The following is a 333,149-nucleotide window of genomic DNA, read 5'->3' on the forward strand; positions in this document are numbered from 1 at the left end:
TCTTCAACGACATCGGCGTCGTCGACTTCAACGACGGCGTACCCCCACCGCCGCCACCACCGCCGCCACCGCCCGACGGCCCCGCGCCCCCGGTCGGCGAACCCGGTCCACCCGGACCAGGACTCTGAGGCGCATCATTCGGCTTCGGCGCCGCGAACACCGCCGCGGCACGCGCGGTCTCTTCGACACCTTTGTTATAGAAAGTCGTCATCTGCTGCTGCGCGTGCTTCAGGAGCTCCTTGCGCGCCGACTCGACCTGACTGTCGTCTGCCCCCGCTTCGTTGAGCTTGGAGTTGATCTCCTGCTCCGAGGGGATGGCGTTCTTGACACCATTGACCGTGTCGGCAGCGTACTGCGTCACCGTCGACATGGACGACACCTTGTCGACGAGCTTCTGCAACTCGTCGGCATACGACTTCATTGCCTTGTTGGCGGCATCCTTACCCTCGCCGACCCAGTCCTGACTATTGGTGAAGGTATTCACGAACGACGAATGCGAACCCTGCAGACCCGACAGAAATCGGTAGATGGTGCTCCAATTGCGGGCCGCGGCACCCGCCACACCCTCGTTCATATTATGAAGAGGCCGGGTGATGTCGTAGATATTGGTGAACGAACCCCAATTCTCCGTATGAACCTTCCCCGGCAGGTCATTGGCGGGATCGGAGTTTCCGCCGACATCTTTCGGTCCGGAACGACTCGCTTCACTCAGATTTTCGAAAGGATCATCGTAGCCACAACCCACCGAGCTGACTCCCCGTCCTCATCGAGCATCGGGTACTTACCCGCCCCTGCTCGCGCCTGCACTTGTCGCTAGACTACCCGCTCGTCGGCGAAACTTGACTGCGGGGAGGTCGGTCGAATGACGGACAAAGCACCATATCGCGAGGTCGGACGGGCCAATGTGGTCGAGGTATTGGTCTTTTGCGAAGCCCTCGGTCTGGATACCGTGCCGTACCCGTTCGACGCCACGACCACCGAGGCGGACGCGGAGGCGGCCGAGCGCACCCGGCTGCTGACCCGGCAACGGCTGCAGGCCGATCCACCACGGCATCTCACTCGCTGGATACAGGCCTCGATGCGCCCCGATCTGAGCCTTCAACTATTCGGCGTCTTCCCGCAGGATCCCTCGTCGGTCGACCGCCCGGTGCGCATCAATGCCGTTCGCCAGGGCGACGATGGTTTCGTGGCGGTCCAGCAGGAGTCGAAGCCGGGAGAACAGTCGGGCGACATCGTCGTCTATCAGACCGATGCGACGATGCTCGCCGAGGTGCTCACGAAATTCATTCCGAAAGCCCCGGCGGGTTCCCTCGGAACGGTCGTTGTGCAAGAACCGACGAACATCGAGTACCGGCAGTCGGGCAGCGTGCTCGACCACGATGACAGCCGTGGCGAGTCCGTCGCTCGCTACAACGCCACGCCGACGACATTCTCGGCATTCGTCCAGGTCAACCCGTTTCGCCTCAAGGACTGGGGTTACGTCGACCGACAGTTCCATGTGCACTGGGCGGTCAAGAAGGACGACGGGCAGTACATCATCGACCGCCAGGACGGCGGCCGCATCGCCCGGCCAGCCGATCGTGCGTCACTCGTCAAAGCAATCAACCGCGAAGTGGCGCGCGCGGTACAGATAGTGCGCGAGAAGCGATCCCGCGTCGTCGACGACGAATACGACACCACGTAGCCGCGGCCGACCGGTACGTCTCAGATCCGGAGAGCCACGTCCGGTCCCGCATCGGGTGACTCACCGGCCGCCGACTGGGCCCGATCAGTGGTGGTCATCGCATGTCGCGGCCCCGGGTTCGCGGTTGCCGATGCAGCCGACGGAGCGGATTGCGTGTCGGTTGCCGCGAACAACTGCTGCTGCGCGTCATCGATCGCTCGACCGAGCAGATCCTGATCGGCGGGCCCCAGCATGGCTGCCGCATGCAATTCGCGCATCGCCAGAACGAAAGCGGCTGCCGACTGATCGGTACCGGTGTTCTGCACGTACCCGGCGAGCAGAACCGACAGCGGTCCCCACGCGTTGGCACCCTGCAGTGACTCGACCAATGCGAAAAAGGCAGCCGACGCGCCCTGTGGCACAAAGCCCGTCGCCGCGAGACCCTCGTAGATCGTGGCCTGCAAGACCATTGCCGCCGCAGGTTCGAGAAGCGCCTCGGGAAGGGAATCGGCCGCAGCCAGGTAGGCGGCTTGCGCCGCCTGCGTGTCGCCGGAATTGAACAGTGCTCCTGCGTGTGCGACCTGGAGTGTGGGGACGACACCGTAGATCCGCTCGTCGTCGCCGCTCTCGGTCACGTGGACCGCCAGGTCGATACTGGTCTTCGTCCAGTGCAGGGTGTCGGCCGCGCCGTCCGCTACCCGTGCGAGGTAGCTGGCGGCCAGGCATTTGCCGAATGCGTCGTCGGCCGCTTCCCACGCGCGCCGGTACCGACTGGTGGCCTCGTCCCGGTTGCCGGCGGCTTCAGCGGCCAAACCCTGTTCACACAACTCGGCTACGGACTCCGATGCCATGCTTCCCCCTGGTCATCTCTCATCGTGCGGGTCTTCAGGTACTCGCGTTCCCGGTCAGTATGCCCGGCCGGCAGGCTCCGGTGGTTGCCGGTGTCATTCATACGGCGTCACCAGCCGCCGGTAATGCCCGACTCGCGGAATCCGTCATCCGGTCGGACTAGTTCGCAGGGCTGCCATCATTGGTAGCCTGCGGTTCCGTACGTGACACCCGGCCATCGCCACCGACCGGGCGAGATTTTCGGCTTGACGGGGGAGAGGGACATGGCGCCAACATTCAGTTCCGACATCGAGGCGTTCCGGGCATTCGGAGAGCGCTTCCGCGGACTCGGCGCCGACGCGTCGGCGGCCGAGGCCAAACTCGCCAGCAGCCTTCAGGGTGAGGGCAATTGCTGGGGCGGCGACGACGTCGGCTCCGGATTCGAGGACCGCTACAGCTCGGGTGCCCGGACAACCTTCGACAACGCGACAAGCCACGCCAAACACCTGAACGAGTTGGGCGACCTCGTCGACCAGATCGCCAAGGGTTTCTCGGATACCGAGGACAACAACACCTCGTCACTCACCGGGAAGTAACGCCAATGGGCATGGAGCTGCCCGGCGCACTCACCGGGACCCTCGCTCTGATCGGTATGGAATGGCCGGAGGGTGACGAAACCGCACTCGGCCGCATGAGCGATCACTGGACCGATTTCGGGGATGACTTCACCTCCTTGTCGGAGAGCCTGTCGCAGGCCGCCAGTCAGATCCTCGGCACCATCGAGGGCGAGACGCAGGTCGCACTGAACAATCATCTGAACCAGTTCTTCCAGGGCGACACGTCGCTCGATCAACTCGTCAAAGATGCCCAGCACCTTGCGGACGCGTGCTCGACGACCTCCGACGAGGTCTTGGCACTCAAGATCGTGTACATCGTCGAACTCGTTGCTCTCGCAGCGTTTATCGCCGCCGCCATCGCATCGGCGTGGATCAACTGGGGTGCGCCGGCCGAAATCGTCGCCGCCGAGATGGCCACGCAGATGACGTTGCGGATGGCCGTCCAGCGGGCGGTCCAGCAGGTGATCCGCAAACTCGCCGAGAAGACCCTCAAAGAGATCGGCGAGGCCGCCCTGAAACGATTGGGCGCCAACACTTTCAAAGACGTTGCCATCCAGCTGGGCAAGAACGCCGCGATCGGTGGCGGCATGGGTAGCGGCCTCGAGTTCACCAAACAGCTCGCCGTACATGTGGCGACCGGAAAAGACTTCGACTGGAACAAGGTCGCGTCGTCGGGGCTGACCGGCGCGGCCGTCGGAGCACTCACCACCCCGGCGTCGATGTTGCTCAAAACGGGATTCAGTCGATCCTTCGGTGCGGCATTCGACGGCAACAAGCCGTTGCTCACCGCCGGAGGCACCACCCTGAAGTCGACCTTCAGCAGCATCCGCTCACAAGTCGGCCAACGCGCGATGTCGGCGGAAACCTCGGCCGCCTTGAAAGCGAATGCAGTGACAACGGGCCTGCTGGCAGGACCCAAAGCCCTGATGAAACCCCAGATCGCCCCGCACAGCGGTGACGCCGTGGACTCGGCCCGGGAGTTTTGGGAGAGTGCCCCGTCGCGGGAGGTCGAAGCCCCCGCAAGCAGCCCGGGGAATCCGTCGGTGGCCCCGACCACGACCCCGTCGGCCACGCCCAGCACCCAGCCGACTGCTCCGCCACCGGTCACCGCGGCGCAGCCGACCCCGGTTCCGACACCATCGCCGATACCGACTCCGTCCCCGGTACCGACGCCAGTGCCGACGCCACCCGGTAGTTCGCAGCCCTCCGGGGGCAACTGATGAGCTCCGCCACCCGTGCCGCTCACGCGGAACCCGACGTCATCCACGGCCGGCCCTGCTGGTTCGATCTGGCAACGAACGATCTCGACGCGACGGTGTCGTTCTACAACGCGACCTTCGGTTGGGCGTTCTCCGACGAGCAAGGATTCGTCGTCGCCTGGCTGAACGAAGAACCAGTTGCCCAAATCTCCCCGATCCCAGCCGAATTCGACGGCGTGCCAAGCTTCTGGCACCTGCATTTCGGATGCCCGTCGATCGCCGGACTACTCGATCGCTCCGGCATAACGGGCGGTGAGATCCTCGAAGGTCCCCTCACCATCGGCAGTCTCGGGCGCGCCGTATCCGTCGCCGATCCTTCGCGGGCGTCGTTCTCGCTGTGGGAACCGGGAGAGGTGACCGGCTTCGGGGATGACCGGCCCGGTGGGCCGGTGTGGTTCGAGCTCCACACCCCGAAACCCGCCGACGTCATCGACTTCTACAGTCCCCTGCTCGATCTCCGGCCGAACGTCACCGGAACCGGGGACGACATGTACCTGATCTTCACCGACACCGATGGGCAGCCCGTGGCCGGTGTCGTCCCGAGCGACGGTCCCAGTCACTGGCTCACCTATATCGGCGTCGAAGACCTCGATGCGACGCTGGCAACCGTGGCCGGCGCAGGCGGAAACGTGACTCTCCCGGCGACGACCTCGGCCGCCATCGGACGCCACGCTCACGTCACCGATCCGACCGGCGCAACGCTCGGTCTCATCGAGTTGGCACCGCAGAACAACGATGCGGAATCGGAGAACGCCGGATTCCCGACGACATTGTCCCTGTGACCCCACGCCGAGTGGCTAAGGAGCACCATGACTGAGGGCCGGCCAGTGCTGCCCGACACCACCAGCGGACGTCGCGAAGGCGCCCTGCTCGCCGAAGCGCAACTGACCTATCGCGGTCTGGTTCTCCTCGTCGTGCTGGCGATAGCCCTGGTGCTCGTCAGCGCCGTCGTGGTGCCGATCTATCTCGTCCCGGTCGTTGCACTCGCCGTCTGCATTCTGTTCGCGCTCATGTGGTTTCTCCGTCCCAGCCGTTGGATCGCACGCCTCGTTCACCTGCCGGTCGACCGGATCCGATGGGTGGGTTGCCACCTCTCTGTCACACCGAGCGGTCTGATCGTCGCTACCCGGCGGCGCACCGACTACCTTCCGTGGTCCGGCATCACCGGAGTTGCGATCCACCCGATCGAACCTCTGCAAGCGGAGCTGCTCGGCGTGCCGGCGATCGACCGGCCCATGATCGTGGGCCACGGCGCGAGCAAGGCAGCCTGGTTTCCGCTCAGGATCGTCGGCAACTTCGGCAAGGCCGTCGATGCACCTGCGGCGCAACTCGCGATGGATCCGGGCGTCTTCGACGACCTCACGGACGAATCCGCCATCGGTCGCGCGATCTGGCAGTTTCGGCCCGATGTCGCCGAAGCGTTACAGCTGCCGGTTCCCCGAAGCGGGCCGCCCCGCAAGGGCCCGAAAGAGCCGGTCGTCTACCCCCGAGGCACCTTCGACTGGCACTCGTCCAATGCCACCGGCGACGCGCAACAATCAACCGTCGAGCTACCCGCGTTCGGAGAAATCTCGATCAGCCGATCATCTGACGGCGGACAAGTGACGGTGCATGGAGCCGCCGTACCCACGGTCGAGATCACCGGTACACCCGGCAACCGCTCAGCCATACGTGTGAACGGTCAGCCCGGCGGAACGGTCTGGGAGCACCGCAGTCCCTGGCAGAGACACCATTACCTTGCCGTCGACGACGGCCACGGGCAGCTGACATCAGTTCGCCCGGAATTCCTCGTGTCCGGCAACACAGTTCGACTCGGTCGCGGCATCCGGCCCACGGAGTTGCCGATGATGGTGCGCGCCAAGACAACCGGTGACCTGACAGTCCGCACCATGCAGTTCGAATACGACACGGTGTCTGCCGATGAGGTCGCGAAAGCCATTGCGGTCAGCTCATTCTTCGGGACCAGGTCGCTCCAGCTGGCCAACCTCCCGAAGGTGCCGTTTCACGGCCTACTTCGGCTGGTCGGCGCCATCCTCAACTCCTGATCACACCTCGTGAATACGCGACTGTGAATACGCGCCTTCCGTCATGGTGCGGTAACTCGGACTCAAAGCCCCTCGAGCATGAGCGCAGCGGCGTACACCACGAGTTTCGGCAAGTCATACACCGAATACGACCGGGTTCCGAATGCGGTGGCCAGGGCCAACCCGACCGCGAGTTCGGTGGGACTCGCCTCAGCGGACGGTGTTGCGCTCACCATCAGTACGCCGTCGCCACGCCGCCTGATCCGCACCCCCGTTTCCGACCTCGTCGGGCCGCGTCTCAGGTCGACGGTACGGCCCGCGATGACGTGGACATACACCATGGACAGCAACCGGCCGCCGACCAGCGCAGAAACCTCCTGATCACGAGCGCAGAATGGTCCGCGTCGAATCCGCAGGATGCCCGCAGCATGCCCATCCACAATGAGTTCAACCTGCCGGATGGACCGAACCCCCAGTGGACCAAACCTTTTCGGCGGCCCATGACGACGAACCCAGATAGTAGGCGCACGGTGGCTGGTGACCCCGACGAAGCCCTGGTGCCGATCCACCTCGACAGTCGCCGTATCGCCGTTTGGCAAAGGAACCTGTTGGCCACGACCCGACTCGTCGAATGCACCAATCGCGGTGTCCCGCTTTCCGACGCTTGCCTCGTGCGGCAACGGCCAGTCCAGTTCGTCCGCCAGGTCGGGACGGAACTGCCGGATACTCGCTTCCATCTCGGACCCACGCCACGTATTCGAGAACAACGCCGGAAAAATACACACCGTCGCGGACTCGGCCCCGATACCCTCCGCAAAATTCGCCACCGAACGAATCCGCTTCCGCCCGCGCATCACGGTTCCATTCCCGATGATTGCCGGCGTCGACATCGGTTCCACACCAAGCAGTTTCGCAAGCCGTCCCGGAATTGGAGCATCTGCAACCCCGCGCACCGCACCCCACGCCAGGAACTCGCTCCGGGTCGGCGACTCCGCTATGAGGCCTTCCCTCGTCACCGCGACATGCCAGCCCATCAGGTGCGTCCGGTCCGCGGACTTACCCGACAGACTGTGAATCGCCCGCGCTATCGACGGCCAGACGAGAAAATACCCGAGAACCGCGCCTAGTGCACCGATCGCGCCCAGACCGCACACGAGCGCCAGAATCAGCGAATTGGATCCGGCTCCGATCAGTACCGCGGCAGCGATGAGCACGGGAGCGATCACAAGGCACGCCACCACGACGTAGAGGGGGGTACGACTCCGATACCCCCACCCCAACCAGGGGTCTCGCACCACAGCTTCCTCGGTCTGTACCGCGCGGTCAGTCACAGCGACAGACTTCTCGGAAACCCTGCGTTGTCATCGCCGGGCACGGCTTCCGCATACTCAGAACACCGCTGGTCCGCAGACCACGGCTCCAGGACGCCGAAGAGCGCGCCCGTGGGGTCCCGCAGCAGCGCAATACGCCCGACCGGCAGCTCGACTGCTCCGGATTCCATGACACCTCCCGATTCAACCGCGTCCAGCAGGGTCTTCTCGAGATCTTCGACCTGAAAATAGACTCGCCAGTATGGCTCGACGTCCGCAGTCACCACCCCGGCAAGCAACTGTCCGTCGTGACGCCCGAGGACCCGATACGCTCCGCCCGGGCCTTCGATAACGCCTGGCTGGCATTGAAAAATCGCCGAGTAAAACTGGGCGATGGTTGCCGACTCCGGCGTCACGAGTTCAAACCACACCGGCGTTCCGTGCCCGGTGGGCGCGAACCCGAGCGATGCCTGCGGATGCCAGAGGCTGAAAGTCGCACCCAGCGGATCTCGAAAGCTCGCCACTGATGCCAGACCATCACCATATTCCTTTGGCCCCCAGAGCAGTTCACCATCGAGAGGCGAACGACGCGCCAAGTCGGCGAAGTCGTCAATCCGAAAGTACGGATGCCAATACGACGGCAGACCCGAGAGCGACTCTGCCGGTTCGGCTATCCCGCAGACAGCTTGGCCATCAATCGTGCCAACTGTGTCATCGTCGCCTGCGAACTCCCAGCCCAATACGGTCGTGTAGAAAGCTCGGGCGGACGAGGAGCCCTGTGAGACATGGTCTATCCAGCAAGGTGTACCAATCAGGCTGTCGGGCAACGGAACCGCCGTCCCATCTCCTGCATCATCGTCCATGTGCGGGCACCGACTCCCAGGGGGCAGCTGACTGCGGAGCCGTCGGCGCATGGCTCGTACTAGGAGCCGAGTATGTCGGCTCCGACGATTCCGAGGCCGTCGATTCGTAGGATGGGTAAGCGGTGGGCGCACCATCCGGCCGAATAAATGGTATGGCTTCCGCAGTCGTTCCGTCGTTGTCCATCTCGGTCCATTGCCGCACACCTTCGACAGTCGGCTCGGGAACGCTCGATTCGGACGGAGTTTCGAATATTTTTCCGGTTATTGCGGTACCGATTGCCGGGACGTTGGTGATGGCGCTCGTGGTTGCGGTTGCTCCAACGCCTTTCCAACCGGCTATCGACGTGACACCGAGCTGCATTTTGTTGTCGACGAAGTTCGCCCCGAACTTCCTACCGAGCGCAGTCTTCATAGGCATCGACGCAGGGGACAGTGCGAGACTCTTCAGAGCCCCCTGCCCACCTACGCTCGCAACCTTTCCCCAATCCATGTCCTTGCCATTGACGACATTGTCGTAGATCTGCTTGCCCAGTTCCGTACCGCTACCGACGCCGCCACCAATGAGGGCCGACACCCCGAGCTGACCCATGAGGTCCTTCCCAGAGTTGGCTCCGACCTGCCGCAGAGCGGCCCTACCAAGAGCTTCGGCGATCTCACGGAAGGCACGCTCGCTGACCTTACGGGCAATGGTCTGAATCGTCTTCCGGACCGCCACCTGGATCGCGGCACGAGTGACCATTTGCGCAGCAGCCATTTCTGCCGGCGCCCCCCAGTTGATCCACGCGGATGCTGCAAGCACGGCAAGCGTTGCCGCCAATGCCACCAACTCAACGATGAAGAGGATCTTCAGCGTGAGTATTTCGTTCGATGTCGTACTGCAGCATTCGGCCAGGTACTCGGCGTCCTTGATCAGCTCCTGCAGCGACTTATCACCGTTGAAGAACTGCTTGATGTGCGACTCGAGCGCATCATGGGTATCACCCTCGATTGTTCCGAGGATGCTCGCTCCCAACTGCGACAGGTCGTTGGCGAGATCGTTCACGTCGGACGCAAACCCCGACCACTGGACATTGAGCCTATCCAGCGCAGTCTCGTCGCCTTTCGGCCATTCCATGCCAATAAGTGACAGAGGTGTGGTCAGCGCCCCCGGCAGCTCGATACCCACTGCCTACCCCTTGAACTGACGTGCGGTGAAACCGTCCGTCGCAGCGTAAGTATCCGCAATGGTGGTCAGTTGGTCACCGAGGTGTTCGAGATGGTCGGCATGGAAGTTGGCATTCGATATCGCCGTGCCGCCTTTGGCGCCGTAGGGTTCCACAAAGGTGGCACCAATTTCATCGTTACCCCAGCACTCGCCCTCTCGCTCCAGGCCTGTGGCCAGCAATGTCCGGATCGCCCGCATCTGACCCGCGAGCTGCGTGAACTCTGCGGCCTTGGACCGGAACTCATGAACATCGACTACAAGCTTGCTGCCCATCAGAAGTCCTCCCGACTCACTTCATGCCACGCTCTTGCGAAGGCGACCGTCGGCCGCTGACATGACCAGTATCCATCGGGCACGGTAGCAATATTCGCACCTGACCCTACGCAGTCAGCCAGCCGTTCGGACGTTCGAATGACGACGCCGCATCGCCTGATCATCGATGTGCACGATGACCAGTTGCCCTCCGAGAACCGCGACCGCCTCGGCGCCTCTGATTCCTCGACGCTCTCGAAAACACTCTTGTCGCCGGTACTTTCGCGTGACAGTCAGCTCTGCGAGCCCGCGTCGAGGGTCGCACCTTCGGCGCCGGCCTCGACGGAGTCACGTTCGACGAGAGCATTGTGCTGCGACAGCGCCGGGCCGGTCGGCAGCAGGCCGACGATGTTCCAGGGTGCGACCTGCGGGTCCTCGCCGAGGCCGAGGGCCTGTCCCGCCTTGGCGTCGGCGACACCGAAGCGGACACCGGCGTCGTTGACGAAGATCAGCGATTCACGGCGCGGTGAATCCGGGTCGCTCCCCGTTGTGAGGACATAGGCGCCGGTGCTCGGTGGCACGAACGCCGAGTCGAGGCCCGGGCCGGCACCGTCGCTGGTCGCCAGTTTCACCGGTTCCTTGCCGTCGTCGAGCGGAAGACCACGGCCGGCGAAGATCCGCAGTCTCGCCGCGTCGTTCTCTCCGCCCTTGTCCCACACCAGACATCCGACCGGAGCAGTCTTCTGGTCGATGATCTTCGGCGCGGTCGCAGGGAAGTCGCTGACTGGCAGGTCCTTCACCTGCTTGGCATCGGTGATCGCGGCCGGAGCGACGGTCTTCACTTCGCCACCCGAGGCATCGTCGGAGTAGCGGATCACGTCGGCCGCGGTCTGTCCGATCTGCTGGATGCCGTCCCGCAGCACCACGTACAGGGTGGGCGCCGCGTTCGCCACTCCGGCCACCTGGACCACAGATCCGACAGGACCGAGTCCGGTCGTCGACTGTTTGCCCCGATTCTCGATATCTGGGGTGGCGAGCTCGTCGGCATCCGGGAAGGCGTTCAGCATACCGGCGCTGATGGGACGGACCGAGGCGTCCCGCAACCCGAATGCCCGCTCGACAGCCGGGTCCGCGGTGTCCACACGGAACCGCTTGCCGCCGGCCAGTAGATACTTCGTGTCATTCAATTGAACGAATAATCCGTCGCCGTCACCGAGTGCGCGGGAGGCTTCCGGATTCTGGGGCGCCGCAGCGAGAACCGTCGTGGTGACGCCACCGGTGAGCGAACCGGACCCCTCCGGAACGGCAACCGTGTCACACACGGACCAATAGGAGTGTCCGGAGTCGGCGGGTCCGGGAAGGCTCTGCGGGGCTCCCGGGATGCCGACCAACGGACCTCGCTTGTAATCCGCGAGCTTCTTTTCTGATATCGACTTCGGCTTGTCCGGGCTGCCGATGATCAGGCGAGCCGAAGCCACATTCAGCACAGGGTGCAAAGTGTCATCTACCAGCACATACAGACCGCCGGATTCTTTGGAGACGACGATCTTGCTATCGCCCATCGAGCCAGCGGGCTTGATGAGGCCGTAGATGGCACAGGCGCCGACGATAAGGACCGTCAGCGTGATGCCCACCAGCACCGAACGGATATGCGAACGCATCGGATCGTGCAGCATCCGCACGTCGCGTCGCATAAGCGCGTGTTCGAGGCGACGCAACAGAAAGCGGTAACCGTTGACCTGCTGTCGCGTTGTCAATTGAGCGGGCATGAACCCTCCCCTGGAGCCCCGTAGATTCGAGGTGCACGGTACCGTACAGATGCTGAAGCAACGAATAATGGTGTGCCCGGGGGAGGTCTGCGCGGAGTGTTTGGACAAACACAGTTCGAGGTCCGGTCTCCCGATACGTTCTGGGCCCAGAGGTGGCTGCCCACACCCGTTCTCTTGATCGCCGAGGCCGTTGTGCTCGTGGTGACACTGATCGCCGCGGTTTTCGGCCTCGACTGGTGGATCGGCGTCATCATCGGCGTCGTACTCGCGGTGCCGACGTTCCTTCGTCCACGCGGAACGTCCGTCGCACGGAAACTCGGTGATCGCCTCGGATTCATGCGCCGTCGCGTACGCAAACCCGGTTTGTGGTTCGAGGCTCCCTTCGACGTCCCGCTCGGCGAGGGCGGAAGCTGCGGGATGCGGTGGGACGGTGATCGCGTCATCACGATGGTGCGCATTGAGGCCAACCCGCGCGCGCTCACCCGCTTCGCACCGGGCCGCATCATCACCGATGACGTCGTACCGCTCGATCTGATCGCGGAGTGCCTGCACCAGTTCGATATCGAGCTGGAATCGGCCGACATCATCAGCCACGGCTCCCGAGCCTTCGGTAACGGAAATATCGCCAACATCTACGGACAGATCCTCGGTCCCCTGCCGGCCACCGCTTTCCGTTCGGTCATCGTGGTGCTGCGGCTCAATCCGCTCGACAACCCTGACGCCATCGAACGTCGCGGCGGCGGCTCGACCGGGGTTCTGAAGACCGCCGTCGTGGCGACACGGCGCGTGGCCAACCGCCTGTCCGGAAAGGGCCACGCCTCAACGATTCTCACCGCACCGGAAATCAACGCGGTGTTCTCCTCGCTGATCGAGGGCACCAACCCCGATGCCCTGGAAGAGAATTGGGATCACGTCGAGATCGATCAACTGCACGCGCAGTCCTATCGTCTCGACGAGGAAGCGCTCTCGGAGCCCGGACTGGGTGCAGCCTGGACCGTCCCGAGCCTCAGTACCGTTCTGTCGCTTCATCTTCGCCCCGCGGACAAGAACGATTTCCACCTCAGTGCGATCGCCCGCTTCCACACCCTCGACGAACAGCCGGTGCCCGTACCCACAGGATTCCACCTGTGCGACGGCCGTCAGCGCGAGGCGTTCGTCGCCGGCCTTCCGCTTGCTGATCCCTTCACCGATCGCGAGTACCTCGAGTACCTGACCACCACGGATGCCCTTGCCGCACTGGCACTTCCGGCAGCCGGATGTGGCCAGCTGATCGGAGCCGACACCGACGGTCGCGCCGTCGCGCTGGCACTCGTCGGTTCAAATGTCCGCACTGTGGAGATCGCGGGCACACTCAATCTCTGCCAGCAGGTGGTGCTGCGCGCCATCGCGCTCGGCGCCCGCGTCATGGTGTCAACGGATCGTCCCGCGCACTGGATGCCGATGGCACATGCGGTCGGCAACCCGCGGGTCCTCGCGGTCGCCGGCGCTGCCGCCGGCTCGCAGATCGCCGGTCAGCGACAAGGCTTTTCGGTGCTGGTTTTCGACGGCACGCCCCCGGATATGCAGGTCTCGGACGTCACCGTGATCAACGTGACCGCCGCAGGACTCGTGCCCAATCCCGCTGCAGACGTGACCCTTCTCCAGAATGCGGACGCCGGGCCCTGGGTCACGGTGCGTAGCGGCGGCGAGACCGATCAGGTCATCATGGTCGCCACCGACGACGAGATGCGCTACATCGGCGAGTCTCTCAACGCTCCCGACCGCGTCTACAACCGGCACCGTAGGCCGGGTCGCCGACCGGCGCTACGGCGCTGACGCGATACTCGCGGCCGCCGACGAACTCAACCGTTCGTTGTCCTCCGGTCTATCACCGGTCACTCGACACCGCAGGTTCTGCTTTCATCTCACTTCGCCACATATAACTGTGCCCCGTACCAGCGAAGCCAGTACGGGGCACAGAGGATTCGTGCCGAATCAGAACGATGCAGCGCTCGTCTGATCTTGCTGCGCCATACGCACGCCGCCCTCGCGGACAGAGTTGGCGATCTTGTTCAGGATCTCCTGAGTATCGTTCATCTCGTTGCGCCAGGACGCCATCTTCTCCTCGTAGGCGGCCTGAGCACCACCGGAGAAGGTGCTGCTCAACGACTTGACCGCGCTGTCGAGGCTCTCAGTCTGCGCTTGCAGGTTATTGCCGTTCTGCTGCAGCGCGCTGGCGAGGGCTTCGATCTCGCCGAAGTTGTACTTCATGACTCCGTCATTATTACCCATGTGTTTGTCCTTTCAGAAAAGAGGTTACGAATCAGAGGTTGAGGCCACCGGCATGCATGCCGGAGAAGGTCGAAGCGATCTCACTGTTGGTGTCGTCGGAGCCCTTGAAGACCGAGTTCTTCAGTGTTGCACCGAGATCGTCCAGCTTCTGGTTCAGGCGCTGAGCCTCACCGCCCCATTCCTCCGAGGTGTTCTGAAATGCCGTGAAAGCTGAACCACTCCACGAAGCACGCGCCGTGTCGACCTCGTGGGTAATGGTCTTCAGAGTCGCACGCAGCGAATCCAGGATCTCGTCGACGGTGTCTGTGTGCTTAAACCCGGCATCGAGATCGAGCTCGAATTTGTTGTTGCCGCTCATGTGATTTCCTCCAATTGTGTGGACCCGTCAGTCGCTTGCCACGACCGCAGTCCTGCATTCCAATCGGCCACCACACCGGTGCACCGACCAACTCCCCCGCCTACGGTCATGACATCCACCGTCCATTCGGCAAGGTTTCCATCAAACGACCGATGGCCTGCTTGATGCGATGTCCCGAACCGGCCGACAGGGTTGTCCACATCTGACCGTCCGGAGACACACTGGGACTGCCCACCACGCGACCGCGAGCGGTCTCGTAGATCGCGACAGCACCAGAAGATTGTTGGCTACGGCCCTCCACGGACTCGTAGGCGACGATTTCGATGTAACCCCGGCATTCCGCGAAAGCTATGCCGAGCTTCATCGAATCGTTCTGATTGACGCCGAGTGCGTACAGCGTCTCCGCATACTGCGCCGAAGTCTCGGCGGCATCGAGCCGAGCAGCGAGGTCGGCGGTAGGTCCACTCACCGAGCCCACGTCTGCCGCGTCACCGGGTCCGAGACACGTGACAATACGACCGGCGGCCGCGTCGGCGCCATCCACTGACACCGATTCGATGGTGACCGATTCGCCACGCCGCAACACCTGGACATGGTCACGCCCGCTTCGCGCCAAGAGGATTCGTCGAACGTCACCGTCCCCGTACATCCTCGCCTGTAGCTGAGCGTCGGGACTGCTCACGATTCTGAGCGCCAGATGCAATCCGTCGACCACACCGTCGGCGTCCATGGCACCGATCTCACGGAGCTCGGCCTCGGCACGCGAGGTACCCGCACTGTAGTCATCGACTGTCTCGTATCTCAGGGACATATCCAGCACCGACGGCCAAATCTGGATATCAAGCAGTTCACCGACGCGCCAGAGAGCATCCGCCGACATCGTGTAGCGCACGTCAAGTGCGGTGCCCCACATCAGGATTCACCACCATCGTCGGGTGCACCGAGCACCGGGGGTGGCACCGTGCCTCCGAGATTCAGCTGTCCCTCGGACAATTGCGGGGCCGAGGTTTCATACCGTCCCGCAACGTCGGACCAGGAGACCGGCGCATCATGCTGACCTGCCTGGACCCACCCCTCGGGCAGGTTGACGTCGGACGCCGAGGCGCCAGATGCAGCCGGCTCAATATCGTAGGTGCGGCCATAGTGTTCTTCGTCCCGACCTCCCGCGGCCTGCGCGGCAGCGGGACTCATCGGTCCCATCGGCATTCCCGAATGCGCAGCCGGAGCCACCGTCCCAGGCCCACCGTTGGACGCGATCGGAACCGCCGCCGGCGCATCCGGCAGCGCGGCGACCCGGTAATCCGACTTCTTGCGTTCGATGTCGCGGATGCCACCACCGCCGAGCCCGCCGATCATCGGCGCCGCGGCCAGACTCGCCTTAATCCCCGAACCGCTTGCAGCCTTGGCCTTTTCGGCAGCCTCGCGAGCCGCTGCTTCCTCAGCCGCAAGCGCCGCTTCCGAGACGATCTTCGGCGGTGACGGATGCTTCCAGGGGTGCGCCACAGGCGTGGTGGCCTTCTCGTAGCTCTCCATCACGCGAGACGCACGCTGCTTCTGATCCTGTTGAGCGTGCTCGGCACTCGCCGCCGCCGCATGGAGCGGGCCGCCCATCGACGCCTTTGACGCACTCTCCAGGGCTTGCTTGATCGCCTTGGCCGCCTCCAGCTCAACGGGATTCGGCATGGCGGTCAGGGCGACTGTGGTGGCCACTGCCTGCGCCTCCGCCTTGGCCGCGGTATGCACCGCCTCAGCGGCAGCGTCGGCGAACCACGGTGCGAGCTGGGTGAGCTTGTTGAACGCATGATTATAGGAGTTGGCTTCCCAATGCAGACCGAGGTTGGCGATCACCTTGGAGTACTCGACTCCGATGTCGGCGAGTTCGGCACCGATACGCGCCCAAGCCGCACCGCTTTCCGCCAGTCGCGCGGGACCCACGCCGTGATGCAGGTCGTGCGCAAGCCGCTCAGCGGGCCGCGCCTCCCAGATCACTCCGGTGAATCCTACGATCATGTCCTCATCCCAAACGTTGTGTGTGACAACCAGCTATCGCTGTCGAGCCCACGACTCGACAGGGTCCGTCGGCGTCAGCCTCAGGACAGGAAGGTCTGCATCGTGTCGTCCTCGGCGCGGCCGAAGCTCTTCGCCTGCAACCGCAAAACCGCAGCAACCTTCCGCAGTTCCTGCACTGCCGCCTCGCCATCGGTTCCGAAGTCCTCGGCCGCGAGATTGAAATTGTTGGCAGCGCGCTCGGAGACCTCGTCGATACCGGAGGCCGGTACCTTCAGGCCGGGAGTCTGAGTCGACAACGCCGTCTCCAGACGTACTGCCAGGGCGTCGAGCTTCGCTGCGGCCGAAGCCAATTCGCTGGGATCGACGGAAAGCTGATTTTCACTCATCGTGCTACCTCCAATGATGTCAGTGCTTAGATCTGTGGGTAATCGGATGTTCGAATGACTGTTCAGAGCCGCAGATCGACATCGGGGGATTCGATATCGGCCTCCGCCTCGTCGCCACCGATCACGGACGGAGCCGTCGTCGGCATGTCGCCGACCACCGCGGATCCGTGTTGTGCGGTGACCAGATAATCCGGCGAACCGTGTCCGTCGTCAGTGCCCGCACCGCGGCCTGCGCCTGCGGCTCCAGCGGCGCCCGCACCCATCGGCATCATGCCGCCAGTGGTCGAGCTGGTAGTGGTGACGGAACCGCCACGGCCTCCTGCCTGCGCGGCAGCCGACTCGGCAGCCGCACCGCTGAGATTCGGCGCCCCTGGCCTCGACTGCAACGGCGTGGCCGGCGCACCCACTCCTCCACCGCCACCGAGCTTGCCAAGGCCCGCGCCGCCGCCACCCTTACCGCCTCCGGCGCCCTTCTTCAGGCCTGCGGGCAAGGTCGAAGCGGCCTTTTTATCAGGGAGCTTCTTGTCGAGGCCCTTCGCCTTGTTCGCAGACGCCAGCTGTTTGGTCATCGAGCCCATCATCGAGCTACCGGTAGACGCAAGACTGCTCACCGGCGAGCCGACCGCCTCCAGCAGAGTCGACGCGATCCCGAAGGGAGACGTACCCGTAGGCGCGCCGGTGATCGTGTTCTGCACGCCGGTGGCCAGCTGCTTGGCCGTCGACGGGGTGAGCGTGGCCTTCGTGCCCGTGACGACCGCGATCCCGTTGCTCAGCGCCACTGCGGCTGCCGTGAGTAACGCAGCCGCAGCCGCAGGCGCAGCGGGCGTCGCCATCAACGGCAGTGCAGCGGTGGCAGTGGCCATGAACCCCTCGATGACCGCGGCCATCGAGGCGTTCCCGGTGCCGACGATGCTGGCCCCCTCGGCCGCGCCTTCCACGATCGCGTGCGACTTCGTCTGCGTCATCACGGTTTCACCCGCCGTGGTCGCGGACTTTGCCGCGTTCGCCGACGCCGCTGTTCCCGACCACACCGAGTCCGCTGCCTTCAACGCCCCGCTCGACATACCCATGGCGGATTGCAGAATGGTCTGGAGTCCCGTGAACAACTGGGTCGGATCGAACCCACTGGCGGCGAGGTCGCCGGAACCGAACGATTGCTGGAGATCGGTCAGCGGCTTGAACAGATTCTCGAGACTGATCTCCGGGAACGGAGGCAACCCCGGCATAGCCGGCAGCGGAGGTGGGGCCACCGGCATCGGCGGCAGTCCCATCTTGCTCAGCACATCACTGACTGGGGTGTTGAGAATCGGCCCGAGCGGGCTGTTCTCCAACATGTCGATGAGTGACTGGTCTATCGGAGCCGGCACCAACGAATTCGTGCTGGGAAACGGCTCCATCGCGGAATGCGTCATGAGTTATTGGTCGCCCACGTCTCAGAGCTTCAGGATTGAACCCACGGCACCGGCCGCGGATGCGTCGGTTGCCGTGTAGGCCGCCGCAGAAGTCTGTGCGGTCACGGACTGGCCCGCGTGAACAGCAGCGATCTGACCGGTCTCGAAGAGATTTGTGGTCATCGCGACGATGGTCGCGACGAGATGCTCGGTGCCGAGCAATCCGAACGTCGGCGTGAGTGCGGCTGCAATCGCTCCGACATTGATGGCGCCCGCGCTGGCAATCTCGGCAGCGACAGCCGCTTCAGCTGCTCCATACGCCGCAATGCCGGCGGCGTCGGCCGTAAGATTCTCCATGATGCCCCCTCAACCTCGTGGTTTCGCCAATCTCGATGACACGGTATCGCACGATTCAGGCCGCTCGCCCGCTCTGTCGTCCACGTGACCGACACGCATGCGACCCACAACACGCCACACTGTCGTACAGACTATTGCCTTTTCTTAATTCTGTTCAATTGACGCCGTCGGCGTCAGCGCTCCGCGGCGCATCGGCATCGCCCGGTGCGACAAGATCGGCAAACTCCTGATTGAACTCTTCCAAGACCGTGGCGCGCTGAGCGAAAGCCTTCTGGCACGCAACATTGGCGGTGGCCACCACCAATTGCTCCAATTGCTTACCGTTGAGTCGGCCGACACGATCGGACAGCTGCAGGTCCACCAGAGAACCGTTACCGTCGACCACCGCACGTACCTCGCCGTCCGGTGACGTCTCGCTCGCCCGGATCCTGGCCAATCGCTCATTCACCCCGGACAGACTCTCCAACTGCCGCCGAGCACGGGCTTCGAGCTCGTCCATCGCCCAGCTCATACGTTCCTCATCCAGCTCGACTGCTCGTATCCGTCTTCCCACTCGGTGACGATCTCCTCGCGAGCAACGTCCTCCGGCTTGGGAAAGCCGAACAGGTCGATGACCTCGGGCGCGACTCCCTGTTCGACCATCTCGGCGCGTCGCTCCAGGCCAGCACGCTGCGCCGCCTGATGACAGAGGCGGACAATATCCTTGGCGAGCACCTTTGGGTCGCGTCGAAGCTGACCGTCGTCGATCTTGAGCGCCGTGGGCAGGCCCTGTTCGGTGGTCACCACCTTCAGAGCGCCGTCCTTGCTGGCTGCGGTTGCCACGCTGTACCCCCTTGTTGAGGCCGACGCTACCGGTGATCGTCGGCGACCGCCCGATGCTTGCATACCGCACCGACGAATCCCAACGAACAGGCGCATATGTCATCCATTCGGATACATAGGCGCTCGTCGTGACTCATTCATACAGGTGGACGAGTGACATCATTCACCGGCTGGATTCTCTTCCCTGCGCTGGCCGGTTGTATCGTCGGAGAGCGAGAACCTGGACATCTGCGAGGACCATTCGTGAGCTATGACAAGAACCGGATGCCGGCCACGCCACCGTGGCTGGCGGGTGGTGGCGTGCCGTCACCCCCTCCGCCGTCCGGCTCTCGAAAGTCCGGCTCGAAGAAGTCCAAGAAGTCGGCCTCGCCGCCTGCCGAGCCCGACCAGAGCCGCCGGGAGAACCCGCAGCACCACAGCCAACCTCCTGTTCACGCGGAACAACCGCGGCCCGCGCACCTACCCGACCAGAGTCGGCAACCCGGCCCTCCACCATCGTCCGCGCAGCGGACTGCACCTCCCCCACCCCCTCATCAGCGTCGGCCGCCGCCTCCGCAGACTCCCGGACCGCCCGCACCCCGGCCTGATGCGCGATCGAGCGGACCAGGCGCCGCCCCGGCCCCGCACCACGAAGTTCGCGCCACCGGCGACCTCGATTCGACCGAACGATCGGACGGCGTCCCACCGCCTGTCACCGGCGATGCCGTACCTCCTGCCGACATAGCCGTACCTCCTGCCGACATAACGGAGAAGATCGGTACACCCGTCGACGACGGTGCACCGCTGCCGGACACCTCCGGGATTGACATTCCTGCTCAGGATTCGGGAACCCGAGCCGAATACGTTGCGGCGCAGTCCACGGCGGCCCCGTCCGCCTCCCCTGCCGACGAGCCCTTGCCACCGACTGACGACTTCGAGGACGTACCGACGCCACCCGGTCTTCCGCCACTCCCACCTCCACCCGGACTGCCGGACGGGAACCCGGGCGAGGCGCCGTCCGCGGCTCCCGAGACACATATTCCGCAGAACGCAGCGCCACCCCCTCTGCCCCCGCTGTCGTCCTTCCCCTCCGGTCGACACGATGACGCCACTGCATCATCGGACGCCGACCATGCACCGCCACAACAGTTCACCCAACCCGCGTGGGGTGCAGACCCGGCACCGCCCTATCAGCCCGGCGCTCATCGGGCTCCGGATCCCACGCCACCCCCCACCGCCGACGACCTGCAGTATCTGCCACCGGAATCACCTGTGAGAGACGCTGCGCCGATGGACCGGCACGTCTCCGGTCCAGCACAGCAGGCCCCGCGGCCCCCGGCCCGCACCGGGCCCCCGCGTCAGTTCGGCCCCCAGGGATTCGGCGGGAGCCATTCCCCACAGACCAGGGGTAACGCACCGGACCTGGACTCGGCTGCTCTCATCAGAAAGGCCCGTCGCGCACCACGTTCCGGTTGGCGTCGCACAGTGCACCGGATCACCGGCGGCGCGATCAATCCCGGCGACTCGCAGCAGACCGTGTACTTCGACGAACTCGTTCGCCAACTCAACGCTCCGGTTCGAGGTGACTTCCGAATCGCCGTGCTCTCGTTGAAGGGCGGCGTCGGCAAGACCACCACCACAGTCGGACTCGGCTCCACATTCGCCGCACATCGCGGCGACCGTGTCATTGCCGTGGACGCGAATCCCGACCTGGGAACCCTCGCGCAACGAGTCCGACTGCAATCTCCTTCGACGGTGCGCGACCTACTCGAAGACGACTCGATCTACCGGTATTCCGACGTCCGGCGCCACACATCCCAGGCGACGAGCCGCCTGGAAGTTCTTGCATCCGAACGTGATCCGGCCACAGCCGAAACATTCAACGAGAACGACTACCGCAACGTCATGAAAGTGTTGCAGCGCTACTACAACATCATCCTTACCGACTGCGGCACCGGCCTTTCGCATTCGGTGATGAACGGCGTGCTCGACCTCGCCCAGGCGCTGATTCTGGTCTCCACCCCGGCAATCGACGGCGCCCGCAGTGCCAGCTCGACCCTCGACTGGCTCGAACTTCACGGTTACGGCCACTTGGTGCAACGCGCAGTGGTGGTTCTCTCGGGCCCTCGCAAGGACCACACCAAGATCGACATCGGCGTCCTGGCTCAGCATTTTCTCGCCAGAACCCGTGCGGTGCAGGTGATCCCCTACGATCCGCACCTGGCCGAAGGCTCCGAGGTCGACCTGAATCTGCTCGACAAAGCCACTCGCCACGCATTTGTCGAGCTGGCCGCGACAGTGGCCGAGGATTTCGCCATGACCACTCATCCGATCAACCAGCAGCACCGATAGAAGGCCGAAGAATGCCCGATCTGATGCAAGCCCGCCGAGTCTTCGATGCCGGAGTCCTCGCATCGGGTATCCCACTGGATGGCCAAGAGGCCCAACGGGATCAGCGGTACGCCGCGCTCGCGTTCAAGCGTGCCACCGAGTACGACCCGACGATGGCGGACGCGTGGCTCGGCCGACTGTCGGCGGGCGATGTGTCCACCGACGTGCTGTTCAATATCTACAAGTACCGCAATTCGCTGTTCGTCGAGCAGCGGCGCCTGGGGCTGCCACCGCGGACCATCGCCGGTCGAGCCCCGACGGGATTCCAGATCGACTACCCCGTATCCACACCATTCGAAGCCGCCGCCCTCTACGCCTGCGCCATGGTCCAGGAAGGTGACTACAGCGGAGCGGAAGAGGCGCTCGATTCCGTCAACACCCCCGACCGACCACCGATTGTGGACTTCGCCCGTGGCTTTCTGCATCACACCACACAGCGCTGGCCGGATACACTTGCCGCGCTGGCGAATTCGAACGCGTGGACCGACGAGTACATGGCGGCGGCAGGTCACCTGATGGTGGGTACCGCCTGCGCACAGCTGGGTCTGTTCGGCGAGGCAATCAAACGGCTCGAGGCCGCCGAGGCCGGCCCCCTGGGTAGCGTTCATGCACCGGCGATGTTTTCGCGCGGCCTGACACTACGGGAAATGGGCAAGGAACCCGAGGCCCGCGCGGTTTTCGAGACGCTGTACTCGCAGAAGCCGGACTACCCGGACGTGACGGAAGCAATGAACAGCCCGACGTTCCGGATCGTGGTCACCACCGCGGAGATCATCAACTCCCGCACCGACAAGTGGGATCCGAAATCTGTTCCCCAAGAGGAGGAGTCGGCGCCTTCTGAAGCGAAGCCCGACCTGCTCGCCGAAGCTCAGAAGGAACTCAACGAGCAGATCGGCCTGCTGTCGGTCAAGGACCAGGTGTCGAAACTGGAGTCGGCGGCAGCGCTGGCGAAGGTTCGTGCCGAGCGGGGGCTCGCGAGCGCGGCTCGCAGCCAGCACCTCGCATTTACCGGCCCGCCCGGCACAGGTAAGACGACCATCGCCCGGATCGTCGCGAAAATCTATTGTGCCCTAGGCATTCTCAAGACCGACAAGGTCGTCGAGGCGAGCCGTCGGGACTTCGTCGGCCAGCATTTGGGCTCGACCGCGATCAAGACCGGCGAGCTCATCGATCAGGCTCTCGACGGCGTGTTGTTCATCGACGAGGCCTACACCTTGATCCAGCAGGGGCTCAGTGGCGGTGACGCCTTCGGCCGCGAGGCGGTCGACACGCTACTCGCGCGCATGGAGAACGATCGTGACAGGCTGGTGGTCATCATCGCGGGCTACGACGGCGAGATCGACCGCTTCCTTGCCGCCAACGACGGCCTGGCCTCACGCTTCGCGAAACGCATCCGCTTCGACTCCTACCATCCCGAAGAACTCGCCGGAATCGGCAAACTCATTGCGAGCAAGCGGGATTCACTCATCTCCGATGAGGCCTACGAGGTCCTGCTGCAGCGCATGGTCCCGTTGTTCGAGAACCTGCAGCCCGACCAGTCCGGCGAGATGCGTCGCAGCATCGACCTCGCAGGCAACGGCCGCTTCATCCGTAACGTCATCGAAGCATCCGAAGAGGAACGCGAGCACCGCTTGAGCACCGGCGACATCAGCATTGCCGAACTCGACGAAGATGCTCTGATGCGCATCGAGGCAAGCGACGTCAACGCCGCCCTCGACAGCGTGTTGGGTATGCTGCAACGCTGAGTTGCGACATGGTCACGCTCGGTGATCGCGGCTAGCGGAGTGGTACGGCGACGGCCTCGATTCCACCGATCTTGTTGTCGGCCAGCAGTTTTTTGGCCGCTGACGCGGCTTCGGGTTCGGCAAAGACCCACCTGATCGGGCTACCGTTGGCTGCCTTGCTCGCATCGGTGGCCTGCTGCACGAGCTGCTGTGCACCCGGCCATGCCGGGTCGAATACCCCGCCACGGCCGACGTGCTGGGCATAGCCGGGTGCTGATGCCATGACGAGCGTGCCATCGGTCTCACGGGTGTCGAAAGGGAATCCACCAACCATGAACGCCACCCCCGGAGGGGTGCCGGTCACCTGCTGATTGAACTTCCGCGCGGTGGGATCGAGTCGAAACACACTGGGCGTCCACTGGCCGGGCTGGTCAGCCGTGGCGACCGCCTTGCCCTTCTCGGCCGAGCGAACGATGACCTCGACGTCCTTCTCGGCCTGCGCGGAGATCTGGAACTGACTCTGCGCACTGAACCGAGCCTGTTTTGCACCGGCACTTGCGACGCTGAAAGCACATTCCGATCGCCCACTGCCGTTCATGGGCATTTCGATGGTCCGCGTACATGTTCCGACCGGAGCCCCTTCCAACGTGGCATTCGTCGTCTGCGAAACCCGCACCGTGCCCCGATCGGCTCCCGGCATCGAGTTGGTGAAGTTGTAGGTGACCATGCAGACAGCGGTGCCGCAGTTGGCGGCGCCGGTGGGCTTGGGGATCTCGATCGCGGGAGCGGGCACCTTGGAGAGCGCATTGCCCAGGCCCTGAACTGTCGAATAGAACTGCTGCACACCCTCTCTCGTCATCAAAGTCACGAGAAGTTTGGTGGTAGTGGGTTTCTCAGATGATGTGCTTCGCACCGGACCGGCGATGCCGTAGATACCGCCGTCGGCGTCGACCCGAACCTGGTTGTCTCCGGCCACGATCGTTCGGCGCCCGTCCTCGACGGGCCCCGTCTCCAGCCCTGACGGGTCCGCTGTCGACTCGCCACGCCGGTCCGGACTCGAGTCGGCATCGGAAGCGGGCCTGGTCTGCGACGCGTCGGGAAGTCGCTGTTCAGTATTGAGGGCGTTCAAGGCGAATGCAGAGGGGCGCAACACTTTTCCGAGGTCTATGCCGAGCAGGTCCGCGGGGGCCAGCGCCCATTGTCCGGCTGCCGCCCCCGACGCCTTCTGCACGGTGTCGCCGTCCTGAGCACTGTTGCCGTTCACCGAATCCCAGAAAGCGCCACTCGCCTTCACGAACGTCGTATCGCCGATAGTCAGCACCTCGGCCGGCTCACGTCCGTCGACCGACACCAGACCCCGGACGTCGCCCGCCGCGGTGACCGCCAGATCCTGCACCCGAAGGTTACCGATCTCGCCGGTGTACTTCGCGCCCGGCGCATTGGCGAGTTCCATGGTGGCCTTGTTCAGGATGTTCTGGGCACGAGTCGCGGCGGTGGGCACAGACTCGCCATCGGTCGTCAGCGGCACGGCACCGGTCACCGCAATCACCGAGACGACGATCAGCGCGGCCACTGCCACCAGCACAGCGATCAGGGCTTTCCGCATTCGGAGGACTCCCATCCATTCAGTTGCATGACTGCACCGCGAACACCTGGATTGATAACCTACATTCGCTGACGCGAGGCGCAATGCCACCAGAGTAAGGGTGCCGGATGAGGGGGACCGCGTGACCGAACTGAATATCGATACCGATTCCGTCTCTTCGTTCGCCCGTAATGCCGAGGCTCTGGGCGCATCGGTGGTGGCGCAGGCCACCAAGGGACACTTCGACACCGCCGCGATGACGGCGGTCTTCGGAATCATCGGCGCCGACTTCATGTCCGTCGCCGCTCGCGTCACCGACAACCACAACACGCAGGTCGGTGACCTGGGCAAGCGGTACTCCGCGATGGGGCAGGCGGTCGGCAGCGCCGCCAAGGGGTACACCGACACCGAGGGTGCGAATGCGGCGTCCTTCACCGGCGGTAAGGGCGGCACCGACTCCGGTCTCGCCAACGGTATCGACCCGACCAGTCAGAACCTGTCGAAGGACGACGTGGCGAAAGTCATCATCGCCCGGGGCAAGAAGATGGGTATGAGCGATGACGAGATCAAATCGGCATTGTCCACGGCCCTGGTCGAGTCGAATATGCAGAACATCAACTTCGGCGACCGTGACAGCGTCGGGGTCTTCCAGCAGCGCGGGTTCGACGAGTGGACCAAGGGCGGCAGCCGGAACCGCATGAGCGTCGACGACGCGGCCACCTCGTACTACGAACACCTCAAGGGCACGGAGGGCACACCCGGGGATCGCGCCCAGCAGGTGCAGCGGTCGGCCTTCCCGGACAAGTACAACGAGCGGATGGGCGAGGCGACCGAGTACTACAACCGCCTGGCGTCGAGTGCCGCCTCGCCGTCGTCGACTCCGACGCCCACGACCGTGAACACCAACTACGACGTGCCTCTGACGCTGAACACCGCCAAGACCATCCCGACCAAGGCCTGACATCATGCTTGCACTGCTCATCGCCCCCCTCCAGGCTCTGCTGCACGCGTTCGGCACCGGCGCCATGCCGACCAACGGCCCCTCGGCACAGATGCGCCAGACCAGCAAGGTCCTCGACGACGTCCGCGAGGATTCCGTCGCCGCCACCACGAAACTCGACAAGAGCTGGCAGAGCCCGGCGGCCGGTACCGCGGTCCAGACCATGGACGGGATGCATACCGATACCGCGCATGCCTCCGACCGCGGCAACAACATCGCGGCGGTCACCGACACGGCTTCGGAGATCGTCGCCGCCGGATACAAGGATCTGGCGCAACTCCTCGACCACTTCGTCGAGGTGACGAACGCGGCCGGACCGGCGCTGCTCACCCCGGCCGGTTTTCCGGTCCTCATCAAAGCCGCCGAGGAACACCTGCAGAAGGCCTCCGAGGTCGTCAAGCAGGTGCGCAAGGATCTCGACGGTGAGACGGCGAAGCTACGCAAGCTCGAGGGCGACCTCGCCGGCGACAAGGCGAAATCCGGCGCGCGCGACAAGGAGATCGCCAAGCTGAAGAACGGGGCATCGGCTTCGGCCGGGCAGAATGCCACGGGCGGCGCCACCGGCAAGATCACCGAGAAGGCCCTGGCGGGTGGCGCGGTCCAATTGACGTTGCCGAACGGCAAAACGGTGACCGCGCCGAATGCCAAGGCGGCCTCCGCGCTCAAGGCGGCCATCGCTCAGCGAGGCGTCATGTATGACTGGGGCGGAACGACTCCGGGCAAAGGCTTCGATTGCTCCGGTCTCACTCAGTACGCGTACAAGGAAGCGGGCATGTCGATCCCGCGTACGGCCGACCAGCAGGCCGTGGGGCAGAAGATCGATCCCAGCCAGGCAATGGCGGGCGATCTCGTGGTCTGGAGCGGACATGTGGCAATGGTCGCCGGGGACGGAACCATGATCGAGGCCTCCACCTTCGGTCAGCCGGTCGACTTCTCGCCGATGCGCACCTCCAACGGCGGCCAGGAGTTCTACGGCGTCTACCGGCCGACCGAGGGCGGTACCGCGAGCGCGGCCTGATCGGCCTTGTCCGACGATTCCCTGTCATTCAGATGAATGATTTTTGGACGGATTTCTCGGCCGCTTTCCACTCACTCAGACTGCGGTGGCGACCGTCCATGCGGAGTGGATAGCGCCCTCGATGTAGTCGACACTGTCTGCGTCACCGACGACCCGCACATCCTCGAAGCCCGAGTCACGCAGGTCGTCGGCGAGGGGTGCGGCGGCATAGGTGCCCGCGGCCATGATGACGACGTCGGCCGCAGCCGACTGCTCCTCGGCGCCGTCGCCGACGGTGAAGTACACCCGGTCGTCGGTGATCCGCGTCGCTGTTGCCTTGCGGTGCACCGTGACGCCGGAATCCCTGGCGTCCTTGACCGCCGTCCACCGGCGCGGCATCGCCATCGGCAGCCCGAGCGTCGAGCCCTCCTCGAGGAGGGTCACCGTCCGGCCACGGTGTGCGAGGAACTCGGCGAGTTCGAGGCCGACGAGCGATCCGCCGACGACCACCACGCGCTGCCCGAGCGGCAGGAACTTCTTGGTGATCTCCCGAACAGCGGTGGGCGACTTGGTGATTCCGGACAGCGCACCGAGCCGGCCCATCGTCCGAAGCACGATATTCGCCTCACCGGGACCGGCGGTGCCGGACATGACGTCGCGGAGGCTGTCGCCGGTGTAGACATGCGGCAGGTCGCCGCCCGGGATCTCCGGCCGCGGCCGCTTCGCACCCGTCGCGACGAGCACGACGTCGGGCCGCAGCGCGCGCAGATTCTCCGGCGTCGCCGCGGTACGCAACCGGACGTCGATGCCGAGCCGATCCACCTCGTGCCGCAGCCAGCGCAGCAGTCGTTCGTTGTCCGGTGTGGTGAGCGTCGAGAACCACAGCGTGCCGCCGAGCCGGTCACCTGACTCCAGCACCGTGACGAAATGTCCACGCTCGGTGAGGATTCGAGCCGATTCCAGCCCGGCGGGACCGGCACCGACGATCACCACGTTCTTCGGGGTGGCGGTACGGACGAACGGCAGGAGCGTCTCGTTGCCCAGAGCGGGGTTGACGGCGCACAGCGGGGTGTCGTCGTAGAAATTCTCCTGTACGCAGACGTAGCAGTTGATGCAGGGGCGCACCTCGTCTCGCTTGCCCGCACGGATCTTGCCCACCAGTTGCGGGTCGGCGAGCAACTGTCTGCCCATGGCGACGAAGTCGATCCGCCCGTCGGCGAGCGCTTCCTCGGCCAGCTCGGGCAGCATCCGCCCGACGGCGATCACGGGGATCGACACGTGCTTCTTGATCTCGGCGGCATTGTCGAGGTACGCGCCGACGGTATTCGGCAACGGTCCGTCGGTGAAGTTGGAGAACGGGTTTCGGCCCCAGCCCGTCACATCGATGGCATCGGCCCCGGCGCGCTCGAACAGTTGGACCGCCTCGATCGTCTCGGCGAGCGTGAGCATGCCCTCCTGGCCCTTGGCGGGCCCGTACTCCTCGCCGGCCACCCGCACCAGCACCGCCATGCGGTCGCCGACCGCGGCCTTGACCGAGGCGATGACCTCACAGGCCAGCCGGGCGCGGTTCGCCAGCGGGCCACCGTAGTCGTCGGTGCGCAGGTTGTCGGCGCGATTCAGGAAGGCGCCGAGGATATAGCCGTGCGCACAATGGATTTCGATGGCGTCGACGCCGGCGTCGCGGCAACGGATGGCCGCCTGTGTCCACGTGTCGACGAGCCAGCGGAGATCCTCCGGGGTGGCGGCGCGGTACGACGGACGTTTGCCACCGGTGACCGCCGCCAGGCGCATCAACTCGTCACCGGTGTTGTCGGCGAGCGCCGCCATGTCGAGGTCGTAGGCCGGCTCGGACGGCACCAGGAGCGGACGATCGTTCTGGGTGTCGACGCGGGCGATCTTGCCGTGATGGGTGGTCTGGATGCACAACTTGGCGCCGTGTGCGTGCACCGCGTCGGCCAATGCCCGGAGTCCGGGGATGAACCGGTCGTCGGACAGACCCGGCTCCTTGGTGCTGGTGGCGCCGACCGGAAACGCGATGGCCGCGGCGCCCGTGATGATCATCCCGGTGCCCCCGGCCGCCCGCGCCGCATAGTGCTCGATCTCGCTCTGCTCGATCTCGCCGTCGACGCAGACATTCATGTCCATCGCCGACAGGAGTACCCGATTGGGGATGGTGATCGGCCCGATCCTGCCCTCGGACAACAGATGTCCGAACGACGAGGGTCGTCGGCCGAGTCGGGTCAGCGTGTTGGCCATGTGGTGATGTCTCTTCCCGTACCGGCTGAATGGCCCCGCCGGTGCGGCGTCTGACACAGCGACGTCATCCGGCGGGGGCACCGTCGAGTATGTGCGGCCGTCGGCGTGCGCCGGGTACCACTCCCGCCCAGCGAGACCTTCGGTGCCCTCAGCGCAGGGTGACCTGCCGGCTGCGGAGTCCGTCGCGCGACCGGCGTTCGGCGGTGGTGAGATCCGCGTCGACGGCGAGTGCCTCGGTCAGCCACTCGTCGAACTGGTCGAGACCCGGGTACCACTCCTCGTGATGCATGTCGTTGTCCAGGTCGAAGACCGGCACCAGCAGGCCGTGTGTGCGGAACGAACCGGCGAACCGGGAGCCCTCGCCCAGCGTGAGGTGGCCTGCGGCGTGGAGTCGCGCGAGCGCGTTCATCACGTCGTCCTCCGGCTCCGGACGCACCCACCGCAGATGTGCGCGATCACCCGCGTCCACCCACCACGGTGCACCGGTGCCGGACTTCGTCGTCAGACGCGCCGTCGGCATGATCGAGTCGTTGGCGCGCTGGAGCATCTCGGCGATCTCCGCGGGCACCTGCCCGTTCGGGAACCACCACGAGAAGTCGTCATGGACGATGATGTCGAGTTCGGAGTCCGGCTTGATGAGATCGGTGAGCGGCGAATCCGTCCCTGCGGGTTCATAATCGGCGCCCACCGGCGCATGCGCCGCCCAATCGATGGCGTCCGCGAATGCGGCCGCCTGGTCGGCGGGTTCCGGATCCACCTGCAGCGCAACGAGTCCTTCACGGCCGGCGCGTCCCTCGCGGACCAGTGCGGGCACCGCACCGGGCAGGATGGTCGCCACCCGCACATGGTTCCGGACACCTTCGGGCAGTTCGACTTTCGCCGGATTGTCGGACGGGATCACCGACGTCGGTTCGGGTTCCGGCGCACCGGGCTCCACCAGGTCCAGGGTTGCGGTGGCCGATGCCACGAAGGATCGCAGCGCCACCAGGTCGCATTCGGCCGCCAGGCCGGCGAACGGCCGGGGCGGCGGGGCCATCGCGGCCAGCTGGCGTTCCTTGCGCGCCGCCACTCGTTCGGCACGATCACTGCCCGGACGTGGCCCACTGCCGCGCTTGCTCTTCTTTGCCATGGGTACAGCTTCTCATGTGGTGTCGGACGATCGGTCTCGATATGCGGCGGACGTCCCCTCCGCCGATCGAGTAGCGTCCGAGCGCAGCGAGGTCGCGTATCGAGATCACCGCAGGCGTCAGTCGACGGTGACCAGCCAATCACGCACCTTGGCCGGACGATTGGTGGCGATCCAGCGCACCCCGAGATCGGCGCACAGTTGCACGTCGACCTGCTCGTCGACGGTCCAGCAGTACGTCACCCGGCCGGCCGCGGCGGCCCGATCCACGAGATCCGGATTGAGACGCAGGGTTTCCACCGACGGCCCGATCCCGGTCGCGCCCACCGCCGTCGCGGCGCTGCCACCTAGCAGCCTGGCGGCATCACCGAGCAGGATCGTCGGCAACATCGGCGCGTGCCGACGGATACGCCACACACCGGCCGAGGAGAACGAGATCACCACGGCGCGGCTGTGATCGGCCGACGGCGGGCTGCCCACCCCGAAATCATGGAGGACACTCAGGAGCTTCTGCTCCACCAGACTTCCGTACCGGACGGGATGTTTGGTCTCGACGAACAGGCGTACCGGGCGACGCCAGTCCAGCATCAACGTCAGCAATTCCGGCAGCGTGAGCACGGAAGCGGATCGACCGGCGGAATGCCAACTGCCGAAGTCCAGTTCGCGCAACTGCGCCAAGGTCATCTCGCTGACCGCGCCGGTGCCGTCGGACGTGCGGTCGACGGTCCGGTCATGAATGCAGACCAACTCGTGATCACTGGTCAGCCGCACATCGCATTCGAGGCCGTCGGCCCCCTGCTCGAGCGCGAGTTCGTATGCGGCCAGGGTGTGTTCGGGCAGATCCGCCGACGCACCACGATGTGCGACAACCGCAGGCTTACCGGATCGGGACACCTGTTCGGCCGGATTCGCCGCGGTCATCCGACCGGCACCCAGCGAGTCGTCGGTACCGAGATCTCCTCTGCGCCGGAGAAGGTCGTGCGGAGGCGGCCCGCAAGCCACCACGCGAAGGCAGCCGAGATCACCGACGACACGATCACCAGCACCAGGGCGTTGACCGATGTCTGGATCGAACCGCTCATCATCCCGGTGAAGCGGGTGACGATGGTCAGCAGCGCCACGCCGTTGATGACGGCCCAGGCCACCCAGATTCGCGTCAGTCGCCGCCGTGTCCGCTCGGCGTCGAGATCGTCACGCAGGTGCGCGGCCTCGACGATCATCCACGGTGCACCGACCAGATTCAGCAACGGAACCGCGACCAGTGCGATGACGATCCATCGTCGGCGCGGATCGAGGCGATCATGTCTGCGATACGCGTCGGCACGCAGGCCGAGGACCCAACGCACCATCGCGACCGTGGCGAAAACGTACGCCCCCAGAGCAGTCAGCCCACCGAACGTGACCAGCCACCAGGTGATCGTGTCCAACCAGCCGGCCACCGGGGTGTTCCGATTGACGACCAGCACGAGGTAGCGCAGTACGTGCACGACCGCGGATGCGGCGAGCGCGCCTGTCAGCAGTCGCAGTGCAAAGCCCAGATTGTCGGCGGACTCGTCGAGTGTCGTCCGATGATCGACCACGCCTGCGGTCGGCCGGTCGAAGAGACCCCACGTCGGCAGATAGGTATAGCGAGGTATCGCGCGGGGCCCCACCGGTGCGGCGGGGCGCCGTGGCGGTATCGATTCCGGGGGTCGCCGTGCCACCCAGCGCACGTGCCGGTTGCGATAGATCCGGCCACCGCGCGGACCACTGACCGGCGCGGCGGATTGCGGGTGCCGCTGCGGAAGGGGCTGATGGTGAGCCGGGGCCGCCTGCGGGGCCACCCGGCCGGGCACCTTCGACGGCATGCCCGAATCGACGATCCGCAGGGGGCCGCCGCAGCGTGGACACGCCTCCCGGCCCGGACGGTGTGGCGCCTGAATCCGGCACCGCGGGCAGAGATCGATCATCGCGGTCCCGCACCGGTCTCGACGGGCTTCCCGCTGGTCTGCCACGCCAGCATGCCGCCCTGCACGCAGTCGCCGCCGATGCCGATCTGTTCCAGGTACTGCAGCACACGCATCGATCGGCCGCTCGAATGACAGATGACGAGCAGATCGCGATTCAGGTCGATGTCGTCGAGGCGTGCGGGGATCTCGCCCAGGGGGATGTGCAGTGCACCGCGGACATGTCCGGTGGCCCATTCGTCGTCCTCGCGGACGTCCAGCAGGACGACATCCGCCACGTCCGTGAAGTCGTCCGGAAGTTCCGTCACCGGCACCTGCCGTATGTCGCCCGTACTCACGGTTCCATGGTGGCACAGGCCCATCGCCGACGATGGCGGGCTGTGTACAACTCACGGCCGAGTGGACCCGCCCGCCGGGTCTGTGTATTCATACGAAAGGTCACTATGCAGGTCTGCATATGAGTATCCACATGCCGGTTTGCAATTGCTCGCGAAATGGACCTCACAGCACCATCAAGCTGTGGATGAGACTGTGGAATTGTGGATAACTCCGAGCCGTTCATCCGTTCGGCTGTGGCGCCGATCACACGCCATGTGACGCCAATCACGGGTTCAGTGCATCGATACGGCAGACTATTCATCAGAGTGCATACCATCCGCACACACTCACAAAATTGTTCCGCGGTGGATCGACCTGTGGATAACGTGTGTAAAACCTCATTCACGTAAGCGATGTCACGTCACCAGGGGCCCGTGACGTGTCACCGAAGCCGGGTGACCGGCGCGCGATCGACAACCTCGACCGCGGCCTCGACGGCATCGCCCACGACCCGCCCGACGCTCAGCTGACCGCCGGTCAGCCGCGCAAGCAACGGGCGCGGCGCACCCACCGCGACGATCTCGGCATCCGGATAGCGTTCGGCGACCACCGACCGCATGACGCCGATGCCGTCCACCAACCCCAGTTCCAGTGCGCGTTTGCCCACCCATACGTCTCCGCTGAACAGCTCGGCGTCGTCGCCGGACAGCTTCGTGCCCCGCCGCTGCCGCACCCAGGAGATGAACTCGGCCAGGAGTTGCCCTTGCAGTCGTTCCATCCACTCGACATCTCCCGGTCGTTCGGGAGAGAAGGTGTCCAGGCGGGCCTTGTTCTCGCCCGTCGTATAGAGCCGGCGTTCCACCCCGACCCGGTTGATCACCTCCGACAGCCCGAAGCCCGACGACACCACACCGATCGACCCGACCATCGAGGTGTGCGCGGCGAAGATCTCGTCGGCTGCGCACGCGATCCAGTAGCCTCCGGACGCCGCGACGTCCTCACAGAACGCCAGCACGGGGATGTCCTTCTCCGCGGCCAGCTGACGGATGCGCTCGGCGATGTACTCCGACTGCGCGGGCGAGCCCCCGGGGCAGTTGACGATGAGCACCACCGCGACGAGGTGCTCGGTGCCGAAGGCCCGCTTCAGAACGGGCTCGACCGACTCGGTGCTCAGCCCCGGACGACCGGCCATACCGGTACCGACGTGGCCGTCGAGACGAACCACCGCAACGCGATCCGCTCGAGATCGCCGCCACCGCCGGGCCACCCGCTGCCACGGCCGAGTACTCATGCCGGCCAGTCTATCCGTGTGAATGATTTTCCAGTCCGGCGCCGGATCCGGGAGGTCGTCGCCGAGGTCCACACCTAGAATCGGCCGCGTGGACATCCGCTGGTTGACGGCTTTCCTCGACTTCCCCGCCGAACAGTTCGGTGCGGAAGTCACCTTCTGGCGCGCGATCGCGGGCAGCACCGTCTCGCCGCCCCGCGGAATCCATCGCGAGTTCGCCTCGCTGGAACCCTTCAACGGCGATCCGCATCTCGCGGTGCAACGCGTGGAGGACGGCCCCGGCGGAGTCCATCTGGACGTGCACGTACCCGACGTCCCGGCTGCCGCGCAGGAGGCGATCGCGGTGGGCGCCGCCACGATCGGCGAGACCGACGACTACGCGGTGATGGCGTCGCCGACCGGCTTCGTCTTCTGTCTGGTGCCGTGGCACGGCGAGTCGGCACGTTCCCGGCCCATTCGCTGGCCCGGGGACACCAAGAGCATCATCGACCAGATCTGCATCGACGTCCCGTCGGCCCGGTTCGACACCGAGGTCGACTTCTGGACCTCGGTGACCGGCCGTGCCCCCGTCGGCCTCAGCGATCCCGGTCTGGTCCGGATCGGCCGGGAACCGCGCTACGCCCTCGGAATCAACCTGCAGCGCACCGACGATCCACCCGACTCGCCCACACGCGCGCATCTCGACCTCGCGGCCACCTCGGTGGAGCACGAGGTCGCCCGGCACGAGGACTGGGGCGCGACGGTCCGTGAACGGTATCCGCGCTGGACCGTCATGGCCGACCCGGTCGGACGCCTCTACTGCATCACCGATCGCAACCCACGCACCGGCGACTGATACGCGCGCTCAGCCGTCGCAAAAACGTTGGAGCAGAGCAACTTCCGTCGACAGCTCCCGGGATTGCCGATCGGTGAGAGCACGATGCACGTCCACGCTCACCTGCCCGTCGACGATCCGCCACGACCCCGCGAGGCGTCCGTCGGCGATCACGAAGCCCGGGAATCGGCCGTTCGGCGTGGCGAGCCTCCGATAGTCGGCCTCATCGGTGATCCGGCGCCGATCGGCCTGCGCGACCAGAACGTTGTCGAAAGGCGCGAGGAGACGGACCGGGGCGGGCACATCGGCGTCCACGATGTCGAGGCCCTCGAGGTCGACGAGCGCCTCCCCGTCGGGCCCGCTGAGTTCGGCGAGTTCCCAATCCGCCACCATTTCGTCGACGAGGGGCCGCAAACCCGTGAGACCGCACCAGGTTTGGATGCCGTCCACCGTGGCCGGACCGAATCCGCGCAGATACAGACGGATGAGGTCTCGCCGGGCCTCGTCACCGGACACCGCGGGACTTCCGGAGCCCGCCCACTCATCGAACAGCGCGTAGGTGGGCACGCCGGTGCCCCGCCACAATCCGCGCGGCGGCACCTGCACCAGGGGGAGACCGTACCGCGCGACCGCCGTCAGATCGGAGGGCTTGTTGTCCGGAAACCGTTGTGCGAGTTGTTTTCCGAGATCGGCACCGGAGAGCGTCCGGCCCGCCAGCAATTCGGTGGCCGCCCCGATCACCGCCTGCGCCTGGGCACCGACGATCCGCGTGGCATGCGTGTCGACGCCGGAATCGTGAAGGTCCTGCATCACGGGCCGCACCCAGCGCGCGTCCTCGCCGTCCATCGTGAACACCGTGCCGCGCAGCAGCGACATCCGCACCACCTCGCGGTCGGTGAGCAGGTCGTCGAGCGCACCTGGATCGAAATCGATGATGCGGGACCATAATCCGAAGAACTGCGCCTTCGGATCCTGCGATTGCAGGCCGACGCACCGGTCGAGCACCTCGATGGCGTCTTCGTCGATCCGCTCCAGGAGATGCTGTCGCCGCAGGAGCGTGCGGTTCCACTGGCCGAGAGTGATCTGCTCGGTCATGTGCTGCCGGCGGCCCGGTCAGCCGACGGGATAGTGCAGTCCGGTCGCCGCGTGGCAGCGGTATCCGGCCGGATTCTTCGCGAGGTACTGCTGGTGGTAGTCCTCGGCGTAGTAGAAGTGACCGTCGCCCGCATCGGCGAGCGGCTTGATCTCCGTGGCGATCGGACCGAGCCCCGCATCGGCGAGGACCTTGCCGAATCGTTCCGCCGTTGCCCGGGCGATCTCGGTGTCCTTCTCGGAGAAGGTGTAGATGGCCGAACGGTACTGCGTACCGATGTCGTTGCCCTGCTGCATCTCCTGCGTCGGGTCGTGGGTCTCCCAGAAGATCTTGAGAATGCCCTCGAGGTCGATGACCGCCGGATCGAATACCACCAGCACGGCCTCGGTGTGGCCGGTGCGCGCGGTGCAGACCTCCTCGTACGACGGATTCGTCGTGAAGCCACCCGCATAACCGACCGCGGTGGTGTACACACCCGGCGTCTGCCAGTAGATCTCCTCGACACCCCAGAAGCAGCCACCGGCCAGGATCACCGCGTCGAGGTGATCGCCGAAGTCGCCGATGTCGCCGCGATCGGCGTCCACCGACCCCCGCATCGGGTGGTGCAACACGATGTTCTCGGGCGCCAACGGCACCTGCGCATCGCGGCCGGGGAGCGCCTCCTGCTCGTCGATCATGCGTCGTTTACCCGAGGAACCTGCGGAAATCAGCTGGTCAAGCCAAGACATACGACAATCCTACGCGCCTCGAACCACCCCGGCTTGAGTGCGCAGATCGCATCTGCATATGATGTGCACCACAAGGAATCTGTGATGAGGGTCACGTTTCCAACCAGGGTTGCGTCGGGCACCCCGGAGCCGCGGAAGCGGCATGTGGTGACGAGGGGGTTGTCATGGCGACGTATACGAATTCGCATACCGCCGCTCATCTGCGGACCGACCTGGGTAAGCGAAGCGTGCCGCAGGCCATCTACGACGTGCGCTCGTCGTGCGTCGGCACCACCCTCAGCATCGTCGCGATCGCCGCGCTGTTCGTGGTGCTCGCCGTCCTCTGATCTCGGCGAAACCTGTCTTCGCGCAGGTCATCCCACACTTTCTTTAAGTGGACTTGAAGTTTCTTCTCGCCTGTTTGTTGCATTCCACATGAGCCTGCGGAAGGCTGGACAGTGCAGCGTGACCGACGTCGACACGTCGCAGTCTCACGCTTGTCGATAAACGAACAGCATCAACGAGCAGTACCTCAGAGAGGATTACCGTGGCTGAATACATCTTGCCGGATCTCCCCTACGACTATGGCGCTCTCGAGCCGCACATCTCGGGCAAGATCATGGAGCTCCATCACGATAAGCACCACGCCACCTACGTCAAGGGCGCCAACACGGCTCTGGAGAAGCTGGCCGAGGCACGTGAGGACGGCACCATCGCGGACAAGGTCTTCGGCCTCTCCGCGACGCTCGCCTTCCACCTGGGTGGCCACACCAACCACTCGATCTTCTGGAACAACCTGTCGCCCAACGGCGGCGGTGAGCCCACCGGCGATCTCGCCGAGAAGATCAACGAGCAGTACGGCAGCTTCGACAACTTCCAGAAGCACTTCACGGCTGCCGCGACCACGCTGCAGGGCAGCGGCTGGGCAGTGCTCGCCTATGACACCATCGGCGGAAATCTGCTGACCTTCCAGCTGACCGATCAGAGCGGCAACATCCCGGCCGCGATCATCCCGGTCGTCATGCTCGACATGTGGGAGCACGCCTTCTACCTCGACTACCAGAACGTGAAGCCGGACTACGTCAAGGCCTGGTGGAACGTCGTCAACTGGGAGGACGCAGGCCAGCGTTACGCCCGCGCCACCAGCCAGGGCAAGGACCTCATCGTCCCCGAGGGCTATGCGGCGAAGTAATTCTCACAGCTGAGTCCGTTCACGACTCGGCATCGTCGACGGCGGTCACCCATCCCGGGTGGCCGCCGTCGGGCGTTTGTGGGATCTCGATACGTCGTCTCGCTGCGCTCGGTGTCTACTCGATCAGCGCGAGCACGTTTTTCGCTCGTCGAGTAGCGACGAACGAGCGCAGCGAGTCCGACGCGTATCGAGACGCCGTGCGGCCGAACGTTCTACAGCAGGATCGTCACGACGATCGCGGCTATGGCGGCGAGGATCACGACGGTCAGTACGACGGCGTCGGCGCGGCCGGGCCGCGACGGATACGCGGTGAGCCTGCCGGTACCACCGCGTGCGGTCACCGCCTCCGACATCTCGGCGCTGCGGCGCAATGCGCTCGACATCGCCGCGGTGATCATGTCCACGAGTCCCATCTCCGCGGACGGATGCCCGGACTTCGCGGGAGCCTTGGGGCGCAGGCGATGTGCGGCGCGAAGCAGACGCATCTCGTCGATCAGCAGCGGCAGACCGCGCAGGCACAGGGCGATCGCGACGGCCCATTCGTCCACCGGCAGGCGCAATCTGCGGAGCGGCTTCATCAGGGTCGCGATGGCCGGGGCGATCTCGGCGAGCGGTGTGGTCCAGATGATCAGGATGGAGCTCGACACCACCACCAGACCGAGTGTCACCGTTCGCAGATAGATGATGAGCGCGGCGACGCTGAAGAACAGGTTGAAGACCGCGCCGATCAGGATGAGCGTCCAGAACCACCACGGTGGACGAGGTATGGCGCCCAACGGGATTCCCGCGACCAGGGCGGTCACGACAACGAATGCGGCGACCGTGCCGAGGGCGGGCCACGACGGCAGCACCCAGGTCAGGAGGCCCAGTATCATCACCACGACGAGCTTGGTGCCCGCCCACAGCCGGTGCACCGGCGAGTCACCGGGGACCTCGCGCAACGGGATCGTCGACATACTCATTCGGCCACCACACCTTCCACCGACAGCGTGGTCTCGACGAGAGTGCCGTCGGTGAGTACCACCCGGCGGTCCACGACGGACTCGAGGTCGGTCAGATCATGCGAGATGATCACGATGGTCAATCCATCGGCGCGCAGTCGCGCGAGCAGTGCGATGATCTCCACGCGCGCATAGGGATCCACGCCGGCCAGTGGCTCGTCGAGGACGAGCACCGAGGGCCGTCGGGCGATCAGACCGGCGAGCACCACGCGGCGCATCTGTCCTCCGCTGAGCGAATCCACCTGCCGCGCAGCGATATCGCGGGGCAGGCCGACCAGCTCGAGAACACGGGCCACCTCTCCGGTACCGGTCTGCAGGCCGCCCGCCGCCATGATCTCGTCACCGACGGTCTGCTTCTGCAACTGCAGGCGCGGATGCTGGAAGGCCAGCGCCACCTCGCCGACCTGATCGTGCACATCGGTGCCCTGGAGGGTCGCGGTCCCGGATGTCGGGCGGATCAGCCCGGCCATGATCCACGCGAGAGTGGTCTTGCCCGAACCGTTTCCGCCGACGATCAGCAGTCCGTCACCACGATTGACCGTCAGCGAGACGTCGTGCAGTGCGGTCACCTCCCACGGCGAGCCGTCGAGATAGGTGTGCTTGATGCCGGACAGCGCGAGCAGCGGCGCGCGGCGCGGGTACGGGTGCGCAACCGGCGCCGCGACGATGCCGGCCGGGAGGTCGGCGGATCGGGTCACCCATTCCGGCGGCGTCGCGGCCACGCGACCACCCTCCAGATGAATCACACGATCCGCGGCGGCCGCCTCGGCTCCGCGGTGGGTGATGAGTACGACCGTCATCCCGAAACGCCCCGGCAACGACGCGAGGAGTTCGAGGAGTTCGGCACGGCCTGCCGGATCGACCATCGACGTGACCTCGTCGGCGATCAGCAACGCCGGTTCGCGCGCCAGGGCCGCGGCGATCGCCAGCCGTTGCTGCTGGCCGCCGGACAGATCCGAGGTCTCACGGTCGCCGAACCCGGCCAGGCCGACCTCGGCGAGCACCCGGTCCACGTCGACCGTCGTGTCCGCGGGCAGACCCCACACCACGTCGTCGGCGACCCGGGAGCCGAGCATCTGCGTCTCGGGGCGCTGCAGAACCATCGCGGTACCGCCGTGCCGTCCGAGCCCGGCTGTGCCGGGCCGGCTGACGACGCCGGACGTCGGTGCACGACCGGCCAACAGCTTGCCGAGCGTCGATTTGCCGGAACCGTTCGCACCGACGACCGCGACGAACTCGCCCGCGACCAGTTCCAGATCGATGCCGTCGAGGATCGGCGGAGCGTCGGCGCGGTAACCGAAGACAACATCGGTGAGGCGCAGCGGCAGCGGCCCCACCACCTCGTCCGGGGACCGCCCGTCGGTTCCGTGGCCGTCGAGGGTGTCCTCGCTCGGCACCGCGGCGAGCCGGTCGATGACCGAGCCGAGCACCCACCAGGCGACCAGGATCGACACCAGCGTGCCCAGGCCGCCGGAGATCCACATCCACACCCACCACCAGGTCACGATGTTGTGGCCGAAGCCCTCGATCGCGTCGGCGACAGGGCTGGGGTCGGACACCCGCCGAACCGCTTTGGCGACGCCACCGACGGTGTTCTCCAGGGTCTTGAGCGCGAGGGTGCGCAACGGGACCAGGATCAGCATCACGAGGACCGAGAGTCCACCGAGAAACGGTGCGGCCACCAGGGCCGTCACGAACAGGGATCCGAATCCCCGGCCGCGTCGCTTGCATTCGCCGACGATCCCCGCGATGAACGCGGACCCGAGCACGGAGATCGCGGCCCCGGTGCCGGCCATCGCGAAACTGACGGCGGTGGCGGCAACCGTCGCCGCGATGAGCGCGCGCGGCCTGGTGCGCGCCGCGACCAGTGCCAACGGCACCGGCGCCAGCAACCGGACGGCAGTGGCCATCGGGATCACCGCGGCCACCACCACCAGCGCGACCGTGAGGCCGCCGAAGATGGCGATGGTCGCCATCTCCCGCGGGTTAAGGGGTTCGGATCGTCTCACCCGATCCATTGTGCCTGGTCGTCACCCTTGGTCCGACGGCGTCGAGCGCCGGACGCCCTCACGACCTGATAGATCGTCCGCGCATCGTGGCCGGGCTCACGTCGACGGCGGGCAGGTCCGATCCCGTGGGGGCAGATTCCCCGACCTGAGGTACTCCTCGACCACCGAGTTCACGCAGGAGGACCCGGCGTTGGGGTAAACACCGTGCCGGAAGGCCTCGGCGAGCATCACCATCCTCGCGTTCGGCATCGCTGCCCGCATCGCACGCTGTCCATCGATCGGTGCCACCGGATCGCCCGCGGCGCCGACGAGCAGTGCGGGTGTGCGGAGAGAGATGTGCGTCGCGGGCTCGGTCGGCTGCGTCGGCCAGAACGCACACGGTGTGATGTGGCGCGCCAGCCGTCCGAACATCGGTTCCGTGTCGTCGTGTGCGGCCATGTCGCCGAGGTACCACTCCGGCTCGCGGTGGGCGGGACGATCCGCGCACTGATTGGCCACCGTCGCGCTCAGCCACAGGTCCGGCATCGGCTGATTCAGTGAGTACAGGTCGAGCTTCGCATCGAGCATCGGGGAGCCGGGGCCGCGCTCACCTCCCGCAGCCGATGCCAGCCGGCGGACGAGGCCGCTGAAGAGGGTGTAGGACTCATCGGTGTCGTCGACGGTGAGGAGTAGACCGGGCAGCATATCCGCGGGAATCCGGTGGTCACCGACCACCAGCGGCCGGTCCTCGGCCCGCGTCCGGATGCGATCGATCACGCCCAGTACCCGCTCCGGCGTCGTCCCGAGATGGTGCTCGTCATCCCTCCGCGCAGCCCAATCTGCCCAATGACGCAGTGCCGCAGCAGTTGCCGGCGCGGTGTGCCGTGTCACGTCGGGACCGTAAACGTTCGGGTCGAGTGCACTGTCGAGGACCATACGGTCGATCGTGCCGTCGAACATCTGCGCATAGACCGCGCCGAGGTAGGTGCCGTAGGACCAGCCGAGGTAGGAGATGCGCGGGACGCCCAGGTGTCGTCGCAGCCGGTCGATGTCCCGGGCGATGTTGCGCGTGGAGGCGTGGCGCAGATCGTCACTGCGGGAAGCACATTGACGCGCGAGCGCACGGGCCGCGACCACCGAGTCGTCGAATGCACGCATCGTGACGGGCGCCCGTTGCGCCACCCGCGCGAGGTAGGTGTCCGTACTCCAGCCACAATCACGCGGCGAACTCGCACCGAAGAACCGTGGGTCGATGGCGACGAGGTCGTAGCGTTCGGCGAGGAACGGAGGCAACGGCCCCAGACCTTCGGTGCCGGTAACGGCGACGACCACTCCGTCCCGCGACGGTCCCGGCCCGCCGGTCTCGACGAACAGTGTGCCGAGGCGTCGAGAGGGATCGTCGGCGGGCCGGAAGGCCGCCGCGATGTCGATGGAACCGCTTGCCGGAGAGGAATAGTCGAGAGGGACCTGGTAGGTGCCACATTTCGCGCCTGCCTTGATCAGGGCCTGGTCGGCCGGACCTCGCGCCGGATCACAGTCCCGCCAGGCAATGGGCCCGAGGTCGGTGGCCGGGCGCTCGGTGCCGCGCGTAGGCCCCGCATCCGGAGAACATCCCGAACCGGCGACGAGGATGACCGCACCGATCATCGTCAGGATCAGATCGGCGGTACGCGTGCGAGCGGTGCTCGTGCTTCGATGGAACATCTACTCCCCCAACAGTTCTGCGGCCGCATCGAGAACCATCTCCAGGCCGACGGCGAACTCGTCACCGAAGTCGTAACCGGGTTGGACGACTCGCTCCATCGCGAATTCTACGAGGTGCGGATAGTCTGCGGACCGCACCGCGTCCAGGAGTTTGTCCATGTCCGGCGAATCGGGCGCGAGGCTCGGCAGGTTCACCTCCTGCAACGCGAATCCGTACACGTAGCTGTCCAGCAGGGCGTAGACGTGCCCCGCGGCCGGTACCGAGAATCCGGCCTGCCGGAGACAGCCGAGGACGCTGTCGTGGTGACGCAATGTCGCCGGACCGGGCGCGGTTCGCGATTCCAGCAGGCCGATCGCCCATCGGTGGCGTCGAAGCACGTCGCGCAACGACTCGGCGCGCTGCCGCAGCCACGTCCGCCAATCGAGGTCGTCGGACGGTTGCGCGATCTCGCCGAACACCATGTCGACCATGCCGTCGAGAAGTTCGGGCTTGCCGCGCACGTGGTTGTACAGCGACATCGCCTCGACGCCGAGCGCGGCACCGAGAGACCGCATCGTCAGTGCGTCGAGCCCCTTCTCGTCCGCCAGCCGAACAGCGCCCTCGAGGACGATCGTGCGGTTCAGAGCCAATTCCACTCCCGTGACTTACAGTGTAAGTATGACGTCGACGACCTTAGCGGAAGGGTGTTCCGATGCAAAGACCGACAGGTGAGCCGGGCACGATGCGTGCCGCGGTTCGTGACCGGTACGGCGACGAGTCCCGGATCGAGGTGCGCACCGTCCCCCGGCCCGACTGCGGCCCACGTGACGTGATCGTCCGCGTCACCCGCGCCTCGACCGGGCCGGACGTCTGGCACATCCTGACGGGCTTGCCCTGGGCCGGACGCCTCGCCTTCGGTATACCGAGACCGCGATCCAACCGCCTCGGTACCGACGTCGCCGGGGTCGTCGAACAGACCGGTGCCGCGGTCGCCGGATTCGCTGTGGGACAACGCGTGGCCGGACACTGCGCCGGCGCGTTCGCCGAGTACGTGCGCGCCTCGCCCGCGAACATCAGCCTCATCCCGGCCGCGGTGACCGACGCACAGGCGGCTGCCCTACCCACCTCCGGCGCAACCGCGCTGGCCGCCCTCGACAAGGTCGATATCACCACGGGCACAACGGTTCTGGTGATAGGTGCGGCAGGTGGAATCGGCCATCTGCTCGTGCAGCTCGCGACGTTGCGCGGTGCGTCGGTCACCGGGGTGTGTCGCCCGGAGGCCGCCGCGACGGTCATCGCCCTGGGAGCGACCGACACCCTCTCGTATACGACTGCGGCACTGGGGGATTCCGGACGCGCCTGGGATGTGATCCTCGATACCGCCGGACGCCGACCGGTCCGTGAGCTGAGGCAGTCGCTGCGTCCGGGTGGCCAGATCGTCGTGATCGGCGGCGAGGGCGGTGGGCGACTGCTCGGCGGTTTCGGCCGCGAGCAGCTGTCCGTACCTGCCGCGGCACTCGCCGGACAGCGAGTCCATGGCGTCTTCGGCTCGGCGTCCGCCGCCGACACCGGACGGTTGCTGGACCTGACCGCGTCCGGGCGGATCCGTCCCCTGATCCATGCCGAGGTGCCGCTCGAGCAGACCGCCGACGCAATTCGGCTGCAACGCCGGGGACATCTCCGCGGAAAGGTCGTCCTGACATTCGATGACCGGGTCCGACTCGAGTAACGACGAAGCAAAACCTTGGGTCGGACGGCCGTGTCGAGTTGAAGACCCGTGTCGACGGGAGGATTCTTTCTCACACGATCGGCCACCGGCCGGTCGACTCCTGGAGCTCACCGGGCCGTGGCGCGGTGACCCACAGAGGGGAGATCGTGATGACCACCTCGATACCGATCGGCCTGACGCCGGTACAGCAGGACGGGCAACTGAACGGGATCCTGATCTCGGGCCGCTGGCCGCAGACAACCCTCGAATGGACGCAGACGCTGGTGGCGTCGGTGCGCATCGCCTGCCGCCCCGGCTTTCTGCCGACCACCACGATCTTCGGGGTCGTCGAGGAACGGCCCGACGACGACCCCGACGCGATCGGGATGATGGTCGCGGTCGGGAACGTCTTCGACGACACCTTCGTCGAGGCAGGCCGCTTCCTGACCAATCCGCCGGCTCTGGTGATGCTGCATCCGCCGTCGCAGACGCGTCCGTCACTGCCGGAGTGTTCACAGGTCGCCTCGGGCTGCGTCTTGCTTCCCGGACTCCCGGAACTCGGCCTGGAGCATCGCGCCGGATGGGCCGAGGCGGAGGCCGACGGCACCGTGGTGACCCTGCGCAATCAGGTCGGGCTCGATCCCCACACCGACCCCGACACCGCGGTCCTCGCGATGCTGCTGGCCGCCTGACCTGCGCCAACCGATTTAGGGCACCCAAACTTTACTTTTTGTGGCCCCTACCTGCGGAAATGCGGGTGAGCGAGGTGTTGCAGACTCGGGTGTGGGCACCCTAACCTGGCGTTCATGATCGCTGCCCTGCTCCTGAGTTTCGGCGTGATTTTCGTCGCCGAACTCGGTGACAAATCGCAGCTGATGGCCATGACCTATGCATTGCGCTACCGCTGGTGGGTGGTGCTGACCGCCATCACCGTCGCCACCACCGCCGTCCATGCGGTGTCGGTCTTCTTCGGCCACTTCCTCGGACTGTCCATCCCCACCGACGTCATGTCGATACTCGCGGGTCTGGCGATGCTGGTCTTCGGACTGTGGACGCTGCGCGGTGACAGCCTCGACGACGGTGAGGCCACCAAGGCCGAGCGGGTCGGCGCATCGGTGTTCTTCGCCGTCATGTCGTCGTTCTTCCTCGCCGAACTCGGCGACAAGACCATGCTCGCGACCATCACGCTGTCCACCAACAACGACTGGCTCGGTGTCTGGATCGGCTCGACGATCGGCATGGTCGCCGCCGACGCGCTCGCGATCGCGGTCGGCGCGCTGCTCGGCAGGCACCTGCCGGAGCAGATGATCGCCCGGGGCGCGGCCGTATTGTTCTTCGCCTTCGCCGCTTGGCTTCTGTACGAGGGTCTCTCCGGCGCCTCGCTGATCGTCGTGATGTCTACCCTGTCCGCAGTGGTCGTCCTGATCGGTGTGGGTGCGTTCTACATCCGGCGGGTCCGTCGCGCCGAGGCGTCCCGGATCGTCACCGACGACGAGAGCCGAACGGTCGCTCGGTGATCGCCGGGGTTGTCGCGGGGACCATCGCCGCCTCCCTCTAGGGTGATCGTTGTCAGTCCCGTGATCCGGCCCGCGCCGACGACCTCGTGAGATTCCGAGCAGGGCAGTCCGGATCCGCACCCTTCGAAAGGATTCCCGATGGATGTCTCCGGTTCCTCCGTCCTGGTCACCGGCGCGGCCTCCGGCCTCGGCGCCGCCACCGCCCGTCGCTTCGCCGCAGCAGGAGCGCAGGTCTTCGGTGTCGACCTGCAGCCCTCGATCGACAAGGCCGAGCGCGCCGACGGCGTGACACTCGTCCCCGGCGATGTCACCAGCGAGAGCGATATCGAGAGCGTCATCGCGACGATCACCGAATCCGGCCTGCCCCTGCGCGCCGCCGTCAACTGTGCCGGCGTCGGCTGGGCCGCCCGCATCCTCGGCAAGGACGGGCCGCACTCGCTCGACCTGTTCCAGAAGATCATCAACATCAACCTGGTCGGCACGTTCAACGTGATGCGCCTGGCCGCCAACCGCATGCAGAACGAGCCGGTCGTCGACGAGGACGGTCAGCGCGGCGTCATCATCAACACCGCCTCGGTCGCGGCCTTCGAAGGTCAGATCGGTCAGATCGCCTACTCGGCTTCGAAGGGCGGCGTCCACGCGATGACCATCTCGGCCGCCCGCGACCTCGCCCGCGCGGGTGTCCGCGTCTGCACCATCGCGCCCGGCACCATCGAGACGCCCATGCTGGCCGGCATCACCGAGGAATTCCAGAAGACCCTCGCGGCGGCGATCCCGTTCCCGCAGCGTCTCGGCAAGCCGGACGAGTACGCACAGCTCGCGGAGTTCATCGTCGAGCACGATTACCTGAACGGCGAGACGATCCGCATGGATGGCGCCATCCGGATGGCGCCGCGCTGACGTCGATGGCGTAACCGTCACCGCTGCGGTCCCGACAGTGCCCGGGAGGGCGCCCGGAGACCGGAGCGGTGACGGTTACGCCGGGCTCACGCCGGCAACAACCGGGACACCCGGACGAGCGCCTCCGCGTCGGCGTCCAGGTCGTCCCCGTTGCTGGGCAGTACGTCCCACACCGCGCCGCTCGGCCTGCCCACGGCCCGGTACTCGTCGACCGCCATCTCCAGCATCTCCGCGCGCGCCACGTCGTCGACGACCTCGAAGTCCGGCGACAGATACGGGCTGAGCTGCGTGAGCGCGTCGCGGATCTCCACCACGCGTCGCCGCAGTCGCATCGGGCCCGACTGCACCCCCTGCGTCGGCAGCACCACCTCCGGAATCGCACCCGTGACCAGCGTCCACAGCGGTAGCAGGTCGTCGGCGTGACGGGCGGCGCGGCGCCGCGAGGTGATCATCTGCCACCGCCCGTGCAGCATCGGGTAACTGATGCCCACCAGGAACGCCACCACCCCGATCACCGAGATGATGCGACTGGCCCGCATCAGCCACGCCCACTGCAGGACACCGCTGCCCGCCCCGACGACGAACACGATCTGCATCAGCGAACTGAGTGCGAGCAGCGCCAGCCCGCCGAGCAACAGGCCGAGCGAGGTGCGCAGGTATCCCTCCGCCAGTTCGAAGAACCGCCGGATGCTGCGCACGCAGGCGATGAAGCCGTAGGCGAGGTAGGCGCTGGCGATCAGTACGAACAGTGCGAAGGCGACGTTCTTGACCGTCCAGTCGGAGATGTTCTCGGTCCGCAGATCGGTGGGGATCACGAGCATCGTGACCTGCAGGCCGATGAGCGCGACGACCAGCGGGACGGCTTCGATACCGGCACGTCGCTCCCGGCTCGTGGACCGGTCCGGGAAGAAGAACACGATGATGAGGGCGGCGACCCCGATGGCGAGCAGGGCGTAGAAGGCGACTCGCTGGGCGCCGGTGAAGAACACGCTGTCGATCGCCGCGGACACGTCGTCGTTGGACACCACGAAGGCCAGCGTGAGAGCGGCGATGGCGGCCGTCATGGCCAGCGGCTGCAGACCGCCGCCCTGCCGCCGGATCTGCTCGAGGCGCCAGCACAGCGCCGCCGCGAAGACGACGGCGGCGATGACGTTGACGACACCGACGACGATCACCTACAGCCACCCCCGGTGACCGCCCAGCAACCGTTGCAGACCACGCACCTCGGAGTTGTCCGAGGTCTTGCCGACGGTCTCCCTGGCCTCCTCGGCCCAGGTGAGGATCAGGGAGGCGAGCATCTCGGCCTCCCACTCCCGGTCGTCGGAGTAGCAGGTGCGCCGTAGCGCGGCGTCGGAGTCGTCGTCCGACGGTCCCACCGCCAGCGCGGCCGCCGATGCGGCGACCGACCCGAGCATCTGGTGCCCCGCGATGAGATGACCGAATTCGTGGATCACGATCTGATCTTGATGCGCCGGCGAGGTATTTGCTTGGTAGAAGAAATAATCGGCATCCTCCGCGGCGAGCCAGATCCCGTTGGGGACACCGGCGGGCAGCGGGTGCGCGAGAAGTTTGATGGGGCGGCCCCGGCGTTCGCCGTACCGCGTGCACAATTGTTCGACGTCGAGGGGGAGATCGAGGTCCAGACCCTTCAGCGCGTCACGGCACAGGGCACGCAGCGCACGTTCGGTCCGCATGGGTGAATCGATTCGCAGAGGTGACCGGCGGCCGGTCAGTCGGTCGACTCTTGTCCGCCGACGACCCGCAGCCGGGAGTCGGCGGCGGCATCGGTGCTGATGCCCGCGGCGATGACGTCCGGCGGATCCTTCGGCAGGCCCTGCTGTTCGCGAAGGACCTTGATGAGTTCGTTGACGACGGTCACCGAATCGCTGGACAGTCCCGCCAGGCGGAAGGCGGCCAGCTGCACGTTGGTGTCGGCCTGCAGACGCATCAGATCGATCTCGTCGCGGGTGCGCTGCGCCGCGCGATCCTCGAGGAAGTAGTGCACATCGACACCGAAGGCCGCGGCAATCCCCTCGACGGTGCGGAACGACGGCGACTTCGCCTTGCCGGAGCGCAGCTGACTCAGGTACGACTCACCGAGGCGGAATCCCCGCTCCGTCGATCGGGCCGCGATGGCCTTGGCGCTGTAGGCGCGACCATTGGGGCCGGGAACCGTACGGAACAGTTCTTCGAGACGCCGCGCGAACAGGCCAGGATCGACCGCGGGCTCCGTTCGGAGGCGATCCTCGCTTCCGACGTCGCTCGTCGGCTTCTCCGTACTACGTGAATTCATGATTCTCCCCGGCGCAAACCCGAAACTTGAACGTGCAAACATTAAATGCCTGCTGCAACCTCAATGCAACGACCAGTTCCGGTCGACGGCTGCAGTCGGCCCCTCCCTTACCCGAGTCACCTGTGACGATGGTGTTCGGGATCCCCTTTGTGGCGTTGTTCACACGCGATCGTGAATTACGTGTTCACAAGCAAATCAAATCTTACCGGAGACCCCCCGTGCAGCCACAACTCCGTAAACAAAATTTTCGTGCCGCGGACGAGACACCGCTAGGATTCACATGTTCAGCACAGGGGGCCCACCGATGAAGCACCGCGCACCTCGCCCGACGACCAACCGGCGTCGCGGCACCGTCGCCGCGGTCCTCGCCGCCCTCATCGCGCTCGCGATTCTCATTATCGGTGCAGGTGCAGCCATTTCCGAGCCCGGATCGGGCACCGCCGGATCCGGTGGCACCAACTCCGGCGGCAGCGACTCCGGCGGCACACGTGGGGGCTTCGGCGGACCGGGCGATAACGACAACGTCGGCGGCGGTTACAGCGGGCCCGACACCGATTTCGGCGAGCAGGGACGTCGGAGTGGCCGCGAATACGGCGGCTCCCGCCCCGGAAACGGACCGGGCTCGGGCCACGGATCGGGTCACGGCGGCGGCTGGGGCCACGGTGGGTCGGGCCACGGCGGCGGACTGGGCGGCGGCCACGATCACGGCGACGGCGATGACGACGGCGACGGCGACGGCCCCGGTGGCACGACCGATCCCACCGGACCCACAACAGATCCGGGTCCGACGACCGACGACCCCGGTCCGACCGCCCCCGGTGGCACCCCGAAGCCGCCGTCCTTCGGTGGTGGCCATACCGTCCCGTCCCCCAAGCCGGCACCCGCGACCCCCGGCACCGGGTTCACCCCCGGCAGCAGCAGCAAGGACCAGCAGGCCGACGACGATCCGCCCGCAGCGCAGCCCGCTGCGCCACGAGCACCCGCCCCGGTGCCCAGTCGCCCCACCGCCGACCAGAACGCCGCGCCCGGCGCAGTGGCACCGGGCGGCGGCTCGGGAGGGGGAGGAGCAGGCTCCGGTAGTGCATCGGGTGGAAGTGCTGCGGCACCGGCGCCACCCCCGGCCCCGAAGAACGATCCGGCCCCGGCGAATCCGAATGTCCCGGTCGCTGCACCGCTCCCGCTGCCGGGTCCGACAGTCAGCGGAGAACCGGCGCTGACGTCTGTCCGCAAGATCATCATCGGCCTGGCGCCGGGAGGTCTGCTGTTGCTCGGTGCGCTCGCACTGCTCGGCAGCGGCTCCTTCCTCGAAGCCCTGCGCAGCACCCGTGCCTGATCCGCCGACGATCAGTCGCGACGGAAGGCGAGGACCTCATCGACGTGTGGCAGCGCTTCCCGTGCCCCGCTGGTGATCCATTCCCGCAACACCTTGGTGGCACGGACGTCGTCCTCGTTGTACTCGAGGAGCCGCTGTCGCTGGGTCGGGTCCAGTGCGGTGTCGCCGAGACCGACGGCCTCGCGGTACCAATCCATGGACGCCTCTCCGCTGGCATCGGGATCGCGCCACGAGAAGCCCGCCACCGGCGCGACCCGCTTGAGACCTTTGCCGTTGGGGCAGATGAAGTTCCGTCCGACGGCCTCGTAGATGTCCACCCATTCGTCCGAGGCTATGAAGGCCTCCACCTCGGCGAGCGTCGGGATGCCGGGCGCTCCCTCGAACCGCTGGGCCGAACCGAGGAGCCACCGGTTCTCCGCCTGCTGTGAATAGCAGTACGCCGCAAAGGTTTTCCCGGCCTCGCGGGCGGCGTCACGTTCGGCCGTCAGCCACGCCCAGAACTCGGCGAAGGACCGTGCCTCGTCGCGGGTGGGCAACGGCTCCCAGGTGACGAACGGCCGGTACCGCACCGGCCGTAGTGGATCTGTGGTGTCGGTGAGCAGGGTGCCCCAGAGGTAGGCGCCGGACTCCCCGTAGCTCTCCATGTCGACGTCGACCTCGATGTCGGCGCGAGCGACCGTCGGTTCGTGCAGTCTGCGGATGAGCTGCGTGCCGGTGAGCCAGGCTATCGCCTGCACCACCGCGTCGTCGAAGTTCACGTTGCCGGGCCAGTCCTCCGGCGGGTCGCCCCGGTAGTGGGCGAGTTGGTCGATGGTGTGGATGCCGATGCCGGCGAGCAGCTCGCTCTGCTTCCCGCCGACAACCAGACTCACGTCGCGCCGTTCCTCGAGTTCGGGGCCGCAGCGGGTCCACCACGGGCAACTGCGGCATTCACCGATGCGGCGGGGTTCGGTGGCGACCTCCTGACTGGCGATCGCGGCACGGCGGGCGAAGGTCTCGGTGTAGTCGGCCAGGACCGGGGCCATGTCGTAGACGACGATGCAGTCGGCGTCGAGTCCGATCACGCCTGCCTGCAGGGCGTCGGGGTCGTCGGTGTGGGCCAGCCCGAGGTCGATCAGCATGGCGGTCAACTGCGCGAGTCGCAGCAGGTCGCGGCGCTGGTTGCGGCCGTTACGGGTCGGGTCCGGGGTGGGCGCCCAGGTCCAGACCGGGCTGGTGATCGTCGACGGCGGAGGCTGAGTGGCGGCCGGCGGTGATGCCGATTCGGCCCCGGTACCGTTGCGGCCCTTTCCGTTGCGCCGGTTCCGATTCGACTTGCCTGCCGGGTAGCTGACGCGGTGATTGACGACGATGACCGGCAGGTAGCCCTCGCCCTGCCGCACCAGCAGTTCGGCATGTCCGCGGCGACCGGCGGCGCGGTCGGTGGGCAGCGTGGCATTCCAGATCCAGTCGGCCTTGGCCTCGCACGCCTCCTGCGTGGCCCGGCGCCGCGCCTCGTGGTGGTCGCCCTCGACGATCACGAAGGTCCCCGGCGGTTGATCGCTGTGCAGGCCACGGAGCATGTCGCGGACACCTGTGCGGTGGTCGGCGGCCGCCTCCTTGCGTCGCTGCGCCTCCGGGGTGTCGGGCCGGTCCCGGACGAGCTCGGGGTGCGCGAAATCGAGGGCAAGCCGGTGTTCGCATCCCGCGAGATCGCGGGGATGCAGCACCACTGTCGCCACTCGTCCGCCCTTTCGTCGACGCGCGCGGCGAGGCGTCTGCCGGAACCGCTGCCATCGACCCTATGTAATGCTTGTACCAGCGCACCGCACGATCGCTCGGCGTTTCTTCCGAGTCGACGTCGACCGGTCCTGCTCGGCAGGTCCGATGGTGACCGTAGGTAGGCCGCATCAGATCGCACCAGGAGGTAGTCCGCAGATGGGATTGTTCTCGTCCGACGGCAAGACCCGCGCGCAGCGTCGGGCCGAGGCCAAGGCACTGAAGGCAAAAGCCAAGCTGGAGGCCAAGCTCCAGGCGAAATCCCACCGGAAGTCCCAGCGATCCCGGCGTCGCGCCGAGGACAAGTACCGGAAGAAGGAACTGAAGCAGCAGGGCAAGGCCGCGAAGGTGGCCGCCAAGGCCCAGGAGAAGGCCTCGAAGGCCGAGACGAAGGCGGTTCTGGCGAAGGCGAAGGTCGACGCGGACGCGAATAAGCTGAGCCCGGCCAGTGTGCGCCGCTATATGACGGTCGCCCGTCTCGTCGCGCCGATCGTGGTGCCCATCGCGTACCGCGCGGCGGTGGCCGCGCGTGGTCAGGTCACCGAACTCCAGGCGCGTCGCGCCGGTGTCTCGGCCGACGTCCTGCGCCAGTTCTCCGGGCCGGGCGCGTCGCTGTCGGCCCGCATCAGCGGGGCACGCAGCGCTCTGGACAAGGTCGCGGCGAAAGACTCGAGTGCCGAGGCCACCGCGTTCGTGTCGGCCATGGCGACCCGTCTCGACAATCTCGCGATCGCGGTCGATGCCGCCGAGACCATGCCGCCCGGGCAGCGCCGCAACGCTCACCAGTCGATCGACAAGGAACTGACGGCCATCGACGCGGACGTCCTCGCCCGCCTGGGCGTGCAGTCCTGACCCACCGCCGCGTCGCCGTGCCGGCGACGGGACGATGGTCCGCTATTTTCACCCGGTCGACTCGGTAGCATCGCAGTCAGGTGGCGGGATACCGGGGAATCCACCGTGTACGACATTTCGCCGACGCAACGCATGAGGGAGCTTGAGCCGATGACTCATCCGGACGACGACACACCGGGCGCCGGGAGCGAAGCGAGCGGGCCCAATCAGTCGGGCGCCGGGAGCGAAGCGAGCGGGCCCACATCGTCACCGGGCGCCGGGAGCGAAGCGAGCGGGCCCAATTCTGCGGGCGCCGGGAGCGAAGCGAGCGGGACCGACTCGCCGAATATCGTTCCGGCGGGTGCGGAGCGTGCGTCGGATCCGGATCAGCTGTCACTCGATGCGCTCGGCGCCGACGAGCGCACTGCCGAGGCGACCGGGGCGGAGCCCGCCAAGAAGGCAGCAGCAAAGAAGGCACCGCCGAAGAAGGCACCCGCGAAGAAGGCTGCTCCGGCAAAGAAGGCAGCGGCGAAAAAGGCTGCGCCCGCCAAGAAGGCGCCGGCGAAAAAGGCACCGCCGAAGACTGCTCCTCCGCAGGCGAGCGGGCCCGGTTCTGCAGGCGCCGGGAGCGAAGCGAGCGGGACTGCGGCGCCGAAGCATGCGGCACCGCCGACGAAGTCACCGGCTCCCGCGGCTCCGCCCGCAGCACCGAAGCACGCGGCGCCTCCGGCCGAGCCGACCGCCCCTGCGGCGTCGACTCCGGCTGCACCGAAGACCCCGGCGGCACCGAAGGCCCCGGCGGCACCGAAGACCCCCGCATCCGAGAAGCCCGGCGCCCCGAAGGCTCCGGAGCCGACGGCGAGCGCACAGCCCGCGGCCTCGAAGGTCGTCGATGTGGTGGCCGAATCCGATGCTCGGCGAGCCACTTTCGCGCAACTGCGGTCCGGCGCGCCCACCGAATTGCCGACCAACGATCGTCGCATCCCGATCGCGGCCGCAGCACTCGCGGCCGCGCTGTTCATCCTGATCACCGTGCTGCGGCGGCGCGCCCGCGACTGACGGGCGCCCCGTCAGCGGGTGCGGGCGCGAGTGATGATCGCGTCGGCGACCTCGGCGGGCCGCTTTTCCGGCAGCCAGTGATCGGCTCCGCGGATCACGCGGAACTCGTACGGTGCCTGCACCCACCGAGACGTGAGTCGGGCGCCCGCCCGGCCCAGCGCCATGTCCCGATCGCTCCAGAGGTACGTCGTCGGAACCGTCACCGGCCGTGGACGATCCGGCCGGGCGGTGAACGGGATGCCGCGGTACCAGTTCAGACCTCCGCTCAGCGCACCCGAGTCGACGATCTCCTCGTAGGTCGCGCCCGGATGTGCTTCGCGCACACCGAGTTTGGTCAGCGCCCGCGGTGATCGAAGAAGCTTGCCGATCAGCAGTTCCGGGATCTTCGGCAGGTTGAACAACGCCATGTACCAGGACTTGACGAGCTGACCGCGCGGCATGGCCTGGATGAAGGCACCCGTGTGCGGCACGGACAGCGCGGTCAGCGTCCGTATCCGATCCGGGTGGGCACCGGCCACGGCCCAGGCGACGGCGGCACCCCAGTCGTGTCCGACGAGGTGCACCGGGCCGGCATCGACGGCATCGATCAGTGCGAGGACATCGCCGACGAGTTCGCCGATCGCGTAATCCCGCCTGCGCGCCGGCCGGGCGCGCGGCGAGTATCCACGCTGATCCGGGGCGATGGTCCGGAAGCCCTCGGCGTGCAGGAGGCGTGCGACCTCGTTCCACGACGATGCGCGCTGCGGAAATCCATGCAGCAGCACGACAACCGGCCCGTCGATCGGCCCCTCGTCGATGACATCAAAAAAGTATGGGCCATTGACGAATTCGGTCAGCCGGCCGGTCACGGTCAGCGCCCCGGCAGGTGGCGCAACGCCTTGACGGCCATCGGGGTCAACGCCCGATAGATGTTCTTCGGGATGAGGGGCGCCTTGTCGATGCCGATGAAGCGCTGTTCGGCGACGGTCTGCGGCTCGGTGTACTTGATCAGCCCCTCCTCGCCGTGGCGCCGCCCCATACCCGAGACGCCCATGCCGCCCATCGGAGCGGCCGTCGACGCCCAGGCGGCGCCGTAGCCCTCGTTGATGTTGACCGTGCCCGCGCGCAGGCGATCGGCGACGGCGTTGGCCTCGTCGCTGCTGCCCGCGAAAACGCTGGCGTTCAAGCCGTATTCGGTGTCGTTGGCCAGCTTCACGGCCTCGTCGGTGGAGTCGACCGGGTAGATCGCCACGACCGGACCGAAGGTCTCGTTCCGGTAGCAGTCCATCTCCTCGGTGACGCCGCTCAGGACGGTCGGCTCGAAGAAGTACGGGCCGAGGTCCGCCCGGCGACGACCACCGGCGACCACCGTGGCGCCCTTGGCGACCGCGTCCTTCACGTGTGCCTCGGTGCCGTCGATCTGCGCCGCCGATGCCAGCGAGCCCATGTCGGCGGTGAAGTCGTAGGCTGCGTTCAGCGTCATGCCGGACACGAATTCACCGAACCGCCGGGTGAATTCGTCGGCGATCGCCTTGTCGACGTAGAGCCGCTCGATGGAGATGCAGAGCTGCCCGGAATTCGAATAGCAGGCGCGCGCAGCACCTTCCACGGCCCGGTCGATATCGGCCGATGCGGTGACGATCATCGGGTTCTTGCCACCCAGTTCGGCGGAGAAGCCGATGAGGCGACGACCGGCCTGCTCGGCGAGGTCGGCGCCGGTCTGCGACGATCCGGTGAACATCACATAGTCGGTGCTGGCCATGATGGCCTGTCCCACAACGCTTCCCGGTCCGGGAACGACGGCGAACAGCTCCGGCGGAAGTCCCGCCTCGTAGAGCAGTTCGGCGACGGCGAGCGCACAGTACGGAGTCTGGCTGTCGGGCTTGATCACGACCGCGTTGCCCGCGAGGAGCGCGGGAACCGCATCGGAGACGGCCAGGGTGATCGGGTAGTTCCACGGGCTGATCACGCCGACCACACCCTTGGGCTGATACCGCACGCGCACGCTCGTGGCGCCCGGCAGCATGCCCTTGACCCGCTTCTCCGACAACATCTTCGGCCCGTTCTGGGCATAGAAGCGGGCCGTGAGCGCGACGTCGAGAACCTCCTCCTGGGCGTAGATCCGGGCCTTGCCGGTCTCCGCCTGGGCGATGTCCATCAGGTCGTCGAGGTGCTCGTAGACGAGTTCGGAGAACCGGTTGATGACCTTCGCACGCTCGGCCGGGGTGCGCAGTGCCCAGCCCTCCTGCGCCACCCGGGCACGGGCGACCGCGGCGTCGAGGTCCTCGGCGGTGCCCACCGGGATGGTCGCCATCTCGATGCCGCTGAACGCTTCGAGCACCGGACGGGTGGGCCGCTTCTCGGCGTCGTCGATGGCCACGAGTGCGGCCAGCCGACGGAAGTAGTCGGGTGTGGGCTTCGGCATGATGGTTCCCCCTCTGGAGTACTGCTCGGTGTGTGGTCTCAGGACTCGGTGGACCCGGCCGCGCCGGAGTCGTCGGTGGCGGGCCCGGCAGCGGCGCCGGCCTCCGCCTGCTCGGTGTTGTCGGCGGCGACGAGCACGATGCCGTCGTCATCGGAGTAGACGATGTCGCCGGATTCGAAGGTCTCCCCGCCGATGGTCACCGGCACATCGCGGTCGCCGACCCCCGATTTGCTGGACTTCCGCGGATTGGTGCCGAGTGCCTTGACCCCGATCTCCATCTCGCCGATCGCCTTCGCGTCGCGGATCGCGCCGTTGACGATGATGCCGACCCAGCCGTTGGAACGCGCCAACTCGGCGATGATGTCGCCGACGAGCGCGGTGTGCACCGACTCGGCACCGTCGACGACCAGCACGCCGCCGGGATTGGATTCACCGAGAATCGACTTGAGCAGTGCGTTGTCCTGGAAACACTTCACCGTGGTCACCCGGCCGACGAATTCGCGGGCGCCACCGAACTGGGTGAACTGGGTGTCGCAGCTGCGGACGCCATCGCCGATCTCGTCCACCAGATCCGCGGTCGGGGTAAAGGTCAGGTCAGTCATGGCCCCATTCTAGGTGTCACCCCGACTACCTGTGACGGGGCGGTACAGACAAACCTCCGCGGACCGGTCAGTTCTCCTGTGGCTTGGCCAGCGGGAAGGCCAGTGATTCCCGGATCGACTGACCGGTAATGAGCATGACGACCCGGTCCACGCCGACGCCGAGGCCGCCGGTCGGCGGCATCGCGTATTCGAGGGCGGTGAGGAAGTCCTCGTCGAGTTCCATCGCCTCGGCGTCGCCTCCCGCGGCTAGGACCGACTGCGCCGTGAGCCGCTTGCGTTGCTCCACCGGATCGGTCAGCTCGGTGTAGGCCGTCCCCAGCTCGACTCCCCAGGCCACCAGATCCCAGCGCTCGGCGACCCCGGGTACGTCGCGGTGCGCCCGGGTCAGCGGCGACGTCGACGTCGGGAAGTCGATGTAGAAGGTCGGGAAGGTGGTGCGGTCCTCGCCGAGATGTTCGTAGAGTTCGAGGATGATCTGACCGGCGTCCCAATCGGTCCGGTAGGCGATGCCGAGACGATCGCAGATGGCGCGCAGTTCATCGACGCCGGTATCCGGGGTGATGTCGGCACCGGCACCCTCCGACACCACCTCGTGGACGGTACGGATGGGCCACGGCCCGGAGATGTCGACGGTTTCGGTCGTACCGTCGTCCGTGGTGCGCACGATCACCGGTTCGCCGTACGCGGCAATCGCCGCGTTCTGGATCATCTCCCGCGTCAGGTCGAGCATCTGGCGGTAATCACCGTGTGCCGCATAGGCTTCGAGGCTGGTGAACTCCGGATTGTGGCTGAAGTCGACGCCCTCGTTGCGGAAGTTCCGTCCGATCTCGAAAACCTTCTCGACGCCGCCGACGCACAGTCGTTTGAGGTACAGCTCGGGCGCGATGCGCAGGTACAGATCCAGATCGTAGGCGTTGATATGCGTGCGGAAGGGTGTCGCGTTGGCGCCGCCGTGCACCTGCTGCAGCATCGGCGTCTCCACCTCCAGATATCCACGTGCGGTGAGGAAGTCACGCATGGACCGCACCACCGCACTGCGGATGGCCAGCAGTTCGCGCGTCCGCGGGTTGATCGCGAGATCCAGATACCGTTGCCGCACCCGCGCTTCCGGGTCGGCCAGGCCGCTCCACTTGTCCGGGAGCGGGTGCAGGCATTTGCCGAGCATCCGCCAGGACGTGGCGAGGACCGACAGTTCCCCGCGCCTGCTGGTGCCGATCTCGCCGGTCACCTCGATCAGGTCTCCCAGGTCCACCGTGGATGCGAAATCCGGTGCGCCGGAATCCATGACCGCAGCGTCGACGAGTATCTGGATCTCCCCGGACCAGTCGTGTATCAGCGCGAAGACCACCTTCCCGAAGTCCCGCTCGCGGGTGATGCGACCCGCGATCCGCACCGGGGTGCCGAGAGGAGCTGCGATCGCCTGTGCGATGGTGTGCGTCGGCGGATCGGCCGGCGGGTACGGATCGATACCGTCGGCGACGAGCTTGTCGAGTTTCGCCAACCGGACCCGCACCTGTTCGGGCCGGTGCACCTCCGACTTCTCCGCCTCACTCTCCGAGCCGAGTAACGCGATGAGTTCGTCGGCGTCGACGCCCGGCGGAATGGCTCCCTCGCCCCCGACGTAGTGCCGCTCACGTCCGAAGCGAGGGAGCCGTACGAAGCCTTCCGCGATGACCGCGGCCAGTCCGACCCGCGGAAGCACCCGCGAATCCTCGAAGGTCAGGAATCGGGGCTCCCAGTCCGGCTGATACTTCGCGTTCGACTTGTAGAGCGATTCCATCTGGAAGAACCGCGAGCCGAACATCAGCGCCGAATACGTCAGCCGCATGACGGGGCCAGCGCCCATCTCGCCTCCGCGTTCGAAGAACGCGCGAAAAGTGGCGAAGTTCAACGAGATCCGCGTGACTCCGTAGCGGGGTCCGGTGGTGGCGAGTTCGGTGACCATGGCCTCGACCAGACCGTTCACCGCGTCGCGGTCGCGGCGCATCACATCGAGCGAGACACCGTTGCGGCCCCACGGCACGAAGGACAGCATGCCGACGACCCGCTCGTCGTCGGTGCCCGCCGCGGACACCGCCTCCACCAGGAGACAGTTGCCGTCCTGCACATCGCCGAGACGGCCGAGCGCCATCGCGAAACCGCGTTCCTCGTCGGTGTCACGCCAGTCGTCGGCACGCTTCACCATGGCCGTCAGCTCGTCGGCGTCCAACTCGCCGTGCCTGCGGATGCGGATGGTGATCCCGGCCCGCCGCGTGCGGGTGACCGCCTGCCGCACGCTCTTCATCGCCGGACCGCTGAGGGTGTACTTCCGGCACTCGATGATCGCTTCGTCGCCGATGTTCAGGCTGTCGAGTCCGGCTTTCACATAGGCATGTGCACCGCGGCTGCTCGAGCCCATCGACGACGGATGCCAACCGTATCGGTCGCACAGCGTGAGGAATTCCGCGACGGCGTCATCCCAGGAGGCCGGGTCGCCGACCGGGTCGCCGCCCGCCACGGCGACACCCACTTCCACGCGGTAGGTGATGGCCGCGCGACCGTCCGGCGAGAACACCACCGCCTTGTCACGGCGGGTGGAGAAGTAGGCCAGCGAATCGTCGTCGTTGTACCGGGAGATGAGCGCACGGACGAGCTTCTCGTCGTCGGAGGTGATGAGCGAACGCAGCCGGACGGAGCGGAAGAGCACGATGGTGGCGGCGATCAGGGCCAGCGCGCCGAACAGGCCGAGCATCCCGTTGACCACGTGGTACGCGTGTCTGCCGCCGAAGGCCGGCTGGGCGTCGATCGTGGTGAACGCGACCACCCGATTGAAGGCGTAGGGCAATCGGTCGGCGCGGGTCAGCGTGTGCGGGAACAGCCAGACGAGACCCCAGCCCAGCAGGGTGCCGATGGTCATGCCCACGACCAGAACACCGAGCGCGGCCGGCACCGCGCCACGCCGGACCCGTGTGTAGAACTGCCGGTGGGTCGCCAGCAGGAAGATCAGGGCCGCGACGTCGATGGTGATACCGATGGCCAGATTGATGCGGTCGCTCTCGGTGACCGCGAGCGTATCCGCGAAGGCCGGCACCTGATAGATCGCGCTGCCGATGATGAAGAGGATCAGATAACCGACGACGATCCACCAGGCGATGCGCTTGCGCGCCCCCAGTGCGACGGACAGCAGCGCGAGGACGAATGCCCACGCAAAGCTGGTGTCCGGCAACGTCATCACGAAGGTGTCGACGTAGTCGCGTGGGACATGGATCAGTCGCCGGAAGGCGGGGAAGACACTGGACAGCAGCGCGATGCCGGCGAGCACACCGACCACGCCGCCCACGATGCGCGGAGCGTTCCGTCCGAACCCGCCGGGTTCGCGCATGTGATCGACGAGTTTCCGCGAACGCACTTCGGCGGCGTTCTCCTGCAACGTCATGGGGACACGGTAATCCGGTTCACCGGTGGGGCGCGTTGGAAAGTGGCGTTCCGACAGGTGGGTCACCATCGGGCAGAATCATGCGTGTGGACGAGATTCCGATACGCGACGATTCCATCCGGCTCGGTCAGTTCCTGAAGCTGGCGAACCTGATCGACACCGGCGCCGAGGCGAAGCTGGTGATCGCCGACGGTGTGGTTCTGGTGAACGGCGACGTCGAAACCCGACGCGGACGACAACTGGTGCCGGGTGATGTGGTGGAGATCGAGAACGGCCCCGCGGTGCGCGTCACCGCCGGGTGATGGCCCGGCGGCGACGCCGCGGTCAGGACGAGAGGCGCTCGAGTTCGGCCGGCGTGGCGAGGCGTTCGGCCTCCGCCGGGAACATACGCGAGGTGCGCATCCGTCCGAGACGACGTCCGGTGATCGAGCCGAGAACCGACCGGCGCAGGCCGGTCCGGGGACCCAATACCGAGGTTGCCGACTTCATTCGGATCACTTCCCTGTTCGCTCGTGACTTGTCGTCGACCCGAGCTGCGCTCGGGCGCCGAGGACAGCATATGTTTGCTGTCACGGACTTGGCGTTCACATCACTGTAGCCGTTTTCGTACGGTTATCACAATGTGATCTGCACCCGGCGTGCCGGTTGCTTCCGGGGGCACTCACCTGGGCTTATCGACGGTCGAGCGGCAGGCGTTACGCGCCTTGCCGAACACCCTCCGCGATGCGGTCGCCGATGGTCTGATCGACGTTCCGCCAGTACTCGAACGCACGCTCCAGAACCGGCTCCGTGACACCGTCGGACAGGTGGCCGACGACGTTGCTGACGAGCCGGTCGCGGGCCGCGTCATCCATCACCTCGCGCACGAGCGTGCCCGCCTGGCCCCAGTCGTCGTCCTCGGGATGGTCGACGTACGCAGACCGTACGATCTCCCCGTCGGCCGCCCACTGCGGCTCCGGCTGCCCGGGATAATCCGCCGCCGGACCGCCCTTGGAGTTCGGGGCGTACACCGGATCGGACACCGGGTGAATTCGCATCGCGCCGTCCTTGGAGTAGCTGCGGACCTCGTTGCGCGGCATGTTGACCGGAATCTGCTTGTAGTTGGCTCCGATGCGGGCCCGGTGTGCGTCGGAGTACGAGAACACCCGGCCGAGCAGCATGCGGTCGGGACTGAATCCGATGCCCGGGACCACATTGCTCGGCTCGAAGGCCGCCTGTTCGATCTGCGAGTGGTGATCGGTCGGGTTCGTGTGCAGCGTCATCTTGCCGACCTCGTGCAGCGGGTAATCGCTGTGCGGCCACACCTTGGTCAGGTCGAACGGGTTGAACCGGTAGGTCTTGGCATCGTCGAAGGGCATCAGCTGCACCTTCAGCGTCCAGCTCGGATGATTGCCCTTGGCGATGTTGTCGAAGAGGTCGCGCGTGTGGAAGTCACCGTCGGAGCCCGCGAGCTTGTCGGCCTCCTCCTGGGTGAGGAAATCGACGCCCTGATCGGTGATGAAGTGATACTTGACCCAGTGCTTGACGCCGTCGGCATTGACCCACAGGTAGGTGTGCGAGCTGTAGCCGTTCATGTGCCGCCAGCTGCTCGGGATGCCGCGGTCACCCATCAGCCAGGTGACCTGGTGGGCCGACTCCGGCGATAGGGTCCAGAAATCCCACTGCATGTCATGATCGCGTAAGTTGTTGTCCGCCCGGCGTTTCTGCGACCGAATGAAGTGCTGGAACTTCATCGGATCCTTGATGAAGAACACCGGGGTGTTGTTGCCGACCATGTCGTAGACGCCCTCGGTGGTGTAGAACTTCAGCGCGAAACCGCGTGGGTCACGCCACGTATCGGGGCTGCCCCGCTCACCGGCGACGGTGGAGAATCGCGCCATCATGTCGGTCTTCACACCCGGCTGGAAGAGCGCGGCGGCCGTGTAGTCGGACACGTCACCGGTGACCTCGAAGGTGCCGAATGCGCCGCTGCCCTTGGCATGTGGCTGACGTTCGGCGATGCGCTCCCGGTTGAACTGCGCCATCTGCTCGAGCAGGTAGTGATCGTGCATGACGATCGGGCCGCCTGCCCCGACGGTCAGCGAATGCTCATCGCTGCCTGCGGGCGCCCCCGAATCGGTGGTCGTGTAATTCTCGGTGTTCGTCTTCTGTTTCGGGTCGTTCTGGGTCGACATATCAACTCCTCGATCTACCGCGTGCGGCGCGACGAATCTCGTCGGGCCCGCATTTCGCCGGTGAATTGAGCGCACCACGTAGCTGCACTCCTGTACCCGTGCTACCACATATTTCGGCGGTCCGCTCGGACCTTCACGTGGCCAGGGCTCGGAATGCGTTCTCGCGGTTGGTATTTGACGGTTGTTCACCGGCGATGACAGTGCGTCGCACGCGGGCTGTGCGTGCGGCACACCGGAGCACCGTGCAGATCACGGGGCTGCTACCGATGGTACGCGGAATCTCGAGGCGACACAGAAGACCTGACCAACGGGCGGAAGCGCGAGCGCCTACCCGGCAGGAGGGGCGAACTCAGCCGACGAGGCCCGCCAGGTGATTTCGGGCCCACTCGACCGCGGTCACGCCCGGCTTCACCTCGAAGGAGGCGTAGTCGTTGTGCGCGCCTGACTGGATGAACCGATTGAACATGACGATCTGCTGCCGCGCCCGCGTATCGCCGAGTTCCTCGACGATCTTTCCCGGGCCGCCCTGCAGGAGGAGTTCGCCGAGGATCGCGGCCGCCTCGGCCTGATACTGACCGATCTGGCTCGGCGTGGGATCACTGGTCTCGGCCAGGTACCCGATGATGCGCGTGAGGTAGTAGTCGCGGGGCACGTTGCAGTACAGGTCGGTCGGCGCGCAGATGGTGAACGATCGCGGCCGCAGCCAGCCCATGCCGTTGAGGCGCGGACCGCCGTTACCCTGCCCGGTGAGGCGCGGACCCACCAGGTTGTCGCGGGCCGATCGTCGCGGATCGGAGATCAGCACGACGCCGGCGACCTGCTGCGGCCGGATTGCCGCACGGCCGGTGCCGATCTCCGACGCGACGTCACCTGCCGCGTCTGCGCCCTGGCTGTATCCGGCGAGCGCGATCTTCGTCCGCGGGCACCGGCGCAGCATCTCCTGTGCGAGTCCGGTGGTGTTCGCGACCGCCTGCGCCTTCGACTTCCCGTAGATCGACTGCTCCCACGGGAACGCCGTCGCGTTGTAACCGACGAATCGGACCTGCGCGCGTGGGCCGAGCCCGGAGGTCATCGCCCGCATGATGCCGGGATTGTGGCCATTGGCCCATGTGCCCGGAACCGCCAGGACATAGAGCGCCGGGCAACCCTCCGGGGCTGCCGCCGCCTTGGGTGCGAATCCGGTTGCACCGGTGAGCATTCCGACTCCCAGGAGGACCGCCGCCACCGTCGCGCGAACACGCGGGCGGTGTGCCCGACCAGTCAACCGCAGAACACCACGCATCCCCGACTCCTCCCGGCTGTCGTCGCCTGAGTTTAGGTCGGTTCGGCCGGTACCGCACCTGGAACAGGTGCCCACAGGACCGCCATCGCGAGGTGCCGCACGTACTCCGGGAGCACCGGCTCGCGAAGCCAATCGACCCGCGACGTCCCGCTGACCACCGCCAGCGCTAGGTCGACGAGTGTCTCCGCCTGGTCGTCGCGGAGTTCGGGCCTGCACTGCTGCAGGAGGTGCCGCCATTCATCGACGTACTCGAGAAAGGTACGGCGCACGCTCGCGTACTCGTCGTCGGCGAGCAAGCCGGCGTTCGACAGGCTCACGGTGGCCACGTCCCAGTGCCGAAAGACGAACTGGGCGTGACGCGTGACCGCCTGCTCGAGGGCGATGGCGGGATCCGAGGTGTCCCGTAGGACCGATACCAGACCGAGCCACAGTGCCTCGAAGGCGCGGGTGATACCGCAGTACAAGATATCCCGCTTGCCGGTGAAGTGGTTGTACACACTGGGGCCCGCGATCCCGACGGTGTCGCCGATGTCATCGAGACTCACATTGGCGTACCCCCGGGTCGCGAAGAGTTCGATCGCCGATTGCAGGAGAGCCTCCCGCCGCGAGTTCGGGGTCAGGCCGCCCGCGTCCTCGGGGCACGCCGCGACCTCCGCCGGATCAGGTTCCGGCACCGACGGTGCCGACCGTCCGGCCAGCACCACCGCATCCGCGACGGCCGCCAGCAGCGCTGCGCGTTCCTCGTTCGGCACGCCGAGCCTGCGATGCGCGGGCCAGTCCATCACCGTGATCACCGACCATGCCACCACACGGGGCGGGATACCGCGCGAGCCGTCCTGGCCGTCCGCCGCGACGGACTCGGTCAGCTCGCGCACGATGCCGTCGATACGGTGATAGAGCTGGTCGTACGCCTCGAACTGCAGGTGCCCGCTGTCCCGCGACCACATCAGTTCGAAACTGCCGCGTTCACTCGCCTCCGGCGCCACCCGGGTGTTCACCTCGGCCCAGTCACCCGCATCGGCGATCGCGGTCTCGTATCGGCTCAGCGCATCGTCGAAGACCGCCACCAGCAGGTCGTGCTTGCTTCGGTAATGCCGGTACAGCGCGCTCGGGACGATGCCGACCCCGGCCGCGATGTCACTCATCCCCACATCGTGATATCCGTTGCGCCGGAACATCTCCGCCGCGGTCGTCAGGATTCGTTGCTTCCGATCCTTGGGTCGTCGACGTATCTCCTGCGGAGCCGCGGCGTCCGCGGCATCCTTCAGGCCGATCTCGCTCATCTCGCATCCCCAGTGCTCATGTCGTGTCACACCCGGGGCCGCCCTCGACGGTTCCCGGCCGGTCGGGCCTCCCCACGCCCGTTGTAACACCTTAGTCATTGAGCGCGCACGGGCCCCTGAGGCGGGTCGGCCTGCCCTGGCGGTCAGCCGCGCGCCGCTCCGGCGGACGCACGGGCACGGTGCCTGCGCACCGCCGCCCGGTTCGCGCAGCGCACCGAGCAGAATCGTTGCCGTCCGTTACGCGTGATGTCGACGACCACGCGATCGCACGATCCGTCGTCGACGCCCGCCTCGCACCGCGCCAGCCGGGTCATGCCACGGGTCGTGAGATGCAGTGCAGTGCCGACGGTGATGACGGCGAGCAGGACCTCGGGCAGCGACTGCCCGTCGTCGCGGTAGTGGAGATGCCAGCCCTCCCCGTCGTGATCGGTCAGGCGCGGATAGCTGTTCGCCTCCTTCATCAGGGCGTTCAGCAGAGCGGCACGCGCAGCCTGATCGGTCTCGTCGACGACGGTCAGCCACCGATCGATGACGTCCCTGGTCCGGGGGTGATCGTCGGCGTGCACGGGGAAGTCCATCGTCATGCCGAACTCCCTGGTACGGGCGACGATCCCGGCGCGGTCCACGGGCCAGTCGCCGGCGAGGGAGGCCGCCATCAGCACCGCGTATTCACCGTAAGGGTTGAGATGCATAAGGCCATTACAGCACGCTTGAGGGCATGACACGTTCACCGCACACGACGACCGGCCCCGAACACTGCGACCACCGCACCCCGGCGCAGTGCTGCGAACACGCCTGGGCCGTGGAATCACGTCACACGGTGATGAATGGTGTTGTGCTGTACCAGAAATGCGTTCGCTGCGGGACGCGGCGTATCGACCGGTGGACACCCGGCGAGATCGTCCCGCGGCCGAGCAGCCGTGAGGTCGGCGGCGTCGGCTGAACCGCGACCGGACGACCGCGCGCCCCGAAGGACATCCCTTCGGGGCGCGCGGAATCCGCCTCAGCAGATCAGACGACCGTCAGATCAGATGACGCGGAAGGTCTTGCCGCTGCAGGAGCCCTTCTGGTCGGCTCCGAGCGAGCCGAAGGCCGGGCCCGCGAGATTCGTGATCTTCGCGGTCACCTGGATGCGGCCGGGACCGGTCTGCACACCCTTCGCGACAGTGAGGCCACCCTCGGGGGTGACGTCGACACTGTCCTCGGCCTTACCGGATTTACCGGTGCTCAGGTTCTTCCACTCGAAGACCACCTTCTGCTGGTGGCTCAGCGGCAGTGCCGGGACGCTGCGCGCGCTGAAGTCGGCCTTACCCCGCACCGGCGCCTCACGGTAGGGCGACCCGGCGAGGATGCGGTAGGACTGCCCGGCCGAGACCTCGGTCTTCGCGGGAACGCCGGTGTACGGGTCGGCCACGGACGCCGAGCAGATGGTGGTCTGCTGCGAGTACTTCGGGGGCTTGGGTGCGGCGTCAGCGGTTCCGGCCGCAGCTCCGACCAGCCCGGCCGCGGCTCCGGCGGCGGCGACCAGCCCTGCGGCGCGCACCAGGCGACTCTTTCCTGCGACTCGATTGATCTCTGTCATCGGACACTCCTCGTTCGTGCGATCAGCAAACCTGTCGTGATCACGCAACCGTCAAGCGGCGCGCAACCGTCGGTCAGCGTAGCGAACGATGGCCGCCTCCGCCGGATGAGCTCGACCGAATGTGCACATCAAATCGTTGCGGACGCAATGAGATTCGCGTAAACGAGCCCGGCACCTGATCGGTGCCGGGCTCGTCCGAAATGCGATGAATCAGCGCTGCGCGACCTGCGTCGGAACGATCGGCGTCGGCAGATCCGAGGCTCCGGTGAGGTACGCATCGGCGGCCGCGGCAGCCGACCGTCCCTCCGCGATGGCCCACACGATCAGCGACTGTCCGCGGCCGGCGTCACCGGCGACGAAGACGCCCGGCTGCCCGGCGGCCGCGAACTGGTCGTCGCGGACGATGTTGCCACGCTGGTCGTATTCGACGCCCAGCTTGTCGAGCAGATCAGCGCGCTCGGGGCCGACGAAGCCCATCGCCAGCAGAACGAGGTCGCATTCGAGCTCGAACTCGCTGCCCTCGACCTTCTCGAAGCGACCGTCACGCATGACGACCTCGTGGGCCTTCAGTGCGGTGACCTTGCCGTCGGTGCCGACGAAGGACTCGGTGTTCACCGAGAAGACGCGCTCGCCGCCCTCCTCATGCGCCGAGGAGACCCGGTACATGAGCGGATAGGTCGGCCACGGCGTGGACTCGGCCCGCTCGGTCGGCGGCTTCGGCATGATCTCGAACTGGTGCACGATCTCCGCACCCTGGCGCAGCGACGTGCCGAGGCAGTCGGCACCGGTGTCGCCACCGCCGATGATGACGACCTTCTTGCCCTTGGCGGAGATCTGACCCTCGACCTCGTCACCGAGCTGCACCCGGTTCGCCTGCGGCAGGAACTCCATCGCCTGATGGATGCCGTCGAGCTCACGGCCCGGGATCGGCAGATCGCGACCGATGGTCGAACCGTTCGCCAGGATCACCGCGTCGAAGTCCTCACGCAGCTGCTCGACGGTCAGGTCGACACCGACATTGACGCCGGTCTTGAAGACGGTGCCCTCGGCCTCCATCTGCGCCAGCCGGCGATCGATGTGCCGCTTCTCCATCTTGAACTCGGGGATGCCGTAGCGGAGCAGGCCGCCGATGCGATCGGCGCGCTCGAAGACCGTCACCGCATGTCCGGCCCGCGTGAGCTGTTGCGCCGCAGCCAGACCCGCGGGTCCGGAACCGACGACCGCGACCTTCTTGTCGGTCGTGACCGACGGCGGCACCGGGGTGACCCAGCCGTTCTCGAAGGCGTTGTCGATGAGTTCGACCTCGACCTGCTTGATCGTCACGGCGGGCTGGTTGATGCCCAGCACGCAGGACGACTCGCAGGGCGCGGGGCACAGCCGCCCGGTGAATTCCGGGAAGTTGTTCGTCGCGTGCAGACGCTCGATACCGTCGCGCCACCGGTCGCTGTAGACCAGGGTGTTCCATTCCGGGATCAGGTTGCCCAGCGGGCAACCGTTGTGACAGAACGGAATACCGCAGTCCATGCAGCGGCTGGCCTGCGTCTTCAGCTCGCCGTGGTCGAAGTCGGTGTAGACCTCTTTCCAGTCGAGCAGGCGCAACTCGACCGGCCTGCGGTCGGGTAGTTCACGCTCGGTGTGCTTGAGAAAACCTCTGGGATCAGCCACGTGCGGCCTCCATGATCGCGTCGTTCACATCTCGTCCATCGCGTTCGGCCGCGGCGATGGCCGCCAGCACCCGCTTGTAGTCACGGGGCATCACCTTCTTGAAGTGCCCCTGAGTCGTCGCCCAGTCATCGAGAATCGCGGCGGCAACCGGTGAATCCGTCTCCGCACGATGCTCATTGATGATGCTCACCAGGAACTCGATGTCATCGGCGTCGAGTTCCTCGATGTCCACCAGTTCGGTGTTCAGGTTGTCGGCGAACGTGCCCGCCGGGTCGTACACGTACGCGATGCCGCCGGACATGCCGGCCGCGAAGTTGCGTCCGGTACCGCCCAGCACCACCACACGACCACCGGTCATGTATTCGCAGCCATGATCGCCCACACCCTCGACGACCGCGGTCACACCCGAGTTACGGACGCAGAACCGTTCGCCGACGACGCCGCGCAGGAAGATGCTGCCCGCGGTGGCGCCGAAGCCGATGACGTTGCCCGCGATGATGTTGTCCTCGGCGACGAAGTCCTCCGGCGCGTTACGTGCCGGACGGATCACGATGCGTCCACCCGAGAGTCCCTTGCCGACGAAGTCGTTGGCATCACCCTCCAGCCGCAGCGTGATGCCCTTGGGCACGAACGCTCCGAAGCTGTTGCCCGCCGAACCATTGAAGTCGATCATGATCGTTCCGTCCGGAAGGCCCTGCGCCCCATAGGCCTTGGTGACCTCGTGACCCAGCATCGTGCCGACCGTGCGGTTGACGTTGGTGATCTTCGAACTGAAGGACACGCGGGTGCCCTTGTCGATGGCCTCCCGGCTCTGTGCGATGAGCTGCTGATCGAGCGCCTTCTCGAGTCCGTGTTCCTGGGTGCCCGAGCAGTACAGGTCCTGGTTCATGAACGGCGAATCCGGCGTTGCCAGAACGGCACTCAGGTCGAGCTTGCCCGCCTTCGACGACTTCCAGTGCTCGAGCGCCTTGGTGGTGTCGAGTGCCTCGACATGCCCCACGGCCTCCTGCAGGGTGCGGAAGCCGAGACGTGCCAGCAGTTCCCGCACCTCCTCGGCGATGTAGAGGAAGAAGTTCTCGACGAACTCCGGCTTGCCCGTGAAACGCTCGCGCAGCAACGGGTTCTGCGTCGCGACGCCCACCGGGCAGGTGTCGAGATGGCAGACGCGCATCATCACGCAGCCCGCAACGACCAGCGGCGCGGTCGCGAAACCGAACTCCTCGCCGCCGAGCAGCGCCGCGACCACCACGTCGCGGCCGGTCTTCAGCTGACCGTCGACCTGCACGACGATGCGGTCGCGAAGACCGTTGAGCAGCAGCGTCTGCTGGGTCTCGGCCAGGCCGATCTCCCACGGTGCGCCCGCGTGCTTCATCGAGGTGAGCGGGGTGGCGCCGGTACCGCCGTCGTGACCGGAGATCAGCACCACGTCGGCATGCGCCTTCGAGACGCCCGCGGCGACGGTGCCGACACCGACCTCGGAGACCAGCTTCACGTGGATGCGGGCCGACGGGTTGGCGTTCTTCAGGTCGTGGATCAGCTGCGCGAGATCCTCGATCGAATAGATGTCGTGATGCGGCGGCGGCGAGATCAGGCCGACACCCGGCGTCGAACCGCGCACCTCGGCGACCCACGGGTACACCTTGTGCGGCGGGAGCTGGCCGCCCTCACCGGGTTTCGCACCCTGCGCCATCTTGATCTGGATGTCGGTGCAGTTCGACAGGTAGTGCGAGGTGACACCGAAGCGTCCGGACGCGACCTGCTTGATGGCACTACGCCGCCAGTCACCGTTCTCGTCGTGATGGAAACGACGCGGATCCTCGCCGCCCTCACCGGAGTTCGAGCGACCGCCGAGACGGTTCATCGCGATCGCGAGGGTCTCGTGCGCCTCCGCCGAGATCGAGCCGAAGCTCATCGCACCGGTGGAGAAACGCTTGACGATCTCGCTCGCCGGCTCGACCTTGTCGATCGGGATCGGATCGCGATCTCCGAAGTTGAAGTCGAAAAGACCACGCAGCGAGGCCATCCGCTTCGACTGGTCGTCGACGAGCTTCGTGTACTCCTTGAAAACCTTGTACTGACCGGTCCGCGTGGCGTGCTGGAGCTTGAACACCGTGTCCGGGTTGAACAGGTGGTACTCGCCCTCACGGCGCCACTGGTATTCGCCGCCCACCTCGAGCTCACGGTGGGCGCGCTCGGTCTGGCGGTCGCTGAAGGCGAGCGCATGGCGGGTCGCGACATCGGCGGCGATCTCGTCGAGACCGATACCGCCGAGCTGGCTGTTGAGGCCGGTGAAGAACTCGTCGACGGTACCCTGCGAGAGCCCGATGACCTGGAAGAGCTGTGCGCCGGTGTACGAGGCGATGGTCGAGATTCCCATCTTGCTCATCACCTTCAGCACACCCTTGCTGGCGGCCTTGATGTAGTTCTTACGGGCGGTCGCGAAGTCGATGTCGCCCAGCACACCGCGTTCGACCATGTCCTCGATCGACTCGAAGGCCATGTACGGGTTCACCGCGCCCGCGCCGAAGCCGACCAGGGCCGCCACGTGGTGGACCTCGCGGCAGTCACCGGATTCGACGACCAGTCCGACGCGGGTGCGCTTGCGCTCGCGCACCAGGTGGTGGTGCACGGCGGCGGTCAGCAGCAGCGACGGGATCGGGGCGTTGGTCTCGTCCGACTCACGATCGGAGAGCACCACGATGGAGACACCGTCGTCGATCGCCGCGGAGACCTGCTCCCGAATGCGGTCGAGCGCCTTGCGCAGCCCTTCCCCGCCTTCGGCAACCGGGTACAGACCGTGGATCTGCAGGCTCCGCAGATCCGGGTAGCGGCCGTCCTCGTCGATGCGCACGAGCTTGGCGAGGGTGTCGTTGTCGATCACCGGCTCGGGGATCTCGATCTTGCGGCACGACTTCGGCGTCGGGTGCAGCAGGTCGCCCTGCGATCCGATGGTGTCGGAGAGTCCGGTCACCACCTCTTCGCGGATGGCGTCCAGCGGCGGGTTGGTCACCTGCGCGAACATCTGCTGGAAGTAGTCGAACAGCATCCGCGGACGTGCGGACAGCACGGCGATCGGGGTGTCGGTGCCCATCGAGCCGATGGCCTCCGCACCGGTCAGCGCCATCGGCTTCACCAGGAGGTCGAGTTCCTCGGTCGTGTAGCCGAAGACCTGCTGCCGCAGGGCAACCCGATGATGCGACATGTGCTCGTGCGGCAGCGCCTTGACGTCGTCGATGTGCACGAGGTTCTCGCCGAGCCAGTCGGCGTACGGATGTTCGGCGGCCAGCTCGTCCTTGATCTCCTCGTCGTCGACGATGCGGCCCGCCTCGGTGTCGACGAGGAACATGCGGCCCGGCTGCAGGCGCAGTTTCTGGACCACGTCGGCGTGATCGATGTCGAGGACACCGACCTCCGACGCCATGACGACGAGTCCGTCCTTGGTGACCCAGATCCGGCTGGGGCGCAGACCATTACGGTCCAGCACGGCGCCCACGACGGTGCCGTCGGTGAAGCAGACCGACGCCGGTCCGTCCCACGGCTCCATCATCGCGGCGTGGAACTCGTAGAAGGCCCGGTGTTCCGGCTTCATCGACTCATGCCGCTCCCAGGCCTCCGGGATCATCATGAGCACGGCGTGCGGCAGGCTGCGACCACCGAGATGCAGCAGTTCGAGGACCTCGTCGAACCGTGCGGTGTCGGAGGCACCCGGCGTGCACACGGGGAAGATCTTCTCCGCGGCATCCGGACCGAACGCGCTGGTGTCGATCAGCGCCTCACGGGCGCGCATCCAGTTCTCGTTGCCGGTGACGGTGTTGATCTCACCGTTGTGGGCGACCCGGCGGAACGGGTGCGCGAGCGGCCACGACGGGAAGGTGTTGGTGGAGAAGCGCGAATGGACAAGGCCCAGAGCGCTTTCCATACGGTCGTCCTGCAGGTCCAGGTAGAACTCGCGGAGCTGCGGCGTGGTGAGCATGCCCTTGAAGACGAAGGTCCGGCCGGACAGGCTCGGGAAGTAGACGGTCTCGCGGCCCGGGCCGTCGGCGCCTGCACCCTTGGTGCCGAGCTCCGACTGCACGCGCTTACGGACGACGAAGGCCTTGCGCTCGAGCTCCATGCCGGACGCACCGCCGATGAAGACCTGGCGGAAGGTCGGCATCGCGTCACGCGCCAGCGCGCCCAGCGAGCTGTCGTCGATCGGCACGTCGCGCCAGCCGAGCAGGGTCAGACCTTCGGACTCGATGATCTTCTCGACGCCGGCGCAGGCCAGCCGGGCGTCCTCGGAGCCCTGCGGCAGGAATGCGATACCGGTGGCGTACTCGCCCTCGGCGGGCAGCTCGAAGTCGACGGATTCACGCAGGAACCGATCCGGGACCTGGATCATGATGCCCGCACCGTCACCGGTGTTCGGTTCCGCGCCCGCGGCGCCACGATGTTCCAGGTTCACCAGCGCGGTGATCGCCTTGTCGACGATGTCGCGGCTACGCCGTCCGTGCATGTCGACAACGAATGCAACGCCACACGAGTCGTGCTCGTTGGCGGGGTCATAGAGCCCAACAGGGCCCGGAGCATGCTTCATTGTTCGCCTCACTTGGTGCGCGACGCTGCGCACGGAATTTCATCCGATAGGTCCAAACGGCATCGCTGTCACCGGCGATTCGGGGGAGTCATGCGGTCCGGGGCTGAATCCGACCGATGTCCCGCAATCGCGTGGCGATGCCCGTGTCAGCGTCATTGCTGACGGCGCACCCGGGCCGATCGACGTGCCCGGTACCACCCTGCTCGCAGAAGCATTGTCGTCCATTTTCTCACGGCAGGCACCCACCGCGGAAATTCGGGCATCGAACACCGTCGTCCGTGCAGGTACACCGTATTTTACGCGAACGAAACATGCACGCGAAAACAGTGGACACGCGCGACCTGTTCCGCCGAGTGCCCCGTCCCGAAACGGGCGATCGACTAGCGTCGACACCGTGTCAACGTCGACCACGGGACCACATCCGGCCTGGTATCCGACCGGACGCGGCTCGCTGCGTTCCCGAGCCGTCAACGGCTCACTCGGCCAGGTCGTCCATCCGCTGATGACCGCGGCGAATCTGGGACGGCCACAGGCATCCGCGCGCCTGATCAGCGCCATGCGGCCGGGCGTCAACCGATCGCTGGTGGCCCTGTCTCCCCTCCCCGCGGGCACCCGCGCACGGAACGTCAGCGCATGGTGCGACGGAGAGCGCGTCCGCGGTGAGTGGGTGGCCGCGCATTCCGGTTCCACCGTGCCCGACCCGGCGACCACCTCGACGGTCATCTACTACCTGCACGGCAGCGGCTATGTGATCTGCTCGCCCCGCACGCACCGTGGGCTCGTCGCGCGCCTGTCCCGGCGGACCGGATGGTCGGCTTTCAGTCTCGACTATCGCCTCGGACCTGAGTTCCCCTTCCCGACGGCGGGCAACGACGCGATCCGCGGGTACCACTGGCTGCTGAACTCGGGATTCCGGCCGGAGCAGATCGTGGTGGCCGGCGACTCGGCGGGCGGACACCTCGCCCTCGACCTGCTCGCGGACAACCACCGTCGTGGCATCGGACAACCCCGCGGTGTCGTGATGTTCTCACCCCTGTACGACCCGAGCTTCGAGACCGCGGTCGCCAGCCAGCGACGCGGTGTGCGTGATCCGCTGATCGATGCCGTTGCCGCACAACGGATTCTGCGTCTCTACACGCGGGACGCCGAACCCGATCACCCCCGGATGAAGGTCGCGCTGACATCGGAGATGACATTGCCGCCGACTCTCATTCAGGTGGGCGGCCTCGAGGTGATGGGCGACGACGCACGCGCCATCCATCGTGAGATGTCCGCGGCCGGCGCCCATGTTCGCCTGCAGGAGTGGCCCGACCAGGGGCATGTCTTCCAGATGTTCCCACTGTTCTCGTCCACTGATTCCCGGCGCGCATTACGGGAAGCCGCTAGCTTCATGTCATCACTCACATAACTTGGGTTTCTCGATCCAGGAAAGCAGGTAATGCCCCATGTCCGATCTCGATGACCTCATGGCCCGACTGCCCGTCGACGACATCGCCAAGCAGCTCGGCGTCGACCACGCGACCGCACAGTCGGCCATCGGGCTCACCGTGCCCGCGCTGCTCGGCGGGCTGCAGGAGCAGACCAAGAATCCCGATGCCGCGAACAGTCTGATCACCGCGCTCGGCCAGCACGACAACGATGTCGCCAAGGGCGACATCAAGCTGTCCGACGTCGATACCGCCGACGGCAGCAAGATCGTGACCAAGATGTTCGGCGGCCAGACCGACCAGCTGGTGAACAACCTTGCCGGACAGAACAATGCGGCTGCCGTGGACTCGGGGCTCATCCAGAAGCTGCTGCCGATCCTGGCCCCGATCGTGCTGAGCTACGTGACCTCGAAGATCCTGGGTCAGAACGCGGGCACGGGCACCGGGAACGCGGCGCCGGCGAACACCAACGCCGGTGGCATCGATCTGGGCAGCATCCTCGGCAGCGTGCTGGGTGGCGGCAATGCCGGCGGCGGAAACGCGGCCGGCGGTCTGGGCAGCATCCTCGGTGGCGGCAAGTAGTCGGCGAACCTCCCTGTCCCTGTCACCTCACTGTCCCTGTCGATCTCACGATCGGCAGGGACAGTCCGCTTCCTCCACCACGGTCGTGACGACGCGGCAGGTCTCCTTGGCGCGATACATCGCCCGGTCCGCCGCAGTGACCGCCTCACCCAGCCAGGCCACCTGCTCATGCACGATTCCATTGAGCGACACGACTTCCCGGCACACCGTGTAGCCGACGCTGACACTCACCGCTTCCACACCGGCGGGCCGGGACGCACCGGTGGCGAGTCCGGCGACGAAGGTAGCCGCCCCATCGGGTTCCACGCCGGACACCACCACGAACTCGTCGCCGCCCAGACGCGAGACGATCGCGTCGTCCCCCGCGGCGTCGACGAGGCCTGTACCCACCGCGCGCAGTAGTTCATCACCGCTTCGATGGCCGCGAGAGTCGTTGACCGCCTTGAATTCGTCGATGTCCACCATGCACACCACGAGATCGGACTCGCTGCGCCGGACGTGCCGGAGCACATCGGCGAAATGACTGCGCAGGCCACGCTGATTGAGCAGACCGGTGAGACCGTCCTGACCCGCCGCCTCCGCGGCGAAAGACGTCTCCGTCCACAACCGCTCGGTGGCGATCGGCACCCCGATGATGGCCACCAGCAAGAACACCGCCGTCGACAGTCCGCTCGCCGCATCGATGTACAGCGGGTCCCGCGCGCCGACGACCAGCAGTCGCACCGTGAAGAAGCAGATCCAGAAGGTCGCGTACACCGAATGCCAGAGGAGCGGCACGATCCCGTGGCTGACGGACAAGAACGCGCCGACCGCGAGCATGGCCACGCAGGCGGCGAGTTGGGCGCTACCACTCGACAGGGTGAGCGTGGCGACGATGATGGTGATGTCGGCAATGACGAAGCACGCCAACGACACCCGCATGGTGATCGCGGTGCGCCACCGGAGAACGGCGACGGCGAACGCCACGGCCCCCACCGAGACCAGGTTCAGCACGATCGTGCCCGCCGTGGTGTGCGGTCCCAGTTCGTAGAACTGCATCTGGAAGTTCCCGAATCCCCACAACACCATGACCAGGGCGGCCATGGTCATGGCGAATGGCCGTAATCCGTAGCTGTCGAGCACTTTTCGCTTACGCGCGGAGACCTCGTTCTCGCGTCGCCAACTGCTGCGGAGCGACCCGATCAGGTCCCGCGGGCGCGTCGCACGTTTCGACGAGCCGCGGACCGATGTCCGTCGCGCCATGGCCACCGACCGGATCCGGTTGCCGCCGGCCCGCTTCGCTTCGTACATCACCGTGTCGGCGCTGCACAGACCGTCGTCGAGGATCCGTTTGATGGCGCTTCGGCCCGCGACGGCCGAGGTTGCCGGACCGATGACGCATTCGCCGACACTCGCGGAGATCGCGCCATATCCCGGTACCCGTACCGTGCCGATCGTGGCCCGCACCGATTCGGCAAGGCCGCCACACTCGTTCGCGGTGACGCGCTCGACGAGCGCGAACTCCTCGCCACCGGTCCGCGCGATGACGGCGCGCGGCCGGGCTCGTGTCAGATGATCCCCTACCGCGATGAGAACGTCGTTGCCACCCGTGTGTCCGAGGGTGTCGTTGACCGCTTTGAAACCGTCGAGGTCAGCGGTGACGACCACCACCTCGGACGGCGGACCGTCGGCGAAGAGCGGCATCGAATTCCGCAGCAGGCCACGGTAATTGAACAGGCGGGTGAGCGGGTCCCGTTCGGCCTCCCACGAGGCGCGGACGATGCCGGTCCACACGACGACATGCGTCAACGGCACCAGCACCAGGGCGAGAACCAACATGCAGGCGATGGCGACGCCCCCCGGTATCGCGACCTCACCCGCGCGCACCGTCTCGACGACACACACCGCGGCCACGATCGTCGCGGCGGACATCTGCGCCACCAGCACCCGGCCACCGTGCAGCATCACGATGTACCACGCGAGCAGCGACATCGTGATGCACGCCATCGCCGACGCCAACCAGGCCGAGTAGGACAGCGCGGCCAGCGTCAGCATCGCCTGCGCTGTTCCGACGAACACCAGTGACTGGCGGTAACTCGGCCAGTTCCCGTGCCAACCCCACCACAGCGCGGCGATCGCCGCGATCACGGATATCACGATCATCGACGCGTGCACCCAGGGCTGCTGCGGGCCCCGGTCGGAGAACTGCATGACGATATTGGTGGCAAAGAGGATCGCGGCCGCGATTCCCACGATTCGCTGCGGTGCGCGACCGAGGCGTCCGAACCTGAGATTGCCCAGACGCCAGTCATAGTCCGCGCGCGCCGACGATCCGTCCACGGATCCGAACTCCACTGCCCCGACTCCTCTTGCTGCGCCCCCGAAACACACCAGGCGCCTCCACCCAACCACACCGGGCGCCGAACGTATACGATCCCGGCGGTCGAGCGTCTACACGATCAGTGGCAGCACACCGACCGCGGCGATCGTCCAGGCCACATGGCCGGCGATCGGGGGAATGATCGAACCACTGGCCGCCCGGGCGACGGCGGTCATGGCACCCAGCACGAACGCCGCCAGCGTCAGTCCGAGATTGCCGGTCACGGCAGTGACCGCGGTGTAGACCACCGTGGTCAGCACCACCGCGAACACGGTCCCGCGCCGTCGTTCGGCCACGACATACAGACCGCCGCGGAAGAACAACTCCTCCGCCACGCCCGTGACGCCGGCCAGCAGGATCAGCGACGGCACCACATGATTTCCGGTGCGGGCGATGAGGCTGCGCACCTGATCGTCGAGCACCGGGATATGTGCCGCCACGTAGCCGCCGACGAGAAACGACACGCCCACCACCGCTGCGGTGGCCGCCGCAATCCACCAGGTCCGCCGCACCGGCGGGTCGCCGATCCACCCGCGTCCGGCCACCCAGATGCCGCCGACCGTCCATGCTGCCGCGATTCCCAGCGACGCCCCGTAGAACGCCGTGGACCCGTGCTCGGCCCGCACCGACCACGCCAGGAATGCCCCGCCGACGAGCATCGTGAGGCAGCACGCCGCGACAGCGGTGCGGAAAGACGGTGAGGTGGGGCGCGCGTCAGTCATCGCGCACCGGCCGGTGTCTCGGGGAGGTCCGTGCCCGGGCCATCCGCACCGCGGACAGCCCCAGGGCCAGCGGCACCGCCGCCATCAGCACGGGGACACTGGTTTTGCGCGAACGCAGACCGACACCTCCGGTGGCATGTCCGGTGACGGTAGGTCGTCCACCGACCATTTCGACGTCGCCACCCGCCCACGGGGCGTCGTAGGACTGGAGCACATGGGGATCGGCAGAGCTGTCCGGCGACTCCAGACTCGTGGCCATGGCGTCGGCGATGGCCACCGATCCCAGACGCGTCGGCCGATCCGCACGGCACACCATGTCATGTCCGAGGCTCTCGATCAGCGCCTGCACGAGCGACGGCGACAGATCGACGAAATGGCAGGCCAGCGTGGCCACGAGCCGATGCGGAATGAAAGGAAGCGGAATGAAGACACGCTTCAATCCGGCCACGCGGCAATACATTTCGATCAGTTCCGCATATCTCATGACGTCCGGGCCGCCCACGTCGAGCGACGCGGGCAGCGCCACCCCCGGGGCACTCGCATCCACGAGGATGCCGAGTATGTCGGCGATCGAGATCGGCTGGACGTCCCGGTTGAGCCATCCGGGCAGGGGCGAGAACGGCACCCGTTCCGACAACTGCCGCAGCATCTCGAAGGAGGCGCTGCCCGCGCCCAGAACGATCGCCGCACGCACGGTCGACGAGGCCACCGACGACGAGGCGAACAGTTTCTCGATGTCCAGCCGGGAGTACAGGTGATCGGACAGATCAGCGTCCGGAAGGTCGGGCACCAGACCGGAGAGATAGACGATGCGACCGACCCCGTGCTCCTCGGCGGCCGCGATGACGTTCTTCGCCGCCTGGTGATCCTTCTCGATGAAGTCGTCGCCGTCCATCGAGTGGATCAGGTAGTAGATCACGTCGATCGACTCGACGGCGGACTCGATGCTCGCCGGATCCATCACATCGACATCGGCGACAGTCACATCGTCGCCCCAGGGGAAACGGGCGAGTTTGTCGCGGTCACGCACCCCGACCGTGACCTCGTGGCCGGATTCGAGCAACGCCGGCACCAGCCGTGACCCCACATAGCCGGTGGCGCCGAGCACCAGGACCCGGCCCGGGCGAGAAGGGACATCTGAATCGAGCACGTGCAACTCCTGTGTGCGGAAGGTCCGCCCCAGCACGGCGTCACACCGCAGTTGTCCCCGACTCGGCAGTTCGGCATCACGCCGACTACCGCCAGCGTACGGACGAAACCACCACCCGGCGACCGCGCCCTCCGGAGTTCAGGCTCCCGCGGTCGCTCCGGTCAGCGGCGGATGCTCGTCGAGTGCCGCGTTCTCGTCGTCGCTGAAAGCTCGCGAACGGGAGAGGAAACGGACACCCTCCGGCGCCTCGAGACTGAAGCCCGCACCCCGACCGTTCACGACGTCGAGGATCAGCTGGGTGTGTTTCCACAGTTCGAACTGGTCGCCGTTGATCCAGACCCGAACGGCCGGAAGCGGTTCCGGGAGTTCGATCTCGCCGACGAGTACATCGCGTTGTCCCACACGGTATTCGCCGACGGGATAACACATGGGGGCGGAGCCGTCACAGCATCCACCGGACTGGTGGATCATGAGTCCGCCGTGCAGCTCCGACAATTTCGTCAGGAGCTGCACGGCGGCGTCTGTGGCGACCACCCGATCAGGAACGTTGTTGTCCGACACGGGTATCACCTCTGCTCTCTCTGTGGAAGAACCGGATCCGGGACTTCGTCCGGATCAGAAGAAGCCCTTCGCATTCTGAGCGTAACCAACGAGGAGGTTCTTGGTCTGCTGGTAGTGCTCGAGCATCATCAGGTGATTCTCGCGGCCGATGCCGGACTGCTTGTAGCCGCCGAAGGCCGCATGCGCCGGGTAGTCGTGGTAGGTGTTCGTCCACACACGGCCGGCCTGGATCTCGCGGCCCGCGCGATAGGCGGTCGCACCGTCACGGCTCCACACGCCGGCACCGAGACCGTAGAGGGTGTCGTTGGCGATGTTGATCGCGTCCGAGTACTCGTCGAAGCTGGTCACCGCGAGCACCGGTCCGAAGATCTCCTCCTGGAAGATCCGCATGGTGTTCTTGCCCTCGAAGACGGTCGGCTTGATGTAGTAGCCGCCGGACAGGTCGCCGCCCAGGTCGGCGGGCTCGCCACCGATGAGGACCTTGGCGCCCTCCTCCTTGCCGATGGCCAGGTAGGAGCTGATCTTCTCGAACTGATCGTTCGACGCCTGGGCGCCCATCATGGTGTCGGTGTCGAGCGGGTTGCCCTGCTTGATCTGGCCGACGCGGTCGATGGCCTTGTCCAGGAAGTCGCTGTAGATGTTCTGCTGGATCAGGGCACGGCTCGGGCAGGTGCAGACCTCGCCCTGGTTGAGCGCGAACATCGTGAAACCCTCGAGTGCGCGATCCAGGAAGCCGTCGTCGGAGACCATGACGTCGTTGAAGAAGATGTTCGGGCTCTTGCCGCCCAGCTCCAGCGTGACGGGGATCAGGTTCTCCGACGCGTACTGCATGATCAGGCGACCGGTGGTGGTCTCACCGGTGAAGGCGATCTTGCGGATGCGGTTGCTCGACGCGAGCGGCTTGCCCGCCTCCACACCGAAGCCGTTGACGATGTTGAGCACGCCCTCGGGCAGCAGGTCACCGATGAGGCTGACCAGGTACATGATCGACGCCGGGGTCTGCTCGGCAGGCTTCAGGACGACCGCGTTGCCCGCGGCCAGCGCCGGTGCCAGCTTCCAGACGGCCATCAGGATCGGGAAGTTCCACGGAATGATCTGGCCGACGACGCCGAGCGGCTCGTGGAAGTGGTAGGCGACGGTGTCCTCGTCGATCTCTGAGATCGAGCCCTCCTGGGCGCGCAGGGCGCCGGCGAAGTAGCGGAAGTGATCGATCGCGAGCGGGATGTCGGCGGCCAGGGTCTCGCGGACGGCCTTGCCGTTGTCCCAGGTCTCGGCGACGGCGATCTTGTCGAGGTTCTCCTCCATGCGATCGGCGATGCGCAGCAGCGCCAGCGAACGCTCGGCCACCGAGGTCTTGCCCCACGCGGGTGCGGCCTTGTGCGCGGCGTCGAGGGCGAGGTCGATGTCCTCGGCGGTCGAGCGCGCCACCTCACAGAAGGTCTTGCCGTCGACCGGCGACGGGTTCTCGAAGTACTGCCCCTTGACCGGCGGGGTCCACTTGCCGCCGATGTAGTTGTCGTAGCGGGACTCGAAATTCATCACCGAGCCGTCGGTACCCGGCTTTGCGAAGACGGTCATCTGTGCTCCTCCTGCGTCTGCGGAATGGTCGGGGTGTCACTCGCGCCACCTCGTGGCCTTCGATGTGATCTGTTCCACAACCTACGATCGGCCGGGTTGCACGTGCGTTGCAGCCGCTGCAACGCACTGAAACCGCACGTCAACGCGTGCGCGTTTGGTTCCACGCAGCGGACCGCGCGTGGCCGCTATGTCCACATCTCGGTGATCCGGTCGATCGCGCCCAGGATCGCCTCGGTGTCGGCTTCTGGCGTTCCGTCAGGTCGAACCTCGACATCGTTACCGAGGAGGTCGATCACATGCTCAGCGAAGGAACGCGGCGGCTTGTCGACGTCACGGAGAATTCTGCGGTCCTCGTCGGTGCCGTGCCGAGTGACGGCCCGTTCAATGAGTGCCCGGTCACCAGCGGCGAACGGATCAAGAAAGCGCATCAATGCCTCCAGCCGTCCCGGTTGCGCGGCCAACATGTCACTACTTGCCCACGGCTGTTCAGCACGACCGTCGCGTTCTTACCGTCGTATCGAAAAACCGTGCCGTACTTTCCATTCTGACGCGTCACCTTCAAGGGGTGTCGAACCGCATCGTTGAGCGCTCCGTCATTGACCCCGTGCCCATTGCGATTGAGTCGGTTCTGCTGCCCGTGCTCGGTGAGTCCGGTGATCTTTTTCGGTGCCCCCGGCGGCGGCAACGCGGGTCGTTCGGGACCACGCGGCAACGCGCGACACTTAGCCCGTAGTGCTGCGTTCTCACGCCGGAGGGAGGCGGCTTCTGCGTTGTATGCGTGATACTGCGCGCTCTGCTGAGGCAGGCGGAACCGATGTGGCTTGGCGTTATGGGCTGCAATCCGCGCGTTCAGATCGCGTAACTGAGCCGCGCATGAAGTGGCCGGTGCCGCGTCGGCCCGAACGACTTGTACCAGCGCGGAGGACATCATCACGGCGAGCAGCACAATCAGTCCGACGATCAATTGCCGGAGAACGCGTCGAACCAGGATCATTACTTACTCCGATATCGAGGAGTGAATGCTCAATCTGCGCACCGAAGGCTACCGACATCGCCTGCCTATCACCATCGTTCGGTCAGGCGACGGCCACAGGTACGCCCCTCTCTCCGATGACTTCATCGACAACCGCAGGAAACCTTCGGCAGACTAAGGGCATGACTTTCACCGCTCGTGGTTTCCCCGTCCGCATCGGCATCCAGTTACAGCCGCAGCACGCGCCCGAGTACTCGATGATTCGCGACGCCGTGCGCCGCGCCGAGGACACCGGTGTCGACATCGCGTTCAACTGGGATCACTTCTATCCGCTCTACGGCAATCCCGACGGCGAGCATTACGAGTGCTGGACGATGCTCGGTGCGTGGGCCGAACAGACGAGCCGGGTCGAGATCGGACCGCTCGTCAGCTGCAACTCGTACCGGAATCCGGATCTGCTCGCCGATATGGCGCGCACCGTCGACGCCATCAGCAACGGGCGACTGATCTTCGGCATCGGATCCGGATGGTTCGAGAAGGACTACGACGAGTACGGCTACGAATTCGGGACCAAGGGCAGCCGCCTCGACGACCTCGCCGAGTCGCTGCCCCGGATCATGAAGCGCCTCGAGGTGCTCAACCCGCCGCCCACGCGCCACATCCCCGTGCTGATCGGTGGCGGCGGAGAGAAGAAGACGCTGCGGCTGGTCGCCGAGTACGCCGACATCTGGCATTACTTCGTCGACGTGGAGAGCTACCGGCGCAAAGCCGCCATTCTCGACGAGCACTGCGCGGCGGTCGGCCGCGATCCGGCGCTGATCGAACACTCCGCCGGATTGTCGATGACCAAGCCCGATCAGGTCGGCGAAGCACTCGCCGCCGCGGACGCCCTCGTCGCCGAGGGCATCTCGCTCATCACGGTCGGCTCCTCGGGACCGGACTATGATCTGACCGTCCTCGAAGCCCTGTGCCGCTGGCGGGACTCGCACAACGCGTGATCGCGGGTGTCGCCGGGGATGCGGCCGGAGGAACGCCGGAACCAGACCGTCGACGACCGATAGATTGGGTGGCATGTCCCTGAGTGCTCGGCTACCGCATCCACGGAAACCCGCTGCCATGCTGGCGGCGCTGGCGTTGTCGCTGCTCGCCCTGATCGTGCCGTTCGGCGCGGGTGGGGCATCGGCCGAGCCTGCGACACGGCTGCCGAGTCAGGTCATGGATTCCGCCGGCGTATTGACTGCCGGCCAACGAGATCGCCTGCAGGCCCAGATCGATCAGCTGTACTCCGAGCACGAGGTGCAGCTGTGGGTCACCTTTGTGCGCAACTTCAACGGTCTCGGTGCCGAACGGTGGGCGCAGCAGACCATCCAGGCCAGCGATCTCGGTGATCGCGACGTCCTGCTGGCCGTGGCGACCGATGACCGCGCGTATTACTTCGATGCGCCGAGTTCCTTCGACGAACTCAGCCGGTCCGAGGTCGAGGACATCGGCCGCAGCGACATCGTTCCGCAGTTGAAGTCGGGAAGTTGGGCCGGTGCCGCGGAGGCCGCGATCTCGGGATTGAGCGGCGCAATGCAGCCGTCGCACACGCTGGCCTACACCGCTGCGGGCGTCGGTGGTGCGGCAATCGTGGGCGGTGCCGGGGCACTGCTCTACACGCGCAGTCGCCGGCGTCGCCGGGTCGAATCGGGTGTCGAAGCCATGCGGGAGGAGGCCTTCACCGGTGATCAGCTCGCGGCCGCACCCCTGGAGGTTCTCGACCCGTGGTCACGCGAGGTGCTGACCGACACGGACAACGCGATCCGCACCAGTGAGGAAGAACTGCAACTGGCGATCGGCGAGTTCGGTGAGGCCGAGACGGCGCCGTTCACGGATGCGCTCAGCGCTGCGAAGCAGGCGCTCGCGGAGTCCTTCGCGGTGCGGCAGCGGCTCGACGACGACATCCCGGAGACGCCGGACGAACAGCGCCGCATGCTGCTGCAGATCATCACCACCTGCACCGACGCCGATCAGGCCCTCGACGCCCAGGTCGAGAACTTCGACGCGATGCGGAACCTGTTGATCAATGCCGACTCGCGACTGGCCGCACTCACACAGTCACTGGTGGCCCTGCGGGCACGGCTCGAGGGTTCGCAGGAGCGTCTCGACGCCCTGACCGCCAAGCACGGCGCTGAGACCATCGAATCCATCGCCCACAACGTGACACTCGCGACCGAACAGGTCGACTTCGCTGAACGCAGCGCCGACCAGGGGCGCGAGGCCGCCGCCGCGCCCGCGGGGGAACAGGGCCCCGCGGTCGCATCCATCCGATCGGCCGAGGGCGCCATCGCGCAGGCGACGAAGTTGCTCGATGCGATCGACAACGCCGACCGCGACATCGCTGCCGCGCACACCCGGACGCCCGCGCTGATCGAGGAGATCGACGGGGAACTGGCCGAGGCCGCGCAGCTGAGCGACGACGGCGGTCCGGAGTTGGCAACCGCGGTCGCCGCCGCCACCGAGGCCGTCGCTGCCGCTCGCGCCGGCACCGACGATCCGCTGGGCACCTATACCTCACTCATGGATGCGGACGCGGCGCTGGACGATGCGCTCGCCTCGGCGAAGTCGGCCTCGGCCGAACGGACCCGACGCGCGGAACTGCTCACCGCGGCCCTCACGTCGGCGCAGGCAAAGGTCACGGCCGCAGCCGATTTCATCGCCACCCGACGCGGTGCGGTGCAATCCGTCGCACGCACACGGCTGTCCGAGGCGCAGCGCCTGCTCGGCGAGGCGAACGCGGCATCCACGGGCGATCCCACCGGCGCGGCCGAAACCGCGCGCCGGGCAGGCACTCTCGCCGACGAGGCGTTGATGGCCGCCCAGGGGGATGTCGCCCAGTGGCAGTCGTCGCAGCAACCCCGCCGGCCGTCGACCGGGGGTGCCGTTCTCACCGGCATTCTGGTCGACAGTTTCCTCCGCGGCGGTATGCGGGGTGGAGGGTTCGGAGGCGGCTTCGGCGGTGGATTCGGGGGAGGCGGGTACTCCAGTGGCGGCCGCAGCCCCGGATCCTTCGGCGGTTCCAGCAGTTCCGGACGCATCGGCGTCGGCGGACGATTCTGACCGGGCATCGGCCATGCCGGATCCGGGGACCGATGTGGAGCGTGCCGCACTCGAAGCGATCGTCGACCGGAACCGCGCCGCGCTGATCGACAGCGTCGTCAGGCTCGACGATGCTCAGTCCCGCAGTCGGCTGGTGCCGTCCGCGACGACCCCCATCGGTCTGCTCAAACACGTTGCCGCAGTTGAGCGATTCTGGTTTCAGCACATCCTCGCCGGTCGGCCGTTCGCCGAATGCGACGGCCCCGCGAAGGCCGGACGTGCGAGCTTCACCGTCCGCTCCTCGGAGACGCTGGACGACGTCGTCGCCGAATTGCGTGCCGCATATGAGGTATCCCGCACCATCACAGCCGATTTCGGATTGTCGGACACCGTGCTCAATCATCACGGTGCGGAGGTGTCGCTCTATTCGATTCTGCTGCACATGATCGAGGAACTCGCTCGCCATGCCGGTCACGCCGACATCCTCGTCGAGCAGATTCTGGCCGACGAGCACACGTAGGTGCGCGCGATGGGCACCACCTCGGCGAGTTGACAATCGAACGGGTGTTCGATACTGTGGTGTTATTCGCAGGTCATGGCATCGGGGGGTGGACCATATGACCGCATCGGTTGAACTATCACCAGGGTTGGTGGCCAAGTATGAGCAGCTGGAGATGCTGCTCGACGAGATCATCGTCGAATCCTCCCAGTCATGTTCGGAAGCCGAGCTTGTGGGCCTCGCTGAGACGCATGAACGGTTGTATCGGCGCATGGCCTTCGCTGGGCATCGGCGGGTGATGGATGTGTCCGATCGTGCCGCCCACAGGTCGGCAGGCTGTCGTTCGGTGCAGGACTTCATGTTTACGCGGCTTCGCATCACCGATTTCCGCCGTCGCATGGATGCGATGGGGGCGTTGATGCCCACCTATACGCTGCAGGGCGAGGTGAAAGAACCCGAATGCCCGGACACCGCAGCCGCTTTGGCCGAAGGCGCGATCAACCCCGATCATGTCGGTGCGGTGCTGGACGTGATGAAGAAACTGCCGGCGGCGGTATCGGTCGAGGACCGCGAGACTGCCGAGTCGGCGCTTGCCGAATACGCACGAGAGTTGACGCCCAAAAGCATCCGACAAGTCGGAGCACGCATTCTCGCGCACCTCGATCCGGACGGTTCGCTGTCCGACGAGCGGGATCGCAAACGACGCCGCCGATTGTCGGTGCTCGATCCCGATGTGCAGCAGATGTCAAAGATCGTCGGCTATCTGGATCCCGAGACCCGAGCGATGCTCGACGTAGTGATGGCCGCCTGGGCGGCACCCGGGATGAACAACCCTGACGACGATCAGTCGCCGGTCGGGCATGTCGACGAGGCAGATCCGGAACGGGTGAAGGAAGCGGCACAACGGGATTCGCGTGGTGCAGCCGAACGCCAGCACGACGCGTTCAAAGCCTTACTGCGGTGCGCTCTCGATGGTGGTGTGCTCGGCAAGTCCCATCGTGGGCTACCGCCGCATCTGATCATCAAGATCACCGAGAGCGAGCTCCGTGAACGCGCTGGACTCGGACACACCACCACCGGCGCCGATCTGCCCATCGGTGATGTGATCAAGCTGGCGGCCGAATCGCAGATGTACCTGGCGGTGTTCGCCGACCACACCAATGAACCCTTGTATCTCGGTCGAGCCAAACGGTTGGCGAATCAGGCCCAGAGGTTCATGGGTTTCGTGCAGTACGGCGGGTGTTCAGTTCCGGGTTGTCCGCGACCGTTCTCCCACACCGAGATGCATCACGCCGAACAGGATTGGACCGACGGCGGTCGTACCGACGTCAACGCGATGGCTCCGGCATGCCCGCCACACAACCGGCTCGTCGGACCGAAGACCGGACAGTTGTCGACCATCAAGATCCGCACCGGCCCCGACCGCGGACGCTACGGATGGACCCGCAACACAACCGACGGAGTTCCGCCCGACAAGTCGCGGACCAACCACATCCACCTCGTCGACGAACTCCTGAGAAGCCGGCAACAACCACCACCGACCTCCGCATCCCGAACCGAGATCGCATTCCGAGAAGTTCTGACCTCCCGTCGAAGAAGCCGCACCGACGTCATCTTTCGCACCACGGAGCAGGCAGATGCGTGAGTACAGTCAGATCCGAGTCGGGAGGTGGCAGCATGCCCACAGTCGGACGCTGGCGATCGGCCGAGGCGCGCGCACGGTACGTAGCCGCCTACCGCGCGGTACTGGCCGAGCTACGCCAACCACCCGCCGAGGTCGATGTGGACATCCCGCATGGGACGGTGCATGTCCTGCACTGGCCCGGCCCGTCGGAGTTGAAGCCCGTCCTGCTGATGCCGGGACGCAGCTCAGGCGCACCGATGTGGGCGGAGAACCTTCCCGACTGGATCGGGCAACGCCCCATCTACGCGCTCGACCCACTCGGCGACGCCGGAATGTCCACGCAACGAACGCCACTCACCGCGCCGACGGACCAGGCCACCTGGATTGCCGACCTGATGGCCGCCCTCGGCATCGACGAGGCCCACATCGTCGGTCACAGTTTCGGCGGTGCCACTGCCGCACTTCTCGCCGTCGAGAAGCCGACTCTCGTCACGTCCCTCACACTCGTCGAGCCAGTTGCGGTCATCCGGCGAATCCCTCTCTCCGGCATGTTCTGGGCGACGCTGACTCTGCTGCCCCTACCCCAGTCGGTCAAAGACCTGGCGCTCGCCAGGATCGGCGGGACCGGCATCGACGAGGTCCTGTCGCGCTCGCCGATATCCGAGATGATCGATGCCGCGTCGAGCGGCTACAGCGCCTCCCTGCCCACCCCGCGACGGCTCACCGACGACCAGTGGCGGCGGCTACCCATGCCGGTCCGAGTCGACCTCGCCGGCCGCTCCCCACTGGCCGGAGGCCAGGCGTCCGCCGATCGCCTCCGCGCCCTACTGCCCGCGGCGACCATCACCGTCTGGCCGGACGCCACCCACTCACTTCCGATGCAGGAGAAGGAGACATTCGGTCCGGCACTCGTCCGGTTCTGGAACAGCTCCGACTGAATGCCTCAGCGGACATCTCGGGTGAACATGCCATGGAAGCCCGGCATGAAGTGGTGTGGCAGCGTCGCAACAGCAACCGGCCCCGCATCGAGTCGTCGCGCATCGAGGACGACCAAAGCGGTGCGGTGTCGGGCGTGATCGTAATTGAGCGCCAGCAACCAGCCGTCATCCTCGCAGGCCGATCCGGTGCGCGGCACGAAGACGGGCTCGCCCGGAAAGTCGCGCGCATCGAAGTGGTGCGCCTCGACGGCACCGGAGTCGTTGTCCAGCTTGATAATTGCTGCACTCTCACCCCGACCGTGCACGAGATAGGAGTAGCGGTAGTCCTGCGTCGTCCGGCGCCAGTCATGCATCGGGAACTCACAGAGCAGCTCGCACCGATCTTCGGCGGACACTGTTCCGTCGGCACGTATCCGTACCCGGCAGCTGACCCCGCCCGGCGACGCCGTCTGCCCGCGGAAATCGGTGAGCATGTCGGACAGCGCATCCCAATCGTCGTATCGCACAACATCGATGACAACATCCTCACCGTCATCGAACGCATTGTTCACATGCACCTTGGTGATCGCCTCCGTCTCAATCACCCGGGCCCGACCCCCATCCCTCGGGACCAACAGGATCCGGGTGCCCAACTCCCTGTCGTACACCGTCGCCGAGTTGGCGTCGATGAGGCCTAGCCCCATCGAGACCGGATGCCCGATGTACAACGGATCCAACAGGAACACGAGATAGCGTTGCGTCAAACCGAAGTCATGATTGATGTACAGGTGTGGCACGTCCACCGACGTGATCATCGACATCTCTCCCCCCGGATCACGCCGATAGCAACGCAAAGCGGCAAACGCTCCCGGCCTTGGCCTCCGCGAAACACTGAGACCGAAGTTGAACATCTCACCCGTGCGCGGATCGATCTTCGGGTGCGGTGAGAACGTACTCCACGGCTTCAGTACGCCGCCAAAGTTCTGGCGTCCCAGCGTTTCCAGCGTCGTCGGCTCGATACGCCAAGGCCGTCCGTCATCGCTGAGAGCCAGTAGTTCGTCGGCGTGATACATCGCAGTGGTGTTCGCGCGGTCCGCAGGTCTGCGACCGGCATTCGCCAAGGGGCCTCCGGCACGTTCGGATCCCAGCCCACGCACCGTGCCACCCTGTCCACGCTCCTCCGCCAGGTACTTCGGTGTCCGGACATATCTGTTCCGGTAGATCAGCTCGCCGTTGCGAAAGGTGAACTTGCTCAGCATGCCATCGCCGTCGAACAGGTGTCCGGCACGGAATCCGCCTGCCTCCCACCGCACCGGACCGTTCCGGTACAGCGTGCCGGCCAGATCATCCGGTATCCGGCCTGCGATGTCCTCGATGACCACGTCCTCGTACTCACCTACCGCGGGCTCGAGAATCGCTTGTTCAACACTCGTCATGTCAACTCCCCCGAGAATCTGACTACATTCGTTTCCCGATAGTAGAGCGGTGTGTGCGGATGCACAAGACCCGATCCGAACTCGCCTACAACGAGAGTTCGAGCGCACCCGTATCGGTGACGACCACACTTCGCGCGACTGTGCCGCGCGATCCAGCCTCTGTCGAAAAGGCCTGCGGCCAGCGCCGCTCCCTGCGGGCCGGCAAGGTGGTGTGCCTGCTCGGTCCAGTCAACGCAGTACCGCAAGCGGGAATCGCGCCGCAACAAACGATCGGGTAGTCCCCAATCCGACAGTGCAGCAGCACCTTCGGCCGTCACGCGGTAGTCGTCTGACCACCGCTGTCCGGCGACGACAATCTCCCGGCGGCAACCGCCGGAAGGGTGAGCGTGGTCGAGACATCAGCGCGTCACCCGCTGTTCACTTCCCGATTGGCAACGCTTTCCGGGGCACCCCTAATGTCATCCTCCTGCACAGCCCATCAGCCCGGGAGGATTCGGCATGCGTATACCGCTGCAACTGTTCACGTCCGCAGGCGACGATGTCGGTCGTTCCGCGCGAGCCCGTGTGACGTGTCGCTACAAGTGCGGCGAAGCATGCTGGCACGAGCCGGGTAACACCAGCTCCAACGAGTACTTCCGTGATGTGGTGCGCGCTCAGGTGAGCCGTCGTGCGGTTCTGCGTTCGTCGGCCGGTGCCGCGGTGGCGCTCGGTGCGACGTCGGTTCTCGCCGCATGCGGTGACAGCGGCTCGACCGGCGGGGCCTCGTCCTCCTCGCGGCCCGCCCCCGGTCCCGAGGCCGGCCCGGGCATGAAGTTCGCCAGCGTAGCGCCGAATACCGAAGACGCCGTGGTTATTCCGCCCGGTTACCGCCAGCAGGTCGTGATCCGCTGGGGTGATCCGGTTCTGCCCGGCGCCCCGGCCTTCGACTTCGCCAACCAGACGCCGGAGGCCCAGGCCGGGCAATTCGGGTTCAACAACGACTTCGCCGGCTTGATCCCGGTGGAGGGTGTACCGAACCGCTTCTACCTCGTGTGCAACCAGGAGTACACCACCGAGGAATTCATGTTCACCGGTTACAAGCCGAAGGAGCCGACCGAACAGCAGGCCCGGATCGCGATGGCCGCGCACGGCATCACGGTCGTCGAGGTGGCCGGCGAAAGTGGGTCGGGTGCACTCAAGCCCGTTGTCGGGCCGCGTAATCGGCGTATCACCGCGAGCACTCCGCACACGCTGGTCGGTCCGGCCGCCGGCAGCCCGCTGGTGAAGACCTCCTATGACCCGGAGGGCACCACGCCGCTGGGCACCATCGCGAACTGCTCGGGCGGCCTCACGCCGTGGGGCACCATGCTCTCCGGCGAGGAGAACTTCAACAACTACTTCAGCAACGCGGGCAAGGTCACCGACGCGAAAGCGAAAGAGGGCCTTGAGCGTTACAGCTTCGCCGACGACGAGGACGAACACCAGTGGGGTCGCTACGAGAAGCGATTCGATCTGGCACAGGAACCCAACGAGGCCAACCGCTTCGGCTGGGTCGTCGAGGTCGATCCGCACGACCCGAAGTCGAAGCCCATCAAGCACAGCGCTCTCGGACGGCTCAAGCATGAGTCCGCGACCATTCACGTGACGCCGGACGGCACGGTCGTCGCCTACACGGGTGACGACGAACGCTTCGAGTACATCTACAAATTCGTGTCCACGCGGAAGATGAAGTCCGGACTCTCGGCGACCGCTCGGGCACACAACATGGGCATCCTGAACGAGGGCACGCTGTACGTCGCCTCGTTCAACGGCAATGAACCCGATGCGATCGACGGCTCCGGAAAGCTCCCGCCCTCAGGCACTTTCGCCGGCAAGGGCACCTGGCATCGACTGCTGACCGTCGACGGCAACGGCAAGGCCCAGTCGCATGTCGAGGGCATGTCGCCGGACGAGGTCGCGGTCTACACCCGGTTGGCCGCCGACAAGGCCGGCGCCACCAAGATGGACCGCCCCGAGGACATCGAGCCGCATCCGAAGACCGGCAAGGTGTACTGCGCACTGACGAACAACAGCAAGCGCGGCACGGAGGGCAAGGCCGCCGCAGACGAGGCGAACCCGCGCAACGAGAACAAGAACGGCCAGATCATCGAGATCACCGACGATCACGCCGGCACCGACCTCACCTGGGAGCTACTGCTGGTCTGCGGTGACCCGGCCGAGGCCGACACCTACTACGGCGGCTTCGACAAGACCAAGGTCAGTCCGATCTCCTGCCCGGACAACGTCGCCTTCGACCCGCACGGCAACCTGTGGATCTCCACCGACGGCAACGCCCTCGACAGCAACGACGGACTGTTCGCGGTGGCGCTCGACGGCGACCGGCGCGGCGAGACGAAGCAGTTCCTGACGGTACCCAAGGGCGCGGAGACGTGCGGCCCCATCATCGGGGAGAACCGCGTGATCGTGTGCGTGCAGCATCCGGGTGAGGAGGACGATCACTCCGCCGACAACCCTGCGTCGCACTGGCCCGACGGCGGTACGTCACAGCCACGTCCCTCGGTCGTCGCGGTCTGGCGCGAGGACGGCAAGCCGATCGGCGTGTGATCGTCGGGCGGGTCAGCCCGCCCTACGGCCCGCGACGAAGTAGGCGATCGGCCCGAAGAAGTTCACGAAGCTGAGTGCGACCCAGAGCTTCTTCGGGCCGTTGATCTGCGCGGCGGGCCGCTGCTTGATGTCCCGTAACGCAGCAGCCTGCAACCCCAGTTGGACGGTGGCGCCCGCGATGATGGCGGCGCGGGACCGGGTGGGGAGTTCGGCGAAATGCTTCTTCGGCATGACAGCAAGAGTAGCGGGAGTCACACTCCCATCGGTTGATACTTCGAAGTCCTAAGTATTAGCCTTTCGAACATGCCCACAGATGAGTTGTTCGAACTCGCGGCCGCCCTGCGGCCCGACTTGACCCGCCTGTACCTGGCATTACGTCGACACGCTCCGACCAAGGAGTACACAGCCGCCCAGGCGTCGGCACTATCGGTGCTCGTCGACCACGGCCCGATGCGGATGGGTGAGCTCGCCGACCGCGAGTCCATCCGCATGCCCACCGCGACGGCGCTGGTCGACGGTCTCGCCCGCAACGGCCTCGTCGAACGACGGCCGGATCCCGCGGACCGCCGCGCCGTGGTGGTTGCGATGACCGCCCACGGCCGTGACGTCCTCGACCGAGTGCGTGGCGAACGGGACCACATCCTGACCAACGCGCTGGAACAGCTCTCGGCCGCGGAACAGGCCGCACTCGCGGCGGCCGCTCCCGCCCTACGGGCGCTGCGCAGGCAGATCGACGAACGCCCACCGCGTCTGACCATCACCCCGAACCGGACAGAAGACCTCGCATGACCGCACTCGACGACCAGTCCACCACCACCTCGACCGCGGCCCCGGCCGACGAGCACACCGACGGCGGACTGATGCAGAATTTCCGTCAGCAGCCCCGCACCGTCTGGGTGACCGCATTCGCCGCCGTCATCGCCTTCATGGGGATCGGTCTCGTCGACCCGATCCTGAACAGCATCGCCGCCGCGCTCAACGCGCCGCCGGAGAAGCTCACCCTGCTGTTCGGCGTGTACGTCGGTGTGCAGTGTGTGGCGATGCTCCTGACCGGTTGGGCCGCATACCGTTTCGGGCCGAAGCGGACGTTGACGGTGGGCCTCGGCCTCATCGTCATCGCGGCGGGGATCTCGGCGTTCGCCGACAACATCGACCAGCTGATCGCACTGCGCGTCATCTGGGGTCTGGGCAATGCACTCTTCATCGCGACGGCCCTCGCATTCATCGTCTCGGCCGCCACTGGCAGCCGACACGGCGCCATCATCCTGTACGAGGCCGCGCTCGGCGTGGGTCTCGCAGTCGGTCCGTTGCTCGGTGCCGTCCTCGGCGAATGGACCTGGCGCGCACCCTTCGGCGGTACCGCACTACTGATGCTCATCGGCGCGATCCTGTGTGCGGCAATGCTTCCCGCAGACGGTCCGGCGACCGCACGCGTGCCGGTCCGCATTCTCGATCCGATCAAGGCGCTCGCCGACCGGACACTGCTCATCACCTCCATCGGCTCGGCGTTCTACACCGGCGCACTGTTCACCGTCATCGCATGGGCGCCCATCGCCATGGGATTGCGCCCGATCTACGCGGGATTGGTGTTCTTCGGCTGGGGTCTGCTGACCGCGCTCGCCGGGGTCTTCGTCGCACCGAGGCTCGCCGGCCGGATCGGGCAGAAGGGCGGTGTCGTCACCGCCATCACGTTGTACGCGGTGGTGATGGCCATCGCCGCCGTCGGAGTCGTGGTCGGCAACGTCGGTCTGATCGGTTTCGCCGTCATCGCATCCGGTGTCCCGTCGGGCATTCTGAACACGTTGTTCACCGGTGTCGCCATGGCATCCGGCGACGGCTCCACGCCGCGGTCGGTGTCCAGCGCGGGGTACAGCTTCCTCCGGTGGATGGGTGCGGCGATCTCGGCCGTCCTCGTCGCCCATCTCGCCGACTGGTTCGGATCGGTGGCGGCTCCGTTCTGGTTCGCCGTCGCGTACTGCGTGGTGGCGGTGATCGTGGTGTCCTTCGTCCGGAATCCGGCCGCCGACACCGATGAGGTTCCCGACGATGCCGCACTCATCGGCGCCGAGGAGTACTGAGCCGGGAACCCGTCCGGATCAGTCGAGCCAGTCGAGAACCGCTGCGGCAGTCCAGCTTTGCTGCATACTGCCCAGCGGTTCCCCGGTGAACGGCTCATAGTATTCGGCGAAGGCGCCGTCGGTGGCCTGACGGAGTCCCTCCTCCCGCAGCCGGGCAGCGCGTTCCGTCCAGCCCCGACGGGCGAAGGCCCAACTGAACAACCAGGTCATCACCGGCCAGACCGGTCCACGCCAGTATTCGAGCGGTTTGAAATCGGCGGAGATCGGCGAGGTCGACGGCGGTACCGCGTACCGGAGATCGGGGTGCCCACAGAAACGCGGGCCGTCGAAGAGACGCAGGAGTGCCCTCTCACGATCGCGCGGCAGTCCACCGCAGAGCAGCGGAGCGAAGACCGCGATCGTCTCGGTGTCGATCCAGGTATTCCCCCGGATATCGAAATCCCTTGCCGCCCCGTTGCGTTCGTTGGTGGCGGCGAGAACGCCCGCCCGGAACCGTTCGGCCCATGCCCGTAGATCACGAATGTCGGAGCGCGGTTTCGAGTAATCCTCGCCGATGGTGGCGAGCACGTCGCAGGCCGTCGAGAAGATCGCACTGACGAAGACGTCCTCGACCGCGAAACTCATCACCTCGGGCAGGCGATCGTCGTCGTAGTGGACGCGCTTCATCTGCTCGAGCAGCCACAGATAGCGGTCGTATTCCAGATCGGTGGGCCGCATCGACATATCCGGGACGTGCGCCAGGTCGGCACGCTGGTAGGCCGGAAGATCCTCACCCGGAACCACATTCGCGTACGGCCGGTCCCACCGCGGCGAGTTGTCCATACCGGATTCCCATCCGTGGAACAGCGTGATCCGGCCGCGCCCCTGCGGGTCGCGGGCATGGGCCAGCCAGCGGTGCCACCGGACGAGGTCGCCCCAGCGCCGGTCGATGAACTCGTTGGCGACCGCGCGGGTGGTGCGTCCGTGCCGTCGCGAGTGATCCAGAATCCGTTGCACGGCAATGGCATGGACCGGCGGTTGGGTGATACCGGAGGTATCCGTCCCGTCCGGCGCGTCGGCCGCCAGCTTCGAGCACTCCCATCGCGCCGGCCCGGGGAAGTACCCGTCGCGATCGTTCGAGAAGACGATGTGCGGAATCATGCCGTTTGCCCACTGCGCGGAGAGCAGAGTGTCCATCTCCATCACCGCGCGCTCCACCGACAGCGGCGCCAGTCCCACCGTCACGAAGGCCGCATCCCAGCTCCACATGTGCGGGTACAGCTTCGGCGCGGCGCTGGTCATCGAACCCAGATCGTTGCCGCGCAGCAGGTACGCCGCACGTGCGGATAATTGCGTCGGGGTGAATCCATAGCGCGCCACGCGTCGATTCTGCCTCGCCCACCCGGAAACCGCGCAACCACTAGGCTGCACACGTGCCCACCGCTTTGATCACCGGAGCCAGCCGCGGCGTCGGCGCGGCCATCGCCCGGCAGCTCGCACCCACCCATGACCTGCTGCTCGGCGGACGGCCGTCGGCCGAGCTCGACGCCCTGGCCACCGAACTCGACGGGGCGAGCACCTTCGCCGTCGAACTCACCGACTACGACGAGGTGGCCGCGGCCACGGAGGCCATCAGCGAACTCGACGTGCTGGTGCACAGCGCCGGTGTGGCCAGCAGTCTGGAGCCGATCGCCGACACCCCCGTCGAGGAGTGGCAGCACGTCCTGGAGATCAACCTGATCGCCGCGGCCGAACTGACGAGACTCGTGCTCCCGGCGCTCCGGCAGGCCTCGGGACATGTGGTCTTCATCAACTCCGGGGCCGGCAAGCGCGTAAATCCGGGCTGGACCCCTTACGCGGCAAGCAAGTTCGGCCTGCGTGCCCTCGCGGATGGTTTGCGAGGCGAAGAACCGTCGTTGCGCGTGACGTCGATCTTCCCGGGACGTATCGACACCGACATGCAGCAGGACATCGTCGCCATCGAGGGCGACGATTACGATCCGCGACGATTCCTGTCACCCGACACGGTGGCGCGCGCTGTCGCCCAGGCCATCGCCACACCGGCGGATGCGCACCCCGAGGAGATCGTGCTGCGCCCCACCGGTCGTCGCTAGGTCCCGGACGGCCTAGATCTGCTTGAGGTCGCTCTGCTGCCAGACGGCGCGCATCGAGGTGATCTTGCCGGACTCGTCGAAGACCATGATGTCGATCGGGGTGATCTCGAAGGCCAGACCGGAGGTCTTGGTCACCAGGGTGAACTCGAACACCGCGGTGTCACCCGCGACCTTCTTCCACCGCAGGCTCGCGGAGCGTTCGTCCATGTTCGTGATGATCGAGTAGAACTCGACGAGCTGCTCACGGGTGTTGCGGACGTCCGCTCCGATGGGGTCCTCGACGGTGGCACCGTCGGCGTACAGATCGGCGATCTGCTCCGCGGTGCCGGACGTGAGGTACTCGACGTAGGCCTCCACGGCCGCGGCGATCTTGTCGGCGAGAGAGTCCTGGGTTGCGGTGTCCTGGTCGGCAGTCATCGTGGCCCTTTCAAAGTTAGAACAAGTTCTAGTTCGAGTGTCTCACGCACCGTAGCACCGACGATCGGCCCGCAACAGGTTCTCCGCCCCCGCGGATACACCGATACCGGCTGGTCATCCGCCCGATCGACAAGGTGCCCCGGCACGCCCGGAGTTTGATAGCTTCGCGACAGCACCGACAGCCGCATTTCCGGTCACGTCGGACCGACAGGCAGGACGCACCGACGATGAGCGAGACACCGGCACCGGACGACCGGCCGGGTCCGGCCCTGCCCGGCACCGGATCGTGGACCGCGCCGGGCAGCGAGGGCAGCGCGTATGAGGCACCGCCGTCCGGCCCACCGGCCGGGTGGTCGCCGATGGCTCCGCCGGACGCCCCTGCCCCGGAGCCCGGAACCGGAGGGCTTTCCTGGGGCAGCGGCATCGACAACCCTCCGCCGCTTCCGCAGACCAACCCGCTCGTCGCACATCAGCCCGGCATCGTGCCGCTCCGCCCACTCGGCGTCGGCGACATCGTCCAGGCGACGTTCGCAGCGCTCCGACGTGCGGCGGGGACCTACTACCTCCTTGCGGTCATCGTCTGGCTGGGCGCCCTCGTGGTCGCCTCCGTCGTCGTCTACGGCGTCGTCCTCCCGCTCTCCGCAGGCGAGTTCGCGCTCGACGGCGAGACGGTGCGTGCGTCGGGCACCGTGGTCCTCATCGCCGCGTCGATAGCCGCGCCGCCACTCACCGGACTTGTCTCGTATGTCGTCAATCAGCAGGCCGTGGACCGGGCACCGTCACTCGAAGAGTTCCGTCGACGAGTTCGGCCCACGCTCGGGCGCCTGCTCGGACTGTCCGTGCTGATGATCCTGGCCCCGGGGCTGTTGGTCGGTGCGCCAATGGCCGCGCTCACCTACGGCGGCGACAACCCCGCCGTTCTCGGCATGGCCGTCGGAGTGCTTGCCATCGGTATCGTCGCCGCGATCTGGCTGTCGATCCGCCTGTCCTGCTGCCTGCCCGCGCTGGTCGTCGAACACCTGGGTATCGCGGCAGCGATCCGACGATCCTTCGATCTGACACGTGGAATGTTCTGGCGCACACTCGGTGTCGTCGCCCTGATCTCACTCGCGACCAGCATGATCACCGTGGTCGTCGGCGGCGTGACCGACATCGTCGTGTCCGTCCTGTACGTCGCGGGCTCCAGCGGCATCTCCACCGTTGCCGCGACGGTGTCGTTTCTCGCGGCTCTGATCGCGAATGTCGCTGTGGCACCTATTCTTCCGATCGCGTTGTCGGTGGTACACATCGATGCCCGGATCCGTCGCGAGGCCTACGATCTCGATCTGGCCACGGGCGCCGCCGAGGTGCGGTCCGGTCACTGGTTCGACGGATGGCCGACCGGAGGCCGCCGGTGATCCACACACCCGTCATCCACACTTCCGTGCTCGCAGTGTCCCCGGACAACGAGGAGGCGCGTGACTGGCTCGAACGCGAACTGTCGAAGTCCCGGTACGGCGATCAGGGGCCCGGCTTCTTCGAGCGTGCGCAGCAACGGATCTCGGACTGGTTCGACTCCGTGTTCGGCAGCCTCACCGGCGACTCCAGTCCGCTGCCCGGGATCGTCGCGGTGCTGGTGGCGCTCGCACTGGTCGCGCTGATCATCTACCTGCTGCGGTTCGTGCGCCGAACCCCGAGATCTCGCTCCGCCACCGACGACCGGGCAGTGCTCGGCAGCCATGTGTACAGCGCCGACGAATTCCGCACCTCCGCACGCGAGCGTCTCGCGGCCGGAGATCCCGATGGTGCGATCCGGGATGCCATGCGCGCCATCGCCCGTCGCGGTCTGGAGGAGAAACTCCTGCCCAACGCCGCAGCGATGACCGCCCGCGAGGTCGCAGGCGGACTGGCCGCGTTCCATCCCGATCATTCCGCGCGGTTACACGCCACCGCGCTGACCTTCGACGCAGTGGTCTACGGCGAACGGCACATCACCGTCGAGCAGGCACAGGATGCGATCGATCTCGATGTTGCCCTGGCTGATTCGCGACCGCGCCGCCCGGACCGGAATGTGCACGAATCCGGCGACTCGACCGTCGGAGCGGCATCGTGAGCGCGCCTGCCGTCTCATCGCCGCCCGCCACCGCTCCCCCCGCTGCCCGCGCGCCCCGACGTCGACGCATCTGGCCATGGGTGATCGTCGGCGCCTTCGTGCTGATCGTGATCGTCGGTGCACTCGCCGTCTTCGTCGGCGCGGGAGTGGAGAAGTCGGGCAACGATATCCGGCTCGATCCGCAGAATTCCGGCGCCGACGGTACGGCGGCGCTGGCCTCGGTTCTCGACGACAAGGGCGTCGATGTCACGGTGGCGCGCGGCCGTTCGAAACTGCTCGACGCCGACCGGCCCGACTCGTCGACGACCGTCGTGGTGACATCGGCCGACGTTCTCAATCACACTGCCGCAGATCGTTTCTGGGATCGCGTTCCCGAAGCCGGACGGGTCGTGGTCGTCGATGCCTCATCCTCCACACTGAGCGCCCTCGGGCTGCCGATCGACACGACGATCGGCCTCACGCCGATCCAGTCGGCGCGCGCCGACTGTTCGATCGCCGGGATCGCTCCGTCCGACGTCGTCCTGCGTGGCACGCTGCCCTATCAGCCCGACACCGGCGCCGCAGCCACCGCATGCTTCACCTCCGGCGATGCCTCCGAAATCGTCGTACTCCCGGCCACCGTCGACCGGCCCGAGGTCGTGGTGATGACGGGTGCGATGGTGACGAACGGCGAGATCACCCGTTTCGACAACGCCGGCGTCGCGCTGCGGCTCCTCGGTGCCCACGAGCGCGTGCTCTGGTACGTGCCGAAGTACTCCGACGGGGCCGCATCGAAACCGGACACCGGGGTGCCGGATGTCCCGCGCGCCATCGGACCGTTGGTACTGCTGGCCGGATTCGGCCTGCTGACCCTGATGGTATGGCGCGGACGGCGATTCGGTCCGCTTGTCACCGAGCCACTCCCGGCCGTGGTCAAGGCCATCGAGACCACCGAAGCCCGCGGACGCCTTTATCACCGGGCGGGCGCCCACGCCCGCGCCGCCGGGCAGCTCCGCGTGCACACCATCGGCCGCATCGCCGGACACCTCGGCCTGCCCTTCGATGCGGCCCGCGCGGGCGCCGATCTGCGCGACGACGATTCACACTCGCCCGTGCCGGTGCCCGCCCTCGGCGCCATCATCGACGCGGCCGCACGTGCCTCCGGACGCGATCCCCGGGAGGTCGCAGGCCTGCTGGACGGCCCGCTGCCGCACAACCCGGACGACCTCCTGCGATTCACCCATGACCTGACCACCCTCGAGAAGGAAGTCCGACGCACACCATGACCGTCGAATCCCCATCCGGCAACCCGTATTCCGAGCGGCCCCAGCAGGGGCCGCCGCCACATCGGGCTCCCGATCAGCGACATCTCGATGCTCGGACAGCACTTACTCAGGTACGCGATGAGGTCGCGAAAGCCGTTGTCGGACAGGATGCGGCAGTCGCCGGCATTCTGATCGCACTCCTCTGCCGTGGACACATCCTGCTCGAAGGCGTGCCCGGCGTCGCCAAGACCCTGCTGGTGCGGTCGGTGGCCACCGCCCTCGACGTCGACACCAAGCGCGTCCAGTTCACCCCGGATCTGATGCCCGGCGACGTGACCGGCTCCCTCGTCTACGACGGGGCGACCTCCGAGTTCACTTTCCGTGAGGGGCCGGTCTTCACCAACCTGATGCTCGCCGACGAGATCAACCGAACGCCACCGAAGACCCAGGCGTCGCTGTTGGAGGCGATGGAGGAACGTCAGGTCTCGGTGGATGGTGAATCGCGCCCCCTGCCGCAACCGTTCCTGGTGGCCGCCACCCAGAACCCCGTCGAATACGAGGGCACCTACCCGCTGCCCGAGGCACAACTCGACCGTTTCCTGCTCAAGGTGAATCTGCCACTGCCGCCGCGCGACGACGAGATCGCCGTGGTGATGCGGCATGCGGCCGGATTCGATCCGCGCGACCTCGCGGCGGCCGGTCTGCGACCCGTCGCGTCGGCGTCCGACATCCTCGCGGGTGCCGAGGCCGTCCGTCGTGTCGTGGTGTCCCCGCAGATCGCCACCTATATCGTGGACATCGCGCGCGCCACCCGCATGTCGCCATCGCTGTCCCTCGGAGTCAGCCCCCGCGGCGCCACCGCACTGCTCGGTACCAGCCGGGCGTGGGCGTGGCTGAACGGCCGGGACTTCGTGACTCCGGATGATGTCAAGGCCCTGGCGCAATCGACGCTGGCACACCGGGTGTCGCTCCGGCCCGAGGCCGAGCTGGAAGGCGTTTCGGTGGCGGCGGTGCTCGATGCCGCCATCGGATCGGTGCCCGTGCCGCGCTGATGTTCCTGACCGGTCGTTTCTTCCTGCTGGTGCTGCTCGGCGCAGTGCCGGTCCTGGTTGTGCCGCGCTACTGGGTGGCGCTGCTCTGGATCCTGGTGTGTCTGCTGGTGCTCGTGGCCGACATCATGGCCGCCGGCTCCACCAAGGCGATCCGCTTGTGGCGCAACCCGATTCCGGCGATCCTGCTCGGAGAATCGGCGAAAGCCGAACTGATCGTGCAGAACACCGGCACGCGGCGATTCCGGGGGACCGTCCGGGATGCCTGGCAACCGTCGGCGGGCGCCACGGACAACCGCCACGATGTGGACATCGCCCCGCAGGATCGCGCGACGGTCACCTCCACCCTGCGTCCACGTCGCCGCGGGGACCGCTTGGCGGTGCGGGTTACCATCCGCAGGCTCGGCCCACTGGGCATGGCCGGACGTCAGCGCTCGGAGTTCGTCCCAGGTCACGTGCGCGCACTGCCGCCCTTCGAATCCCGCAAGCATCTGCCGTCCCGACTGGCGCGACTGCGTCAGCTCGACGGCAGATCGGCGGTACGGATCCGAGGCCAGGGCACCGAATTCGATTCCCTGCGTGACTATGTCGAGGGCGACGATGTGCGCAGCATCGACTGGCGCGCCACCGCACGCCGGCGTTCGACCGTGGTGCGTACCTGGCAGCCGGAGAAGGATCGGCACATCGTCATCGTGCTGGACACCTCACGTACCTCCGCGGGTCGCGTCGGGGACGCACCGCGACTGGATGCGGCGATGGATGCCGCGCTGCTGCTGGCGGCGCTCGCCGCGCACGCCGGCGATCGTGTCGACCTGATCGTCGGCGACCGGCGTGTGCAACGGCGGGTCGTCGGTTCACCGCGCACCACCCTGCTCAACGACTTCGTCAACGCCATGGCGACCGTGGAACCCGCTCTGCTCGAAGCGGATTGGCCGATGCTCGGAGCGGAGGTGTCCCGGCTCACGCGGCAGCGCGCACTGGTCGTGCTGCTCACCCCACTCGAGCCCGCGGCCATCGAGGAATCGCTGCTGCCACCTCTCGCGGTGCTCGCTCAGCGGTATCGCGTCGTCATCGGGTCGGTGGCGGATCCCGCGTTGCGCGACATGCTCACGGAGCGCGATGACACGCGCGACGTCTTCGGTGCGGCGGCCGCTGCCCGGACCATCGCGCTGCGCACGAAGACCGCGGAAGCCGTTGGGCGACTCGGGGTCGACGTCGTCGATGCCGATCCCGCAGATCTGCCCGTGGCACTCGCCGACCACTATCTACTGCTGAAGTCGCGCGGGCTTCTCTGACCGCACACCGATCGTCGCCGTCGTATCAGACCGCGACCGGCGCCACGGATCCGCGCTCGAACTCGTCGAGATCACCCGTCACTCCATCATTGTGGGCCCACCGTCCCAGGGTGAACACATAGGTGAAGAAGCCGAGCCACGCGGTCACACCGATACCTATCCGTGCCCATGTCGGTAGTCCCGACGGCGTCACGAACGCCTCGATGAGACCACAGATGAGCAGCAGGACAACAAGTCCCATCGCCACTCCGATCGCCGCACGCCCCTCCTCGGCGAGCGACTGCAACCGCGTTCGTGCGCCGGGGGCGACCCAGGACCAGAACAGTCGCAGACCCACTCCGGCCGCGACGAACAGACAGGTCAATTCCAGCAGGCCATGCGGCGTGATGAGACCGAAGAACAGATCGCCCCGGCCATGCCGGATCATCACCGACGCGGTGATCGACAGGTTGAGGATGTTGTTGTAGAGGATGAACACCACCGGCAGGCAGAAGACGCCGAACACGATGCAGAGCGCGGCGAGCCAGAAATTGTTGGTCCACACCCGTGCCGCGAACGAGGTCGCCGCGTTCTCGCTGTAGTAGTTCTCGAAGTCGTTGGTGACGAGTTCCTCGACCGCACCGTCGGACATCATCGCGCTCTCGATGCGCGGATGGGCGAGCACCCACCAGGTGATCGCCACCGCCGCGACCGAACTGGCCCCCATCACCGAGAGCCACCACCAGCGCATGCGATACAACGCGGCCGGGAAGCTTCGGGCGAAGAAGCGCCCGATGTCGGACCACGCACCCGCCCGCGAACCGACGGCCTTCGACCGTGCCCGCGCCAGCAGCGCCGACAGATAGGCGACGAGTTCGGCGTCCGGCGCACTCGACCGGATCACCGACAGATGCGTGGCCACCCGCTGATAACTGTCGAGGATCTCGTCGGACTCCGCGCCGTCGAGTGATCGGCGCCTGCTGAGCTCGTCCAGACGCCGCCACGTCTCACGGTGCGCGTTGGTATAGGCGTCCAGATCCACCTCGTCAGCGTAGCGAGCGGAACGGGTCGTCGGGGTCGTGTCATTCGCGTGCTGTCATTCGGGCGGATGGATCTCCTGCCGCACGCTCACCATTTCCGCTCGTGCTCACGGTGTGGTCGCGCGGGCGAACGGATTGGGTGAGCGAAAATACGTGCGCCGACTAGGCTTGACCACCATGTATCGCCCCATTCCGACGACCGCGCCCAGCGGTGTCAGCGGCACGGTCGGGGTGGGCCGCGACGACCTGATCTCCGGGGAGGCCGTCGCTCTCGATCTGCCCCCGGCCGACGTCGGCCTCCGTATCGCTTCCGGGATCATCGATCTGATCGTCGGGTACATCGTGCTGATGGGCCTCCAGTGGGCATCGTTCGAGCTGATCGGCTTCGAGGACATCGCCCTGCTGATCGCCGCGGTGACGCTGTCGACCATCATCGCGCTGGTCCTGGTGCCGACGATCCTGGAAACGCTCACTCGCGGAAAGACTTTCGGCCACGTTGCCCTGGGCTTGCGGACCGTGCGCGACGACGCCGGCCCGATCACCTTCCGGCACGCGCTCACCCGCGCACTGGTGGGGTTCGTCGAGCTCTACAGTTGCGCCGGTCTGCCCGCGCTGCTGGCGTCCGTGACGACCCGCCGGACCAAACGTTTCGGCGATCTGCTCGCGGGCACCTACGTGATCCGGGACCGCCGGAAGCTGCCGGAGCAGACACCCCTCGTGATGCCGAAGGCGCTCGCGTGGTGGGCGGAGAACGCCGACGTCGCGCCCCTGCCCGACCGCCTCGCGATCCATATCCGTCAGTTCCTGATGCGCCGCGACACCATGCGTGAGCCGTCGCGATCGCAGATCGCCCAGCAGCTCTTGCGCAGCACCGCACCCTATGTCGCGCCGGCGCCGCCACCCGGGCTTGCCGACGAGGACGTCCTCACCGCGATCATCGCCGAACGCAGTGCCCGCGACGCCCGCCGTATCGAGCGCGAGAACTCGTTACGCGAGCGGCTGTTGCGCTGAGGAGCCCTACTTCAGGTCTGCGCTCGACTTGCCGAGCACGCGGCGCGCGATGATGAGCTGCTGGATCTGCTGGGTGCCCTCGAAGATGTCCAGGATCTTCGAGTCGCGGGCCCACTTCTCCAGCAGTGACGTCTCGGAAAAGCCTGCGGTGGCGGCGATCTCGACGGCCTTATTGGTGACCTCGGTGACCATCCGACCGGCCTTCGCCTTCGACATCGACGCCTCGGCCGAGTTGGGCTGGCTGTTGTCGGCCATCCAGGCGGCACGCAGTGCGTGCAACCACGATGCCTCCCACTCGGATTCGAGCCGGATGAACTCGGCCACCGACGCGTGCTGCGACGCCGCCGGGACGTCGTAGTCGATCTCGTGCCCGGCCTCCTCGAGGATCCGGCGCAGTTCCTCGAGCGCCGCACGCCCGAGCCCGACCGACATCGCAGCGACCATCGGACGCGTGTTATCGAAGGTCTGCATGACACCCGCGAACGCCTTCTTGGTGTCCACCTCGGGTGAGCCCAACAGGTGATCGGCCGGCACGCGGGCGTTCTCGAAGCGCACGACGGCGGTGTCGGACGCCTTGATACCGAGCTTGTGCTCGAGACGTGCGACCGTCACGCCCTCGGCGTCCATCGGCACGACGAAACTCTTGATCGCGGCACGGCCGGCGCTCTTGTCGACGGTCGCCCAGACCACCACGTGGTCGGCGCGCGAACCCGCCGTCACAAAGATCTTCTCGCCGTTGATCAGATAGTCGTCGCCGTCGCGGGTGGCGGTCGTCGACACCGCCGCCGAGTCGGAGCCGAAGCTCGGCTCGGTGATGGCCATCGCCGCCCAGACATCGGCGAACTTCTCCAGCTGCTCGGGATTGGCGACCGCGGCGATCGCCGCATTGCCGAGTCCCTGGCCGGGCACCGACAGCAGCAGGCCGACATCGCCCCAGCTCATCTCGCGCGCCGAGATCAGACCGCGCATATTCGCGCCGTTGACGACGTCGCCCGCGGAGGCGGCCTTCTTCTCCTTGGCCGCGCCGTCCTCGCCGCTCTCCTGCTTCCGCGACTGTTTGGCAAGCTTCGCGAGTTCGTCCAGCTCGACCGGGTACTCGTGCTCGGCCTGGTCGTATTTGCGCGAGATGGGCCGGAACATGTGCTCGGCGGCCATATGCGTGCGCTCGACCGTCGAATCGAACTTCTTCGGGAGCTCCAGGTTGATTGCCATGCCGCGATCTTACTGTTCGGTAAGTTCTTTTCCAACCCCCGTTTCGGGCCTACCCTCGGATGAGTGACATACGACGACGACCTGGCCTACCGCATCCGCGGATTGCTCTCCGGTGAGAGCGGCCTGGACGAACGTTCGATGTTCGGTGGCCTCGCATTCCTCATCAACGGCAACATGGCCCTCGCCGCCAGTCGCGAAGGCGGCATCATGGTCCGCATCCAGCCGTCGGAGGCCGAGAATCTCCTGAAGTTCGACCACACCGAGATGATGACCATGGGTGGTCGCGAGATGCGCGGATGGATACGCATCGACCACGCAGGCATCCGCACCGAACGTCAGCTGCAACGCTGGGTCGCCCTCGGCGCCGACTTCGCCCGCAAGCTGCCCCCGAAGTGATGGCCGGCGAATGCGATCGGAGATCTCGATACGTTCTCGGCTAGCGCCTCGAACTACTCGATCAGCGTTCCTGGTCCCGCTGAACCGGTAGCTGCGAGAGATCACCATCGTTGATCGAGTCACGCGCGAACGCCACGCACTTCACCCGCTGATCGAGTAGCGCGCGAGCGCAGCGAGCCCGCGTATCGAGATCACGGCCACCGACTTCGCCTGTCAGGGAACGACGTTCACCATCTTGCCGGGTACGACGATGACCTTGCGCGGTTCACCGTCGAGCAGCGCGACGATCTTCTCGTCGGCCAGGGCGGCGGCACGCACCGTGTCCTCGTCGGCGGCGGCGGGGACCGTGATGCGGCTGCGCACCTTGCCCTTCACCTGGATCGGGATCTCGATGCTGTCCTCGACGAGCCACTGCGGGTCGGCCTCCGGGAACGGTCCGCGCGCCAGGAGGGTGTCGTTGCCCAGCCGATGCCACAGCTCTTCGGCGATGTGCGGGGCGAGCGGTGCGAGCATCACCACCAGCGGTTCCACCACCGAGCGAGGCGCACCGTCGGAGTACTCCTTGGTGAGATGGTTGGTCAGCTCCGTCAGCTTGGCGACCGCGGTGTTGTTGCGCAGCAACGAGAAGTCCTCGCGCACACCGTCGATGGTCTTGTTCAGCAGCTTCAGGGTGGCATCGGCCGGAGTCACGTCGGCGACCTTCACCGCACCGGACTCCTCGTCGACGACGAGTCGCCACACCCGCTGCAGGAAACGCTGCGCACCCACCACGTCCTTGGTCGCCCACGGACGCGACTGATCGAGCGGGCCCATGAACATCTCGTACACGCGCAGGGTGTCGGCGCCGTAGTCACGGCAGATGTCGTCCGGCGCAACGGAATTCTTCAGGGACTTGCCCATCTTGCCGTATTCCTGGGTGACCTCGGCGCCCTCGTACCAGAACTTCCCGTCGCGCTCGGTCACCTCGTCGGCAGGCACGTAGATGCCGCGCGCATCGGTGTACGCGTAGGCCTGAATCATGCCCTGGTTGTACAGCTTCCGATACGGCTCGGCACTGGTGACGTAGCCGAGGTCGAACAGCACCTTGTGCCAGAACCGCGAATACAGCAGGTGCAGCACGGCATGTTCGATGCCGCCGATGTACAGGTCCAGACCACCCGGATCGTCGGCGCCGTGCAGCGCCGGACGCGGACCCATCCAGTAGGCCTCGTTCTCCTTGGCGCAGAACTCTTCGTCATTGGTCGGGTCGATGTAGCGCAGCTGATACCAGGAGCTGCCCGCCCACTGCGGCATCACATTGGTGTCGCGGGTGTAGGTCTGCGGGCCGTCGCCCAGATCCAGTTCGACGGTCACCCAGTCGGTGGCCTTGGCCAGGGGCGGCGACGGCTCACTGTCGGCGTCGTCGGGATCGAAGGCCACCGGCGCGTAATCCTCGACCCCCGGAAGCTCCACCGGCAGCATCGATTCCGGCAGTGGGTGGGCGACACCGTCGGCGTCGTAGACGATCGGGAAGGGCTCGCCCCAGTACCGCTGACGCGCGAAGAGCCAGTCGCGGAGCTTGTACTGGATGGTGCCGGTTCCGCTGCCGTCATGCTCCAGGCGCTCGACGATCGCGGCCTTGGCGTCGTCGACGCGCAGACCGTTCAGGAAGTCGGAGTTCACCAGCGGACCGTCACCGATGAACGGTTCGGTTGCCACGCCCTGTTCGGAGCCGATGACCTCGCGGATCGGCAGACCGAAGACCGTCGCGAACTCGTAGTCACGGGTGTCGTGGGCGGGCACCGCCATGATGGCGCCCGTGCCGTATCCCATCAGCACGTAGTCGGCGACGAAGACCGGAATCCGTTCGGAATTCACCGGATTCGTGGCATACGTACCGGTGAAGACGCCGGTCTTCTCCTTGTTCTCCTGACGCTCGAGATCCGACTTCGCGGCAATCGCGGAACGATACGCGGCGACCGCCTCGCCCGGAGCCGTGGCGCCGCCTGTCCAGCGTTCATCCACACCGTCGGGCCATACATCGGCGGTCAGCTCGTCGACCAGCGGGTGCTCCGGCGACAACACCATGTACGACGCCCCGAACAGGGTGTCGGGACGTGTGGTGAACACGTCGATGGCCGCATCGGTGCCGGGCACCGGGAACGACACCTGCGCGCCACGCGAACGCCCGATCCAGTTGCGCTGCATGGTCTTGACCTTGTCCGGCCAGTCCAGGCGGTCCAGGTCGTCGAGCAGACGGTCGGAGTAGGCGGTGATGCGCATCATCCACTGCCGCAGGTGCTTCCGGAACACCGGGAAGTTGCCGCGATCGCTGCGACCGTCGGCGGTGACCTCCTCGTTGGCCAGCACGGTGCCCAGACCGGGACACCAGTTGACCAGCGAATCACTCTGGTACACCAGGCGATAACCGTCGATCACCTGCGTACGCTCGGCTGCCGTCAACGACTCCCAGGTGCGCCCGGCGAAGGTCTCGTGACCGTCCAGAGTGCGTGTGCCCGAGGCGAACTCGTCGACCAGCTCATCGATCCGGCGGGCCTTGCCCTGCTCCTCGTCGTACCAGGCGTTGTAGATCTGCAGGAAGATCCATTGCGTCCAGCGATAGAAGTCGACGTCGGTGGTGGCGACCCGTCGTCGTTCATCGTGTCCGAGCCCCAGACGCCGGATCTGCTCCAGATACCGCTCGATGTTGGCCTCGGTGGTGGTGCGCGGATGGGTGCCGGTTTGCACGGCGTACTGCTCGGCGGGCAGGCCGAAGGAGTCGAAGCCCATCGTGTGCAGGACGTTCTTTCCGGTCATCCGCTGATAACGCGCGAAGACGTCGCTGGAGATGAAGCCGAGCGGATGGCCGACGTGGAGACCGGCACCCGACGGGTACGGGAACATGTCCTGGATGAACAGCTTGTCGTCGGCGTCGGGCCCGGAGCCGTCGAACGCGCTGAGGTCGCCGGCGAGCGGCCCCACCGGATTGGGCGCCTCGTAGGCGTGCTGCTCCGCCCAGGTCTGCTGCCACCGCTGTTCGATCTCACCGGCCAGCTCGGCGGTGTACCGGTGACCGGGAGTGGTCACCTGGGTCGTCGGTGCGCCTGAATCGGATGAAGTCACTCAACCAGCGTAAATCGTCGCTTTTCCGGAGCGTCGGCGGGACCGCCACGTCAACCCGCCCCGGCGACGCCGATTCGTCTGCCCAGGCCGCCGGTCGTAAGCTGAGGTCGTGAGTGTTCTGCCTGTCGTCATCGCCGTCATCCTGTTCGCGATCGCCGCGGTCTGGGTGGTGGTCGGTGCGATGGGTATCGCGGGCCGTCTGCCGCGCAACCGCTGGCTGGGTGTTCGCACCGACGAGACCATGCGATCCGACACCGCCTTCACCGTCGCGAACAGCGTCGCCGCTCCGGGGATGCTGACCGGCGCCGGGATCCTGGTGCTCGCGGGTGTCGTGTCGATCGGGGTCGGCGATTACTGGTCGATCGTGTTCGCCGTCGTCGGGCTCGTCGCGGCGTTGTTCGTGATCGGCCTGGTCAGCGCCTACGGCGTCCGTGCCGCCGCCGCCGTGCCCGCGGAGGACTCGGGCTGCGGTTGCTGCTCCGGAGAGGACACCGCGCAGGCGCCGCGAGGCTGCACCGCGGAGGAGCGCCCCTCCGTCGTGGAGGCGAAGGCCGCCGCCGACTGCGGCGTCTCCAGCTGCGGTGCCTGTTCCCTGCGCGGGGCGTGCACCAACGAATCCGCCTCTTCCTGATCCGTGTCACACCTGCTCGACGTTCTTCGGGGTGCGCTGGCGCGGGCCCGGATCGACGGGTTCATCCTCGCGATCCTCGCCGCCGTGGTCGTCGCCGCGATCCTGCCGGCCCGGGGGATCTACGCCGACATCCTCGACTGGGTGGTCGTCGCGGCCATCGCGCTGCTCTTTTTCCTGTACGGCACCCGCCTGCATCCGCGCGAAGCCCTCGACGGCCTCAAGCACTGGCGCCTGCATCTGCTGATCCTGGCGTTCACCTTCGTCGCATTCCCGATCATCGGCCTGCTCCTCAAACCGGTCGTCGAACCGATCATCGGCCACGACCTCTACCTCGGGCTGCTCTTTCTGTGCCTCGTCCCGTCGACCGTGCAGTCGTCCATCGCGTTCACGTCGATCGCCCGCGGCAACGTCCCGGGGGCCATCGTCAGCGCCTCGACATCGAACCTGCTCGGCGTGTTCATCACGCCGCTCCTGGTGGTGTTCCTGATGAGGGGCGAGTCGAGCGGTGTGCACATCGACCTGGGCTCCGTGCTGGAGATCATCGCGCAGATCCTGGTGCCGTTCCTCCTGGGACAACTGGCCCGGCCGTGGGTGGGCGGCTTCTTCGCCCGGCACGCCGCACCCACCCGGTTCGCCGACCGCGGCTCCATCGTGCTGGTCGTCTACGCGGCCTTCGGCGAGGGAGTGCGCCAGGGCGTCTGGTCGCAGGTGGACGTGTGGCAGATCGTCGCGGTGACGGTCATCTCACTGGTGCTGGTGATCGTGATGCTCGTCGTCACCCGCTGGGTGCCGCAACGGCTGCACTTCAGCCGCGCCGACGTCATCGCGGTCCAGTTCTGCGGAACCAAGAAGAGCCTGGCCACCGGCCTCCCGATGGCCACCGTGCTCTTCGCCGGGTCGTCGGCCGTCGGTCTGATCGTGTTGCCGCTCATGATCTTTCATCAGATACAGCTGATCATCTGCTCCTGGCTCGCCGCCCGCTACGCGCGGGAGCTCCCGGACGGTAGCCCTGCGAGCACCTGAGCCCGCTGCCGACACCGCGCCGCTCACCCGTTCCGGTCATGCTCACCTGATCTGGTGAGCACACGCGAAACGGGTGAGCACAAGCCGGGAACGGTGTGTCGTCAGGCCACCGGCGTCGAGATCGGCAGGTTGACGAAGCTCGGCCGATTCGGATCGAGCTGAATGTGCTCCGGCTTCAGCTGCGACTCATTCAGCAGGGGCCGCAACGGAAGTCCGCGAGGAAGATTCATCGCGAACACGTCCACCCGCAGCCGGTGACCGGGCCGGATGAGTGCGTCGGTCGGCAACAACCCGATGTCGATCGAGACCGGACGTCCCGGCCGCACCCGCTGCCGCGTGTCCAGGGTCAGCGTGTAGAATGGGTCGATGACATCACCGTTCGGGGCAAAAGACGACTGCGCCCGATCGATATGCCGCAGCGACGCCATCACCTGACCCGAGCTGATGACCTTCGACGTACCGTCCGGCGCAACATCATTCAGTGTCGCCGTCCAGTAACCGTCGGTGGCATCCATCACCGCATTGATGCGTACATTGGCGTAACCCGAGACATTTCGCGTGGTGCGCACCGGTGCACTCGTGAAGGTGAGAGCCGCACGTTCCGAGATTCGCGCGTCCTTCGCGCAGAACGGGAACAGGGCGAGGCCACCCGCCGTCTGCTGCGCGGCGTCCCGGGAGCACAGCGTCGCCAGTCCCGGGGCGATCGTCAGGCGCCCACGAGAATTCGGCTTGCCGATGGTGAGACTCCCGTCGCGAACCGCGTGCGGCGCCGTACCACTGCGCCGGTCACTCAGGTACAGGCGTTGGCGTTCCATACCCGCACGCGGGAACCGGTCCGTGGTGATCCAGCCGTCGCCCACCTGCTTCAGCGTGACCGGTCCGTAGCTGTCGATACCGTTGTCGACGCCCTTGAGCCAGCGGTCGAACCACGCGCGCTGAAGCACGTCGAGTCGCGGCGGCGTACCGTTCCGGCCGGTCTGCCCGCCACCGATGGTCAGGTGATAGCCGTCGCCCATGACGAGCTGTTTCTTGCCGGGCGGCAACGGAATCCGGTTGTACGCCCGCACCTGGGAATTGGTGAACAGGTCGAACCAGCCGCCGTAGATCATCGTCGGAACCTTGATTCGCTCACCGTGATCGAGCCACGCGGTCCGCATGGGAGACGAGGTCTTCATCATGTCGCGCAGACTCTGCGGCGCCGACCGGACATCCGGTGTCAGCAGTGCGGCGAACAACTGGGGGAAGAAGGTGAAGGGATCGGAGATGCGATCCGCCAGCCACGTCCAGTCGAAGGTGCCGTTGAGCATCGATGCCACATTCGGCAGCAGCTTCGCCGAATTCACACCTTGGAGCCACGCCGGCAGGAATCCGACACCCAGCGCGCCGCCGGGCGCGATGATGTCCCGGATCAGGTCACCGCCCGGTTCGACCGGGAAGATGGCCTTCAGCGCGGCCGGATTCCGGTTGGCGGCATAGATCTGATTGATCGCCGAGTACGACACCCCGGACATGCCGACGTTGCCGTCCGACCAGCGTTGGCGCGCAGCCCAATTGATGACCTCGACGGTGTCGTCCTGCTCACGCTTCTGGAAGACGTTCCACCTGCCCTGCGAGAATCCGGTGCCGCGGACGTCCACGACGACCTGGGTGTAACCACTGCGCACCAACGCCTCGTCCACCATGAAGGTCCGGGCACCGTTGTCGCGCAACGTCTGTGCGATATCGGTGATGCCATCGATCGGCGTACCGCTCAGGTTGATCGCCGACGCCAATCGATGGACGAACGGCGCGAGCACCGGATGCTGCAGCGCGGCCGACGAGACCGCGGTGGTCAATTTGGTGTACGGCGTCATGTTGACAACCACCGGATGCTTCGCCGCCGACGCCCGGCCTCGGCGGTCCGCGGGCCGATAAACGTTGGCGCGCAAGATGGTTCCGTCGCTCATGCGGATCGGTACATCCCAGGTGATCGCCATGCCGGCATACGGCTGGCGGCCATCGGCGTTCGCGGCCCACTGCGTAGCCTGCGCCCCGCCGGACGGTCCGTGCAGCGGCGCGGCGGTGACCACACCGCCGAGCACCACGGAAAGGACGATGGACAGCAGCCCCGATATCAGGCCAGAGGTAATTCTCACACGCATTGTGCAACCCCTCGTTGGGTAGCGACCGAGCCCCGCGCATCGGTACGCGGCAGTACCATAACAGCGGGTGAGTCAGATCACAAAGATCCGAAAGTTGTTAGCGCACCGTACGATTCGACGGCGCGAGAAGGCCCTGATCAGTTGCGGTCGATGTCGATCGGATGGGTCGCGAGCAATGGCAAAGGCCACGGTTGACGTCGTAAAACCGATGCCCACAGATCGACCGTGGGTGGAGCGAGCAGGTCACGCGGCAGCGCGGAGGCGAGCATCCAGCTGCCCTGCTGGAGTTCGCCGTCGAGCTGACCGATGCCCCAGCCCGAGTAGCCGGCGAAGATCCGGACGCCCTCCAGCACCTCGGCCAACTCCTCGGGGTCGCCGTCGAGATCGACGAGCACGACCCGGCCATCCACCGGCCGCAGCGATCGGTAGTCGCTGATGTCGGCGCCCAACTTCGCCACACCGAGGCACAGCGCCGCATCCTGCTTCACCGGACCGCCGACGAACAGTGCGCGGGGCGACGCCGCCAGATCGGTCCAGCGCGGCAGAAGATTGTGCACCGCCGTCTGGCTCATGCGGTTGATGACCACGCCGAGGGTGCCGGCCTCGTTGTGCTCCATGACGTAGATGACGGTGCGCGCGAATGTCGACTCGACCAGATCGGTGGACGCGATCAGCAGCGTGCCCGGACGAATGTGACGAAGCGAATCGATGTCGTGAGCCGCGTTCGGGCGCGCGGGAATTCCCTCACCGCCCGAGAGCCCGTCCGAATACGGATCGGAGGTCGGATCGTCTGACTCGTCGCCTCCAGCCACCCCACCATCATCGCATGCTTCACGCGGCGAGGCCGGTAGTCTTGTCCAGTGATGTCCGGGACCGCTCGACATGCACCCGACGTCCGCGGATTCCTCCGCTCGCTCGGGCACTCCCCCGGACTCGGACGCCTCCTCGCGGTGCGGCTGACCAGCCAGATCACCGACGGCATGTTCCAGGCCGCGCTCTTCACGGCGATCCTGTTCAATCCGGATCGGCACGCCGAACCGCTCGCCGTCGCGGGCGGTATGGCCGTGCTCCTGCTTCCCTACTCGGTGATCGGTCCCTTCGCGGGCGCCCTCCTCGATCACTGGGACCGGCGCAACGTCCTGATGTTCGCGAACATCGCGCGGGCACTGCTGATCGTCGCGGTCGCGGTCAGTATCGCCGTCGGTGCCTCCGAGACGGTCATCCTGATCGGCGCGCTCGCCGTGACCGGTGCGAGCCGGTTCGTCGCCTCCGGTCTGTCCGCGGGACTTCCGCATGTGGTGCATCGCGATGTGCTCGTCGGGACCAATGCGCTCTTCACCACCCTCGGCGCAGGCATGCTGGCCGTCGGCGCCGGGCTCACCGCGCTGCTGCGGCTGATCTTCGGCGACGACGACGGCGGCAGCGCGCTCACCGCGCTGGGCGGCGTCGTGATGGCGCTGATCGCCGCAGCCATCGCGCACGGTTTCGGCCGCCTCCAACTCGGACCCGACACCCCCGACGATCCGGGTCGCTCCGCACTGCATGCCGTATCCGTCGGCCTGATCCACGGGGTGCGCGCGGTGGCGGGTTCGCCACCGGTCGCCGCGGCGCTGTCGGCTATCGGCACGCACCGTCTGGTCTTCGGCATGAACACCCTCATGGTGCTGGTGCTCGGTATCCGCGCGGACACCACCATGGGCCTCGGGCTGGTCGCCCTGATCGGCGCGGCCACCGCCGTCGGTGCGTTCCTCGCCGCGGTCATCACGCCCATCTCGGTGGCACGGATCGGACGGCGCGCCACCCTGTATGCCGCCCTGCTCGTCGGTGCCCTCGCGGAACTGTCGCTGCTCAGCTTTCACCTCGTGGTGTTCTGCGTGGCCGCGGTCGTCCTCGGTCTGATCGGTCAGGCCGCGAAGCTCTGCGGCGACGTCGCCATGCAGGTCGACATCGACGATGATGTTCGCGGACAGGTCTTTTCGGTACAGGATGCCGTCTTCAACGTCGCGTACGTCGTGGCGATCACCGTGGCCGCGCTCATCGTGCCCGCCGACGGCCGGTCACTGGCGCTGCCCATCGTCGGCACCGCGCTGTATCTCATCGGCGCCGTCGTCGTGCACGTCCTGTACCGCCCGGGACCGCCGCCCCGACATGTCCGCGTCACTGAGGTGGACGACCGAACCGGGGCGAATCCGACGGATGGCTGACGTCGGCCCGGCCGTCGCCGTCGGTGTCCACGAGAACGCGGTCGAACCGGCCGTCGCCGTTCTCGTCGATGTACATCCGGCCTCGCCCCGCCCCGTCTCCCCCGTTCTCGCCCAGCGCGATGTCGGCCCGGCCGTCCCGATCCAGATCGATCCTCCCGGCCGATGCCGGCGGCGGTGCGGGGAGAGGCCGTGCGCGGGGCGGATCATGATCACGCGGTCCCGGTTCCGCGACCGGCAGTCCCCACACACCGCGACCGTCGTCCCGGAAGAAGTGATCGGGGCGTCCGTCGTCGTCGAGGTCGAGAGCCGCGACGTCGGCGGTGCCGTCGGCATCGGTATCCCACATCGCGTCGTCCCGACGCCCGTCGCCGTCGAAGTCCAGCCATACGGCGTCGTTGTGCCCGTCCTCGTCGAGATCGGCATCGGCCGGTGACTCCCACGAGGTGAGCTGACCGTCGCCGATGCCGAAGCCGTATCCGACCCCCGATTCCATACGACTTTGACGCACACCGGCCGCCGCCGGTTCCGAGTCCCGGCAGGTGCGACCCGCGACCCCGGAGGACCGTCGATCACGGTATTTTCGAGGCATGTTTGTGAGCGAACTCGGTGACCAGTGGCGGCGCGCCCGTCTTCGACCCGAGGTCGTCCACCTCGACTCGGCCGCCGCGGGCCGGTCGTCGAATGCGGTCATCGGCACCATCTCCGCCCATCTGTGGCGCGAATCCGAGCGCGGATCCTATGTCGCAGAAGCGGATCGGGCCGAGGAGATCGCCCGCGACACCCGGGATCTGGCCACGCTGATCGGCCACACTCCCGACGAACTCTCCTATCGGGAGAGCGCACGGGCCGCCCTTCGCGCACTGCTCACCTACTGGAATCTCCCCATCGCCTCGACGGTCTGGGTGGCGAAGAACGAGTACGGCCCCAACCTGATCGAATTCGAACGTCGCGGTTACGCGGTCCGGCCACTGCCCGACGCGGACAACCACGGTCACGTCGACACCGATGCGCTGGAGAACATGCTCCAGTTCGAGCAGCCCGCCTTCCTGCACATCTGCCACATCGGTTCGGCGTCGGGCGTGGTGCAGCCGGTCTCCCGGATCGTCGAGATCGCCCATGCCGCCGGGGTTCCCGTGGTGGTCGACATGGCTCAGTCGGCCGGTCACGTACCGACCGTCACCGGCGCCGACGTCGTCTACGGCACGAGCCGCAAATGGCTGACCGGACCGCGCGGCGTCGGATTCGTGGCCGTGCGCAAGGACTCCCTCCGCCCCGTGGAGATCGACAACTCGACGGCTTTCACCGCGGGCCTCCTCGGCCTCGGCATGGCCGTCTCCGAACTTCTGGCGATCGGTCAGCAGCGCGTCTTCCGCGAGCTCGCGACGATCGGCCGGGTCACGCGCGAGCGGCTGGACGGCATCGGCAGCTGGGAGGTCCTCGAACCCCTCGACGAACCGTCGGCCACCACGACCCTCGCGCCGCCGCCCGGATGGCAGCCCGCCGACGTCCACAACGCCCGCGAACGTCTGCTGAGCCTCGGGATTCTGACGACGGCCGCGGATTCCTGGCGTGCCCCGCTGGCCACCGACAGTGACCGCGCGGTGTTGCGTGTGAGCCCACATCTCGACGTCGAGCGCGAAGACCTCGACCGCCTGGCCGACGCGCTGCGCACGATGGGTTACTGAACAGATGGGTTACTGAACAGCCGCCCTGATCAGGCGCGTTCGGCCCACCACTCGCGGAGCGCGGCCTCGGCCTCCTCGCGCGACATCGGACCGCGATCGAGTCGCAACTCCTTCAGGTAGCGCCACGCCTGCCCGACCACCGGTCCGGGCGGAAGGTCCAGCAGTTCCATGATCGCGTTGCCGTCGAGGTCCGGCCGGACGCGCTGCAGGTCTTCGGCGGCGGCCAGCTCCGCGATGCGGCGCTCCAGATCGTCGTAGTTCTCCTGCAGTTTCCGGGCGCGCCGCCGATTGCGCGTCGTGCAGTCGGCGCGAACCAGCTTGTGCAGCCGGTCGAGCAGCGGCCCGGCATCGGTGACGTACCGCCGCACGGCGGAATCGGTCCACGCGCCGTCGCCGTAGCCGTGGAACCGCAGGTGCAGGAACACCAGCTGCGACACATCGTCGACGACGGCCTTCGGGTACTTCAGCGCCCGCATACGTTTACGCACCATCTTCGCGCCGACGACCTCGTGGTGGTGGAAGCTCACCCCGCCACCCGGCTCGTGACGGCGCGTCGCAGGCTTGCCGATGTCATGGAGCAGCGCTGCCCAGCGCAGCACGAGATCCGGGTCACCGTCCTCGAGATCGATCGCCTGCCGCAGCACCGTCAGGGAATGCTGGTAGACGTCCTTGTGCTGATGGTGTTCGTCGATGGTCAGCTGCATCCCGGGCACCTCGGGCAGCACGCGTTCGGCCAGTCCGGTACTCACGAGCAGGTCGATGGCATCGAGCGGGTATTGACCGAGAATCATCTTGTCGAGCTCGACGCGAACGCGTTCGGCGGTGATGCGCTCGATCTCCGCGGACATGTCCGTGATCGCCTCGGACACCCTCGGTGCCACCCGGAATCCGAGCTGCGACACGAAACGGATCGCGCGCAGCATGCGCAACGGGTCGTCGGCGAAGGATTCCTGTGGCGTCGCCGGGGTATCGATGACACCGGCGAGGGCCGCGGTCATCCCGTCGAGCGGGTCGCAGAACTCGGCGGGTCCCTCCGGACCGATCCGGACGGCCATCGCGTTGATGGTGAAGTCGCGGCGAATCAGGTCGCCCTCGAGCGAGTCGCCGAAGACCACCTCGGGATTCCGGCTGACGCGATCGTAGGAATCGGCGCGAAACGTGGTGATCTCCACAGAGTGATCGCCCTTACGCGCACTGATGGTCCCGAAGTCGATCCCGGTGTCCCATTGGGCGTCGGCCCAGCCGGTGAGCAGCTCGATGATCTTCTCGGGGCGCGCGTCGGTCGTGAAGTCGAGATCCTGGTCGTCGAGCCTGCCCAGAACCGCATCCCGCACCGAGCCGCCGACCAGGTACAACTCGTGTCCGGCCGCCGCGAATCGCTCACCGAGCGGGACCAGTATCCCGGACAGCCCTCGCAGCGTCACCGCCGCGGAGGCGAGAAGACGGGTACGGCGTTCGGGGTCGGTCACGGCATGAGAGCCTACCGTCGCCGTACATCCCCATGCGCCTGCGCGGTGCGCGGGACCCGGTTCCGGGGCCGATCACCCGGCGACACCGACGGCCACCAACGGCCCATCCAGGCAAACGGCAGGTGGCCAGCGGCTAGCATCGAGCATGTGTCCGCCAATCCGTCCACTGACCCCACAGACGTCTCCCCCGACGTCAATGCAGGTGGACGCACCCCCGCGGACCTGGCCAATTCGGCATCAGCATCTGCGGATTCGACGTCGTCGGCGACCAACGGTCATCAGGGCGCCCGGCGCCGCGTGAGTCCCGCTGATCTGGCGGCGGCCGCGCCCTCGGCCATCACCCCGGCCACCACGACTACACCGGCGCGAGCCGACGGCGACGACACGGACGCCGGCAACCGTCGTCGCGGGCGCCGGCGCCGTGGCCGTCGTCATCAGCAACCCGAGTCGTCGGTCGACAAACGTTCGCGCAAACGGATCGGGACGCTGCACAATCCGCCGCCCACGACCGTGCCCGGAGACGATCGGCCCGAAACGGACCGGCGGCCCGCACCGAAACCCGGCCCCACGCCGGGCCGCACTGTCGCGGACGCGCCCCGCGCCGATACTCCCCGGACCGATGCCCCGTCACCGTCACCCCGCACGGATCCGCCGGCCACCGAACATCCCCGTCCCTCGGATGCGGAACCGCACCGGCCCCCGCGCCCGAAGCCGGGACCGCCCAAGCCGCCCCGGCCCCACCTCGCGGGCGAACAGCCCGGCTCCGAACGCGCCGATCGTGCCGAGTCCCCGTCCTCGGATGCCCCGAATCGCGGCAAGCACGGCTCACGGAAGAAGGAGTCCCGGCCGGTGCGCGGTCCGGTCTCGGCCGCTCCGAAGCCGTCGGATCTGGTCACCGTCACCGCGAAGCTCACGAAGACCGGCCTCGCGCACGTCGCCGCCACCGATGCGCACGCGCCCACCGCCCGCGGCAAGAACCGGCGACGAAAGTCCGGTGCGCGCCCGGCCGACGGGCGAACCAATCCGGAGCGGCTGCACACCGTGCGCGAGACCTCGGCGGGCGGCCTCGTGATCTCCGACCTCGACCTGCCCGTCGACGAACTGTCGGCGGCGCTCATCGGGCGCGTGGATCGTCGCGGCCGGACGATGTGGTCACTGCCCAAGGGCCACATCGAGACCGGTGAGACCGCCGAGCAGACCGCCATCCGGGAGGTCGCCGAGGAGACCGGCATCCAGGGCACCGTCGTCGCACCGCTCGGCAAGATCGACTACTGGTTCGTCAGCGAGGGCCGCCGGATCCACAAGACCGTCCATCACTACCTGCTCCGCAGCGTCGGCGGCGAACTGTCGGACGAGGACTACGAGGTGAGCGAGGTGGCGTGGGTGCCGCTGCGCGATCTCCCGCGCAAGCTCACGTACTCTGACGAGCGGCGACTGGCCCGGATGGCCCGCGGCGTGATCGCCGATCTCGCTGCCGACCCGCACCGGTTGGCCCAGTCCGAGGCCGAGAGCATTCGCACCGAACCGAACGCCTATGAAAGAGCCGCAGCCGCACGCAATCAACGCCGTAACGAGCCACCGCCGGTGCGCTCCCGGCGGCGTCGGCGGCGCCCACGGCGTCCCGCGGCCGACGATGCCTGATCGGTCGCAGCTCCTCGTCCACTCCCGCCCCAGACGTCCCGGATCCGCACGGTTCCTGTCGGTCTGTGCGGTGCTGGCCGTCGCTCTGTTGGTGATGCTCGGAGCCGCACCCGCGGCCGTCGGAACGGGAGTGGCGTCCGCCGCACCCGGTGAGATCGAGGAATCCGATCCGGCCACACCGACCATCACCACCACACAGTTCCTGAAACTGACCGTCGACTCGGTCTCCCCCTCCCTGGTGACGGGCAGCGGCGGCTCCACCGTCACGGTCACCGGGCAGATCACGAACACCGGCGACCGCATGCTGCGCGACCTGACGGTCCGTCTCGAGCGGGGCGACCCGGTCGCGAACGCCGCGGGTCTTCGCACCGGGCTGGCTGAGACGCCCGCACCGGTCAGCGCGTTCACCCCCTTCCGCGACATCGCGTCGACGCTCGCACCGGGCGCGTCGACCGGTTTCACGGTCAGCGCGCCTCTGTCGGGACCCGAAAGCCTCGACATCCAGCGCACCGGCGTGTTTCCGCTCCAGATCAACGTCAACGGCCTGCCGGATTACGGCGACCGGGCGAAGCTCGCCGAATCCCGCACCTTGCTGCCGGTGCTGTCCCTGCCCCCCGATCGTCAGCGGGCCCGCGGCTACGCAGGAGCCGGCGACGACCCGGCGCGTGCCGGTCTCGGTCCGGACGGCTCCGTGTCGGCGGCCGCCGGCGACCCGTCGAAGCTGACCCTGCTGTGGCCGCTGGCCGCCAAGCCGCAGCTGACGCCCGGCGTGCTCGGCGGCCGGACCGAACCCGTCCGTCTCGTCGGCGACGACCTGGCGCGCTCCCTCGCCTCCGGCGGACGACTCAACAATCTGCTGGCCGCGGCGCGCGCCGTCACCGGGTTGGCACCCGCCGAGGGCGACGGTGCGAACGCGCCCGCGATCGGCTCGGCGACGAGCGGAAACGGCGCCGCCGAGAGCACGGGCGGTACCCCCGCTCCCGGTACCGGTGCGGCATCGGCCGATCCGGGCGACGAACAGGACGGGACGTCCGGGGCCGCACCGCGCGAACCGTCGAATCTCGAACGCAGCATGTGTCTCGCCGTCGATCCGGATCTCTTGGTCACGGTGCGCGCCATGTCGCTCGGCTACGAGGTGTCCCGCGATCCGATGGATCCGACGTCGCCGACGGAGCCCGGGGGCGGACAGGACGCGGCCAATGCCTGGCTCGACGACCTGCGGGAAGTCGGGGGCCGCATGTGTGTTGTCGCGCTGCCGTTCGCCCAGGCCGACCTGACATCCCTTGCGCGCATTGACAATTCCGGTCTCACCAAAGCGGCCCTGTCGAGCCCGGCGGACGTCGTGGACGCGATCCTCGGTGTCCGCAGCGTGCGTGGCCTCACCATCCCGGCGCTGGGTGCGATCGATGCGACGGGTGCACGGGCCGTCGCCGCGGCGGGCATCGACAAGGCCATCACCGGCACCGACGCCATGCGCGCGGCACGCACCTCGGCGACCGGCCGCTACCGTGTCGGCGACCTTCGGCTGCAGACGGTGGAGGCGCCGATCACGGCGGCGCTCGCGGGCATGGGCGACAACCCGTCGACGCCGCCCCTCACGCCCGACGACCAGTTCGTGACGCTCGGCGACGAGTCGGCCGGTGCGCGCAGGCAGGCCGGTCTCGCCGCGGCCGCGTATCCGTCCATCGCCGCCCCGGATCCGCGTCGGCCCGGCGACGAGGCCCCCCGCGCACCGCTGCCCGCGTCGGGACGCAGTTCCTTCCTGATGCCGCCGACATACTGGTCGGCCTCCCCCGACGATGCCAACGCTCTGCTCACGACGGCGACGGTGCTCCTCGAATCCGGGGTGGCCACCCCCGCGCCGTTGCCCGAGGTCGTCGGTGATCTCGACCGGAGCACCGACGAGGCCCGATTCGCCGAGCCACCCGGCGGCGAGCCGGCGCGGGCCGCCATGTCGGTGGATGCGGCGACCGCGGCCCGGATTCGGGACGAGGCGGAGCAGACCTTCCGGATTCAGGCGTCGCTGATGGGTGCCGTCGACGTGACCGTGAGTCCGGAGCGGTATCTCGCCCCACTGCGCGAAGACCTGCTGCGTGCCATCCGCACCCCGAATCGGGCGGGTGCGTCGGTGCGGGCACGACTCGTCACCGATCGCACCGACCGGGTGGCCGCGGTCGCGTCGACGACCGCGCGCATCCAGGACTCGGTCACCATTCTCGATCCCGGCGGCCGGTACACCCTGGCGTCCGAACGCAGTCCGCTGCTGCTGGTCGTACGCAACGATCTGGCGCTCCCGATCCGGGTCCGGATGAATGTGTCGGCACCCGAGGGTCTGGATGTCGGTGACGTCGGCGTGATCGAGATCCCGGCGAGCGGTACCCGGCAGATCCAGTTGCCGACGCGCGCAAAGAGTTCCGAGGCGGTCACCGTCACCATCTCCCTGGCGACGTCGAGCGGTGTGGCGGTGGGTTCGCCGATCACACTGTCGGTGCACGCCAATGCCTATGGCAAGGCACTCTTCTGGATCACCGTCGTGGCCGGCACCGCGCTGGTGCTGCTGACCGCTCGCCGGCTCTGGCATCGCTTCCGCGGCGAGCCGGACCCCGCGGACGAGGATCGTCCCGACCCCGATGAGCGGGATCGCCTCCTCGCTGCGAGCACGTATCAGCATCGTCGCCGTACTCTGCAAGGTGACGGTCTGCGTGCAGACGGTCAGCAGACAAGGGATCCCGATGCTGCGATCGGTATGTCGGAGGAACCGCCGGCCGGGAGCCCCGAGGGTACGGACGATCGAGACGGGATATGACCGAGCAGCCTCCACACGAGCCGCGTCGCGCAGCACCGCGCCGGATTCCCCCCGGCGAACAGCCGCGGGACCCGCGGTCCGGTGGCTCCGGCACGGGCGAACCACCACGCTCCGGTTCGCCGAATCGCACGGTCTTCGGCCCCGGTCACCGACCACCACCCCCGCAACGGCCCGGCCCGGGAACCGGCGGCCCTCGCCGTTTCGCGCCCCGGCCCGGCGATCCGCCCGTCCCCGCGCCGCACAGTCGAGCGCCCCGTCCTCCCCAAGGACAACCCGGCCGTCCCGGGTCGTCGCGGGGCCCCGACGCGGGCGGTCCCCCGGCGCGCCCCGATACCGCACCGCAGGCGGGCCCGTCGACGACGCTCGTCGACGACACCTACGGCACCGCCTCGGACGCCGACGACCTCGCCCCGAACGGGCGCCCCGAACGTGACTCCGACTCGAGCATCCTGCGCACCAGCGGATCCATCGCGCTCGCGACACTGACCAGCCGCATCACCGGGTTCGTCCGGACCGTGCTGGTGCTGGCCATGCTCGGCCCCGCCATCGCGTCGGCCTTCCAGGCCGCGTACGTGCTGCCCAACATGATCGCCGAGGTCGTCCTCGGTGCGGTGCTGACCGCGATCGTCATCCCGGTGCTGGTCCGCGCCGAGGCCGAGGATCCCGACGGTGGCCGCGGCTTCATCAACCGCATCTTCACGCTCACGGTGTCGCTCCTGGGCACCGCGACGATCATCGCGCTGATCGCCGCGCCCGTGCTCACCTATCTCAACGTCGGCGACGGCGACGTCAACCGGCCGCTCACCACGGCGCTCGCCTATCTGCTGCTGCCGGAGATCCTGTTCTACGGTCTCTCCGCCCTGTTCATCGCGATCCTGAACATGAAGGGCCTGTTCAAGCCGGGTGCCTGGGCGCCGGTGCTGAACAACATCGTGCAGATCACGACGCTCGTCCTGTACGCGCTGATGCCCGGTGAGATCACCCTCAATCCGGTCCGGATGACCGATCCGCAGCTCCTGGTGCTCGGTATCGGCACGACGCTCGGCGTGATCCTGCAGGCCGGGATCCTGCTGCCTTATCTGCGGCGTGCGGGTGTGCGGCTCCAACTGCAGTGGGGTCTGGACGCACGGCTGCGGAAGTTCGGCAACATGGCCCTGGCGATCGTCGTCTATGTGGCGATCCTGCAGGTCGGTCTCGTCATCACCTACCGGATCGCGTCACACGCGACCGCCTCCGGCATCAGCGTGTACGCCACGCACTGGCAGCTGCTGCAGCTGCCGTACGGCGTGCTGGGCGTGACGATCCTGACCGCGATCATGCCCCGCCTGTCCCGCAACGCGGCCGCCGACGACGACAAGGCGGTCGTCGACGACCTGTCCATGGCCACGCGCCTCACCACGGTGGCGCTCGTGCCGGTGGTCGCGTTCATGACGTTCTTCGGGCCGGCGGTCGGCGTCGCCGTCTTCAACTTCGGCAAGTTCGACGCCGAGGTCGCGTCGCAGCTGGGCTCCGTGCTCGCCTGGGGTGCGTTCACGCTGATCCCCTATTCGATGACGCTCGTCCAGCTCCGCGTCTTCTACGCCCGTCAGGATGCCTGGACGCCGACCGTGATGGTCCTCGGCATCACCGTCGTCAAGGTCATCTCCTCCTATCTCGGACCGGTCCTGTTCGACGATCCGGATCTGGTGATCCGCTGGCTCGCGCTGTCGAACGGGCTCGGCTATCTCGTCGGCGCGATCGTCGGCCACTACCTGCTGCGCAAACGCCTGGGCAACGCGCGGCTCACCGACGTCTCCCGCACGGTTCTGGTGACCCTCGGGATCTCGGTCGCCGTCGCCTTCGTCGTCTGGGCCGCCGCGGAAGTCTCCGGGCTGCATCGCCTGGCCACCGATCACGGCAAGATCGGCTCACTTCTCTATCTCGCGATCGTCGCCGTGGTGGTGCTCGGCGTGATCTATGCGGGACTCTCGGCCGCCAAGGTGCCCGACGTGGTCGCCATCGAAATGGCCATCCGCAGACTGCTGGGACGCTTCATCCCGGCGCTCGCACCGCCCCCGAGCGCCACCGAGGACGCGGCACCCGCACTCACTGTTCAGTTCCCGCGTACCAGTGACGACGCCCTCCCGTATTCTGGTCAGGTAGAGGTACTCCGGCGATTCGACCGGGGCACCGCGACCTGGCAGTCGTATTCGGTTCATTCAGGGGGAGCAGCCGGTACCCGTATCGGCGACGGTGCTCGGGTGACGGTGCCGAGGCAGTCGGCTCCACCCAGCACCATGCGTTACCGCAGGAGAGGAGTTCGGCGCGTGAGTGAGAACGAGATCGGTACCACGCGGGACACCGAGATCATCGGTAGCGACGAGTACACCGAGAACGACGTCCTCACCGACCGGAATCGTCCGGGCGGTCCGGGAGATCAGCCGACGATCGACACCACCGCCCCGAATCCGGGCGCGGGCAGCGACACCGGATCGTCGCCGAAGACCGACGCCGGACGCACCGAGGCGTCGTCCGAGGGCGAGACTCCGGCCACGCCCGACCGCGAACCAACCGGTGACGAAGCTAATCCGGACACACCGGAAACCGCTGCGCCCGAGGACACTTCGGCGTCGGCGGCACCGGCTCCGCACCCGCGCGGTCCGCGACTCGTGCCCGGCGCCGCCGTCGCCGGTGGGCGCTACCGGCTGCTCGACCATCACGGTGGCACCCGCGGCCTGCAGTTCTGGCGCGCACAGGACATCAATCTCGACCGCGAGGTCGGCCTGACCTTCGTCGACGCCCAGCAGCTCGCGCCGCCACCGCAGCGCGGAGACGCGGCGAAGTCCACCGACGCCGGACCGCAGGCCGTGCTGTCCCGCACGCTGCGGCTCGGACAGGTCAATTCCTCGGGCATCGCCCGTGTTCTCGACGTCGTGCGCGGTTCGTCGGGCGGCATCGTGGTCAGCGAATGGGTCCCCGGATCGTCGCTGACCGAGGTGGCGCGCAGTGGGCCGTCCCCGATCGGCGCCGCCCGCGCGGTCCGTGCGCTCGCGGCGGCCGCCGAGGTGGCCCATCGCTCCGGCGGCGCCCTGTCCATCGATCACCCCGACCGGATCCGCATCAGCACCGACGGCAACGCGGTACTCGCCTTCCCGGGCACCCTGGCCGGCGACGACAAGTCCTCCGATGTCCGTGGCCTCGGCGCCGTGCTCTACGCCCTGCTACTGGCCCGCTGGCCCCTCGACGGTGAGACCGGCACCGAACTGGTGACGACGGCCGACACCACCGAGCCCGTCGGCGGACTGCCGATCGCCGAGCCGGGACGTGACGGCGCACCCGTCGAACCCCGTGAGGCACGGCCGGATACGCCGTTCGAGATCTCCGCGGTCGCCGCCCGTGCACTCGACGGCAGTCGCGGCATCCGCACGGCAGGCACCGTCCAGCATGTACTGGACCAGGCGACCGTCATCGATCTGCCGACCGACATGCTGCCCGCCATCGACGGCGACGTGTCCCCGGTGAGCGGGACCCGCTCCGGTTCCGGATCGTCGTCGGGACGATCGCAGGGCGAACGCTCCTCCGACGACGAGACGCCGCGCCGTCGCAACATGGCGCTGATCGTCGGTGCGGGTCTGCTCGCGCTGTTCCTGGTGGTGGCCATCATCGTGTGGGCGACCAATGCCTTCGGGTCCGACGACGGGTCGTCGGATATCGATTCGATCCTGCCGAGTACGCCGACCGCGACGAATCCGGCGACACCTCCCCCGACAGCCGCTCCGCCGGCTGCGGGCCCGATCGTCCCGCGAGGTGTCACGCTGGTCGATTTCTCACGGCAGGCACCGGAGAGCTCGCCGAACCTGCCCAATGTGCTGAGCGGCACACCTCCCCCCTGGCAGACCGACAACTACCGTGGCTCACCACAATTCGGCGGTCTCAAGCAGGGACTCGGCCTGATGCTGGATCTGGGTCAGGAGGCCGCCGTCAAGACCGTGACGATCAGGACCCCGACACCGGGCATCGGTGTCTCGGTGCGGACCGCACCGCAGCCGCAGGCCCCGCTGGATCAGACGGCGGAGGTCGTCGCGGGCACGGTGTCGCAGCCGTCCACGACGATGACCGTGGCGGCACCCCGTCCCACCCGATTCCTGCTCGTGTGGCTGAACAGTCTGCCGCGGGCGGCCAACGGCGGCTATCAGGCGAAGATCGACCAGATCACGCTGTCGAGCTGACCTCGGTGGCCGGCGCGGATGCGTCGGCGGACACGGGAATCTCCGAGCCTGCGGGCTGCCATCCCGGAGGGCCGAAGACGTAACCCAGTCGGGCGCGAATCCCCTTGGCCTGTCGCACATCTCGCGCAATGGCAACATATTCGTGGGTTTGCAGTGTCCAGATGTTGTAACTGTCGATCGGTTTCGTGAGCCCGTATGTCGGGCGGTGGGTCTCCGGCGCGAAGCTGCCGAACAGTCGATCCCAGATGATGAGGATGCCGCCGTAATTCCGGTCCAGGTACTCCGTGTCACTGCCGTGGTGCACGCGATGGTGTGACGGTGTGTTGAACACGAATTCGATTGGCACCCAGAGTTTGTCGACATGCTCGGTGTGAACCCAGAACTGGTACACCAGATTCAGGGAGTAGGCGGCGAAGACCGCGGCCGGCGGCACGCCGAGCAGGGGGAGAGGCAGCCACATCACCAGGCCGGCACTGTTGTTCCACTTCTGGCGGAGCGCGGTGGTGAAGTTGAAGTATTCACTGGAGTGATGCGCCTGATGCGTCGCCCAGATCAGGCGGACCCGATGGGCGATGCGATGTTCCCAATAGAAGAGGAAGTCGATGCCGATGATCGCGATGAGCCACGTGTACCAGGCACCGACTGGAAGCTGCCAGGGCGCAACGTAGGCAAAGACGGCGCCGTACACCAAGAGCCCCAACAGTTTCCACACCGCGCTCGTGGCAATCGACACCAGGCCCATCGACAGACTGGTCCGCGAGTCCCTGCTGTTATAGGAACCGAGGGGGGACTGGGGCCGGTCGTCCGCGCGCTGCGACGGACGCTGACCTTCGGTGCGCTCGAGCTTCCAGGCGGCGACCCATTCGAGCACGACCATGGTCACGAAGAACGGGATGGCGAGCACCGTCGGTCCACGCATCGCCTCAGGGAGGAAATCGAGCATCTCCGGCCTCCGGTTTCCTGATCTGACTCTCCGTCGTGTCAGATACTTTGTGACACGATAGCGTGTCAGATGAACCGACGTCCAGATACCGGCAGCGGAGGGGAAGGATTCGGATGACGGCAGGCGGACGCCGCTACGGCGGCGCCGATCCGGAGGAACGCAGGCGCAGGCGACGGGACGAACTCATCGACGCGGGCCTGGACCTGTGGGGGAGTGAAGGTTTCGCCGCCGCGTCGATCAAACGGATCTGTGACCACGCCGGACTGACGCAGCGATACTTCTACGAATCCTTCACCGACCGGACCGCGCTGCTCATCGCGGTGTACGAGGATTGCGTGCGGGTGGCGCGGGCCGCGACCGTGGACGCGGTCGCCGCATACCTGCCCGCATCGGCCGACGATGGGGAACCCGGGATCGGCGCCGACGACATCCCCGCCGCGACCCGAGCAGCGCTCGGTGCATTTCTGCAGGTCCTGACCACGGACGCCCGGCGGGCGCGCATCATCCTGGTCGAGGTCGTCGGCATCCACCCCGATCTCGAACGCACTCGCATGGCCGCGATCCACGACTGGGCCGACCTCATCCTGACCCTGACGCTCGGACAGCAGGTCCCGGATCGTCCACGACGACTCGCCGCCATCGGGCTCGTCGGTGCCGTGACACAGCTCCTCGTCGACTGGTACACCAGCACCGCGACCGGGGTCTTCGCCTCCGACGACGCGGCGCCCGGTCCGGATCTGTTCGAACTCGACGCCATCCTGGACGTCTGCGTCGAGATGTTCACCGCCACCCACCAGCGGCTCCTCCGCTGATCACCGTGGCAATGCCGAGACACCATGCGGGCGCCGGTGCGCGTTTGTCCACAGTCCCGTTCCGATTAGTCCTTTTGTGGACAACGCCCAGGTCGTTCCGGCACCGTCCCACCTGGTCCGTTAGCCTCATCGCATGCGCAGGGGGACGGCCGCGGTCGGCGGGGGAACAGCACGGTGAATCCCGATTTATCCGGTTCGTCGCCGGTCGATCCCCGCTCGGACTCGGCGCTGCTGACGGCTCACGTCGCCGGCGACCCCGGCGCGTTCTCCGCACTCATCCGCCGACACGAGGCGTATCTGTGGGCGGTGGCGTTACGCACCACCCGCGACCCCGACGACGCGGCCGATGCCCTGCAGGATGCGCTGCTCAACGCGCACCGGAAGGCGGGCGATTTCCGTGGCGACGCCCAGGTCCGCTCCTGGCTGCACCGCATCCTGGTGAACGCATGCCTCGACCGCATCCGGCGCATCAAACTCCGGCAGACGCTGCCACTGCCGGAACAGGACACACTGAATCTGTGGGACGGTGTCGATCAGGCCGGTCACCTGGACCTGCGGCTCGACATCGGCCGGGCGATCGCCGCCCTGCCCGACGACCAGCGCGCGGCGGTGGTGGCGGTGGACATCGAAGGACTGTCGGTCGCGGAGGCCGCCGAACGCCTCGGGGTGGCCGTCGGCACCATCAAGAGCCGCTGTGCGCGGGGGCGCGCCAAACTCGCGGTCCTGCTCGGACATCTGAAGGCTTCATCCGAATGACATATGAAACCCGATGGAACCGCACCGCTCATCGCTGCGTCCTAGGCATATCGACAGGGATCTCCGTTGTCGGCCAGAGAACTTCGGGCCGCCCGGGGCAGTCCCCGTCGACCAGCATCAAGGCGGCCGCGTCCCAGTCGAGCGGAGTGGCCGTCCAGGGGGTGGCCCCGCTCGACAGAGAGCACGCAGGGATGAAGTGGGAGAGAGTAAAGCGATGACCCCGCCGCGCATCGGAGGCGACGACGCCACCGGGCGATACCCGCAGCCGCCGTTCCCGGTCGATCTGCTCGCCGATCTGCACGCGGGTGTCCTTGATGCCGATGTCGCCGACCACGTGTGGGCCCACATCGACGAGGATCCGTCGGCACGAGCGGTCCTCGCCGCCCTCGACCGCACGCTCGACGATCTCCACACCGCCCCACTCGAGGCGCACCCGGTGCCCGACCCCGTCCATGCGCGCACCGAGGACACGCTGGCCCGGATTCGTGCCGAGGTGTCGGAGGCCAACGGCGGCTCCGTCGTCGGACTCGCCGGTGCGGGACGCGGAACGCCCGATGCGCGGCGGCACTCCAGGGCGCGACGCTGGTCGGCGATCGGACTCGCCGGTGCGGCGTCGGTGGCCGCCATCGTCGGGATCACCGTCGGCGTCACCCGCGACCGACCCGTGCAGGACGTCCAGGCCGAACGTCCCACCACCACGCTCGACGGCTCGAACCGCGCAACGGCGCTGTCCTACCTGGGCAAAGGCGGTCATGCGCCCTTCGGTTCCGACGCGGCTCTGCGTGCCTGCACCGCGGCGAACGGCGTCGATGCGACGACGCCGGTCCTCGGATCCGGCCCGGTCACGATCGACGGCCGCAACGGCATCGTCATTCTCCTGGGCACCGGTGTCGCCGGCCGATTCGAGGCACTCGTCGTCGGCACCGACTGTGCCGCGGGCCGCCCGTCGACCATCAGCCGCTCCACGATCGGCGGCTGACTTCTCCACGCCTCCTTCTCCGCGCGCCGAGATCTTCCTCTCGATCACGCCCGGCGGCCGCACCAGGGAACATCTGCCCCTACCCTGATGTTGAGAGAGCCGAGACAACCGGCCGGGGCCTGACCGCATCGCCCCGCGCCGTCGAGCACGGAGGACGGATGACCCAGGACGACAGCCAGCAGATCCACGATCTGATCATCATCGGATCCGGTCCGGCCGGCTACACCGCCGCCATTTACGCCGCGCGTGCGGAGCTCGCGCCGATCGTATTCGAGGGCACCCAATTCGGCGGCGCCCTGATGACCACGACCGAGGTCGAGAACTTCCCCGGATTCCAGAACGGCATCCAGGGCCCGGCCCTGATGGATGAGATGCGCGAGCAGGCTCTGCGCTTCGGCGCCGACCTTCGCATGGAGGACGTCGACGCCGTCCGCCTCGAGGGCGAGGTCAAGGAGGTCGAGGTCGGCGGTGAGGTGTACCGGGCCCGGGCGGTAATCCTGGCGATGGGTGCCGCGGCCCGCTATCTGGGCATCGAGGGCGAGCAGACGCTGCTCGGGCGCGGCGTCTCCGCCTGCGCGACCTGCGACGGCTTCTTCTTCAAGGATCAGGACATCGCCGTCATCGGCGGCGGCGACTCCGCGATGGAGGAGGCCACCTTCCTCACCAAGTTCGCCCGCAGTGTCACCCTGATCCACCGTCGCGCCGAGTTCCGCGCCTCGAAGATCATGCTGGAGCGCGCCCGGAACAACGACAAGATCCGTTTCCTCACCGACGCCGCCGTCACGGGAGTCCTGGGCGACAACTCGGTCACCGGCCTGCAGATCACCAACACGAAGACCGGCGAGGTCAGCACCCTCGAGGCAACCGGCATGTTCGTCGCGATCGGTCACGATCCGCGCAGCGCACTCGTCCGCGGTCAGGTCGACCTCGACGACGAGGGATACGTGCAGGTCAAGGGTCGGACCACCTACACATCGGTACCGGGCGTGTTCGCGGCGGGCGACCTCGTCGACCACACCTACCGGCAGGCCGTCACCGCGGCGGGCAGTGGCTGCTCCGCGGCGATCGATGCCGAGCGCTGGCTCGCCGAGCACGCCGATGTGGCCATCCCGGCCCTCGAGGGCGACCTGGTCGTCATCGGCGAACAGCCGACCGCCTGACAATCGTTCGTCATCACCGTTCACGAGGAGGAATCATGGGTGCCAACACTGTCGCCGTCACCGACGCGACCTTCGCCGACGAAGTACTGGGTTCTCAGAAGCCCGTGCTGGTCGACTTCTGGGCCACCTGGTGTGGACCCTGCAAGATGGTCGCGCCCGTACTCGAGGAGATCGCTCGCGATCACGGCGACAAGCTGACCATCGCGAAGGTCGACGTCGACCAGAATCCGACGGTCGCCCGCGACTTCAAGATCATGTCCATCCCGACAATGATCCTGTTCGAGAACGGCAAGCCCAGCAAGACGATTGTCGGCGCAAAGGGTAAGGCCGCTCTGCTCCGCGAACTCGACGGCATCGTCGGATCCCCCGCCTGACCTGCAGCGGTCGTGGGCTCGCCGGTCGAGCCCACGACCGGGCACCCGGTTCGCGCCACAACGTCATTACCTCCATTTGGTTGTCCCGGGCCCGACCTGAGAGAATGCTCGATGGACTGCGCCGGGTCGCGGGGTCGGTATCGTCCGAGGGGAATCCGAATCGAATGACCAGTGTCGGATGATCAGTCCGAACGCAGCAGGTCATTCCACCGCCGGCACGAGGAGTTAGTAGATGCCATTGTTCCGATTGGGGGATCGTGGCTCGGCTGTCGCCGAGATCCGGAACATCCTCATCGGGCGCGGACTGCTGACGGGCACCCCCATCGAGGGAGGCGGAGGCCGTCACGGCTGGACCCCACCCGAAGCAGTCTTCGACCAGGCATGTGATCGCGCGGTCCGCGCGTTCCAGCAGGAGCGCGGACTGATCGTCGACGGCATCGTCGGCTCGGCCACCTATCGCGCCCTCCGTGAGGCGTCCTACCAACTCGGCGCTCGCGTCCTGCTGTACCGGTTGTCCGCTCCGATGGTGGGCGACGACGTCGCCACACTGCAGAGTCGGCTCCAGAATCTCGGCTACTACACCGGACTGGTCGACGGCACCTTCTCGGAGACCACACACAACGCGGTGTGCCTCTATCAGAGCGAGTACGGATTGTCGGCGGACGGCATCTGCGGCCCGGCCACGCTGCGATCCCTCGAACGACTCGGTACCCGCGTCACGGGCGGCTCGCCACACGCCATCCGCGAAGAAGAGCACGTCCGCCAGTCCGGACCCCGCCTGGCGGGAAAGCGCATCCTCATCGACCCGGGATCCGGTGGGATGCACGAACTTTCGTTCGGGCCTCGCGCCGACATCGAATCCGCCGCACTGTGGGATCTGGGATCGCGTCTCGAGGGCCGGATGGCCGCCGCGGGTATGGAGACCTTTCTGTCACATGACGGTCACGGACGTCCCTCCGACGAAGACCGTGCACGCGTCGCGAATGTCGCCGGCGTCGATCTGATGATCGCGCTGCGCTGCGGTCACTATCCGAACGAGCGTGCCCATGGCGTCGCGACGTTCTACTTCGGCAACTCGCACGGCTCGTTCTCCACGATCGGCCGGAACCTGGCCGGTTTCATCCAGCGCGAGATCGTCGCGCGCACTCCCCTCGACGATTGCCGCACCCATGAGCGGACCTGGGATGTCTTGCGGCTCACCAGGATGCCCGTGGCGCTCATCGATGTCGGCTATGTGACGAACCCCGGTGACCTGCATGTCCTGAACGACCCGGGTATGCGTGACGTCATTGCCGAGGCCATCCTGGTCGCGGTCAAGCGCCTATATCTGCTGGGGGAGAACGATCGCCCGACCGGCACCTATACGTTCGCGGATCTTCTTGCCGCGGAACGTCTTTCCAGCTGACGGAGCTGAATTCGTAACGGGCACATCGTCATCCGTACGGCGCCGCCCGACCTCTCAGTACTCCTGTCGCGCACGCCCCATCGGCAGTCCGACCGGCTGCTCACGCGCGGCGAGTTCCATCGCCGCCATCACGACCAGTTGATCGAGAGCGTGTTCCACCTCGTGCTTCCACCCGAGTCCCTCGTCGAGTTCCAGCCTGAAGCGGGGGAAGCGGGGATGTGAGGCGATCACGTCGAATCCCGAATTCTTGAGAAACGATGCATCCATCATGCAGGTCGGACACAGACCGCCCTGCGGGCCATTCCGCGTGACGCGGGTGATCTCGATGATCGCCTCGTCCGACCAGAACCCGATCTCCGTCGACATCGATTCCAGCGCACCGAGTTCCGCGGGTGCCTCGGGACGTGCCGCCGGCGCGGCATCACCGGCCGACGAATCCGCCGATCGAACGATGCCGAAGGCCTCCACCGCACGAACACCGCGACGCACGAGATCCGTGATGACACTGTCGAGCAAGATCGGTGCGGCCTCTTCGAATCCCGGACGCGTGCTGATGGTGCTGAGCAGGACGGCGTCGGCACTCACCGGCGAGGTGGGGAACAGCTGCGAGCGGGGGACCCGTCCGGGCGGCGCGTAAAAGGCCGTCCCGACGAACGTTCCGGTGTTTCCGTTGACCGCGACCTGGCCGCAGGTGCCCCATTCGAGAAGCACGCCGGAAACCCAGGCTTCTTTGTCGAACTCGCTCTCGAACAGATCGCGATCCTCGTAGACATCCCGCGCCGACCCGGCACCGACCATGCCGGGATCGACCTCCCAGAAGACACATCGTCGACTGTGGAGGGGTAGTGCGTCGAACGAGTCCAGTTCCAACCGGGTCACCGCGAGATTCATCGGCGCGACCCTCGTCCTGGTTCCGCGATAAGGCGAAAGTTGTTGTGTAACAACTTCTTTCGGGTCAACACCGCGCTCCTCGCCGTATCTTCGTCACAGTGACGTTATTTCCCCGTACACCTGGGTGTAGAAATCACGTCGTCAGGACTTCGTTTTCGGGTCCAACTCCGAGACGATCCTTTCGAGGTCGTCCACCGAGCCGAACTCGACCACGATCTTCCCTTTCCGCTTACCCAGACTCACAGTAACCCGCGTGTCGAGACGATCCGACAACCGTTCGGCCACGTCCTGGAGGCCCGGCATCACCATCGGCTTCCGCTTGGCAGGGGAGGGGTTCGACGACCGATCGCCATCTCCGCGATTCGCCAGGGTCACCGCTTCCTCGGTGGCTCGCACCGACATGCCCTCCGCGATGATGCGCGCCGCGAGGGCTTCCTGGGCGTCACTTCCCGTCTCCAACGACAGCAATGCGCGCGCATGTCCGGCCGAGAGAACGCCGGCGGCCACGCGCCGCTGCACCGGGATCGGCAACTTCAGCAACCGGATCATATTGGTGATGAGCGGTCGCGACCGTCCCAGCCGGTTCGCCAGCTGTTCATGGGTGACACCGAACTCGTCGAGCAACTGCTGATAGGCGGCCGCCTCTTCGAGTGGATTCAGCTGCGCCCGATGGATGTTCTCCAGCAGGGCATCGCGCAACATATCGGCGTCGGGGGTCTCGCGCACGATCGCCGGGATCGCCTCGAGTTCGGCCTCCTGGCTCGCGCGCCATCGCCGTTCACCCATCACCAGCTGATACAGCACGCCGTCCGCGGTGGGCTCGGAGAGTCGACGCACCACGATCGGCTGCATCAATCCGAACTCGCGAATCGAATGAACCAGTTCGGCGAGCGCCTCCTCATCGAAGACGGTTCGCGGCTGATGGGGGTTCGGCTGGATCTGCTGCGGGGGAATCTCGCGGTAGACCGCGCCCATTTCCTCTGCCGTCGGCGTCGGAGCTTGCTGATCGCTCGCGGATGCCGCCGCGGGTGAATCCGCTGACGATGAGTCGACCGGGGTACTCGGTCCCTTGCCGATCACGACATCGGCGGCGGCGTTGCCGAGACGCGGCCCGCTGGGCGTATCGGCGTCCGGTGGTCCGGTGGGAATCAGTGCGGCCAGTCCGCGTCCGAGACCTCCCCGGCGCTGAGCAGAATCTCGCTGACTCACTGCTGTCCTCTCCCTAAGGGCTGTTTCACGTGAAACGACGCTGATGTCCGACGACTGTCTCGATGACGGGCCGGACTCATGTCGCTGCCCGCAAAGCCAATTCCCGAGCCGCATCGAGATAGCTCATCGCCCCGCGCGACCCCGGGTCATACTCGATGATCGTCATCCCGAAACCCGGAGCCTCCGAGACCTTGACGCTGCGCGGGATGATGGTCGTCAGGACCTTCTCGCCGAAATGATTGCGGACCTCGTCCGCCACCTGATCGGCGAGCTTCGTGCGGCCGTCGTACATCGTGAGAATCACCGTCGACACATGTAGCGACGGGTTAAGATGTGCCTGCACCAACTCGATGTTGCGAAGCAACTGACCCACACCTTCCAGCGCGTAGTACTCACACTGAATGGGGATCAGGACTTCCTTCGCCGCAACCATCGCATTGACCGTCAGCAGTCCGAGCGACGGCGGGCAATCGATGAAGACATAGTCGATGCCGAGACGAGTCAGTGTCTCCTCCGACAACGCATTGCGGAGTCTGTTCTCCCGAGCCACGAGTGACACCAACTCGATCTCGGCGCCCGCGAGATCGAGGGTCGCCGGCACACAGAAGAGCCGATCGTTGTTCGGACTGGTCTGAATCGCTTCCTCCAGCGTGACCTCTCCGAGAAGCAATTCGTAGACCGACGCGATATCCGGCGCGCGATGGTCGATGCCCAGAGCCGTACTCGCGTTGCCCTGCGGATCAAGATCGATCACAAGAACGCGCAGTCCGTGCAACGCGAGACCGGCAGCCATGTTGACGGTCGTCGTGGTCTTACCGACGCCGCCCTTCTGATTGGCCACCGTGAAGATCCGCGACGACGGCGGGCGGGGGAGGGCTCCCGATCCTCCGGGAGTCAGGACCTGACTCGCGCGTGCTGCCGCAGCCGCTATCGGAGTGTCCGCGAACCCCGCCTGATTGCCTTGAGTGATTCCGCTTGTTTCACGTGAAACACCCGGGTTCTGATCGGCCACGCTTGGACTCCTTCGCCCGACTAGATAATCGTCATCGGCGGCTCGCGCACCCTTCGGGGTGGCATATTCGTTGAGCGGAGTACTGCCGCCCGACGACCCGCCGGCACGTCGTCCATTCTGCGCTCTTCGGGGACTCCACACCAATCCGGTCACCTCTTCCGCTTCGTGCGCGTCGGACGGCCGGCCGGACGTCCCGATATTGCCTTCTTCGTACCGATCACAACCGTGGTCGGCACCTCCGTCACGGTCTCACCGACGGTGCGGGTTCGAAGGTCGACCAACCCGGATCGCTCGGCCGCGCGAGCGTCCCGGGCGATTTCTTCGTCCGCCGACGATCCTTTGATGGCCACCAAACGACCCCCGGTTCGGATGAGGGGTGACGACCACTTGGCCAATCGCTCCAGCGGTGCCACCGCACGCGAGGTCACCACGTCCGCGCCGCCGACCTCATCAATGACCGACTTCTCTTCCGCTCGACCGCGGACGACCGTCACCTCGAGACCGAGTTCGTCCACGGCACGTCGTAGGAACTCACTCCGTCGGAGCAGGGGCTCGACAAGAGTGACGCGAAGATCCGGACGCGCGATGGCCAACGGGATTCCGGGCAGACCGGCGCCACTTCCGATATCGACGACCGTCTCTCCGTGCTCGATCGCCTCGCCCAGAACCGCGCAATTCACGAGATGGCGATCCCAGAGCCGCGGCACTTCCCGGGGACCGATCAGGCCCAACACCACACCGTCGTCAGCAAGTAGTGCCGCGTACCTCTTGGCAACCTCCAGTCGCTCACCGAACACCTCGTCTGCGCCGACAGGGGGCGTCGATAGGGGAGGGGAGTGGTCGCCCCTCTCGGCATCGGCGGACTCGGCCGGTTTCACGTGAAACATCCTTCCCTGGACGACGTCGTGGGTGTGATGAAGTCGCAGACCCGGTCGTGCGGCCTTGTCGTGTTTCACGTGAAACACGGCCCGCCCCGACATCTCCGCGGTCATCGCGGCGCCGTACGGATCGAACTACATCCATGTTATTTGGGGTGCTGATATGAAAGAAGTCCCGGCCGAGGCCGGGACTTCTCTCGTCTGTGTGAAAGTCTATCGTCTGCCCCACGGGCAGCCTGCCGATCAGCTTTCGCGAAGGACAACCACTCGACGCCTGGGCTCAGCGCCCTCGCTCTCGCTCATCACACCGTCGACGACGGCGACGGCGTCGTGCACGATCTTCCGCTCGAACGGCGTCATCGGATCCAGCTCCTCGCGAACACCGGACTCCTTCACGCGCTCGGCGACCTCGGTCCCGAGGCGGGCCAGACGGTCGCGACGATCAGCGCGCCAGCGAGCGATGTCGAGCATCAGCCGGCTTCGATCACCGGTCGCCTGCTGTACGGCGAGCCGCGTCAACTCCTGAAGCGCATCCAGCACCTCGCCCTTGCGGCCCACAAGCTTCGTCAGATCGTCGCCGCCGTCGATGCTCACCACGGCGCGGTCACCATCGACATCGAGATCGATGTCGCCATCAAAATCCAGAACGTCGAGAAGCTGCTCGAGGTAGTCGCCGGCAATCTCGCCTTCTTCGACGAGCTGATCCTCGTCGTCATCCGACTCGTCACCGTCCGACTCATCACCGTCCGACTCATCATCGTCCGAGTCATCCGCGTCATCGCCGCGCGTGTCATCACCAGCGTCCGACGCATCGTCCCCGGCGTCGGCCGTCTGCGCATCGGTCATATTCTCGACCGACTCGGACTCGACAACTGCCGCCTGGGCGCCGTCCTCGGCTCCGGTCAGGGTCACCTGATCCTCGGTCGATTCGGTGATCGCCTGACCATCCTGCGTCGTGGTCTCTGCTGTCATCTCACTTCACCTAACTCTGCTACTGGACAAGTCTGTGAGGTTCGTCGGCGGCTCAGCGCCCGCCCGGACGACCCTTCTTGTTCTTGCGGGAACCCGCATTCGCCTTCCGCTTCTTGTTGGCGACGTGCGCCGTGCCCGACTTCGCCTGACCGACCGCCTGCTTACCTCCGGTTGCCGGCTTGCCGCCGACGACCGGTTTGGCGGTGGTCTCCACGGTCCCGTCGACAACATCAGCGGTGGAGTCCGCCTCGGAGCCCGGCTCATCGTCGGCAACTGAATCCGCGGCGCCCACCGACGTCGCCGACGTTGCGGGCTTACGTCCCTGCAACCGCTGCCGCAGCCGGGAGAGGGGAGTGGCCGGGGCATCGACGATCGCGGTGGCCGGGGCATCGGGACCCAGGTCCTCGACGGTCTCGTCGGAGTCCACCGCTGCACCGGCCGGCTTCGAGCCCTTTGCAGGACGTGCACCGGGCTTCGGCGCATTCGCCTTCTGCTTGTCGAGCTTCGCCTTCTTGGCTTCTTCCTCTTCACGCTCGATACGTCCGAACACGATGTGCTGCTGGCCGTACGTCCAGATGTTGTTACTCATCCAGTACAGGAGGATGGCGACCGGGAAGAAGGGACCGGTGACGAGAATGCCGAGCGGGAACACGTACTGCGCCAGCATGTTCATCATGCGGGTCTGCGGGTTCTCCAGCGCCGCGGCCGGCTGACGCTTCACCGACGCACGCGAGTTCATGTAGGTCGCGAACGACGCGATGATCATCATCGGCACGACGACCATGGCGATCTGGGGACGGGTGAAGTCGATCGGGGAGCCCGACTCGACGAAGGCCTTGAACTCGGTCGTCGGCTCGGTGATGTAGGCGGACAGCGGCACCCCGAACAGGCGGGCATCGAGGAAGTTCTGTACCTGCTCGGGACTGAAGAAGTAGTTGCCCGTCGCGCGCGTCTGCTCGGCCGACATCTTGAGCTGACCCATTCCGGTGCCCATCCGGTTGAACGACCGGAGCACATGGAAGAGGCCGATGAAGACCGGGATCTGCAGCAGCATCGGGAGGCAGCCGAGGAGCGGGTTGAACCCGTGCTCCTTCTGGAGCTTCTGCATCTCCTCGGTCATCTTGACGCGATCCTTGGCGTACTTCTTACGGATCGCCTGCAGCTGAGGATTGATCTCCTGCATCTTCTTCGTGGTGCGGATCTGCTTCACGAAGGGCTTGTAGAGGATCGCGCGAAGGGTGAAGACCAGGAACACCACCGACAGCGCCCAGGCCACACCGTTGCCGCCCGGAGTATCCGGCGTGATGTGGTCGAACAGCCAATGCCAGACCCACATGATCCCGGAGACCGGATAGTAGATGAAGTTGAGCACGGGTCAGTTACCCCTAACCTCGGTTGGTGTGAACAGCTCCCGGAACCCTCGCTCGGGCACCGGGTCATAGCCAGGTTTGTGCCACGGCCCGCATTTCAGCAGCCGGACAACGGACAGCCATCCTCCGTAGAGGAAGCCGTGACGGGTGAGTGCCTCCACCGCGTAGGCCGAACAGGTCGGCTCGAACCGGCATGTCGGCAGACGCATCGGAGAAACCCACGTCCGATACAGCTCGATGAGGAAGACGACGATGCGTCGTGGCAGAAGGTAGAGCGCCGACCCGGGCGACCGATCCGTCATGCCTGCACCTGCCGCTGGTTTGTGCGCATGAACGCTTCCCGAACGCGTCGGTGCGCGAATGCCTCGGAGATCTGTGCGGGCAGCGTCGTCGACGTCGCGGCCGACGGGCGGGCCCGAACGACCACCATCGTGTCGGCTGACGGGAGCTCACCGGCGGCCGACAGGAAAGCGGCGCGGAGCCGTCGGGCCACCCGATGACGAGTCACCGCATTGCCGACGGATTTACTGACGATCAACCCGAGCCGGGGGCCGCCGGTCGTCACGAGGTCCGAGTCGCGCAGCCGAGCGGGAGCGCCAGGTGCCCGCGATTCGGGCGAGGAAGCCAACGAAACCGGCAGCGGGTACACGTGCACCACGAGGTCACGTGTGGACACCCGCACACCTGATTTCAGTGTGCGATTGAAGTCGGATCCACGGGAGATCCGATGCGCGGCAGCCACCATCGAAACAAGCGACCGGCGACGATCGTGTCGTCGCCGGTGTGGTCGCTGTCGGTCAGGCGGTGAGCTTTGCGCGGCCCTTGCTGCGGCGACCGTTGACGATGGCACGGCCGGCACGGGTGCGCATACGCAACCGGAAGCCATGCACGCGCGCGCGACGACGGTTATTGGGCTGGAAAGTCCGCTTGCCCTTGGCCATGGAAGTACTCCTTGTGCTCCCGCGGTGGCGTGCGAATCACGCGCGCACCCCGCATCTTTCTGGTGGTCGGCTTATCCGGGCACGGTGCCGAACTGCTGTCGGTGGGGCGGCATCAAGATGAACTTCACCTTCACACCACACGCAAATCCGTAACCTGGATGACCAGTCGAGACTACTGAGAAGGGCCATGCAAATCAAACGAGACGATGTCCACTACCGCCGGGTGTGAGTCGGAACACCGGCATTGCGCTGGAACGTCCCCGCGAACACGGTTGCCGGGTTGCGGTCGATCCCCGCGCGAGGTTGTGGTTCGTTCGCACCACTCACATTGTCGCTCGGACAACTCTCTGTTAACTTCAGCGCAGATTGACTTCAGCGCAGAGTCAGCGACGGAACGGTCAGTGGACCCGATAGGGCGTCCCGGGCGTTCGACGCACCCCTCAATTGTTCACAGTTGTGGACAACCTTGTGGACAACTCGGGGCGAGGTGCCTGATGGTGACATCCTGGTGACCGACGCTGGTCGTTTTCCGACACCAGGAGGGTAAGCCACACGATGACGTCCGACCGTGATTCTTTCAGTCGCGATTCTTTCAGCGAGGTCTGGCAGCGGGTCGTCGCCGAGCTCAACAACGACGCCGCGGCCACCGATCGTGAGCCGCTCACCCGCCAGCAGAAAGCCTGGCTCTCTCTCGTACAGCCCCTCACGCTGGCCGAGGGGTTCGCCCTGCTGACCGTGCCCACCCCGCTCGTCCAGGAACAGATCGAACGCAATCTGCGTGACACGATCCGCTCGGTCCTCTCCCGTCACCTCGGGCAGCCCGTGGACCTCGGCGTCCGCATCTCCACGCCGGTCGCGGAGGAAGTCACGGCCGCACCCGCGGCCGCCGACGCGGACAGCGCACCGACACCGTCGGTTCCCGACACGACCCCCGACGTGGAACACGCCGTTGCTCCGCCGAACGGGCAGTCACCCTCCGAATTCGACGGACGCGGCACCGGCTCGGGCGATTGGTCGACCTACTTCGCCGAGCGCCCGACCGCGGGACCGTCGGCGTCGAGCGCCAATCTGAGTCCGAAGTACACCTTCGACACCTTTGTCATCGGCGCCTCCAATCGGTTCGCGCACGCATCGGCGGTGGCCGTCGCCGAGGCGCCCGCACGTGCCTACAACCCACTCTTCATCTGGGGCGAATCCGGACTCGGCAAAACACATCTGCTCCACGCCGCCGGCCACTACGCGCAGCGACTGTTTCCCGGCATGCGGGTCAAGTACGTGTCCACCGAGGAGTTCACCAACGACTTCATCAACTCGCTCCGTGACGACCGCCGGGTGGCGTTCAAACGCCGCTACCGCGATGTCGACGTGCTCCTCGTCGACGACATCCAGTTCCTGATCGGCAAGGAAGGTATCCAGGAGGAGTTCTTCCATACCTTCAACACCTTGCACAACGCGTCCAAGCAGATCGTCATCTCCTCCGATCGTCCGCCCAAACAGCTTGCGACACTGGAAGATCGGCTACGAACGCGATTCGAGTGGGGCCTCATCACCGACGTCCAGCCACCCGATCTGGAAACCCGCATCGCGATTCTGCGCAAGAAGGCACAGATGGATGACATCGCCGTGCCCGACGACGTACTCGAGCTCATCGCCTCGAAGATCGAACGCAACATCCGTGAACTCGAGGGTGCGCTGATCCGTGTCACCGCCTTCGCGTCGCTGAACAACGCCGACCTCGACAAGTCACTCGCCGAGGTCGTGCTCCAGGCGCTGCTGCCCAACGAGGGCACCCTCGAGGTGTCCGCCGCCAGCATCCTGGCGATCACCGCCGAATACTTCGACATCTCCGTGGAGGAGCTGCGTGGCCCCGGCAAGACCCGGTCGATCGCACAGGCCCGGCAGATCTCGATGTATCTCTGCCGGGAGCTGACCGATCTCTCCCTGCCGAAAATCGGTGAGACCTTCGACCGCGACCACACGACCGTCATGTACGCCGAGCGCAAGATCCGCAAGGAGATGGCCGAGCGGCGCAAGGTCTATGACCACGTCCAGGAACTCACCGCCCGCATCCGCCAGCGCGCCGTCTGAGGCTTTCGGCACGCAACTCTCAACTCGAACGACAGACTTTGTCACGCCCGGATCCGTCGGATCCGGGCGTTGTCATTAGCCCGAACGGTTCATCACCAGGTGTGGATAAACCTTGGGATAACAGAGGACAGCTTGTGCAGCGAAGGTGGACACCGGTGGAACCATCAGCGAACTACACACAACCTGTCACTACCGCGCACCCGGATTCCACCGGTGACGCACATCGGGTCGCACCGCGTGACCTGCGCAGACGACCATCCATCCACAAGTCCACAGGCCCTATTACTGTCATGAATTTCTCTTTGAAGAATTCTCTCCTAAAAGAAGTCCTGTGCACACCGTGGGATCCGGCGGCACCGGATCCGGCCGGGACGAACGCGGACTTGTCACCCAAGGGCCCCTCTCCCGGCAACGTCGTTCTACAGTGGAGTCCCCATGGGCAATCACCATCGCGAATCACACGTCGCCAGCTGTCGACGTCGGTGTTCCGTGGCGATGTGGCGCTGAGATAGTTCGAGCAGGCAGACAGAAGGGCAATCACCCAGCATGAAGTTCCGTGTCGCGCGTGACGAGTTCGCAGATTCCGTCGCCTGGGTCGCCCGCAGTTTGCCCGCTCGTCCGCCGGTCCCCGTGCTGGGTTGTGTCGTTCTGACCGCGGGCGAGGCCGGTCTCGAGGTCTCGGGATTCGACTACGAGGTGTCGGCGCAGGAGAGCCTGGGCGCCGAGGTCGCGGAGCCGGGCAAGGTCCTGGTCTCCGGCCGCCTGCTGGCCGACATCACCAAGGCGCTGCCCAACAAGCCCGTCGATGTCACTCTCGACGGCGCTCGAGTGGCGATCACCTGCGGTAGTGCCAAGTTCTCGCTCCCGACGATGCCGGTCGAGGATTATCCGGAGCTGCCGACGCCGCCCGCCGTCACCGGCACCATTCCCGCGCAGCTGTTCGCCGAGGCCATCTCCCAGGTCGCCGTCGCGGCAGGGCGTGATGACACACTGCCGATGCTGACGGGTGTGCGCGTCGAGATCGAGGGCAACCGTGTCGTTCTGGCGGCGACCGACCGCTTCCGTCTCGCCGTTCGCGAGCTCGAATGGGATCCGACCGCCACCGACACCACCGGCGCGGTCCTCGTGCCGGCGAAGACCCTGTCGGAAAGTGCGAAGACCGCGGGCAGCGAGGGCACCGGCCAGATCTCGCTCGCCTTCGGCAGCGGATCGGCGATCGGCGCCGACGGGATCCTCGGCATTCTGGGCGAGACCAAACGCACGACCACCCGACTGCTCGACGCGGAGTTCCCGAAGTTCCGCCAGCTGTTGCCGGCCACGCACACCGCCGTCGCGACCATCGACTCCGCTCCGCTGATCGAGGCGATCAAGCGTGTCGCCCTGGTCGCCGAGCGCGGCGCGCAGGTGCGGATGGAGTTCAGCGAGGGCAGCGTACTGCTGACCGCGGGCGGCGACGAGGCGGGCAAGGCCGAGGAGGAACTGCCCGTGCAGTTCTACGGCGAGCCCCTGACCATCGCGTTCAATCCGGGCTACCTGCAGGACGGATTGTCGGCGATCGGTGCTGCCACAGTCGATTTCGGATTCACGACCCCGAGCCGGCCCGCCGTGCTCCGGCCGGCGAGCGGCTCGGAACCGACCGCCGATGAGTCGGGTGCCTTCGTGGCCCCGGACAGTGCCTTCAGCTATCTGTTGATGCCGGTTCGGCTACCCGGCTGACCCGGTCCACCATCGAACGGGAGGTATGACAGTGCAACCCGGAACCGAGAACACCGCTTCTTCGTCGAACAGAGACGGCTCGTCGTCCGGCCAGGTCCGACTCGGACTTGTCGGCCTGGGCAAGATGGGTGCCAACATGCGGACGCGTCTGCAGCGTCATGGCATCGACGTAGTCGGGTACGACCCCCGCCCCGAGGTGTCGGACGTTCCGTCACTCGAAGCGCTGGTCGACGCGCTCCCCGCGCCGCGACTGGTCTGGGTGATGGTGCCGTCCGGGGATCCGACGCGGTCCACGATCAACGCTCTGGCCGATCTGCTCGGTGAGGGCGACATCGTCGTCGACGGTGGCAATTCCAAGTACACCGACGATCAGGCCCACGCGGATCTGTTGGCACGCAAGGGAATCGGCTATGTGGACTGCGGTGTGTCCGGCGGTGTGTGGGGTCTGGACAACGGCTACGGCCTGATGGTCGGCGGCAGTGATGCCGACGTCGCGAAGCTGATGCCGATCTTCGATGCGTTGCGGCCGCCGGGCGAGCGGGCCGACGGTTTCGTGCACGCCGGTCCGGTGGGGGCCGGTCATTACGCGAAGATGGTGCACAACGGCGTCGAATACGGGCTGATGCATGCCTACGGCGAAGGATATGAACTGCTGAGCGCCGAACCGCTCATCACCGATGTCGAGGGCACGTTGCGCGCCTGGACCACCGGCACAGTGGTGCGGTCGTGGCTGCTCGAATTGCTGGTGCGCGCGCTCGAGGATGATCCGGGTCTCGCCGAGATCTCCGATTACACAACAGATTCCGGTGAAGGACGCTGGACCGTCGAGGAGGCGATCAAGCATTCGGTGCCGGCGAATGTCATCTCGGCCGCGCTGTTCGCCCGGTTCGCGTCCCGTCAGGCCGAGGGATCGCCCGCTCTGAAGGCGGTGTCGGCGCTGCGTAATCAGTTCGGTGGACACGCCGTCGTCGACAAGGCAGGCAAGTCGGTGGGCGAGACCGCCGGCGGGAATGGGCCGACTGCGACCGGGAAATCCGCCGACTGACGTGTTCGTCCGCGAGCTCCATCTGCATGATTTCCGGTCCTGGCGCGATGTCGATCTGGCCCTGCGACCGGAACCGACAATCTTCGTGGGCCGCAACGGATTCGGGAAGACCAACCTCCTCGAGGCGGTCTTCTATCTGGCGACGTTGCGCTCTCATCGGGTGAGTTCGGACGCGCCTCTGGTGCACGCGGGGGAGTCGTCGGCGACGGTCACCGGCACCATCGAGAACCTGGGGCGCGAGCTCACGGTCCAGCTGCAGATCAAGGCGGAGGGTGCCAACAAGGCCACCATCAACTCCAGTCCCGCACGCCGCGCGCGGGATGTGCTCGGAATTCTGCGGGCGGTGTTGTTCGCCCCGGAGGATCTACATCTGGTGCGGGGGGATCCGTCGGATCGCCGCCGGTTCATCGACGAGCTGGTCGCGCAGCGCGGACCTCGCTGGGCCGCAGCACGTTCCGACTACGACCGGGTCCTCCGGCAACGGTCGGCGCTGCTGAAGACCGCGGGCGCGGCCCTGCGTCGGGGCGGCCCGGATGCGGAGTCCGTGATCAGCACCCTCGATGTCTGGGATGAACAGCTGGCCGATCTCGGAGGTCAGGTGACCGCGGCGCGCATCGAGGTGCTCACCGAGCTGCTGCCCCATTTCGTCGAGGCGTATGCGTCGATCGCACCGCATTCCCGTCCGGCGTCGCTGGGTTACCGTGCCGTCGCGGGGCCCGAGGTGAGTCCGCCGGGAGAGGTCCCCGACGCTGCGGACATCACACGGATCCTGTTGTCCCGCTTGGCGGAGGTGCGGTCGAAGGAGATCGACCGGGGTATCAGTCTGATCGGCCCGCATCGTGACGACATCGACGTCATCCTCGGCGACGACGTGGCGAAGGGTTTCGCGAGCCATGGTGAATCCTGGTCTCTCGCACTGGCTTTGCGACTCGCGTCGGTGGAGTTGATCCGTGCGGAGGGGATCGAGCCGGTGATCATGCTCGATGATGTGTTCGCCGAACTCGATGCCAATCGTCGGACCCAACTCGCGACATTCACCGAATCGGCCGAACAACTCCTCATCACCGCGGCCGTACCCGAGGATCTGCCGCCGGAGATCGGCGGTCGCCGGATCCGCGTCGACGTGCGCGAGGAGACCGGGGACGACACCGCGGACAGCCGGCCCGGGCGATACTCGACGATCATGGAACCCGTGTCCGAGGAGGTTGCCGATGAGTGACGAGGGAGCCGCGGCCGGCACGCCCGAGGGTGTCGGCGCCGATGGGCTGACCGGATACGAGCGCGCCCGCAAGGCACTCGAAGAGGCGCGTGCGGCGGCACGCGCGGCCGGAAAGTCGGTCGGGCAGGGCCGTTCGTCACCGCCGCCGACCCGGCGCCGCGGTACCGGGGCGCGACGTCGATGGTCCGGATCCGGTCCGGACGGACGGGATCCACAGCCGCTGGGCAGTCTGGTGAACCGGATCGCCAAGGACCGTGGCTGGGACGAGGAGATCGGGCAGGGCACGGTCTTCGGCCTGTGGGAACAGATCGTCGGCGCCGACATCTCATCTCACGCGACACCAACGGCCCTGACCGACAAGGTGTTACACATCCAGGCCGAGTCGACGGCGTGGGCCACCCAGCTCCGCTATATGCAGTCGACGATCATCGCCAAGATCGCGGGGGCGGTCGGCGACGGAGTGGTGCATCAATTGCGCATCACCGGACCGAAGGCACCGTCGTGGCGCAAGGGACCGCGGCACATCGCCGGCCGCGGACCCCGGGACACCTACGGCTGAGGCCGTCGATCACGTCTGAAACGCTCGATTTGACTTCCGACCACGTCCGGACCGCCGGTATGTGGAAAAAGTCGATCAGTGCGCGCGTCAGACGCCCCGGATGCGGCACTCTGTGCGGCTGAGGCAGTAGTATGTAGGCAGTTGTCCCGACCGGGATGGATATCGACGGCCACCCGGCCGCATCGCATAGACCAGATTTCCGCGCGCACAGCAGCGGAACGGACACGCTTGTGTCCGAGGCTATCGCAGGTGAGGTACCCAGCCGGGCCGGCATCACCGAGACAGAAGGAGCGGACGCACCTCGTGGCCGACACCAACGACACCAACGCGTCAGACCCCAAGAAGCCGCGCAAGAACGCCAAGAAATCCGGCGAGTACAGCGCGGAATCGATCAGCATCCTCGAAGGTCTCGAGGCGGTCCGCAAGCGACCGGGTATGTATATCGGTTCCACCGGCGAACGTGGCCTCCATCATCTGATCTGGGAGGTCGTCGACAACTCCGTCGACGAGGCGATGGCTGGCTATGCCACGCGCGTCGATGTCACGCTGCTCGAGGACGGGGGAGTCGAGGTCGTCGACGACGGCCGCGGCATGCCGGTCGGTATGCACGCCACCGGCGTTCCCGCGGTCGAGGTCATCATGACCCAGCTGCACGCCGGCGGTAAGTTCGACTCCGATTCCTACGCGGTGTCCGGTGGCCTGCACGGCGTCGGCATCTCGGTGGTGAACGCGCTGTCCACCAAGGTCGAGCTGGAGATCAAGAACTCCGGTCACCGCTGGACGCAGACCTACACCAATGCCGAACCGGGGAAGCTCGAAGAACACGAGGCCATCCGCAAGACCGGTACCACCGTGCGTTTCTGGCCGGACCCGGCCATCTTTTCCGAGACCACCCGCTTCAACGCGGAGACCGTGGCCCGGCGTCTGCAGGAGATGGCGTTCCTGAACAAGGGCCTGACCATCACCCTCACCGACAATCGGAAGCCGGAAGAAGAGGTCGTCGCCGAGGCGGAGATGGACGGCGAGACCGAGGACACCGCCGAGACCATCAAGTCGGACGCGGAGAAGAAGGAGCAGGTCGCCAAGGTGCGTACCCGCACCTATCACTACCCGGATGGTCTGATCGACTACATCAAGCACCTGAACCGGACCAAGAATTCCATCCACCAGTCGGTGGTCGGCTTCTCCGCCAAGGGAACCGGGCACGAGATGGAACTGGCGATGCAGTGGAATGCCGGCTACTCGGAGTCGGTGCACACCTTCGCGAACACCATCAACACCCACGAGGGCGGCACCCATGAGGAGGGTTTCCGTGCGGCGCTGACCTCCACGGTCAACAAGTACGCGCTGGACAAGAAGCTTCTCAAGGAGAAAGACGGCAAGCTGTCCGGCGACGACATCCGCGAGGGTCTCGCCGCGGTCATCTCGGTGAAGGTCGCCGATCCGCAGTTCGAGGGTCAGACGAAGACCAAACTCGGCAACACCGAGATCAAGAGCTTCGTGCAGAAGACGGCCAACGAGCACCTGGCGCACTGGTTCGAGTCGAATCCCGCCGAGGCGAAGATCATCGTCAAGAAGGCCGTCGACTCCGCACAGGCGCGCATCGCCGCCCGCAAGGCGCGGGAGTTGGTGCGCCGCAAGACCGCAACCGATATCGGCGGTCTGCCCGGCAAGCTCGCCGACTGCCGCAGCAACGACCCCAGCAAGTGCGAGGTCTACATCGTGGAGGGCGACTCCGCGGGTGGCTCGGCCAAGTCCGGCCGTGACTCGATGTATCAGGCGATCCTGCCGTTGCGCGGCAAGATCATCAACGTCGAGAAAGCCCGCATCGACCGTGTGCTGAAGAACGCCGAGGTCCAGTCGATCATCACGGCGTTCGGGACCGGTATCCACGACGAGTTCGACATCGCCAAACTGCGGTATCACAAGATCGTGCTGATGGCCGACGCCGACGTGGACGGCCAACACATCTCGACGCTGCTGCTGACCCTGCTGTTCCGCTTCATGCGTCCGCTGATCGAGCACGGCCACGTGTATCTCGCGCAGCCGCCGCTGTACAAGCTCAAGTGGCAGAAGCGTGAGCCCGAGTTCGCCTACACCGACCGCGAGCGTGACGGTCTGCTCGAGGCCGGTCGTGAGAAGGGCTGGAAGATCAACTCGGACGACGGCATCCAGCGCTACAAGGGCCTCGGCGAGATGAACGCGAAGGAACTGTGGGAGACCACCATGGATCCCGAGGTGCGGGTGCTGCGTCAGGTCACCCTCGACGACGCTGCTGCCGCCGACGAACTGTTCTCGATTCTGATGGGTGAGGATGTGGCCGCACGCCGCAGCTTCATCGCGCGCAACGCCAAGGACGTTCGCTTCCTCGACGTCTAGCCGTGCGTCGCTGATCCGAATCATCAACTGCCACAACCAGAAGGTCATCCATGACGGACACCACCCTGCCACCCGCCGACGGAACCGGCGATCGCGTCGAACCGGTCGACCTCGGCCAGGAGATGCAGAAGAGCTATATCGACTACGCCATGAGCGTGATCGTCGGTCGTGCTCTGCCCGAGGTGCGTGACGGACTCAAGCCCGTGCATCGCCGCCTGCTGTACGCGTCCTTCGATGCCGGCTTCCGCCCCGACCGCAGCTACGTGAAATCCGCGAAACCCGTTGCGGAGACGATGGGTAACTATCATCCGCACGGTGACTCGGCGATCTACGACGCACTCGTGCGTCTGGCTCAGCCGTGGTCGATGCGGTATCCGCTCATCGACGGACAGGGCAACTTCGGTTCGCGCGGCAACGACGGCGCCGCCGCCATGCGTTATACCGAGGCCCGGCTCACGCCGCTGGCCATGGAGATGCTGCGGGACATCGACGAGGAGACAGTCGATTTCATCCCCAACTACGACGGCAAGACCGAAGAGCCGACGGTGCTGCCGGCGCGTATCCCGAATCTCCTGATGAACGGATCCGGCGGTATCGCCGTCGGTATGGCGACCAACATTCCGCCGCACAACCTGAATGAGGTTGCGAACGCGGTCTTCTGGGTGCTCGCGAATCCGGAGGAGGAGTGGACCGCACCGCCCGCGGCCGACGGCGAAGAGCCGGTCACCTACGACCACGTCGCTCTCGAGGCCTGTATGGAGGCCATCAAGGGACCCGATTTCCCCACGGCCGCACTGATTGTGGGCAGCCAGGGCATCAAGGATGCCTACATGACCGGTCGCGGCAGCATCCGGATGCGCAGCGTCGTGGAGATCGAGGAGAACTCCAAGGGCGGCACCCAGCTGGTCGTCACCGAGCTGCCGTACCAGGTCAACCCGGACAACCTGATCCAGTCGATCGCCGAACAGGTCAACGAGGGAAAAATCAAGGGCATCAGTCGGATCGAGGATCAGTCCTCGGATCGTGTCGGTATGCGCATCGTCGTCACGCTGCGTCGCGACGCGGTCGCGAAGGTCGTGCTGAATAACCTGTACAAGCACTCGCAGCTGCAGACCAGCTTCGGCGCCAACATGCTGTCCATCGTCGACGGTGTGCCGCGCACCCTGCGTCTCGATCAGATGATCCGCCTGTACGTGGCCCATCAGATCGAGGTCATCGTGCGCCGCACCCGTTACCGGTTGCGCAAGGCCGAGGAGCGCGCCCACATCCTGCGCGGTCTGGTGAAAGCCCTGGACGCGCTGGACGAGGTCATCGCGCTCATTCGTGCGTCGGCGAACACCGACGCCGCGCGTACCGGCCTGATCGATCTGCTCGACATCGACGAGATCCAGGCCGACGCGATCCTGGCGATGCAGTTGCGCCGGCTGTCGGCTCTGGAACGGCAGAAGATCATCGACGATCTTGCCGAGATCGAGCGGGAGATCGCCGACCTCAAGGACATCCTGGACAGCCCGGAACGTCAGCGCAACATCGTGCGGGACGAGCTGCAGGTGGTCGTCGACAAATACGGCGACGAGCGGCGCACCCAGATCATCGCGGCCGATGGTGACGTCGCCGACGAGGACCTGATCGCCCGCGAGGACGTCGTCGTCACGATCACCGAGACCGGCTACGCCAAGCGCACCAAGACCGATCTGTATCGCAGCCAGCGACGCGGCGGCAAGGGTGTGCAGGGCGCCGGGCTCAAGCAGGACGACATCGTCAAGCACTTCTTCGTGTGCTCGACGCATGACTGGATCCTGTTCTTCACCACCAAGGGCCGGGTCTACCGCGCCAAGGCGTACGAGCTGCCCGAGGCCAACCGCACCGCGCGTGGTCAGCACGTCGCGAACCTGCTGGCCTTCCAGCCGGAGGAGCGCATCGCGCAGGTCATCCAGCTGAAGACCTACGAGGACGCGCCGTACCTGGTGCTCGCCACACGCAACGGCCTGGTGAAGAAGTCCAAGCTCGTGGACTTCGACTCCAACCGCTCGGGCGGCATCGCCGCCATCAACCTGCGTGGCGAGGACGAGCTCGTCGGTGCGCAGCTGTGCAGCGCCGACGACGACCTGCTGCTCGTGTCGCAGAAGGGTCAGTCGATCCGGTTCCACGCCGACGACGAAACCCTGCGTCCGATGGGCCGTCAGACCTCCGGTGTGCAGGGCATGCGGTTCAACGACGACGATCAGCTGTTGTCGCTCAATGTGGTCGTCGACGGCACGTATCTGCTGGTCGCGACCTCGGGTGGTTACGCCAAGCGGACGGCGATGGACGACTATCCGGTCCAGGGCCGAGGCGGTAAGGGCGTGCTCACGATTCAGTACGACCGCAAGCGCGGCGCTCTGATCGGTGCCCTGATCGTCGACGATGACTCCGAGCTGTACGCCATCACCTCGGGTGGCGGTGTCATCCGGACCGGTGCCAAGCAGGTACGCAAGGCGGGCCGGCAGACCAAGGGTGTGCGTCTGATGAACATCGACGAGGGCACCACCGTCATCGCCATCGCACGCAATGCGGACGAAACCGACGAGACCGCTCCGGATGGGGACACCCCGGCGAAGTAGGTTGTTCAGGCACCGAGTGCGACGCCCGGTAACCGTTAGGGTGGGGCATACCAGTAGGCGAATGAGGGATTGCCAGTGAGCTCACCGAACACACCGGACCACAACCCGACGAACGGTCAGAACCAGTCGAACGGGGAGCCGGGACCGCAGGGCCCCGGCACGCCGGGGCCCAGCAAGGGCGGCGGCATGGTGCCGCCGTGGCAGCGGGGTACCGGCGGTGGTCAGGTCGGTGACGGTCCCAACGGCACCCCACGTCAGGGTCCGCCGCCGCACGGCATCGTGAGCGCCGACGAACCGGCATCGGGCAACGGCCCGGCACCGATCACCAAGCTCGACGATCCGCGGAACGGTCCCCAGGGTCCGGCACAGCAGGATGTGCCGCCCGGGCCGCCGGCGGGACCCAGTGATCAGCAGGACGAGAACTTCGTCGAATCGCCGACCCGGACCATCGAACGCGATGACCTGCCGGGGGAGAAGCTGCCGAATCTCGACGCCATCCACCACGTCGGAGCGCCACAGGCCGCCGCGCCTGCCGCGGTCCGTGTCGCACCGACCGAGATCGGCGCGACCCGCGCCTTGCGGGCGGCCGTCCAGGTCCGGCGGATCGATCCGTGGGCGACGTTCAAGATTTCCGCGGTGCTGGCCGTGGTGGGCTTCTTCATCTGGATGATCGCGGTGGCGCTGCTGTATCTGATCCTTGACGGCATGGGTGTCTGGGATCAGATCAACAGCTCCTTCGCCACCATCGCGACCCCGGACGGGTCATCGAGCGAATCGACGATCGGCGCGGGCACGATCTTCGGCTGGTCGATGCTGCTCGGCGCGATCAACGCGATCCTGCTCACCGCGATCGCCACCATCGGTGCCTACATCTACAACATCTGCGCCGATCTCATCGGCGGCGCTGAGATCACCATCGCCGACCTGGATTGATGCGCTAGCGCTAATCGAGGACGAATTTCGACCTTGGGTTGTCAATGAGATGATCGGCAAGTAACTCCTCGGCGACTCCAGAAATCGTCTCCAGCTAGGCAGACCGAGCAGTCACTGTGCCTAGTCCGCTGAAACCGATGGTGGAGAATGCTCTGGGCCGCATGCTGCGCCTTTATCAGGCCGCAGGGGGCGACTTGGCCATGAAAGGCCGTCCATCATTACCCCGTCAGAACCGATAACCCGAGTGCGTTGGGTTTGCTCGGTAAGAATTTCGTAGCGGGACACCGCCGTGGTACGCGTCGTCGGTGAGACATGAGACATGAGACATGAGACATGAGACATCGGCGCTCAGACACTGTGAAGAAAAGCCCGTGGTCAAGCGACCTGTGTTCGTTGCAGGGGCAATAGGCGGTATGCTCACGGAGCTTGACCAGAGGTGACAAGTAGTAGAGGTTGGGAGGGAAAGATGCAGAAGAAGTTCGGCCGCGCTGTTATTGCGGTGGCCGTGGTACTGATGTCAGCTGCGGGTCTCACTGTTGGTGGCATTGGTGCCGCTGAGGCAAAGCCTCGTCCGGCACAGTTGTGGTGGGCAGTGAATGCGGGCGATACTATCTGGGCTATCGGTACCAATCACAACTGTCGTGGTCCGATCCGTGTTCTGGTGAAAACCGATCCTGCGCGGCCGGGCATGACGTACATAACGTATACGCCAGGTCGATTTGTCGGCGACGGACCCGGATGGCGACGAAATCCCGTTTGCCGTCTTGATCTCGTGCCGACCGTGGGCTGGGGCCAGACTTTCGCGCCAAAGCGCGCTTTCAAGTTCCTTGCAGGCCCTAAAGTGGGCAGGTCGGTAACGAAGGCTTATCGATCGGGATCAGGTTTTCAGGCACTGAACGTCACGACGCTGGGCGCAGGGTCACCTGTTGGTGGCTATTATCTTGTTCCCTGACAAGCGGAAGAAAGCGGCACTTTACGTATTCTCTTGTACTGGTCCAGTTAAGTGGTGGTGCCAGTCCAGATTGTCGCGGGATCCTTGTCGTCCATGAAAAGCACCAGCCGCGTTTGTGAACGATGGGTCAAGCTCCCACCACGTGCTCCCGAACAGAGCCGGGTGGGAGCTTGACTGTATGGGCGGCCGAGCCGGGACCGAAGGGGGAGCAAAAGACCGCTTCCGAACAGGCGTTTTGGCTGGACGCGCGCTCGTCGGGTAGTGTCACACCTCGGTTCACGGGCCTATAGCTCAGGCGGTTAGAGCGCTTCGCTGATAACGAAGAGGTCGGAGGTTCAAGTCCTCCTAGGCCCACTGCGAGTGGTGTCCGCACCGTGTTCGCACCCGCCGACCAGTGCGGTCGGTACGGGGCCTTAGCTCAGTTGGTAGAGCGCTGCCTTTGCAAGGCAGATGTCAGGAGTTCGAATCTCCTAGGCTCCACAAGTAAGTAAGCAAGTTTTGGTCCTGCTCTCTGAGGTCCTTCAGAATCTGCGTCGATCATCTGCTCATGAACTGATCTAATCGACCGGCTCCACTTGATTAGGGTCGACTAGGGTCCTGGATTCATGTGTCGCGGTGCAGGGGAGCCGCATGAATCGTTGCCCCCTCCTATGCGATCTGCCCGGCTTGGGTTAGTCTTTCGAAGCGCTCCACAACTGCTCAGGCTGCGCACGATTAGCTCTGCATGGCTGGAGCAGCAGTCGCATTTTCGGGTGGACCTTACTGCGGGAAGGCCGTGGCTATGACCGGGATCAAGAAGCTCGTCTCAGGCTTTGTAGTTGCAGCGCTGGCTGCGGCTGGGGCTGTGGTCGGGGGAGGTGCCGCAACCGCTAAGCCCGGCCCAGCTCAAATGATTTGGGCCGGCGCAGGTGGAGACACGATGTGGGCTGTCGGCGGTAACAGTGGGTGCCGTGGGCCTATCCGTGTGAACTTGAAGACCGACCCCCGCAAACGTGGTGTGGTCTACGCAACCTACACGCCCGGCCGCTTCGTCGGTGACGGCCCGAAGTGGAAACGAAGTCCTGTCTGCAGTATCGATGTCATGGCGACCCTCAATTATGTTGACTACTACACACTGCAACGTAAGCACATCAAGCGTGTGACTGCAGGACCGCGCGGTGGCAAGTCCGTTACTCATGTGCTGCGTCCGGGATCGGGTCTTCAGTGGTTGTACTTCGAACCCCGCGGATTTTCGTATCCGAACGGTGCTTACATCCTCGTCCCATAGTTCTCACGGCCGGCGCGATGGTTCACGGGAGGCATTTCGGCCCCAGAGATCATCGGGCGCCGGTCCGATAGGAGACGTGCGACCCGTGTCATTCGAGTGAACGACGCGTTGTAGTGACATGAGTCGCTGCGATGTGCAGTGCGCTGGGCCGATACGGTAATCTGCCCGTGCACGTCGGGGGATAGGCATGGTGTATCTGGTCCGGGGTGTTGACGTGGGTTTCGTCGTACCGATGACCTGGTGATACACCGCCCAGACTGGTGACACACGCCAGTTTGTTCGACGCGCGCGTACAAGCGTGTCTGCAGGACACTGAATGCCCGTGGGGGAGGTGTGAGAGTGACGTCCGGTCAGACTGGCGGCATATGGTGGTTCGCTGATGTCGAGGCTTGGCCCGCGACTGACACCCGCCCTGCGCGTGAGCTTGCCCTCGCGCTGTCCGGTGCTCGCGCTGCCAACGGATCTGTGGCCTCGCCGGACCGTCAGGAATCGGCCGTATACCCCGAGCCCTTCGCGCCCGAGTCGGATTCACAGTGGGAGCCTGTTCCAACTCCTCCGGAGCCCTCGTTCGCGCCACAGTCACCGGCATTTGTCCCTGCCCCAGAGCCGACCACCTTCATTCCCGAGCGGCCATCGAGTGTCGGCGCATCCTCCGACCTCGAGTCCTTTCTCGATGCCGAAGCAAAACGCACACGCGTGGCACATGGCAACGGTGAGTCGGATCCCGTGCACAAGAAGCCCAGCTGGTGGAAGGGCCACCGTGGCTTGCTTATCGGAAGTGCCGCTGTTCTGATCCTCGTCCTGGGCCTCGCAGGGTTCGGTGTGGTGCGCATGGCCGGAGACGAGAGTGAAGTCGCCGGGCCGGAAAGCGCCACGACCACCCTCACCGATGCGACGTCGAGTGCGGAAGGCGACTGCCCGGCGACAAGCAGCAACGGCACGACGACCGGTAACGACGCGGGAGACCAGATGTCCGGTCCCGCCGTCATCAAGGCCTTCAACTACGCGTACTACGAGCTTCGGTCCGCCGCGAAGGCGCGCGCCGTGACAGCCCCCAACGCGGTCGCACCCGAGAAGGCGATGCAAGGGTTCATCGACCAGCGCGCAGCGGGCACACGCCACTGCCTGACGATCACCGATGCGGGGAACAACTCGTACAACGTGGTCCTCACCGAACTACCGGCCGGTGCTGCGACACCGATCGTGTATCGGCAGCTGATCCAAACCGTTCAGACCGACGGAAAATATTGGATCGCGTCCATTAAGTCGGTGAAGTGACCATGCATCGCACCGACCGCCACACCTTTTGTGCTTCACACTTTGTCAGTGAAAGGGAAACAACACCGATGAGTCAGCCACCGATCAAACGCAGAGCCCGTCATGCGCTGAAGACAGGTGACCGTCGGTCGCCGGTGCTCACCACCGTCACCTCGGCAGTCCTCGCGGCGTCGATCGCCGCCGGCCTCGGCGCCGGTGCCGCATCCGCGGTCGAGCAGGGTGGCACCAACCCCGGCGATTCCGCACCCGAGCAGGGTGGCACCACGCCCGAGCAGAGCGCACCGGAGCAGGGCGGCACCACACCGACCCCGCAGCCTGCCCCCGCACCTCCCGCAGTGACCAGCCCGGGCCCGGGGTCGATTCCGGGACCGCCGCAGGAGGCTCCGTACGTGGAGTACACCCCGCAGGCTGCACCCCAGCAATACGAGGATGCCTACAACCCGGTACCGAATGCGCCGTTGCAGGCACCTAAGCGTGTTGCGCCGGTGCGTCCGATCGCTCCGCCACCCAACAAGATTCGCGTCGGCAACTTCATCACCCCGATTCCCAAGGGGATGAATATGCGTGATGTGAACTCGATCAACGCATGGTCGGCTTACGGCGAAGCGAAGATCGCTCAGAACCTGATCGCCGTGGGCGTGCCGAAGGACAAGGCGTCACGTCAAGCCGCTTCGACGATTATCGGCGTGATGGCTGGTGGAACTGCCGGCGCTGCGGCGTTGGTGCTCCCTGGAGCACTCGTCGGGGCTGCGTTTGGCACGCCTGTGGGAGCAGGAGTCGGCGCAGTGATTGGCTTGTGTACGCCGATCGTTGCCGGGTGTGTAAACGGCCCGCTAGCCACGACCGGGGCGCTAATAGGTGCTGGCGTTGGCTTGGCGGGAGGTGCCGCTGCAGGTGCTGCGGCAGGTGCGGCCACTGGTGCTGTGATCGGTGGCACGATCGGCGGCGCGTTGGCTTACGCCCTGGGGGCCGGCGACCCAGGCGCGAATCCGAAGGAACCGTGGAAGCAGGACCGTCCGAACGCTCCGAAGCCGAAGCCGCTGCCAAATCCCGGTGCGAATCAGTTCGAGCTCCACCTGCCGTCGGAGAAAGCGTCGAAGTCCGGACTTCCGGCCGTTGATTATGTCGTGAATCTTCGTGGTGACGTGAAGGGCAAGGTTGGTAATCAGGAGTTTGGTTGGTCGGTCGAGCAGGCCATGGCGCCGTACAAGGTCCTCGGGCCGGGCGCGGAGAAGACTGCTCGCCAGCTCACGAAGCAAGGGACCAAGCAGCTGCAGTCGGTTCTGCCGGGAGTCGAGGTTCTGTGGCCGCAGGAGACTCCTGCCGCTCGTTAATTGCGAACGGTAGGTCCTTCAGCCAAGGCGACAGATAGGGTCGGCCGGATACGCATGGCACGGATCAATACACTGAGCGTGCCAGGCAATTGACACTGAACGCTGCGACCCACAAGGACGGTTTGCTCAGAGATGTCGGTCCATGACGACGGGGGTGGCATGAGCCCGGAAGGGCTCACGCCACCCGATTGGAACGAACGCACCACTGTGGTGTGCGGTACTTCGGGCGGCGTTGGTACGTCGGTGATTTCGGCCTTGCTGGCTGAGTATCGGGCGGCATCTACGATGCGTGACGCGTCGTGGTGGGTCGATGCGTCTGGCAACGACTGCGATATCGAGTTGCGTTTGCAGGGCCGTGGGGACCCTGCACTCCTGCGTACTGCGTCGGGAACCGGTCTGTTCCTCGCATCCGAAGAGGGCACCGTCACCGACGCAATTATGGACACCTGGCAGGTGGGCGCAGTCCCGGTGGTCGATGCCGGTGCACGCGCACTCACGACGCTGCCGGATCTGACGGAAAGCCCGATCGCCCAACACATCACACCGGTCCTCGTTCTCGCACCGCGTCCGGACCTATTGAACAGGGCGAAGCCGTTCCTCACGCAGTGGCAACGCGCCGGCGCCCTACAGCGGACGGTGGTGGTGATCTGTTGCCAGATTCCGACACTCAATCACGAAGCGTTGACCGACATGGTGATCGATTCGGTCGGTGGTGACGTTGCTTCGGTGATCGGATTTGATTACGAGCCTGTCCTCGGTTCCGGTGCCCGGTTGGACAGCGAAGCCCGGCAGGGCTTCGGGCAGCACACATGGGAAACCATCCAAGAGCTTGCAGCTGCGACGTCCAATAGCAAGTAGCGAGGGCGAAAGAAGGACCGGTCACGGTTTCGCAGACGTGTTATCCATAGAGTCAGGCCACGGCGATAGTTCGTTGGAACTGGATGACTGGCGAACTAGAACATCGATTCTGGCACCTGACTCGACGACCATCTGAGTGCCAATAGCTGGTACAGCCGAAGCGTTGGCCTCCGCATCCATTTGCAACGCGGTGGTAGGAGGCGGCGGCATAGGCAATTCGGTAAATGAACTGAGGGTCAGTTTGGAATTCCTACATGAATTATTGCTGCTCGATTCTAAGTACGTGAGAAAGAACAGTCCCGCAGGAGAATACCAACGTGTCCCCTGCGGGACTATTTCAGAGTATCCGCTAACTGACCTTAGGCTAAGGGACTATTGTGTAGTAGCCGGTCGAGATCGACACGGGTGTTCGGACGGGTGTGTTGACTGCGTACGCATTGACACTCACCAGTACAAGTCCAGATCCGGTGCGGACATCTTTCACAACACGCTCTCCCCGCTTGCGCCCGAAGCCAACCGCAACTGGGTGTTCTACCTGGAAACCAACCGGTCCCGTGACGGAAACCATTACGAGGAAGCGGCAGACCGGATTGCGCTTCCAAGTCGAGCCATTCCCGGTGAACCCGTTGGAGGTAAACGTGAGCCGCACAGCTCCACGTTTCTTGGGCGGAGATGTAACTGCCGTGTGGAAACTGCCTCGGCAATTCGAATGATTACCGACGACGCCTAGCGTCTCGCCAAATGTCGTGACATGTGGCAGTTGTGGAGCCGCCGTAGAAGAGCCAGTTCCGGCGACTAGTCCGAGTGTCGTCACAACACAAGCCAAGCCCGAAATTATAGTACGTCGGTAGGCGCGCATTCTAGCTTCCAGTCATTTCGTCGTTGATGTGCGTCAGGGAGGCCGTGGACGAGTACTGGTCATCCCCTTATGTGATCGTAGCTGGCGGCGTCAGAGAGGGTGTCGTTGGACCAAAGCCGACACGCGCGTCCAAGGCCAGGCAGCGGACGAGTTGCGCTGTCAAGGTGCCACCAAGACCTCTGCCAACTGGTGGTGGCCAGAAAAAGGCTCTCGGGGCACCGGTGTGGGTCGCGGACGGATATGACTGATGGCAGGGTCAGTTGGCCATAGCCAGCAGTCCAGAAATGCAAACTGGAAACGCCGGGATCGCGGACTGATCACAACTCGCGATCAAAACTTCTCGGTACCCGGCTCCGACAGCTCATAGGCTCACAAGACCGGGCACAACGAGTTGCAGTCGGCTATGCCGGGAGTGCAGGGTCTCGGGCCGCAGGAAAGACCGAGTCCGTCATAAAGACGATTCCCTGACGGTGTATTCGCAGGTGGTGAGTGCACCGCCGCTGCGCGCGTCAGACGGGCAGGCGATACTCGACCCGATTCAAGCCGTCAACGACCTGGATCGAGAGCAGCTAACGAGTTGCACGCGCAGGTTCCGTGGCTTGCTTGAGGTAGGGAGCGAATTTCCCTACGGGACAATGATGTAATTGCCGTTTCCGACGCCTGCTCCGTTGACTCCGAAGGATAGAAGGTGCAAGCCCGGGCCCGTAGGGATAGTAACGCGGACGGGTGCTCCTCCCCGAGGACCGGCTGTGACGATCCGGCCCCAGCCGTAGCGGAAAAAGTCCACGACGGAGTAGATCCGAATTTTGCAGACGGGGTTCTTCCGCCATGCCGGGCTGTTGCCGACAAAGGAACGGGGCCGCAGCGTCACAAAGGCGCGGCCTGGTTTCGCGCGGTCGACCTCGATGGCCGCGTGGATTGTCCCGCGGCAACCGCTGTTGCTCCCTGCGGCAACGATATCCTCGGAATACAAGGCTAAACGGGGCGCAGGTGAGGGCTTCGCATTCGCGACTCCGGAACCCACGATCGCTAACAAGGCGAAAATCGTCACCAGTGTTGTAACGACTGTCCGACGTACCATTGGCCGACCTTTCAGATGCTTCACCAAGTGGAGATGAGTCGCACTAGCCTTAACGAGGGTCAGTTGCCCTGCCCGGCGATCCAGAAGTACAACAGGAGTCCCAGGATCAGGACGATGATGTAGAACCATCCGATCCAGATGGCCACGCGTGCAAAGGGTTCGCCGTATTCGCGGGTGCGGGTGATCTCGTTGCGCGCTCGGTAGCCGAGGAAGAGGCCGATGGGTGCGGTGATGCCGAGGAATGAGAGCACCATCGCCCAGATCGCGAGCCGGTTGGTGCCCTTGGGGGCAGTCCGCCCGCGGGGTGCCCGCCTGTCCGGGGAGTCCGAGCGCGGACGAGGTGGCACCGGGTCCTCCGTAACAAGGTCGTCGTCGAAATCTCCGGCACGCGCGTCGTTCGACGCCGCGGCCGCCGCAGCTGAATAGGCCAGTGGGCGTTCGGAATCCGAATCGATGCGGCTGGTGGCCTGGGGGTTGGACGACGGCCGGATGGCGTCGCCGTCCTGATCGTCGCCCAGGTACGGCGGCGGCCGGACACCGGGCGGTGTGGGAGCCGGGGACAGCGAGGTAGGAACCTCGTCATCGGAGTCGGCGGGACGATTCCGGGCCGGGGGGACCGGTGGCTGACCCGGAGGACGGGGCCCTCCCGGCCGGGGCGGGCCGCCTGCCGGGGGCATCGGCGCAGCAGGTCCGCCGGGCGGGCGCGGGCCGGGGCCTGTACGTGGACCGGTCGGCGGAGGAGCAGGCGGGCGGCGGTGTTCGCGCGGAGGGGGTTGCAGGCCCGTCGGCGACACCGGGGCCGGACGTGGGGGAGTACCGCGACGGAGCGGCGGAGTGCGGCCGGCGCCGGGCCCCCACTGCAACACCCCTTCGGGCAGTGGCGGCTGCTGACGCCGGCGACGAACGGGAGCATTCGGGCCCTGCGGGCCTGTGCCATCCGGCCGCGACGACGACGGCGGAGCCGACGGAGGCAGGGGATTGGGCATGGTGCTCGGCGCATTGTCGCCGAGCGGCGAGAAACCCGACGGCGACGAGCCACTGTCCGGGGAACTCACGGGCGCAGTGGGACGACGTTCCCAGGGAGCGGAGATCATCGGGCCCGACGCATCGGTCGAGTCGGCACCACCATCACCCGGGCTGCCGGCAGCGGAACCGGGAGCAGCGGGACGGGGATCGTCGTCGGAGGTCACTGGTCTAAATTACCGTTTCGAATTGTCGTTGCGCGAGGATGAACACCCCGCATCGCGGTCACGACGCCGCAGCAACCGGCTTCGGATAGTCCTCGACGCGCGGCACGGTCGCGGCGACCGGCGGAGCCTCACGGCGCGAACGCCGGATCAGGGCGCCCGCGGCACCGGCGGTGACCAGCGCGATCACGGTCGCCGCCACGGATGCCCACACATACTTCTTCGCCATGGACCCAAGCGTGCCAGTCCGACACCGCTGCTGTCACCTCGAGTCATTCAGGTGTCGCCCTACAGGGGGTGGGGACAAATGCCTATCAATGGTTGAATCGAGATGTGACTACACCGAAGCAGACCGCGACGCTCCACACCAACCGCGGCGACATCGTCGTCGACCTCTTCCCGAATCACGCGCCGAAGACCGTGGCGAACTTCACCGGTCTCGCCGACGGTTCCAAGGAGTACAGCCAGCCGAACGCCTCCGGCGGAAACAGCGGCCCGTTCTACGACGGCTCCGTCTTCCACCGCGTCATCGACGGCTTCATGATCCAGGGCGGCGACCCGACCGGCACCGGCCGCGGCGGCCCCGGCTACCAGTTCGAGGACGAATTCCACCCGGAACTCCAGTTCGACCGCCCGTACCTGCTGGCCATGGCGAACGCCGGCCCGGGCACCAACGGTTCGCAGTTCTTCATCACCGTCGGCCCGACCCCGCACCTGAATCGCCGCCACACCATCTTCGGTGAGGTCACCGATCCGGAGTCGCAGAAGGTCGTCGACGCGATCGCGACCACCTCCACCGATCGGGCCGACCGCCCGCTCGACGAGGTCGTCATTCAGAAGGTCGAAGTCAACTGACCGAATCACCTTTCGATTCCACGCACGCCGCCGGCGCCGGGAGCGGAGCGAGCGGGCCGCATCAATCCGGTTCTCCGGCGGCGTGCGTGCGACATCCGGATCGACCCACCGGCCTGGCCTGCAGCCGCTGTGGGCGTCCGGCATGCCCGGAATGTCTACGTCCGGCAGCGGTCGGCCAGCACTGCGTCGACTGTCTGCGCAATGACGGGATGCAACGCTCGGTCGTCCACACGACCAACGAACGCGGTGTACGCCCGATGGTCCGGCAGACCCGCACCGCAACACGCCCCTACGTCACCTACGGGCTCATCGCCATCAACGTGGCGATCTTCGTGGTGTGCCTCATCCAGGCCGGCAACTTCGACGCCGGACTGGCCGGACTGTTCCGGCAGGGGGACCTGGTCGTCGGATTCGTCGGCGACGGCGACTACTGGCGCCTGCTGACATCCGGGTTCCTGCACTTCACCGTCGCGCATCTGGCGCTGAACATGATCTCGCTGTTCATCCTGGGCCGCGATCTGGAGATCGCACTCGGGTGGGGACGTTTCCTGCTCGTCTATCTGACCTCGCTCTTCGGCGGCAGCGCGGCCGTCATGTGGTTCGAGGCGCCCAACGTGAGCAGCGCCGGCGCCTCCGGTGCGATCTACGGCCTGATGGGCGCGATGCTCATCGTCGTGCTTCGCGCGAAGATCCCGCCGACCGGTGTCATCACGATCATCGTGATCAACCTGGTGTTCTCGTTCTCCGTGCCGAACATCTCGTTGCTCGCCCACGTCGGCGGCCTGGTCTTCGGTGCGGCCTCGACCGCCGCGATCCTGTACCTGCCGGAACTTCTGGTTCCCGCGGAATCCCGGACCGGACAGTCGGTGAGCCGTGTCGGATGGGTCGCCGCGAGCATCCTGCTGGTCATTGCCATCGGCCTCGGCGTCGCCGCCGGAGTCATGTACGACGGGCCGCTCATCCTTCGCTGAGCCGGTCTCGATACGGCGACTCGCTGCGCTCGTGGCCTACTCGACCAGCGAGGGGTGTGGCGTGCTCGACGAGCGAGGGCTGTTGCTGCTGGTCGAGTAGCGGCGTGCGAGCGTAGCGAGCCCGGCGCATATCGAGACCACCCACCCCGATCAGCCAGTCGGCGAATCGCGCGCATCCTCGACGTCGAAGCCGTGGAGACGCAGTTCTTCGGCGACGTCGCGGACGTCGGTGCCCAGATCCCAGCGCCCGAAGACCACGAGCCGGACGTCGTCGCGCAGCTCGTCGGCGGATTCGGCGGGGGCGTCCTCCTGCAAGAGGTCGAACTCCAGATGCCCGCTGCGTCGTCCGACGCGCCGGAAGTCGAGCACGCGGATGCGATCGATCCGCTCGGGCGGATAGACCTGCGCCCCGGTGATCGTGCGGATCTGCAACGCGGTCCGGCCGTCGACGTCGACGACGGCCAGACGCGGGCGGATCATCAATGCCGCTGCGGCGAACGCCAACAGCAGGACACCGGCCACACCGAGCATCAGCGCGCCGACCGGGTCGCCGACGATCACGGCCGCGACCAGCAGAATCAGACCGCCGCCCGCCATCGCGAGCCCGGCGGCGCGCGGCGTCGACCACGCCGCTGTGGAGCGTTCGGCTGAGTTATCCACAGGCTTTACTCACAGTGGGGACTACTTACACACATGTTATTTCCACAGTGTGGATAACTGACACGCATGTGTTTTCCCTGGTCAGATGCAGGATTGATCAGCGCCACCGCATCGTCATGAGGAGCCCGACGACCATCAGCGCGAACCCGATCAGGAAGTTCCACGGGCCCAGCTCGTACATCCAGTGCAGGGCCTTGCCGTCGGCGCCGAGCCCGTTCGGGGTGGCGACGAGATAGAAGACCACCAGCCAGGCCAGGCCGATCAACATCAGCCCGAGCATGACGGCGACATACACCGAGCTCGACGGCCCGGTCTTGACCTTCACCGGCGTACGGCTTGCCGGGTTGATCGTGTAGTCGGTCTTCTTCCGGACTTTTGACTTCGGCATGACTTCCTCTGTTGTACTCACAGCTCGGCACACTCGGCCTGAGCTGCTCGGGCAGGTCTCGAATTACCGCGCATCCCGGGTGGGGACCGCTGCGGGTTGCCCTCTACGGTATCGCACGCGCCGGGTAGCCTGGCGGGGTGAATGAGCCGTCTGCGCACGTGGAAGCCGGATCCGTGTCCGGTCGCATCCTCGTCATCGACAATTACGACAGCTTCGTCTACAACCTCGTCCAGTATCTGGGTCAGTTGGGTGTGGAGGCTGTGGTGTGGCGCAACGACGCTCCCGAGCTCGCCGACCTGGAGAGTGCAGCCGCCGGCTTCGACGGTGTCCTGCTGAGCCCGGGGCCCGGCACACCGCAACGCGCGGGAGCCACGATGCCGATGGTCGACGTCGCGCGACGATCAGGGATTCCCCTCCTCGGTGTCTGCCTCGGCCATCAGGCCATCGGCGCGGTCTTCGGTGGCACGGTGGATCGCGCACCGGAGTTGCTGCACGGCAAGACTTCTCAGGTCCATCACGACGGCACGGGTGTTCTCGCCGGTCTGCCGGATCCATTCACCGCGACCCGCTACCACTCGCTGACGGTGCTGCCCGAGACCATCCCCGACGAACTCGTGGTGACCGGCCGGACGGAATCAGGGATCGTGATGGCGATGATGCATCGCGAACTCCCGATTCATGGCGTGCAGTTCCACCCCGAGAGCGTCCTGACCCAGGGTGGGCACCGGATGCTCGCCAACTGGTTGTCGGTGTGCGGGATCGACATCCCGGAGAGTCGCGTCGCCGAACTCGAGGCCGAGGTCGCCGCCGCTCTCGGCTGAGTGGGATCTCGATACGCCCTCGGCTGGCGCCTCGGGCTACTCGATCAACGGAACACGACCTGGCGGCTCGGGCTACTCGATCAACGGAACACGACCTGGCGGCTCGGGTTACTCGATCAGCGAAACACGATCTGGTGCCTCGGGCTACTCGATCAGCACCATTCGCTGATCGAGTAGCGACGAGCGAGCGCAGCGAGCCCGTCGCGTATCGAGATCATCGCAGTCGCTAGCCCGGCAGCAGGCTGCCGTTGCCGACGACGATCGACACCGAACCGTCCTTGCGGACCTTCGATCCCGCGCCCGGCGTCTGGCCGATGATGCGTCCGTTGTCGGGGCTGCCGAGCGGCACGTTCCGGGTGGACCGGGTGAGTGTGGAATCCGACCATCCTGCCTCGGTCAGCGTCCCACGCGCCTGCGCCGGGGTCTGGCCGCGGAGGTCGGGCATCACGAACATGTTGCCGCGCGAGACCGTGATCTGCACGGTGCTGCCCTGTTCGACGTTCTCTCCCGAGTTCGGCGAGCTGCTGATGACCGTCCCCTCGGGCAGGTCCGAATCGCCTGATATGGCAACCACTTTCAGGCCGATCTGCTCGAGCACGGTCCGTGCTGCCGACGACTGCTGACCGGTGACGTCCGGCACCGCGACGGTCTTCGGGCCGTCGCCGATGTGCAGCACGATCGGTCCGTTCACCGGCGCATTGGTGCCATTCACCGGAGTGCTGCTGACGACCTTGCCCTTGAGTTCGTTGGACGAGTCGATCCGATCGGTCTTCACATTCGTGAAGCCCAGGACACGGAGTTCCTCCCGAGCGTCATCGGGCGTCTTGCCTTTGAGGTCGGGTAGCTGATGCCGCTGCGGCCCGGTGGAGACGTACAGCGTGACCTCGGATTTCTCGTCGGCCAGGACGGCCTCCGAGGGCGTGGTGCGGGTCGCGGACCCGACCGGCACGTCGAGGCTGGGCTCATCGAGTTGCTTGACCCGGAAGCCTGCCCGTTCCAGCAGGTCTCGTGCGGCGGTCGACGACTTGCCCGCGACGGTCGGTACCGGGACCTGGCGGGCTGGGTCAGAACCCCAGGGTGCCCAGAGCAGCAGTCCCGCCACCAGCACGACGGCTGCGGCGAGCGCACCGACGATCAGTCCGACGCGTCGACGACGCCGAGGCGTATCGCCGTCGTCGTCCCCGCTGCGACCGCCGACGGCGCGGCGCGGTCCGGTGTCGAGCACCGACCGTCGTGGCCCGGTATCGATGAACTCGGTGCGGTCCTCGTCCGACAGGAGCATGGGTGCGGACGGCTTGCCGCCGGCCAGCACCTTGATCAGGTCGGCCCGAAGATCGGCGGCCGACTGATACCGGTTGGCCGGGTTCTTGCTCATTGCCTTGAGTACGACGGAGTCCAGTTCCGGCGGAATGTCCTTCCGGATGGCCGACGGCCACGGCGGGTCCTCGTGCACATGCTGATGGGCGACGGCGACCGGCGAGTCACCGGTGAACGGCGGCTCCCCGGTCAGCAATTCGAACAGCACGCAGCCCATCGAGTAGATGTCGCTGCGCGGATCGACCTTGATGCCGCGGGCCTGCTCCGGCGACAGATACTGCGCGGTACCCATGACCGCCGACGTCTGCGTCATCGTCGACGTCGCATCGCTCATCGCCCGCGCGATGCCGAAGTCCATCACCTTGATGGCGCCGGTCTTGTCGATCATCACGTTCGCCGGCTTCATGTCGCGGTGGACGATGCCGTTGCGGTGCGAGAAGTCCATCGCGGCCGCCACGTCGGCCATCCATGTCATGGCCTGCCGCGGCGAGACGGGACCGTTGGCGCGCAACACATCCCGCAGCGTTTCGCCGTCGACGTACTCCATCACGATGAACGGCAGCGGGCCGTCCGACGTTTCGGCCTCACCGGTGTCGAAGACCTGGACGATCGTCGGATGGTTCAGTTTCGCGGCGTTCTGCGCCTCGCGGCGGAAACGCAGATAGAAGGTGGGGTCACGCGCCAGATCGGCGCGCAGGACCTTCACCGCGACGTCGCGGTGCAGCAGCAGATCGCGCGCGTAGTGAACCTCGGACATGCCGCCGAAACCCAGGGTCTCGCCCAGTTCGTAGCGGTCGGAGAGGTGATGAGGCGTCGACATCATTCGGGACTCACCATCTCTCGCGTCGTCGCGCGCCCGGCACACGTGCTGTCGCTGAATCGCGCAACGCGGTGTGCCGACGCTGCCTGTGCGGTCGTCGCCCCGACGACCTCCATTATCGGCCTACTCATGGAAATCGGGCATCCCCTGGTGCGGACGTACTCATTGAGGGAATCCGGGAATGGTGAATCCGGGGAACTGAGGTGTCGCCCCTTCATCGGTGGTCTCGGGTGCTTCCGTGGTCGGTGGCGCCTCGGTGGTCGTCGGCTCCTCGGTCGGCTCCTCGGTGGTGGTCCGGGTCGGACGCTGGGTCGTCGTCCGCTCCTGTGTCGTCTCCCGGGTCGTTTCCGCGGTCGTCGGTGTCTCCGTGGTCGTCTCGGTGACGGTCGCGGTGGTCGGCGACGTCGGCGGGACCGGATCCGACGACGAGTTCTGGTTCACCAGCCAGTACCCGATCAGCGCCAGTGCGGCGATGAGCAGCACGGCCGCGACCCCGGCCAGAGCCTTCTGGCCACCGGTCCAGCTGTTGTCGTCGACCGGCGGCACCGGACGGCTCGGCGGGCGACTGACCGCCCGGGCCGTCGAGGGGCGTGAGGCTGCTGCGGCGGTACCGCTCCCGGTCATCACCGAGGTCGCGGGCCGGGCCGCGGCGGCACCGGCTGCTGCCGCGGCGGCCGCACCACCGGCGGTGCCCGGTCGGGGTGGTCGATGGCCGGCGCGGACGGCGGCGACCGCGTCGGCGAACTCTCCGCCGTTCGCGTATCGCTGGCGCGGCTCCTTGGCCAGCGTGATGTCGATCAGTTCCCGGACGGGCGACGGGAGAGTGGTCGGCAGCGGCGGCGGCTCCTCGCGGATGTGCTTCATTGCGACGGTGATGGCGCCGTCGCCGAGGAAGGGCCTACGTCCGACCAGCGCCTCGTAGCCGACGACGCCCAGCGAGTACACGTCGGAGGCCGATGTCGCGTCGCCACCGGTCGCCTGTTCGGGCGAAATGTACTGGGCGGTGCCCATCACCATGCCGGTCTGGGTGACCGGCGCCGCGTCGACGGCCTTGGCGATACCGAAGTCGGTGATCTTCACCTGGCCGGTCGGGGTGATGAGGATGTTGCCCGGTTTCACGTCCCGGTGCACCAAACCCTGATCATGGGCCGCCTGGAGAGCACGACCCGTCTGCTCGAGCATGTCGAGTGCGTTGTTCAGGGGCAGCCGGCCCATCCGGGCGATCACCGAGTTCAGTGGTTCGCCGTTGACCAGTTCCATCACCAGGTAGGCGAGCGGATCGCCGCCGCCCCGGTCCGGTGTCTCGCCGTAGTCGAAGACGTTCGCGATGCCGGGATCGTTCAGCATCGCCGTGGTCTGTGCCTCGGCGCGGAACCGGGCGGTGAACTCCGGGTCGTTGGAGTACTCGGCCTTCAGGACCTTCACCGCCACACGGCGATTGAGCCGGGTGTCCAGTGCCTCCCACACCTGACCCATACCGCCGGTCGCGATGAGTCGCATCAGCCGATACCGGTCGGCGATGATCGTGCCGTTCTGCAAGGTCATCCGCCTGCACCTCCCAACAGTGCGTTGATCACCGCGCGTCCGATCGGGGCGGCCACCTGCCCACCGGTCGAGGCGGGTCCCGGATCGCCGTTCTCCACGACGACCGCGAGGGCGATCTGTGCGTTCGAGGACGGCCCGAACGCGATGTACCAGGAATAGGGGGTCTGCGACGCGACATCACCGGAGACCGCGTGTTCGGCCGTGCCGGTCTTCGACGCGATCTGCACCGGGCCGCCCGCACCGGCGGTGCTGCGCTCGGATTCCTCCATGAGTTCGGTGAGCTGTCGTGCCTGATCGGAGGAGATCGGTTCGTTCATCGTCGTCGGCTGCGTGGTCTGCAGCGTCCGTAGGTCGGCGGCCTGCAATTTGTCCACCAGGTACGGCTGCATTCGGACACCGCCGTTGGCGACCGTCGCGGCGACCATCGCCATCTGCATCGGCGTGACCCGGACGTCGCGCTGACCGATCGACGACTGGCCGAGGGCCGCGAGATCCGGGATCGGTCCGACGGTCGGCTTGGAGACCGGAAGCGGTGTGTCCGGCTGCTTTTCGTCGAGGCCGAAACGCTGCGCGGTCTCGCGGAAGGTGGAGATGGGATCCTTCATCTTCCGCGTCGTGAGGTCGACGAAGGCGGTGTTGCAGGAGTATTTGAACGCCTGGAGCAACGAGACGCTGCCACCGGAGCCGCCCGGGCACGTCTGGTTGTCGTAGTTGGTCAGCGACGTCGCGGTGTCCGGGAGGACGATCGACGGCGCCGCGGTGAGTCGCTCACCGACGCCGATGCCATCGCGCAACGCGGCCGCGGTGGTGAGCACCTTGTATGTCGACCCGGGCGGATAGAGCTGATTGAGTGCGCGGTTGAGCATGGGCGCGTCGAGGTCGTTCGGTTGATTCCACGCGGCCCAATTACGTTCGCGCACATCCTGATCGTGGCTCGCCAGCTTGTTGGGGTCGTAGCTCGGCGTGGAGGCGAGCGCCAGGATCTTGCCGGTGTTCGGCTGGATGGCCACCAGCGCTCCGCGGCAGCCGCCCTGGCACCCGTTGCGGAGTGCGTCGAAGCCGACGCGCTGCAGTCGCGGGTTGATGGTGGTGACCACGTTGCCGCCGCGCGGGTCGCGCCCGGAGAACATGTCGATGAATCGCTGCCCGAACAAGCGGTCGTCGTTGCCGTTCAGGATCGAGTTCTCGTACAGCTCCAGGCCCGCGCTGCCGTACTGGAATGAGTAGTAGCCGGTCACCGGGGCGAAGGCCTCGGCGCCGTTCGGCGGGTAGGTGCGCAGGAATTTCAGCCGGCTGTCGGTGGGCGTCGACACCGCGACGACAGATCCGCCGCCCGCGGTGATCGCACCGCGCTGACGGGCGTACTCGTCGAGCAGCACGCGGTTGTTGCGCGGATCCGAGCGCAGTTTGTCGGCCTTGAAGACCTGGACGTAGGTGGCGTTGGCGAGGAGCGCGACGGTCATCAGCATGACCACCAGTGCCACGCGCTGGATGGGTTTGTTCACCGGCCCACCACCTGCGTGGGCATCGAATCGATGCTCTTCGGCGGCGGGCGTCTGCGCGTCGGATCAGGTTCGCGCGCCGCGTTCGAGATCCGGATGAGCAGGGCCAGCAGAATGTAGTTGGCGAGCAGCGATGATCCGCCGTACGACAGGAACGGGGTGGTCAGACCGGTCAGCGGGATCAGTTTCGTGACACCGCCGACGACCACGAACACCTGGATGGCGATGGTGAACGACAGCCCCGTCGCCAGTAGTTTGCCGAAGCTGTCGCGCACGGTGATCGCGGTGCGCAGGCCACGGATCACCAGGACCAGATACAGCACCAGGATCGCGCCGAGCCCGACGAGGCCCAGTTCTTCGCCGATGGTGGCGATGATGAAGTCGGTGTTGGCGAACGGCACGATGTTGGGTCGTCCCGAGCCCAGACCGGTGCCGAACAACCCGCCGGTGGCTAGCCCGAAAAGGCTTTGTCCCACTTGATAACCGTCACCGTCGAAGTCGGCGAACGGGTCCTGCCAGACGGACACGCGGATCTGCAGATGCGAGAACAGCTGATACGCGATGATCGCGCCGACGACGAACAGTGTGAGGCCGATGATGACCCAGCCGATGCGTTCGGTGGCGACGTACAGCATCGTCAGGATCGTCGTGAAGATCAGCAGCGGTCCACCGAGATCGTTGGCGGCGGCGAAGATCGCGATGGTGATGATCCACGCGACGAGCAGCGGTCCCAGGTCGCGGGCGCGCGGCAGGTCCATGCCGAGGAAATGTTTGCCCGCCGTGGTGAACAGGTCGCGCTTGCTGACCAGCAGGGCTGCGGTGAAGATGATGATGAGGATCTTCGAGAACTCGCCCGGCTGGATATTGAAGATCGGTGTGCGGATCCAGTTCTTCGAGCCGTTGATCTCCGACATCGACGACGGCAGGATCGTCGGCAGCGCCAGGAAGATCAGGCCACCCAGGCCCAGTGTGTACGCGTACCGCGACAGGGTGCGGTGGTCGCGCACGAAGATCAGGATCGCGGAGAACGCGATGATGCCCAGCACGGCCCACAGCAGCTGCTGATCGGCGTTGTTGGTGGGTTCGGAACCGCTGATGGTCTCGCCGGTGCGTTCGGTGCCGAGATCGAGCCGGTGGATGAGCACCAGCCCCAGCCCGTTGAGAACCGCGACAAGCGGCAGCATCAGTGGATCGGCATGTGGCGCATAGCGTCTGACCACCATGTGGGCGACGCCGAACAACGCGATGTAGGCCGCGACGTACTTCGCGAGGTCGACGGTGATGCTCTGATCCTGTGCGGTCTGCACGATCAGTAGGGCGACCGTCACCAGTCCGATGGCGAAGCCGAGGAGAACCAGTTCGGTGGTGCGGCCCGTCTGCTCTGGTGGCTGACGGGGCGGTGCGTGGTCGGTGGATTGGGTCATCTAGTGGCCCCGACAGATCTTGTTGCCGTCGCTGTCATATTGCGCGGGTGCGGCCGCCGACGTCTCGGTCGGCGTGGACGTCTCGTTCGGACCGGGTGCCGGAGTGGGCGGCTGCCCGGTGTTCGGTGCAGGCGTGCCCGGAGGTGGAGTCGGAGCGGGAGCCGGCGCCGGATCGGGGCACAGCGGCAAGAAGTTCAGCTGCCGTACCCGGCTCTGCGCATCCGACAGCGGCATGTTCTTGATCGAATTGCCGGTGACCGCATTGCGGTCGAGTTCGGCGAGATCCGCGATCTGCAGCGGGATGCAGGTGTCGGCGGCGTCCGGGTCGACGAAGGACACCTCCGGCTTGGCCTGATCGAGGCCGGTCACGCACGCCAGCTGCGAGCGGGAACTCATGTCGATGAACAGCACCTTGTCGGGTGCGCCCTGATAGATCACGACGGATCCGTCGGTGGCGCCGACGAAATAGTTCTTGTGAACGATCGCCCGCGTCACGAAGAAACCGCCGGCGAGCAGTGCGATCACCAGGAGTGCCGCCGCGGCGAGCCACGCGGGACGCCACGGGCTGCGCGGCGTGGGCTCGTCGTCCATGATGGTCGGCCGTTGCGGCTCGGAGGCCGGCGGGCGCAGAGCTGCGGCACGTCCGGCGGCCGTCGCCGGATTCGGCGTGTACGACTGATCGTCGCCACCCGCGGCGCCGCCGACGATCGGTCGCGATTCCCCGTACTCGGTGTCGACGACGTCGGCGACGACGACCGTCACGTTGTCCGGGCCGCCGCCGCGGAGCGCGAGTTCGATGAGCCGGTCGGCGCACTCCTTGTGATCCGGGATGGAACCCATGGTGTCGGCGAGGGTCTCTTCGCTGACGACGTCGGACAGACCGTCGCTGCACAGCATGTACCGGTCGCCGGCCCGGGCCTCGCGGACGATGAGCGTGGGCTCGACCTCCTGACCCGTGAGCGCGCGCATGATGAGCGACCGCTGCGGGTGTGTGTGTGCCTGCTCGGCGGTGATGCGGCCCTCGTCGACGAGCGTTTGCACGAAGGTGTCGTCGCGGGTGATCTGGGTGAGCTGTCCGTCGCGGTACAGATAGCCGCGGGAGTCGCCGATGTGGCAGAGCCCGATGCGGGTGCCGGCGAAGAGGATCGCGGTGAGCGTGGTGCCCATGCCGTCGAGTTCCGGTGATTCCTCCACCTGTGCGGCGATGGCGGCGTTGCCCGCGTGCGTCGCCCGGTCCAGTTTGGCGAGGAGATCGCCGCCCGGCTCGTCGTCGTCGAGATTGCGCAGCGCCTGGATCACCAGCTGGCTGGCGACCTCACCGGCCGCGTGCCCGCCCATGCCGTCGGCGAGGGCGAGTAGGCGTGCACCGGCATAGACCGAGTCCTCGTTGTTGGTTCGGACCAGCCCACGGTCGCTTCGCGCGATGTAGCGCAGTACCAGGGTCACGGGCGCAACTCGATCACGGTCTTGCCGATGCGGATCGGCGTGCTGAGCGGGACCTTCACCGCCGTCGTCACCTTGGACCGGTCGAGGTAGGTGCCGTTGGTCGAACCGAGGTCTTCGACGTACCAGTCGTCGCCCCGACGGGACAACCGCGCGTGTCTTTCGGAGGCGTAGTCGTCGGTGAGCACGAGTGTGGAGTCGTCGGCACGCCCGATGAGGACCGGTTGCTGGCCGAGGCTGATGCGGGTGTTCGCGAGCGCGCCGTGCGTGACCACGAGGTGGCGTGCCGACCCGCGTGCCCCTCGACCACCACCGGACTGCCGTTTGTCGCTGCGCGTGTAGCGCGAGAGCCGGCTGCCGCCCGCGGTGGAGATGTCGGCCCGCAGGGTACGGATCACCGCCCAGACGAACAGCCAGAGCAGCAGCAGAAACCCGAACCGGGTCAGTTGCAGCACCAAGCCCTGCATTGAGTTCTCACCTCCAGCGCCATCATCTCGCGGTCCGCACGATTTCCCCCGGGCGCCGCTTCGTGGAATCGGGACCCGACTGCATCTTATGGGGAGAGTTCAGGTTCGCCCGCATTCAGATGTGACAGTTCCGTATCAACGTCGGACGCCCGGGCCGTCGAAGCGACCCGGACGCGCGGCAGGGGATATCTGGTGGAGTTACTGGAACCGAACGGTGATGTCGGAGTGGCCGACGCGGATGCGGTCGCCGTCGGCGAGCTCCCAGCTGCTCACCTGCAGATCGTTGACGGTGGTGCCGTTCGTCGAGTTCAGGTCGGTCAGCATCGCGGTGTTGCCGTCCCAGCGGATCTCGACGTGGCGACGCGAGACACCGGTGTCCGGGAGACGGAATTGTGCGTCCTGTCCGCGACCGATGACATTCGAGCCCTCACGAAGCTGGAAGGTCCGGTTGCTGCCGTCCTCGAGGAGCAGCGTGATGGCCGCCGGCGCGTAGCCGCCCTGCTGGCCGTACCCGCCGCCGGCCTGTCCGTAGCCCTGGTCATAGCCGCCGGGCTGCTGACCATAACCCTGGTCGTAGCCGCCCTGCTGGGGATAACCCTGGTCGTAACCGCCGGGCTGCTGACCGTAGCCCTGCTGGCCGCCGTAGCCCTGGTCGTAACCTTGCTGTCCGTAGCCCTGGTCGTAGCCGCCCTGCTGCTGGCCACCGTAGCCCTGGTCGTAACCCTGCTGGCCGTAACCGCCCTGCTGCTGGCCGCCGTAGCCCTGGTCGTAACCCTGCTGGCCGTAGCCACCCTGGTCGTAACCCTGCTGTCCGTAGCCGCCGCCTTGCTGCTGGCCGCCGTACTGCTGGTCGTAGCCCTGCTGGCCATAACCTTGCTGGCCCTGGTCGTAGCCCTGCTGGCCGTAACCCTGGTCGTAGCCGCCCTGCTGTCCACCCTGGGCGTATGCGGGGTCTCCGCCACGCTGGTCGTATCCGGGGTTGTTGGTCATCTGTGAGGCTCCTACTTCTCGGTCTGCCCGTACTGGGTGCTGCTCTTCCGATGGACCGGGACGCGGAGCATCGAGTACCCGCGGCACGGCATCCGGGTTCACTGCGCCGCGTGTGCGGAACATACCCGTATGTAACGACGGTGACTGCTCGAACTCTACGACCACTCGACCGTAGGTTTGCCAGCCATTGTCCTGGATGAAGTTCTCGAGGTGCTTGGAGAACGTCCGTCGGTTCAGTTCGTATTCGGCCGCGACGTGCCCGAAGTCGGTGGGACTGAACAGAAGGGTGTAGCTGTTCGGGGCGAGCACCGTCCCGTCGCCGAGGTCTTCGAGCTGCTCCTCGGCCTCACGCTGCAAGCCGTTCTCGATCTCTTGCGGTGCGACCTCGCCCCCGAACATCCGCGCGAAGCCGTCGTCGACGGCACCCTCGAGCTTGCGCTCCAGGCGTTGCATGATGCCCATCGTTCGACCTCCCTCGCCGCTCGAATACGGATGCTCATGGCGTGTCGCCGTGCTTGCGACCCTGATAGATGATAGCGATTGTGCCCGGCTCCCCGCGGGTCAAGTCAACTACAGCACCGTACGCACCACCTGTATCAGCAATTCACTCACGTCAAGACTACCCGCCGATCCGCGCCTCACCACGGACTTTGCCCTCCCAGTCGCCCGCAAACGTGTGCTGAAGAAGATTCGGATCACAGTGGCGAAGTTCGTGTCCGATCGGCATGTTCCCGGTTCACGCGGTCGTCGAGGCCCAACTGTTTTGCACCCTGGCCCGCGCACTTGCTATCGTCTTCCAGTCTCACGCAGACAGCCACGGGCGAGTGGCGGAATGGCAGACGCGCTGGCTTCAGGTGCCAGTGTCCTTCGGGACGTGGGGGTTCAAGTCCCCCTTCGCCCACCAGAACGAGAGCCCCGACCGCGACGGTCGGGGCTCTTCTCGTTGGTGCCGACATCGGGCGGGTCGTCGCGAGTCCACAGGTATCGCGGGTCAGCGTCACCGCGGGCACTATGCAATCCGAGTCGCGCAGCGGTGATGCCTGTGAACCGGTCAGAGCTGATCGTCGCCAGGGAATCGGATGCATGGCGAAATGGAACTCAGGATGAACTCGACGGAGTCGGCGGAACGTTTGACGATGACCCCGGCCTGAAAGCCGTCACTGTTCGCTACGTGGTGATCTTCTGGATCCACCGGCCGCAGATCCGGGGGGGGGGCATTCGCGCGGTTTACATGTTCGGGCGACGAGGCAAATTCTTCGTAGTATTCCCTCAAGCCGAGCGGGATAGGAGCGGACTATGGCGCCGAGATTTGGTCTCACTCCCGACGAGATCACCAGTACGGCAACCAATTGGCAAACACAGGCCGATGTTGTCGGCGGCGTCAGCTTCAGCGCCCTGGGCAGCGTCCGCACTTACGGGGCGCCAAGGCCGACGTTGCGCGCGAACGCGCGACCGGGTGTTCAGTCCTGTCGTCGGTGACGAGGCCGGGCTCCGGAGATGGGGAGTCGCTCGACCTCGCTGTGCGGCGAAGAGCCAAGCGCGAGAAGCGGAATGAGATCCGATGCGGGTAGATCGACGGAACGGGTGGCGATCACCGGCATGTCGTGTTCGACCTCGGCCGCACGGGGAGGGGAGATGCTGGCAGGTGCTTCGTCGTCGGCCTCGTGATAGAGCACGAAGAAGAACGGGTGCTTGAAGTCGCCGAAGACGGCGGCGCCCATCATGATGCTGTCGGAGATGCGGCGGAGGTGGTCGCGGCAGTCGGCATAACGATGATCGATGCTGGCGCTCAATTGTCCGCGGTACCAACGCATATGGATCTCGGCGGCGGGCACGTGCGAGCCGAGGACGGGGCGTCCGGGGCCGAGGAAGGTCCGACCGATGCGGGCGAGCAGGAGGGGGGTCTTGCCGACCATTCCGAAGGGCAGAGCGTGGGGGCGCAGTGGGAACACGCGGCCGCCACGGGTGCAGAAGAGGAAAGGCTGCACCTCGTGGCTGGAGATCACCTGTTTGCCGTACCAGCCGAGGGCGGGCATGAGCTCTTCGGCGGGGTGGCCGGTGCGCAGGATGTCGGCACGCCATCGGCCGATATGCAGATCCTTCATCGTGACCGGCGGAAGGGAGTCGAAGATGGCCATCGCCTGTTCCGGCGTGCACATCACCGACAATCGGTTCGACCGGTAGGACCCCAACCGGAACACGCCCAACCACCTCATCCGCATGCCGACAGCAGAGCCGCCCCGCCTATCACCCGACAGGAACTACTGCTGTGTGCAACTAACGCTACTCGCCTCCACCGGAGTCGACGCGGTCGTTCGTCGAGAAAACGTAGGGACGGGATCAGAGGCCGGTCGCCACGAGTGAAACCCCTGGTGAACAACGGGAAATGACCGGCTCGACAACCCCCGGCGACCTGCCGAGCCGGCCAACCGCACGGTCGATACCGTCCCGCAACGGTCTCAATGAGACTATCAGAGTCTCGGTGCGGATTTCGGTTGTACGCTGTGCCCGTGACGTCGTTGAGTCCGACCTCGTATCTGGTGCTCGGCCTGGTGGCCCGCGCCGGTTCGGCGACGCCCTATGAGCTCAAACAAATGTCCGCGCGGGGGATCGGGGCGTTCTGGACGCTGCCCAAGGCGCAGCTGTACCGGGAGTCCGAACGTCTCACCGAATTGGGCCTGATGAGTGAGAAGCGCGAGAGCATCGGACGCCGCCGCAGGGTCTTCACGGTGACCGACGACGGACACCGCGAACTGGCCAGCTGGTTGTCAGCGCCGACGATCGAGACTCCCGAGATCCGCGATGTCGGCATTCTCAAACTGTTCTTCAACGAGCTCGCCGGCCCGAATGTTCGTGGGCGCCTTGCTGATGCGCAGAGGCGGTTTCATCAGGAACGGCTCGATGCACGGATGGAGGACGTCGACGGCCCGGAGGCCGACGAGGAGACCCGGATCGCGATCGCCTTCGAAAAGGCGGCCATCGGCTTCTGGTCCGAGGTCGGGGAGATTCGCGGTCGTCGGTCCTGAGCTCACGCCGGGCGCTGGTGGTTTCGACAAGCTCAACCGACGATGACAGGTGTTCGCGCGGTGCGGAGGCAACCGCGCACCGAAGCACTTGAACATGAAGGCACCTTCAAGTACGGTCAGCGCCAGACTCCCTACCTGGGCAGATGAGCGGAGGACCAGATGGAACTCGACGGTGCGGTCGCCATCGTGACAGGTGCAGGCGCGGGCATCGGAGCGGCCGTGTCGCAGGCCTTCACAGCCGCCGGTGCGCGGGTCGTCCTGACGGATATCGACGCGGACACCCTGCTGGCCACGGCCGAGGCCATCGACGCCGTACATCCCGGTTCCGTCGCCGCGCTCGCGGGCGACGCATCGGACGCCGGGCATATCGATGCCGTGGTGCGTCTCGCCGAAGACCGGTTCGGGCCGGTCGATCTGTACTTCGCGAATGCGGGGATCGTCGGCGGCCCGGGCCTCGACGCCTCGGACGAGGTGTGGGATCGAACGCTGAATATCAATGTGCTGGCGCATGTTCGGGCTGCACGTCGCCTGGTGCCCGGCTGGACCGAGCGAGGCTCCGGGTACTTCCTGTCGACCGCGTCGGCGGCCGGCCTCCTCACTCAGCTCGGCTCGGCAACGTATTCGGTCAGCAAACACGCGGCCGTCGGATTCGCCGAATGGCTGTCGGCAACATACGGGGACAACGGAATTCGGGTGAGCTGCCTGTGCCCGATGGGCGTCGACACGAAGCTGTTGCGGCCCGACGATCAGCCGGCCGACGGTGCCGAGGCGCTGATGCAGCGCGCGGTCGAGACGGCCGGTCGTGTCCTCACGCCCGCCGAGGTGGCCGACGTCGTCGTCGAGGCGGTCGTTGACGAGCGCTTCCTCATCCTTCCGCATGCCGAAGTGCTGGAGATGTACCGGCACAAAGGCGCCGATTACGACCGCTGGCTGCGGGGAATGCGGCGCTACCAGCAGATGCTCGAAACCGGCGACGCCTGAACACATCAGCCGCACAACAGACTTCACGCACGAAGACGCCCACGAAGGGACCGAAGATGGATCTGCTCAACCCGACCGAACGTGCCGAGGATTACCGGAATCGGTTGCTGGCCTTCATGGACGAGTACATCTACCCCAACGAGAAGGTGTACGAGGAGCAGATGCGGGCCTCCGACAACCCGCACGCCACTCCGCAGATCCTGAAAGATCTCAAGGCGAAGGCCAGGGATGCCGGTCTGTGGAATCTCTTTCACCCGCATGCGGAGTGGGGGCCGGGACTGACCAATCTCGAGTACGCGCCGCTCGCCGAGATCATGGGCCGGGTCAGCTGGGCGTCGGAGGTGTTCAACTGCAATGCCCCGGACACCGGCAACATGGAGGTGTTCACGCTCTTCGGCACCGACGAGCACAAGGAGCGCTACCTGCAGCCGTTGCTCGACGGTGAGATCGCGTCGGCATTCGCGATGACCGAGCCCGCCGTGGCCAGTTCGGATGCCACGAATGTGGAAATGTCGATGGTGCGCGACGGCGACGAATACGTGCTGAACGGCCGGAAGTGGTTCGCGTCCAATGTGGTCCGGCCCGACTGCAAGGTCATGATCGTGATGGGCAAGACCGATCCGGACGCTCCGATCCACCGCCAGCAGTCGATGCTGGTGGTACCCACCGACGCACCCGGCGTGACCATCGTGCGCAATCTCCCGGTGTTCGGGTACGTCGACCGGGAAAGCCATGGCGAGGTGTTGTTCGAGAACGTCCGCGTCCCGCTGTCCGACGTCCTCAAGGGTGAGGGCGAGGGATTCGCCATCAGCCAGGCCCGCCTCGGACCGGGCCGTATCCACCACTGCATGCGGATCATCGGCACCGCCGAACGCGCACTGGAACTCATGTGCGCCAGGGCATCCCAGCGCGTCACCTTCGGCCGCCCGATCGCCGAGCGGGCCAACATCCAGGACTGGATCGCCGAGGCCCGCATCGAGATCGAGATGGTGCGGCTGCTGACCCTCAAGGCCGCGTACATGATGGACACGGTAGGCAACAAGGCCGCGGCGACCGAGATCGCGGCCATCAAGGTCGCGGCACCGAACATCGCGCTGAAGATCATCGACCGCGCCATCCAGGTCCATGGCGGCGCCGGCGTGACCGACGATTTCCCTCTGGCCATGGCCTACGCGCATGTACGGACCCTTCGTCTCGCCGACGGCCCGGACGAGGTGCACAAGCGTGCCATCGCGCGCCGCGAACTGCGTCCGTATCGCGATGCCGCGGCATCGGAAGCCGCTGCGGGAGTGTCGGATCAGGCGCTCATCTCGCGCTCGTGAGCCGATGAGCGGTCGTCATCCTGTCGACGAGGTCCCGCCGCTGTCCGTGATCGCGGGCCGCGGACCGGAGTCGGCGGACAAACCGAAACCGGTCACCCCCAGGGGCGAGCGCACGCGGGCCGGTCTGATCGCGGCGGCCCGGGTTGTTTTCGAGCGGGACGGATTCGCCGAGTCCCGGCTCACCGACATCACCGTCGAGGCGAACTGCTCTACGGGGACCTTCTACACGTATTTCGACAGCAAGGAGGCGGCACTCGACGCGGTGCTGGCCGAGGCGCAGGAAGACATGCTGCATCCCGGACTGCCGCGTGTGGAACCGACCTCCGACGACGATCCGACCGCGGTTCTCGAAGCGGCGAATCGCGCCTATTTCGAGGCGTACCGGCGTAACGCGAAACTGATGCTGGTGCTCGAGCAGGTCGCCGGGATCAGCCCGCAGTTCCGGGAGATGCGTCGTCGGCGCAGTCGCATATTCGCCGAACGCAACGCGCGCCATATCCGGGAGTTACAGGCACGCGGACTGGCCGATGCCGATCTGGATGCGCTCTCGGCGGCCAGTGCACTCTCCGGGATGGTCTCGCGGATGGCGTATCACGCGTTTGCCCTCGGTGATTCCGTGGATGATCCGGAACTCGACGGTGACAGTGACGAAGTGTCGATGGATCGGCTCGTGTTCACCGCGACCCGGTTGTGGGTCAACGCGATCGGTGTGCGTCCGGGGACCGTCACTGCGTCTCCGAGCACGCCCGAATAGACTGCACCGGAGAACGTCATCGGGGCCGCGCGGCGTGGGGAGTCGGGGCACGATCGGTAGTACACCGGAAGGGGCCGGTGCTGACGAAGGGGGCTGCGTGGAGAATCAGTCCGAGCGGGTTGCGCTGGATCCTCACGGATACGGACCGGTGTCGGTGCGACGTCCCGACATCGCCGCCGCACTGTGGTGGGAGGATGAGCCGAGCGCCGAAATCGACCGTCTCCTCGGGTATCTCGACGAAGACGAGTTGTTGCTCACCGCGCGATCGGCGTGGTTCAAAGGCCTGTGGGGACTCATGGCGGTCACCACGCGGAGGGTGCTGATCACCTCCGCCGCCAAGGAGGGGCATGCCTACGAGATGCCCATCGACGCGATCCTGGGCATGTGGGATGCCGGCGAGGACGACGGATTCCGGTTGGCCCGACTGTACGACTACGAGGCATTCACCAAGATTCACTTCATCGGTGAGACAAGCCTGACCATCGTGCATGACCGCATCTACTCGTGTGTGCGGCGCCTGATGGAAGACACCGCCGGCGGCACCCTGGAGAAGGCGCATGACCAGGGCATCCTTGACGAGTATGAGCGCTTCCACAAGTTGAAGGACGCCTTCGAGAGCGGCGCACTCGACGACGAGTCGTACCGGTTCGCGGTGCTACGGATCTTCTCAGGCGGCGTGCAGCGGAACGCGCCGCCAGGGACTGTCTGATCGTTCGAGCAACGCGACGACGACATTGCTGGCGGTCTGCGCGGCATCGGCGGCTTCGGCGATATCGGTGAGTGCCTTCCAGTACCCTCGTCCGATGACCACCCCGTGTCCGAACTGCCGCCAGTTCGCGTAGTAGCCGCGGGCGGAGTCGAGCGCTGCGTACAGCATCGGCCAGCATTCCTCAGGTGTGAAATAGCCTGCGCGCAAAGACATCCGGACCACGAACGGCAACCGGCCGAGATCCCATGCCCGGATGTGTGAGGGAAACCAGTAAGCCGTCAACTCGCGGCGCAGAGGATGCGCGGTGCGGAGGTTGTAGAGCGCGTCGTAGTCGGCGATCCAGGCTGCGGCCGATTCATTGCGGGCGGCGGCACGAGCCGCGAGGAAATCACGGTGCGATTCGGGATCGTGACCGCCGGTCTTGGAGACGGCCTTGGCGACGAGTGGGGCCACCACCTCGAAGGTCGCGCTGTGCATCCCGTCGAGCAGGCGGCCGACAGTCATGCGTGCCTTGACCGGATCCTCGATGCCCCACCATTCGGCGAGGTCGCGGCGGGCGGTGGCCTCATCAACCGGCACATCCAAGGTGTCACAAGGCCATTCGTTCAGAGCCCACATGTGCGCACCGAGACTGAGCGCCGCCAGTTCCCGATGGGGCAACGTGCTCTGGGCACGCCAGATGAACGGCTTGCCGAGAAACGACTTCGACCCGTAGGGAAACTGAGACATCTGCGGGACCGACACGGCCTGAGTGTAGATACTTTGCCACCGGAGCAACACCGTGCCATTCGGTCCCGACCGTGTTCTCCCCTGTGTGTGCAGCTCACCGGCATCGGATACGCTCAGTCGGCTGTTGCTGACGTGATGAGGGGGAACCATGGGTCCGACGACACGACGACTGATCGCCGGAATGATGACCGGTGCCGCGACCATTGCCGTTCTGGCGGGCTGCGGGGACGACGGTACTTCGGATTCGGCGGATGCCTCCGCGCCGTCGGCGACGGAGAACACCGATGCCGCGTCGAACACGTCCGCTTCGGACACCGGTGATGCGGCAGCCGGCAGCAAGGCTGCCACGCAGATCTCCGGCCTCGTCCTGACGGCGGCGGACCTGCCGGCGGGTTACCAGGCGATGCCGGTGCCGAGGGAACAGATGCAGCAGGCCGCCGACAGCATGCTTCAGACGGCGAACGGCGTCGACCTCAAGCCCGCGAAATGCGCTCCGCCCACCGCTGTTCCGAAGAACGTCGACGTATCGGATATGGGCATGCTGATGGCGATGTCCGGCGCCAAGACACTGGCGGAGGTGGTGACCGTCGGCGACCAGGACCTCAATAAGATGCGGAAGAACATGACCGGCGACTGCGCCACCGTTCGGGGTGTCGTGGATACGCAGGGCCAGAAGGTCTCCACCACCATCACCTACGACGTCATCGAGGTGCCGAAGGGCAAGGCGGACTCCGTCTTTGCCGTACGTCAGCGTTCCGTCGCCGAGGTGGGCGGCCAGAAGATCAAGACCAGCGCTCTCAACGGATGGGCGGTCGTGTCGGGTCACACCATCGCGGTGACCAGCGGTGGCGCCATGGCCGGCCCCGACGATGCCGCCTTCCGAGCGGTGCTGGCGAAGGGCATCGACAAGGTCGCCGCGCACAGCTGACCTGCGGGTCGGTCGCACGTTGACGCGGGCTGCACGGTCACGGATCCGCCCCCGGGTCGCCGCCGATCCCTATCTCACCGGGGTACCGGGCGTGTACATCTGTTCGCAGGCCACTCCACCCGGCGCCGGCGTGCACGGTCTGTGCGAATACAACGCCGCGAAGACCGCTCTGCGACGGACGTCGCGGTGACGCACCGCGCGTAGGCGCTTCGATCGCCTGCATCGATAATCCGTTGCCTCACAGCTCGTATCGTGCGACGGTATGCGCTGCCCGGACGAAAGGAGGGCCACCACCGATCCCCCGACACACACAGGTACCAGAACAATGACCACACTTGACGAATTGCTGTCCGACGAGAGCTATCCGGTTCGCCGCACCATCGACGTACTGTCTCGCGTGCTCGGCGCGGCCGCCGACGATCAGCGCAGGACCATCGACGACATGCTCACCGATCACCTCGGTGCGTCGCGATACGAGCGCACCAGGCATCACATGCCCCTGCGGGTCTCCACCGTGGTGGCGGCCGGCCTGGTGCTCACCGATCTCATCGCCGAGTTCGCGCCGGTGATCGCACCGGACGCCGATGACGATCCACCGCGCTGGACCGATCAGCGGATCGGCGCCACCGAATACACATTCCCGACCTATGTCACGCTGCTCCTCGGCGCCGACTGCGGGTTCGCGCCCGTACCGATCGCCATCCACGCCGCAATCGCGGTCGGCTACCAGCACTCGTACCTCACGGTGGTGGCGCCACCGGATGCACGTGAGGAGGCTCGCACCGTCGTGTCGGACCTCCGCAGGCGGATCTTCGACCGGAACCCGTTGCGCGGAAGGATTCTTCGTGCTTCGGACGAGGGCGGACTCATGCTGTCGGTGGTCGACGACCTGCGCGCCGACCGCGCACAGGTGATGGTGCCGTCGCGGGTATGGGAGGAGATCGACCTGGCCATCGGCGCGGTGACCAGTCGGCACACCCTGCTCGCGGCCGCGGGACTGCCGACCAGCCGGGGCGTGATGCTGGCCGGTCCGCCGGGCGTCGGCAAGACCGCTGTCGTCCGCGCGGTCGCCACCGAGATGGCGGGCGCGTTCACGGTGGTCATCGCCGATGCGTCGGCGGCGTCGTACGGGATCACCGCGCTCTACGATCAGGCGGCCGATCTCGGTCCGATGGTCGTGGTGCTCGACGACATCGATCTGTACATCCGGCGGCGCGGCGACGGAAACGATGCACAACTGGGCGCGCTGCTGGCGGCTCTCGACGGTGCGGCGAAACTGGATCGGGTCTTGACCATTGCCACCACCAACGATCCACGGGCGCTCGACGCGGCCGCCACCCGCGCCGCACGCTTCGACTCGGTCATCGAGTTGGGGCCGCCGTCGGATGTTGCGGCAGCGGCGATCTTGCGGAAGTTGCTGGAGCCGTTGCCCTGTGCCGGCATCGATGTGGATCGGGTGGTCGCGGCGCTGCCCGCGGACCGCAGTGGCGCCGACATCAGTGAGGTGGTCCGGCGTTCGATCCTCATCGACGGGGCCGAGATCACCACCGCGACACTGTTGTCGGTGATCGGTGCGCACGACTACGAGGCGGCGCTGCCGGTGGGCGCCTACCTGTAGTGCTGAAAACGTCCTCCACACGGTGGTCCAAGGGCAATATGCCCTCGGACCACCGTGTGGAGGACGTTTTCAGCAGGATCAGAAATAGCCGTTCGCCGGCAGCGGCGTGCCGTTGACGAGGTGATCGCCGATGGCGACCGCCTTGTAGGCCGTCGGATTGTGCAGGGTGATGGTCCGGATGTTCCGCCAGTGACGATCCAGATTGCGCTGCCGGGTCGCCGCGGATGCCCCACCCACCTCGAAGAGCGCTGCGGCGGAACGCAACCCGACCTCATCGATATGGGTCTTCACCCGTGCCGCCGACAGCGACGCGGTGGCGAAAGCCTCCGGATCGACGACTCCGGACCGTGCACCGGCGTAGGCCGTCTCGATATCGGCGGCCGCCGCGAGTACGGCCGACCGGGCCACGTGGGCGGCAGCGTCGAGGCGGCCCACCGTCTCGAGCAGCACCGGATCCTCATTCGGCCGGTCGGCCGGCGCATGCTCGAAGGTGCGGGTCCGGCCGAGCAGTACATCTTTCGCGTCATCGGCCACCGACAGTAGAATCCCCGTGATCAGGGCCTGCAGGTACAACTGGAGCAGCGGACCGTCATTGGGGACAGGACCGGCTGCCGCAACGGCTTGCGGGGACACGTCGGTGACGGTCAGGATGTCCTCGTCCGATACCGCGACATCCCGGAAAGTCGTAGTGCCCGTGCCGGTCCGATGCTGTCCGATGCCGTCCCAGTCGTCCACGACCGTGATTCCCTCACGGTCGATCGGCAGCACGATCCGCGCAACCTGTTCACGGTCGCCGTGTACGGATGCCAGGACCAGCACCCAGTCGGAGAACGCGGTGCCGGTGCTGTAGAACTTGTCGCCGCTCAGCAACCACCCGCCGTCCACCGGACGGAGTTCGGTGGCGAGTTGCCGGATCGCGCCGGCCGCGCCGGTCCGTTCGCTGGTGGCGTTGCCGAAGATGTCTCCGGCGGCGACACGGGCCGCCCACTTCTCCCGTACCGGCCCGTCGGGCAGCCGCCGGATCTGTTCGACGAACCACCAGTGCGCGCGCAGGATATGCGCCACCACGGGATCGGCCCGCGCCAGATCGATGACGAAATCCAGCAGTTCGACCGCTCCGAAGCCCTGTCCGCCTTCGGAGCGCTCCAATGTCAGTGCGGTGAGGCCGGATTCGGCGAGAAGTCGGATCTGCTCGTGCGGGTCGATCGCCCGGCGTTCGCGTTCTCCGGCACCCGCCGCGATCCGGGCGAGCACGTCGCTGCGGTCAACCGCTCCCTTCAGCGTCGTGGTCATGCGTTCACCTCCGCGAACGCGCCGCGATAGCGTGCGGCGGGATGGGTGTCGGGAAGCCGGTCGCTCCCGCTGAGCTTGCGTCGCGCCGTCCCCGGCTCGTAATCGCGACGGGCCAGCCCGCGGTCGCGCAGCACCGGCAGCACGTGTTCCGCGAACTCGACGTAGGTGCCCGGGATTGTCGCGTTGATGACGTTGACACCATCGATGCCCGCAGCACGCCATTCGTCGAGACGGTCCGCGATCTGCTCCGGTGTACCCACCACACGTCCACTGCGCGAACGGAGTTCGGCCAGATCACGGACGGTGGGTTCGCGATCCGGGACAGCCTCCCGCAGCCAGAGCAGGAAGCTCTGGGTACCCTCGGTCTTGATGTCGCCGATGGGCGTGTCGAGATCGTAGAACCCGAGATCGAAGCCCAGGCCGCCGGCCGAGTGCGCGATGATCGTCGCGGGATCGATAAGCTCGTCGAGTTCGGCCGCCTTCCGATGCGCCTCCTCCTCGGTGGAGCCGACCACAAAGGACAAGCCCTGGAAGAACTTCAGGTCGCGCGGATCGCGACCGGCCTCGGACACCAGCCGCCGGGTGTCGTCGATGAGTCGGCCCGCGTCCGCAGGACTCGGCGAGATGATGAACTGCGCCTCGGCATTTCGTGCGGCGAACCGGCGACCGGTCTGCGACGATCCGGCCTGGAACAGCACCGGCGTCCGCTGGGGTGACGGCGCGACCAGGTGTGGTCCCTCCACGCGGTAGCGCTCACCTTCGTGAAAGATCTTGTGCACCTTGTCGAAGTCGGCGTGGATACCCGATTCCTTGTCCTGGACCAGCGCTCCCTCGTCCCAGGATCCCTCCCACAGTTTGTAGACCACATCGACGTACTCGTCGGCCCAGGCGTATCGGTCGTCGTGCCGGGTGATGCCGTCGTAACCGAAGTTGCGCCAGGCATTGCCGGACAGACTGGTCACGATGTTCCACGCGATCCGTCCGCCCGACGCATGGTCGAGTGTGGAGATCTTTCGTGCGAAATCGAACGGATGCTCCTGCAGGATCGAGCTGGTGATCGCGATACCGAGATGTTCGGTGTGCGAGGCCAGCGCTGACGCCAGCACCAGCGGATCATTGCTGGGGATCTGAAGGCCGGTGTCCACGAACTTCTTCCAGTCGCCCTGATAGTCGTCGTAGAGACCGACGACGTCGGCGAAGAAGATGTAGTCGAAGGTCGCGGCCTCCAGGGTCTTCGCGAGGTCGATCCAGTGCTGCAGCGAGTTGAAGTCGTGCTGCTGTGCTTCGGGCGCGCGCCAGGCGCCGTGCAGGATATGCGACGTCGTGTTCATCACGAATGCCGCATAGCTCAGAGGTTGTGGGGACATCGGGCTTCCTAGCGGTTGACAGGGACCGGGACCACGGCGACGCTACGCCGGACGGCGGGGTCGCAGTCACCTTGTAATCACCGTGATGTCAAGCGGTGACCCAGCCGGTGCCGCTCGCTACCGTTGCGCCAGTTGCTCTTCCGTGTAGGGGGATCTCGATACGCTACCTCGCTGCGCTCGGTGGCTACTCGATCAGCGGAAGGGTCGCTGTGCTCGGTGGCTACTCGATCTGCTGAGGAACGTTCCTTTCGCTGGTCGAGTAGCGGCGCGCGAGCGCAGCGAGCCCGGCGCGTATCGAGGCCATGCACGAATACCCAAGGAGTGAAACGTGATCCGTTCTGCCCGTACCCCACGGCATGCTGCCGCCCTGCTGGGCCTCGTGCTGTGCGTGGTGCTCGCCGCGTGCGGTCGGCCGGAGACCGGTGACGGCCGGTCGACCGGTGTGGCCGCTGCCGAGGGCACGCCGGTCAGCGGTGGTGTCATCGAGTACGGACATGAGCAGGAGCCGCCGTGCATCCACGGCGGCTGGGTGCAGAACGCCTATCTGGCACGCCAGTACCTCGACAATCTGGTGTCCCTCGACGATGGCGGCCGACCGGTGCCGTGGCTGGCCACGAGGTGGGATCTGTCGCCGGATCGCAAGAGCTACACCTTCCATCTGAAGCCCGGTGTGAAGTTCAGTGACGGAACGGATCTCGATGCTGCGGCCGTGCAGGCGACCTTCCGCTCGTACCTGGACCCGGAGAACCCGAATGGGACCGTCGTCTCCTACATCGGTCAGTACTTCGACCGGGATGAGGTCGTCGACCCGCTCACGTATCGGCTCTACCTGAAGAATCCGTATACGCCTTTGCTGACGGTACTCAGTCAGGGCTACTTCGGAATTCAGTCACCGACAGCGCTGCGTCGCGGTGCCGAGGCGAACTGCAGCAAGCCCGTGGGCTCGGGTCCGTTCATCATCGATCGGTGGGATCGCAACCGGTCCATCACATTCGTGCGTAATCCGCACTACAACTCTTCTCCCGCCAATGCGCGACACCAGGGGCCCGCCTACGTGGACAAGGTGATCTGGAAGTTCCTCAAGGACCCGGTGTTGCGGTACGGCTCGCTGCGCAGCGGATCGTCGGATGTGATCTACAACGTGCCCGCGATCAACTGGGCCGACGCCACCTGGCGCTTCCAGACCGACCAGTACATCACTCCGGGCCGGCCCAATGCCATCACGCTGAATGTGGATCACGCGCCGTTCGACGACGTGCGCGTGCGTCAGGCCTTCGCCTACGCCGCGGATCGCCGGAAAGCGGTGGAGACCGCGTATCTCGGTGTGGTGCCCTATAACCCGAATGGCGCACTGAGCCGGAGCACTCCCGATCACGACCCCGAATCCGGTACCTACGCGTACGACCCGGGACGTTCGGCGGAATTGCTGGACGCCGCGGGGTGGACCGGTCGCGACGCCGACGGCGTGCGTACGAAGGACGGTCGGCGTCTCACGGCGCGCGTGGTGTACGCGGCCGACGCCATCATCGGACCGGAGGGCGCAGGCATTCTGCAGAGCATCGCCCATCAGGCGGACGCCGTCGGCTTCGACATCGAGCTGGTGCCTGCCACCCAGGCCGCCTACTTCGGCGGCAGCTATTCGAAGCCGGAGACCTATGAGGCGTACGTCGGCTACTGGACGAGTCCGACTCCCGGTCTGCTGTACATCAATTGGCGTCAACGGCTGACCGACACACCGAATCCGTACAACACCGCCTTCTATAACGACCCGCACCTCCAGCAGGTGATCGAGCAGGCCAACTCGTCGGCGGATCCCGCGGAGCAGCGCAGGCTGTACACCTCGGCGCAGCGCATCATCGGCGACCAGGCACTGGCCATCGGCCTGTACACCCAGACCACCTCGATCGCCGTCACGCCGCAGCTGCGCGACGTGTGGGTCGAGAAATCCCAGGGCGAACCGGTGTTCGCGGATGCGAGGTTCGTGCGATGACGCTCGTCAGCGACCGGGATGCCGGTACGTCCGACATCCCGTCCACCCCGACGACGGTGACCAAGCGCGGTCTGCACGGCCTCCGGTGGCTCGGCAAAGTCGCCTCCGGTGTGTTCGTGTTGTGGGCCGCGGCATCGATCACCTTCCTGCTGCAGGTGCTGGCGCCGGGTGATCGTGCGACGTTGCTGCTGAATCTGCAATCCGGTGTCAGCAGGGAGCGGACGCCGGACGAACTGGCGCCGATCAATGCTCAGTACGGTTTCACCGACTCGATCTGGGCGCAGTACCTCCACTACCTGGGTGGCTTGGTGCGAGGGGATCTCGGTACCTCGTTCCAGCTACAGCAGCCCGTGACCGAGGTGATCGCCGGACAGATCGGCCCGACACTGGTCCTGACGCTCTCCGCGCTCGTGGTGGCGTGGCTGCTGGTGCTCGTCACCACCACACTGACCGCCGGACGGCGGGGCCCCTGGGGGGCCATCGGTTCACTGGTGGAGACCGTGAGTGCCGGGTTGCCCCAGTACTGGGTGGGTTCGATCCTGCTCGTGGTCTTCGCCATCGGGCTCGGCTGGTTCCCGGTGGAGAGCGGTACGGGAGTGTACGGGCTCATCCTGCCGGTGCTGACATTGGCCATTCCGCTCGCCGGATTTCTCGGGCAGGTGGCTCGCGACGAGTTCGCGCGCGCACTCGACCAGCCGTTCGTCCTCACTGCCCGCAGCCGCGGACTGAGCGACTTCTCGGTCCGCGCGCGACATGTGTTGCGGCACTCGGTCTTACCGGCCGTGACCGTGTCCGGCTGGGCGATGGGTGCACTGTTGTCCGGTGCCGTGATCGCGGAGACGGTCTTCGCGCGGGCAGGGATCGGACAGACGCTGGTGACGGCCGCCAGTTCCCGTGACGTTCCCCTCGTCAGCGGCATCGTCGTATTCGTCGCCTTCGTCTACATCGTCGCGAATCTGCTCGTCGACTTCCTGTACACCGTGATCGACCCGAGGATCGAGATTCCATGACCACCACCGAGATCCGGCCGCCGGACGAGACCACGTCGTCGGCGGCGACATCACCGGGGACGACCTCTGCCGCGCGCGTGCTGTCGTGGCTACGTCGGTTACCGGGAGCATTCCCGCCCGGACTGGGTGCCGCGATCGCCGTCGTCACGTTCCTGATCCTCGCGTTGGCCGTACCGCGCGTCCTCGCACCGTACGATCCGTACGCCATCGACCTGAACAACACGCTGGCGCCGCCGAGTTGGGCCCATCCGTTCGGAACCGATCTGACCGGACGGGATCTGTTGAGCCGCGTGATCGTCGGCACCCGGGAGTCGCTCGCGATCGGCATCGGTGCGGTCGGTGTGGCCGCTACGATAGCCATTCTGCTCGGAATCGGAGCGGGTTTGTCCCGGGGGATTGCGCAGGCCCTGGCGAACCGGTGGATCGACGTCATGTTCGCATTCCCCACGGTCCTGCTCGGCTTGTTGCTGACCTCGGTCTTCGGACCCGGACGAACCACCCTGATCGTCGCGATCGGGGTCGGTATCGCACCGGGGTATGCGCGGATCGTCCGCGGCCAGGTGCTGGCGGTGCGCAACGCGCCCTACATCGAGGCGGCGACCGCGCTCGGGCATTCACGGTCACGAATCCTGGTGCAGCACATCGCACCCAATGCGCTGCGGCCATTGATCGTCACCGTCACCCTGGGTATCGGACAAGCCATCATCTGGGCGTCCGGCCTCGCGTATCTCGGCCTCGGCGTGCCGCCTCCCGCAGCCGAGTGGGGCGCACTGCTCGACGCCGGGCGTACCTACATCACCGTCGCGTGGTGGCTGGAGATCTTCCCCGGCCTGGTCATCGTGGTGGTGGCCCTCGCCTTCACGACGATCGGCCGTCACCTGTCCCGCCGCCTCGAAGGAAGCGAAAGATGAACGCCGTCAACAACAGTGGTGTCAACCCACTCGTCCACGTCCGGAACCTGCGTATCGGCTTCGGTGGACATGATGTCGTCGACGGGGTGTCCTTCGACGTTCTCCCCGGGGAATGCCTGGCCATCGTCGGGGAGTCGGGCTCCGGGAAATCGGTGACCGCCCGGACACTCATCGGGCTCACCGGCGACGGCGCCGAGATATCCGCTGATGCAGTGACCTTCGACGGACGAACCCTGCTGGGCCGCACCGAACGTCAGTGGCGTGCGGTGCGGGGCCGGGAGATCGGATTCGTTCTGCAGGATGCCCTGGTCTCGCTCGACCAATTGCGCACGGTGGGCAGCGAGGTCGGCGAGGCGCTGGGCGATGCCGCAGGCCGATCACGTGTTCGGCGCGAACGGGTTGTCGAACTGCTCGACCTCGTCGGCGTGCCGGAGCCGCGGGTCCGTGCCGCGCAGCGCCCGCACGAGCTGTCCGGTGGTCTCCGGCAACGTGCGCTGATCGCGTCGGCGCTCGCGCAGGATCCCCGGCTGGTGATCGCCGACGAGCCGACCACCGCACTCGACGCAACGGTGCAGGCCCAGATCCTCGACGTCCTCGACGAGGTGAAACAGCGCGGCAATGCGGTGGTTCTGATCTCGCACGATCTCGCGGTCGTCGCGCGACTGGCGGACCGGGTCGCCGTCATGCGGCACGGCAGCATCGTCGAATCCGGTCCCACCGCAGCGGTACTCGCCGATCCGAGACACGAGTACACCCGTCAGCTCCTGGCGTCCGTACCGTCGCGGACGTCCAAGGGCACGCTGCTTACCACCGGTGAGGCCCTCGATGTGACACCGCCGCACACCGAGGATTTCGCTCTGCGGGTCCGGGAGGTGCGGAAGTCCTTCGCCGGCCGATCCGGTGCGGCACGCGGGACCACCCGCAGCGCGGTGAAAGGGGTGAGCTTCGATCTTCGTCCCGGGCGCACGGTGGGGATCGTCGGCGAATCCGGATCCGGCAAAACCACCACGGCGCGAATGATTCTGGGGCTCACCGCACCCGACTCCGGCACTGTCGAGCTGAACGGCCGACCGTGGAGCACCCTCACCGATGCGCAACGCCGCGCTGCGCGCACGCAGATCTCGGTGATCTACCAGGACCCGTTGAGCTCCTTCGACCCGCGGTGGACCGTCGAGCGAATCCTTCGGGACAGTCTGCACGGCAGCGGGCTACGCGGGGACGAACTGCAGGAGAGGATCTCCGAGTTGCTCACCCAGGTCGGATTGTCAGATGCGCACCGCGGCCGGTACCCGCTGCGGATGTCCGGCGGGCAGCGCCAGCGCGTCGCGATCGCCCGGGCGCTGGCTCCGCGTCCCGGCGTCATCGTCTGCGATGAGCCGGTATCGGCGCTCGACGTGTCCATCCAGGCCCGCATTCTCGATCTGCTGACCCGGCTGCAGGCCGAAACCGGTGTGGCACTGGTGTTCATCTCGCACGATCTGGGCGTCATCCACCACATGAGTGACGACATCGTGGTGATGCGTGACGGTGAGGTGGTGGAGCAGGGGCCTGCCGACGAGGTCTTCGGCAACCCGTCGCACCCCTACACGGTCGAGCTGCTCGCCGCGGTGCCGACGATCGAGGCCGCACAGTTGGTTGCCTGAGGCGAGGACGTGGGCGAGCCTGCGGAAAACATCGCCCTCAGAGGGTCTCGAGGGCATATTGCCCTCGGAGGGTGCTGAGGGCGACGTTGTCAGTCACGCCCCGGAGTGCGAGGATGACCGGGCTCGATGGGGTGAGATGCGGGGGCAGCTCGGCGTGGACGGTCCGGCGATGCCCGGTGAGATCGACGACGGTGATGTCGGCCATCCGGGCTCCGGCGAGTTCGTTTCCGGGAAAGGCGATGTCGGCGATAGCCGTGGGGAGGGGCAGTCGTGCGTCGACATGGACGGTGGCGCGGACGTCCAGGACCGTCGAGGACGAGATACGGGTGACCAGCGTGGGAAACCAGAGGCCGTCGGGGCACAGCGACTGACAGACCGGTACGGCGTCGTGGTCGAGGTAGAAGGCAACCTTGCGGCGGTGGGCCTCCTCGAGGACGGAGAGGTCACCGATGACGACATCGGAGCCTGCGCTGCGTAGGGGCAATGCCCAGCGGAAGGGGTCGAAGGAACGGTTCACGGTGATCGCTTTCAATGAGGGCAGGATGTCGAACAGGGTCACGCTGTTCGGTCTACTCCACGTGCACCGCGTTCACCACGCATCGGTCCGCTAAGACTTCGTCAATTGTGCTGCGCCCCAGCTCAGCTAGCCCTGATGGAGAAGAAGCGGAACGAGTTGTTCGGCGGCCGTCCAGGCGCCGTGATGCCCGGGCATCGAATTCTCGATGGCGGGATCGGTCAGTGAACGGGTGAGGATTGTGGTGTTCCGTGCCACGGCGACGACGTCACCGATCCGTTGACGCACCTCGTCGGTGACGGCCGGTCCGAACCACTGCTCGTCGAGCACCTGTGTCCGGCCGACCACGTGGGCATGCGGTCCGACGACCTCCTGCCACGTTCCGAGTACGTCGGCGGCCATTCCGGGATCGGTGTACAGGTGGCGGACCCGCATCTCACCGGCCACCATGTCGACGCCGTCGAGAAGCCCCGGGGTGGTGTCGATGTCGATGCGTTCACCGGCCTGCACCATGCCGTGGTCGCCGGTCACCGCCAGCACCGTGTCGGCCGGGAGTTCGTCGGCCAGTTCGGCGACCAGACGGTCGGCCTTGCCCAGTGCGACAACCCATTCCGGAGAGCCCGGCCCATGCAGGTGGCCCGCCATGTCGAGTTCAGACCAGTACGCGTACACGAGCCGAGCGTTTCGGGTCGGGGATTCGAAAGCCGCCGCGACCTGTTGCCGGATCTCCTCCGGGGTCTGCGCGCCCCGAAACGTGCCGGGTGCCCGGAATGCTGCTCGGGTCAGTCCGGAGCCCTCGAACATGCCGGGCATCACGTAGGTGACCTCCACGTCGCGGGCGGCCATGTCGGTCAGAATCCCGCCGAGCGGCTGAACCTCCTCGGGTGCAAGAGAATCCAGAGCCGACGGCCCGTCGGACCGGTCGAAGGTCCAGCGCAGAGCGTTGAGCATGCGTCCTCGGGGAGCCGGGCGAAACGCATATCCGATGATGCCGTGGCTACCGCACGGGGCGCCCATCATCAGGCTGGTGGTGCTCGTCGCGGTGGTCGCGGGAAATCCGGCCCGCAGCACCGACGACCGCAGTGCGGTCAAAGTAGGTGCATGTGAGGCGAATTCGTCGAGCAGTACCGACCCGAGGCCGTCGATGAGGAGGACGACGGCATCGCGCGTGGGCGGTATCGGTACCGCTCCGGTCGACTGGCCATGGAGGGCCGCGTCGATGCTCGGCAGCACATCGGCCAACGACGCGTATCCCGACCATGCGGTGGGCGGCACTTCGTCAAGGTCCATGACGCCACCGTAGAGGCTCGGGCGAGGAGTGCGGGCCCGTTCAGGCTGCGAGGAGCGGCAGGAGCACGATGATCAGAATCAGCACGAACATCAGGGCGGCGAACCCGATCATCGCGCCGGCGCCGTTCCATTTCTGCGGGCCGACACCGAGCGATCCCTTGCTGAAGGTCCACAGCGGTGACCGGTATTCGACCTCGACCATCTGCTGCGGCGCGACGTCGATGACGGCGTCGGCGGGACCGATCTTCGGCGGAAGGAAGTACGGGGTATGCACGTGAACGTGGTGCTGTCCGGGAGCGAGCGGGATCTCTCGACGCCCCCACCCCTCGGCGGGCAGCTGCTGATTGTCGACGACGACGACCGGCTTGATGAGCAGGAAGATCCACGCGAGGGGGAAGAATTTGGTGGTCAGCGCGATGCCCTGCATGCCACCGGGGATCTGACCGTAGCCGCCGGGCGCTGCCGGGTTCCCCGGAAAAGCCTGCGTCGGCTGCTGATAACCGCCCGCGACGGGCTGACCGTAGCCCGGCTGAGGTTGCCCCTGCTGCGGATAACCCTGGTGCGAACCCTGCTGCTGTGGGTATCCGGGGCCCGGCCGGCCTGGCGCGCCGTACGGCTGGCCCTGTCCTGGGAAGTTGGGCTGCTGCGGTGCGTTCATGGGTGGCGGTCCGATCGTTCGGGGCTCAGTACGCGACGAATGTAGCCCGAAAGTGTGCATCCGGCGCCGTGCGGAGGCGTTTCGGGAGAGGATTCACAGCCAGAGTCGTCCGGTCGAATGACACGCTCAGCGAGGGGAGTCGGCGACCCCGTTGTCCGGCTCGCCGTCGATGTCGGTGCGCAGCCTCCCGGTGATCTCGTCGATCTTGGCGCCGGTGGTCGGTGCGAAGCGCGACTCGTCGAAGCGGGGATGCCCGTCGACCGTCAGGTGATAGCGAGCCAGCTGTCGCCGCACCGGGTCTTTCATCTCCGACAGGATCAGCGTGATGTTCTGGGACCGCAGATAGTCGTCGAGTTCGACCAGTTCGTCGACGGCGGTGGCGTCGATGTCGGTGATCGGCTCGGCGGCGAGAATGACGGTGTGCAGCGTTCGGCCGTTCGACCAGGCCTCTCGGACACGGGCGCGGACGAAGTCGTCGAACATGCCGCCGTTCGCGAAGAACAGGGGCGCATCGAAACGAAGGATGAGCACACCGTCGATGCGTTCGGCCTCCGGGTAGCTGGTCACGTCGTGGTACCCGCGCAGACCGGGGATCCGGCCGAGTTCGGTGCGGTAGGGGCGCCATGCCTGATTGACGAAAGCGACCAGGGACAGCGCGATGGCGACCAGGATGCCCTCCAGCACACCGACGGTCGCGACGCCGACGAACGCGGCCACGGCCAGCGCACCTTCCACCCAGTGTGCGCGGAACAGCTCGACCACTCCCCGGATGTCGATGAGTGCGGCGGCCGCGGTGAGGACGACCGCGGCCAGGGCCGAGGTGGGCAGATAGTCGGTGATCCCGGGGGCCACCAGGATGAACACGATGATGAGTGCCGCACCCACCAGAGACGCGAGTTGTGTTCGCGCCCCGGCTTGTTCGGCAACGGCGGTGCGGGATGACGACGCCGAGATCGGGAAGCCGCTCAGGAGACCGCTCGCGATGTTCGCCGTGCCCACACCCGCCATCTCCTGGCTTCCGTTGACGGTGTGTCCGCCGCGGGCGGCAAAGGTCCGCGACAGCACGCTGGTGTCGGCGAAGGCGATGAGCGCGATGCCGACCGCCGGTCCGGCGAGGCTCAGGGCGTCATCCATCGTGATGGAACCGAGTGCGGGGCCGGGCAATCCGCGTGGCATGGCACCGACGACCGGGAGATCGTCCTGCCACCCGAAGATCCACACGGCGACGATCGAGCCGATCACGGCGACGAGGACACCGGGAACGGTCTTGCGCCACCAGCGGAGTGCCACGATCACGGCGAGGCAGATGAGCCCGATACCGGCGGCGCCCCAGTCGATTCGCCCGTTCGCGATGTCCTCGGCGATGCCGGTGATCCGGCCCCACATGGTGTCTGCCTCGACCGAGAACCCGAGCAGCTTGGGTAACTGGCTCAGGATCACCACGAGGGCGATGCCGTTGAGGTAGCCGATGCGGATGGGTTTGGAGAGCAGGTCGGTGACGAAGCCGAGCCGGAGCAGGCCGGCGACGACCATGACGATGCCGACCTCGATCGCGAGCAGGCCGGCGAGCGCGACTCGTTCGGAGTCGACCGCCGCGAGGGGGATGATCGAGGCGGCGATGATGGGCGCCAACGACGAGTCGGGACCCAATACGAGGATGCGTGACGGCCCGACGATCGCGTACACGATGAGCGGGATGATCGTGGCGTACAGACCGGTCACCGGCGGGAGCCCGGCGACCTGTGCGTATCCCATTCCCGCCGGGATCAGCAGCGCGGTGAGCACGATGCCCGCGGTCAGATCGCCGCGCAGGTACGAGCGCTGGTACGTACGGGCGACCTCGACTCCGGGAAGCAATCGCATCAACTCGGGCATCCGCAGATTATCTCCCGTCACCTCTACATACGTGATGAGACACGGATATCGGCGTTCGCGACTAGTCGACCCGGAGTGTCACGGTGATCGGCACTTCGTCGTCCCAGGGCTGCGAGGCACGAGATCGGCGACCCTGACGTAACCGCGCTCGAACTCGCGGACGGCAGGATCGATGAGGCGATACTGCTGAGTCTGCCGGTGGATCGGCTGGGCGTCGAGCAGCACGATCCGGACCTCGCCCGGCTCGAACCGGCACCGCTTGTGCAGCGATGCCATGAGCGCGGTTCGCCGGATCACCATCATCTCGAGCCGCTTTCGGGGTGATCGTCGACCAGGAGAAGAGCCTGCCGAAGCAGGACGGCAAACTCGTTGAAGTACTGGAACATACCGCTGTGCAATGCCATCTCGGACTCGTTTCCGAAGCGCCGTACCTGTGCTGCGGTGGTGCGCCAGCCATCGGCCTGTTCGCTACAGACACGGAGGTAGTCGCGGATCCGGTCGGCCTTGTTATTGGTCAGATGTGCGATCCGCTGTGGGGTCAGAGGACTCTCTGCATGGAGGTCGAGCAGTGTCTGCAGGCCGATCGGCACGGCGTTGTGAGCGCACGAGTGTGCCCCTGGCGGGCCGGGATTCAGCTCCACGATCAATGACCATGCCGTGGTGTTCAGGAAGTTTCGCCACCGGGCGAACGCCACGGACAGATTGCGTGGATGAAAGACCGCACAGTCGACGACCCGCTGGACGTACACGTGGTCGTCGCCGACCATCACCGACATGTCCGGCCAGTGCCGCGAGTGCGCAACCATGGCCGCACCCAACACCGCGGGCTCGATGAGCCGATGGGTCAGGGTGGTCGCGAAGACCAGAAAGGGACCCGGATCAGTCGCGAAGACGTGCGACGGTGCATCGTCGGTGTGCGGTAGGACCACGGAGCCGTTGTCGATCGTCAGTTCCCGTCGGGTCTCGGCGGACAGGACGGTGCGCGCGAGCTCGAGCAGGTGATCCGAACAGCACGGCACCACACTTCTCTCGGAGCGGGTGATGTGGTCGCCGTCGATGTTCGGTGGCGGGAGAACAAGATCGGGTTCGCGGACGGACACGTCACGCGGATCGGTGATGTCCCAGATGTCCTGGAGGGTACGGACGATCAGGCCGACGAGTGCCACGGGCTGTGTCCGGCCGACCTCGTGGATGTGAACCTGTTTGCGGGGCAAGTGATTCCAGCCGAGTTGGAGCAGACGGCTGCGCATGCGGCGCGTCGGTTCGGGCCGTCGTGCGGGCAGATCCGCGTCGGCGATCGTGCATCGGAGTCGGAGTGAGGTTGTGTAGGTCAACTCGAGCAACGGGTGTTCGCGGTCGTGTGGCCGGACGATGATGCCGAGCGACGAACCCGTGCCGAATGTGCTGAGGCGCTTGGTGAGGTCGTCGATGAACGGCCGCCAGAGGTTGGCCGCGTCGGTGGTGGACATGAGAACTCCGGGGGTGCAGCAGGGATGGGACTGCCTCGCACGCTAGGTACGGACGGCGACAATCCCGGCGCTGCCGGACGGAGTTGTCCACAGGTTGCTAGTGCGGTGCCACGAATGTTTGGAAACTGACTTTCGTGCGGAGGTCGAACCCGAGGTGCTCGTACAATCTGATCGCTCCGGTATTCGTGGCGGCCGCGTGCAGGAACGGCGTCTCGTCGCGTTCTCGAATATCATGTGCGACAGCGTTGATGAGCCGGCCGGCGAGTCCCTGGCCCCGGTGCGCGGGATCGGTGCAGACGGCGCTGATCTCGGTCCATCCGGGAGCATGGAGACGTTGACCGGCCATGGCGACGAGGTCACCGTCGCGCCGGATGCCGAGATATGTACCCATCTCGATCGTGCGTTTGCGGAACGGACCCGGGTCGGTGCGCCGCACCAGATCGAGCATCTCGGGGACGTCCGCGGCCGTGAGTTCGACGGCTTCGTCGTCGGGGGTGGCCGCCACGCGCTCATCCACCATCTGGACGCCGGGCATCTGGAACCTCGTGTCCCAGCCGGCCGGAGGAGTGACATCGACGACCGGCACGAACACCGACGCGCCGGGACCGATCAACGCCGCGAGGTCCGCCCAGTCCGCCGCCGACGGATCGGCGGGAAGTGCCGCCATCGGACAGACGTCGGTCAGGTAGCGCACAGCGTTCCCGTGTCGTTCGGCCAACGATGCGTGCGGGCCCGTCAGCGCCGCGAATGCCGGATTGTCGAGAGGATGTGTAGTGCCGCTGACCACCACATCGACGCTACCCGACCGTCGCAGGGGTGCGATGCGCGCGAGCGCTTATCCGAGCCGGATGTCCACGGGGACCGCATTGCCGATCGTGTGACCGACCGGCGAACTCGCGCGCACCTTCTCATGAAGAGCCTCGAGTTGATCGCGGGGTGCATCGGAGTCGATGCTGACGGTGGCGGTGATGGAGTCGAAGCCGGCATGGCCGTCGGCGAGACCGAGAAACACCGACAAATCGATGTCGCCCTTGAGGTCCACGCGCAAATCCCTCACCTCGATGCCGGCGACCGTCGCATTCGCGGCGTATCCGACAGCAAGGCAGTTGCCGAGCGCACTCAACAGCTGTTCGACCGGATTCGCCGCCGAATCACCTCCACCCAGGGCTGCCGGTTCGTCGGACTGGGTCGGCGCGAAGTTACGCACCCTCGCTTCGGACGCGAACGCACCTTTCCATTGCACGTGCGCGGCCCAGGTGGTGTGCGCCTTGTCCGGGTTGTCCTGAATGGTCGCCACCAGGGCGCCGATCGACTCGATGTCGACGTCGTTGAGGCGGGTTGCGGTGTCGGTCATCGTGCTCCCTGAGTTGTGTGGACTTCGGTGCTCCCTCCGCCACTATCCGACCGGTTGGCGCGCTTTGGCTCTGTTCAGGGTCAGGCTGAGCTGAAGGGTTGCGGGACGGCCGTCGTCCTTTCGGTGTAGGTCCGGTAGACGAAAACCATTGCGCTTCAGCCCGGCCGGACGCACTGAGCGGGGACGACGGGTAATCGAAGACAGTTCTCAGGAAGAGTTCACCCACAGTGCAGATCGATAGGGCAGTCTCGTAGGTGATCGAGCGACAGACGCTCTTGAGTCCACGGGTGAGGCGAGCAAGCCGCTGTGCAGACCGCGACCCATCGCGGATCGTCGATGAGTCGGGGTGTGGCAACGGAAGCTCCCGGGCCCCTGCCATGTGACCCCGTCGTAGACCACCGCGTCGCGGCGGGGTCGCAGTGTGTTCATCGGCCGGATCATCGGAGGCCGGAGGCGTGGCGGTCAGAAGCCATATCTGCGACTATTCGGACTGTGAAGCACTCAGAGTCCGTTATTCCGTCAATGCCCGAAATCGCGGGCGATCTCGTCGTCCATGAAGATGACTCGGGTCTTGTGCTGGCCGGTGACGCGGACGCGGTCAATGCCTACATCGACTACATCCGGTCGGTGGTGGGGGACTCCGCGGGTGTAGTGGCAATGACTTCGTCGAAGGCGGCGAACCTTACGGCTACAGCGGCCGGCATAGCCAGTTCGATTGCGCAGCGGGGCGAGTATGTCCGACTCTCACCGCACAGTGTGGACCTGCTGAAGAAGCATCGAGTAATCCCGGGGATACCTGGTTTCAACCGTATGACTGTTGTGCAAGCCAATGGAAGGTTTGCCGGCCAATTGCAGTGGCAGCGGGTTCCCGTCGGCCCGTCACAGGCGATGGCAGTACAAATGCTTGCCGTCCAAATGGCCCTGAAGACCGCGATCGCGTCGGTGGAAGAGGCGGTGGAACGTGTCGAGGGCAAGGTGGATGAGGTACTGGCACTTGCCAAGGCGGACAGGGCGGGAGATGTTCTCGGGCAGCATATGGCGGTCAAGCGTTTGAGTGATTATCTCGATCGGCACGACTCGCTCACGTCGACCGACTGGGATGCCGTCGCCTCATTAGGTCCTGCCTTGGAGGTAACCGTCCAGAAGCTGCGCGCGCATGTCAGAGAGTGTCTGGACGGCTTCGACTCCACCAAGCCGATACAGGACCGGGCGAAATACCTCGACTCAATCGTCAGTACTGATCGAATCGGCGAGAGTATGCAGCTCCTTCTGGTTGCCGAGGACGCGTACTACCAGTGGCAACGACTCAGGGTCTCGCGCGTTGCGGACACGGAGGCCGATCACCTCGAGAATGTAGTGCAGTCAGCCCGAGAGGCGCTGCGGAGCCATGCTGATGAAGACGGCCAAATCCTTGTCGACGCGAGAATCACGCTCGACGCCTTCGCGACGATCCGGCCGTTGGAGATCGCCAGATTTGGTGCGACAAGCCAATTGAAACGGAACATGGTGTCGCTACGCGAAGACCTTGACCGCTACGCGTCCGCGCGGCGCAGTCAGGTAATTGGGTGGTCAGATGTTGAGGCGCCGGGGATCAGAGACGCTATTACGGAGCTGGGGGACCGCGCCAAGTTGGCGGCTACCGGTGTGAGAGCGGTCGGTACAAAAGCTGTTGATCACGGCTTTGATGGCGTTGGACGAGCGGGAAAGTGGATGCAGACCGCCGCCGAGCGGAGGGCTTATCGGCACAAGAAAGATGAGGCCGCAGAATGATCCTCGTCTCATCCGTGTGCGCACGCACGCGCTAGCAGTGCAACGCGCTCGGTGCGCCTCACGCATTTGACCGACCACGTACGCTTGACCGTCCGCCGAGTAGACGGCCAGCGCGCCATCGTGCGTCAACCTATTGCCCGTTCGTGGGTCCCCGCATCGTGGCACCGATGTCGCGCGTCGCGCGATACCAGCGAGAAACGTACTTGTCGGACAACGGTTCCGGATGCTTGCCGATGTGTTCGACGAACCATGAACTCAAGCCGCCCCAGTGAGAGTGGTCGCCTGCGGGGACCAACTGCCAGCCGAGTTCACCGAGCGTCCATTGAGACTTCGCGGAGTTGTGCAGCATCGACGTCGTCACCCAGTTGGTCTCTTCGTCGGCGCCTCCACGGGTCACCGGTACGACGTGATCGATCGACGGGAACAGTTCCCAGAACGCGAAGTGTCCGTGGGACAGTTTCCCGTTGCGGTGGAACGGGAAGTCCTCCGGTAGGTGGAGGGACAGCGTGCGCAGCACCGCGGGGTGTACGAGCCGATCTCCCGAGTAGCGATCGAGAAATCCGTCCCGATAGAACACTGCCAGACACTGGCGCTCGGTGTATCGCCGTGAGTATCGCGTTTGCGGGGTGAACGGGTAACCGGAGCGGAGGATCTCTCGGGCACGTTCGGTCCCGTCAGGGTCGAGCGCGGAACACACCGGGAATTCACTGGACTGTCCGGATGATCGGGACTACCTTCCGACTTGGCGGGTCCGACGACCCGACATACGTTGACCCGACACACGATGCATGCGAGAGGAGGAAGCGCAGATGGGCGAATTCACCGTCACAAGTGGCGAATTGACCTGCCGGAAACCGAAGCCCGGCACCATCCACCCCTGCGCTCTCCGAGGCTGATGTCCGACGGTCGGCGCGCTCGCACTGTTCGCCACCGTATTGAGGAACCGGCCATGACCATTTTCGTCACCAACGCGGGACTCCAGATTCTCGCGCGCGTCACGTGGCGTCGCGCGGCGATCCTGCTGACCACGGAGGTCGCTCGCAACGTCGAGGGCACACCGGTGGTCCGAGTTGTCCACTCGCCGAGCGTCGTTCAGCCGATCCACAAGGTCGTCGCCATCCGGCGTGACGCCTACCGGCCGTTCGCCGGGAAGTCGATGGATTCCTACGCGTCGTCGGCGACCATCCTGCGGCGCGATCAGTGGAACTGCGCGTACTGCGACGGTCCGGCGGACACCGTCGACCACATCGTGCCGCGGTCGGTGGGCGGGCCGAGCACATTCGGGAACCAGGTGGCGGCCTGCAAGTCCTGCAACGGATTCAAGGCCGACCGCACCCCACGCCAGGCCGGCATGGCGCTGCGGCACGCCCCGTTCGTCTACGACCCGTGGGCCGCGGATCAGAAAGAGGTCTGGGAAATGTTCGCGCTGGGTCACGCCACGGGGTGAGTGGTCAGTCGTCTCCGGGCGTCCAGCTGCGATCGAATTCCGCGGGCTGTTTGGCCAGGACGGCCTCGTGCAGGTCGCGAATCGTCTGTGCGAGTTCGCGTGCGTCGATACCGGTGCGGGACGCGGTGACGCCGAGTTCGTTCTTGAGCAGTCGCGTGCAGACGTCGCGTTTGGCGATGCCCTCGTCCGTGATCGAGAGGTGCCGGATATTGCCGGACCCGGCAGGCGACTCGTCCCGGACATACTCGGCGTCAATGAGTTTGCGGACCAGGGTGCTCGTCGACGGTTCGCTGATCCGCAGTGCGCGCGCGAGCTCACGGCCGGTGAACCCCGGATTCTCGGAAATGATGATCAAGGCGATGTACCGGTTGTAACTCAGACGCTCCCGACGGAGAAGTCGCTCGGCGGCAAGGTCCAGGGTGTGCACCAGATTGTGCAGTTCGTACGCCAGATCGAGATCCACACCGCGCATCTTAGCCCCGCTAACTTAGCGAAGGCAGCCCGTGCGCGAAACCGGTGCTGTCAGAATCGGGTTCACGATCCGTATCCGCCGGAGGAGAGCGCGTGTCACCCTTTGATCCGATGGTCCATGAGCACATCGACGCCATCAAGCAATTGAAGTATCGCTATTGGCGCGCTTGTGATGCCAAGGACCCGAAGACGTTTCGGGACTGCTTCATCCGTACCGGCGCGTACATCGATTACGGCAGGCTCGGTGCCTTCGAGGATGCGGACCCGATGACCGAGATCTTCCGCAGGGTGGCGCTGCACCGCGTGGACGGCCGGTACGCGATCTTCGATATGCACCACGGCACGCATCCGGTCATCACCCTGACCGGAGACGACACCGCGATCGGCGCGTGGTCGCTGCAGTTCCGGCAGATCAACATGATCGACCGGACGGAGACGCTGACCACGGGGGAGTACGCCGACGAGTACGTCATCGAGGACGGCGAGTGGAAGATGTCGCGTTGCGTGTTCACCGAACGCTGGGCGTTGCGTCAACCGCTGCCCGACGGGGCGACTCTCAGCCCGGGCACGTTCGCGACCTGAGTCCGTATCCGGTCAGCGTACGAAGGCCGGCTCACGTCGTGGCGCGGGGGCGTCCCACTCGTCGATCACGGTGTCGTCCGGCTCGGATATGCGGCGGCCGGTGTGCGGGCTGCCGACGACCAGTGCGGCACCCATGACCGCGGCCACCAAGGCCGAGACGGCGATGGGCGCGGGCGACGGGAAGCAGGAGGCGACCAGGACGGGGGTCGCGATCACCACGACGACCGCGGCCAGCCAGTCGGGTGCCGAGCCCCAGCGTCGTGCGGTGCCTCGATGCGGGTCGGGGAGCAGGGCGCCGAGTCCGGCGACGAGCAACGTCGAGATGATGACATCGCTCGGGCGATGCCAGGCGGCGGCGATCACGCCGAACTCGATGGTCGCGGCCCAGGTGCCGCCCGCCGCGATCGCCAACGGCCGCAGGATCGGGGGCACGGCCCGGACGAGAACCACGACGAACGCGGTGACGGCGGCACCGTGCCCACTGGGCGCCGAGTTGCCGGTGGCCTCGATCCATTCATGGAAGAGCGGTCGTTCCAGGATGTCGTCGCGGAGATACTGCGCCCCCAGGACGACCAGCGGGATGAACGCGAACAGCGCGGCCGTGCAGGCGAGACGTCGGCCCATCGACGCATGTGACGACCCGAGGCGAACCTGCGCGGCCAGCAGGACGACGATGCCGAGAAGTACCCAGAGCAGCGGATTGGAGACGACCGAGGCGCTGAGCACGGACGGGATCACGCCGATGATCGGGGCGTGGCGGCTGGCGTCGAAGAGCTTCTGGTCGACGAGCTGTCCCGGGGAGGTGCGTACGGCGACGAAGAACACGGCTGTGGCCAGCCCACATCCCACCAGCGCGACCAGAATCGCGCGGAGGGTGGACGCTCGTCGCGTCACGGATGTCGATGTAACCACTTGCTCCAGGGTAGAGAGTCGACGGCAGGGGGACCCGGCGAGTCCGCTGGTGTGTCTGTCACCGCGCTCGGATCGTTACTTTCCGTCGGTCACGTGGATGACGCGGCACGCCGCTACGGTGGATTCGGGTCGGGCACCCGCGTAAGGGAGGGAGCACGGTGACGTCGCAACCAACCGCCGATCCGGCAGCCGACTACACACCCGACCCGCGACGCTGGAAAGCGCTCGGGGTCTGTCTGATCGTCGGCTTCATGACGCTGCTGGACGTCTCGATCGTGAACGTCGCCCTGCCGTCCATCGAGAAGGGATTGGGCGCGAACGAGGCCGACCTGTCATGGGTCGTCTCCGGCTACGCCCTCGCCTTCGGACTGTTCCTGGTGCCGGCCGGACGCATCGGTGATGCCCGCGGCCGCAAACGCATCTTCCTGGTCGGGCTCGTCCTGTTCGTACTCGCCTCGGCCGCGTGCGGGCTCGCTCCCGAACCGAAGACCCTGGTGATCGCGCGCCTGGTCCAGGGGCTGGCGGGCGGACTGCTCAATCCGCAGGTGTCCGGGCTCATCCAGATGCTGTTCCGCGGTGCGGAGCGCGGCAAGGCCTTCGGGCTCTTCGCGGCGACCATCGGCATCTCGACGGCCGTCGGGCCGTTGCTCGGAGGCGTGCTGATCCAGATCTTCGGCGCCACCGACGGTTGGCGCTGGGTCTTCTTCGTGAATCTGCCGATCGGAGTACTCGCCTTCGTCGCCGCGGTCCGGTTGATTCCCGAGCGACCCGCGTCCGGTAGGCAGGCGATGCGCGGCGCGTTCGATCCGGTGGGCGTGGTACTCCTCGGCGCGGCGGTGCTCGCCGTGATGCTGCCACTGGTGCAGCAGGAGCAGTGGCGCGGCAACGGCAAGTGGCTGCTGATGCCGGTCGCGGCGGTCCTTCTCGTGGCGTTCGTGCTCTGGGAGCGCCGGCGAATGCGCACCGCCCGCAGCCCGCTCGTCGACCTGTCCCTGTTCGCGTTGCGTTCGTACAGTCTCGGCTGTCTGGTCGGCCTCTCGTACTTCGCGGGATTCACCACGATCTTCTTCATCTTCACCCTGTATGTGCAACAGGGACTGGGGTATTCGGCGTTGCTCGCCGGTGTGGCGATGACACCGTTCGCGCTCGGTTCGGCGGTGTCGGCCGGAGTGGGCGGCAACATCGTCACCCGCTGGGGACGATCGCTGATCGTCTGGGGACTGGTGCTGGTCCTGATCGGATTGTTCGGCACCGTCCTGGCCGTCGAGTTGTTCCCGGGGCGCGAAGTCGGTTGGGCCGCTGCGCTTCCGCTGCTGGTCGCCGGTATCGGTTCGGGTCTGGTGATCTCACCGAATGTGACGCTCACACTGGCCGATGTGCCGGTCACGAAGGGCGGCATCGCGGGCGGTGTCCTGCAGACCGGTCAGCGCATCGGCTCGGCAGCCGGCATCGCTCTCGTCGGTGCGGTCTTCTTCGGACGGGTGGCCGGCAGTCACGGCGACTGGGCCTACGCCTTCCGCGTCGGATTGTTGACCGCCATCGGGCTGGTGATGGTGGCATTCGTCGTCGCCCTCGCCGACGTCATCGCCAATCGGGTCTCCGCCCGCTGACTCCGGACGCACGCCCGCTGCACGCGGGCTACCGGACGGCCCGCGGGTAGTTGTTTCGGTCCGAGTAGTGCTGCTCGGCGAATTCGCGTGGTGCTCTGCGCGTTACCTGTGCGAGTGCACATACCACTCTGAATGGCGTGCGGGACCACCACCAACACCCATTGCCCGCACATCCCTGGGAGGAAAGAAAATGTTCAACTCATCGAAACGCGCCCGGGCCGCGGCCATCACCGCGGCCGGCCTGGGAGCGGTGGCCGCAGCCATCGTCTCCACTGCCCCTGCGAATGCCGCCGTCACCAGCATCACCGCTCACCCCGGTGCCGGTGGACGGTTCGGCACCACCTGTTCCTACGACGTGACTGCGTCGGCGACGACCAATCAGCTCGTCGTCTTCACCGACAACGGTGTCGTGATCGGCGGCGGTGGCATCGCACCGTCCGGCGGCATCGCCAGCATCAAGTGGACGCCCACCACCCCGGGCAACCACATCCTGCGGGCCCGTCAGGGCCTCACCGTACGCACCACCAATGTGACGGTCGGGCAAGGACTGAATCTGGGCAGTCTGTGCCTCGCCTAGCGTGACGGTGCGTGCAGTGAGTGGGCGGAATCGAGCTCCCCGGCCGATTCCGTCCACTCACCCGTGCCGGTCATGGCTCGCCCACACGCCCGAAGACCATCGACTCCTCGACGTCGTCGAGATGATGATTGATGGCGTCGCGAAAATAGTTGTGGCGCACCACCCATGCCCCCTTGGTCCCGGATTTGGGCAATGCCTCCGGTGCGCGCTGGACGTATCCGGCCTTCAGATCCCACAGCGGCTGGGCCTGCATCGGCTCCTCACCCAGGTGGGGGTAGGCGTGGGTGTAACCCCGTCCGCGCATGAACGACAGCAGTCGCGCCACCGCACGCGCGGTCATGTCGGCCCGCAATGTCCAGGAGGCGTTCGTGTAGCCGACGGACCATGCCAGATTGGGGACATCCTCGAGGAGGTGGCTCTTGAAGACGAATCGGTCGTGGGGCTTCACCTCGTCGCCGTCGAGCCGAATCCGTATGCCGCCAAAGGCCTTCAGCTGCAGCCCCGTCGCGGTGACGATGACGTCGGCGTCGAGATGTCTACCGGACGTCAAACGAACACCGGTCTCGTCGAATCGGTCGATGTGGTCGGTGACCATCTCCACGGAGCCCTCGCCGATGGCGTTGAACAAGTCGCCGTCGGGCACCATGCACAGCCGTTGATCCCATGGGTCGTAGGTCGGGTTGAAGTGCACGTCCACCGGATAATCCTTGGGCAGAGCGTTTTTCATGTTCGCGCGCAGGATCCTGCGGCCCATCTTCGGGAAGCGGTGCAGGCCGTGCACGATGGCCGCGGTCTGAGTGGCATACCGCGCACGAATGACATGGTGTGCCGCGCCGGGCGGCAACATCTTCCGGATCAGCCCCGAGAACTTCTGACCCTGCGGCATCGACGCGATGTACGACGGCGAGCGCTGCAGCATGGTGACGTGACCCGCGGTACGCGCCAGTGCCGGGATCATGCTGACGGCGGTCGCGCCACTGCCGATCACCACGATCCGCTTGCCCGCGTAGTCGAGATCCTCCGGCCAGTGCTGCGGGTGGACGATCTCACCGGCGAAGTCCTCGCGGCCCGCGAAGCGCGGCGTGTAGGGATCGTCGTAGTCGTAGTAACCGGTGGCGAAGTACAGGAATCGGCAGCGATACGTGCCCGGGCCGTCCTCGGTGTCCACCGCGAGCGTCCACGTGTCGGTCGCCGAATCCCAGTCGGCGGTCCGTACGTGCTGCCCGAACCGGATGTGGTCGGTGATGCCGTGTTCGGCCGCCGCGTTCTCCGCGTACTCGCGGATGTGCGGCCCATCGGCCAGAGCCTCCGGCCTGCGCCACGGTTCGAACGGGAAGCTGAGGGTGAAGATGTCGCTGTCCGAGCGGATGCCCGGATAGCGGAACAGATCCCAGGTCCCGCCGATCCGGTCCCGCCTCTCCAGGATCAGGAACCGCAATCCCGGATTCTCTTCACGCAACCGATACGCAGCGTCGATACCGGAGAGCCCGGCGCCGATGATGATGACGTCGTCGACGTCGTCCGCATTCGTCATGCCTCTGCACACTACGACGGTCCGGGCGTTGCCGTGGGCGGATCTCGATACGCCGCCTCGCTGCGCTCGGTGGCTACTCGATCGGCGGGCCGGGGACGGTGGTCGAGTAGCGGCGAGCGAGCGTAGCGAGCCCGCCGCATATCGAGACCACACCGCACAACGACGATCAGCTCCAGTCCTGTCCCTCGGTGAGTGCTGCCATCGTGGTCCGGCCGTCGATGGCTTCGCGGATGATGTCGGCGTGGCCCGAGTGGTGGGCCACTTCGCGCAGCAGATGCAGCACCATCTTGCGCGCAGGCCACCACTGGCGTTCGGGTGCCCACGGCGCGGTCGCCTGCGGGATCAGTTCGGACAGATCGTCCATGTCCGCGACCACCCGCTCGAGGCTGGCGGTCGCCTCGTCGTAGGCCTGCCGCCACGCATCGAGGGTCTCGTCGGCGCGTAGTTCGTAGGCGTCACCCAGTTCGGCGAGGTCCACCTCGGCGCTCTCGTCCCGTTCGGTGAGTTCGTTCGCGATACCCGCGGTCACCTTGGTGACGTGCTTGAGAAGTCCGCCCAGGGTCAGTTCGCTGACCGTGGTGCGCTGCCGTGCCTGGTCGTCGGTGAGGTCGCGCATCGTCATCAGGAACATCGCGCGCTGATCCGCGAGCAGCGTGAGCAGATCGTCCTTCTCTCCGCTGACATCGACGAACAGTGTGGTCTGGGTATACGTGCCGGCCATGATGAATCCCCTTGTGGTGATGACCGGGGTCCCGCGCCCCGGTTCACCGATCACGCTATGGGGGAATGCGGACAGATTCGGTCCGCGATGGTTGTGGTCTCGAGTGGCGGGTGGCCTACTGCTGCTTCCGGAGGAGGAACCGCTGGATCTTGCCGGACGGGGTCTTCGGCAGGGCGTCGACGAAATGCACCGTCCGCGGGTACGCGTGCGCGGCGAAGCCCGTCTTGACCAGCTGTTGCAGTTCGCGTTCGAGTTCGTCGGTACCGGGCACGTCGTCGGCGAGCACCACGAAGGCCTCGAGGACTTCGCCGCGCAGGTCGTCGGGGCGCCCGACGACCGCGACGTCGACGACCGACGGATGCGTGATGAGCACGCTTTCCACGTCGAACGGTCCGATGCGGTACCCGGCCATGATGATGACGTCGTAGTCGCGGGCGCTGAAGAAGAAGCGGCCGTCCTCGTCCATGCGGCCGGTGTCACCGGTGAGGTACCAGCGCCCGTCCTCGGAGTAGCGTCCGGCGGTCTTCTCCGGTGCGTCGAGATATCCGTCGAACCACATCATCGGGCTGGCGGGTACGTCGATGGCGATCTGTCCGTCGACGATCCCGGCGGCGAATCCGGGCATCGGCTTGCCCATCGAACCGGGCACCAGCGGCTCGGCGATGTCGGGATGCCAGTGGTTGTTGATGAACATGCCGTGCTCGGTCTGCCCGTAGTGATCGCGGACCTCGCAGGACAGAACCGAACGCGCCCAATCGATCACGTCCGGGGTGAGCGGCTCGCCTGCCGACGACGCGCGGCGCAGTGTGATGCCCCCGAAGGCGGCATCCTTGCTGAGCGTGCGATACACGGTGGGTGCGGCCGCGAAGTTGGTGACGCCCAGTTCCCGCATGATGCGTGCGGTGAGCTCGGCGGAGAATCCCGCATGTAGCAACAGGTTTCGTCGACCCGTGGCCAGTGGACCGAGGATTCCGTAGTACAGGCCGTACGCCCAGCCGGGGTCGGCGGCGTTCCAGAACACGTCGTCGGCCGTGACGTCCAGGCCGTAGTGCATGTAGCAGCTGAAGGAGGCCAGCGCCCGTACCGGAACGGGCACGCCCTTCGGGGAACCGGTTGTGCCGCTGGTGAACAACAGGATCAGCGGCCCGTCGCCGCCCACCGCCACGGATTCGGCGATCGGTTCGTTGTTCGCGACGAGTTCGTCGAACTGCGGGCCGGCCACCACGGTGGTGAGACCGTCGATGTCGTTGAGCTTCTCGGCCTGGCCGGGTTCGGTGATGACCACGCGGGCCTTGCCGCCGGTCAGCCGCATCTCGATGGCCGGCGGGGCGAAGGCGGTGAAGAGCGGGATGTAGACCGCGCCCAGGCGTGCGATCGCCAGCAGCGCGACGACCAGTTCGGCACGTTTGCCCATCAGCACGCCGACGGTGTCGCCCCGGCGCACGCCCATGCCGGCGAGCGCGGTCGCGAACCGCTTGGAGGCGTCCGCGAGTTCCCCGTAGGTGAGGTCGACGACGCGCAGGTCGTCGCCGTCGGTGTCGATGGTCGTGAAGGCGACCGCTGCCGGATCGTGCCGGTCGACGAGCAACTCCGCGGCATTCGCGTCCGGCGCTCCGAAGGTCTCGAGCCACTCGCCGACGGACTCCGTGACGGTCCGGTCGGTATCGGTGCTGTGCGACATGAGGTATCTCCTGACCACTGCTGGGTAAGCTGAGTCACAGTGTCCCCGCCGGATGGGCCGGGGAACACCCCCGAAAGAGGGGTCGGGTGTTGGAGGAGTCATGAACGAGACGGTGGCCACGGAGGAGAGCGGCCTGGTCACCGACGCGCTCCGGCGGGTACGGCGTGCGAGCGGGGTCTCGCTGGCCTTCGCCGGCACGGTGCTGCCCCGCGGAGGGCGGGCCGCACCGTCGCTGGTCCTCGAACATTTCGTCGGCGCGACCCGTGGTGCGCTGTCCGGATTGTCGGTGGCCGTGGGGCACGGTCTGGGCGGCAAGGTGATGAGTGTGAACCGGCCGGTCGTCGTCGACGACTACCTGCGCACCCCGGACATCACCCACCGCTACAACACGATCATCGCCACCGAGGGCCTGCGGGCCATGGTTGCCGCACCCGTCGTGGTGGATCGCGCCCCGATCGCCGTTCTGTACGGGGCCCTGCACACCGACGATCCGATCGGCGAACGCACCTTCGACGTGCTGTCGGAGGAGGCCCGCGCGTTGGAACAGGAGATCGTCGCGGCACGGGCGGCCCGGGCGCGCGCGGACGGGCGGGACCCGATCGTCGGCGCACTGCACGATCGCCTCACCGAGGCCTACGGGCGGCTCCGCGTGCTGGAGCAGTCGGTGTCCGACACGGAGTTGATCCACGAGATCGACCGCATCTCCGACATCCTGCTCGACGGCACGCCGCATCCGGATGCGGCGGAGCGTGCGATCTGTCTGACTCGCCGCGAGGGCGACGTATTGGCCCTTGCCGCAATCGGATACAGCAACGCGCGCATCGCCGACGCACTCGGTATCGGTGTGCAGACGGCCAAGGGCTACATGCGGGACGCGATGGGCAAGCTGGGTGCCGCCACCCGGCTGGAGGCCGTGGTGGCGGCACGCCGTGCGGGGCTGCTACCTGGCTAGCGGACTCCGGGCGGGAAGGTCCCGAACTGGAACACGGTGTCCCACAGGCCCAGGAAGATCACCGATGTCGGGCCGCCGGTGGGATTGGCCGTGGAGTCGTTGTTCCGCAGCCACCGATAGCTGACCGTCACCGAGAACGGGGACGATCCGGTCACCGACGTGAACGCGGTGGGTTTGTTGGTGGTGCGCAGGAACTTTCCGGGACGGAACAGCAGGACGGCCGACGGCGAGGAGCCGGTGCCGCCGCTGGTGTCGAACTGCGCCCACATCAACGACGGACAGTTGGGCGTGCGGGCCTTGGTGCGATCACGTAGCACCCAGTGCAGATCTCGCCGACCGAGCGGCGGCCCGACGACGCGGAGGCCGCGCTTCACCTCGGGCGACGACGGGTCGAGACACCAGCCATTGCCCGCGGTACCTGCGACCTGTTTCGGAGTTGCCTGATGCGGGGCCGCCGTGACGGCGGGGGCGATCAGACCGGATGTCAGCATGGTGATGGCGGCGGCACCCGCCAGAAAGAGCCGTGAACGACGGTGGGACATGGGTTTTCCTCTCGCCAGAAGCGCGGTGATCCCGGAGATGGGGTCGCCGTCGATACCCCGTTCGTGAGCGACGCTACAAGCAGCACGACCCCTGTGCAGGCGGAGATACCGATTCGAGATGTGCGGCGCGGGCGTCGATCTACCGGCACCAACGCGCAAATCGCCTAGGGTGGGCCCCATCTGCGTTATCCGGCGGAGATCAGCCGATCGACAAAGGGAGAGTGACATGGGCAAGAAGAAGCGTTTGATCGACCGTCTCGAGAACGAGGTCGAGCGGCTGCGGGTGGAGGTCGCCCGCGTCGACCGTCAGGCCAAGAAACGAGTCAAGAAGGCGGAGCAGGACGCGGCGGCGCTCCGGACCGAACTGCGGAAGTTCATCGCACAGGTCGTCCCGGGCATTCCCACGGACGACGCACCGCAGAAGTCGATCGGCGGGAACTCGCCGAAGACGGCCATCGCCGCGCCGAAGGCGAAGAAGGCGATCACGGCCGGGGCCGCGTCTGCCGACAAGCAGGCGGCGGCGAAGCCGGCCGCGAGCGCCCCGAAGAAGGCTGCCGAGAAGAAGGCTGCCGAGAAGAAGCCGGCTGCGAAGAAGGCCGCGCCGAAGAAGAGCACCGCCACGAAGACCGCGGCGAAGAAATCCGCGGGCACGACGCCGACGGTCGCGCAGCTTCGCTCGACCGCGAAGAGCAAGGGCGTGAAGGGCTATTCGTCGATGACCAAGGCCCAACTGCTGGCCGCGCTCGACAAGTAGGACCAGAACACTGGCCTCCTCCTGGACACCTGTCTAGGCTGGGGTCGTCGGAGTCACCGGATGCACGACCGGTGGCCATCACAGGCACGCGCGCGTGCGGAAGGAAGTCAGCGGCATGTCGCAGACCGTCAAGGGAGTCATTTCGCGGAGCAAGGGCGCGCCGACCGAGGTGGTCGATGTGGTGATCCCGGATCCCGGACCGCGTGACGTGGTCGTCGATATCAAGGCCTGCGGCGTCTGCCACACCGACCTCGCCTACCGCGAGGGTGGCATCAACGACGAGTACCCGTTCCTCCTCGGGCACGAGGCGGCGGGCGTCGTCGAGGCCGTCGGCTCCGACGTGACCCACGTCGAGCCGGGCGATTTCGTGGTACTCAACTGGCGCGCGGTGTGCGGTCAGTGCCGTGCCTGTAAGCGTGGCCGTCCCTGGTACTGCTTCGACACCTTCAACGCGAGCGTTCCGATGACGCTCACCGACGGCACGGAACTCACCCCGGCGCTCGGCATCGGGGCCTTCGCGGAGAAGACCCTGATCCACGAATTGCAGTGCACCAAGGTCAATCCGGAGACCGATCCGGCGGTCGCCGGGCTTCTCGGCTGTGGTGTGATGGCGGGTCTCGGCGCCGCGATGAACACCGGCAACGTCGGCCGCGGCGACTCGGTGGCCGTCATCGGCTGCGGCGGTGTCGGTGACGCCGCCATCGCCGGGGCGCGGCTGGCCGGCGCGACGACGATCATCGCCATCGACCGGGATCCGAACAAGCTCGACTGGGCGACCGATCTGGGCGCCACCCACACCATCAACGGCGCCGAGGTCGACGATGTGGTGGCCGCGGTCCAGGAACTCACCGACGGCAACGGCGTCGACGTCGTGGTCGATGCGGTGGGTCGCCCGGAGACCTACAAGCAGGCGTTCTACGCACGCGACCTCGCCGGCACCGTGGTGCTCGTCGGTGTGCCCACGCCGGACATGACGCTGGAGATGCCACTGGTCGACTTCTTCTCGCGCGGTGGCGCACTCAAGTCGTCCTGGTACGGGGACTGCCTGCCGGAGCGTGACTTCCCGATGCTGATCGACCTGTACGAACAGGGCAGGCTGCCGCTCGACAAGTTCGTCACCGAGCGGATCGGGCTGAACGACATCGAGGCCGCGTTCTCGGCCATGGAGGCGGGCAAGGTCCTGCGTTCGGTGGTGGAGATCTGATGGCGCCCTCGGCATCGTTGAGCATCGAGAACGTGGTCACGTCGGGGACGTTCTCCCTCGACGGCGGAACCTGGGACGTCGACAACAACATCTGGATCGTCGGAGACGACAGCGAAGTCGTCATCATCGACGCCGCCCATGCGGCACAACCGATTCTGGACGCGGTCGGCGACCGGACGGTGAAGGCGATCCTGCTCACCCACGGCCACAACGACCACATCACGGTGGCGCCGGAACTCTCCGCCGCCACCGGTGCGCCCATCCTGCTGCATCCGGGCGACGACATGCTCTGGAACGACACCCACCCGGGCGTAGCGCACGGGGATCTCGAAGACGGACAGCGCATCCCGATCGCCGGTACCGAGCTGACGATCATCAACACCCCCGGCCATTCGCCCGGGTCGTCGGTGATCCATGCACCGGAGGCCGGAGCGTTGTTTTCCGGTGACACGCTCTTCCAGGGCGGCCCGGGCGCGACCGGACGATCCTTCTCCAGCTTCCCGACGATCATCGAGTCCATCCGGGACAAGATCTTCACACTCGATCCGGAAACCCGGGTGTACACCGGACACGGCGACAGCACGTCGATCGCCGAGGAGGCCCCGCATCTCGAGGAATGGATCAAGCGCGGCAGCTGAGCGGGTGAGTACCGTGGCAGCATGAGGCTCTCGCGGATCGTCGAGGCGTCGAATGCGGTGGCCGCCACCCGTTCCCGCAAGCAGAAAACCGCCGAACTGGCCGCGGTGCTCGGTGATGCGGACCCCGGTGAGATCGAGTCGGTCGTCGCGTGGCTGACGGGGGAGACCCGGCAGGGCAAACTCGGCGTCGGATGGCGTTCCCTGATGGCCCTGGAGGCGCAGGCCGGAACCGATGCCGTCCTCACGGTCGCCGCGGTCGAGGAGATCCTGCGCCGGCTGGCCGGTGCCGCGGGACCCGGTTCGGCGACGACCCGTCGCGAATTGCTCGCCGATCTCTTCGGTGCGGCAACCGAATCCGAACACCGGTTCCTCCGCGGGCTCGTGACCGGCGAACTGCGTCAGGGGGCGCTCGCCGGTGTGATGGCCGATGCCATCGCGCTGGCTTCCGACCATTCCGCCGACGAGGTACGCCGCGCGCATATGCTCACCGGTTCGCTGCCCGAGACCGCGCTGCTCGCCCTGCACGGTGGCCCCGATGCGCTGCGCGACGTGCACGTCGAGGTCGGGCGAGGGGTGTTCCCGATGCTGGCCTCGCCGGGGTCGTCACTGGCGGAGGCCGTGGAGACGCTCGGGCCGGGACTGGTGGTCGACTTCAAGCTCGACGGGGCCCGAATCCAGGTGCACCGGCAGGGTTCCGACGTCCGAGTCTTCACGCGGACACTCCGCGACATCACCGGCGCGGTGCCGGACATCGTTGCTGTTGCGCGTGAATTGCCATGCACCAGCGTGATCCTCGACGGCGAAACGCTCACCCTTGATGCCGACGGCAGGCCGCGGCCGTTCCAGGACACCATGAGCCGCTTCGGATCCACCACAGGCTCCGAGGACGCCGTGCTGCGCCCGTTCTTCTTCGACTGCCTGCACCTCGACGGCGTCGACCTGATCGATCGACCGCTGGTCGACCGGCTCGACGCGCTGGCCTCGGTCGCACCGGATCTTCGTATCCCATCGGTACGCGATCCGGATTCCGATGTCGCGCAACGGCATCTCGACGACGCGCTCGCCGCCGGACATGAGGGCGTCATGGTGAAATCGCTCGACGGGCTCTACGCCGCGGGCCGCCGGGGTAAAGGCTGGCAGAAGGTCAAACCCGTGCACACCCTGGACCTGGTGGTGATCGGCGTCGAGTGGGGCTCGGGACGACGCAGTGGCATGCTCTCCAACATCCATCTCGCCGCCCGCGACCCGGACGGCGGACCACCGATCATGGTGGGCAAGACCTTCAAGGGGCTCACCGACGAACTGCTGCGCTGGCAGACCGCCGAATTGCCGGAGTACGAAACGCATCGGGACGACTACACGGTCCACCTGCGACCCGCGGTCGTCGTGGAGATCGCCCTCGACGGGGTGCAGCGGAGCAGTCGCTACCCGGGCGGCGTGGCGCTGCGTTTCGCACGCGTCGTGCGCTACCGGCCGGACAAGACGCCTGCCGAGGCCGACACCATCGAGTCCGTCCGGGAGCTGTTGCCCGCGGGAGGCGGGTGAGGTTCTGCGCACATTGCGGTCATGACCGCGACGACTCACCCGATCGACGGCGAGGCGGCATGGGGATGAAATACGACGTCCGCTCCTGATATTCGGGGTACCCGGGTCGCTTGCTCATCGACTTCTCGAGTAGCCGTGCGCCGGTGGCGAATACGAGAAAATAGGTCATGATCGCGGGAGACGCCACGGTGAGCACACCGGGCCACGCGCTGGCCGCGATCAACCAGATACCCCACCAGACCGACGAGTCGCCGAAGTAGTTCGGATGCCGGGTCCACGCCCAGAGGCCACGGTCCATGATGGCGCCCTTGTTGCCCGGATCCGCCTTGAAGCGCTTCAGCTGTGCGTCGCCGATGGCCTCGAAGGTGAGACCGATCATCCACAGGGCCACACCGGCGACGAGCACGACGAGCCATGCGCCACTGGTGGCTCCGACCACCGCCGAGACCTGAATGGGCAGCGAGACGAACCACTGCGAGGCGCCCTGCGTTGCGAAGACCTTCCGGATCACGGTGCCGGCACCGACCCGATTCCCGGGGCCCACCGACCGTTGAAGCATCTCCGTATAGCGCGGATCCTCGCCCTTGCCCTTCGTCTTGCTGTGCACATGCCAGGTCAGTCGCAGTCCCCAGATGGCCACGAGTACCGCGAGCAGCCAGCGGCGCGCCGGATCACCCGGACCCAGGATCAGGGCGATGACGCCGACGCCGACGAAGCCGAGTCCCCAGGTCACATCGACGACGTTGTAGCGGCCGATGCGGTGACCGATGGTGAATCCGGCTGCCTGCAGCAGGGTCAGCCAGACCAGGCTCGCGCCGGTGATGACACCGAAAGCGGCCCATCCGTGAACGTCGATCATCGTGTCTCTCCTTCGGTTTCACGGGTGAACAGCAGTTGGTGCACATTCAGGTAATCGGCCCGGAATCCGGACTCCGAGTAGGCGAGATAGAAATCCCACATGCGCATGAAGGTCTCGTCGAACCCGAGGGCGCGCACCCGATCGTGCTGACCATGGAACCGTTCACGCCACAGTCGCAGGGTCTCCGCGTAGTGCGCTCCCATGGCGTGGTTGTCGCGCAGTCGCAGCCCGGTGTGGTCGCGGGTGACCGTGTCGAGCGCCGGCAGTGACGTGAGCTGCCCTCCCGGGAAGATGTACTTGTGCACCCAGGTGTAGGTGTTCCGGGACGCCCACATGCGGTCGTGCGGCATGGTGATCGCCTGAATCGCCACGCGGCCGCCGGGCGCGAGAACCCGATCGATGGTGGCGAAATACGTCGGCCAATACCGAAGGCCGACCGCCTCGATCATCTCGACGGAGACCACGGCGTCGTACTCGCCGTCGACATGGCGGTAGTCGAGCAGATCGATCCGCACCCGGTCACCCAGTCCGGCCTCGTCGACTCGCCGCCGGGCCAGGTCCCGCTGCTCGGAGGACAGGGTGACCGAGTGGACGGTCGCGCCTCGTTGCGCGGCGCGCAAACACAGTTCGCCCCAGCCTGTTCCGATCTCCAGGACGCGGCTGCCCTCCCGCACGGCTGCCAGGTCGAGCAGACGGTCGATCTTGCGGCGCTGCGCATCGGCCAGCACGGACCACCGCGGCCCCTCCGCGAGTTCCGCATCGGTGAAGAGCCCGCTGGAGTAGGTCATCGTCGAGTCGAGGAAGGTCGCGAAGAGATCATTGGACAGGTCGTAATGACGGGCGATGTTCGAGCGGGTGTTCGCGGCCGAGTTGTCCTCGTCCGCCGGATGTTTCGGCAGTGCGAGTGCGCGCAGTGTCTGTAGTGGGCGCGGAACGAGTTCGGCGGCCCGGTCGGCGAACGGCGTGAGCACCCCTACCAGGTCGTCGGTGGTCCAGTCGCCGGCCATGTAGGCCTCGCCGAATCCGATGAGCCCGCCGCTGCCGACCCGGCGATGGAAGGACTCCGGTCGCCGGATGATCATGCGCGGCTGAACGCCGGTGCGGCGCAGTCCCTTCAGTGTTCCGTCGGGATACTCGACGCGTACGTCGACCTTGCGGGCCGCGTACCGGAAGAGACGATCGGCGACGGCCGAGCGCACGCGTGGAAAGCTGCGACGCCGGATGGCCGCGACGTCCGGCCACCGTGACGCATCGGTGACGGAGGGATTGGGATCGGGTTGGGGATTCGGATCGGGGTGGGTGTGTTCGGGAGTGATGCTCATCGCGTCGGTCTCCTGCCGGGGACGGTGGTGTGATGGAGATGTTCCGGTCGGGGTGCGATGGGCAGCCGCCGCAGCCACAGGCGGATGCCGTGCAGGCGGATACGCGCCGAAACGACCAGTGGGGCGAGCGGAGTGCGAAGCTGGGCCATCGCCACGGCACCCGGGGTCGCAGGCGTGGCCCGTCCGGAGAGGGTCGCCACGAACGGTGCCTCGCCGGGACGGTCGAGGGTGATGCCCACGCGCACCCGTCCGCTCGCCGACGGCTCGGGCAACGCGAGCCGGTACCGGCCGCTCACATCGTTGAAGGGGGAGACGTAGAACTCCTTGTCCACCTCCGCCCGGCCGAGGTCATCGGTGCGGACGAGATACGTGTGGCGCTGGCCGTAGGTGTTGTGCACCTCGGCGATCACCAGGTCGAGTGCACCATCGGCACGATGACACCAGAACACGGAGATGGGGTTGAAGACGTAACCGGCCACACGGGCCGCCATCAGCGCGACCACCCGGCCGTCGGGCGGCGTGACACCCGCGTCGCTCAGATGTGCGTCGAGACGTTCGCGGAGCGTCGCGCCCGCGGAGGTGGCCTCCGGGAAGTGATCGTCGGCCTCGAAGCGGGCGAACGGCCGGAGCGGGGCGGGAAGCCGGGGCAGGTCGTCGATGTCGACGAGCCAGGAGTAGCCCCGGTAGGTGAAGGCGTGCTGCTTCGGCGTCACCCGGGTGTGTGCGATACGGGTACGCACCAGTGATGGTGTGGGGCACGATGATCCGGTGTTGCCGCCGCGTCGGCCGACGGTGTCGCGGGACACGGTCGTCATGCCGGCACCGGTGCATCGGCGCTCCAGGAGGCGCCGAGCCGGGCTGCGGCACGCGCACCGGAGGCCGCGCCGTCCTCGTGGAAGCCCCAGCCGTGATAGGCACCCGCGAAGACGACGGCGTCGGAGTCGATGTCCGGCAGCAGTGCCTGTGCCGCCACGGATGTCGTTGTGTAGACGGGATGTTCGTACGTCATCTCGTCGATGACGAGTGCCGGGTCCACCAGATCGGTGCGGCCGACCGTGACCAGCATCCGTGGCGTGTCGGTCCGCAGCCGCATCAGTCGGGTGAGGTCGTAGGTGACCGCGACGCCGGACCCGTCGATGGTGTTCGCATCGACCGGCGTGCTGCGCGGCGTGGCATCCGTGCGTATCTGATAGTTCCACGATGCCCAGGCGTGGTGAACCGTCGGCAACAGGGTGGTGTCGGAGTGCAGCACAGCAGGTTTCGACGCGTAGGGGATGGCCGAGAGCACCCGGCGCCGGGCATCGGTCGGCGACGCGAGCATCGACAGTGCCTGATGCGGATGTGTCGCGATGACGACGGCGTCGAAGTCCTCGGTACCGGCGTCGGTGGTGAGCCTGACCCTCCCGTCTCCCGGCGCGGTGCCGGGCATCTCGTCGATGCTCCGGACCGGCTGTCCGGTGCGGACCTCTCCGCCGCGGGCGCGGATACCGTCGGCGACCTTGGTGACGTAGCGGATCGAGCCGCCGGACACCGTTCGCCAGGTCGGCGAGCCGAAGACCGAGAGCATGCCGTGGTGATCGAGGAAGGTGAACAGGTAGCGGGCCGGATATTCGGCGGCGGTTTCCGCATCGCAGGACCATACGGCCGCGACGAGCGGCAGCAGGAAATTCTCGACGAAGTACGGCGAGAACCTCTCGCGCGCGACGAAGTCGGCCAGCGGTTCGTCGGAGTCGGGTGTGTCCAGCAATCGCCGTGCCGCCCGGTGAAACCGGGTCACCTCGGCCAGCATGCGCAGATAACGCCCGCGCGTGAGATTCCGCGCCGTGGGAAACAGACCGCGCAGACCGAGCGCGCCCGCGTACTCCAGGCCGCTGCGCTCGGAGCGCACCGACATCGACATATCCGATTCCTGGGTCGCCACGCCCAATTGCTCGAAGAGACGCAGCAGGGTCGGATACGTCCGGTCGTTGTGCACGATGAATCCGGTGTCCACCCACATCGAGTCACCCGACGGCAGCGGGACCTCGTGGGTGTGCGCGTGACCGCCGAGGCGGGTGTCCGCCTCGATGAGGGTCACGGTGGAGTGCTCGGAGAGAATATGGGCCGCCGTCAACCCGGCGACACCGCTGCCGATCACGGCGACGGTGCCGGGTGGACGCCGGTCGGGCACTGCAGAACGTTCCATGCCCCCTATTCGTAGCAGGAACCACGGCGGATGGGTCGGGTCCGCAGGTCCGGCACCGACGACTTCCCGGTCGCCGGTCCGGTACAGGTCAGACGCGCTGCACCGGGGCGTATCCGCTTGGCATGTACTGGTCACTCGGCACGATCTCGGCGCCGAGCGGCAGCAGGGAGACGGGCACCATCTTGAAACTGGCGATGCCGAGCGGGATACCGATGATGGTGAGACACAACGCTATTCCGGTGGTGATGTGACCGATCGCCAGCCAGATCCCGGCGACGATCAGCCAGATGATGTTCCCGACCGCCGACATCGCGCCCGCAGTGGGCTTGCGCACCACAGTGCGGCCGAAGGGCCACAGCGCGTAGTTGGCCATCCGGAACGAGGCGATGCCGAACGGGATGGTGATGATGAGGATGCAGCAGATGATGCCGGCCACGGCGTAGCCGACCGCCATCCAGAATCCGCACAGCACCAGCCAGATCACGTTGAGAACGGTCTTCATACCCCGATTGTCCGGATTCGGAGCGGTGCGCGCAGCCTCTTGTGCGAAGGTCTCGATAGGCGGCGGGCTCGCTTCGCTCGCGCACCGCTACTCGACCAGCGATGGGCGCTTTCGGTGGTGAACGCTTGGTTGGCCGCTGCTGATCGGGTAGTCCCCGAGCCGCCGGGCGAGGGGGCGTATCGAGATCACATTCACAGCATCGGACGCGGAGGGCGCGCACTAGACTCGCGGTCATGCCGACGTACGGGGGCCGCGGTGCCGGGGGACGGGTCGCCGTGTGGGCGGTGGTCACGACGCTGGTTCTGGTCGTGCGCATCATCGCGACCATCGCGACGGCCCTGCTGGTGATCGGCTGGATCGTGGTGGCCGTCCGGTCGTCACTCACTAACGGCTTCCTCTGGCCTGCGATCATCAGTTCGGTGGTGCTGCTGGTGAGCACCTACGTGTACGGCTTTCTCCGGCCGCGCCATCCGCGCCGCAACGGCTGGATTCCGTAGCGGCGCGGGACGGGTCAGCCGGCGGCGCGTCCGAGGAGTGCGAGGACCCGGGCCTGGCGGTCGGCGTCCGCGGACACCTCGAGTGGTCCGTCGCAGATGCCGTCGGCATAGAGGGCGGGTCCGAAGCCCTCGATACCCGTTTCCAGCGCAGTCAGTTCGTCGTCGGTGAAACGGAGATCCTGCCCGGCCGCGGTGGCGATGTCCCACCGGTGCGCGATCATGTCGAATCCGTAGAAGCGGAGCAGTGTCTCGCCGACGGTGGACGGGCCGAAGTGCCCGTCGAAGCCGCGGGTCGCGACCGCCGGATCGGCCAACTGCCGCGCGACCGACTCACGATGGGCGCGCCATGCCGCGCCCGGGTCGTCGAGCGCGGGGCGATCGCCGAGGTCGACGTCGTGGCCGCCGAAGAACTCGCGTTGGGTGTCGATCATGTGCGCCACCACATCCCGGGCGGTCCAGCCGTCGCACGGGGACGCCGACTCCCAGCCGTCGGTGGTGATGGCGTCGGCGACCGCGGCGAAGCCGTCGGCCAGTGTCTGATAGTCGGTGGTGATCCGGGCTGCGGAACTGTCGGTCGATGTGCTCATGATGGACACCGTAGGCACGCACATAGGGATGGCGATTGATGAAATCCGACAGTTCCGGGGACCCGGTGGGGCGGTTGACCGATGTCGAACGGGCGCACCTCGTCGAACCCGGCGACCGCTCGTTCACCATCGGCCGCTGGGGGCCCTCGCCGGATCTGGCCGACCTGGTCCGGAGATTCTGGGTGCCGGTCTGGTCCGTTCCCGAGGGAGGCGCAGCGCCGCAACGGGTTCTGCAATATCCGGTGTGTCTGTCGGTGATCAGTCACGACTACGCGCGTTTCTACGGGGTCAACACGGGGCTGTCGGAAACAACTCTGTCGGGAACCGGCTGGGCCGTCGGCGTGATGTTCGCGCCCGCCGCCGGTGCACTGATCACGGGCGGACCGGTGGCGGAATGGACCGATCGTTTCGATGATCTGTCGGCAGTGGCCGGGGATGCGTCCGCAGCACTGGTGCGCGACGTTCGTGCGGTCATGTCCGAAGGCCCGGGAGATGAAACGGTGCAGCGCCGGGCGACCGACCTCGTCGAGACCTGGATACGGTCCGCGGGTCCGGTCGACGACGAGGGACTGCTGGTGAACGCCATCGTCGAATTCGTCGAGAACGATTCGGCGGTCACCGCCGTGAGTCAGATCTGCGACCGCTTCCATCTCACCGAGCGGACCCTTCAGCGACTGACGCACCGGCGCCTCGGACTGACACCCAAGTGGCTCATCCAGCGCAGGCGGCTGCACGAGGCGGCCGAGCGTCTGCGCGGGTCATCGACCACGCTCGCGGTGATCGCCGCCGAACTCGGATACGCCGACGAAGCCCATCTGGTCCGCGACTTCCGGACCGTCACCGGCGTGACGCCGGGCCGATTCGCGGCCCGCTTCCACCCCTAGAACTGCGAAATCGGTATCGGGCCACGTGACGATGCCCGAAATGCGCCGCTCGGCGCATTGTGTTGCCGACGTCACACTGTCCACGGCACAATGGGCAGGGGCAGGTAGACGGAGGGCGAATGAGCGATCTTTCCGCGGCGTCCTCAAGGATCCGGCGAGCATACGAGGATCTGCTGTCGGGGATCACGCCGCAGGTCGATGCGGTGCGGTCGGTGGTCTTGGACTCATGGACGCGATCAGTCCACAAGGGAGTCGACCCTGAGGCGTCCACTCGCGACGACATCGAGATGAGTGGCGACGACTTCGCCGAATACCGTGCCGCGCACCCGATCACCGCGGTCCGGCCGCTGGTGCAGTCCCTGATGCTCGACGACATCGCCGACTCGGGTGTAGTTGTCGCGCTGACCGATCAGGCCGGCAGGCTGCTGTGGGTCGAAGGTGCGAGCGACGCCCGTGACCGCGCCGCCCGGATCAACTTCGTCGAGGGATCACTCTGGAGCGAGGACGTGGTCGGCACCAACGCACCGGGACTGGCACTCGCCGTCGACAAGGGCGTGCAGGTCGTCGGCCCGGAGCACTACGTGGATGCCGTGCAGGAATGGAGTTGCGCGGCGGCGCCGGTGCACGATCCGAGGACGGGTCACGTCATCGGTGTCATCGACGTCACGGGCGGACGGGAGGTCGCGGCGCCTTTCGCCCTGGCCGCCGTCCGGTCGGTCGTCGCCGCGGTGGAACGTGAATTACAGTCGCGCGCACTCGATCTGGGTGATCCGTCCACCTTCGGCGCGGCGGCGTCGGATGCGCGTCTGACGGTGCTCGAGGGGAACGTGTACCGATGGCGGCGCGCGGGTGATCCCGCGGGTGCCCGCACGCTGTCGCGCCGGCACGCCGAGATCCTGCTGTTGCTGCAGGCGTATCCGGAGGGATTCAACACCGATCAGCTGGCCCTGTCGCTGACCGAGGACGGCGTCGACCCGGTGACGGTGCGTGCCGAGATCTCACGTCTGCGAAGGGATCTGGGTACCGATGTCGTCGAGTCCCGGCCCTACCGGCTGACCGTGTCGCTGCGGTCGGACGTCTCCGAACTCCGGCAGCGAGTCGCCGACGGAACGGAACTGGGGGCGGCGATCGACGCCTTCGGGCGTGGCGGCCTGCTCGCCGAGTCCACCGCGCCGGGCGTGATGGAACTGTTCGAGGAGATCCGGGAAGATCTGCGGTCCCGGGTCATCGCCGAGGGCGACGTGACCAATCTCCGCAAGTGGACGGCGTCGGCCCATGGACGCGACGACCTCGTGGCGTGGCGCAGGCTGGAACACCGGCTGCCGCCCGGACATCCCGACCGGGCAGTCGTAGGCGGCCGTATTCGCCTGCTGGACAAGCGTTACGGGGTCTGATCCGCGCGTTGCGCGTGGAGGACGACGTCATGTGTGTGGTGGCCGCCCCCGGCCGCGACGCCGCGTTCCCGGGTGTCGAGGCGAATCGACCAGGCCGCCGGATCGAGCAGGCCTGCGATGTCCCCGGGCTGAACGTAGTCGTCCGGATCGAACCCGTGCGCCCGAACGCCCTCGGGCGCATGCGCGACGACGAGCAGGTGACCGCCGGGGGCGACAGCACCGATCAGCCGGTCCGCGACGGCGCGATCCGCGCGGGTGATCGGGAAGTAGCACGCCGACACCAGATCGTAGGTTCCACCGGGCGGTCCGTCGATCGTGAGATCGACCTGAAACCAGTCGATGTCGGGTCGATGGGCGATGGACGCGGCGCGGTCGAGGGCCACCTGTGAGATGTCGACCGCCATCACCTGCCATCCCCGGTCGGCGAGCCATCGTGCATCGGCCCCCTCTCCGGACCCGACGTCGAGCGCGGATCCCGCGGGCAACTCACCGGCCTCGGCGACCAGCGCCGGGTTCACGTCTGCCGTCCACAATCGGTCCGCGCTGCTGTACCGCTCGTCCCACTCCGCTGCCGCATCCATACCCCCGACCCTACGCAGCACGCAACGTGTCGGACCGTCATGCGAACATATGTTCTATGCGAATCGAGGGCGACGCGAACACGTCCCGGATTCTGCATGCCGATCTGGACTCCTTCTACGCGTCGGTCGAGCAGCGGGATAATCCGGCGCTGCGGGGCAAGCCGGTGATCGTCGGTGGGGGCGTCGTTCTCGCCGCAAGCTATGAGGCCAAGGCCTTCGGCGTGCGAACGCCCATGCCGGGTCGCGAAGCCCTCGCGCTGTGCCCGCGCGCGATCGTGGTGCGTCCGCGTTTCGACGCGTACATGGACGCCAGCCGCGCCGTCTTCGAGATCTTCCGAGACACGACGCCGGTCGTCGAGGGGATCTCCGTGGACGAGGCCTTCCTCGATGTGGGCGGCCTGCGCCGCGTGAGTGGCCCGCCGCGGGAGGTCGCGATCGGGCTCCGCCGCCGCGTCGCCGACGAGGTGGGCCTGCCGATCAGTGTCGGCATCGCACGCAGCAAGTTCCTGGCCAAGGTCGCGAGTGCGGTCAGCAAACCCGACGGATTACTCGAGGTGCTGCCCGGGCGCGAACTGGAGTTCCTGCACCCGCTGCCGGTGCGCAGGCTCTGGGGAGTCGGCGCCGTGACCGAGGCGCGGCTCGCGGAGGCCGGCATCCGGACGGTCGGGGAACTCGCGGACTTCGGTGAGCACGGCCTCTCGTCGTTGCTCGGCTTCGGTACGGGACGGCACCTGCACGCATTGTCGATGGCACGCGATCCACGCCGGGTCGAGACGGGCAGGCGCCGACGATCCATCGGTTCACAACGCGCGCTCGGTCGCAGACCGAAATCGCCCGCCGACCTCGAGGCGACCGTCATCGCCATCGTCGAGCGCCTCGGCGAACGTCTGCGCACCGCGGAACGGCTGTGCCGCACCGTCGTTCTGCGGCTGCGCTTCGACGACTTCGCCCGGGCCACCCGGTCGCGGTCGCTGCTCGAACCGACCGACCGGACCGACGTGATCCTCGCGATCGCGCGCGGCCTCCTCGACGACGCCATGCCGGTGATCCGCGACCGGGGATGCACACTGATCGGGTTATCGCTCACGAACCTCGACGATCACCAGAGCATCCAGCTCGCGCTGCCCTTCGACTCCGATCGTGGCGCCGAACTCGATATCGCGATGGACACGCTCCGCACCCGATTCGGGCGCGACGCGGTGACCAGGGCGGTTCTCGTCGGACGGCATCACGGAGACGACGCCCCGATGCTGCCCGACTGAGCCCGGCGCCATAGCCCACGAAAGGAGACCCGGTCGCTGCTGTGTGACAGGTAACACTTAATCTGTCAGACCATGACGATGAATGTGGACGCCGGCAATCCCGACCTGGTCACGGTGGGTGTCCCGACCCACTGGTACAACCTCGCGGCCGAGCTCGAGAGCCCGATCCCGCCGCATCTCCATCCGGGCACCAAGGAGCCCGTCGGCCCCGACGACCTCGCCGCACTCTTCCCGGCCGGGCTCATCGCGCAGGAGGTGAGCACCGAGGTCGACATCGAGATCCCCGAGCCGGTGCGGGAGATCTACCGGATGTGGCGACCGTCGCCGCTGATCCGGGCGCGGCGTTTCGAGGAGGCCCTGAACACCAAGGCGCACATCTACGTCAAGTACGAGGGTGTGAGCCCGGTCGGCAGCCACAAAACCAATTCGGCTGTCGCGCAGGCGTACTACAACAGTGTTGACGGGGTGCGGAAGCTCACCACCGAGACCGGTGCCGGCCAGTGGGGCAGCGCACTGGCCTTCGCCGGTGCGCAGTTCGGCATCGACATCGAGGTCTGGCAGGTGCGTGCCTCCTACGAGTCGAAGCCGTATCGCGGCCACCTGATCCGCACCTACGGCGGCACGCTGCATCCGTCACCGTCGGATCTCACCGAATCCGGTCGCGCCATGCTCGCCAAGGATCCGAACACCACCGGCAGCCTGGGCATGGCGGTCAGCGAAGCGGTCGAGGTGGCCGCCGGTGATCCCGACACCCGTTACGCGCTGGGTTCGGTGCTCAACCACGTGGTGCTGCACCAGAGCGTCATCGGCGTGGAGGCCGTCGATCAGCTGTACGCGGTCGAGCCCGACGGTGCCGACGTCGTCTTCGGTTGTGCCGGTGGCGGTTCCAATCTCGCCGGCCTGTCCTTCCCGTTCCTGCGGGAGAAGATCCACGGGCGCAGCAACCCGCGGATCGTCGCGGCCGAGCCGTCGGCCTGCCCGTCGATCACCCAGGGCGAGTACCGCTACGACCACGGCGACGTCGCGGGCCTGACACCGCTACTCAAGATGCACACGCTCGGCATGGATTTCGTGCCCGACCCCATCCACGCCGGCGGCCTCCGCTACCACGGCATGGCGCCCGCGCTCAGCCACACCGTCGAACTGGGCCTCGTGCAGGGCGTCGCGATCAGCCAGCATGACGCGTTCTCGGCGGGTGTGCAGTTCGCGCGTACGCAGGGCATCGTGCCCGCGCCGGAGTCCACCCACGCCATCGCGGCCTGCGCCGCGCATGTCGCCGACAGCGACAAGGAGGAGGTCGTGGTGATCGGGTTGTCCGGACACGGCCAGCTCGATCTGCCGGCGTACGCCGAATTCCTCGACGGGAAGTTCTGAGCGCGGCCCTCAGGGATCCGGTGTGAACTCGCGCCGGATCGCCTGGGTGTGCTCGCCGAGCCGCGGCCCGGGAGTGCGGATGCTGCCGGGCGTGCGGGTCAGGCGTGGAACGACGCTCGGCATCGGTACGGGCGCAGGATAATCCGGGGCGGACAGACGGGTGATCATCTGCCGCGCGGCGTACTGCGGATCCGCGTCGATGTCGACGGGGGTGTAGATGCGGCCGCGCGGGATCTCGTGCCGGTCGAGAATCTGCTCGAGATCGTCGCCGTCGAGTCCGGCCGCCCACTCGGCGATGATCGCGTCGAGTTCCTCCGCATTCCGGCCGCGCGCTTGATGTTTCGCGAACCGTGGATCGTCGGCCAGGTCATCGCGGTCCATCGCGGTGCAGAGCCGACGGTAGAGGTTGTCGGCGTTGGCGGCGATGAGTACCTCCACGCCGTCACGGGCCGTGTAGACGTTGGACGGCGCCACCCCGGGCAGGGTGCTGCCGGACCGTCCGCGCGCGACGCCGCCGAGTTCCCAATCCGCCATCAGTGATTCGGTCAGGGCGAACACACTCTCGTACAGTGCGACGTCGACCTCCTGGCCTTCGCCGGTTCGGTCTCGATCACGCAGTGCCGCAAGGATACCGATCACCGCGAACATGCCGGCCAACGCGTCCCCCAGGCTGACGCCCGCGCGGACCGGTGGCAGTTCCGGAAAGCCCATCAGCGCACGCAACCCGCCCATCGCCTCGGCGACACTGCCGAATCCGCGATCGCCTGCGCGCGGTCCGTCCTGACCGAATCCCGAGACGTGCGCGACGATCAGGCGGGGGTTCTCGGCGGCGAGCGATGCGCGATCGAGACCCCACCCGGCAAGCCGTCCGGGCGCGAAATTTTCCAGGACGACATCGGCGCCGAGACAGATCTGTCGCGCGAGGCGCTGATCGTCGGTCCGTTTCAGGTCGAGGACCACCGATTCCTTGTTCCGTGCGATCCCGGGCCACCACAGACTGCGTCCCTCATGCTGGATTCCCCAGCGGCGCATCGGATCACCGTCGGGTGGCTCGATCTTGATGATCCGCGCACCGTAGTCGCCGAGCAGTTGCCCGGCGAAGGGGCCGGCGATGAATCCGCCGAGTTCGACGACCGTGATACCGGCCAGCGGTCCGGTGGAGGTGGTTGCGGCCGAGGTCATTCCGGGCTCCTGGACTGCCCGGTGGAGGGTGAGCTAGTCCGCGGTCTCCGGGCGATAGACGGTGCGGTACCAGATGGCGCTGAGGATGTCGATGGCGGTGTCGTCATCGGGCGGCGGAACATTCAGATCGCCGCCGACGGCAAGCCATGTCCAGCAATTGGATTCGAGGGTGGATACGAGTGCGGAGGCCAGATTGTCCAGGGGGAGGTCCACCCGGAATCCGTTGCGCTCGGCCTTTTGCAGCCCGACCAGGACCTCGCGGATACCGCCCGACCGGCCGGTCAGCCAGCGTCGGCGGAACGACTCGTCGAGCATCGACATCTGGAAGACGCCGATCATCTCGGGCAGGTACTTCTTGTAGGTCGTGTAGTAGGCGGTCACCGCCGCACGCACGCCCTTCTCGGGATCGTGGTGGCGTTCGCCCAGCGACATCGCGACGATCTCGGCCTCGAACTGGTCGAGCAGCGCTTCGAGGAGTTGCTCCTTGTTGTCGTAATAGTTGTAGAACGACCCCGTGGAGCGCCCGGCCGACTCGGCGATGTCCGAGATCTTGGTGTTGAGGTAGCCCTTCTCGGCGAAGCACTGGCGTGCCGCGTCGAGAAATGCTGCTTCGGTCTGGCGGCCCTTGATGGTGGGTGGCACCTGCTTGCGCTCCTGTCGTCGTGCTCGGCCACCCCACAGGAGATTCACGCACACGGTTCGCGGGGCTGAACGAGTTCTTTGAATTATGCATCGTTCTCCTGCCCCGACCCTTGTGATTTTCTGAAACTGAATCTAACATCAGAAAACCGGATGGGAAACCCCCTGCACATGCCGGGACGAAGGAGACACCTCGATGGCGATGATGACCCGGGACGACTACCTCGCCTCACTCGACGACGGCAGGCGGATCTTCGCTGAGGGTGAGGAAGTGAAAGACCTCGGCAGTCATCCGCAATTCGCCACGGCCGTAAGGCTTGTCGGCGACGGTTACGAGGACAATCACCAGCCCGGCGACGATGCCAGCGGTTCGTACTTCCAGATCCCCGAGACCACCGACGATCTCAAGCAGCTGCTCGAGAAGCTGCTGGACTGGGACATGGTCACGGTGACAACCAGCCAGGGTCTCCTGGCGCTGCTGACCGCGGCCGCGCGCATGCGCGCCGACCATCCGGAGCTGGCGCAGCGGATCGAGGCCTACTTCGACCACTGTCGGCGAAATGACCTGCGCTGCGTGCAGGCCATCACCGATGCCAAGGGCGATCGGAAGGTGGCGCCCGGCGCGCAGGCGGATCCCGATGTATACACGCGGATCGTCGAGCGGCGACCGGACGGCATCGTGATCCGTGGCGCGAAGCTGCACATCTCGTCGGCGGCGATCTGCCACGAACTCGTCGTGATGCCGACGAAGAACATGAAGCCGGGCGAGGAGGATTACGCCGTCGCGTGTGCCGTCCCCGTCAACGCGCCGGGTGTGCGGATCGTCAACACCAGTTACGCACCGCGAGAACGGGAAAGCGACTTCCCGGTCAGCAGTAAGCACAACATGCCCGAGGGTTTCATCATCTTCGACGATGTCTTCGTGCCCCACGAACGGGTCTTCCTCGCGGGCGAGACGGGCCACTCCGCGACCTTCGCACATGCCCTCGGTCTGTGGGAGCGCCTGGGCGGTACCGCGCATATGTCCGAATTCGGCGACCAGCTGGTCGGTTTGGCGCAACTGATCGCCGAAGCCAATGGCACCGACCGGATCTCACACATCCGCGAGAAGATCGCGGAGATGGTCATCTACGCGACGATGACACGCAGCGGGCTCGAGGCCGCCATCGCCAACGCCGAGAAGAGTCCGGAGGGGTGGTTGTTCCCCAGCGAGCTGTATACGAATGCGGCAAAGCATTACGCGGCAGCCGAATACAGCCACATGGTCCGCAATCTGCACGATATCGGCGGTGGCTCGATCGTCACCGCGCCGTCGGTGCAGGACCTCGAGAACGACGAGGTCGGGCCGTTCATCAAGAAGTACATGGCCACCAAGGACGGGATCGACGGGGACTACCGGACGCGCCTCTTCCACGCGATACGTGACTTCACCGCGGATGCCTACGGCGGTTGGCAATTGGTCACGATGCTGCAATCCGGTGGTGGCCTGTACGCGCAGCGTCTGGTGGCGCGCAAGCATTACGACATGGATCGGGCCAAGCGGCTCGCGCTCGAACTCGCCGGTCTGGAATGACCACGGTCGGCTCCGTGGCACCTCGCACCAGGGACGAGGTACCCAGGGACATCTCCGCTTTCGGCATCCATGTCCGCACGTGCCTGGAGCCACTGCGATCCCGCTTCGTCGAGGCCGTCGAGTCCGACGCCGCCGCCGACGACCGGATCGCCGCCGTCGAGGAACTGCGCGCCGGGCACGAGGCGCAGGTGACGCGAATGCGGCAGTTGCAGGCCGCCTTGTTCGATGCGGGGATCGCCTGGCCCAGTGGTCCATCCGAGTTCGGTGGTCTCGAATTGACGCAGGCCCACGACACGGTGCTCGACGAAACGCTCGACGAACTCGGTTTCCCGTCTCGGGAGGCACTGTTCGTCGGCCTCAATATCGTGGCTCCTGCCCTCCATCATCATGCGCCTCAGGCATTGCGGGAGAAAGTGATTCCCGCGCTCTACCGTGGCGAACTGATCGGATGTCAGCTCTTCTCGGAGCCGGGTGCGGGCTCGGATCTCGCGGGTGTCACCACCCGGGCGGTCCGCGACGGTGACGACTGGATCCTGACCGGACAGAAGGTGTGGACGTCGATGGGGCATCTCGCCGATGTCGGCGAGGCGCTGGTGCGGACCGATCCGGACGTCCCGAAGCACGCCGGCCTGACCATGTTCCTGGTCGACATGCATGCGCCCGGGGTGACGGTGCGTCCCATCCGGCAGATGACCGGCGGCGCTGCCTTCAACGAGGTCTTCCTCGACGGCGTCCGCGTTCCGGACTCCCACCGGATCGGCGATGTCGGAGCCGGCTGGCGGGTCGCCTCCACCAGCCTCGGCAGCGAACGCAGCACCATGAGCGGTGCGGCGGGTCCGTTGACGCCCTATGTGATGGAACGCCTCGTGGCGCTGGTGCGGCGGCTCGATGCCGACTCGGATCCGCTGCATCGACCGCAGATCGCGCGAACGGTCGCCGCCGTCACCGCGATGCGTGCGGCGGCCGGTATGAGTGACGGATCGTGGTCGCACGACCTGTCCACGGTGTCCGGTTCGGTCCTCAAGATGCTGATGGTCCGTGCCGCGGACGAGATCGCCCACCTGGCCGAACAGGTGCTCGGCGAACAGGCCTTCATCGACTTCGGCGCTCCCGACACCTTCGCGTGGTCGGAGTTCGTGCTCGGTGTGCCCGCGCTGCACATCGCGGGCGGGACCGACGAGATCCAGCGCAACGTCATTGCCCAACGCGGCCTCGGCCTGCCGCGCCGATAACCCATCGACCACCCACCTCCGAGGAGCGGACATCATGGAATCGTTCATCATGCACCGGAAGGGGCGTACGCCCCGCCAGGGCCATCGGGATCTCGACGGCCTCAAGGACGACGAGCTCGGTCGGTACGGATTCACCGGGCGCACCGGAAACCTCTACCGTCGCAACGATCCCACGGCCTACCGTGCAGTCGGCGACCTCGCCGGAGTCGACCGGATGACCACGGAGCTCCAGCCGACCGACGCGACCGACCCCGCGGGCGAACCGCTGCTGATGTTCTACAACGACGATTGCCGTATCTCGTTGAGCCGCCGTGCGCAGGTCGCGCCGTTCTACACACGCAACGTCGACGGCGACGAGCTGATGTTCGTGCACGAGGGAAGCGGCTACTTCGAGACCGAATTCGGTCGTCTTCCCTACCGGACGGGCGATTACGTCTACATGCCGAAGGGCACCACCCACCGTCAGATCCCGGATGCCGGGGAGTCGGGCCAGGATGCCACCACATTGTTGATCATCGAGGCCACCGAAGAATTCCGCGTACCCGAGGCCGGCGTGCTCGGCCGCTTCTTCCCCTTCGACCCGACGCTCGTGACGGTGCCGGAGGCCGAGGTCTTCGACGACGACGGGCGCGAGGAGTACGAGGTTCGGTTCCGGCAGCGCGAGGGCGCGACGTCGTTGTTCTACGCGTTCAATCCCCTCGACGTGGAGGGCTGGAAGGGCGATCTCTTCCCGTTCACCTTCAATATCGAGGACTACGACGTCATCACCTCCGACACGGTGCACCTCCCGCCGACGGTTCATCTGTTCATGCAGGCAACCGGCGTGTACGTGATGAACTTCCTGCCGCGGCCCGTCGAGGGACGGCCCGGCGCCGAACGGGTTCCCTGGTATCACCGCAACACCGACTACGACGAGATCGCGTTCTTCCACGGCGGCACCATGTTCGGCGTCGACATGCCGGCCGGGCTGATCTCCCACGCGCCGCAGGGCATTCACCACGGCATTCCGGAACGCGTGCGCGAACGTGCCCGGCGCCGGGAGAAGGAGGACACGCGTATCGGCTGGCAGGTCATCTCCATCGACACCCGCAAGCGGCTCACCGCCACCCCGGCGATGCTCGGCACCGAAGGAGAACAGGCGTGAGAGACAAGCGATTCGAGTACGACCGCATTCCTTATCTGGTCGTCTTCGATGACACGTCCGCCTACAAGGACACCTACGGCGGTGTGACGGAAAGTGTTGTGCTGGAGAGCTATCACCTGAAACCCAAAGGTGTGGACTCGGATACCGTCATCATCTTCATGCACCCGATCGGCGGCGGTGCGTACCTCCCGATGTCCAATGCGCTTCCGCGGGCGGGCCATCACGTCATCTACTGCAACAGCCGCTACCGCGGTGTGGACAGCGCCCTGATCATGGAGAAGGTCGTCCAGGATCTGGGTGCGTGCGTGAAGCACGCGCGCGAGACACTGGGTTACCGCAACGTGATCCTGGCGGGGTGGAGTGGCGGAGGGGCGCTCTCGCTCTATTACCAGCAGCAGGCCCAGCATCCGACGGTCACGGCGACCCCCGCGGGCGAGCAGCCGGACCTGACCCAGCTCGACCTGCCCGCCGCCGACGGACTGATGCTGCTCGCCGCGCATGTCAGCAGGCACGGCACACTCACCGAATGGATGGATCCGTCCATCCTCGACGAAAACGATCCGAGCAAACGCGATCCGGAACTCGACATCTACAACCCGGACAATCCGAACCAGGCCCCGTACACGCCGGAATTCCTGGAGCGATACCGCGCGGCGCAGATCGATCGCAATCGCCGCATCACCGCCTGGGTGAAGGAACAGCTCGCCGCGCTTCGCGACAGCGGTGAACCGCTGATGGAGCGGGCGTTCAACGTCCATGGCACGATGGCGGATCCGCGCTGGCTCGATCTCACACTGGATCCGAACGACCGCGAACTCGGCTGCTATCTCGGCGATCCGCGCATCGTGAACATGGGGCCCGTCGGCCTCGCCCGATTCTCCACTCTGCGAAGCTGGTTGTCGCAGTGGAGTTTCGACGATGCCAACGGCGACGGACCGCGCTGCGCAGCGGATCTCGAAGTACCCACGTTGGTGATCGGCAATTCCGCCGACAACGCCTGCACCCCGAGCCACACCCAGCGGCTCTTCGACGCGGTCGGGCATCCCGACAAGACGATGCGCACCATCGACGGAGCAACGCACTATTACTCGGGCCGCGAACAGATCCCGTACTTGAAGCAGGCCGTCGGCACCATCACCGAGTGGCTCGGTGAGCGATCGTGGACCGCAGTATGACCGTCGAGGTGCCGGGTCTCACGGTCGACGAGGTCCGGACCGGGTTGCGTGACTTCTTCCGCGCGCATCCGGGCATCGACGAGGTCCGCGACAACCGTGACGCCGACAACCAGACGTGCGGAGAAGGTTTCGACGAGAGCGTCTGGCGGCACCTCGTCGGAGAGCTCGGGATCGTCGCCGTCGCGGCCCCGACGGCGTGGGACGGATTGGAGCTGGGGTTGCCCTACGTGTGCGCCGCGATCGAGGAATGCGGTGCGGCCCTGTATCCGGGCCCAGCCCGGGCATCGGCCGCAGTCGCCTGCGCGCTGTCGGCGGTCGACCCCGACTCGGTTCCCGCGCCGCTACGGGAGACCGTCGGCGGGTTCCTCTCCGGTGATGTGATCGCCGGGATATCCGGCGATACCGGTGATGTCTCCGCGGATTTCGCCGACGGCCACGTACACGGGGTCCTGTCCGCGGTCACCCACGGCACGGTGGCCGGCCTCGTGGTGGCGGGAGTGCGCACACCGGAGGGTCCGGCCGTCGCGCTCATCGGGATTCCCGTCGACGCGCGTCGGCATCCACGTCCGACCGTAGACCTCGCGACTCCGGTCGCCGACATCGACGTCGCCGACGCCGCGGCGGTGCTGATCGCCGGGACCTCCATTGATTCCCGTGCGCGCCAACGCGATCGTGACATGCTCCTGCTGGCGGCCGAGCAGGTCGGTGGCGCGCAGGGATGCCTGAGCGAGATGGTCGCCTACGCCGCCATGCGTGAGCAGTTCGGTGCGGTGATCGGCACCTACCAGGCGATCCAGCATCGCTGTGCGGATACCGCCATCGCCGTCGCGGGCGCCCGTGCGCTGGTGAACGCGGCCGCCAACGCTCAGGACGGAGCGGACGGAGCGGCCACCGCCCTGTCCCTGCTCGCCCGCGCCGACGCCGCCGACGCGTTCGTGGCCGCTGCCGATGCGCTGATCCAGGTGTCCGGAGGCATCGGGTTCACCTGGGAGCACGACGCCCACCTCTACTACCGCCGGGCCCGCACCAGCGCATCACTCGGCGGTAATCCGGTTGAATTGCGGGACAGAGCAGTGGAATTCGGCTGCCTGGACCTCCTGACCCGCCCCCTCGGCGGCTCGAACGGTGATGCCCCATGACCATCAGCGCGGACCTGTCCGGACTGACCGCGATCGTCACCGGGGCATCCAGTGGCCTCGGCAAACACTTCTGCCGCGTGCTCACCGACAATGGTGCGCAGGTCGTCGCGGCAGCCCGGCGAGCCGATCGTCTCGACGAACTCGTCGCCGGTGGGGACGCCGCGGTGGCCCAGCGCTGCGATGTCACCGATGGCTCCGACGTCCGCGATCTGATCGCGGCATCGGCAAGACTTGGCGGGCCGCATATCGTGGTCAACGCTGCGGGCTGGGCCGAAGATCTGCCCGCACTGGAGACGTCGGCCGATCACTTCCGGAGGACACTCGACGTCGATCTCACCGCGACCTTCGAGGTGTCCGCCGAGGCCGCTCGCGCCATGCCGGACGGCGGTTCGATCATCAATATCGCATCGATCCTGGGCATCGTCGGGTCGTGGCCGATCCCACAGGCCGCCTACTGCGCCGCCAAGGGCGGTGTCATCAACCTGACGCGGCAGCTGGGCGCCGAGTGGGCATCCCGCGGTATCCGGGTGAATGCGATTGCTCCGGGCTGGTTTCCGAGTGAACTCACCGACGACATGTTCGCCAACGAGTCGTCGATGACATGGGTGAAACGCAATACGCCGATGGGCAGGCCGGGTCGTCTCGACGAACTCGATGGTGCGCTGTTGCTGATGGCGTCACCGGCGAGCACCTTCCTGACCGGACAGGTGCTGGCCGTGGATGGCGGGTGGACCGCACGATGACCGTCCGGATGTCGCGCGACGCCGGGATCGTGCGGATCACCCTGGACCGCCCGGACAAGCGCAACGCCATGACGGACGCCATGTGGGCGCAACTCCGCGATCACCTGGACGCGCTCGATCCCGGGGGAGCCGACCGCGTACTGATGATCACCGGAGCGGGCGGTGCATTCTGCGGCGGATCGGATATCGGTGGGCTGCTGGATGATCCGGAGTCCCTGTCCGATCGCATCGAGGTCTCCAACAGCTGTGTGCTGGCCATGCATGAGCTGCCGATTCCGACGATCGCGCTCGTCGGCGGTATCGCCGCGGGCTCCGGGGCGAACCTGGCGCTCGCCTGTGATCTCGTCTATGCCTCGGACACAGCACGATTCGCGCAGCTCTTCATTCATCGTGGACTGTCGCTGGACAGTGGCGCGAGCTGGTTGCTGCCTCGCCTGGTCGGCGAGCGACGGGCCCGTGAACTGTGCCTGCTCGGTGAGAAACTCCCGGCCGACGAGGCATTCGCGATGGGCATGATCACGGCGGTCGTGCCCGCCGACGACCTGGGCGACGCGGGCTTGTCGGTCGCCGAGCGGCTCGTCGCGATGTCTCCGGACGCGTTGGCCGGAACCAAACGGCTTCTGAACGACACGTGGGAGCACGACCTGGCCGGTGCGCTCCGCGCCGAGACCGACAATCAGCTGACGGTGATCGCCGGTGAGACCGCACGCGAACAGATCTCGTCGTTCGGTACGGTGAAGCGATGACTGCCACCACACCCTCGCGGGTACGGATCGTCGAGGTGTCGCCCCGCGATGGCCTGCAGAACGAGAAGGTGTCGCTGACGACCGGGCAGAAACTCGAATTGATCGCCAGGGCAGTGGCATACGGCTCCCGAGGGGTGGAGGTCACCAGCTTCGTGCATCCCGCGAAGGTCCCCGCGATGGCCGACGCCGAACAGGTTGTCGCAGGGCTGCCCGGAGACGGCGGGGTCACTTATTCGGCGCTCGTGCTCAATGAGCGTGGGCTCGACCGGGCGATCGCGTCGGGCGTGACCGAGATCAACGCTGTCGTCCATTGCACCGATGCCTTCAGTGAACGCAATCAGGGCACGGACATCGATGGCGGTATCGCGATCTGGCACACCATCGCACGCGCGGCCCGTGCCGCCGGCGTCACCCCGAACCTGACCCTCGCGGTTGCTTTCGGTTGTCCGTTCGAAGGGGAGGTGCCGGTCGACCGGATGCGTTCGATCGTCGAGCGGGTTCTCGAGGAGGCGCCCGACGAACTGTCGCTCGCCGACACCATCGGAGTCGCGGTGCCGCGTGACGTCCGTGAACGTTTCGGCATCGTCGCCGATCTGATTCCCGACGATCTGCCGCTCCGGGCCCACTTCCACGACACGCGGGGAGTGGGCATCGGGAATGCTTTGGCCGCAGTCGAATCCGGGGTCACCATTCTCGACGCCGCGCTGGGCGGTATCGGTGGCTGCCCATTCGCGCCCAACGCCACCGGCAACATCGCCACCGAAGACCTGGTCTATGCCCTCGACCGCAGCGGCATCGATCATGACCTCGATGCGGTGGCCCTGCACGAGTCAGGGGAGTGGCTGGAGAACCTCTTCGGTCGTCGCCTTCCCGCCAACGTGCTGCACGCCGGTGGCTTTCCGTCACCGGTGACACCGGCCTGATCGGCCCGATCAGGGCGAGAGCAGCAGGGCCGTGATGAGCGAACGGTTGAGCACCGCCGCATTCACGTCGTCGTCCACCCAGGAGCGGGTGGTCAAGGTCATGTCCTCGGCATGTGGCGTGCCGATGCAGTGCTCGGCGAATGCGGCGAAGAACTCGTCCGGATCGAGCAGTGTCTCCGGCGAGTGGACACCCGGCCGCTCGGCGGCCGCCACCATCGGTACCGAAACCGCCAGTGGCACACTGGTATTCGCCGACATCGACATGCCGGGTACGCCCGCGAGTGCGGTGGCCGCAGTCGCCGGTACCCCGTCGCGGCGACCGGTCGCGACAGCGAACAGCGGCGGTGGGCCGCCCGGCGCGAGCGACGCCGCCGGACCGTGGTCCGGGCGAATCTGCTGGGAGATGGCGGAGACACGCGCCGCGAGCCCGGCCGTGAGCACCTTCCGGTCCACCAGGAACCGAAGCCCCCTCATGAAACCGAGGGTCGTAGCATCGCCGACGACGACGTTGACGGACCGATTGGCCGGTATCGCGCGCTGAAGGGTGACCGCTTCGGGGTGACCGAATGTGCGCCCATGAAATCGACCCAGCCCGGGGTAGTCGATCTGGACTTCTTCGAGGGCCGGCCGGCGTGTCAGCCGTCCACCGGACCACGTCGGGATGGTGCCGGTGATCTGCTCTATGCCGTGCACGACCGCGGCCGTCGGGACACCGAAGCCCCGTGACTCGGAGGTGGCGTCGTCGATGTTCCAGCCGGTGATGATGTCGTCGACGGAGTCGAGTTCGCGTGCGGCCAGCACAGCCAGCAGATTGGCGACGCCGGGACTGGCTCCCATACCGATCAGCGCGGTGACTCCCCGCTCGCGGGCGCGTGCGTCGAGCTCCATCATGGCCAGCGTCGGTTCCGGGTCGTCGCAGATGTCGACGTAGTCGCGACCCGCCTCGATTGCCGCGGAGAGGATGGGTACGCCGAAGCGGTAGAACGGTCCGACGGTGTTCACGACGATGTCGGCATCGGCCATCAACGCGCGCAGCGCGTCGCTGTGCGTGACGTCGATCTGGCGGGCCTCGACCGTCGCGGTGGTGGCCCGTTCCGCACCGATCTGCTCGGCAGTGGTGCGTGCGGCGTCCAAGCGTTGGTCGGCGACGATGACGCTTCCGACGGCGTTGTTCGCGGCAATTGTCCGGCTTGCATGTCTTCCCATTTCGCCGGCTCCCCCGACGACCACGACTCGCATCTCACCTCCGATGAACGACACCAACGGGTACTGACTCCAGTAAACAGCGGGGAGGTGGAGTCGGCAAGGCATCGTCATCGCGGATCGCCGAGGGCGAATCGTCGCGGGTCTACGGCGACGAGGGGCTGTGACGCGGCAGTTCCTTGCGCTGGACCTTGCCGGTTGCGGTCCGGGGCAGCGCCTCGACGAAGACCACCGTCTTCGGTATCTGATAACCGGCGAGTTTGCCTGTGGCCCAAGCGATCACGTCGTGCTGGGAAAGTTCGGCATTGGTCACCACCGCGGCCGACACGCGTTGTCCCCAATGGGGATCCGGCGTACCGAAGACGGCGCATTCGACGATACCGGGCATGGTCACGAGAACATCCTCGACGGCCTGCGGGTAGACGTTCTCGCCGCCGGTCTGGATCATGTCGTCGGCGCGGCCCCGGACATAGATGTAGCCGTCGTCGTCGACGAAACCCATGTCGCGTGTGTTGAGCCAGCCATCCACCAGCATTCGGCTGGTGGCCTCCGGATCGTTGAGGTACCCCTCCGTGAGACTTGGTCCGCGGAACCATAATTCGCCGGATTCACCGGCCGGTAGTGTCGTCCCGTCCGGTCCGCGTACCTCGACGTCGATGTGGACGCCGGGACGACCTGCCGAGGAGAGGTGGGCAGGATTGTCGCCGACATGATCCTTGGGCAGCAGAAAGGCCACTCCGCCACCGCTTTCCGACAATCCGTACACCTGGCAGAAATGACAGCCGAGGATGTCGATGGCCTCGCGCAGCAGATGCCGGGTGATCGGGGAGGCGCCATATCCGATGTGCTGCAACGTGGACAGCCGCCGGCCCGAGCGTTTCAGTTCGTCGAGAAGCGAATGAAGCAGTGTCGGAACCAGAATGGTGTGGGTAACATCGTTCTCGTCGAGGGCGCGGACGATCCCGCCGGGCGAGGCGTCGTCGCTGTAGATCGTGGTGAACCCGATCTGCAAAGCGAAGTTGGCCCAGGTGGCTCCGGCCGCGTGGAAATTCGGTGGTATGACGAGCGCGCGCGACGCCGGGGTGAACTCGTGCACACTCGCGTACGGGATCGTCGCCTCGACCGCACGCCGCGTCAGTGGCACAGCTTTCGGATGGCCGGTGGAGCCGGAGGTGAAGTAGATCATCGCGATCGAATCATCGTCGAGCGCAACGGGTTCCGCGGGTGATTGGCTCAGGGGCGGCCAGTCTTTGCCGGGGTCCACAGACGTGACGCCGTCGACGCCCAGGGTTTCGGCGACATCCGCGAACCGGCTGTCGGCGATGATGTGGGCCGGCGTGATGGCGTCGGTCACCGTACGGAGATCGGCGGCGGGCAACCGGAAGTTGAGGCCGACGACCGTCGCTCCGCGCCGCCACGTCCCGAGCGCAGTGATCGGGTAGCCGACACCGTTCGGTCCCAGCCAGGCGACCCGGTCTCCGGGCCCGACGCCGTGGTCCGCGAGGTATCCGGCGCAGCGATCCGCGGCGGCATCCAACTCGGACCAGGTCATCCGGTGATAGGGGTCGATGAAGGCGACCTCGCCGCCCCGGTCGGCCGCGTGCTGCCGAACGGCGTCGTTGATGGGCACTCCGGTTCCGGAGACGGCTACCCGCGTGGGTGTTGGTGACATCGATGACCTCCGGCCGGTCGTCCGCTATGAGCGGCACCACTCTTTCTGAAACTGACTCAAGATTCAGAAAATGTCAAGAGGCTGTCGCGACGCGTGCCGTGAGGGGGACTCAGTCGAGCAGTTTCTTCTGCACCTTGCCCATGGCGTTCCGGGGCAGACCGTCGACGTACCGGATTTCCTGCGGTCGCTTGTGACGGGACAACTCGCTGACGACCAGATCGATGAGCTCGGAATCCGGAACACGTTGGCCGACAACGTAGGCGACGATCCGCTGTCCCAGATCGTCATCGGGCACCCCGATCACCGCGACCTCGTCGACCGCGGGATGGCCGAGCAAAACGGTCTCGATCTCACCCGCGCCGATGCGGAAGCCGCCGGATTTGATCAGGTCGGTGGCTCGCCGCCCGACGATCCGGTGCATCCCGTCCGGATCGACGACCGCCACGTCACCGGTCGCGAAGAAGCCGTCGGGCAGCCAGGACTCGGCAGACTTTTCCGGCTGATTGAGGTAGCCCGAGGACATCATCGGGCCGCGGACGTGGAGATCGCCGACGGTTTCGCCGTCGTGCGGAACGTCGGCGTCGCCGTCGCGCAGTCGGGTCTCGACGCCGTTCAGGGGAAGTCCGACCCAACCGGGCCGACGGTCACCATCGGCGCGTGTGCTGAGGGTGATCATCGTCTCCGTCATCCCATAGCGCTCGACGATCTGATGCCCGGTGAGTCGGGCGATGTCGTCGAAGACCGGGACCGGCAACGGTGCGCTGCCGGATATCAGGAGCCGGGTCGTCGAGAGTGACTGTGCGGCAGCGGGATCGCCGGCGATCCGGGTCCACACGGTGGGCACACCGAAGAACATCGTCGCGCCGTGATCGACGGCGGCGGCATAGCGTTCCGGGGTCGGCGTGCCGGTATGGATGAGCCGGCCGCCCCGGCGCAGAGGTCCGAGTACACCGAGGATCAGGCCGTGCACATGGAACAGTGGAAGGCCGTGCGCCAGAGTGTCGTCGGGCGTCCACAGCCAGGCGTCGGCAAGGGCGTCGAGACCGGCGGCGATCGCGTCGCGCGTCACCGGAACGCCCTTCGGCGGTCCGGTCGTGCCGGAGGTGTAGAGGATGAGCGCGTCGGAGGAACCGGGCGGTTCCGGATGCCGATGCCAGGATCGTGCGTAGCGTCGCACGGGTATCACCGGCAACGTCGGATTGTCGGGTGCGGCGCCGAGCCAGGCCTGAGCGCCGGAGTCGGTGAGGATATGAGCGATCTCGCGGGGCCCGGAATCGGGTGGGACCGGAATCGCGGTCACGCCTGCGATAAGGCAGCCGACGATGGCGAGCACGCTCTCGGTCGTCGGATGGGCGAGCACGGCGACCCGGCGCGCACCTGCGATCCGCTCGGCGACCGCGGTCGCGGCCCCCACCAGATCTTCGCGGGACAGCGTGTCGTCGCCGACCGTCACGGCGTCGGGCAGATCGGCGGCAGCGAGAGTGAGCATCGGGAACAGCACGTGTCCCACTCTGTCATCCCGCGGCCCCGAACAGGGCCGTCTGATCCACCTCAGCCCGGCATGATCTGACCGTCGGTGACGGTGATCGGCTTGCTCGCGAGCGGTTCGTCGGCGGGGCCGGACTTGACCCTGCCGTCGGTGGCGGAGAATTTGCTGTTGTGGCAGGGGCAGATGATCTCACCGTCGGTGATGTCGCTGACGAGACAGCCCTTGTGGGTGCAGACCGCGCTGAACGCCTTGAACTGACCCGCGGTGGGCTGGGTGACGACGGTCTTCGCGGATTCGATGACCACTCCACCGCCGACCGGGACCGCGGATGCCGCGGTCAGTGCACCCGCCGGAGCATTGCCTGCGGCGGGTTCGGAAGTCGTTGTGGCGCTGGTCGACTCATCGTCGGAGCCGCAAGCCGCCAGGACGGCGGCACCGGCGACCGCGACGGCTGCGCCACCGAGGACGCGACGACGGGCGATTCCGGATGGCGCATCGGATGATGTGGTCATGGCTCTCCCGGGCTGTGGGTGACGGATGATCCACGGTCATCTTCCCCCGATCGGCGCCACGGTGCGCGCGATCGGGAAACCCGGATCAGCGGGGGAGTGCCCCGGCCGCCCAGTCGGCAAAGCTCTGCCAGCCGATGTCGGGGAACTTCTGGTGCAGAGCCGGGATGTCGACGGTGTAGCCCCCGCGGCCGAGGAACTCGAACATCGCGCGCATGTCCTCGGACGAAATCCGTTCGGGATCATAGGATTCCGCATGGACGTCACGCCCGAGCACGGTCGACAAAGACGCCGCCATCGCGGCCGGCGTCGGATCGTCGGAGGCCAGGTCGAAGCGCTCACCGACGTGCGCCTGCGGGTCGCGGAAGAGTTCCGCGACGAACCGTCCCAGATCGCGGCGGGACAGCTGCTGCAGTGGCAGATCGTCGGGCATGGCGATGGGCACGATCCCGGCGGCCAGGGCGTCGGCGCCACCGAGCAGATTGTCGTAGAAGTAGGTCGGGCCGACGATCGTGTGCGGAAGACCGGAGTCGGCGAGGAGTTGTTCGACGCGGTACTTCGACTCGAAATGCGGGACGCCGGTGCCCTGGTCGGCATCGGCGACCGAGGAGAACACGAGGTAGGGGACGGCCGCGGCCTTCGCGGCATCGATGATGGCGGTGCCCTGGGTGACCTCTTCGTCCACGCCGCCGGACTCGAACGGTGTCGTCAGTGCGAAAACGCCGGTGGCGCCCTGGAAAGCAGCCTCGAGGCCGGTGCCGGCGGCGATGTCGCCGGTGGCGAGTTCGACGCCACGAGCGGCCAGCGCCTGCGCGCGCTTCGACTCCGGATCGCGGACCACCGCCCGCACCGGAAGACCCGCATCGAGGAGCGCGTCGACGACCGCTCCGCCCTGACCACCTGTTGCACCGAGCACGACGAAAGTCATGCGGCCAGCGTACCGACGGGTTGTTGGCTCGTGAGTTGGCGTAACCGTCACCGATCCCGGCCGACACGCCGTGCCAGAGGGCGATTTGCGTCGGAGCCGTGACGGTTACGCCAGTACAGAGTGTCCCCGCGATTGACGGAACCGCCCTGTTCGGCAACTCTGAATTCGAACATGCGACATACGTCGCACACCTGGGGAGGGCGCCGGCATGGCAATGCTTGTTCTATTGGCGATCATCGCGGTGATCGTCGGTCTGGTGGTGATGGCCGTCGCCCTCATCGCGATGCTGATCGTGCGGAAATCGAAGTCGTCCGAGGCCGCGATGGTGCCACCGCACCTGCAGCAAGCCGGCTGGTATCCCGCCCCCGACGATCCGCAGGTCCTGCGCTGGCACGACGGCATGCAGTGGACCGCGCAGACCAGACCCAAGGGCTGACCCCAACGACAAACCGCCCGTCACCAGCAGGTGACGGGCGGTTCTCGGATGGCGGAGGATAGGGGATTCGAACCCCTGAGGGCTATTAACCCAACCCGCGTTCCAGGCGAGCGCCATAGGCCACTAGGCGAATCCTCCAACCCGGCGATGATAGCGGTAGAGGGCGGTCGGGCTCAAAACGCGTCGGTCCGGGGCCTGCGAGACCGGATTGTCGGACGACCGGTACGTGCGGCTACACTTGGCCTCGGATCCCGCGCGGCGTGCATCCTGTGAACTCCCCCAGGGCCGGAAGGCAGCAAGGGTCAACGGGCTCTCTCGGGTGCGCGGGGTCCCCTACATTCGATTGCTTCAGAGCATTGCCGCCCGCCGCTGTGGCGACATTGGAGAGGTCTCCGCGTGAACTACCACTCGATGAGTGCCGATGAACTCCGCGAAACCCAATCTGATCTCAAGAAGCGCTACGACGATCTGCTCGCCGCCGGGCTGAAGCTCGACCTGACGCGCGGGAAGCCCGCGCCCGAGCAACTCGATCTGTCCAACGATCTGCTCGCGCTCCCGGGCACCGAGTACCGCGACAGTACGGGCACCGACTGCCGCAACTACGGTGGCGGGATCGCCGGGCTGCCGGAACTGCGGGAGATCTTCGGTGAGCTGCTCGCCGTCGACCCCGACAATCTGATCGCCTTCGGCAACTCGAGCCTCGAGCTCATGCACGATCTGACGGTCTCCGGCCTGTTCTCGGGCACCGTCGATTCCACTGCGCCGTGGGGACGTGGCCCGGTGAAGTTCCTGTGTCCGGCGCCCGGATATGACCGCCACTTCGCCATCACCGAGCGCTACGGCATCCAGATGATCCCGGTGCCGATGCTGCCGAACGGTCCGGACATCGACGCCTGCGCGGCGCTCACCTCGGCCGATCCGGCGATCAAGGGCATGTGGGCGGTCCCCACGTATTCGAACCCGACCGGCGTGACCTATTCCGAAGACGTGACGCGCGCCCTGCTGGAGATGCCGGCGGCCGACGACTTCCGCGTCTTCTGGGACAACGCCTACGCCGTGCACACCCTGGTCGAGGCCCCGCCGACGCCGCTGCCGGTCGTCGAGATGGCGGCCGAGGCGGGTAATCCGAATCGCGTGTATGTGCTGGGCTCCACCTCGAAAATCACCTTCGCCGGCGCGGGCGTCGCGTTCTTCGGATCGTCGAAGGCCAACATCGACTGGTTCACTGACCAGCTGTCGGTGAAGACCATCGGCCCCGACAAGGTGAATCAGCTACGGCACGCGAAGTTCTTCGGCAGCGCCGACGGCGTCCGCCAACACATGGCGCGGCACCGCGAGATCCTCGCACCGAAGTTCCGTCTCGTGCTCGACATCCTCGAGGACCGTCTCGGCGCGTCGAAGGTGGCGAACTGGTCGGAGCCCGAGGGCGGCTACTTCATCAGCCTCGACGTCATCGACGGCACCGCGCGGCGGACCATCGACCTGGCGAAGCAGGCCGGTATCGCGCTCACCGCGGCCGGCTCGACCTACCCCTACAAGAACGATCCGTACGACCGGAACATCCGCCTGGCCCCGACGTTCCCCGCCACCGACGACCTGCGGGTCGCCATGGACGGGGTGGCCACGTGCGTGCTGCTCGCCGCCACCGAGTCCATGCTGGACAGCCCGGTGAGCATGTCGGAATCCTGAAGCATGTCCGATCGCCCGTGAGATTCTTCGTCAAGTGAAAGCCACCAGGTCGACGGTGCTTGCCGTCGGCTTCCTGATCGTCGGTGCGTTCGCGCTGTGGCTGCAAGATGTGGTCGTGCCGCTGAGCACCCCGTTCTGGGGATTGTTCGGCAATCAGCTCGACCTCGACGTGTACCGGCAGGGCGCGCAGACCGTGCTCGACGGCGGTCGGCTCTACGACGCGAAACTGCTCGGGCAGATGGATTACACGTATGCGCCGGTGTCGATCCTGTTGTTCATCCCGTTCGCCTGGATGAACTTCGAGACGGCGCGCATCGTCTGGTCCGCGGGGATCTTCGTGGCGCTGTACCTGGTCATCATGCTGAGCTTCAAAAGCCTTGGCCGTCAGGCGAACTGGACGCTGCGGGCCATCGCGCTCGGGTTGGTGGCGGTGGTCCTGCTGCTGGAGCCGGTACGGACGACGATCTGGTACGGGCAGATCAATGTCTTTCTGCTGCTGCTGGTCGTCGCCGATCTGGCGCGACCCGACGGCAGTCGTCTGCGGGGCGTGGGTACCGGTGTGGCGGCCGGCATCAAGCTGACGCCCCTGATCTTCGTGCCGTACCTGATCCTCGTGCGGCAGTACCGCGCCGCGGCGACCGTCGTCGGCGGTTTCCTCGCGACGGTGATCGTCGGCTTCGTGATCCTGCCGCGCGATGCCTGGGCGTATTGGACGGGAAAGCTGTTCGACTCCGACCGCGTGGGTGCACCGCAGACCGTCGGCAATCAGTCGTTGCGGGGGTGGCTGGCGAACCTCCTCCACTCCGACGAACCGAACGTCATCCTGTGGGGTTCGCTGGTGCTCGTGGCCCTGGCGCTGGGCGCCTACTCGGCGGTCCTCGCCCATCGGCACGGGCAGGAATTGCTGGCGCTCACGATCGTCGGCATGACGTCGTGTGCGGTGTCTCCGATGTCCTGGGGCCACCACTGGGTGTGGTTCGTCCCGCTCGTGGTGATCGCGGTGCATCACGTGCTGCGGACCGATGTCCGGCCACCCATCCGTGTTCTCGCGGGTGCCGGGTTGGTCGCCCTGATCCTGATCGCCTTCTCCTGGCGCACCTATCTCGCCTATCCGTTCTGGTTCGTCAACCGGACGGTGCAGGATGCCTATCTGGTCGGTCTGTTCTTCAAACACGGCATCGGCTGGCTCGAATGGTTCACCGTCTACCCGTACAACGCGATCTTCCTCGCCACGACGATCGCGACGATCGTCGTGTATCGACGTCGTGGTGCGGAAGTGGACGAGGCCGCCACGCGGTCGCCGAGCGCACAGGTCAATCCTTTGAATGAACCGGATATATCAGACACGGCGTGACGCGGGTAGCCTGAGGCGGCATCGGTCGGGCCAGGAGGTTCTTCATGACAGACTTTGGGATTTCGTTCGAGGAAACGAGGACAGTCGCCAGTCGGTGGATGACGCAGTCCGATGTGGTCCGTGGCCTTTCATTCGAGCCGCTGAACGGGGTTTCAGGTGAATCCTGTCGTGTCGCCACTGCATTGAACTCGGCCGGAAAACCTGCAGCCGACTGTGTTGCGTCAATCGCTTCCAGGGTGAGTGCGCTGGCGGACAATCTGCAGTTCTTTACCGCGCGTACCGAGGCGAACGACGAGACGAGCGCTGCCGCCTTTCGGCGACTCACGGTCCGCTGATGCCGACAATCACGGAGCTTCGCACCTGGGATCCCCATGCGTTCACGGCAGCGGGAGAGGCCGCGCAGAAGGCCGCGTCAGCGCTGGTGGGCGCAATGAACGAAGTCTCGCGAGTGATGGATGGCGCGACCGCCTGGAAGGGTAAGACGCATGATGCGGTGGACGCGAAGGTAGTCGAGGAACTCGATCATGCGTCCGAGGTCAGCAACGTGCTGAACCAGATAGCCGATGAGGCGAAGGATGCCGGCGCCGACATCTACCACGCCAAGGAGTTCGTTATTCAGGAGGTGGAGGCCGCCACCGACGCTGAGTACGAGGTCAGTGACACGGGAGAAGTCACCGATCCGAACGATCCGGAGAATGAGGATGCCGCCGCCAAGCAGGCTTCCATCCAGAAAGGACTCGCGGTCGCCGCCGAACTGGACGATCGTTATGGCGCCCGGCTGGAGGCGTTGAGCTCTGACCTATCGGCGATGGTCAACGGCCAGTCCGACGTGGTACTTCCCTCCGGTGAGCGCATGGATCCTGATGCTGCGGTCAAGAGCCTCTTACAGAAGTCGCCCGCCGAGCGCCGGGCGTTCATGGCGGCGTTGAGTGAGCAGGATCGGAGGCGTGTCATGCAGGCAGACCCCGATGCCATCGGCAACATGGACGGGATTGATTTCGACATGCGGGCGGATGCCAACGAGATCAACATTCGGACTGCTCTTGAGGGGGAGGTCAGGGCAGGTCGGCAAGATGGCGAAAGGGCGATGCGTCTCCGAGAGTTCCTACAGCAGCGCAACATGGCAAACAGTGACGCAGTTACAGACCGTGACAGTGACTTTGCTCGCAAAGACGGAAAAATCATCAATCCAGACGATTTGAAGACGGAGCGCAAATTCATTGGATTTCGAAACACGGAAAATGGTCATTTCATCGAAATGATCGGGGCGATAGGACCCAACACCTCCAATGCGACCGTTTATGTTCCGGGAACCGGCTCTAATCTGAACGGAAGCCAGATCAACACGAACAATGCGTGGAATCTGGCGCACGAAACCAAGGGCCCGGTATTCGTCTACATGGACGGTGATCTGCCTCAGTATATGGGATACGAATATGCTGGCGCGAAGGTCGGCGAGTCTGCTGCGTCAACTCGATTCGCATACGATATGGCGCCTAAGTTGGTCTCTTTCGGCAAAGAACTGGATATCGAACTAGCGGAACATACTTCACCTAACGTGAAAACCACCTATATCGGTCACTCGTATGGTGGATCTGTCGTTGGTAGCGCCGAGCAACTCGGTCTGAACGCGGACCGTGTCATCTACGCATCGTCGGCCGGTACGGGAATTTACGACACGCCGTGGGCGAACCCGAATCCTGACGTCGAGCGCTACTCCCTCACTGCTCCAGGCGATCTAATCCACTACGTTCAGGATCTTCCCGCAAATCCACACGGTGGAGATCCGGATGACACTCCTGGCGTGACGAGACTCGATACCGGGTTTTACAAGGACGGCCAAGTGGTGGAGGGGCGCAGTGCGCACGGTGACTACTGGAATGACAGTTCATCCACGGCGTTTGAAAATATGGTGAAAGTCATCAAAGGTGAGGAGCCGGAACCTTACGTGGACCGAAAGGATGACATGTGGGGAGAAACAACAAAGGAGGAACTTGTCGATAATCGTGATGGAATGGTACGCATTCCTGGGCTTCCTCCGATTCCGTTTCCGTTCGGGTAGCCCGCCTCTTAGTTCTACGGAATGCCAAAACAAAGGGCGCAATGAATAGATTTCGCATGCGACAACGTGAGTCATGGCTAACGTTTATGACGCTTGGGGCGTTGTTGTTTTCATCGGGGTGCATGTTCGTTGATGAGGAACCGGATGCTTCGTGGAGGTCGCTAGATCAGGTGTGGCAGGCGGCTGTTCGGCATCTCGAAACTGTTGCACCTCGGCCGGATGTATCAAAGTCGGTTCCTGTCGGGCCAGATGGCCTCAACCGGTACCTGGAAGGCTGTGGTAGGAGAGGCAATGCTGCAGTGCCGGAAGTATATGGACCACCCTGGCGTCTGGAACTTGTTGACGAGATCCCTAACGCTTCGCCGACTGACTTTTCCCGAATCAATACAGGGTTTGATCTTCTGGTGCAGCAGGGCTTCACAGAGGGTGATTCTCGCGAAGGCGATGAACCGGAAGAGCGCCGAGTGGCCAACAGCGACTTCGATATTGCCGTCTTTGTCAATCAGGATGGGGCTGCCCGAACAGCACGAATCATGGTCTTGTCGAAGTGCTTCCGATTCAATGGTGACACAAACAAGGACTACCGATAGTCGACTGTGGATTTATGTACAAGTAAGAATCATATGGCACGGCCGTTGTTGTCAGGGCTACCACATATTCCCTTTCCCTTCGGGTGATGGAGCGATCTTGCGGTCACAGCAATTGAGACGACTGACCATAGTGGTCGGTATGGTGAGTGCAATAGTCGGATGCTCCGGCGAAAGTGTGCCTGATTCTCCGCACTCATCGGTGGACCGAGTGTGGGGGGCAACGAGTGGCTACTTCAATGTTGTGGTGCCGTTCAGTCCATACCCAACGACTGCGCCGCCCGGACCTGACCGACTGGGGCCCTATCTCGAAGGGTGTGGCGTTCGAGGAAGAGGTGCGGTCCCCGAAGTCTTCGGTCCTCCGTGGAGGCTTGAGTTGAAACACTGGATTCAGCGACCCGGGCCGGAAGACTTTTCTGCTCTCAACAAAGGGCTCGATGACCTCCTCAGGCAGGGTTTCAGTGAGCAGGATCGTCGGCCCGATGCTGAGCCGGAGGAACGACGGCTGACGAACGGGCAATTTGTCGCGGCGCTCTCGCTCCGGTCACGCGGTGCGGATCGGGAAGTGCAGATTTCGGTCGAATCGCCCTGTTTCCGATTCGAGGGTGACACCGACCCCGCCTACCAGTGACTCGTGGTCAGCAGTATCGAACATGACGTCACGAATCCGGAACGAATCGATAGTGGGGCTAACGACTGAGCGCATCCTCGCGACACCCTTCCTGTGTGGGGAATCCGCCCCGCACCGGATCGAGGAGGAACACATGCGTCGTCGTACCGCGGTGGTGGCCGCCGGACTGCTCGGATCGTCCGTGATCGCCGGAGCGCTCGGCGCCGGTCACGCGGACGCCGCGATCAAGCAGCAGTATGTCGCGATGAATTGCTACAGCCTCAACCCGAACGTCGTCGACTTGCCGTATCACGGCGGCGCGACCGTCACGTGGGACACCACGAAGCCGGGCACCTTCGACCTGCACAGCGACAGCAAGAGCATTTTCCCGTACGTCACCAACTCGACGATCACCATCACGAACCTGAAGACGGGTAAAGCGCAGACGGTCAAGCGGACCTGGCAGCACGGGCTCGGTGACAATTCGGGCTATCGGGTCAACGATCTGCGCGGCAGCGGCCCGACGAAGATCACGCTCAACGCCGTGAACCACGGTCTGCTGCCGAACCTCCGGGCGCAGACCTGCAGCGGCGTCGTCAACCTCTGACCCCGGCGGTCTCCGTGGGCCGTGGCCCACGGCACGGCAGCCATGCCCGCGCCACTGTCGAGGGGTAGGTGCGGGCATGGCTGTCGCCGGTCGCCGGTAGGCTCGTCGCGTGGCTCTGTATCGCACCTATCGCCCGGCTACCTTCGCCGACGTCGTGGGCCAGGAGCATGTCACCGATCCGCTGAGTCGTGCTCTGGACAGCGGCCGGATCAACCACGCCTACCTCTTCTCCGGCCCGCGCGGCTGTGGCAAGACATCGTCGGCGCGCATTCTCGCGCGCTCCCTCAACTGTGTGCAGGGCCCGACGTCCACCCCGTGCGGTGTCTGCTCGTCGTGCGTGGCACTCGCCCCGGGCGGACCGGGCAATCTCGACGTCATCGAACTCGACGCCGCCAGCCACGGTGGTGTCGACGACACCCGCGAACTCCGCGACCGCGCCTTCTACGCGCCATCGGAATCCCGCTACCGCGTCTTCATCGTGGACGAGGCGCATATGGTCACCAATGCGGGCTTCAACGCGCTGCTGAAGATCGTCGAGGAGCCGCCGGAGCATCTGATCTTCGTGTTCGCGACCACCGAGCCGGAGAAGGTGCTGCCGACGATCCGTTCGCGCACCCACCACTATCCGTTCCGCCTCCTGGCACCGCCGGTGATGCGCGGGCTGCTGGAGAAGATCTGCGCGCAGGAGCAGGTGACCGTCGCGCCCGACGTGTATCCGCTCGTGATCCGCGCGGGCGGCGGATCGCCCCGTGATTCGCTGAGCATCCTGGATCAGTTGCTCGCCGGCGCCGACGACACCGGCGTCACCTACGACCGTGCACTCGCCCTGCTCGGCGTCACCGACATCGCGCTCATCGACGAGGCCATCGACGGACTCGCCGCTGCCGACGGTTCACGCCTGTTCGGCACGGTGGAGAAGGTGGTCGACGCAGGCCACGATCCGCGACGGTTCGCCGTCGACCTCCTGGAGCGGTTGCGGGATCTCATTCTGCTGCAAGCGGTTCCGGATGCGGCCGACCGCGGTCTGGTCGAAGCGCCCGGTGATCAGCTGCAGCGGATGCAGGCGCAGATCGAATCGCTCGGGCCCGCCGCCCTGACCCGCTTCGCGGAAGTGGTGCACGATGCGCTCGGTGAGATGCGCGGCACCACGTCGCCGCGCCTGCTCCTCGAAGTGATGTGTGCGCGAATGCTTCTGCCGGGCGCATCCACCTCCGACGCCGCGTTGCTGCAGCGACTCGAACGTCTCGAGTCGGGCGTGGTGACCGGTGGAAGTGCCGTTCCCGCAGTCACATCCACCGCCGATCCGACGTCACCCGCCCCGGCCGGCCGTGCGGTGACTCCACCGGTCGACGCCGATGAGCCGCCGCCGAAGTATGTGCGGCCCTCGCAGCGCAAGGCCGCCGAGGAGGCACGGGCAGCCGCCCCGAGCACGGCTTCCGCAGCCGACGAGGGGCTGACGCGGGACGAACCCGCACCCGTGCCGAGCGAACCCACCGCGCCGATGCCGGAGCAGGGCGGCGGCACACCGACATCCCCGCAGCCCCCCGCGCGCGTGGCGGCGGAACAGTCGACCGTAGCCGAGCAAATGGTCCCCGCCGAGCCCGCGGCGACCACACCCGAACCCGCCACAGCTGAACCGGCCCCAGCTGAACCCGCCGCCCCCGAGAGCGATGCGACCGAGTCTCCGGCCGCGAGCGCCGCGGAGCGGACGCAGGAAGCCGATGCCGTGCCGGCGCCGGAACCGGTGTCCGCACCGGACGACGACATCCCGCTGCCGGACGAGCCGATGGACGAGTACGCGGCACCCGAGGCCGAACCCGTTGCAGCGCAACAACAGCCGGAGCCGACTGCCCCTGAAGCGACTACGGGTCCGGATGCGGAGACGTTGCGACGCCGCTTCCAGGAGGTGCGGTCGGCCGTCCGGGAGCGCTCGAAGAGCCTGGAACCGATGTTGTCGGCCGCGGTCGTCCACGACCTCGATGACCGCACCGTGGTGCTCACGCATCCGGTGGAGGTGCTCGTCGGCCGGTTGTCGGCGCCGCACGCGGTGGAGATCCTTCGCGACGCCCTGCGAGAGGTCTTCGGCACCGAACTCGATGTGCGCACGGTTCATTCGGCGTCGGCACCCCAGCCCGCCGCGGCCGCGTCGGCGCCGCCGCCCGCACAGGAGCAGCGTCGTCCCACCTATTCACGGCCGAGTCGGGCAAACGGACAGGGCGGCGATCGTCAGGGCGATCCCGGTGCGGGCGCGTCGACCGGCACGGACACGCCGCCCGAACCCGAGGAGCCCGAACCGCCGGCGCCCCGGTCCGACGACGAGATCAGCGACGCCGAACGCGACGAGATGGTCGCCGACGCGCTCGCGGGCAAGTCCGAGGGCCGTCTCGACCCGGAGACGCTCGCCATGGATCTGCTGAAGAACGAATTGGGCGCTCGGCCCATCGAATAGCGACGCGGTGATCTCGATACGTCGGCTCGCTTCGCTCACCGACTACTCGATCGGCGGGTGGGGCCGCGAGGCGTTGTCGCGCACCGTCTGCTCGTTCGGCGGGTGGGGCCGCGAGGTGTTGTCGCTGGTCGGGTAGCACGCGAGCGGAGCGAGTGTGCGTAGCGAGACCGGGCCCGGTCGATGACGGGCTGAGTTCAGGCGTTCCACCACGGACGCAGCGGGAGATCGTTGCCGCCCCGGTCGTCGAGTTTCGTCGCCAGCACATGGTGCAACTGGATGATGTCGCGCTCGAATCCGATACGGCACCCGGCCATGTAGAGACCCCACAGACGAGCGGTACCCTCGCCGACCTCGGCGACGGCCTCGTCCCAGTGCTCGACGAGGTTTCGGTTCCAGTCGCGCAGGGTCATCGCGTAGTGATCGCGGAAGTTCTCCTCGTGCACCACTTCCATGCCGCCGATGTCCTGCAGCTTGGAGATGATCTTGCCGGAGCCGGTGAGTTCCCCGTCCGGGAAGACGTACCGGTCGATGAAGGAGCCGGCCCGGTTCTTGCCGGTGTTGTCGGGGCGGGTGATGCAGTGGTTCAACATCATTCCACCGACGCGCAGACGATCCCGCATGAACGAGAAGTACGCGGGATAGTTGTGCACACCGATGTGCTCGGTCAGGCCGATGGAGGACACGGCGTCGAAGCCGGTCTCGGTGACGTCGCGATAATCGCTGTGCCGGACCTCGGCCAGATCGGACAGGCCTTCGTCGACGATGGCCTTCTGTGCCCATTCGGCCTGTTCGGCGGAGAGCGTAGCGCCGATCACGTGAACGCCCCGGTGGGCTGCGTAACGGACCATTCCGCCCCAGCCGCAACCGATGTCGAGCAGGCGATCACCCGGCTTGAGGCGCAGCTTCTCGAAGATCAGCCGGTACTTGTTCTCCTGCGCCACCTCGAGTGAGGCCTCGAGTTCCGGGTAGACGGCGCAGGTGTAGGTCATCGACGGCCCGAGTACCCACTCGTAGAAGGTGTTCGAGACGTCGTAGTGGTGATGGATGACCTCGGCGTCGCGGGCCCTGCTGTGCCGCAGACCTTCGGCGAATCGGCGCCAGCGCGGCAGGGTTTCCTGCGGCGGTGGGGCGATCGGCTTGAAGTGTTCGATGCCGAGCGACCGGGCGATCTGCGCGAGCTGCAGCGTGGACGGCCGGTTGAACTGGAGGTCGGACGCCAGCGCACGGAGAGCGCCGTACGGGTCGGCCGGATGTGCACCGATCAACTCGAGGTCACCGGAGATGTAGGCCCGCGCCAGCCCCAGGTCACCGGGGGCGGTCACCAGATAGGTTGTGCCGCGCGGGGTTTTGAGGTTGAGGCCGAACTCGGCATCCTCGGGTCCCGCGGAACTGCCGTCGTATGCGGTGATCCGGATCGTCAGGTTGCCGCCGAGCAGCGCCTCGAAGATCTCCGCCAGCGTCATCTTCCCGCTGTGGTCCGCCGCCGATTTCGATGCCACGTCCTTGAATGTGGTCACTGCCGCTTCACCGCTTTCGCATACAGGTCGAGCAGCCGGCCGCTGGGGTCGTACCGCTTCTTGAGGAGCCGATAGTTCTCGCCGCCGTACAGTTCGTCGAATTCGTCCGGCGGATAGAACGATTCGGAGTAGAGGGACTTGTGGCCGTCGAGTGCGGCGACCTCACGTTCGATCAGTTTGTTGGTGTGGCCGGGATCGCCCGGCGTGACGGGGACCCCGGACCAGAAACCGACGTTCACGTAGGTGCGGTCCGGTTCGAGCGGATACAGCGGCCACGGACGCGTCTTATCCGCGTTGGCAGCGGCCGGGCCGCCATCACGAAGCCGCAACGGGCACAACCAGAGTGGTTCGATGGGGACGTTCTTCAGGAACCATTCGAGGTAGGCCGTCGTGTTCTCGATCGGCACCTCGATGTCCTGCACCACTCGTTCGGTCGCCGGCAGTCCCTTACGGGCATTGAGTTTGTCGCCGATGTTGTACCGATGGTCATAGCCGATGAGTTTCCAATAGAAACTGCTGCGCAACAGGCGTTTCGGCCACAGTCGGCGGATGCGCGGATTCTGTGCTCCGAATGCTCGGGAACACCAGAACCAGTCGGTGTCCCAGCGCCACAGGTAGTCGCCGATGGTGAGCCGATCGGTCTGCTTGCGCTGGATGGACCGGTAGTAGATGTCCATTCCGGTGTAATCGCTGACCGGGCCCGGCTCGTCGGTCTGGCGGCCCAGCGTCAGATAGCTCTCGCCCGCCGAGAAGACCACACCGTCGAGGTAATCGACCTGCTCACCCTCGTACGTGCCGTCGAAGACGATGGCGTCCATCGTCGACTGCATGGTGACCAGATCGTGAAAACGCAGGTGGCGCAACGCGACATAGGGCTTCACCCGCTCGAGCTCGATCCGCAGGCGCACCGAATATCCCAGGGTGCCATAGGAATTGGGGAACCCGTAGAAGAGATCGGAGTACTCGTTGTCGGGCGTCGCGGTGATGATGGCGCCGTCGCCGGTCAGGATGTCGATCTCGAGGACCGACTCGTGTGGCAGGCCGTTGCGGAACGAGGTCGACTCGATGCCGAGACCGGTGACGGCACCGCCGAGCGTGATCGTCTTGAGCTGGGGCACCACCTCGGGTGCAAGGCCGTAGGGGAGGGTGGCGGCCACCAGATTTTCGTAGGTGCACATCCCGGCGACGTCTGCGGTGGCCGACTCGGCATCGACGGCGATCACACGATCGAGCCCGGAGACGTCCAGACCCGGATGCGGATTGTCGGCGCGCTTGCGGAACAGATTCGACGTCTTCTTCGCCAATCGGACGGTGGCCCCCGGCGGGATCGCACGGTAGCTCGCGAGGAGGGTGTCGACGCCCTCCTCGAATGCCTGCGCCCCCATCTCCAACCGCTCAGCGCTCACCGGGCTAGCCTAGGACGAGACGTTCTCGCCCGCCAATCTGTTGAAGGAGTCCGCATCGTGGGACAGGTTTCCGCCACCCAGTCGATCGAGATCGCTGCCACCCCGGAGGCCGTGCTCGCCGCACTCGCCGACTATCAGGACGTGCGTCCGGCGATCCTGCCGGCCAATTACCGGGATTACGCGGTACTCAGCGGCGGCAAGGGAGACGGCACCGTGGTGCACTGGATCCTGCAGGCCACCGAGAAGCGGCAGCGCGACGTGAAGGCGACCGTCAGCGTGGCCGGTGACACCATCACGGAGAAGGACGCCAACTCCACGATGGTCACCACCTACACGGTGAAGCCGTCGGGATCCGGCTCGATCGTGACGACCACCACCACGTGGACCGGTGCGGGTGGCATCGGCGGATTCTTCGAGAAGATGTTCGCCCCCAAGGGCCTCAACCGGATTCAGGCCGAGCTGCTCGGCAATCTCAAGAAGCGTCTCGAGAGCTGACCCGCCGCCGACGCGCACCGGCCGCGCCGCTCGCGCCACGTGACGGCGTGGATGCGACGCGGGTGGTGCTGCGGTCGGGGCCGGAACTCACCGTCGGGCAGGCACTGCTCGCGATTCGGTCGCTCGACGGTCTCACCGCCGACGATCTGCGGACCCGATACGCCGCGGGCGAACTTAAGTACGGCGACGGCCGGCCCGTCGAACTCGATCAGCCGTCCCGCATCAACACGTCGGTGTATCTGTATCGCGACCTTCCCGACGAACCGGCGGTCCCGTTCGACCTGCCGATCCTGCACCGCGACGAGGACATCGTCGTCGTCGACAAGCCGCATTTCCTCGCGACCATGCCGCGCGGGCGGCACGTCACCGAGACCGCACTGGTGCGGCTGCGCCGAGAACTGGGAACCGATCTGGTGTCTCCCGCGCACCGGCTCGACCGTCTCACCGCCGGGGTGCTGCTGTTCACCCTCCGACCGTCGGTGCGCGGCGCGTATCAGGCGTTGTTCGCCGAACGCCGTGCGATCAAGGAGTATCGGGCGCTCGCGCCCGTGCGTGACGACCTCGAGACGCCGGTCACCGTCGCGAACCGGATCGAGAAGACGGCCGGGGATCTGCGAGCTCGGGTGGTGGCCGGGGACGTGAACGCGATCAGCGAGATCACGCTGCTGACCGAGACGTCACGGGGCGGCGTCTACGACCTGCGCCCCCGCACCGGCCGCACCCATCAGCTGCGCATGCACATGGCCGGGCTGGGCGTGGGCATCATCGACGATCCGCTGTATCCGGACGTCCACACCGACCTGGCGGAGATGCCCGACCACGGGGATTTCTCCCGCCCACTGCGGCTCATCGCCCACAGCCTGGCCTTCGACGATCCGATCTCCGGGAGGCCGCGACGGTTCGAATCGCAGCAGACGTTCCGGGATGCACCGGCGTAACCGTCACCGATCCGGGCTCCGGACGGCCTTCCGGGGCCGAATCGACCCGGAGCGGTGACGGTTACGCTGACGTATGGCCATCACCGCGTCGTATGAGCGGCATCCCGACCTGGGATGCGAAGCCGTGGTGTTCATCGACGACGAATCGCTGGGCTGCTTCCAGATCCAGCGCGACCTCGTCGGTGGCACCCGGGCCGACGAATACTGCGTGACGACCGGGGCGAGCGCACCGGTGTACGGCGGCGTCACCGGATGGCGCCGCGTCGACGACCGGTTCGAGTTCGCGCTGACCCCGAAGGCCGGGCGGCTCTTCGGTGACGAGGTGCTGTCCTTCGAGGTCACCACCCGCGACGGACTGACACTCGATGAACTCACCGAGCATGTCGATCGCCTGCTGCGCTGAACGGCGACTACCCTGGGCACCGTGAATCAACCTTTCGATCCCAGTGCACTGTTCGGCGGCGGGGACGGCGGCGACAATCCGATGGCCGGTCTGCTCGCCCAGGCGCAGCAGATGCAGGAGCAGCTGCTCGCCGCGCAGACCGAGATCGCGGCGACCGAGGTGACCGGGACCGCGGGCAACGGCCTGGTGACCGTGACCGGAAACGGCACCGGCGAGGTCACCGCGGTGACCATCGATCCCAAGGTCGTCGACCCGGACGACGTGGAGACCCTGCAGGATCTGGTGCTCGGTGCGCTGTCGGATCTGTCGACCAAGCGCGAGGAGCTGACCCAGCAGAAGATGGGTCCGCTGGCCGGCGGTTTGGGCGGCGGCCTGCCCGGCCTCGGCTAGTACCCGGGCGAGCACGACATGTACGAGGGACCGATCCAGGATCTGATCGATGAGCTGGCGAAACAGCCGGGGCTGGGGCCCAAGGGCGCCCAGCGCATCGCGTTTCATCTGCTGTCGGTGGAGAACTCGGAGATCGATCGTCTGATCGCGGCTCTCGGCCATGTGCGCGACGACGTCACCTACTGCGCCGAATGCGGCAACGTCTCCGCCAACGATCTGTGCCGCATCTGCGCGGACCCGCGTCGCGACGTGACGAAGATCTGTGTCGTCGAAGAACCCAAGGACGTCCACGCCATCGAGCGGACCAAGGAGTTCAACGGCCGCTATCACGTCCTCGGTGGCGCCCTCGATCCGCTCTCCGGCATCGGGCCCGATCAGCTGCGTATCCGGGAGCTGCTCAAGCGGCTCGCCACCCAGGACGACGGTGACGATGTCAGCGAGATCATCGTGGCGACCGACCCGAATACCGAGGGTGAGGCAACGGCCACCTATCTGCTGCGGATGCTCAAGGATTTCCCCGGACTCTCGGTCACTCGCCTCGCCTCCGGCCTGCCGATGGGTGGCGACCTCGAATTCGCCGACGAGCTGACCCTGGGACGTGCCCTGTCCGGTCGACGGGTGTTGGCCGGATAGTCGGCCGCCGCCACGTGCTCCACGTGGTGTGCGCCGCAGTGACGTTTGCTAAGCATATGAACGTGAACACGTGCGGACGGTCAGCGGTCAAGTGGGGGGCGATGGCCGTGGCCGTCGCCGCAACGGTGGGTGTGTCGGCGATACCGTCGGCCACGCCTGCGGCCCACGCCGCTCCGTCGACCCTGACATGGGGTGCGTGCGATCCGGTTCACCGTGCCGGCCCCGAGGCGCGGTGCGCGACGGTCCGGGTGCCACGCGATCATCAGCGGCCCGGCCCCACCATCGAGGTCACCGTCAGCAGGATCCCGGCGCGTGACCCGAGCCGTAAACGCGGTGTCCTGTTCGGCAATCCGGGTGGTCCGGGCGGTGACGGCATCAGCATGTTCCGCTTCGTCCGACCGCCGGAACAGGTGCGCGACGAGTGGGATCTCGTCGCGGTCCAGCCGCGCGGACTGTTGAGCGCGACCCCCGTCCGGTGCGATCCGATCCGGCCGAGCGATGACGTTCTCACCTCGCTCGGAGCCGTGAACCGTGAACGGTGTGAACGACGCACACCCGGCTACACGAAGACCCTGACCACCGAGAACACGGCTCGCGACATCGACGTGGTGCGCAGGGCTCTCGGTGTCGATCGGATCAGCATGTACGGCATCTCCTACGGCACACTCCTGATGTCCACGTACGCAACACTTTTCCCGCAGCACACCGATCGGCTGATACTCGACTCCGGCGTGGACCCGGGGTGGATCTGGAACGACGTACTGGCCGAACAGACGGACCCCTACAAGAAGCGCGTCCACGCCATGATGACGTGGATCGCCGACCGCGACAGCCGATACCACCTCGGTGCCACACCGCTTGCGGTGTACCGGAAATGGAGCGCGAAGGTGACGTCGCAGGCGGGTGTTCCGCCGTCACTGGCCGCACCGCCCGCGCAGGTGGGGGATGTGCCGCCCGGACTCACCGCGGTTGCCCGCGCCTATGTGGACGGCGTCAACCTGACCGCCGATGCCCGCGCACGATTCGAGAATTTCGTCGCCACGCTCGTGACTCCCGGTGGGATGCAGGCGAAGTCGTCACTCCTCGCGTTCACCCGCGCTGCGGCACCGGACCGGAACCTCTGGCCGCAGGTCGCACTGCAGGTGGCGGGACGAGCGCCGTCGACGCCGTTGGGCAAGGGGCAGGAGAAGGTGCTCCAGAACTTCGTCGACATGCAGCAATTGGTGCTGTGCAACGAGAATCAGGTCCCCGCCCGGCCCGCCGACCTGCCCGCCGCCTTCATCTCGAATTTCTTCACCGGCGACATCTTCGAGGCACCGGGATTGATGTACCGATCCGGCATGGCATGCTCGGGAGCAGCGCCGGTGACCCGCCCGCTGCCGATCTCCGGGAAGCGACTGTCGGTGCGGCCGCTGCAGATCCAGAGTCTGGGTGACCCGCAGACCCCGTACCGGGGCTCGCTGGCGATGCGGCGCCTCATGAACAGTCACCTCATCACCGTCGGCGGGGGCGATCACGGCCAGCTCGGCCGGTCCAACAAGCCACTCGACCGCGCGATCACCGAGTATCTGCGCACCGGCCGGACGGCCGTCACGGCGGTACCGCAGGCGCCGATCACCGGTCCGCTGAATCGGCCGTCGTCGTCGGGCACGGTCGCGGGCCGATGATTGCCGCGGGTCTCGCGGGGCGCCTCGACGATCTGTCACGCTCGCTGACCTCGGGCATCATCGCGATCGACGGTCCGTCCGGAGCCGGGAAGTCAACGGTCGCCGACGAATTGGTCGCTCGCCTGCGTGACCGGCGCGTCGGTGTGCAACTCATCCGCACCGACGACTTCGCGACCTGGGACGATCCGGTGGCGTGGTGGCCCGAGATGGAAGCCGATGTGGTGCGGTCGTTCCTGCGCAGGCACGACTATCGCTATCACCCGCGCGTATGGCGGGATGGTGTCCCGCACAAGGGATCTCTGGTGTGGCTGAGGTGGGAGCCCCTGCTGATCATCGAGGGGGTGTCGTCGGCGAGGCGCCGTATCGCGTCGCAGCTGACGCATGCGCTGTGGCTGGACGGTGGCACCGTGGAGGAGCGTCTGGCGCGGACCGTCGCACGCGACGGTGAGGCGGCCCGTCCGCAACTGGTGCACTGGCAGGAGTTCGAACGCGGCTGGTTCGCCGTCGACGACACCCGTTCCCGCTGCCATGTACTCGACGAGTGACGGGCGTACGGTGGTTCCGTGGCGTACCGCAGCATCCCGGAACTTGACGCCGATCTGATCGACTGCCGGGCATGCCCGCGACTGGTGGAGTGGCGGGAGCAGATCGCGACGGACAAACGCGCCGCGTTCGCCGACCAGACCTATTGGGGCAGACCGGTACCCGGGTTCGGTCCGGTCGATGCCCGGGTGCTGATCCTGGGGTTGGCGCCGGCGGCGCACGGCGGTAACCGTACGGGCCGGATGTTCACCGGGGACCAGAGCGGGGACGTGCTGTTCCGCGCTCTCCACGATGCCGGACTGGCCAATCAGCCGACCGCCACCTCCATCGACGACGGCCTGACCTTGCGCGGTGTTCGGGTCACGTCGCCGGTGCATTGCGCCCCGCCCCAGAACAAACCGACCGTCGAGGAACGGGACCGCTGCGCGCACTGGCTGGAGTCCGAAGTCGAATTATTGCTGCCCACACTGAAATCCGTGGTGGTGCTCGGGGCGTTCGGCTGGCAGTCCGGGCTGCGCGCCTTCGAGGCGATGGGCTGGGACGTCGGCAGGCCACGCCCGAAATTCGGCCACGGGGCACGCGCCACCATCCGTCGCACGGAACCGGACGGAACCGTCCGGGAACTGGAGTTCTTCGGCAGTTACCATGTGAGTCAACACAACACGTTCACCGGACGTCTGACGCCCGAGATGCTCGGCGATGTGCTCCGCGCGGCCGCCGATCATGCGGGACTAGACGCGACGGCCCGCCGCCAGCCTTTCGGTACGTAGCCGATCGACCTCCGGAAGATCCAGCGGGGCAAGGGAGTCGGTGTCGAGTGCGCGTGCGAGCAGATGGTCGGCGAGCTCCGGATTGCGGGCCAGTGCCGGTCCGTGCATGTACGTGCCGATCACCGATCCCTGCACGACACCCTCCGTGTGGTCACCCACCCCGTTGCCGACACCGTGCCGGACGCGCGCGAGCGGACCCGCATCGGGGCCGAGTGTCGTTCCGCCACGGTGATTCTCGAAGCCGGTCAGCGGCTGCGACAACCCGGCGAGGGCCGGTTCGGTCACCAGTTCGCCGATGCTCCGCTCGGCCTGCGGCGCGGTGGTGAGGTCGACGAGGGAGATGCCGTCGACACGTTCGCCCGCGGACGTCTCGTACCAGTGGCCGAGCACCTGGATGGCGGCACAGATCGCGAGTACCGGGCGTCCGGCGGCCGCCGCCCGCTGCATACCCGGATAGCGGTTCAGATGCCGGGTCGCGAGCCGCTGCGCATAATCCTCGGCTCCGCCGAGCGTGTACACGTCGAGGGAATCAGGAACCTCGTCGTCGAGAGTGATGTGCACGATCTCGGCATCGATCCCGCGCATACGGGCGCGCTGTCGCAACACGAGTGCGTTGCCGCCGTCACCGTAGGTACCCATCACGTCGGGCAGGACGAGGCCGATCCGCAGGGTGGACTCGCTCATTTCCCCGCCTCCTTGGCGGCGCGTTCGAGCGCCGTGTTGAGATCACGGAACGCCGTGTAGTTGGCCAGCACCTCGACGCGGCCCGGAGGGCAGGATTCGATGGCCCGCACCGTATCCGGGATCGTGGTGTGCTGCGCACCCGCATAGAGCAGCCGCACCGACAGGTCGGCGGCACGCTCTCCGGCCGCGACGACCTGCATCGTCTCGAAGGCCTCGAAGCGCACATCCCACAGCCAGGACAGGTCTCCGCCGTCGGCCACCTGGCCATTGACCGCGATGACCAGTCCGTCGGCGTCCTGGTCGATCATCGACAGTGCCTCCTGCCAGCCCGCCGGGTTCTTCGCGAGCAGCGTACGGACCGTGCGGTCGCCGAGCTGATGGGTTCCGTAGCGCCCCGCGACCTCGCCCACCGTGCCCACCGCGGCGACGGCCGCCGCCGGATCGGCACCCATCGCGACAGCCGCGGCAACGGCCTGCGCGGCGTTGCCACGGTTCGCCCGGCCGGGGACCGCCAGGGTCATCGGTGCGACGAATCCGTCGGGGCCGTAGATGTTCTCGTCGTCGACCCACCAGTCCGGTGTCGGTCGGCGGAACTTCTCGTCTCCGCTGGAGTACCAATCATCCCCAGTGACATTCGGCCCGCTCGCTTCGCTCCCGGCGCCGGATCTCAGAATCGGCTCGCCCGTTCGCGGGCAGCTCACCGAGTCACCGACCCAGCCCGCTCCCGCGGCCACCCAGATCACGTGCGGCGCATCGAAAGCCACCGAGGTGACGAGCACGTCGTCGCAATTGGCGACGACGGTGGTCGACGGATGCCGGCCCACACCTTCGCGGAGTTTGCGCTCAATCATGTTGATCTCGCCCACCCGATCCAGCTGGTCGCGTGAAAGATTCAGCACCACAAGCACTTCCGGCGAGAGTGCGTCGCTCACATGCGGGACGTGGAGTTCGTCGACCTCGATCGCCGCGACGGGGGCCGACCGTTGCAGGCTGAGGGTCGCGATGATGCCCGCGTCCATGTTCGCGCCGTCGGCCTGCGATGCGACGTCGCCGAGCGGGGCGAGCGCGGCCGCCAGCATCCGCGTGGTCGTCGACTTGCCGTTGGTTCCGGTGACGAGCGCGGTGCGTTTCCCGGCGGCGAGGCGGCGCATGATGTCGGGGTCGATCTTCTCGGCGATGAGTCCGCCGATCATCGAGCCCTTGCCGCGGCCCGCGGCCCGGGAGGCCCAGCGCGCCGCGGCAGCGGCGGCCAGTGCGACGGAGGTGCGCGCGGGAACGCGGGTGGAGCGGTCGGACATGCCGGATAGTCTGTCACAGCGACGGTCCGTGGGTGCCACCGTGGATTCGTCGCTAGGATCGCGGTGTGAGTCAGGCCACCGAATTGTCCCTGCCGTTGCCCGCACGAATCCAGCGCGCCTTCCTGTCCGGTCTCGGCAAGGTGTTGCCGACCGTCTCCGCGCCGCTGTCGAGCCGCACCCCGGTCAATCGGGACGGTGATCGTCTCGCGCCGGAGATGCTGCTGATCTCGCAGGCCGCCGACAAGATCCCGGGCATGGCGCTCGCCGACGGCCCCGTCGACGTCGCCCGGCGCAACACCAGCGTGAACGGGCAGATGCTGTCCGCACCGACGCCGCCTCTGGCCGTCGTCGAGGACCTTCTCGCACCGGGCCCGGCGGGCGAGATCCCCATCACGCGATACCGCGCAAACGTCTCGTCGACCGGCATCATCCTGTTCTTCCACGGCGGCGGTTTCGTGGTCGGGGACCGGGCCAGTCACGACGGTGTGGCCCGCGCGCTGGCGTACGAGACCGGTGCCGACGTCCTGTCCGTCGACTACCGGCTGGCCCCCGAACATCCGTTCCCGGCCGCCTACGACGACTGTCTGGCCGCATGGCGATTCGCGGTGGAACGCGCTCCGGGGTGGGGTGTGTCGCCCGACAAGATCGTGGTGGCCGGTGACAGCGCAGGTGGCAACCTCGCGACCGGTGTCGCACGCGCGGTACGCGGCGAGGCCGTGACGCCGGTGCTGCAGCTGCTCATCTACCCGGTCACCGAGGCGCGGCCCGGATACGAATCCGCCTCGCGCAGTGAGTTCGCCACCGGCCGGTACCTCACGCAGGCCCGCATCCAGTGGTTCGTCGACCAGTACGTCCCCGACGACGCGCTGCTCGCCGATCCGCGCGTGTCCCCGATGGCCGACGACGACCTCAGCGGACTCGCGCCCGCCTATGTCGCCGTCGCGGGCTTCGATCCGCTGCGCGACGAGGGCATCGCCTACGCGAAACGCCTCGAGGAGGCCGGCGTGCCGGTCACGCTCGACCGGTCCGGCGGACTCATCCACGCCTTCGTGAACATGACGCTCATCAGTGCCGACGCCCGGGCCGCACTCAGCCGGATGAGTGCCGCGGTCGTCCGGGCGCTCGCCTGAGGGGTCAGCGCCACCCGAGCGCGGGCGCGACGTGGGTGAGGATCGACTCCATCACGTGCGCGTTGTAGTCGACACCGAGTTGGTTGGGAACGGTCAGCAGCAGGGTGTCGGCGGCGGCGACGGCCTCGTCCTCGCGTAGCTGCTCGATGAGCACATCGGGTTCGGCGGCATAGCTGCGGCCGAAGCGCGCGACCGAGCCGTCGATCACGCCGACTTGATCGGCCTCGTCGCCGGAACCACCGAAGTACGCGCGATCGCGCTCGTCGGTGATCGCGAAGATGCTGCGGCTCACCGACACTCGCGGTTCGCGAGAGTACCCGGCCGCGGCCCAGGCCTTGCGGTACACCTCGATCTGCTCGGCCTGCAGCTGATGGAACGGCACGCCGGTGTCCTCGGTGAGCAGGGTGGAACTCATCAGGTTCATCTCCTGCTGCGCGGTCCACTCGGCAGTGGCACGGGTGCCCGCACCCCACCAGATCCGGTCGCGGAGTCCGGGGGACTGGGGTTCGATGGGCAGCTTGCCCGGCGGGTTCGGGAACATCGGCCGCGGATTCGGTTGGGCGAAGCCGCCGCCCTCGATGACCCGCAGGAACACGTTGGTGTGCTGGCGAGCCATGTCGGCATCGCTGCCGCCCTCTTCGGGCACGTAGCCGAAGTACTTGTAGCCCTCGATGACCTGCTCGGGTGAGCCGCGGCTGATGCCGAGTTGCAGACGTCCACCCGAGATCAGGTCGGCCGCACCCGCATCCTCGGCCATGTAGAGCGGATTCTCGTATCGCATGTCGATGACGCCGGTGCCGATCTCGATCCGGTCGGTCCTCGCGCCGATCGCGGACAGCAGCGGGAACGGTGAGGCGAGCTGGCGAGCGAAGTGGTGCACGCGGAAGTACGCGCCGTCGGCACCGAGTTCTTCGGCGGCCACCGCGAGGTCGATGGATTGGAGGAGAGCGTCGGAGGCGGTGCGCACCTGCGAACCGGGTGCATCCGACCAGTGACCGAAGGACAGGAAACCGATCTTCTTCATACCCGGTCCAAGGGTTCGGTGCCCGGGTTCATTCCCGCGCACGCTCAGGCCTGCGGCGGTACCTCCGGCGGAATCGATGGTTCCGGCGGCGGGGCCACGAGCGTCGACGCGAATGAATCCGCCACCGTCGCAGCCAGTTCGAGGAACGCGTCGCGGGTCCGGCGATGCAGCCGGTCGAGATCGATGATGGCGCCGGTGGCCAGGTGGTCGTCGTAAGGGATGTGGTGGACCGCCCGTGTGCGCCCGAGGAAGTGACGGGTGAGCAGCGGGACGTCCACCGGCGACGACCCCGGCTTCGACGCCGAGATCACCACGACCGCCTGCCGTGCGAGATGGGCATAGCCGTGGGCGTTGAGCCAGTCCAGCGTCGCCGAGGCCGACTGTGCCCCGTCCACCGCGGGGGAGGTGACCAGAACGATCGCGTTCGCGGTACTGAGCACGCCCTCCATCGCCGAGTGCAGCAATCCGGTTCCGCAGTCGGTCATGATGATGTTGTAGAAATTCTCCAGGATGCCCAGCACGTCGCGATACTCGCCGGAGGTGAAGGACTCCGATACCGCCGGATCTCGTTCGGAGGCAAGAACTTCCAGGCGGCTCGGTGATTGGCTGGTGTGCTGACGGATGTCGGTGTAGGTGAGGTCGTCGCCGGCGTGGAGCAGGGTCCGCACCGTCGAGGTGGTCTGCTGCGGAACCCTGCTGGCGAGGGTGCCGAGGTCGGGGTTCGCATCCACCGCGATCACCCGGTCGCCGCGCTGGGAGGAGAACGACGATCCGAGGCCGACGGTGACAGTCGTCTTGCCGACGCCGCCCTTCAGGGACATGACGGCCACCCGGTAATCCCCGCGGATGGGCTGCCGCACCCGGGCCAGCACCGCCTCACGATGCTGCTCGGCCTTGCTCTTGCCGAGGTTGATCATGCCGCCCGACGATCGGTGCAGCACGCTGCGCCACCCCTGCGTCGGTACCTCGCGAGGTCGCTTGACGAGTCGGTCGTGTTCGAGGCCGGGTGGGGGCACCATGTGCTGTGCGACGCCGTCGACCGGCGGGCCGGGCACCGGCGGGTATGGCGGTCCGCCCGGAAGGGCCCCGGGCAGCGGCATGCCGTCGGGCCCGATGATCGGTGCACCCGGAGGAACGGGGATCGGTCCGGTCGGCATCGGTCCAGGACCCGGGACCATCGGTGGTCCCGGCGGCGTGGGCGCGAACCCGGTTGCGCCGCCCGGCTGTGTGTCCGCGGTGGGGGTGACCCGTTTCGTCACCATCGGGGCCGTTCCGGAGCCCGCGCCCTGCGGGTCGCGGCGCACGATCGCGGGTGCCTTCGCGGTCGCGGACTTGGACCGCGTCACCATAGCGGTGGCAGCGGGTGCCTCCGCCTCGGCGGACTTGGCCTCGTCAGCGGCAGTGTCATCGGCGGCGGTGTCGCCGGGCCGGTCGTCGGCGCCGCTGTCCGAGTTGTCGCTGTCCGAGTTGTCGCCGTTCGGGTTGTCGCCGTCCGGAGTGTCGCTGTCCACGTCATCCTCGACCGTGAGCGCCTCGGAATCCTCGACGACATCGTCCTGTACGTCATCGTCCTGCACGTCGGGCCGATCCTCGTGGGCGCCGGACTTCTCGGGGGCGCCGGACTTCTCGGGGGCGCCGGACTTCTCAGTGGCGTCGTTCCCGGTGTCTTCGTTCTCGGCGGCGTCGTCACTCGCGTCCGTGTCGTCCACCGTCGCGTGATCGGAATCGGACGTGTCGTCGGCCGACACCTCATCGTCAGTTGACTCGTCACCGGCCGTCGAATTCTCCACAGGTGACTCATCGTCGACGACCGGCGCGTCGGAACCCTTGCTCTTCGGCATAACTGACCCCAGTCCTCCCCTGGTCACCGAGGTCACCGCACCGAAGTCCCCTCAAATCAACGATGCTTCGGTGACCGTCTTGACAGATCGTAGCGATATGTCCACCCACGCGCAGGCGCCGACTCCAGACCGATACCGGACCGCCGCGCACCGTCCTTTCGGGGGATCGTTGCCCGGGAGGTGGAGCGGCATCGGACCAGACCCGGTGAACGCGGGCACCAGCGGGATCGGTAATGCTGATCCGGGCACTCGCGGGCGGACGGCTCGGTCGAGGGGAAGGGAAACGATGCACGCACCGTTGGCCGGAATCACCGTGATCGGGCTCGAACAGGCAATCTCCGCACCGCTGTGCACGCGGCATCTGGCCGACCTGGGTGCGCGGGTCATCAAGGTGGAGCAGCCCGGCGTCGGCGACACGACACGGCATTACGACGGGGTCGTCGGTGGTATGTCCGCCCATTTCGTATGGCTGAATCACGGCAAGGAGTCGGCGGCACTCGACCTCAAGGACGATGCCGACAAGGCGGTACTGCGTTCGATGCTCGGGGTGGCCGACGTCCTGGTGAGCAACCTCGGCCCCGGCGCGCTCGATCGCCTCGGCCTCGGCGTCGACGAACTGACCCAGCGTTATCCGCGGCTCATCATCGTCGACATCTCCGGTTACGGGAGGGGCGGTCCGTACGACCACAAGCGCGCCTACGACCTGCTCGTCCAGGCCGAATCGGGTGCCGCAACCCACAGGTCGTCCCGGTCAGCCGGCGAAGTCAGGCGTCCCGGTCGCCGACGTGGGTACCGCGCTGTATGCGTATTCGTCCGTTCTCGCCGCACTCTACGACCGGGAACGTACCGGCCGGGGATCGGTCATTCCCATCGCGATGCTCGACGCGGTCGGCGAGATGATGGGCTTCGCGCTCAACCAGTTCCTGCATGCGGGTACCGAGTCCGATCCGGTGGGCATGGGATCGCCGCTCATCGCGCCCTACGGGGCGTACGCGACGAGCGACGGACAGACGGCGGTGCTCGGGACGACCAGCGATCGGGAATGGGCGCGCCTGGCGACGATGCTCGGCATGCCCGGACTCGTCGACGACCCCCGGTTCGCGCACAACGAGGATCGGGTGGCGCACCGGGAGGAGGTCGACGAGATCATCGGAGCGTGGTGCGAGCGGCACACGCTCGCCGAGGTGCAGCGCCTCGCCGATGAGGCCGGAATAGGCAACGCCCGGCTCAACAAGGTGCGCGACCTGGCGGAACATCCGCAATTGGCCGAGCGTGGTCGCTGGCGCGACATCGGTACCGCGGCCGGACCCGCGCCCGCGCTGCGGCATCCGGCCCTCGCCCGGGACTGGGCTGTCCGATCGGGCGATGTGCCGGAACTCGGTGCTCAGACCGACGCGATCCGAGCCGAGTTCTCCTGAATCAGGCCTGTGGGGCCTCGGGGGCGCCGCCCTGCTGGGCTTCGGCCTCGGCGATCTGCTTGCGGACCTCATCCATGTCCAGGCCCTCGACCTGGGTGATGAGATCTTCGAGCTGAGCCTCCTGGAGTGCGCCGGCCTGGTTGAACACCAGGATGCCGTCGCGGAAGGCCATCAGAGTGGGGATGGAGCGGATGCCGAATCCACCGGCCAGCTCCTGCTCGGCCTCGGTGTCGACCTTGCCGAAGACGATGCCCTCATGGGTGTCCGAGGACTTCTCGAAGACCGGGCCGAACATGCGGCAGGGACCGCACCATGACGCCCAGAAATCGAGCAGGACGATGCCGTTGTCGGCGATCGTCTCGTTGAAGTTGGACATGGTTATCTCTTTTGTTGCCATGTCCAGCACAACTCACGCCCGGTTTGGCGTATTCCATTGTGCTCCAATGAGGTGTCGTGTGCGGCCGGGAGCACCGACGGAGATGGACCGGCATCCGGCGGCGGGGATCGCCCGCACAAGAACGGATACCGGCCCATGCCCGACACGATGACGTCGGGGATCGCCCGCGCATCGCGAGTCCGTGTCCCGCGGATCGGTGATCAGGCGGGTGGTCTGGAAAGCCCGTGGTGCGACTACGGCGCCCAGGTACGCGGCGCGGCCTCGGAATCGTCGGCGGCGGGCGCGGCGACCCGGCTCGCACGGTTCACCGCGGACACCACCGCACGGAGGCTGGCCGTGGTGATCGACGATGCGACGCCGACACCCCAGACGGTTTCGCCGTTGACCTCGGCCTCCACGTAGGAGGCGGCGTTGGCGTCGTCGCCCGCGGTCATCGCGTGCTCGCTGTAGTCGAGCACGCGTACCTCGTAACCGACGGTCGACAATGCGTCGACGAAGGCCGCGAGCGGGCCGTTGCCGGAACCGGAGATCTCACGTTCGACGCCGTCGACCTTCACCACCGCGGTGATGTGGTCCTCGCCGCCGTCGATCTCCGCCGCGTCCACCTTCTGCCGCATCCGTTCCAGCGGCCGGATCGGGTTCAGGTACTCCTGTGCGAAGACGTCCCACATGTCCTTGGGATTGACCTCGCCGCCCTCGCCGTCGGTGATCTTCTGGATCTCGCGGCTGAACTCGATCTGCAGGCGCCGTGGCAGGTTCATGCCGTGGTCGGCCTTCATGATGTAGGTGACGCCGCCCTTGCCGGACTGGCTGTTCACCCGGATGACGGCCTCGTAGTTGCGGCCCACGTCCTTTGGGTCGATGGGCAGGTACGGCACCTGCCACAGAATGTCCTCGACATCCGAATCCGCTTCGTCCGCATCGATTTTCATCTGATCCAGGCCCTTGTTGATGGCGTCCTGATGGCTGCCGGAGAAGGCCGTATAGACCAGGTCGCCGCCGTACGGGTGACGTTCGGGGACGTTCAGCTGGTTGCAGTACTCGACGGTGCGCCGGATCTCGTCGATGTCGGAGAAGTTGATCTGCGGGTCCACACCACGGGTGAACAGGTTGAGGCCCAACGTCACCAGGCAGACGTTGCCGGTGCGCTCACCATTGCCGAACAGGCAGCCCTCGATGCGGTCGGCGCCTGCCATGTAGCCGAGTTCGGCTGCGGCGACGCCTTCTCCGCGGTCGTTGTGCGGATGCAGCGACAGGATGATCGAATCGCGGCGTGCCAGATTCCGGTGCATCCACTCGATCGAATCGGCGTACACGTTGGGGGTGGCCATCTCGACGGTCGCCGGCAGGTTGATGATCATCGGATTATCCGGTGTGGGAGCGATGATCTCGGTGACCGCGTCGCAGGCCTCCTTGGCGAAGGACAGCTCGGTGCCGGTATAGGACTCCGGTGAGTACTCGTACCGCCACTGGGTCTCCGGATACTGCTGCTGAACCTCGAGAACCTTGTGCGCGGCGTCGGTCGCGATCTTCACGATGGCAGGCTTCTCGGCCCGGAACACGACGCGCCGCTGCAGGATCGACGTCGAGTTGTAGAAGTGCACGATCACCTTGTTGGCACCGCGGCACGCCTCGAAGGTGCGCTCGATCAGTTCGTCGCGGCACTGGGTCAGCACCTGGATCGTCACGTCGTCGGGAATCGCGCCGTCCTCGATGATCTCGCGGACGAAGTCGAAGTCGGTCTGGCTCGCCGACGGGAAGCCGACCTCGATCTCCTTGTAGCCCATCCGGACCAGCAGGTCGAACATGCGGCGTTTGCGGGCCGGGCTCATCGGGTCGATCAGGGCCTGATTGCCATCACGCAGATCGACGGCGCACCACAGCGGCGCCTTGGTGATGACCGCGTCGGGCCAGGTGCGATCGGGTACCGAGACCTTCTCGACCTCGTCGGCGAACTGCCGGTAGCGGTGCGCGGGCATCGCCGAATTGCGTTGCGGGTTCCAGGACGGCTGGCCGTCGGGGATGGGGCCGGACGGTTCGACGATGCGACTCGGGCCCGAGGTGAAAGCGTCTGCTGCTGCCATGATGGTCATTCTCCGTGATGTGGTTGCTCGTCAGAGGAGCGAGGGGAAGATGACCGGCGCACGAAAAGGCCCGCGACGGAGGGCCGGTCGATTCAGACCCCGCCGCGGCAACCGAGGAGGAGTGCGCGCTGCATGGCCACGAGCGTACTCCCCGCCGTCTTCGAGGTTCAAGCCGATGGGCACCGCGCAGCGCCGGGACGTCGTCCGGTTTGTCGTGACAATCCCGACAAAAGTCCTTTGACCTGCGCAAACTGTTGGGAAATCGCCGGTGGATTCTCAGTCGCCTCTCATTGTTCGCGTCTAGTTTCGTCGTCGTGCCGAGCTTCTCGGCGACATCATCGAGAAAGGCTTCGTGATGACTTTCGATCGAATGACTCGACGGATTGCCTGCGGCGTCGCCGGCATCGGCGTCGCTTCGGTGTGTGCGGTCGGCGGTGTTGCCACTGCCGCACCGAGCGCTCCGGCTCACCCGAGCGCACCGCATTCGGCGCCCGCGCCGAAGACCGTCACGCCGGACACCAGGGTGCCCGACACCCGATGCAGCCTCGCGCAGGTCGAGCGTGCACTTGCCAAGCAGGATCCCGCGGTGTGGAAACGCATCAACTCAAACCCAAAGGCCAAGAAGCATTTCGAGTCCGTGGTCACCATGACCAAGCAGCAGCGCGAGGCGACGATGGCCGAGTTCACGAAGAAGCATCCCAACGCGTCGTCGGTGATGACCTTCCTCAGGGACCACAACATCACCCGGCCGGAGATGAAGAAGGCGCGTGATGCCGTGCAGAAGGCGAAGAGCACCTGCGGTCAGTACTGACCTCGCCCTGACTGACCTCGCCGTGGTGTGCGAAAACGTCGTCCTGAGGGGCCTCCGAGGGCATATTGCCCTCGGACCGCTCCCAGGGCGACGTTTTCAGCAGTCGATCGCGGTGTCTATCGGAATCCCGGTGTCTACCGGAACGGTTCACCCCATCGGTCGGCGAAGGCCACCTCGTCGAGAGGCAGTCGGGTGCGCGGACGTTCGTCCCGTTCACGGATCTCGGCCGCAACCGTGGACGGGTCCGCGAGCGTCCCGATGCCGACGAGGACCAGTGGCCGCATGCCATCGGGGATGGCGAACCGCTCACGGTCGGCGTCGGCATCGAAGCCGGCCATGGGATGCGCGTTGAAGCCGAGTGCCTCCGCCTGCAGGATCATCTGGGCGACGGCCAGTCCGACGTCGACGGCCGCGTAGGTGTGCGACTTCACGTCGTCCGGGTCGTCGATGGTGCAGACCAGGACGAGTGCGCTCGACGCGGGCGCCCACCCGGAATTGCCCCGCGACAATCCGGCCACCAGCCCGTCGAAGGTGTCGTCCCCGCGCAGCCCTGCGATGTAGCGGACCGGCTGACGCGAACCCCAGGTGGGGGCCCACCGTCCGGCGTCCAGAATGCTGGTCACCTCATCGGCGGAGATTGTCGCGGACGGGTCGTAACCCCGTGCGCTCCAGCGGCCTTCGATCAATTCATGCACGGGCCGAGACTAGAGGTTCTCCAGACGCTCCGCAGCAGACGGGCGATCACGCATCACCACGGCCAGCACCACGGCGAGCACGGACAGAGTGATCATCGCGGCCAGCGATGCGGCATGCATGCCGTCGACGAAGGCCGCCCGCGCGGCATCGGCCAAAGCGGTTCCGTCACTGCCCATTCCGGGCGCCGAAGCGCGATGGAGGGTTTCGCCCAGCGTCTCACCGAAGGGCCGTCCGTCGGCGCCTGCCCGGAACACCAGCGTCGCCAGGGAGCCGAGGAGAGCGAGTCCGAGCGCGGTACCGAGTTCGAAGCTTGTCTCCGAGATTCCCGATGCCGCACCGGAACGTTCCGGCGGCACCGACCCGACTACCACGTCCGAGACCAGGCTGAACTGGATGCCGTAGCCGACGCCGGCTACCGCGGTGCAGATCAGGTAGACCCAGAGCGGACTGTCGGTGGTGAGTGTCAGCAGACCGAGATTGCCCAGGGCGGCGAGAGCCACCGAGCCGATGAACGCGGTCCGCATGCCGACCATCTGGACGACCCGGGATGCGCCGATCGAGAAGACCGCGACGGCGATCGCCATCGGCAACCCGGCCAGTGCCGCCGCCAGCACGTCGTGTCCCATGACGGACTGCAGGTACACGCCGGTCAGGTAGGACATGCCGCCCAGCGCCATCATCCCGACCAGCGCCACCGCGATCGACGCGCTGAACAACGGGTTGCGGAAGAGCGCGAGGTCGAGCAGTGGAGCAGTGACACGTCGTTGATGAACCAGGAAGAGCGTGACCATCACGATGCCGAATGCGCCGACGGCGAGTACTCCTCCGCTCATTCCTTCGGCGGCCATGGTCTTGATCGCATAGACCACCGGCAGGATGCCGGCCATCGACAGGATCACGCCGACGAAGTCGAAGGGGTCGGTCGAGGCCGCGCGGTACTCCGGGAGCAACCGCGGGCCCGCGATGAACAGAATGGCCAGCACCGGCACATTGATGAGGAACACGACTCCCCACCAGAAGTGGTGCAGTAGAACGCCACCGACGACCGGGCCGATCGCACTGCCACCCGCGAAGGCCGCGGTCCAGACGCCGATTGCGCGGGCCCGGTCCTTCGGGTTGGGGAACATGTTGGCGATCAGGGACAGGCTCGACGGCATCAGCGTCGCTCCGCCGATACCCATGACGGCACGCGCGGCGATCAGGATCGCGGCGTTGGGGGCGAAGGCCGCGATAACGGACGCGATGCCGAACAGTGCGGCGCCGGCCAGAAGGATGCGCCGACGTCCGATGCGGTCGCCGACGTTGCCCATGGTGATGAGCAGTCCGGCGATGAGGAATCCGTAGATGTCGAGGATCCAGAGTTGCTGCGCCGCTGACGGTTCGAGTGCGTCGGTGATCGACGGGATCGCTAGGTAGAGGACCGAGAAGTCCATCGATACCAGCAACACCGGGAGGGTGAGTACGCCGAGTCCCCACCACATACGTCGATCGGTGCCCACATCCGCGGGGCGACGATCGGTGGTGTGGACGGCGGACGACATGATGGCTCCTGTTTCGCGATTCGGTGTTGAGTGATCGAGGGTGACGCGCAGACCTGCGCGTACGCCGTACGCGGCAACTCTACGAGAATGGGTACGCTGTACGCAACGAAAATATTCCCCGCGTGATCCGGGGCCTCACCGAGGGGAGGGACGCAGTCCGGTGCCGTCTTCTGATCAGGGCAAACTGACACTGCCGACGATCGTCGATGCCGCGATCCGGGTGGCCGATCGTGACGGACTCGACGGGTTGTCGATGCGTCGGATCGCCGACGAGCTCGGGGTCGGTGCGATGTCGCTGTACCGCCACGTCGAGGACAAGGACGCCCTGCTGCAGCAGATGTCCGAGGAGATCGGACGCCGGTACCCGTATCCGATGGACGCCTCACCGTCGTGGCGGGAACGGGTGCGCCTGACCGTTGATATCGACTGGGGTCTCTACCAGGAGCATCCGTGGGTGGTGCTGGCGTATGCGTCGCCCCGGCACAGCTTCGGTGACGAGTCGCTGCGCTGTCTCGACTGGTTCGCGGCCGGCTTCCTGGAACTCGGGGTCGATCTCGTCGAGGCCACGGGCATGGCGCTCACCGTGTGGAGTCATGTGCACGGTGTGGCGCTCATCGAGGTCGGCGACGAACTGCTGCGATCCGACAAGCCGGCCGAGTGGCCCGACGGTCTGACCGACCTGATCCAGGGGCGGGACAAGGACGTCGCGCCGACGCTGTCACGTTTGGCGGATGCGCCGCGCGCCGAGCGGTTGCTCGACGCACGCGCACGCCTGGACGACGGAATCGACTATCTCTGTGCAGGATTCGAGGCGAGGGCCCGACTCTCGCCCTGAGTCACCGCCATGAGCAGGCAACCGGCGGAGACCAGGATCGCGGCGGCCAGCACCGTCACCGAGACTCCGTGAGCAAACGTTGCCGTGGACTGGTGCATGCCGGTGGTCGCGGCACCGAAGACCGCGATGAGGACGGCCAATCCCACGGTGCCGCCGAGCTGCTGTGACGTATTGACCAGACCGGATGCGGCGCCGGAGTCATCCGGGTGCACCCCGCGAAGGGCGGCGGTGGTGAGGCCGAGCACCGCGGCGCCGCAGCCTGCTCCGAGCATGATGAACGGTCCGAGCAGCCCGAGATAGGAGGTCTGGGCGTCGGCGACGCTCAGCCAGTAGAGGCCGGCCGCCACCACCGCGAACGCAACGACCAGGTGTGTCCGGATGCTGATGCGCGGCAACAGGACTCGGGCGGACAGTTGCGAGGAGGCGAGGGTGGCCGCAGTCATGGGCAGGTAGGCGAGTCCGGTCTCGAACGCGCCGAAGTTCAGGACCTCCTGCATGAACTGGGTGAGGAAGAACAGCACCCCGAGAAATCCCGCCACGATCACGAGTCGTCCGACGTGGGCGGAGCTGCGGGACGTGCTCGCGAACAGACGTAGCGGTGTAATCGGCTGCCGTGCACGGGATTCGACGACGACGAAAGCTGCCAGCAGGGCCGCGCCGACCACCAGGGCCACGATGGTGAGCGACGATGACCAGCCGCTCGTCGAAGCGTGGACGAGTCCGTACACGATCGAGCCGATGCCTGCCGTCGAATAGATCGCGCCCTGGAGGTCGAAGGCCCCCGACTGCCGGGCGGTGTGCGGTAGCGATACGAGGCCTGTGACGATCACGATCAGTCCGATGGGGACATTCACGAAGAACACCCAACGCCAGTCCAGCCATTGGACCAGTGCTCCGCCGAGCACCAGTCCCAACGAGAAGCCACCGATCGATACCGCGGTGAACAGGGCCAGCGCACGAGTGCGGCGTTGTCCGTCGGGGAAGGCCGTCATCAGCAGTGCGAGTGCGGCGGGTGCGGCGATCGCGCCACCGATGCCCTGCACGGTACGGGCCACCAGCAGCATCGATGTGTCGGTGGCGAACCCGCCGAAAGCCGATGCGAGGACGAACACGGTGAGTCCGCCCAGGAAGGTTTGCCGACGTCCGAGGATGTCGCCGAGGCGGGCACCCAGCAGCAGAAGACCGCCGAAGGTGAGGGTGTAGGCGTTGATCACCCAGGACAGACTGGCGGTCGAAAAGCCGAGGGACCGTTGAATATTCGGTAATGCGACGTTGACGATTGTGGCATCGACGACAACCATGAGCTGGCAGCCGAGGACGGTGGCCAGCGCCAGGGCGGCGGCCGTGGATCGGGTGCGTCGACGGTCCGGAGAGTTCGTGGACAACGGGAGGTCGGTGCGCTCGGTCGATGGCGAAAGAGACATGAAGAACTCTTTTCGGGTCGGGATCATCGAGGTGGGGGACGGGGTAGACTCGCCACTGAAACGGAAGCTTCCTCCGATTAATATACGGAGGGTTCCTCCGGTTAGCAACAGGTATGTTTCTGACCGTGGCGATGGCGCGTCCATCGCGGGTTCGCCGGGAAGGGAGAATCGGTGGTCACCGGATCGAGCACGACGGGCGACGAGGCGACGCGTCCGATCTCGAAGCGACCCACGCGAGCCGACGCGGCAAGGAATTACGACCGGCTCGTCGCGGTGGCCCGCGAGTTGTTCCATGCCGAGGGTGTCGACGTTGCCCTCGAGAAGGTGGCCGGTGCGGCCGGCGTCGGTATCGGCACGCTTTACCGTCATTTTCCGAACCGGACCGCGCTCCTCGAGGCGACCTTCCGTAGCTATACCGACGACATCGTCGCGGCGGCCTGGCGGCAATTGGACACCGGGTCGAGTCTGGCTGCGCTCGAAGGGGTCTTCGAGGCCTACATGTCGACCGCGGCCACCAAGAAAGGGATGAAAGAGGCCATCCTCGCGGCTGTCGGTGACGATGCCGCGGTCTTCCAGGAAAGTCGCGGTCAGGTGGCCGAGTTGATGGCCGCGATTCTGGAACGCGGCCGGGCCGAGGGGTCGCTCCGTGACGACATTGCGGCCGAAGACTTGCAGCGACTCGTCGGCGGACTGTCCATGACCTGCGGGTCCCTCGACACGCGGCAGTCGCGCGAACGGCTGATCGGCATCGTCATCGACGGATTGCGCCCATCCCACTGAAACCGATTGGTGCCGCGGCATGTGGCACATTCGGTCGGCGGGATGTTCGTTCGTTCCGGAGGTCGCGAGCGTCCGGCCGTTGGGGCAGCGTCAATCTGGCGCCAGGTCGACGGTTCGGAATACGAGATCGGTTCGAGCGCGCCGGCGGCCGGTGAGAATCTCCCGCAGTGCGAACTCGCTCCGGGAGCGTGGCGGCGACGCAGACGAGCCTCGACGCCGTATCACGAGTTCGTCGACGAGGTGGATGTGGTTGGTTCGTGGTTTGTCCGGTGGAACTTCCTTACCGGTGTTGCGGGTCCAGCCGTAGCGGCCGCGGTCGGGTCCGGTACGGATCTTGATGGTCGACAGTTGTCCCGATTTGGGGCCGACGAGTCGGTTGTGTGGCGGGCATGCCGGAGCCATAGCGTTGGCGTCGGTGGTGCCGCCGTCGGTCCAATCCTGTTCGGCGTGATGCATTTCGGTGTGCGAGAACGGCCGCGGACAACCGGGAACCGAACACCCGCCGTACTGGACGAAACTCATGAACCGTTGGGCTTGATTGGCGAGACGTTTGGCTCGACCCAGATACAACGGTTCATTGGTGTGGTCGGCGAACACCGCCAAATACATCTGGGCGTCGGCCGCCAGCTTGATCACATCACCGATGGGCAGATCAGCACCTGTCGTGGTGTGTCCGAGACCCGCCCGCTCCCGCAGTTCGGATTCGGTGATCTTGATGATCAGATGTGGCGGCAATCCCCGATGGCTCTTGCCGAGAACACCACCATCGAGAGCGCAGCGCAGTAGGGCTGTGAAGGCGTCGTGCTGGCGTTCGGCCTCGCTGCGTGAATCTCGTTGTGCGGCTTCCTTCAGCCGTTCCGGGTCGGCTTCGTCGACATGCCCGGCCGGCGACTGCTCGTCGTCGGGATTGTTCATGCCCGGTGCGGCCCAGGCGGCCATCACCACATCGAGCATGGCCCGGGTCTCGGGGTCGAGATACCCATAGATCTTCGACATCTGCTGAACATCGGGATCGAGCATCGACAACCGGCGCCGACGTTTCCGATCACGGTCATCACTCAAGGAGCCGTCCGGATCCAAGTGCGCGAGAATCCGCGCCCCGACCTGCCGGATGCTCTTGGGTGTCAACTCTCGTGCGTATTCAGCAAGCGTCGACTCGGCAGCTTCTCGGTCCTCGACCGACACCGCCGCCGGCAGCTTCTTCATCACATCGAGCACCGCCCCGACATGATCCGGGTTGATGGCACCTTCGGCCAAAGCGGTTGCGGTGTCCGGGCATTCGGGATCTTTCACCTCGCCCTGCAAGGTGTAGGTGGGCATCAACGCTCCCATCGCATCCATACGACGGCGAACATCGGTGATGCGCAGCCGCGTAACCATGAAGTCCTGGATCGAACGACAGCCCGCCGATCGGTGGGCGTCACGATCGGACACATCCATCACCCGTTGGTGCCCGAAGAATGCCAACCGCCGATACAACCGCTCATGCTGCTCAGCCAGCCCCACCAGCTCGGCCTCCGAACACAACTGCGACGACCCCGCAGCAATCTCGTCGAGCACTAATTCGAGTCGCGTGTACGAGTCCACCAACGATGACGATAGTTCAACCGATGCGGTCATATGGTTCACCCCCCGATGCCACGACCTGCGAATAACACAACTATATCGAACACGTGTTCGATACGCAAGGGGTTAATCGATGCCGATCCCGAGGTGCTGGGCGAAATGGCCCGCGAGGCTCAACGACTGGGTCGACGTGATCGTGCTGCCGCGCAGTCCGTCGAGGTGCCGTACGGTGCCGATGTCGAGATGCCGCAGGTCGACATCGTTCATCGTGGCGCGATGCACGTCCAGTGCGGTGACGGTGCAATTGTCGAAAGCCATTCGCGCCACGGAGCTTTCGGTGAGATCGGGGCACGGGGCATTCCTTCCTACATGGCGTGCGGATACACGGTGAGCATGTGGGCACCGAACCAGGCGCTGCCGACAACGATCGGGATCATCGCGGCGATCGCCACACCCGGCCGCAGGCGAGCGAGCACCATCGCGACCGGGATCAACAGGACGAAGGCGGGTAGAAGCAGTCTGGCGCGGCTCATCATCAGTCCGCTCGACAGCACGATCGACGCGACGACCAGCGCGCCGTACAGCAGAACCGGCCACGGCAGTCGTGACCAGGCGGCGACCGCGAGCATCGCGACGGTGCTGAGGATGATCCAGGCGGTGGCGACGGGTGCCACATCGCTCCCGTGCACCATGGCATCGTTCACGAAGGTGAATGTGGCCTGTCCCCAGTCGATTCCGGTGCCCCAGCCCTCGGTCTGGATTCGGAACCAGCCGGTCGGCGAGCCGGTGTGGGCCCACACCACGGCGAGATACCCGAGATAGCCCAGTGGGCTCAGTACGACGGCTGCCCAGGCGCGCCACCCGTCGCGCCGGGCGAGGAGGGCCGCCAGCATCACGACGCCGATGATCACGACTGCGGTGGGCCGACTCGCTCCGGCGAGCAGCGTGCAGACGCCGGCCAGTAACCATTTGTGTTCGAGGACGCCCACGAGGGCCCAGGTGGCGAGCGCGCAGAACAACGCCTCGGTGTACGCCATGTTCAGTACCACTGACATGGGTGTGGCCGCGAACAGGGCGACCAGGAACAGGCCGGTACGTTTCGGATCCGCCGAACCGATCGGGGATCTGTCGGCCATCGCCTCGGCGCAGCGCATCCCGAGCCGGTACGCACCGACGGCCGCGACGATCCCGAGCGCCAGATTGACCAGCAGGGCCGCACCGTACGGAGTGATCAGCGGGAGCTTTGCGACCGCGCCGACGAGCATCGGGTAGCCGGGGAAGAATGCGTAGGCGGTGTCGGCGGTATGCAGCCCCCGTGCGTCGGTCTGGGTGTAGGGCACGTTCCCGTAGCCGTACTGCGCGATGGCGACCATCCACTTGCCGTCCCACAACCACAGCGCATCGCCGAGCGATGAATTGCGGAGCTGGGCGAAACGCGCGAGGACGAGAATGCCGATGCCGCGAACCAGCAGGAACACCAGGACCGGTTCGATCCACCCCTGACCGAAGGGACGGCGTCGCACGGCGACGGGAGCGGGGTCGGGGGATGACACACCCCCCGAATGGGTTATCCCGACGTCGGTTCCGGTGGCCACCCAGCGATGGTAGGTGGTCGTCGGCGAGCGCGTGTGTGTGCGACCGCACGCGCGGCTCGGGACTGCGATTCGCCGGCGACGGAGGAGCGATCGACTGGGTGGTGACGATGAGACCGACGACGGACCTGTCCGTCATCCGTCGATGGCACGGTCCCCGATGGCGGCCGAAGGCCACTGTGGCCCAGATCTCGCCGACTCGACCGCGACGGTGTTCACCTGCCGCTGCCGCACCGCTTCCGGGGCGCCCGAGCCCGTGACCTGGACCGCGGATGCGGGGAAAAAGCGACCCGCCGGTAAGGTGTAGCCAGCAAGGATGCCCTGACCTTGGCGCGCACATCACCAGAAGCGGGCTGTCGGGGCGCTTCATGCGGTAACCCCGGAAGGCGGATCGACGTGGCACTCGTGGTGCAAAAATACGGTGGATCCTCGGTCGCGACGGCCGAGCGGATCCGTCGTGTGGCCGAGCGCATTGTCGAGACCAAAAAGCAGGGCAACGACGTCGTCGTGGTCGTCTCGGCGATGGGCGACACCACCGACGAACTCCTCGACCTGGCCGAGCAGGTGAATCCGTCGCCGCCGGCACGCGAGATGGACATGCTGCTGACCTCGGGTGAGCGCATCTCCAACGCGCTCGTCGCAATGGCGATCAGCTCGCTCGGCGCACACGCGCAGTCGTTCACCGGCTCGCAGGCCGGTGTCATCACCACCAGCAGTCACGGCAAGGCGAAGATCATCGACGTCACGCCTGGTCGCGTCCGCAGTGCGCTCGATGACGGCAAGATCGTGCTGGTCGCCGGATTCCAGGGCGTCTCGCAGGACACCAAGGACATCACGACACTCGGCCGTGGAGGCTCGGACACGACGGCCGTCGCTCTGGCCGCGGCTCTCGAGGCCGACGTGTGCGAGATCTATACCGACGTCGACGGCGTGTACACCGCCGATCCGCGCATCGTGTCCGACGCCCGCAAACTCGACACCGTCTCCTTCGAGGAGATGCTCGAGATGGCGGCCTGCGGCGCCAAGGTGCTGATGCTGCGCTGTGTGGAATACGCGCGTCGTTACAACGTTCCCGTTCATGTGCGCTCGTCGTACTCGACCAAATCCGGCACCCTGGTGACCGGCTCGATGGAGGACATCCCCGTGGAAGAAGCCATTCTCACCGGCGTCGCACACGATCGCAGCGAAGCGAAGATCACGGTCGTTGGCCTGCCCGACGAGCCCGGGTACGCGGCCAAGGTGTTCCGGGCCGTCGCCGACGCCGAGATCAACATCGACATGGTGCTGCAGAACATCTCGAAGGTGGAGACCGGGAAGACCGACATCACCTTCACGCTCCCGCGCGAACTCGGCCCGGTCGGCGTCGCGAAGCTGACCAAGCTCAAGGAAGAGATCGGCTTCACCGATCTGCTCTACGACGATCACATCGGCAAGGTCTCGTTGGTCGGCGCGGGTATGAAGTCGCATCCCGGCGTGACCGCGAAGTTCTGTGAGTCGCTGAGCGAGGCCGGTATCAACATCGAACTCATCTCGACATCCGAGATCCGTATCTCCGTGCTCTGCCGCGACACCGAGCTCGACGATGCGGTGCGCGCACTGCATGAGGCATTCGATCTCGGCGGCGACGAGGAAGCCGTCGTGTACGCCGGAACGGGGCGATAGTCATGGTGCGTATCGGAGTCGTCGGAGCCACCGGCCAGGTCGGTGGCGTCATGCGAACCCTGTTGGCGGAGCGTAAGTTCCCGGCCGACGAGGTGCGCTTCTTCGCATCCGCGCGGTCGGCAGGCAAGAAGCTCCCGTGGGGCGACGGCGAGATCGTCGTCGAGGACGCGTCCACCGCGGACCCGAGTGGCCTGGACATCGCACTGTTCTCGGCCGGTGCCACCATGTCCCGCGAACAGGCCCCGCGCTTCGCCGCTGCCGGTGTCACGGTGATCGACAACTCGTCGGCGTGGCGCAAGGATCCCGATGTGCCGCTGGTGGTCTCGGAGGTCAACGGCGAACTGGCGAAGACCCCGCCGAAGGGGATCGTCGCCAACCCGAACTGCACCACGATGGCCGCGATGCCGGTGCTCAAGCCGCTGCACGATGCGGCCGGGCTGCGGCGTCTCATCGTGTCGAGCTATCAGGCGGTGTCGGGCAGCGGGCTGGCCGGCGTCGACGAACTCGCCTCGCAGGTGCGTGCCGGTATCGACGATGCCGAGAAGCTGGTGTACGACGGATCGTCGGTGAACTTCCCGGATCCGGTGAAATATGTTGCGCCCATTGCCTTCAACGTGCTGCCGATGGCGGGTTCGCTGGTCGACGACGGTTCCGGTGAGACCGACGAGGACCAGAAACTGCGCAACGAGTCGCGCAAGATCCTCGGGCTGCCCGAACTGCTGGTGAGCGGCACCTGTGTGCGGGTGCCGGTGTTCACCGGGCACTCGCTGTCCATCAACGCCGAGTTCGACAAGCCGCTGTCGGTCGCGCAGGCGCAGGACATCCTGTCCGCCGCAGCCGGTGTCGAGCTCTCCGATGTGCCGACACCACTGGAGGCGGCGGGTAAGGACGTGTCGCTCGTCGGCCGCATCCGGCAGGATCCGGGTGTGCCCGAAGGGCGCGGTCTGGCGCTCTTCATCTCCGGCGACAACCTGCGGAAGGGCGCCGCTCTCAACACGATTCAGATCGCCGAACTGCTCGTCTGAATCCCATGTCCGACAGGGTCACGCCCATCACGACGCCCATCGTCGTGATGGGCGTTTCCGGTTCCGGGAAGACGGCGGTCGGCCGGGCGCTGGCGACCCGCCTCGGCGTTCCGTTTCTCGACGCCGACGATCTTCATCCGGCGGCGAATATCGCGAAGATGGCCGCCGGACATCCCCTCGACGACAGCGACCGGTGGCCGTGGCTCGACGAAGTCGGTCGATGGCTTGCCGACCACGACGACGGAGGAGTGGCGGCCTGTTCGGCGCTCTCCCGCGCGCATCGTGACCGGCTCCGTGCGCATGCGCCGACGATCTGGTTCGTATATCTGAGTGGTCCGCGGCGCATCATCGAGGCGCGGTTGGCGGACCGACGGGGGCACTTCATGCCGGCCGCGCTGCTGGACTCCCAGATCGCCGCTCTCGAACCGCCCGCCGCGGACGAGGCGGGCATCGTCCTGGACGTCCAGCGGCCCGTCGACGAACTGGTGGAAGCGATCGTGACCAGTCGTTATAGGGGCTCGTCGAGCAGTTGATCAGTCAGTTGACTGCACAATCATGGCCCGGGTCACCCGACCAGGTTACTGTGCGGTAGCTTACCCATCCATGAAACATATGTCGGGGAACATCCCAATGGAGTCGTCGAGTCGGGGCCGCCTGGTGCGCCGTGTCGCGGCACTGTGCACGAGTGCCGCGATCGTGGGCGCGGGCCTCTCCGCGGTGACGGCCACGGCATCGGCCGGCGATTTCTACACGCCGCCCGCGCGGTTCGCCGCCGAACCCGGTTCGATCATCCGCTCGCAGGCGAGCCCGTTGGTGCTCCAGATTCCGGGCGTGCCGAATCAGTGGCCGGGCACGGCCAAGCGGGTCATGTACACCTCGTCGTATCAGGACGGGAAACCCGCCGCGACCACCGGCACCGCCATCGAGCCGACGATGCCGTGGCGTGGCCGCGGTCCGCGGCCGACCGTGGTCGTCGGACCCGGCACCATCGGCCAGGCCGATCAATGCGCTCCGTCGAAGATGTTCGCGATGCCGATGTCGGTCGACGTCACCAAGCCGAGTATCGGCGTGAACTACACCGCGCCGGAGATGTACTACCTGTTGATGAACGGCGTGCGGGTCTTCGTGGCCGACTACATCGGCATGGGCACCCCGGGTGTGCACACCTACGTGAATCGGCGCGAGACGGGACAGGCGATGCTCGACGGCGCGCGAGCTGCACTGAAAGTGGCCGGGGCACCGACGGATTCGCCGGTCGGATTCGCGGGTTACTCGCAGGGTGGTGGCGCGGCGGCGTCGGCGGCCGAACTCGCGGGCACCTATGCGCCGGAACTGAAGGTCAAGGCCACCTATGCCGGTGCCCCGCCCGCCGACCTGTCGCGGGTCATCGGCGCCATCGACGGCACGACCATCGCGGGCGCCATCGGGTTTGCGATCAACGGCCTCACCGCGCGCTATCCGGTGGTGGACGAGGTCGTGCGGAAGGAGACGAACGCGGCGGGCAAGGCCGCGCTGGCGACGGTGTCGCAGCAGTGCATCGGAGACATCATCCTGCACTTCGCATTCCAGCAGACGAAGAACTGGACGCGCACCGGAGAGACGCTGGGCTCGGTCATCAACCGCTATCCGGAGCTCCAGAAAGTCGTTGCCGAACAACGGATCGGATCGTTGAAGCCCAATGCGCCGGTCTTCGTCGAGGGTGGTCTCAACGACGACGTGATCCCGTACGGTCAGGTCGCGACGATGGTGCGGGACTGGCGGGCGCAGGGCGCCGACGTCCGGTTCGTCACGGATCCGACGCCGCCGATCCTGACCAAGTCGATCGCCAATCACGTGATCCCGATGCTGCCCACGCTGGCCCCCGGTCTGGACTTCCTGCTCGCGAACTTCAATCGCTGACCCGGCGCACTGTGCGCGCGCAACCGGGTGTGGTTGGCTGTCAGCGTGCTGAATGTCTGTCGGGGACGTGGAATCGCTCTGGTCGCGATCTGTGTGGCGTTGCTATTGACGGTGCTGCCGTCGTCAATCATCGGTGATGCGTCGGCACAGCCGGCCGCGCCCGCTCCCGGGCCGTCGACCGGAGTGGGACCGACCGGCACCTCGCTGATGCACGGCGATCTGTGGTCGAGCGATTCGACGCCTTTCCCGGGGCCCGGCCCGGGTGCGCGGTTGCGGGCCTCGTCGGTTCCGGGCGGAGCCTGTGCGGCCACGTTCGTCGGCCGCGACGGCCTGCCGATCTCGTTGTGCACGCAGTACGTCGCCACCGTGCCGCCGGCCTTCGCGGCGCCGGTGGTCACGCTCTTCGACCCGCGGACGGCCGCGCCGCTCGCCCGTCTGCAACTCGCCAAGGGTGGTCTGCTAGGCGGTGTCTACGGGTACCTCGACGACCGTGACCGGGTCGTCGTCGCCGATGGTTCCGGGTCGATTCTGCGTGTGGCACACCGTCGTTCGGGAGGTGCCTGGCAGATCTATACCGACGACCGTATCGACGTGTCCCGGCATGTGCCTTCCGGTGATGCCATCACCGGCCTCGCACCGGACTTCGACGGCCGGATCTGGTTCGCGACCACCCGCGGGGTCATCGGCACCGTCGACGCGGCGAAGCGCATCCGGTCGGCCCGGTTGCCGCGCGGCGAGGAACTCGGCAACGGATTGTCGGTGCGGCGCACCGGGACGTCGGTGCTGACGACACACGCGCTCTACGAGATGCGGGCCGGCGCCGACGGTGTGCCGCGCGTGGTGTGGCGCCGTGCCTACGATCGTGGTCCGGCCCGCCATCCCGGCCAGCTCACGTGGGGATCGGGCACCACCCCAACCTATTTCGGCCCGGGCGGTGATGGCTGGGTGGCGATCGTGGACAACGCGGACCGTCCGGATCTGCTGGTCTTCGAGAGCGGGACCGGGCGTTCGGTGTGCCGGATGCCTGCCTTCCGGACGTCCGGTCAGGGCACCGAGAACTCGCCGATGGCCCGGGGCAACTCGCTGGTCATTCCCAGCACCTATGGCTACCAGTACCCGCCGATGGCGGTCACGGGTCCGAGTGTGCCTGCCGCCGCGCCCTTCGTGGGCGGGTCGACCCGCATCGACGTCACAGCGCAGGGTTGTCGGCGGGTGTGGGAGAACAACGACCGGATCGCCACACTCCCCAGACTGTCGCGGTCCGACGGGCTCATCCACGCACTCGGCTACGGCGCCTATCGGCCCGGGATTCAGCAACTCGGCCCGATCTATTACGTGGCAACGGATTTCGCGACCGGCAAACGAGTCACGACGCTACCGGTCGGGCAGGGACCGGTGGACGAGCCAATGGAACTGACCGGCACCATCACCGCCGACGGCACCCTCTGGCAGGCCACCCTCGGCCGCATGCTGAAGATCGGCCGCTGACCGGGCCGCTACTCGACCGGCGTCAGTAGTGGCAGAATCGGGCCATGTCGGAAGCCGAGGATCCGGATCGCGTGCCCACCCAGGCCGAGCTCGATGCCGAGGATCTGCTGGCCATGGAGAGGTCGTCCCGCGATCGGGACATGGCCAATCTGTATCCACCGCGTCCGCCGGAGCCGGGCCCGGTTCCTGCTGCCCTGGCACTGCACGCACGGGTCGCGTTCTGGGGTGCCGCGGCGTGCGGACTCGTATCGGTGATCTACGGATTCCTCAACCTCGGCACCATCAAGGACCTGCTCCGCGTGCGGCTTCTCGAGGGTGTGGCAAGCAATCCGCGGACAGCCGATCCGGAGGGGCAGGTGGATTCGCTCGCCAACTTCTATCCGGTGCTCATGCTGGTGATGATCGTGGTGTTCCTGGCGATCGAATACGCGTTGCTGGTCGCCACCGTCACCCACCACAGCCGCAACTGCCGGAACTTCTTCCTGTCGGCGGTCGTGATCAATCTGCTGTGCATCCCGATCGGCATCGACCTGCTGTTCCGGTATCCGGAGATCTGGGGAGCCATGCCGATCATCGGGTGGTTGCAGTTCGCGCTGCTGATCCTCGCCGGCCTGTTCACCCTGCAGCGCTCGGTGAATCAGTGGCTGCCGGAATCCACCCGGATGCGCCCCTCCCGGATGTTCCGCGCGCGCTGACCGTCAGGTGAACGCCGCGGCACCGGCCGGGACAACCACGTAACGTCGCGGGTGACCGACTGTTTGAGACTCCACTCGTGAAGGGAAACCCATGTCGACCATCGATCCCGTGTACACCATTGCCTCCACCGCCAACGGCGGCGGACGAGACGGACAGGTCGTCTCGGAGTCCGGCCAGATCGACCTCGACCTGCGCCTGCCGAAGGCCATGGGCGGCAACGGTGAGGGCAGCAACCCGGAGGAACTGTTCTCGGCGGGCTACGCGGCCTGCTACCTCGGTGCGTTGCGCGCCACGTCGAAGCAGGCCGGAACGCCCGTCCCGGAGGGCACGACCGTGACCGTCACCATCGGCATCGGCAAGGACCCGGCCGATGGCGGCTTCGGGCTGACGGCGAACATCGAGTCCTACATTCCCGGCGTCGACGAGGCCACGGCGAAGGAACTCGCCGAAGCCGCACACGCCTTCTGCCCGTACTCGAAGGCCACGCGCGGCAACATCGACCACACCATCAGCGTCCGCGTCTGAGGGTTACGCCGCAGGTGTGACCTGCCGCACTTCTCGGTCCCGGCCGCATGTAGCGTGTGGGCGTGGAGAACTGGAATTGGGCTCTGACGTTGGGGCTGGGCTTGATCGCAGCGGCAATCGCCGTCGTCGCATTCGTGCGCTATCGCGACCGGGAGAGTGACACGCTCCGACGGGACGTGGCGCTGGCACGCGAACTCCGGGACATCGCAGGCGACGACGCGGTCCGTCTGGCCGCCGTCGACGAATTCGAACTCGCCATCTATCAACGCCTGTTCTATGCGTCCACCGTCGGCCCCCGGATCCGCAGCGCCGCATGGGCGTTGATCGGGGCCGCGTTGTCGGTCGTCGCGGTGCTGGCGACCGACGGCGTCGGCGGTACCACGTGGACCGTGGTCCACGTCGCCGCGATCGTGCTGGCCGTGGTGTTCGGTCTCGCGACCGTGGTCTTCGCGGGGCTGGCGATCTACCACACGGCGACGACCCCGCGCGTGTCCTTCCGGGACTCCTACGCCGACTGAGCCACGAGACTCAGCGCGCGAAACGACGGCGATAGATCATCGGTGCCACGCCGACCGTCGAGTTGAAATGGTGCCGCAGGAGCGTGGCCGAGCCGAAGCCGGCGCGGGCCGCGACGTCGTCGATGGTCAGATCGGTGGACTCGAGCAGTCGTCGTGCATGCAGCACCCGCTGTTCGGTCAGCCATTTGTGCGGTGACACGCCCACCTCGTCGACGAACCGCCGGGCAAAGGTGCGGGTGGACATGTGCACGCGCTCGGCCAGGACGTCGACCGTGATGTCGTCGGAGAGATGGTCGATCATCCATTCCAGTACGTGCGCAAATGAATCGTCGGAGCATTCCGGCACCGGCGCCTCGACGTACTGACGCTGACCGCCGTCGCGATGCGGCGAGACCACCATGCGGCGCGCGATCCGGTTCGCCACCTCGGGACCGTGTTCGGTCCGGACGAGATGGAGAGCCGCATCGATGCCTGCCGCGGTCCCGGCGCTGGTCGTGATCGGCCCGTCGTCGACGAACAGTACGTCGGTATCGACGATCGCCTTCGGGTACATGCGTGCGAGCTTCGCCCCGTACCGCCAATGCGTGGTGCAACGTCGGCCGTCCAGCAATCCGGCGGCGCCTGCCGCGAATGCGCCACTGCAGACCGTGAGCACCCGTCCGCCGTTCGCGACGACGGCCTGCAGCGTCTCGATCACCTGGGGCGGGATGTTGCCGCTCGTGGTGCCGGCCGGTATCGCGACCAGGTCGGCATCCAGACAGTCGGCGAAGGAATTCGGTGGGGTGATCGTGATGCCGTTCCCCGCGTCGAGAGGCACCCCGGGTTCGATGCCGCCGACGATGAAATCGAACGCGGGCACACCGTCGTCGGTGCGATCGAGTCCGAACACTTCGTTGACCACCCCGAACTCGAAGAGGGCGACGTGGTCGTACAGCAGGGCGGCGACGGTCTTCAACACCCCATCAGTTTGGCAGATTATTTGCCCATGTCGACATTAATGCCACTGGTGGCGGAATCTTGATGCAAGAACAATTTCTGTCATGACTGCATCGATCATCACCCTCCTCGTCCTCATCCTGTTGCCGACGACCGTGTTCGTCTACCGGTCCGCACGCGACACCGAACACCTCAACCGGACACCGTTCGGATTCGGTGCCGACTCGCAACGCATCCACGACGAACTGATCCTGCTGGGGCGATACCGTCGCGACTGCTCGTGAGGCGTTACGCCTTCTTGGTTCGTGATATCCGACGCCGCATCGGCTCTGACGACGCTGCCGAGTTGGAGAATGCACCCGGCGCCGCTGACCACCGCGGGATTCCGCCGCAGGGTCACCTCGACGGCCGTCGAATCCGTGGGAGGATGGCGGGGTGGCGACAATCGATGACGATGAGATCCGTGCCCGCGTGCGTGAGCTGATGCCCCGTGCCCGTGAGGATCTCGCGGAGATGGTCGGTTTCGCATCGGTGTACGAGCCGAAGGGGCCGGTGCCCGAGGACTGTGACCGGATGGTGCAGTGGCTGGTGACCGCCCTGGCCGACCTGGGATTGAGTGACGTCGAAGCACATGTGACTGCGGACGGCAGTTCCACTGTCACCGGCATCCGGCCGGGGCCGGAGAATGCGCCGACGGTCCTCATCTACTTCCATCACGACGTGCAGCCGCCTCTGGACGACGCCGCATGGGAGTCGCCCGCGTGGTCGCTGACCGAACGTGACGGACGCTGGTACGGCCGTGGCGCGGCCGACTGCAAGGGCAACATCGCCATGGCGCTCACGGCATTACGCGCACTGGGTGACGATATTCCGGTGACCGTGAAGGTCGTCGGTGAGGGCTCGGAGGAGCAGGGAACCGGCGGACTGGAGAAGTTCGTCCCCGAGAATCCCGAATTGATGCGCGCCGATGCCATCCTGATCTGCGATTCCGGCAATGCCGGTGTCGGCCGGCCCAGCTTGACGACCAGTCTGCGCGGTACAGCCAATGTCGTGGTTGACGTCGAAACCCTGGAATCGGCAATGCATTCCGGCATGTTCGGCGGTGCGGCACCGGATGCACTCGCAGCACTCATCGCGATGCTGGCATCGTTGCGCGACGCCGAGGGCAACACAACGATCGACGGGCTCGACAACACCGCGACGTGGCCGGGTGCGGACTATCCCGCCGACGACTTCCGCTCGGATGCCATCGTCCTCGACGGCGTCGATCTCGTTGGCTCGGGCCGTGTTTCGGATATGGTCTGGGCACGCCCGGCGGTGACCGTGCTCGGGATCGACTGTCCGTCGGTGGCCGGGTCGTCGGCCGCCGTGCAGGCGAGGGCCCGGGCCCGCATCAATCTGCGGGTGCCGCCGGGCATGGATTCCGTTGCCGCACAGGATGCATTGATCGCGCATCTGAAGGCCGCGACGCCCTGGCACGCCCGGGTCACCATCGAACGGGAAGCCGACGGCGCAGCGTTCAGCGGTGCCACCTCGGGTCCCGGTTTCGACACGATGGTCGATGCGCTGCGCGCCGCTTACGGGGTCGATGAGGTGCTGCAGATGGGACAGGGCGGATCGATTCCGCTGTGCAATGTCTTCGCGGACACCTTCCCCGACGCGGAGATCATGTTGCTCGGCGTCGAGGAGCCCGCCTGCCTGATCCACGCACCCAATGAGAGTGTGGATCCGTCGGAGATCGAACGGCTCGCGGTCGCCCAGGCGATTTTCCTGCGCGACTACGCCCGCCGGTTCACCCGTCGCTGAAACGCTGTACCAGTAGATCTTTCAGGCGCGGACGGCTCGCGGCGACCAAGGTGAAGGTCGCCTCCCTGGCCAGTCGTTCGGGATGGCTGCCGCGCAGGAGTGCCCGGCCGCCGTCGGCGGAAATGAGTGCCGACGTCGCCTCCACGGCCAGCCGCGCCGCGTCGGCACGCGCGTCGAGCAGTGCATCCGTATCGTCGATGGACTCGTTCATCCGGGTGCGGACCTCGGCGGAACGCTCCCGCAGAGCCCGTGCGGCCGTGGTGGATCCCGCGGCGTCGAGCAGTGCGGTACTCCGTCGCACCAGTCCGAACGGCAGCGTGCCGTTGATGCGGACACCGACGTTCTCATTCGCGAAGAACTGCTCATAGCTGACGCGATTGACAACCTGCTCGTCGGCGATGAACAGGTCGTCGACGGCGAGAGCCACCGTTCGGGTGGCTTCGGCCACGCTCAGCGGAAGCGGACGCGCGGTGATGGCTGCCGGTGGGGGACGCAGCGCGACGATCGCCGCGATCACGTCGTTCGTCTCGGTGTCGCGGGCTGAGATCTGCAGGAAGTCGATCAGACCCCAGCCGCTCACGAACGGCGCGTACCCGTTGAAGACCCAGCCGCCGTCGACGCGCGACGCCCGCATGCGCGGGGTCGGCGGCACCACACCCGCGTATGCCACACCGGCTCGTATCCGGCCCTGCGTGGCGTCCGCGAACAGTTCGTCCCGCAGGGAGGTATTCGAGGTGTTCGCGAGCGAGATGACCACGCCGTGGTGTTGCAACGCGACGAAGGCCGTCGCCAGATCGCCGCTGGCCAGCACCTCCTGGACCTCGAGGATCTGATCGAAGGCCAACCCCGGACCGCCGGCCGCCTCGGGTGCGGCGATGCCGTACAGGCCGGCATCGGCCAGCTCGGCCCAATGGCTGTTCGGGATGGCGCCGGTCCGGTCCACCTCGGCGGCCCCGGGCCACAGGACCTCGTCGGCGATTCGGTAAGCGTCGGCGACCAGCTGGGTGCGCCGGATCTCGGGATCGGTCACGATTCCCAACGTACCGATCGGTGCGGATACACGTCGATTGACCAGCCGATTTAACCCGGCACCGGTCGTGGGGGTAAGCTATCGCAGGCTACACACGGGGTGTGGCGCAGCTTGGTAGCGCGCTTCGTTCGGGACGAAGAGGTCGTGGGTTCGAATCCCGCCACCCCGACGCAAGGTTGAGATTGCAGAAGAGGCCCTGACCGCGAGGTCGGGGCCTCCTCGTTTGTCTGGGGCCGATCAGCCATTGTCCCCACAAAAACTTCACGCCACAGCATGCCCGACTGGATAATCCGGTTGGTCATGCTGTGACGTGAAAATTCTGTGGGAGAACCGCCCGGTCAGGCGCCGAGTTGGTCGGCGAGGTCCGCGAGGTCGGTGGCGTGGAAGTCGTTTTCGGGTGAGCCGGAGTCGTCCTTCGGTTCGCCCGCCCATTCGTCGGGACGTTCGATGAACGCGGTACGCAGGCCGTAACCGCGGGCGGCGTCGAGGTCGGTCTGATGGGTCGCGACCATCATCACCTCGTGCGGCTGGCCTTCGAGGAGATCGGCGATGCCGCAATAGGTTTCGCGGGCCGGCTTATAGCGGCGCCACAGATCGGAGCCGCCGATGACATCCCAGGGGAAGTCGTTGTGCTTGGCCATGTCGGTGAGCAGTGCGACGGTCCCGTTGGACAGCGCGGCAATGATGTAGCGCTTCTTCAGCCGGTACAGTGCCGGCGAGGAGTCGGGCCAGCCGGGAATCACCCGCCACGCGCGCACGAGCCGATCCTTCTGTGCGGCATCGAGATTCACGTCGAAGAGCGCGGCCACGTCGGTGAGGGTCTCGGTCTGCAGGTCGTCGAGGCGGCGCCACGGGTACTCGCCGGATTCGACGCGCGCCATGATCGGCCCGTAGCGGCGACGCCACTCGCGGGTGAACTCTCCCGCGTCCACCGACGATCCGATGACCTCCCGGACAGCACCGGAGATCCCCGTGTGCCAATCGGTGATGGTGCCGAACGTATCGAAGGCCAGGATTCGGACGTCGTCGATAGCTGTCACGCGCCCAGCCTAGAGCCCGGTCAGATCCGTTCGGTGGCCAACTGCGGCAACGACTGCTCGGCGTCGAACTCGGCGTCCCCGTTGGACACCGGGGTGAGGGTGAGCAGACTGGCCTCCGGACGGCAGCAGAACCGTGCGGGCGCGAACGGAGAGGTGCCGAGCCCAGCGCTGACGTGCAGCTTCATCGTCGAACCCCAGTTGGAGACGCCCTTGACGCGGGAGCGGTCGATCTCGCAGTTGGTGACCAGTGCACCGACGACCGGCAGACACAGCTGTCCGCCGTGGGTGTGACCGGCGAGGACGAGGTCGTAGCCGTCGTCGGCGAACTTGTCGAGCACGCGTGGCTCCGGCGAATGGGTCAGGCCCAGACGCAGGTGGGCAAGCGGATTGGGACGGCCCGCGACGGTGTCGTAGCGGTCGCGCTCGATATGCGGGTCGTCGACGCCCGCCGCGACGACCCGGACGCCACCGACCTCCAGTTCGCGGACCGTGTGGGTGGCATCCAGCCAGCCACGCTCGGTGAATGCCGCCCGCAGGTCCTGCCAGGGCAGCGGATCACCGAAGGTCCGCGTGTGGTCGGTCTTGAAGTACTTGAGCGGATTCTTCGCCCGCGGACCGAAGTAGTCGTTCGATCCGAAGACGAACAGGCCGGGCCGGGACAGCAGACCGCCCAGCGACTGGATCACCGCGGGAACCGCCTGCGGGTGGGCCAGGTTGTCGCCGGTGTTGACGACCAGATCGGGCTCGAGGGCTTCCAGCTCCGACACCCACGCCTGCTTGAGCCGCTGGTTCGGCATCATGTGCAGATCGCTGATGTGCAAAACACGCAGCGGGGCGGTACCCGGCTCCAGCACGGCGAGCGTGTCGTGCCGCAGGGCGAACGCATTCCGCTCGATCACCGTCGAGTAGAACAGGCCCGCCGCGGCGAGTCCGGCCAGGCCGCCGGCCGCGCGGGCGGCGACCGGAGAGGAGACTCCCCGGGCGGCCAGACCTGCGGATGCGACGCGAAGCAAACGGGATGTGTCGAGCTGAGCCATCACCCCAGGATACGCACAACGTCCGTGTGGGGCACGGGCGTCGAGTCCCGCCCCGATCTCGACCCGGTGTCAGTTCCCGGGTATCTGAATGACCACGGGACCGACTCCCGGCACCTCCACGGTGGTCTCGGTCGGCTTGCCGTCACCCGCACCGCGGCCGTTGCTGACGTAGATCGTCACGGTGCTGCCGGGCATCGCCGAATCGGACGGTGCGGTGAACACCACGGTGCCCTGCTTGCGCTTGTTGTCGACATCGAGCTGATTCACCTTGAAGCCCGCGGCCTGCAGTCGCGCGGTGGCCGAACTGGCGGGCATACCGGAGACATCCGGGATGCGGCCGCGGTCGGTGCCCGACAGGTACCTGGGATCCGGCGATGGCAGATTCACCGGTCCGAAGTTCGTGGCCACCGGCTTCATGGCCTGGAACCACGTGCGGGCGGGTTCCATGCCGCCGTAGAGGTCGCCGTCACCGCAGCTACGCAGCGGACCCGAGCAGATGCCCGACGGATTGGGGCCGTCGCTGTACACGTACGCGGCGCCGGCCAGCTGGTTGGTGAAGCCGAGGAATGCCGAGGAGCGGTGCGCCTCGGTGGTTCCGGTCTTGCCAGACGAGGGCAGACTCCAGCCCATCGAGCCTGCGGCGCCGGCCGCGGTGCCGCCCGCCTGATCGTCACGGCTCATGGCGATGGCCAATGTCTGTGCCAGACCGGGTTCGACGACCTGCTCGCACTTCGGCATGCTGAACGGCACCGGGATCAGCGCGGGCTTGCCGTCCGGCGTCATCACCGGATTGCCGTACGCGTCGCGCTTGATACGGCTGATCGAATCGATGGGATTGGGTGGGCACCACACACCGCCGGAAGCGAGAGTGGCCGCGACGTTGGACAATTCCAGACCGTTCACCGGCGTCGGGCCGAGGGTGAACGAACCGAGGTTGCCCTCCTTGACGTAGGTGGCCATGCTCTTCTCGCCGAAGCCGGAGGTGCCGGGTGCGTTGTAGGAGCGCAGGCCGAGCCGCACTGCCATGTCGACCGTCGGCTTCACACCGACCTCTTGGAGGAGCTTCACGAAGGTGGTGTTCGGCGACTGCGCGAGCGCATTGGTCACCGACATCGATGCCGGGTAGCGGCCGTCGTTCTTCACACAGAAGGCTCCGGGCGGGCAGCCGAATGCCCCGCCGCTGTTGCCCATGCCGTAGACCGCGATCGAGCCGGGCACCTGGAGGTTGGTGTTGATGCCCATGCCCTTCTCCATCGCGGCGGCAACGGTGAAGATCTTGAAGACCGACCCGGCGCCGTCGCCGACGAGGGAGAACGGCTGGGGCTGCACCGTTTCCCCGGCGTTGACCTTGAGTCCGTAGTTCCGGCTCGAACCCATGGCGACGATGTCGTGGCGCTGTTTGCCGGGACGGATCGAGCTCATCACCTCGGCCACCCCGTCGGCATCCGGGCTCGACTGTGACTGCAGGGCGCGGACCGTCGACCGTTGGACGTCGGGGTCGAGGGTGGTCTTGATGATGTATCCGCCGCGCATCACCGAGTCGCGCGAGAGTCCGTTCTCGGCGAGGAACTGCAGCGCGTAGTCGCAGAGGAAGCCGTCGTTGCGCGCGGCGATGCAGCCCTGGGTCGGCAGCTTGGGCTGCGGCAGCACGCCGAGCGGCTTCGCCTTGGCGGCGATGAGTTCGTCGCGCCGATTGGGGAAGTTCTGGATCATGGTGTCCAGCACGGTGTTCCGGCGGGCGGTGGCTCCCTCGGGATTGTTGTACGGGTCGAATCCACTGCTGGACTGCACCATGCCGGCCAGCATGGCGGCCTGCTCCACCTTGAGTTCCTTGGCGTGGATGCCGAAGTACGTCTGGGCGGCGGCCTCGATGCCGTAGGAGTTGTTGCCGAACGGCACCACGTTCAGATAGCGGGTGACGATCTGCTTCTTGGCCTCCTGCTTGGCGGCTGCGTCGTCGAGACCCTTGTCGCGCTTGGCCTGATCGGTGAGCGTCTGCTCCAGAGTCATCGCCATGCGGACCTCGCGCAGCTTGCGGGCCGGGGTGGTCTCGATGGCGGCCTGCCGGTCGGCCTCGGTGCGTGCGAGGACGAGCAGCTGATAGTTCTTGATGTACTGCTGGTCGAGCGTGGAGGCGCCCTGCTGGACCTCACCCGACGACTGGTTCTTCAGCGCGGCACGGATGGTGCCCTTCCAGTCGACGCCGTCGTGTTCGAGGAAGCGGCGGTCCTCGATCGAGATGATCGCGCGGATCATGTCGGGCGAGATGTCGTTGTAGCCGACCTGATAGCGGTACTGGTCGAAGAGCAACGCGATCGGGTCGCCGCGATTGTCGGTCATCGTGGTGACCTCGGGCAGCGTCCCGTTCATGAGCTCGGACGACACGTTTTCGACGGTCGCCGCGGCGCGGTTGGACACCACGCCCAAGCCGCTGGCTACCGGGAACAGCAGACCAGCGACCAGGACACCGGCCAGCAGGCAGGCACCGGCCAGCGGCCAGATCTTCTTGGAGAGAGACGCACGCACACCGCTCAGGATACGTGTGATCGACCAGACAACGACGGTTACCGAATCGTGCCCGGCTCACACGGGGTGTCGGCGGCGCTGACCAGGGGAGATGTCGAGAGTTTGCACGGTGGTCCCATTTTCTAGGACACAGGGCTTGCGCTTACATGCACGGATCCTTAAATTGGGCACAGAATGTGACTCACCTAACATCCATGTTCGGGAGGTCGACTCGGTTACACCGGGTCCGGCGAGGGCAACGGCCCGCGACGAGGTGGCCACGTTCTTGGTCAGAAAGTCGGGGCCATGTGGAACACCATCAGTCGGTGATCCGCAGAGCGACTGGCGGTATACACGACAGATAGGGGTCGGCGGATGGCAATTGCGGCGGTTACCACCGGAGACGACGCACGACTGGCATGGGTTTCTCAGGCACGGTGCCGGGGCGGCAACCCCGACGACCTGTTCGTACGCGGAGCCGCGCAGCGAAAGGCTGCGACGATCTGCAGGCACTGCCCGGTGCAGCTCGAATGCGGGGCCGACGCCCTCGACAATCGCGTCGAGTTCGGTGTCTGGGGCGGCATGACCGAGCGTCAGCGTCGTGCACTGCTCCGGCAGCACCCCGAGGTCACCTCGTGGGCGAACTTCTTCGACGCCCAGAAGCGGCGTCACACCGCCATCGTCAGCTGACCGCCGCCTCCCCGGTCTCGATTCGCGCTCGGCCGGCGCCTCGCGCTACTCGACCAGCAGTTGTCGGGTATCCGGCTGCGCGTTGGATGCGGGTGCGTTGGATGCCGGTCGAGTAGCGCCGGACGAAGTCCGCCGCGTATCGAGACCGTAGTCGCCCATCACGATCCCGGGAGCGCTCGAGGTCAGCCGCGACCGGTGATCTGCTCGGCCACGGCCCGCAGCGCGGTCGCGTCGGCGACCTCGAACGGCAGCGACGGCACACCGACGATCGGCACCTGCGGGTGCGATGCGGTGAACCGCTGCAGGAGATGAAGTTCCCGCTTCCCGGTCTCCGCACGATTCGCGTGGACCTCCAGCACGCCGCGTGTCAGTTCGTCGGTCACCGACTCCAGTGCGGCCTCGGCGGTCGCCTCGGAGATCGAGGTGAGATTCGGATGGGTCCGATTGAGGATGAGACCGGCCAGCGGCATCTTCTCCTCGGACAACCGGTCGACGAAGAACGCCGCCTCGCGCAGCGCATCCGGTTCCGCCGCGGCAACCACGGCGAACTGCGTGCCCGGCCGCTTGAGAAGTTCGTAGGTCTTCAGCGCGCGATCCTGGAAGCCGCCGAACATCGAATCCAGCGATTGCACGAACAGCGCGACGTCACGCAGCATGTCGCCGCCGATGATCGTCGAGACGCCGCGCATCGCCATGCTCACCGCGCCGGTGACCATGCGGCCGACGCCGCGGCCGCCGCCGACGAGCACCTTCATCAGCCGCCCGGACAGGAACGATCCCAGGCGCTGCGGTGCGTCGAGGAAGTCCAGTGCGTTCCGTGACGGCGGGGTGTCGACGACGATCAGATCCCAGCGATCCTGCTCCAGCAATTTGCCGAGCTTCTCCATCGCCATGTACTCCTGCGTGCCCGAGAACGAGGACGCCATCGTCTGATAGAAGGAGTTCTCCATGATCGCCTCGGCGCGTTCCGGCGTCGAGTATTCGAGCACCATCTCGTCGAAGGTGCGCCGCATGTCGAGCATCATCGCGTCGAGCGAACCGTTTGCATCCGGCGCCAGATCCAGCGGCACCGGCTGCGGGTCGTTGGTCAGTTCGGTCATGCCCAGCGACTGTGCGAGCCGTCGCGCCGGGTCGATGGTCAGCACCGCCACCGTGCGTCCGTGCTCGGCGGCGTACATCGCCATCGCGGCGGCGGTCGTCGTCTTGCCGACTCCGCCCGCGCCACAACAGATCACGACACGGGTGGACGGATCGGTGAGGATCGAGCCCATCTTCAGGTCCAGGGACATCAGGCACCTGCCTTCTGCAAGATGTTCGCCAGGTCGTAGATCGAACCGAGATCGAGGCCGTCGCTGTATGCGGGGAGTTCGAGGGTCGGGATCTCGACGTTGTCGAGTTGGGCCTTGGCCACCTGCTGCGCCTGCAGTCGGGTGGCGTGTTCGATGGTCTCGGTGAGCAGGCCCGCGAGATCGGCCTCGCTCACCTGCATTCCCGCGGCCTCCAGATTCTGGAGGACGCGCGGCGCATCGATCTGGCCCTCGGCGATGTCGTCGACGGTGTCGATCGGCAGCAGCGTCGGGCTGACCCGGTTGATGATGAGCGTCGAGACCGTCAGGTCCTTGGCGCGCAACTCCTCGACCGCCTCGACGGTCTCCTGGATGGGCATCGCCTCGAGCAGCGTGACCAGATGGATCACGGTGTCCGGCGAGTGCAGCAGCTTCACCACGCCGTCGCTCTGGTTGCGGATGGGGCCGGTCTTCGCAAGATCGGCCATCGCCTTCGTGACGTCCAGGAAGTTGCCGATGCGGCCGGTGGGCGGCGCATCGACGACCACCGCGTCGTAGACACGGTTGCCCTGCTTGTCGGCGTGGATGATGCGTTCCTTGATCTTTCCGGTGACCAGCACGTCCCGAAGACCCGGTGCCACGGTGGTGACGAAATCGATGGCGCCGATGCGCTTCATCGCCCGTCCCGCGAAGCCCAGGTTGTAGAACATGTCGAGGTATTCGAGCAGCGCATGTTCGATGTCGATGGCCAGAGCCGACACCTCACCGCCGCCGGACGCGGTGGCGATACGGGTGTCGGTCGGCGGTAGCGGAGGAATGTCGAAGAGCTGGGCGATGCCCTGACGGCCCTCGCATTCGATCAGCAATACCTTCTTGCCGTCGGCCGCGAGGGCGAGTGCCAGTGCTGCGGCGACGGTCGTCTTACCGGTTCCGCCCTTCCCCGAGACGAAGTGCAGCCGTGCCCGACGAGCCGATTCCGGCCATTCGTTGTCGGACCAGCTGTCGGCCCCCGCCTGTGCGGCGTCGGAGGGCTCTGCATTGGTGACCACCGCATCACCTTAACCACCTTCGATCACCCGATAGGCTAGGTCCATGAGTGAAGTCACCGCCTGGGAGTACGCGACCGTTCCGTTGCTGACCCACGCCACCAAGCAGATTCTCGATCAGTGGGGCTCCGACGGATGGGAGCTCGTCAGTGTTCTGCCCGGTCCGACCGGCGAACAGCACGTCGCGTACATGAAGCGCCCGAAGGGCTGATCGCCGTGACATCCCGGACATGGTCGGCCCGCCTCGCCGAACTCGGCATCACCCTGCCGCCCGTCGCCGCACCGGTGGCCAGCTATGTGCCCGCGGTCCGCAGCGGTGCGCACGTGTACACCTCGGGGCAACTCCCGATGGTGGACGGCACGCCGTCGGCGACCGGCAAGGTGTCCGAGGGTGCGGAGGGCATCGTGCGGCCGGACGAGGCGACCGCCGCGGCCCGGCAGTGCGCGCTCAATGCACTCGCCGCGATCGATGCCCTCGTCGGCATCGATTCCGTGGTGCGCATCGTCAAGGTGGTCGGCTTCGTCGCCTCGGCTCCCGGATTCACCGGTCAGCCCGCGGTCATCAACGGCGCATCGGACGTGCTCGGCGAGATCTTCGGCGAGGCGGGTGTGCATGCACGTTCCGCCGTCGGTGTCGCCGAATTGCCGCTCGGCGCCTCCGTCGAGGTCGAGATGATCGTCGAGGTCGCCTGATCATCGGGCTCACCGCTCGCTGATGGAGATCGCACTGGCGATCGCCGCGGCGGCACTGGCGGGCTGGGTCGATGCCGTCGTCGGCGGTGGTGGTCTCGTGCTGATCCCGGCGCTGATGCTCGCGTATCCGGGCCTGGCGCCGGCCACCGCGCTGGGCACCAACAAGTTCGCCGCGGTCTTCGGCACCGCATCCGCGGCGTTGGCGTATGCGCGAAAACTGCCGGGCGCCATCGACATTCGACGTCTGGGGCCGGTGTTCGTGGCGGCGCTGTGCTTCTCGGCGTCCGGTGCGTATCTGGCGAGTTCGTTGCCGTCGTCGGTGTTCAAGCCGATCGTCCTCTGCCTACTGCTGGCGGTGGGGCTGTTCGTGGCATTCAATCCCGGATTCGCCTCTGGGGCAGCGGTTCCCAAGCCCCGCTGGTCGATCGTCGCCGGGCTCGCGGTGGCGGGCGTGGTGATCGCGTTCTACGACGGCGTGATGGGTCCGGGGACCGGCACCTTCCTGATCATCGCGCTCTCCGCGCTCGTGGGCACCAGCTTCCTGGAGAGTTCGGCGATGGCGAAGGTCATCAACACCGGTACCAATCTCGGTGCGCTCTGCGTGTTCGCATGGCAGGGGCACATCCTCTGGCTGTTGGGACTCGCGCTGGCGGCCGCGAATATCGCGGGCGCTCAACTGGGGGCGCATATGGCGCTCGGACGGGGCAGTGGTTTCGTGCGGTGGGTGTTGCTCGTGGTCGTCGTGGTGATGGTCGGCAAGCTCGGATACGATCTGGTGTTCTGACGTCGATCGACGGAGGCGTGACATGACGGACGACGGTGGTTCGGGGCTCGTCGGCCGTACCGGTGTCGTCACCATCTCCTGTGGTGGGGGTGAGGCTCTGGGTGAGGTCGAGCTGTCCTTCGCAGGCGGAACCGAACGCTTCCTCGCCGTGTCGTCGCTGCCCGTGGAAGCCGAGCGCACGATCCTGGTGATCGGTGAGCGGGCCGACCGGATCGTCGAGGTCGAGCCCTGGTTGTCGCTGCCCGGCTGAGTCGCGGAAACGGGTCGCCTACTCGAATGACAGACGGAACCCGGCCGTAGCATCAGCAGTCAAAAGTGTGACGATCCACGTCCGCTGATGATCCAGGAGGCCCGATGTTCGGCTACTACGTTCCCGAGCCAGACGAAGCCATGCTCATCTCGGGCAAGAAATCCGGTACCGAGGGCGCGCCGTTCGATGTCGTTGTCGGACACGGCAAGTGGGTCATGCCCGTGCTGCGCAAGGTGCGCTTCCTCTCGATGGCGTTGCACGAGGCGCAGATTCGCGAGATCTGTGTGACCACCCAGGGCATCCAGCTCAACGTGCGCGCCGTGATCGCGCACAAGGTCGGCGGCGACGAGCGGTCCATCGTGAACGCGGGTCAGCGATTCATCTCCGAGCAGGAGGCGGAGATGAATCAGCTGACCGGACAGATCTTCTCGGGGCATCTGCGCTCGATCGTCGGCTCGATGACGGTGGAGGAGATCATCCGCGAGCGGGACACGCTGGCACGGCAGGTGCTCGAGGCGTCGAAGCGGGAGATGGGTTCGATCGGGCTCGTCGTCGACTCCTTCCAGATCCAGTCCATCGACGACATGGATTCCGGCTACATCAACGCGCTCGCCGCCCCGAATATCGCGAAGGTGCAGCGGGAAGCCGCGGTGGAGAAGGCGCGCGCCGACCAGGAATCCGCCAAGGCCCAGCAGGAGTCCCTGCGCAATCAGGCCGACTACGAACGCGAGACATCCATCAAGCGAGCGGAGATCCGCGCCGAGACCGACAAGGCGAATGCCGAAGCGGCACAGGCGGGTCCGCTCGCCGAGGCCCGCGTCAACCAGGAGATCATCCGCGAACAGTCGGTGCTCGCCCAGGCGCAGGCCGATCTTCGGGAGCAGCAGCTGATCTCGGAGGTCGTGAAGCCGGCCGAGGCGGAGGCGCGACGCACCCAGATCATCGCCGAGGCGGAGGCCAAGGCGCTGGAGATCCAGTCGGCGGCCGCGGCGAAGAACAACCGGATCGCCCTCGATCAGCAACTCATCGAACAGCTCCCGGCGCTGGTCGGCGAGATGGCCCGCGGCCTCGGATCGTCGAACCTGACGGTCTTCAACGGCGCCGAGGGTGTCAACGAACTGATGACCGGGATCGTCACGCAGGGTGCCTCGTTGTTGAAGAGCCTGCAGAACGATCTGGCGCCGCGCGTCGTCGAGGAAACCCAAAGCCCAGCGCAATCCTGATCGTTTTCGGCGGACCGTCGGGTGGGTAGTGTCGAGCCATGAGTGACAACGGTGACGACACCCCGGTCATCGATGCCGCAGGCCATCCCGCCTACGGGATCGTTCGTGAGGTCACGCCCTTCGCATCCGTGCTGCTGTGCGACAACCCGGGCGTGATGGAACTCGACGGCACCAACACCTGGCTGCTGCGTGCGCCCGGATCGTCGGAGTGCGTCGTCGTCGATCCGGGACCGCCGAAGCACAAGGGGCACGTGAAGAAGATCGTCGCGGAGAACGACGTCGCGCTGGTTCTGATCACTCATCGCCACTTCGACCATGTGGGCGGCATCAACCGGATTCACAAGCAGAGTGGTGCGCCGGTGCGGGCGCGGCTGACGAAGCACTGCCGCGACGGCAGACCGCTGCACGACCGAGAGGTCATCGAGGTCGCGGGACTTCGCATCACCGTGTTGCACACCCCCGGCCACACCGGGGATTCGACGAGTTTCCTCGTCGAATGGAACGGACAGCGCGCGATGCTGACCGGTGACACCATCCTCGGCCGGGGCACCACGGTGCTCGATCCGTCGGACGGCAGCCTCACCGACTACCTGCACTCGCTCAATCGGCTGATCGTCGAGGGCGACGACTGCGTTCTCCTGCCGGCGCACGGTCCGGAGCATCCGCTCCTCGTTCCGGTCGCCCGCTACTACAAGGCGCACCGCGAGGAGCGGATCGATCAGATCCGCGCCGCACTCGACGATCTCGGCGTCTCACCGCACAAGGCAAAGCCGATGAAGATCGTCCGTCGCGTCTACGCCGACGTCGACAAGAAACTGTGGCCCGCCGCTCGGATGTCGGTGAAGGCGCAGCTGGAATATCTACGACATCACCACGTGTGACGTCGATACGACCGGCAGGCCTCCGCGGCGAGACTCGCTGGTCGAGTAGCCCGCGAGCGTAGCGAGTGTGCGTATCGAGACCACGCACTCCCGCGACGGTCAGCGTGCGCGCCGGGCCAGTCGCTCGGAATCGGCGATGAGCACGCTCTTGCCCTCGAGGCGAAGCCAGCCGCGCTGAGCGAAGTCGGCGAGTGCCTTGTTCACGGTTTCACGTGAAGCACCGACGAGCTGCGCGATCTCTTCCTGCGTCAGGTCGTGCGTGACGCGGAGTGCGCCGCCCTCCTGGGTCCCGAAGCGCTGAGCCAGCTGCAGCAGCTGCTTGGCGACACGGCCGGGCACGTCGGTGAAGATCAGGTCGGCGAGGTTGTTGTTGGTGCGGCGCAGACGACGGGCGAGCACCCGCAGCAGCTGCTCGGCGATCTCCGGACGATCCTTGATCCAGGCGCGCAGCGCGTCGCGGTCCATCGACACCGCGCGCACCTCGGTGACTGTCGTCGCCGACGACGTCCGGGGGCCGGGGTCGAAGATCGACAGCTCACCGAACATGTCGGACGGTCCCATGATGGTGAGGAGATTCTCGCGGCCATCCGGCGAGCGACGGCCGACCTTCACCTTGCCGGACAGGATGATGTACAGCCGGTCGCCGGGCTCGCCCTCGTGGAAGATCACGTGTCCCCGCGGGAAATCAACCGGCTGGAGCTGCTTCGTCAGTGCCGCGACGGCAGATGGCTCAACACCCTGAAATATGCCGGCCCGCGCCAGTACTTCCTCCACTAGGAACCTTTCTCGTACATTCACACTCGTGTGTTGCAAAGCTGTGGTCGACGTCGATCGTGCGCACACGTGTGCCCATGCCCTCTTGGTCGCACTGCAACGCTACCCCTCACAGTCAGCATAAGTGTTGAATGGGTCACTTGCGCCGCCGATTGACGTGAGTCGTCGGGGTGGGGTGGCGAGGATGGCGGTTGCGTCGCCTGGACGATTCAGCTCGCGCGCTTGGGCGAGTCGAGAACGGCGGCGAGATCCGGGTTCACCGCGTCGGGCTTCGCCCGGCGGTTGCGGAATTCGTCGAGCGCGGCCGGGAAACCCTCTTTGGCCAGCGTGTCCACCTGAGCGGCACCGGCCGACTCCAGGAATTCCTCGACGTGATCGCGGGTCACCACGAGTCGGTCGGTCTTCGCCTGCACCTTCTCCATGGCCAGGGCGAAGAGCATCAGCACGGCCGGGAAAAGTAGCGCGGCGAGTCCTTGCATGGGGACCAGTAAACACAATCGGGGGCCCCGGACCCAACTGCAGCGGCGGCCGTCACTGAAGTGTTACCAACACGCGATCGGTGTCCTGCGGTATCCGTTCGGACGACGGATTCCGAGTGTCCGAGTCGTGACCGTCACGTCACCCTTGTCCGGACCTGGCTACCCTGAACTGGGTGAGCGCACGTAGATCCGGGCAGACCAACGAGTCGGCCGCACCGCAGCGGGCCCGTCGTGCCGAAACCCCGCTCGGTCTGGTGCGTCGCGCCCGGCGGATGTATCGGGGGCTCGAACTCGAATTCCCGCACGTGTACTGCGAGCTCGACTTCACCACGCCGCTCGAATTGTCCGTGGCGACGATCCTGTCCGCCCAGTGCACCGACGTACGGGTCAACCAGGTGACGCCCGCGCTCTTCGCGGCGTACCCGACCGCACGGTCCTACGCGGAGGCCGACCGGGTGGAACTCGAGGAGATGATCCGCTCCACCGGCTTCTACCGGAACAAGGCCAACTCCATCATCGGCCTGGGGCGGGAGCTCCTGGAGCGGTTCGACGGCGAGGTTCCGAACACCCTCAAGGAGCTGGTGTCCCTGCCGGGCTTCGGCCGCAAGACCGCCAACGTGGTGCTCGGCAATGCGTTCGGCGTGCCGGGGATCACCGTCGACACACATTTCGGGCGCCTGGTGCGCCGCTGGGGCTGGACCGAGGAGACCGACCCGGTCAAGGTCGAACATGCCGTCGGCGAACTCTTTCCCCGCAAGGACTGGACCGACCTGTCGCATCGCGTGATCTTCCACGGCCGCCGCATCTGCCATGCGCGGACACCGGCGTGCGGCGTGTGCATCCTCGCGAAGGACTGTCCGTCGGCCGGTCTCGGACCGATGGACAAGACCGAAGCGGCAAAGCTCGTGAAGGGACCGGAGACCGAGCATCTCCTCGACCTGGCGGGACTATCGGCGAAGTGAGTGACAACGATTCGAGCGAGGCGGCGAACGCCTCGCGTGGTCCATGGTTCTCGTCGGCCGCCCGGTGGACGCTGGTCTTCATCGTCGTGATGATCGCCCTGATCGTCGCGATCTGGCCGCGGGGCGCCGACGATCCGTCACCGACACCCGCCGGTGGACCGCCGTCGACCGGACTGAACGCGACCGGCGCGCCGGTGGCCGAGGGGGATCTCGCCCGTGCGCGATCGGAGGCCGCACTCCCGGGCTGCCCGACCGGCGGCGCGGCCCCCGCGCCCGGGTCCGTACTGGCCGGTGTCGTCGAACCGTGCCTCGGCACCGGCGTGCCCTACGACGTCGGAGCGCGTACCGCGGGCAAGCCGCTGGTCATCAACATGTGGGCCGTCTGGTGTCTGCCCTGTCGGCAGGAGATGCCCGAACTCGCCGCGTACGCCCGGCGCGCCGGTGATCGGGTGAACGTGCTCGCGGTCCACGCCCAGGAGGGCGCGCGTAACCCGTACCTCGCCCTGCAGTTCCTCATCGAGAACAAGATCCAGCTGCCGGTTGTGCTCGACACCGAGGCGCGCGTGGCGGCAGCGGTCGGAGCGCCGCGGGTGTTCCCGTCGACGATCCTGGTCCGGCCCGACGGAACGGTCGCCAAGGTGCTCCCGCAGGTTTTCGACAGTCCGGACGAGATCGCCGCGGCGGTCCGCGAACACCTGGGGGTCGACTCATGAGCCGCACCGACGATCATCTTCGGCGCCCGCACATCGGGCCGCTGGTGCCCGACACCGACATCCCGCCGTGGATGCGTGCGCTGACCGGCGATGTCGCCGCCGTCGCCGATTCGGTCCTCAACCGGGGCGGTGACCGTGGACGCTGGGCGTCGATGCTGGGTCGTGACAAGCGTGCCGCCGCCGTTCTGGTGCTGGTCGCGGGCAGTTGGGACGCGGCCGCCGATCATCCGGGCGGACTGCCCGCCGACGCGGACATCTTGCTGACCGAGCGTGCGACCACACTGCGCCAGCACAGTGGTCAGATCGCGTTCCCGGGTGGCGCAATGGATCCCGGCGACGATTATCCGGTCGGTACCGCACTGCGGGAGGCCGCCGAGGAAACCGGGTTGTCCGAGCACGGTGTGCACGTGGTGGCGAACCTCCCGTCGTTCCCGGTACCGGTCTCGGGTTTCGATGTCACGCCGGTTCTCGCCCACTGGCGCGAGCCGAGCGAGGTCGGTGTGGTGGACACCGCCGAGACCGCCCGTGTGGCGCGGGTGAATCTGCGGGAGCTGCTGTCGCCGGAGAATCGATTCCAGGTGAAGCGAAGCGTTCTCGGTGCCCGCGCGTACCAGGGGCCGGCGTTCATGGTCGACGGTTTGCTGGTGTGGGGATTCACCGGCGGCCTACTGGCGGCGATCAGCGATGCCGCGGGTTGGGATGTGCCATGGGATCATGCCGATGTGCGTCCCCTGGATGAGGCGATCGAGGCTGCGGGTGGCAGGCAGACCACCGGCTTTGCGGCGATCCTGCCGGAGTCGATGCGGCCGGGCCGCGGCGCCGGGAGCGAAGCGAGCGGGCCGGGTGTCGCCGCCGGGAGCGAAGCGAGCGGGCCGGGTGTCGCCGCCGGGAGCGGCGCGAGCGAGTCCGGTGCCGACGGCGATGGGTCGACCTCCGGTGCGGTGACTCCATGACGGGTTCCGCATGGGTCGACGTGATCGTCCTGGTCGTCGCGCTACTCGCGGCGGCCAGTGGTTTCCGGCAGGGAGCAGTGGCGTCGGGGCTCGCCTTCCTCGGAGTGATCCTCGGTGCGGTTGCCGGGATTCTGCTTGCCCCACATGTGATCTCGAACTTCGACGATCAGCGGACCCGCCTGCTCGTCGGTGTGCTGTTGCTCATCGCGCTGGTCGTGGTGGGGCAGGTCTCGGGCATGATCCTGGGCCGGGCGGCGCGTAGCGGTATCCGGTCCCGTGGGGTGCGGCGCGTCGACAGTGTCGTCGGGTCGGTGCTGCAGTTGATCGCGGTGCTGGTGGCGGCATGGCTGCTCGCGATTCCGCTCTCGAGTTCCACTGGTACGCAACTGTCCTCGTCGGTGCGCGGGTCCAAGATCCTCGGTGGTGTCGACGATCTGGCGCCGCAGTGGTTGCGTGATCTACCCCGGGATTTCAGCGCGCTGCTGGACAATTCGGGACTACCGCAGGTCATCGGGCCGTTCGGTCGCACGCCGGTCACCACTGTGCAGCCGCCGGATCCGGCGCTCGCGCGCCTGCCAGTCGTGGATCAGGTACGGCCGAGCGTGATCAAGGTCGAAGGCACTGCGCCGAGTTGCCGACAGGCGTTGGAGGGCAGCGGTTTCGTGGTGTCGCCGGAGCGCGTGATGACCAATGCGCACGTGGTGGCCGGCACCCGACGGCTGTCGGTGTCGTCTCCGAACGGTCAGCAACTGGCTGCGCGCGTCGTCGTGTTCGACAGCAAGAACGACATCGCGATCCTCGACGTCCCCGGATTGACCGCGCCCGCACTGCGGTTCGCGGAACGCCCGGCGCGCACGGGTGATGACGCGATCGTCCTCGGATACCCGGAGGCCGGACCGTTCACCGTGAGCCCCGTCCGCGTCCGAGAGACCATCAATCTGTCCGGACCCGACATCTACCGGACGGGACAGATCCTGCGCGAGGTGTACACCGTGCGCGGCCTTATCCGGCAGGGCAATTCCGGTGGGCCCATGATCAATTCCGATGGCGAGGTCTTCGGCGTGGTCTTCGGCGCCGCGGAGGATACGACCGATGAGACCGGATTCGTGTTGACCGCCAAGCAGGTTCAGCCGAACCTCGCCGACTCGGAGAGCAAATCCGCTCGCGTCAGCACGCAGGCCTGCGTGCACCCCTGATCACCGCCACGGCCTGCCGCGACCTCATCTCGTTCCCGCGACTTCGGCCGAGGTCGCAGGAACGAACCGAGGTCGCGTGAATCGCGATCACGACCTGGGCGGCGGCGTGTAACCGGACGGAGGCGGGGGGTAGCCCATACCCTGCGGCGGCGGTGACGAAGGCGCGTAGGTGGGTGGAAACATCGGAGCGTGCGGGCGCGGTGCGGGCCCCGGTTGCGTGGGCGCATAGCCGGACGGCTGTGGCGGCATCGGCGGAAACGGCTGTGGCCCAATAGGTGTGGTGCTCATGGCGACGCCGATCGCATCGGCGGCTGAAACGAGGCCGAGGCACAGACCAACGGCGATGAGTGTCGCACCGGTGGACACCAGGATGGTGTAGGAGTCGCCGAATCGGTACACCGTGACGAGTGTTGCGACGATATGTGCGAAGAACGTCGCCGCGAATGCGCCGCAGGCCACCACGAGCGCGGCAACCATGCCGATCCATGCACCGGCACTTCGGCGACGGGCCACCGCCCACCCGATGGTGATTCCGAATAAGAACAATCCGACACCGGCTGCTCGCGCGATGTCGACAATCTCGCGGCTGAAGCCGAACGTGTAACTCATCGCGATCACCATCGCGGCGAGCCGGTTGAGGATGAAGAACAGTGTGGCGAGTCCTGCCGCCCTGAGTCCCTGGCGGCGGGAGCGCGCCCGGAACAGCAAGAGCCAGGCAAGCGCCAACTCGAAGAACAGGCCCACGAAAATCTTCACCCACATCAGCGGTATCTGATTGCCGCGGGTCGTAGCCCAGCCGACGGCGATGCCGGCGACCGCCCACACCACGAAGATCCCGATGATCGAGCCCGCACTGATCAGTCCGTCGACCACTCCGGAGCGTTCTCGACGTGCGGGCTCGGGGGCCATCGGCGACGGCCCGGTCGGCGGGTAGGGGAAAGGCGTGGTCATGGCGACGATGATGACACGCGTGGCACCGGGGTCGCGCGGTGACGTCCGCCGATTCATTCGGTCGGAGCGAACGTCAGGCGTGGAGGAAGTCGATGATGCGCTCGTTGGTGCGTGCCGGCGATTCCTGATGCGCGAAGTGGCCGCTGCCCTCGATCTGCCAGTACGTCATGCGGGCGGCCCACTCGTGGCTGCCGGCCATCAGGTGATCGAGGATGAACGGGTCGTCGCGACCGCGCAGTGCGAGCACCGGGATGTGCAGGCGCTGATTCATCAACTCCATGAACCGCATGCCGTCCGGTCGGAACTGGGAGCGGAACGCCCAGCGCTGATACTCGAGACTGCAGTGCGCGACATAGGGGATCTGGACCGCCGACCGGTTGCGGGCGACGGTGTCGGCGAAGTCCTCGGTGCTCTGCCATCGGGCCGAGGCCCGTTCGCGGAAGTAGTCCTCGATGAAGGCGCCGTCCCGTCGGGTCAGGTGCCGCTCGCCGATCCGCGGCAACTGATTGCGGAGGAAGCCGGTCAGGAACGCCGAGCGTTGCCTGCGGTCACGGAGAACCTCGCGACGCAGTGCTCTGGGGTGCGGCGATGCGATGACCGCGATCCGGTTGACCACGCGTGGGTGCAGGGTGGCGGTGGCCCAGCAGACGAGCCCGCCGTCGGCATGGCCGACAAGACTCGCCTCGGTATGTCCCAGGGCGCGGATGAGGCCGTTGGTGTCACCGGCCAGCGTCCATCCGTCGTAGCCGCGTGGCGGTTTGTCGGAGTCGCCGTAGCCGCGAAGATCCACGGCGACGGCGCGATACCCGGCGTCGGTCAGCGCGGTGAGCTGATGCCGCCAACTCCACCAGAACTCACCGAACCCGTGGAGCAGGAGAACGAGCGGCCGATCGGCGAGCCACCGGCCGTCCATTTCCACCGCATGGAAACGCAGACCGTTGGCGCGGACGTCGAAGTGATGCCAGCTGCCGGGAATCCGGACGCTGGACGGGTCGGGACCCGCCACCAACTCTCAGCCTCGTCGGGGATCGTGCGCCCGGGGCAGTTCCGGGTGAAGATCGTTCGACGACGTGGCCGCGTGCTTGCCCGGCAGCACGGTCTGCACTTCCTTGACGGACTCGATGGTCTTCTTCGGTCCGCGCACCTTGCGGAAGAACAGGTATCCGACGAACGCCATCACCACGGTGATCAGCACGAGAATCAGGAACACGATGAGGAAGGCGAGCCAGCGCGACACCCAGTTGTCCAAGAGTTCGGCGAGGAAGAAGAAAAAGAAGAAGCTGGAGTACAGCGCCATCACGCCGGCGACGATCAGCAGGCCGGTACCGGCGCCCGCCTTCTTCGCCTCGCCGACGAGTTCGGTTTTGGCCAGCGCCACTTCCGATCGGAAGAGCGTGGACACGCTCGCGGACGCGTCCTTGACCAGGTTGCCGATGGTCGGCTCACCGTCGCGTCCCAGGTTCGGGTCGGACAGCGGAATCGACGGGACCGATCCGGGTCGTTGCGCGGGTTGGCCGTGCTCGTTGCGGCTCACTGCATCCTCCGTGGCTCGGGTACGCGGTTCATGTTGCCATGCGAGGCCGCATCGGCGTGGGGGCTACCCGGCGTGTGGGTGCCGAACATTCGCCGGGATTCCCGTCAGTTGCCGCGGCGACCGTGATGTGCGCGTAACGCCGCGAGTGCCGCGACGGCCGGTTCGCGGTCGTCCGACAGGCCGCGGAGCAGGTCGTCGGCGGTCGGGCCGGGCAGTTCGACGAGGGCCTGAGCGAGCCGTATTCGTGCGGCGCCCGCGAGGCCCTCAACGTGGAGACGCCGTCCGAGATCGGCGGCGACCTCGTCGGTGGTGCCCGCGGATGTCGACAGATCACGCAGCAGATCGGCGGCATCGACGTCGCTGGTGCCGTCGATGATCAGGTCGATGAGAGCCGGGATGACCGACAGGTCACCACGGGCGCCGAGGGCCAGTGTCGCCCTGGCCGCGACAATCGGATCCGTGTCGTGCACGGCAGGCCGAAGGACATCGGCGACCTCCGGCGCGGAGAGCTTGGCGAGTGCGGCCACAGCCCGTCGCCGGACCGCGGTATCCGTCGCACCGAGTCCGGCCGACAGCACCTCGACGCCGGAGCCCGCGAGCGACCACATCAGCGCACCACCGACGACCGGGTCGTCCTCGGCGAGGAACGCGTCGGCGATGGCGTTCGGAGACAGATGGCTCCCGGAGGCCAGGGCCGCGCGGTACCGCTCGTTCGATGACGGCCGCAGACCGTTCATCAGGCGGACGGTGGCGAGGACGTCGGTCCAATCGTCGGGTCCCGCGTCGGCGACGCGTTCCAGTGATGCCAACAGTTCGCGTTCTCGTGCCAGCCGACGACGGGACCGAGCGGCCAGTTCGTCGATGAGTGCGCGTGGGTCGGGCATGTCCCGGTCGCGCAGAACGTCGCGAATGTCGTTCAGCGACAGTCCGAGTGAGCGGAGACCCTCGACCCGGAAGAGTCGCGCGAGGTCGTCGGGGGAGTAATCGCGGTACCCGCCCGGGGTGCGCCCGGCCGGGGTCACCAGCCCGACACGGTCGTAGTGCCGGAGCATCCGGGCGCTGACCCCGGACCGCTCCGACACTTCGCCGATCAACATGGCGCACCGATCATCCGGGCGGCTCCGCCATGGGCGCATCCTTCAGGGACACCGCCCGTTTCGCATCGTCCTCCGCTCCGGCGAACTCCCCGTCGGGATCGATCATCAGCCGGTCGATCTCCGACGCGTGTTCGCGCACCTCCGCCGATGCGCTGCGCCGGGCGTCGAGCAGGACCGGGATCGCGGCATCGCCGAGTGCGATCAGTGCGCGTGCCAGGCTGCGGCGGACCTCCCGGCCACCGCGGCCCAGTTCCTTCGCCAATTCCGCGGCGAGCCGGAGCCGGTCGTGTGCGGGGACCAGGACGACGGACGCACGCCAGGCGGCCCGCGCCACCTCGTCGTCGCGATCGTGGAGCAGCGGCCACGCCGTATCGCCCCAGCCGGCGGGCGAGCCGATCTTCGACAGGGTGTGCAGGGCCTGACTGCGCGCCTGCGCGCTCCGCGACGACAGCTCCGCCACGAGCGCGGGAACGGTCACCTCCGTCGAATGCCGCGTGAGTGCCCAGGTCAGCATGTCGCGCACGAAGAAATCCGGTTCGACACCGGCCCGCCGCACCAGCGCCGCCACGGCGTCATCGTCCGGTTCGGTCCCCAGGGCGAGTGCCGCCTGCAATCGCATCGACGACGCACCCTCCGTCAGTGCCCGATGCAGCCGGTGGCGCCGGTCCTCCGTCATCGCGTTGTTCATCGCGATCACCTCCTCGGCACCCAGTGAAAACCTTGTCACAGTGACAAGGTCAAGCGCGAGGAAGTCAACTGCTGGTTGAGCCCGAACGCTGGTTGAGCCCGACCGCCGGTTGAGCTTGTCGAAACCCCGCACGGGCGGATTTCGACAAGCTCAATCAGCGGGGGAATCGCTCAACCAGCGGGGTGCTCAGTTCTTTCGCCGGCGGATCGCCTCGAAGACCGACGGGTCGACGAGTGTGGAGGTGTCGCCGAGTTCACGGCCCTCGGCGACATCCTTGAGCAGGCGCCGCATGATCTTGCCGGACCGGGTCTTCGGCAGTTCCGGCACCACATTGATCTCACGCGGTTTGGCGATCGGGGAGATCTCCACCGAAACCTGTTCGCGCAGTTCGGAAATCAGGGCGTCGCCGGTGTCCTCGACACCTTCGCGCAGGATCACGAACGCCACGATGCCCTGTCCGGTCGTCTCGTCGGCAGCACCGATGACGGCGGCTTCCGCGACGCCGGAGTGTCCGACGAGCGCGGACTCGACCTCGGCGGTGGAGATGCGGTGACCCGAGATGTTCATGACGTCGTCGACGCGTCCGAGCACCCACAGCGCGTGATCGTCGTCGAAACGCGCGCCGTCGCCGGCGAAATACCAGCCCTGGTCGGCGAATCGCGACCAATAGGTCTCCTTGAAGCGCTCCTCGTCACCCCAGATGCCGCGCAGCATCGACGGCCACGGCTTGTCGAGGACGAGGTAGCCCTGCTCGCCGGGGCCGACCGGGTTGGCGTCGTCATCGACGATCTGTGCGCTGACACCGGGCAGCGGGGCCATCGCGGACCCTGGCTTCGTGACGGTCACGCCGGGCAGCGGCGAGATCATGATCGCGCCGGTCTCGGTCTGCCACCAGGTGTCCACGATGGGCGCCTTGTCGCCGCCGATGACCTCGCGGAACCACTTCCAGGCCTCCGGGTTGATGGGTTCGCCCACCGAACCGAGGAGCCGGACCGACGACAGGTCATGAGCATCGGGAATCTGCCTGCCCCACTTCATGAAGGTGCGGATCAGCGTCGGGGCGATGTAGTAGATGGTGACGCCGTACTTCTCGATGATCTGGAAGTGACGGTGTTCGTCGGGCGAGTTCGGGGTGCCCTCGTAGATCACCTCGGTGGCGCCGTTGGAGAGCGGCCCGTAAACGAGGTAGGAGTGGCCGGTCACCCAGCCGATGTCGGCGCCGCACCAGAAGACGTCGCGGCCTTCCTTGTGGTCGAACACGTAGTGGAAGGTGTACGACGCCTGGGTCAGGTAGCCGCCCGAGGTGTGCACGATGCCCTTGGGCTTACCGGTGGTCCCGGACGTGTAGAGCAGGAACAGCGGGTGTTCGGCATCGAAGGCCTGTGCCTCATGCGTCGGGGACTGTTCGCCGACGGTGTCCTCCCACCACACGTCGCGGCCCTCGACCCAGTTCAGGTCCGGATCGTGATTGGTGCGGCGCACCACGAGCACCTTCTCGACGGACTTCGCGGCATCGTCGCCGGTGCCGAGTGCCTCGTCGACGGCGGTCTTCAGCGGGGCGGGCTTGCCGCGGCGGAACTGGCCGTCGGTGGTGATGACGAGCTTCGCTTCCGCATCGTCGACGCGGGAACGCAGTGCGCCGGAAGAGAATCCGGCGAAGACCACCGAGTGGGTGAGTCCGAGTCGGGCGCACGCCAGCATCGAGACGATCGCCTCGGGGACCATCGGCATGTAGATGGCCACGCGATCGCCGGGCTTCAGGCCGATGGCCTCGAAGTAGTTGGCCGCCTTGGACACCTCGGCGAGGAGTTCGTCGTAGGTGATGTCGCGGGTGTCGCCGGGCTCGCCGACCCAGTGGATCGCGACCCGGTCGCCCTTGCCCGCGGCCACATGGCGGTCGACGCAGTTGACGGCGACGTTCAGTTTGCCGTCGGCGAACCACTTGGCGAAGGGTGCGTCCGACCAGTCGAGGACCTGGGTGAAGTCGGTGTCCCAGTCCAGACGCCGGGCCTGCTCCGCCCAGAACTCGAGGCGATCGGCCTCGGCGCGGTCGTAGAGTTCCGCGCCGGCGTTGGCCTGGGCGACGAACTCCTCCGATGGCGGATATCCCTGGGCGGACGAAGTGGTGGCGGAGGACATGAGTGGCGTGGACCTTTCGCTCTCGGGGCGCATCTGGCGCATGACACCGCGTGACATGCGAGGACGATGGATTCTCATTGTGAGGGTAGTCACGTTGGAACGTCGTTGCAGTATCCGGTGGGTTCAGCCGTCACCGGGGCGCGACGAATGGTCGGACCGATACGACGAGCGGTGGACGTCGCGGCGTCGTGCCCCGCCGGTTCGCCGGATTCCGGGGCACTATCGTGGACGCGTGACATCCGATCCACTGGCGCCGCTCCTCGAACTGCCCGGCGTGGCCGAGGCCTCCGACCGTGCTCGCGACGCGTTGAGCGCCGTGCATCGGCATCCCGCGAATCTACGCGGCTGGGACAAGACGGCCACCGAGGCTTCATGGCGTGCCGGCCGGTCGTCGGCGGCGATCGACGGCGGCAGCGTCGAACTCCGCCGGGACGGCGACTTCGACGATCCGCTTCTCGCCGGTGCGATGCGGGTGGCGCAGGAACTCGACGGCCCCGCGCTGGAGCAGATCACCGCGGTGTTCCGGCGGGCACCGGCACAGGCCTTCGCGCGACTCCACATGTTGGCGGCGGCGGATCTCGTCGACGACCCGGACATGCTCGGACGCCCCGCGGCCGGCGCACAGGTCGCGCCGCGGCTCGATCTCCTGGGGCAGTTGATCACCGGCGCCACGCGAGCGCCCGCGCCGGTGCTCGCCGCGGTGGTCCACGGCGAACTGCTCGGCATCGGCGCCTTCCCCACGGCGAACGGCATCGTGGCGCGGGCGGCGTCACGCCTCGTGTCGACGTCGACCGGTCTGGATCCGCACAACCTGGGTGTGCCGGAGGTGACGTGGCTGCGGCGCTCGGCCGAATATCATTCCCGCGCGGCCGACTTCGCATCCGGAACACCGGAAGGTGTTGGTGGATGGATCATCCTGTGCTGTGAGGCGTTGGAGGCCGGGGCCGCCGAGGCGCGGTCGATCGCCGATGCCGCGCGCGGAAACTGAAAACTGCTGCGGCGCAATGTCGCCGATAGTCTCCTGACAACGCACTGCGGGCGGCCTCCCCGGCCGATGGCCGGGTTGCCGCCCGCGTAGCACGAGCCCAAGTTACCAAGCGTGCTTGGTGGGTTGTGTGGACCGCCTCGGCGAGGGACCGTGATCCCAGCCAGTCCGCCTCAGCGAGAACCAGTTCGAAAGATGGTGCCGTTCTGCGCGTTTCGAGGTTATCGGATCGATTCGTTCCGTCTCCCCAGGCCTTGCGGCCCGGTCCTGATCGGATCGATTCGTCCGGCTCGAACGGGGAATTCCTCGGTTCCCGACGGGGTCCTCCTGACACTCCGTCGCCGGCCCGTGCTACTGGTCACTGACTTGTTCTGTGCTGGTCCCGATATCGCAGGCGCACAACGCTTTTGCCATATGCGGCGCGCTCCGCGTGGGTGCTTGCCGCTCGTGCTGGGAAGTGCTCGGCGTGGGGGTCCGCTCCTTCTCTTCCGGATCGAACTTTGCCTTCCGAGATTCCGTACCCACTTTGTACACCGTGACCGCGATCACATCAAGAGGCTCGTTCGTTCAAAGTTGCGGTGGGTTCTTTGTCCGAGTCGTCGCTTGCCGGACCGTGCCGCCGTCAGCTTGCGCGGTGGCGTCGCAGCGAATGCCAGCCGAACGCACTCAGGGCCGCCACGCCCGCACCGAGGCCGATGGCCGCCGTCGTCCGGGCCGATGGTGTGGGAATCCGCGAGTGCAGGGGGACGGAGCGGCTGAAAGTGAGTACCGGCCAATCGTTCTCGGCCGCCCTGCGGCGCAGCTGGCGATCGGGATTCACGGCCGCGGGATGTCCGACCGCGGCCAGCATCGGGACGTCGGTCACCGAATCGGAGTATGCGTACGAGCGGCTCAGGTCGTAGCCCTCCGAGGCGGCAAGGGCGCGCATCGCGACCGCCTTGTCCTCGCCGTAGCAATAGAACTCGAGCTCGCCCGTGTAGTGACCGTCGACGACCTCCATGCGGCTGGCCTCCACATGATCGACGCCGAGCAGTTCGCCGATGGGAGCCACCATCTCGTGGCCGGAGGCCGAGATCAGGATGATGTCGTGTCCGCGCCGGCGGTGGCTGTCGATGAGTTGGGCCGCTTCCTCGAAGATCAGGGGAGTCACGATGTCGTGCAGTGTCTCGTGCACGATGGCCTTCACCTGGCCGACGTCCCATCCCCGGCACATCTCGGTGACGTGCCGACGGAGATGTTCGACCTGGTCGTGATCGGCGGCGGTGACCATGAACAGGAACTGCGCGTAGCTGGATTTGAGCACCGAACGACGGTTGATCAGGCCTTCCTCGAAGAACGGCCGCGAGAATGCCAGTGCGCTGGACTTCGCGATCACCGTCTTGTCGAGGTCGAAGAACGCCGCGATACGTCCGCTGTTGCCCGCCGGTGCGGTGTCGGTCACAACGGCCAGCGTACGGCGTGGATGGGCGCCGCGTAACCCTTGCGCGCCTGACGGGTCGTGCACCCTCTCGGCACGGGCAAACATGCTGGCAGCGATCTGAAAACCGAGCGTAGGAGAGATTTTGTTGTAGTTGCAATTATTCGAGAATGGTGTGTATAGCCGCTTTTAGCCGGCTGAGATTGCCGGTGCCCTTCAGCCCGACCCCCCGGGGCTGAAGCGCGATGACCCCGGCCTCCTCCCCCCCTGGCCGGGGTCGTCCTCTGTCTGAGGCTGTTTTCGCCGTTCCGCGCCATCTTTCCGCACGGTCTTCGTTCCCGCATCCGGAGCATCGCTCAGCTCCGCTATCGTAAACGCAGTCTGTTCGACATCAACGACTCGGGGGAACGATCGTGCCGTATCTGGGGCTCATCTATCTCGTGATCATGGCGATCGCGTTGTTCGACATCATCAGCACCGACGACCACCGGGTACGTGGTCTGCCGAAGATGGCGTGGGTTCTGCTCGTGATCGTCCTGCCGCTCGTCGGTGCCCTGCTGTGGCTGGCGATCGGGCGCCCGACCGCCGACGACGTCCCACGGGCGCGCGGTGCGGCATCGGAGTTTCCGGAGTACGAGCGGCCCGGTCGTTATATCCCGGCAGATCCCGAAGCGGATCGGGAATTCCTGCAGAACCTGCGCGATCGTGCTGAGGAACAGCGCCGGATCGCCCGCGAGCAGAAGGCGCGTGAGGCCGGGGAACCCGAGCCGCCGGCTCCGGCCGACTGACGGGTTCTCCACAGGCATCAGTTCATCCACAGGGTGACGTCGTGGCGCGGTCGCGGACGGTGATCACGTCCGTGAGGCGGCTGATGATGGCGCCATGACGGATGAACTTCTGGTCCTGGTGAACACCGAACTCCGCGACCCGGTGGCCCGATGTGCGGCGGCGGCCGGTTATCGCATCGTGGTGGCCGAGCCCGAGGATTGCCATCGCCAGTGGCTGCGGGCCCCCGCGGTCGTCGTCGATGCCGACTCGGTGCGCGAGCTGTCCGACATCGGGCCTCCCCGGCGGCCGGGCGTGATGATGGTCAGCGCGGCCGAGCCCCCGGCGGATATCTGGCGGCTGGCGCTGGGCCTCGGCGCCGACGATGCAGTGAGCCTGCCGGCGGATGAGGCCCACTTCGTGACGCTGCTCGGGGAGATCCGGGCGCCCCGGAGCGGTCCCGGTCGTGCGGTGGCGATCATCGGCGGTCACGGCGGTGCGGGTGCGAGCACACTGGCCGCCGCGGTCGCCCTGAGCGCGGCCGATGACAGCCGGGCGCTATTGCTCGATGTCGATGATTTCGGCGCGGGACTCGATCTGCTGCTGGGGATCGAGCGAGTGCCCGGATTGCGGTGGCAGGACCTGTCGCTGGCCGGTGGTGCGATCCGGGCGCAGGCGTTACGTGATGCACTTCCGCACGCGGACGACCGTCTGGCGGTCCTCGCGCCGCGCCGGGACACCGAGATCCGTATCGGTGCCGATGCGGTGCGGTCGGCGCTGGACGCGACACGCGCCGACGGTGATGTCGTGGTGGTGGATCTACCGCGGTCGGATGGCCCGGTGTCGCGGGCCGTCTGTGAATCGGTGGATCTGATCGTCGTACTCACGACGGCGACCGTGCATGCGGTCGCGGCAACACGGGCCGTCGCGGCGGTGGCATGCCGGTACGGTGCGGCGGTCGAACTCGCGGTACGTGGCCCAGCACCGGGCGGGTTGCGGCCCGCACAGGTCGCCGAGGCCGTCGAACTCCCGCACCTCGTCACCTATCGTCCGGATCCGGGACTGACGGGCCGGGTGGAGTCGGGCAGACTCCGCGTGGGGCCGCGACAACCGCTCGGGCATGCGGCGCGCGAGGTGATCCGCCGGCTCGACCGCACCGACCGGACCGTCGCCTACCGGGCCGCGTCATGACCGGCACCGCCTACGGCGAGTTGCTCGATCGCGTGCGCGACCGCCTCGCCGCCGATGCCGCGGAGCCGACCGCCGAGGTGATCGCGGACGCGATCCGCGCGGAGTCCGGTGGAGTGCTCGGAGACATCGATCTCCTTGCCGCACTGCGCTTCCTGCAGACCGAACTCATCGGTGCCGGATGCCTGGAGGGGCTGCTCGCCGAACCCGACATCGCCGACATCCTGGTCGTCGGACCCGAGCACGTGTGGGTCGACCGGGGACGTGGATTACGCAGGAGCAGTGTGCGTTTCGACGACGAGACATCGGTCCGGAGGCTCGCCGTACGGCTGGCCCTCGGGGCGGGCAAACGCCTCGACGATGCGCAACCCTGGGTCGACGGTCAGCTGACCGGTGTCGGCAGACGGGGATACGCGGTGCGGTTGCACGCCGTCATCCCGCCGATCGCGGCCGACGGCACCTGCATCTCGCTGCGGGTACTCCGCACGGCCACACGGGACCTCGACGATCTCGTTCGCCTGGACGCCGTGCCCGCCGAGATCAGCGAGACGGTGCGCCGCATCCTTGCCGCGAGGCTCGCCTTTCTCGTGGTCGGCAACACCGGAAGCGGCAAGACAACGTTGCTCGGTGCCCTCATCGGGGCGATGGATCCGGCCGAACGGATCCTGTGTGTCGAGGACGCGGCCGAACTGAACCCGCCCCATCCGCACGTTGTGCGCCTCGTCGCCCGAACGGCGAATGTGGAGGGCGCGGGCGAGATCCACGTCCGCGCTCTGGTGCGGCAGGCGCTGCGCATGCGGCCGGACCGGATCATCGTCGGTGAGGTCCGGGGTGCCGAGGTCATCGATCTGCTGACCGCGCTCAACACCGGTCACGACGGTTCAGCCGGGACGCTGCACGCCAACTCGACCGCCGAGGTGCCCGCACGCATGGAAGCGCTTGCCGCACTGGGTGGAATGGACCGGTCGGCGCTGCACAGTCAGTTGGCGGCCGCCGTCTTATCTGGGGTTAGGCTTCGCCGTTACCGATTGTTACCGATGAGCCTCCTGGCACCCCGCGAGCCTAAGCGGAGACACGTCCCAACACCACTGTTACCGATTGGGGCTCGCTGGGCGCGCGTCCCACATCGCTCAACGCCCGCCGCCGCCACCTGCCTGTCCCGCCAGAACGGTCGGGCTCGATGATCACCCCACGCCCCGGCAGCAGCATTTGGCGGCGAGTCGACGATGGTCCTACCGCGGTCATCGAGACCAGCATGGCTCCGATGGACTCCGGTCACCACGATGATGTCTGGGCGGCGCTGGAAGAAGGCACCTGGATATTTCCATGCGACGCACCTGGGATCGAATTCGAGGTCGAAAGTGTGCTGTCCCACCCCGTCAGCCAGGGCGGTATCGTCGTAGTCGCGGCGGAACGGCCTTCGTTCGGGATCTGGGAAAGACTCGACAGCTGGTCGCCGAGGGCAGGCTTATAGCGGGGCGGCCGAACGTGCATCTGTATTCTGTTGCAGCAGGGTGGCATTCAGATCAGCCTACCCCTGGATCGCTAGTTGAACGTCACGATCTCGCTTGTGTGCGTTTCGGCGGTGTACTTCATTCCGACCTGGTACCGCCGAACGATCCCATCGTCGGCGGGAAACTCGACTTGGACGCTGTACATCATCGCGTTCAGCTCGGGTGTGGGCTGGTCGCCGCGTTTGCCGAGCCTGAATCGCAAGTTGTAGACGATTCCGTTGGTCAGCTTCGCCTTGATGGCATTTGCCAAAGCGTTGATGTTCAGGTCGTATAGGCCCGCCGCGCGCAGGGAGTTGTGGTGTTCTCGGTTGAGGTAAGTAATCCGGCTCTCGTCGATCACCACCCGTGTCGCCGTGGCTGGCTGAAGATTTCCTCCAAGTAGGCTCAACGCGACCGAGCTATCGACATCGGCCCACTCCGGGATTCCATTGTCCAGGCGGTGCATGAGAAACGGTCCATATAGCGCCTCGTCAATACCGATGACTCTGAAACCATTTGCCTCGTAGGGGTATCCAATAAGGTTCACGTCGCCATCAAGGTCCATCTCGCAGATGATGTCGTCGTGCAGACGTAGCCCTACTTGCGGCAAGTACAGGCCCGCTTTGAGAGGGGTCCATGTGGAGCAGTCAACGTAGCCGAGGTAGCCGCCGGATGCATCCAACAGTGCTGCAGCGATATTCGAGCGCTGCGCTGCAGACAGATTCGTCATGTAGACGACGAAGTAGCAACTCGCAGGTAGCTGAGGCCAACTGCTGGGACCTACCAGGCGTCGCGCGAACTCTTGCCACAAGTATCGATCGGGCAGGCCAGCAACGTCACCCACTCTCAGGGCGGTCTTGTCGGGCCCGTGCTGTCGTAGCACTGGTACCCAGCTCTGCGCGAAATCGTATCCGTACGATGCTCGCTCAGATCGCGTCGAATCGAATACAAAGGCAACCTCGTGGCGGCCGGCTCTGGGCACGAGCGCGTTTGACAGCCGACCGTAGTCGATCGAAGCAGCTTTCAGCTGCGCCTTCAGGAGGCGATGGTCATGACGGAGCATGGCCTGCACCTGATCGGGCTGCAAGTCGTAGCGGCTGATGAGGCTGGTAAAAGCGATGTTGGAGTAGTTGTTCAGCGAATGGATCGTGAATTCCTGAAGGCCCGGTGCGTCGTCAGAACCGGGGGTCGATGCCATGCCCTCATGCTTCCAGATGCCAGACCAATTTCGGGTGAGAGTCTTCCTGAGCGCAGTCAATCACAGACTGGCGGCCACTCTCTGGGCTTCGGCGCGAAGCTCAGAGAGGTTCGGGACGTTCAGATCGACGGTTCGTATGTAGATCTTGTGGCCGTTGAATGTGTACGTTACGTCCACCGGGGCGGTCATCTGGGGATACAGGAGTAGACCATCGCATCCGAGAGCTGTTGTATACGTGCCGATTTGGTATAGATGAGCGTTATTGAAGGCGAGCTTGCCGTGACGCGTCTTGATGAGGGCTGGTCCCCACTTCAGGTCGACGGCCAAGCGTGGGTGCGTTCGCGGACCGATGGTCAGATCGGGTTCGATCGTGATCGGTAGCTCGGGCTTCCCGTCGCTGTGTGCGAACGCCGATCGATATCGAGGCTTCGAGCGGAGTGCTGTGACTCCGGAATCAGCAAGGGCGGACTCGACGGTGTTTTCCCAGACTTTCCACATGAGTACGAAGAATGCTGGCGCGGTAAGAGCCCCTGCGAGGTCGGCAACACCGGCGCCTTCGAGGGCAAGTCGCGCAAGCCGGAGACTGGGCAGATAGTGCTGGTTCAATCTGGTGAGTTGTACCCGGTCAAATTGGGTCAGAGACAATCTGGTTGGGCGAACATTGCTGAGTTGGTGTAGAGCGTCGTCGTACATCCGCCGGACGTTGCGGTTGCGTACCGTCGGAGCGAGCAGATCGAGCGCCGCACGGAGCAGCTGGTTCTCCGGGGTATCAACCACGAAGTCGGTGTACTCGCAGTCTAGGAGGGGGAGCTTTGCTGGGTTCGTGATTGGCCGTGTACGGCCGCGTACGAACGGAAGTTGCTCTCGCCGTTCAACGTATCCTCGCCGCAATCCACGGGCCATGAGTGTATTGACTTCGCTCGCGAGCTGAATGAGGAGCCAGTCAGACGGGGAGGTATCGGTGACGCTGGTGATTCCAGCTGGTGGCGGCGGAGCGAGTGTCCGGTAGGCGAGCGCAAGCATCTCGGGGAGGTTGTTGATGGCAGCTTTTGGCTGCACCACGATTCCTCGGCCGCCGGGGAGTGTGACGCTCCCGGCGTACCCGGTCTTGGGGCCGACTCGCGCGAGTACTGAGGTTCCGTTTGCGCTCAGCTCTGTCAGGTGCAGTCCGTGTCGGGCTCGGCGAAGTGCCCGCATTTCCGCACGAGAGAATTCGTGTTCCTGGGCTGGATCGGTCTCCGTGAAGTGAAGTGTTTCAGCCATTCTGATTACTCAGGAAGGCATTTCGGAGGTCCGGTAGGTCGTCGGTGCGACCCAGTAGGTGGTCGCGGAGTACCGGTTCGAGGTCTTCGTCCCAGATGGTCTCAAAACCAACGTCCGCGAGATCGGCTCGAATAAGGAATGCGTGGCCTATCGCCCGGTCACCATCGAGTAGTTCGGTGACTTGGTCGTTGAGGCGTCGGAGCCGGTTGGAAGCCTCGAGTCCGAGTGCCTTCGTGGTGTAGCGGTCATGCCAACGTTCGATGGCGGCGTAGTCGACTCCGAACTGAACCTCCTTGAAACGCCGTCTCATTGCCGCGTCGAGCAACGATACAGACCGGTCGGCCGTGTTCATTGTCCCGATCAGCCAGAGGTTGTCGGGGATGTAGAACTGGTCGTTGCTGTAGGCGAGACTGACTGCGTTGTCTTCGCCTCTATACTCCAGCGCGAAGAGGAGTTCTCCGAAGACGCGGGGAAGATTAGCGCGGTTGATCTCATCTACGATCACGAAATAGGGTGCAGGGTAATTCTTTTGAGCCTCGCTAACGATCTTCTTGAAGATGCCATCGCGCAGTTCATAGCGAAGGGCGCTGTTGGCTGGGTCCGCCTCGGGTCCGGTCGATTGCGTTGCGCCATCACTGTTCTCCATGGCATCAGCGTTGTCATTTTCGTGGCTGTTGTTTGCCATGACCGGTCGGATTCCTTCGACAAAATCCTCGTAGGCGTAGGTCGGGTGGAACTGGACAAGTTTGATCCGCGAGGGTGCGGTCATGGCTGTGGCAAGTCTGCGTGCGGCGAGGGTCTTGCCGGTCCCAGGTGGGCCGGAGAAAAGCAATTGCCGCGCTCTGCCAGTAAGTGCGACGAGCCTGCGTGCACGATCTTCGTCCCAGAGGAGGTCGTCGACGAGTGTTTGGATCGGGTCATGCGCGGTGCCTTGCGCTGCGCTGTCGAGCGGCACAAGGAACTGCAGGAGACTACGAAGCTGGTCAGCGATCGATGAGCCAGCCGCATCCAGTGACTGCGGGTCGACGAGCAACTCGGCGCCACCGGTGGTGGCGGGGTCGGCGGCCAACTCTGCCACCCAATCGTGCGAGGAGGCCGACTGCGTTGACGTGCCGTTGGGCTTGGAAATGGTGAAGACCCAGCCGTCCTGCCGTAGTGCGTCCAGCGTATCGATGTCACCAGCCGGAAGCCCCGCCAACGCTCGCCGGAAACGTTGGGCACGTTCGTTTGCTTTCGGTGACGCTGTGTCCGCTCTGTCGATCTCTGTTCGCAACCGCATACCCTGACCATCGAGGGAGACGGCCAGTCGAAATCCAGCGGCACCGCTCTCGGGTCTTGTCAGGATGATCGCGATCGGTCCCGGTGTCGGGGCTTCGATCGACACCGGGCGATCCATGTCGTTGGAAGTGAGCCGTGAGATGCGACCAAGCAAGGCCAACCGCGCACGTAGTCGTTCACCGTGTGCCTGGTCGGCGCTCGACAGCGGTGGACCGCCCGACGCGCTCTGCGCCACCTGGGCGGCAAGAACGCAGTCGCTGGAGGTGTATGCCGCAGTAAGAACCGGCTTATCTCCGGCACTGAGCCTCCAGACTGTCGCCGGGGACCCGGATCGGGTCTTGCGCTTGGTCCCTGAGTCCTCGATGTAGCCGTTTTGCAGCAGTTCGCCACGGCGAGGCCGGATGTTGCTCGCACCGCCCGGAGGCTTGAGTCGCTCGTCGAGTTCATGGTCGGTCGAGCCATGCGCACCACTGTCGGCGATAGCCATGAGGACTCGGTAGCGCCAGTTCTGCGTGTCAGCGATACCGCGTTTGTTGCCGATGAGTTCGCTGAAGATCAGCTCGTCGATGTCCGCCACACTGAGCACACTAGACCAGCGAGGTGGGGGCGAGATGCTAGGTGGATGGTATGGGTGCGCTCACGTTTTCAGCGCCCGGAACGGTGAGCTGCGACAGTTTCGCGATGGCACCTCGCGCGAGCTCCGCGTAGACCGGGTCGCGTTCGATTCCGATGGATTGGTAGCCGAGGGCTTCTGCGGCTGCCAACGTCGACCCAGCCCCCGCAAATGGGTCGAGCACGATTCCCTCACCCAACGGCAGCGATGCCCGTACCACTGCCCGCAAGAAGGACTGTGGTTTGAGTGACGGGTGTGGTGCGATCTCGCGCTCCTTCTTCGGAGTCGGGCTCGATCGAATGACATCCCCGAACGGCTGGGCGTCGCTGATCCGACGCAGTCCGCCAGTCTTATACTTCCTGAGATTGTCGGCGACAGTGCGTGTTTCGATAGGCCGACGGTAGACGAGCCATGGTTCCCACTGCGCGCGAGCCATCACGGACACGTCATCGAATTCCTCGTGGGCATTCTTCGGTCGGTCGCCTCCGCGCATGGTTTGTACGAGGCGCACGATCTCGCCGCGACGTTCGAGTCCCGCTTTGTTCAGTGCCATCGAAATATATGGCGAGACAAGGGGATTGCACGCGAGTATGACATGGCCTCCGGGAAGCAGGGCAGGAAAAAGGGTTGTCGCCCAGGTTGTGAAGAACTCGTGCAGCGAGGTCAGGTCGGATGCAGACATAGTGGTGAAACGAGGCAGTGGTGCGCGCTGGTTGCCGTCGAAGGAGGGGGGTTTGCGCCACACGCCGCCCTTGCCTGCACGCAGTTTCGCGAGGTGCTTGTCGCTGTATTCGTGCAGGCCGTAGGGCGGGTCAGTCACCACGGCCGCAATGGATTTCTCTGCGCGGTTGCCGAGCCAGTCTAGGCAATCGGCCGTATGTAGTTCGGTGTGCCCGATTCGGAACGGCTGAGTCTTGGTGTCCTTCGACTTCTTCGTTGGACTCATCGCTTTGCCCTGTTGAGGGTGTAACGGCCCCTGCCGGTGCGCGAGAATTTCTCGGGCGTGTTGATGTTCAGATACGACCGAACGCTCGACGCGGGGACCTCGGTCTGCAGGTCGGCGCAGACAAGTTCGCGGAGCTCGGCTACGGTCAGCTCTGTCTTCTTGGCCTCAAACACTCTGATGATCGCATCGCGGACGACGCCTGGCCCCCTGCGGGTACTGTCTGTCATCGTGGCCGACCTCCGAATTCGCGTTGTGGTGTAGCAGGAGCGAGAGTAGCTATGGGCACTGACTATAGACGTCTAGACGTCTTGTGGTCAGCACCGGGGCCCACTGGCGTGTCGCAAGTCACACATAGCAGCGCAGAGCAGCGCTGCGCGACGAGCGGTCATGATCAACCGAATCTTCTCGTCACGTTCGAAGTGGTGTGAGAACCCGGCTACCGGTCGAGTTCGCCATACAGCATCTCGATCGTTTGCTTCTGATCGGCGATGACAGATCTCAGCTGCTTGTTCTCGACCTCGCAGGCTGCAATCTTGCGACGCAGCGCCGCTACGATCGCCGCCTCACGGCTGGTGGTTTCGGCAGCAGAGTTCGGAGCGCGGGCGCCACGATATTGGTCGATCGTCGCGATGACGTCCGTGTGTTTATAGATGGTCTTGCGGGAAACACCCGCGCGTGCAGCGACGGCCGCGACGGTGATAGGTGCGTTGGCCTTGCGTAGGTCTCGGAGTGCTCTGTCGATGTCTCGGCGTTTGGCGGCGGCCACCGTGTCGCGGTGGCGGGCGAGTCCGCGCTGTGCCTTCTCGCCTGGCGGGGGAGGCTTCGACGCGTTCACTGGGACTTGCCTGGATGGGCGCCGGGATCGTTGGTGGCAGGCTCGGGGCTCGCGGTTGTGTCGCTGGAAGCGGGGTCGGCTTTGCGTAGTACAGATTCGTGGCTGCCTCGGGTCTTGATTTGGAGCAGCGGCAACCTGTTTGCGGTTCCGGCTCCGCTGATGCTCCGGCCGTCACCGTCGGGTGATGCGTCAGTGTTGAGGCGGTCGATGATCGCATCAAGTGAGGTGATCTCGCGGCGGCGTTCGTGGATCCACACGTTGTCGTCGGTGAGTTCGCGGCCGGTGCGGTCGAGATATTGGCGTCGCCGCACGTCGACGAGGGCGATCGTCTTGGCGCGTTGGTCTTCGAGTTCTTCGAGATGTGTTGCATCGGTGGCGAAGTGCCCACAGGTCAGGCACGCGTTGCCTTTGTCGCAGGTCTTCAGGGGTGGTAGTAGACAGACCCCGTTGGGCAGTACTCGGTCGGTGCGTTGGGACAGTTGGGTCATGTCGAGGATGTCGGTGGGGCTGATGCCGATGTCCACTCCAGCGGCTCCGATTTTCTTGTGGCGCAGAAACTCTGCTTCTGCGGTGGCGGCGAGGGTGGCTGCGTAGCGCAGCGTCATTTCTGGTGAGGCGTGACCGAGGTAGCGCTGTACGACGTGGATCGGTACGCCGTCGTTGAGGAGTTCGGTGGCGCGGGTGTGCCGCAGCCGATGTGTTTGGGAGAACCGCAGTGGATGCCCTGCGGCGTCGGTGAGACCGTGAATTTTGTCGAGCTTGCTCAGCTTCTCGCGGTAGGAGTGGTAGGTGCGTGGAAGCTGCCCTTGATGCTGATGTCGGATGCCGAGGAACAGGTACTTCGGCGTCAAGGCCGGGTATCGAGCTTTGAGCCACGCCTGTTGCTCGTGGATGACGTTGACGACGGCTTGTTCGACGAGAATCGTTGGGAGGACCCCGTCGACCTTGGTCTGCTGGTATCTCAGTTTCGCCACGAATGCGTCTGGGTCGTCCGACTCGGTGGGGCGTTCCTGGCCGGGAATCGGCAGGAGAGGGTCAAAATCGAGCATCAGTATCTCGGACGCCCGCCGACCGGTTAGCGCCTGCAGAAGCCAGGTGCGGGCTGCTTGAGGATCGCCGAGGCCGTCGACCAGGGAGATTGTTGAGTCGGGGTGAGTGATGGCTACGGGGACAGCGCGGTCACCGGCGAGCACGTCGAGGTAGCAGAGCATCTGCTGTAACTCGGAGGTGGAGAACCATGTCAGCTCACGCTGGTTCTTTCCTCGTCGGCCTTTGAACGCCGGCCCCCACAGGCGGGTGTGTGAGTCGGTCAGCTTCGCCCACCCGTTGTTGCCGGTCGCGAGCGCTGCTTCGTCGGCGTTGTCGGCCATGAACGTGTAGAACACCTGAGTTTGAGACTGGGTGGCGTCGATTGCGCTGTCCGACAGTGGTTTGTCTGGTCTGAAACCGGCGTCGGGCGACGAGAGGTAGTCGGAGAAGTCGGAGAAGAACTGGCGCAGCGCAGCGCGGTTGTCGGCGATGATCGGGTCGTTGATCTCGTGTGAGGTCAGAAACGGACCGAGGTGGCGGGCAGCGTCGCGGGCACGCTCGGTCACCGATGACCAGCGCAGCAACTCGCCGGTGAGCGAGGTGCGCAGCCAGAATCTGATGCCTTCGCGGAACCACACTGGTTCGATCGGTCCGAGTCTGACGGACTTGTCGTGGGTGGGTTCATGTTCCCGGACCGGAATACGCGGGTCGGCGCGAAGGTCCCACACATCGTGGGCCCACCACGGTTTCGCGGTGCAGCGTACCGAGACGTAGAGGTGGAGTTGCTCGATCATGTGGGTGATGTTGCGGCGGGCGCCGGTGCTCGGCAGTCGCTGGTTGCGGCGTTCGAACCCGACGAGTGCATGACGGATCAGGTGTGCCACGTCGAGATCGGCGATACTCGTTGGTTCCCGATGGTGCGCGGCCTGGTATTCCGCGACGGCGGCGTCGAGGGCGCGACCACACCACTTCAATAGCGACGGTTCCATCTTGCGAATACCTTCATGCCCGCAGAGCCACACCCACCAGGCAATTTCGTCGCAGAACCGTTGCGGCACAGACGCTGGAGTGAAGTCGTGGAACTCGGCTGCACGGTTGGCGGTCATGTAGCGCTGGTTCTGCAGGAACACGGTGTTCGCCGGGGCGGTGTCGATGCTGTACTGCAGGGTGCGCCATTCCTCGGGGACCCTGGCCCATTCGCGACCCCACACCGGGTCGGTCAGTTCCAGGCCGGGAGTGGTAGGGCGGTGTGCCCGCGAGCCAGAAGGTCTATTCCTGTCCGCTGTCATGCAGTCCCTTCCACCCCGCGACATAGTTCTTCCACTCTGCGACGGAACGCATTTCGGCGTCCTCGGTCACCCACCCATAAATCGACAGAGTTGTTTGCACGTCGGCGTGCCCCAGTCGTCTCATGACGACGTGCTCGCGGACTCCATTGAGGAGCAGTGCTGTGGCGTGCGTGTGCCGAAACCAGTGCGGTGTCCACTGGTCGGGCAATTCAGCCGTCGCTTTGCTGATTGTGTCGACCTTGTCGTACACGGTGTCGGGGCGCATCGCCGCGTATCGCTCGCCTCTGGCGAGGTTGACGAACACGAAATGTGTCGACAGGTCGTTGACGGCGACATCTGCCCCTTGCGCGATCAGTTGCCACACGAACTCGCTGTAAAGACCGACCAGGTCGTCGCCGATGTAGATGCGACGTGCACCCGACTTCGCCCGCACACCGTGCGGGTGGTCGTTGCGGCCAGCAATCTGCACGTATGGAGTGTCGCCGCCGCTGATGTGAAAGTCGTGGTGGCGCAATGATAGTGCTTCGCCCAGCCGCATTCCCGTTTCAGCCAGTACTGCGAACAGCAAACGGTCGCGTAACCCGGAGGCGCTCCCTGACCACTCCTGCTCAGTCTGTGTCGAGCAGGCGTCGAGAATGGCGACGACCTGGCCTGGCAACAGGATCGGAGTCTCGGTCCGGTTGGGTGTGCGATGCCGGTAGATGGGTTGGTCACGCGACTGTTGTGGGCCGACTCCGGTCAGAAAAGGCGAGTATGGATTGCGGCGTGCGGTGCGGGCGTGTGATGAGTAGAGGCGGCGATAGGGGCCGGTGAGGTCGTGGGCGTCGGCGAAGTATCGATACATCGAGAGCACTGCCGCGCCGCGAGGCTGGAGAGACGAATCAGCCATACCCACGTCCTCGGCCGGTGGGCCAATCCGCGCTGTATTAGGTAGGTCGCCACTGCGGAGATAGCGCAGGAACTCCCCGAACAGCGTGGTGGGAAAGTCATCCCACGCATGACCGGTGTGCTCCAGGACTGTCCACCACGCGGCCAGCCCGTATGCGTAAGACGGGACTGGTGCACGGTTAGGTGACATCTGATCTGGCTTGCCCCGGGAGGGCGGCCTGGAAGGATGAC

The 333,149-nt window shown here is 66.3% G+C and carries 301 protein-coding genes, 5 tRNA genes, 1 other RNA gene and 3 pseudogenes; 154 read left to right on the forward strand and 156 right to left on the reverse strand.

The features are described 5' to 3' along the window. Positions 1-574, reverse strand: a 574-nt coding sequence (locus AC4JJG_RS13355) for a hypothetical protein (protein WP_495405775.1), incomplete at its 3' end; no start/stop codon positions are given. 288 nt (positions 575-862) lie between these two features. Here AC4JJG_RS13355 and AC4JJG_RS13360 point away from each other — a divergent pair. Continuing rightward, positions 863-1,684, forward strand: a complete 822-nt coding sequence (locus tag AC4JJG_RS13360; protein WP_495398417.1) for an ESX secretion-associated protein EspG — start codon at positions 863-865, stop codon at positions 1,682-1,684. 20 nt (positions 1,685-1,704) lie between these two features. On the opposite strand, the gene AC4JJG_RS13365 is transcribed toward AC4JJG_RS13360, so the two are convergent. After that, on the reverse strand, positions 1,705-2,514 hold the full coding sequence (locus AC4JJG_RS13365) for a hypothetical protein (protein WP_495398416.1): 810 nt from the start codon (positions 2,512-2,514) through the stop codon (positions 1,705-1,707). A 261-nt stretch (positions 2,515-2,775) separates the two neighbouring features. On the opposite strand from AC4JJG_RS13365, the gene AC4JJG_RS13370 reads away from it, so the two are divergent. The 4 genes from AC4JJG_RS13370 to AC4JJG_RS13385 are packed head-to-tail and all read left to right on the forward strand — an operon-like array spanning position 2,776 to position 6,412. Further along, positions 2,776-3,087 (forward strand): WXG100 family type VII secretion target, encoded by a 312-nt coding sequence (locus AC4JJG_RS13370; RefSeq protein ID WP_495398415.1) that lies wholly within the window; start codon positions 2,776-2,778, stop codon positions 3,085-3,087. Between the two features lie 5 nt (positions 3,088-3,092). Then, on the forward strand, positions 3,093-4,328 hold the full coding sequence (locus tag AC4JJG_RS13375; protein ID WP_495398414.1) for a WXG100-like domain-containing protein: 1,236 nt from the start codon (positions 3,093-3,095) through the stop codon (positions 4,326-4,328). Beyond that, on the forward strand, positions 4,328-5,149 hold the full coding sequence (locus AC4JJG_RS13380; protein WP_495398413.1) for a VOC family protein: 822 nt from the start codon (positions 4,328-4,330) through the stop codon (positions 5,147-5,149). Before AC4JJG_RS13375 ends, AC4JJG_RS13380 begins: the two co-directional genes overlap by 1 nt. 27 nt (positions 5,150-5,176) lie before the next feature. Then, positions 5,177-6,412 (forward strand): hypothetical protein, encoded by a 1,236-nt coding sequence (locus AC4JJG_RS13385; RefSeq protein ID WP_495398412.1) that lies wholly within the window; start codon positions 5,177-5,179, stop codon positions 6,410-6,412. Positions 6,413-6,474: 62 nt separating this feature from the next. Here the strand turns inward: AC4JJG_RS13385 and AC4JJG_RS13390 are convergent, their stop codons facing one another. From AC4JJG_RS13390 to eccB, 5 genes are all read right to left on the reverse strand, one after another. Beyond that, the gene (locus AC4JJG_RS13390; RefSeq protein WP_495405776.1) at positions 6,475-7,605 is read right to left on the reverse strand and encodes a hypothetical protein; all 1,131 of its coding nucleotides are present in this window, start codon (positions 7,603-7,605) and stop codon (positions 6,475-6,477) included. 113 nt (positions 7,606-7,718) lie between these two features. After that, entirely contained in the window at positions 7,719-8,564 is an 846-nt protein-coding gene (locus tag AC4JJG_RS13395) for a VOC family protein (RefSeq protein WP_495398410.1), read from the reverse strand. Next, a complete protein-coding gene (locus tag AC4JJG_RS13400; protein ID WP_495398409.1) occupies positions 8,554-9,729 on the reverse strand; it encodes a WXG100-like domain-containing protein in 1,176 nt (391 codons plus the stop codon). Before AC4JJG_RS13400 ends, AC4JJG_RS13395 begins: the two co-directional genes overlap by 11 nt. Before the next feature lie 3 nt (positions 9,730-9,732). Next, on the reverse strand, positions 9,733-10,041 hold the full coding sequence (locus AC4JJG_RS13405; RefSeq protein ID WP_495398408.1) for a WXG100 family type VII secretion target: 309 nt from the start codon (positions 10,039-10,041) through the stop codon (positions 9,733-9,735). Between the two features lie 272 nt (positions 10,042-10,313). Beyond that, positions 10,314-11,789, reverse strand: a complete 1,476-nt coding sequence (gene eccB, locus AC4JJG_RS13410; RefSeq protein WP_495398406.1) for a type VII secretion protein EccB — start codon at positions 11,787-11,789, stop codon at positions 10,314-10,316. Between the two features lie 96 nt (positions 11,790-11,885). Between eccB and eccE the strand changes: the two genes are divergently transcribed. Next, entirely contained in the window at positions 11,886-13,604 is a 1,719-nt protein-coding gene (eccE, locus tag AC4JJG_RS13415; RefSeq protein ID WP_495398405.1) for a type VII secretion protein EccE, read from the forward strand. A gap of 159 nt (positions 13,605-13,763) precedes the next feature. On the opposite strand, the gene AC4JJG_RS13420 is transcribed toward eccE, so the two are convergent. The 9 genes from AC4JJG_RS13420 to AC4JJG_RS13460 form a co-directional block, all read right to left on the reverse strand. After that, positions 13,764-14,060 (reverse strand): WXG100 family type VII secretion target, encoded by a 297-nt coding sequence (locus AC4JJG_RS13420; RefSeq protein ID WP_495405777.1) that lies wholly within the window; start codon positions 14,058-14,060, stop codon positions 13,764-13,766. Between the two features lie 31 nt (positions 14,061-14,091). Further along, positions 14,092-14,418 carry a WXG100 family type VII secretion target gene (locus AC4JJG_RS13425; RefSeq protein WP_495398403.1) on the reverse strand — a complete coding sequence of 109 codons (327 nt, stop codon included), beginning with the start codon at positions 14,416-14,418 and terminating at the stop codon, positions 14,092-14,094. Between the two features lie 106 nt (positions 14,419-14,524). Further along, positions 14,525-15,331 carry an ESX secretion-associated protein EspG gene (locus AC4JJG_RS13430; protein ID WP_495398402.1) on the reverse strand — a complete coding sequence of 269 codons (807 nt, stop codon included), beginning with the start codon at positions 15,329-15,331 and terminating at the stop codon, positions 14,525-14,527. Then, entirely contained in the window at positions 15,331-16,407 is a 1,077-nt protein-coding gene (locus AC4JJG_RS13435; RefSeq protein WP_495398401.1) for a PPE domain-containing protein, read from the reverse strand. The genes AC4JJG_RS13430 and AC4JJG_RS13435 overlap by 1 nt, the downstream gene beginning before the upstream one ends. Positions 16,408-16,508: 101 nt before the next feature. Further along, positions 16,509-16,814 carry a PE family protein gene (locus AC4JJG_RS13440; protein ID WP_495398400.1) on the reverse strand — a complete coding sequence of 102 codons (306 nt, stop codon included), beginning with the start codon at positions 16,812-16,814 and terminating at the stop codon, positions 16,509-16,511. Positions 16,815-16,876: 62 nt separating this feature from the next. Continuing rightward, on the reverse strand, positions 16,877-18,148 hold the full coding sequence (locus tag AC4JJG_RS13445) for a hypothetical protein (RefSeq protein WP_495398399.1): 1,272 nt from the start codon (positions 18,146-18,148) through the stop codon (positions 16,877-16,879). Between the two features lie 99 nt (positions 18,149-18,247). After that, positions 18,248-18,562 carry a hypothetical protein gene (locus AC4JJG_RS13450; RefSeq protein ID WP_495398398.1) on the reverse strand — a complete coding sequence of 105 codons (315 nt, stop codon included), beginning with the start codon at positions 18,560-18,562 and terminating at the stop codon, positions 18,248-18,250. 154 nt (positions 18,563-18,716) lie between these two features. After that, positions 18,717-19,073, reverse strand: coding sequence for a YbaB/EbfC family nucleoid-associated protein (locus AC4JJG_RS13455; protein ID WP_495405778.1), 357 nt, complete (start codon positions 19,071-19,073; stop codon positions 18,717-18,719). Then, a complete protein-coding gene (locus tag AC4JJG_RS13460) occupies positions 19,070-19,384 on the reverse strand; it encodes a YbaB/EbfC family nucleoid-associated protein (RefSeq protein WP_495398396.1) in 315 nt (104 codons plus the stop codon). The genes AC4JJG_RS13455 and AC4JJG_RS13460 overlap by 4 nt, the downstream gene beginning before the upstream one ends. Before the next feature lie 1,464 nt (positions 19,385-20,848). On the opposite strand from AC4JJG_RS13460, the gene AC4JJG_RS13465 reads away from it, so the two are divergent. Further along, the gene (locus AC4JJG_RS13465) at positions 20,849-21,715 is read left to right on the forward strand and encodes a MinD/ParA family ATP-binding protein (RefSeq protein ID WP_495398395.1); all 867 of its coding nucleotides are present in this window, start codon (positions 20,849-20,851) and stop codon (positions 21,713-21,715) included. An 11-nt stretch (positions 21,716-21,726) separates the two neighbouring features. Beyond that, positions 21,727-23,499 (forward strand): type VII secretion AAA-ATPase EccA, encoded by a 1,773-nt coding sequence (gene eccA, locus AC4JJG_RS13470; RefSeq protein WP_495398394.1) that lies wholly within the window; start codon positions 21,727-21,729, stop codon positions 23,497-23,499. A gap of 31 nt (positions 23,500-23,530) precedes the next feature. Here eccA and AC4JJG_RS13475 read toward each other — a convergent pair whose 3' ends face one another. Further along, on the reverse strand, positions 23,531-25,357 hold the full coding sequence (locus AC4JJG_RS13475; RefSeq protein WP_495405779.1) for a hypothetical protein: 1,827 nt from the start codon (positions 25,355-25,357) through the stop codon (positions 23,531-23,533). Between AC4JJG_RS13475 and AC4JJG_RS13480 the strand changes: the two genes are divergently transcribed. Both AC4JJG_RS13480 and AC4JJG_RS13485 read left to right on the forward strand, forming a co-directional pair. Next, complete coding sequence (locus tag AC4JJG_RS13480) at positions 25,320-26,024, forward strand: hypothetical protein (RefSeq protein ID WP_495405780.1); 705 nt, start codon at positions 25,320-25,322, stop codon at positions 26,022-26,024. The two genes, AC4JJG_RS13475 and AC4JJG_RS13480, sit on opposite strands and share 38 nt — an antisense overlap. 4 nt (positions 26,025-26,028) lie before the next feature. Beyond that, positions 26,029-27,081 (forward strand): C40 family peptidase, encoded by a 1,053-nt coding sequence (locus AC4JJG_RS13485; protein ID WP_495398391.1) that lies wholly within the window; start codon positions 26,029-26,031, stop codon positions 27,079-27,081. Positions 27,082-27,156: 75 nt separating this feature from the next. On the opposite strand, the gene AC4JJG_RS13490 is transcribed toward AC4JJG_RS13485, so the two are convergent. The 6 genes from AC4JJG_RS13490 to AC4JJG_RS13515 all read right to left on the reverse strand — a co-directional run bounded on the left by AC4JJG_RS13490 (position 27,157) and on the right by AC4JJG_RS13515 (position 33,997). Further along, a complete protein-coding gene (locus AC4JJG_RS13490) occupies positions 27,157-29,316 on the reverse strand; it encodes an oxidoreductase (RefSeq protein ID WP_495398390.1) in 2,160 nt (719 codons plus the stop codon). 148 nt (positions 29,317-29,464) lie between these two features. Further along, positions 29,465-30,445: a DUF5926 family protein gene (locus tag AC4JJG_RS13495; protein WP_495398389.1), complete on the reverse strand. Its 981-nt coding sequence runs from the start codon at positions 30,443-30,445 to the stop codon at positions 29,465-29,467. A 117-nt stretch (positions 30,446-30,562) separates the two neighbouring features. Next, positions 30,563-31,363, reverse strand: a complete 801-nt coding sequence (locus AC4JJG_RS13500) for a glycerophosphodiester phosphodiesterase (RefSeq protein WP_495398388.1) — start codon at positions 31,361-31,363, stop codon at positions 30,563-30,565. Next, on the reverse strand, positions 31,360-32,391 hold the full coding sequence (locus tag AC4JJG_RS13505) for a DUF4328 domain-containing protein (RefSeq protein ID WP_495398387.1): 1,032 nt from the start codon (positions 32,389-32,391) through the stop codon (positions 31,360-31,362). The genes AC4JJG_RS13500 and AC4JJG_RS13505 overlap by 4 nt, the downstream gene beginning before the upstream one ends. Then, positions 32,388-32,726, reverse strand: a complete 339-nt coding sequence (locus AC4JJG_RS13510; protein ID WP_495398386.1) for a rhodanese-like domain-containing protein — start codon at positions 32,724-32,726, stop codon at positions 32,388-32,390. Before AC4JJG_RS13510 ends, AC4JJG_RS13505 begins: the two co-directional genes overlap by 4 nt. A 422-nt stretch (positions 32,727-33,148) precedes the next feature. Next, positions 33,149-33,997 carry a S49 family peptidase gene (locus AC4JJG_RS13515; RefSeq protein ID WP_495398384.1) on the reverse strand — a complete coding sequence of 283 codons (849 nt, stop codon included), beginning with the start codon at positions 33,995-33,997 and terminating at the stop codon, positions 33,149-33,151. Positions 33,998-34,085: 88 nt separating this feature from the next. Here AC4JJG_RS13515 and AC4JJG_RS13520 point away from each other — a divergent pair, with 88 nt between their 5' ends. Then, positions 34,086-34,829, forward strand: coding sequence for a VOC family protein (locus tag AC4JJG_RS13520; protein ID WP_495398383.1), 744 nt, complete (start codon positions 34,086-34,088; stop codon positions 34,827-34,829). A gap of 9 nt (positions 34,830-34,838) precedes the next feature. Here AC4JJG_RS13520 and AC4JJG_RS13525 read toward each other — a convergent pair whose 3' ends face one another. Next, the gene (locus tag AC4JJG_RS13525) at positions 34,839-35,903 is read right to left on the reverse strand and encodes a winged helix DNA-binding domain-containing protein (RefSeq protein WP_495398382.1); all 1,065 of its coding nucleotides are present in this window, start codon (positions 35,901-35,903) and stop codon (positions 34,839-34,841) included. Between the two features lie 18 nt (positions 35,904-35,921). Continuing rightward, positions 35,922-36,629: a peptide-methionine (S)-S-oxide reductase MsrA gene (gene msrA / locus AC4JJG_RS13530; protein WP_495398381.1), complete on the reverse strand. Its 708-nt coding sequence runs from the start codon at positions 36,627-36,629 to the stop codon at positions 35,922-35,924. Between the two features lie 164 nt (positions 36,630-36,793). Here msrA and AC4JJG_RS13535 point away from each other — a divergent pair, with 164 nt between their 5' ends. Then, positions 36,794-36,955, forward strand: a complete 162-nt coding sequence (locus AC4JJG_RS13535; protein ID WP_495398380.1) for a hypothetical protein — start codon at positions 36,794-36,796, stop codon at positions 36,953-36,955. 200 nt (positions 36,956-37,155) lie between these two features. Beyond that, positions 37,156-37,800, forward strand: coding sequence for a superoxide dismutase (locus tag AC4JJG_RS13540; protein ID WP_495398379.1), 645 nt, complete (start codon positions 37,156-37,158; stop codon positions 37,798-37,800). Between the two features lie 212 nt (positions 37,801-38,012). Here the strand turns inward: AC4JJG_RS13540 and AC4JJG_RS13545 are convergent, their stop codons facing one another. The 4 genes from AC4JJG_RS13545 to AC4JJG_RS13560 all read right to left on the reverse strand — a co-directional run bounded on the left by AC4JJG_RS13545 (position 38,013) and on the right by AC4JJG_RS13560 (position 43,129). Continuing rightward, entirely contained in the window at positions 38,013-38,762 is a 750-nt protein-coding gene (locus AC4JJG_RS13545) for an energy-coupling factor transporter transmembrane component T family protein (protein WP_495398378.1), read from the reverse strand. Continuing rightward, positions 38,759-40,777 (reverse strand): ABC transporter ATP-binding protein, encoded by a 2,019-nt coding sequence (locus AC4JJG_RS13550; protein WP_495405781.1) that lies wholly within the window; start codon positions 40,775-40,777, stop codon positions 38,759-38,761. The genes AC4JJG_RS13545 and AC4JJG_RS13550 overlap by 4 nt, the downstream gene beginning before the upstream one ends. 129 nt (positions 40,778-40,906) lie before the next feature. Beyond that, a complete protein-coding gene (locus AC4JJG_RS13555; protein WP_495398376.1) occupies positions 40,907-42,493 on the reverse strand; it encodes an alpha/beta hydrolase in 1,587 nt (528 codons plus the stop codon). Continuing rightward, the gene (locus AC4JJG_RS13560; protein WP_495398375.1) at positions 42,494-43,129 is read right to left on the reverse strand and encodes a TetR/AcrR family transcriptional regulator; all 636 of its coding nucleotides are present in this window, start codon (positions 43,127-43,129) and stop codon (positions 42,494-42,496) included. Between the two features lie 56 nt (positions 43,130-43,185). Here AC4JJG_RS13560 and AC4JJG_RS13565 point away from each other — a divergent pair, with 56 nt between their 5' ends. The 4 genes from AC4JJG_RS13565 to AC4JJG_RS13580 all read left to right on the forward strand — a co-directional run bounded on the left by AC4JJG_RS13565 (position 43,186) and on the right by AC4JJG_RS13580 (position 46,598). Next, a complete protein-coding gene (locus AC4JJG_RS13565) occupies positions 43,186-44,202 on the forward strand; it encodes a quinone oxidoreductase family protein (protein WP_495398374.1) in 1,017 nt (338 codons plus the stop codon). A gap of 149 nt (positions 44,203-44,351) precedes the next feature. Beyond that, positions 44,352-44,873 (forward strand): peptidase, encoded by a 522-nt coding sequence (locus tag AC4JJG_RS13570; RefSeq protein ID WP_495398373.1) that lies wholly within the window; start codon positions 44,352-44,354, stop codon positions 44,871-44,873. 114 nt (positions 44,874-44,987) lie between these two features. Next, positions 44,988-45,698, forward strand: coding sequence for a TMEM165/GDT1 family protein (locus AC4JJG_RS13575; protein WP_495398372.1), 711 nt, complete (start codon positions 44,988-44,990; stop codon positions 45,696-45,698). Positions 45,699-45,836: 138 nt separating this feature from the next. Beyond that, positions 45,837-46,598, forward strand: coding sequence for an SDR family NAD(P)-dependent oxidoreductase (locus tag AC4JJG_RS13580; protein WP_495398371.1), 762 nt, complete (start codon positions 45,837-45,839; stop codon positions 46,596-46,598). A gap of 86 nt (positions 46,599-46,684) precedes the next feature. Here the strand turns inward: AC4JJG_RS13580 and AC4JJG_RS13585 are convergent, their stop codons facing one another. Genes AC4JJG_RS13585 through AC4JJG_RS13595 form a run of 3 tightly spaced genes read right to left on the reverse strand, consistent with a single transcriptional unit; the run spans position 46,685 to position 48,891 of the window. Next, positions 46,685-47,773 carry an MAB_1171c family putative transporter gene (locus AC4JJG_RS13585; protein WP_495398370.1) on the reverse strand — a complete coding sequence of 363 codons (1,089 nt, stop codon included), beginning with the start codon at positions 47,771-47,773 and terminating at the stop codon, positions 46,685-46,687. After that, the gene (locus AC4JJG_RS13590) at positions 47,774-48,292 is read right to left on the reverse strand and encodes a hypothetical protein (RefSeq protein WP_495398369.1); all 519 of its coding nucleotides are present in this window, start codon (positions 48,290-48,292) and stop codon (positions 47,774-47,776) included. 35 nt (positions 48,293-48,327) lie between these two features. Further along, the gene (locus tag AC4JJG_RS13595) at positions 48,328-48,891 is read right to left on the reverse strand and encodes an XRE family transcriptional regulator (protein ID WP_495398368.1); all 564 of its coding nucleotides are present in this window, start codon (positions 48,889-48,891) and stop codon (positions 48,328-48,330) included. A gap of 280 nt (positions 48,892-49,171) precedes the next feature. Here AC4JJG_RS13595 and AC4JJG_RS13600 point away from each other — a divergent pair, with 280 nt between their 5' ends. Further along, positions 49,172-50,224, forward strand: a complete 1,053-nt coding sequence (locus AC4JJG_RS13600; RefSeq protein WP_495398367.1) for a hypothetical protein — start codon at positions 49,172-49,174, stop codon at positions 50,222-50,224. A gap of 11 nt (positions 50,225-50,235) precedes the next feature. On the opposite strand, the gene AC4JJG_RS13605 is transcribed toward AC4JJG_RS13600, so the two are convergent. Beyond that, positions 50,236-51,945: a TM0106 family RecB-like putative nuclease gene (locus tag AC4JJG_RS13605; RefSeq protein WP_495398366.1), complete on the reverse strand. Its 1,710-nt coding sequence runs from the start codon at positions 51,943-51,945 to the stop codon at positions 50,236-50,238. Positions 51,946-52,141: 196 nt separating this feature from the next. On the opposite strand from AC4JJG_RS13605, the gene AC4JJG_RS13610 reads away from it, so the two are divergent. Both AC4JJG_RS13610 and AC4JJG_RS13615 read left to right on the forward strand, forming a co-directional pair. Next, positions 52,142-52,834: a DUF6474 family protein gene (locus tag AC4JJG_RS13610; protein ID WP_495398364.1), complete on the forward strand. Its 693-nt coding sequence runs from the start codon at positions 52,142-52,144 to the stop codon at positions 52,832-52,834. 150 nt (positions 52,835-52,984) lie between these two features. Further along, complete coding sequence (locus tag AC4JJG_RS13615) at positions 52,985-53,872, forward strand: hypothetical protein (protein ID WP_495398363.1); 888 nt, start codon at positions 52,985-52,987, stop codon at positions 53,870-53,872. An 11-nt stretch (positions 53,873-53,883) separates the two neighbouring features. Here the strand turns inward: AC4JJG_RS13615 and AC4JJG_RS13620 are convergent, their stop codons facing one another. The 4 genes from AC4JJG_RS13620 to lysX form a co-directional block, all read right to left on the reverse strand. Beyond that, on the reverse strand, positions 53,884-54,720 hold the full coding sequence (locus AC4JJG_RS13620) for an alpha/beta fold hydrolase (protein WP_495398362.1): 837 nt from the start codon (positions 54,718-54,720) through the stop codon (positions 53,884-53,886). Positions 54,721-54,722: 2 nt separating this feature from the next. Beyond that, a complete protein-coding gene (locus tag AC4JJG_RS13625; RefSeq protein ID WP_495398361.1) occupies positions 54,723-56,276 on the reverse strand; it encodes a succinic semialdehyde dehydrogenase in 1,554 nt (517 codons plus the stop codon). 38 nt (positions 56,277-56,314) lie between these two features. Continuing rightward, positions 56,315-56,878 (reverse strand): ribonuclease E activity regulator RraA, encoded by a 564-nt coding sequence (gene rraA / locus AC4JJG_RS13630; RefSeq protein ID WP_495398360.1) that lies wholly within the window; start codon positions 56,876-56,878, stop codon positions 56,315-56,317. Positions 56,879-56,945: 67 nt separating this feature from the next. Continuing rightward, entirely contained in the window at positions 56,946-60,293 is a 3,348-nt protein-coding gene (lysX, locus tag AC4JJG_RS13635; RefSeq protein WP_495398359.1) for a bifunctional lysylphosphatidylglycerol synthetase/lysine--tRNA ligase LysX, read from the reverse strand. Positions 60,294-60,373: 80 nt separating this feature from the next. Here lysX and AC4JJG_RS13640 point away from each other — a divergent pair, with 80 nt between their 5' ends. Further along, positions 60,374-60,595 (forward strand): RNA-binding S4 domain-containing protein, encoded by a 222-nt coding sequence (locus tag AC4JJG_RS13640; protein ID WP_495398358.1) that lies wholly within the window; start codon positions 60,374-60,376, stop codon positions 60,593-60,595. A gap of 22 nt (positions 60,596-60,617) precedes the next feature. Here the strand turns inward: AC4JJG_RS13640 and AC4JJG_RS13645 are convergent, their stop codons facing one another. The 5 genes from AC4JJG_RS13645 to AC4JJG_RS13665 form a co-directional block, all read right to left on the reverse strand. Beyond that, the gene (locus AC4JJG_RS13645) at positions 60,618-60,782 is read right to left on the reverse strand and encodes a hypothetical protein (RefSeq protein ID WP_495398357.1); all 165 of its coding nucleotides are present in this window, start codon (positions 60,780-60,782) and stop codon (positions 60,618-60,620) included. 206 nt (positions 60,783-60,988) lie between these two features. Next, on the reverse strand, positions 60,989-62,467 hold the full coding sequence (locus AC4JJG_RS13650) for a catalase (protein ID WP_495398356.1): 1,479 nt from the start codon (positions 62,465-62,467) through the stop codon (positions 60,989-60,991). Between the two features lie 349 nt (positions 62,468-62,816). After that, a complete protein-coding gene (locus AC4JJG_RS13655; protein ID WP_495398354.1) occupies positions 62,817-63,665 on the reverse strand; it encodes a cutinase family protein in 849 nt (282 codons plus the stop codon). Between the two features lie 116 nt (positions 63,666-63,781). Beyond that, positions 63,782-65,032: a TetR/AcrR family transcriptional regulator gene (locus tag AC4JJG_RS13660; protein ID WP_495398353.1), complete on the reverse strand. Its 1,251-nt coding sequence runs from the start codon at positions 65,030-65,032 to the stop codon at positions 63,782-63,784. Between the two features lie 143 nt (positions 65,033-65,175). Beyond that, positions 65,176-65,724, reverse strand: coding sequence for a CGNR zinc finger domain-containing protein (locus AC4JJG_RS13665; protein WP_495398352.1), 549 nt, complete (start codon positions 65,722-65,724; stop codon positions 65,176-65,178). 26 nt (positions 65,725-65,750) lie between these two features. On the opposite strand from AC4JJG_RS13665, the gene AC4JJG_RS13670 reads away from it, so the two are divergent. Beyond that, a complete protein-coding gene (locus AC4JJG_RS13670; RefSeq protein ID WP_495398351.1) occupies positions 65,751-65,975 on the forward strand; it encodes a hypothetical protein in 225 nt (74 codons plus the stop codon). Positions 65,976-66,059: 84 nt separating this feature from the next. On the opposite strand, the gene AC4JJG_RS13675 is transcribed toward AC4JJG_RS13670, so the two are convergent. The 3 genes from AC4JJG_RS13675 to gltB all read right to left on the reverse strand — a co-directional run bounded on the left by AC4JJG_RS13675 (position 66,060) and on the right by gltB (position 72,855). Next, on the reverse strand, positions 66,060-66,614 hold the full coding sequence (locus AC4JJG_RS13675) for a hypothetical protein (protein ID WP_495398350.1): 555 nt from the start codon (positions 66,612-66,614) through the stop codon (positions 66,060-66,062). Between the two features lie 210 nt (positions 66,615-66,824). Next, positions 66,825-68,279, reverse strand: a complete 1,455-nt coding sequence (locus tag AC4JJG_RS13680) for a glutamate synthase subunit beta (RefSeq protein ID WP_495398349.1) — start codon at positions 68,277-68,279, stop codon at positions 66,825-66,827. Continuing rightward, entirely contained in the window at positions 68,272-72,855 is a 4,584-nt protein-coding gene (gene gltB / locus AC4JJG_RS13685) for a glutamate synthase large subunit (protein WP_495398348.1), read from the reverse strand. The genes AC4JJG_RS13680 and gltB overlap by 8 nt, the downstream gene beginning before the upstream one ends. 394 nt (positions 72,856-73,249) lie before the next feature. Between gltB and AC4JJG_RS13690 the strand changes: the two genes are divergently transcribed. Together AC4JJG_RS13690 and AC4JJG_RS13695 are read left to right on the forward strand one after the other, a co-directional pair. Next, a complete protein-coding gene (locus AC4JJG_RS13690) occupies positions 73,250-74,263 on the forward strand; it encodes an alpha/beta hydrolase (RefSeq protein ID WP_495398347.1) in 1,014 nt (337 codons plus the stop codon). A 37-nt stretch (positions 74,264-74,300) separates the two neighbouring features. Beyond that, positions 74,301-74,864: a DUF937 domain-containing protein gene (locus tag AC4JJG_RS13695; protein WP_495398346.1), complete on the forward strand. Its 564-nt coding sequence runs from the start codon at positions 74,301-74,303 to the stop codon at positions 74,862-74,864. 45 nt (positions 74,865-74,909) lie between these two features. Here the strand turns inward: AC4JJG_RS13695 and AC4JJG_RS13700 are convergent, their stop codons facing one another. The 7 genes from AC4JJG_RS13700 to AC4JJG_RS13730 form a co-directional block, all read right to left on the reverse strand. Continuing rightward, the gene (locus AC4JJG_RS13700) at positions 74,910-77,198 is read right to left on the reverse strand and encodes a GGDEF domain-containing protein (protein WP_495398345.1); all 2,289 of its coding nucleotides are present in this window, start codon (positions 77,196-77,198) and stop codon (positions 74,910-74,912) included. Positions 77,199-77,294: 96 nt separating this feature from the next. Continuing rightward, on the reverse strand, positions 77,295-77,945 hold the full coding sequence (locus AC4JJG_RS13705) for a CPBP family intramembrane glutamic endopeptidase (RefSeq protein ID WP_495398344.1): 651 nt from the start codon (positions 77,943-77,945) through the stop codon (positions 77,295-77,297). Further along, entirely contained in the window at positions 77,938-79,095 is a 1,158-nt protein-coding gene (locus AC4JJG_RS13710; protein ID WP_495398343.1) for an NAD(P)H-binding protein, read from the reverse strand. Before AC4JJG_RS13710 ends, AC4JJG_RS13705 begins: the two co-directional genes overlap by 8 nt. A gap of 138 nt (positions 79,096-79,233) precedes the next feature. Next, positions 79,234-79,656, reverse strand: a complete 423-nt coding sequence (locus AC4JJG_RS13715) for a DUF779 domain-containing protein (protein WP_495398342.1) — start codon at positions 79,654-79,656, stop codon at positions 79,234-79,236. Between the two features lie 54 nt (positions 79,657-79,710). After that, positions 79,711-81,234, reverse strand: coding sequence for an acetaldehyde dehydrogenase ExaC (gene exaC, locus AC4JJG_RS13720; RefSeq protein ID WP_495398341.1), 1,524 nt, complete (start codon positions 81,232-81,234; stop codon positions 79,711-79,713). A 185-nt stretch (positions 81,235-81,419) separates the two neighbouring features. Then, positions 81,420-81,695, reverse strand: a complete 276-nt coding sequence (locus AC4JJG_RS13725; RefSeq protein ID WP_495398340.1) for a hypothetical protein — start codon at positions 81,693-81,695, stop codon at positions 81,420-81,422. Then, entirely contained in the window at positions 81,662-82,228 is a 567-nt protein-coding gene (locus tag AC4JJG_RS13730; protein WP_495398339.1) for a hypothetical protein, read from the reverse strand. Before AC4JJG_RS13730 ends, AC4JJG_RS13725 begins: the two co-directional genes overlap by 34 nt. 161 nt (positions 82,229-82,389) lie before the next feature. Here AC4JJG_RS13730 and AC4JJG_RS13735 point away from each other — a divergent pair, with 161 nt between their 5' ends. The 5 genes from AC4JJG_RS13735 to AC4JJG_RS13755 all read left to right on the forward strand — a co-directional run bounded on the left by AC4JJG_RS13735 (position 82,390) and on the right by AC4JJG_RS13755 (position 88,346). Beyond that, positions 82,390-83,205 (forward strand): LLM class F420-dependent oxidoreductase, encoded by an 816-nt coding sequence (locus AC4JJG_RS13735; RefSeq protein WP_495398338.1) that lies wholly within the window; start codon positions 82,390-82,392, stop codon positions 83,203-83,205. 73 nt (positions 83,206-83,278) lie between these two features. Then, the gene (locus tag AC4JJG_RS13740) at positions 83,279-85,306 is read left to right on the forward strand and encodes a TPM domain-containing protein (RefSeq protein WP_495398336.1); all 2,028 of its coding nucleotides are present in this window, start codon (positions 83,279-83,281) and stop codon (positions 85,304-85,306) included. Between the two features lie 13 nt (positions 85,307-85,319). Continuing rightward, complete coding sequence (locus AC4JJG_RS13745; protein ID WP_495398334.1) at positions 85,320-85,805, forward strand: DinB family protein; 486 nt, start codon at positions 85,320-85,322, stop codon at positions 85,803-85,805. Positions 85,806-85,902: 97 nt separating this feature from the next. Further along, positions 85,903-87,429 carry an HNH endonuclease signature motif containing protein gene (locus AC4JJG_RS13750; RefSeq protein ID WP_495398333.1) on the forward strand — a complete coding sequence of 509 codons (1,527 nt, stop codon included), beginning with the start codon at positions 85,903-85,905 and terminating at the stop codon, positions 87,427-87,429. A gap of 32 nt (positions 87,430-87,461) precedes the next feature. Continuing rightward, entirely contained in the window at positions 87,462-88,346 is an 885-nt protein-coding gene (locus AC4JJG_RS13755) for an alpha/beta fold hydrolase (protein ID WP_495398332.1), read from the forward strand. Positions 88,347-88,351: 5 nt separating this feature from the next. Here the strand turns inward: AC4JJG_RS13755 and AC4JJG_RS13760 are convergent, their stop codons facing one another. Next, complete coding sequence (locus AC4JJG_RS13760; protein WP_495398330.1) at positions 88,352-89,761, reverse strand: carotenoid oxygenase family protein; 1,410 nt, start codon at positions 89,759-89,761, stop codon at positions 88,352-88,354. Between the two features lie 498 nt (positions 89,762-90,259). On the opposite strand from AC4JJG_RS13760, the gene AC4JJG_RS13765 reads away from it, so the two are divergent. After that, positions 90,260-92,344 (forward strand): PhoX family protein, encoded by a 2,085-nt coding sequence (locus tag AC4JJG_RS13765; RefSeq protein WP_495398329.1) that lies wholly within the window; start codon positions 90,260-90,262, stop codon positions 92,342-92,344. A gap of 12 nt (positions 92,345-92,356) precedes the next feature. Here the strand turns inward: AC4JJG_RS13765 and AC4JJG_RS13770 are convergent, their stop codons facing one another. Beyond that, positions 92,357-92,575 (reverse strand): PLDc N-terminal domain-containing protein, encoded by a 219-nt coding sequence (locus AC4JJG_RS13770; protein ID WP_495398328.1) that lies wholly within the window; start codon positions 92,573-92,575, stop codon positions 92,357-92,359. Between the two features lie 72 nt (positions 92,576-92,647). Between AC4JJG_RS13770 and AC4JJG_RS13775 the strand changes: the two genes are divergently transcribed. Together AC4JJG_RS13775 and AC4JJG_RS13780 are read left to right on the forward strand one after the other, a co-directional pair. Further along, on the forward strand, positions 92,648-93,133 hold the full coding sequence (locus tag AC4JJG_RS13775) for a MarR family winged helix-turn-helix transcriptional regulator (RefSeq protein ID WP_495398327.1): 486 nt from the start codon (positions 92,648-92,650) through the stop codon (positions 93,131-93,133). Beyond that, positions 93,130-94,422 carry an MFS transporter gene (locus AC4JJG_RS13780; RefSeq protein ID WP_495398326.1) on the forward strand — a complete coding sequence of 431 codons (1,293 nt, stop codon included), beginning with the start codon at positions 93,130-93,132 and terminating at the stop codon, positions 94,420-94,422. The genes AC4JJG_RS13775 and AC4JJG_RS13780 overlap by 4 nt, the downstream gene beginning before the upstream one ends. An 18-nt stretch (positions 94,423-94,440) precedes the next feature. Here AC4JJG_RS13780 and ggh read toward each other — a convergent pair whose 3' ends face one another. Next, the gene (ggh, locus tag AC4JJG_RS13785) at positions 94,441-95,781 is read right to left on the reverse strand and encodes a glucosylglycerate hydrolase (protein WP_495398325.1); all 1,341 of its coding nucleotides are present in this window, start codon (positions 95,779-95,781) and stop codon (positions 94,441-94,443) included. Between the two features lie 53 nt (positions 95,782-95,834). Between ggh and AC4JJG_RS13790 the strand changes: the two genes are divergently transcribed. Then, on the forward strand, positions 95,835-96,515 hold the full coding sequence (locus AC4JJG_RS13790; RefSeq protein ID WP_495398324.1) for an SDR family oxidoreductase: 681 nt from the start codon (positions 95,835-95,837) through the stop codon (positions 96,513-96,515). 12 nt (positions 96,516-96,527) lie between these two features. Here the strand turns inward: AC4JJG_RS13790 and AC4JJG_RS13795 are convergent, their stop codons facing one another. Next, positions 96,528-96,932, reverse strand: a complete 405-nt coding sequence (locus tag AC4JJG_RS13795) for a nuclear transport factor 2 family protein (protein ID WP_495398323.1) — start codon at positions 96,930-96,932, stop codon at positions 96,528-96,530. Positions 96,933-97,159: 227 nt separating this feature from the next. Here AC4JJG_RS13795 and AC4JJG_RS13800 point away from each other — a divergent pair, with 227 nt between their 5' ends. Genes AC4JJG_RS13800 through AC4JJG_RS13820 form a run of 5 tightly spaced genes read left to right on the forward strand, consistent with a single transcriptional unit; the run spans position 97,160 to position 102,612 of the window. Next, the gene (locus AC4JJG_RS13800) at positions 97,160-98,329 is read left to right on the forward strand and encodes a glycerophosphoryl diester phosphodiesterase membrane domain-containing protein (RefSeq protein WP_495398322.1); all 1,170 of its coding nucleotides are present in this window, start codon (positions 97,160-97,162) and stop codon (positions 98,327-98,329) included. Beyond that, positions 98,326-99,024 (forward strand): DUF4129 domain-containing protein, encoded by a 699-nt coding sequence (locus AC4JJG_RS13805; protein ID WP_495398321.1) that lies wholly within the window; start codon positions 98,326-98,328, stop codon positions 99,022-99,024. Before AC4JJG_RS13800 ends, AC4JJG_RS13805 begins: the two co-directional genes overlap by 4 nt. Beyond that, positions 99,021-100,289, forward strand: a complete 1,269-nt coding sequence (locus tag AC4JJG_RS13810; RefSeq protein ID WP_495398320.1) for a DUF4350 domain-containing protein — start codon at positions 99,021-99,023, stop codon at positions 100,287-100,289. The genes AC4JJG_RS13805 and AC4JJG_RS13810 overlap by 4 nt, the downstream gene beginning before the upstream one ends. Continuing rightward, positions 100,286-101,320 carry an AAA family ATPase gene (locus tag AC4JJG_RS13815; RefSeq protein ID WP_495398319.1) on the forward strand — a complete coding sequence of 345 codons (1,035 nt, stop codon included), beginning with the start codon at positions 100,286-100,288 and terminating at the stop codon, positions 101,318-101,320. The genes AC4JJG_RS13810 and AC4JJG_RS13815 overlap by 4 nt, the downstream gene beginning before the upstream one ends. Beyond that, complete coding sequence (locus tag AC4JJG_RS13820) at positions 101,320-102,612, forward strand: DUF58 domain-containing protein (protein WP_495398318.1); 1,293 nt, start codon at positions 101,320-101,322, stop codon at positions 102,610-102,612. The genes AC4JJG_RS13815 and AC4JJG_RS13820 overlap by 1 nt, the downstream gene beginning before the upstream one ends. A 25-nt stretch (positions 102,613-102,637) precedes the next feature. On the opposite strand, the gene AC4JJG_RS13825 is transcribed toward AC4JJG_RS13820, so the two are convergent. Beyond that, entirely contained in the window at positions 102,638-103,633 is a 996-nt protein-coding gene (locus AC4JJG_RS13825; RefSeq protein ID WP_495398317.1) for a stage II sporulation protein M, read from the reverse strand. A 175-nt stretch (positions 103,634-103,808) separates the two neighbouring features. Between AC4JJG_RS13825 and AC4JJG_RS13830 the strand changes: the two genes are divergently transcribed. Next, a complete protein-coding gene (locus AC4JJG_RS13830) occupies positions 103,809-104,642 on the forward strand; it encodes an RDD family protein (protein WP_495398316.1) in 834 nt (277 codons plus the stop codon). Positions 104,643-104,648: 6 nt separating this feature from the next. Here the strand turns inward: AC4JJG_RS13830 and AC4JJG_RS13835 are convergent, their stop codons facing one another. After that, positions 104,649-105,854 (reverse strand): acyl-CoA dehydrogenase family protein, encoded by a 1,206-nt coding sequence (locus AC4JJG_RS13835; RefSeq protein ID WP_495398315.1) that lies wholly within the window; start codon positions 105,852-105,854, stop codon positions 104,649-104,651. Between the two features lie 63 nt (positions 105,855-105,917). On the opposite strand from AC4JJG_RS13835, the gene AC4JJG_RS13840 reads away from it, so the two are divergent. Next, positions 105,918-106,250 carry a TfoX/Sxy family protein gene (locus tag AC4JJG_RS13840; RefSeq protein WP_495398314.1) on the forward strand — a complete coding sequence of 111 codons (333 nt, stop codon included), beginning with the start codon at positions 105,918-105,920 and terminating at the stop codon, positions 106,248-106,250. 213 nt (positions 106,251-106,463) lie between these two features. On the opposite strand, the gene leuS is transcribed toward AC4JJG_RS13840, so the two are convergent. Further along, complete coding sequence (leuS, locus tag AC4JJG_RS13845) at positions 106,464-109,352, reverse strand: leucine--tRNA ligase (RefSeq protein WP_495398313.1); 2,889 nt, start codon at positions 109,350-109,352, stop codon at positions 106,464-106,466. A gap of 109 nt (positions 109,353-109,461) precedes the next feature. On the opposite strand from leuS, the gene AC4JJG_RS13850 reads away from it, so the two are divergent. Both AC4JJG_RS13850 and AC4JJG_RS13855 read left to right on the forward strand, forming a co-directional pair. Further along, the gene (locus AC4JJG_RS13850; RefSeq protein WP_495398312.1) at positions 109,462-109,983 is read left to right on the forward strand and encodes an SdpI family protein; all 522 of its coding nucleotides are present in this window, start codon (positions 109,462-109,464) and stop codon (positions 109,981-109,983) included. A 3-nt stretch (positions 109,984-109,986) separates the two neighbouring features. Further along, on the forward strand, positions 109,987-111,006 hold the full coding sequence (locus tag AC4JJG_RS13855) for a bile acid:sodium symporter family protein (protein ID WP_495398311.1): 1,020 nt from the start codon (positions 109,987-109,989) through the stop codon (positions 111,004-111,006). Between the two features lie 101 nt (positions 111,007-111,107). Here AC4JJG_RS13855 and AC4JJG_RS13860 read toward each other — a convergent pair whose 3' ends face one another. Further along, positions 111,108-113,147, reverse strand: a complete 2,040-nt coding sequence (locus tag AC4JJG_RS13860) for a CocE/NonD family hydrolase (protein ID WP_495398310.1) — start codon at positions 113,145-113,147, stop codon at positions 111,108-111,110. A 137-nt stretch (positions 113,148-113,284) separates the two neighbouring features. Next, entirely contained in the window at positions 113,285-113,959 is a 675-nt protein-coding gene (locus tag AC4JJG_RS13865; RefSeq protein ID WP_495398309.1) for a YqgE/AlgH family protein, read from the reverse strand. A 51-nt stretch (positions 113,960-114,010) separates the two neighbouring features. Here AC4JJG_RS13865 and AC4JJG_RS13870 point away from each other — a divergent pair, with 51 nt between their 5' ends. Then, entirely contained in the window at positions 114,011-115,351 is a 1,341-nt protein-coding gene (locus AC4JJG_RS13870; protein ID WP_495398308.1) for an MFS transporter, read from the forward strand. Here the strand turns inward: AC4JJG_RS13870 and AC4JJG_RS13875 are convergent. Next, positions 115,305-115,844, reverse strand: a complete 540-nt coding sequence (locus AC4JJG_RS13875; RefSeq protein WP_495398307.1) for a hypothetical protein — start codon at positions 115,842-115,844, stop codon at positions 115,305-115,307. The two genes, AC4JJG_RS13870 and AC4JJG_RS13875, sit on opposite strands and share 47 nt — an antisense overlap. Positions 115,845-115,938: 94 nt before the next feature. Here AC4JJG_RS13875 and AC4JJG_RS13880 point away from each other — a divergent pair, with 94 nt between their 5' ends. Continuing rightward, entirely contained in the window at positions 115,939-117,036 is a 1,098-nt protein-coding gene (locus AC4JJG_RS13880; RefSeq protein ID WP_495398306.1) for an aminotransferase class V-fold PLP-dependent enzyme, read from the forward strand. Positions 117,037-117,065: 29 nt separating this feature from the next. On the opposite strand, the gene AC4JJG_RS13885 is transcribed toward AC4JJG_RS13880, so the two are convergent. Continuing rightward, positions 117,066-118,505 carry a CCA tRNA nucleotidyltransferase gene (locus tag AC4JJG_RS13885; RefSeq protein ID WP_495398305.1) on the reverse strand — a complete coding sequence of 480 codons (1,440 nt, stop codon included), beginning with the start codon at positions 118,503-118,505 and terminating at the stop codon, positions 117,066-117,068. A 510-nt stretch (positions 118,506-119,015) separates the two neighbouring features. On the opposite strand from AC4JJG_RS13885, the gene AC4JJG_RS13890 reads away from it, so the two are divergent. The 3 genes from AC4JJG_RS13890 to murJ are packed head-to-tail and all read left to right on the forward strand — an operon-like array spanning position 119,016 to position 127,160. After that, positions 119,016-120,146, forward strand: a complete 1,131-nt coding sequence (locus AC4JJG_RS13890; RefSeq protein ID WP_495399571.1) for an NUDIX hydrolase — start codon at positions 119,016-119,018, stop codon at positions 120,144-120,146. Beyond that, positions 120,139-122,952, forward strand: a complete 2,814-nt coding sequence (locus tag AC4JJG_RS13895) for a DUF6049 family protein (RefSeq protein WP_495398304.1) — start codon at positions 120,139-120,141, stop codon at positions 122,950-122,952. Before AC4JJG_RS13890 ends, AC4JJG_RS13895 begins: the two co-directional genes overlap by 8 nt. Further along, positions 122,949-127,160: a murein biosynthesis integral membrane protein MurJ gene (murJ, locus tag AC4JJG_RS13900; RefSeq protein WP_495398303.1), complete on the forward strand. Its 4,212-nt coding sequence runs from the start codon at positions 122,949-122,951 to the stop codon at positions 127,158-127,160. Before AC4JJG_RS13895 ends, murJ begins: the two co-directional genes overlap by 4 nt. On the opposite strand, the gene AC4JJG_RS13905 is transcribed toward murJ, so the two are convergent. Further along, complete coding sequence (locus AC4JJG_RS13905; protein WP_495398302.1) at positions 127,144-128,103, reverse strand: sterol desaturase family protein; 960 nt, start codon at positions 128,101-128,103, stop codon at positions 127,144-127,146. The two genes, murJ and AC4JJG_RS13905, sit on opposite strands and share 17 nt — an antisense overlap. A 113-nt stretch (positions 128,104-128,216) precedes the next feature. Here AC4JJG_RS13905 and AC4JJG_RS13910 point away from each other — a divergent pair, with 113 nt between their 5' ends. The 6 genes from AC4JJG_RS13910 to AC4JJG_RS13935 all read left to right on the forward strand — a co-directional run bounded on the left by AC4JJG_RS13910 (position 128,217) and on the right by AC4JJG_RS13935 (position 133,589). Beyond that, positions 128,217-128,915 carry a TetR/AcrR family transcriptional regulator gene (locus tag AC4JJG_RS13910; RefSeq protein WP_495398301.1) on the forward strand — a complete coding sequence of 233 codons (699 nt, stop codon included), beginning with the start codon at positions 128,217-128,219 and terminating at the stop codon, positions 128,913-128,915. A gap of 174 nt (positions 128,916-129,089) precedes the next feature. Further along, entirely contained in the window at positions 129,090-129,671 is a 582-nt protein-coding gene (gene sigM / locus AC4JJG_RS13915) for an RNA polymerase sigma factor SigM (protein WP_495398300.1), read from the forward strand. Positions 129,672-129,885: 214 nt separating this feature from the next. After that, positions 129,886-130,650, forward strand: coding sequence for an RsmA family anti-sigma factor (locus tag AC4JJG_RS13920; RefSeq protein ID WP_495398299.1), 765 nt, complete (start codon positions 129,886-129,888; stop codon positions 130,648-130,650). Positions 130,651-130,808: 158 nt separating this feature from the next. After that, positions 130,809-131,810 carry a thioredoxin-disulfide reductase gene (gene trxB / locus AC4JJG_RS13925; protein ID WP_495398298.1) on the forward strand — a complete coding sequence of 334 codons (1,002 nt, stop codon included), beginning with the start codon at positions 130,809-130,811 and terminating at the stop codon, positions 131,808-131,810. Between the two features lie 35 nt (positions 131,811-131,845). After that, positions 131,846-132,184, forward strand: coding sequence for a thioredoxin (gene trxA / locus AC4JJG_RS13930; RefSeq protein WP_495398297.1), 339 nt, complete (start codon positions 131,846-131,848; stop codon positions 132,182-132,184). 232 nt (positions 132,185-132,416) lie between these two features. Next, the gene (locus tag AC4JJG_RS13935) at positions 132,417-133,589 is read left to right on the forward strand and encodes an N-acetylmuramoyl-L-alanine amidase (protein ID WP_495398296.1); all 1,173 of its coding nucleotides are present in this window, start codon (positions 132,417-132,419) and stop codon (positions 133,587-133,589) included. A gap of 54 nt (positions 133,590-133,643) precedes the next feature. Here AC4JJG_RS13935 and AC4JJG_RS13940 read toward each other — a convergent pair whose 3' ends face one another. From AC4JJG_RS13940 to rpmH, 9 genes are all read right to left on the reverse strand, one after another. Further along, a complete protein-coding gene (locus tag AC4JJG_RS13940; protein WP_495398295.1) occupies positions 133,644-134,480 on the reverse strand; it encodes a hypothetical protein in 837 nt (278 codons plus the stop codon). Between the two features lie 141 nt (positions 134,481-134,621). After that, entirely contained in the window at positions 134,622-135,689 is a 1,068-nt protein-coding gene (locus tag AC4JJG_RS13945) for a ParB/RepB/Spo0J family partition protein (RefSeq protein ID WP_495398294.1), read from the reverse strand. Positions 135,690-135,765: 76 nt separating this feature from the next. Further along, positions 135,766-136,701, reverse strand: a complete 936-nt coding sequence (locus tag AC4JJG_RS13950; protein ID WP_495398293.1) for a ParA family protein — start codon at positions 136,699-136,701, stop codon at positions 135,766-135,768. 149 nt (positions 136,702-136,850) lie between these two features. Beyond that, positions 136,851-137,588, reverse strand: coding sequence for a 16S rRNA (guanine(527)-N(7))-methyltransferase RsmG (gene rsmG / locus AC4JJG_RS13955; RefSeq protein ID WP_495399570.1), 738 nt, complete (start codon positions 137,586-137,588; stop codon positions 136,851-136,853). Between the two features lie 234 nt (positions 137,589-137,822). Then, the gene (locus AC4JJG_RS13960) at positions 137,823-138,551 is read right to left on the reverse strand and encodes a Jag family protein (protein WP_495398292.1); all 729 of its coding nucleotides are present in this window, start codon (positions 138,549-138,551) and stop codon (positions 137,823-137,825) included. A 52-nt stretch (positions 138,552-138,603) separates the two neighbouring features. Further along, positions 138,604-139,923 (reverse strand): membrane protein insertase YidC, encoded by a 1,320-nt coding sequence (gene yidC, locus AC4JJG_RS13965; protein ID WP_495398291.1) that lies wholly within the window; start codon positions 139,921-139,923, stop codon positions 138,604-138,606. Between the two features lie 3 nt (positions 139,924-139,926). Beyond that, positions 139,927-140,223 (reverse strand): membrane protein insertion efficiency factor YidD, encoded by a 297-nt coding sequence (yidD, locus tag AC4JJG_RS13970; RefSeq protein WP_495398290.1) that lies wholly within the window; start codon positions 140,221-140,223, stop codon positions 139,927-139,929. Beyond that, positions 140,220-140,666, reverse strand: a complete 447-nt coding sequence (gene rnpA, locus AC4JJG_RS13975) for a ribonuclease P protein component (RefSeq protein WP_495398289.1) — start codon at positions 140,664-140,666, stop codon at positions 140,220-140,222. The genes yidD and rnpA overlap by 4 nt, the downstream gene beginning before the upstream one ends. 52 nt (positions 140,667-140,718) lie before the next feature. After that, positions 140,719-140,862, reverse strand: a complete 144-nt coding sequence (gene rpmH, locus AC4JJG_RS13980) for a 50S ribosomal protein L34 (protein ID WP_006337454.1) — start codon at positions 140,860-140,862, stop codon at positions 140,719-140,721. Positions 140,863-141,417: 555 nt separating this feature from the next. Here rpmH and dnaA point away from each other — a divergent pair. From dnaA to AC4JJG_RS14050, 14 genes are all read left to right on the forward strand, one after another. Further along, positions 141,418-142,950, forward strand: a complete 1,533-nt coding sequence (dnaA, locus tag AC4JJG_RS13985) for a chromosomal replication initiator protein DnaA (RefSeq protein ID WP_495398288.1) — start codon at positions 141,418-141,420, stop codon at positions 142,948-142,950. Positions 142,951-143,496: 546 nt separating this feature from the next. Then, positions 143,497-144,666 (forward strand): DNA polymerase III subunit beta, encoded by a 1,170-nt coding sequence (dnaN, locus tag AC4JJG_RS13990; protein WP_495398287.1) that lies wholly within the window; start codon positions 143,497-143,499, stop codon positions 144,664-144,666. A 25-nt stretch (positions 144,667-144,691) separates the two neighbouring features. Further along, on the forward strand, positions 144,692-145,711 hold the full coding sequence (gnd, locus tag AC4JJG_RS13995; protein WP_495398286.1) for a phosphogluconate dehydrogenase (NAD(+)-dependent, decarboxylating): 1,020 nt from the start codon (positions 144,692-144,694) through the stop codon (positions 145,709-145,711). Position 145,712: 1 nt separating this feature from the next. Continuing rightward, positions 145,713-146,930: a DNA replication/repair protein RecF gene (gene recF, locus AC4JJG_RS14000; protein WP_495398285.1), complete on the forward strand. Its 1,218-nt coding sequence runs from the start codon at positions 145,713-145,715 to the stop codon at positions 146,928-146,930. Next, entirely contained in the window at positions 146,923-147,489 is a 567-nt protein-coding gene (locus AC4JJG_RS14005) for a DUF721 family protein (protein ID WP_495398284.1), read from the forward strand. The genes recF and AC4JJG_RS14005 overlap by 8 nt, the downstream gene beginning before the upstream one ends. Before the next feature lie 303 nt (positions 147,490-147,792). Beyond that, on the forward strand, positions 147,793-149,868 hold the full coding sequence (gyrB, locus tag AC4JJG_RS14010; protein ID WP_495398283.1) for a DNA topoisomerase (ATP-hydrolyzing) subunit B: 2,076 nt from the start codon (positions 147,793-147,795) through the stop codon (positions 149,866-149,868). Between the two features lie 50 nt (positions 149,869-149,918). After that, positions 149,919-152,471 carry a DNA gyrase subunit A gene (gyrA, locus tag AC4JJG_RS14015; RefSeq protein WP_495398282.1) on the forward strand — a complete coding sequence of 851 codons (2,553 nt, stop codon included), beginning with the start codon at positions 149,919-149,921 and terminating at the stop codon, positions 152,469-152,471. 75 nt (positions 152,472-152,546) lie between these two features. Continuing rightward, entirely contained in the window at positions 152,547-153,404 is an 858-nt protein-coding gene (locus AC4JJG_RS14020; protein WP_495398281.1) for a DUF3566 domain-containing protein, read from the forward strand. A gap of 466 nt (positions 153,405-153,870) precedes the next feature. Next, entirely contained in the window at positions 153,871-154,356 is a 486-nt protein-coding gene (locus AC4JJG_RS14025; RefSeq protein WP_495398280.1) for a hypothetical protein, read from the forward strand. Positions 154,357-154,636: 280 nt separating this feature from the next. Next, positions 154,637-154,710, forward strand: a tRNA-Ile gene (locus AC4JJG_RS14030). 53 nt (positions 154,711-154,763) lie between these two features. Then, a tRNA-Ala gene (locus AC4JJG_RS14035) sits at positions 154,764-154,836 on the forward strand. A gap of 1,483 nt (positions 154,837-156,319) precedes the next feature. Continuing rightward, positions 156,320-156,901, forward strand: coding sequence for a DUF8176 domain-containing protein (locus AC4JJG_RS14040; RefSeq protein ID WP_495405782.1), 582 nt, complete (start codon positions 156,320-156,322; stop codon positions 156,899-156,901). A gap of 68 nt (positions 156,902-156,969) precedes the next feature. Further along, on the forward strand, positions 156,970-158,235 hold the full coding sequence (locus AC4JJG_RS14045) for a hypothetical protein (protein ID WP_495399569.1): 1,266 nt from the start codon (positions 156,970-156,972) through the stop codon (positions 158,233-158,235). Positions 158,236-158,394: 159 nt separating this feature from the next. Then, on the forward strand, positions 158,395-159,093 hold the full coding sequence (locus AC4JJG_RS14050; protein ID WP_495398278.1) for a hypothetical protein: 699 nt from the start codon (positions 158,395-158,397) through the stop codon (positions 159,091-159,093). A 1,999-nt stretch (positions 159,094-161,092) separates the two neighbouring features. Here the strand turns inward: AC4JJG_RS14050 and AC4JJG_RS14055 are convergent. After that, positions 161,093-162,223 (reverse strand): DUF4190 domain-containing protein, encoded by a 1,131-nt coding sequence (locus AC4JJG_RS14055; protein ID WP_495398277.1) that lies wholly within the window; start codon positions 162,221-162,223, stop codon positions 161,093-161,095. Between the two features lie 58 nt (positions 162,224-162,281). After that, positions 162,282-162,449 carry a hypothetical protein gene (locus AC4JJG_RS14060; protein ID WP_495398276.1) on the reverse strand — a complete coding sequence of 56 codons (168 nt, stop codon included), beginning with the start codon at positions 162,447-162,449 and terminating at the stop codon, positions 162,282-162,284. A gap of 104 nt (positions 162,450-162,553) precedes the next feature. Between AC4JJG_RS14060 and AC4JJG_RS14065 the strand changes: the two genes are divergently transcribed. Further along, positions 162,554-163,075, forward strand: a complete 522-nt coding sequence (locus AC4JJG_RS14065; protein WP_495398275.1) for a peptidylprolyl isomerase — start codon at positions 162,554-162,556, stop codon at positions 163,073-163,075. Between the two features lie 257 nt (positions 163,076-163,332). Then, the gene (locus AC4JJG_RS14070) at positions 163,333-164,046 is read left to right on the forward strand and encodes a rhomboid family intramembrane serine protease (protein WP_495398274.1); all 714 of its coding nucleotides are present in this window, start codon (positions 163,333-163,335) and stop codon (positions 164,044-164,046) included. Between the two features lie 150 nt (positions 164,047-164,196). On the opposite strand, the gene AC4JJG_RS14075 is transcribed toward AC4JJG_RS14070, so the two are convergent. Both AC4JJG_RS14075 and crgA read right to left on the reverse strand, forming a co-directional pair. Beyond that, complete coding sequence (locus AC4JJG_RS14075) at positions 164,197-164,706, reverse strand: PH domain-containing protein (RefSeq protein WP_495398273.1); 510 nt, start codon at positions 164,704-164,706, stop codon at positions 164,197-164,199. Between the two features lie 97 nt (positions 164,707-164,803). Next, positions 164,804-165,094 carry a cell division protein CrgA gene (crgA, locus tag AC4JJG_RS14080; RefSeq protein ID WP_495398272.1) on the reverse strand — a complete coding sequence of 97 codons (291 nt, stop codon included), beginning with the start codon at positions 165,092-165,094 and terminating at the stop codon, positions 164,804-164,806. A 137-nt stretch (positions 165,095-165,231) separates the two neighbouring features. On the opposite strand from crgA, the gene AC4JJG_RS14085 reads away from it, so the two are divergent. Next, a complete protein-coding gene (locus AC4JJG_RS14085) occupies positions 165,232-165,915 on the forward strand; it encodes an aminodeoxychorismate/anthranilate synthase component II (protein ID WP_495398271.1) in 684 nt (227 codons plus the stop codon). Positions 165,916-166,141: 226 nt separating this feature from the next. Here the strand turns inward: AC4JJG_RS14085 and pknB are convergent, their stop codons facing one another. The 7 genes from pknB to AC4JJG_RS14120 form a co-directional block, all read right to left on the reverse strand. Then, positions 166,142-168,052 (reverse strand): Stk1 family PASTA domain-containing Ser/Thr kinase, encoded by a 1,911-nt coding sequence (gene pknB, locus AC4JJG_RS14090; protein WP_495399568.1) that lies wholly within the window; start codon positions 168,050-168,052, stop codon positions 166,142-166,144. Positions 168,053-168,214: 162 nt separating this feature from the next. Further along, positions 168,215-169,597: a protein kinase domain-containing protein gene (locus AC4JJG_RS14095; RefSeq protein WP_495398270.1), complete on the reverse strand. Its 1,383-nt coding sequence runs from the start codon at positions 169,595-169,597 to the stop codon at positions 168,215-168,217. Further along, positions 169,594-171,102, reverse strand: coding sequence for a peptidoglycan D,D-transpeptidase FtsI family protein (locus AC4JJG_RS14100; RefSeq protein ID WP_495398269.1), 1,509 nt, complete (start codon positions 171,100-171,102; stop codon positions 169,594-169,596). The genes AC4JJG_RS14095 and AC4JJG_RS14100 overlap by 4 nt, the downstream gene beginning before the upstream one ends. After that, positions 171,099-172,523 carry an FtsW/RodA/SpoVE family cell cycle protein gene (locus tag AC4JJG_RS14105; protein WP_495398268.1) on the reverse strand — a complete coding sequence of 475 codons (1,425 nt, stop codon included), beginning with the start codon at positions 172,521-172,523 and terminating at the stop codon, positions 171,099-171,101. Before AC4JJG_RS14105 ends, AC4JJG_RS14100 begins: the two co-directional genes overlap by 4 nt. After that, entirely contained in the window at positions 172,524-173,969 is a 1,446-nt protein-coding gene (locus AC4JJG_RS14110) for a PP2C family protein-serine/threonine phosphatase (protein ID WP_495398267.1), read from the reverse strand. It abuts the gene before it with no gap. After that, complete coding sequence (locus tag AC4JJG_RS14115; protein ID WP_495398266.1) at positions 173,966-174,433, reverse strand: FHA domain-containing protein FhaB/FipA; 468 nt, start codon at positions 174,431-174,433, stop codon at positions 173,966-173,968. The genes AC4JJG_RS14110 and AC4JJG_RS14115 overlap by 4 nt, the downstream gene beginning before the upstream one ends. Before the next feature lie 198 nt (positions 174,434-174,631). Then, complete coding sequence (locus tag AC4JJG_RS14120) at positions 174,632-175,885, reverse strand: FHA domain-containing protein (protein WP_495398265.1); 1,254 nt, start codon at positions 175,883-175,885, stop codon at positions 174,632-174,634. 356 nt (positions 175,886-176,241) lie between these two features. Here AC4JJG_RS14120 and AC4JJG_RS14125 point away from each other — a divergent pair. Then, a tRNA-Leu gene (locus AC4JJG_RS14125) sits at positions 176,242-176,327 on the forward strand. A gap of 556 nt (positions 176,328-176,883) precedes the next feature. Here the strand turns inward: AC4JJG_RS14125 and AC4JJG_RS14130 are convergent. Further along, a complete protein-coding gene (locus AC4JJG_RS14130) occupies positions 176,884-177,624 on the reverse strand; it encodes a GXWXG domain-containing protein (RefSeq protein WP_495398264.1) in 741 nt (246 codons plus the stop codon). 309 nt (positions 177,625-177,933) lie between these two features. On the opposite strand from AC4JJG_RS14130, the gene AC4JJG_RS14135 reads away from it, so the two are divergent. The 5 genes from AC4JJG_RS14135 (at position 177,934) to AC4JJG_RS14155 (ending at position 182,215) form a co-directional block, all read left to right on the forward strand. Continuing rightward, on the forward strand, positions 177,934-178,449 hold the full coding sequence (locus tag AC4JJG_RS14135) for a PadR family transcriptional regulator (RefSeq protein WP_495398263.1): 516 nt from the start codon (positions 177,934-177,936) through the stop codon (positions 178,447-178,449). Positions 178,450-178,608: 159 nt separating this feature from the next. Beyond that, positions 178,609-179,430 carry an SDR family oxidoreductase gene (locus AC4JJG_RS14140; RefSeq protein WP_495398262.1) on the forward strand — a complete coding sequence of 274 codons (822 nt, stop codon included), beginning with the start codon at positions 178,609-178,611 and terminating at the stop codon, positions 179,428-179,430. A 56-nt stretch (positions 179,431-179,486) separates the two neighbouring features. After that, entirely contained in the window at positions 179,487-180,752 is a 1,266-nt protein-coding gene (locus AC4JJG_RS14145; RefSeq protein ID WP_495398261.1) for an acyl-CoA dehydrogenase family protein, read from the forward strand. Positions 180,753-180,756: 4 nt separating this feature from the next. Beyond that, positions 180,757-181,506, forward strand: coding sequence for a TetR/AcrR family transcriptional regulator (locus AC4JJG_RS14150; protein ID WP_495398260.1), 750 nt, complete (start codon positions 180,757-180,759; stop codon positions 181,504-181,506). Positions 181,507-181,603: 97 nt separating this feature from the next. Next, positions 181,604-182,215, forward strand: a complete 612-nt coding sequence (locus AC4JJG_RS14155; protein ID WP_495398259.1) for a hypothetical protein — start codon at positions 181,604-181,606, stop codon at positions 182,213-182,215. Here the strand turns inward: AC4JJG_RS14155 and AC4JJG_RS14160 are convergent. Then, positions 182,174-182,959 carry a DUF1266 domain-containing protein gene (locus AC4JJG_RS14160; RefSeq protein ID WP_495398258.1) on the reverse strand — a complete coding sequence of 262 codons (786 nt, stop codon included), beginning with the start codon at positions 182,957-182,959 and terminating at the stop codon, positions 182,174-182,176. The genes AC4JJG_RS14155 and AC4JJG_RS14160 overlap by 42 nt on opposite strands. A 133-nt stretch (positions 182,960-183,092) precedes the next feature. Here AC4JJG_RS14160 and AC4JJG_RS14165 point away from each other — a divergent pair, with 133 nt between their 5' ends. The 3 genes and pseudogenes from AC4JJG_RS14165 (at position 183,093) to AC4JJG_RS14175 (ending at position 185,490) form a co-directional block, all read left to right on the forward strand. Then, positions 183,093-183,872, forward strand: coding sequence for a hypothetical protein (locus AC4JJG_RS14165; protein ID WP_495398257.1), 780 nt, complete (start codon positions 183,093-183,095; stop codon positions 183,870-183,872). A gap of 43 nt (positions 183,873-183,915) precedes the next feature. Then, a pseudogene (locus tag AC4JJG_RS14170) lies at positions 183,916-184,062 on the forward strand (FAD-dependent oxidoreductase); the annotation flags it as partial. Positions 184,063-184,197: 135 nt separating this feature from the next. Beyond that, positions 184,198-185,490 (forward strand): AAA family ATPase, encoded by a 1,293-nt coding sequence (locus AC4JJG_RS14175; protein ID WP_495398256.1) that lies wholly within the window; start codon positions 184,198-184,200, stop codon positions 185,488-185,490. Between the two features lie 78 nt (positions 185,491-185,568). Here AC4JJG_RS14175 and AC4JJG_RS14180 read toward each other — a convergent pair whose 3' ends face one another. Beyond that, positions 185,569-186,783 carry an acyl-CoA dehydrogenase family protein gene (locus AC4JJG_RS14180; RefSeq protein ID WP_495398255.1) on the reverse strand — a complete coding sequence of 405 codons (1,215 nt, stop codon included), beginning with the start codon at positions 186,781-186,783 and terminating at the stop codon, positions 185,569-185,571. Continuing rightward, entirely contained in the window at positions 186,780-188,150 is a 1,371-nt protein-coding gene (locus AC4JJG_RS14185; protein WP_495398254.1) for an LLM class flavin-dependent oxidoreductase, read from the reverse strand. Before AC4JJG_RS14185 ends, AC4JJG_RS14180 begins: the two co-directional genes overlap by 4 nt. A 328-nt stretch (positions 188,151-188,478) precedes the next feature. Here AC4JJG_RS14185 and AC4JJG_RS14190 point away from each other — a divergent pair, with 328 nt between their 5' ends. From AC4JJG_RS14190 to AC4JJG_RS14205, 4 genes are read left to right on the forward strand one after another with little or no spacing between them, the layout of a single operon-like run. Further along, positions 188,479-190,140 carry an ABC transporter substrate-binding protein gene (locus AC4JJG_RS14190; protein ID WP_495398253.1) on the forward strand — a complete coding sequence of 554 codons (1,662 nt, stop codon included), beginning with the start codon at positions 188,479-188,481 and terminating at the stop codon, positions 190,138-190,140. Continuing rightward, entirely contained in the window at positions 190,137-191,150 is a 1,014-nt protein-coding gene (locus tag AC4JJG_RS14195; RefSeq protein WP_495398252.1) for an ABC transporter permease, read from the forward strand. Before AC4JJG_RS14190 ends, AC4JJG_RS14195 begins: the two co-directional genes overlap by 4 nt. Further along, complete coding sequence (locus AC4JJG_RS14200; protein WP_495398251.1) at positions 191,147-192,061, forward strand: ABC transporter permease; 915 nt, start codon at positions 191,147-191,149, stop codon at positions 192,059-192,061. Before AC4JJG_RS14195 ends, AC4JJG_RS14200 begins: the two co-directional genes overlap by 4 nt. After that, complete coding sequence (locus AC4JJG_RS14205) at positions 192,058-193,704, forward strand: dipeptide ABC transporter ATP-binding protein (protein WP_495398250.1); 1,647 nt, start codon at positions 192,058-192,060, stop codon at positions 193,702-193,704. The genes AC4JJG_RS14200 and AC4JJG_RS14205 overlap by 4 nt, the downstream gene beginning before the upstream one ends. Positions 193,705-193,741: 37 nt before the next feature. Here AC4JJG_RS14205 and AC4JJG_RS14210 read toward each other — a convergent pair whose 3' ends face one another. From AC4JJG_RS14210 to AC4JJG_RS14245, 8 genes and pseudogenes are all read right to left on the reverse strand, one after another. Further along, entirely contained in the window at positions 193,742-194,263 is a 522-nt protein-coding gene (locus AC4JJG_RS14210; protein WP_495398249.1) for a hypothetical protein, read from the reverse strand. Between the two features lie 84 nt (positions 194,264-194,347). Continuing rightward, entirely contained in the window at positions 194,348-195,508 is a 1,161-nt protein-coding gene (locus tag AC4JJG_RS14215) for an alkaline phosphatase family protein (protein ID WP_495398248.1), read from the reverse strand. 40 nt (positions 195,509-195,548) lie between these two features. Beyond that, a complete protein-coding gene (locus AC4JJG_RS14220) occupies positions 195,549-196,166 on the reverse strand; it encodes a hypothetical protein (RefSeq protein WP_495398247.1) in 618 nt (205 codons plus the stop codon). 126 nt (positions 196,167-196,292) lie between these two features. After that, a complete protein-coding gene (locus tag AC4JJG_RS14225) occupies positions 196,293-198,041 on the reverse strand; it encodes a SulP family inorganic anion transporter (RefSeq protein ID WP_495398246.1) in 1,749 nt (582 codons plus the stop codon). Positions 198,042-198,102: 61 nt separating this feature from the next. Continuing rightward, positions 198,103-198,299 (reverse strand): annotated as a pseudogene (locus AC4JJG_RS14230) (DUF3556 domain-containing protein); the annotation flags it as partial. 41 nt (positions 198,300-198,340) lie between these two features. Further along, positions 198,341-199,510, reverse strand: coding sequence for a TY-Chap domain-containing protein (locus AC4JJG_RS14235; RefSeq protein ID WP_495398245.1), 1,170 nt, complete (start codon positions 199,508-199,510; stop codon positions 198,341-198,343). A 97-nt stretch (positions 199,511-199,607) separates the two neighbouring features. Continuing rightward, positions 199,608-200,297: a GNAT family N-acetyltransferase gene (locus AC4JJG_RS14240; protein WP_495398244.1), complete on the reverse strand. Its 690-nt coding sequence runs from the start codon at positions 200,295-200,297 to the stop codon at positions 199,608-199,610. 48 nt (positions 200,298-200,345) lie between these two features. After that, positions 200,346-200,864, reverse strand: a complete 519-nt coding sequence (locus tag AC4JJG_RS14245; protein ID WP_495398243.1) for an OsmC family protein — start codon at positions 200,862-200,864, stop codon at positions 200,346-200,348. 492 nt (positions 200,865-201,356) lie between these two features. On the opposite strand from AC4JJG_RS14245, the gene AC4JJG_RS14250 reads away from it, so the two are divergent. After that, positions 201,357-202,634 (forward strand): hypothetical protein, encoded by a 1,278-nt coding sequence (locus AC4JJG_RS14250; protein WP_495398242.1) that lies wholly within the window; start codon positions 201,357-201,359, stop codon positions 202,632-202,634. Positions 202,635-202,764: 130 nt separating this feature from the next. Here the strand turns inward: AC4JJG_RS14250 and AC4JJG_RS14255 are convergent, their stop codons facing one another. After that, the gene (locus AC4JJG_RS14255; protein ID WP_495398241.1) at positions 202,765-203,211 is read right to left on the reverse strand and encodes an HNH endonuclease; all 447 of its coding nucleotides are present in this window, start codon (positions 203,209-203,211) and stop codon (positions 202,765-202,767) included. Between the two features lie 372 nt (positions 203,212-203,583). Here AC4JJG_RS14255 and AC4JJG_RS14260 point away from each other — a divergent pair, with 372 nt between their 5' ends. Beyond that, positions 203,584-204,081, forward strand: a complete 498-nt coding sequence (locus AC4JJG_RS14260; RefSeq protein ID WP_495398240.1) for an HNH endonuclease — start codon at positions 203,584-203,586, stop codon at positions 204,079-204,081. Positions 204,082-204,085: 4 nt separating this feature from the next. Here AC4JJG_RS14260 and AC4JJG_RS14265 read toward each other — a convergent pair whose 3' ends face one another. Then, positions 204,086-204,544, reverse strand: coding sequence for a MarR family winged helix-turn-helix transcriptional regulator (locus AC4JJG_RS14265; protein ID WP_495398239.1), 459 nt, complete (start codon positions 204,542-204,544; stop codon positions 204,086-204,088). A 119-nt stretch (positions 204,545-204,663) separates the two neighbouring features. Here AC4JJG_RS14265 and AC4JJG_RS14270 point away from each other — a divergent pair, with 119 nt between their 5' ends. Further along, complete coding sequence (locus tag AC4JJG_RS14270; protein WP_495399567.1) at positions 204,664-205,134, forward strand: nuclear transport factor 2 family protein; 471 nt, start codon at positions 204,664-204,666, stop codon at positions 205,132-205,134. A gap of 12 nt (positions 205,135-205,146) precedes the next feature. Here the strand turns inward: AC4JJG_RS14270 and AC4JJG_RS14275 are convergent, their stop codons facing one another. Next, positions 205,147-206,046 carry a phosphatase PAP2 family protein gene (locus tag AC4JJG_RS14275; RefSeq protein ID WP_495398238.1) on the reverse strand — a complete coding sequence of 300 codons (900 nt, stop codon included), beginning with the start codon at positions 206,044-206,046 and terminating at the stop codon, positions 205,147-205,149. A gap of 158 nt (positions 206,047-206,204) precedes the next feature. Between AC4JJG_RS14275 and AC4JJG_RS14280 the strand changes: the two genes are divergently transcribed. Together AC4JJG_RS14280 and AC4JJG_RS14285 are read left to right on the forward strand one after the other, a co-directional pair. Further along, positions 206,205-207,656, forward strand: a complete 1,452-nt coding sequence (locus tag AC4JJG_RS14280) for an MFS transporter (protein WP_495398237.1) — start codon at positions 206,205-206,207, stop codon at positions 207,654-207,656. Between the two features lie 190 nt (positions 207,657-207,846). Beyond that, complete coding sequence (locus AC4JJG_RS14285; protein ID WP_495398236.1) at positions 207,847-208,233, forward strand: hypothetical protein; 387 nt, start codon at positions 207,847-207,849, stop codon at positions 208,231-208,233. 70 nt (positions 208,234-208,303) lie between these two features. Here the strand turns inward: AC4JJG_RS14285 and AC4JJG_RS14290 are convergent, their stop codons facing one another. The 3 genes from AC4JJG_RS14290 to AC4JJG_RS14300 form a co-directional block, all read right to left on the reverse strand. Next, the gene (locus tag AC4JJG_RS14290) at positions 208,304-209,767 is read right to left on the reverse strand and encodes a flavin-containing monooxygenase (RefSeq protein ID WP_495398235.1); all 1,464 of its coding nucleotides are present in this window, start codon (positions 209,765-209,767) and stop codon (positions 208,304-208,306) included. 166 nt (positions 209,768-209,933) lie between these two features. Further along, a complete protein-coding gene (locus AC4JJG_RS14295; protein WP_495398234.1) occupies positions 209,934-210,488 on the reverse strand; it encodes a DinB family protein in 555 nt (184 codons plus the stop codon). A gap of 115 nt (positions 210,489-210,603) precedes the next feature. Then, the gene (locus AC4JJG_RS14300) at positions 210,604-212,169 is read right to left on the reverse strand and encodes an AMP-binding protein (protein ID WP_495398233.1); all 1,566 of its coding nucleotides are present in this window, start codon (positions 212,167-212,169) and stop codon (positions 210,604-210,606) included. 100 nt (positions 212,170-212,269) lie between these two features. On the opposite strand from AC4JJG_RS14300, the gene AC4JJG_RS14305 reads away from it, so the two are divergent. After that, a complete protein-coding gene (locus tag AC4JJG_RS14305) occupies positions 212,270-213,121 on the forward strand; it encodes a LuxR C-terminal-related transcriptional regulator (protein WP_495398232.1) in 852 nt (283 codons plus the stop codon). Here the strand turns inward: AC4JJG_RS14305 and AC4JJG_RS14310 are convergent. Further along, positions 213,118-213,663, reverse strand: coding sequence for an LppP/LprE family lipoprotein (locus tag AC4JJG_RS14310; RefSeq protein WP_495398231.1), 546 nt, complete (start codon positions 213,661-213,663; stop codon positions 213,118-213,120). The two genes, AC4JJG_RS14305 and AC4JJG_RS14310, sit on opposite strands and share 4 nt — an antisense overlap. Before the next feature lie 226 nt (positions 213,664-213,889). On the opposite strand from AC4JJG_RS14310, the gene AC4JJG_RS14315 reads away from it, so the two are divergent. From AC4JJG_RS14315 to AC4JJG_RS14330, 4 genes are all read left to right on the forward strand, one after another. Beyond that, on the forward strand, positions 213,890-214,417 hold the full coding sequence (locus tag AC4JJG_RS14315; RefSeq protein WP_495398230.1) for a Rho termination factor N-terminal domain-containing protein: 528 nt from the start codon (positions 213,890-213,892) through the stop codon (positions 214,415-214,417). Between the two features lie 115 nt (positions 214,418-214,532). Next, positions 214,533-215,621 carry an S-(hydroxymethyl)mycothiol dehydrogenase gene (locus AC4JJG_RS14320; protein ID WP_495398229.1) on the forward strand — a complete coding sequence of 363 codons (1,089 nt, stop codon included), beginning with the start codon at positions 214,533-214,535 and terminating at the stop codon, positions 215,619-215,621. Beyond that, complete coding sequence (locus AC4JJG_RS14325; protein ID WP_495398228.1) at positions 215,621-216,259, forward strand: MBL fold metallo-hydrolase; 639 nt, start codon at positions 215,621-215,623, stop codon at positions 216,257-216,259. The genes AC4JJG_RS14320 and AC4JJG_RS14325 overlap by 1 nt, the downstream gene beginning before the upstream one ends. A 21-nt stretch (positions 216,260-216,280) precedes the next feature. Continuing rightward, the gene (locus AC4JJG_RS14330) at positions 216,281-217,804 is read left to right on the forward strand and encodes an ATP-dependent DNA ligase (RefSeq protein ID WP_495398227.1); all 1,524 of its coding nucleotides are present in this window, start codon (positions 216,281-216,283) and stop codon (positions 217,802-217,804) included. Positions 217,805-217,823: 19 nt separating this feature from the next. On the opposite strand, the gene AC4JJG_RS14335 is transcribed toward AC4JJG_RS14330, so the two are convergent. The 5 genes from AC4JJG_RS14335 to AC4JJG_RS14355 all read right to left on the reverse strand — a co-directional run bounded on the left by AC4JJG_RS14335 (position 217,824) and on the right by AC4JJG_RS14355 (position 222,672). Then, a complete protein-coding gene (locus tag AC4JJG_RS14335) occupies positions 217,824-218,663 on the reverse strand; it encodes a DUF1295 domain-containing protein (RefSeq protein ID WP_495398226.1) in 840 nt (279 codons plus the stop codon). Then, positions 218,660-219,985 (reverse strand): class I SAM-dependent methyltransferase, encoded by a 1,326-nt coding sequence (locus AC4JJG_RS14340; RefSeq protein ID WP_495398225.1) that lies wholly within the window; start codon positions 219,983-219,985, stop codon positions 218,660-218,662. The genes AC4JJG_RS14335 and AC4JJG_RS14340 overlap by 4 nt, the downstream gene beginning before the upstream one ends. Further along, entirely contained in the window at positions 219,982-220,800 is an 819-nt protein-coding gene (locus AC4JJG_RS14345; protein ID WP_495398224.1) for a DUF1365 domain-containing protein, read from the reverse strand. The genes AC4JJG_RS14340 and AC4JJG_RS14345 overlap by 4 nt, the downstream gene beginning before the upstream one ends. Next, on the reverse strand, positions 220,797-222,170 hold the full coding sequence (locus tag AC4JJG_RS14350) for an NAD(P)/FAD-dependent oxidoreductase (RefSeq protein WP_495398223.1): 1,374 nt from the start codon (positions 222,168-222,170) through the stop codon (positions 220,797-220,799). Before AC4JJG_RS14350 ends, AC4JJG_RS14345 begins: the two co-directional genes overlap by 4 nt. Positions 222,171-222,258: 88 nt before the next feature. Next, the gene (locus tag AC4JJG_RS14355; protein ID WP_495398222.1) at positions 222,259-222,672 is read right to left on the reverse strand and encodes a YccF domain-containing protein; all 414 of its coding nucleotides are present in this window, start codon (positions 222,670-222,672) and stop codon (positions 222,259-222,261) included. Positions 222,673-222,905: 233 nt separating this feature from the next. Here AC4JJG_RS14355 and AC4JJG_RS14360 point away from each other — a divergent pair, with 233 nt between their 5' ends. After that, positions 222,906-223,169, forward strand: coding sequence for a hypothetical protein (locus tag AC4JJG_RS14360; RefSeq protein ID WP_495398221.1), 264 nt, complete (start codon positions 222,906-222,908; stop codon positions 223,167-223,169). Positions 223,170-223,183: 14 nt separating this feature from the next. Here the strand turns inward: AC4JJG_RS14360 and AC4JJG_RS14365 are convergent, their stop codons facing one another. Continuing rightward, on the reverse strand, positions 223,184-223,756 hold the full coding sequence (locus AC4JJG_RS14365) for a TIGR03086 family metal-binding protein (protein WP_495398220.1): 573 nt from the start codon (positions 223,754-223,756) through the stop codon (positions 223,184-223,186). A 38-nt stretch (positions 223,757-223,794) separates the two neighbouring features. On the opposite strand from AC4JJG_RS14365, the gene AC4JJG_RS14370 reads away from it, so the two are divergent. Together AC4JJG_RS14370 and AC4JJG_RS14375 are read left to right on the forward strand one after the other, a co-directional pair. Next, positions 223,795-224,640 carry a helix-turn-helix domain-containing protein gene (locus tag AC4JJG_RS14370; protein ID WP_495398219.1) on the forward strand — a complete coding sequence of 282 codons (846 nt, stop codon included), beginning with the start codon at positions 223,795-223,797 and terminating at the stop codon, positions 224,638-224,640. Between the two features lie 119 nt (positions 224,641-224,759). Continuing rightward, complete coding sequence (locus AC4JJG_RS14375) at positions 224,760-226,034, forward strand: GAF domain-containing protein (protein ID WP_495398218.1); 1,275 nt, start codon at positions 224,760-224,762, stop codon at positions 226,032-226,034. On the opposite strand, the gene AC4JJG_RS14380 is transcribed toward AC4JJG_RS14375, so the two are convergent. Beyond that, the gene (locus tag AC4JJG_RS14380; RefSeq protein WP_495398217.1) at positions 226,022-226,615 is read right to left on the reverse strand and encodes a class I SAM-dependent methyltransferase; all 594 of its coding nucleotides are present in this window, start codon (positions 226,613-226,615) and stop codon (positions 226,022-226,024) included. The two genes, AC4JJG_RS14375 and AC4JJG_RS14380, sit on opposite strands and share 13 nt — an antisense overlap. 56 nt (positions 226,616-226,671) lie before the next feature. Between AC4JJG_RS14380 and dinB the strand changes: the two genes are divergently transcribed. Together dinB and AC4JJG_RS14390 are read left to right on the forward strand one after the other, a co-directional pair. Then, positions 226,672-227,877, forward strand: coding sequence for a DNA polymerase IV (dinB, locus tag AC4JJG_RS14385; protein ID WP_495398216.1), 1,206 nt, complete (start codon positions 226,672-226,674; stop codon positions 227,875-227,877). 72 nt (positions 227,878-227,949) lie between these two features. Further along, positions 227,950-229,251, forward strand: coding sequence for a TrpB-like pyridoxal phosphate-dependent enzyme (locus AC4JJG_RS14390; RefSeq protein ID WP_495398215.1), 1,302 nt, complete (start codon positions 227,950-227,952; stop codon positions 229,249-229,251). A 9-nt stretch (positions 229,252-229,260) separates the two neighbouring features. On the opposite strand, the gene AC4JJG_RS14395 is transcribed toward AC4JJG_RS14390, so the two are convergent. Both AC4JJG_RS14395 and AC4JJG_RS14400 read right to left on the reverse strand, forming a co-directional pair. Then, on the reverse strand, positions 229,261-230,433 hold the full coding sequence (locus tag AC4JJG_RS14395) for a CaiB/BaiF CoA transferase family protein (RefSeq protein WP_495398214.1): 1,173 nt from the start codon (positions 230,431-230,433) through the stop codon (positions 229,261-229,263). A gap of 33 nt (positions 230,434-230,466) precedes the next feature. After that, positions 230,467-231,075: a TetR/AcrR family transcriptional regulator gene (locus AC4JJG_RS14400; protein WP_495398213.1), complete on the reverse strand. Its 609-nt coding sequence runs from the start codon at positions 231,073-231,075 to the stop codon at positions 230,467-230,469. A gap of 193 nt (positions 231,076-231,268) precedes the next feature. Between AC4JJG_RS14400 and AC4JJG_RS14405 the strand changes: the two genes are divergently transcribed. From AC4JJG_RS14405 to AC4JJG_RS14440, 8 genes are read left to right on the forward strand one after another with little or no spacing between them, the layout of a single operon-like run. Further along, on the forward strand, positions 231,269-232,645 hold the full coding sequence (locus AC4JJG_RS14405; protein ID WP_495398212.1) for a 4-hydroxyphenylacetate 3-hydroxylase N-terminal domain-containing protein: 1,377 nt from the start codon (positions 231,269-231,271) through the stop codon (positions 232,643-232,645). Positions 232,646-232,659: 14 nt separating this feature from the next. Beyond that, positions 232,660-233,877, forward strand: a complete 1,218-nt coding sequence (locus AC4JJG_RS14410; protein ID WP_495398211.1) for an acyl-CoA dehydrogenase family protein — start codon at positions 232,660-232,662, stop codon at positions 233,875-233,877. A 34-nt stretch (positions 233,878-233,911) separates the two neighbouring features. Continuing rightward, complete coding sequence (locus tag AC4JJG_RS14415) at positions 233,912-235,021, forward strand: homogentisate 1,2-dioxygenase (RefSeq protein WP_495398210.1); 1,110 nt, start codon at positions 233,912-233,914, stop codon at positions 235,019-235,021. Continuing rightward, positions 235,018-236,196 (forward strand): alpha/beta hydrolase family protein, encoded by a 1,179-nt coding sequence (locus tag AC4JJG_RS14420; protein WP_495398209.1) that lies wholly within the window; start codon positions 235,018-235,020, stop codon positions 236,194-236,196. Before AC4JJG_RS14415 ends, AC4JJG_RS14420 begins: the two co-directional genes overlap by 4 nt. Continuing rightward, a complete protein-coding gene (locus tag AC4JJG_RS14425) occupies positions 236,181-237,335 on the forward strand; it encodes an acyl-CoA dehydrogenase family protein (protein WP_495398208.1) in 1,155 nt (384 codons plus the stop codon). The genes AC4JJG_RS14420 and AC4JJG_RS14425 overlap by 16 nt, the downstream gene beginning before the upstream one ends. Beyond that, entirely contained in the window at positions 237,332-238,078 is a 747-nt protein-coding gene (locus AC4JJG_RS14430) for an SDR family NAD(P)-dependent oxidoreductase (RefSeq protein ID WP_495398207.1), read from the forward strand. Before AC4JJG_RS14425 ends, AC4JJG_RS14430 begins: the two co-directional genes overlap by 4 nt. Next, positions 238,075-238,824, forward strand: coding sequence for an enoyl-CoA hydratase/isomerase family protein (locus AC4JJG_RS14435; protein WP_495398206.1), 750 nt, complete (start codon positions 238,075-238,077; stop codon positions 238,822-238,824). The genes AC4JJG_RS14430 and AC4JJG_RS14435 overlap by 4 nt, the downstream gene beginning before the upstream one ends. Further along, positions 238,821-239,747, forward strand: a complete 927-nt coding sequence (locus tag AC4JJG_RS14440) for a hydroxymethylglutaryl-CoA lyase (RefSeq protein ID WP_495398205.1) — start codon at positions 238,821-238,823, stop codon at positions 239,745-239,747. Before AC4JJG_RS14435 ends, AC4JJG_RS14440 begins: the two co-directional genes overlap by 4 nt. Before the next feature lie 9 nt (positions 239,748-239,756). Here AC4JJG_RS14440 and AC4JJG_RS14445 read toward each other — a convergent pair whose 3' ends face one another. The 5 genes from AC4JJG_RS14445 to AC4JJG_RS14465 all read right to left on the reverse strand — a co-directional run bounded on the left by AC4JJG_RS14445 (position 239,757) and on the right by AC4JJG_RS14465 (position 245,548). Then, positions 239,757-240,986, reverse strand: coding sequence for a saccharopine dehydrogenase family protein (locus AC4JJG_RS14445; protein ID WP_495398204.1), 1,230 nt, complete (start codon positions 240,984-240,986; stop codon positions 239,757-239,759). 109 nt (positions 240,987-241,095) lie between these two features. Beyond that, positions 241,096-242,622 carry a class I adenylate-forming enzyme family protein gene (locus AC4JJG_RS14450; RefSeq protein WP_495398203.1) on the reverse strand — a complete coding sequence of 509 codons (1,527 nt, stop codon included), beginning with the start codon at positions 242,620-242,622 and terminating at the stop codon, positions 241,096-241,098. 109 nt (positions 242,623-242,731) lie between these two features. After that, the gene (locus AC4JJG_RS14455; RefSeq protein ID WP_495399566.1) at positions 242,732-244,123 is read right to left on the reverse strand and encodes an acyl-CoA synthetase; all 1,392 of its coding nucleotides are present in this window, start codon (positions 244,121-244,123) and stop codon (positions 242,732-242,734) included. A 50-nt stretch (positions 244,124-244,173) separates the two neighbouring features. Continuing rightward, a complete protein-coding gene (locus tag AC4JJG_RS14460) occupies positions 244,174-244,623 on the reverse strand; it encodes a Rieske (2Fe-2S) protein (protein ID WP_495398202.1) in 450 nt (149 codons plus the stop codon). Positions 244,624-244,708: 85 nt separating this feature from the next. Beyond that, positions 244,709-245,548: an NmrA/HSCARG family protein gene (locus AC4JJG_RS14465; RefSeq protein WP_495398201.1), complete on the reverse strand. Its 840-nt coding sequence runs from the start codon at positions 245,546-245,548 to the stop codon at positions 244,709-244,711. 208 nt (positions 245,549-245,756) lie between these two features. On the opposite strand from AC4JJG_RS14465, the gene AC4JJG_RS14470 reads away from it, so the two are divergent. Further along, positions 245,757-245,984, forward strand: a complete 228-nt coding sequence (locus tag AC4JJG_RS14470; protein ID WP_495398200.1) for a DUF2510 domain-containing protein — start codon at positions 245,757-245,759, stop codon at positions 245,982-245,984. 49 nt (positions 245,985-246,033) lie between these two features. Here the strand turns inward: AC4JJG_RS14470 and AC4JJG_RS14475 are convergent. Next, positions 246,034-246,122: transfer RNA gene (locus tag AC4JJG_RS14475), tRNA-Ser, on the reverse strand. 105 nt (positions 246,123-246,227) lie between these two features. Here AC4JJG_RS14475 and ffs point away from each other — a divergent pair. From ffs to AC4JJG_RS14515, 8 genes are all read left to right on the forward strand, one after another. Next, an RNA gene (ffs, locus tag AC4JJG_RS14480) (signal recognition particle sRNA small type) lies at positions 246,228-246,322 on the forward strand. A gap of 58 nt (positions 246,323-246,380) precedes the next feature. After that, positions 246,381-247,673, forward strand: a complete 1,293-nt coding sequence (locus AC4JJG_RS14485; protein ID WP_495398199.1) for an aspartate aminotransferase type Ic — start codon at positions 246,381-246,383, stop codon at positions 247,671-247,673. 34 nt (positions 247,674-247,707) lie between these two features. Then, positions 247,708-249,027: a glycosyltransferase 87 family protein gene (locus tag AC4JJG_RS14490; protein WP_495398198.1), complete on the forward strand. Its 1,320-nt coding sequence runs from the start codon at positions 247,708-247,710 to the stop codon at positions 249,025-249,027. Between the two features lie 44 nt (positions 249,028-249,071). Beyond that, positions 249,072-249,362: a hypothetical protein gene (locus AC4JJG_RS14495; RefSeq protein WP_495398197.1), complete on the forward strand. Its 291-nt coding sequence runs from the start codon at positions 249,072-249,074 to the stop codon at positions 249,360-249,362. After that, on the forward strand, positions 249,362-251,089 hold the full coding sequence (locus AC4JJG_RS14500; RefSeq protein WP_495398196.1) for an alpha/beta hydrolase: 1,728 nt from the start codon (positions 249,362-249,364) through the stop codon (positions 251,087-251,089). The genes AC4JJG_RS14495 and AC4JJG_RS14500 overlap by 1 nt, the downstream gene beginning before the upstream one ends. A 122-nt stretch (positions 251,090-251,211) precedes the next feature. After that, positions 251,212-251,679, forward strand: a complete 468-nt coding sequence (locus AC4JJG_RS14505; RefSeq protein WP_495405783.1) for a hypothetical protein — start codon at positions 251,212-251,214, stop codon at positions 251,677-251,679. A 761-nt stretch (positions 251,680-252,440) separates the two neighbouring features. Next, positions 252,441-252,893 carry a hypothetical protein gene (locus tag AC4JJG_RS14510; RefSeq protein WP_495398194.1) on the forward strand — a complete coding sequence of 151 codons (453 nt, stop codon included), beginning with the start codon at positions 252,441-252,443 and terminating at the stop codon, positions 252,891-252,893. A gap of 109 nt (positions 252,894-253,002) precedes the next feature. Next, positions 253,003-255,342, forward strand: coding sequence for a DNA polymerase III subunit gamma and tau (locus AC4JJG_RS14515; RefSeq protein ID WP_495398193.1), 2,340 nt, complete (start codon positions 253,003-253,005; stop codon positions 255,340-255,342). A gap of 194 nt (positions 255,343-255,536) precedes the next feature. Here the strand turns inward: AC4JJG_RS14515 and AC4JJG_RS14520 are convergent, their stop codons facing one another. Next, positions 255,537-256,859 (reverse strand): class I SAM-dependent methyltransferase, encoded by a 1,323-nt coding sequence (locus tag AC4JJG_RS14520; protein WP_495398191.1) that lies wholly within the window; start codon positions 256,857-256,859, stop codon positions 255,537-255,539. Beyond that, positions 256,856-258,244 carry an FAD-binding protein gene (locus tag AC4JJG_RS14525; protein WP_495399565.1) on the reverse strand — a complete coding sequence of 463 codons (1,389 nt, stop codon included), beginning with the start codon at positions 258,242-258,244 and terminating at the stop codon, positions 256,856-256,858. Before AC4JJG_RS14525 ends, AC4JJG_RS14520 begins: the two co-directional genes overlap by 4 nt. A 78-nt stretch (positions 258,245-258,322) precedes the next feature. Here AC4JJG_RS14525 and AC4JJG_RS14530 point away from each other — a divergent pair, with 78 nt between their 5' ends. The 8 genes from AC4JJG_RS14530 (at position 258,323) to AC4JJG_RS14565 (ending at position 264,104) form a co-directional block, all read left to right on the forward strand. Beyond that, the gene (locus AC4JJG_RS14530; RefSeq protein ID WP_495398190.1) at positions 258,323-258,760 is read left to right on the forward strand and encodes an SRPBCC family protein; all 438 of its coding nucleotides are present in this window, start codon (positions 258,323-258,325) and stop codon (positions 258,758-258,760) included. Between the two features lie 47 nt (positions 258,761-258,807). Further along, entirely contained in the window at positions 258,808-259,698 is an 891-nt protein-coding gene (locus AC4JJG_RS14535) for a pseudouridine synthase (protein WP_495398189.1), read from the forward strand. A 73-nt stretch (positions 259,699-259,771) separates the two neighbouring features. Then, positions 259,772-260,101 carry a hypothetical protein gene (locus AC4JJG_RS14540; RefSeq protein ID WP_495398188.1) on the forward strand — a complete coding sequence of 110 codons (330 nt, stop codon included), beginning with the start codon at positions 259,772-259,774 and terminating at the stop codon, positions 260,099-260,101. A 21-nt stretch (positions 260,102-260,122) separates the two neighbouring features. Then, positions 260,123-260,491 carry a YbaB/EbfC family nucleoid-associated protein gene (locus AC4JJG_RS14545; RefSeq protein ID WP_495398187.1) on the forward strand — a complete coding sequence of 123 codons (369 nt, stop codon included), beginning with the start codon at positions 260,123-260,125 and terminating at the stop codon, positions 260,489-260,491. A gap of 18 nt (positions 260,492-260,509) precedes the next feature. Beyond that, positions 260,510-261,124 carry a recombination mediator RecR gene (gene recR / locus AC4JJG_RS14550; protein ID WP_495398186.1) on the forward strand — a complete coding sequence of 205 codons (615 nt, stop codon included), beginning with the start codon at positions 260,510-260,512 and terminating at the stop codon, positions 261,122-261,124. 56 nt (positions 261,125-261,180) lie between these two features. Next, entirely contained in the window at positions 261,181-262,791 is a 1,611-nt protein-coding gene (locus AC4JJG_RS14555) for an alpha/beta fold hydrolase (protein WP_495398185.1), read from the forward strand. Beyond that, on the forward strand, positions 262,788-263,336 hold the full coding sequence (locus tag AC4JJG_RS14560) for a uridine kinase family protein (RefSeq protein WP_495398184.1): 549 nt from the start codon (positions 262,788-262,790) through the stop codon (positions 263,334-263,336). Before AC4JJG_RS14555 ends, AC4JJG_RS14560 begins: the two co-directional genes overlap by 4 nt. Before the next feature lie 18 nt (positions 263,337-263,354). Then, positions 263,355-264,104, forward strand: coding sequence for a uracil-DNA glycosylase (locus AC4JJG_RS14565; protein ID WP_495398183.1), 750 nt, complete (start codon positions 263,355-263,357; stop codon positions 264,102-264,104). Here the strand turns inward: AC4JJG_RS14565 and AC4JJG_RS14570 are convergent. Continuing rightward, the gene (locus AC4JJG_RS14570; RefSeq protein ID WP_495398182.1) at positions 264,066-264,788 is read right to left on the reverse strand and encodes a type 1 glutamine amidotransferase; all 723 of its coding nucleotides are present in this window, start codon (positions 264,786-264,788) and stop codon (positions 264,066-264,068) included. The two genes, AC4JJG_RS14565 and AC4JJG_RS14570, sit on opposite strands and share 39 nt — an antisense overlap. Next, positions 264,785-266,086, reverse strand: coding sequence for a MurT ligase domain-containing protein (locus tag AC4JJG_RS14575; RefSeq protein WP_495398181.1), 1,302 nt, complete (start codon positions 266,084-266,086; stop codon positions 264,785-264,787). Before AC4JJG_RS14575 ends, AC4JJG_RS14570 begins: the two co-directional genes overlap by 4 nt. Before the next feature lie 65 nt (positions 266,087-266,151). Here AC4JJG_RS14575 and AC4JJG_RS14580 point away from each other — a divergent pair, with 65 nt between their 5' ends. Continuing rightward, a complete protein-coding gene (locus tag AC4JJG_RS14580; RefSeq protein ID WP_495398180.1) occupies positions 266,152-267,216 on the forward strand; it encodes an alpha/beta hydrolase in 1,065 nt (354 codons plus the stop codon). A 4-nt stretch (positions 267,217-267,220) separates the two neighbouring features. On the opposite strand, the gene AC4JJG_RS14585 is transcribed toward AC4JJG_RS14580, so the two are convergent. Then, positions 267,221-268,240, reverse strand: a complete 1,020-nt coding sequence (locus AC4JJG_RS14585; protein ID WP_495398179.1) for an LLM class flavin-dependent oxidoreductase — start codon at positions 268,238-268,240, stop codon at positions 267,221-267,223. Positions 268,241-268,284: 44 nt separating this feature from the next. After that, entirely contained in the window at positions 268,285-270,081 is a 1,797-nt protein-coding gene (locus tag AC4JJG_RS14590) for a MinD/ParA family ATP-binding protein (protein ID WP_495398178.1), read from the reverse strand. Between the two features lie 286 nt (positions 270,082-270,367). On the opposite strand from AC4JJG_RS14590, the pseudogene AC4JJG_RS14595 reads away from it, so the two are divergent. After that, positions 270,368-271,499: pseudogene (locus tag AC4JJG_RS14595) on the forward strand (CaiB/BaiF CoA transferase family protein). Position 271,500: 1 nt separating this feature from the next. Here AC4JJG_RS14595 and trxA (AC4JJG_RS14600) read toward each other — a convergent pair. Then, entirely contained in the window at positions 271,501-271,896 is a 396-nt protein-coding gene (gene trxA, locus AC4JJG_RS14600; RefSeq protein ID WP_495398177.1) for a thioredoxin, read from the reverse strand. 233 nt (positions 271,897-272,129) lie between these two features. Next, positions 272,130-273,980: a 2-isopropylmalate synthase gene (gene leuA, locus AC4JJG_RS14605; RefSeq protein ID WP_495398176.1), complete on the reverse strand. Its 1,851-nt coding sequence runs from the start codon at positions 273,978-273,980 to the stop codon at positions 272,130-272,132. A gap of 370 nt (positions 273,981-274,350) precedes the next feature. On the opposite strand from leuA, the gene AC4JJG_RS14610 reads away from it, so the two are divergent. Beyond that, entirely contained in the window at positions 274,351-274,791 is a 441-nt protein-coding gene (locus AC4JJG_RS14610) for a hemophore-related protein (RefSeq protein ID WP_495398175.1), read from the forward strand. 134 nt (positions 274,792-274,925) lie between these two features. On the opposite strand, the gene AC4JJG_RS14615 is transcribed toward AC4JJG_RS14610, so the two are convergent. Both AC4JJG_RS14615 and AC4JJG_RS14620 read right to left on the reverse strand, forming a co-directional pair. Beyond that, complete coding sequence (locus AC4JJG_RS14615; protein WP_495398174.1) at positions 274,926-275,486, reverse strand: nitroreductase family protein; 561 nt, start codon at positions 275,484-275,486, stop codon at positions 274,926-274,928. 9 nt (positions 275,487-275,495) lie between these two features. Next, positions 275,496-277,028: an MFS transporter gene (locus AC4JJG_RS14620; RefSeq protein ID WP_495398173.1), complete on the reverse strand. Its 1,533-nt coding sequence runs from the start codon at positions 277,026-277,028 to the stop codon at positions 275,496-275,498. Positions 277,029-277,188: 160 nt separating this feature from the next. Here AC4JJG_RS14620 and AC4JJG_RS14625 point away from each other — a divergent pair, with 160 nt between their 5' ends. Beyond that, positions 277,189-277,863 (forward strand): TetR/AcrR family transcriptional regulator, encoded by a 675-nt coding sequence (locus AC4JJG_RS14625; protein ID WP_495398172.1) that lies wholly within the window; start codon positions 277,189-277,191, stop codon positions 277,861-277,863. Here the strand turns inward: AC4JJG_RS14625 and AC4JJG_RS14630 are convergent. Next, the gene (locus AC4JJG_RS14630) at positions 277,818-279,287 is read right to left on the reverse strand and encodes a DHA2 family efflux MFS transporter permease subunit (RefSeq protein WP_495398171.1); all 1,470 of its coding nucleotides are present in this window, start codon (positions 279,285-279,287) and stop codon (positions 277,818-277,820) included. The genes AC4JJG_RS14625 and AC4JJG_RS14630 overlap by 46 nt on opposite strands. 171 nt (positions 279,288-279,458) lie before the next feature. On the opposite strand from AC4JJG_RS14630, the gene AC4JJG_RS14635 reads away from it, so the two are divergent. Beyond that, a complete protein-coding gene (locus AC4JJG_RS14635; protein WP_495398170.1) occupies positions 279,459-280,067 on the forward strand; it encodes a TetR/AcrR family transcriptional regulator in 609 nt (202 codons plus the stop codon). A 90-nt stretch (positions 280,068-280,157) separates the two neighbouring features. Here AC4JJG_RS14635 and AC4JJG_RS14640 read toward each other — a convergent pair whose 3' ends face one another. The 3 genes from AC4JJG_RS14640 to AC4JJG_RS14650 all read right to left on the reverse strand — a co-directional run bounded on the left by AC4JJG_RS14640 (position 280,158) and on the right by AC4JJG_RS14650 (position 283,228). Continuing rightward, the gene (locus AC4JJG_RS14640; protein WP_495398169.1) at positions 280,158-281,687 is read right to left on the reverse strand and encodes an HNH endonuclease signature motif containing protein; all 1,530 of its coding nucleotides are present in this window, start codon (positions 281,685-281,687) and stop codon (positions 280,158-280,160) included. 72 nt (positions 281,688-281,759) lie between these two features. Further along, positions 281,760-281,951, reverse strand: a complete 192-nt coding sequence (locus AC4JJG_RS14645; protein ID WP_495398168.1) for a hypothetical protein — start codon at positions 281,949-281,951, stop codon at positions 281,760-281,762. Positions 281,952-281,998: 47 nt separating this feature from the next. Then, positions 281,999-283,228 carry a glycosyltransferase 87 family protein gene (locus tag AC4JJG_RS14650; RefSeq protein ID WP_495398167.1) on the reverse strand — a complete coding sequence of 410 codons (1,230 nt, stop codon included), beginning with the start codon at positions 283,226-283,228 and terminating at the stop codon, positions 281,999-282,001. Positions 283,229-283,621: 393 nt separating this feature from the next. Here AC4JJG_RS14650 and AC4JJG_RS14655 point away from each other — a divergent pair, with 393 nt between their 5' ends. From AC4JJG_RS14655 to AC4JJG_RS14690, 8 genes are all read left to right on the forward strand, one after another. Then, positions 283,622-284,887: an aspartate kinase gene (locus AC4JJG_RS14655; protein ID WP_495398166.1), complete on the forward strand. Its 1,266-nt coding sequence runs from the start codon at positions 283,622-283,624 to the stop codon at positions 284,885-284,887. A gap of 2 nt (positions 284,888-284,889) precedes the next feature. Beyond that, complete coding sequence (locus AC4JJG_RS14660) at positions 284,890-285,912, forward strand: aspartate-semialdehyde dehydrogenase (RefSeq protein WP_495398165.1); 1,023 nt, start codon at positions 284,890-284,892, stop codon at positions 285,910-285,912. Between the two features lie 5 nt (positions 285,913-285,917). Then, positions 285,918-286,445, forward strand: coding sequence for a gluconokinase (locus AC4JJG_RS14665; protein WP_495398164.1), 528 nt, complete (start codon positions 285,918-285,920; stop codon positions 286,443-286,445). A 70-nt stretch (positions 286,446-286,515) separates the two neighbouring features. Next, positions 286,516-287,811 (forward strand): lipase family protein, encoded by a 1,296-nt coding sequence (locus tag AC4JJG_RS14670; RefSeq protein ID WP_495398163.1) that lies wholly within the window; start codon positions 286,516-286,518, stop codon positions 287,809-287,811. Between the two features lie 93 nt (positions 287,812-287,904). Beyond that, positions 287,905-289,299 (forward strand): hypothetical protein, encoded by a 1,395-nt coding sequence (locus AC4JJG_RS14675; protein ID WP_495399564.1) that lies wholly within the window; start codon positions 287,905-287,907, stop codon positions 289,297-289,299. Positions 289,300-289,343: 44 nt separating this feature from the next. Next, complete coding sequence (locus AC4JJG_RS14680; protein ID WP_495398162.1) at positions 289,344-289,994, forward strand: hypothetical protein; 651 nt, start codon at positions 289,344-289,346, stop codon at positions 289,992-289,994. Between the two features lie 91 nt (positions 289,995-290,085). Further along, on the forward strand, positions 290,086-290,520 hold the full coding sequence (locus AC4JJG_RS14685) for an organic hydroperoxide resistance protein (protein ID WP_495398161.1): 435 nt from the start codon (positions 290,086-290,088) through the stop codon (positions 290,518-290,520). 62 nt (positions 290,521-290,582) lie between these two features. Next, positions 290,583-291,038 carry a hypothetical protein gene (locus tag AC4JJG_RS14690; protein WP_495398160.1) on the forward strand — a complete coding sequence of 152 codons (456 nt, stop codon included), beginning with the start codon at positions 290,583-290,585 and terminating at the stop codon, positions 291,036-291,038. A gap of 10 nt (positions 291,039-291,048) precedes the next feature. Here AC4JJG_RS14690 and AC4JJG_RS14695 read toward each other — a convergent pair whose 3' ends face one another. Further along, entirely contained in the window at positions 291,049-291,996 is a 948-nt protein-coding gene (locus AC4JJG_RS14695; protein ID WP_495398159.1) for a helix-turn-helix domain-containing protein, read from the reverse strand. An 82-nt stretch (positions 291,997-292,078) separates the two neighbouring features. On the opposite strand from AC4JJG_RS14695, the gene AC4JJG_RS14700 reads away from it, so the two are divergent. Next, positions 292,079-292,258, forward strand: a complete 180-nt coding sequence (locus AC4JJG_RS14700; RefSeq protein WP_495398158.1) for a hypothetical protein — start codon at positions 292,079-292,081, stop codon at positions 292,256-292,258. Between the two features lie 160 nt (positions 292,259-292,418). Continuing rightward, positions 292,419-293,780 (forward strand): dipeptidase, encoded by a 1,362-nt coding sequence (locus AC4JJG_RS14705; protein WP_495399563.1) that lies wholly within the window; start codon positions 292,419-292,421, stop codon positions 293,778-293,780. On the opposite strand, the gene AC4JJG_RS14710 is transcribed toward AC4JJG_RS14705, so the two are convergent. After that, complete coding sequence (locus AC4JJG_RS14710; protein ID WP_495399562.1) at positions 293,767-294,813, reverse strand: acyl-CoA dehydrogenase family protein; 1,047 nt, start codon at positions 294,811-294,813, stop codon at positions 293,767-293,769. The genes AC4JJG_RS14705 and AC4JJG_RS14710 overlap by 14 nt on opposite strands. Before the next feature lie 92 nt (positions 294,814-294,905). Between AC4JJG_RS14710 and AC4JJG_RS14715 the strand changes: the two genes are divergently transcribed. After that, positions 294,906-294,979: transfer RNA gene (locus tag AC4JJG_RS14715), tRNA-Pro, on the forward strand. Positions 294,980-295,148: 169 nt separating this feature from the next. On the opposite strand, the gene AC4JJG_RS14720 is transcribed toward AC4JJG_RS14715, so the two are convergent. The 3 genes from AC4JJG_RS14720 to AC4JJG_RS14730 all read right to left on the reverse strand — a co-directional run bounded on the left by AC4JJG_RS14720 (position 295,149) and on the right by AC4JJG_RS14730 (position 299,413). Next, positions 295,149-295,850, reverse strand: coding sequence for a haloacid dehalogenase type II (locus tag AC4JJG_RS14720; protein WP_495398157.1), 702 nt, complete (start codon positions 295,848-295,850; stop codon positions 295,149-295,151). Between the two features lie 20 nt (positions 295,851-295,870). Then, positions 295,871-296,887 carry a metallophosphoesterase gene (locus AC4JJG_RS14725; RefSeq protein ID WP_495398156.1) on the reverse strand — a complete coding sequence of 339 codons (1,017 nt, stop codon included), beginning with the start codon at positions 296,885-296,887 and terminating at the stop codon, positions 295,871-295,873. A 69-nt stretch (positions 296,888-296,956) separates the two neighbouring features. Next, on the reverse strand, positions 296,957-299,413 hold the full coding sequence (locus AC4JJG_RS14730; protein ID WP_495398155.1) for a penicillin-binding protein: 2,457 nt from the start codon (positions 299,411-299,413) through the stop codon (positions 296,957-296,959). Positions 299,414-299,767: 354 nt separating this feature from the next. Here AC4JJG_RS14730 and AC4JJG_RS14735 point away from each other — a divergent pair, with 354 nt between their 5' ends. After that, positions 299,768-300,082 (forward strand): WhiB family transcriptional regulator, encoded by a 315-nt coding sequence (locus AC4JJG_RS14735; RefSeq protein ID WP_495398154.1) that lies wholly within the window; start codon positions 299,768-299,770, stop codon positions 300,080-300,082. 182 nt (positions 300,083-300,264) lie between these two features. On the opposite strand, the gene bagB is transcribed toward AC4JJG_RS14735, so the two are convergent. After that, entirely contained in the window at positions 300,265-301,371 is a 1,107-nt protein-coding gene (gene bagB, locus AC4JJG_RS14740; protein ID WP_495398153.1) for an ATPase BagB, read from the reverse strand. Next, positions 301,371-302,417 (reverse strand): ATPase BagA, encoded by a 1,047-nt coding sequence (gene bagA / locus AC4JJG_RS14745; protein ID WP_495398152.1) that lies wholly within the window; start codon positions 302,415-302,417, stop codon positions 301,371-301,373. The genes bagB and bagA overlap by 1 nt, the downstream gene beginning before the upstream one ends. A gap of 43 nt (positions 302,418-302,460) precedes the next feature. Here bagA and sp36 point away from each other — a divergent pair, with 43 nt between their 5' ends. From sp36 to AC4JJG_RS14775, 6 genes are all read left to right on the forward strand, one after another. Then, positions 302,461-302,625: a Sp36 family protein gene (sp36, locus tag AC4JJG_RS14750; protein WP_495398151.1), complete on the forward strand. Its 165-nt coding sequence runs from the start codon at positions 302,461-302,463 to the stop codon at positions 302,623-302,625. A gap of 5 nt (positions 302,626-302,630) precedes the next feature. Further along, positions 302,631-303,107: a RidA family protein gene (locus AC4JJG_RS14755; protein WP_495398150.1), complete on the forward strand. Its 477-nt coding sequence runs from the start codon at positions 302,631-302,633 to the stop codon at positions 303,105-303,107. A gap of 22 nt (positions 303,108-303,129) precedes the next feature. Beyond that, a complete protein-coding gene (locus AC4JJG_RS14760; protein WP_495398149.1) occupies positions 303,130-303,891 on the forward strand; it encodes a sulfite exporter TauE/SafE family protein in 762 nt (253 codons plus the stop codon). A gap of 22 nt (positions 303,892-303,913) precedes the next feature. Then, a complete protein-coding gene (locus AC4JJG_RS14765) occupies positions 303,914-304,141 on the forward strand; it encodes an NfeD C-terminal domain-containing protein (RefSeq protein WP_495398148.1) in 228 nt (75 codons plus the stop codon). A gap of 104 nt (positions 304,142-304,245) precedes the next feature. Then, entirely contained in the window at positions 304,246-305,364 is a 1,119-nt protein-coding gene (locus AC4JJG_RS14770) for a flotillin family protein (protein WP_495398147.1), read from the forward strand. A 38-nt stretch (positions 305,365-305,402) separates the two neighbouring features. Continuing rightward, entirely contained in the window at positions 305,403-306,245 is an 843-nt protein-coding gene (locus tag AC4JJG_RS14775; protein WP_495398146.1) for an MBL fold metallo-hydrolase, read from the forward strand. A gap of 99 nt (positions 306,246-306,344) precedes the next feature. Here the strand turns inward: AC4JJG_RS14775 and AC4JJG_RS14780 are convergent, their stop codons facing one another. After that, entirely contained in the window at positions 306,345-307,019 is a 675-nt protein-coding gene (locus AC4JJG_RS14780; RefSeq protein ID WP_005171581.1) for a Crp/Fnr family transcriptional regulator, read from the reverse strand. 209 nt (positions 307,020-307,228) lie between these two features. Beyond that, positions 307,229-307,498, reverse strand: coding sequence for a hypothetical protein (locus AC4JJG_RS14785; RefSeq protein ID WP_495398145.1), 270 nt, complete (start codon positions 307,496-307,498; stop codon positions 307,229-307,231). Positions 307,499-307,770: 272 nt separating this feature from the next. On the opposite strand from AC4JJG_RS14785, the gene nth reads away from it, so the two are divergent. Genes nth through AC4JJG_RS14805 form a run of 4 tightly spaced genes read left to right on the forward strand, consistent with a single transcriptional unit; the run spans position 307,771 to position 311,322 of the window. Further along, positions 307,771-308,460, forward strand: a complete 690-nt coding sequence (gene nth, locus AC4JJG_RS14790; protein WP_495399561.1) for an endonuclease III — start codon at positions 307,771-307,773, stop codon at positions 308,458-308,460. Further along, complete coding sequence (locus AC4JJG_RS14795) at positions 308,457-309,173, forward strand: TlpA family protein disulfide reductase (RefSeq protein ID WP_495398144.1); 717 nt, start codon at positions 308,457-308,459, stop codon at positions 309,171-309,173. The genes nth and AC4JJG_RS14795 overlap by 4 nt, the downstream gene beginning before the upstream one ends. Then, complete coding sequence (locus AC4JJG_RS14800; protein WP_495398143.1) at positions 309,170-310,126, forward strand: NUDIX hydrolase; 957 nt, start codon at positions 309,170-309,172, stop codon at positions 310,124-310,126. The genes AC4JJG_RS14795 and AC4JJG_RS14800 overlap by 4 nt, the downstream gene beginning before the upstream one ends. Beyond that, positions 310,123-311,322 carry a MarP family serine protease gene (locus AC4JJG_RS14805; protein ID WP_495398142.1) on the forward strand — a complete coding sequence of 400 codons (1,200 nt, stop codon included), beginning with the start codon at positions 310,123-310,125 and terminating at the stop codon, positions 311,320-311,322. The genes AC4JJG_RS14800 and AC4JJG_RS14805 overlap by 4 nt, the downstream gene beginning before the upstream one ends. Positions 311,323-311,409: 87 nt before the next feature. Here AC4JJG_RS14805 and AC4JJG_RS14810 read toward each other — a convergent pair whose 3' ends face one another. The 6 genes from AC4JJG_RS14810 to acs form a co-directional block, all read right to left on the reverse strand. Then, positions 311,410-312,273, reverse strand: coding sequence for a hypothetical protein (locus AC4JJG_RS14810; protein ID WP_495398141.1), 864 nt, complete (start codon positions 312,271-312,273; stop codon positions 311,410-311,412). A 73-nt stretch (positions 312,274-312,346) separates the two neighbouring features. Continuing rightward, the gene (locus AC4JJG_RS14815) at positions 312,347-313,282 is read right to left on the reverse strand and encodes an alpha/beta fold hydrolase (RefSeq protein WP_495398140.1); all 936 of its coding nucleotides are present in this window, start codon (positions 313,280-313,282) and stop codon (positions 312,347-312,349) included. Between the two features lie 3 nt (positions 313,283-313,285). After that, entirely contained in the window at positions 313,286-313,807 is a 522-nt protein-coding gene (locus AC4JJG_RS14820) for a phage holin family protein (RefSeq protein ID WP_495398139.1), read from the reverse strand. Positions 313,808-313,911: 104 nt separating this feature from the next. Further along, positions 313,912-314,904, reverse strand: coding sequence for a MerR family transcriptional regulator (locus tag AC4JJG_RS14825; protein WP_495398138.1), 993 nt, complete (start codon positions 314,902-314,904; stop codon positions 313,912-313,914). A 10-nt stretch (positions 314,905-314,914) separates the two neighbouring features. After that, entirely contained in the window at positions 314,915-315,631 is a 717-nt protein-coding gene (locus tag AC4JJG_RS14830) for a HEAT repeat domain-containing protein (protein WP_495398137.1), read from the reverse strand. Between the two features lie 147 nt (positions 315,632-315,778). Beyond that, complete coding sequence (acs, locus tag AC4JJG_RS14835; RefSeq protein WP_495398136.1) at positions 315,779-317,731, reverse strand: acetate--CoA ligase; 1,953 nt, start codon at positions 317,729-317,731, stop codon at positions 315,779-315,781. A 232-nt stretch (positions 317,732-317,963) separates the two neighbouring features. Here acs and AC4JJG_RS14840 point away from each other — a divergent pair, with 232 nt between their 5' ends. Then, positions 317,964-318,719 carry a Fic family protein gene (locus AC4JJG_RS14840; RefSeq protein WP_495398135.1) on the forward strand — a complete coding sequence of 252 codons (756 nt, stop codon included), beginning with the start codon at positions 317,964-317,966 and terminating at the stop codon, positions 318,717-318,719. A gap of 619 nt (positions 318,720-319,338) precedes the next feature. On the opposite strand, the gene AC4JJG_RS14845 is transcribed toward AC4JJG_RS14840, so the two are convergent. Continuing rightward, positions 319,339-320,220, reverse strand: a complete 882-nt coding sequence (locus AC4JJG_RS14845; protein ID WP_495398134.1) for an HAD family hydrolase — start codon at positions 320,218-320,220, stop codon at positions 319,339-319,341. A gap of 326 nt (positions 320,221-320,546) precedes the next feature. Between AC4JJG_RS14845 and AC4JJG_RS14850 the strand changes: the two genes are divergently transcribed. The 3 genes from AC4JJG_RS14850 to AC4JJG_RS14860 all read left to right on the forward strand — a co-directional run bounded on the left by AC4JJG_RS14850 (position 320,547) and on the right by AC4JJG_RS14860 (position 323,270). After that, positions 320,547-320,921: a PLDc N-terminal domain-containing protein gene (locus AC4JJG_RS14850; protein ID WP_495398133.1), complete on the forward strand. Its 375-nt coding sequence runs from the start codon at positions 320,547-320,549 to the stop codon at positions 320,919-320,921. 94 nt (positions 320,922-321,015) lie between these two features. Further along, positions 321,016-322,089, forward strand: a complete 1,074-nt coding sequence (gene ssd / locus AC4JJG_RS14855; RefSeq protein ID WP_495398132.1) for a septum site-determining protein Ssd — start codon at positions 321,016-321,018, stop codon at positions 322,087-322,089. After that, positions 322,086-323,270 (forward strand): TadA family conjugal transfer-associated ATPase, encoded by a 1,185-nt coding sequence (locus AC4JJG_RS14860; RefSeq protein ID WP_495398131.1) that lies wholly within the window; start codon positions 322,086-322,088, stop codon positions 323,268-323,270. Before ssd ends, AC4JJG_RS14860 begins: the two co-directional genes overlap by 4 nt. A gap of 361 nt (positions 323,271-323,631) precedes the next feature. Here AC4JJG_RS14860 and AC4JJG_RS14865 read toward each other — a convergent pair whose 3' ends face one another. The 8 genes from AC4JJG_RS14865 to AC4JJG_RS14900 all read right to left on the reverse strand — a co-directional run. Continuing rightward, the gene (locus tag AC4JJG_RS14865; protein ID WP_495398130.1) at positions 323,632-324,777 is read right to left on the reverse strand and encodes a hypothetical protein; all 1,146 of its coding nucleotides are present in this window, start codon (positions 324,775-324,777) and stop codon (positions 323,632-323,634) included. A 60-nt stretch (positions 324,778-324,837) separates the two neighbouring features. Then, a complete protein-coding gene (locus tag AC4JJG_RS14870; RefSeq protein WP_495398129.1) occupies positions 324,838-326,040 on the reverse strand; it encodes an McrC family protein in 1,203 nt (400 codons plus the stop codon). Continuing rightward, a complete protein-coding gene (locus AC4JJG_RS14875; protein WP_495398128.1) occupies positions 326,033-327,895 on the reverse strand; it encodes an AAA family ATPase in 1,863 nt (620 codons plus the stop codon). Before AC4JJG_RS14875 ends, AC4JJG_RS14870 begins: the two co-directional genes overlap by 8 nt. A gap of 37 nt (positions 327,896-327,932) precedes the next feature. Continuing rightward, entirely contained in the window at positions 327,933-328,877 is a 945-nt protein-coding gene (locus AC4JJG_RS14880; protein ID WP_495398127.1) for a DNA-methyltransferase, read from the reverse strand. Further along, complete coding sequence (locus AC4JJG_RS14885; protein ID WP_495398126.1) at positions 328,874-329,104, reverse strand: hypothetical protein; 231 nt, start codon at positions 329,102-329,104, stop codon at positions 328,874-328,876. Before AC4JJG_RS14885 ends, AC4JJG_RS14880 begins: the two co-directional genes overlap by 4 nt. A gap of 209 nt (positions 329,105-329,313) precedes the next feature. After that, positions 329,314-329,712, reverse strand: coding sequence for a DUF6262 family protein (locus AC4JJG_RS14890; RefSeq protein WP_495398125.1), 399 nt, complete (start codon positions 329,710-329,712; stop codon positions 329,314-329,316). Next, entirely contained in the window at positions 329,709-332,030 is a 2,322-nt protein-coding gene (locus AC4JJG_RS14895; protein WP_495398124.1) for a tyrosine-type recombinase/integrase, read from the reverse strand. Before AC4JJG_RS14895 ends, AC4JJG_RS14890 begins: the two co-directional genes overlap by 4 nt. Next, positions 332,011-333,149 (reverse strand): tyrosine-type recombinase/integrase (locus AC4JJG_RS14900; protein ID WP_495405784.1); only part of this gene is annotated, 1,139 nt, incomplete at its 5' end. The genes AC4JJG_RS14895 and AC4JJG_RS14900, both read right to left, overlap by 20 nt.

This window comes from Gordonia sp. B8661-1 (assembly GCF_059427765.1).

Coding starts and splice junctions, on each gene's coding strand:
- AC4JJG_RS14660 (WP_495398165.1), top strand. CDS start 284,890: ATGGTGCGTATCGGAGTCGTCGGAGCCACCGGCCAGGTCGGTGGCGTC.
- AC4JJG_RS14540 (WP_495398188.1), top strand. CDS start 259,772: ATGGCCATCACCGCGTCGTATGAGCGGCATCCCGACCTGGGATGCGAA.
- AC4JJG_RS13545 (WP_495398378.1), bottom strand. CDS start 38,762: ATGAGTATGTCGACGATCCCGTTGCGCGAGGTCCCCGGTGACTCGCCG.
- AC4JJG_RS14560 (WP_495398184.1), top strand. CDS start 262,788: ATGATTGCCGCGGGTCTCGCGGGGCGCCTCGACGATCTGTCACGCTCG.
- AC4JJG_RS14235 (WP_495398245.1), bottom strand. CDS start 199,510: ATGTCCACCACCGACGCGGCCAACCTCTGGCGGCCGTTCATCGACGAC.
- AC4JJG_RS13525 (WP_495398382.1), bottom strand. CDS start 35,903: ATGACCGAGCAGATCACTCTCGGCCAGTGGAACCGCACGCTCCTGCGG.
- AC4JJG_RS14450 (WP_495398203.1), bottom strand. CDS start 242,622: ATGTCACCAACACCCACGCGGGTAGCCGTCTCCGGAACCGGAGTGCCC.
- AC4JJG_RS14395 (WP_495398214.1), bottom strand. CDS start 230,433: ATGACCTCGGCCGCAACCACCTCCACCGGACCGCTGGCCGGTATCACG.
- AC4JJG_RS13795 (WP_495398323.1), bottom strand. CDS start 96,932: ATGACTGCCGACCAGGACACCGCAACCCAGGACTCTCTCGCCGACAAG.
- AC4JJG_RS14360 (WP_495398221.1), top strand. CDS start 222,906: ATGCCGACGTACGGGGGCCGCGGTGCCGGGGGACGGGTCGCCGTGTGG.
- AC4JJG_RS13550 (WP_495405781.1), bottom strand. CDS start 40,777: ATGGCGACCATCGCCATCTTCGGCGGCCTCACGGTCGCGCTGGTGGTG.
- AC4JJG_RS13360 (WP_495398417.1), top strand. CDS start 863: ATGACGGACAAAGCACCATATCGCGAGGTCGGACGGGCCAATGTGGTC.
- AC4JJG_RS14460 (WP_495398202.1), bottom strand. CDS start 244,623: ATGACCACATCATCCGATGCGCCATCCGGAATCGCCCGTCGTCGCGTC.
- AC4JJG_RS14325 (WP_495398228.1), top strand. CDS start 215,621: ATGGCGCCCTCGGCATCGTTGAGCATCGAGAACGTGGTCACGTCGGGG.
- AC4JJG_RS13940 (WP_495398295.1), bottom strand. CDS start 134,480: ATGAATCTCGCGGTGACCCGGTTGGAACTGGACTCGTTCGACGCACTA.
- AC4JJG_RS14355 (WP_495398222.1), bottom strand. CDS start 222,672: ATGAAGACCGTTCTCAACGTGATCTGGCTGGTGCTGTGCGGATTCTGG.
- AC4JJG_RS14665 (WP_495398164.1), top strand. CDS start 285,918: ATGTCCGACAGGGTCACGCCCATCACGACGCCCATCGTCGTGATGGGC.
- AC4JJG_RS14700 (WP_495398158.1), top strand. CDS start 292,079: ATGACTGCATCGATCATCACCCTCCTCGTCCTCATCCTGTTGCCGACG.
- rpmH (WP_006337454.1), bottom strand. CDS start 140,862: ATGGCCAAGGGCAAGCGGACTTTCCAGCCCAATAACCGTCGTCGCGCG.
- pknB (WP_495399568.1), bottom strand. CDS start 168,052: ATGTCGACGCCTCATCACCTCTCCGACCGCTACGAACTGGGCGAGACC.
- AC4JJG_RS14165 (WP_495398257.1), top strand. CDS start 183,093: ATGGGTCCGACGACACGACGACTGATCGCCGGAATGATGACCGGTGCC.
- AC4JJG_RS13780 (WP_495398326.1), top strand. CDS start 93,130: ATGACCGCACTCGACGACCAGTCCACCACCACCTCGACCGCGGCCCCG.
- nth (WP_495399561.1), top strand. CDS start 307,771: ATGTATCGGGGGCTCGAACTCGAATTCCCGCACGTGTACTGCGAGCTC.
- AC4JJG_RS14765 (WP_495398148.1), top strand. CDS start 303,914: ATGACGGACGACGGTGGTTCGGGGCTCGTCGGCCGTACCGGTGTCGTC.
- AC4JJG_RS14195 (WP_495398252.1), top strand. CDS start 190,137: ATGACGCTCGTCAGCGACCGGGATGCCGGTACGTCCGACATCCCGTCC.
- AC4JJG_RS14685 (WP_495398161.1), top strand. CDS start 290,086: ATGTCGACCATCGATCCCGTGTACACCATTGCCTCCACCGCCAACGGC.
- AC4JJG_RS13570 (WP_495398373.1), top strand. CDS start 44,352: ATGACCACCTCGATACCGATCGGCCTGACGCCGGTACAGCAGGACGGG.
- AC4JJG_RS14610 (WP_495398175.1), top strand. CDS start 274,351: ATGACTCGACGGATTGCCTGCGGCGTCGCCGGCATCGGCGTCGCTTCG.
- AC4JJG_RS13935 (WP_495398296.1), top strand. CDS start 132,417: ATGCCATTGTTCCGATTGGGGGATCGTGGCTCGGCTGTCGCCGAGATC.
- AC4JJG_RS14670 (WP_495398163.1), top strand. CDS start 286,516: ATGAAACATATGTCGGGGAACATCCCAATGGAGTCGTCGAGTCGGGGC.
- trxA (WP_495398297.1), top strand. CDS start 131,846: ATGGGTGCCAACACTGTCGCCGTCACCGACGCGACCTTCGCCGACGAA.
- AC4JJG_RS13445 (WP_495398399.1), bottom strand. CDS start 18,148: ATGTTGGAGAACAGCCCGCTCGGGCCGATTCTCAACACCCCAGTCAGT.
- AC4JJG_RS13590 (WP_495398369.1), bottom strand. CDS start 48,292: ATGCGGACCGAACGTGCGCTGCGTGCCCTGTGCCGTGACGCGCTGAAG.
- AC4JJG_RS14070 (WP_495398274.1), top strand. CDS start 163,333: ATGGTCCGGCAGACCCGCACCGCAACACGCCCCTACGTCACCTACGGG.
- AC4JJG_RS14045 (WP_495399569.1), top strand. CDS start 156,970: ATGAGTCAGCCACCGATCAAACGCAGAGCCCGTCATGCGCTGAAGACA.
- AC4JJG_RS14145 (WP_495398261.1), top strand. CDS start 179,487: ATGGATCTGCTCAACCCGACCGAACGTGCCGAGGATTACCGGAATCGG.
- AC4JJG_RS13565 (WP_495398374.1), top strand. CDS start 43,186: ATGCAAAGACCGACAGGTGAGCCGGGCACGATGCGTGCCGCGGTTCGT.
- AC4JJG_RS13575 (WP_495398372.1), top strand. CDS start 44,988: ATGATCGCTGCCCTGCTCCTGAGTTTCGGCGTGATTTTCGTCGCCGAA.
- eccB (WP_495398406.1), bottom strand. CDS start 11,789: ATGCCCGCTCAATTGACAACGCGACAGCAGGTCAACGGTTACCGCTTT.
- AC4JJG_RS14510 (WP_495398194.1), top strand. CDS start 252,441: ATGCGTCGTCGTACCGCGGTGGTGGCCGCCGGACTGCTCGGATCGTCC.
- AC4JJG_RS13610 (WP_495398364.1), top strand. CDS start 52,142: ATGGGATTGTTCTCGTCCGACGGCAAGACCCGCGCGCAGCGTCGGGCC.
- AC4JJG_RS14225 (WP_495398246.1), bottom strand. CDS start 198,041: ATGCCCGAGTTGATGCGATTGCTTCCCGGAGTCGAGGTCGCCCGTACG.
- AC4JJG_RS14770 (WP_495398147.1), top strand. CDS start 304,246: ATGTTCGGCTACTACGTTCCCGAGCCAGACGAAGCCATGCTCATCTCG.
- AC4JJG_RS13815 (WP_495398319.1), top strand. CDS start 100,286: ATGACCGTCGAATCCCCATCCGGCAACCCGTATTCCGAGCGGCCCCAG.
- AC4JJG_RS13500 (WP_495398388.1), bottom strand. CDS start 31,363: ATGACCGCGGCGAATCCGGCCGAACAGGTGTCCCGATCCGGTAAGCCT.
- AC4JJG_RS13695 (WP_495398346.1), top strand. CDS start 74,301: ATGTCCGATCTCGATGACCTCATGGCCCGACTGCCCGTCGACGACATC.
- AC4JJG_RS14105 (WP_495398268.1), bottom strand. CDS start 172,523: ATGACCCAATCCACCGACCACGCACCGCCCCGTCAGCCACCAGAGCAG.
- AC4JJG_RS13775 (WP_495398327.1), top strand. CDS start 92,648: ATGCCCACAGATGAGTTGTTCGAACTCGCGGCCGCCCTGCGGCCCGAC.
- AC4JJG_RS13625 (WP_495398361.1), bottom strand. CDS start 56,276: ATGCCGAAGCCCACACCCGACTACTTCCGTCGGCTGGCCGCACTCGTG.
- AC4JJG_RS14430 (WP_495398207.1), top strand. CDS start 237,332: ATGACCATCAGCGCGGACCTGTCCGGACTGACCGCGATCGTCACCGGG.
- AC4JJG_RS13740 (WP_495398336.1), top strand. CDS start 83,279: ATGTCCCTGAGTGCTCGGCTACCGCATCCACGGAAACCCGCTGCCATG.
- AC4JJG_RS14095 (WP_495398270.1), bottom strand. CDS start 169,597: ATGACCTTGCAGAACGGCACGATCATCGCCGACCGGTATCGGCTGATG.
- AC4JJG_RS14370 (WP_495398219.1), top strand. CDS start 223,795: ATGAAATCCGACAGTTCCGGGGACCCGGTGGGGCGGTTGACCGATGTC.
- AC4JJG_RS13425 (WP_495398403.1), bottom strand. CDS start 14,418: ATGAGCGGCAACAACAAATTCGAGCTCGATCTCGATGCCGGGTTTAAG.
- trxA (WP_495398177.1), bottom strand. CDS start 271,896: ATGGCAACAAAAGAGATAACCATGTCCAACTTCAACGAGACGATCGCC.
- AC4JJG_RS14200 (WP_495398251.1), top strand. CDS start 191,147: ATGACCACCACCGAGATCCGGCCGCCGGACGAGACCACGTCGTCGGCG.
- AC4JJG_RS14315 (WP_495398230.1), top strand. CDS start 213,890: ATGGGCAAGAAGAAGCGTTTGATCGACCGTCTCGAGAACGAGGTCGAG.
- AC4JJG_RS13765 (WP_495398329.1), top strand. CDS start 90,260: ATGCGTATACCGCTGCAACTGTTCACGTCCGCAGGCGACGATGTCGGT.
- AC4JJG_RS13380 (WP_495398413.1), top strand. CDS start 4,328: ATGAGCTCCGCCACCCGTGCCGCTCACGCGGAACCCGACGTCATCCAC.
- AC4JJG_RS14205 (WP_495398250.1), top strand. CDS start 192,058: ATGAACGCCGTCAACAACAGTGGTGTCAACCCACTCGTCCACGTCCGG.
- sp36 (WP_495398151.1), top strand. CDS start 302,461: ATGAGTGAAGTCACCGCCTGGGAGTACGCGACCGTTCCGTTGCTGACC.
- AC4JJG_RS14415 (WP_495398210.1), top strand. CDS start 233,912: ATGGAATCGTTCATCATGCACCGGAAGGGGCGTACGCCCCGCCAGGGC.
- AC4JJG_RS13835 (WP_495398315.1), bottom strand. CDS start 105,854: ATGGCAATCAACCTGGAGCTCCCGAAGAAGTTCGATTCGACGGTCGAG.
- AC4JJG_RS14440 (WP_495398205.1), top strand. CDS start 238,821: ATGACTGCCACCACACCCTCGCGGGTACGGATCGTCGAGGTGTCGCCC.
- AC4JJG_RS14175 (WP_495398256.1), top strand. CDS start 184,198: ATGACCACACTTGACGAATTGCTGTCCGACGAGAGCTATCCGGTTCGC.
- msrA (WP_495398381.1), bottom strand. CDS start 36,629: ATGTCTTGGCTTGACCAGCTGATTTCCGCAGGTTCCTCGGGTAAACGA.
- AC4JJG_RS13615 (WP_495398363.1), top strand. CDS start 52,985: ATGACTCATCCGGACGACGACACACCGGGCGCCGGGAGCGAAGCGAGC.
- AC4JJG_RS13670 (WP_495398351.1), top strand. CDS start 65,751: ATGACACGTTCACCGCACACGACGACCGGCCCCGAACACTGCGACCAC.
- AC4JJG_RS13505 (WP_495398387.1), bottom strand. CDS start 32,391: ATGATCGATCTCTGCCCGCGGTGCCGGATTCAGGCGCCACACCGTCCG.
- AC4JJG_RS13535 (WP_495398380.1), top strand. CDS start 36,794: ATGGCGACGTATACGAATTCGCATACCGCCGCTCATCTGCGGACCGAC.
- AC4JJG_RS14305 (WP_495398232.1), top strand. CDS start 212,270: ATGAACGAGACGGTGGCCACGGAGGAGAGCGGCCTGGTCACCGACGCG.
- AC4JJG_RS13860 (WP_495398310.1), bottom strand. CDS start 113,147: ATGCGTGTGAGAATTACCTCTGGCCTGATATCGGGGCTGCTGTCCATC.
- AC4JJG_RS13430 (WP_495398402.1), bottom strand. CDS start 15,331: ATGTGGGGCACCGCACTTGACGTGCGCTACACGATGTCGGCGGATGCT.
- AC4JJG_RS14050 (WP_495398278.1), top strand. CDS start 158,395: ATGAGCCCGGAAGGGCTCACGCCACCCGATTGGAACGAACGCACCACT.
- AC4JJG_RS14140 (WP_495398262.1), top strand. CDS start 178,609: ATGGAACTCGACGGTGCGGTCGCCATCGTGACAGGTGCAGGCGCGGGC.
- AC4JJG_RS14220 (WP_495398247.1), bottom strand. CDS start 196,166: ATGAACGCACCGCAGCAGCCCAACTTCCCAGGACAGGGCCAGCCGTAC.
- AC4JJG_RS13730 (WP_495398339.1), bottom strand. CDS start 82,228: ATGATCCTGGTTCGACGCGTTCTCCGGCAATTGATCGTCGGACTGATT.
- AC4JJG_RS14115 (WP_495398266.1), bottom strand. CDS start 174,433: ATGCAGGGCTTGGTGCTGCAACTGACCCGGTTCGGGTTTCTGCTGCTG.
- AC4JJG_RS14025 (WP_495398280.1), top strand. CDS start 153,871: ATGCAGAAGAAGTTCGGCCGCGCTGTTATTGCGGTGGCCGTGGTACTG.
- AC4JJG_RS14620 (WP_495398173.1), bottom strand. CDS start 277,028: ATGTCGTCCGCCGTCCACACCACCGATCGTCGCCCCGCGGATGTGGGC.
- dinB (WP_495398216.1), top strand. CDS start 226,672: ATGCGAATCGAGGGCGACGCGAACACGTCCCGGATTCTGCATGCCGAT.
- trxB (WP_495398298.1), top strand. CDS start 130,809: ATGACCCAGGACGACAGCCAGCAGATCCACGATCTGATCATCATCGGA.
- AC4JJG_RS14725 (WP_495398156.1), bottom strand. CDS start 296,887: ATGGCTCAGCTCGACACATCCCGTTTGCTTCGCGTCGCATCCGCAGGT.
- AC4JJG_RS14880 (WP_495398127.1), bottom strand. CDS start 328,877: ATGAGTCCAACGAAGAAGTCGAAGGACACCAAGACTCAGCCGTTCCGA.
- AC4JJG_RS14465 (WP_495398201.1), bottom strand. CDS start 245,548: ATGACTTTCGTCGTGCTCGGTGCAACAGGTGGTCAGGGCGGAGCGGTC.
- AC4JJG_RS14735 (WP_495398154.1), top strand. CDS start 299,768: ATGGCAATTGCGGCGGTTACCACCGGAGACGACGCACGACTGGCATGG.
- AC4JJG_RS13450 (WP_495398398.1), bottom strand. CDS start 18,562: ATGGAGAATCTTACGGCCGACGCCGCCGGCATTGCGGCGTATGGAGCA.
- AC4JJG_RS14575 (WP_495398181.1), bottom strand. CDS start 266,086: ATGTCCGACCGCTCCACCCGCGTTCCCGCGCGCACCTCCGTCGCACTG.
- AC4JJG_RS14810 (WP_495398141.1), bottom strand. CDS start 312,273: ATGACCACGCCTTTCCCCTACCCGCCGACCGGGCCGTCGCCGATGGCC.
- AC4JJG_RS14260 (WP_495398240.1), top strand. CDS start 203,584: ATGACCATTTTCGTCACCAACGCGGGACTCCAGATTCTCGCGCGCGTC.
- AC4JJG_RS14555 (WP_495398185.1), top strand. CDS start 261,181: ATGAACGTGAACACGTGCGGACGGTCAGCGGTCAAGTGGGGGGCGATG.
- AC4JJG_RS13660 (WP_495398353.1), bottom strand. CDS start 65,032: ATGAGCGAGATCGGCCTGAAGGATGCCGCGGACGCCGCGGCTCCGCAG.
- yidD (WP_495398290.1), bottom strand. CDS start 140,223: ATGACGGATCGGTCGCCCGGGTCGGCGCTCTACCTTCTGCCACGACGC.
- AC4JJG_RS13895 (WP_495398304.1), top strand. CDS start 120,139: ATGCCTGATCGGTCGCAGCTCCTCGTCCACTCCCGCCCCAGACGTCCC.
- AC4JJG_RS13385 (WP_495398412.1), top strand. CDS start 5,177: ATGACTGAGGGCCGGCCAGTGCTGCCCGACACCACCAGCGGACGTCGC.
- AC4JJG_RS13750 (WP_495398333.1), top strand. CDS start 85,903: ATGACCGCATCGGTTGAACTATCACCAGGGTTGGTGGCCAAGTATGAG.
- AC4JJG_RS14505 (WP_495405783.1), top strand. CDS start 251,212: ATGTTCGTTGATGAGGAACCGGATGCTTCGTGGAGGTCGCTAGATCAG.
- AC4JJG_RS13665 (WP_495398352.1), bottom strand. CDS start 65,724: ATGCATCTCAACCCTTACGGTGAATACGCGGTGCTGATGGCGGCCTCC.
- AC4JJG_RS13495 (WP_495398389.1), bottom strand. CDS start 30,445: ATGGCAAAGAAGAGCAAGCGCGGCAGTGGGCCACGTCCGGGCAGTGAT.
- AC4JJG_RS14500 (WP_495398196.1), top strand. CDS start 249,362: ATGCCGACAATCACGGAGCTTCGCACCTGGGATCCCCATGCGTTCACG.
- AC4JJG_RS14120 (WP_495398265.1), bottom strand. CDS start 175,885: ATGGGCATCATGCAACGCCTGGAGCGCAAGCTCGAGGGTGCCGTCGAC.
- AC4JJG_RS14340 (WP_495398225.1), bottom strand. CDS start 219,985: ATGAGCATCACTCCCGAACACACCCACCCCGATCCGAATCCCCAACCC.
- AC4JJG_RS14180 (WP_495398255.1), bottom strand. CDS start 186,783: ATGACCACGACGCTGAAGGGAGCGGTTGACCGCAGCGACGTGCTCGCC.
- dnaA (WP_495398288.1), top strand. CDS start 141,418: ATGACGTCCGACCGTGATTCTTTCAGTCGCGATTCTTTCAGCGAGGTC.
- AC4JJG_RS13705 (WP_495398344.1), bottom strand. CDS start 77,945: ATGACTGACGCGCGCCCCACCTCACCGTCTTTCCGCACCGCTGTCGCG.
- AC4JJG_RS14445 (WP_495398204.1), bottom strand. CDS start 240,986: ATGCGAGTCGTGGTCGTCGGGGGAGCCGGCGAAATGGGAAGACATGCA.
- crgA (WP_495398272.1), bottom strand. CDS start 165,094: ATGCCGAAGTCAAAAGTCCGGAAGAAGACCGACTACACGATCAACCCG.
- AC4JJG_RS13365 (WP_495398416.1), bottom strand. CDS start 2,514: ATGGCATCGGAGTCCGTAGCCGAGTTGTGTGAACAGGGTTTGGCCGCT.
- AC4JJG_RS13650 (WP_495398356.1), bottom strand. CDS start 62,467: ATGTCGACCCAGAACGACCCGAAACAGAAGACGAACACCGAGAATTAC.
- AC4JJG_RS13655 (WP_495398354.1), bottom strand. CDS start 63,665: ATGCTCACCGGTGCAACCGGATTCGCACCCAAGGCGGCGGCAGCCCCG.
- gyrA (WP_495398282.1), top strand. CDS start 149,919: ATGACGGACACCACCCTGCCACCCGCCGACGGAACCGGCGATCGCGTC.
- AC4JJG_RS14680 (WP_495398162.1), top strand. CDS start 289,344: ATGTCGGAAGCCGAGGATCCGGATCGCGTGCCCACCCAGGCCGAGCTC.
- AC4JJG_RS13420 (WP_495405777.1), bottom strand. CDS start 14,060: ATGGGTAATAATGACGGAGTCATGAAGTACAACTTCGGCGAGATCGAA.
- AC4JJG_RS13910 (WP_495398301.1), top strand. CDS start 128,217: ATGACGGCAGGCGGACGCCGCTACGGCGGCGCCGATCCGGAGGAACGC.
- AC4JJG_RS13830 (WP_495398316.1), top strand. CDS start 103,809: ATGTATCGCCCCATTCCGACGACCGCGCCCAGCGGTGTCAGCGGCACG.
- AC4JJG_RS14185 (WP_495398254.1), bottom strand. CDS start 188,150: ATGTCCCCACAACCTCTGAGCTATGCGGCATTCGTGATGAACACGACG.
- AC4JJG_RS13820 (WP_495398318.1), top strand. CDS start 101,320: ATGTTCCTGACCGGTCGTTTCTTCCTGCTGGTGCTGCTCGGCGCAGTG.
- AC4JJG_RS14570 (WP_495398182.1), bottom strand. CDS start 264,788: ATGAGCGAGTCCACCCTGCGGATCGGCCTCGTCCTGCCCGACGTGATG.
- bagB (WP_495398153.1), bottom strand. CDS start 301,371: ATGTCCCTGGACCTGAAGATGGGCTCGATCCTCACCGATCCGTCCACC.
- AC4JJG_RS13370 (WP_495398415.1), top strand. CDS start 2,776: ATGGCGCCAACATTCAGTTCCGACATCGAGGCGTTCCGGGCATTCGGA.
- AC4JJG_RS13745 (WP_495398334.1), top strand. CDS start 85,320: ATGCCGGATCCGGGGACCGATGTGGAGCGTGCCGCACTCGAAGCGATC.
- AC4JJG_RS13480 (WP_495405780.1), top strand. CDS start 25,320: ATGACGGCGGTCTTCGGAATCATCGGCGCCGACTTCATGTCCGTCGCC.
- AC4JJG_RS14495 (WP_495398197.1), top strand. CDS start 249,072: ATGACAGACTTTGGGATTTCGTTCGAGGAAACGAGGACAGTCGCCAGT.
- AC4JJG_RS14805 (WP_495398142.1), top strand. CDS start 310,123: ATGACGGGTTCCGCATGGGTCGACGTGATCGTCCTGGTCGTCGCGCTA.
- AC4JJG_RS13555 (WP_495398376.1), bottom strand. CDS start 42,493: ATGTTCCATCGAAGCACGAGCACCGCTCGCACGCGTACCGCCGATCTG.
- AC4JJG_RS13600 (WP_495398367.1), top strand. CDS start 49,172: ATGTTCAGCACAGGGGGCCCACCGATGAAGCACCGCGCACCTCGCCCG.
- AC4JJG_RS14640 (WP_495398169.1), bottom strand. CDS start 281,687: ATGACCGCATCGGTTGAACTATCGTCATCGTTGGTGGACTCGTACACG.
- AC4JJG_RS14285 (WP_495398236.1), top strand. CDS start 207,847: ATGTTCAACTCATCGAAACGCGCCCGGGCCGCGGCCATCACCGCGGCC.
- AC4JJG_RS14525 (WP_495399565.1), bottom strand. CDS start 258,244: ATGGGGGCGCAGGCATTCGAGGAGGGCGTCGACACCCTCCTCGCGAGC.
- AC4JJG_RS14865 (WP_495398130.1), bottom strand. CDS start 324,777: ATGGCATCGACCCCCGGTTCTGACGACGCACCGGGCCTTCAGGAATTC.
- AC4JJG_RS13640 (WP_495398358.1), top strand. CDS start 60,374: ATGCGTGTGGACGAGATTCCGATACGCGACGATTCCATCCGGCTCGGT.
- lysX (WP_495398359.1), bottom strand. CDS start 60,293: ATGACGTTGCAGGAGAACGCCGCCGAAGTGCGTTCGCGGAAACTCGTC.
- AC4JJG_RS13455 (WP_495405778.1), bottom strand. CDS start 19,073: ATGAGCTGGGCGATGGACGAGCTCGAAGCCCGTGCTCGGCGGCAGTTG.
- AC4JJG_RS14645 (WP_495398168.1), bottom strand. CDS start 281,951: ATGGCTTTCGACAATTGCACCGTCACCGCACTGGACGTGCATCGCGCC.
- AC4JJG_RS14760 (WP_495398149.1), top strand. CDS start 303,130: ATGGAGATCGCACTGGCGATCGCCGCGGCGGCACTGGCGGGCTGGGTC.
- gltB (WP_495398348.1), bottom strand. CDS start 72,855: ATGAAGCATGCTCCGGGCCCTGTTGGGCTCTATGACCCCGCCAACGAG.
- AC4JJG_RS14365 (WP_495398220.1), bottom strand. CDS start 223,756: ATGAGCACATCGACCGACAGTTCCGCAGCCCGGATCACCACCGACTAT.
- AC4JJG_RS13580 (WP_495398371.1), top strand. CDS start 45,837: ATGGATGTCTCCGGTTCCTCCGTCCTGGTCACCGGCGCGGCCTCCGGC.
- AC4JJG_RS13875 (WP_495398307.1), bottom strand. CDS start 115,844: ATGGAATCGGGGGTCGGATACGGCTTCGGCATCGGCGACGGTCAGCTC.
- AC4JJG_RS13595 (WP_495398368.1), bottom strand. CDS start 48,891: ATGAATTCACGTAGTACGGAGAAGCCGACGAGCGACGTCGGAAGCGAG.
- AC4JJG_RS14380 (WP_495398217.1), bottom strand. CDS start 226,615: ATGGATGCGGCAGCGGAGTGGGACGAGCGGTACAGCAGCGCGGACCGA.
- AC4JJG_RS13735 (WP_495398338.1), top strand. CDS start 82,390: ATGACTTTCACCGCTCGTGGTTTCCCCGTCCGCATCGGCATCCAGTTA.
- AC4JJG_RS13880 (WP_495398306.1), top strand. CDS start 115,939: ATGTTTGTGAGCGAACTCGGTGACCAGTGGCGGCGCGCCCGTCTTCGA.
- AC4JJG_RS13645 (WP_495398357.1), bottom strand. CDS start 60,782: ATGAAGTCGGCAACCTCGGTATTGGGTCCCCGGACCGGCCTGCGCCGG.
- AC4JJG_RS13960 (WP_495398292.1), bottom strand. CDS start 138,551: ATGACAGCAGAGACCACGACGCAGGATGGTCAGGCGATCACCGAATCG.
- AC4JJG_RS14390 (WP_495398215.1), top strand. CDS start 227,950: ATGACGATGAATGTGGACGCCGGCAATCCCGACCTGGTCACGGTGGGT.
- AC4JJG_RS14350 (WP_495398223.1), bottom strand. CDS start 222,170: ATGGAACGTTCTGCAGTGCCCGACCGGCGTCCACCCGGCACCGTCGCC.
- exaC (WP_495398341.1), bottom strand. CDS start 81,234: ATGACCGTCTTCGCAAAGCCGGGTACCGACGGCTCGGTGATGAATTTC.
- AC4JJG_RS14150 (WP_495398260.1), top strand. CDS start 180,757: ATGAGCGGTCGTCATCCTGTCGACGAGGTCCCGCCGCTGTCCGTGATC.
- AC4JJG_RS14630 (WP_495398171.1), bottom strand. CDS start 279,287: ATGTCTCTTTCGCCATCGACCGAGCGCACCGACCTCCCGTTGTCCACG.
- AC4JJG_RS13515 (WP_495398384.1), bottom strand. CDS start 33,997: ATGAGTACTCGGCCGTGGCAGCGGGTGGCCCGGCGGTGGCGGCGATCT.
- gnd (WP_495398286.1), top strand. CDS start 144,692: ATGACAGTGCAACCCGGAACCGAGAACACCGCTTCTTCGTCGAACAGA.
- AC4JJG_RS13920 (WP_495398299.1), top strand. CDS start 129,886: ATGACCCCGCCGCGCATCGGAGGCGACGACGCCACCGGGCGATACCCG.
- AC4JJG_RS14590 (WP_495398178.1), bottom strand. CDS start 270,081: ATGCCGAAGAGCAAGGGTTCCGACGCGCCGGTCGTCGACGATGAGTCA.
- AC4JJG_RS13375 (WP_495398414.1), top strand. CDS start 3,093: ATGGGCATGGAGCTGCCCGGCGCACTCACCGGGACCCTCGCTCTGATC.
- AC4JJG_RS14215 (WP_495398248.1), bottom strand. CDS start 195,508: ATGGACCTTGACGAAGTGCCGCCCACCGCATGGTCGGGATACGCGTCG.
- AC4JJG_RS14300 (WP_495398233.1), bottom strand. CDS start 212,169: ATGTCGCACAGCACCGATACCGACCGGACCGTCACGGAGTCCGTCGGC.
- AC4JJG_RS14885 (WP_495398126.1), bottom strand. CDS start 329,104: ATGACAGACAGTACCCGCAGGGGGCCAGGCGTCGTCCGCGATGCGATC.
- AC4JJG_RS14585 (WP_495398179.1), bottom strand. CDS start 268,240: ATGAAGAAGATCGGTTTCCTGTCCTTCGGTCACTGGTCGGATGCACCC.
- rsmG (WP_495399570.1), bottom strand. CDS start 137,588: ATGTTTCACGTGAAACCGGCCGAGTCCGCCGATGCCGAGAGGGGCGAC.
- AC4JJG_RS13755 (WP_495398332.1), top strand. CDS start 87,462: ATGCCCACAGTCGGACGCTGGCGATCGGCCGAGGCGCGCGCACGGTAC.
- AC4JJG_RS14335 (WP_495398226.1), bottom strand. CDS start 218,663: ATGATCGACGTTCACGGATGGGCCGCTTTCGGTGTCATCACCGGCGCG.
- eccA (WP_495398394.1), top strand. CDS start 21,727: ATGCCCGATCTGATGCAAGCCCGCCGAGTCTTCGATGCCGGAGTCCTC.
- AC4JJG_RS14870 (WP_495398129.1), bottom strand. CDS start 326,040: ATGGCTGAAACACTTCACTTCACGGAGACCGATCCAGCCCAGGAACAC.
- AC4JJG_RS14470 (WP_495398200.1), top strand. CDS start 245,757: ATGGCAATGCTTGTTCTATTGGCGATCATCGCGGTGATCGTCGGTCTG.
- murJ (WP_495398303.1), top strand. CDS start 122,949: ATGACCGAGCAGCCTCCACACGAGCCGCGTCGCGCAGCACCGCGCCGG.
- AC4JJG_RS14895 (WP_495398124.1), bottom strand. CDS start 332,030: ATGACAGCGGACAGGAATAGACCTTCTGGCTCGCGGGCACACCGCCCT.
- AC4JJG_RS13490 (WP_495398390.1), bottom strand. CDS start 29,316: ATGGCCAACACGCTGACCCGACTCGGCCGACGACCCTCGTCGTTCGGA.
- AC4JJG_RS14405 (WP_495398212.1), top strand. CDS start 231,269: ATGGCGATGATGACCCGGGACGACTACCTCGCCTCACTCGACGACGGC.
- AC4JJG_RS13440 (WP_495398400.1), bottom strand. CDS start 16,814: ATGAGTGAAAATCAGCTTTCCGTCGATCCCAGCGAATTGGCTTCGGCC.
- AC4JJG_RS13870 (WP_495398308.1), top strand. CDS start 114,011: ATGTCCGGGACCGCTCGACATGCACCCGACGTCCGCGGATTCCTCCGC.
- AC4JJG_RS14245 (WP_495398243.1), bottom strand. CDS start 200,864: ATGACCGACACCGCAACCCGCCTCAACGACGTCGACATCGAGTCGATC.
- acs (WP_495398136.1), bottom strand. CDS start 317,731: ATGTCCTCCGCCACCACTTCGTCCGCCCAGGGATATCCGCCATCGGAG.
- dnaN (WP_495398287.1), top strand. CDS start 143,497: ATGAAGTTCCGTGTCGCGCGTGACGAGTTCGCAGATTCCGTCGCCTGG.
- AC4JJG_RS13800 (WP_495398322.1), top strand. CDS start 97,160: ATGAGCGAGACACCGGCACCGGACGACCGGCCGGGTCCGGCCCTGCCC.
- ssd (WP_495398132.1), top strand. CDS start 321,016: ATGACGGATGAACTTCTGGTCCTGGTGAACACCGAACTCCGCGACCCG.
- leuA (WP_495398176.1), bottom strand. CDS start 273,980: ATGGCAGCAGCAGACGCTTTCACCTCGGGCCCGAGTCGCATCGTCGAA.
- AC4JJG_RS13770 (WP_495398328.1), bottom strand. CDS start 92,575: ATGCCGAAGAAGCATTTCGCCGAACTCCCCACCCGGTCCCGCGCCGCC.
- AC4JJG_RS13485 (WP_495398391.1), top strand. CDS start 26,029: ATGCTTGCACTGCTCATCGCCCCCCTCCAGGCTCTGCTGCACGCGTTC.
- recR (WP_495398186.1), top strand. CDS start 260,510: ATGTACGAGGGACCGATCCAGGATCTGATCGATGAGCTGGCGAAACAG.
- AC4JJG_RS14345 (WP_495398224.1), bottom strand. CDS start 220,800: ATGACGACCGTGTCCCGCGACACCGTCGGCCGACGCGGCGGCAACACC.
- AC4JJG_RS13760 (WP_495398330.1), bottom strand. CDS start 89,761: ATGACGAGTGTTGAACAAGCGATTCTCGAGCCCGCGGTAGGTGAGTAC.
- rnpA (WP_495398289.1), bottom strand. CDS start 140,666: ATGGTGGCTGCCGCGCATCGGATCTCCCGTGGATCCGACTTCAATCGC.
- rraA (WP_495398360.1), bottom strand. CDS start 56,878: ATGACTGACCTGACCTTTACCCCGACCGCGGATCTGGTGGACGAGATC.
- AC4JJG_RS14270 (WP_495399567.1), top strand. CDS start 204,664: ATGGTCCATGAGCACATCGACGCCATCAAGCAATTGAAGTATCGCTAT.
- AC4JJG_RS14860 (WP_495398131.1), top strand. CDS start 322,086: ATGACCGGCACCGCCTACGGCGAGTTGCTCGATCGCGTGCGCGACCGC.
- AC4JJG_RS14825 (WP_495398138.1), bottom strand. CDS start 314,904: ATGTTGATCGGCGAAGTGTCGGAGCGGTCCGGGGTCAGCGCCCGGATG.
- AC4JJG_RS14005 (WP_495398284.1), top strand. CDS start 146,923: ATGAGTGACGAGGGAGCCGCGGCCGGCACGCCCGAGGGTGTCGGCGCC.
- AC4JJG_RS13405 (WP_495398408.1), bottom strand. CDS start 10,041: ATGGGCAGCAAGCTTGTAGTCGATGTTCATGAGTTCCGGTCCAAGGCC.
- AC4JJG_RS13395 (WP_495398410.1), bottom strand. CDS start 8,564: ATGGACGATGATGCAGGAGATGGGACGGCGGTTCCGTTGCCCGACAGC.
- AC4JJG_RS14060 (WP_495398276.1), bottom strand. CDS start 162,449: ATGGCGAAGAAGTATGTGTGGGCATCCGTGGCGGCGACCGTGATCGCG.
- AC4JJG_RS14785 (WP_495398145.1), bottom strand. CDS start 307,498: ATGCAAGGACTCGCCGCGCTACTTTTCCCGGCCGTGCTGATGCTCTTC.
- AC4JJG_RS14290 (WP_495398235.1), bottom strand. CDS start 209,767: ATGACGAATGCGGACGACGTCGACGACGTCATCATCATCGGCGCCGGG.
- AC4JJG_RS14775 (WP_495398146.1), top strand. CDS start 305,403: ATGAGTGACAACGGTGACGACACCCCGGTCATCGATGCCGCAGGCCAT.
- AC4JJG_RS14330 (WP_495398227.1), top strand. CDS start 216,281: ATGAGGCTCTCGCGGATCGTCGAGGCGTCGAATGCGGTGGCCGCCACC.
- AC4JJG_RS14295 (WP_495398234.1), bottom strand. CDS start 210,488: ATGGCCGGCACGTATACCCAGACCACACTGTTCGTCGATGTCAGCGGA.
- AC4JJG_RS14310 (WP_495398231.1), bottom strand. CDS start 213,663: ATGTCCCACCGTCGTTCACGGCTCTTTCTGGCGGGTGCCGCCGCCATC.
- AC4JJG_RS13675 (WP_495398350.1), bottom strand. CDS start 66,614: ATGACAGAGATCAATCGAGTCGCAGGAAAGAGTCGCCTGGTGCGCGCC.
- AC4JJG_RS14375 (WP_495398218.1), top strand. CDS start 224,760: ATGAGCGATCTTTCCGCGGCGTCCTCAAGGATCCGGCGAGCATACGAG.
- AC4JJG_RS13475 (WP_495405779.1), bottom strand. CDS start 25,357: ATGAAGTCGGCGCCGATGATTCCGAAGACCGCCGTCATCGCGGCGGTG.
- AC4JJG_RS14320 (WP_495398229.1), top strand. CDS start 214,533: ATGTCGCAGACCGTCAAGGGAGTCATTTCGCGGAGCAAGGGCGCGCCG.
- AC4JJG_RS13905 (WP_495398302.1), bottom strand. CDS start 128,103: ATGCTCGATTTCCTCCCTGAGGCGATGCGTGGACCGACGGTGCTCGCC.
- AC4JJG_RS14800 (WP_495398143.1), top strand. CDS start 309,170: ATGAGCCGCACCGACGATCATCTTCGGCGCCCGCACATCGGGCCGCTG.
- AC4JJG_RS14435 (WP_495398206.1), top strand. CDS start 238,075: ATGACCGTCCGGATGTCGCGCGACGCCGGGATCGTGCGGATCACCCTG.